Source organism: Nonomuraea sp. NPDC049480, assembly GCF_044465905.1.
GTDB lineage: Bacteria > Actinomycetota > Actinomycetes > Streptosporangiales > Streptosporangiaceae > Nonomuraea.
The window spans coordinates 1-452,592 of record NZ_JBITMD010000008.1; the positions used below are offsets into that span (position 1 = coordinate 1).

At 70.3% G+C, this 452,592-nt stretch carries 401 protein-coding genes, 2 tRNA genes, 5 pseudogenes and 1 riboswitch (1 of these 409 only partly in view); of the genes and pseudogenes, 233 read left to right on the forward strand and 175 right to left on the reverse strand.

Translation table 11 applies throughout. The features are described 5' to 3' along the window. Positions 1-494: 494 nt before the first annotated feature. The 4 genes from ACIBX3_RS23440 to ACIBX3_RS23455 form a co-directional block, all read right to left on the reverse strand. Positions 495-1,307, reverse strand: a complete 813-nt coding sequence (locus tag ACIBX3_RS23440) for a sigma-70 family RNA polymerase sigma factor (protein ID WP_397120265.1) — start codon at positions 1,305-1,307, stop codon at positions 495-497. Further along, complete coding sequence (locus ACIBX3_RS23445; protein WP_397120267.1) at positions 1,304-1,633, reverse strand: alpha/beta hydrolase fold domain-containing protein; 330 nt, start codon at positions 1,631-1,633, stop codon at positions 1,304-1,306. Before ACIBX3_RS23445 ends, ACIBX3_RS23440 begins: the two co-directional genes overlap by 4 nt. An 826-nt stretch (positions 1,634-2,459) precedes the next feature. Continuing rightward, positions 2,460-5,279, reverse strand: coding sequence for a helix-turn-helix transcriptional regulator (locus ACIBX3_RS23450; RefSeq protein WP_397120269.1), 2,820 nt, complete (start codon positions 5,277-5,279; stop codon positions 2,460-2,462). A 664-nt stretch (positions 5,280-5,943) separates the two neighbouring features. Beyond that, on the reverse strand, positions 5,944-6,201 hold the full coding sequence (locus ACIBX3_RS23455) for a helix-turn-helix domain-containing protein (protein ID WP_397120271.1): 258 nt from the start codon (positions 6,199-6,201) through the stop codon (positions 5,944-5,946). Positions 6,202-6,424: 223 nt separating this feature from the next. Here ACIBX3_RS23455 and ACIBX3_RS23460 point away from each other — a divergent pair. Beyond that, positions 6,425-6,562 (forward strand): annotated as a pseudogene (locus ACIBX3_RS23460) (ferritin-like domain-containing protein); the annotation flags it as partial. Between the two features lie 88 nt (positions 6,563-6,650). Beyond that, the gene (locus tag ACIBX3_RS23465; protein WP_397121037.1) at positions 6,651-6,872 is read left to right on the forward strand and encodes a hypothetical protein; all 222 of its coding nucleotides are present in this window, start codon (positions 6,651-6,653) and stop codon (positions 6,870-6,872) included. A gap of 274 nt (positions 6,873-7,146) precedes the next feature. Here ACIBX3_RS23465 and ACIBX3_RS23470 read toward each other — a convergent pair whose 3' ends face one another. The 3 genes from ACIBX3_RS23470 to ACIBX3_RS23480 form a co-directional block, all read right to left on the reverse strand. Continuing rightward, entirely contained in the window at positions 7,147-7,761 is a 615-nt protein-coding gene (locus ACIBX3_RS23470; RefSeq protein ID WP_397120272.1) for an MBL fold metallo-hydrolase, read from the reverse strand. A 313-nt stretch (positions 7,762-8,074) separates the two neighbouring features. After that, positions 8,075-9,565 (reverse strand): MDR family MFS transporter, encoded by a 1,491-nt coding sequence (locus tag ACIBX3_RS23475; RefSeq protein ID WP_397120274.1) that lies wholly within the window; start codon positions 9,563-9,565, stop codon positions 8,075-8,077. Between the two features lie 6 nt (positions 9,566-9,571). Further along, positions 9,572-10,153: an NADPH-dependent FMN reductase gene (locus ACIBX3_RS23480; RefSeq protein ID WP_397120276.1), complete on the reverse strand. Its 582-nt coding sequence runs from the start codon at positions 10,151-10,153 to the stop codon at positions 9,572-9,574. A 114-nt stretch (positions 10,154-10,267) separates the two neighbouring features. Here ACIBX3_RS23480 and ACIBX3_RS23485 point away from each other — a divergent pair, with 114 nt between their 5' ends. Then, complete coding sequence (locus tag ACIBX3_RS23485; RefSeq protein WP_397120278.1) at positions 10,268-10,984, forward strand: TetR/AcrR family transcriptional regulator C-terminal domain-containing protein; 717 nt, start codon at positions 10,268-10,270, stop codon at positions 10,982-10,984. Positions 10,985-11,419: 435 nt separating this feature from the next. Here ACIBX3_RS23485 and ACIBX3_RS23490 read toward each other — a convergent pair whose 3' ends face one another. The 5 genes from ACIBX3_RS23490 to ACIBX3_RS23510 all read right to left on the reverse strand — a co-directional run bounded on the left by ACIBX3_RS23490 (position 11,420) and on the right by ACIBX3_RS23510 (position 15,430). After that, positions 11,420-12,178, reverse strand: a complete 759-nt coding sequence (locus tag ACIBX3_RS23490) for a GntR family transcriptional regulator (RefSeq protein WP_397120280.1) — start codon at positions 12,176-12,178, stop codon at positions 11,420-11,422. Positions 12,179-12,216: 38 nt separating this feature from the next. After that, positions 12,217-13,257, reverse strand: a complete 1,041-nt coding sequence (locus ACIBX3_RS23495; RefSeq protein ID WP_397120282.1) for a hypothetical protein — start codon at positions 13,255-13,257, stop codon at positions 12,217-12,219. A gap of 56 nt (positions 13,258-13,313) precedes the next feature. Continuing rightward, complete coding sequence (locus ACIBX3_RS23500; RefSeq protein WP_397120284.1) at positions 13,314-14,336, reverse strand: N-acetylglucosamine kinase; 1,023 nt, start codon at positions 14,334-14,336, stop codon at positions 13,314-13,316. Between the two features lie 73 nt (positions 14,337-14,409). Beyond that, positions 14,410-14,643: a hypothetical protein gene (locus ACIBX3_RS23505; protein ID WP_397120286.1), complete on the reverse strand. Its 234-nt coding sequence runs from the start codon at positions 14,641-14,643 to the stop codon at positions 14,410-14,412. Positions 14,644-14,662: 19 nt separating this feature from the next. Further along, positions 14,663-15,430 (reverse strand): sugar isomerase domain-containing protein, encoded by a 768-nt coding sequence (locus ACIBX3_RS23510; RefSeq protein ID WP_397120288.1) that lies wholly within the window; start codon positions 15,428-15,430, stop codon positions 14,663-14,665. 174 nt (positions 15,431-15,604) lie between these two features. Here ACIBX3_RS23510 and ACIBX3_RS23515 point away from each other — a divergent pair, with 174 nt between their 5' ends. From ACIBX3_RS23515 to ACIBX3_RS23545, 7 genes are all read left to right on the forward strand, one after another. Next, positions 15,605-16,534, forward strand: coding sequence for a MurR/RpiR family transcriptional regulator (locus ACIBX3_RS23515; protein ID WP_397120290.1), 930 nt, complete (start codon positions 15,605-15,607; stop codon positions 16,532-16,534). 116 nt (positions 16,535-16,650) lie between these two features. Next, positions 16,651-19,449, forward strand: coding sequence for a glycoside hydrolase domain-containing protein (locus ACIBX3_RS23520; RefSeq protein ID WP_397120292.1), 2,799 nt, complete (start codon positions 16,651-16,653; stop codon positions 19,447-19,449). Positions 19,450-19,622: 173 nt separating this feature from the next. Continuing rightward, the gene (locus tag ACIBX3_RS23525; protein WP_397120294.1) at positions 19,623-21,722 is read left to right on the forward strand and encodes an ATP-binding protein; all 2,100 of its coding nucleotides are present in this window, start codon (positions 19,623-19,625) and stop codon (positions 21,720-21,722) included. Between the two features lie 32 nt (positions 21,723-21,754). Beyond that, a complete protein-coding gene (locus tag ACIBX3_RS23530; protein ID WP_397120296.1) occupies positions 21,755-22,183 on the forward strand; it encodes a nucleoside deaminase in 429 nt (142 codons plus the stop codon). Positions 22,184-22,529: 346 nt separating this feature from the next. Next, a complete protein-coding gene (locus ACIBX3_RS23535; protein ID WP_397120298.1) occupies positions 22,530-22,982 on the forward strand; it encodes a nuclear transport factor 2 family protein in 453 nt (150 codons plus the stop codon). 34 nt (positions 22,983-23,016) lie between these two features. Then, positions 23,017-23,904, forward strand: a complete 888-nt coding sequence (locus ACIBX3_RS23540; RefSeq protein WP_397120300.1) for an alpha/beta hydrolase — start codon at positions 23,017-23,019, stop codon at positions 23,902-23,904. Positions 23,905-24,115: 211 nt separating this feature from the next. Then, a complete protein-coding gene (locus tag ACIBX3_RS23545) occupies positions 24,116-24,322 on the forward strand; it encodes a hypothetical protein (protein WP_397120302.1) in 207 nt (68 codons plus the stop codon). A gap of 98 nt (positions 24,323-24,420) precedes the next feature. On the opposite strand, the gene ACIBX3_RS23550 is transcribed toward ACIBX3_RS23545, so the two are convergent. The 3 genes from ACIBX3_RS23550 to ACIBX3_RS23560 form a co-directional block, all read right to left on the reverse strand. Beyond that, positions 24,421-28,683, reverse strand: a complete 4,263-nt coding sequence (locus ACIBX3_RS23550) for a fibronectin type III domain-containing protein (RefSeq protein ID WP_397120304.1) — start codon at positions 28,681-28,683, stop codon at positions 24,421-24,423. A 331-nt stretch (positions 28,684-29,014) separates the two neighbouring features. Then, positions 29,015-29,833, reverse strand: a complete 819-nt coding sequence (locus tag ACIBX3_RS23555) for an ABC transporter permease (RefSeq protein WP_397120306.1) — start codon at positions 29,831-29,833, stop codon at positions 29,015-29,017. Continuing rightward, on the reverse strand, positions 29,830-30,774 hold the full coding sequence (locus ACIBX3_RS23560; RefSeq protein ID WP_397120308.1) for an ATP-binding cassette domain-containing protein: 945 nt from the start codon (positions 30,772-30,774) through the stop codon (positions 29,830-29,832). Before ACIBX3_RS23560 ends, ACIBX3_RS23555 begins: the two co-directional genes overlap by 4 nt. A gap of 86 nt (positions 30,775-30,860) precedes the next feature. Between ACIBX3_RS23560 and ACIBX3_RS23565 the strand changes: the two genes are divergently transcribed. Then, positions 30,861-31,592 carry a TetR/AcrR family transcriptional regulator gene (locus ACIBX3_RS23565; protein ID WP_397120310.1) on the forward strand — a complete coding sequence of 244 codons (732 nt, stop codon included), beginning with the start codon at positions 30,861-30,863 and terminating at the stop codon, positions 31,590-31,592. A gap of 27 nt (positions 31,593-31,619) precedes the next feature. On the opposite strand, the gene ACIBX3_RS23570 is transcribed toward ACIBX3_RS23565, so the two are convergent. The 6 genes from ACIBX3_RS23570 to ACIBX3_RS23595 all read right to left on the reverse strand — a co-directional run bounded on the left by ACIBX3_RS23570 (position 31,620) and on the right by ACIBX3_RS23595 (position 39,091). After that, positions 31,620-33,242 carry an ABC transporter ATP-binding protein gene (locus ACIBX3_RS23570; protein WP_397120312.1) on the reverse strand — a complete coding sequence of 541 codons (1,623 nt, stop codon included), beginning with the start codon at positions 33,240-33,242 and terminating at the stop codon, positions 31,620-31,622. Positions 33,243-33,329: 87 nt separating this feature from the next. Next, complete coding sequence (locus tag ACIBX3_RS23575; RefSeq protein WP_397120314.1) at positions 33,330-35,117, reverse strand: ABC transporter ATP-binding protein; 1,788 nt, start codon at positions 35,115-35,117, stop codon at positions 33,330-33,332. An 85-nt stretch (positions 35,118-35,202) separates the two neighbouring features. Beyond that, positions 35,203-35,976, reverse strand: a complete 774-nt coding sequence (locus tag ACIBX3_RS23580) for an ABC transporter ATP-binding protein (protein WP_397120316.1) — start codon at positions 35,974-35,976, stop codon at positions 35,203-35,205. Continuing rightward, entirely contained in the window at positions 35,973-37,031 is a 1,059-nt protein-coding gene (locus ACIBX3_RS23585) for a FecCD family ABC transporter permease (RefSeq protein WP_397120318.1), read from the reverse strand. The genes ACIBX3_RS23580 and ACIBX3_RS23585 overlap by 4 nt, the downstream gene beginning before the upstream one ends. A 2-nt stretch (positions 37,032-37,033) precedes the next feature. Next, positions 37,034-38,062 (reverse strand): FecCD family ABC transporter permease, encoded by a 1,029-nt coding sequence (locus ACIBX3_RS23590; protein ID WP_397120320.1) that lies wholly within the window; start codon positions 38,060-38,062, stop codon positions 37,034-37,036. A gap of 9 nt (positions 38,063-38,071) precedes the next feature. Beyond that, on the reverse strand, positions 38,072-39,091 hold the full coding sequence (locus ACIBX3_RS23595) for an ABC transporter substrate-binding protein (protein ID WP_397120322.1): 1,020 nt from the start codon (positions 39,089-39,091) through the stop codon (positions 38,072-38,074). A gap of 907 nt (positions 39,092-39,998) precedes the next feature. Here ACIBX3_RS23595 and ACIBX3_RS23600 point away from each other — a divergent pair. Continuing rightward, on the forward strand, positions 39,999-40,559 hold the full coding sequence (locus ACIBX3_RS23600; protein WP_397121022.1) for a DUF6789 family protein: 561 nt from the start codon (positions 39,999-40,001) through the stop codon (positions 40,557-40,559). A 30-nt stretch (positions 40,560-40,589) separates the two neighbouring features. On the opposite strand, the gene ACIBX3_RS23605 is transcribed toward ACIBX3_RS23600, so the two are convergent. Continuing rightward, complete coding sequence (locus ACIBX3_RS23605) at positions 40,590-40,883, reverse strand: Fe-S cluster assembly protein HesB (protein WP_397120324.1); 294 nt, start codon at positions 40,881-40,883, stop codon at positions 40,590-40,592. Positions 40,884-41,565: 682 nt separating this feature from the next. Here ACIBX3_RS23605 and ACIBX3_RS23610 point away from each other — a divergent pair. Then, complete coding sequence (locus tag ACIBX3_RS23610; RefSeq protein ID WP_397120326.1) at positions 41,566-42,222, forward strand: hypothetical protein; 657 nt, start codon at positions 41,566-41,568, stop codon at positions 42,220-42,222. A 33-nt stretch (positions 42,223-42,255) separates the two neighbouring features. On the opposite strand, the gene lexA is transcribed toward ACIBX3_RS23610, so the two are convergent. Beyond that, entirely contained in the window at positions 42,256-42,864 is a 609-nt protein-coding gene (gene lexA, locus ACIBX3_RS23615; protein WP_397121023.1) for a transcriptional repressor LexA, read from the reverse strand. Between the two features lie 90 nt (positions 42,865-42,954). Further along, a complete protein-coding gene (locus ACIBX3_RS23620) occupies positions 42,955-43,512 on the reverse strand; it encodes an NUDIX domain-containing protein (RefSeq protein WP_397120328.1) in 558 nt (185 codons plus the stop codon). Between the two features lie 67 nt (positions 43,513-43,579). On the opposite strand from ACIBX3_RS23620, the gene ACIBX3_RS23625 reads away from it, so the two are divergent. The 4 genes from ACIBX3_RS23625 (at position 43,580) to ACIBX3_RS23640 (ending at position 47,957) form a co-directional block, all read left to right on the forward strand. Then, on the forward strand, positions 43,580-44,335 hold the full coding sequence (locus tag ACIBX3_RS23625; protein WP_397120330.1) for a GntR family transcriptional regulator: 756 nt from the start codon (positions 43,580-43,582) through the stop codon (positions 44,333-44,335). A gap of 370 nt (positions 44,336-44,705) precedes the next feature. Beyond that, positions 44,706-45,308, forward strand: a complete 603-nt coding sequence (locus ACIBX3_RS23630) for a class I SAM-dependent methyltransferase (protein WP_397120332.1) — start codon at positions 44,706-44,708, stop codon at positions 45,306-45,308. Between the two features lie 241 nt (positions 45,309-45,549). Next, entirely contained in the window at positions 45,550-46,809 is a 1,260-nt protein-coding gene (locus ACIBX3_RS23635) for a prolyl oligopeptidase family serine peptidase (protein WP_397120334.1), read from the forward strand. A 236-nt stretch (positions 46,810-47,045) separates the two neighbouring features. Further along, positions 47,046-47,957, forward strand: coding sequence for a LuxR C-terminal-related transcriptional regulator (locus tag ACIBX3_RS23640; protein ID WP_397120336.1), 912 nt, complete (start codon positions 47,046-47,048; stop codon positions 47,955-47,957). A 118-nt stretch (positions 47,958-48,075) separates the two neighbouring features. Here the strand turns inward: ACIBX3_RS23640 and ACIBX3_RS23645 are convergent, their stop codons facing one another. Further along, entirely contained in the window at positions 48,076-51,246 is a 3,171-nt protein-coding gene (locus tag ACIBX3_RS23645) for an AfsR/SARP family transcriptional regulator (protein ID WP_397120338.1), read from the reverse strand. A 187-nt stretch (positions 51,247-51,433) separates the two neighbouring features. Here ACIBX3_RS23645 and ACIBX3_RS23650 point away from each other — a divergent pair, with 187 nt between their 5' ends. The 15 genes from ACIBX3_RS23650 (at position 51,434) to ACIBX3_RS23720 (ending at position 68,163) form a co-directional block, all read left to right on the forward strand. Then, positions 51,434-52,282, forward strand: coding sequence for a S8 family serine peptidase (locus tag ACIBX3_RS23650; protein WP_397120340.1), 849 nt, complete (start codon positions 51,434-51,436; stop codon positions 52,280-52,282). 11 nt (positions 52,283-52,293) lie between these two features. Further along, positions 52,294-52,959, forward strand: coding sequence for a GAF domain-containing protein (locus ACIBX3_RS23655; protein ID WP_397120342.1), 666 nt, complete (start codon positions 52,294-52,296; stop codon positions 52,957-52,959). After that, positions 52,946-54,049, forward strand: a complete 1,104-nt coding sequence (locus tag ACIBX3_RS23660; RefSeq protein ID WP_397120344.1) for a radical SAM protein — start codon at positions 52,946-52,948, stop codon at positions 54,047-54,049. The genes ACIBX3_RS23655 and ACIBX3_RS23660 overlap by 14 nt, the downstream gene beginning before the upstream one ends. Then, entirely contained in the window at positions 54,037-55,041 is a 1,005-nt protein-coding gene (locus ACIBX3_RS23665; RefSeq protein WP_397120346.1) for a hypothetical protein, read from the forward strand. Before ACIBX3_RS23660 ends, ACIBX3_RS23665 begins: the two co-directional genes overlap by 13 nt. Next, positions 55,038-55,766, forward strand: coding sequence for an iron-containing redox enzyme family protein (locus ACIBX3_RS23670; protein WP_397120348.1), 729 nt, complete (start codon positions 55,038-55,040; stop codon positions 55,764-55,766). The genes ACIBX3_RS23665 and ACIBX3_RS23670 overlap by 4 nt, the downstream gene beginning before the upstream one ends. After that, complete coding sequence (locus ACIBX3_RS23675; protein ID WP_397120350.1) at positions 55,724-55,909, forward strand: aroma-sacti cluster domain-containing protein; 186 nt, start codon at positions 55,724-55,726, stop codon at positions 55,907-55,909. Before ACIBX3_RS23670 ends, ACIBX3_RS23675 begins: the two co-directional genes overlap by 43 nt. Before the next feature lie 4 nt (positions 55,910-55,913). Further along, positions 55,914-58,910 carry an AAA family ATPase gene (locus ACIBX3_RS23680; protein WP_397120352.1) on the forward strand — a complete coding sequence of 999 codons (2,997 nt, stop codon included), beginning with the start codon at positions 55,914-55,916 and terminating at the stop codon, positions 58,908-58,910. Between the two features lie 55 nt (positions 58,911-58,965). Beyond that, positions 58,966-59,868: a thiopeptide-type bacteriocin biosynthesis protein gene (locus ACIBX3_RS23685; protein WP_397120354.1), complete on the forward strand. Its 903-nt coding sequence runs from the start codon at positions 58,966-58,968 to the stop codon at positions 59,866-59,868. Further along, positions 59,865-62,291 carry a lantibiotic dehydratase gene (locus tag ACIBX3_RS23690; RefSeq protein WP_397120356.1) on the forward strand — a complete coding sequence of 809 codons (2,427 nt, stop codon included), beginning with the start codon at positions 59,865-59,867 and terminating at the stop codon, positions 62,289-62,291. Before ACIBX3_RS23685 ends, ACIBX3_RS23690 begins: the two co-directional genes overlap by 4 nt. Positions 62,292-62,354: 63 nt before the next feature. Further along, the gene (locus tag ACIBX3_RS23695; RefSeq protein WP_397120358.1) at positions 62,355-62,519 is read left to right on the forward strand and encodes a hypothetical protein; all 165 of its coding nucleotides are present in this window, start codon (positions 62,355-62,357) and stop codon (positions 62,517-62,519) included. 4 nt (positions 62,520-62,523) lie between these two features. Further along, a complete protein-coding gene (locus ACIBX3_RS23700) occupies positions 62,524-62,673 on the forward strand; it encodes a hypothetical protein (RefSeq protein ID WP_397120360.1) in 150 nt (49 codons plus the stop codon). Between the two features lie 360 nt (positions 62,674-63,033). Then, positions 63,034-63,207: a hypothetical protein gene (locus ACIBX3_RS23705; protein ID WP_397120362.1), complete on the forward strand. Its 174-nt coding sequence runs from the start codon at positions 63,034-63,036 to the stop codon at positions 63,205-63,207. A 117-nt stretch (positions 63,208-63,324) separates the two neighbouring features. Further along, positions 63,325-64,506, forward strand: a complete 1,182-nt coding sequence (locus tag ACIBX3_RS23710; RefSeq protein WP_397120364.1) for a lanthionine synthetase LanC family protein — start codon at positions 63,325-63,327, stop codon at positions 64,504-64,506. Next, positions 64,503-66,311, forward strand: a complete 1,809-nt coding sequence (locus ACIBX3_RS23715; protein WP_397120366.1) for an ABC transporter ATP-binding protein — start codon at positions 64,503-64,505, stop codon at positions 66,309-66,311. The genes ACIBX3_RS23710 and ACIBX3_RS23715 overlap by 4 nt, the downstream gene beginning before the upstream one ends. Next, complete coding sequence (locus ACIBX3_RS23720; RefSeq protein ID WP_397120368.1) at positions 66,304-68,163, forward strand: ABC transporter ATP-binding protein; 1,860 nt, start codon at positions 66,304-66,306, stop codon at positions 68,161-68,163. The genes ACIBX3_RS23715 and ACIBX3_RS23720 overlap by 8 nt, the downstream gene beginning before the upstream one ends. Positions 68,164-68,176: 13 nt before the next feature. Here the strand turns inward: ACIBX3_RS23720 and ACIBX3_RS23725 are convergent, their stop codons facing one another. Continuing rightward, positions 68,177-70,681, reverse strand: coding sequence for an AAA family ATPase (locus ACIBX3_RS23725; RefSeq protein ID WP_397120370.1), 2,505 nt, complete (start codon positions 70,679-70,681; stop codon positions 68,177-68,179). A 272-nt stretch (positions 70,682-70,953) separates the two neighbouring features. Between ACIBX3_RS23725 and ACIBX3_RS23730 the strand changes: the two genes are divergently transcribed. Beyond that, a complete protein-coding gene (locus tag ACIBX3_RS23730) occupies positions 70,954-71,787 on the forward strand; it encodes a TIGR02452 family protein (RefSeq protein ID WP_397120372.1) in 834 nt (277 codons plus the stop codon). Positions 71,788-71,888: 101 nt separating this feature from the next. Further along, positions 71,889-72,254, forward strand: a complete 366-nt coding sequence (locus ACIBX3_RS23735; protein ID WP_397120374.1) for a DUF4345 family protein — start codon at positions 71,889-71,891, stop codon at positions 72,252-72,254. A 40-nt stretch (positions 72,255-72,294) separates the two neighbouring features. Here ACIBX3_RS23735 and ACIBX3_RS23740 read toward each other — a convergent pair whose 3' ends face one another. After that, a complete protein-coding gene (locus tag ACIBX3_RS23740) occupies positions 72,295-73,335 on the reverse strand; it encodes an NAD(P)-dependent alcohol dehydrogenase (protein ID WP_397120376.1) in 1,041 nt (346 codons plus the stop codon). Between the two features lie 218 nt (positions 73,336-73,553). On the opposite strand from ACIBX3_RS23740, the gene ACIBX3_RS23745 reads away from it, so the two are divergent. From ACIBX3_RS23745 to ACIBX3_RS23810, 14 genes and pseudogenes are all read left to right on the forward strand, one after another. Beyond that, the gene (locus ACIBX3_RS23745) at positions 73,554-74,423 is read left to right on the forward strand and encodes a branched-chain amino acid ABC transporter permease (protein ID WP_397120378.1); all 870 of its coding nucleotides are present in this window, start codon (positions 73,554-73,556) and stop codon (positions 74,421-74,423) included. 10 nt (positions 74,424-74,433) lie between these two features. After that, positions 74,434-76,998 (forward strand): ATP-binding cassette domain-containing protein, encoded by a 2,565-nt coding sequence (locus ACIBX3_RS23750; RefSeq protein WP_397120379.1) that lies wholly within the window; start codon positions 74,434-74,436, stop codon positions 76,996-76,998. Continuing rightward, positions 76,998-78,119, forward strand: coding sequence for an acyl-CoA dehydrogenase family protein (locus ACIBX3_RS23755; RefSeq protein WP_397120380.1), 1,122 nt, complete (start codon positions 76,998-77,000; stop codon positions 78,117-78,119). The genes ACIBX3_RS23750 and ACIBX3_RS23755 overlap by 1 nt, the downstream gene beginning before the upstream one ends. A 99-nt stretch (positions 78,120-78,218) precedes the next feature. Further along, the gene (locus tag ACIBX3_RS23760; protein WP_397120382.1) at positions 78,219-79,007 is read left to right on the forward strand and encodes an enoyl-CoA hydratase/isomerase family protein; all 789 of its coding nucleotides are present in this window, start codon (positions 78,219-78,221) and stop codon (positions 79,005-79,007) included. Positions 79,008-79,031: 24 nt separating this feature from the next. After that, positions 79,032-79,433, forward strand: a complete 402-nt coding sequence (locus tag ACIBX3_RS23765; protein ID WP_397120384.1) for a Zn-ribbon domain-containing OB-fold protein — start codon at positions 79,032-79,034, stop codon at positions 79,431-79,433. Continuing rightward, the gene (locus ACIBX3_RS23770; RefSeq protein ID WP_397120386.1) at positions 79,430-80,575 is read left to right on the forward strand and encodes a thiolase family protein; all 1,146 of its coding nucleotides are present in this window, start codon (positions 79,430-79,432) and stop codon (positions 80,573-80,575) included. Before ACIBX3_RS23765 ends, ACIBX3_RS23770 begins: the two co-directional genes overlap by 4 nt. Positions 80,576-80,584: 9 nt before the next feature. Further along, complete coding sequence (locus tag ACIBX3_RS23775) at positions 80,585-81,787, forward strand: acyl-CoA dehydrogenase family protein (protein ID WP_397120388.1); 1,203 nt, start codon at positions 80,585-80,587, stop codon at positions 81,785-81,787. Further along, complete coding sequence (locus tag ACIBX3_RS23780) at positions 81,784-82,851, forward strand: phosphotransferase family protein (protein ID WP_397120390.1); 1,068 nt, start codon at positions 81,784-81,786, stop codon at positions 82,849-82,851. Before ACIBX3_RS23775 ends, ACIBX3_RS23780 begins: the two co-directional genes overlap by 4 nt. Before the next feature lie 24 nt (positions 82,852-82,875). Further along, positions 82,876-84,093 carry an acyl-CoA dehydrogenase family protein gene (locus ACIBX3_RS23785; RefSeq protein WP_397120392.1) on the forward strand — a complete coding sequence of 406 codons (1,218 nt, stop codon included), beginning with the start codon at positions 82,876-82,878 and terminating at the stop codon, positions 84,091-84,093. Next, entirely contained in the window at positions 84,090-84,860 is a 771-nt protein-coding gene (locus ACIBX3_RS23790; RefSeq protein ID WP_397120394.1) for an SDR family oxidoreductase, read from the forward strand. The genes ACIBX3_RS23785 and ACIBX3_RS23790 overlap by 4 nt, the downstream gene beginning before the upstream one ends. Continuing rightward, complete coding sequence (locus ACIBX3_RS23795; protein ID WP_397120396.1) at positions 84,857-85,615, forward strand: SDR family NAD(P)-dependent oxidoreductase; 759 nt, start codon at positions 84,857-84,859, stop codon at positions 85,613-85,615. Before ACIBX3_RS23790 ends, ACIBX3_RS23795 begins: the two co-directional genes overlap by 4 nt. Further along, the gene (locus tag ACIBX3_RS23800; RefSeq protein ID WP_397120398.1) at positions 85,612-86,412 is read left to right on the forward strand and encodes an enoyl-CoA hydratase/isomerase family protein; all 801 of its coding nucleotides are present in this window, start codon (positions 85,612-85,614) and stop codon (positions 86,410-86,412) included. Before ACIBX3_RS23795 ends, ACIBX3_RS23800 begins: the two co-directional genes overlap by 4 nt. Before the next feature lie 49 nt (positions 86,413-86,461). Beyond that, positions 86,462-86,608, forward strand: a pseudogene (locus ACIBX3_RS23805) (acetyl-CoA C-acetyltransferase); the annotation flags it as partial. Positions 86,609-86,688: 80 nt separating this feature from the next. Beyond that, entirely contained in the window at positions 86,689-87,330 is a 642-nt protein-coding gene (locus ACIBX3_RS23810; RefSeq protein WP_397120400.1) for a TetR/AcrR family transcriptional regulator, read from the forward strand. Between the two features lie 28 nt (positions 87,331-87,358). Here ACIBX3_RS23810 and ACIBX3_RS23815 read toward each other — a convergent pair whose 3' ends face one another. Then, positions 87,359-88,054: an alpha/beta fold hydrolase gene (locus ACIBX3_RS23815; protein ID WP_397120402.1), complete on the reverse strand. Its 696-nt coding sequence runs from the start codon at positions 88,052-88,054 to the stop codon at positions 87,359-87,361. 172 nt (positions 88,055-88,226) lie between these two features. Between ACIBX3_RS23815 and ACIBX3_RS23820 the strand changes: the two genes are divergently transcribed. Genes ACIBX3_RS23820 through ACIBX3_RS23845 form a run of 6 tightly spaced genes read left to right on the forward strand, consistent with a single transcriptional unit; the run spans position 88,227 to position 93,195 of the window. Then, positions 88,227-89,411, forward strand: a complete 1,185-nt coding sequence (locus ACIBX3_RS23820; protein WP_397120404.1) for an ABC transporter substrate-binding protein — start codon at positions 88,227-88,229, stop codon at positions 89,409-89,411. A 38-nt stretch (positions 89,412-89,449) separates the two neighbouring features. Beyond that, positions 89,450-89,803 carry a nuclear transport factor 2 family protein gene (locus ACIBX3_RS23825; RefSeq protein WP_397120406.1) on the forward strand — a complete coding sequence of 118 codons (354 nt, stop codon included), beginning with the start codon at positions 89,450-89,452 and terminating at the stop codon, positions 89,801-89,803. Positions 89,804-89,829: 26 nt separating this feature from the next. Continuing rightward, positions 89,830-90,240, forward strand: coding sequence for a nuclear transport factor 2 family protein (locus tag ACIBX3_RS23830; protein ID WP_397120408.1), 411 nt, complete (start codon positions 89,830-89,832; stop codon positions 90,238-90,240). Positions 90,241-90,268: 28 nt separating this feature from the next. Next, the gene (locus ACIBX3_RS23835) at positions 90,269-90,589 is read left to right on the forward strand and encodes an EthD domain-containing protein (protein WP_397120410.1); all 321 of its coding nucleotides are present in this window, start codon (positions 90,269-90,271) and stop codon (positions 90,587-90,589) included. Between the two features lie 48 nt (positions 90,590-90,637). Continuing rightward, on the forward strand, positions 90,638-92,152 hold the full coding sequence (locus ACIBX3_RS23840) for a class I adenylate-forming enzyme family protein (protein ID WP_397120412.1): 1,515 nt from the start codon (positions 90,638-90,640) through the stop codon (positions 92,150-92,152). After that, positions 92,149-93,195, forward strand: coding sequence for an MBL fold metallo-hydrolase (locus ACIBX3_RS23845; RefSeq protein WP_397120414.1), 1,047 nt, complete (start codon positions 92,149-92,151; stop codon positions 93,193-93,195). The genes ACIBX3_RS23840 and ACIBX3_RS23845 overlap by 4 nt, the downstream gene beginning before the upstream one ends. A 12-nt stretch (positions 93,196-93,207) precedes the next feature. Here the strand turns inward: ACIBX3_RS23845 and ACIBX3_RS23850 are convergent, their stop codons facing one another. After that, positions 93,208-93,966 (reverse strand): SDR family NAD(P)-dependent oxidoreductase, encoded by a 759-nt coding sequence (locus ACIBX3_RS23850; protein ID WP_397120416.1) that lies wholly within the window; start codon positions 93,964-93,966, stop codon positions 93,208-93,210. Positions 93,967-94,127: 161 nt separating this feature from the next. Between ACIBX3_RS23850 and ACIBX3_RS23855 the strand changes: the two genes are divergently transcribed. Further along, the gene (locus ACIBX3_RS23855; RefSeq protein WP_397120418.1) at positions 94,128-95,165 is read left to right on the forward strand and encodes a phosphotransferase family protein; all 1,038 of its coding nucleotides are present in this window, start codon (positions 94,128-94,130) and stop codon (positions 95,163-95,165) included. 9 nt (positions 95,166-95,174) lie between these two features. Here ACIBX3_RS23855 and ACIBX3_RS23860 read toward each other — a convergent pair whose 3' ends face one another. Together ACIBX3_RS23860 and ACIBX3_RS23865 are read right to left on the reverse strand one after the other, a co-directional pair. Then, positions 95,175-95,972: an SDR family NAD(P)-dependent oxidoreductase gene (locus ACIBX3_RS23860; RefSeq protein WP_397120420.1), complete on the reverse strand. Its 798-nt coding sequence runs from the start codon at positions 95,970-95,972 to the stop codon at positions 95,175-95,177. A gap of 76 nt (positions 95,973-96,048) precedes the next feature. Beyond that, complete coding sequence (locus tag ACIBX3_RS23865) at positions 96,049-97,383, reverse strand: FAD-binding protein (protein WP_397120422.1); 1,335 nt, start codon at positions 97,381-97,383, stop codon at positions 96,049-96,051. Between the two features lie 187 nt (positions 97,384-97,570). Here ACIBX3_RS23865 and ACIBX3_RS23870 point away from each other — a divergent pair, with 187 nt between their 5' ends. Genes ACIBX3_RS23870 through ACIBX3_RS23890 form a run of 5 tightly spaced genes read left to right on the forward strand, consistent with a single transcriptional unit; the run spans position 97,571 to position 102,475 of the window. After that, positions 97,571-97,963 carry a GntR family transcriptional regulator gene (locus tag ACIBX3_RS23870; RefSeq protein WP_397120424.1) on the forward strand — a complete coding sequence of 131 codons (393 nt, stop codon included), beginning with the start codon at positions 97,571-97,573 and terminating at the stop codon, positions 97,961-97,963. After that, the gene (locus ACIBX3_RS23875) at positions 97,960-98,850 is read left to right on the forward strand and encodes an ABC transporter ATP-binding protein (protein WP_397120426.1); all 891 of its coding nucleotides are present in this window, start codon (positions 97,960-97,962) and stop codon (positions 98,848-98,850) included. The genes ACIBX3_RS23870 and ACIBX3_RS23875 overlap by 4 nt, the downstream gene beginning before the upstream one ends. Then, a complete protein-coding gene (locus ACIBX3_RS23880) occupies positions 98,847-99,893 on the forward strand; it encodes an ABC transporter permease (protein WP_397120428.1) in 1,047 nt (348 codons plus the stop codon). Before ACIBX3_RS23875 ends, ACIBX3_RS23880 begins: the two co-directional genes overlap by 4 nt. After that, the gene (locus tag ACIBX3_RS23885; RefSeq protein WP_397120430.1) at positions 99,890-101,308 is read left to right on the forward strand and encodes a S41 family peptidase; all 1,419 of its coding nucleotides are present in this window, start codon (positions 99,890-99,892) and stop codon (positions 101,306-101,308) included. Before ACIBX3_RS23880 ends, ACIBX3_RS23885 begins: the two co-directional genes overlap by 4 nt. Positions 101,309-101,320: 12 nt before the next feature. Beyond that, complete coding sequence (locus ACIBX3_RS23890; RefSeq protein WP_397120432.1) at positions 101,321-102,475, forward strand: alpha/beta hydrolase family protein; 1,155 nt, start codon at positions 101,321-101,323, stop codon at positions 102,473-102,475. A 126-nt stretch (positions 102,476-102,601) separates the two neighbouring features. On the opposite strand, the gene ACIBX3_RS23895 is transcribed toward ACIBX3_RS23890, so the two are convergent. Beyond that, a complete protein-coding gene (locus tag ACIBX3_RS23895; protein WP_397120433.1) occupies positions 102,602-103,201 on the reverse strand; it encodes a hypothetical protein in 600 nt (199 codons plus the stop codon). Positions 103,202-103,219: 18 nt separating this feature from the next. Here ACIBX3_RS23895 and ACIBX3_RS23900 point away from each other — a divergent pair, with 18 nt between their 5' ends. Continuing rightward, positions 103,220-103,363, forward strand: a complete 144-nt coding sequence (locus ACIBX3_RS23900; protein WP_397120435.1) for a hypothetical protein — start codon at positions 103,220-103,222, stop codon at positions 103,361-103,363. Here ACIBX3_RS23900 and ACIBX3_RS23905 read toward each other — a convergent pair. Next, positions 103,336-103,893: an AAA family ATPase gene (locus tag ACIBX3_RS23905; protein ID WP_397120437.1), complete on the reverse strand. Its 558-nt coding sequence runs from the start codon at positions 103,891-103,893 to the stop codon at positions 103,336-103,338. The genes ACIBX3_RS23900 and ACIBX3_RS23905 overlap by 28 nt on opposite strands. 459 nt (positions 103,894-104,352) lie before the next feature. Here ACIBX3_RS23905 and ACIBX3_RS23910 point away from each other — a divergent pair, with 459 nt between their 5' ends. The 4 genes from ACIBX3_RS23910 to ACIBX3_RS23925 all read left to right on the forward strand — a co-directional run bounded on the left by ACIBX3_RS23910 (position 104,353) and on the right by ACIBX3_RS23925 (position 109,423). Continuing rightward, the gene (locus ACIBX3_RS23910) at positions 104,353-106,272 is read left to right on the forward strand and encodes a BTAD domain-containing putative transcriptional regulator (protein ID WP_397120439.1); all 1,920 of its coding nucleotides are present in this window, start codon (positions 104,353-104,355) and stop codon (positions 106,270-106,272) included. Positions 106,273-106,528: 256 nt separating this feature from the next. After that, entirely contained in the window at positions 106,529-107,656 is a 1,128-nt protein-coding gene (locus ACIBX3_RS23915; RefSeq protein WP_397120441.1) for a sensor histidine kinase, read from the forward strand. Next, positions 107,649-108,770: a hypothetical protein gene (locus ACIBX3_RS23920; protein ID WP_397120443.1), complete on the forward strand. Its 1,122-nt coding sequence runs from the start codon at positions 107,649-107,651 to the stop codon at positions 108,768-108,770. Before ACIBX3_RS23915 ends, ACIBX3_RS23920 begins: the two co-directional genes overlap by 8 nt. Continuing rightward, positions 108,740-109,423 (forward strand): response regulator, encoded by a 684-nt coding sequence (locus tag ACIBX3_RS23925; RefSeq protein ID WP_397120445.1) that lies wholly within the window; start codon positions 108,740-108,742, stop codon positions 109,421-109,423. Before ACIBX3_RS23920 ends, ACIBX3_RS23925 begins: the two co-directional genes overlap by 31 nt. 164 nt (positions 109,424-109,587) lie before the next feature. Here ACIBX3_RS23925 and ACIBX3_RS23930 read toward each other — a convergent pair whose 3' ends face one another. Then, entirely contained in the window at positions 109,588-110,382 is a 795-nt protein-coding gene (locus ACIBX3_RS23930; RefSeq protein ID WP_397120447.1) for a DUF1838 family protein, read from the reverse strand. Positions 110,383-110,799: 417 nt separating this feature from the next. Here ACIBX3_RS23930 and ACIBX3_RS23935 point away from each other — a divergent pair, with 417 nt between their 5' ends. From ACIBX3_RS23935 to ACIBX3_RS23950, 4 genes are read left to right on the forward strand one after another with little or no spacing between them, the layout of a single operon-like run. Continuing rightward, a complete protein-coding gene (locus tag ACIBX3_RS23935; RefSeq protein WP_397120449.1) occupies positions 110,800-113,196 on the forward strand; it encodes a nitrate- and nitrite sensing domain-containing protein in 2,397 nt (798 codons plus the stop codon). 2 nt (positions 113,197-113,198) lie between these two features. Further along, on the forward strand, positions 113,199-113,630 hold the full coding sequence (locus ACIBX3_RS23940) for a roadblock/LC7 domain-containing protein (protein ID WP_397120451.1): 432 nt from the start codon (positions 113,199-113,201) through the stop codon (positions 113,628-113,630). Beyond that, positions 113,627-114,025: a DUF742 domain-containing protein gene (locus ACIBX3_RS23945; RefSeq protein WP_397120453.1), complete on the forward strand. Its 399-nt coding sequence runs from the start codon at positions 113,627-113,629 to the stop codon at positions 114,023-114,025. Before ACIBX3_RS23940 ends, ACIBX3_RS23945 begins: the two co-directional genes overlap by 4 nt. Beyond that, positions 114,006-114,608, forward strand: a complete 603-nt coding sequence (locus tag ACIBX3_RS23950; protein WP_397120455.1) for a GTP-binding protein — start codon at positions 114,006-114,008, stop codon at positions 114,606-114,608. Before ACIBX3_RS23945 ends, ACIBX3_RS23950 begins: the two co-directional genes overlap by 20 nt. A 7-nt stretch (positions 114,609-114,615) precedes the next feature. Here the strand turns inward: ACIBX3_RS23950 and ACIBX3_RS23955 are convergent, their stop codons facing one another. Together ACIBX3_RS23955 and ACIBX3_RS23960 are read right to left on the reverse strand one after the other, a co-directional pair. Further along, complete coding sequence (locus tag ACIBX3_RS23955; RefSeq protein WP_397120457.1) at positions 114,616-114,864, reverse strand: hypothetical protein; 249 nt, start codon at positions 114,862-114,864, stop codon at positions 114,616-114,618. Between the two features lie 373 nt (positions 114,865-115,237). After that, the gene (locus tag ACIBX3_RS23960; protein WP_397120459.1) at positions 115,238-115,885 is read right to left on the reverse strand and encodes a hypothetical protein; all 648 of its coding nucleotides are present in this window, start codon (positions 115,883-115,885) and stop codon (positions 115,238-115,240) included. Positions 115,886-116,342: 457 nt separating this feature from the next. Here ACIBX3_RS23960 and ACIBX3_RS23965 point away from each other — a divergent pair, with 457 nt between their 5' ends. The 3 genes from ACIBX3_RS23965 to ACIBX3_RS23975 are packed head-to-tail and all read left to right on the forward strand — an operon-like array spanning position 116,343 to position 118,677. After that, positions 116,343-116,849, forward strand: coding sequence for a GNAT family N-acetyltransferase (locus ACIBX3_RS23965; RefSeq protein ID WP_397120461.1), 507 nt, complete (start codon positions 116,343-116,345; stop codon positions 116,847-116,849). A 10-nt stretch (positions 116,850-116,859) separates the two neighbouring features. Continuing rightward, entirely contained in the window at positions 116,860-117,969 is a 1,110-nt protein-coding gene (locus ACIBX3_RS23970) for a sensor histidine kinase (RefSeq protein ID WP_397120463.1), read from the forward strand. A gap of 60 nt (positions 117,970-118,029) precedes the next feature. After that, complete coding sequence (locus ACIBX3_RS23975) at positions 118,030-118,677, forward strand: response regulator (RefSeq protein ID WP_397120465.1); 648 nt, start codon at positions 118,030-118,032, stop codon at positions 118,675-118,677. Positions 118,678-118,684: 7 nt separating this feature from the next. Here the strand turns inward: ACIBX3_RS23975 and ACIBX3_RS23980 are convergent, their stop codons facing one another. From ACIBX3_RS23980 to ACIBX3_RS23990, 3 genes are read right to left on the reverse strand one after another with little or no spacing between them, the layout of a single operon-like run. Beyond that, a complete protein-coding gene (locus ACIBX3_RS23980) occupies positions 118,685-120,238 on the reverse strand; it encodes a long-chain fatty acid--CoA ligase (RefSeq protein ID WP_397120467.1) in 1,554 nt (517 codons plus the stop codon). Positions 120,239-120,244: 6 nt separating this feature from the next. Next, positions 120,245-121,366, reverse strand: a complete 1,122-nt coding sequence (locus tag ACIBX3_RS23985; protein WP_397120469.1) for a DUF5938 domain-containing protein — start codon at positions 121,364-121,366, stop codon at positions 120,245-120,247. A gap of 33 nt (positions 121,367-121,399) precedes the next feature. After that, positions 121,400-122,203, reverse strand: coding sequence for an SDR family NAD(P)-dependent oxidoreductase (locus tag ACIBX3_RS23990; RefSeq protein ID WP_397120471.1), 804 nt, complete (start codon positions 122,201-122,203; stop codon positions 121,400-121,402). A gap of 226 nt (positions 122,204-122,429) precedes the next feature. On the opposite strand from ACIBX3_RS23990, the gene ACIBX3_RS23995 reads away from it, so the two are divergent. Then, complete coding sequence (locus tag ACIBX3_RS23995) at positions 122,430-123,140, forward strand: TetR/AcrR family transcriptional regulator (RefSeq protein ID WP_397120473.1); 711 nt, start codon at positions 122,430-122,432, stop codon at positions 123,138-123,140. Between the two features lie 120 nt (positions 123,141-123,260). Beyond that, positions 123,261-123,470 carry a hypothetical protein gene (locus tag ACIBX3_RS24000; protein WP_397120475.1) on the forward strand — a complete coding sequence of 70 codons (210 nt, stop codon included), beginning with the start codon at positions 123,261-123,263 and terminating at the stop codon, positions 123,468-123,470. A gap of 23 nt (positions 123,471-123,493) precedes the next feature. Here the strand turns inward: ACIBX3_RS24000 and ACIBX3_RS24005 are convergent, their stop codons facing one another. After that, complete coding sequence (locus ACIBX3_RS24005; RefSeq protein WP_397120477.1) at positions 123,494-124,153, reverse strand: hypothetical protein; 660 nt, start codon at positions 124,151-124,153, stop codon at positions 123,494-123,496. Positions 124,154-124,309: 156 nt separating this feature from the next. On the opposite strand from ACIBX3_RS24005, the gene ACIBX3_RS24010 reads away from it, so the two are divergent. The 3 genes and pseudogenes from ACIBX3_RS24010 to ACIBX3_RS24020 all read left to right on the forward strand — a co-directional run. Continuing rightward, the gene (locus tag ACIBX3_RS24010; RefSeq protein WP_397120479.1) at positions 124,310-124,822 is read left to right on the forward strand and encodes a SigE family RNA polymerase sigma factor; all 513 of its coding nucleotides are present in this window, start codon (positions 124,310-124,312) and stop codon (positions 124,820-124,822) included. Then, complete coding sequence (locus tag ACIBX3_RS24015) at positions 124,819-125,961, forward strand: hypothetical protein (RefSeq protein WP_397120481.1); 1,143 nt, start codon at positions 124,819-124,821, stop codon at positions 125,959-125,961. The genes ACIBX3_RS24010 and ACIBX3_RS24015 overlap by 4 nt, the downstream gene beginning before the upstream one ends. A gap of 83 nt (positions 125,962-126,044) precedes the next feature. Next, positions 126,045-126,341 (forward strand): annotated as a pseudogene (locus tag ACIBX3_RS24020) (flavin reductase family protein); the annotation flags it as partial. A gap of 79 nt (positions 126,342-126,420) precedes the next feature. Here the strand turns inward: ACIBX3_RS24020 and ACIBX3_RS24025 are convergent. Next, positions 126,421-127,767, reverse strand: a complete 1,347-nt coding sequence (locus ACIBX3_RS24025) for an ATP-binding protein (protein ID WP_397120483.1) — start codon at positions 127,765-127,767, stop codon at positions 126,421-126,423. A 296-nt stretch (positions 127,768-128,063) separates the two neighbouring features. Here ACIBX3_RS24025 and ACIBX3_RS24030 point away from each other — a divergent pair, with 296 nt between their 5' ends. The 5 genes from ACIBX3_RS24030 to ACIBX3_RS24050 all read left to right on the forward strand — a co-directional run bounded on the left by ACIBX3_RS24030 (position 128,064) and on the right by ACIBX3_RS24050 (position 136,524). Then, positions 128,064-131,768, forward strand: coding sequence for an AAA family ATPase (locus ACIBX3_RS24030; RefSeq protein ID WP_397120485.1), 3,705 nt, complete (start codon positions 128,064-128,066; stop codon positions 131,766-131,768). A 53-nt stretch (positions 131,769-131,821) separates the two neighbouring features. Next, a complete protein-coding gene (locus tag ACIBX3_RS24035) occupies positions 131,822-132,475 on the forward strand; it encodes a hypothetical protein (RefSeq protein WP_397120487.1) in 654 nt (217 codons plus the stop codon). Then, the gene (locus tag ACIBX3_RS24040) at positions 132,472-135,024 is read left to right on the forward strand and encodes an NACHT domain-containing protein (RefSeq protein WP_397120489.1); all 2,553 of its coding nucleotides are present in this window, start codon (positions 132,472-132,474) and stop codon (positions 135,022-135,024) included. The genes ACIBX3_RS24035 and ACIBX3_RS24040 overlap by 4 nt, the downstream gene beginning before the upstream one ends. A gap of 134 nt (positions 135,025-135,158) precedes the next feature. Continuing rightward, positions 135,159-135,749, forward strand: a complete 591-nt coding sequence (locus ACIBX3_RS24045) for a matrixin family metalloprotease (protein ID WP_397120491.1) — start codon at positions 135,159-135,161, stop codon at positions 135,747-135,749. Between the two features lie 10 nt (positions 135,750-135,759). Beyond that, positions 135,760-136,524: a hypothetical protein gene (locus ACIBX3_RS24050; RefSeq protein ID WP_397120493.1), complete on the forward strand. Its 765-nt coding sequence runs from the start codon at positions 135,760-135,762 to the stop codon at positions 136,522-136,524. 188 nt (positions 136,525-136,712) lie between these two features. Here ACIBX3_RS24050 and ACIBX3_RS24055 read toward each other — a convergent pair whose 3' ends face one another. Beyond that, positions 136,713-137,174, reverse strand: a complete 462-nt coding sequence (locus ACIBX3_RS24055) for a carboxymuconolactone decarboxylase family protein (protein WP_397120495.1) — start codon at positions 137,172-137,174, stop codon at positions 136,713-136,715. Positions 137,175-137,287: 113 nt separating this feature from the next. Between ACIBX3_RS24055 and ACIBX3_RS24060 the strand changes: the two genes are divergently transcribed. Further along, entirely contained in the window at positions 137,288-140,170 is a 2,883-nt protein-coding gene (locus tag ACIBX3_RS24060; protein ID WP_397120497.1) for a tetratricopeptide repeat protein, read from the forward strand. 37 nt (positions 140,171-140,207) lie between these two features. Here the strand turns inward: ACIBX3_RS24060 and ACIBX3_RS24065 are convergent, their stop codons facing one another. Beyond that, positions 140,208-140,783 carry a dienelactone hydrolase family protein gene (locus ACIBX3_RS24065; protein WP_397120499.1) on the reverse strand — a complete coding sequence of 192 codons (576 nt, stop codon included), beginning with the start codon at positions 140,781-140,783 and terminating at the stop codon, positions 140,208-140,210. A gap of 436 nt (positions 140,784-141,219) precedes the next feature. Between ACIBX3_RS24065 and ACIBX3_RS24070 the strand changes: the two genes are divergently transcribed. After that, positions 141,220-141,597 carry a hypothetical protein gene (locus ACIBX3_RS24070; protein ID WP_397120501.1) on the forward strand — a complete coding sequence of 126 codons (378 nt, stop codon included), beginning with the start codon at positions 141,220-141,222 and terminating at the stop codon, positions 141,595-141,597. A gap of 77 nt (positions 141,598-141,674) precedes the next feature. On the opposite strand, the gene ACIBX3_RS24075 is transcribed toward ACIBX3_RS24070, so the two are convergent. Next, positions 141,675-142,862 (reverse strand): CdaR family transcriptional regulator, encoded by a 1,188-nt coding sequence (locus ACIBX3_RS24075; protein WP_397120503.1) that lies wholly within the window; start codon positions 142,860-142,862, stop codon positions 141,675-141,677. Positions 142,863-143,143: 281 nt separating this feature from the next. Here ACIBX3_RS24075 and ACIBX3_RS24080 point away from each other — a divergent pair, with 281 nt between their 5' ends. The 3 genes from ACIBX3_RS24080 to ACIBX3_RS24090 are packed head-to-tail and all read left to right on the forward strand — an operon-like array spanning position 143,144 to position 146,818. Next, positions 143,144-144,022, forward strand: a complete 879-nt coding sequence (locus tag ACIBX3_RS24080) for a substrate-binding periplasmic protein (protein WP_397120505.1) — start codon at positions 143,144-143,146, stop codon at positions 144,020-144,022. A gap of 17 nt (positions 144,023-144,039) precedes the next feature. Beyond that, positions 144,040-145,551: an amino acid ABC transporter permease/ATP-binding protein gene (locus tag ACIBX3_RS24085; RefSeq protein WP_397120507.1), complete on the forward strand. Its 1,512-nt coding sequence runs from the start codon at positions 144,040-144,042 to the stop codon at positions 145,549-145,551. A 7-nt stretch (positions 145,552-145,558) separates the two neighbouring features. Beyond that, positions 145,559-146,818, forward strand: a complete 1,260-nt coding sequence (locus ACIBX3_RS24090) for an NAD(P)/FAD-dependent oxidoreductase (RefSeq protein WP_397121024.1) — start codon at positions 145,559-145,561, stop codon at positions 146,816-146,818. 57 nt (positions 146,819-146,875) lie between these two features. Here ACIBX3_RS24090 and ACIBX3_RS24095 read toward each other — a convergent pair whose 3' ends face one another. Beyond that, positions 146,876-147,664 (reverse strand): SDR family oxidoreductase, encoded by a 789-nt coding sequence (locus tag ACIBX3_RS24095; protein ID WP_397120509.1) that lies wholly within the window; start codon positions 147,662-147,664, stop codon positions 146,876-146,878. Between the two features lie 217 nt (positions 147,665-147,881). On the opposite strand from ACIBX3_RS24095, the gene ACIBX3_RS24100 reads away from it, so the two are divergent. Both ACIBX3_RS24100 and ACIBX3_RS24105 read left to right on the forward strand, forming a co-directional pair. Beyond that, positions 147,882-149,045 carry an MFS transporter gene (locus ACIBX3_RS24100; RefSeq protein ID WP_397120511.1) on the forward strand — a complete coding sequence of 388 codons (1,164 nt, stop codon included), beginning with the start codon at positions 147,882-147,884 and terminating at the stop codon, positions 149,043-149,045. Positions 149,046-149,160: 115 nt separating this feature from the next. Further along, the gene (locus ACIBX3_RS24105; protein ID WP_397120513.1) at positions 149,161-149,388 is read left to right on the forward strand and encodes a three-helix bundle dimerization domain-containing protein; all 228 of its coding nucleotides are present in this window, start codon (positions 149,161-149,163) and stop codon (positions 149,386-149,388) included. A 227-nt stretch (positions 149,389-149,615) separates the two neighbouring features. Here the strand turns inward: ACIBX3_RS24105 and ACIBX3_RS24110 are convergent, their stop codons facing one another. The 12 genes from ACIBX3_RS24110 to ACIBX3_RS24165 all read right to left on the reverse strand — a co-directional run bounded on the left by ACIBX3_RS24110 (position 149,616) and on the right by ACIBX3_RS24165 (position 164,248). Continuing rightward, entirely contained in the window at positions 149,616-151,253 is a 1,638-nt protein-coding gene (locus ACIBX3_RS24110) for a GMC family oxidoreductase (protein WP_397120515.1), read from the reverse strand. Between the two features lie 15 nt (positions 151,254-151,268). Further along, positions 151,269-152,765: an FAD-dependent oxidoreductase gene (locus ACIBX3_RS24115; RefSeq protein ID WP_397120517.1), complete on the reverse strand. Its 1,497-nt coding sequence runs from the start codon at positions 152,763-152,765 to the stop codon at positions 151,269-151,271. Beyond that, positions 152,762-153,607: a carbohydrate ABC transporter permease gene (locus ACIBX3_RS24120; protein ID WP_397120519.1), complete on the reverse strand. Its 846-nt coding sequence runs from the start codon at positions 153,605-153,607 to the stop codon at positions 152,762-152,764. The genes ACIBX3_RS24115 and ACIBX3_RS24120 overlap by 4 nt, the downstream gene beginning before the upstream one ends. Continuing rightward, complete coding sequence (locus tag ACIBX3_RS24125; protein WP_397120521.1) at positions 153,604-154,626, reverse strand: carbohydrate ABC transporter permease; 1,023 nt, start codon at positions 154,624-154,626, stop codon at positions 153,604-153,606. Before ACIBX3_RS24125 ends, ACIBX3_RS24120 begins: the two co-directional genes overlap by 4 nt. Before the next feature lie 55 nt (positions 154,627-154,681). Then, complete coding sequence (locus tag ACIBX3_RS24130; protein ID WP_397120523.1) at positions 154,682-155,965, reverse strand: ABC transporter substrate-binding protein; 1,284 nt, start codon at positions 155,963-155,965, stop codon at positions 154,682-154,684. A gap of 43 nt (positions 155,966-156,008) precedes the next feature. After that, entirely contained in the window at positions 156,009-157,178 is a 1,170-nt protein-coding gene (locus ACIBX3_RS24135) for a glycoside hydrolase family 88 protein (RefSeq protein ID WP_397120525.1), read from the reverse strand. Then, positions 157,175-158,662 (reverse strand): aldehyde dehydrogenase family protein, encoded by a 1,488-nt coding sequence (locus ACIBX3_RS24140; protein WP_397120527.1) that lies wholly within the window; start codon positions 158,660-158,662, stop codon positions 157,175-157,177. Before ACIBX3_RS24140 ends, ACIBX3_RS24135 begins: the two co-directional genes overlap by 4 nt. 15 nt (positions 158,663-158,677) lie before the next feature. Further along, the gene (locus tag ACIBX3_RS24145; RefSeq protein ID WP_397120528.1) at positions 158,678-159,457 is read right to left on the reverse strand and encodes an enoyl-CoA hydratase/isomerase family protein; all 780 of its coding nucleotides are present in this window, start codon (positions 159,455-159,457) and stop codon (positions 158,678-158,680) included. After that, positions 159,454-161,070 (reverse strand): acyl CoA:acetate/3-ketoacid CoA transferase, encoded by a 1,617-nt coding sequence (locus ACIBX3_RS24150; RefSeq protein WP_397120530.1) that lies wholly within the window; start codon positions 161,068-161,070, stop codon positions 159,454-159,456. Before ACIBX3_RS24150 ends, ACIBX3_RS24145 begins: the two co-directional genes overlap by 4 nt. Further along, positions 161,063-162,073: a Gfo/Idh/MocA family protein gene (locus ACIBX3_RS24155; RefSeq protein WP_397120532.1), complete on the reverse strand. Its 1,011-nt coding sequence runs from the start codon at positions 162,071-162,073 to the stop codon at positions 161,063-161,065. Before ACIBX3_RS24155 ends, ACIBX3_RS24150 begins: the two co-directional genes overlap by 8 nt. Further along, positions 162,070-163,080 carry a LacI family DNA-binding transcriptional regulator gene (locus tag ACIBX3_RS24160; protein ID WP_397120534.1) on the reverse strand — a complete coding sequence of 337 codons (1,011 nt, stop codon included), beginning with the start codon at positions 163,078-163,080 and terminating at the stop codon, positions 162,070-162,072. The genes ACIBX3_RS24155 and ACIBX3_RS24160 overlap by 4 nt, the downstream gene beginning before the upstream one ends. Before the next feature lie 148 nt (positions 163,081-163,228). After that, positions 163,229-164,248, reverse strand: a complete 1,020-nt coding sequence (locus ACIBX3_RS24165) for a LacI family DNA-binding transcriptional regulator (protein ID WP_397120535.1) — start codon at positions 164,246-164,248, stop codon at positions 163,229-163,231. Between the two features lie 258 nt (positions 164,249-164,506). Here ACIBX3_RS24165 and ACIBX3_RS24170 point away from each other — a divergent pair, with 258 nt between their 5' ends. Together ACIBX3_RS24170 and ACIBX3_RS24175 are read left to right on the forward strand one after the other, a co-directional pair. After that, positions 164,507-165,112, forward strand: coding sequence for a GntR family transcriptional regulator (locus ACIBX3_RS24170; RefSeq protein WP_397120537.1), 606 nt, complete (start codon positions 164,507-164,509; stop codon positions 165,110-165,112). 118 nt (positions 165,113-165,230) lie between these two features. Next, the gene (locus tag ACIBX3_RS24175; protein ID WP_397120538.1) at positions 165,231-166,172 is read left to right on the forward strand and encodes a DUF6282 family protein; all 942 of its coding nucleotides are present in this window, start codon (positions 165,231-165,233) and stop codon (positions 166,170-166,172) included. A gap of 71 nt (positions 166,173-166,243) precedes the next feature. On the opposite strand, the gene ACIBX3_RS24180 is transcribed toward ACIBX3_RS24175, so the two are convergent. After that, positions 166,244-170,227, reverse strand: coding sequence for a S8 family serine peptidase (locus tag ACIBX3_RS24180; protein ID WP_397120540.1), 3,984 nt, complete (start codon positions 170,225-170,227; stop codon positions 166,244-166,246). A gap of 195 nt (positions 170,228-170,422) precedes the next feature. On the opposite strand from ACIBX3_RS24180, the gene ACIBX3_RS24185 reads away from it, so the two are divergent. From ACIBX3_RS24185 to ACIBX3_RS24200, 4 genes are all read left to right on the forward strand, one after another. Beyond that, positions 170,423-171,397 carry a helix-turn-helix domain-containing protein gene (locus ACIBX3_RS24185; RefSeq protein ID WP_397120542.1) on the forward strand — a complete coding sequence of 325 codons (975 nt, stop codon included), beginning with the start codon at positions 170,423-170,425 and terminating at the stop codon, positions 171,395-171,397. A 303-nt stretch (positions 171,398-171,700) separates the two neighbouring features. Next, positions 171,701-172,450 carry a siderophore-interacting protein gene (locus ACIBX3_RS24190; protein WP_397120543.1) on the forward strand — a complete coding sequence of 250 codons (750 nt, stop codon included), beginning with the start codon at positions 171,701-171,703 and terminating at the stop codon, positions 172,448-172,450. A 396-nt stretch (positions 172,451-172,846) separates the two neighbouring features. Next, entirely contained in the window at positions 172,847-174,172 is a 1,326-nt protein-coding gene (locus ACIBX3_RS24195) for an MFS transporter (RefSeq protein WP_397121025.1), read from the forward strand. A gap of 439 nt (positions 174,173-174,611) precedes the next feature. Continuing rightward, positions 174,612-175,253, forward strand: a complete 642-nt coding sequence (locus tag ACIBX3_RS24200; RefSeq protein ID WP_397120545.1) for a class I SAM-dependent methyltransferase — start codon at positions 174,612-174,614, stop codon at positions 175,251-175,253. Here the strand turns inward: ACIBX3_RS24200 and ACIBX3_RS24205 are convergent. Beyond that, positions 175,243-177,183: an anthranilate synthase family protein gene (locus tag ACIBX3_RS24205; RefSeq protein ID WP_397120547.1), complete on the reverse strand. Its 1,941-nt coding sequence runs from the start codon at positions 177,181-177,183 to the stop codon at positions 175,243-175,245. The genes ACIBX3_RS24200 and ACIBX3_RS24205 overlap by 11 nt on opposite strands. 421 nt (positions 177,184-177,604) lie before the next feature. Here ACIBX3_RS24205 and ACIBX3_RS24210 point away from each other — a divergent pair, with 421 nt between their 5' ends. Both ACIBX3_RS24210 and ACIBX3_RS24215 read left to right on the forward strand, forming a co-directional pair. Then, positions 177,605-178,030: a DoxX family protein gene (locus ACIBX3_RS24210; protein WP_397120548.1), complete on the forward strand. Its 426-nt coding sequence runs from the start codon at positions 177,605-177,607 to the stop codon at positions 178,028-178,030. Beyond that, complete coding sequence (locus ACIBX3_RS24215; protein ID WP_397120550.1) at positions 178,027-178,227, forward strand: ferredoxin; 201 nt, start codon at positions 178,027-178,029, stop codon at positions 178,225-178,227. The genes ACIBX3_RS24210 and ACIBX3_RS24215 overlap by 4 nt, the downstream gene beginning before the upstream one ends. A 480-nt stretch (positions 178,228-178,707) precedes the next feature. Here the strand turns inward: ACIBX3_RS24215 and ACIBX3_RS24220 are convergent, their stop codons facing one another. Further along, positions 178,708-181,041: an NAD(P)-binding domain-containing protein gene (locus tag ACIBX3_RS24220; protein WP_397120552.1), complete on the reverse strand. Its 2,334-nt coding sequence runs from the start codon at positions 181,039-181,041 to the stop codon at positions 178,708-178,710. A 475-nt stretch (positions 181,042-181,516) separates the two neighbouring features. Between ACIBX3_RS24220 and ACIBX3_RS24225 the strand changes: the two genes are divergently transcribed. From ACIBX3_RS24225 to ACIBX3_RS24260, 8 genes are read left to right on the forward strand one after another with little or no spacing between them, the layout of a single operon-like run. Beyond that, the gene (locus tag ACIBX3_RS24225; RefSeq protein ID WP_397120553.1) at positions 181,517-182,791 is read left to right on the forward strand and encodes an aspartate kinase; all 1,275 of its coding nucleotides are present in this window, start codon (positions 181,517-181,519) and stop codon (positions 182,789-182,791) included. Between the two features lie 15 nt (positions 182,792-182,806). Continuing rightward, positions 182,807-183,631, forward strand: a complete 825-nt coding sequence (locus ACIBX3_RS24230) for a 2-amino-3,7-dideoxy-D-threo-hept-6-ulosonate synthase (RefSeq protein WP_397120555.1) — start codon at positions 182,807-182,809, stop codon at positions 183,629-183,631. Between the two features lie 27 nt (positions 183,632-183,658). After that, a complete protein-coding gene (locus tag ACIBX3_RS24235; protein WP_397121026.1) occupies positions 183,659-184,756 on the forward strand; it encodes a 3-dehydroquinate synthase II family protein in 1,098 nt (365 codons plus the stop codon). Between the two features lie 40 nt (positions 184,757-184,796). Then, positions 184,797-185,558: an amidohydrolase family protein gene (locus ACIBX3_RS24240; protein WP_397120557.1), complete on the forward strand. Its 762-nt coding sequence runs from the start codon at positions 184,797-184,799 to the stop codon at positions 185,556-185,558. Continuing rightward, positions 185,555-186,871 carry a phenylacetate--CoA ligase family protein gene (locus tag ACIBX3_RS24245; protein WP_397120559.1) on the forward strand — a complete coding sequence of 439 codons (1,317 nt, stop codon included), beginning with the start codon at positions 185,555-185,557 and terminating at the stop codon, positions 186,869-186,871. The genes ACIBX3_RS24240 and ACIBX3_RS24245 overlap by 4 nt, the downstream gene beginning before the upstream one ends. A 17-nt stretch (positions 186,872-186,888) precedes the next feature. Next, positions 186,889-188,094, forward strand: coding sequence for an FAD-dependent monooxygenase (locus tag ACIBX3_RS24250; RefSeq protein WP_397120561.1), 1,206 nt, complete (start codon positions 186,889-186,891; stop codon positions 188,092-188,094). Between the two features lie 20 nt (positions 188,095-188,114). Continuing rightward, entirely contained in the window at positions 188,115-188,900 is a 786-nt protein-coding gene (locus ACIBX3_RS24255; protein WP_397121027.1) for a 2,3-dihydro-2,3-dihydroxybenzoate dehydrogenase, read from the forward strand. A gap of 42 nt (positions 188,901-188,942) precedes the next feature. Continuing rightward, positions 188,943-189,629: an isochorismatase family protein gene (locus ACIBX3_RS24260; RefSeq protein ID WP_397120563.1), complete on the forward strand. Its 687-nt coding sequence runs from the start codon at positions 188,943-188,945 to the stop codon at positions 189,627-189,629. Here the strand turns inward: ACIBX3_RS24260 and ACIBX3_RS24265 are convergent. Beyond that, the gene (locus ACIBX3_RS24265; protein ID WP_397120565.1) at positions 189,578-190,813 is read right to left on the reverse strand and encodes a BREX system ATP-binding domain-containing protein; all 1,236 of its coding nucleotides are present in this window, start codon (positions 190,811-190,813) and stop codon (positions 189,578-189,580) included. The two genes, ACIBX3_RS24260 and ACIBX3_RS24265, sit on opposite strands and share 52 nt — an antisense overlap. Beyond that, a complete protein-coding gene (locus ACIBX3_RS24270; protein ID WP_397120567.1) occupies positions 190,810-192,282 on the reverse strand; it encodes an MFS transporter in 1,473 nt (490 codons plus the stop codon). Before ACIBX3_RS24270 ends, ACIBX3_RS24265 begins: the two co-directional genes overlap by 4 nt. Here ACIBX3_RS24270 and ACIBX3_RS24275 point away from each other — a divergent pair. Next, positions 192,247-193,224, forward strand: coding sequence for an SDR family NAD(P)-dependent oxidoreductase (locus ACIBX3_RS24275; protein ID WP_397120569.1), 978 nt, complete (start codon positions 192,247-192,249; stop codon positions 193,222-193,224). The genes ACIBX3_RS24270 and ACIBX3_RS24275 overlap by 36 nt on opposite strands. Here ACIBX3_RS24275 and ACIBX3_RS24280 read toward each other — a convergent pair. Further along, a complete protein-coding gene (locus ACIBX3_RS24280) occupies positions 193,217-193,960 on the reverse strand; it encodes a DUF6081 family protein (RefSeq protein WP_397120571.1) in 744 nt (247 codons plus the stop codon). The two genes, ACIBX3_RS24275 and ACIBX3_RS24280, sit on opposite strands and share 8 nt — an antisense overlap. Before the next feature lie 223 nt (positions 193,961-194,183). Here ACIBX3_RS24280 and ACIBX3_RS24285 point away from each other — a divergent pair, with 223 nt between their 5' ends. From ACIBX3_RS24285 to ACIBX3_RS24300, 4 genes are read left to right on the forward strand one after another with little or no spacing between them, the layout of a single operon-like run. Further along, complete coding sequence (locus ACIBX3_RS24285) at positions 194,184-194,519, forward strand: DUF485 domain-containing protein (protein WP_397120573.1); 336 nt, start codon at positions 194,184-194,186, stop codon at positions 194,517-194,519. Then, positions 194,516-196,183 carry a cation acetate symporter gene (locus tag ACIBX3_RS24290; RefSeq protein WP_397120575.1) on the forward strand — a complete coding sequence of 556 codons (1,668 nt, stop codon included), beginning with the start codon at positions 194,516-194,518 and terminating at the stop codon, positions 196,181-196,183. Before ACIBX3_RS24285 ends, ACIBX3_RS24290 begins: the two co-directional genes overlap by 4 nt. Before the next feature lie 54 nt (positions 196,184-196,237). Beyond that, the gene (locus tag ACIBX3_RS24295) at positions 196,238-197,860 is read left to right on the forward strand and encodes an FAD-dependent monooxygenase (protein ID WP_397120577.1); all 1,623 of its coding nucleotides are present in this window, start codon (positions 196,238-196,240) and stop codon (positions 197,858-197,860) included. Further along, complete coding sequence (locus ACIBX3_RS24300) at positions 197,857-198,921, forward strand: methyltransferase (protein WP_397120579.1); 1,065 nt, start codon at positions 197,857-197,859, stop codon at positions 198,919-198,921. The genes ACIBX3_RS24295 and ACIBX3_RS24300 overlap by 4 nt, the downstream gene beginning before the upstream one ends. A 26-nt stretch (positions 198,922-198,947) precedes the next feature. On the opposite strand, the gene ACIBX3_RS24305 is transcribed toward ACIBX3_RS24300, so the two are convergent. Then, a complete protein-coding gene (locus tag ACIBX3_RS24305; RefSeq protein ID WP_397120581.1) occupies positions 198,948-199,109 on the reverse strand; it encodes a hypothetical protein in 162 nt (53 codons plus the stop codon). Between ACIBX3_RS24305 and ACIBX3_RS24310 the strand changes: the two genes are divergently transcribed. Further along, positions 199,102-200,541: a vanadium-dependent haloperoxidase gene (locus ACIBX3_RS24310; RefSeq protein WP_397120583.1), complete on the forward strand. Its 1,440-nt coding sequence runs from the start codon at positions 199,102-199,104 to the stop codon at positions 200,539-200,541. The two genes, ACIBX3_RS24305 and ACIBX3_RS24310, sit on opposite strands and share 8 nt — an antisense overlap. Before the next feature lie 103 nt (positions 200,542-200,644). Here ACIBX3_RS24310 and ACIBX3_RS24315 read toward each other — a convergent pair whose 3' ends face one another. Then, positions 200,645-201,433: an ArsR family transcriptional regulator gene (locus ACIBX3_RS24315; RefSeq protein ID WP_397120585.1), complete on the reverse strand. Its 789-nt coding sequence runs from the start codon at positions 201,431-201,433 to the stop codon at positions 200,645-200,647. A 237-nt stretch (positions 201,434-201,670) separates the two neighbouring features. On the opposite strand from ACIBX3_RS24315, the gene ACIBX3_RS24320 reads away from it, so the two are divergent. The 4 genes from ACIBX3_RS24320 to ACIBX3_RS24335 are packed head-to-tail and all read left to right on the forward strand — an operon-like array spanning position 201,671 to position 205,725. Continuing rightward, complete coding sequence (locus ACIBX3_RS24320; protein ID WP_397120586.1) at positions 201,671-203,008, forward strand: metallophosphoesterase; 1,338 nt, start codon at positions 201,671-201,673, stop codon at positions 203,006-203,008. A gap of 34 nt (positions 203,009-203,042) precedes the next feature. Continuing rightward, positions 203,043-203,666, forward strand: coding sequence for a phosphatidylserine decarboxylase (locus ACIBX3_RS24325; RefSeq protein ID WP_397120588.1), 624 nt, complete (start codon positions 203,043-203,045; stop codon positions 203,664-203,666). A gap of 51 nt (positions 203,667-203,717) precedes the next feature. Beyond that, positions 203,718-204,074, forward strand: coding sequence for a DUF485 domain-containing protein (locus ACIBX3_RS24330; RefSeq protein ID WP_397120590.1), 357 nt, complete (start codon positions 203,718-203,720; stop codon positions 204,072-204,074). 34 nt (positions 204,075-204,108) lie between these two features. After that, a complete protein-coding gene (locus tag ACIBX3_RS24335; protein WP_397120592.1) occupies positions 204,109-205,725 on the forward strand; it encodes a cation acetate symporter in 1,617 nt (538 codons plus the stop codon). Positions 205,726-205,746: 21 nt separating this feature from the next. On the opposite strand, the gene ACIBX3_RS24340 is transcribed toward ACIBX3_RS24335, so the two are convergent. The 3 genes from ACIBX3_RS24340 to ACIBX3_RS24350 form a co-directional block, all read right to left on the reverse strand. Next, a complete protein-coding gene (locus ACIBX3_RS24340) occupies positions 205,747-206,139 on the reverse strand; it encodes a VOC family protein (RefSeq protein ID WP_397120594.1) in 393 nt (130 codons plus the stop codon). 2 nt (positions 206,140-206,141) lie between these two features. Then, positions 206,142-206,951, reverse strand: a complete 810-nt coding sequence (locus ACIBX3_RS24345) for an ArsR family transcriptional regulator (RefSeq protein ID WP_397120596.1) — start codon at positions 206,949-206,951, stop codon at positions 206,142-206,144. 99 nt (positions 206,952-207,050) lie between these two features. Next, positions 207,051-209,789 carry an AAA family ATPase gene (locus tag ACIBX3_RS24350; RefSeq protein ID WP_397120598.1) on the reverse strand — a complete coding sequence of 913 codons (2,739 nt, stop codon included), beginning with the start codon at positions 209,787-209,789 and terminating at the stop codon, positions 207,051-207,053. A gap of 435 nt (positions 209,790-210,224) precedes the next feature. Between ACIBX3_RS24350 and ACIBX3_RS24355 the strand changes: the two genes are divergently transcribed. The 3 genes from ACIBX3_RS24355 (at position 210,225) to ACIBX3_RS24365 (ending at position 215,074) form a co-directional block, all read left to right on the forward strand. Next, positions 210,225-211,454: a 3-deoxy-7-phosphoheptulonate synthase gene (locus tag ACIBX3_RS24355; protein WP_397120600.1), complete on the forward strand. Its 1,230-nt coding sequence runs from the start codon at positions 210,225-210,227 to the stop codon at positions 211,452-211,454. 132 nt (positions 211,455-211,586) lie between these two features. Beyond that, positions 211,587-213,803 (forward strand): glycoside hydrolase domain-containing protein, encoded by a 2,217-nt coding sequence (locus tag ACIBX3_RS24360; protein ID WP_397121028.1) that lies wholly within the window; start codon positions 211,587-211,589, stop codon positions 213,801-213,803. Then, on the forward strand, positions 213,800-215,074 hold the full coding sequence (locus ACIBX3_RS24365) for a glycosyltransferase (protein ID WP_397120602.1): 1,275 nt from the start codon (positions 213,800-213,802) through the stop codon (positions 215,072-215,074). Before ACIBX3_RS24360 ends, ACIBX3_RS24365 begins: the two co-directional genes overlap by 4 nt. 73 nt (positions 215,075-215,147) lie before the next feature. Here ACIBX3_RS24365 and ACIBX3_RS24370 read toward each other — a convergent pair whose 3' ends face one another. Continuing rightward, positions 215,148-216,554, reverse strand: a complete 1,407-nt coding sequence (locus tag ACIBX3_RS24370; RefSeq protein ID WP_397120604.1) for a leucine-rich repeat domain-containing protein — start codon at positions 216,552-216,554, stop codon at positions 215,148-215,150. A 197-nt stretch (positions 216,555-216,751) separates the two neighbouring features. Between ACIBX3_RS24370 and ACIBX3_RS24375 the strand changes: the two genes are divergently transcribed. Continuing rightward, positions 216,752-218,179: an ATP-binding protein gene (locus ACIBX3_RS24375; protein WP_397120606.1), complete on the forward strand. Its 1,428-nt coding sequence runs from the start codon at positions 216,752-216,754 to the stop codon at positions 218,177-218,179. Here ACIBX3_RS24375 and ACIBX3_RS24380 read toward each other — a convergent pair. Beyond that, the gene (locus ACIBX3_RS24380; protein ID WP_397120608.1) at positions 218,115-219,077 is read right to left on the reverse strand and encodes a TAXI family TRAP transporter solute-binding subunit; all 963 of its coding nucleotides are present in this window, start codon (positions 219,075-219,077) and stop codon (positions 218,115-218,117) included. The genes ACIBX3_RS24375 and ACIBX3_RS24380 overlap by 65 nt on opposite strands. A gap of 4 nt (positions 219,078-219,081) precedes the next feature. Continuing rightward, positions 219,082-219,735 carry a response regulator transcription factor gene (locus ACIBX3_RS24385; RefSeq protein ID WP_397120610.1) on the reverse strand — a complete coding sequence of 218 codons (654 nt, stop codon included), beginning with the start codon at positions 219,733-219,735 and terminating at the stop codon, positions 219,082-219,084. 334 nt (positions 219,736-220,069) lie between these two features. Here ACIBX3_RS24385 and ACIBX3_RS24390 point away from each other — a divergent pair, with 334 nt between their 5' ends. Continuing rightward, complete coding sequence (locus ACIBX3_RS24390) at positions 220,070-222,061, forward strand: TRAP transporter permease (protein WP_397120612.1); 1,992 nt, start codon at positions 220,070-220,072, stop codon at positions 222,059-222,061. Continuing rightward, on the forward strand, positions 222,058-223,035 hold the full coding sequence (locus ACIBX3_RS24395; RefSeq protein ID WP_397120614.1) for a TAXI family TRAP transporter solute-binding subunit: 978 nt from the start codon (positions 222,058-222,060) through the stop codon (positions 223,033-223,035). The genes ACIBX3_RS24390 and ACIBX3_RS24395 overlap by 4 nt, the downstream gene beginning before the upstream one ends. Here ACIBX3_RS24395 and ACIBX3_RS24400 read toward each other — a convergent pair. After that, positions 222,959-223,354 carry a hypothetical protein gene (locus ACIBX3_RS24400; protein ID WP_397120616.1) on the reverse strand — a complete coding sequence of 132 codons (396 nt, stop codon included), beginning with the start codon at positions 223,352-223,354 and terminating at the stop codon, positions 222,959-222,961. The two genes, ACIBX3_RS24395 and ACIBX3_RS24400, sit on opposite strands and share 77 nt — an antisense overlap. A 198-nt stretch (positions 223,355-223,552) precedes the next feature. On the opposite strand from ACIBX3_RS24400, the gene ACIBX3_RS24405 reads away from it, so the two are divergent. Next, complete coding sequence (locus ACIBX3_RS24405; protein WP_397120618.1) at positions 223,553-224,356, forward strand: SAM-dependent methyltransferase; 804 nt, start codon at positions 223,553-223,555, stop codon at positions 224,354-224,356. Positions 224,357-224,371: 15 nt separating this feature from the next. Here the strand turns inward: ACIBX3_RS24405 and ACIBX3_RS24410 are convergent, their stop codons facing one another. Then, entirely contained in the window at positions 224,372-225,862 is a 1,491-nt protein-coding gene (locus tag ACIBX3_RS24410; protein WP_397120620.1) for an aldehyde dehydrogenase family protein, read from the reverse strand. A gap of 114 nt (positions 225,863-225,976) precedes the next feature. Here ACIBX3_RS24410 and ACIBX3_RS24415 point away from each other — a divergent pair, with 114 nt between their 5' ends. Both ACIBX3_RS24415 and ACIBX3_RS24420 read left to right on the forward strand, forming a co-directional pair. Then, the gene (locus ACIBX3_RS24415; protein WP_397120622.1) at positions 225,977-226,825 is read left to right on the forward strand and encodes an IclR family transcriptional regulator; all 849 of its coding nucleotides are present in this window, start codon (positions 225,977-225,979) and stop codon (positions 226,823-226,825) included. A 273-nt stretch (positions 226,826-227,098) separates the two neighbouring features. Further along, complete coding sequence (locus ACIBX3_RS24420; RefSeq protein WP_397121029.1) at positions 227,099-228,562, forward strand: benzaldehyde dehydrogenase; 1,464 nt, start codon at positions 227,099-227,101, stop codon at positions 228,560-228,562. A gap of 163 nt (positions 228,563-228,725) precedes the next feature. Here the strand turns inward: ACIBX3_RS24420 and ACIBX3_RS24425 are convergent, their stop codons facing one another. The 6 genes from ACIBX3_RS24425 to ACIBX3_RS24450 all read right to left on the reverse strand — a co-directional run bounded on the left by ACIBX3_RS24425 (position 228,726) and on the right by ACIBX3_RS24450 (position 236,202). Continuing rightward, complete coding sequence (locus tag ACIBX3_RS24425) at positions 228,726-230,567, reverse strand: glycoside hydrolase family 15 protein (RefSeq protein WP_397120624.1); 1,842 nt, start codon at positions 230,565-230,567, stop codon at positions 228,726-228,728. An 88-nt stretch (positions 230,568-230,655) separates the two neighbouring features. Beyond that, positions 230,656-231,318: a GntR family transcriptional regulator gene (locus tag ACIBX3_RS24430; RefSeq protein ID WP_397120626.1), complete on the reverse strand. Its 663-nt coding sequence runs from the start codon at positions 231,316-231,318 to the stop codon at positions 230,656-230,658. Positions 231,319-231,420: 102 nt separating this feature from the next. Beyond that, positions 231,421-232,116 (reverse strand): DUF899 domain-containing protein, encoded by a 696-nt coding sequence (locus ACIBX3_RS24435; RefSeq protein ID WP_397120628.1) that lies wholly within the window; start codon positions 232,114-232,116, stop codon positions 231,421-231,423. A gap of 226 nt (positions 232,117-232,342) precedes the next feature. Further along, positions 232,343-233,464, reverse strand: coding sequence for a hypothetical protein (locus tag ACIBX3_RS24440; protein WP_397120630.1), 1,122 nt, complete (start codon positions 233,462-233,464; stop codon positions 232,343-232,345). A 108-nt stretch (positions 233,465-233,572) separates the two neighbouring features. Next, complete coding sequence (locus ACIBX3_RS24445) at positions 233,573-234,835, reverse strand: cytochrome P450 (protein WP_397120632.1); 1,263 nt, start codon at positions 234,833-234,835, stop codon at positions 233,573-233,575. A 14-nt stretch (positions 234,836-234,849) separates the two neighbouring features. Further along, positions 234,850-236,202 (reverse strand): glutamine synthetase family protein, encoded by a 1,353-nt coding sequence (locus ACIBX3_RS24450; RefSeq protein ID WP_397120634.1) that lies wholly within the window; start codon positions 236,200-236,202, stop codon positions 234,850-234,852. 200 nt (positions 236,203-236,402) lie between these two features. Here ACIBX3_RS24450 and ACIBX3_RS24455 point away from each other — a divergent pair, with 200 nt between their 5' ends. The 9 genes from ACIBX3_RS24455 to ACIBX3_RS24495 all read left to right on the forward strand — a co-directional run bounded on the left by ACIBX3_RS24455 (position 236,403) and on the right by ACIBX3_RS24495 (position 245,717). Continuing rightward, positions 236,403-236,591: a ferredoxin gene (locus tag ACIBX3_RS24455; protein ID WP_397120636.1), complete on the forward strand. Its 189-nt coding sequence runs from the start codon at positions 236,403-236,405 to the stop codon at positions 236,589-236,591. Between the two features lie 2 nt (positions 236,592-236,593). Then, the gene (locus ACIBX3_RS24460; protein WP_397121030.1) at positions 236,594-237,802 is read left to right on the forward strand and encodes an NAD(P)/FAD-dependent oxidoreductase; all 1,209 of its coding nucleotides are present in this window, start codon (positions 236,594-236,596) and stop codon (positions 237,800-237,802) included. Between the two features lie 12 nt (positions 237,803-237,814). Beyond that, positions 237,815-238,621: an acetoacetate decarboxylase family protein gene (locus ACIBX3_RS24465; RefSeq protein ID WP_397120638.1), complete on the forward strand. Its 807-nt coding sequence runs from the start codon at positions 237,815-237,817 to the stop codon at positions 238,619-238,621. Continuing rightward, positions 238,618-240,090, forward strand: a complete 1,473-nt coding sequence (locus tag ACIBX3_RS24470) for an aldehyde dehydrogenase (protein ID WP_397120640.1) — start codon at positions 238,618-238,620, stop codon at positions 240,088-240,090. The genes ACIBX3_RS24465 and ACIBX3_RS24470 overlap by 4 nt, the downstream gene beginning before the upstream one ends. Next, positions 240,083-241,000 carry a 3,4-dihydroxyphenylacetate 2,3-dioxygenase gene (locus ACIBX3_RS24475; RefSeq protein ID WP_397120642.1) on the forward strand — a complete coding sequence of 306 codons (918 nt, stop codon included), beginning with the start codon at positions 240,083-240,085 and terminating at the stop codon, positions 240,998-241,000. The genes ACIBX3_RS24470 and ACIBX3_RS24475 overlap by 8 nt, the downstream gene beginning before the upstream one ends. Then, complete coding sequence (locus ACIBX3_RS24480; protein ID WP_397120644.1) at positions 240,993-241,841, forward strand: fumarylacetoacetate hydrolase family protein; 849 nt, start codon at positions 240,993-240,995, stop codon at positions 241,839-241,841. The genes ACIBX3_RS24475 and ACIBX3_RS24480 overlap by 8 nt, the downstream gene beginning before the upstream one ends. Positions 241,842-241,863: 22 nt before the next feature. Further along, positions 241,864-242,484, forward strand: a complete 621-nt coding sequence (locus ACIBX3_RS24485) for a TetR/AcrR family transcriptional regulator (protein WP_397120646.1) — start codon at positions 241,864-241,866, stop codon at positions 242,482-242,484. 153 nt (positions 242,485-242,637) lie between these two features. Then, positions 242,638-244,560 (forward strand): heparinase II/III family protein, encoded by a 1,923-nt coding sequence (locus ACIBX3_RS24490; protein ID WP_397120648.1) that lies wholly within the window; start codon positions 242,638-242,640, stop codon positions 244,558-244,560. Beyond that, positions 244,557-245,717, forward strand: coding sequence for a substrate-binding domain-containing protein (locus tag ACIBX3_RS24495; protein ID WP_397120650.1), 1,161 nt, complete (start codon positions 244,557-244,559; stop codon positions 245,715-245,717). The genes ACIBX3_RS24490 and ACIBX3_RS24495 overlap by 4 nt, the downstream gene beginning before the upstream one ends. Here the strand turns inward: ACIBX3_RS24495 and ACIBX3_RS24500 are convergent. Next, complete coding sequence (locus ACIBX3_RS24500; RefSeq protein ID WP_397120652.1) at positions 245,700-247,601, reverse strand: DUF2264 domain-containing protein; 1,902 nt, start codon at positions 247,599-247,601, stop codon at positions 245,700-245,702. The two genes, ACIBX3_RS24495 and ACIBX3_RS24500, sit on opposite strands and share 18 nt — an antisense overlap. Positions 247,602-247,811: 210 nt before the next feature. On the opposite strand from ACIBX3_RS24500, the gene ACIBX3_RS24505 reads away from it, so the two are divergent. The 5 genes from ACIBX3_RS24505 to ACIBX3_RS24525 all read left to right on the forward strand — a co-directional run bounded on the left by ACIBX3_RS24505 (position 247,812) and on the right by ACIBX3_RS24525 (position 252,752). After that, positions 247,812-248,825, forward strand: coding sequence for a hydroxyacid dehydrogenase (locus ACIBX3_RS24505; RefSeq protein ID WP_397120654.1), 1,014 nt, complete (start codon positions 247,812-247,814; stop codon positions 248,823-248,825). 70 nt (positions 248,826-248,895) lie between these two features. Beyond that, positions 248,896-250,167 (forward strand): ABC transporter substrate-binding protein, encoded by a 1,272-nt coding sequence (locus tag ACIBX3_RS24510; RefSeq protein WP_397120656.1) that lies wholly within the window; start codon positions 248,896-248,898, stop codon positions 250,165-250,167. A 67-nt stretch (positions 250,168-250,234) separates the two neighbouring features. Next, entirely contained in the window at positions 250,235-251,155 is a 921-nt protein-coding gene (locus ACIBX3_RS24515; RefSeq protein ID WP_397120658.1) for a carbohydrate ABC transporter permease, read from the forward strand. Continuing rightward, a complete protein-coding gene (locus ACIBX3_RS24520; protein WP_397120660.1) occupies positions 251,152-252,051 on the forward strand; it encodes a carbohydrate ABC transporter permease in 900 nt (299 codons plus the stop codon). Before ACIBX3_RS24515 ends, ACIBX3_RS24520 begins: the two co-directional genes overlap by 4 nt. Then, on the forward strand, positions 252,048-252,752 hold the full coding sequence (locus ACIBX3_RS24525; protein WP_397120662.1) for a hypothetical protein: 705 nt from the start codon (positions 252,048-252,050) through the stop codon (positions 252,750-252,752). Before ACIBX3_RS24520 ends, ACIBX3_RS24525 begins: the two co-directional genes overlap by 4 nt. Here the strand turns inward: ACIBX3_RS24525 and ACIBX3_RS24530 are convergent. Next, positions 252,749-253,846: a LacI family DNA-binding transcriptional regulator gene (locus ACIBX3_RS24530; RefSeq protein ID WP_397120664.1), complete on the reverse strand. Its 1,098-nt coding sequence runs from the start codon at positions 253,844-253,846 to the stop codon at positions 252,749-252,751. The two genes, ACIBX3_RS24525 and ACIBX3_RS24530, sit on opposite strands and share 4 nt — an antisense overlap. Before the next feature lie 247 nt (positions 253,847-254,093). Here ACIBX3_RS24530 and ACIBX3_RS24535 point away from each other — a divergent pair, with 247 nt between their 5' ends. The 3 genes from ACIBX3_RS24535 to ACIBX3_RS24545 are packed head-to-tail and all read left to right on the forward strand — an operon-like array spanning position 254,094 to position 257,327. Further along, positions 254,094-254,999, forward strand: a complete 906-nt coding sequence (locus ACIBX3_RS24535) for a carbohydrate ABC transporter permease (protein WP_397120666.1) — start codon at positions 254,094-254,096, stop codon at positions 254,997-254,999. A 2-nt stretch (positions 255,000-255,001) separates the two neighbouring features. Continuing rightward, complete coding sequence (locus ACIBX3_RS24540; RefSeq protein ID WP_397120668.1) at positions 255,002-255,931, forward strand: carbohydrate ABC transporter permease; 930 nt, start codon at positions 255,002-255,004, stop codon at positions 255,929-255,931. Between the two features lie 49 nt (positions 255,932-255,980). Beyond that, positions 255,981-257,327: an ABC transporter substrate-binding protein gene (locus tag ACIBX3_RS24545; protein ID WP_397120670.1), complete on the forward strand. Its 1,347-nt coding sequence runs from the start codon at positions 255,981-255,983 to the stop codon at positions 257,325-257,327. 93 nt (positions 257,328-257,420) lie between these two features. Here ACIBX3_RS24545 and ACIBX3_RS24550 read toward each other — a convergent pair whose 3' ends face one another. Further along, positions 257,421-259,472, reverse strand: a complete 2,052-nt coding sequence (locus ACIBX3_RS24550; RefSeq protein WP_397120672.1) for a beta-galactosidase — start codon at positions 259,470-259,472, stop codon at positions 257,421-257,423. A 345-nt stretch (positions 259,473-259,817) separates the two neighbouring features. On the opposite strand from ACIBX3_RS24550, the gene ACIBX3_RS24555 reads away from it, so the two are divergent. Beyond that, positions 259,818-260,645, forward strand: coding sequence for an intradiol ring-cleavage dioxygenase (locus ACIBX3_RS24555; RefSeq protein WP_397120674.1), 828 nt, complete (start codon positions 259,818-259,820; stop codon positions 260,643-260,645). Between the two features lie 149 nt (positions 260,646-260,794). On the opposite strand, the gene ACIBX3_RS24560 is transcribed toward ACIBX3_RS24555, so the two are convergent. Beyond that, positions 260,795-261,013, reverse strand: coding sequence for a hypothetical protein (locus tag ACIBX3_RS24560; protein WP_397121031.1), 219 nt, complete (start codon positions 261,011-261,013; stop codon positions 260,795-260,797). Between the two features lie 72 nt (positions 261,014-261,085). Between ACIBX3_RS24560 and ACIBX3_RS24565 the strand changes: the two genes are divergently transcribed. Beyond that, entirely contained in the window at positions 261,086-262,441 is a 1,356-nt protein-coding gene (locus tag ACIBX3_RS24565) for a lanthionine synthetase LanC family protein (protein WP_397120676.1), read from the forward strand. A 429-nt stretch (positions 262,442-262,870) separates the two neighbouring features. Here ACIBX3_RS24565 and ACIBX3_RS24570 read toward each other — a convergent pair whose 3' ends face one another. The 4 genes from ACIBX3_RS24570 to ACIBX3_RS24585 all read right to left on the reverse strand — a co-directional run bounded on the left by ACIBX3_RS24570 (position 262,871) and on the right by ACIBX3_RS24585 (position 268,839). Then, positions 262,871-264,010, reverse strand: a complete 1,140-nt coding sequence (locus ACIBX3_RS24570) for a substrate-binding domain-containing protein (protein WP_397120678.1) — start codon at positions 264,008-264,010, stop codon at positions 262,871-262,873. Continuing rightward, entirely contained in the window at positions 264,007-265,017 is a 1,011-nt protein-coding gene (locus ACIBX3_RS24575) for an ABC transporter permease (protein WP_397120680.1), read from the reverse strand. The genes ACIBX3_RS24570 and ACIBX3_RS24575 overlap by 4 nt, the downstream gene beginning before the upstream one ends. Then, positions 265,011-266,540 (reverse strand): sugar ABC transporter ATP-binding protein, encoded by a 1,530-nt coding sequence (locus tag ACIBX3_RS24580; protein ID WP_397120682.1) that lies wholly within the window; start codon positions 266,538-266,540, stop codon positions 265,011-265,013. Before ACIBX3_RS24580 ends, ACIBX3_RS24575 begins: the two co-directional genes overlap by 7 nt. A 97-nt stretch (positions 266,541-266,637) precedes the next feature. Next, entirely contained in the window at positions 266,638-268,839 is a 2,202-nt protein-coding gene (locus tag ACIBX3_RS24585) for a LuxR C-terminal-related transcriptional regulator (protein WP_397120684.1), read from the reverse strand. A 333-nt stretch (positions 268,840-269,172) separates the two neighbouring features. Between ACIBX3_RS24585 and ACIBX3_RS24590 the strand changes: the two genes are divergently transcribed. The 6 genes from ACIBX3_RS24590 to ACIBX3_RS24615 all read left to right on the forward strand — a co-directional run bounded on the left by ACIBX3_RS24590 (position 269,173) and on the right by ACIBX3_RS24615 (position 274,271). Beyond that, the gene (locus ACIBX3_RS24590; protein ID WP_397120686.1) at positions 269,173-269,328 is read left to right on the forward strand and encodes a hypothetical protein; all 156 of its coding nucleotides are present in this window, start codon (positions 269,173-269,175) and stop codon (positions 269,326-269,328) included. Between the two features lie 13 nt (positions 269,329-269,341). Continuing rightward, positions 269,342-270,163, forward strand: coding sequence for a pyrroloquinoline quinone biosynthesis protein PqqB (gene pqqB / locus ACIBX3_RS24595; RefSeq protein ID WP_397120688.1), 822 nt, complete (start codon positions 269,342-269,344; stop codon positions 270,161-270,163). Next, a complete protein-coding gene (gene pqqC, locus ACIBX3_RS24600; protein ID WP_397120690.1) occupies positions 270,160-270,831 on the forward strand; it encodes a pyrroloquinoline-quinone synthase PqqC in 672 nt (223 codons plus the stop codon). Before pqqB ends, pqqC begins: the two co-directional genes overlap by 4 nt. Next, the gene (gene pqqD / locus ACIBX3_RS24605; protein WP_397120692.1) at positions 270,828-271,079 is read left to right on the forward strand and encodes a pyrroloquinoline quinone biosynthesis peptide chaperone PqqD; all 252 of its coding nucleotides are present in this window, start codon (positions 270,828-270,830) and stop codon (positions 271,077-271,079) included. Before pqqC ends, pqqD begins: the two co-directional genes overlap by 4 nt. Further along, positions 271,067-272,158 carry a pyrroloquinoline quinone biosynthesis protein PqqE gene (pqqE, locus tag ACIBX3_RS24610; RefSeq protein ID WP_397120694.1) on the forward strand — a complete coding sequence of 364 codons (1,092 nt, stop codon included), beginning with the start codon at positions 271,067-271,069 and terminating at the stop codon, positions 272,156-272,158. The genes pqqD and pqqE overlap by 13 nt, the downstream gene beginning before the upstream one ends. A 118-nt stretch (positions 272,159-272,276) precedes the next feature. Further along, positions 272,277-274,271 (forward strand): serine/threonine-protein kinase, encoded by a 1,995-nt coding sequence (locus tag ACIBX3_RS24615; RefSeq protein WP_397120696.1) that lies wholly within the window; start codon positions 272,277-272,279, stop codon positions 274,269-274,271. On the opposite strand, the gene ACIBX3_RS24620 is transcribed toward ACIBX3_RS24615, so the two are convergent. From ACIBX3_RS24620 to ACIBX3_RS24635, 4 genes and pseudogenes are all read right to left on the reverse strand, one after another. After that, positions 274,241-274,855, reverse strand: coding sequence for a response regulator transcription factor (locus tag ACIBX3_RS24620; RefSeq protein WP_397120698.1), 615 nt, complete (start codon positions 274,853-274,855; stop codon positions 274,241-274,243). The two genes, ACIBX3_RS24615 and ACIBX3_RS24620, sit on opposite strands and share 31 nt — an antisense overlap. 8 nt (positions 274,856-274,863) lie before the next feature. Next, positions 274,864-275,614 (reverse strand): annotated as a pseudogene (locus tag ACIBX3_RS24625) (sensor histidine kinase). Positions 275,615-275,712: 98 nt separating this feature from the next. After that, positions 275,713-280,473: a GH92 family glycosyl hydrolase gene (locus ACIBX3_RS24630; protein ID WP_397120700.1), complete on the reverse strand. Its 4,761-nt coding sequence runs from the start codon at positions 280,471-280,473 to the stop codon at positions 275,713-275,715. A gap of 91 nt (positions 280,474-280,564) precedes the next feature. Then, a complete protein-coding gene (locus tag ACIBX3_RS24635; RefSeq protein WP_397120702.1) occupies positions 280,565-281,746 on the reverse strand; it encodes a cytochrome P450 in 1,182 nt (393 codons plus the stop codon). Between the two features lie 86 nt (positions 281,747-281,832). Here ACIBX3_RS24635 and ACIBX3_RS24640 point away from each other — a divergent pair, with 86 nt between their 5' ends. Together ACIBX3_RS24640 and ACIBX3_RS24645 are read left to right on the forward strand one after the other, a co-directional pair. Further along, positions 281,833-282,456 carry a TetR/AcrR family transcriptional regulator gene (locus ACIBX3_RS24640; RefSeq protein WP_397120704.1) on the forward strand — a complete coding sequence of 208 codons (624 nt, stop codon included), beginning with the start codon at positions 281,833-281,835 and terminating at the stop codon, positions 282,454-282,456. A gap of 81 nt (positions 282,457-282,537) precedes the next feature. Beyond that, entirely contained in the window at positions 282,538-283,185 is a 648-nt protein-coding gene (locus ACIBX3_RS24645) for a class I SAM-dependent methyltransferase (protein ID WP_397120706.1), read from the forward strand. An 83-nt stretch (positions 283,186-283,268) separates the two neighbouring features. Here the strand turns inward: ACIBX3_RS24645 and ACIBX3_RS24650 are convergent, their stop codons facing one another. Together ACIBX3_RS24650 and ACIBX3_RS24655 are read right to left on the reverse strand one after the other, a co-directional pair. Continuing rightward, entirely contained in the window at positions 283,269-284,030 is a 762-nt protein-coding gene (locus ACIBX3_RS24650) for an SDR family NAD(P)-dependent oxidoreductase (RefSeq protein ID WP_397120708.1), read from the reverse strand. Further along, a complete protein-coding gene (locus ACIBX3_RS24655) occupies positions 284,027-285,052 on the reverse strand; it encodes a zinc-binding dehydrogenase (RefSeq protein ID WP_397120710.1) in 1,026 nt (341 codons plus the stop codon). Before ACIBX3_RS24655 ends, ACIBX3_RS24650 begins: the two co-directional genes overlap by 4 nt. Before the next feature lie 201 nt (positions 285,053-285,253). Between ACIBX3_RS24655 and ACIBX3_RS24660 the strand changes: the two genes are divergently transcribed. Next, the gene (locus ACIBX3_RS24660) at positions 285,254-286,561 is read left to right on the forward strand and encodes an L-fuconate dehydratase (RefSeq protein WP_397120712.1); all 1,308 of its coding nucleotides are present in this window, start codon (positions 285,254-285,256) and stop codon (positions 286,559-286,561) included. On the opposite strand, the gene ACIBX3_RS24665 is transcribed toward ACIBX3_RS24660, so the two are convergent. Then, complete coding sequence (locus ACIBX3_RS24665; protein ID WP_397120714.1) at positions 286,534-287,262, reverse strand: FadR/GntR family transcriptional regulator; 729 nt, start codon at positions 287,260-287,262, stop codon at positions 286,534-286,536. The genes ACIBX3_RS24660 and ACIBX3_RS24665 overlap by 28 nt on opposite strands. 208 nt (positions 287,263-287,470) lie before the next feature. Here ACIBX3_RS24665 and ACIBX3_RS24670 point away from each other — a divergent pair, with 208 nt between their 5' ends. The 3 genes from ACIBX3_RS24670 to ACIBX3_RS24680 all read left to right on the forward strand — a co-directional run bounded on the left by ACIBX3_RS24670 (position 287,471) and on the right by ACIBX3_RS24680 (position 290,149). Further along, positions 287,471-288,808: an MFS transporter gene (locus ACIBX3_RS24670; RefSeq protein ID WP_397120716.1), complete on the forward strand. Its 1,338-nt coding sequence runs from the start codon at positions 287,471-287,473 to the stop codon at positions 288,806-288,808. A 111-nt stretch (positions 288,809-288,919) separates the two neighbouring features. Beyond that, positions 288,920-289,579, forward strand: a complete 660-nt coding sequence (locus ACIBX3_RS24675) for an HNH endonuclease family protein (RefSeq protein ID WP_397120718.1) — start codon at positions 288,920-288,922, stop codon at positions 289,577-289,579. A gap of 117 nt (positions 289,580-289,696) precedes the next feature. After that, positions 289,697-290,149 (forward strand): hypothetical protein, encoded by a 453-nt coding sequence (locus ACIBX3_RS24680; RefSeq protein WP_397120720.1) that lies wholly within the window; start codon positions 289,697-289,699, stop codon positions 290,147-290,149. 49 nt (positions 290,150-290,198) lie between these two features. On the opposite strand, the gene ACIBX3_RS24685 is transcribed toward ACIBX3_RS24680, so the two are convergent. Both ACIBX3_RS24685 and ACIBX3_RS24690 read right to left on the reverse strand, forming a co-directional pair. Continuing rightward, complete coding sequence (locus ACIBX3_RS24685) at positions 290,199-291,464, reverse strand: MFS transporter (RefSeq protein WP_397120722.1); 1,266 nt, start codon at positions 291,462-291,464, stop codon at positions 290,199-290,201. A 139-nt stretch (positions 291,465-291,603) separates the two neighbouring features. Further along, the gene (locus ACIBX3_RS24690) at positions 291,604-292,722 is read right to left on the reverse strand and encodes an acyltransferase family protein (RefSeq protein ID WP_397120724.1); all 1,119 of its coding nucleotides are present in this window, start codon (positions 292,720-292,722) and stop codon (positions 291,604-291,606) included. Between the two features lie 151 nt (positions 292,723-292,873). On the opposite strand from ACIBX3_RS24690, the gene ACIBX3_RS24695 reads away from it, so the two are divergent. Then, entirely contained in the window at positions 292,874-293,083 is a 210-nt protein-coding gene (locus ACIBX3_RS24695) for a hypothetical protein (protein WP_397120726.1), read from the forward strand. Positions 293,084-293,127: 44 nt separating this feature from the next. Here the strand turns inward: ACIBX3_RS24695 and ACIBX3_RS24700 are convergent, their stop codons facing one another. Then, positions 293,128-294,900, reverse strand: coding sequence for a serine protease (locus ACIBX3_RS24700; protein WP_397120728.1), 1,773 nt, complete (start codon positions 294,898-294,900; stop codon positions 293,128-293,130). 273 nt (positions 294,901-295,173) lie between these two features. On the opposite strand from ACIBX3_RS24700, the gene ACIBX3_RS24705 reads away from it, so the two are divergent. Continuing rightward, positions 295,174-295,500: an STAS domain-containing protein gene (locus ACIBX3_RS24705; RefSeq protein ID WP_397120730.1), complete on the forward strand. Its 327-nt coding sequence runs from the start codon at positions 295,174-295,176 to the stop codon at positions 295,498-295,500. 13 nt (positions 295,501-295,513) lie between these two features. On the opposite strand, the gene ACIBX3_RS24710 is transcribed toward ACIBX3_RS24705, so the two are convergent. Beyond that, a complete protein-coding gene (locus ACIBX3_RS24710; RefSeq protein ID WP_397120732.1) occupies positions 295,514-296,410 on the reverse strand; it encodes a YihY/virulence factor BrkB family protein in 897 nt (298 codons plus the stop codon). Between the two features lie 165 nt (positions 296,411-296,575). Between ACIBX3_RS24710 and ACIBX3_RS24715 the strand changes: the two genes are divergently transcribed. Continuing rightward, positions 296,576-296,950 (forward strand): hypothetical protein, encoded by a 375-nt coding sequence (locus tag ACIBX3_RS24715; RefSeq protein ID WP_397120734.1) that lies wholly within the window; start codon positions 296,576-296,578, stop codon positions 296,948-296,950. Positions 296,951-296,993: 43 nt separating this feature from the next. Next, complete coding sequence (locus tag ACIBX3_RS24720) at positions 296,994-297,470, forward strand: hypothetical protein (RefSeq protein ID WP_397120736.1); 477 nt, start codon at positions 296,994-296,996, stop codon at positions 297,468-297,470. 51 nt (positions 297,471-297,521) lie between these two features. Here the strand turns inward: ACIBX3_RS24720 and ACIBX3_RS24725 are convergent, their stop codons facing one another. Then, positions 297,522-298,412, reverse strand: coding sequence for a LysR family transcriptional regulator (locus ACIBX3_RS24725; RefSeq protein ID WP_397120738.1), 891 nt, complete (start codon positions 298,410-298,412; stop codon positions 297,522-297,524). 141 nt (positions 298,413-298,553) lie between these two features. On the opposite strand from ACIBX3_RS24725, the gene ACIBX3_RS24730 reads away from it, so the two are divergent. The 4 genes from ACIBX3_RS24730 to ACIBX3_RS24745 all read left to right on the forward strand — a co-directional run bounded on the left by ACIBX3_RS24730 (position 298,554) and on the right by ACIBX3_RS24745 (position 302,662). Then, positions 298,554-298,940, forward strand: a complete 387-nt coding sequence (locus ACIBX3_RS24730) for a VOC family protein (RefSeq protein WP_397120740.1) — start codon at positions 298,554-298,556, stop codon at positions 298,938-298,940. 78 nt (positions 298,941-299,018) lie between these two features. Continuing rightward, positions 299,019-300,461: a serine hydrolase domain-containing protein gene (locus ACIBX3_RS24735; protein WP_397120742.1), complete on the forward strand. Its 1,443-nt coding sequence runs from the start codon at positions 299,019-299,021 to the stop codon at positions 300,459-300,461. An 84-nt stretch (positions 300,462-300,545) separates the two neighbouring features. Continuing rightward, complete coding sequence (locus ACIBX3_RS24740; protein WP_397120744.1) at positions 300,546-301,166, forward strand: helix-turn-helix transcriptional regulator; 621 nt, start codon at positions 300,546-300,548, stop codon at positions 301,164-301,166. Then, a complete protein-coding gene (locus ACIBX3_RS24745; protein WP_397120746.1) occupies positions 301,163-302,662 on the forward strand; it encodes an FAD-dependent monooxygenase in 1,500 nt (499 codons plus the stop codon). The genes ACIBX3_RS24740 and ACIBX3_RS24745 overlap by 4 nt, the downstream gene beginning before the upstream one ends. A 4-nt stretch (positions 302,663-302,666) precedes the next feature. Here the strand turns inward: ACIBX3_RS24745 and ACIBX3_RS24750 are convergent, their stop codons facing one another. Further along, positions 302,667-303,344 (reverse strand): TetR family transcriptional regulator, encoded by a 678-nt coding sequence (locus ACIBX3_RS24750; RefSeq protein WP_397120748.1) that lies wholly within the window; start codon positions 303,342-303,344, stop codon positions 302,667-302,669. 89 nt (positions 303,345-303,433) lie between these two features. On the opposite strand from ACIBX3_RS24750, the gene ACIBX3_RS24755 reads away from it, so the two are divergent. From ACIBX3_RS24755 to meaB, 4 genes are read left to right on the forward strand one after another with little or no spacing between them, the layout of a single operon-like run. Continuing rightward, entirely contained in the window at positions 303,434-304,972 is a 1,539-nt protein-coding gene (locus ACIBX3_RS24755) for an acyl-CoA carboxylase subunit beta (RefSeq protein WP_397120750.1), read from the forward strand. Further along, complete coding sequence (locus ACIBX3_RS24760) at positions 304,969-305,151, forward strand: acyl-CoA carboxylase epsilon subunit (protein ID WP_397120752.1); 183 nt, start codon at positions 304,969-304,971, stop codon at positions 305,149-305,151. The genes ACIBX3_RS24755 and ACIBX3_RS24760 overlap by 4 nt, the downstream gene beginning before the upstream one ends. An 8-nt stretch (positions 305,152-305,159) precedes the next feature. Next, the gene (locus ACIBX3_RS24765; protein ID WP_397121032.1) at positions 305,160-306,926 is read left to right on the forward strand and encodes an acetyl/propionyl/methylcrotonyl-CoA carboxylase subunit alpha; all 1,767 of its coding nucleotides are present in this window, start codon (positions 305,160-305,162) and stop codon (positions 306,924-306,926) included. A 10-nt stretch (positions 306,927-306,936) separates the two neighbouring features. After that, positions 306,937-307,908: a methylmalonyl Co-A mutase-associated GTPase MeaB gene (meaB, locus tag ACIBX3_RS24770; protein ID WP_397120754.1), complete on the forward strand. Its 972-nt coding sequence runs from the start codon at positions 306,937-306,939 to the stop codon at positions 307,906-307,908. Here meaB and ACIBX3_RS24775 read toward each other — a convergent pair. Further along, a complete protein-coding gene (locus ACIBX3_RS24775) occupies positions 307,893-308,294 on the reverse strand; it encodes a nuclear transport factor 2 family protein (protein WP_397120756.1) in 402 nt (133 codons plus the stop codon). The genes meaB and ACIBX3_RS24775 overlap by 16 nt on opposite strands. A 31-nt stretch (positions 308,295-308,325) precedes the next feature. Next, a complete protein-coding gene (locus tag ACIBX3_RS24780; protein ID WP_397120758.1) occupies positions 308,326-308,700 on the reverse strand; it encodes a winged helix-turn-helix transcriptional regulator in 375 nt (124 codons plus the stop codon). 77 nt (positions 308,701-308,777) lie between these two features. Here ACIBX3_RS24780 and ACIBX3_RS24785 point away from each other — a divergent pair, with 77 nt between their 5' ends. Beyond that, a complete protein-coding gene (locus ACIBX3_RS24785) occupies positions 308,778-309,614 on the forward strand; it encodes an NAD(P)H-binding protein (protein ID WP_397120760.1) in 837 nt (278 codons plus the stop codon). Between the two features lie 338 nt (positions 309,615-309,952). Beyond that, positions 309,953-310,708, forward strand: a complete 756-nt coding sequence (locus ACIBX3_RS24790; RefSeq protein ID WP_397120762.1) for an SDR family NAD(P)-dependent oxidoreductase — start codon at positions 309,953-309,955, stop codon at positions 310,706-310,708. 474 nt (positions 310,709-311,182) lie between these two features. On the opposite strand, the gene ACIBX3_RS24795 is transcribed toward ACIBX3_RS24790, so the two are convergent. Continuing rightward, positions 311,183-312,091 carry an SGNH/GDSL hydrolase family protein gene (locus tag ACIBX3_RS24795; protein ID WP_397120764.1) on the reverse strand — a complete coding sequence of 303 codons (909 nt, stop codon included), beginning with the start codon at positions 312,089-312,091 and terminating at the stop codon, positions 311,183-311,185. Between the two features lie 234 nt (positions 312,092-312,325). Here ACIBX3_RS24795 and ACIBX3_RS24800 point away from each other — a divergent pair, with 234 nt between their 5' ends. Further along, on the forward strand, positions 312,326-314,359 hold the full coding sequence (locus tag ACIBX3_RS24800) for an ATP-binding protein (RefSeq protein WP_397120766.1): 2,034 nt from the start codon (positions 312,326-312,328) through the stop codon (positions 314,357-314,359). 24 nt (positions 314,360-314,383) lie between these two features. Here the strand turns inward: ACIBX3_RS24800 and ACIBX3_RS24805 are convergent, their stop codons facing one another. From ACIBX3_RS24805 to ACIBX3_RS24820, 4 genes are all read right to left on the reverse strand, one after another. After that, on the reverse strand, positions 314,384-314,809 hold the full coding sequence (locus tag ACIBX3_RS24805; RefSeq protein ID WP_397120768.1) for a nuclear transport factor 2 family protein: 426 nt from the start codon (positions 314,807-314,809) through the stop codon (positions 314,384-314,386). A 113-nt stretch (positions 314,810-314,922) separates the two neighbouring features. Then, positions 314,923-315,177, reverse strand: coding sequence for a hypothetical protein (locus tag ACIBX3_RS24810; RefSeq protein ID WP_397120770.1), 255 nt, complete (start codon positions 315,175-315,177; stop codon positions 314,923-314,925). Beyond that, positions 315,153-315,533: a hypothetical protein gene (locus ACIBX3_RS24815; RefSeq protein WP_397120772.1), complete on the reverse strand. Its 381-nt coding sequence runs from the start codon at positions 315,531-315,533 to the stop codon at positions 315,153-315,155. The genes ACIBX3_RS24810 and ACIBX3_RS24815 overlap by 25 nt, the downstream gene beginning before the upstream one ends. A gap of 39 nt (positions 315,534-315,572) precedes the next feature. Beyond that, positions 315,573-316,223 carry an isochorismatase family protein gene (locus ACIBX3_RS24820; RefSeq protein ID WP_397120774.1) on the reverse strand — a complete coding sequence of 217 codons (651 nt, stop codon included), beginning with the start codon at positions 316,221-316,223 and terminating at the stop codon, positions 315,573-315,575. A 79-nt stretch (positions 316,224-316,302) separates the two neighbouring features. On the opposite strand from ACIBX3_RS24820, the gene ACIBX3_RS24825 reads away from it, so the two are divergent. Both ACIBX3_RS24825 and ACIBX3_RS24830 read left to right on the forward strand, forming a co-directional pair. Further along, positions 316,303-316,884 carry a TetR family transcriptional regulator gene (locus tag ACIBX3_RS24825; protein WP_397120776.1) on the forward strand — a complete coding sequence of 194 codons (582 nt, stop codon included), beginning with the start codon at positions 316,303-316,305 and terminating at the stop codon, positions 316,882-316,884. A 274-nt stretch (positions 316,885-317,158) separates the two neighbouring features. After that, positions 317,159-317,287 (forward strand): ATP-binding cassette domain-containing protein, encoded by a 129-nt coding sequence (locus ACIBX3_RS24830; protein ID WP_397121033.1) that lies wholly within the window; start codon positions 317,159-317,161, stop codon positions 317,285-317,287. On the opposite strand, the gene ACIBX3_RS24835 is transcribed toward ACIBX3_RS24830, so the two are convergent. Beyond that, complete coding sequence (locus tag ACIBX3_RS24835) at positions 317,275-318,168, reverse strand: DNA-3-methyladenine glycosylase family protein (RefSeq protein ID WP_397120778.1); 894 nt, start codon at positions 318,166-318,168, stop codon at positions 317,275-317,277. The genes ACIBX3_RS24830 and ACIBX3_RS24835 overlap by 13 nt on opposite strands. Before the next feature lie 28 nt (positions 318,169-318,196). Then, positions 318,197-318,847 (reverse strand): hypothetical protein, encoded by a 651-nt coding sequence (locus ACIBX3_RS24840; protein ID WP_397120780.1) that lies wholly within the window; start codon positions 318,845-318,847, stop codon positions 318,197-318,199. A 119-nt stretch (positions 318,848-318,966) separates the two neighbouring features. Here ACIBX3_RS24840 and ACIBX3_RS24845 point away from each other — a divergent pair, with 119 nt between their 5' ends. Continuing rightward, entirely contained in the window at positions 318,967-319,368 is a 402-nt protein-coding gene (locus ACIBX3_RS24845; RefSeq protein WP_397120782.1) for an archease, read from the forward strand. Positions 319,369-319,406: 38 nt separating this feature from the next. Here the strand turns inward: ACIBX3_RS24845 and ACIBX3_RS24850 are convergent, their stop codons facing one another. Beyond that, positions 319,407-320,831, reverse strand: a complete 1,425-nt coding sequence (locus ACIBX3_RS24850; protein ID WP_397120784.1) for an RtcB family protein — start codon at positions 320,829-320,831, stop codon at positions 319,407-319,409. A 67-nt stretch (positions 320,832-320,898) separates the two neighbouring features. Here ACIBX3_RS24850 and ACIBX3_RS24855 point away from each other — a divergent pair, with 67 nt between their 5' ends. Further along, positions 320,899-321,495 carry an MBL fold metallo-hydrolase gene (locus tag ACIBX3_RS24855; RefSeq protein WP_397120786.1) on the forward strand — a complete coding sequence of 199 codons (597 nt, stop codon included), beginning with the start codon at positions 320,899-320,901 and terminating at the stop codon, positions 321,493-321,495. A 7-nt stretch (positions 321,496-321,502) separates the two neighbouring features. On the opposite strand, the gene ACIBX3_RS24860 is transcribed toward ACIBX3_RS24855, so the two are convergent. Further along, entirely contained in the window at positions 321,503-321,940 is a 438-nt protein-coding gene (locus tag ACIBX3_RS24860) for a CBS domain-containing protein (RefSeq protein ID WP_397120788.1), read from the reverse strand. Between the two features lie 111 nt (positions 321,941-322,051). Here ACIBX3_RS24860 and ACIBX3_RS24865 point away from each other — a divergent pair, with 111 nt between their 5' ends. Beyond that, a complete protein-coding gene (locus ACIBX3_RS24865; protein ID WP_397120790.1) occupies positions 322,052-323,491 on the forward strand; it encodes a hypothetical protein in 1,440 nt (479 codons plus the stop codon). A gap of 3 nt (positions 323,492-323,494) precedes the next feature. On the opposite strand, the gene ACIBX3_RS24870 is transcribed toward ACIBX3_RS24865, so the two are convergent. Then, entirely contained in the window at positions 323,495-324,463 is a 969-nt protein-coding gene (locus ACIBX3_RS24870) for a CapA family protein (protein ID WP_397120792.1), read from the reverse strand. Positions 324,464-324,962: 499 nt separating this feature from the next. Between ACIBX3_RS24870 and ACIBX3_RS24875 the strand changes: the two genes are divergently transcribed. Then, a complete protein-coding gene (locus ACIBX3_RS24875; RefSeq protein ID WP_397120794.1) occupies positions 324,963-325,250 on the forward strand; it encodes an antitoxin in 288 nt (95 codons plus the stop codon). An 18-nt stretch (positions 325,251-325,268) separates the two neighbouring features. On the opposite strand, the gene ACIBX3_RS24880 is transcribed toward ACIBX3_RS24875, so the two are convergent. Beyond that, on the reverse strand, positions 325,269-326,603 hold the full coding sequence (locus tag ACIBX3_RS24880; protein WP_397120796.1) for an MFS transporter: 1,335 nt from the start codon (positions 326,601-326,603) through the stop codon (positions 325,269-325,271). Positions 326,604-326,730: 127 nt separating this feature from the next. On the opposite strand from ACIBX3_RS24880, the gene ACIBX3_RS24885 reads away from it, so the two are divergent. Continuing rightward, positions 326,731-328,218: a cobyric acid synthase gene (locus ACIBX3_RS24885; RefSeq protein WP_397120798.1), complete on the forward strand. Its 1,488-nt coding sequence runs from the start codon at positions 326,731-326,733 to the stop codon at positions 328,216-328,218. 21 nt (positions 328,219-328,239) lie between these two features. Here ACIBX3_RS24885 and ACIBX3_RS24890 read toward each other — a convergent pair whose 3' ends face one another. The 6 genes from ACIBX3_RS24890 to ACIBX3_RS24915 all read right to left on the reverse strand — a co-directional run bounded on the left by ACIBX3_RS24890 (position 328,240) and on the right by ACIBX3_RS24915 (position 334,365). After that, complete coding sequence (locus ACIBX3_RS24890) at positions 328,240-329,274, reverse strand: 1-acyl-sn-glycerol-3-phosphate acyltransferase (RefSeq protein ID WP_397120800.1); 1,035 nt, start codon at positions 329,272-329,274, stop codon at positions 328,240-328,242. Between the two features lie 25 nt (positions 329,275-329,299). Continuing rightward, the gene (locus tag ACIBX3_RS24895) at positions 329,300-330,112 is read right to left on the reverse strand and encodes a patatin-like phospholipase family protein (RefSeq protein ID WP_397120802.1); all 813 of its coding nucleotides are present in this window, start codon (positions 330,110-330,112) and stop codon (positions 329,300-329,302) included. Positions 330,113-330,249: 137 nt separating this feature from the next. Next, positions 330,250-330,867, reverse strand: coding sequence for a LysE family translocator (locus ACIBX3_RS24900; RefSeq protein ID WP_397120804.1), 618 nt, complete (start codon positions 330,865-330,867; stop codon positions 330,250-330,252). Positions 330,868-330,872: 5 nt separating this feature from the next. Then, the gene (locus ACIBX3_RS24905; protein ID WP_397120806.1) at positions 330,873-331,820 is read right to left on the reverse strand and encodes a quinone oxidoreductase family protein; all 948 of its coding nucleotides are present in this window, start codon (positions 331,818-331,820) and stop codon (positions 330,873-330,875) included. An 80-nt stretch (positions 331,821-331,900) separates the two neighbouring features. Then, positions 331,901-332,779, reverse strand: a complete 879-nt coding sequence (locus ACIBX3_RS24910; protein WP_397120808.1) for a virginiamycin B lyase — start codon at positions 332,777-332,779, stop codon at positions 331,901-331,903. After that, the gene (locus ACIBX3_RS24915) at positions 332,773-334,365 is read right to left on the reverse strand and encodes an ABC-F family ATP-binding cassette domain-containing protein (protein ID WP_397121034.1); all 1,593 of its coding nucleotides are present in this window, start codon (positions 334,363-334,365) and stop codon (positions 332,773-332,775) included. The genes ACIBX3_RS24910 and ACIBX3_RS24915 overlap by 7 nt, the downstream gene beginning before the upstream one ends. 40 nt (positions 334,366-334,405) lie before the next feature. Between ACIBX3_RS24915 and ACIBX3_RS24920 the strand changes: the two genes are divergently transcribed. After that, the gene (locus ACIBX3_RS24920; protein ID WP_397120810.1) at positions 334,406-335,026 is read left to right on the forward strand and encodes a TetR/AcrR family transcriptional regulator; all 621 of its coding nucleotides are present in this window, start codon (positions 334,406-334,408) and stop codon (positions 335,024-335,026) included. Positions 335,027-335,043: 17 nt separating this feature from the next. Here ACIBX3_RS24920 and ACIBX3_RS24925 read toward each other — a convergent pair whose 3' ends face one another. The 6 genes from ACIBX3_RS24925 to ACIBX3_RS24950 are packed head-to-tail and all read right to left on the reverse strand — an operon-like array spanning position 335,044 to position 341,203. Then, positions 335,044-336,675: a serine/threonine-protein kinase gene (locus ACIBX3_RS24925; protein ID WP_397120812.1), complete on the reverse strand. Its 1,632-nt coding sequence runs from the start codon at positions 336,673-336,675 to the stop codon at positions 335,044-335,046. A gap of 48 nt (positions 336,676-336,723) precedes the next feature. Continuing rightward, the gene (locus ACIBX3_RS24930; protein ID WP_397120814.1) at positions 336,724-337,329 is read right to left on the reverse strand and encodes an HAD family hydrolase; all 606 of its coding nucleotides are present in this window, start codon (positions 337,327-337,329) and stop codon (positions 336,724-336,726) included. Continuing rightward, positions 337,319-338,392 carry an ABC transporter ATP-binding protein gene (locus tag ACIBX3_RS24935; protein WP_397120816.1) on the reverse strand — a complete coding sequence of 358 codons (1,074 nt, stop codon included), beginning with the start codon at positions 338,390-338,392 and terminating at the stop codon, positions 337,319-337,321. Before ACIBX3_RS24935 ends, ACIBX3_RS24930 begins: the two co-directional genes overlap by 11 nt. After that, on the reverse strand, positions 338,389-339,240 hold the full coding sequence (locus tag ACIBX3_RS24940) for an ABC transporter permease (RefSeq protein ID WP_397120818.1): 852 nt from the start codon (positions 339,238-339,240) through the stop codon (positions 338,389-338,391). Before ACIBX3_RS24940 ends, ACIBX3_RS24935 begins: the two co-directional genes overlap by 4 nt. Next, positions 339,228-340,052, reverse strand: coding sequence for an ABC transporter permease (locus ACIBX3_RS24945; RefSeq protein ID WP_397120820.1), 825 nt, complete (start codon positions 340,050-340,052; stop codon positions 339,228-339,230). Before ACIBX3_RS24945 ends, ACIBX3_RS24940 begins: the two co-directional genes overlap by 13 nt. After that, on the reverse strand, positions 340,049-341,203 hold the full coding sequence (locus tag ACIBX3_RS24950) for an ABC transporter substrate-binding protein (RefSeq protein ID WP_397120822.1): 1,155 nt from the start codon (positions 341,201-341,203) through the stop codon (positions 340,049-340,051). Before ACIBX3_RS24950 ends, ACIBX3_RS24945 begins: the two co-directional genes overlap by 4 nt. A gap of 112 nt (positions 341,204-341,315) precedes the next feature. Between ACIBX3_RS24950 and ACIBX3_RS24955 the strand changes: the two genes are divergently transcribed. The 3 genes from ACIBX3_RS24955 (at position 341,316) to ACIBX3_RS24965 (ending at position 346,078) form a co-directional block, all read left to right on the forward strand. Then, entirely contained in the window at positions 341,316-342,062 is a 747-nt protein-coding gene (locus ACIBX3_RS24955; RefSeq protein ID WP_397120824.1) for a GntR family transcriptional regulator, read from the forward strand. A gap of 78 nt (positions 342,063-342,140) precedes the next feature. Further along, a complete protein-coding gene (locus ACIBX3_RS24960; protein ID WP_327590012.1) occupies positions 342,141-342,407 on the forward strand; it encodes a DUF6504 family protein in 267 nt (88 codons plus the stop codon). Next, positions 342,407-346,078: a DNA polymerase III subunit alpha gene (locus ACIBX3_RS24965; RefSeq protein ID WP_397120827.1), complete on the forward strand. Its 3,672-nt coding sequence runs from the start codon at positions 342,407-342,409 to the stop codon at positions 346,076-346,078. Before ACIBX3_RS24960 ends, ACIBX3_RS24965 begins: the two co-directional genes overlap by 1 nt. A gap of 19 nt (positions 346,079-346,097) precedes the next feature. Here the strand turns inward: ACIBX3_RS24965 and ACIBX3_RS24970 are convergent, their stop codons facing one another. After that, positions 346,098-346,811, reverse strand: coding sequence for a DUF4328 domain-containing protein (locus ACIBX3_RS24970; protein WP_397120829.1), 714 nt, complete (start codon positions 346,809-346,811; stop codon positions 346,098-346,100). Positions 346,812-346,857: 46 nt separating this feature from the next. Beyond that, on the reverse strand, positions 346,858-347,508 hold the full coding sequence (locus ACIBX3_RS24975) for a response regulator (RefSeq protein WP_397120831.1): 651 nt from the start codon (positions 347,506-347,508) through the stop codon (positions 346,858-346,860). Between the two features lie 92 nt (positions 347,509-347,600). Here ACIBX3_RS24975 and ACIBX3_RS24980 point away from each other — a divergent pair, with 92 nt between their 5' ends. Together ACIBX3_RS24980 and ACIBX3_RS24985 are read left to right on the forward strand one after the other, a co-directional pair. Beyond that, a complete protein-coding gene (locus tag ACIBX3_RS24980) occupies positions 347,601-348,278 on the forward strand; it encodes an ABC transporter ATP-binding protein (protein ID WP_397120833.1) in 678 nt (225 codons plus the stop codon). Then, the gene (locus ACIBX3_RS24985; protein WP_397120835.1) at positions 348,275-350,209 is read left to right on the forward strand and encodes an FtsX-like permease family protein; all 1,935 of its coding nucleotides are present in this window, start codon (positions 348,275-348,277) and stop codon (positions 350,207-350,209) included. The genes ACIBX3_RS24980 and ACIBX3_RS24985 overlap by 4 nt, the downstream gene beginning before the upstream one ends. A 30-nt stretch (positions 350,210-350,239) precedes the next feature. Here the strand turns inward: ACIBX3_RS24985 and ACIBX3_RS24990 are convergent, their stop codons facing one another. Next, positions 350,240-351,241: an LLM class F420-dependent oxidoreductase gene (locus ACIBX3_RS24990; RefSeq protein ID WP_397120837.1), complete on the reverse strand. Its 1,002-nt coding sequence runs from the start codon at positions 351,239-351,241 to the stop codon at positions 350,240-350,242. Between the two features lie 82 nt (positions 351,242-351,323). Between ACIBX3_RS24990 and ACIBX3_RS24995 the strand changes: the two genes are divergently transcribed. Continuing rightward, the gene (locus ACIBX3_RS24995; protein ID WP_397120839.1) at positions 351,324-352,754 is read left to right on the forward strand and encodes a sulfatase; all 1,431 of its coding nucleotides are present in this window, start codon (positions 351,324-351,326) and stop codon (positions 352,752-352,754) included. Positions 352,755-352,783: 29 nt separating this feature from the next. Here ACIBX3_RS24995 and ACIBX3_RS25000 read toward each other — a convergent pair whose 3' ends face one another. Beyond that, positions 352,784-353,473: a FadR/GntR family transcriptional regulator gene (locus tag ACIBX3_RS25000; protein WP_397120840.1), complete on the reverse strand. Its 690-nt coding sequence runs from the start codon at positions 353,471-353,473 to the stop codon at positions 352,784-352,786. Between the two features lie 60 nt (positions 353,474-353,533). Here ACIBX3_RS25000 and ACIBX3_RS25005 point away from each other — a divergent pair, with 60 nt between their 5' ends. The 3 genes from ACIBX3_RS25005 to ACIBX3_RS25015 are packed head-to-tail and all read left to right on the forward strand — an operon-like array spanning position 353,534 to position 356,258. Further along, positions 353,534-354,265: a (Fe-S)-binding protein gene (locus ACIBX3_RS25005; RefSeq protein ID WP_397120841.1), complete on the forward strand. Its 732-nt coding sequence runs from the start codon at positions 353,534-353,536 to the stop codon at positions 354,263-354,265. Beyond that, positions 354,262-355,716: a lactate utilization protein B gene (locus ACIBX3_RS25010; RefSeq protein WP_397120843.1), complete on the forward strand. Its 1,455-nt coding sequence runs from the start codon at positions 354,262-354,264 to the stop codon at positions 355,714-355,716. Before ACIBX3_RS25005 ends, ACIBX3_RS25010 begins: the two co-directional genes overlap by 4 nt. Next, a complete protein-coding gene (locus ACIBX3_RS25015; RefSeq protein ID WP_397120845.1) occupies positions 355,713-356,258 on the forward strand; it encodes a lactate utilization protein C in 546 nt (181 codons plus the stop codon). Before ACIBX3_RS25010 ends, ACIBX3_RS25015 begins: the two co-directional genes overlap by 4 nt. Here ACIBX3_RS25015 and ACIBX3_RS25020 read toward each other — a convergent pair. Both ACIBX3_RS25020 and ACIBX3_RS25025 read right to left on the reverse strand, forming a co-directional pair. Next, on the reverse strand, positions 356,248-357,267 hold the full coding sequence (locus ACIBX3_RS25020; protein WP_397120847.1) for a Vms1/Ankzf1 family peptidyl-tRNA hydrolase: 1,020 nt from the start codon (positions 357,265-357,267) through the stop codon (positions 356,248-356,250). The genes ACIBX3_RS25015 and ACIBX3_RS25020 overlap by 11 nt on opposite strands. Before the next feature lie 3 nt (positions 357,268-357,270). Further along, entirely contained in the window at positions 357,271-357,681 is a 411-nt protein-coding gene (locus ACIBX3_RS25025) for a DUF2795 domain-containing protein (protein ID WP_397120848.1), read from the reverse strand. A gap of 77 nt (positions 357,682-357,758) precedes the next feature. On the opposite strand from ACIBX3_RS25025, the gene ACIBX3_RS25030 reads away from it, so the two are divergent. The 12 genes from ACIBX3_RS25030 to ACIBX3_RS25085 all read left to right on the forward strand — a co-directional run bounded on the left by ACIBX3_RS25030 (position 357,759) and on the right by ACIBX3_RS25085 (position 374,582). Then, a complete protein-coding gene (locus tag ACIBX3_RS25030; protein ID WP_397120850.1) occupies positions 357,759-358,838 on the forward strand; it encodes a GNAT family N-acetyltransferase in 1,080 nt (359 codons plus the stop codon). An 81-nt stretch (positions 358,839-358,919) separates the two neighbouring features. Next, positions 358,920-360,095 (forward strand): precorrin-6Y C5,15-methyltransferase (decarboxylating) subunit CbiT, encoded by a 1,176-nt coding sequence (locus ACIBX3_RS25035; RefSeq protein WP_397120852.1) that lies wholly within the window; start codon positions 358,920-358,922, stop codon positions 360,093-360,095. 70 nt (positions 360,096-360,165) lie between these two features. Beyond that, positions 360,166-361,011: a sirohydrochlorin chelatase gene (locus tag ACIBX3_RS25040; RefSeq protein ID WP_397120853.1), complete on the forward strand. Its 846-nt coding sequence runs from the start codon at positions 360,166-360,168 to the stop codon at positions 361,009-361,011. Positions 361,012-361,049: 38 nt separating this feature from the next. Then, positions 361,050-362,126, forward strand: coding sequence for a nicotinate-nucleotide--dimethylbenzimidazole phosphoribosyltransferase (gene cobT / locus ACIBX3_RS25045; protein WP_397120855.1), 1,077 nt, complete (start codon positions 361,050-361,052; stop codon positions 362,124-362,126). A 12-nt stretch (positions 362,127-362,138) separates the two neighbouring features. Beyond that, positions 362,139-363,155, forward strand: a complete 1,017-nt coding sequence (gene speB / locus ACIBX3_RS25050; protein WP_397120857.1) for an agmatinase — start codon at positions 362,139-362,141, stop codon at positions 363,153-363,155. A gap of 79 nt (positions 363,156-363,234) precedes the next feature. Beyond that, the gene (gene cobA / locus ACIBX3_RS25055) at positions 363,235-364,467 is read left to right on the forward strand and encodes a uroporphyrinogen-III C-methyltransferase (RefSeq protein ID WP_397120859.1); all 1,233 of its coding nucleotides are present in this window, start codon (positions 363,235-363,237) and stop codon (positions 364,465-364,467) included. Further along, a complete protein-coding gene (locus ACIBX3_RS25060) occupies positions 364,464-367,523 on the forward strand; it encodes a dynamin family protein (RefSeq protein WP_397120861.1) in 3,060 nt (1,019 codons plus the stop codon). Before cobA ends, ACIBX3_RS25060 begins: the two co-directional genes overlap by 4 nt. Next, on the forward strand, positions 367,520-369,142 hold the full coding sequence (locus ACIBX3_RS25065) for a GTP-binding protein (protein WP_397120862.1): 1,623 nt from the start codon (positions 367,520-367,522) through the stop codon (positions 369,140-369,142). The genes ACIBX3_RS25060 and ACIBX3_RS25065 overlap by 4 nt, the downstream gene beginning before the upstream one ends. 222 nt (positions 369,143-369,364) lie before the next feature. Beyond that, complete coding sequence (locus ACIBX3_RS25070) at positions 369,365-369,988, forward strand: single-stranded DNA-binding protein (RefSeq protein ID WP_397120864.1); 624 nt, start codon at positions 369,365-369,367, stop codon at positions 369,986-369,988. 673 nt (positions 369,989-370,661) lie between these two features. Then, positions 370,662-371,951 carry a GGDEF domain-containing protein gene (locus ACIBX3_RS25075; protein WP_397120866.1) on the forward strand — a complete coding sequence of 430 codons (1,290 nt, stop codon included), beginning with the start codon at positions 370,662-370,664 and terminating at the stop codon, positions 371,949-371,951. 290 nt (positions 371,952-372,241) lie between these two features. Then, positions 372,242-373,906 carry an energy-dependent translational throttle protein EttA gene (gene ettA, locus ACIBX3_RS25080; RefSeq protein ID WP_397120868.1) on the forward strand — a complete coding sequence of 555 codons (1,665 nt, stop codon included), beginning with the start codon at positions 372,242-372,244 and terminating at the stop codon, positions 373,904-373,906. 424 nt (positions 373,907-374,330) lie between these two features. Then, on the forward strand, positions 374,331-374,582 hold the full coding sequence (locus ACIBX3_RS25085; protein WP_397120870.1) for an SCO4226 family nickel-binding protein: 252 nt from the start codon (positions 374,331-374,333) through the stop codon (positions 374,580-374,582). Positions 374,583-374,594: 12 nt separating this feature from the next. On the opposite strand, the gene ACIBX3_RS25090 is transcribed toward ACIBX3_RS25085, so the two are convergent. After that, complete coding sequence (locus ACIBX3_RS25090; RefSeq protein ID WP_397120872.1) at positions 374,595-374,996, reverse strand: NUDIX domain-containing protein; 402 nt, start codon at positions 374,994-374,996, stop codon at positions 374,595-374,597. A gap of 137 nt (positions 374,997-375,133) precedes the next feature. Here ACIBX3_RS25090 and ACIBX3_RS25095 point away from each other — a divergent pair, with 137 nt between their 5' ends. The 3 genes from ACIBX3_RS25095 to ACIBX3_RS25105 all read left to right on the forward strand — a co-directional run bounded on the left by ACIBX3_RS25095 (position 375,134) and on the right by ACIBX3_RS25105 (position 377,445). Beyond that, complete coding sequence (locus ACIBX3_RS25095; protein WP_397120874.1) at positions 375,134-375,745, forward strand: TetR/AcrR family transcriptional regulator; 612 nt, start codon at positions 375,134-375,136, stop codon at positions 375,743-375,745. Positions 375,746-375,907: 162 nt separating this feature from the next. Then, complete coding sequence (locus tag ACIBX3_RS25100; RefSeq protein WP_397121035.1) at positions 375,908-376,285, forward strand: acyl-CoA thioesterase; 378 nt, start codon at positions 375,908-375,910, stop codon at positions 376,283-376,285. After that, the gene (locus tag ACIBX3_RS25105; RefSeq protein WP_397120876.1) at positions 376,282-377,445 is read left to right on the forward strand and encodes an MFS transporter; all 1,164 of its coding nucleotides are present in this window, start codon (positions 376,282-376,284) and stop codon (positions 377,443-377,445) included. Before ACIBX3_RS25100 ends, ACIBX3_RS25105 begins: the two co-directional genes overlap by 4 nt. Here ACIBX3_RS25105 and ACIBX3_RS25110 read toward each other — a convergent pair. The 4 genes from ACIBX3_RS25110 to ACIBX3_RS25125 all read right to left on the reverse strand — a co-directional run bounded on the left by ACIBX3_RS25110 (position 377,440) and on the right by ACIBX3_RS25125 (position 381,093). Beyond that, positions 377,440-378,948: a glycoside hydrolase family 13 protein gene (locus ACIBX3_RS25110; RefSeq protein ID WP_397120878.1), complete on the reverse strand. Its 1,509-nt coding sequence runs from the start codon at positions 378,946-378,948 to the stop codon at positions 377,440-377,442. The genes ACIBX3_RS25105 and ACIBX3_RS25110 overlap by 6 nt on opposite strands. Positions 378,949-378,966: 18 nt before the next feature. Continuing rightward, positions 378,967-379,347, reverse strand: coding sequence for a globin (locus ACIBX3_RS25115; RefSeq protein WP_397120880.1), 381 nt, complete (start codon positions 379,345-379,347; stop codon positions 378,967-378,969). A 10-nt stretch (positions 379,348-379,357) separates the two neighbouring features. Next, positions 379,358-380,299: a mechanosensitive ion channel family protein gene (locus ACIBX3_RS25120; protein WP_397120882.1), complete on the reverse strand. Its 942-nt coding sequence runs from the start codon at positions 380,297-380,299 to the stop codon at positions 379,358-379,360. A gap of 509 nt (positions 380,300-380,808) precedes the next feature. Continuing rightward, on the reverse strand, positions 380,809-381,093 hold the full coding sequence (locus tag ACIBX3_RS25125; RefSeq protein ID WP_397120884.1) for a hypothetical protein: 285 nt from the start codon (positions 381,091-381,093) through the stop codon (positions 380,809-380,811). A 276-nt stretch (positions 381,094-381,369) separates the two neighbouring features. Between ACIBX3_RS25125 and ACIBX3_RS25130 the strand changes: the two genes are divergently transcribed. The 4 genes from ACIBX3_RS25130 to ACIBX3_RS25145 all read left to right on the forward strand — a co-directional run bounded on the left by ACIBX3_RS25130 (position 381,370) and on the right by ACIBX3_RS25145 (position 386,902). Next, positions 381,370-382,920, forward strand: a complete 1,551-nt coding sequence (locus tag ACIBX3_RS25130; protein ID WP_397120886.1) for an XRE family transcriptional regulator — start codon at positions 381,370-381,372, stop codon at positions 382,918-382,920. Then, a complete protein-coding gene (locus ACIBX3_RS25135; protein ID WP_397120888.1) occupies positions 382,917-383,405 on the forward strand; it encodes a GNAT family N-acetyltransferase in 489 nt (162 codons plus the stop codon). Before ACIBX3_RS25130 ends, ACIBX3_RS25135 begins: the two co-directional genes overlap by 4 nt. A gap of 328 nt (positions 383,406-383,733) precedes the next feature. Further along, positions 383,734-384,993 carry a DMT family transporter gene (locus ACIBX3_RS25140; RefSeq protein WP_397120890.1) on the forward strand — a complete coding sequence of 420 codons (1,260 nt, stop codon included), beginning with the start codon at positions 383,734-383,736 and terminating at the stop codon, positions 384,991-384,993. 277 nt (positions 384,994-385,270) lie between these two features. After that, positions 385,271-386,902, forward strand: coding sequence for a tetratricopeptide repeat protein (locus tag ACIBX3_RS25145; protein WP_397120892.1), 1,632 nt, complete (start codon positions 385,271-385,273; stop codon positions 386,900-386,902). Positions 386,903-386,982: 80 nt separating this feature from the next. Here the strand turns inward: ACIBX3_RS25145 and ACIBX3_RS25150 are convergent, their stop codons facing one another. After that, positions 386,983-388,740, reverse strand: a complete 1,758-nt coding sequence (locus tag ACIBX3_RS25150; RefSeq protein WP_397120894.1) for an NmrA family NAD(P)-binding protein — start codon at positions 388,738-388,740, stop codon at positions 386,983-386,985. A gap of 87 nt (positions 388,741-388,827) precedes the next feature. On the opposite strand from ACIBX3_RS25150, the gene ACIBX3_RS25155 reads away from it, so the two are divergent. After that, positions 388,828-389,445 carry a TetR/AcrR family transcriptional regulator gene (locus ACIBX3_RS25155; protein WP_397120896.1) on the forward strand — a complete coding sequence of 206 codons (618 nt, stop codon included), beginning with the start codon at positions 388,828-388,830 and terminating at the stop codon, positions 389,443-389,445. A gap of 16 nt (positions 389,446-389,461) precedes the next feature. Further along, positions 389,462-390,235 (forward strand): hypothetical protein, encoded by a 774-nt coding sequence (locus ACIBX3_RS25160; RefSeq protein WP_397120898.1) that lies wholly within the window; start codon positions 389,462-389,464, stop codon positions 390,233-390,235. A gap of 54 nt (positions 390,236-390,289) precedes the next feature. On the opposite strand, the gene ACIBX3_RS25165 is transcribed toward ACIBX3_RS25160, so the two are convergent. Beyond that, complete coding sequence (locus ACIBX3_RS25165) at positions 390,290-390,733, reverse strand: NUDIX hydrolase (RefSeq protein ID WP_397120900.1); 444 nt, start codon at positions 390,731-390,733, stop codon at positions 390,290-390,292. A 110-nt stretch (positions 390,734-390,843) separates the two neighbouring features. Here ACIBX3_RS25165 and ACIBX3_RS25170 point away from each other — a divergent pair, with 110 nt between their 5' ends. Beyond that, on the forward strand, positions 390,844-391,809 hold the full coding sequence (locus tag ACIBX3_RS25170) for an SDR family NAD(P)-dependent oxidoreductase (protein ID WP_397120902.1): 966 nt from the start codon (positions 390,844-390,846) through the stop codon (positions 391,807-391,809). Here ACIBX3_RS25170 and ACIBX3_RS25175 read toward each other — a convergent pair. The 3 genes from ACIBX3_RS25175 to ACIBX3_RS25185 form a co-directional block, all read right to left on the reverse strand. Next, positions 391,775-393,949, reverse strand: a complete 2,175-nt coding sequence (locus ACIBX3_RS25175) for an NACHT domain-containing protein (protein WP_397120904.1) — start codon at positions 393,947-393,949, stop codon at positions 391,775-391,777. The genes ACIBX3_RS25170 and ACIBX3_RS25175 overlap by 35 nt on opposite strands. A 90-nt stretch (positions 393,950-394,039) precedes the next feature. After that, a complete protein-coding gene (locus tag ACIBX3_RS25180) occupies positions 394,040-394,693 on the reverse strand; it encodes a DUF47 domain-containing protein (RefSeq protein WP_397120906.1) in 654 nt (217 codons plus the stop codon). 4 nt (positions 394,694-394,697) lie between these two features. Beyond that, positions 394,698-395,639, reverse strand: a complete 942-nt coding sequence (locus tag ACIBX3_RS25185) for an anion permease (protein WP_397120908.1) — start codon at positions 395,637-395,639, stop codon at positions 394,698-394,700. Positions 395,640-395,907: 268 nt separating this feature from the next. On the opposite strand from ACIBX3_RS25185, the gene purU reads away from it, so the two are divergent. After that, on the forward strand, positions 395,908-396,762 hold the full coding sequence (purU, locus tag ACIBX3_RS25190; RefSeq protein ID WP_397120910.1) for a formyltetrahydrofolate deformylase: 855 nt from the start codon (positions 395,908-395,910) through the stop codon (positions 396,760-396,762). Between the two features lie 54 nt (positions 396,763-396,816). Here purU and ACIBX3_RS25195 read toward each other — a convergent pair whose 3' ends face one another. The 4 genes from ACIBX3_RS25195 to ACIBX3_RS25210 are packed head-to-tail and all read right to left on the reverse strand — an operon-like array spanning position 396,817 to position 400,863. After that, a complete protein-coding gene (locus ACIBX3_RS25195) occupies positions 396,817-397,605 on the reverse strand; it encodes an endonuclease/exonuclease/phosphatase family protein (protein ID WP_397120912.1) in 789 nt (262 codons plus the stop codon). 42 nt (positions 397,606-397,647) lie between these two features. Next, positions 397,648-397,998, reverse strand: coding sequence for a VOC family protein (locus ACIBX3_RS25200; RefSeq protein WP_397120914.1), 351 nt, complete (start codon positions 397,996-397,998; stop codon positions 397,648-397,650). 5 nt (positions 397,999-398,003) lie between these two features. After that, positions 398,004-398,795 (reverse strand): helix-turn-helix domain-containing protein, encoded by a 792-nt coding sequence (locus ACIBX3_RS25205; RefSeq protein ID WP_397120916.1) that lies wholly within the window; start codon positions 398,793-398,795, stop codon positions 398,004-398,006. 10 nt (positions 398,796-398,805) lie between these two features. After that, the gene (locus ACIBX3_RS25210) at positions 398,806-400,863 is read right to left on the reverse strand and encodes a prolyl oligopeptidase family protein (protein WP_397120918.1); all 2,058 of its coding nucleotides are present in this window, start codon (positions 400,861-400,863) and stop codon (positions 398,806-398,808) included. 279 nt (positions 400,864-401,142) lie between these two features. On the opposite strand from ACIBX3_RS25210, the gene ACIBX3_RS25215 reads away from it, so the two are divergent. Genes ACIBX3_RS25215 through ACIBX3_RS25225 form a run of 3 tightly spaced genes read left to right on the forward strand, consistent with a single transcriptional unit; the run spans position 401,143 to position 402,717 of the window. Further along, the gene (locus tag ACIBX3_RS25215; RefSeq protein ID WP_127935522.1) at positions 401,143-401,652 is read left to right on the forward strand and encodes an HNH endonuclease; all 510 of its coding nucleotides are present in this window, start codon (positions 401,143-401,145) and stop codon (positions 401,650-401,652) included. Positions 401,653-401,709: 57 nt separating this feature from the next. After that, positions 401,710-402,507 (forward strand): GNAT family N-acetyltransferase, encoded by a 798-nt coding sequence (locus ACIBX3_RS25220; RefSeq protein WP_397120920.1) that lies wholly within the window; start codon positions 401,710-401,712, stop codon positions 402,505-402,507. Positions 402,508-402,510: 3 nt separating this feature from the next. After that, complete coding sequence (locus ACIBX3_RS25225) at positions 402,511-402,717, forward strand: zinc ribbon domain-containing protein (RefSeq protein ID WP_397120922.1); 207 nt, start codon at positions 402,511-402,513, stop codon at positions 402,715-402,717. Between the two features lie 338 nt (positions 402,718-403,055). Here ACIBX3_RS25225 and ACIBX3_RS25230 read toward each other — a convergent pair whose 3' ends face one another. The 4 genes from ACIBX3_RS25230 to ACIBX3_RS25245 form a co-directional block, all read right to left on the reverse strand. Next, complete coding sequence (locus tag ACIBX3_RS25230; RefSeq protein ID WP_397120924.1) at positions 403,056-403,550, reverse strand: helix-turn-helix transcriptional regulator; 495 nt, start codon at positions 403,548-403,550, stop codon at positions 403,056-403,058. 58 nt (positions 403,551-403,608) lie between these two features. Continuing rightward, a complete protein-coding gene (ilvD, locus tag ACIBX3_RS25235) occupies positions 403,609-405,447 on the reverse strand; it encodes a dihydroxy-acid dehydratase (RefSeq protein WP_397120926.1) in 1,839 nt (612 codons plus the stop codon). A gap of 245 nt (positions 405,448-405,692) precedes the next feature. After that, positions 405,693-405,866, reverse strand: coding sequence for a hypothetical protein (locus ACIBX3_RS25240; protein WP_397120928.1), 174 nt, complete (start codon positions 405,864-405,866; stop codon positions 405,693-405,695). Between the two features lie 133 nt (positions 405,867-405,999). Further along, positions 406,000-406,809 carry a thioesterase family protein gene (locus tag ACIBX3_RS25245; protein WP_397120930.1) on the reverse strand — a complete coding sequence of 270 codons (810 nt, stop codon included), beginning with the start codon at positions 406,807-406,809 and terminating at the stop codon, positions 406,000-406,002. A 45-nt stretch (positions 406,810-406,854) separates the two neighbouring features. Here ACIBX3_RS25245 and ACIBX3_RS25250 point away from each other — a divergent pair, with 45 nt between their 5' ends. Continuing rightward, a complete protein-coding gene (locus ACIBX3_RS25250) occupies positions 406,855-407,538 on the forward strand; it encodes a TetR/AcrR family transcriptional regulator (protein WP_397120932.1) in 684 nt (227 codons plus the stop codon). A gap of 11 nt (positions 407,539-407,549) precedes the next feature. Here the strand turns inward: ACIBX3_RS25250 and ACIBX3_RS25255 are convergent, their stop codons facing one another. Next, positions 407,550-408,377, reverse strand: coding sequence for a nuclease-related domain-containing protein (locus ACIBX3_RS25255; protein WP_397120934.1), 828 nt, complete (start codon positions 408,375-408,377; stop codon positions 407,550-407,552). Between the two features lie 202 nt (positions 408,378-408,579). Here ACIBX3_RS25255 and ACIBX3_RS25260 point away from each other — a divergent pair, with 202 nt between their 5' ends. Both ACIBX3_RS25260 and ACIBX3_RS25265 read left to right on the forward strand, forming a co-directional pair. Further along, positions 408,580-408,870 (forward strand): hypothetical protein, encoded by a 291-nt coding sequence (locus ACIBX3_RS25260; protein ID WP_397120936.1) that lies wholly within the window; start codon positions 408,580-408,582, stop codon positions 408,868-408,870. 8 nt (positions 408,871-408,878) lie between these two features. Further along, positions 408,879-409,241 (forward strand): DUF5130 family protein, encoded by a 363-nt coding sequence (locus ACIBX3_RS25265; protein ID WP_397120938.1) that lies wholly within the window; start codon positions 408,879-408,881, stop codon positions 409,239-409,241. A gap of 83 nt (positions 409,242-409,324) precedes the next feature. On the opposite strand, the gene ACIBX3_RS25270 is transcribed toward ACIBX3_RS25265, so the two are convergent. The 11 genes from ACIBX3_RS25270 to pepN form a co-directional block, all read right to left on the reverse strand. Further along, positions 409,325-410,275: a hypothetical protein gene (locus tag ACIBX3_RS25270; protein WP_397120940.1), complete on the reverse strand. Its 951-nt coding sequence runs from the start codon at positions 410,273-410,275 to the stop codon at positions 409,325-409,327. 53 nt (positions 410,276-410,328) lie between these two features. Then, positions 410,329-411,675 carry a protein kinase gene (locus ACIBX3_RS25275; protein ID WP_397120942.1) on the reverse strand — a complete coding sequence of 449 codons (1,347 nt, stop codon included), beginning with the start codon at positions 411,673-411,675 and terminating at the stop codon, positions 410,329-410,331. Positions 411,676-411,786: 111 nt separating this feature from the next. Continuing rightward, the gene (locus tag ACIBX3_RS25280; RefSeq protein ID WP_397120944.1) at positions 411,787-414,630 is read right to left on the reverse strand and encodes a TIM-barrel domain-containing protein; all 2,844 of its coding nucleotides are present in this window, start codon (positions 414,628-414,630) and stop codon (positions 411,787-411,789) included. Continuing rightward, positions 414,627-417,899, reverse strand: a complete 3,273-nt coding sequence (locus tag ACIBX3_RS25285) for a TIM-barrel domain-containing protein (RefSeq protein ID WP_397120946.1) — start codon at positions 417,897-417,899, stop codon at positions 414,627-414,629. The genes ACIBX3_RS25280 and ACIBX3_RS25285 overlap by 4 nt, the downstream gene beginning before the upstream one ends. 11 nt (positions 417,900-417,910) lie before the next feature. Further along, positions 417,911-420,127, reverse strand: a complete 2,217-nt coding sequence (locus ACIBX3_RS25290; RefSeq protein ID WP_397120948.1) for a TIM-barrel domain-containing protein — start codon at positions 420,125-420,127, stop codon at positions 417,911-417,913. Beyond that, positions 420,124-421,206, reverse strand: a complete 1,083-nt coding sequence (locus tag ACIBX3_RS25295) for a glycoside hydrolase family 15 protein (RefSeq protein ID WP_397120950.1) — start codon at positions 421,204-421,206, stop codon at positions 420,124-420,126. The genes ACIBX3_RS25290 and ACIBX3_RS25295 overlap by 4 nt, the downstream gene beginning before the upstream one ends. A 12-nt stretch (positions 421,207-421,218) precedes the next feature. Then, a complete protein-coding gene (locus ACIBX3_RS25300; RefSeq protein ID WP_397120952.1) occupies positions 421,219-422,475 on the reverse strand; it encodes an ABC transporter substrate-binding protein in 1,257 nt (418 codons plus the stop codon). A gap of 12 nt (positions 422,476-422,487) precedes the next feature. Further along, positions 422,488-423,294, reverse strand: coding sequence for a carbohydrate ABC transporter permease (locus ACIBX3_RS25305; protein WP_397120954.1), 807 nt, complete (start codon positions 423,292-423,294; stop codon positions 422,488-422,490). After that, the gene (locus tag ACIBX3_RS25310) at positions 423,287-424,216 is read right to left on the reverse strand and encodes a carbohydrate ABC transporter permease (protein ID WP_397120956.1); all 930 of its coding nucleotides are present in this window, start codon (positions 424,214-424,216) and stop codon (positions 423,287-423,289) included. The genes ACIBX3_RS25305 and ACIBX3_RS25310 overlap by 8 nt, the downstream gene beginning before the upstream one ends. After that, positions 424,213-425,508 carry an ROK family protein gene (locus tag ACIBX3_RS25315; protein ID WP_397120958.1) on the reverse strand — a complete coding sequence of 432 codons (1,296 nt, stop codon included), beginning with the start codon at positions 425,506-425,508 and terminating at the stop codon, positions 424,213-424,215. The genes ACIBX3_RS25310 and ACIBX3_RS25315 overlap by 4 nt, the downstream gene beginning before the upstream one ends. Before the next feature lie 134 nt (positions 425,509-425,642). Beyond that, a complete protein-coding gene (gene pepN / locus ACIBX3_RS25320; RefSeq protein WP_397120960.1) occupies positions 425,643-428,207 on the reverse strand; it encodes an aminopeptidase N in 2,565 nt (854 codons plus the stop codon). Positions 428,208-428,297: 90 nt separating this feature from the next. Here pepN and ACIBX3_RS25325 point away from each other — a divergent pair, with 90 nt between their 5' ends. Further along, positions 428,298-428,918 carry a disulfide bond formation protein DsbA gene (locus ACIBX3_RS25325; RefSeq protein ID WP_397120962.1) on the forward strand — a complete coding sequence of 207 codons (621 nt, stop codon included), beginning with the start codon at positions 428,298-428,300 and terminating at the stop codon, positions 428,916-428,918. A 128-nt stretch (positions 428,919-429,046) separates the two neighbouring features. Continuing rightward, on the forward strand, positions 429,047-430,450 hold the full coding sequence (locus ACIBX3_RS25330; RefSeq protein ID WP_397120964.1) for an aldehyde dehydrogenase family protein: 1,404 nt from the start codon (positions 429,047-429,049) through the stop codon (positions 430,448-430,450). A gap of 36 nt (positions 430,451-430,486) precedes the next feature. On the opposite strand, the gene ACIBX3_RS25335 is transcribed toward ACIBX3_RS25330, so the two are convergent. Both ACIBX3_RS25335 and def read right to left on the reverse strand, forming a co-directional pair. Beyond that, positions 430,487-431,215 carry an SDR family NAD(P)-dependent oxidoreductase gene (locus ACIBX3_RS25335; RefSeq protein ID WP_397120966.1) on the reverse strand — a complete coding sequence of 243 codons (729 nt, stop codon included), beginning with the start codon at positions 431,213-431,215 and terminating at the stop codon, positions 430,487-430,489. Positions 431,216-431,224: 9 nt separating this feature from the next. Then, complete coding sequence (def, locus tag ACIBX3_RS25340) at positions 431,225-431,710, reverse strand: peptide deformylase (RefSeq protein ID WP_397120968.1); 486 nt, start codon at positions 431,708-431,710, stop codon at positions 431,225-431,227. Between the two features lie 91 nt (positions 431,711-431,801). Here def and ACIBX3_RS25345 point away from each other — a divergent pair, with 91 nt between their 5' ends. Then, positions 431,802-432,269: a ribose-5-phosphate isomerase gene (locus ACIBX3_RS25345; RefSeq protein WP_397120970.1), complete on the forward strand. Its 468-nt coding sequence runs from the start codon at positions 431,802-431,804 to the stop codon at positions 432,267-432,269. Here ACIBX3_RS25345 and ACIBX3_RS25350 read toward each other — a convergent pair whose 3' ends face one another. Then, positions 432,270-432,416 carry a hypothetical protein gene (locus ACIBX3_RS25350; RefSeq protein WP_397120972.1) on the reverse strand — a complete coding sequence of 49 codons (147 nt, stop codon included), beginning with the start codon at positions 432,414-432,416 and terminating at the stop codon, positions 432,270-432,272. A 24-nt stretch (positions 432,417-432,440) separates the two neighbouring features. After that, entirely contained in the window at positions 432,441-433,667 is a 1,227-nt protein-coding gene (locus ACIBX3_RS25355) for a GNAT family N-acetyltransferase (protein WP_397120974.1), read from the reverse strand. A gap of 118 nt (positions 433,668-433,785) precedes the next feature. Here ACIBX3_RS25355 and ACIBX3_RS25360 point away from each other — a divergent pair, with 118 nt between their 5' ends. Then, on the forward strand, positions 433,786-434,901 hold the full coding sequence (locus ACIBX3_RS25360; protein WP_397120976.1) for a PP2C family protein-serine/threonine phosphatase: 1,116 nt from the start codon (positions 433,786-433,788) through the stop codon (positions 434,899-434,901). 125 nt (positions 434,902-435,026) lie between these two features. On the opposite strand, the gene ACIBX3_RS25365 is transcribed toward ACIBX3_RS25360, so the two are convergent. Further along, on the reverse strand, positions 435,027-435,623 hold the full coding sequence (locus tag ACIBX3_RS25365) for a LuxR C-terminal-related transcriptional regulator (protein ID WP_397120978.1): 597 nt from the start codon (positions 435,621-435,623) through the stop codon (positions 435,027-435,029). 146 nt (positions 435,624-435,769) lie between these two features. Between ACIBX3_RS25365 and ACIBX3_RS25370 the strand changes: the two genes are divergently transcribed. Both ACIBX3_RS25370 and ACIBX3_RS25375 read left to right on the forward strand, forming a co-directional pair. Further along, a complete protein-coding gene (locus tag ACIBX3_RS25370; RefSeq protein WP_397120980.1) occupies positions 435,770-437,074 on the forward strand; it encodes a M50 family metallopeptidase in 1,305 nt (434 codons plus the stop codon). 8 nt (positions 437,075-437,082) lie between these two features. Then, on the forward strand, positions 437,083-437,433 hold the full coding sequence (locus ACIBX3_RS25375; protein WP_397120982.1) for an MmcQ/YjbR family DNA-binding protein: 351 nt from the start codon (positions 437,083-437,085) through the stop codon (positions 437,431-437,433). 12 nt (positions 437,434-437,445) lie between these two features. Here the strand turns inward: ACIBX3_RS25375 and ACIBX3_RS25380 are convergent, their stop codons facing one another. Beyond that, complete coding sequence (locus ACIBX3_RS25380; protein ID WP_397120984.1) at positions 437,446-437,829, reverse strand: hypothetical protein; 384 nt, start codon at positions 437,827-437,829, stop codon at positions 437,446-437,448. A 234-nt stretch (positions 437,830-438,063) separates the two neighbouring features. Between ACIBX3_RS25380 and ACIBX3_RS25385 the strand changes: the two genes are divergently transcribed. After that, positions 438,064-438,558, forward strand: a complete 495-nt coding sequence (locus tag ACIBX3_RS25385) for a hypothetical protein (protein ID WP_397120986.1) — start codon at positions 438,064-438,066, stop codon at positions 438,556-438,558. 233 nt (positions 438,559-438,791) lie between these two features. Here the strand turns inward: ACIBX3_RS25385 and ACIBX3_RS25390 are convergent, their stop codons facing one another. Next, complete coding sequence (locus ACIBX3_RS25390) at positions 438,792-439,376, reverse strand: dihydrofolate reductase family protein (protein WP_397120988.1); 585 nt, start codon at positions 439,374-439,376, stop codon at positions 438,792-438,794. A gap of 646 nt (positions 439,377-440,022) precedes the next feature. On the opposite strand from ACIBX3_RS25390, the gene ACIBX3_RS25395 reads away from it, so the two are divergent. Further along, a complete protein-coding gene (locus ACIBX3_RS25395) occupies positions 440,023-440,307 on the forward strand; it encodes a hypothetical protein (RefSeq protein ID WP_397120990.1) in 285 nt (94 codons plus the stop codon). 61 nt (positions 440,308-440,368) lie between these two features. On the opposite strand, the gene ACIBX3_RS25400 is transcribed toward ACIBX3_RS25395, so the two are convergent. Beyond that, positions 440,369-440,445 (reverse strand) — tRNA-Pro (locus ACIBX3_RS25400). 89 nt (positions 440,446-440,534) lie between these two features. On the opposite strand from ACIBX3_RS25400, the gene ACIBX3_RS25405 reads away from it, so the two are divergent. From ACIBX3_RS25405 to ACIBX3_RS25420, 4 genes are all read left to right on the forward strand, one after another. Then, positions 440,535-440,605, forward strand: a tRNA-Gly gene (locus ACIBX3_RS25405). Between the two features lie 372 nt (positions 440,606-440,977). Then, complete coding sequence (locus ACIBX3_RS25410) at positions 440,978-441,568, forward strand: chloramphenicol phosphotransferase CPT family protein (RefSeq protein ID WP_397120992.1); 591 nt, start codon at positions 440,978-440,980, stop codon at positions 441,566-441,568. Positions 441,569-441,593: 25 nt separating this feature from the next. Next, positions 441,594-442,238: a uridine kinase gene (locus ACIBX3_RS25415; protein WP_397120994.1), complete on the forward strand. Its 645-nt coding sequence runs from the start codon at positions 441,594-441,596 to the stop codon at positions 442,236-442,238. 76 nt (positions 442,239-442,314) lie between these two features. Further along, entirely contained in the window at positions 442,315-442,560 is a 246-nt protein-coding gene (locus tag ACIBX3_RS25420) for a hypothetical protein (RefSeq protein WP_397120996.1), read from the forward strand. 163 nt (positions 442,561-442,723) lie between these two features. Here ACIBX3_RS25420 and ACIBX3_RS25425 read toward each other — a convergent pair whose 3' ends face one another. Then, positions 442,724-442,801: a 50S ribosomal protein bL37 gene (locus tag ACIBX3_RS25425; RefSeq protein WP_371252575.1), complete on the reverse strand. Its 78-nt coding sequence runs from the start codon at positions 442,799-442,801 to the stop codon at positions 442,724-442,726. 144 nt (positions 442,802-442,945) lie between these two features. On the opposite strand from ACIBX3_RS25425, the gene ACIBX3_RS25430 reads away from it, so the two are divergent. The 3 genes from ACIBX3_RS25430 to ACIBX3_RS25440 all read left to right on the forward strand — a co-directional run bounded on the left by ACIBX3_RS25430 (position 442,946) and on the right by ACIBX3_RS25440 (position 445,974). Next, positions 442,946-443,725: a DeoR/GlpR family DNA-binding transcription regulator gene (locus ACIBX3_RS25430; RefSeq protein ID WP_397120998.1), complete on the forward strand. Its 780-nt coding sequence runs from the start codon at positions 442,946-442,948 to the stop codon at positions 443,723-443,725. Continuing rightward, a complete protein-coding gene (gene galT, locus ACIBX3_RS25435; RefSeq protein WP_397121000.1) occupies positions 443,722-444,801 on the forward strand; it encodes a galactose-1-phosphate uridylyltransferase in 1,080 nt (359 codons plus the stop codon). The genes ACIBX3_RS25430 and galT overlap by 4 nt, the downstream gene beginning before the upstream one ends. 68 nt (positions 444,802-444,869) lie before the next feature. Then, positions 444,870-445,008: riboswitch (cyclic di-AMP (ydaO/yuaA leader) on the forward strand. Positions 445,009-445,014: 6 nt separating this feature from the next. Then, positions 445,015-445,974: a coiled-coil domain-containing protein gene (locus tag ACIBX3_RS25440; protein ID WP_397121002.1), complete on the forward strand. Its 960-nt coding sequence runs from the start codon at positions 445,015-445,017 to the stop codon at positions 445,972-445,974. A gap of 243 nt (positions 445,975-446,217) precedes the next feature. Here the strand turns inward: ACIBX3_RS25440 and katG are convergent, their stop codons facing one another. Together katG and ACIBX3_RS25450 are read right to left on the reverse strand one after the other, a co-directional pair. Further along, the gene (gene katG / locus ACIBX3_RS25445; protein ID WP_397121036.1) at positions 446,218-448,494 is read right to left on the reverse strand and encodes a catalase/peroxidase HPI; all 2,277 of its coding nucleotides are present in this window, start codon (positions 448,492-448,494) and stop codon (positions 446,218-446,220) included. Positions 448,495-448,536: 42 nt separating this feature from the next. Then, positions 448,537-448,822 (reverse strand): annotated as a pseudogene (locus ACIBX3_RS25450) (transcriptional repressor); the annotation flags it as partial. A gap of 550 nt (positions 448,823-449,372) precedes the next feature. Between ACIBX3_RS25450 and ACIBX3_RS25455 the strand changes: the two are divergent. Continuing rightward, positions 449,373-450,113 carry a hypothetical protein gene (locus ACIBX3_RS25455; RefSeq protein WP_397121004.1) on the forward strand — a complete coding sequence of 247 codons (741 nt, stop codon included), beginning with the start codon at positions 449,373-449,375 and terminating at the stop codon, positions 450,111-450,113. Next, a complete protein-coding gene (locus ACIBX3_RS25460; protein WP_397121006.1) occupies positions 450,106-450,606 on the forward strand; it encodes a DinB family protein in 501 nt (166 codons plus the stop codon). The genes ACIBX3_RS25455 and ACIBX3_RS25460 overlap by 8 nt, the downstream gene beginning before the upstream one ends. 9 nt (positions 450,607-450,615) lie before the next feature. Here the strand turns inward: ACIBX3_RS25460 and ACIBX3_RS25465 are convergent, their stop codons facing one another. The 3 genes from ACIBX3_RS25465 to ACIBX3_RS25475 all read right to left on the reverse strand — a co-directional run. After that, positions 450,616-451,566, reverse strand: coding sequence for a VOC family protein (locus tag ACIBX3_RS25465; protein ID WP_397121008.1), 951 nt, complete (start codon positions 451,564-451,566; stop codon positions 450,616-450,618). Continuing rightward, positions 451,556-452,251: a TetR/AcrR family transcriptional regulator gene (locus tag ACIBX3_RS25470; RefSeq protein WP_397121010.1), complete on the reverse strand. Its 696-nt coding sequence runs from the start codon at positions 452,249-452,251 to the stop codon at positions 451,556-451,558. Before ACIBX3_RS25470 ends, ACIBX3_RS25465 begins: the two co-directional genes overlap by 11 nt. Positions 452,252-452,348: 97 nt before the next feature. Beyond that, positions 452,349-452,592: the 3' portion of an ATP-binding protein gene (locus ACIBX3_RS25475; protein WP_397121012.1), read on the reverse strand. The gene runs 236 nt beyond the window's last position; 244 of the gene's 480 nt are visible here — the last part of the coding sequence; its start codon lies beyond the right edge, outside the window; its stop codon occupies positions 452,349-452,351.

Here is a 452,592-nt window from a genome sequence, read left to right on the forward strand (position 1 = left end):
GATCCGCCGCCTGCTGGCTGTCCTCATCCTGACCCGCTGCTGCACCACCCGGCAGGTTCTGCACTGGTCACAATGGCGCCGCCGTCATCAAGCCGCCGCTCGACGCTGCCACTACCAGCGCAGATCCCAACCATGATCGCGAAATGTCACTGGAGTACTAGGCCGACGATCGTGCCCGTGTTGTATGTCGTCACTAGCGCTCGCCGTTTCGGGTTTCACGCGATTCATTCTCTGCCTGTTCGCAGTGGCCCTGATGGCGATCACCAGTTAGCCGCGGAGCCCGTCCAACCGGGCGGCAGTCGCCGTCGGCATGGGCGGCCACGACTGGGTGTTCCAGACGCTCAAGGCGGCCATCTGATGCCGAGGCGGGTCAGTTCGCCATGGATGCGCCGGTGGCCCCACCTCGGGTTCTTGAGCTGGATTCTCGAGGCGTTCGAGTACGCCTCTCATCGTTGCCAGTCAGCCCGATCGCGGACGGGCACCCGCGCGGCCGTTCATCTCGACCCACGCGATGCCGGCGCCCGGCCAGAAGCGCGGCGCGTACGCCGTGACGAACCGCGCCACTCCCGGTTGATGCCGATCAGCGTCAGCGGCGCCGCCCCGCTGATGCCGTTGCTGTCGGAGGAGCTGATGACGTCAGCGGCGAAAAGGTCTTCCAGAGCCGTCAGGTTCCCCTCCTGGGCGGCGTCGAGGAAGGCCGACAGGAGGCGTCGGTGCTCGTCGGTGTTGATCGACTTGCGCCGGGTGGTGTTCAAGTGCTTGCGGGCGCGGCTCACCAACTGGCGGACGTTGGCGGGGCTGAGCTGAATGATCTCGGCGATCTGCTCGTAGGGGTAGACAAAGGCCTCACGGAGGATATAGGCGGCACGCTGGGCCGGGGTGAGCTTCTCGACCAGCACCAGCAAAGCGAGTTCGAGCGCCTCGCCCCGCTCGGCTCCGACGGCGGGGTCGGTGCTGGTATCGATGGGCTCGGGAAGCCAGGGGCCGATGTAGGTCTCATGGCGGGCCCGGGCGGACAGCACGGCGTTGATGGACAGCCGCCTCGTGATCAGGGCCAGGAACGCCGCCGGATTGGCGATGGCCGAGCGTTCGGTGTTCTGCCAGCGCAGCCAGGTCTCCTGGACGATGTCCTCGGCTTCCGCCGAGCTGGCGAGCATCCGGTAGGCGATACCGAAGAGGCGCGGTCGCACTTCGACGAAGGTGACGGCGGCCTGGTCGAGGGAGCTCGTGTGATCTCGTCCTTCACGATGTATGCTCACTCGCGCCTCCGTGGGCGAGGACGACCACAGGGTGGCGGTGGTGCTCATGAGTTGTCCTTTCCGAGGTTCACGGCGTTGTCGAGAACCGCGATCGCCTGGGCGACGGCGGCGCGCACGGCATGGGTGGCGCCGGCGGGGTCGAGCATCATGAAGTCGTGGAGCGTGCCGTTGCAGCGGACGCTGGTGGTGGGGACGCATGCCTTGGTGAGGCGGCGGGTGCAGGCCTCGCCCTCGTCGCGGGGCACGTTGGTTTTGCCCACGACGATCGCGGGAGGCAGCCCGGCCAGGTCGTCCAGGGTGGCGCGCCACGGGGAGGCGATGATCTCGGCGCGCTGGGCGGGGTGGGTGGTGTAGGCGTCCCAGAACCAGGCCATCGCCGTGGCGGCCAGGTGGGGCCGCCGGCGAAGCTCGCGGCAGGCGGCGGCCGTCAGGAACCGGGCGGCGGCGTACGCCTGCTCGATCGCGACCGGATAGCGAGCCTTGGGCGAGCGGTCGTACTCACGAAGGCGACGGCGGTGTGCGCGCCGATGGCCAGGTCTTGGACGAGCCGGTCATGGGTGCCGGCGTCGCGATCTCGGCCGGCATCCTGATTCACTTCTCGTCGATGTCGGGCACGGTGACCCGGGGTGGCCTGGAGGTGATCCAAGACCTTTGCGGGCGTCCGCGGGCCCAGTTCGTATAGGAACGGGGGCTTGGACGTGGCGTCGGCGATCGCCTGCGCCGCCGGTTCGAGGACATGGCTCGACATGGCTGCTCATGGCGTCTTTCCTTCCTTCGGCGGTGGCCGGGGCGTCGGCCCGGCCGGACTCGTGGACCGGCGGCTGGCGGGACCGCTCTTTCTCCGCTCGACCCGCGGGTGAACTCCCGTCGCCGACACCACAAACTGTGGCCGGGAAGGTGCCGCAGTCGCATCAGTGAGATGCCTGGCTAGGGTCCCCAGGGAGGAACCGGTCCGCCCGGGAGTCACCGGCCGGCCGTGCCACTCGGGACGCGGACAGACTCCGCTTGCACCTGTCGAGCGACGAACCTCCGCGTGCGGAGGATGGCCGTGTCTCCAGCCCGCAGAGGCCCGGGCGGCGGCACTAGTTCCTGGAGCTCCAAAGGGGCCGCCGGTACCGCGTCGCCGCAATCCGTACCGGCGGCGCCTCAAGGAGGGCATGGAGAAGGGCATGCGCGGGCAGCGGCGCCGCGGCGAGCGGGTCAGACAGTGTCTTCGAGCTGGTGGCGTGAGGTGACGCCGAGTTTGGTGAAGACCTTCCGCAGGTGGTATTCGACGGTGCGGGGGCTGACGTACAGGCGTGCGGCGATCTCCTTGTTGGTCAGGCTGGCGCGGGCCAGCCTGGCGATCTGCGCCTCCTGCGGGGTCAGCTGTTCCGTGGTCTCGACGTTCCGCTTCCGGGCGGTCTCCCCGGTGGCCTGGAGCTCGCGTGCGGCACGGTCGGCGAAGGCCTTCATGCCGATCTCGGTGAACAGGTCGAAGGCGGTGCGGAGATTCTCGCGGGCCTCGATGCGGCGGCGTTCGCGGCGGAGCCATTCGCCGTAGAGCAGGTGGGCGCGGGCGAGGTCGACGCGCATTGGGGTGCGGCGGAGCCGGTCGATCGCCTCGCGGTAGAGGCGGTCGGCTTCCTCGCCTTCGGAGAGCAGCGCCCGGCAGCGGGCCTCGAGGCCGAGACCCCAGTCCGCGCCGCCCGCCCGGGTGGACCGGGAGAGCCGTTCCAGCGTACGGGAGGCCAGTTCGTGCCGGCCGGTACGCGCGGCGGCCTCGATGAGCTCGAGGGGCGCCCATTGGACTCCGCAGCCGCCCGGCGCCTGATGGTCCACGCCAGCCTGCAGAGCGGCTTCCAGAGCCTTTTCGTACTGGCCGAGCCCGTTGTAGAGGACGGACCGGACCCAATGGCTGATCTCCAGCGTCCTCCCCTCCCCGCGGACCGCTCCTTCTTTCGCGATGACCTCCGCGAGATGCTCGGTCTCCTCCTCATCTCCCCGCCACGCCGCGAGGCCGAGGTCGCCCCCCGTCTGCACCATCGCTCCGGAGGTGGTCCAGACGTCGGCCGCGACCGCGTTCGCCTTCGCCTCCTCGTTCAGGGTCTCGGCCTCCGCCAGGTCGCCCTCGAAAAGGAGCAGCATCGTGGAGATGCTGAGCACCAGGGGCAGCAGCGCGAGCGCGCCGGAGTCGCGGATCAGGCGGAGATAGCGCCCGGTCAGTTCGCGACTGGCCTCGTCCTCCCACACGCCCATGACGCAGAAGTTGACGAACCAGACCCACCGGAGCTGTTCGGCGGGGGCGGTCTCCTCGCTCATGATGGCGTCCACGGCACGCCGCAGGGCTGGTTCGGCCGTCAGGGTGTCCTGCGTGTAGGACAGGGAAAGGGCTTCGAGGACGAGATCCGTGACGCGGGGCGCGCCGGGCGCGGGGGGCGCCTCACGGGTGGCCGCCGCGACCTCGATGATGCCGTCCCAGCCAGGCAGGACGCCGATCGCCACGAGCAGTGCCTGCAGATAGGTGTCGCGGGACAGGTCGATGTCGAGTGGTTCGAGCTGTTTGGCGGCCTTGAGCAGGATCGCCGGAGCGGATGTGCCGCGGTTCGAGGTCAGGGCGATCTCGGCGCGCAGGGATTCGGCCTTGGCGCGGCGCAGTTCGTCCGGCGGCCCGGCCCCGGCCGTCGCCAGCAGCGCCAGTGCGGACTCGGGCGCGCCGGCCAGGTGCTTGGCCCGGGCGGCGTCGAGAGCGCGCTCGGCCCGGCGCCGCGGATCGGGAGTGAGCCGGACCGCCCGCTCCAGGAAGGCCGCGGCGGCCGCCAGACCACCACGGGCCATGGCGCGCCCGGCCGAGTGTTCGAGCTCGGCGGCGATGTCCTCGTCGGGGTGGGCGGCGCTGTGGGCGAGGTGCCAGGCCCGCCGGTCCGGGTCGCCGGCGGCGTCGGTCGCCTCCGCCAGCGCCCGGTGGGCCTGCCGGCGCTCTCTCGGAACGGCCGCGTTGTACACCGCGGAGCGGACGAGCGGATGCCGGAAACGCACCCGGTCGCTGAAGTCGATCAGTTCGTCGGCCTCGTCGACCGCCGTGGTGTCGAGGCCGAGCACGCCGGCGGCGCGCCACAGGAGAGCCGGATCGCCGAGGGGCTCGGCGGCCGCCAGCAGCAGCATCATCCGGCTGTCGGCCGGCAGGCCGTTCAGCCGACGCTGGAAGCCGTCCTCGAGGCGGCCCGACAGCGACTGCCCGGTCGTCGCCGCCACGAATCCGCCCACGGACGCGGCGCGGGGCAGTTCGAGCAGGGCGAGCGGGTTCCCGCGCGACTCGAACAGGATCCGCTCGCGCACCTCCTCGTCCAGCGGCCCCGGGGCGACCCGGCTGACGAGTGTCCGCGCATCGGCGTCGCGCAGTCCGCGGATCTCCATCGCGGGCAGGCCCGGCAGCACGTCGGTCTCGCCGGAATCACGGACGGCGAAGACACAGGCCACGCTTTCGGCCATGAGGCGGCGGGCCACGAAGGTGAGGACCTGCGCCGAGGCGTGGTCGAGCCACTGCGCGTCATCGATCACGCACACGAGTGGACGCTCGTCGGCGGCCTGGGCCAGGAGATTGAGCACGGCGAGGCTGATGAGGAACTGGTCGGGAGCAGGACCGGCGCGCATCCCGAACGCTGTCCCGAGCGCGTCATGCTGGGGTTCGGGCAGGGTGTCGAGGAGGTCCAGCATCGGCATGCATAGCTGGTGGACAGCCGCGAACGGCAGTTCCATCTCCGACTGGACTCCTGTCGCGGTTACGACCCGGCACCCGGAGGACTTCGCGACAAGGCGGTCCAGCAGCGCCGACTTGCCGACTCCGGCCTCGCCGCGCAACACCAGCACCCGGCTCTCGCCGCCGCGGACGTCCGTAAGCAGCCGGTCGAGCGTCTCGCACTCCGCCTCTCTGCCTACCAGCCACCTAGGCCGCAGGGCTCCGCTCGCCTCTGTCGCGGACCACCCACCCCCAATATCGGACTTTTCGGACATTTCCGCCATATCTTCCGAACCGCGCATCACCGGTGGTACCGGGACTGAACTGTCATCTAATGCAATATCTCATTAAGACGGCCTGATCAACGAACCGGCCAGAAGACCCTGAGTTGCTGCCGCAGTAAGTCCGCCATTCACTGCGACAGGCGCTCAAGGTGTCAGGGGCGATCCCATTGGGGCTGGTAGCCACAGCACGCATGGGAAGAGGCCGGCGCGTTCGTCGGTGATGCTGCCGAGGAGGGTGTGGAGTTCGTCAGGCGCTGGTCACCAACCAGGCTGAGCCATGCGAGAGCGGCGCCTACCCGGATCTCAAGGTGCGGCCAGAGCCGGCCATAGGTCCCGGGGCCAGGGGCTTTCCCATGTCCGGCGCCGCCTGGTTGAGCTCGGCGAGCGAGCCCGAGGAGGAACCGCGACGATGCGCTCGACCCGGACGTCGGTCGTGGCGCGCCGCCATGTGGTTCAACGCGCGGTCTTGCCGACGCCGTCAACCCCGCCGGCCTTCATCCACCTTGTCGCCGGGCCGGTACGCCCAGCGCACGCCGAGCGAGCGCAGCCGCCTGCGTACATGGGCCGCATTATGTGCGGTGCTCGGTACCCGTACAGGTCGAGTGCGGCGTCCAGAAGATCCCGCGGCGAGAGCATGGCCCGCATCCAGCAGGAGGTCGGGATCGTCGTCGACGATTCCGCGTCACGTCCCTGTACGACGGACGGTCCGGGAGGGCAGCGGTTCGATCAGGTCGTCCATCGCGCAGTCGAGGATGTCCAGCAACGCCATCAGCGTGCGGAGGCTCAGCCGCTCCGGCTTGCCGACCACGAGCCGGTACACCTGGCTCGGTGACAGGGCGACACCGCGAGCGGCCAGCAGGGGACGCAGTTCCGTGGTGGAGGACATGCCGCGCTCCGCCATGACCTCGCGAAGACGCCAGCCATAGTCCAGATCGGCCATTGCCCGTCAGTCCCTTCCTCTTCCGCCCACACGGACAGGTGCTTCAAGACCGGGTGCGAGCGCATGCGGGACAGGGTCCACCAGCCCGCCCCCCGTTCGCATCCGTGACGTCCCTAGCGTGACCGCCCGCCGCTGGTGGTGGGAACGCCGGCCGCGGCCCCGGCGGCTGTCCCACGGCGATCTGGAAGTGTCGCTGCTCCCGTTCGGCCGGGAGGCCCTGGAGATGTTCCTTCGCCTGGAAAACGGCAGCCATTTCCGGCACACCGCGGGGTCGCTGTTCGCGGTGGAGGATCTGGAGTCGGCGCTGGGGGCGCTGGAGGAGATCGTCGAACAGGGCGAGGGCACGGCCCGGGGCGAGGTCTGGGACGAGGACCGCGGCTGTCCGATCATGCCCGGGCAGCGCCATCCGTACCGCGCAGGAGGAATTCAACCGCACCTACTGCACCCTGTTGAACCAGCTGGAGCAGGCCTTCAACGGCGACCCGAAACTGCTCGGGGCCGCCGTCGGCACCATGTACAGGCTCAACGGTCAGGCCGACGCCCTGATGCTGATGACCGACGAGGACGGCACCACGGCCGGCCCCACCTTCGACTACGTGCCACCGGAGCAAGCGCGCAACTCTCTTCGTGAGTCCGGTGGTGTACGGCTGATGCCGGGCTGCTATGGGTGATCGTGCCGAATACGTGCGCACCTCCAGCACGGGCCGCATGTGCGTGCGTCTGAAGTCTCGCCAGTTCCTAGAAGCAGGGCAAAGTGGATCGGCGATCTTTCACATGGTCGTAAATCGCGCGCAACCACGGCTCGCGAGCCGCATGCAACCGCTCCAGCGTGCGGAGGCCCCGCATGATCGCCGCCCTCACCATGGCCGCGGTCAGGATCTCCCGAACGGAAACCATCGTCCGGACGGCGCGTCATTGTACGTCGGGGACAGTGCGGAAACCAGTCTAGAGATCGACTGAATCGCCCACCGGGATGCGGGCGTAGTCGGTCTCCTCCTCAAGCCACGCGTCGAAGTATTCCAGACCGACCTTGCTGAGCTGGATGTCGTGGATCGGGAACGCGCGGGCCGGCCGGATGCCTCGGACGAAGGTGATGGCCTCGCCGATCTTCACCCAGGGGCCGGCCGCCGGGACCAGCAGGGTGTCGACCTCGTCGGTGGGGACGAATAGGGAGTCTCCCGGATGGTAGAGGCCGTCCACGATGAACCCGAGGTTCGGGCAGCCGGGCAGTCCGTCGATGACCTCGGCGTGCACGCCGCCCACGGCCTTCACGGTGAAGCCGGCGGCGGTGAAGGTCTCGCCCGCGGCGACCGCGACCGCTCCCTCGCCGAGCTCGGCGGCCAGCGCCGCATGAGTGTGGACGGTCAGCGCGGGGTTGCTTGCCCGGGCGGCCTTGAGTGCCTCGACGTCGACGTGGTCGGGGTGCTCGTGGGAGACGAGCACGGCCGTGGCTCCGGGCAGCGCCGCCGCCGCGTCGGAGAAGGTGCCCGGATCGATCACCAGCACCCGATCGCCGTCCTGGACGCGCACACAGGCGTGCCCGAAATGCGTCAGTCTCACCGGATCACCCTATCGGCCAACCTCGGCGTCGACGCCAACACGATCATCGCCCGGCTGCCCCGGGTCGTCTCGTGCCTGCCCCGCAGCGGACAGATCCGGCAGGTCGACGATGTGCACGCTGCCGCTGGCCGTGTCGTCGTCGAGGGTCGGGCCGCGGCGATCATCTCCGCCGCGTACCGGTCCATGGAGGACCAGTGCTCTTTCAGCAACGTGCAGCGCAGCGCCGCGGTGCCGGGCCGATCCCGGTGGAAACAGAAGAATTGCATGTGGAGAGTCCTTATCATGGGTCGCGGCATAGGCCCCATCATCCGAGTCACAACGGGCGGGGGGCCGGTGCGCCGGCGTCGGTGTTGTCGGTGCGGCTGGTCCGTAGTGGGGTTTCGCGGATCAGCCAGGCGATGGCGAAGGCGATGATGGACAGTGCCGCGGCGCCGACGAGGATGACATGCAGGCCGCCGGTGACGGCCAGCCGGACCGCGTCCGCCACCTGGGCGGGCAGGGTCGGCAGCAGGGCGGGGGTGAGTTCGCCTTGTGTGGCCAGCCGGTCGGCCGTGGCCGGGCCCAGCTGGGCGGCCAGGTCGTCGCGTACCCGGGCCGCGTACAGGGTGCCCAGCAGGGCGATGCCGAGCGATCCGCCGATGGTGCGCAGCAGCGTGAGCGTGCCGCTGGCGGCGCCCATGTCACGCGGGTCGGCGCTGTTCATGGTGATCAGGGTGGTGCTCTGCATCACCAGGCCGATGCCCGCCCCGATGAGGAGGGTCAGGGCCGAGGCGAGGGTGGCGGGGGTGTGGCCGTCGAGCGGGAACAGCGCCAGCGCTCCCGCGATCATGAGGGCTCCGCCGAGGATGGGATGGACCCGGTAGCGGCCGTTGGCGCTGATGAGGCGGCCGCTGATCAGCTGGGCGCCGAGCATGCCGAACATCAGCGGGAGCAGCAGCATGCCGCTGGCCGTGGGGGAGGAGCCCTGGACGAGCTGCATGTACTGCGGCAGGTAGTTGGTCACGGTGAGCATCACCGCGCCGACCAGGAAGCTGAGGATCTGGGCGAGGGCGAAGTTGCGGTCGGCGAACAGCCGGGGCGGGATGATCGGCTCCGCCGTGCGACGTTCGACGGCCACGAACGCGGCCAGGGCGAGTACGCCGATCACCCCGAGCGCCCAGGCCCAGGAGGCGCCGCCCGCCAGCAGGGTCATGGCCACGATGGCGACGGTCAGCAGGGCCGCTCCGGTGCAGTCGATGCGAGGCCGGCCGCGTGCGGCGGGCGGCAGGTGGATGCGTCCGGCGATGAGCAGCAGGGCGATGGCGCCGACGGGCAGGTTGACGTAGAAGGTCCAGCGCCAGCTGAGGCGGTCGGTGAGCAGCCCGCCCAGCAGAGGCCCGCCGACGTAGGCGATGGGCATGATGGCGCCGATCATCGACTGCAGCCGGCCGCTGTCGCGGGGCGGGACCAGGACTCCGATGATGGCCAGCGCGCCGACCATGAGCCCGCCCGCGCCGAGCCCCTGTACGGCGCGGAAGGCGATGAGCTGAGTCATGGTCTGGGCCAGGCCGCACAGCGCCGACCCGGCCAGGAAGAGCGAGATGGAGGTGATGAAGGTGGCCTTGCGGCCGAGCAGGTCGCCGAGCTTGCCCCAGATCGGGGTGGTGGCTGCGGCGGCGAGCATGTACGCGGTCACTACTCCCGGCAGCTCGTCCAGGCCACCGAGGTCGCCGGCGATGGTGGGCAGCGCGGTGCCCACGATCAGGCCGTCGAGCATGGCCAGGAACATGCCGGTCACTAGCCCGAAGACACCCAGACGTGTCATGGCGCCTCAGATGGCGTAGGGGCGGGCGGTCCTGGCTTCGCGCAGCGCGTGCGCCCACCAGGCGAGCCGGTCCAGCATGACCTTGGCGGCGGCGTCGGCGGCTGGGTCGAGTGCCTTGCCGTCGCCGTCGAACTGCGCCCAGGGATGCTGCAGGCCGACGCTGTCGCGGAGGGTGACGGCGTGCAGCTCGGCCAGGACGAGCCGCAGTTGCTCGACCGCGCGCAACCCGGCGGAGAAGGCGCCGTAGGAGACGAAGGCGACGGGCTTGGCGTGCCATTCGGTGCCGTGCCAGTCGATGGCGTTCTTCAGCGCGGCCGGGAAGCTGTGGTTGTACTCGGGGGTCACGATGACGAAGGCGTCGGCCGCCGCCATCCGGGGTGACACGGCCGCCAGCAGGTCTCTGGCCTCCAGGGAGGCGGGCGGCTGCCCGAGCACCGGGAAGACGGTCGGCAGCGGGGTCTCGATCAGGTCGATCAGGTCGGCGGTCATGTCATCGCGCTGGTGCAGGTGGTCCATGATCCAGTTGGCCACGGCGGGGCCGAAGCGTCCGTCCCGGGTGCTGCCGAGAATGACAGCGATCTTGAGCATTGAAACTCCTTGAGTGTGTACAACGTACATTTCGCGAGACAACGTACACACGTCTGTGTACGTTGTCTACTGCTGATACGTTGTATCGAAGTGCGAGGAGAGAGGACCGGCGGCATGGCCACCGACAAGAGCGCATCGCTATGGGAGCGGCTGGAGCGGCCCGCGCCGGCTCCCCGGCAGGTCCTGTCGCCGCAGCGCATCGCCGCGGCCGCGGTCGCGATCGCCGACGCCGAAGGTCTGGAGGCCATCACCATGCGCCGCCTGGCCGCCGAGCTGAGCGTCGCCCCCATGGCGCCCTACCGCTACGTGTCCAGCAAGGACGACCTGCTGGAGCTCATGGTCGACCATGTCTACGCCGACCTGCGCCTGCCCGGCGGCCTCGGCTGGCGGGAGAGCCTGCGCGCACTCGCCGTACGCACGCGCGAGCTGATGCTGGACCATCGATGGCTGGCCCAGCTCCCGCCACAAGCCAAGCTCGCCCTCACGCCCAGCCGGATGGCCGTGGCCGAGAAGGCCCTGGCGGCGCTCGACGGCCTCGGCCTGGAGGCCGACACGATGATGAGCGTCTTCCGCGGCGTGGACGCCTACGTGCACGGCGCCATGAGCTACGAGAGCGCCGTCAGCGCCTTCATGAGCGAGCAGAGCCTGACCAGCGGCGACGAACTACGCAGCGAGCTCGCCCCGCTCATGACCTGGCACATGCAGACCGGCCGCTATCCCACCTACCAGCACTACCTGCGCACCGCGACGCGCAAAGACGACACCCGATGGCAGTTCGACCTCGGCCTCGACTGCCTCCTCGACGGCATCGCCACCCGCCTGAACATCTGAGGAAGCCCGCATCTGCATGGACGGGCAGGCGATCGCGATCACTGCCGGACGACCTTTCGGTTCTGCTCGGAATCCGGTCGCCGCCGCCTACATCCCGCTCGGCCTGACGATGTACGGCGCGGGCGGGTGGATCGTCAAGCCACGGTCACCTCGATCAGGGCTAACTCATGGGTGAGAGATCGTGGATTGATCACATCCCACCAATCTCAAGATCCGCCCGCGCAGCGACACCCCCGACCAGGACAACACGCCGTTCATGCGGTCGCCGGCCCGCGGGCTGCGCAGCCGCACCCTGTTCTCCGTACAGCTCTGGAGGACCCGGCCCAGGAATCCTATGCCCGAAACTGGCACGCCCTGGGCGACCTGCACCGGGTGACCAGCGACGTGGGCACGGAGCCTGCCGCTGGGTGCAGCTCGGCGGCGCATGGCATTCCATCAGGTGCCGACTTCGAAGACGACGTCGTAGAAGTCGCCGCGGTAGATGGAGCGTCCCCATTCGACCACGGTGCCGAGCCGGTCCCAGGCCCGCCTGTCCACCAGGAAGGAGGGCAGGGCCGGCGCGGCGCCGAGCAGGCTCGCCTCCTCCTCGCCCAGGGCGATGGCGGAGACCTTGTGCACGGCGCGCTCGACTTGAACGTTCCAGCGCTCGCTCAGCGTGGCGTACAACGACATGTCATCGCCGAGCACGCGCGTCAGGCCGGGGAAGCGCCGCGCGGACAGGTAGGTGTGCTCGATGGCGATCGGCGTGCCGTCCGCCGAACGAAGCCTGCGCAGCTCGATGACGCGTCCTCCCGCGTCGATGGCGAGCCGCTCGGCGATCGCGGCGCCGGCCCTGTGGGTGCGCGCCGACAGGATGTGGGCCGCCGGCCTCTTCCCCTGGGCCCGCATCTCCTCGCTGAAGGAGGCCATGGTGGTCCCCTGTTGTAGCTTCGGCTCGGCGACGAACGTGCCCGACCCGCTGGAGCGCCGGATCAGCCCCAGCATGACGAGTTCCTGGACCTTCTGCCTGACCGTTCCCCGGGCCACGTGATAGCGCTCGGCGATCGACCGTTCGGACGGCAGCAGTGTGCCCGGCGGCAGGGCGCGCACCATGAGCTCCAGGATCTCCCTGATCTGGTCACCCTTGCTTCGGTCCGCATCGAGCGACTCCGGCAACGCGAGATCGTGGAAGCTGTCGTGAGCCGTGCGCGCCATGGCCTGACTCTAGCCCCAGCGGGTCAGGTCCCGGCCGGTCAGCGGAAGTCGGTGATGCGGAGCACCGCCATCATGTCCGCCCCCCGCGAACCGGTCGAGAAGGAGGCCTCGGCGCCGACCCACCCCCGGAAGGCACCCTTGTCATCGATGATCTGCATGAGCGGTTTGACGTGGGAGTTGCCGGTGTAGCAGAACTCGCCGCGCTCCATCGCGAGGCAGGTGCACCAGTGCCACAACGTGTCGCGGCGGTCGGAGTTGGAGATCTTCGTAAGGTAGTACTGGATGGAGCTCACATTGGAGCGCGTTCCGCCGCCGTACTTGGGGCAGCCGCCGGACTTCTGGCATGCGCCCCGGGAGGACGGCTGCAGGTAGGTCAGGCACGAGGTGGTGGTGGCGCAGGTCCGGAAGGCCGCATGGCCGAACGGCTGGTTGCTGGAGGCGACGAGTTTGCCGTTCGCCCAGCTCGTCAGATCCTGCCTGAGTGAGCCGGGGAACGCCTTCACCGAACTCATCGCGCGCCGGGTGCCGAGCGTGGCGTTGCTGCCGTAGCCGTACCCGTGGGTGGCCAGCGTGCTGCGCTTGAGGTCCAGACGGGCCAGCCTCCCGTCGGGGGAGGGCCGTACGTACCACTGCTCCGTCCACGTCTGGGCGATCTTCCACCGGATGCTCACCACGTTCCCGGACACGGTGTAGGTCCCGGTGCGGCTCTCGTCGGGAGCGCCGGTGAAGCCTCCGGCGGTGAGCACCTCGCAGGTACGGGGGCGCGATTGGGAACCGCCTGCCTTGGTGGTGCAGCCCGAGTCGGGGGTCATGCCGGTGCGCTGCCTGGCCTCGGGATGACGTTGCCACCACAGGTACAGGGCCGCGGTGACCGTGCCGTTGGGGGAGAAGCGGTAGCTGCCCAGGCGTACCCAGTTCTGTTTGGAGGCGGCCTTGAGATGACCTTGCGAGACGACGTAGGTGGCCTTGCCGCCCGGTAGGGCGGCGGCCGAGGCGTCAGCCGGCCGGGAAGGTGCGACGGCGAGGGCGAGAAGGAGGAAGAGGACTGCTGCTGCCCCGATGGAGGGGACGGTACGCATAGAGACTCCGATGGCTTACGGGCTTCGCCGGTTGTCCACGGGTCACCGTATCCGGTCTATACCAGATATGTCTCAGAAACCGACGTCCGCGCTGAACGCCGAGGTAGGAGCCTCCTGTGAAGAGTGCGGGACGCGAGAGCCGCCCCCTCGGGCAGCTGCCTGACGGCGAGCCAAGCCGCTGCCGCGGCGCCCTCTCCGGCTGTGCGGATCTTCGCGTGCGGCCATGTCTTCCCGAGCGAGGCCCGCATGGCGCGGGACAGCGGGTTGGATGTCGTCAGCATGCTGCCGCCGACCACGATGGGACTGGTGGCGCCGGGCTGCCGGATGATGTTCACCGATGCGGAAAGGTGTTCGGCCGCCAGGTTGCACATGAGCGTGGCTTCCGGGTCACCGCTTTCCGCGGCTGACAGGACGAGGGGTGCGAGCCTGGCCAGTTCGGCGGGTGGTATCCGGTGTGCGGCTTCGATGGTGGCGTTGGTCAAGCTCTGGTCGTCGGCTCGGCGGTCCGCGTACGGCACGCCGAGGTCGCGCAGCACCTGCCGGTTGAGCTCGGACAGCGCGCCGTGACGGTCGATCGTGGTGAGGACGGCTCGTACGGCTTCCCGGCCGATCCAGAATCCGGAGCCGTGGTCGCCGAGCAGCCAGCCGTGCCCGTCGGCGCGTCGCACGAGGGTCCGGTCCCGGATGGCTGCCGCGGCCGCGCCCGTGCCGGAGACGACGACGGTGCCGTCGGCGGCGTCGGTGCCCGACACGTAGGCAAGAGTGACGTCGCTGACCATGGTGGGTGTGCACAGCAGCCCGGCCTGCCGCCATCCGGCCCGCAGCCTTCGGGCGATCTCGGGATCACGTGTCGCGACGTCGCCGCCGGCGAACCCGAAGACGGCCGCTCGGACGTCGGCCGGGTCGACGGTGGCGAGTGCGGCACGCAGGGCGTCGCGGATGGCGGTGATGCCGGCCGAGCCGCGTGAGACCGGGTTGCCGCCGCCTGCCCGGCCGGTGCCGTGCACGCGTCCGTTCAGATCGGCTACGATCACGCGGCTCGAGGTGCCGCCGATGTCCATGCCGAGCAGCAGAGTCATTTGACGGCCCCTGTGGTGAGTCCGGTCTGGATCTGCCGCTGGAACACCGCGATCATCGGCAGGATGGTCACGCTCAGCGCGTGGCGTACTCGTCGCCGAACCCGCCGTCGAAGATGACGATCTCGACCGGCTTGTCCAGCGCGGCACCCAGCGGGTTCGCCTCGGTGATCTCGCCCTGCGCTGCCGGCTCAGACGGAGCGGGATCGGGCGAGGCGCATGAAGCGAGAACGGGTAATGCGGCACTGCCGGTGAGCGCGGCGGCACGTAGCAGGTCACGGCGCTTCAGATCTGCTCTGGTCAGGGACATCATGTGCTCCTGGTCGCTGTCATACACACCGTCGAAGCCGTCCGGCGTAGCGCGCTTCGAGTCTCTGGTTGTGGTCGTCGCCGCCGGTGACGTTGGCCGACAGGTAAACGGGAGCCTGTTCACCCGCCTCCTCCAGGCGCCGTACGACCTCCGCCACGACCATTTGCGCGAGCAGGGCGGCACTGATGGACGAGATCGCGCAGACCTTGCCGCCACCCGAAGGCAGCGGCAACAACGCGTCGCCGTGCGGTGCGCCGTTGTCCAGCACGACATCAGCGAAGTCGATCAGCCGCAGACCGGACGGATGGCGGGAGGCGGACTGTGCGGTGTGCTTGCTCGAGGTGACCGCGACCAGTTTGTGCCCGTGCCGCGTCACCAGTTGGGCCATCTCCACGACACATCCGTTCACACCGGAATTGGACGCGATGACGAAGACGTCCTCCGGACGCGGAGCGGCCAGATCGTAGAGTCGATGCGCGATAGCCGGATCCCGCTCCAGGAAGGGATCGAACAGCACATCGCGCGAAGCGTCACCAAGGGTCACGACATCCCGTATCGCGATCTTGTTGGTCGGCACCAGTCCACCGGCCCGGCCGGCGATCTCCATGGCGAGGCACTCTGAATGACCGGTCCCGAAGGCCTGGACCACACCACCTGCGCGGATCGACTTCGCGATGAGATCGGCCGCGGTCTGAACCGTGTGTTCCTGTGAGGCAGCCACCTGGTCCAAGACGGCTCTGGCGGCCGAGAGGAACGCAGCAGCACTAGGACGATTCTGATCGGACACAGGCTGCCCCTTGTTGACGATAATTTTTCGCTGTGCAACGCGGCCACTTTGGAGGCGGATGACCCCGTTGTCAAGGGTATTTGCTGCAACGGGGCCCGACGGGAAGCCGTATGTATGGCATTGACAAGGATCTATGACGAAGAATAATTTGTCTCACGAATTGAGGAGTTGAGCATGTCGACCCACCAGCCGCCAGGCGGCATCATCGAGCGCATCCGCGGGCTGCTGCCCACGATGCCGGACGCTCAACGGTCGCTGGCAGAGCTCGTGCTCGGCGATCCCGCGGCTGTGGCCCGGATGACCATCGTGGAACTTGCCGAGCGGTGCGGGGTGTCCACGGGCACCATCACCAGGTTTTGCCGGACATTGGAGATGAACGGGTACGCCGCGCTGCGGATCGCGCTCGCCTCCGACAGCGGGTGGGCCGGCCGCGGCACGTGGGCAGCGCACATCGGCACGGACGTGACCGAAGGCGACGACATCGGTCAGGTCGCCAGCGTCATCTCCGCCAACATCGGGCGCGTCGTCGCCGAGGCGATCGCCAGCCTGGATCTGGCCGCAGTGGATCGCGCGGCGAGTTGGCTGGCCACGGCCCGCCGGGTGATGGTGTACGGGCTCGTCGGCAGCGAAACGACGGCTTCAGAGTTCCAGAAACTGCTGTACCAGATGGGTGTGCCCGCATGGGCCCACACCGACCTGCACGGGGCGCTGGCCGGCGCCGCCTTGATGGGGCGCGGGGACGTGCTGGTCGCCATCTCCCACAGCGGACGAACACGCGAGGTCTGCGATCTCATCACCGAAGCTCGCTCGCATGGCGCCAGAACCATTGCCATCACGAACGACTCGGCCTCCCCCGCGGCCGATCGAGCCGAACTCGTGCTGGCGACGATGGCACACGACATGGGTTTCAGTCCCGGGAACATCCTCGCCCGCCACGCTCAACTGGCGGTGGTGGACGTGCTGTACATCGCCATCGCCCAGCGGACATTCGAACAGACCAAGGAAGCGATAGCCGTCACGACGGAAGCCGTCCGGCCATACAAGATCGACGACGTCGCGGGCACGGTCGACAGTGTTGACGTCGGACACGCGCAGCCGGACTGACAGTCGCAAAGGCGCGTGCGACGACATGCCGAGGAAGATTCGACTTTCCACAGGGGAGCATCGGAGTGCCGCAAAGGAGAACGCCTCGAAGCCGGCCCACGGGATCGTTACGGCTCTTGGCGGCCCTGCTCGTGCTGCTGGAGTTGACTGTGGCCACCCCCGCCCACGCCGCGCCCGCGGTGCGGATATGGACAGCCAGTGCGGCAGATCGGGTGTTCTCCACCTCGCAACCGGCAAAGTCGGCACCGACTTCGATCGACTTGTACTCGGCGCGAGGCGAGCAGGAGGCCGCCCAGATCGCGGTCCGGTCGTCCTCAGCCGAGGCTCTCACCAATGTGCGGGTGGCCGCGAGTGCGCTGACCGGGCCCGGCGGAGCCGGCATCCCGACGTCGAACATCCTGCTGCGGCGGGCATATGACCATGTGAAAGTCCAGGTGATGGCCGGCGACGTCGAACGGCCGCCCGATGGGGGCACGAGTTACTACGACGCCCTGGTGGAGAACACCCCGCGTGAGCTGCCCGGCGGCGTCACCCAGCCGTACCACTACAGCGTCACCGTGCCGGTGGGGCAGGCGCCCGGCGTCTACACGGGGACCGTGGTCGTGAGCACCGGCAACGGCGGCACGGCCACGGTGAACGTGCGGCTCGTGGTCTACAACGTGACCCTGCCGGAGCCGGACAAGTCCACGTTCAAGATGAACAACTGGTTCACCTCCGCCGGTTGGGACTACGACGGCACCGTCAAGTCGATCCCGGCCCAGTACGGCACGCCCGAGCGGCCTATGCAGATGTACGACGACAACTGGTGGAAGGTGATCGAGAACATCGCCGCCAACCACAGGCGGCACCGCAACAACGTCATCTACGCGGACTTCCAGGCCCTGCTGATCCCGGACACCAAGGCCGGCCCCGGAGGCGAGCTGCGGTTCGGCTGGACGACCTTCGACCGGTTCATCGAGACCTTCGTGCGTGCGGGCGCTCTGCAGTACATCTACACGCCGACCCTGCTCGAGGGCCCTGCGCCGGCTTCGCCCGAGCCGGTCAACGCAGAGATTCTGGACAGCGTCAACGGTGTGGTCCAGCGCGTGCTGGTGACTCCGGACAGCCCGGAGGCCAACGCTTACTACGACCGCGTGTTCCCCGCCCTCAAGGCTCACCTGGACGCCAAGGGCTGGACCGACCAGTTCTACTTCAGCGCACTGGACGAGCCCAAAACGCAGCAGCATGTCGACGCGGCGAACTGGTTGTACGGCAAGTACCGCACGTACTTCCCGAACCCCCGGACCAACGAGGCACATGTAACCCACATGCCTGCTCTGGCCGGCAACCTCACCACGATCACCCCCGTCCTGAGCCACTACGAGCAGCACATGGGCTACTACCAGAACCTGCGGGCCAACGGCACCGACCTGTGGCTGTACAACTGCATCGTCCCCGAGGGCTCGCAGATGAACAGGTTCATCAGTTACCACCTGGCCAAGACCCGGCTCACCCCGTGGCTGACCTGGAAGATCGGCGGCACCGGATATCTGCACTGGGGCTGGAACTACTGGTTCAGCAAAATCCGGAACTCGACCACTGTGGCCGACACCTTCGACGACCTGCAGAGCGGTGACAACTGGCTGGTCCGGCCCAACAAAGCGGCCTACGACATCTACGACAGCCTGCGCAGTGAGGCGCAGTTGGACGGTATCGAGGACTACGAGCTGCTGAACATGCTCGCCAGGACCAAGCCGCTCCTGGCCCGGCTGGTCGCGTCGAGCCTGATCACGAACACGGTCGCCTACAGCCGCTCCGGGGCCGAGGTGGACGCGCGCCACAAGATGCTGCTCGAACTCCTCGTCGACAGCGGTCCGGACAGGCGATTCCCTTACACGGACAACTTCAGTGCGGGCGACGTCAACTGGCAGCGCGGCAACGGCTCGTGGTCGGTGGCGTCAACCGGTGAGTACCTCCAGACCGACACGTCGAACTGGGGCTTCACCTCGACGCCGAGATCCAGCGCGTACGGCGACGTGGTCGCCTCCGTCGACCTGAAGATCGTCGCAGTGAACTCCCACGGCGGCAACACCAACTGGGCTGGATTCATGATCCGCAGCTCCAACGCCACGGACATGGATACCGGATATCTCGTGGCCTTGCGCAACAACGGCGAGGTCTTCGTTTACCGCTCCGGAAAGGAACTGGGCCACGCAACGGCTGGAAACTACCAGGCCGGGACCTACACCCGGCTACGGGTCATGGCGTTCGGAAACAAACTCAGCGTCTACGCCGGCAACAATCGGCAGCCTCTCCTCACCGTCACCGACGACGCCTTCCCGGCGGGCCATGTCGCCCTCGTGACCGGCGGGGCCAGTGTGCGATTCGACAATTTCACCGTCAACCCCGACAACAACATGGCTGACGGCAGGCCCGTCACCACCTCCAGCACCTATTCCGCCGACGGCTGGCATCCGACGGCGGCAGCGGACGGGATACAGTCCTCGACTCCGGGTTCGATGGGCTGGACCAGCGCGGCCGGCGCATCCGCCGACCGCACAGAGTGGATCACCGTGGATCTCCAGTCCAAGCGTTCACTCAGCCGGATCGACCTCTTCCCACGCTCCGACGGCGCGAACGCCGGAATGGGATTCCCCGTCGATTTCACCGTGCAGGTGTCGGCCGACGGCAAGTCTTGGAGCGCCGTAGCCACCCATGCCGAGTACCCTCGCCCAGGCACCGGCGCACAATCGTTCTCGTTCCCGGCCGAGGACGCCCGCTACGTCAGGGTGACCGGAACAAAACTCAGTACCGACCCGCTTGGCGCCCACCACATGCAACTGGCCGAGATCGAGGTCTACGGCGGGGGCCTGGCCGCCGAACACCCGGCGTCGGCGCCCAGCGGTCGATCGATCACGGCCCTGTCCAGACGGTGAAGCGTTCGTTCGTTGTCGTCGAGTCGGCGCGGTCGCAGTCAGCCGAAGCAATTCAGCGATGGGCAGGAGACGCATGAGCACGGTTCGAGTACGGGCTGTCAGGCCGCGGCCAATGGGGCCGTACGGAACGGTGCCCATCCTAGATCCAGGTAGATGACCGAGGAGATACGTTCATGACGCCAGGAGCAGGCGACGGTGCCATGGGCCGCCTCTCGGCAGAGGAGCCGGCCTTGGGTGAGCTGCTGCGATCGTGGCGTGCGAGGGCGCTGCTCACCCAGGACGAGCTGGCGGCGCGGGCGGGACTGAATGCTCGGACCGTCCGCCGGTTGGAGTCCGGTCAGCTGCGGCGCGCGCGCGGCACGTCGATGCGGGCGCTGGCCAAGGCGCTGGACCTGGACGATACGGAGCTGTCGACCCTGGCCCGCATCGCGAGCTCTGTCCCGAAGAACTCTCCCCCGATCCGCACGACACCGCGGCAGTTGCCCGCCGATGCGGCGGCGTTCGTCGGCCGGGCACGCGAGCTGGCCGTTCTCGCCGAGATAGGCGAGGTCAGAGGCACGGCCGCGGTGATGATCATATCCATTGACGGCATGGCGGGGGTGGGGAAGACCGCGCTGGCCGTGCATGCCGCATACCAGCTGGCTTCTCGCTTCCCCGATGGTCATCTCTTCGTCGACCTGCACGGTTACACCCCGTGCAGGGCCGCGGCGAACTCGGCCGACACGCTCACCCGGGTGCTGGGCGCGCTGGGCGTCCCGGGAGGGTCGATTCCGCAGCATCTCGATGATCGGGCAGCACTGTATCGCAGCCTGCTGGCGGGCCGCAGGATGCTGATCGTGCTGGACAATGCCGCTGATGAGGAGCAAGTGCGACCGCTGCTGCCCGGTGCGGGAGACTGCCTGGTGCTCATCACGAGCCGGCGGCGGCTGGTCGGCCTGGACGGCGTCCGTACGGTGTCGGTGGATGTGTTGCCGCTCGCGGACGCGATCGCGCTGTTCTCCGGCACCGCTGGGGAGGGGCGGGTCGCGGGTGTCCCGCGGGAGGCGCTGGCCGAGGTCGTGCGGCGGTGCGGGTTGTTGCCACTGGCGATCCGTCTGGCCGCGGCCCGGCTGAAGGCCCATCCGGCGTGGAGCGTGGAGCATCTGCTGGAGCGGCTGGAGGAGCACCAGAGCCTGTTGAGCGAGTTGTACGCCGGGGAGCGCAGCGTCACCGCCGCGCTGGACATGTCCTACCGGGAGCTCGGAGTCGATGAGCAGCGGGCGTACCGGGCGCTGGGGCTGCACACCGGGGCGAACATCACCCCTGATGCGGCCGCCGCCCTCTTGGCCACCACCACAGAACGGGCCTCGGTGCTGCTCGACAGTCTGCAGGAGGTTCACCTCCTGAAGGAGTCGGCTCCGGGCCGGTACCGGGTCCACGACCTGATCCGCACCCATGCCACCGCGACGGCCATCGATGAAGACTCTGAATCCGACCGGCGGACCGCGTTGGCCCGGTTGCTGGACCACTACAGCCAAGCCGCCTCGGCGGCGATGGACCGCCTCTACCCCTACGAGGCGGATATGCGGCCGCGCCTGTCGCCGGGCGAGGCGCCCGTGCCCGCGATGCCGGATGCCGCCGCGTGGCTGGAGACAGAGTTGTACAACCTGCTCGCTGTTGCCCAGCTTGCCGTCGAGCACGGCTTTCCCGAACACATCCGGCACCTGTCGGGCACGTTGGACCGCTGCCTGCTCAACAGCGGCCGGCACGCCGAGGCCGAGACCCTCCACAGGCGGGCACTGTCCGCCGCTCGCGCCGTCGGGGATCGCACCGGCGAGGTGGAGGCGCTCATCGCGCTCGGCGAGATTCACCGCGTCAAAGGTCGGTACGATGCGGCTCTCAAAGACAACTCGTGCGCCTTGGACATCGCCCGAGCCACCGGTCACCGGTGTGGTGAATTTCGAGCGCTGAACGGGCTCGGCTACCTGCACCGCATCCAGGGCCGCTACGATCACGCGCTCGACAGCCACCGCCAGGCACTCCGGCTCGCCTCGGATCTCGGTCATCCCAGCGACAAGGTGCGTGCCCACGATGCCCTCGCCCACGCCCACGCCGCACTCGGGCAGCGGAAGCAGGCTGGCTACCACTGGACCCAGGCCCTGACCATCCTGACCACCCTGGGCATCGACCGGATGGACGAGGAAGGAGTCGACGTCGATAGCGTCCGAACCCACCTCGCCCGCCTCACGCCTGCGAACTCCGTGCCGGCAGCCGCAGACGAATCCGGGAGATGATGACAGTGCTCGATCAATGAACGGAGCAGCTCATGACACCCGACGACGAACGCTTCTTGCGCAGAGCAATTGATCTCGCCGCTTCGGCCCGCGCGGCCGGGAACCCGCCGTTCGGATCTCTGCTGGTGGGTCCGGATGGAAACGTGCTCGCCGAAGAGCGCAACACCTCGATCACCGACAACGACATCACGGCCCATCCGGAGTTGAAGCTGGCCAGGTGGGCCGCCCGCGGACTCGCGCCAGACGTGGCCGCCGGCACCACGATGTACACGAGCTGCCAGCCCTGTGGCATGTGCACCGGCGCCATTGAACGCTCTGGCCTGGGCCGGGTCGTGTTCGCGCTGTCCAATGAACAGCTTGCCGGCGTCAAACCGCCCGGCTCTGGCTTCCCCTCCGTGCCCCAAGACGGACCGGCACTGTTCGATGAGGCCCGCGTCCCCCTCGACGGCTACTACGGCTGATTCCGAGAATTCGAGGGCCGTCACCCCTCCGGCAGGGCTGATGTCCGGCAAACGTCCTCATGAGACCCTGGAAAAGCTAGTTCGGTTGACTAGCATCACAGCTATGCGGAATTTCCCGGAAGATGAAGGCCTGGTCGGGATCCTGCACCTGTAGCCGGAGTAGCCGACCGGCAAGGTTCCCGTGATGTCCCGGCCGGCCTCGGTGGCACACACGATCGCCTGCCGGATCTCCTTGATGGTCTGGCTGACGCGTCCCGGGGACAGTCCGAGGCCTTCAGTGGCCCCCACCTGCGCGTGCCGCGGTTTGCCGCGGGCACCGTACGAAATCAGACGAAGGACACGAGACTTGAGCCTGCTCGAAGACCGACTGGACATCATCGAGACCTGCACGCGGATGGGCTGGCACACCGACCGGCGCGAATGGGAACGTCTGGCGGAGGTGTTCGCCGAACAGGTGACGCTGGACTTCACCAGCCTCAACGGCGGTGAGCCTGCCGTGCTGAGCCCCGCGCAGATCGTGGAGGCGTGGACGGGAGTGCTGGGAAGCCTCGATGCCACCCAGCATCTGATCGCCGATCATCTGGTGACGGTGGACGGCGACACGGCCACCTGCACCGCGAACTTCCAGGCCACCCACCGGCTGGCGAACCCGTTCGGCTCGCCGCTGTGGACGCTGGGCGGCACCTACCGCTTCGACCTGGTACGACAGAGCGGCACCTGGCGGATCAGCGGTGTGGTGATGACGGCGACCTGGGCCGACGGCAACAAGGACCTCATGACCCTGGCGGCCAAAGGATGATCTTGGTGACGCCACCTGACCTGGAGAAACCCCTATGACCACCCGCCAGAAAGTGACCTTCGCCGCCGCGAACGGCGCCGCCTTGACGGGTAACCTGTTCCTGCCCGACACCGGCGCGCCGGCGCCCGGGGTCGTCGTCGCGGGAACCTGGACCAGCGTCAAGGAGCTGATGGCCGACCGGTACGCCGAACGCCTCGCGGGCGAGGGCTACGCCGCCCTCTCCTTCGACTTCACCGGCTACGGCGAATCAGGCGGAGAGCCCCGCGACTACGAGTCACCGGAGCTGAAGATCGCCGACATCGGCGACGCCGTGACCTTCCTGGCCGGCCACCCCGGCGTGGACGCCACCAGGATCGGCGCGCTCGGCGTGTGCGCCGCCGCGATGTACATGAGCGCGAGCGCCGTCGCCGATCAGCGCATCCGGTCCCTGGCCCTGATCGCGCCCTGGCTGCACGACGCGAAGATCTGCCGCGAGGTGTACGGCGGCGCGGAGGGCGTCGGCTCCAAGATCGAGGAGGCCGCGAACGCCCGTGCCCGTTATGAGGCGACCGGCGAGGTCGAGTACGTGCCGGTGGTCAGCGGAAGCGACCCGCGCGCCGCGATGCCGTACGAGATCGACTTCTACCTCAATCCGGCCCGCGGCGGCATCCCCGCCTGGCCCAACCGGTTCGCGGTGATGGCCTGGCGGGGCTGGCTGGAGTTCGACTCCATCGCCCTGGCGCCCCGCGTCACCGTCCCCACCCTGATCGTGCACAGCCAGGACGCCGCCATCCCCGACGGCGCGCGCCGCTTCTACGACGGCCTGACCGGCCCCAAGGACATCCACTGGACAACCGGCATCCAGTTCGACTTCTACGACCAGGAACCGAACGTCACCACCTCGGTCCAAGCGGCCGCCCAGCACTTCGCCACAACGTTATGACGCCTCGGAGACCCGCGCCGCGCACGGGAATGGTCACCCCGCGACCACGGCCATCTTGTCGCTGGTCTCGCGTGCTGCGGCGGATCCGGCCCAGGCGTTCCATCGGCGCGTCTGACAGTCGTTCTGCTCCTTTGAGCAAGCATCCACTCGGAAGTCGTCCGCAAGTGCCACACTGAGCAGTGACCTTCCCCGGGAAGAGACGAGATCATCAGTGAAGGCATGGATCCTGCTCGTTGTCGGCGTGCTGTTCGCCCTGCTGGGGGCGGTGTGGACGCTGCAGGGGCTGGGCGTTCTCGGCGGCAGTGTGATGAGCGGCGTAACCGCCTGGGCGGTCATCGGCCCTGTGGTGGTCATCGTCGCCGTGGTCGTCGCCGTGATCGGCGTACGGGGCGTGGCCAAGAGGAAGCCCCGCGACTGACCTGCCGAGTGTGCGTGGCACGACAGGACGCGGCGGAGGACCTCCGTGTGGTGCGGAACCTGGGTCCGGCGCCACGGCGGAGGTCCTCCGGGTACGGGCTAGCGCGCCCGCGTGTAGATGATGCGCGGGGCCTCAGGGGCGGTCATGCCGTTCCCGATGAAGAAGCCCGCCTGCGGTGGCTGGTTGTAGCCGACGTTCTGCCACGCTACTGAGAGCCGGTAGACCGGGTCGTGCATCAGCGTGGGGATTCTGAGGTCGGTCACGTCGACGGTCGTGTAGAGGCGCAGCTTGGTGCTGTCCTGGGACCGCCAGATGATCTCCTCCCGCCAGTCTCCGACCAGGTCGGCCTGGAGCGTCGGCGTCCCCTTGGTAGAGTTGTTCGAGTAGGTGCCCTCCGCGCGGAGGATCTCCTTGCTCGTCGTGCCGTCCCACTTGGAGATCGTGCCGATGCCGGCGCCCTTGGCCTGGTCGTAGGTGTGGTCGACGATCTCGCGGAGCGGGTCGCCGTCCCACCAGGCGAGGAAGTTGGCCGCCGGGATCGACTGCCCGAGCAGCTCGCCGGAGGCGGAGCGCAGCTCACCCTGCGTGGAGTTCCACTCGCCCGTCGCGGTCACCGCCCACGCCTCGGCGCCCGGGTGCTTGGGGTCGATGTCGGCGGAGGCGGCTCGGCCCGTGTCCTTCGTGGCGGGCATCGACCACAGCACCTCGCCCGTGCCGGCGTCCCTGAAAGTGGCACCGCGGTTGCCGCTGGAGCCCATGTCCTCGTGGGCCGCGAACACCTCGTAGCCGGGCCGGCTCGGGTCCAGGTCGGTGACGTGCAACGCGTCGCCGTGACCCAGGTGGGTGTTGTACAGGCCCTCGCCGTCGTCGTCGACGGCCATCGAGCCGAACACGATCTCGTCCTTCTGGTCGCCGTCGAGGTCCAGGACGGACAGGTTGTGGTTGCCCTGCCCCGCGAAGGCGCCGTTGCCCGGGGTGTTGGAGTCGAAGACCCACCGCTGCTTCAGGTCCTTGCCGTCGAAGTCGTAGGCGGCCAGGACGGTACGCGTGTAGTAACCGCGGCTGAAGACGACCGACGGGCGCTCGCCGTCGAGGTAGGCGACGGCCGCGAGGAACCGGTCGACGCGGTTGCCGTACGCGTCGCCCCACGCCGCCACGTCGCCGCGCGGCGGGGTGTAGTCGACGGTGTCGATCGCCTTGCCTGTGGTCCCTTCGAAGACCGTCAGGTACTCGGGACCCGACAGCACGTACCCGCTGGAGTTGCGGTAGTCCCTGCTGGGGTTGCCCAGGACGGTGCCCGCGCCGTCGACGGTGCCGTCGGCGGTCTTCATGACCACCTCCGACCTGCCGTCGCCGTCGAGGTCGTAGACCATCAGCTGGGTGTAGTGGGCTCCCGCGCGGATGTTCTTGCCGAGCGAGATCCGCCACTTCCGCTTGCCCGCCATCGTGTACGCGTCCACGTAGACCAGCCCTGTGTAGCCGGCCTGGGAGTTGTCCTTGGCGTTGCTCGGGTTCCAGACGAGGACCAGGTCGAGCTCGCCGTCGCCGTCCAGGTCGCCGACCGAGGCGTCGCCGGCGCTGTAGGTGTACGGCTGGCCGTCCTTGGTGTAGTCGTCGGCCGGCTTGTCCAGCGGGATCTCCGTGTACGGCCCGCTCCACACGCCGAACTCGGCCGTGGGGTCGCCGCCCACGGGGACCACCCGATAGACGGATTGTGCGGTTCCATCAGGGTCGAGGTGGTTCGTGGCGCCCGTGATCTCCTTGATCTTCTTTCCGTCGCGCCAGATCTCGAACGCCTGGCCGGGGTCGTCCAGCCCGAGCAGGCGCCAGCCCAGGTAGACGCCCGAGCCGGTGGCGACGGCGACCGGCGCCCGGTTCAGGCGCTCCATCTGCCGCTTCAGCTTGGCGGCCGCCCGTGAGGCGGTCGACGGCGAGGGCTCGGAGGCGCCGCCCCTGTTGACGGCCACGATCCGGTAGTGGAAGGGGACCGTCGTGAGGACCTTGTCGTCGGTGAACGCCGGGCCCTGCGTGCTCCCGATCAGCTTGTACGGCCCCTCCTCCTTCTCGGCTCGCTGGACCCGGTACAGCAGCGCGCCTTCGACCCCGCTCCAGCGCAGTTCCACGCTGTTCTCCTCGACCCGGCCGAGGCGGGGCGCCTGCGACGCGGCCGGCGGCGTCACCGAGTCGTCCACGGTGGCGACCTTGACCGCGGCCGAGGGCACCGATTCGTCTCCGGCGGGGTCGAGAGCGGTCACCGTGTAGTCGTAGCGGGAGCCGATCTGGGCGGTCGTGTCGGTGTAGGCGGTTTCCGTCACCTTGCCGAGCAGGGTGGGCTTCGCGTCGCCCTCCCCGGCCCGGAAGATCCGGTAGCCGGCCGCCCCATCCGTCGCGGTCCAGCTCAGCGGGACACTGGCGGAGATCCCCTCGAACGAGACCGTTCCGGCGCGCAGGCCCTCGGGAGCCGTCAGGATCGGGGTGATCTCCAGGCCGTTGAGGTGGGCGGTGGTGCCCGACACCACGACGTTCAGCTGCCCGTCGGTGACCTTGATCCCGGAGATGGCGGTCGTGGCGACGCTTCTGCTGCCGGAGACGGCGACGGCGGTGCCGCCCTCCGCGGAGATGTTCGTCCGTGCGGTGCCCAGCAGGTCGCCCACGTACGCCTTCAGGCCGTACAGGCCGTTCGGCACGTCCACCTTGAACTCGTAGGAGCCGCCGAAGTAGGCCACGAAGTCCCGGCCGAGGTCGTCCAGCGCGCTGCCGCGGTCCCGGTCGATCATGTTCGCGGAGCCGGTGAGGCCGAAGCCCTTCTCAGGCGTGTAGATCGTCGCCCGCGTGACCTGGGTGTACCCGGCGGCGACCGGCCCGGTGGCGGGACCGAAGTCGTACTTGTACTGGGCCCGCTTGGTGGTGATCGTCACGGGGTCGGACGGCTCGGAGTCGCCGCGCCCGTTCACCGCCACCACGCGGAACTCGTACGTCTTGCCCTCCGCCAGGCCCGAGACCGAGGCCTGCGGGATCGCCGAGGTGGTGGCCAGGGCACCGTCGCGGAGCACCTTGTAGACGTCGGCGGACTCGGCGGCGTCCCATTTCAGCACGGCGCCCGCGTTCGAGATGCCGCCCGCGACGAGTCCGGTGGGCTTGGCGGGGACCGCGGCGGGCGGCTCGATCTCCCGCACCAGTCCCGACAGCGGCAGTCCCAGCGCCTTCACACCGCCCGCGACCAGGCGCGCCGTCTGGATGGCGCCGTACTCCTGGAAGTGGGTGTTGTCCGTGGCGCCGTTCGGCCAGGCGCCGTAGACGCCCGCGGGGACGTGCAGGAACACCGACTTGGCCGCCTCGGGCCCGATGCCGTCCAGGTATTCCCTGCTCAGGGTGGACAGATCTGCCAGGGCGACGTTCTCCTCCTGGGCCAGCTCCTTCATCTTCGCCACGTACTCCGGGAAGGAGACGTTGAACTTGCCGGTCGTGGCGTTGTAGTCGAGCCGGGAGACGGGCGTGACGAGGATCGGGGTCGCGCCCCGCTGCCGGGCGCCGTTGACGTAGACCTTCAGGTACTCCTTGTAGTCCGCGGGGGAGGCGTACCTGTCGGGGATGCCGACCGTCGCGTCGTTGTGCCCGAACTGGACGAAGAAGTAGTCGCCGGGCCTGATGGCGCGCAGGACCGTGTCGAGGCGGCCCTGGGTGATGAAGTTCTTGGAGCTGCGGCCGCCGATGGCGTGGTTGTCGAAGGCGATGCCGGTGGTGAAGAACTGCTCGATCATCTGGCCCCACCCGGCCTCGGGCGCCCAGAACGGATCATAGGTCTGGACGGTCGAGTCGCCCGCGATGTAGGCGGTCGGGATCATGCCGGGGGTGCGGTCGGCCTGTCGCGTGATCACCAGAGAGTTGATCTTGGGGGTGGTCCCGGAGAAGACGAAGTCCAGCTTGCCGTCCACGAGGGCGATGCCGAAGGACATCTCCAGGTACTGGCCGGCCGCCTTGGCGGTCTGCTGCACCTTGGTCATCGACTCGACCGTGATGGCGACGTCCGTCGCCTCGGTGGCGTCACCCGCGATGAGCGAGACGGTGTAGTCGCCGTTGGGCAGGCCGACGCTGAAGGTGGCGCCGCCGGTGGCGACGAAGTCGGATCGGAGCGCGTCGCCCGTGGCTCTGTCGGCCGAGGTCACACCGGAGGTGTCGGCGAAGCCGTATCCCTGGGCGGAGTTGTAGCCGGTGGTCTCGGTGACGCGTGTGTAACCCTCCTGAAGAGCGCTGTCGGAGGTGCCGAAGTCGAAGGCACGGTCAGCCTCCCCGGCCTGGGCCTGGGTCGGCGTTAGCGTTAACAAGCCCAGAACGAGGGCGATGGCCGCGGTCTTGCGCATGGGGCGTCCATTCGAGGTGATGCTTGGGGGGTAAGGAGTTTCGGCGCTATTGAATCGATTTAATGGTTGGTCCGAAACCAAGTGTGATCGGAAACTCACATCGATGTCAACGGGGAGGTGATGACGTCCCTGATGTCCGCGTAGCCCACCAGCGCCCGCCGGTCATCGCCGTGTTGACCGGAGCCCTCAGAGCGGGGCCACCCGGCCGATCGGCGATGGGGCGGATCCCGGACCGTGAAGTGCGAGTTCTGCGGCAATCAGCGTGCCGCCGGAGGAATGCCGATGTCGCCCATGTCCATGTACGGGTGGAGCATGAGCTCCTTGCGAGAGTTCACCGTCCCCTGCGCTTGTAGGTACGAAGCGACAACGGGACGAACACCACCAGCAGCGCGGCCGACCAGAGCAGGACGGCGGTCACCGGATGTGCGAGTGGCCAGGCCACGTCACCGGACGGGGCGCCCGGGTTGCCGAACAGCTCCCGTGAGGCGGCGGTGAGCGCGCTCACCGGGTTCCAGTCGGCCAGGAAGCGCAGCCAGCCCGGCATGCCGCCCGTCGGGACGAACGCGTTCGACAGCATCGTGAACGGCAGGCCCAGCGGCACCATCGCGTTGGCGACCTGGTCGTTCTTCACCGCCAGGCCCACGTAGACGCCCACCCAGCTCAGTGCGTACCGCAGCACGATCATCAGCAGGAACGCCTGGGCCGTGGGGATCAGGCCGCGGTGCGGCTGCCAGCCCACCAGCAGGCCCGCGCCCACCATGATGGCCAGCATCAGCAGGCCGGTCAGCAGGTCGGCGCCGGTCTGCCCGAACGGCACCGCCAGGCGAGCCATGGGCATGGAGCGGAACCGGTCCATCACACCACGGGAGGCGTCGGTGGCCATCCGCGTCATGACCCCCAACCACGCGGAGAAGGTCACCATCGCGAACAGGCCGGGCATGAGGTACTCGCGGTAGTCGCCGCCGTCCGGCACCTGGATCGCGCTGCCGAAGACGTACCCGAACAGCACCACCATGACGGCCGGGAAGATCAGCGCGGCGACGATCTGCCCGGGCTCTTGCCGCAGCCGGCCCAGCTCGCGGCCGACCAGGGTCAGCCCGTCGGCGAACGTCCAGCGCAGGCGGCCCAGTGGTGAGGTGAGGGCGGTCATCGCACGGTCTCCTTGCGGTCGGTGAGGCGCAGGAACACCTCGTCGAGGGTGGGCCGGCGCAGCCGCACGTCGGCCGCGGCGACCCCGGCGCGGTCGAGGTCGCGCACGATGCCGGCGAGCCGGAAGCTGCCGCCCGGCAGGGCGACGCTGAGCCGGTCGGCGCCCGTCGTCGTGGGATCGGTGCCGGTGAGGGTGTTCAGGACGGTCATCGCCGCAGGCAGTGCGGCGGGGTTTTCGAGGGTGACGTCGAGGCGGTCGCCGATCGTGGCCTTCAGCTCATCGGGCGTGCCGGTGGCGATCACCTGTCCGTGGTCGACGACGGCGATGTCGTCGGCCAGCTGGTCGGCCTCGTCCAGGTACTGCGTGGTGAGCAGCACCGTGGTGCCGTCCGCCACCAGCTCACGGATGCTGTCCCAGATCTCGCCGCGGCTGCGCGGGTCCAGGCCGGTGGTCGGCTCGTCCAGGAAGAGCACCTCGGGGCGCAGGATGAGGCTGGTGATCAGGTCGAGTCGGCGGCGCATGCCGCCGGAGTAGCCGAGAACCGGCCGGTCGGCGGCGTCCATCAGATCGAAGCGTTCGAGCAGCTCGTCGGCCCGCCGGCGCGCCTCGCGCCGGGACAGGTGGTAGAGCCGGCCGAACATGCGCAGGTTGCCGCGGCCGGTGAGCTTCTCGTCCACGGCGGCGTACTGGCCCGCGAGCCCGATCCTTTCCCGCACCTTGCCGGCCTCGCGGACGACGTCGTATCCGGCGATGCGGGCGTGCCCGGCATCGGGATCGGACAAGGTCGCCAGGATGCGCACCGCGGTCGTCTTGCCCGCGCCGTTCGGTCCGAGCACGCCGCAGACCGTTCCTCTCGGGACGCTGAGGTCCAGGCCCCGCAGCGCATGGGTGCCGCCGAAGGACTTGTGCAACCCTTCGGCGACCACTATCGGCTCCGCCATGTTCCCTCCACTGGGTACGTTGTACGCGGTTATGGCGGCCAGACTAGATTACTGGGTACGATGTACGCAAGTAGGGGGTGGGAACGGTGACCGACGCCGAGTACATGAACATCTGGATGCGGCCCGAGCGCCCGGCCCGCGGGCCGAAACCGGCCTACAGCCGCGCGCAGATCACCGAGGCGGCGATCCGGATCGCCGACGCCGAGGGGCTGGAGGCCGCCACCATGCGGCGGATCGCCGCCGAGATCGGCGCCGGCGCGATGTCCCTCTACCGGTACGTCCCCAGCCGCGACAACCTCATCGAGCTCATCGCCGACCGGCTGCAGGGCGAGATCGACGTGGAGGGCGTGCCCACCGGCGACTGGCGCGCCGACCTGACCCGCTACGCCGACGGGCTGCGGGCCATGTGGCTGAGGCATCCGTGGATCGCCACCGTGCAGCGGTCGCTCCCCAGCTTCGGCCCCAACCAGCTGCTCTTGATCGAACGGCTGATGGGAGTGCTCGACGCCTACGTCTCCATCGACGAGAACCTCGGCCTCATTGCCATGCTGCACGGCTACATCGAGGGCACCGTCCGCGAGGAGATCAGCTCGGCCGAGGAATTCCGCCGCAGCGGGCTCAGCGAGTCGGAGTGGATGGCGCGGAGCTACCCGTATGTCGACCGGCTGGTGAAGAGCGGGGAGTACCCGATCTTCACCAAGATCGTGATGGAGGCGCGCCGGCCACACCTGAGCCGCGACGACCAGTTCCGGTACGGGCTGGAGCGCGTCCTCGACTGCATCGCCGCGGCCCTTCCGCCAACGGCCGACCCCCCGTGATGGTCGCGCAGCCGGGATGTCGCCTGGTCATCGGGCCACGGCCAGACGATAGTCCTCGTCGGTGGTGAGGAGGTTCCGGTGCGTGTCCTCCGCGGTGATGACGCCGTCGTCCAGGACGAGGACCCGATCGGCGGCGTCCAGGAGGGCCGGGCTACTGGTGATCACGATGGTGGTGCGGCCCCGGCGCAGCTCGGCGACGTTGCGCGCGATGAGCTGTTCGGTGACCGCGTCCACGGCTGTCGTCGGGTCGTGCAGAACCAGGATGTCGGTGTCGGCGGCGAGGGCGCGGGCCAGAGACAGCCGTTGGCGCTGTCCCCCGGAGAGGTTCGCGCCGCGGTCGCGGACGCCGTAGTCGAGTCCTTCGCGGTGGAGGGCGACGACGTCGGTCAGCATGGACGCCTCGACGGCCTCGGGGACCATCCGGCTGGTGCCCGACGGGTCGATGTTCGTGCGGAGGGTGCCCGCGAAGATCTCCGCGTCGTACGGGTTCACCAGCATGTGCTCGCGGACCGCTTCGATCGACAGGTCCGCGATCTCCTGCCCGCTGACCCGCACCACTCCCTCATACGCGCCGGGCGGGACGTTCGCGGCCAGGACCGATGCCAGGTCGGCCGCCGCGCGTGGCTGGTAGGCGGTGATCGCCACGAACTGGCCGGCGGACACGTGGAACTTCAGCTCACGCAGGGACCCGTGCCGGACGCTGTCGACCTCGAGGTCTCCGCCTGCGGACGGACGCTCCTGCCCCGGGGTCATCACCGGCGGCGCGGCCAGCACCAGGGCCATCCGCTCGGCCGACGCGCGCGCGATCATCACGTACTTCGGCATCTCCGCGAACAGCTTGAGCGGTTCCATGATGAACTGCGCCAGCCCCACGGCCATGACGAGCTCCCCGATGGTGATCCGGCCCTGGAACGCCAGCCACCCCGCCGTCAGGGTCACGGCGGCGGCGAGGATCGCGTTGAGGGCCAGCGCGGTGCCCGCGTACGCGCCGTTCACCCTGGCGACGGTGATCGCCTGGTGCTTCGCCTCCGTGCTGACCTTCCGGTAGGACAGGAACGCCGCGTCGTTGCCGCCGAAGCCGTGCAGCGGGCGCAGGCCGGTGATCAGGTCGGCGACCTTCGCGCCCGCCCGCGCCACCCGGGCCTGCTGCTCGCGGGTGCTGACGCCGATCCGCCTGGACATCACGCTCAGGATCGACAGGATCGCGACGGTTCCCACGATCACCAGCAGGCCGAGCTGAACGTTGGCCATACCCAGCGCGACCGCCGCGACCAGCACCGCGACCAGAGAGCTGACCAGCAGCGGCACCACCTCGATGATGTCGGCGGTCTGGTCGGCGTCCTCGGTGGCGATGGTCAGCACCTCGCCGGACTTGAGGTCGACGTCCCTGGCCACCGGCTGGAGTCCACAGGCCGCGACCCGCACCCGCCAGCGGTGCGCCTCGGTCGTGTTGGCCTTCTGCAGGATGCGCATACCGAACCGCCACGACAGCGACACGGTCGTGATGATCACGGCCAACGCGGCGATCGACAGGGCGAGCGAACCGAGGTTCCGGTCCCGCATCGTGTGCTCGACGATCAGGCCGAGCGCGATGGGGAAGGCGGTCTCGCCCGCCTGGTACATGCCCATGAGGACGGTGCCCCAGGTCATGGCCCCGATGTTGCGACGTAGTGCGGTCCAGAGGATGTCGGACCCCTTGCGGGGCCGGCGCGTGTCAGGAGTTGTCATCGAGGTTGCCTAACTACCCTCTCGCCAGGCCCGCCACAGTCGCGCGTACCGGCCGCCCAGAGCCACCAGCTCCTCGTGAGTCCCCTGCTCCACCACACGTCCCGCATCCAGTACGGCGATCCGGTCCGCCGCCATCGCCTGGGTCAGCCGGTGCGCCACGAGCAACGTGGTCCGGCCCGAGCACGCGGCCGACACGGCCCGCTCCAGTTCGGCGGCGCCTTCGCTGCCCGCCTCGGCGGTCGACTCGTCGAGCACCACCACCGGCGACCGGCTCAGCGCCAGCCGGGCCAAGGCGATCTGGGCGACCTTGGTGACGTCCAGGCGCTCGCCGCCCTCGCCGACCATGGTGTTCAGCCCGTCGGGCAGCGCGTCGACCCACCGGTCGGCGCCGACCGTGCGCAACGCGTCCATCAGTTCGGCGTCGGTCGCTTCCGGTGCGGCCAGCCGCAGGTCGTCGGCGAGCGGACCGGAGAACACGTGCGTCTCCTGCGTCAGGATGCTCACCAAGGCCCGCGCCCCGGCCTCGTCCAGGTCCGCGAGGTCGGCCGACCCGATGCGCACCGATCCGGCCTGCGGGGTGCCGATGCCCGCGATGAGCGCGGCGAGGGTGGTCTTGCCCGCGCCCGTCGCGCCCACCAGCGCGAGCGAGCGGCCGGCCGGGATCGTCAGGTCGACGTCCCGGAGGACCGGCTCCTCGGAATCGGGGTAGCTGAATGTCAGTCCCTCGACCGTCACCGGGTACGGCGTGACGTCCGCGGACACGGTGGCGGCACTGCCCACCAGCCGGTCCTCCGCGGCCTCGCCCAGCACCCCGACCAGCCGGGTCAGGCTCGCGCCCGACTTCTGCGCCTCGTCGAAGGTGAACATGATGGAGCCCAGTGGGTTGAACAGCCGGTGGAACAGCAGCGGGGCCGCCGACACCTCGCCCAGGCTGGCGGCGTCGGCCTCCAGCAGGGCGTACCCCACCACGATGATCAGGACCAGCCCGATGAACTCGGCGCGGTTCTCCCTGCCGACGAACCGGCCGAAGAACCGGAACACCTCGACGCCGAGATCGCGCACCCGCCACGACTCACTGGTGACCTTCTCGCGGAAGGCGTCCTCAAGGCGGTACGCCCGCACCGTGTCGATCCCGTTCAGACCACTGATCAACGCTTGCGCACGGTCGGCCTGGGCCACCCGCTGCTTCTGGTAGAGCGGGGCGGACCGGGGGAGATACCAGCGCAGGGCCAGCGCGTACGCGGGCAGCGCGCCGGCACCCGCCAGGCCGAGTCGCCAGTCCAGTCCGAACATGCCGGCCGTGGCGATGACGACCAGCACTCCCGCCGAGAACACCGTGGGGACGGCCGTGCGGATGCCCTTGGACAGCACGGCCACATCGTCCCCGACCCTGGACAGCACGTCCCCCCGGCCGACCTGCTCGATCCGCGCGCTCGGCATTCCCAGCACCGCCCGGACGGCGCCCTCCCGCAGCCGCGCGAGCAGATCCGCGCCCAGGCGTCCGATCAGGTACGTCGACGCCCCGGTGGCCGCCACGCCGAGAAGCGCGGCGCCCACCATCAGCGCGCCGATCGTGACCAGGATCGATTGCGGTTCGCCTTCGATCACTCCGTCGACCACCCGGCCGAGCAGCAGCACCGGCAGCACCTCAAGCGCCGCCCCGGCCACGGTGGAGAGCACGGTGGCGACCGTCAGCCATGGCACTTCGCGGCAGTGCGCCGCGACCCAACGGGTGGCCTCGCGTCCGGTCGACGTGCGCAGGGTGGCTCGGGCGACGCGGGTGCCGTCGGTGCTCATACCCGGGCCACCCACAGGACCGCGAGCGCCGGGCGGTGCGCGCATCTCCGCTTCGGTGGACCCATGAACATCTAGAAGAGCGCCATCAGGTGGGCACCACCATGGGTGTGCCGGCAATGGGGTCGGGTACCACGACGCAGGCCAGGCCGAAGACCTTCTCGACGAGTTCGGCGGTGATCACCTCGGTTGGGGTGCCTTCGGCGACGATGGCGCCTTCTGACATGGCGATGACGTGGTCGGAGAAGCGGCAGGCGAGGTTGAGTTCGTGCAGGACGGCGACGATGGTCTTGCCGGATTCGGCGTTCAGTTTGCGTAGGAGTCGCAGGAGTTCGACTTGGTGGTTGATGTCGAGGTAGGTGGTGGGTTCGTCGAGGAGGAGCAGGTCGGTGTCCTGGGCGAGGGCCATGGCCACCCAGACGCGCTGGCGTTGGCCGCCGGACAGTTGGCGTAGTGGGCGGTTGACCAGGTCGGCGGTGCCGGTGGCGTCGAGGGCGCGGGCGACGGCGTCGTCGTCGTGTTCGGTCCAGCGGCGGAACCAGCCTTGGTGGGGGTAGCGGCCGCGGGCGACGAGGTCGGCGACGGTGATGCCGTCGGGTGCGAGTGGGGTTTGCGGGAGGAGGCCGAGTGTTTTGGCCACGTGGTGGGTGCTGAGCTCGGTCAGGGTTTTGCCGTCGAGGTAGACGGCGCCGTGGCGGGGTTTGAGGAGGCGGGCCAGGCCGCGTAGGAGGGTGGATTTGCCGCAGGCGTTGGCGCCCACGATGGCGGTGATTTTGCCGTCCGGGATCTGGACGTCGAGGTTGGTCACGATCGCCTGGTCGTCGTAGCCGAGGGTCAGTTCCTCGGCGTGCAGCCGGGTCATCCGCCCGCTCCTTGCCGGTTGGTGGTGGCCAGAAGCCACAGCAGGTAGGGCGCGCCGACCGCGCCGGTCACCACGCCGGTCGGCAGCGGTGTCGGTAGCAGGTGGACGGCGACGAGGTCGGCGGTGAGCAGCAGCGTGGCGCCGACCAGGGAAGCCGGGATGATCCCGCCGGTGGCGGGGCCGAGCAGCCGGTTGGCGATCGGTCCGGCGATGAGCGCGACGAAGATGATGGGGCCGGCCACGGCGACGGCCAGGGCCGTCAGCACCACTGCCGTGGCCAGGAGGCCGGCGCGGCTGAGTTCGGTGCGGGTGCCCAGCGCGCGAGCGGTGTCGTCGCCGAGTTCGAGTGCCCGCAACTGCCGCTGCAACAGGACCGCGGTGGGCAGGAGGAGGAGCAGGGCACCGAGGAGGAGCCGTAGCTCACCGGGGCTGGCCTGCCCGACGGAGCCGGTCAGCCAATGCATCGCCTGCCGGGCGTCGGACAGCTGCGCTCGAGTGAGCATGTAGCCGATGAGTCCGTCGAAGAAGAGCGAGACGCCGATGCCGATGAGGATGAACCGGTAGCCGGCCACGCCGTCGCGCCAGGCGAGCACGTACATCAGCAGGGCGGCGGTGACGGCTCCGCCGAGGGCGAGCGCGCTGACGACCAGTCCGCCGACCTGCAACAGCACGATCCCGGTGATGGCGGCCAGCCCGGCGCCGGAGGTGATGCCGACGAAATCGGGGGAGGCGAGGGGGTTGCGCAGCAGCTGCTGGAAGATCGTCCCGGCGGCGCCGAGGGCGAGACCGACGGCCAGCGCGGACGCGGCGGTGGGCAGCCGCAGATCCCGGACGACGAAGTCGACGCTGGCATCGTCGCGCAGGTGCAGCACCGAGGCGACGACCTCTTCCGCGGTGAGCTGGAAGCTGCCCACCATCATGGTGAGCACGAACAGCGCGATGACGGCCGCGGCCAGCGAGCACGTCACCACGAACGACCGGGTGGCCCGATGCCGCCGGGTGGTCCGGAACGCGCTCGCGGTCGCCGTGGGTGCGGCAGGTGTGGTCGCTGTCATGGTCACACCTCCGACAACCGGCCGTAGCGGACGATGCCGACGAACGCCGGTGCCCCGAGTACCCCGAGGACCACACCGACCTGCAGTTCGTCGGGGGCGGCCACCACCCGGCCGAGCACGTCGGCCAGCAGCAGGACGATGGGGGCCAGCAGCATGGAGTACGGCAGGATCCAGCGGTAGTCCGGGCCGCAGATGAGCCGTGCGGCGTGCGGTACGACAAGTCCGACGAAGACGATCGGCCCGCAGGCGGCCGTGGCCGCGCCGGCCAGCACCGCGACGACGGTGAACGCCAGCGCCCGGGTAAGGGTGACGCGCTGGCCGAGGCCGCGGGCCATGTCCTCGCCGAGGGCGAGCCCGTTGAGCGCGCGCCCGAAGCCCAGCGAGGCGATCAGGGCGAGGATGAGGAACGGCGCGACTCCGGTCAGGATCGGGACGTAGCGCCCGGCGAGTGATCCCACCTGCCAGAACCGCAGTTCGTTGAGCGCGTCCACGTTGGTCATCACGATCCCGGTGGTCACCGAGGTCAGGCCCGCGGTGACGGCCACGCCGGACAGGGCCAGCTTGATCGGGGTGGCGCCCTCCCGGCCGAGGGAGGCGATCGCGTAGACCAGCACCAGGGCCGCGATCGCCCCGGCGAAGGCGAACCAGACGTAGACACCCGCGCCGCGCACGCCGAGCACCGTGATGGCGAAGACCACGAAGACGGCCGCGCCTTGGTTGACGCCCATGATCCCCGCGTCGGCAAGCGGGTTGCGGGTGACGCCCTGCAGGATGGCGCCGGCCACGCCGAGGGCGGCGCCGGCCAGGATGCCGAGCAGCGTGCGGGGCACGCGCAGCTCCAGCGTGATCGTGCTGGTGATGGACCCGTCGCTGTCCAGGCTGCCCAGGGCGCGCAGCACCTCTGGCAGGCCGATCGAGCGCGAGCCCAGGGTGACGCTGAGAAAGGCGATCAGGGCCAGTAACGCGCACAGCACGGCGAGCCCCGGTCCGAGGACCGAGACTCTGCGCGCCAGGTGTGTCGAGTCGCTCATCGGTGGGGATCAGTCGCCGATGTTCGGGTCCGCGGTCTTGACCGCGGCCGTCAGCTTGTCCAGCTCGGTGGCGAAGTCGCCGTAGGTGTGCAGCCAGTACGCCGGCCAGGCCACGACCGCGCCGGCCTTGGCCGCTTTGATCTTGAACCAGGTGGGCTGCTTCTTGCCCCAATCGGCGTTGGAGGTGGGCTTGAAGCTGCGGCCGTCGAACAGGATCAGGTCGGGCTGGTATTTGTCGGCGTTCTCCCAGCTCAGATTCTCCCAGTAGGGGAAGCCGGGGTCGGGGCTCTGCGGGTTGATCACCTTCATGCCCCAGCTTTGGAAGTCCAGCAGTTCGGGCGCGTACTCGGGGTTGGCGACGTAGAGCTTGTCGTCGGCGGGCCCCATCGCGGCCACGGTGAGGTCCGGCTTGGCAGCGACCGCCTCCTTGAATGTGGCGACCGCCTGTTCGAAGCGCTTTTTGTTGGCGGCGATGTCGGGGGAGTCGACGTCGGCGCCCAGGCTCTTGGCGAGGTTTTCGTAGCCTTTGGCGAGTTCGACGATCGACTTGCCTTGGGAGACGCCTACGACGGGGGCCAGTTCGGCGAGTTTCTTGCTCTTCTCGTCGACGCCTTCTTCCAGGCCGCTGTGTGCTTTCTCGGCCGGCCACCAGTCGCCGACGATGAGGTCTGGCCGCAGCGCCGCGGCTTTCTCCACGTCGATTTTGCCCCATTCCTGGCCGAGGATTTCGATGCCGGTCAGGTCGAGATCTTTGAGGTTGGCGTCGGTCTTGACCGATTCGTCGGCGTAGATGCCGACGGGTTTGATGCCGAAGGACATCAACGCGGCCGCCTCGCCGGCGTGTGCGATGATCCGGGTGGGGGTTTTGTCCGCTGTGACGGTCTTGCCGGATCCGTCGGTGAAGGACCAGGGGCCGGCGGGTGCGGCGGAGGCCGCGGTGCCGGCGGTGCCGGGGGTGTCTGCGGAGCCGCAACCGGCGAGCACAACGCTCACGGCCGCGAGCGCCAGGAGCGGACGCCATGCGCGCATGGTGGAGCTTCCGTTCTCGTAGGGGGGTGGAACCCTTAAAAAAATCAACAGTTAGGAAAGGCTAACCATAGTTTCGGCTCTTGACCAGCACAATGTGATCAAGTTCACCGGACCCGGGGACTGATCGCGACGGGTGAGGCGGTGGGGGCGCGTGCGTCTCCGGCTGTGCTCGGACGCGTGCGACGTTCCAGAGCGGGATGCCGTCAGTGGCGGGACGGCCGGGCGCCGGCTAGCCGTCGTCGCGGATGACGAGGATCTCGTGTGGGGGGCGCACGGTAATGAACCCGTCGGAGGGCGTCGTGGTCTCCGTGGAATCGGGGTCACCGTGGAATCGTGACGTCGCCGCGGTTGCCGGCGGGGCTCGGCCTGGTCATGGCTCGGTCCTTTTCTATGACGCCGAGCTTTCTATGACGCCGAGCTTCGCCCGGGTCGGCAGCCCGCCGCTCGTGACCTGGACCGGCGGCAGGGATGGCCTGAAGGACACGGCGGTCGGCGTGGAGCCAGGTGCCATGGGCTGCCGAAGGTCTTGGACTGCGCGGTTGGGGACTCTGTGCGGGGACCGCTGATGGTCGCATGAAGGGGGCGCCTCACGGCCGAGGGCGCTGGAGAGCCGCTCTCGCGGCTGGTGGGGCCGGGTTTTCGGGAGCCGGGCGGAGCCAGAGGGGGCAGCAGCACTTCTTCCAGCAACTGCATGAACATCAGACCGATCAAAGCCGCCACGGGGATGGCCAATGCCGCCGCGAGGATAGGTCTTCACCTCCTGGGTCGCGCCGCACCCGGCGCCTTACATATCTGCTGTCAGCTCTTGGTGTTGCGCCCCTACCTCACACAATCTGGGCTAAACGGGACGTCTCATGTATGCCGCAGTGAGTTTTCCGCTCGCCATCGAGGGCAACGGCCTTGCATGATGCGCAATCTCGTCAAGGGCGCCGTGAGCGGCACTGTCGCGACGGCAGCGATGAGTGTGGTGATGGTCGCTGGAAGCCGGGTGGGCTTGATGAGAGACCAGCCGCCCAAACGTATCGCCCGCGCGGCGCTGCCCGGTCACAAGCACCGGCCGAAGGCCGGCGAGGGCGTTGTGGGAGCGCTGGCCCACGTCGGATTCGGCGCCACCGCGGGGGGCTTGTTCGGGCTGCTGGCCAGAGGTCATCGCATCCCGGCGGCCGCGGGCGTCGGCTACGCGTTGACGATCTGGATCTCCAGCTACGAGGGGTGGATCCCGAGCCTGGACATTCTGCCGCCGATCTCCGGTGACCGTCCCGGCCGTCCGATGGTGATGGCCATGGGACACGTGGTGTACGGCGCGACGCTGGCCTTGACCTTGAGCGGGCTCAACGCCCGGCGTCCGAAGAGCCACGACCTGGCGGTCGCGCAGCGTGCCGGCGTTCATGGGCGCGCCGACGAGGCCGGCGGCCGGGGCGGCGAAGACGCTGTCAGCGCTCGGTCGACCACACCCCTCGACACCTGAATGGCACCGCAGGTGCTATGGCTCGATGGGTCAGGTCGCTTGGCGAAGTATGCGGAAGGTGGGCTTGTCTTCCTCCGTGATCTCTACGTCGAGGGTCTTGTCTGCCAGGAATGAGGCGGCGCCGGGCTCGACGTACACGCGAATGCCTTCCGCTTCGAGTACTTCATCGTCGGGGTGCGGTCCACCCGAGATCGACAGTTCAAGAGATCCGGCTAGACCGTCGGCAGACGACGATGCGATGCGCAGCCCCGTCTCCGGCGGCGTTTCCGGCTGTGACGTCAGATCGCGGATTACCGCGACCGCGTCGGCGGTCAGCGTCAGCACGGCGACTCCTCAGTTGGCTGGAACTCCATGGTCGCGGGAGAAGTGGCGGCACCTTCCCTTCCTCGAAGCGCGAGCTGTCGTGCGCCTTGAAATCCTTGCCCGGCACCAAGCAGCAAATAACTCAAATGATGACAAACGCCTATAATCACGGCATTGAGCCGTTCGTGGCCACCGGTCCGCGGCAGCTCAAGCATCCCCACCACCCGACGGCGACATCGGCCGCCAGGGGCGGCACTGGGCGCGGGCTTCCACCTGCACGCCCACGCCACCCCGCCACGGTGGGAACACATCCCCAGTCCGGAACCACAACCGGACCAAGGACCGCTTAGCTGATCAGAGACGCTCTCGCCCAAGGTGACCTGGCTGTTGGCGAACGGCTTCACGACCCAGGCGCCGGGCACCGGCGGGTCGTGCTGCGGCGGCGGGGCCAGTGCCGCACGAGCCGCCTGGGCGGTACCGGGCGGGACCAAGGCGAGTGCGGAGGGGATGGTGGTAGCGCTAACATTCCTGCGCCGAGCACACCGGCGATGCGTACTCGGTCATATTTCGCGAGTGTCAACGACCTCGTTGCACCCATCAAGGTGCGTCCTGGAGCCGCTGGCCGGCGCTCCCCTGTCCACCTTCGATTCCGGGCGGCTATGGTGCGCCGTACCCGAATTGATCTAGATCGCAGGAGTGCGCGGTGATGCACGTGAGGGAGCCGGACTGGGCGTACGGGGCCAGGTCTCTTGTCAAGGTCCTGGCCGTCACCGCGGCGCTGTACCTGGCCTTCAGCGCGGTCGACCGGGTTCTGTGGCTGTTCATCGACTCCGACGACGAGCGCATGGCCCGGTTGTACGGCACGGTCGCCCGCATCGCGAACCCGGACAAGCGCCTGCCGCACGTCGCGGTCGTGGAGTTCGCGCACTCGATGCCCGCCGAGCGGCTCGTCGCCCTCAACCGGAGGCACAGGATCTGCGGAGGGGCGGACGTCTCCTACATCTACTCCCCGTCTTACTACGACGACTCCAGTGAACCGGCCTCGTTGAACGCGGTGGTCTGGAACCGCGGCATGACCGAGGACGACATCCAGGCGGATCTCGCCTATCAGTGCGAGACCGAGCCCGTGGCGGCGCTGGCGGAGTTCCGCAGGTGGGTCGGGCTGCTTGACGAGGGGGACGACCTCGGCGCATTCGAGTTGGATGACACGTGGCTCGCGGGAGCGGCCGACGAGGGCGTCGCGCACGGGCTCGTCGTCGACCGCTGGAAGCTCGCCGACCTCCGCGAACTCCTCGACGATCCGGAGGTGCGGACTGTTCACCTCGCCGATGTCGCCTTCGGCCTCGGCGAGATCGGGTAGCGCGAAGGTTTCGGAAGTAGCCCGGCTGCGTGCTCAAAGGTTGCGAAGGACCGAGACCACGATGCCCAACACCACGGCGCCGTCGCCGTCGATGACGTCGTAGACAGGATTGCGTGGTTCGAGATAGACGTGCCCGTTGCGTCGGCGGTACACCTTGACGGTGGCCTCGCCGTCGATCATCGCGGCGACGATCTGACCCGAGTGCGCCTCGGGCTGCTGCCGTACCACGACGATGTCGCCGTCGCAGATCGCGGCGTCGATCATCGAGTCGCCCCGCACGCGGAGGCCGAACACGGTGCCGCGTCCGGTGAGGTCGCGGGGCAGGGTCAGCGTGCCGTCCACGTGCTCGTCGGCGGGGATGGGAATGCCCGCGGCGATGTCTCCGACCACGGGCACGGTGACCATGTCGTCGGCCCGTTCCGGCTCCGAGGCTCTCAAGAACAGGCGCACGTCGATCGGCCGGGTCATCGTCGTGCCCCGGCGGAGGAACCCCTTCTCTTCCAGGCTCTTGAGGTGTTTCGACACCGACGAGGACGACCGCAGCCCGACCGCGTGACCGATCTCGCGAGTGCTCGGAGGGTACCCGTACCTGACGATCCAGTCCCGGATCGTGGCCAGGATCCGCTGCTGGCGTTGCGGCAGAGCAGCGAAGTCCAGATACTCGAACGCGTCATGATCGCCGTAGGTGGTCACGTGCGAGATGTTATGGCACTGCGTGCCCGCCGGCGTGGTTCAGGCCGCGGATGTGAGCAGCAGGAACAGGGTGTACGCGGCCAGTGTGGAGTCGTCGGTGACGACCCCGTCGCGGATCATGTCCTCGAGCTCGGCCCGCGAGAACCACCGCTGGCGCAGGTCCTGCTCCTCGACCTCCCGCGCCGCCTCCCCGTGCGACAGCTCTGAGGCCACGAACACGTCGAATCCCTGCGACGACATGCCCGTCGCGCAGTTGAGCCGTCCCAGGTGGCGCATCACTCCAGCCGTGATGCCGGTCTCCTCCAGCAACTCCTGCCGGGCCAGCGGCTCAGGATCGCCCGCGACCAGGCCGGGCAGCGATCCCTGCACGAACTCCCATGACCGCGAGCGCACGGGATACCGGTACTGCTCCACCAGATGGAAACCGCCGTTCTCGACCGCGATGACCAGCGCGAAGTCGGGCTTGTCCACGTAGGTGTAGACACCCTCGGAGTCGTCCAGGCGGACGATCCTGTCCTCGCGCAGCCGCATGTACGGCGACTCGTAGGCGATTCTCGTGGAGATTCGGCGGATCGGGTGTTCGAAATCCGGCTGCATGCTCACCTTCCTCTTCCAACTATTTGATCAGTATAGCTGTATATACGACTAGTGTTACGGTTGGGACGTGAACGCGACAGGAAAGCAGCCCGAGGACTTCGCGCCCCGCTACTTCGTCATCGAGCAGGCGCTGCGCGAGCGAGTGGCCGCCTCCAGGCCGGGCGACGCGCTGCCCTCGGAGAGCGAGTTGAGCGAGGAGTTCGCGGTCAGCAGGATGACCGCCCGCGCGGCCGTGCAACGCCTGGCCGCCGACGGCCTGGTCGTACGCCACCCCGGCCGGGGCACCTTCGTGGCCCCGCCGCCGGGCAGCCGCCGCGCCGAGAGCCTCGTCCGCTTCAGTGAGGAGATCCGCCGCCGCGGGCAGCGGCCCTCCTCACGGCTGTTGTCGGTCACCACCCGCGCCGCCGGCTCCCAGGAGGCCGACCGGCTGCGGCTGGGCAGGCGCGGACGGGTGATCGCGGTGGAGCGCGTCCGGCTGGCCGACGACGTGCCCATCGCCCTCGAACGGGCGTTGTTCCCCGGCACCCTGCGCGGCCTGCTGGAGTCCGATCTCGAGCACGGCTCTCTGCATGCCGCCTTGATCGCACTCGGCCGCACACCTGCGCGCGGCCACGCCCGCATCGGCGCCGCCACGGCGGGCGAGCACGAGGCCGGCGTGCTCGCCGTGGACCCGGGCGCGCCGCTGCTGGTCGAGCACCGCCTGATCCTCGACCAGAACGACGAGCCGCTGGAGCTCACCGACTCCCTGTACGTCGCCGCCCGATACGGCCTCGACGTCGCCTTCACCGTCGAACCTCCGGCCGCGGACGTCCTCCACCCGTGAACCACCACCCGCTCAACCCCGCATCGCGAAGGAGCCGCGCCCATGACCTCTACCGTCGCCGATGTCGCCAAGATGATCGACCACTCCCTGTTGCGCCCGGAGCTGACCGACGAGGACGTGCGCGCGCAACCGGATCGCGGTCGACCTCGAGATCAACCTGCCGGTCGCGGTCTTCCTGCAACGCCGCGCGATCGGCGACCTCGCAGCCCTGGCACTTCAGCACCCTGATATCCGCTGAACGCCGACACGGCCGGCGTCTGAGGCGCCGGCCGTGTGGCGGGTGCCACCGGAATACGCCCGGCGGGCCGCGGGATTGCCCAGCCTGCCGCATCGACGGCTCCCACGCGCGTGTGTCTGGCAGGATGATCACATGCCAGTGAAGAACGGCAGGCGATGGAACCACAACATCCATTACCACCCCCGCATCCTCAGCGCGGTCCCCGATGGCGCCCGGCGCGCCCTCGACGTCGGCTGCGGCGAGGGCATGCTCACCCGTGAACTGCGGCGGGCCGTGCCGCACGTCACCGGCATCGATCTCGACGCGCGCAGCATCGACCAAGCCCGCGAGCACCCGGACGACATCGACTACATCCTCGGGGACTTCCTCACCCACCCCTTCGAGCCCGCCTCGTTCGACGTCGTCGCGTCGGTGGCCACCCTGCATCACATGGACGCCGCCACCGGGCTGGCCCGTGTGCGTGATCTGCTGCGCCCCGGTGGCGTCCTGGCCATCGTCGGCCTCGCCCGCAGCACCATGCCCAACGACCTGCCACGCGAACTCGCCGGCGTCGCCGTCGGCACCTTTCACCGCGCCACGAAGGGCCACTGGGAGCATCCGTCCCCCATGGTGTGGCCGCCGCCGGTGACATATCCGCAGATGCGAGCGTTGGCCACCGAGATCCTGCCGGGCTCCGAGTATCGCCGCCACCTCCTGTTCCGTTACAGCATCATCTGGCGCAAGCCGCAGGACTGAGACCGAGCGAAACGCCGGACGGCGAGGCGCGCTGCGAGCGGAGTTCTCGGACGCGGACGCCGACGTTCGCTGCAAAGCCCCCTCATATTTCACACGCGGATCTCCAGACTTTCGCGGAGAATCACCGCCGCTCCTATGGCGCGCTCGGCCATATCACAACCGGAAAATATGGTTGTGAATCCACTGGTAACCATGGCGCTTTTTTCTCACCGTGGCAGGAACCCCCCGATAGGAGGCTCGGATGCGTCTGAAACAAGCACTCCTGGCCATGACGGCGGCGGCCGGGCTGCTCACGGCCGTCACCACCGTCGCTCACGCGGACGTCCCGCCGCCCACCCAAGGCAATCTGCGAAAGTACGACATCACCGCCACATACGTGTCCGGCGTGTCGTCCGGCGGCTACATGGCCAACCAACTCCACGTCGCCCATTCCAGCGTCTTCCGGGGCGCCGGCATCATGACCGCGGGTCCCTACGGCTGCGCCGACGGCGACGATTCCGCGGCTACCATCGCGCAGAACGCCTGCATGAAGACCAGCATGCGCCGCAAGACCCCCGCCGAACTGGAGCAGATGACCCGGGATCGGGCCGCGGCGGGCACTGTCGACCCGGTCGCGAACCTGAGCGGAGACCCGGTATGGCTGCTGCACGGCTCCAACGACCAGACCGTGCTTCGGGCCGTCAACGATGACCTGGCCACCTACTACCGCGACTTCGGCGCGAACGTCGTCTACAACACCTCCACCGGCGCCGGACACGGTTGGGTCAGCCCGCTCGGCACCGTCTCCTGCGCGTCGACCGCCTCACCGTACGTCAACGACTGCGGCACCGACCCGCAGCGGGAGATGCTCGGGCATCTGTTCGGCAGCGTGAACGCACCCGCCGCCACCCTGGGCGGCAAGCTGATCCAGTTCGACCAGAACGGTCACGCTCCCGGCGGCAGCGCCGAGGCCATCAGCATGGGCAAGGAGGGATTCGCCTATGTGCCCCAGGCCTGCGAGTCAGGCCCGTGCAAGCTCATGGTCGCCCTGCACGGCTGCTACCAGTACTACGGCCTGATCGGCGACACGTTCATGGACCAGGCGAACCTCAACGAGTACGCCGGCACCAACAACATGATCGTGCTCTATCCGCAGGCCAAGGAGAGTTACCACCCCATACTCAACCCCCGTGGCTGCTGGAACTGGTGGGGCTTCGGCGGTGACACGCAGTACGCCCAGAAGAACGGCAAGCAGATCACGGCCATCATGAACATGGTCACCGCCCTCGGCGGCGCCGCCGGCGGACCAGGACCGACTCCGACCCCGACTCCGACCCCGACCGGTTCCCCGAGCCCGGAATGCGTGACTGCGCACAACGTCGCCCACACCATGGCGCTGCGTGCCTACGCCGTCTGGGGCCAGACCTACGCCATGGGCTCGGGCCAGCACCTAGGCCCGTGGAACTCCCTCACCACCAGCTCCATCAAACAGACCTCGCCCGGCAACTGGGTGAAATGCTGAACCGCCGGAACGAAGGCGGTCACCACGGTGGTGGTGGCCGCCGCGGCGTCCCGATCCGGCAGCCCGGTGCCGACGTGTCCTTCGACGACGGGACGGATCAGGGCCGCGCACCCGTTACCCGATGAGAGTCAGGGCCGCTAGATTAACCGGCCTGTTCTAGTCCGACGCGCGTTCTCCCTTCATCATCTCTGATCATGAGGAATTTACCCGATGTCGTGGGCCGCGAAGGAGCACGGATGACGAGGGTGGACTCTCAGGTCGGGGCGGACTGGCCTCTGCTGGGCCGGGAGCGGGAGATGGCGAAGCTGACGGCTGCGCTGGCCACGGGGGCGTCGGGAGGTGGTGTGCTGATCGGTGCCGCCGGTATGGGCCGGACCCGCCTCGCCCGGGAGGTCGCCGCGACGGCGACCCGGTCGGGCCGGGCCACGGAATGGCTGGTGGCGACAAGGGCCGCCGCATCGTTGCCGTTCGGGGCCACGTTGAGCCTGTTGCCGCTGGACGAACCGGTGGCCGAGCCGTACGCATTCATCCGGGGCGTCATCCGGCACATGGACGCGCTGGCGCAGCCGTACCCGCCGGTGGTGTGCATCGACGACGCGCACCTGCTGGACGATGCCTCGGCGGTCCTCATCCATCAGCTCGCCCTGCGTAAGCTGGCCTTCCTCCTGATCACCGTACGGCAAGAGGAACCGGTCCCCGATGCGGTCGTCGCGCTGTGGAAGGACGGCCACCTCGAACCGATCGAGCTGAAGCCGCTGCCGCCGGCGGCCGTCGACACGTTGATCGCCCGTACGCTGGGCCGCCAGGTCGACGCCCTGACCGGGGCCGAGCTGCAGGCAGCGGCGGCGGGGAACCCGCTCGCGCTTGCGGAAGCGCTGGTCAAGGGGCTCCGCGACGCCACGCTCGTGCAGCCCGGCCAGGTCTGGTCCAGCAGGGCTTCGTTACTCACTGCCCGGGAACGCCAGGTGTGCCTGCTCGCCGCCTCAGGACTGTCCAGCCGGCTGATCGCCGACCGGCTGGTCCTGTCCGTGCGCACGGTGAACAACCACCTGACCCGCGCTTACGGAAAGCTCGGCGTCTCCCGGAGGGCGGATTTGATGAGGGTGCTCAACGGCTCACGTCACGTCATGAACTCCCCGGGTCGGTAAGGCGTTGTTTCCGGCGCGATTCATAATGCTGATGATTTCCATAAGCAGAACATTATGCGGCCATTTTGCCGCCGTCTTGATGAGTATTTACTCAACCGGTTTCGCCCGGTTCTGGTAATTACTCAGAAAGCTCTGCGGCCACCATTTCGGGAAAGGCTTTTCTGAGGATTTCCATGGTCCTTGCCTGGCCCAGCCGGTGGCCGGACCGGCGATGGCCCTTCAGGGCTTCTCTGGCCCGGTTCATTCCCAAAGGGATGTTCTCCTGGGTGAGGTGCACGGCCGCCAGGATGCCGAGCGCCTGGTGTTCGAGCAGCGTGAATCCCTGGCGGCGGGCCGCGTCGAGCGCCTGGCAGCCGCAGGCGGACGCCTCGGCGAGGTTGCCCAGCTGCCAATGCGCCAGGGCGAGGCCGATCAGCGCGTCGAGTGTGGGCTGCAGATTGGCGATCTCCCTGGCGATGGCCAGCGCGCGGGTGTGCTGCTCGACGGCGAGCTCGGGTTGCCCGAGCCGCGTGTGCACGGCGCCGCGGGTGTTGAGGGTGTCCGACTCGGCCCGGCGGTCGCCGAGCGCGACGGCCAGTTCGACCGCCGAGTCGGCCCACTCCAGGGCGCGCTCGTGGTCGCCGGCGTCCCGTTGGACCGCGGCGAGCGTGTCGAGGGCGAGGACCTCCCCGTAACGGTTGCCCGCCTGGCGGAACATCGCCAGGGCGGACCCGAGGAAGTCCAGGGCACGATCGAACTCGCCGAGGTCGAGGCAGATTTCGCCCAGATTCTCCAACGCGATGGCCTCGCCGTTTCGATATCCCGCCTTCCTGGACAGGCCGAGGGCTTGGTGCTGGTAGGCCATCGCCCGGCGCAGCTCCCCCATGCTGCGATAGACCATGCTGAGGTTGGCGGTGCTGGTCGCCTGGACGATCTGCTGGCCGGTTTCCATGGAGATCGCGATCGCGCGGCTGTAGTAGCCGGCCGCCCGCTGGAGAGTGCCGAGTTTCCAATGCACGTTTCCCAGGTTGTTGAGCACCGCGGCCTCACCCTCGCGCCACCCGGCCTCCTGGGCGAGCAGCAGCGCCTGCGTGTAGTGGTCCCGCGAGCTCCGATGATCGCTGCGTGCCTGGTGGACCTGCGCGAGGCTGAGCTCGCACGCCGCCTGGGCGGCGAGGTCGCCGTCGCGGCGGGCCGCCTGGCGCGCGGCCCCGGCGATGGTGAGCCAGTCGATCGGGTCCCGTCGCAGCGACAGGTAGCCGCGTAACGCGTCGGCCAGCCGCCAGGCCGCGTGGTGCGGGCCGTGCTCGGCCGCGTACGTGATGGCCGCGACCAGGCTGGGGCGTTCGGCGTCCAGCCAGGCCAGCGCTTCCTCCGGGTCGCGGAACGCGACGGGCGCGGCGGTGGGTCGCGGGGACGGCAGCCGCGGGGTCCGCGGATAGAGCAGGCGGCCGGCCTCGCCGACGGCTCCCAGGTAGAACGCGTAGAGCCGCTCCAGCGCCTGATCGCAGTCCGCGGGATCGTCGGCGCAGTCCCGCGCGTACAGCCGCAGCAGGTCGTGGAAACCGTAGCGGCCGGCGACGTGCCGATGGACGAGATGTGCGCGTTCCAGCCGGTCCAGGTTCTGACGGACCTGGTCGAGGGGGGCGTCGGCCAACGCCGCGGCGGCCTCGGGGGTGATGTCAGGGCACGGGCTCACGCCGATGAGGTGGAAGAGCCGCTGCGCGGCCGGTTCCAGGGCGGCGTACGACAGATCGAAGGCGGCGCGGACGGCCGCCTGGTCATCCCCGTCGACCCGGAGGGCGTTCAGCCTGTTGCCGTCGGCCAGCTCCGAGACGGCGGCGCTGATCGTACGGTCGGGCCGCCGGGAGAGGTTGGTCGCCGCGATCCGCAGGGCGAGTGGCAGGTAGTCGCACAGCTGCGCCAGGCGGGCCGCGGCGTCCGGCTCCGGCACCAGCCGGCCCGCACCGAGGATTCTGGCCAGCAGCGCGCGGGCCTCGCCCGGGTCCAGCACGCCCAGCGGCAGGTCCCGGGCGCCTTCGAGCGCGACCAGGCCGCCTAGGCGGTCCCGGCTCGTCGTCACCACGAGACAGCGGTCGGCACCGGGGAGCAGGGGCCGGACCTGCTCGGGGGAAGTGGCGTTGTCCAGCACCACGAGAACACGCTTGTCGGCGAGCAGCGTCCGGTACAGGGCCGTGGCCTCGTCCAGGTCGGTGGGGACATGCTCGGGGGAGACGCCCAGCGAGCGCAGGAAACGGGCCAGCGCCTGGGCGGCGGGCAGCGCCGGGCCGGGGGCGTAGCCCCGGAGGTCGACGTAAAGCTGCCCGTCGGGGAAACGGTCGCGGATCCGGTGTGCCCAGTACACGGCCAGCGCGGTCTTGCCGGCCCCGGCCGGACCGGTGATCGCGATGGTGACCGGGCCGGGCGCGTGGTCGTGGATCAGTTCGTCCAGCCACCTCAGCTCCCCGGCCCGGCCGGTGAAGTCGGTGACGGTCGGCGGGAGCTGCGCGGGCACCATCGCCGGCGGCGCGGACACCGCCACGCGGTCCGGCGGGGGGAGCAGGGCCGGGTCGTTGCGCAGGATGGCCACTTCGAGCCGCTGCAGCTCCAGGCCGGGGTCGATGCCGAGCTCGTCCGCCAGGAGACCGCGCACCCTGCGGGCCGTCTCCAGGGCGATGTGGGGCTGTCCGCTGCGATAGAGGGCGATCATGAGCTGGCAGGTCAGCCGCTCACGGAACGGATGCGTCGCGGCCAGCTCGGTCAGCTCGTCCAGCAGGCGGCGGTGGCGGCCCAGGCGCAGCTCCGCGTCCACCTTGTCCTCCAGCGCCACGAGCCAGGTCTCCTCCAGGCCGCGGCCGAGGCGTTCCTGGGTCTCCTGGGGCGCCGTTCCGGCGAGCAGCGGGCCCCTCCGCAGGGTCAGCGCCTGGTTCAGCAGGTCGAGCCGCCGCTCGTCGTCGGAGGCGTCGCGGGCCTGCTGCACCAGGTCCCTGAACCGGTGGACGTCGATCCGCCGCGGGTCCGTACGCAGGACGTAGCCCGCGCCCTGCGCGATGAGCTCCGCCTCGGAGCGGGTGGGATCGACCGTCCCCAGGATCGACCGGAGCTGGGACACCGATACGCGAACCGCGTGCTCGGCGGTACGCGGCGGTGAGGACGGCCAGTTCAGCGCGACCAGCCGGTCGACCGCGACGGGCCTGTTGGCCTCGAGCGCCAGGACACCCAGCGTCAGCCGCTGCTTGCGCGGGCCCAGCCTCACCTGCCGCCCGTCGTGGTAGGCCTCAACCGCTCCCAGGAGCCGAAATTCCACCATGAGCCACGCTCCGCCTGACGCAAGGGCAAGAGTTGAGCTTTATAAGATCATCGATCCCCCACATGATGCGCCATCCTGCGCAGCAGTCAAGCCGGTGATCCGCGGACTCTGATCCGACTATGAAGAAATTATGAACAGCCCTCCGCAAAATTCCAGTATTCAGATCAAAGGCAGGTGAAGGTGGGCAATGGCCAGTTTTCAGGCTGTCGCGGAAAGGCCGTCGCCACGGACGTTCCGGCTGGCTCATGCCTCCCGCGGCGCGGTCGTCGAGTCCGCTCGGCTGCCGCTGCCCTGCGCGGTCACCCGCGAGTGGGCATGGGGGGAGGCCACCGGGGCCGGGGTGCGCGTCTGCCTGATCGACAGCGGCGTGGACGCGGCGCACCCGGGCTTCGGGCGGCCGGTCAGCGCGCTCGCCGTGGCGGCCGGACCGGACGGCGACGACGTCCAGCACCGGATCGTGCCGGACGAGGCAGGCGACCAGGCCGGACACGGGACAGCGTGCGCCGGGATCATCCGCGACCTCGCGCCGGGCTGCGAACTGACCAGCGTCAGGGTGCTCGGCGGCGCGCTGCAGGGGCGCGGTGAGGTGTTGCTGGCCGCGCTGGAATGGGCGATCGAGCAGCGGTTCGCGCTGATCAGCATGAGCCTGTCGACCCGCCGCACCGCGCACAAGGAGGCGCTGCACGATCTCGTGGACCGGGCGTACTTCGCCGGTGTCACGATCGTGGCGTCGGCGCACAACCGGCCGGTACGCAGCTACCCCTGGCACTTCCCGAGCGTGATCTCCGTCGGTTCGCACAGCCTGCCCGATCCTGAGCGCATCGAGTGCAACCCCGAACCCCCGGCCGAGTTCTTCGCCCGCGGCGTCACCGTGGAGGTCCTGCAACCCGGCGGCGGCACGGCCCTGCTGACCGGCAACAGCTTCGCGACGCCGCACATCACCGGATTCTGCGCACGCGTGCTGGAAAGGCACCCGGGCTTCGGCACTGGCCAGCTCAAGCACGTGCTGGCCGCGATCGCCAACAACCGAATTTGAGGAGGTCTCCCATGACCCTGGGCATCTCCGACACGCTGACGTCCTCGCTGGGGCGGCTGCTGCGGCCCAGTGAGCACGACGAGCTGCTGAGGTCCACGGTACGGCTCGCCCGGCTCACGTTCACGGCCGCGGCGGCGTCGGTGTTCCTCTACGACGAGGAACGCGACCGGCTGGTGTTCGAAGCCGCGTCAGGAGAGGGCGAGGACCGCCTGGTGGGCGTGGCCATCCCGACGGGACGCGGCGTGGCCGGATGGGTGTTCCAGACGGGCGAGACGTTGCTGCTCAGCGAGGTCGGCAAAGACCCCAGGTTCGACCGGGAGTTCGCGCAGAGCACCGGGTACGTCCCCGAGGTCCTGATGGCGGCGCCGTTGGAGCTGGACGACCGGGCCATCGGAGTGCTCGAGGTGCTCGATCCGACGATCAGCACATTCGGGGAGATGACGGCGATCGACCTGTTCACCGAGCTCGCGAACCAGTCGGCCATCACGCTCGCGCTCATGGCGGCCGCCCGGTCCCTGACCAGAAGCGCGCACGAGGGCCTCACCCCCTGGCGCCGCCTGGAGATCACACTCAGCCGTACGGGGGCCTCCGACGCCGTCGTCGACGAGCTGATCCAGGCGTTGAGCAAATTCGTCGCGGCCACGTCCGCCCGCGGGGTTCCCCATGCATTTGGCTGAGATGGCCGTGCTGCGCGCCGTTCCGGCGGCCGGCGTCTTCCTCGCGCTGACCCGCCGCTGCCCGTTGTCGTGCGCGCACTGCTCGACCGAGTCGACGATGGACGGCGCCGAGCACGCCGAACGGCCGTTCCGCCGGCTGGTCGCGTCCTTCACCGATGAGGATCATCCGGTGTTCATCGCCATGTCCGGCGGTGAGGCGCTGTTGCGGCCACGGCTCGTACGCGATCTCGCCGAGTCGGCCCGGCGCGCCGGCACCAGGTCGTACCTGCTGTCGGGGCTCTTCTTCGCCCGGGACGGCCACGCCATTCCCCGGGCCGTGCGGGCCGCCGTCTCGGCGGTCGATCATTTCGCGGTCAGCGTCGATCGCCATCACGAGCGTGAGGTGGGCCGGCGCGACGTCTTCCGCGTGCTGCACGAGGTCCGCTCCGGGGGGACGCAGGTGAGCCTGCAGCTGACCGGGGACGGGGACGACGACCCCTATCTCGCCGAGCTGGTGCGCGAGGTGCGGCGCGAGTTCGCCGACGACGTGCCCATGTTCGTGGTGCCCGTCCGGCCGGTGGGCCGTGCTCGGACCCTTCGCCGTTCCGCTCCGGTTGTCCCGGCGCCTGATGAGATGGGGCCGGTCCCGGCGCCTTGCGAGATGGCGGCGTGGCCGCTGGTGACCTACGACGGGACCGTTTTCGCCTGCTGCAACCAGGAACTGGTCGAGGCCACCCGGCCGCCGCACCTGGTGCTCGGCCATGCCGATGACGACTCCTGGCCGGTGCTCCGCGAGCGGCATCTGTCCCGTCCGCTGCTGCGTGCCGTACGGACCATCGGGCCGCGATACACGCAGAGCCGTTTCGGATCGGAGTCCCGGCCGGAGACCGGCTACTGCGGTTCGTGCGTCGCGCTGCAGCGGGACGGTCTGCTGTCCGAACGGGTCGCGGCGTATCTGGACTCCCCCCGCGGGCACGTGCTGGAGCAGGGCGTTCGCGCTCTCGTCGAGCGAGGGGACGCGTACGGCTTCGCCCGCCGCCACGGGATCGGGCGTTACGGCGAGCTGGTGACGCTCGGCTGGCGGGAGCGAGGGTTGTCATGCGCCGGCTGACGCTCGCCGACATCGAGCGGCTGCGCCGCGTGCCCGGCCGTACCGTGCTGTTCTACATCACCGACCGCTGCCCCGTCGGCTGCGCCCACTGCTCGGTCGCCGCCCGCCTCGGCGGTCCCCGCGTGACCGACTACCCGCTCTTCGCCGAGATGGTGGCGGGGATCAGCGCGGAACCGGATGTTCAGGCCGTCGCGATCTCGGGCGGCGAGCCGTTCACCGAACGGCGCGGGCTCGGCATGGCGATGGACGCCTTCACCGGTGCCGGCAAGGACGTCGTGATCTTCTCCAGCGGCCACTGGGCATCGGGGCATCGCTGCCCGCGGTGGATCGCGAACGTGCTGGCGCGGACGTCAACCGTGATCCTCAGCACGGACTCCTTCCACCAGGCCACGGTGGGCCTGGAGCGCTTCGGCCGCGCGCTCGGGCACGTGGCGGAGGCGGGCTGCCACATCGTCGCGCAGGTCCTCGACGAGCCTGGGGGGATCGCCCGCGTGCGTGCCGTCCTCCGTTCCGCGTTGGGGCAGAACTGGGCCGATCGTGCGGACGTCAAGCCGATCACCCCGCTGCGGGCCGGCCGGGGCCGGGAGGTCTTCCCCTCCCGGGGGACGCACGCCGTGGCCGAGCTGGGGCCATGCCCCCTGACGGCCTCGCCCACCGTCCGCTACGACGGGGCGGTCACCGGATGTTGCAACGAGACCGTCATCGCCGGCGGCGGCCCCGCGGAGTTGCGCATGAGGGCCGGGAACGCGGCCGAGGTCCGCGCCGCGCTGGCCAGGTTCAGCACGGACCCGCTGCTGCGCGCGATGGGCTCGGTCCCGCCGCGGGGCTGGACGGCGCTGCCGCCGTTCGCCGCCCTCGCCGGCGGCCGGTACGAAAGCCTGTGCGACCTGTGCCGGCGGGCCCACGACACGCTGCACGAAGACGACGACCGCGGACGCCGGCTGCTCACCGCCCTGACCGGCCACCTGGACAGCAGGGAGGCGGGAACGTGACCGCCGCGCCGTCGCCCAGTCTCCGGCTCCGGGCCAAGCTCGACCTCGTCATGCCGGGCCTGCTGGGCAAGACGCGGTCGATGTGGCGGCACCCCGCGCCACGAGAGATCTACCTCGAATGGATCAAGATCCTGCACGGCATGGTACGGGCGACCGTTCCGCTCATCCTGACGGCCCTCCAGGTCTCGCTGCGGCGCGACGACGAGACCGCCCGCGGACTGATCGAGTACCTGGCCCACCACCTGCGGGAGGAGTACGGCCACGACCGCATCCTCGCCGACGACTACACCTGGGCGCACGGGGACCGCGACGCGCTGCTGACCGACCCGCCGGCACCGACCGTCGCCGGCGTCGTCGGCGCCCAGTACTACTGGATCCAGCACGTCCATCCGGCGGCGCTGCTCGGGCACATCGCCGTCCTGGAGGGCTACCCGCCCTCGGCCGACCTGGCGCCCTTCCTCGCCCGGAGGACCGGTCTGGCGCCGGAGGCGTTCCGTACCCTGGCCGGCCACGCTCACCTGGACGTCGCACACCGCGAGGAGCTGTGGCGCCTGATGGACGATCTTCCTCTGACTCCGGCCGGCGAGGCGCTCATCGGGCTGAGCGCATTCAACACGGTGCACGGCTTGACGCGGCTCATCGACGAGGTCCTGGCGCGCGCCACCGGAAGAAAGGAGTGGCAATGGCGAGTCTTGAGCAGCTCGAAGCCGCCGGTTTCGACGTGACGAACGCGACCGACGAACAGCGGGCGGTCCTGGAGGCGCTCACCGACGAGGAGCTTCAGGTGCTCGTCTCCGTACGGGATCGCCTGGAGGAGGCGGCGGACGTCGAGGGGCACGCCTACCCCAGCGGCGGCTGGTGCTGGTGACAGCATGGAATGCTGCGTTCGCTGCGGCGGCGAGAACCCGTCCGCCGCCCGGTTCTGCATGACCTGTGGCTTCGCTCTGGCCGCGGACGGCCGGCCCGCGCCCCCGTCCCGGACGACCCTGCGGTTCGTGACCGTGTTGTTCGGCGACATCGCGGGCTCGACGGAGCTGGCGGGCCGGCTGAGTCCGGAGGTCTGGGGCAATGTGCTGGCCGCCTACTTCGCCGCGGTCAGCTCGGCTGCCGCCGAACACGGCGGCCGGGTGGAGAAGTTCATCGGTGACGCGGTGGTCGCCGTGTTCGGCGCGGAGGCCGCGCACGAGGACGACGCGTTGCGCGCGGTGGACTGCGCCCGTACCTCCCTGGAGCGGATCGCTCGGCAGGCCGCCGAGCTGGGGCGGACCCGCGGGGTGGACTTCTCCGTGCGCTTCGGCATCGCCTCGGGGCAGGCCGCGCTCTCCGGCAGGGACTCCTCCTTCGCCATCGGGGAGGTGATGAACCGCGCCGCCCGCCTGCAGGCGGCGGCGCCGTCCGGTGGCGTCCTCATCGACGTGCGGACCTGGCTGCTCGTCCGGGGAGGCGTCCGCACCGTACCGGTCGAGCCGGTCGTGGCCAAGGGGTTCAGCCGGCCCCTTCGCGCGTGGCGGGTCTGCGATGCCTCGGAAGGGGCGGCCGAGGCCGACCCGGCCTGGCTTCCCCTGGTGGATCGGCAGCCCCTGCTGGACGCGGCGGCGGATTTCCTGCGTTCCGGGCTGGAGGCGCCGGGCGTTCCCGTGCTCGTGCTGGCCGGGGAGGCGGGGGCCGGCAAGTCCCGGTTCGTGGCGGAGCTGACCCGGCGGGTGTCGGACCACGCCCAGAGTCTGATTCTGCGGTGCCGCCACGACGGGCAGCGGCTGGGCTATTGGCCGCTGTACCACATGGCGGAGGAGCTGGCCGCCCACTGCGGCCCGTCCCGCCGGATGCCCCCTGTGCCGGCCGGTCGAGGGCCGCAGAGCAAGGAAGAGATCTTCTGGACGTTGCGGACGCTGCTCAAGGACGTGACGGCACGGCGGCCGCTCGTCCTCGTCCTGGACGACTGCCAGTGGCTTCCACCGACCGTCCAGGAGTTCGTGGAGACTCTCGGCGACGTGGACGTACCGGCGGCGATCGTGCTCTGCGGCCGGGTGGAGACCCTGGCGCTGACCCGGCGCGCGGTCACCGTGCTGCGGGTCCCGCCCCTCGACCTCGCCGACACCCGGGATCTGGCCGCCGGCGTGATCGGCAGGCTCGGCCTCACCGCCGGCGACAAGCTGGAGGACCTCGCCCGGCGCAGCGCCGGAAATCCGCTGTACCTCGAGCAGCTCAGCCACCTGCTGCTGGACACGGAAAGCGGGACGGATCTGCTGCCTCCCACCGCGGAGGCCGCGGTGGGCGCCCGCCTCGATCGCCTCGGCGACGACGCGCAGCGGCTGCTCGCCGCCGCCAACGCGCTCGGCGGCCGGTGCGCCCCCCACGATCTGGAGATGATCGCCGAGGCCCTGGACCCGCCGCTGGACCAGCCCTTCGACGAGGTGCTCGGCCAGTTGCTGGAGCACCGGCTGCTGGTCTTGCGGATCGGGGCGGTGGAGGAGCTCGAGGTCGACTCTCCCGTGGTCGCCGACGTCGCGTACGGTCGGCTGCCGCTGGCTGACCAGGCAGCGGTCCACGCCCGGATCGCCGACCTGGTCGAGAGCCGGCTCGACCGCCGCCCTTCGCTGGTCGAGCTGGCCGCGCTGCACGCCGAGCGCGCCCATGCGGCCTGGTCGGAGCTGCGCCCGGAAGGACGGGAGGAACGCGACGCCGCGGTCCGCATGGCACGCGCGCTGTGCGCCGTCGCCGAGTTCGCCGTCTCCCGGGGAGATCTGCCGCTGGCGCTGAACCAGACGACCAGGGCCGGCGGGCTCAAGCTGAATCTGCCCGGGCTGGAGCTGGAGATCGCGGCGATCGAGACGTACGTCACCGCGGCATCCGGCCGATCCGGCGAGACCCTTGCGCGGATCGAGCAGGCCAGGCACCGCTGGGAAACGGCCGCGAACGTGGCCGCGGCGGCGCATCTCGCGCTGAACGAGGCGGTCGCCAGGTCCATGGTGACCGGCGAACGGCCCGAGCCGCTGCTCCAGCGGGCGCGCGAGCTGGCCGGCCAGGCCGGCGACCCGGCCGCGTACGCCAGGGTCCTGCTGCTGGAGGGCCTGCGGCACATGGAGTCCGGTGACTACGTGACGGCCGAAGCCGTGCTGCGTGACGCGCTCAAGCACGGACGCCGGGCCCGCTGGTGCTTCGGCGCCACCGAGATCTACGGCAACCTGGGGCTCTGCCTGGCCTATGGGGACACCCCGGCGCCGGAGGCGCTGGCGATCTGCGTCGAGCTGCGGGCGGACCTGAACGACGCCCACACGATTCGCGCCGCGCTCGGCTGCCCGGCCGCCCTGCTCATGGACATGACGAGCAACGCGGCCGGATCCGCGAGCCTCCTGGAAGAAGCCGCCTCGATCCTGTCCGGGGTGGGGCACCAGCCGGCCGTCGCCGGGCTGGACATGTTCCGGGCGACGCTCAGAGAACGGCACGGCGACACCGACGGCACCGCGCGGGCGCTGGAGGAGGCGATCAGGCGCTTCGACGTGATCGGGTTCACCCCTCTGGCGAAGGCGGCCCGGCTCTGGCGATCGACGCTCGGCGACGGCACCGCCGGCCACCCGGCGGCCTCCGGCGGGTGGGACGTCGAGGTGCTGGCCGAGCAGGCCGCCGCGGCCGCCGAGCTGCACGCCGGCCGTCCGCGGAAGGCGACCGGCCACCTGCTCCGCGCCGAGGCCCGGCTGGATCGGGTACGCGGAGCGGGCGCCAGGATCCCGCCGCTGCTGGTCTCGCTCAGGCTCGCGGCCCGCTGCGGGGACGCCGGGCTCGTCGAGCGGATCGCCCGGCAGGCGCGGGAGGCCGCCCAGGTCAAGTGCGATGCCCGGGTCGCGCAGACGCTCGATGAGCTCCTATGAGCGAACTATGAACCGGTTCTGAAGACCGTCCCCGACGATCGTGGAGAAGCACACGGTGGAGGTTGGGACCATGTGGGCGATCAAGATTACCGAATCAGAAGTGCTGCAGCCCGTCACCCTGGCGGGCCCGGCCGAGCGATGGCTGCAGTTCGGTCTCCAGGCGCCTCCCGAGCGGCGCGGCGACCTCTACCGGGAACTGGACACGGTCGCCCGGCATGCCCTCGGCGATGGGCTGGCACACGAGTTCTTCTTCATGCACAAGCCCCCTGGCCTGCGTATTCGGTTCCTGACGGACGAGGGTGGCGCGGCCAGGCTCAATCTGCTGCTGCGCGAGCACCTGCACGGCTGGCATCAGGAGGGGTTGATCGGCGAATGGCGTCCCGGCGTGTACGAGCCGGAGACGTACCTGTTCGGCGGCCCGGCGTCGATGCGCAGCGTGCACCGCGTCTTCACCGCCGATTCCCTGGCCTGGCTGGGCTTCCACCACCGCCACCTGGCGGCAGGGGGCGGCGAAGGACGCCGGCCCGGCCCCGCGTGGGCGTTGTCGCTGCTGATGCTGCGGTCGCTGTTCGAGGCGATGCAGATCGTGGGCTGGGAGGACCTCGACGTCTGGGATCGTGTACGCCGCTATCGCCGGCTCGCTCCTGCGGCGGCCGAGGATCCCCGCTTCGCCCGGCTCGCGTCGGCGCTGCGCGCGGCCTGGCCGTCGCGCTCCGCGCTGACCGCCAAGCTGTCGCCGGAGGCGGTCGAGCTGGCGGGGGAACACCGGGAAACCGTGCTCGAGGAAGGCAAGCGCTGGTTCGGCGACTACTTCGAAAGCGGCTCGGCCATGGTCGGCCCACGCGAGGTGGCTTCCTTCGTGGTCATCTTCCACTGGAACCGGGCGGCCCTGCCGGCGCCGCGACAGGCCCTGATCACCCATGCGCTCCTCGTACGTATGGAGGGTGAGGCCCGGTGACCGTCCTGCGCGTGGCGGGCCTGCCCATGGGCATGTGGCTGGCGGCCTCCGACCCTGACCTGTTCGCACTGGTACGCGCCCTTGAGGAGGCCGACGAGGAGTACCGCAAGCACGCCACGGCCTTGGCCGAACGGCTCGGGCTCGTGTTGGTGCCCAGGCCCGAGCTGCCGGTCCGGGAACGCCGCTTCGTGCTGTCCGTACGGCGCCGCCTGCACCAGGGGCTTCCCCTGGACTCCGACCGGCTCCGCGCGATCGTGACCGCCTTCGGCCCGCCGGACGAACTGTTGGGCGACCTGGACCGGGTGGCCCGGCTGTCGGCCGAGTTGCGGCGGCTGGAGCGGTTGGCCGAGACCCGCGTGCAGGCCGAGCACGAGCGGCTGCTGACGACGCCGTGGGACCTGCTCCGGTCCCGGCCTGGCGGCCGGTCCTGCGCGGCGCCCGAGGTGGTCGAGGACATCGAGCGGCGGCTGGCCAAGGGCGAGCCGTGGACCACGAAGCGCATGCGCAGGCGAAGCGACTACCTCTGGCGGATGATCGCACGAGGCGCGACCAAGACGACCCCGCGCGCATGGCTGGGGCACGTGGCGCTCGCCCCGATCGCTCACGCTCCGGACAGGCGCGTCTCGGTCAACGGGCAGGTCGCCGTCGACTGGGTGGAGAACGTCCACACCCGGCAGGTCGATCTCGTCCGTGAGAGCCCGGAGTTCCGTCCCGATCATTGGGTGTCGCTGACGCCGCTGCACCAAATCGACGGCGACCAACTGGTCGTCTGGTGCGTGGACCTGGGCGAACAGTCCAGTCACATGGTGACCCATCGGTTGAGGGTGACCACTGCGCTCCGGACCGTCCTCGACGCGCTCGGGTCCGGCGCGCGCCCGGTACCGGACCTGCAGGCGCGGCTGCCGGACACGGTGCCGGCAGGTTTCCTTCGCAAGCTCGCGCAGCTTGGCGTGCTGCAGGTGTCCGCGCCGCCCCGGCGGCGGCGCGGCGAATGGAGAAAGCCTGACGCCCAGGAAGCATCCCCTGCGGGAACGGGATTCGTCGACGTGTACCGGCGGGCCGAGGGCACGGTCAACGCCGACGTGGACGCCCTGCAGTCCGCGTTCGAGCAATATCGCCGCCTCAGCGTGCTGATCAAGGAGGACCGGCCGCAAAACCGTACCGGTCTCGGCGAACGGATCGGCCCCCGGCCCCGTCCCGTCCTGGAGGTCTTCGCCGAGGAGGCGCAGGCGCTGACGGAGGCCGGCAAGCTCGGCCGGCGCGGCAATCACCGAGGGAGCTGGCCGGAGGCCGTCGGCGAGGACTCCGGATACGCGCGGCTGCTCGAGCTGATCTCCGAATCCCTGGACCGGACCGGGGATCCCCCGCCCGTCGTCGACATCACGCCTGCGATGCTCGACGCTGTGGGCGCCGGAGCGGCGGCTCCGCTCACCTGGCCGACGGACTGCACCGTCCGGCCACTCGCAGGCGACAGCTGGGTGCTCGACAACAGCGCGCCGGCCGCGATGCTGGACGCCCGTTTCGCCGAGACGCTGCGGTGGTTGCACGGAGACAGGGCGGAGGAGGACGCCTATCGCGAGTTCCTCGCCGAGCTCGACCGGATCACCGGCGTACCGACCGTCGAGCTGCTGATCCCGCCGTTGATGGAACAGGCCGCCAACGCGGTCCGGCGGCCGCGGTACACCTCGATGTGGACCGGCGACCCCGACCCGCGCGCCTACGGCTCGGACTGGGAGACCGGGGGCGGCCGCTACCTCCCGCTGAGCGAGCTCACCGTGCACCGTGAGGACGAACGCACGGTCGTGACGCACGCCGGCCGGCCGCTGCGCATCTGCCATCACGCCACGCGCAACGCCTTGGTGCCGTGGAGCGTCCTGTCCTCGATCCTGTTGGCCGACTCCCAGCAGCACGACGCACACTGCCTGCGACTGCGTTGTTCCCTGCGCGCGTTCCCCAAGCGGTCCTTCATGCCCAGGATCACCGTCGGCGGGTCGCTGGTGCTCTCCGCCTCCCAATGGCGGATCGGCGGGGAGCACCTGGGCGACCTGAGCGGCGGTGACCTGACCCAGTTACGCACCCTCACCAGGCTTCGCGACCGCCTCGGCCTGCCCCGATGGGTCTTCGTCTCCGGCCCCCACGGCGACCGGCCGCTCCCGTGCGACCTGGAGAGCCTGCGCGCGGGCCGGGTGTTCCAACACGCCGTGGAACGGCTCGCGGAGCGCGACGGCGACGAGCCGCCGACCCTGACCGTCGCCGAGATGCTGCCGGCGCCCGACCAGCTCAACGTGACCGACAACAGCGTCTCGGGCATCGGCCAGGTGGCGTCCGAGGTCCTCATCCGCCTCCCGCACGCGGTCCCGCCCAAGCACCTGGCCGCCGTCGCGGCCCTGAACACACACCGGCCTGGCGAACGAAGGGGGTGAACCGGAAAGTCAGGCACCGGGCCATACCCAGAAAAAGAAAAATCCCGAAGGAGATGGTTGGAAATGTCGGAGAACATCGTTCCGCAGCCCGATGAGAACGCGCCGGACGAGGTAGAGGAACTCGTCGAGGAGCTGGAGGTCCACTCGGTGGACGCTCCCATCGACGACCCCGCCGATACCAACGGCTGCGCCACCAACACCTGCCACGCCTGCTCAGGAACCTGCTAGAAAAATGCCGTCGGCGAAGAGCTCTCCCGAGTCTGGGGAAAAGCCCCAGGAGGACATCGAGGAGCTGATCGACGAGCTGGAGATCCACTCGGCTGAGTTCCAACCGGGAACCGGGGAGACCGACACCTGCAACGTCTGCTCCACGTTGCCGTAACCACGTCGAGTGAGAACCGGTCCCAACTGCCAATGAGGCGCGCCTCGCGCGGACACGGCCCCGCCAACCCCCGAAGACGCTGTTCAGCGCGCTTGCGGCGAGGCGCGCCTCACTTGAAAGAGCGGTGATTCGAATGGCATTCGACAGGACGCTGCAGCAATGCAGAACAGCACAGGAATCCGGAAACCGACCCGATCCGGTGGCCGATCTGATCGAGGAACTGGAGCTGCACTCGGAGGGAATCGGCCTCGGTGAGAGCGATGCCCCCAGTCACGCCAGTTGCTCATGCAATATCTGCTCGAACCACGGCAACCCGTGCAATGCCTAGCTGCTGCGTAAAACAGGAAAGGAAGTGACCCGATGACTTCGGACAACACGGAGAACACGCCGTCCCAGCCGGAGGAAACCCCCGCGGACGAGGTCGAGTCGCTGGTCGAGGAGTTGGAGTTGCACTCGGCGGGACTGGACCTCATCGACAATCCGGCCGACAGTTCCACGTGCACGTGCCAAACCTGCTCCTGCACTGAGGTGTGACTGAGCACTTTCCCACGCGTAGGCGCAGGAACAGTTCCTGCGCCTACGCGGGTACCGCGTAGAACGTCAACGAAAAGAGCGATCGTGGCATCTACCTCTGCAACCACGCATGTCCCCGTGCGTACGGCAGCCGAGCGGCTGCTGGAGACGTACGCCGTGGCCGCCGATCCCGCACAAAGCTTTCCCGACGTGGACCAGATCGCTCGTGAGGCGCGAAGCGCAGCCGACGCCGGGCCGGCGATCCTCGCCGCGTTGCTCGCCGGACCGGAGCGCCCGCCGGGTGACAGCCCCGCCGGCCGTGCCCTCGCGGCATGGCTGCGCAACCTCCGGGGTCCCGCTCCCCACGCGGGTCTGCACGGGTGTGGTGCGGCGGCCCGGATGTTCGCCCTGCTCATCGCCTCGGCGACGTGGCCGCCGCTGGCCCGGCCCCTGGCCGAGCAGCGGGCCATGCTCACCGACCACGTGGCCGGCCGGCCGTGGCGGGTCGAGCAGGTCGGCTGGTCCGACTACGACCTGATCACCGGCCCGGCGGGGATCCTGGTGGCCTTCGCGAGCGATCCCGACGCCGACGCCGCGGCACGCCTCCCCTTGGTGGCGCACCTGGCGCAGTTGTGCGAGGGCGCGGAGCTGCCGCGACTGCGTGTGGGCCAGTACCGGGACGAGAACCTTCGCGGCTGGAACTACGGCAGGATCAACCTCGGCCTGGCCCATGGGCTGCCGGGGGTCCTGGCCGCGCTGACCGCCGTCGCCGACGTGGACGGGCTGGGCGAGGAGCTGCGGGATCTGGTGAGGCGGCTGGCGGACCGGCTGGTCGCGGAGTCGTACACCGACCGCCGGGGGCTGATCACCTGGCCGTTCGGCACGCGGCGGCTGGACGGTCATCGGGCCTCTCGCGGCAACGGCCGCCGCCAGGCCTGGTGCTACGGAGGGCCGGGCAACGCGTGGACGCTCTGGGAGGCCGCCCGGGTGCTGGAGGACGGCGAGCTGGGCGCCTTCGCGATGGAGTCGGCCCGCTCGTTCATGGCCGCGTACGACGACGACTTCTACCTGGACAGCCTGGGCATCTGCCACGGCGCCGCCGGACTGATGCTGGTGTACGACGCCTTCGCCCGGCACACGCCGCTCACGGAGGGCGCCAAGCTCGCCGACCACCTGGCGGCCCACCTGCGGGAGCGACTGGACGACGTCGCCGAGCTCGGCGACATGTGGCTCCAGGGCGGATCGACGGGCGTCCTGGCCGCGCTGCTGACCGTCGAAGGGGGTGACCGGCGATGGCTGGCGGCTCTGGCGCTGAGATGAGAACAACCACCGAGGGCCGGACCAAAAAGGCGGACGGCGTGCTCGCGGTGATCCGGCTCCTGCCGCGCGTCTCACCCGGCCTGACGTTCGCCCTCGCCGTCATAGTGGTCACGCAGACCCTGCTGGTCAGCGGCTTCATGCTGGCCACCGCCGCCGTCGTGGGCGACGTCACACGCCAGGACAGCGGCTCCGGCCTGCTTCACCTGGGCCTCCTCATCGCCATCTTCGTGCTGCGGCTGTGCCTTCAGCCCGTGGCGTCGTCGGTCGCCTGGTTGTTGTCGCGACGCGTGGACACCGTGCTCACCCAGACCACGCTTGAAGGGGCGCTGCGCCCGGTCGGCATCGAACACCTCACCGATTCCGCGATCGCCGACCGTATCCAGATGGCGCAGGGGATCGGGGTGGCCGGATACCCGCCGGGCCAGGCCGTGACGGCGCTGGCCCGGCTCGTGTCCAGCCGCCTGACGGGGATCGCGGCGGTGATCCTGCTCGCGACCGTCGAATGGTGGCTGCCGTTCCCGATCGCGGCGGTCTGGATCGCCATCTCCAGGTGGCGGCTGCGTGACGTCAAGAAGGCGGTGGACGCCGAGGAGAGCGCGGCGGGTGCGCTGCGCCACGCCACCTACGCCCGGGAACTGGCAACCGACGGTGTGGGGGCCAAGGAGATCCGGGTCTTCGGCATCCAGGACTGGCTGCTCGACCGGTTCACCCGCTCATGGCTGGAGGGGATGGCCGCGCTGAACGGATCGGGCCGGCCGCTCACGCGGACCGTCGCCCCCGTGATGCTCGGCGCCGTCCACGCCGTCGCGTTCGTCTACCTGGCTTACGGGACGGCGGCTGGGCGGTTCGACGCACAGGCACTCACCGTGGCGCTGCAGGCCATCACCGGCATCGGCTCCCTGGGCTGGATCGGGGACGTACAGTGGCTGCTGACCCACGCCAGCGCCGCGGTGCCGCACGCCCAGGCGATCGGGCGGCTCGCCGTGGGAACCGCGGACGAGCACGGCTCGCCCGTACAGGACACGAGGATGCCCGCGGAGGGGATCCGGTTCGAGGGCGTACGTTTCGGCTATCCGGATCGTCCGGTGATGAACGGCCTGGACCTGGAGATCCCCGCCGGCTCCTCGCTCGCGATCGTCGGGGCCAACGGCGCGGGGAAGAGCACCTTGATCAAGCTGCTGGCCAGACTGTACGACCCCAGCGCCGGCCGGATCACGGTGGACGGCGTGGACCTGCGCGGCATCGACCCCGACGCATGGCGCCGCCAGCTCGCCATCGTCTTCCAGGACTTCGTCCGCTACGAGCTGACGCTGCGCGAGAACGTCGGATTCGGGCGGGTCGACGCCGACCGGTCCAACGGCGCGTTCGACCGGGTCGCCAAGCTCTCGGGCCTGAGCGACGTCCTGCCCAGGCTCTCGGCCGGCTGGGACACGCCGCTCAGCCGGAGGTTCGAGGGCGGCACGGACCTGTCCGGTGGGCAGTGGCAGCGCGTCGCGCTCGCCCGCGCCCTGTTCGCGGTGGAGCACGGCGCCCGGGTGCTCGTTCTGGACGAGCCGACGGCCAACCTCGACGTACGGGCGGAGGCCGAGATCTACCAGCACTTCCTGCAGATCACCCGCGGGCTGACCACGATCCTGGTGTCGCACAGGTTCGCCACCGTCCGCTTGGCGGACCGGATCTGCGTGATCGACGACGGCCGGGTCATCGAGTACGGCTCGCACGAGGAGCTGATGGCCCGCGAGGGCCGCTACGCCCGCCTGTTCACCCTGCAGAGCGCTCCTTTCCGGGAGGCACGCTATGTCTGAGCGCACCCCCGCCCGTGTATGGATCCGCACGATCCCGCTGCTCATCGGCACCGCTTGGAAGGCGGACGCGTTCGGGACGGTCCTCGTCCTGGTGCTCGCGCCGGTGGCGGGGGCCGTCGCCGCGGTGACCGCGATCGGCCTGCAAATGATCGTGAACGCCGCCGCGGCCGCCGACCTCACCGCCATGCTGGGCGCCGCCGCTCTGCTGGCGGGAACCGTCGTCGTCGGCAACTTCACCGGCACGGTCACGGCTGACGTACGCATCCGGCTGCAGCAGCGGGTCGGAATGCTGCTGGACCAGCGGATCATGACCATGTGCGCCGGCCTGCCGCACCTGGACCACCACGAGCATCCGCCGTACCAGGATCAGCTCGAACTGCTGCGCAACCATCGCAACTGGCTGGGCTCCGCCTTCGGCGCCCTGGTCGAGAACGTGCGCGCGCTCGTCGCCTTCGGTTCCACACTCGGGCTGCTCATGAGCCTCCGTCGCGAGTTCCTCCTGCTCCTGCTCCTGGCCCTCCCTCTGGTGGTGGCGTCCCGGCGCAGCGAGAAGATCATCGCTCAGACCCAGGAGACGACGGTTACCCCGAACCGGCTCAGACGCGGAATCTTCGGTCTGGCCGTCGGGCTGGACGCGGCCAAGGAGCTGCGGGTCTACGGCCTGCGGCAGGAGATCGCGGCCCGCCACCACGACCTGCGTGAAGAGATCAACGGGCATGAGCGGCGGATGGAGATCAGCACCGCCACCTGGACCGCGGCAGGTTGGCTCATCTTCGGCGGCGGGGTCGCGGCCGCCTTGTACGTCATCGGGACCGCCGCGCTGCGGGGCCAGGCCACCCCCGGCGACGTCATCCTCACTCTCGCGCTGTGCGGGCAGCTCACCGGCAGCGTCTCCGGCATGATCTCGATGTTCTCCTGGATGCAGCAGGCGGTGCGCGCGGTCGGGTACTACCTGTGGCTGGCCGACCACGCCAAGACGCGGATGAGCAGGGAGCCCGCCCAGACCGCTCCGCCGACCGCCGGCGGCGACGTCGTCCTGGACCAGGTCGCCTTCAGCTACCCGGACGCCGCCCGCCCCGTACTCCAGAACGTCTCCCTCCGCCTTCCCGCCGGAAAGACGGTGGCGATCGTGGGCGAGAACGGCGCGGGGAAGACGACGCTGGTCAAGCTGCTGTGCCGCATGTACGACCCCACCGAGGGCCGGATCACGTACGGCGGAGCCGACCTCGGCTCTTTCGGCGTCGAGGCGTGGCGCAGCAAGGTGACCGCGTGCTTCCAGGACTATTGCCGCCTGGAGTTCCTGCTGCAGGAGGCGGTCGGAGTCGGCGACCTCTCCCGTCTCGACGACGAGCGGGCCGTCAACTCCGCGCTGGAGCAGGCAGGCGGGGCCGATCTGCCCGGCCTGCTTCCCCGCGGGCTTCGGACCCAGCTGGGCGCCACCTTCCCCGACGGCACCGACCTGTCGGGCGGACAGTGGCAGAAGCTGGCCCTGGGCCGGGCGAGCATGCGAGGCGCACCGGTCCTGCGGGTGCTCGACGAGCCGGCCGCCAACCTCGACCCGGCCGCGGAGTTCGAGATCTTCAGCCGCTTCCAGGCCGCCGCCCGTGAGACGGCGGACGGGGCCATCACGGTCTTCGTCTCACACCGGTTCGCGACCGTGAGAACGGCCGACCTGATCGTCGTCCTGGACGAGGGCACGGTGAAGGAGCTGGGCAGTCATGACGAGCTCATGGCGCGGAACGGTCTCTACGCCACGCTCTACAACCTGCACGCCAAGGGATACCAGGAGTCGAAGCCCACGTGGGGGGAGATGCTCGACGACGAGAGCGAGTACGAACCGGCCCGCTCGTGACCGTCGGCCGTCCTCAGGTGTCCAGCAGGGAACGCAGATCGCTCCGCCCGGCGATGCCGAGCTTGGTGTAGGCGCGGGCGAGGTTGTTGTTCACGGTCGGCACCGCGAGCCCGAGCCGGTCGGCGATCTCGGCGCTGGTGTGGTGAGCGGCCAGCAGGAGAACCTCGCGTTCGCGCGGGCTGAGCACGGTGATGAGGCTCTCCGGTTGCAGCAGGGGGGTCCGGACATCGGGGAAGAGCCACCGCAGCTGCGCCGCGCGGGCCAGGGCCAGCTCGGCCCGGGCGGCCAGGCCATGGCGCCGGTATCGATGCGCCGCGACCGTGTACGCCTCGGCGGCGTGCAGGTCGTAGCCGCGCGCCCGGAACTCCTGGGCGGCGGCCTCCAGGTCCCGAGCACGATCCTGTACGACGAAAGCACGGGCGGCCCGGCCGACGAGCCCGGCCAGATCGTGATCGATCTCGTCCAGCCGCCCCAGATCGGGTTTGCGGCCCAGGCGCGCAACGTCGTAGAGCGCCAGGGCTTCGACGGCCGGAAAACCCGCCTGACGCGCCAGCGCGGCGGCGCGCGTCGTGGCGGCGAGCGCCTGCGACAGGTCACCGCGGCTGAAATGCGTCCAGGCTCGCCAGGTCTCGGTCCAGGACGCGAAGATCCGGTTCGAGGCGTGCGCCCGGGAGTCGGCGTCGGCCATGAACAGGTCCCGGTCGGAGTCGTCGCGCAACGACGCGACGGCCGCCCGCGCGGCCTGGCAGCAACGGGTCAGCCGGAAGGTGTCGTTCACGACGCCTTCCGCATAGGCCTCGGCGAGCAGATGGTGCGCCCGATCGACGTGCCCGCGGGCGGCGGCGGCCAGCCCGCCGAAGAGCGCCCATGCGCCCGGCATCGAGGCGGCGCCGCCCTGGATCGCGTGCTGGTATTCGGCCGTGGCGATGTCCTCCGCCGCCTCCGGCCGGCCGCCTGCGAGCTGGGCCAGGCAGGCCCCGGTGTTCACCTGGAACCGGCCCCACGGCACGGTGTCCTCGTGCGCGGCGGCGACCGCGAGCCCTCGGTCCTGAATGGGAGGGGCGTCGTCCACGCGCCCGAGGAATCCGGCGGCGGCCGCGCCCGCGGCGGCGGCCCAGACGACGGCTTTGGGCTCGGCTCCCGGTTCGTCGAACACGCTGTGGGCGGCCCCGAGGGCGTCGGTGCAGCGGCCGTCGAAGAAGGTGAGCCAGGATTTGGAGGCCCGCGCGAGGGCGTGATCGCTCCACTCGTCCAATATCGACACGGCGGTCCCGATGTCGCCGGCGCCCCAGTACAGGGTCTCGGCCCTGGTGACCGCCCAGGCCAGCCGGTCGGCGGGCTGAGGCGGGGGCGCGGCAGGCAGGATGCGCGCGGCTTCCTCGGTGCGGCCCTGGTAGGCGAGGATCTCGGCCAGCAGCCGATCGGTCTCGTCGCTGGGCCGGGCCGCGCGGGCCGCGCGGGCCAACCGCTCGGCCAGCTGCAGGTCGGCGTGCCCGATGGCGAGCGACGCACCGGAGGGTAGCAGCTCAGGCCGGTGCACGACCCCGCCCTCGACCTGCCAGACGGCGGCGAGGAGCCGGTCGTGGCGGCGGCGCAGCGGGGTCGCCACAAGGGCTTCGGCGAGCTCACGGTGGACGAGCATGGCCCGTAAGATCGTCAGGCGGGCACGCAGCACTTCGCCGTACAACGGATGATCGAGGCGGGCGTGCCGGCGTTCCGCTGACCGCTCCACCACGATCAGGCCGCTGTCCTCCGCCCGGGTGACGGCCGAAAGCCCGGTCACCCGCTCCAGGATGTCCAGAGGCAGCGGCTCGCCGCAGGCGACCAGTTCGACGACGTGGCGGCTGGCCTGGTCCAGCTGGGCCAGCCGGGCGCTGATCAGGTCGGTCAGCCCGGCAGGCTGCCCGCCGTACAGGAGTTCGCGCAGGGCCAGCGGGTTGCCCTGGGCCAGCCGGTGCAGCCGCCGCCGCGTCCGGGGATCGGACCCCGCCGCGTTGACGTGGTTGATCAGCTGGTCGATGGCGTCTTCCGGCAGCCCGGGGACCTCAAGGCGCAGACAGCGGCCGTCGGCGCCCAGCTTGGCCACCGCGTCGGCGACCGGCTCGCCCGCCCGTACGGTCATCACCAGGAAGACGAGCCGGCGCGCGGCCAGCTGCGTGATCAGCGCGGCAGAGGCGTCGTCCAGCAGATGGGCGTCGTCCACGACCGCGACCACCTGGTGGCGGCCACCCCAGCGGCCGACGGCCCGTACGGTTGCCTGGATGAGCTCCACGGACGCCCCCGACGCCGCGCCGTCCGGCACCAGTGCCGCCACCGCCCCGAACGGGATCGCCGCGGCGGCGCGGGTGGCCCCGATCCAGTACGTATGCGCGCAGGCAAGCCCGGCCGCGACCTCCCTCGCCAGGCGGGTCTTGCCGATGCCGGCGGGCCCGCTCACCCACACGACATCCACGTCATCCCCGATGAACGCGGAGTGGATCGCCGAGATTTCCGCCTGTCGCCCCAGGAACGGCCACACGGACAACACCTCCCAAATCGCTGCCTCGTCGTATACGCATCGGCATCCAGGTGGATGTCTGTTTCGGAGCACGAGGCCGGGATTTGTTCTGCCCGGGTCCATGCGCCTCACAACGCGCCGCTCACCTCTGAACGGCTGCCGGCACCTGTGCGGGCACTTCGCCACGCCCACCCATGCACGGATCGCGGTCTCCACATGCGAGGAGCCTTCAGCGCTGAGGTGGGAGAAAACCACTCTTTCGAAACGACAGTGACGATCTACTATGGGGACGCGTGAGCGGAAGATTGCGCCAAGTCGCGGCCGACAACGAGCGGATCGTCGCCGAGGGCCGGTACTCGGCCGCCGACGGCACAGTCGTGGACGTGAGTGCCGCGCTGCGGGCCGCGGTTGCCGCAACCGTGAGTCACTCGCCGGACGGCCCCCTCGATCGGCCGAGGGCCGGTGCGTACCGGACGTTGTTCGAGGTCACCGGCGAGAGCAGCCTGCAGGCGGCGCGGCGGCTGCATCTGGACGGGACGGCCGGGATCGCCGTGCTGAACTTCGCCTCCGCCCGCAACCCGGGAGGCGGCTACATCAGAGGCGCCAAGGCTCAGGAGGAGGACCTGTGCCGCCACGCCCTGCTGTACCCGTGCCTCCTCCAGGCGGCCGACTACTACGCCGCCCACCGGGCCTCGTCCGATCTGCTCTACAGCCACCGTGTCATCTGGTCGCCCGGTGTGCCGGTGCACCGCGGCGAGGACGGCCGGCTGCTGGCCGAGCCGTACCTTGTCTCGTTCCTCACCTCGCCGGCGCCGAACGCCGGGCAGGCGCTGCGCCACGACCCGGGTGCGGGTGAGCGGATCCGGCAGGCGCTTCACGAGCGGGCGGGGCGCGTCCTGGCCGTGGCCGCGCATCACGGTGCCGGCGTGCTGGTGCTCGGTGCGTGGGGCTGCGGCGTGTTCCGCAACGATCCGCGCGAGGTCGCCGGGGCCTTCCACGCCCACCTGGCCGGCGACGGCGCCTTTGCGGCCGTGTTCGAGCGCGTGGTGTTCGCCGTATGGGACCGGATGCCGGAGTCGGCGAACCGCGCCGCGTTCGCCGAGCGGTTCACGACGTCACGGACTTGAAAGCCGCTGCTCTTCGGCGTCGTCGTCTCGGCAGACCCGAGCCCGCGGCACCTACCCCCCGGGTAATGGCCCGCAGGGGGAGCGGGTGGCAGGATGCGGGCATGTCGGACGTGATCATCGTGGTGGTGGCGGTCTTCTTCGCCGGGATGGGCGTGTACGGCCTGGTTGCGCCGGGGACGCTGGTGGCGCCGTTCGGCATCCGGGTGGCCTCGCCGGACGGCCGGAATGAGGTGCGGGCGGTGTACGGGGGCTTCGGGCTCGCCACGGCGGGGGCGCTGGCGCTGGCCGCGTTCGATGTGGGCACACTGCGTGACGGCGTGCTGGTCGCAGTGGCACTGGCGCTGGGCGGCATGGCCGCGGGCCGGGTCGTCTCCATGCTGCTGGAGCGGCCGTCGCGGTGCTATCCCACCGGGTTCTACCTGGTGGTCGAGGCAGGACTGATGGCGGCGCTGCTGGCCGCCCGTTAGCGGGACAGAACGCGGAGAGACGAAACCTTGGCCGCCGACGTCAATCGGGAACCAGTACGGCTCGTCCCTTCAGCTGTCCGGCGCGCAGCCGGGCCAACGCCTCGTGGGCGGCGGAGAGCGGGAACCGCTCGACCTCGACGTGGAGCGCGCCGGAGCGGCCGAGCGAGATCACCTCGGTGAGCTCGGGGCGGGTGCCCCAGAACGGCAGTGAGACCCGGCCGCCCTGGGGGAGCGGGCCCGGTTTGCGGACACTCACCCGCCCGCCTCCGCTGCCGACCACCACGAGCTCCCCGTCCGCGCGAAGGCTCCTGGCGGCCAGGTCGAGCGTCGCGTCGGTGCCCGCGAAGTCGAGCACGACGTCGACGCCGTACCCGCCGCTCGCAGCCCGCAGGACCCGGCCGGTGTCTCCCGACACGCGGGTGCTCAGGTGGGCTCCGCATCGGTCGGCGAGCGCGAGAGCCTCTTCGCGCACGTCGACGGCGAGCACCCGGCTCGGCGTCAGCGTGCGGAGGATCTGGATGGCCAGGTGCCCCAGGCCGCCGACTCCGATGACGGCGACCGTTGATCCCTCGCCCAAGGCCGGCCTGCACCTCTGGATGGCGTGGTAGGACGTCAGACCGGCATCCGTCAGCGGCGCGGCCTGTACGGCATCGAACTCGCCGATCGGCTCGAGGTGGCGAGCCGAAGGCACGAGGACGTAGTCGGCCATCCCGCCGTCGAGGCCGAGTCCGGCCCCGGCCCAGGGCAGTTCCGATCTGCGGTCGCAGTAGTTGTCGCGGCCCGCCGAGCAGCGCCGGCATTCGCCGCAGCCCCAGGGGCCGTAGACGGCGACCCGGTCGCCGGGTGCGATGCCGGCGACGGCCGGGCCCACGGCGGCGACCCGGCCGGCGATCTCGTGGCCGAGGGTGAACGGGGCACGGAAGGGCAGGCCGCCGGGGCTCGCGTCGATGACGTGCAGGTCGGAGTGGCACAGGCCCGCGGCCTCCACCCGCAGCAGGACCTCGCCGTCCCGGGGGGCCGGCCGCTCGACGTCGGTGAGGACCGGTAGGAGGCCCCAGTCCGGAAGCCTCAGCGCTCTCACCGCGGCACCCGGTTCGCCACGCTGCGGAGTGCGGCTGCCGCGCGGCCGCCGATGATCGGCATCAGCATGGCTCCCACCATAGCAAACTGAAGTCAGTTCATGACTCTGACTCCGGCGAAGGTCCTCTTGTGAACCGTGAAGCCGTCATCTAGAGTTCTCGAACTGAGTTCAATTAAGGCCCAAGGGTGAGCGGGCACCGCGAGAGGATGGCGGCCGAAATGGATCAGTTCCTGCTCGTCCTGGTGAGCGGCGTCGCCAGCGGCGCGGTCTACGGTCTGATGGGCCTCGGCCTCGTGATCATCTATCGCGCGACGGACGTGGTGAACTTCGCTCTGGCCAGCCTGGCCACACTGGGGCTGTACGTCGCGATCACCTTCACCGACGGCGGAGTCGCGACAGCGGTCGGCGTGCTCGCGGCCGTCGTCGTGACCGCGCTGGCCGGATTGGCCGTCCGGGAGGTGGTGATCCGGCCGCTCGGCCAGGGCCAGTTGTTCTCCGCCCTGGTGGTGACCATGGGCGTCTCGCTCATCGCCGAGAGCGTCGTCAACTCGGTGTGGGGCACCCAGCCCAAGACGTTCCCCAGCCTGGTGAACGGCACCGTGCGGTGGGGCGACGCGGCGCTGCCCGCGCAGAGCCTGCTGACCATCGCGATCGCGGCGGTGGCGATGGCGGCGGTCGCCTTCCTGTTCAGCAGGACCACTCTGGGGTCGGCGATGCGGGCGGTCGCGGAATCCGCCGAGACCGCCCAGATCATCGGCATCAGCGCGCAACGCGTCGCACGCATCGCGTGGGCTCTCGGCCTCGCCCTGGCGGCCCTCGCCGCCTGCCTCTACGCACCCCGATCCGGTCTGGCGCCCACGGTGCTGGCAGCACCCTTGTTCCGCGCCTTCGCGGGCATCTTCCTCGGCGGCCTCACGAGCATGTACGGCGCCGTCATCGGAGGGCTGACGGTCGGGGTGCTGGAGAACGTCGCGGCCAGCTACGTCTCGGCCGGTTTCCGCGACACGTTCGTGTTCTCGTTCACCGTCCTCGTGTTGCTGATCCGCCCGCAGGGCCTGTTCGGCACGCGCACCTTCCAGCGGGTCTGAGGAGCAGCACATGGTATTCACCCGCTCGAACCTGGTGAAGGCCGCGCTCGGCCCCGTCGTCGGGCTCGTGCTCATCGCGCTGATGCGGTTCGAGGTGATCCCGGCCTACCAGGCGTATTCGGTCGCGCTCGCCGCGGTCTACGCGATCGTGGTTCTGTCTGCCGGCCTCCTCGCGGGGTGGTCGGGGGTGTGGTCGGTGGCCCACCCCGCCTTCTTCGCCGTGGGCGCGTACTTCGCGGCGTACGGGAGCGGGCACCAATGGCCGCTGGAACTGGTGGTCCTCGGGGCGGTGGCGTCGAGCGCCCTCATGGGCGCGTTCCTCGGATACGCCGGCGCCAGATTCTCCGTGCTCTACATCGCCCTGCTGACCTTGGCGTTCAGCCTGGTCTCACTGGAGGTGATCAACCGCTGGACCGGCGTCACCGGCGGAGACCAAGGGGTGGTGGTGTCCCAGTTGGACAGCGCGCTCGGCCTGGGCTCGGTTCCGAGCGGCGGCGGCGAGGCGCAGTATCTCGCGGTTCTCGCGGCCGGGATCGTGCTCTCGATCGCGGTGTTCGGAAAGTCGACCGGACTGCGCATGCGCATGGTGGCGGCCAAGGCGCATCCGCCTGCCGCCCGTTCCGTCGGAATCGCACCCGAGGCGCAGAGCGCTCTGTCGTTCGCGGTCAGCGCGGGGTTCACCGGCTTCGCCGGCGTGCTGCTCGGCCTGATCACCGGTTTCGTCAGCCCTGAACCGTTCTCGCTCGCCTTCGGCATCACGCTCATCGCGGCCTGCGTGCTCGGCGGCGTCGGCACGGTCGCCGGCGCCGTGGTCGGCGGTGTCTACCTGGCGTGGGTCCCGACGGTGGCCGACGGCGTATCGGTGCCGCAGCCGGTGGTGCAGGGCGTTCTGCTGATCGCCGCGCTGATCTTCCTGCCCGGCGGGGTGGTCCCGTTCGCCGCCGCCATGACGCGAAGGGCGCTGGGCATGAGCGGGCGCCGCGAGGCGGGACTGGAGCACCACGCCGGCGAGGAAGGCGCGCCCGTCGCCCATGAGCACGACCGGCCCGTCGATGACGACCGGGAACCGTTGCTGGTCGTCGACGACCTGTCCGTGCGGTTCGGAGGATTGAAGGCGCTCGAGGGTGCGTCGCTGTCGGTACGCCCCGGCGAGGTGCTCGCGATCATCGGCCCCAACGGCGCCGGCAAGACCACGCTGGTCAACGTCGTGTCCGGGCTCATCGGCGGCGCGCGGATCAGCGGCACGGCCCGCTACGCCGGCAGGAATCTGGTGGGAACGAGGGCCACCGCCCGGCGCGGGCTGGGGATCGGCAGGACCTTCCAGCACGCGGAGACGTTTTCGGAACTCACGGTCGTCGAGAACGTGTTGTGCAGGAGGCGCCGGGTCGGCGCCGCGGACCGGGCCAGGGCCGCCGAGTTGCTCTCCCGGACCGGACTGGCGGACGTGGCCGGCCGTTACCCGGCCGAGCTGCCGTTCGGGCTGCAAAAGCGCCTTGATCTCGCCCGCGCGATGGCCGGAGACCCGGCGCTGCTGATCCTGGACGAGCCGTTCGGGGGCCTGGACGCCACCGAGCGCCGGCTGACCGCCCAGCAGATCGCCCGGCTGCGCGCCCAGGGCACCGCCGTCGTGATCATCGATCATGTGCTGGACGACCTGTTCGCCGTCGCCGATCGTGTGGTCGCCTTCGACTTCGGCAAGCCGATCGGCTCCGGCACGCCGGACGCCATCCTGCGGGATCCGCAGGTGCGGTCGTCGTACCTCGGCTCGATCGCCGCACCTGCCGAACTGCCGGCGGCGCGCGACTCCGAAACCGCCGCCATCGCCGTCCGCGGCGTCAGCCATCACTATGGCGGCGTCGCCGCCCTGCACGGCGTCGACCTGGACATCGGCACGGGCGCGGTCATCGGGGTCGTCGGAGCCAACGGGGCCGGCAAGAGCACGCTCGGCCGGATCGTCCATGGCTCTCTGCGCCCGTCGTCGGGGCAGGTGCTGATCGGCGAGGGCGACGGGCGCCGGATCCGCGCCGGCCTCGTCCCCGAGGGCCGTGCCCTGTTCAAGACCCTCTCGCTGCAGGAGAACCTCGAAGTCGCCGGGTACGCGGCCGGTCTCCGGGGATCTGACCTGCGGGCCCGCCTGGACGAGGTCGCGGAGTGGCTGCCGGAGCGGCTGCGCGGCCGCCTCTCGGCGGCGGCGGGCGGGCTGAGCGGAGGAGAGCAGCAGATCCTCGCCATCGCACGGGGCCTCATGGCCCGGCCCGACGTGCTGATCCTCGACGAGCCCGCACTAGGCCTGGCGCCTGCCCTGGTCGACGAGGTCTACGCGCGGATCAACCGGCTCGCTCACGACGGCATGACCGTCGTGCTCCTGGAGCAGCTGCTCAGCCGGGCGCTCACGTCCTGTCATGCGGTCGTGGTGCTGCATGAGGGCCGGGTGGCCGCCAGGGGACAGCCGACGGACCCCCTGTTCGCGGAAAGAGCGGAGCGGGCGTATTTCGGCGGGACGACCGAGACCCTGCTGTCCACTGGGCTGACCACGGGGCTGACCACTGGTGACGTGAACACGCTGGAGGCCTGATGCTCGACGTCGATCCCGCTCTGCTCGGTGAGACCGAGGAGCGCAAGGAGCTACGGCAGGTCGTGCGCGACTTCCTCGCCGAGACGTCCCCGCCGCAGCACCTGCGCGAGCACGTGCCGGAGGGGTGCGGCTACGACGAGGACGTGTGGTCGCGGATGGCCAAGGAGCTCGGTGTCCAGGGCCTGGCCATACCGGAGGCGTACGGCGGATCGGGGTTCTCGTTCGCCGAGCTCGCGGTGGTCCTGGAGGAGTCGGGGCGGGCGTTGCCGCGCGCGCCGTTGTTGTCCACCGTCGTCCTCGGGACCTCGGCCCTGCTGCTCAGCGGAGATCACGAGGCCTGTGCCCGTTACCTTCCCCGCGTCGCCGCGGGCACCCTCACCGCGACGGTGGCGGGCTTCGACGGTCACGGCCGGTTCCACGCCGAGCCGGGAGCCGGCGGCTGGGTGGGCGGCGGGAGCGCCGACTTCGTGCTCGACGGGTGCGGCGCCGGCCTGATCGTCGTCGTGGCTCAGACCTCCGGCGGGCCCGCCCTCTTCGCGTGCGAGGCCGAGGCCGCCGGACTGGCCCGTACGGCCCGGCAGGTCCTGGACGGCACCCGCCCGCAGGCGCTGGTGACACTCACCGACACCCCTCTCGTGCCGATCGGAGAGCCGGGGAGCACGAGCGGGGTCGTCGAGCGCGTGCTCGACATCGGGCGTGCCGGCCTGGCCGCCGAACAGGTCGGGGGCAGCGCTCACGCGCTCGACGCGACGGTGTCCTACGTACGGCAACGCCGCCAGTTCGGCAGGCAGATCGGTTCCTTCCAGGCCGTCAAGCACCGGCTCGCCGACCTCCTGGTCGAGATCGAGGCGGCCCGCTCGGCCGCGGCGTACGCGACGGCGTGCGTCACCGCCTCATCCGACGAGCTGCCCGTGGCGGCGAGTGCGGCGAAGGTGGTCTGCTCCGGCGCCTACAGCCGGGCGACCGCGGAATACGTGCAGCTGCACGGCGGGATCGGGTTCACCTGGGAGCACGCCGCTCACCTCTACGTGCGGCGGGCTCGTTCGGCGGAGGTCCTCTTCGGGACACCCGGCGACCATCGGGCACGCCTGGCCCGCCTGCTCGGCCTCGACGCGGCTTGACGCTCGCGATTCACCGTAGCTCGGGCCCCTTGACAGGGGGATCTCCCGGCACCTAGAACTGTATTGAATTCAGTTCAGTTAGTCGATCCAGGAGGAGACTTGAGCGTCAACGACGAGATCCAGTTCGAACGCGACGGGCACGTGGCACGGGTGTGGCTCAACCGCCCGCGGAAGAAGAACTGCGTGACCTTGCCGATCCTCCAGCGGCTCGACGAGATCATCACCGAGGTCGACGCCGACCCGGAGCTGCGCGTCCTCGTCCTCCGCGGCCGGGGCGGCACCTTCTGCTCGGGCTTCGACCTCGACGAGCTGCAGGCCGACTACATCGGCAGCAGCACGGCGATGAACGTCGCGGTCATCTCGGCGAAGATCTGCGACAGGCTGTACTCGATGAGCACCCCCTCTGTGGCCGTACTCGAGGGGTACGTCACCGCCGGCGGCTTCGAGCTGATGATCTCTTGCGACTTCGCGATCGCCGCGGACGACGCCAAGATCGGGGACTTCCACATCAGGCGGGCCCTCTTCGGCGGCGCGGGGCCGATCTACCGGCTTCCCCGCATGATCGGTGTACGCAAGACCAAGGAGCTGATGCTCACCGGCAAACTTCTGTCCGGAGTCGAGGCGGCCGCCTTCGATCTGATCAACAAGTCGGCGCCGGCGGAGGAACTGGACGCCACCGTCGAGGAGTTCATCAGCCACCTGACCGACAAGAGTCCCTTCCAGATGCGGATCACCAAGATGGCCGTCGACCGCGGTCTGGACGCCGACATCCAGTCGCTGATGGTGTTGGAGCATCTCGCCGTCGGCGTGACGCTCAACTCCGAGGACGCCGCCGAGGGCGTGGCCGCGTTCCTGGAGAAGCGCGAGCCGAAGTGGAAGGGCCGCTGACCGATGCCGGCGATCGCGCGTGGGGTGCCGGATGACCCGCCGGGCCAGGACCTCGCCGGAGTGGCGGAGCCGGGCGACCCGGCCGGGCTGCGGGGACGCTGGTGCGGCGGGTGCGCGGTGACGTCCTGTCCGGAGGACGGCGCCTGCCCACGGTGCGGGCGGGAGACGTCCGCGGTGACCCTGTCCGCGGAGGGGCGGCTGTGGACCTGGACGGTTCAGCGGTTCGCGCCCAAGTCGCCCCCGTACATCCCGCCCGCCGAGGGTTTCCGGCCGTTCGCGGTCGGTTACGTGGAGCTGCCGGAGGGTGTTCGCGTCGCGGCGGTGCTCGACACGGACGACCTCGACTCGATCCGGATCGGCATGCCGGTGCGGATCGGATCCGCCGGCGAAGTGCCGCGCGCCGTCCCGATCGAGGAGACCCCATGACCGGCGTGCTGATCGCCGGCGCCGGCATATCGCCGTTCGGCCGCACCGAGCGCATGACGGGGCGCCGGCACGCCGTCCAGGCGGTGAACGCGGCGCTGGCCGATGCCGGGATCCCGTGGTCACGGGTGGGAGCCGCGTTCGGGGGCAGCGACGCCGCCGGCCTGGCCGACACCCTGGTGGCCGAGCTGGGCCTGACCGGCCTGCCGTTCGTCAACGTGAAGAACGGATGCGCGACGGGCGGCAGCGCACTCGTCTCGGCGGTGAACGCGATCCGCGCCGGCATGGCCGACGTCGTCCTGGCGGTCGGGTTCGACAAGCATCCGCGCGGCGCGTTCGACCCGCTGCCCGCCGACTGGGGACTCGACGACGCCTACGGCCGCGACGGGTTGATGGTCACCACCCAGTTCTTCGGGATGAAGATCCGGCGTTACATGCATGATCACGGGATCACTCCGCGCACGCTCGCACTGGTGGCGGAGAAGGCGTATCGCAACGGCGCCCGCAACCCGAACGCGTGGCGGCGCACCCCGTTCAGCGCCGATGAGATCCTCGCCTCGGGCATGGTCAACGACCCGCTGACCCGCTACATGTTCTGCTCTCCCGGGGAGGGCGCGGCCGCGCTGGTGCTGTGCGCCGCCTCGGCGGCCAAGGAGGTCACCGGCCTGCCGGTGACCCTGCGGTCCGCGGTCGTGAGATCGCGCCGCTTCGGTTCGTTCGAGGTCTTCAGCCCCTGGGTCGCGGGCGGCGAGCCGACCAGCGTGAGCCGGGATGCGGCCGCGGCGGCCTTCGAGGCGGCCGGCGTCGGCCCGGGCGAGGTCGACGTGTGCCAGTTGCAGGACACCGAGAGCGGCGCCGAGGTCATGCACATGGCCGAGTGCGGGCTCTGCGATGACGGCGAGCAGGAGAAGCTGATCGCGGCGGGCGCCACCGAGATCGGCGGTTCGCTGCCGGTCAACACCGACGGCGGTTGCATCGCCAACGGCGAGCCGATCGGCGCGTCCGGCCTGCGCCAGGTGTACGAGGTGGTCCAGCAGTTGCGCGGGCAGGCCGGCGACCGGCAGGTGCCGGGCCGGCCGAGAGTCGGGTTCACGCATGTCTACGGTGCCCCCGGCGTGAGCGCCTGCACGGTGCTGTCCCGATAGGGAGGACATATGAGCGATATTCCGGCACCTGAGAGGTTCCGGGCTGAAGCGCACGCCTGGCTCACGTCGGTCGCCCGTCCGCGGCAGGCGGACAGTGCCTGGGGCACGGGTGACGACTCGGTCGCGGTCTTCGAGAACTGGTCCGAGGACGAGGAACGCGAGCACACGGAGCTGATCCGGTCCTGGGAACGGACCCGGTTCGACCACGGCTGGGGTGCGCTGAGCTGGCCGGCGGAGTTCGGCGGACGCGGCCTGCCCGCGTCCTACGAGCAGCTCTACCGGGAAGAGGAGGCGGCGTTCGACGTCCCGCGCCGCACGGAGATCTTCCCCGTCACCCAGCAACTGGTGGCCCCCGCCATCCGGATCTGGGGCACGCGGGAACAACAGGAACGCTGGATCAGGCCCATGCTGCGCGCGGACCAACTGGCCTGTCAGCTGTTCTCCGAGACCGAGGCCGGCTCCGACCTGGCCGCGGTGCGCACCCGGGCGATCCGCGACGGCGACGACTGGACGCTCAGCGGGCACAAGGTGTGGACCTCGGGAGCACGGGCCGCGTCCTGGGGCGTGGCCGTGTGCCGTACGGATCCGCAAGCACGCAAGCACGCGGGCATCACGGCCTTCATGGTGCCGATGGACGCCCCGGGTGTGACCATCCGCCCCATCCGCCAGATGACCGGCGGCACCAGCTTCAACGAGGTCTACCTCGACGACGTGAGGGTGCCCGACGCCGACCGGCTCGGGCCCGTCGGCGAGGGATGGCGGGTCACCCTCACAGTGCTGGCCGCCGAACGGCTCGACTCCGGCTCCCTCGGCCTGGCCAACGCCGACCGCGCCGTCGACCTGGCGCGGCACCTGTCCAGGCCGCTCACCGGGAGCGAACGGAACCAGGTCTCGGACCTGTACGTGCGGACGCTGGTGCAGCGTCTCATCGGGCTGCGGGTGACCGCGGCGCTGGTCGCCGGCCGGGAACCGGGCGCCGAGGCGTCCGTCGGGAAGTTGTACGCCACCGAGACGATGCGCCGCACCACCGACCTGGTCCTGCAGCTTCTCGGGCCGCGCCTGGTCGCCGACACGGGGGAGTGGGGCGCCTTCGCCTGGACCGAGCACCTCCTCGGCGCGCCCGGCTACAGCATCGCCGGCGGCACCGACGAGATCCAGCGCACCATCCTGTCCGAGCGGGTGCTCGGCCTGCCGAAGGAGCCGTCACGATGACCACGGACGCCGATGGAGCCGTCACGATGACCACGGACGCCGATGGAGCCGTCACGATGACCGCCGGCGTCGCGGCGCCCGACCTGTCCCAGCGGGTCGCCGAGGCGTTCCCCGGCCGGCGGGTGGGCCCGTTGCGGACGCTCGCCGGCGGCCACTCCGGCCTCACCTACGTGACGACCGTGGGGCGGGAACGGTACGTCGTCAAGGCCGTCCCGGCCGCGGAACGGCCGGTGGGCCGCAACGACATGCTCCGCCAGGCGAGGGTCCTGCGGGCGCTGGCCGGTTCGGCGGTGCCGGTCCCGGAGGTCGTGGCGGTCGACGAGCGGCCACCGGCCTGGTTCGCCATGGAGTTCGTCCACGGCGAGGCCGTGGAACCCGTCCTCGACGACCACGATCTCGCCCCCGGTCTGGCACGGGCGCGGATGATGGAGGCCGCCCGGGTGCTGCGGCGCCTGCACGAGGTCGACCCCGCCTCGCTGACGCTGGACGTGCCGCCGCCACTGACGCTGGACGCGCCCCCACCGAAGCTGAACGTGCCGCCGCCCCGCGACGCGACCGCCGAACTCGAGAAGTGGAGCCGCACGATGCGGGCGGTGCCCGCCGAGCTGCGCCCCGGGGCCGACGACCTGCTCCGCCGTCTCGCCGAGGACGTGCCGGGCGACCTGCCGCCCGTCCTGTCGCACGGCGACTTCCGGCTCGGCAACGTGCTGTGCCGGGCGGAGCGGGCGGCGGCCGTCGTCGACTGGGAGATCTGGAGCGTCGGCGACGCGCGGACCGACCTCGGCTGGTTCCTGCTGTTCGCCGACCACCGCAACTTCCCCGCGCTGGGACGGGAGGTTCCCGGGCTGCCGGCCGAGACGGAGCTCCTGGACGCCTATCTGGCCGGCGCGCCGCCGCTTCCCGACCTCGACTGGTTCCGCGCGCTGTGCCGGATGAAGATGGCCGCCATCATGGGCCACAACCTGCGCCGGCACCGCGAGGGCAGGATCCACGACCCGGACCAGGAACGCCTGCCTCCCACGATCGCCGCCATGATCCGGACCGCTCGCGACCTTCTCGGCTGATCAACGTAGAAATTGAGGACAATCGTGGACTTCGACCTCTCGCCGCGTGCCCGCGAGCTCCGAGATCGGCTGGCCGCCTTCATGGACCGGTACGTGTACCCCGGCGAGGCCGTGTACGACCGGCAGATCGCCGAGGCGGACGACCCGCACGCGCTGCCGCCGGTGATGCGGGAAATGAAGGAGAAGGCCCGCGCGGAAGGACTGTGGAACCTGTTCATGTCCCACGGCGACTGGGGCGCCGGGCTGGCCAACCTGGAGTACGCCCCGCTCGCGGAGCTGATGGGCCGCTCCATCATCGGCCCCGAGGTGTTCAACTGCTCGGCCCCCGACACCGGGAACATGGAGCTGCTCGCGCTCTTCGGCACACCCGAGCAGCGGCGGCGATGGCTGCGTCCGCTGCTCGACGCCGAGATCCGCTCATGTTTCGCGATGACCGAACCGGACGTGGCGAGCTCCGATCCGCGCAACCTCCGCACCCGGATCACCCGTGACGGCGACGACTACCTCGTCAACGGCCACAAATGGTTCACCTCGGGCATCCTCGACCCCGACTGCAAGCTGATCATCCTGATGGGGGTGACCGACCCGGACGCGCCGTCCTACCGGCGGCAGAGCATGGTGCTCATCCCCAGGGACACCCCCGGCGTCACGGTGCTGCGCGACCTGCCCATGTTCGGGTACACCGACCGCCTCGGGCACGGCGAGGTGCTCTTCGAGGACGTACGCGTGCCCGCCGCCAACCTGCTCGGCGGCGAAGGGGAGGGTTTCGCGCTCGCCCAGGGACGGCTTGGGCCCGGCCGGATGCACTATGCCATGCGCGCGGTCGGTTTCGCCGAACGCGCCCTGGACCTGATGTGCCGGCGGGTGCTCACCCGGGAGGCGTTCGGCGGCCCGCTGGCCGAGCAGGGCGTGGTACGGGAGTGGATCGCCCGCAGCCGGATCGAGATCGAGCAGTTGCGCCTGCTGGTGCTGAAGTCAGCGTGGCTGATGGACACCGTGGGCAACGCGGCGGCCCGCATGGAAGTCGCGGCGATCAAGGTGGCCGCGCTGGACGTCGCCCACCGGGTGGTCGACCGGGCCGTGCAGGCGCACGGCGCGGCCGGGGTGTGCGACGACACCGTCCTGGCCCGGTTGTTCGCGATCACCAGGGCGCTGCGCATCGCCGACGGGCCCGACGAGGTCCACCTGCGCACCGTCGCCCGCCAGGAGCTGGCCAAGTACACGAAGGAGAAGGCGGCATGAAACCGCTCGGCACAAGGGTGGCGGTGATCACCGGTGGTTCCCAGGGCATCGGCCGGGCCATCGCGCGGGCCTACCGCGCCGCCGGGGCGCACGTGGTCATCGCGGCGCGCAAACCGGAGGGGCTGGCCGCCGCCCGCGCCGATCTGCTGGGGCTCGACGCCGACGGCGACGTGCACACGGTCGTGGCGAACGCCGGAGAGCCGGACCAGGCGCAGCGTTGCGTCGAAGAGACGATGGAGCGGTTCGGCCGGGTCGACATCCTGGTCAACAACGCCGCCACCAATCCGTACTACGGCGATCTGATCGACCTCGACCTGCCGCGCGCCGAGAAGACGGTGCGGGTCAACCAGTACGGGATGATCGCCTGGACCCGTTGCGCGTGGAAGGCGTCGATGGCCGAGCACGGCGGCGCCGTCATCAACATCGCGTCGGTGGGCGGGTTGATCGTCGACCCGCACATCGGCTACTACAACGCGACGAAGGCGGCGATGATCCACATGACCCGCCAGCTCGCCTACGAACTCGGGCCGAAGGCACGGGTCAACGCCATCGCTCCCGGCCTGATCAAGACGGAGCTGGCGCGTGCCGTGTGGGAGGCCCGCGAGGCCGTCCTCACCGCGAAGCTCCCGCTGCGCCGGCTGGGGACACCCGAGGACGTCGCCAACGCGGCGCTCTTCCTGGCCTCGGACGCGTCGTCCTGGATCACCGGGCAGACGCTCGTCATCGACGGCGGCGCGCTTGCTCTGCCGATCGGGGTCGAGGAGTGATCGGCGACCTGTTCTCCCTGCGGGGCAGGACGGCCGTGGTCACCGGCGCCTCATCGGGACTCGGCGCCCGGTTCGCGACGGTCCTGGCGGCCGCCGGGGCCACCGTCTTCGCGGCGGCCCGCAGGGCCGACCGGCTGGAGAAGCTGGCCTCGGGCGACTCCCGCATCCACCCCGTGCCCTGTGACGTCAGCCGGGAGGAGGATCGTGCCCGGCTGGTCGAGACGGTCCTGGCGACCACAGGCCGCTTCGACGTCCTGGTCAACAACGCGGGCGTCGCCGGCGCGCCCCGCGCCGCGGACGAGAGCCCGGGGGATTTCGCCGGCGTCCTCGCGGTGAATCTGGTGGCGCCGTTCCACCTCGCCCGGCTCATGGCTGAGACGGAACACCCCGGTACCGGCCGGAGCGTCGTCAACGTGGCCTCCATCCTCGCCCTGGTGTCCGCCGCCCCGCTGGGCGGCGCCGGCTACGCGGCTTCCAAGGCGGGGCTGGTCGGGCTGACGCGCGAGCTGGCCGGCCAGTGGGGCGGCGCCGGCGTGCGCGTCAACGCGCTGGCGCCGGGCTGGTTCAGGTCCGAGATGACCGAGGGCCTGTTCGAGGACGCCGGGTCCGGCCGGTGGATCGAGCGGAACACCATGCTGCGCCGCGCCGGGGAGGAGCGCGAGCTCGACGGCGCCCTGCTGTTCCTCGCCTCGGACGCCTCCTCCTACTGCACCGGGCAGGTCCTGGTCGTCGACGGCGGCTGGACGGCGCGATGAGCGACCTTCCCGCCGTCACGGTCGAGGTCGAGGACCACGTGGCGCACGTCGTCATGCGCCGGGCCGCCCGCGGCAACGCCATCGACCTGGAACTCGCGCGCGGCCTGCGGACCGCCGCCCGGCGCTGCCACGGCCAGGACGTCCGGGCCGTCCTGCTGCGCGGCGAAGGACGATCCTTCTGCGTCGGCGGGGACCTCCGCGAATTCTCCTCCTTCCGCGGCGAGGCGCTGAAGGAGCACCTGAACGAGGTGACCGGCGCCCTGCACGACGCGCTGCGGACGTTCCTCACGATGGACGCCCCGCTCGTCGCGGAGGTACGCGGCGCGGTCGCCGGAGCCGGCGTCGGGCTGGCCGCCGCCGCCGATCTCACGATCGTGTCCGCCGACGCGACGTTCCTGCTCGCCTACACGGGCATCGGGTACACACCCGACGCCGGGACGACGTGGCTGCTGCCCCGGCTGCTCGGCCCCAAGCGCGCGCTGGAGCTGCTGCTGACCAACCGCCGGATATCCGCGCCGGAGGCGGCCGACCTGGGGCTCGTCACCACCGTGGTGGATCCCGAGCGGCTGCGGGAGGAGACCGAACGGGTGACCGCAACGCTCGCGGCGGGCGCGACCGGCGCCTTCGGGGCGACGCGGCGGCTCGTTCTCGCCGGCCTGTCCGACGGCCTCGACGCGCAACTGGATCGCGAGGCGCGATCCGTCGCCGAGGCGGCGGCGTCACCCGAGGGCGTCGAAGGCGTCGCGGCCTTCCTCGGCAAGCGGCCCGCCCGGTTCCTCCCTGCTCGCCAAGCGTGACCATGTCGAACAACCGGAGAAGATCTTGGCAGAAGCCTTCATCGTCGATGCCGTCCGCACCCCTGGGGGAGCCACCGGGGCGCGGCTGATGACGACCCTGATCCACCAGCTTCGCCGCACCGGCGGGCGCTACGGTCCGCAGACCATGTGCGAGGGTGGCGGAATGGCGAACGCAACGATCGTCGAACGGGTATGATCATTGGATAGAATCGAGTTCAGGTCAGGTTGGTTTCGGGCGTGCCGGGGCGCCTCCCGGCACCCATGTCGGGAGAGGTGATGACTGCGGCGAAGGCGACGGCGGTGAAGGTCGAAGAGCCGGACGAGGGTCCTCGCTCCAAGCGAGCGGCCATTCTGGCGGCCGCCATAGGGAAGTTCGGCAAGGACGGCTACGACGCCACCAAGTGGTCGACGGTCGCCGATCAGGTCGGCATCGGGCAGACCGCCCTCTACCACTACTTCGAGTCGAAGGCCCATTGCCTGCTCACGATCATGCGGCTCGAGCTGCAACGCTCGCATGAGATGTTCGTCAAGGCGACGGCCGATCAGTCCAATGCCATGGACGCGCTCCGGGCGGCGGTGCGCGGCGCGTACGCGGTCTCCGAGAAGGACGTGCTGCAGATGCGGATTCTGCAGAACAACCTCGCGCTCCTCGCGGTGCCCCGCAACTCCAAGCGGGAGGAGACCGAGCGCCTGGCGGCTCGCGAGCTGGTGCATCGCATCGAGAGCGCCTGGACCGATCTGCTCGAGCGGGGGATGTCCGAGGGCGTGTTCGAGCGCCGTGACGCGCACACGCTGGCGTTGAACATGCTCGGCATGATCGTGAGCGTCTGGCGGTGGTACCGCCCGAGAGGCCCGGTGACGCTGTCCTCCGTCAGCGAGCTGACCGAGGACTGCTGCGTGCGGATGGTCGCGATCTAGCCGAGCTCCGGGCCGCCCGCCTCGGTGATCAGCCGTGCACGGCGTTGAGAACGGCGGCGAGCTTCTCGGGCGCGCTGACCATCGCCATGTGACCGGTGTCGAGATCGACGACGTCGGGCCGCAGCAGGGCGATGGATCGCTGCTGGAGCTCCTCGACGTAGCACTGGTCCCGGGTGAGGTGCACATACGTGCGAGGGAGCTCGCGTCCGTACCCGCTCAGATCCACGCGTTCGCTGAGCAGGGCGGCCGAGTCGTCGATGAGCCGGTCCAGAGTGGACGCGGCGGTCGCCTCGTCCATGTCGTTGCACAACAACGCGGCGGCGCCCTCGCGGGTCTGGTGGTAGAGGCCGCCGGCGATGGACTGCTCGACCAGAACCCGCACGTCGGGATCTATCTGGTCGAGCACCCGGGTTCCGTCGGGAGGAACCACGGCCGACACGAGGACGACGTGACGGATCCGGTCAGGCATGAGGTCCAGGACGCGCGGCACCGTGACGCCCGCGAAGGAGTGACCCACCAGCACCACGTCCCTCAGATCCTTCGCTTCGACGTCCTGCCGGACCGCGTCGGCGCAGTCGGCGAGGGTGACCGTGCGCAGGTCGATCTCGGCCCTCGTCCCGCGGCCCGGAAGGTCGACGGCCAGCGCTTCCGCGCCGAGGTGGGGGATGAGCTGGTCCCAGCAGTCGGCGCCGAAGCCGGCTCCGTGGATGAGAACGAACGACATGGGTGACCTCCTCGTCGTGATACCTAGGCGGCCTACCGTAACTGAATTCAATTCATATACCTAGCCCTGCCTGGACAGACTGTTTCTGTTTGTTCACGGGGCTATTGCCCGGGCGTGAGCGGGGCATTAGAGTCCGGGTAGCTGAACTGAACTCAGTTGAGAGAGTAGGGTCATGAGCTCCCGTACGAAACACCTTCTCATGGCCGGCGTCGTGGCCCTCGTACTGGCCACGGGCGCCTGCGGTGGTAACGCCTCCAGTGCCGCGGACGACAAGGAAATCAAGATCGGCGCCTGGTACCCGCTCACGGGTGCCGTGGCCGCCTCCGGCGTCCCGCAACACGCGGGTGCCGACGCCTACTTCAAGATGATCAACGACAAGGGCGGCATCAACGGCCGCAAGGTGAACTGGATCGTCAAGGACAACGCGTTCGACCCGCAGCAGACGGTGCAGATCGCGAGAGAACTGGTCGGCCAGGAGAAGGTGGTCGCCATCGTGGCCGCCAACGGCACCGCGCAGGGCGAGGCGACGTTCCCGTTCGTTCTCCAGCAGTCCAAGGTGCCGATCCTCAACGAGCTCGGCGGCGCCGCGACCTGGTACACGCCGCCCCGTCCGGGTCTGTTCGGCGTCCAGACACTCTACGAGGACCAGGCCGCGGCCCTGGCGGCCTGGGTGGCCGAGGACGGCGCGAAGAAGGTGCTGGTGGTGCACAGCGACCCCGCCGCGTTCGTCAACGTGGCCAAGCAGGTGGCGCCGGTTCTCCAGAAGGCCGGCCCGGGGGCGAGCGCCGAGCTTCTCTCGGTCAAGTTCCAGTCCACCGACTACAGCCCCGTGATCGCTCAGGTGAAGGCGAAGAAGCCCGACGCGATCATCCTGATCCTCGCCTCGCCGGAGGCCGCGGCCTTCCTCAAGGAGGCCAAGCTGCAGGGCCTGTCGGTGCCCGCCTACGGCTATGCGCCCACCGCGGCGGCGTCCACGCTGACTCTCGCCGGCGACGCCGCCGAAGGCTTCAGGGCGGTGCAGCTGGTCAGGTCGCCGAACGACAGCGATCCGTCGGTGGCGGAGTTCCGCGACGCGATGGCCAAGTACGCGCCGAAGCAGCAGGCCGACTTCATCGCCCTCTGGGGGTGGACCGCGGCCAAGGTCTTCGTCCAGATAGCGCAGACCGTGCAGGGGCCGATCACCTCGCAGTCGCTCGTGGCCGCCTACGAGAAGGCCGGCAACATCGACCCCGGCGTGGCGCCGGTGATGAGCTTCAGCGCGGACAAGCACCTCGGGACCCGGGCGGTGCAGAAGGTGGTCGTGAAGGGCGGCAAATTCGAGTCGCAGGGCGACTTCTACACACCGCCGGACCGCTGACGACGCCCCGGGTGTGCGACGAGCAGGAGGATGAAGTCATGGTGCTGCGTGAGTACATGGCCTGTATGGACAGCCAGGATCCGGACAAGGCGCTCGAGTATGTGGAGCCGGACTTCCGCTTCCTCATCGCGCTGCCGGGCCGCGAGGTGACCGGACGGTCCAGGGAGGATTTCGCGCGGTACATCGCCGGACGCAACGCCGTCGACCGGGTTCACCACATCCTCCGCTCGGCCGTCGACGAGAACTTCGAGACGGTCTACGGGGTGGTCACCGAGTCGGGCGAACCGATCGGGGCGTTCCACTCCGCGGCCATGGTGTCCCCTGCCGGAAAAATGGCTCGATACCAGGCGTTCTTCACCACGTCCTTCGAGTTGCTGGACTGGACGGCTTGAGGACACGACAACGGCAGGAGGACACGATGTCCGGCACGGCAGCACCGTTTCTCACCGCGTGGTTCGACATCCTGGACGGCGACGAGCCCGAAAGGATCCTCGGCCTCATCGCCGACGACTTCACCTTCTCCATCCTCTTCTCGACCGGCGGCGACAGCGCGACCGACTTCGCCGGAGGCCGGCCCGCCCTCGAGCACTACCTGGAGCAGCGGGAGAAGGGCGTGCTCACCCACCACCTGGTGGCGGCGAGCACGTCAGGGCGCAGCGAGTTGTTCCTGGGCGAGGTACGTCGTGCGGGTGTGCCGGTGGCGAGCTTCGTCGCCGCCGGACAGCTCGGCGCGTCAGGACGCCTCGAACGCCTCCTGATCGGCAGATCCCCGGCGGTCCGCTTCGACGCGCCGGGACAGACGGCTCGGGCCGGGGCGCGCACGTCATAGGAACCCGGACAGCGAAACAGGAGATCGGATGTACAACCTCGTGCTTCTGGCCGCACGACCGCCGGAGTGGACCCACGAACAGTTCATCGCCTGGTGGCGCGGCGAGCACGCCGAGCTCACCTACCGGCTCCCGGGCCTGCGCGCGTGGCGGCACACCGAGGTCGACGCGGCGTTCGAAAGCCGGTCCGAGGGCTGGGACGGGGTCTCGGTGCTCAGTTTCGACAGTGCGGAAGACCTCGCAAAGGCGCTGGCCAGTCCCGAGTGGGCGGCGGCGGTCGCCCAGGTCGGCGACATGAAGGGCCGCCGGATCGCCGTCATGGGCACCGAGAAGGAGATGTTCACGGCCTGAGCACGATTCGGCGCGGTGGCGAGGCGGTGGTGATGCGAGGAGGGCTGAATGCGACAGGCAGTGAGTGAGTTCCAGCGGAGGGCCGCCGAGTCGGATGTCGTCGCCGTCATCGACGATTCGGGCGGTCATACCGCGCGGGTACTGCTCGCTCATGCGGCCGGGCTCGCTGAGGCCCTGGCCGGCGAGGGTGGCGCCGGCACCGTCATGGTGCAGGCCGACAACTCGTGGCGGACGATCGCGGCCACCCTGGCCGTGGGGATGAGCGGTGGCGTGCTCGCGGTGGTCAACCGCCACACGACCGGCGCCGAGGCCGCCGCGGTCTTCGAGGACATCCGGCCCGACGCGGTGGTGGCCGAACCGGCGGCCGTCGAGGAGTGGGCCCTGCCTCTCCCGCCGGCCTCCCCCGGAGGCGATGTTCTGGACGGCTGGGCGGTCCGCTCCGGTCACGGCCGGCGTGACGTCTCACGCTGGGCCGGCGGCTCGCTCATCGGGCTGACCTCCGGCTCCACCGGACGTGCCAAAGGGGTCGTGCAGAGCGAGAGCGCCCTGCGGTACGCCTGCTCCCAGACCGCCGCCGTCAACGGGCTGCGCCAAGGGGACGCGGTCGCGGCGCTCGTGCCGCTGTCGTCCACCGCGGCCTACTGTTTCGGCGTCTACATGGCCTTGGCGCTCGGGGGTCCGCTCGTCCTGTGGCGCAGGTGGGATCCCGCCGCCGCCCTGGCCCGGATGGCGGAGACACAGGCGCGCTGGACCATGTGCGTGCCGACCATGGCGCTCCAACTGGGCGCCGCGGCCGCCGGTTCGCGGGTGCTCCAGGGAGTACGTTCGATCACCGTCGGCGGGGGTCCGATGGACGTGGCCGCCCTCACCCGGGCCGAAGAGTCACTGGGCACCCGGATCATGCGGGTGTTCGGGATGTCGGAGTGCCTGGGCCACACCTCGCCGCTGCCGGAGGAGCCGGCGGAGATCCGGCTCGGCCGCGACGGGCGCCCGTTCCCCGGCACGGAGCTCCGCGTCGTCGACGGCGCGGGGCGTGAGGCCCGGCCGGGCGAGGTCGGCAGAGCGCAGGTGCGCGGGCCGTCGCTGTTCCTCGGGTACGCCCGCGACGGCAGGCTGAACGCTCCGGAACTCACCCCCGACGGGTTCTTGCCGACCGGCGATCTCATGACGATCAACGAGGACGGGACCGTCAGCGTCATGGGCCGCGAGAAGGACGTGATCATCCGTGGTGGCCGCAACATCGACGTCACCGAGGTGGAGCGTGCCGTCGCGACCCATCCCGGCGTCTGGCAGGTTTGCGTGGTGCCGGTCCCCGACGAGCTTCTCGGAGAACGGGTCGCGGCGTTGGTGATCGCCTCCGACGGCGGCTCGATAGACCTCGACGAGATCACGCGGCACCTCCACGACAGGGGTCTTTCCAAGGCCAAATGGCCCGAGTTCGTGTTCACCGTCGACGAGCTGCCGCAGACGACGGTGGGCAAGATCTCCCGGGCCCGCGCCCGTGATCTCGCGCGTGACCTGCACGCGAACCCGGCGCCCCCGGCCGAGAAGGCCGAGGCATGACGACCCGCGCCGAGCGTGGCCGGTGGGACGAGGCGGGAGCGGAGACGGTCGGACCCGGCGTGCACCGGATCCCGCTTCCGCTTCCCGGCGACGGTCTGCGGGCCGTCAACGTCTACCTGCTCGAGGAAGACGACGGCGTCGTCATGATCGACGGCGGCTGGGCGCTTCCACGGAGCCGCCGCGTCCTCGAGGACGCCATGGCATCACTGGGGCATGACCTGGCGGAGATCACTCAGATCTTCGTCACCCACATCCACCGTGACCACTACACGCAGGCGGTGGCCTTGCGCCGCCTGCTGGGATCGCGCGTGCATCTCGGCGCCGGCGAGCGGCGCGGCCTGGAACTGCTGCTGGGCGAGGTCCGCAGCAACGTGCCCGTCACGTCCCTGAAGGTCCTGCGCCGCGGAGGCGCGGGCGACCTGGCCGACCGGCTGCTGAAGATCCAGAGTCACACGGGGTTCGACGAGACCGACTGGGAGGCCCCCGACAACTGGATCGGTGCGGGCGTGGTGGAACTGGGCAGGCGAGCGCTCCGCGTCATCCCCACGCCCGGCCACACCAGGGGACACGCGGTCTACCTGGACGAGGCGGCGGGGCTGCTGTTCGCCGGCGACCACGTGCTGCCGCACATCACACCGTCCATCGGCTTCGAGCTCGCCGACCCGGGGCTTCCGCTGGCGGACTACCTCGATTCGCTACGTCTCGTCGCCGGCTACCCCGACACCCGCCTGTTGCCCGCGCACGGACCGGTCACCGGCAGCGTCCACGTCCGCGTCGCCGAACTGCTGCTCCATCATGACAACCGGTTCGCGCACACGCTGCGGGCCCTCGGCACGCGAACCCTCGACGCGTACGCGGTGGCGCGACGGCTGACCTGGACGCGCCGCGACATCCCGTTCGCCGGCCTGGACGACTTCAACCAGATGCTGGCGGTCAACGAGACCGCCGCCCACCTGGACGTCCTCGTGGCACGCGGACGGGCCACCGCCGTACTCGACGGCGGTGTGAGCAGGTACACGCGGGTGGACGACGAGGCGCCGTGACACCCGCACGCCTCACCGCGCCGTGTAGCCGCCGTCCACGTACAACTCGGAACCGGTGACGAAGCTCGACTCGTCGGAGGCGAGGAACAGCACCGCGTCGGCGACCTCGCCGGTGCGGCCCAGCCGTCCCATCGGGGTGTTGCCGATCATCGCGTCGAGCCGGGACGTCCCGCGCCAGAGCTTGCGCGACAGCGGGGTCTCGATGAATCCCGGGTGGACCGAGTTGACCCGGACTCCGCGGGTCGCCCAGTGCAGAGCCGCGTTCTTCGTCATCAGCCGCACGGCGCCCTTGGCGGCGTGGTAGGAGAACTGCCCGCCGAACCCGCCGACCGTGCCGAATATCGACGAGACGTTCACGATGGAGCCCCCGCCGGAACGCTCGATCACGGGGCCGGCGTGCTTCATCCCGAGCCATACCCCGCGCTGGGTGACCGCGAGCACCTCTTCCCAGGTCTCCAGCGTTTCCGTCTCCACGTCCGTCATCCTGGCGATGCCGGCGTTGTTGACCAGCACGGAGATGCCGCCCAGACTCGTGCCCACCTCGTTCACCACGCTCTCCCAGGCACGCTCGTCCGTGACGTCGAGGCCCAGGCCGACGGCCCGCCCGCCCGCCTTCGTGAGCTCCTCGGCGACCTCTTGGCAGCGTCCCGGGTCCACGTCGGTCACCACGACCGTCGCGTCCTCCGCGGCGAACCTGCGGACGACGGCGTCGCCGATTCCGCCGGTCGCACCGGTCACCAGAGCCACACGTCCCGACAGCCGAGCTTTCACGGCACACTCCTTCCGGCCGCCCTGGAACGGCCGCCGTATTGCAATCGGACTGAATTCAGTTCAAAATAGCAACCAGCCGCTCCGGTTCCAAGGGCCGCGGGGCGCGTCCCGGACCTCGTCGGCGGAGAACGAGCCGTCAGCCGCAGCACAGAGGAGCAGGCGTGCCCATTGAGTTCGAGATCGGCAGCACACGGCTCCCCGGCGTCGACGTCCCGGCGCTGCGGCGCTTTCTCGACGGGCGTGTCGGGGGCGGGGGACCGCTGCGGCTGAGCCTCATCCAGGGCGGCCGTTCCAATCTCACCTACCTCATGACCGACGGGATCAGCCGTTGGGTGCTGCGCCGGCCACCTCTCGGGACGCTCACGCCGTCGGCGCACGACATGAGCCGCGAGTACCGCGTGGTGGAGGCGCTGGGGCCGACCGGCGTTCCGGTGCCGCGGGCGGTGTTGTGCTGCGAGGACACGGCTGTGATCGGCGTCCCGTTCACGATCATGTCGTACGTGGACGGAATCGTGCTCCGCGACGGCGACCACGCCGCCGCACTCCCCGCGGACCAGGCGCGGCGGTGCGCCGAGACCCTCGTCGACGAGCTGGTGCGGCTGCACTCGCTCGACCCAGGACAGATCGGCCTCGACGGGTTCGGCCGGCCCGCCGGATACCTCGAGCGTCAGGTACGGCGCTGGCACGGGCAGTGGGGCCACGTCGCGACCCGGGACCTGCCCGCCTTCCACGAGCTGCACCGGCGGCTGGCCCTGGGGACACCGGCGGAGAGCGGCACGTCCGTCGTCCATGGCGACTACCGGCTCGACAACACGATCATCGACGCGGCCGACCCGGGCCGGATGCTGGCCGTCGTCGACTGGGAGATGTCCACGCTCGGGGATCCGCTCGCCGACCTCGGCCTGCTTCTCGTCTACTGGAACCCCGCCTGTGAGCCGGTGCTCGGGGTGCGTCACGCCCCCACGGCCAACGCCGGATTCCCGGCCGGGAACGAGCTGGCCGAGCGCTATGCCGAGCGATCCGGCCGCGACATATCGTCGCTCGCCTTCTACCAGGCGCTGGGCTACCTGAAGCTGGCCGTCATCGCCGAGGGCATCCACGCCCGCTCTCTCGCGGGCCAGACCGTCGGAGCGGGGTTCGACGCCGTCGGCTCGGCCGTGCCCGCCCTGCTGCAGGCCGGTCTCGACACCCTGCCCTGACGCGGGGCCTCAGATCGTGAACCGGCCCCCGTTGCTGAGCAGTACGGCGCCCACCACGTTCGAGGCGCCAGGGGACGCCAGGTACAAGATGTTGTCCGCCAGCTCGTCGGGGGAGGCGTACCCGACCGGTCCCGACGCCGCCAGCGCCTCCCTGACCGCCGCGGGGGTCCGAGCCGCCATGGGGGTGTCCACGGGACCCGGCGCGACGACGTTGACCCGTACGCCGAACGCCGCCGCCTCCTTGGCCACCGACTGGGCGAGCGCATGGGCTCCGGCCTTGGACGCCGCGTAGTGGCCGTAGCCCGTGAGCGTGTCGAAGGCCGCCGACGATCCGACCGTGACGATGGCGCCGCGGCCGGCCGGGATCATCGCGCGCACCGCGGCACGCAGGACGTGGAACGTACCGTCGAGGTTGACCCGCATGACGCGGAGCCACTGCTCGTCCTCGAGGTGGCGGAACACGTCGACGGGCTCACCCGACCGCTGGGCGGCGAGGATGCGCTCCTTGGCGTGGGGATCGTCGATCCCCGCGCTGTTCACGACGACGTCGAGCCGGCCGTGCGCCGCGACGATCTGCCCGATCCGCGCTTCCACGTCGGCGGCGACGGTGACGTCCAGGGCGACCGCACGGCCGGACCTGGTGGCCGCGGCCACCGTTTTCGCTCCGTCCTCGTTGACGTCGGCCACGTAGATCACGGCGCACCCCTCGCGGTCGAGCTGCCGGACGACCGCGGCCCCGATTCCGGATCCGCCTCCGGTGACCAGCGCGATCGCCCCCTCGAATCTCCCGTTGCCGGTACCGGTCATGCGGCCGCTCCTTTCGAGACGGTGACCAGGATCCCCACTGGGATGCGACAGGCCTCGCGGGGGAGGTACGGAGGTCTCATGTCGCCGCCTTCGCGGCGGTGTCCGCGGCGGTGAGCCCGAAGACGAGGGCGGCCGCGATGCCGCCTGCGTAAGCCCGGTTCCACAGGCCGCCGACGTCCGAGCCCGCCGCGAGGAGTCCGCCGAGCGGTTCGCCGTCCAGGTTCAGGACGCGGGCCCGGTCGTCGATGAGCAGGCCGTGGAACGGGAACGTGATGGCGGGCACCGTCTCGATGACGTAGTACGGCGGTTCGTCGAGCGGGAGAGGATCCAGCCGCCGGCCGGGGGTCAGCTCGAGCCGTGCCGAGGCGCGCTCGTTGTACACCTCGACGCCGTCCCGAACGGCCTCGCCGTCGTAGCCCCATTCCGCGGGAAGATACGCCAGTTCGCTGAGATCGCCGGCCAGTCCGACCCGGCCGCCTCGCTTGCTCGCCAGGGCGAACTTGTCCACGGCGACCGCTCCCTCGACATACGCGCCGACGATCCAGTCGCGGAACACGCGGGCGTCGGCGATGAGGAGACCGCGGCTTTCGGGCTGCTCCAGCAACGCGATGGTCGTGAGGTGGTCGCCCAGCGTCTCATCCACGAACCGCTCGTTCTTCAGGTTGAAGAGCAGCGCGTGCTCGCTGTAATACAGCGACAGGTCGACGAAGTCCGCCGGATCGGCGAGGGGAATGCCACTCGGGATGAGGTGGCCGTAGAAGCCGGCGGTTTCATGACCGGTGGCCGCGCCGGCTTGGACGGCCAGACGGTAGCCGCCGCCGCGGCTGTGCGGATTCGAGCGCAGCCGCATACGGCCGGCGTGAGGATGGACGAGAGCGGTGCGAAGTTCCGGGTCGCCCTGGAATCCGCCGGTCGCGATGAGCGTCGAGCGGGCTCGCGCCTGCCGTCGCGTGCCGTCGGCGGACCTCAGTTCCGCTCCGGCGACGACCCCGTGCTCGACCAGCAGCCGTTCCGTTTCGGTGTTGAGCAGGAGTTCGCCGCCGCCGTCGAGGATGAGCCGCCGGCAGGTGCCGACGTAGTGGTTGGTGTCGAACTGGTGCCCTCGGCCGAAGCCGAGGATACGCTGCGCGTTCTTGACCTCGACGCCGACGGAGCGAATCCACGAGACCCCCTCGGCGAACCTGTCCACCAGCGCGCGCTTCAGCGGGAGATCTCCATGTGGATTCTGCTGATCCATGATTTCGTGGGTCGGGGCGGTCCACGCGTACCCGGCGAAGCGCGCGGATCCTCCGACGTCTCCGCTGATCTCGACGATCAGTACGGACAATCCATCGCGGACGGCGCGGGCGCCGGCGGTCAGTCCTGCCATGCCGGCGCCGATGATCAGCAGGTCGACGGCTTCTGCGCTCACGCGGCTCTCCTCTCGCGGCCGGTGATCGGCTGCTCGGCGAAACCTCACTGGTGTATCCGCCACCTTAGGCCAAACTTAATTCAGTTCAAATAAGGATCGCGCGCCACGTCGCCCGGCCCTCTTTCTTAACCGGCTCCATACATGCAAGTATCTAAAGTCCTAGGACACTAGATAAATGGAGATACCGGTGATCGAGTTCCATCTGGATGCGAAGTCCGGCGTCTCGCCGTACCTGCAGCTGGTCCAGCAAGTACGGCATGCGCTACGGCTCGGCCTGCTGTGCGAGGGCGACCAGCTGCCGACCGTCAAGGAGGCCGTGGCGCAATTGGCGATCAACCCCAACACGGTGCTCAAGGCCTACCGGGAACTCGAGCACGAGGGCCTGGTCGCCGCCCGGCCAGGGGTGGGGACGTTCGTGACGGCGACGCTCACCGGCACCTCGCTGGCCGCGCACGGCCCGCTGCGGCTGGAACTGCAGCGCTGGCTGGCCAAGGCCCGCCGGGCCGGCCTCGACGAGGAAAGCATCGAGGCCCTCTTCATGACCACCTTTCGGACCACCGCTCAGGAGGACATAGCGTGACTTCGGTCCTGCAAGCCCAGGGGCTGGGCAAGAAATACGGCAAGCGCTGGGCGCTGCGTGAGTGCACCATCGACATACCGGCGGGCCACGTCGTCGGGTTAGTGGGCCCCAACGGGGCCGGCAAGACCACGCTGCTGAAGCTGGCCAGCGGCCAGCTCGAACCGACGACGGGCGGCATCACCGTGCTCGGCGGCCGGCCCGCGGGCACGCCCGCGCAACTGGCCAGGGTCGGGTTCGTCGCCCAGGACACCCCCGTCTACGCGGGACTGACCGTCGCCGATCACCTGCGGTTGGGAGCACGGCTCAACCCCCGCTGGGACGCCACCAGGGCACGGGAGCGTATCGCGCAGCTCGGTCTCCTCCCCGCCCACCGCGCGGGCAAGCTGTCGGGCGGCGAGCGCGCCCAGCTCGCCCTCACCTTAGGCCTGGCCAAGCGGCCCGAGCTGCTGATCCTGGACGAGCCCGTGGCCTCGCTCGACCCGCTCGCCCGCCGCGAGTTCCTGCAGGGACTGATGGAGGCCACCGTCGAGCACGAGTTCAGCGTCGTGCTCTCCTCCCACCTGGTCTCCGACCTCGAACGGGTCTGTGACTTCCTGATCGTCCTGGTCGACTCCCGCGTGCAGGTCGCCGGGGAGGTGGACAAGCTGGTGGCCACCCACCACCGGCTCACCGGCCCGCGCCGCGATCCCGATCGGCTCCCCGCAGACCAGCAGGTGATCTCCGCGCGCCACACCGACCGGCAGAGCACGTACGTCATCCGCACCGACGCCCCGATCCACGACCCCGCCTGGACGGTCACCCAGCTCAGCCTGGAGGACCTCGTCCTCGCCTACATGGACAAGCGCACCGCGGAGAACCGGCAAGTCGCCCTGGAGGTGCAGCGATGATCTGGCTGACCTGGCGCCAGCTCCGCGGCTCGGCCGCGATGCTGGCCGCCGTGCTCGTCATCCTCACCGTCGCCCTGGCCCTGACCGGCCCGGGCCTGGCCTCCGACTACTCCGCCGGGATCGCCACGTGTGCGCAGGACAACTCCTGCGGCCGCTTCTACGATCGCTTCTTCGGCGGGTACGACACGCCCTTCGTGGCCGTCAGCCTCGTCGTGCTGCTCCTGCCCGCTGTCGTCGGCCTCTTCTGGGGAGCGCCGCTGATCACCCGCGAGCTGGAGGCCGGCACGCACCTGATGGTGTGGAACCAGAGCATCACCCGCGGCCGCTGGCTGGCGGTCAAGCTCGGGCTCACCGGCCTGGTCGCGATGGCCGCCGCCTGCCTGTGCGGCCTCGCGGTGACCTGGTGGTCCGATCCCCTGGACAAGTCAGCCCCGGACAGCCTGGCCCTGATGGCTCCCCTGGTGTTCGGCGCGCGCGGCATCGCCCCGATAGGGTACGCGGCCTTCGCCTTCGTCCTGGGCGTGACCGTGGGCATGCTCGTCCGCCGCACCCTGCCCGCCATGGCCCTCACCCTCGCCATATTCGCCGCGATCCAGCTCGCCATGCCGCTGCTGGTCCGGCCCCATCTCATGCCCCCGGTCACGTCCGCCTCCGAGCTCGGACCGGCGAACGTGGATGGCATCGGCATAAATCGGGATGTAGGCGGAGTTGTGCGCGTTACCCTGAGGTCGGCCGTTCCGGGCCACGCGGGCGCCTGGGTCTTGTCCAGCACCCTCGTCGATCCGTCCGGACGCACGATCTCCGGCAGCGACGGCGGAGCCCCCGTCCAGATTTCCACGACGTCGGGACCCTGCGCACCGGGAGCGACGGGCATGGACTCGTGCATTGGCGAGATCAACCGGCTCGGCTACCGGCAGCAGGCGACCTACCAGCCCCTTGAGCGCTTCTGGCCCTTCCAGTGGATCGAGACCGGGATCTACGCTCTCCTCACCCTCGGCCTCACGTGGTTGTCCTTCTGGTGGATCCGAAGGCGCCTGTCATGACGGTCATCAGGACCGCGGCCGCCGTGCTCGCCCTCCTCCTGGCGGCGGCCTGTACGGCACCGGCGCCGCCGCGCAGCCAGGCGAGCACGGCGGCCAGTACGGTCTGCTCGAAGCCCCAGGGACCCCCCGTGGCGGAGACGCCCACCACGATCGACGTCATCGAGCAGGCGTACTTCTGCATCCTCGGCACGTACTACAGCGGCGCCACACTGGACGCCCGCTCGCTGCTGCTCGCCGGATTCGTCGCTTTGACGCAGGAGCTCAACCGCAACGGGCGCGACGTGCCCGAGGCGACCATGCCGGCGCTGACCGGTGACCGCAAAGCCGACTGGGCCGCTTTCGAAGCCGTCTACCGGAAGGTCACCGATCAGGCGCCGGACCTGCGTGACAAGCTGGCCGTCGTCACCCTTGAGGCCATGGTGGCCGGCCTCGGCGACAACCACGCCGGTTGGGCGCACGACGTCAAGCGGCACCCCGACTACTACGACGGTGACGGCTACGGCCTGGGTTTGCAGGCGAACGTCAACGGCCCGCAGGTGGAGGGCAACCCCGGCGTCGCACTCCCGCCGCTGTTCGTCACCACCGTGCAGGGCGGCGCGGCGCAGGCAGCCGGGCTGCGCCCGGGCGACATCATCGAGTCGGTCAACGGTTCGGCGCCCTTCATCGACGGGAAGGCCACGACCGCGATCGCCGCGCTCTACCCGCGATACCCGGAGGCGCGTCCGGTCCGGCTGCGGCTGCTGCGGCAGAGCACCGGCCGCCGCTGGAGCGTGACGCTCAAGCCCGGCCCCTACCAGCGGGACCTGGCCGCCCTGCAGGTGGTGCAGTCGAAGCTGCTGGAGGACAGCATCGCCTATGTACGCATGCGCGGGTTCGCTTCCGACTCCGCGGACCGGGTGTTCAAGGCGATCTCCAGGCTGCGCACCGGCCGGACGCTCACCGGCGTCGTGCTGGACCTGCGTGGCAACGGCGGCGGCAGCCCCCTGGAGGCGACCCGGCTGGTGAGCGCGTTCGTCCACGGCAAGGTCACCGCCTACCAGTGCACCGTGGACGGCAAATGCGAGACCTCGTGGACCGACGACACCGTCGAGCTGCTCAACCTGCCGCTGGTGGTGCTCACCGACCGCAGTTGCGCCTCGGCCTGCGAGCACGTCAGCTCCGCGGTCAAGGACCTGCGGATCGGTCAGCTGGTCGGCACCAGAACCGCCGGCGTCATATCCGGCCCGGCGCAGCCGCACCTGCTCGCCAACAACACCACGCTGGGCTTCCCGTCGAGACACCACCTCGGGCCCAATCGCGAGGTGATCGACCGGATCGGCGTGCCCCCCGACCACCACGTGCCCCTGACGCCGGAGGACGCGGCCGCCGGGCGCGACCCCGCCCTGTCCAAGGCCCTGACCTTGCTGCAGAAGTGAAGGGACCTCTCGATGAGACACCTCCTGGCAGTCGCCGCGGGACTGGTCGTCCTCGCCGCGTCCGCCTGCTCAGCGCCCACGCCGCCCCGCTCCGCCGCCCCGTCGGCCACGCCGACCGGCCCCGCCACCTTGCCCGCCCCCACCGGCGCCCATCCGGTCGGCACCACCGCCCTGTACCTGAAAGACGATTCCCGCCCCGATCCGTGGAACCTCGACGTCGACGCCAGGGAGCTCAAGGTCACCCTGTGGTATCCGGCCAAACAGCGGGACGGGGAGCGCGCGCCGTACATGACGCCGAAGGAATCGCAGCTCGCCATGAGACGCTACGGGATCACGGGCGTCCCGGACGACACGCTGAGCAAGACACGCACGAACGCCATCAAAGACGCCGAACCCACGGGGCGGAAGCTTCCGCTGGTGGTGCTCTCGCCCGGCTTCACCAGTCCGATGAGCACGCTCACATCTCTGGCCGAGGATCTGGCCAGCCGCGGGTACGTCGTGGCCGGGATCGACCACACCTACGAGAGCTACGCCACGACCTTCCCCGACGGGCGGGTCGCCGAATGCCTGGCCTGCGACAGCGACACCGACCCGGGCTTCGGCACGGGGGTGGTCGCGGGCCGGGCGGCCGACGTCTCCTTCGTACTCGACCAGCTGCCCTCGAAATGGGATGGTTCCGACCGGATCGACCGCTCCAAAATCGCGATGGCCGGCCAGTCGATGGGCGGGGCCAGTGCCATGGCGTCCATGGTGAAGGACTCCCGGGTGCGGGCCGGGATCGACATGGACGGCACCACCTACGCCCGGATCCCCAAGAGCGGGTTCTCCCGGCCGTTCATGTTCCTGGGCTCGCCGCAGCACGTCCCCGGCGGCCGCGACACTACGTGGGAGCGCGACTGGAAGCTGCTGACCGGGTGGAAGCGCTGGCTGGTGCTGACGGGCGCCGAACACCACTCCTTCACCGACGGCCCGCTGATGGCGGGCGCCCTCGGCATCACACCCGCCCACGGCGTTCTGCCCGCGGCGCGCGCCGCCGAGCTCACCCGTACCTACGTGGCGGCCTTCCTCGACCGGCACCTGAAGTCGCAGCGGCAGCCCCTCCTGGACAAGCCGTCATCACGCTACACCGAGGTCAAGTTCTGTCCTGCGGCGTGCGGCCAGTCCTGAGGCTCCGCGCGGATCATCGGCGTGTGCCGGTGGTGTTCGCGTTGCGCCTCTGAGCGGGAGGCGAAAGGAGAAGATGCCGCCCCGGGGGGGTCCACCGGGGCGGCATCGGCTTCACTCGCCGGGCGGTCAGGTTCCGGTGTAACGGAAGATGTACAGGCCCCGGTCACGGTCGCCGGCGGCGACGTACTCCTGACCGTTGTGCTCGAACACCTCCACACCCCAGAAGTTGTTGCCACCCTCGTCGACGAAGTGACCCACTTCCTGGATCTCGCCGTCCGCGATCCGCATCACCCGGAAGCCCGCGGCGTAGTAGGAGAAGCAGGCGAGATCGGCCTGCTTGGCGGAGGTCGCCACCTCGTGCACCGACAGGTCGCCCTTCCCTGTCGCGTACGCGGGGTCGTGTGCCTCGGGCACCGCGTACGTGTCGAGCTCGGCCATCGTCTTCCGGTCGTACAGGTGCACGTAGCCCCACCCGTCGAAGTACGACGAGAAGGTCAGCGTGTCGCCTGTCGTTCCCAGGGGCACCGGCAGCCTTTCCGGCCCGGTGCCGGCGAGGCAGGCGTCGTTGTCGCAGGGCTGGTTGAAGATCGCAAAGCCCTGGCCGCGCGGCGCCACGCCGAAGGCCGGGATGTCACCCTCGACGCTCATGCCGAGCGCGCCGTCACATGCGTCCGTACCGGTGCGGTTGAAGACGAGCACGGTGCCGTCACCGTGCTCGTGTCGCACCGGTTCTCCACTGTGCACATGGCCGACCACATCGTGGTGCTCGACGACGGCACCATCGCCGAGCAGGGCACCCATGAAGAACTCATGGCGCGGAACGGCACCTACGCGGGGCTGTACAGACTCCAGGCGAGTGCCTACACCGTGGAGCCGGATCTTCCGTGAACGCGGCCTTGGTGGTCGAGCCGGGTGTCCGCGAGGATGCGCTGGACGATCTCCTCCAGGGAGTGGTGCTCGTCCAGGACGGTCTCGCAGCCGTCCGGCAGCAGGTCGCGCCTGAGGTACCACTCGCGCATCTGGTCAGCGCCGAACTCCGCGCTCTGCGGACGGGTCGCGTGCCGGCGGACCGTCTCCTCGAAGGACACGTCCAGATAGAAGCAGCGGGTCGTGCCCAGGTGGTCGTACGCGAGCCGCCGCAGCATCTCGCCGTATCGGCTCTGGGCGAGGATGCCCTCCAGCACCACGTGGTGGCCGGCGTCCAGGGTGTGCCGGCACATCATGTCGATCAGCCCGATGTTCACCGCACCGGGAGTGTCCAGCTCGCGCAGGATGTCCCGCCGTACGACGTCCTGTCCGATCAGCGCCAGGCCACGGCGGCCGTAAGCCTCCCGTAGCGCCCGGGCCGCGCTCGACTTACCCGATCCCGAGTTTCCGCGGATGACGACGAGGACAGTGTCAGGCGAGCCGGTTCGCACAGCGGTAGCGTAGCCGGGTCGCACGGCGCCACTCGCTCGACGAGCTCTGTCGACGGGAGATCCCGTTGTGGGGCGTTCACCGGACACCAGCCCGCCCCGAGCCTTCGTAAAGTGGCGATCGGCCGCGGACACCTACCTCGGAACGAATGCGAAGGCCAAGGGAAAGGGACATGTCTTGCCGTTGATCTTCGCGACGGGCGTGTTCACGGTCGCTCGCGGATTCAGTGACGACTCGTGAACGAGGTGAGCGGACCGGATCCGGCCGATGTCACGGAGCCGGTCGGCGACCTGGGTCATGGCGCCCTCCTCAGCAGCTGCCGCTGATCTCGCGGTCGGCGTACTCGACCGACGACCCGGGCGGTTCGGCCCGGACGTCCTTTCCCGGGAACGGATCTCTCCTCTCACTCTGCTCCGGCACAGGTTTGTCCACGTCTATCCGGCACGACAGGGGGAGCATCGATGGCGCTGGAGATCAAAATTCTGGGGCCATGGGAGATCACGTCCAATGGCGAGCCGATGAAACTGGCCGGTGAGCGGCGGGTCGGGGTCCTGGCCCGGCTGGCGCTGAGCACCGGCCAGGCCGTATCGGCGGAACAGCTTCTCACCGACGTGTGGGGCCAGAGCACGGCGACGACGGCGAGCAAGCAACTGCACATCGTGGTGTCGAAGCTTCGCGGCCTCATTTCGCCGAATGAGGACGATGAAGTCATCGTCACCGTCCCCGGAGGGTACTGGCTGAACATCGAGCGCGAGAGCGTCGACGCCCACCTCTTCACGCAACTGGCCCACCAGGCGAGTGCCGCGCGGGCTCGTGGCGATCTCGCGACGGCGGACGGGTTGTTCCGGCAGGCGCTTGCGCTCTGGCGTGGCGACGCGCTGGCCGGCATGACCGCGCCATGGGCCCAGGTCGAGTCCGCCCGTCTGGAAGAGGAGCGCCTCACCGCGCTGGAAGACCACTTCGACATGCGCCTGGCGGCCGGCGACCATCACGCGGTGGTGTCGGAGCTCGCCGTCCACGCCGAGACCCACCCGCTGAGGGAACGTCCCCGAGCCCAGCTGATGCTGGCGCTGTATCGGGCCTCCCGGCAATCCGAGGCCCTGGCGGTGTACCAGGACACTCGCCGTCTCATGCTGGATGAGCTGGGGCTCGAACCGGGAGGCGCGTTGTGCCGGCTGCAGCAGGCCGTGCTCCGGCGCGATCCCGGACTCGACCTCGCTTCTCCGGCGCAGCGGACCACGCTCACCGAGCTCGCCATCCCGATCGAACTGCCCCCCGGCACCCGGTCCTTCACCGCCCGCGCCGCGGAGATCGCCTGGCTGCACACCACGCTCACCGACACCGTGCCGGGGCGGCCCGTCGTCGCCGCGATCGACGGTCCCGGCGGCATGGGCAAATCCGCATTGGCCATCCATGCCGCGCACGCCGTCGGTGACCGCTTCGCCGACGGTGTCCTCTATCTCGACCTGCGCGCCGCCACGGCCGGGCTGCAGCCGCTGTCGCCGTTCCAGGCCCTTGGCCGGTTGCTGCGCTCGCTCAGCCCGGACGGCACCGTCCTGCCACCCACCCTGGACGAGGCCGCCGCCCGCTACCGCTCCCTGACCTCGACGCGCAACCTGCTCATCATCCTCGACAACGCGCTTGACGCCCGCCAGGTACGGCCCCTCATCCCCGCGGGATCCGCGTGCGCGGTCATCATCACCAGCCGCCAGATCATGGCCTCACTCGACGGTCTGAGCCACCTGCACCTGACCGGGCTCGACCACGCCGACGCCACCGCGCTGCTCGCCCGCATAGCGGATCCCGGCCGCGTCGAGGCCGAACCGGAAGCCGCACAGCAGATCGTCCGCCACTGCGGAGGCCTGCCCCTCGCGCTCCGCATCGCGGCGGCACGCCTGGCAGCCCGGCCCGACTGGACGCTGTCCCACCTCGCCGACCAGCTCACCGACACCACCCGCCGCCTGGCTACCCTCGTACACGCCGACCTGGACATCCGCACCAGCATCGCGGCCGGCCTCCAGCATCTCCCGGACGAACCCTCGGGCCGCGACGCCGTACACGCGTTCCTCCTGCTCGGCCTCTTGGAAACCCGCACCCCCACGGCGGCCGTCGCGTCCGCTCTCACCGATTGGCCGGAACACAGAGCGGAAGCCGCGCTCGACCATCTCGTGGACGCCCGCCTCCTCGAATCGGCCGGCCCCGGCCGCTACCGGATGCCCGACCTGATCCGCCTCTATGCCCGCGAGCAGGCCGCCCGCCACGTACCCGAACCCGCGCGGGGCGCCGTCGTCCGCCACGTGTTCCATCGCGTCGCCCTCCCGCGGGAGGCGTACGGCTGGGCCACGAACTCGCGGGACAACCTCCTGGCCATGGCCCGATAGGCGCCATCCCCCGGCATGGGGCCACCGCGCCCGTTCGTTTCCGACGCCAAGGCGCACTGATCCACGACGATGGCGATCAACGGCCCTTTCACGCCGCCGCCGCCGCAGCGCCGCGGGGAACGACGTCACGGTTCGGTCGGGCCGGGACATCGGGGCTCCCCGGACCGTGGAGCCGATCAACCACGACGTATGGGCGTGACGACTCGTTAAGCTGCCTGACAGCAAGGTCGTGGGCCGGTGGTTTGAGAGGTGGCGGTTGGCGGGGGAAGCGGCGCGTCTGCTGGTGCGCTTCGGCCGCCGGTACGCGGCCGGTGTGCGCTTGGCGACGCTGGTGCCGATCTGCGGGATCGCCCTGTTCCGCGCCCCGGACGAGCATGTGGCGAGCACCGCGTACTTGGTCGGCGTCGCGGCTGCCTGGACCTGCGGATACGCGTGGTGGCTGCGCGCGGGCCGGGGAAGCCTGCCGGTGGCCCTGGACGTGGTCGTCCTGCTGGGGCTGTTCGCGAGCGTCTTCTGGACCGGCGCCGTCGAGGACAGGAACACCGGGTGGCTGCGGCTCCTGATCACTTTCGCCTGTGTGACGTGCCAGTGGCATACTTCGCCGCTGGCTGGTGGCGCGGCGGCGCTGGCGGCCGGCGGCGGGGCGGTGGTCCTTCTCACCACGGCGGGAGCGGCGGACGTGGACGAGAGCCTGATCAGAGGGACAGCGTGGGCGGTGCCGGCGGCCGCGCTGTCCAGGGTGGCCTGGGTGCTCCTCCGGCATGCCGCGGAACGAGCCGACCGGATGGCGGCCGAGGCCGTACGGGCGCGCGGCGAGGCACAGGTGGCCGCGGCCGTCCGCGCCGGGGAACGCGAGCTCGTCAACTCGTTGCACGACACGGCGGCGACGACCCTGCTGATGGTGGGCACCGGGCAGGTGCGCTCGGACGCCGGCTGGCTGGCCCCGCAGGCGCGGCGCGATCTGGACAGGCTGCGGTCCGACAGCAGACGGGCACCGCAGGAGGCCGACCTCGTCGACCTGCTGCGCGCCGACCTCGGTGCCACGCACCTGACCGTGGACTTCGACGCCCCCGCGCAGCTTCGGCTGCCGTTCGACGTCGCCAAGGCGATCGCCGACGCGGCGGGCGAGGCCCTCACCAACGTCCGCCGCCACGCGGGCACCACGCGTGCGACCGTCCGGCTCCGCGGGGACGCGCAGGCGCTGCGGCTCCACATCGCCGACGGGGGGAAGGGATTCTCGCCGGAGGACGTGCCGGCGACCCGGCGCGGCCTGCGCGAGTCCATACGCGGCAGGATGGAGCGTGTCGGCGGCACGGCCACGATCACCTCCGCCGCGGGCGAGGGCACTCTCGTACGCCTCGAATGGCGTGCCGGTCATGAGTGACGCCGTCGAAGAGGTGACGCGAGCGCAGTTGCGGCGCGGCCTGCGGATCGCGACGCTGCTCGTCGCCATGGCGATCGTGTTCGGGCTGGGACCGGCCAACATGCTGCGCCATCTGGACGCCTATGAGCCGCCGCTCACGCAGTGGGCCGCCTTCGCGGCGCTCGGAGCCGTGCTCCTCGGCGAGGCCGCGCTGCTCCTCCGCGGACGATCGTGGAGCCGGCTGCGTGGGCCCGCCATCGCCGTCGTGCTCGGCGCGTCCGCACTGTCGTACGTGACCCTGCCGGACGGCCGCACATCGACCACCGTGGACTGGATCTTCGGCGCGGCCAACTGGGTGGGCGTCGTCGTGCTGCTCGACCGTCCGCCGCGGAGCGCGGCGCTGTTCCTGCTGGCCCACGAGCTCACTGCGCTGCTCAACCTGCTCCTGCTCGAAGACCCCACCCGGGGGGCGCTGGCCAGGTTCGCCACCGGCTCGGTGACCGTGATCGGCTTCCCTCTGTGCGTGGTCGTGGTCGCGGCCATCCTGCGCGGCCTCAGCGCGGCGGCGATGGCCTCGCGCAGGGAGATCGAGCGTGTACGCGTCTCCGAAGCCGTCGCCGCGGAGTCGCACCGCCGCCGGCAGCAGCGATTCGCCGAGTTGTCGGCGACCACGGTTCCGATGCTGGAGGGGCTCGCCGACGGCTCGCTCCGCCCCGAGGACCCGGTGGTCCAGCGGCGTTGCGCCATCGAGGCGGCCCGGATGCGCAGGTTGTTCGCCGAGACCGACACCGTCGCCAACCCCTTGTTGCACGAGCTGCGCCACTGCATCGACGTGGCGGACCGCAAGGGCGTGGTGGTGGAGCTGGACGCACGCGGCCAATGGCCCGTACCGCCGGTGGTGGTTCGGCGTGATCTCACCGAGGCGGTCCTCGTCGTCCTCGCCACCGCCGCCTCCCGGGCACGGGTCACGGTCGTGGGCAGCGCCGAGCTGGTGTCGGTCAGCGTGGTCGCGGACTGCGGTGATATCGACGTGCCTGCTCCGGCGACGCCGGGTGTACGGGTCGAGGCGTTGAACAACGACGACACGGTCTGGATGGAGGCCCAATGGCAGCCGAGCCGGCAGCGGACGAGCTGATCACCGCGGTGATCGTGGACGACCACGCGGCCATAGCCGCCGGCGTACGCGCGTGGTGCTCGCAAGCCGAGCCGCCGATCGACCTCATCGACGCCGGAGACCGGCTCGCCGGCGCCTGGACCGGCCCCGGCGCCGCCGCCGACGTGGTGATCTTAGATTTGGAGCTGGTGCCGGGCCGACCGGACTTCGGTGAGCTTCGCAGGCTGGTCGACAGCGGCAGGCGCGTGATCGTGTATTCCCAGCACACCGACGACGCGACCGCGATCAAGTGCGTCGACCTCGGCGCGCTCGCCTACCTGACCAAACGTGAGGGACCCGAGCACCTGGTGCCCGCCATCCGCGCCGCCGCGCGCGGCAAGCCCTACACGGCGCCGTCGCTCTCCGGCGCTCTGGTCTCCGACGACGCTCCCGGCCGGCCGCGCTTGTCCCAGCGGGAGACCGAGGTGCTGCGGGCGTGGTTCGTGTCCTCGTCGAAGGAACTCGTCGCCGCCAAGCTCAACATCACGGTCAAAACCGTCGACACCTATATCACGCGGGTCCGGGTGAAGTATGCCAACGTGGGGCGGGCCGCCCGTACCAAGAGTGAACTCGTCGGCCGCGCCCTCGACGACGGGCTCATCACGCTGGCCGAGCTCAATGACACCTCGTTGTAGGGCGTTCACCGGGCACCGGCCGGTCCCGCGCCTCCGTGGGTCGGTTCCACCGGATCCCGCAGTCTCAGCGGGGGTTCGTTGTCTTCGTCATCGCCCTCTTCCCCGCGTCACCGGCCGGGCGCGAGTGGCCGCTCGGGTCCGGCCGCTGACCGGGTTGCGGACTTTCACGGGCGGCCGTTGGCGGCGCACCAGTTCGCCCAGGTGGTGGCGCCCTTGCCGAGCTGCTTGTTGTAGAAGGACGTCCAGGAGTTCTCGCTCGGCCCCGGCGCGGTGGGAGCGGCCCTGAACAGCGGATGGTTGGCCTCGACCTCGGCCCGCAGCCACGGCTCGATGTCGGAGTAGGAGGCCAGCGACCAGCTGCGGGCGTGGTAGGTGAGCTGGCCGCGCACGTCGGTCTCCGCCAGGCACATGAACGGCGTCCACGGGCTGGTCCGCGCCCAGCTGATCTTCGTCTTCATCGCGCCGGCCGGGACGCCGGCCCCGGTGCGGGCCGCCACCTCGCGGTCGTCGACGGAGAAGTCGAACATCTCCTGCGCGGCGTACACGCCTCCGGTCAGCCCGAACGTCTCGCCGAGCGTGGTGCCGAAGTTGGTGCGTACGGGGATGTCGCTGGTCCACACGGTCTCGTCGTGCAGCTGCTGCAGCGGCGGGCCCGTGAAGGAGGAGGTGATGGGGAACGGGCCGAAGTTCACCGAGTCGTTGTTGATGGGGACGACCGGGTAGGTCTTGCCGTCGATCGGGTTCTTCCACTCCCGCACGATGCGCCGCGGATCGGCCGGGTCGGTGTAGAAGACGATCTCCCTGGAGAGCTGATAGAGCTGGTTCGTGTCAGGGACCCGGTAGAGCCGCCGGATGTTGTAGCCCTCGATGTTGAAGAGTTTCTGGCCGTGCCGCATCGCCGGGTCCAGGCTGTTGCCCTCGATGTTCGCGTACACCGAGCCGGAGATCCGGAACACCATGTCCTTCCCGTCCGGACGCCCGAACGTCTGGAGGGACAGTTTGCCGCTCTTGTCGGTGACCGTCGCGTAAACCGGCCCGGGATGTGTGGGGCTGGCGGATGTGTCATCCGCCGCCGCGCCCGGGATACCGGTAGCGATAAATAGGACAATAGGGACCAGGAGCCCCGTAATGCCTCGTTTGAGCACTTACGCCCTCCGTGTGGAGAAGGAAGCGAATAGCCCCATATTGTGATCATGTTGGGTCGAGGATTGTCCAGCCCGCCGATCAGCAAGGCTTTCGACTCAACTGCCGTATGGCTACTATCGGGCACCAATCGCCTACTTTGGCGATTTTTGTCATGAGGTCACCGATCGGCGGAGGAGAGTGTCCTGCACGTGGCTGGATTGGGCAGGGTCGGGCGACGACGGACGGAGACCATGCGCGACGGGAAGGGGTCAGCGGGGTCGACCAGCGGCGCGCCGCGGCGACTCGCCGGTGGCCGCCGACTGCCGTTGCGTACCGTGCTGCTCATTGTCGTGTTCGTGCCGAGCCTGACTTTCACCCCACTGCTGGCTTCGGGCATGTTCCAGCTGTCCTCTCAGTGGCGGGCGGAGAAGGCCCAGATGGATCTGGCCACCACCACCGTCGGCAAACCTGCGGCCAATCTGTTCTTCAGCCTTGATCAGGAGCGACGCCTCACCGCGGAGGTGCAGGCCAACCCCCGTGGCACCCCCCGTGACAAGCTTGCCAAGCAGCGCGCGGCGACCGACCAGGCCGTGAACGCCTTCCGTCCCCTGGCGGCCCTGGACGCCGCCAACGGACAGGAGGGGCTCACCGACGCCATCGCCCGGACCGTACGCAGCCTCGGCCTCCTCGATCAGCAGCGCCGGGCGGTGGACGCCGGTTGGTCCAGCGCGCAGCACGCGTTCGACTACTACAGCGGTGTCCTCGAGTCAGACCTCGGCGTGTTGACCGCCCTCAGCAACACCGACGAGGGCCAGGTGAACAGTAAGGCGCAGACACTGGTCGACCTTTACTGGGTCGTCGACATGATCGGCCGCGAAGACGCCGTCCTGGCCCGCGGATGGGAGTCGGGCCGCCTGACGCGGGACGAGTACGCTCTTGTCGCGGACGCCATCGGCACCAGGAAGCACCTCATGCAGTCCCGGGTGATTCCCAGTCTCACGGGCAACGAGACCCAGTACGGAAAGCTGACGGCCGGCGAGGCGTGGGAGACCATCACCGCTGTGGAAGGGCGGTTGATCACCTCGGGGAGCAACCGGGTGACACTCCGCGGCGGAAGCGCGGAGTGGCGCTCCTCGGCGGACACGGTCACCGCGCAACTGCTGAAACTCCTCAGCCTCCGGTTCGACAATGTCAGCAAGATCGGCTACGGCCACGCCGACATGCTCTTCACGGTCTTCATCAGTGTCACCACCGTGGGCATGCTCGCCTTGGGCCTGGTGTTCCTCACCAGCTGGCGCCTCACCGCCATTCTTCGCCGGCGCATCCTCCACCTGCGCCAGGATGCCCAGGAGCTCCAGGAGCGGCTGCCCAACGTGGTCACCCGGCTGGAGCGCGGCGAGGACGTCGACGTGGACGCGGAAGTGCGCATGGTCGAGCCCACCCCCGACGAACTCGGCGAGCTCGGGCAGGCACTCAACATGGCCAGCCGCAGCGCTGTCCTCACCGCCGTGCGGCAGGCCGACCAACACCGTGGCTTTCAGCGCATGCTCCAGCGCATCGCCCGCCGTACCCAGATCCTCATCGGCCTTCAGCTGAAGAAGCTGGACCAACTGGAGCGTAAGCACGAGGACCCCGAGGTGCTGGAGGGCCTGTTCGACCTGGACCACCTCACCGCCCGGCTGCGCCGCTACGAGGAGAACCTGGTGATCCTCGGCGGTGGGCAGCCCCAGCGCCGCTGGCGCAAGCCGGTACACCTGCTCGACGTCCTGCGTGCCGCGCAAGGCGAGGTCCAGGACTACCGCCGGATCTCGATCGACGTCGAGGGCGAACCCTGGATAGCCGAGCGCGCGGTGGGATCGCTGGTCCACATCCTGGCGGAACTCATGGAGAACGCCACCACCTTCTCCAACCCGCAGACCCCCGTCGAGGTGCGGGCCGCACCGGTCAGCCGGGGCATCGCCGTGGAGATCGAGGACCGCGGCCTGGGCATGGAACCCGAGGAGTACGCCGCCGCGAACGAGCTGTTGCAGTCGCCGCCGCGACTCGATGTGATGACCCACGCCGACGATGTGCGGCTCGGCCTGTACGTGGTCGCCCGGCTCTCCGCGGGTCTGGGCCTCCAGGTGGAACTGCGGTCATCGGCCTTCGGCGGCACCCGTGTCATCGTGCTGCTCCCGCAACCGCTGGTGGTGGACCGTCCCCGTGCCGTACCGGTGCCGTCCGCGCTCCCCGAGGAGGTCCCCCAGGACGCCACCGGTTCGCGGCCCCGCCCGCAGGAAAGTACGGCCGGTCCCCGCCCGCCGCACGAGGACGGGCAGTTGCCGACTCGCTCAAGGGGGCGCGCGATGGCGTACATGACAGCACCCGCGGGATCGCCGGATCCGGACGACGCGCCGCCGTCGTCCGACCGCCGGCCGCTGCCCCAGCGGGTGCGCCAGGCCAGCCTGGCCGCCGAGCTCAAAGTCACGGCGGACAGGGATGAAAGGACCGACCAGGAGACCTGGGCCGCACGCGACCAGCCCAGCCGATCCAGCGCCACGATCGGCGCGTTCCAGAGGCAGTCTCGCAAGCGCCGGACCGGTGACGACGCTTCCCAGGCGCGGCCGAGCGGATCCCCTGAGCCCAGTTCCCCTACGACGGAAGACTGAAGATGACGCAGCGAACCACCGCCACCAACGTCGACCTGGACTGGCTCCTGGACAGCCTGGTCGCCCAGGTCGCGGGCACCCGGCACGCCATCGTGCTGTCCAACGACGGCCTGGTGATCAGCCGGTCACGGACCATCGAACGCGCGGATGCCGAGCGCCTCGCCGCGATCGCCACCGGCCAGCAGAGCCTGGCTCGCGGTGTCGGGCAGCTCTTCAGCGGCGGTCCGGTCCACCAGGTCATCATCGAGATGGCCGATCTGTGGCTGTTCGTCACAGCCGCGGGCCGGGGCACCCATCTGGCCGTGGTCGCGTCCCAGGAGGTCGACGCCGAGCTGATGAGCGTCGCGATGCACACCCTGATCCAGCAGGTCGGTCAGAAGCTGGGAACCGACGTGCGCCCCCCGCAGGCCTATGACGCGGGGGGACACGGATGAAGCACTGGACGGAGGGCTTCGAAGGCGATGACGCCGACGAGTCCCTTGTCCGTCCCTATACGATCACCGGCGGACGAACCGCCCCCGAGCGGGACGACTTAACGCTGATCACCCTGGTGACCGCGACTTCCGACGTTTCTTCGGAAACCGGACGCGGCTTGAGGAGAATGCAGCCGGAGCACCGCACCATCTTCGCTCTGTGCGAGCGGCCCCTTGCGGTGGCCGAAGTCGCCTCCGCGCTGAACCTCCCGGTGTCAGTGACCAAGATCCTCATCGGCGATCTGATCGAGACCGGTCAGATGCGGGCCCGGCCACCGCTGGCTTTCGCGCAGGCGGGGAGCTTTCCCGATATGGCAATCCTTGAGGCGGTGAGGGATGGGTTACGCAAACTCTGACCACGGGGACACTGCTCCCCTGGCGGTGAAGATCCTTATCGCCGGTGGTTTCGGCGTCGGGAAGACGACCCTGGTCGGCGCGGTGAGCGAAGTCGCCCCACTGCGTACGGAGGAGTACCTGACCCATGCCAGCGTCGGCGTCGACGATCTGGAAGGGGTGAGCGGCAAGTCCACCACTACCGTCGCCTTGGACTTCGGTCGCATCACCATCAACAGCGAACTCGTGCTCTACCTGTTCGGCACCCCAGGGCAGGAACGCTTCTGGTTCATGTGGAACGACCTTGTCAACGGAGCGATGGGCGCGGTCGTCCTGGTCGACACCCGCCGGCTGGATGTCAGCTTCGCGTCGATCGACTTCTTCGAGAGCCGCGGCATCCCCTTCGTCGTCGGCGTCAACTGCTTCCATGGTGTCCGGGACCGGACACAGGAGGAGATCCGAAGGGCACTCGATCTCGATGCGCAGGTGCCACTGGTGCTCTGTGACGCCCGCGACCGGGCGGCAGCGCGCGATGTGCTGCTGGCACTCATCGACCACCTGATGGCCGCCGCCCAGTCCAGCACCACACCGCACCCCGTGGCCTGACCGCTTGCTAGGTGGGCACCACCATGGGTGTGCCGGCAATGGGGTCGGGTACCACGACGCAGGCCAGGCCGAAGACCTTCTCGACGAGTTCGGCGGTGATCACCTCGGTTGGGGTGCCTTCGGCGACGATGGCGCCTTCTGACATGGCGATGACGTGGTCGGAGAAGCGGCAGGCGAGGTTGAGTTCGTGCAGGACGGCGACGATGGTCTTGCCGGATTCGGCGTTCAGTTTGCGTAGTAGTCGCAGGAGTTCCACCTGGTGGATGTATGGGGTGAAACTCCTGAAGCATGCAGTTAGGATGGCTAGCATAATCGCGTCCTTTTGGCTAGCCGGGTCTGCCTGACAAAACGCTCAGCTGCTCGATTCGCCTGGTAGGAGGCTCCTGGGGTTGGCGGGAAGCGTCTGCGATTCTCTCTATTTACCTGAGCATTTCCGGCAAATCGGGCGGGCGTGGCGGGGGCGGGCCGTCTGCGTACTTGCCCAGGGGGAGTACGGGGGTGGCCGCGACGCGGTGGAAGCCGGTCCGGTGGTGAGGATCGCGTGCAAGCCCTGTACGTCCCGCCGGTGGGCGGGTCGCCTGGGGTGCTCGGCCCGCCGGACGCTGGCCACTCCCGGCGGGGAGTGGGCTTCATCCGCAGACGGGCGCCATGCTCGCCGGTGCGCTCCAGGGTGGCCAGTTGCCGGTCGGCGGCGGCCAGCCGACCTGCGCCGCAACGTTCGGCGGCCCCTCCACCTCGGTCAGATCCCCCGGCAGCACCCCGTCGTGCGCGTCACGATAGGCGCGGATCTGCCGGGTGCGGTTACGGACGTCCGCCGCACTCACCCCGTCCGGCAGCAGCGCCCGCAGCGCCGCCCATTCGGCCTCGGTGCGCCGGCGCGGGTCCTTGGGCCAGGCCGCCGCGAGCGCCGCCAGCACCGCGCGGCGGTGCAGCGCCAGCCGCAACAGGCGGGCGGCCTGCTCCTGCACGCAGCGCAGCACCCGATCACACACATGCACGCCCGGCTTCGGGGCCACGCCCCAGCCCAGCCGCCGCGCGGCCATCCACCCTTTTGCGGGCAGCGCCCGCCCGTCCAGCCCCACCCCGGACGCCAGCGCATCCGGATCGGCCGGGTTCCACTGGGCGGCGACCAGGCGGGCGGTCAGGTCCCGCGCCAGTCCGGCCAGCCAGCCGACCCGCTGGGCCAGCAGCGGCTGCGTTACGACCTCGCCGGTCTGCTCCACGATCGCGCTATGAGCGGTGCAGGTCGCGGTCGCGGTCGCGGTGAGCTTACTCATTCCTGCACCGCCGCGTTGCAGGGGCGGGCCGAAGCCGGCCGGCAACGGTGGGACAAGCGCTGGGACAAGCGCTGGGACAAGGGCGCTATCTCGGCCGTGCGCGGCGCTCTGCCACTCCGTGGGGGCACGAGGGCATGGACCGGGCGGTGGTGGTGCCGGCAGGGGCAGGGGCACCGCGCGGTGCTCGCATCCGTACCGGATGTGCGTGGATAGGCCCGCATGCCCGCACCCCGCCCCCTCAAATCTTTACTGTCAGTGACCGTTAGACTACCAACATGCGGTCCTGCCGGTAGAACATGTGAACGACATGACCGGCCTCGCAGGGGGATCCTGCTCAGAGCCGGGCACCGCCAGCCTTCAGAGAACCGCTATGCGATCAGGGCAGAACTGGAGGTTTTCATAGCGAATACAAGAAGCAGTCCATACCCTCGGGAAACCCGGCGATATCATCACGATCATGGCGGATTGGGGGCTTCGGATGGCTTCGGCGGCGGACGTCGAGGCGGTGGCCGAGTTGCGGGCCGTGGTGCTGAAGCCGGATCTCGAGCGGCTCGGGCGGTACGATGAGCAGCGTGTGCGGCAGCGGCTGCGGGACGGGTTCGCGCCCGCGCACACCTGGGTGATCGAGATGGGCGGTGCCTTGACCGGCTGCGTGGCGCTGCGGCCGGAGCAGGACGCCTACTGGCTGGAGCACTTCTACCTGGACCCGGATTCGCAGGGCAGGGGCATCGGTTCCGCCGTGCTGAGCAGACTGCTGGAAGCGTGCGACCGCGAAGACGCCGTGGTCCGGCTGAACGTGCTGCAGGGCAGTTCGGCCCGCCGGCTGTACGAGCGGCACGGGTTCACGGTCGAGAGCGAGGACGAGGTGGACGTATTCATGGTGCGCGCCCCGGCCTCATCGACAGAAAACAGGGAACGAAACAGTACTTTCGGCCGGTACAGGCCGGCGGAACCCTTGGCCTAGCCTGGGCGCCGTGGGTTTTCCCGGTCGGTTCGAGGTGGCGGTTGACGTCGGGATCGGCGTCGTGCTGGCGGTAGCCGTCGCCTTCCAGGCTTCCGAGATCGCCGGCAGCTGGGGCGACGGCTATGGGGTGTTCGGCGCGATCGTCGGCGCGTCGATGTGCGTGCTCACCCTGGTGCGCCGCCGCGATCCGCTGCGGACCGCCGTCGCGGGCCTGGGCGTGGCGGCGCTCGCCGTCTTCGTCACCTATCTTGTCGATCTGCCCGCTGAACCCGGCCCCGCCACGTCCCTGGGACTGGCGGTGCTCCTGGGTTCCGCGATCAGGACACTGCCCGCCATCACGGCCGGCGCCGTCGCCGCCGGAGGGCTGGCCGTGATGGGGGGCGGCCTCCTTGCCAACCCCCGCTCGGCCGTGCCGATCCTGGGCGGTCTGGCCTGGCTCGCCGCCCTGGCGATCGGGCTCGGCCCTCGGCTGCTGGCCGCCCGCCGCCACGCCGCCGCCGAGCGCGTACGGCGTGCCGAACGCCTTGAGCTGGCCAGGGAACTGCACGACGTCGTCGCCCACCACATCACCAGCATCGTGCTCCAGGCCCAGGCCGCCCAGCTCGTCACCGCCAAGCACCCGGACAAGACAGCCGGTTCGCTCGCCGGCATCGAAACCGCGGGTTCCGAGGCCCTGGCCGCGACCCGCCGCGTGGTCGGCCTCCTGCGCGACACCGCTTCCAGCCCGGCGGGCCACGAACGGCTCGGCGAGCTGATCGAAGGCTTCGAAAGCCACGGCCGGCGGGCGCGCCTGCGGCTGAAGGCCGAACCGGACAGCTGGACGCCCGAGGTGAGCAGCACCGTGTACCGCGTCGTGCGCGAGTCGCTGACCAACGTCTCCCGCCACGCGCGGCACGCCCGCGCGGTCACCGTCGACATCACCCAGGACGAGGAGGCCGTCACGGTCGAGGTCGAGGACGACGCCCCGCAGGCGGCCGCAGGCCGTCGCCGCCGCGCCGGATACGGCCTCATCGGCATGCGCGAACGCCTCGAAGCCCTCGGCGGCACCCTGACCGCCGGCCCCCGCCCCGGCTCCGGCTGGTCCGTCCGCGCCACCATCCCGACCGGCGCGCGGCGATGACGGCCCCCACCCCCACCGGCGCGCGGCGATGACGCCGCCCGTGCCCGTGCGGGGGCGGCGATGACCATCCGGGTGCTGCTGGCCGACGACCAGGCGATGATCCGCGCCAGCCTGCGGATCATTCTCGAGGACCAGCCCGACATCACCGTGGTCGCCGAGGCATGCGACGGCGTCGAGGCGATCGAGCAGGCCCGCACGACGCAGCCGGACGTATGCCTCGTGGACATCCAGATGCCCCGCCTCGACGGGATCGAGGTCGCCCGCGCGCTGGCCGCGGCCCCGCCCCGGGTGGTCATGGTCACCACGTTCGACCTGGACGAGTACGTCTACGCCGCGCTGCGCTGCGGCGCGGCCGGGTTCGTGCTGAAGGACGCGGGCCCGAGCCTGCTGGTCGAGGCCGTGCGGGCCGCGTACGCGGGGGACGCGCTCATCTCGCCCTCGATCACGTTGCGGTTGCTGCGCCGGCTCGCCGGCCCCGGAGCCCGCACCGAGGGCCGCGCGCCCGTGCAGCCCCTGACCGCACGGGAGATCCAGATCGTCCAGGCGGTCGCCCGCGGACGCGCCAACCAGGAGATCGCCGACGAGCTGTTCATCTCGCTGAGCACGGTCAAGGGACACGTGTCGTGCATCCTGACCAAGCTCGGCGTACGCAGCCGGGTGGAGATCGCGGCTTGGGCCTGGGAGAGCCACATGATGGGCACGGAATAGCGGCCGGTCAACCGTCCACGGCGGGGGTGTCGCCGGCGGCAGAGAGCATGCGGGACTTGATCTCGTTCTTGAGGATCTTGCCCACCTTCGAACGGGGCAGGTCGGGCCAGACCTCGATCTGCTTGGGCGCCTTGACGCCGCCGACCCGGTCCTTGACGAAGGCGCGGACCTCGTCCGCCGCCACCGTGCGTCCGGGGTGGAGCTGCACGATCGCGGTGACCCGTTCGCCCCACTTGTCGTCGGGCAAGCCGATGACCGCGCAGTCGCGTACGGCGGGGTGGGCCATGAGGGCCTGCTCGACTTCGGCGGAGTAGACGTTGAAGCCGCCCGTGATGATCATGTCTTTGGCGCGGTCGACGATGAAGAGGTAACCGGAGGAGTCCAGGTAGCCGATGTCCCCCGTGTGGTGCCAGCCGTGGCGGGAGGCCTCGCGGGTGGCCACGGGGTTCTTGTGGTAGCCGGCCATGACCAGGGAGCCGCGCACGACGATCTCGCCGCGGTCGCCCGGCGGCAGCAGCCGCCCCTCGTCGTCCATGATCGCGACGGTGACGAGGGGGGTCGGCCTGCCGGCGGAGGAGAAGCGTTCGCGGGCGGGGGAGCCGCCGGCGTGGAAGTGGTCCGCCGGCGCCATGGTGGAGATCATCATGGGCGCCTCGGTCTGGCCGAAGAGTTGCGCCATCACTGGGCCGATCCGGTCCAGCGCCTCCTCCAGGCGTGCGGCGGACATGGGCGCCGCGCCGTACCAGAAGCAGCGCAACGACGACAGGTCGGCGGAGGCCAGGGCCGGGTGGGCGAGGAGCATGTAGATGAGCGTCGGCGGCAGGAAGGTGTGGGTGACGCGGTGCCGCTCGATCAGAGTCAGGAATTCGGCGAGATCTGGGGCGGGCATGATGACGATCTCGCCGCCCAGCGTCATGATCGGGAAGCAGAGCACGCCGGCCGCGTGGGTGAGCGGGGCGAGGGCGAGATACACCGGCCGCCCGCTGAACGGGTAGCTCATCAGCGTGAGCGCCGACATGGTCTCCAGGTTGCGGCCGGTCAGCATCACGCCCTTGGGACGGCCCGTGGTGCCGCCGGTTCCGACGATCATGGCGAGGTCGCCGGAGGGCGGTGACGGTTCGGCGGCCGGTCCGGTCAGCCACTCTTCGAACGACACGGCCGCAGGGGCCGGCCCGTCGAGGCACACCACCGTCTTGAGCTGTGGCAGCTCGGGCAGGATCCGTTCCACGAGCGGCGCGAACGCCTCCTGGTAGACGAGGCAGACGCAGTCGAACAGGTCCAGCAGCTCCCGGTTCTCCGCCGCCTCGTTACGCGGGTTGATCGGGCACCACACCGCGCCCGCCCGCGCGATGCCGAACACGCAGGAGAACGCGACGGGGTCGTTCGCCGACAGGATGGCCACCTTGTCGCCGGGGCGCACCCCGGAGCCGGCCAGCGCCCGCGCGACCCGCCAGGACAGTTCCTGGACCTCGCCGTACGTGAGCGTGCGGCCGTTCATGGTCAGGCAGGGCGCGTCCGTGCCGAGGGACGCGCCCTTGTCGAGATAGTCGGTGAGACGCATGGGCGCTCAGCCGTGGACGGTCAGGATCGGCTCGCGCACCAGGCCGAAGCTCTTGAGCGCGCCGAGCAACTGCCGGTGGCCGAACGCCTGGCAGGCCGAGGCCAGGCCGGTACGGTGCGGAGCCTGCTGCAGCAGCGAATACGCGGAGAACGCCTGCAGCAGCCCGGTCTGCTTGTAGTTGCAGTTGCCGTAGATCACGCAGTGGGCGCGGCCCAGCGGCCCGGAGGCGTGGACGGAGTCCACCGAGACGTTGACGCGCGGATTCTCCCTGGGCGGCATGCCCGCCTGCACCGAGGCGGCGACCTCGGCCAGCGCGGCGTCCTGCTGGTCGAGCGGGAGGGTCTTGATCTGGTCCTCGACCAGCTTCACCGTCTCGACGACCCCCTGCATGACCGTCCGGTCGAACACGCCGCCGGCGACCTTGCAGGTCGCCACGCGCGGGTCGTCCTTGAACCACACCGGGTGGCTGGTGCCGCCCCATGGCAGGGCCAGTGCGGTCTCGTGCTGCCCGGGTACGGCGACCTCGAAGGTGGTCTTCGGGTCCCACCGGCGGTACTCGTTCTGCTCCAGGTAGTGCCAGTCGGCCTTGAGGATGGTGAAGATCGTCTGGGTGGAGGCGTAGGTCGGGAAGCCCTTCCACAACACGAGGATGTCGAGCGTGTCGAGGCCGGGGGTCTCCAAGCAGAGGTTGGCCGCGATCTCGCCGGTCGTGTACATCTGGGCGACGCCCGGCGACAGGAGCAGGCCGCGCTCGGCGTACGCCGCACCCCAGCGGGCCTGCGCGTCGAGGACCCAGTCCTGCTCGCCGGTGGTGTCGAGGTAGTGGCAGCCGGCCGCGAGGCTCGCCTCGACGACCTCGGGCCCGTACTTGATGAACGGGCCCACCATGTTGCTGACCACCTTCGCGCCGCGGAACAGCTCGGTCAGCGCCGACACCTCATGCTCGACCTCGACGATCTCGTGGTCCACGGTGTCGATGCCGGGGACCCGGTCGAGCACCTCCTTGACGCGCGCCTTGTCGCGTCCGGCGGCGATGAAGGGGACGTTCAGCTCACGCAGGTATTCACAGACGAGCCGGCCGGTGTAGCCGGAGGCGCCGTAGACGACGACGGGCTTGCTGGTGCTCATGGCGGGGCCTTTCAGGGTTCGGGGAAGGTCGGTTCACATGCCCATGCCGCCGTCGACCGGCAGGCCGGCGCCGGTGATGAAGCGGGCGGCGTCGGAGGCCAGGAACACCACGGCGTCGGCCATGTCGGAGACCTCGCCGAGCCGGCCGAGCGGGGTGAGGCCGATGACGTCGCCCACGGCGGCCTCGGCGCTCGGCCACAGGCCGAGGGTGGCCATGTCCTCGGCGAGCCTGGCGCCCATCTCGGTGGGGACCAGTCCCGGGTAGACGCAGTTGACGCGGACGCCGTAGCCGAGCTTGCCCGACTCCAGCGCCGCCACCCGGGTCAGCCGGTCGACCGCCGACTTGGTGGCGGCGTAGCCGGCGATGCCGGGGAACGGGAACGTCGCGGCCACGGAGGAGATGTTGACGACCGCGCCGCCGGCGCCCGCCGGGCCGCCCGGCCGCATCGCCCGGAAGGCGTGCTTGAGGCCGAGCGCGACCCCGAGCACGTTCACCTCCAGCATGCGCCGGACGTCGGCCGGGTCGAGGTCGGCGACCAGGCTGGAGATCTCGATGCCGGCGTTGTTGACGAGGATGTCGAGCCCGCCCAGCTCGCCGATCGTCGCCGTGACGGCCGACTCCCAGCTCGCCTCGTCCGTCACGTCCAGGGGGACGAACGCGGCCGTGGCGCCGGACCGCTGGAGCGCGTCCGCGGTGGCCTTGCCGGTGTCCTCCCGGATGTCGCCGACGACGACGGCCGCGCCGGCGCGGGCCAGTGCCTCGGCCATCCCGGCGCCCAGGCCGCGCGCCCCGCCCGTCACCAGCGCTTTGCGGCCGGTCAGGTCGTACACACTCATGGGGGTCTCCTCCTCGAGCTCGGCGGCGGGGGTGCCGCCCGCCTCACCGCCCGCATCCCGGCGCTGTGACGTAGGGCACAGCGTAACCACGTTTGGACAGTCGTCAAGACTTTCCTGGACAGTCGTCAAAAGACTCTTGGGCGATCGTCAAGATGCCGGCGCCGGCGGGCGTTAGACTGGAGCGCGCTCGCGGGGTGCGGGCGCAGGGCCGACGGGAAGGCTCACGGTGACGCAGGTCGCGGACAAGCGGGTCGCGGACAAGGCCGCGGACGGGCGGAGCTCCAGCAAGCACGGCTCGGGCAAGCAGGGCTCCGAAAGCGCCGAGGAGCGGATCGCGCGGCGGCAGGTCGACAAGTTCGCCGAGCGGCGTGCGCAGCTCGCGGCCTCGGCGCTGCGCACGCTCGCGGAGCTGGGCTACGCCCGCACGAGTCTGCGCGAGATCGCGCAGAACTCCGAGTTCTCCCATGGTGTGCTGCATTACTACTTCCGCGACAAGGTCGATCTGATCACCTACTGCGTGCGGCAGTACAAAGCGGAGTGCGTGACCCGCTACGACCAGACGGTCGCCACGGCCGGCACCGCCGAGGAGCTCAGGCACGGCTTCGCCGCGACCCTGGCCACGACGCTGCGCGAGGAGGCGGCGATGCACCGGCTCTGGTACGACCTGCGCAACCAGAGCCTGTTCGAGGAGTCGTTCCGGGCCGACGTGCTGGAGATCGACCAGAGCCTGGAGCGGATGATCTGGCGGATCGTCAGCCAGTTCGCCGAACTGTCGGGGGCGCCGCTGAGCGTGGGGCCCGGGGTGGCGTACGCGATCTTCGACGGGCTGTTCCAGCAGGGCCTGCTCCGGCAGCTCGCGGGGCAAGAGGAGGCGGCCGAGGAGCTGCGGACGAGCGTCGAGACCGTGCTCGACGGCCTACTGGTACGGGGCTCCTGAGCGACGGTCGCCGGTTACCGGCCGGCAGGGACGTCCGTCCAGTGCGGTCCCCGACCGCCGATCACCTGCGCATCCTCGTGCGCCCCTTGTTGCTGTGGCCTCCTCGGAATGAAGTGAGGGATGACGCTGTTCAAGCCCAACAAGTTCAGAATTGAACTTCTTGCGATTGGGAGCGTCATGGAAATCGCCTTCATGCTCGTCATGAGCATCCTCGTCGGCAGCGTACTCACCGGTTCGGTGGCCGCCCTCGTGCTGAGCGGCATCAGGGACCGGCAGTGGCCGGTGCTCCAGCGGCGGCGCGTCGTCTACCGCGGTTTCGTGCCCCGCTGAACCGCGACCGGAAGGGCCGGTCGTCAGTCGGCGATGTAGGTGATCGAGCGGACCTCGAAGCCGGTGGTCTTGGAGCCGCGAACGTGCATCAGCATCGCGCCGCCTTCGTAGGAGTAGGCGCAGGAGTAGCCCTTCGGCTCCTTGCCGCAGCCCTGGAAGTGGTAGGTGACGCCCCGCGGGTCGTATTTCACCTTGAACAGCGTCTTCACCGCGCCCACGCTGCCGACCTCGAGACCGCTGTACCTGTCGCCGCGCTTCCAGGCGGCGAAGAGGTGTCCGGCCACGGTGGACGGCTTGACCATGTGCCGTGACAGGTAGACCTTGGTGACCTTAGAGCCGGTCACGACCATCGCGATGCCGTTGAGCCCGCCGGGCACACGCACGCTGGTATGGACGAACCGGCACACATTGCCGGAGCAGCCGTCGAAGCGGTCGGGCGCGCGGTAGACGTAGGTGAAGATCGTGTTCACCGCGGAGGGGGTGGCCACCTTCGCGGCGGCCGTGCGGTCGGCGGCCAGCCAGGCGCGCAACAGCTTGTTCGCCACTTTGCCGGGTGCGGGAGCTCCGGCCGCGGCAGGAGCGGCAGCGACAGAGGCGGCGGATGCGGAGGCGGAGGCGGAGGCGAGCGTCAGTGCTGCGGCCGCCGCGAGGGCGGTGCCGCCGAGAACCAGTCGTTTGGACACGCTCCGACGTTAAGGGCGGCGCCTTGCGCGGGGATTGACCTCGGCTTGCAGCGGTTCGGGCGCTCAGTGCCACGTGGGCTGGTACAGGCTTTTCGCCAGGGTTCCAACTTTTCTGCCTCTCGCGGGCGTGAGAACCGGCGAGAGGAGACCATCACCTTGGATCGTCATGACGGCTTCCGCGAGTTCGTGCTCGCTCGTCAGCAGGCACTGATGCGGAGCGCGTACCTGCTCACGGGAGACGCGCACCTCGCCGAGGACCTGATGCAGAGCGTCCTGCTCAAGGTCGCCAACCACTGGCCCAGACTGGTCCGCCGCGGCATCCCTGAGGCGTACACGCGCAAGGCCATGATCAACCAGTACATCTCGTGGCGGAGGCGTAAACAGCTGGAGTCTCCCAGCGCCGACCCGCCGGAGCGCGGGCACGTTCACGACGACGCCACGATCGATCGCATCGTCTTGCGCGACGCGCTCGCCCGGTTGACGCCGCGGCAGCGCGCCGTGATCGTCCTGCGCTTCTACGAGGATCTCAGCGAGCGGGAGACCGCTGAGATCCTCGGTTGTTCGCTCGGCACCGTCAAGAGCCAGACACACCACGCGCTGGGCCGCCTGCGCGTGCTCGCGCCCGAGCTGTCTCAGTTGTTCTCCGAGATCGAGGAGGTGCGCCGATGACCAGACTGCGCGAGGCGCTGGACGATCTGGCGGGCGACGCCCCGGCCATCAACCTGGCCGATTGGGCCATCGCGGGCAGCAGGCGCAGACGGCGGATCCGCATGGCCGCCGGGGCGGCTGCCGCGATGGGGGTGGTGGTGCTGGCCGGCGTCGCGCTGGGCGTGTTCCCCGGCACCGGGTTGCTGCCGGCCGACAAGCCCGTCGTCGCGTCGGAGACCGGCAGGATCGCCGATCTGCCCGGCCGGGGTGTCGGGCCGCTCAGCCACGCCTACCGGACCTTCTGCCGCCTCGGCGGCCTCGTCCCGCCCGACTGCGGGAACGGCGAGTGGCGCGTGGTCACCCGCCTCGGCGAGACGTACCGCGTGCCGCAGGCGCTGGGCACGAAGAGCGGACCGGAGTTCTACCCGCTGGCGATCGGCCGCGACGGGCGCATGATCGCCTACTACAGCCGGGTGGCCGGGACGTTCAAGGTGCGCGACCTGGCAAGCGGTGCCGAGCAGGCCGCGCCCGTCGCCATCGCGGAAGCCAGGCTGGGCGGGAACGCGCGCCTGGAGCTCTCCGAGGACGGACGGTACCTGGCCTTCACCGGCTATCCGTCGAGAAAGGAGGACGGCCTGATCATCGACATGCGAGCGAGGACCACGCTGCCCCTGCCGGTCGGATGGGATCCCAGGAGCATCGACGGCACGGCCGTGACCTTGGCCCGGTACGGGTACGGGCAGAGGCCGGGGATCTGGATGATGCCCCTGACCGGAGGCGGTTCACCCGTCACGCTGGGCGACGCGTACACCCGCTTCAGCGCGCTCGCCCCCGACGGCACGGGAGTGGCCGCGCTGCGGCGGGGCGAGGTCGCGAACACGCAGGACGACACGATCACCGTGCTCGACGCCAAGACCGGCAAGGTCAAGAAGACGGCGACCATGCGCGGCCTGCCGAGGGGCAGCCACATGCTCACTCTCGGCGCCTGGTTGAACGCGGCCGAGGTCACACTCGTCACCACCCCGTCCAGGCAATGGGACGAGAACCGCCAGATCACCTACGCGGTGAACGTGGAGACCGGCCGAGTCAGGCAGCTCGCCGTCTACCATCCCCAGAGCACGATGCACCTGGTCGTCCCCGGAGCCGCGGCCGCCCTCTGACGATCCGCTCAGCCGCTCTCCGAGTGCGGTGAGCGGCTTCGAGGCGCCGCGTGAGCAGGCCTTCTCCCGTGAGGAACTCTCTCGTGGTCATCACCGCGCAGAGCGACGGCATCCCCGTCGGGCTCACCGCCACCTCCTTCTCCTCGGTCAGCCTCGAACCGCCCCTGGTCTCCTTCTACGTGAACCGTTCCTCGGCAACCTGGTCCCAGCTCAGCGCCGCCGACCACTTCGCGGTCAACATCCTGGCCGGCGACCAGGCCGAACTGGCGGCGCGGTTCGCGCGCAAGAGCATCGACCGGTTCGCCGAGCCCACCCGCCGGCGGCCGGGGCCGCTGGGCGCGCCGCTGTTGCAGGACGTCTCGGCGCACCTGATCTGCCTGCCGTACGAGCAGGCGGAGGTCGGCGACCACGTGCTGGTCGTCGGGCTGATCGCCGAGGCCGACGGGGCGTGGCCGGCGGTCAAGCAGGATGCGCGCTCGCGGCATCGCCCCGCGTCCGGTGCAGCAGCGCCGAGACATGGTCGCGGACCAGATCGTGGAACCGGTACCGGGAGGGGGCGGGCTCTTGCAGGAGATGGACGTCCAGCAGTTGGTCCAGCTCCCGCCTGGCCCGCACCACGGTCGTGTCCTGCACGGCGGCGGCCTCGTCAACGCCGAACTCGGAGCCGACGAGCGAGCCCAGCCGCCGATACACACGCCGTTGGTCCTCGGAAAGCCGCTGATAGGAAAGGTCCAGGGCGGCGGTGACGCTGTGCCGCCCGGCCGTCAACTCGGCCAGCCGATCATCGTTCAACCGGTCGAGCAGATGTCTCATGCTCCAGGTGGGACGCGCCTGAAGCCGGACGGCGGCGATGCGGATGGCGAGCGGGAGCAGCCCGCACCGCTCCACGGTCTCCGTCAGGACACCCGCCGGTGCGTCCGTGACATGCTCTTGCCCGACCGTACGGGTGAACAGGGCGACCGCCTCCTCCAGCGGCAGGACGTCCAACGACAAGGTACGGGTGTCGTCGAGGCCGATCAGCCGGCGCCGGCTGGTGACGATCAGCCGGCAGCCCGGACCGGCGGGCAGCAGTGGGCGGACCTGGTCTTCATCGGCGGCGTTGTCCAGCACGATCAGGACCTTGCGGTCGGCCACCACGCTGCGGTACAGCGCGGCGCGGTCGTCGACATGCTCGGGGACGCGCTCGCCGGGGACGCCGAGTGCTCTGAGAACGCGGGCCAGCGCGTCGCGCGGATCGACCGGTGTCATTCCCTGGGTATGGCCGTGGAGGTTCACGAACAGCTGCCCGTCGGGAAACCGGGGTGTGAGCCGATGGGCGGCATGAAGGGCCAGCGCCGTCTTGCCGGCTCCGGCCATGCCGTCAATCGCGGCGACGGTCACCGTGTTCGCGTTCCCGTGATCCTCCAAGGCCGCCAGTTCACGCTCCCGGCCGACGAACGCCGCCACACCGGCCGGTAACTGCCGCGGAACGGTCACCGGTGCCGCCGGTGTGCCTGCCGGATCATCGCGTTCAGGGCAAGCCGACGGGCCGCGGGCGACGGCGGCCAGCGTCGCGCGCTCTTCCCCGTCCAGCCCCAACGCCTCCGCCAGCAGCAGGATCGACGTGACGCGGGGTTGCTGAAGCCCGCTGTTCTCCAACCGGCGAACGGTCCGGACGTTCAGGCCGGCCCCACTGGCCAGTTGCTCCTGAGTCAGCAACGCCCGCTCCCGCCACCTGCGCAGCAGCGTTCCCAAGGGCAACTCGGCGTCGGGCCACTCCATGACGTCCGCCAGAGGGGAGGCGGCGTGAACGTAGTCGATGTTCATTGACGTGTGCTCCTCCGGGTGCTCAGCAGTGGCGCGCAAGGCGGCCGCCTGCGGGCGCGTACTTCAGGGAGCCCGTCGAGAGTCTGTTCCTGGTGATCATGGCCGGTCGACACCCCCGTTCTCGTCGCCCCCTGGCCAGTGAGATCCGCAGGTACATCAAAGGCGCGTCCCGGCTGTTCAGACCACCGGTCGGACGAAAGCGAACGGAATTGGACGGCCTGAAGGGGCGCCGGATGATCGCGATTCGTGATGATCTCGATTGATCGGCATCGCCGCGATTGGCCAGAATGAGGGCCATGGGTGAGGGTGACGGGCGCGGCCACCGCCGGCCGCGGGCACAAGTGCCGACGGCTCTCCGGCAGCCGCCCCGGAGCCGCGGTGTCCCGCTGCCGTCCGGCCATTCAGATGAGGTGTGCCCCTACCAAGGCCTTGCTCCGTTCGAGACAGACAAGACCGAGTTCTACTTCGGACGCGCGCGGGCGACGCACAGTCTTCTCGAGCGCCTGGGCCCGCGCCTGGACGAGCACGGGTCCATCCTGCTGGTCTCGGGCGCCTCGGGTGTGGGCAAGTCGTCGCTGTTACGGGCGGGGCTGATGCCGGCGCTGGCGAAGGGTTTGTTACCGGTCGCCGGATCGCAGCGCTGGCCGCGCCTGCTCATCACGCCGACATCGAGGCCGTTGCGGGCACTTGCCGAAAAGTGGACGGAGGTGTTCGGCGGGCGCGTCGAAACGGTGCAGGAGCAACTGCGGGACGATCCGCGGCGAATGGTGCCCGGCCCTCTCTCGCAGGACGACCGTCTCGTGCTGGTGGTCGATCAGTTCGAGGAACTGTTCCTTCTGGTGGCCGACGAGCAGGAGCGCCAGGAGTTCGTGAGGGCTCTGCACGCCCTGACCGAAGGCCCGCGGGGCGCCGGAGTGATCGTCGGTGTGCGTGCGGACTACTGGGACCGGTGCGCGGCCTATCCGCAGTTCGCCGAGGCCATCCAGGACGGCCAGGTCATCGTCGAGCCGATGACGGAGTCGGATCTCCGGCTGGCCATCACCGGCCCCGCGGCCGCGGTGGGGCTGGAGATCGAACCCGGGCTCGTGGAGATCATCCTGGCGGAGCTGGCCGCCGACCGCGGGTATGTGGCCGGCGCCTTGCCCTTGCTCTCGCAGGCTCTGCTCAACACCTGGGAGAGGCGCGAGAACGGCAGGCTCACCATCCGGGGGTACGAGGATTCCGGACGGGTCCGCGATTCCGTGCGGCGTACGGCCGACGAGGTCCTCGGGCGGCTGGCGCCGGAGGACCGCAAGATCGCGTTCAGGCTCTTCCGGCGGATGACCTTGATCACCGCGGGCGGGCGGGTGGCGCGGCGCAGGGCGACGCTGACCGAGATCCACGCCGCCGCGTCCGCGGACTCGGCGGAGCGGCGCGACCGCGTGCAGGCGCTGCTCTCCGCGTTCGCCGGCCACCGGTTGCTCACGCTGCACGAGGACAGCGTCGAGATCGCCCACGACGCGCTGCTGACCGCCTGGCCCGCCCTCCGGCAGTGGCTCGAACCCGACCTGACCGCGCAGGGGGTGTACGACCGGCTCGTCGAGGACGCCGCGGAGTGGGCCGAGAACCATCGCGACCCCGCGTTCCTCTACCGGGGCGCCCGGCTTCTCGCGGTCCAGGACAGCCAGGGCCGCTGGGACCGCGACCCCGGCAGCTTCCCGCCGCCGGGCCCCACCGTGGCGGGCTTCGTCGCGGCGTCGACCCGGGCCGCCCGGCGGGCGGGCCGCCTCCGCGCGCTCGTCATGTCCGGTCTCACGGTGCTGGCGGCGCTCGCCCTCGTCGCCGCCGGCGTCGCCGTCAACGCGACGGACGACGCCGTCCAGCAGCGCAAACTGGCGGTCTCGCGCGAGCTTTCTGCGGAGAGCCAGGTCGCCGACAACCCGGTGATCTCCGCGCTGCAGGCTGTGACGGCGTGGCGGATCGCGCCCACTTCCGAGGCCCGTCACCGCATGCTCGACCTGGCGGCGAATGCGGACCGGGGGGTCTTCCGCGCGCACTCCGAGAAAGTCGTCGAGCTGATGTTCAGCCCTGACGGCTCGATGATCGTCACCGCGGACAACGACGGCGTCGTGCGGCTGTGGGACACGGCGTCACGCCGCCAGCTCGGCGCCCCGATCGTCCATCCGGACCAGAATTGCGTCGTGGATTTCCACGCGGCCTTGAGCGCCGATGGAAAGGTCCTGGCCACGGGGTGCTTCATGAGTGTCCAGTTCTGGGACGTGCCCACTCGCCGGCCGATGGGCCACCCGCTGGACATCGGCGCCCAGGTGTGGGCGATGGCGTTCAGTCCGGACGGGAAGACTCTCGCGATCGGGGGCTACGAGGCGATCGTCCAGCTGTGGGACGTGGCCGGCCGCCACCAGATCGGAGACACCATCGGCCGTCCCGAGCATCTCAGCGGCCGCAGGTCCGTCAACGCGGTGGCCTTCACCCCGGACGGTGAACGCCTGATCACCGCCGGATCCGACGACACCGCGCGGCTCTGGGACACCGCCACGCAGCGTCAGATCGGGAAAGCGTTCACCGGACATACCAATGACATCCATGACATATCCCTCAGTCCAGACGGGACGACTCTGGCGACCGCGGCCATGGACGGGACCGCCCGGCTGTGGAGCCTCGCCACCCACGAGCAGATCGGCGGCGCCATGCGGGTGCCCGGCGACGCCCGCGAGTTCGACGACCTGGCCTTCAGCCCGGACGGGACGAGGATCGCCGCCGCCAAAGGCGACGGCTACACCCGGCTGTGGGACGTCGCCAGCCGCCGGCCGGTCGGCCCGGCGCTCCCCGACAGGCGGTTGTTCGTCGAAAAAGTGGCGTACAGCCCGGACGGGCGGCTTCTCGCGACCAGCGACAGCTCCGGCAACGTGTGGTTGTGGGATCCGGTGGCGCACCGGCAGGTCGGCACGGCGATGCCGGCCATCTCCGACGTCGCTTTCAGCCCGGACGGGAAGATCCTGGCCGCCCCCGGTCCCGGTTCCGGTCGCAGTGACGCCGATTCCAGTGCCGCCGCTCGCGCGGCCCGGCTCTGGGACGTGGCCACCCAACGTGAGGTCGGTCGCCTCCTGCCACCTCCGAGCGCCCCGTCGTCCCGCGTCAAGCACGTCTACTACGCGATCAGATTCAGCCGCGATGGGAGGACCCTCATCACGGAGGGCAGCGACGTCACCGTGCGGCTGTGGGACACCGCCACCCGCCGGCAACTCGGCTCTCCCGCCTATGTGGACGAGGGCGACTGGAACGATGTGGAGTTGAGCCCCGACGGCAGGCTTCTCGCCGTCGTCGAGCGGAAGAGTCGTGAGCTCGGAGTCTGGGATGTCGCGAGCCGCCGCGAGATCGGGCCCCGCATCAGCGTCCCCGGCGCGACCAACCCCTGGGAAGTGGTGACGTTCAGCCCGGACGGCGCCATCCTGGCCGCTGGGGGCCGCGACCGTTCCGTACGGTTCTTCGACGTGGCCGGCCGCCGCCAGATCGGTGCTCCGCTGCCCAATGCCGTGGACGGAAACTCCTTCGACAAGTTGGAGTTCAGCCCCGACGGCAAGACCCTCGCCACCACAGCCGACGACGGCAGCGTACGGCTGTGGGACGTGGCGAGCCGCCGTCAGATCGGAGCCGCCCTGACCGGTCACACCAGCCTCATCACCGCGATCGTGTTCAGCCCCGACAGGAAGACCCTCGCCACCGGCTCCACGGACAGCACTGTGCGGGTGTGGGATCTGGAGACCCACCGTCAGATCGGACCCCCGCTGACCGGTCCCACGGAGGACGTGCAAGGGGTCGCGTACAGTCCGGACGGAAACACCATCGCCGCCGTGAACGGCGATGGGACGGTGCGGCTGTGGAACGTCGCGCTGACCGCCGATCCCGTCGCCGCGACCTGCGCCAACGCGGGCCGTTCCTTCACCCGGGCCGAGTGGGAGCGCTACGTCGAGGGAGAGGAGTATCAGGAAGTATGCCCATAGTCATCTGCATTGGCCGGTGAGACGGATCCCGCTGACGGACGGACGAACCAAGAATGTTCCTTCGAGGGTTCCGGCGGCGGACGGGCAAGCCCGTCCCGGAACTTGCCGCGCTGTTCCGCTCGATCGTCGCCGGCGGCCGGGAGATCCACCCGATGGCCTCGGATTTCCTGGAACACTTCATGGACGGCGCCGGTGCCTCCAGGACGATGTCACTGCGCTGGCTGCGCTCGTTCAAAGCGATCAAGAAGGCCGAGCGCAAGAACCAGCGCCGCTTCGAACGGCAGCTTGCGCGAGAGGCCCGGTTGTTGCGCGACGGCGCCTCCACCTGGCTGCACGATTACTGGGACGCGCGGATCAACGCGTTCATCGGTACGGAGCTCTTCTACGTCAGCAGGATGAGCCTGCTGCGCTCGCAGGGGTCGTTCGTCCTGACCCGGACCGGAGCGGAGGTGCGCGTGTCCGGCACGGTCCGCCACCACTGGTTCGATCCCTATGACTGGGACCGCGGCCGATGGGTCTACATTCCCCGGCATGGTTTCGTTCCCATCGCGGTCGGCCGGGAATTGGTGGAGTCCGATGAGGCGCGCAACTTCCTGATGGAGTCACGTCATGTCCAGACGCTTGCAGGCACCTGCATGGACGGCCGGTGGCCCCGACGGGACAAGGCCAGGTTCGAGTGGTCGCTGGTGAGGACGAGGCGAGGATGACCGCGAACCACCCCCGCCCGCCCGATCCCACCGAGTCCGAAAGCGCCGCGGACTTCGTCCTGTCGCTGGTCCGTCTCAAACAGTGGGCGGGCGAGCCGTCCCTGAGCAGGCTGCGGTCTCTCGGCGGCCAGACGGTGACCTCGGACGGAGTCACGATCGACGCGCTGCCCAAGAGCACGACCTCGCATGTTCTCCGGCAGACCGACAGGCTGCCGCGGTGGGATTTCGTGAAGGCCTTCGTCACCGCCTGCCTCCGTTACCGCGACTATCCGGCCGAGCTGATTCCCGGTGAGCTCGAACGCTGGCGGGCGGCCAGGACCGCCTTGGCCGGGTCGGACACGCGTACACCATCCGACAACGAGCGGCGAGCGTCCGAGACGGTCACGCCGGAGCCTCCGGCGGCGGTCGCGGCGACTCCTGCGGAGACCACCGGTCCTTTCGAGCTGGACCATGCCGTCGATCTCCTGGCGCGGCGAGTGGCCAGGGAGGAGGACAGGGCGCGTAAAGGGCTGCTCGGCGGCTACAGCATCGCGCCGGTCTCCTTCGGGCCGCACGCCGACCCGAACCGCCACGAGGACGACGCCGGCGACGACCTGCACTCGATCGGCGAGTTCTTCGGCGGTCTGCACCCGCAGCGCCTGCTGGTCGTGGGCGAGTCAGGAGCGGGCAAGACGGTGCTCGCCATCGAACTGGTACTGCAACTGCTGGAGCCCCTCCTGACCGGGGGCGGACGGCCCGGCCACCGGCCGATGGTGCCGGTGCGCCTGAACGCCGCACGATGGACCCTGGGAAGCCCGTTCGAACCATGGCTGGCCGAACAACTGGTGCAGGACTTCGGGCTCGCGGCCAGGGACGCCGAGCGGCTGGTGCGGGACCGCCAGGTGCTGCCGGTGCTGGACGGGCTGGACGAACTGGACCCCGAGCCGTCCATGGGGGCGCCCCGCCGGGCGATCGGCCTGCTGACCGAGCTCAACCGGTACAGCGACCTTTCCGGGCGGCGGCCGGGGGCGGTCGTCGTGACCTGCCGAGCCGGCCGCTACACCGAGCTTTCCGAAGCTCGCGCCGGGCTCGACAACGCCACCCGGATCCATCTGCATGACATGACCATCGAACAGATCAATGCGTACCTGCGCACCCGCTGGCCGGACGGCCATTCCTGCGACACCCATCGCGACGGTATCCATGCGGCACTGTCCGGAACGTCGGGAACGGCGGTTCACACCGCCCTGGCCACCCCCTGGCGGTTGTTGCTGACCGTGACCGCCGTGGAGTCCGGCGCCGACCCGGCCGAGCTGCTCCTCGCCGACCCGGACCCGGACCCGCGGGTGGCGGCGGCGCGGATCGCCCGGAGGCTGCTCGACGCGTACGTCCCGGCGGCGACCGAACTCACCCCGCGCGCCGCCCACGCCACTCCGTACCGTCCGGAACAGGTGCGGTCCTGGCTGGAGAGCCTGGCCTCCCACCTGCGCTGGCAGGCCGCCCACACCGCCGGGACGGATCGGCCGCCGCCCGGTCTGACGCCGATCGACATCGTCCCGCACCTGCTGTGGCCGATCGGCGGCCGGCGCCGGGTGCGGGCGTTGCACGGCCTGTGCTGTGCGATCTTCGCCGTCATCGCCATGCTGGCGTTCTGGGCGGGGTCGGCGGTCGATCGCCCCGGTGACCTGCGCGACTCGCTCGACGTCGGCGAGGGGCTGACCTTGGCGCTCATGGGGGGCTGGGTGGCCATCGCCACCGGCCTGTCGTTGTCACCGTGGCCGGCCGCCGCCGGCGGGCGGGCCAACGTCCCTCGCAGGCGGCGCGTGATCGGCGGTCTGCTCGGCGCCCTGGCGGGCAGCCCGATCGGCGTGATCTGCGGCCTGGCCGGGCTCGTGCTGACCGGAGGCAGGGTCTTCGGTCCCGGTTTCGCCATCGCCGCCGGGGCGGCCGGGGGGGCGGTGTTCGGAGCGGTCATCGGATTGACCGCCGCCGCGCGGAGGGGAGCCGAGCGCATGACCGTATTCGAGGCGGTCCGCGCCGAGCCGGTCACCCTGCTGGGGTTCGGACTGTGCGGTGCCCTCACCGGGCTGCCGCCGCTGCGCCTCGCCGGCGCGGGCCCGGTCGCACTGGCCGCGGAGGTCATGGGGGCCTTCACCCTGGCCTTCGCGCTCGGGGTCGTGTTCAAGATGGCCACGGGAGGCTGGAGCAAGGACGCGGAGCTGGCCCATCCGCGAGAGGCCCTTCACCGCAACCCGTTGATCGGCGTGGCCTTCGGCCTCATCGGCGGCGTCGCCGCCTTTCTCGTGTTCGTCATGCATCAGGGCGTCCTGGCGTCGCTGGCGTGCGCGGTCGTCGGCGGGGTGACGTTCGGACTCGCCTTCGGCGCGATCGCCTGGTCCCGCACCATGATCGGCTTGATCATCGCGGCCGTGCGCGGGGAGCTTCCGCTGCGGCTGTGGACCTTCCTCGACTGGGCCTGCGAGGCACGGCTGCTGCGCGTCAGCGGCGCCACCTACCAGTTCCGGCACCGCGAACTCCAGGACTTCCTGACCCCGTCCGAGCGCGGCTGAGACGCCACCGCGGTGAAGACCGGCGCCTGCGCCGCCACGGCCAGGGCTGACCTGGCGCGCGTGACGTCCGTTTGATCAGCGCGTGACTCGCGGGCAGGATATCCGGACGTCCGTTGTCCCCTATTTAGGATCACATGTCTTACAGAAGATTACTGCCGGCGCTCATCCTCGCGGCGGCTGTCACCATGACCGCCTCTCCCGCCGGTGCCAACGGGTTCGGCTCGGAGAACGGCTGCTGCCCCTTCGCCGACAACGCCAAGCACTGGTACAGCTCCGAGTCGCTGGAGACGCGCACCAAGAGCGGGGTCAAGGCCGCCATGCTGAAGCTGGACTCCCAGACCGACATGACCGTGGCCTACGACAGCACCCCCGACCCGAGCACCGACGTCGAGTCGTTCGACCGCTACTACGTCGACCACTGGGACCTGGACTGGGACGGCTCCAGCACCGGCTTCAACCTGTACGCCTACGCGAAGTGCGTCAAGACCATCCCGCCGGCCGACAGCAACCAGGCCTGGCGCTGCGACCAGTACGAGATCCGCTACGACCTGCGAGACATCGACTGGATGAGCACCACCCAGCGGCAGGCGCTGGCCTGCCACGAGATCGGGCACACGATCGGCCTCGACCACTCGACCGAGTCCGGCTCCTGCCTGCGCACCGGCGCCCACACTGTCATCAAGTACGGCACGCATGACGTCGCCCACATCAACGGCCGCTACTAGGAGACCGGCGATGAGACACCTCAAGCTCCTCACAGCCGTCGCCGCCTTCGCCGCCCTCGGGGGCTGCGCCCAGGCGCAGGCCGCGAAGCCGGCGCCCCCCTCCTTCTGGTCCCAGCTCCGCACCGAGAGCGGGACCGGCGAGTACCTTTTCGACTCCCTCGACGACATCACCCCGGGCGCCAGGCCGTCCGGCGCGTTCCGCCCGGCCGCCGCGCTCGTCGAGGGCACGGTCGTCGGCGTGGAGCCGGGCATCGCCTACGCCTCGGGCGACGACTCGGTCACGCCGCGAGTCGTGCCCTACGACAGCGAGGAGGCGGCGATCCGCTGGGCCAGCGTCGTCGTCAAGGTCGACAAGGTCCACGCGGGCAAACTCAAACGCGGCTACGCCTCGGGCCAGATCCGGCTCAGGGTCGAGCAGCCCACCGGCACGACGCTCGACGGGCTCCGCGCGTCCCTCGGCGCGGCCGGGCGCGGCCTCTTCTACGTCGACAGCGCCCTCGACCGGGCCAGGCGGCGGCCCGCCGCACAGGAGGCTCAGGCCTACCAGGCGGCCGTCCATCTCCCGATCGGCCAGGGAGTCTTCATCGAGGAGAAGCCCGGCGCGCCGCTGACCGCCCCGCTGGCCGACGAGGAGCGTGGCGCCCAGCTCCTCGGTGGCGGCGGCGCGCAGACGAAAAGCGCCGGAGCCAGTGCTCCGACGCTGGACCGGCTCCGTGTCCGCGCCCAGCAGTCGGCCTGCGAGACGGGCGCGGCGACAGACCAGTCCACCTGCTGACACTCGGGGCCCGAAGCGCTCTGTGTCCGCAGGTGCGTTCCTTGCCGGTCAGCGCGGCGCACGCGCTGACCGGCCGTCGTGGGCAGAGGGTGCCCGAGTGGGTCCTGTACATCGCCGTCGGTGGCCGGAGGTGATCGGCACGAACAGGCCGACGGCCAGGCCTGCGGCGCCCACGGTCCTGGGACCGGTCAGGCCCAGGAAACGCCGGCGGGCTCTTTGATGGTGGCGTTGATGCGATTGAAGAAGTTCGTCATGGAGATCGTCAAGATGATCGCGGAGAGCTGCTTCTCGTCGAAGTGGTCGGCGGCCTCGTCCCAGAGCAGGTCGGGCACGGCGTCCGCCGACCTGTCGGCGATCCGGGTGACGGCCTCGGTGAGCTCCAGAGCGGCTCGTTCGACGTCGCTGTAGAACGGCGCCTCGCGCCAGGCCGCCACGTTGCCCACGCGCTCGTCGGACTCCCCGGACTTCTTCAGGTTCTGTACATGTGCGTGGACGCAGGCGCTGCACCCGTTGATCTGGCTGGCGCGCAGCGCGATGATCTCCAGCAGTTCCTGGGGGACGCCGCCCTGGTAGATGGCCTTGTAGATGGTCTGGATGCCCTTCATGGTGTCAGGGAGGACGTACGCCGGGTTCTTCATCCGTGCTTCCATGATCCGATGTCCTTTCTCGGCTTGCTGAGCTGTGTGCTCATCATCGGAAGCCGGGTTGATAGATTCGCGATGCGTCCCCTATGGACGTCCGTATATGTCGCAAGGAGGCGAGGTTGGGCGTACGGTTCGCTGTCCTGGGACCCGTCCAGGTCACGGCCGACGGCCGGGAACTGACCGGTCTGGCTCCCCGCCACCGGGCGGTGCTGGCGTATCTGCTGCTGCATGCCGGGACGGTGCTCAACGCCGATCAGCTGATCGATGCGGTGTGGGGTGTGACGCCGCCGGACACGGCCCGCGCGCAGATCCAGGCCGCGGTCACCGCGATCCGCCGGGTCCTGCGTGAGGCGGGGGCGGCGCGCCTGCTCGCGACGCGTGCGGGCGGATACACGATCGACCCTCCTTGGCTTGACACGCAGGAGTTCGCCGGTCAGATGGCGGCCGTCCAGGCGGACGACGACCCGGACGCCGCCGTCCGGCGGATACGCGACGCGTTGGCGCTGTGGAGGGGCCAGCCGCTGGCGGACGTGAACGCCGACTACGTCGAAAGCGCCCGGTCCAGGCTCGAACAGCGGCGCCTGTCCGCGATCGAGCGACTGGCCGACATCGAGCTGTCGGCGGGCCGGCACGAGGAGCTGATCGACGAGCTGTCAGCGCACGTGGCGGCATATCCGCTGCGGGAACGGCTGTCGGGTCAGCTGATGCTCGCCCTGCATCGCGCGGGACGGCAGGCCGACGCGTTATCGGTGGCCAGGGCGTTCCGCGAGTCGCTGGTGGAGCAGCAGGGGCTGGATCCCGGCCGGGCGTTCGTGGCGCTCGAGCAGGCCATCCTCCGTGACGACCCGGACCTGCAGATCCGGCCGTCCGCCGACCGGCGGGATGAGGCAGCGCCAGGAGAACCCGCACGGCGAGCGAACTTCCTGCCGTACGACGTCCCGGACTTCGCCGGGCGGATCACCGAGCTCGAACGGATCGCCGGGCACCGGCCGGACGTGCCGATCCTGGCCATCGACGGGATGGCGGGCATCGGCAAGACGGCGTTGGTCGTCCACGCCGCGCATCGGCTCGCCGACCGTTACCCCGATGGGCAACTGTTCGTCGATCTGCAGGCGCACACCGCGGGACACGAGCCCGTCGAGGCCGGTGCCGCGCTGGAGACGCTGCTGCGCCAGCTCGGGGTGCCGGCCGAGCGCGTACCGGCCTCGCTCACCGCACGGGCGGCGCTGTGGCGGGCCGAGCTCGCCGGGCGCAAGACCGTCATCGTGCTGGACAATGCCACCGACACCGCGCATGTGCGGCCCCTGCTGCCCGGGGCCTCCGCCAGCCTCGTCCTGATCACCAGCCGCCGCCGGCTGATCGACCTGGACGGTGCCCACGCGTTGTCCATGGATGTGCTGATGGCCAAGGACGGCGTCGAGCTGTTCACGTCGATCGTGGGAGAGCGGGCGAAAGCCGAACCGGCCGCGGTCCTCGACGTGCTGCAACTGTGCGGGTTCCTGCCCCTGGCCGTGCGGATCGCCGCCGCACGGCTTCGTCACCGCCCTCGCTGGACCGTCGGGTATCTCGCCGACCGGCTGCGCGACGAACGTCGCCGGCTGGCCGAGCTGTCCACGTCCGACCGGGGTGTGGCGGCCGCCTTCACGCTGTCCTACGTGCACCTGGAAGCCGAGCGGCAACGCATGTTCCGGCTGCTGGGCGTGCATCCCGGACGCGACATCGATGCCTATGCCGCCGCCGCGCTGGCCGGAGTCCCCGTGGACGAGGCCGAGACGCTGCTGGAGGACTTGCTGGACGCCCATGTCCTGGTGCAGCACGAGCCCGGCCGCTATACGTTCCACGACCTGCTTCGCGAGCATGCGCGCGCCACCGCGTCCGCGGAGGAGACCAGTGACACCCGGCACGACGCCCTCACCCGGCTGCTCGACCATTACCGGTCCACAGCGGTCGCGGCGATCGGCGTGCTCTATCCGTTCGGCAAGCTCCGCAGGCCCGCCATCCCGGAGACGGAGGTGGAGACCGTGCCGTTCCGGGACGACGCCGAGGCGACCGCGTGGCTGGACGCCGAAAGGGTCAACCTGGTCGCCGCGGCCGCTCACGCGGCTGACGGTGGATGGCCGATCCACGCGGGCCAGCTGGCGACCACCCTGCATCCCTATCTCGACGGCCACGCCCACCACGCCGACGGGATCACGCTGCACGCCAAGGCGCTCGACGCCGCTCGCCGCCGCGGTGACAAGGCCGCCGAAGCGCCGGCGCTGCTCGATCTGGCGTGGGTGTACTGGCGGCAGGGCCGTTACGAGGAGTCGTCCGAGACCTGCCGGTCGGCTCTGGACCTGTGCCGTGAGATCGGCGACCTGCTCGGCCAGTCCCGCGCGCACAACACTCTCGGCAACGTGTGCCTGAGGCAGCAAGAGTACGCGCGGGCGGACCACCATCTGAGGCACGCCCTGGGTCTCAGCCGCGAGATCGGCAACCCCGTCGGGGAAGCCTACGCGCTGAGCAACCTCGGCATCAGCCACGAGCGGCAGGGACGCTATACCGAAGCCCTCGATCATCATCACCGCGCCCTGGAGTTGCATCGCCGGCTCAGAAGCCGGAACGGCGAAGCCCGCGTGCTCGACCTCCTCGGCCAGGTCTACCAGCGGCAGGGCCGGCCCGAGCAAGCTCACGACCATCACCGGCAGGCGTTGGAGCTCTGTCGCGAACTGGGAAACCGGAACGACGAAGCCGCGCCGCTCAACGGACTGGGGGAGGCCGCCCGATCCCTCGGCGACCACGGCCAAGCCGCGGCGCGCCACAACGAGGCCCTCTCCATCGCACGCGAGCTGGGCAACCGTCCCGAGGAGGCACGCGCCCACGAGGGCCTGGCACGCGTTCATCGCGATCGTGGCGGCTTCGAGCCGGCCCGCGATCACGCCAAACGGGCGCTGGATCTGTATACCGACCTCCGCGTGCCCGACGCCGGCGGAATCGAGGCGTTGCTGGCCGAGCTGGGATGAGACGCCGGCCCGGGAACGGTTCCGGTCGTCCCCGGGATCACAGGCCGGCCAGGAAGTCCAGGGCGATCGTCCAGGCTCGCTCGGCGGCCTCGGCGTGGTAGTCCGGCAGGCCGGGGTCGGTGAACAGGTGGCCGACCCCTGGATAGCGGAAGACCTCCACGTCGGCGCGGGCCCGGCGCATCCTGAGGTACCACGCGTTGAGCCAGTCGACGGGCTCGTAGGTGTCGGGGTCGGCGACGTGGAGCTGGACGGGCAGGTCGTCGGCCGCGACACCGTCGGCCATGTCGGAGGTGCCGTGCATCAGCAGCAGCCCGCCGGACCGCTCGTCGGCCAGAGCGAGGTTCTGCGCGAGCGCCGCGCCCAGCGAGAAGCCCGCGTACACGAGGCGGCCGTCGGCGGACAGCGGGGCGGCCGCGGCCACGGCCCGCTTCAGCAGCTCATCCCGGCCGATCTCCTCCTTGATCGCGATGCCCGCTTCGGGGGTGTCGACGACCCGGCCGCCGTACAGGTCGGGGACGTGCACGTCGTGGCCGGCCGTCCGCAACCTGTCGGCGGCCTGGTGAACGGCGGGCCGCAGGCCGTACATCGAGTGCAGGAGGAGAATCCGTGCCATGCGCGCAGCTTAGCCAGTGCGTGGCCCAGTACGTGGCCCAGTGAGTGGCCCAGTGAGAGGCAGGGAGGGACGCAGGAGGGAGCCGCGGCCGCCGCCTGCCCCCGTCCAGGCCATCCATCTCGACTGGACGGCGACGCGGCACTTCGCTGAGCAGGCCGGACCGCCCGCCCGGGGGAGGGACGACGGTCGCATCGTCATCGTCGGGGCCTCGCCGGCCGGGGCGCGGGCCGCCGGTGTGCTGAGGCGGGAGGGCTTCGCCGGATCGCCGACGACCGCACCCCACCCATCACGTGCGGTGAATGTCCCCCCAATGGTCTGATGTCTAAGTTTGGGTGTCCAAGCGGCGAATACTCCGTGTCAGGCCTTTTGTCATGACGGTCGGTTGGCCCAAGATCGGGAACCGAGCGGCGAATGATCCGCTCGAACCTGAAGGGGAATGATGAAGAAACTGATCAAGACGGCAGTGGTGGGCATCGGCGTGGCGGCGGCCAGCATCGCTCTCGCGCAGCCGGCCGCGGCCGCCTCGTTCACCTGGAACGTCGGTGACGGCACCGTCACCTACAACGACAGCACGGACAGCATCTGCGCCGACGCGTTCACCGGCGAGGGCTCGCGCTGGGTGGAGGTGACGCTGGTTCCGGTCAACGGGGGAGGCCCCTCGCACACCTGGAGGGACACGTCGAGCTCCGGGAGTCCCACGTGCCGGAGCCTGGCCACCGCTTACGAGGACACCTACTACCGCGCCACGGTCAGGACCTACTGGGGCGAGCGGGACACCACCGTGCCCCGCGGTAGCAAGTACTTCTACAGCTGATCGCGCGGGCGACGGCGCGGCGACGCGCCGTCGCCCCCGTCCGGCTTCGTGGCGCCGGATGCCGAAGAGGCGGCCGGTCATCGGTCCGGGGCGGGGTCCTCGAGCTCGTCGATGAGGCAGGCGAGGTAGAGGCTGAGACAGATCCTGGCGTCCTTGAATCCCGGACCGAGCAGCGTCTCGATCTTGCCCAGGCGGTAGACCAGCGTGTTGCGGTGGATATGCAGCGCGCTCGACGCCCGCACGAGGTTGAAACCCGACTCGCACCAGGCGGTGATGGTCCTCCTGGTGACCTCCCACCCGGGTTCCCGCCGTAACGGGCCGATCATCGCCTCCGCGAACCTGGCCCGCGCCCCGTGCGCCACCGTGGTCAGCAGATCGTGCACGCGTACGTCCGCGATGCGGGTGACGCGTTCGCCGCGCCCCAGGCGATCGGCCAGGTAGAGGGCGTTGGCCGCGTCCCGGTAGGCGTCGTGGAGTCGCGCGACGGAAGACGCGACCCCGCCGACGCCGATCCTGCAGCCGATCCCGTGCGGCCGCATGAGATCGTCGGCCACCTGCTCGCATCTGGTCAGCAGGTCGGCGAGCGGATCCGCGTCGTACGGCCCCGAGAGATGGTGCAGGACGACGAACCGTCCCGAGGCGATGCTGCCGAGCAGATCCCGCGCGTCGGGGAACGTACGGCGTAGCACCCGCAGGATGGCCGAACGCAGGGTGCCGGGCTCCGACGGCGAGTGGATCTCCTGTGCCGGGGCGTCGATGTCCATGACCACGACGGAGCGGCGCAGCCGCAGGTCGTGCCCCAGCTCATGGGCCTTGAACGCGATGAGGTCAGGGTCGGCGACCTCCGGATCGTAGTGGGCCAGGTCGCGCAGCAGGTCCTCGACGGCGCTCTCCCTCAGCAGCAGCGATCGCTGGAGCAGGGACTCGCGGAGCAGGATCTCCGTCTGGTTGCGTACCACCAGGCCGAAGCGCTCGACCTGATCGGGGTCCCCGGTGATGCCGACGGTCCCGACGGATTCGCCGTTCAGCAGGATCGGCAGCGTGATGCCCGGTTGCACGCCGATGAGCCCCCTGGCGGCCTCGGGGCCGTGGCTCGCCGGGCGCAGGGTGTGCATGACCCCGACCGACGCCTCGTGAAAGGTTCCCAGGCGCGCGGTGTCCCCGCTCCCGATGACCATGCCCTCTCTGTCGGTAATAAGCACGTTAAATCCGATGATCGTGCTGGTTTCCCGGGCGATCTCCTGGGCGATCAACGGCGTCAGCATCGGCGCCTCCCCCCGCGGATCCGAACGGACCTGTACGGATCATACGACGATACTTGCGAAATATCGTGACGATTCGTATCAGTCGGCCAATGACGTGGAGGCTACAGCCACCTAGTGTTCACCCAACAACCAGGAGTCGCCGACCAGTCGACCTGCGATTCGAACGAGCGGCGCCGGCGATCTACAACCCCCCATCTCCCCCCGCGAAGGGTGAAAGCCTCATGTGGACCTCTCGAGTACCTCGTCCGCGTCTGGCGAGACTGGTCGCCGGGCTAGCCGCCATGTTCCTGGCCACGTCCTGCGCCTCCACCGCCACCTCCGCCGAGCAGCCGGCGACGACCGAGGCCAACCCCCTCGGCACCATCGAGCCCGGCGTGCTGACCGTGGCGATCCAGCCGTACGCCCCCTACACCGACAAGCAGGGCGACGGCATGACCGGCCTCGACGCCGACATCGTCAACACGATCGCCAAACGGCTGAAGCTCACGGTCAAGGTCGAGGTCACGGACTTCGCAGGCATGCTCGCCGGGGTCCAGTCACGCCGCTACGACATGACCGTGGGCGGCGTCGCCTGGACCGCTGAGCGCCAGAAGTCCGGCCTGTTCACCGACCCGCCGTACTACTCGCCTCCGGCCATGGCGGTGCGCTCGGGCAAGACGTACCAGACCGTCAACGACCTGGAGGGACTCAACCTCGGCACGGTCGAGGGATATGTGTGGGTCAAGTCCATCCAGCAGGTGCCGGGCGCCAAGCTCCACGCCTACCCGGACGGCAACGGAGTCCTGGACGACCTGGGCGCCGCCCGCATCGACGTCGGGTTCCTCGACCCGCTGATCATCCTCGCGGCGCAGCAGGCCCGCCCCGATCTGAAGATCGCGACGCAGTACCTCGCAGCGCCCACCGACGACGAGGTCAAGGCACATCCGGCATACGACTACTTCCGGCCGTACATGACCTCCTTCTACCTGCCGAAGCAGGCCACCGCGCTGGAGAAGGCCTTCTCCGAGGAGATCCGCAAGATGTACGCCGGCGGCGAGATGACGACATTGGTCAAGAAGTACGGCGCCGACCCCAACCAGTTCCTGAAGCCCGCGCCGACCATGGCCAAGACCCGCCAGGGCGTCGACCGCCCGGCCGACTGGACCCCGCCGTCCATCTGACCTCCACGGAGATCCCCATGTTCCAGGTGCCCTGGCCGGAGTACGCCGGCGACATCGCCGGCGGGCTGCTGAAGACCCTCGAGTACACCGCGGCCGGTTTCGCCGGCGCGGTGGTGCTCGGCCTGTTGCTGGCGCTCATGCGGCTCAGCGGCCTCCGGTCGCTCCGCTGGCCGGCAGCGGCGTACACGGAGGTGTTCAAGAACATCCCGCTGCTCGCGATCATCTTCGTGACCTACTTCGGCCTGGGCTCCATAGGCATACGGCTGGACGTCTTCACGGCGGGAGCGCTCAGCCTCGTGATCTTCTACGCCGCGTACCTGTCGGAGACCTTCAGGTCCGCCATCTCCGGCGTCCATCACGGGCAGCGTGAGGCCGCCGAGGCGCTCGGGCTGGGCCGGGTCAGCACGTTCTCGTGGGTGATCTTCCCCCAGGCGCTGCGGCTGGCGCTGCCCGGCACCAACACCATGCTGGTCGACCTGCTCAAGTCCACCTCGCTCCTGGTCACGATCTCCGCCGCGGAGCTGATGTCGCAGGCCCGTCTCATCACCTCGGCCACGTTCATGGCGCTGGAGGTGTACCTGGTCATCGCGGGCGTCTACTTCGTGCTCTGCTACCCGCTGTCGCAGGGTCTGCTCTGGTTCGAGCGCCGCATCCGCGCCGGAGTTCCGCTCTCCTGGCGCCGCCGCCGCCGGCTGCGCGTGGCGGCGGCCCTGTTCGCCGCCGACGGCGACGCGCCGGCGCCGCCGGGTACGGCCGGCGGCCGGGCCGCGCAGGAGACCGTGGTCCGGATCGAGGACCTCGGCAAGTCGTTCGACGGCCGCCAGGTGCTCGACGCCGTCAGCCTGACGGTGGACCGCGGGAAGATCGTCAGCATCATCGGCCAGAGCGGCGGCGGCAAGACGACGCTGCTGCGCTGCGTCAACCTCCTCGAACGACCCGAGCGCGGGGTCATCGAGGTCAACGGCGAGCCGATCTTCACGGAGCGGGGGGTCGTCAGCCGTGACCTGGCACGGCTGCGCCGCTCGGTCGGCATGGTGTTCCAGCGGTTCAACCTGTTCCCGCACCTGACTGCCGTGGAGAACGTGATGCTCGCCCAGTTGCTCGCGGGCGTGCCCGAGCGGACCGCTGTGGAGCGGGCGGTCCGGCTGCTGCGCAGGGTGGGGCTGGCACACCGGGGCACCGCCTATCCCGAGCAGATGTCGGGCGGCGAGCAGCAGCGCGTGGCCATCGCCCGCGCCCTCGCGCTGCAGCCCTCGGTCCTGCTGTTCGACGAGCCCACCTCGTCGCTGGACCCGGAGTCGACGGCCGAGGTGCTGACGGTGATGCGCGAGCTCGCCGACGAGGGGATGACGATGATCCTGGTGACCCACGAGCTGACGTTCGCCCGCGATGTGGCCGACTGGGTGGTCTTCGTCGACGGCGGGCGCATCGTCGAGGAAGGGCTGCCCGGCGACGTGTTGTCGCGTCCGAGCGAGGCCCGTACGCGTGCCTTCCTGGCAAGCCATCTCGCCGTCAGCGCGGAGGCGTGACGTGGCGATGACGGAGGACCCCGTCCTCATCGTGGGCGGCGGTGTCGTGGGACTGTCCGCGGCACACTACCTGACGGCCGCCGGTGTCGCGGTGGAGGTGGCGGAACGCTCGAGCCTCGCCTCCGGCGCCTCCTGGGGCAACGCGGGCTGGGTCTGCCTCAGCCACTCCACGCCCGTGCCCGCCCCCGGCGTGGCCCGGTACGGCCTGCGGTCGCTGGGACGCCCCGAGTCTCCCCTCTACATCCGGCCTTCGGTGGATCCCCGCTTCCTCACCTGGCTGTGGCGGCTGTGGCGCAACAGCGGCGAGACCACCTTCCAGCGCGGCTACGCGGCCCTGGCGGAGCTGAACCGGCCCACATTCGACCTGTACGACGAGCTGGCGGAGGCCGGCGTCGACACGGCGCTCGAGCGTCCCGGGCTTGTGCACGCCTTCCTGTCCGAGTCGGAGGCCCGGCACCACCTCCACGTCCAGAAGGCGATGGCGGCAGGACGCTACGAGGTGCCCGACGACATCGTCATGGGAGACGACGCGCACAAGCTGGACCCCGCGCTGTCACCCGAGGTGCGGGCGGCGTACCTGGTGCGGGGCGAGGGCGTGCTGGACCCCCGCCGGCTGGTGGAATCGCTCGGCAAGGTGGTCCGCAAGGGCGGCGGCCGTATTCACGAACATGTCGCGGTGACCGGCTTCCGCACCTCAGGGGGCCGGGTGGCCGCCGTCCGCACCAGCACCGGCGAGTTCGCCTGCCGGGCGGTGGTCATCGCCGCCGGCATGTGGACGCCCCGCCTGCTGCGGATGCTCGGGCTGCGCCTGGCCATGCAGGCGGGCAAGGGTTACAGCTTCACGGTCGACCTCGATCCGGCTCCGCGGCATTCCCTGTACTTGGGCGACCGGCGCATCGTGGCCTCCCGGATCGGCGGCACGACCAGGCTCGCCGGAACCATGGAGCTCAGCGGCGACGACCGCCGCCTGAACTGGCAGCGCATCGTCGCCATCGCCAGGGGCAGCCGCCGCTACCTCGGCGACTGGTTCGACGACCAGGACGACCTGCCGAGGTTGATCCGCGACCCGTGGGTGGGGGGCAGGCCCCTGCTGCCGGACGGCCTGCCGATCATCGACCGGCTCCCCGGCCACGACAACGTCTTCCTCGCCACGGGACACGGCATGCTGGGAGTCACGCTCGGACCCGCCACCGGCCGCGCCCTGGCCGATTTCCTGCTGAGCGGCCGCCGCCCCGAGGTGCTCGCGCCCTTCACGTTCAGGCGCTGACCTTGACGGCGTTCCGCTGGAGTGGATGATCCCTTCTGGGCGTACGTGCTCGCGGCGTCATGACAGGTCGGGCAGCCCCAGGTCGAGGTTGGGCTGGTCGATGCCGCCGTCCACCTCCAGCACCTTGCCGGTCAGGTAGCGGGCGGCGGGGGAGACCAGGTAGAGCACCGCGGCCGCCACGTCCTCCGGTTCGCCGATCCGCCGCAGCGGTGTGGCCTGCTCCATCTGGGTACGCATGGCCTCGTCGTTCATGACGATGTCGAGCGCGGAGGTGGCGACCGCGCCGACGGCGACCGCGTTGACCCGCACGGCGGGGGCGAGGTCGAGGGCGGCCAGCCGGGTGTAGTGCGCGAGCGCCGCCTTGGCGGTTCCGTACGCGAGGTAACCGCGGCCGGCCACGCGGCCCACCGCGGAGGAGATGTTCACGACCGCGCCGCCGCCCTGGAGCAGGTGGGGGACGGCGGCCCTGGTCAGCTCGTGCGCGATGCCGACGTTGAACTGAAACGCGTTCTCGAGGTGCTTGCGCTTCGTGTCGAGGAACGCGCGGGGCAGCGCGCCGCCCACGTTGTTCACGACGATGTCCAGCCGCCCGAAGGCTTCCGCGGCCCGCTCCGCGAGCGCCTCGGCGGCGCCCGGCGCCGTCAGGTCGCCGGGGACGACGAGGGCTCGCCGGCCCGCCTTCTCTACCTGGTCGGCCACTGCACGGAGCTGTTCCTCGGTACGTGCGCAGAGTGCGACGTCGGCCCCGGCCTGGGCGAGCGCGACGGCGGTGGCGGCGCCGATGCCCCGGCCCGCGCCGGTGACGATCGCGGCGGCGCCGGTGATCTGGAAGCGGTCCAGGATCATGCCCCTACCCTAAGGGCTAACTGGAACATGTTTCAATTGGTCGTTCGGCGTAGGTGTACGACGCGGGTGGGGACGCGCGGTCGCTCAGCGTGATCCCGCCGGCTCTCCCTCTCCGGGAGGCGATTGTCACAAGCGGTGCGGCACCGCCCCGTGGTGGGATGTTTCGCATGAGCGACTTACCGCGCCCTGACGTCGCCGACCTCACGGAGCTCACTGCATGACATCCCGGTTTCCCGACCTCACCGTGCTGCGACGTGCCCGGATAGCGGTCCACCTGCTGTTCTTACTGGACGGCACCGCCATCGGCGTATGGACCGCACGCATCCCCGCCGTCAAGGAGCGGCTCGCCCTCGGTGACGGGCAGTTCAGCCTCGCCCTGTTCGCCATGGCCTGCGGCTCGATCGTCGGCATGCAGGTCGTAGGCCGCCTCGTCGACCGGTACGGCAGCGCCGCCGTCATGATCCCCGGCGGGGCGCTGCTCGGACTGGCTCTGATCCCTCTCGCCTACGCCCCCGGCCTGGCCGCGCTGTCGGCCTGCCTGTTCGTCTTCGGCGCTCTCTGGGGCACCATGAACGTGTCGATGAATGCCAACGCGGTCCAGGTCGAGCGCGGCCTCGGCCGTCCGGTGATGTCGTCCTTCCACGCCTTCTACAGCGTCGGCGGATTCGCCGGCGCCGGTCTGGGCGGCCTGTTCGCGCACGCCGGCATCGGTGTGGGGCCGACGTTCCTGACCGCCGCGGCTGCGCTGATCCTGCTGGCGGCCTGGTCCCACCTGTGGGCGCTGCGCACCCGGCCCGAGCCGGAACTGCGACGCGAGCCCGCGGCGCGGGACGGGAACGTCGCCCGCGGCGTGCTGCTGCTGGGCGTACTGGGCTTCTTCTGCATGATCGGGGAGGGCGCCGCGGCCGATTGGAGCTCGGTATACCTGCGTGAGGACCTCGGCAGTTCCCCAGGCTTCGCCGCCACCGCCTACGCCGCCTTCTCGATCATGATGACCGCGGGACGGCTGGCGGGCGACGCCCTGGCCGCCAGGTTCGGGCCCGTGGCCCTCGTACGCTGCTGCGGCCTGCTGGCCGGCACCGGACTCGCCGCGGCCCTGGTGATCGGCCACCCGGTGGCGGGGGTGATCGGGTTCGGCTGCTTCGGCGCGGGCCTGTCGTGCATCGTGCCGCAGGTGTTCTCCGCCGCCGGTCACCGCGACCCCGCCCAGGCCGGGCGCGCGCTGGCCCGCGTCGCCTCTGTGGGTTACGCCGGTTTCCTCCTCGGGCCGGTGGTCATCGGTCAGGCGGCCGAGCTGACAGGGCTTCCCCGCGCCCTGGCGATCCCCGCGCTGCTGGCGCTGCTGGTGGCCCTGGCCGCGCCCGCGCTGAAACCGCGTTGACCCTCACGCGTCAGGCCGCCCTCACGGTGGACGCCGGCCGAAGAATCGGCCTACCCTTATTCCGCCTTATGTCCGAATGGGATATAGGTGATGTACGTCCGGAAAGGGAATGGGCATGGCTGATGAAGCGTCGAGCGTCTTCGAAGAGCAGGCGCGTGCCCAGCTGACGGATCAGCTCACGACCGATTTCGCGGACGACTGCGAACCCGATCAGATCATCGAGGCGATCGAGCGTGCCTGGCGCGCCTTCGACCAGGCGCCGGTCAGGGACTTCGTCCCCCTGTTCGCCGCCAGAATCGCCCGGGAGGAGCTCCGCCGCCTGATCGCCGAACGACAAGAGTGATCCCGCCTCCATCGCGCGGATTTCTTCATCCACGCGCGTGTCCCTCTTCGGCGGCGGGTCACGGGGCGAGGAGGCCGGCGAGCAGGGTCACCTCGCGTTCCCTTCTGGTGAGGACGTCCGCCGGCTTGGTGCTGTCGAGAAGCGGGGTCGGGCTGGGGGCAGCGGGTGCGCAGGATGCTGAGGACGGTCGTCGGGAGGCGAGCAGAGCAAGCGCTTTGCTCTACGGGTCAGCGGGCGGCCTCCCGCGGGCGGACCGGCGGGTCGGCCTGGTGCGTGGACCCGGGGTCGAGGAGGTGATGGGCGCCCTTCTCGCCGATCATGATCGAGGTGGCCTGCGTGTTGCCGCTGATCAGCGTAGGCATGATCGAGGCGTCGATGACCCGGAGCCCGGCCAGGCCGTGCACGCGTAGTTCCTGGTCCACCACGGCCATGTCGTCGCCGCCCATCTTGCACGAGCCGACCGGGTGGTAGTCGGTCTTCGCCCACTGCCGGATGTACTCGCGAATCTCCTTGTCGGTCCGCACGCCGGTGCCGGGCATGTGCTCCCTCTTGACGTACGGCGCGTACGCCTGGGTGGCCAGCATCTCCCGGCCCCAGCGGAAGCCCTCCATGGAGATCTTCCAGTCGTAGGGGTCGTCCAGGAAGTTCGGGTCGATGGCGGGTGGGACGGCGGGGTCGGCCGAGCGCAGGGTGACCGAGCCGATGCTCTTGGGCCTGAGGTTGCAGGTGTTGATCGTCATGCCGTGGCCTTTGACACGCAGACGGCCGTGGTCGATGACGAATGCGGGCAGGCAGTGCATCTGGATGTCGGGCGAGACGACCTCGCCGCCGCTGCGGACGAACATGCCCGCCTCACAGACGGACGCGGTGATCGGCCCCGTGCGGTACAGCAGGTACTGCAGCCCGGCGGCGAGGGCCTTGAACGGGCGGTCCGATTCGTTGTAGCTGACCGGGACGGTCTCGGCGGTGAGGTAGACGTCCATGTGGTCCTGGAAGTTCTTGCCGACGCCGGGCAGGTCGTGGACCACGTCGATGCCCACGGCTCGCAACTCGTCCGCCGGGCCGATCCCGGACAGCAGCAGCAGGCGGGGGGAGTTGACCGCTCCGGCGGAAAGGATCACCTCCCGGTCGGCGTACGCGACGGCCGGTCTGCCTTTGAGGGTGTATTCGAGGCCGGTGGCGCGCCCGGCTTCCACGATGATCCGGGTGCCCAGGGCGTGCGGCTGGACGGTGAGGTTGGGCCGCTTGCGGGCGGGCCGCAGGTAGGCCGTCGACGCGCTTTCGCGGCGGGCCCTGCGCTGGGTGACGTCGTAGTAGCCGACGCCGTCCTGGACGGAGCCGTTGAAGTCGGCGTTGAAGGTCAGGCCGAGCTCCTGGGCCGCTCTGACGAACGCCTTGCTCAGTTCGTTGTGCTGCACCTGCTCGGTGACGTTCATCGGCCCGTCGGCGCCGTGGTAGCGGTCGTTGAGCCGTTCGTTGTGCTCGGCGCGGCGGAAGAAGGGGAGGACGTGCTCGTAGCCCCAGTCGTCGTTGCCGAGCGTGGCCCAGTGATCGTAGTCCTCCTTGTGGCCGCGGATGTAGATCATGGCGTTGATGGAGGTGCTGCCGCCGAGGGTCCGTCCTTGCGGGTACCACATGCGGCGGTCGTTCAGCTGGGGCTGGGGGACGGTCTCGAAGCCCCAGTTCACCTTCGGGCTGGTGAGCTTCGTGAACCCGACAGGCATGTGGATCAAGGGGGACCAGTCCCGGCCGCCGGCCTCGAGCAGCAGGACTCTCGTGTCCGGGTCCTGGGTGAGGCGGTGCGCGACGGCGCATCCGGCCGCGCCGGCGCCGACGACGATGTAGTCATAGCGGTTGCTGGACATCTGGCTTCTCCGGGTTCACGAGGTGAGGGCGCCGAGGGCGGCCACGCGCAGCGCGTTCGCCGCTATCGTCAGGGCGGGGTTGAGCGCGGCCGAGGAAGGGAAGACGGAGCTGTCCACGATCCACAGGTTGTCCAGGTCGTGCGCCCGGCAGCCCGGGTCCACCACGCCGGCCGACGGGTCGGCGGACATGGTGGCGGTGCCGCATTGGTGGGAGTTGGTGGCGATGCTCATCCGCTCGGTGAACACCAGCGGGTATCCGGCGGCGCGCATGGCCGCGCTGACCCGGTTGACGAGTTCGCGGTGCGGGGCGAGGTTGTTCGGCTGCCACCGCACGCCGATGCGGCCGTCGGCGCGCAGCACCACCTGGTTGCCGGGGTCGGGCAGGTCTTCCGTGGTCAGGTAGACGTCGATGCTGTGGCCGGTCATGTAGCGCAGGATCGGGACGGGCACCCAGCGGCGCGCGGCCTTGACCATGGGGGCGCTCAATTTGCCCAGCATCTGCAGGTTGCCCAGCGGGCGGCCGGCGTGCGGGCCCGGCAGGTACCAGTCGTTGACGCCGAGCGTCTTCTGGAAGCGCACGTCGTTGCGCCGGCGTGGGTCGACGGCCACCAGGAAGGTGCTGTTGTGCACCATGTACCGCCGGCCAACCGCACCGGAGGAGTTCGCCAGGCCCTTCTCCCCGGAGGCCAGCAGCAGGGCCGCGGTGTTCACCGCTCCGGCGGCCAGGACGAACCGGCCCGCCGTGATCCGTACGGCCCGCCCGTCGGTTTCCGCCACGGCGGCGGTGACCCGCCTGCCGTCCGGTGTGGTCTCCAGACGCCGGACGCGGGTGCGGGTCATCAGGCGTACTCCGGCGTCCACGGCCGGGCGGACGGCGCGGGTCTCGGCGTCGCTCTTGGCGGCCACCTTGCACGGGAACCCGTCGCAGGTGCCGCACCTCAGGCAGGGGCCGCCTTCGCGCAGGTCGATCCCCATGGGCATCGCGAACGGGTTCAGGCCTTGTGCCGCGAAGCGGCGGGACAGGTGCTCCATGGCCGGTTCGTGGGACAGCGCCGGGTAGGGATAGCCGCCGGAGCGCCACGGCTCGGTCGGGTCGCCGCCGGGGCTGCCGTGCACGAGGAACAGCCGTTCGGCCGCCAGGTAGTGCGGCTCCATCTCGGCGTAGGTGATCGGCCACTCCGGTGAGGTGCCGTCGGTGTGCTCGATCGCCCCGAAGTCCTCCTCTCGGAAACGGGGCAGGCACGCGCCGTACACCTTGGTGTTGCCGCCGACGTAGTAATGCACTCCGGGCATGAACTCGGTGCCGGCGAGCTCGTCGAACCACGGCTCGGCGTTCTTGTACCGGCCGTTGCCGAACACCTCCTGCGCCGACCAGTTCTGCTCCTCGCGGGGCAGGTGGTCGCCGCGTTCGACGAGGAGCACGTCGGCGCCGCCGTCGCGAAGCGCCCAGGCCAGGGTGCCGCCGCCCATGCCGGAGCCGATGATCGCGATGTCGCAGCTGACCTGTGTCACTTCACCGCTCCCGCCGTCAGACCGCGGACGAAGAACTTGCCGAGCGCCGCGTACACGACGGCGGTCGGGATCGCCGCCAGGAGCGCGCCGGCCATGACGGTGTTCCACTGCACGGAGAAGTTTCCCGACAGGTTGTTCAGCGCGACGGTGATCGGCTGTTCGGTGGGATTGGGCACCACGGTGATCCCGAAGAGGAAGTCGTTCCAGATGTTGGTGAACTGGAAGATGCCGCAGACCACGAACGCGGGCAGGGCCAGCGGCAACATGACACGCCGGAAGATGGACCAGTGGGAGGCGCCGTCGATCTGGCCGGCCTCGATCAGTTCGTGCGGCAGGCCGGCGAAATAGTTGCGGAAGATCAGCGTGGTGATCGGGATGCCGTACACGACGTGCACCAGCGTGAGGCCGGTGAGGCTGCCGTAGAGGTTGACCGAGACCAGGAACCTGACCATGGGCACGAGGATGACCTGGTACGGGATGAACATGCCCATGAGCATCAGCCCGAACAGCACGTTGCTGAACCGGAAGGGCAGCTTGCCGAAGATGTATCCGGCGAGCGCGCCCAGCACCGAGCTGATGACCGTGGCGGGCAGCACCACGAGCAGGCTGTTGCCGAAGTTCGGCCCGAGCGCCTCCCAGGCCGTGGTCAGGCCCGCGAAGTCGATCCGCTCGGGCAGCTCCCACATCTGCGCGGCGTCCGCCTGGGCCGCGGACTTCAGCCCGGCCGTCACCATGACGTAGACCGGCAGCACGAACAGCGCGGCCAGCAGCACCAGAGCGGTCAGTCCTGCGGCCGATCCGAGTATGGGGGGCCTGCGGCGGCCCGCGATGGCGTGTTTCACCGTTTCGCCCCTTTCGTGCTGCGGTAAAGGTAGGGCACCATGACCGCGCTGACCAGCAGGAGCATGACGACGGAGGCGGCGGCGCCGGTGTTGTAGCGCAGGGCCCGGAAGGTCTGCTCGAAGACGAAGATGCCGGGCACGTCGGTGGCGAAGCCGGGGCCTTGCCCGGCCATCGCGTACGCCAGGTCGAACGACTTCAGGCTGACGTGGGTGAGCAGGATGAGGACGACCACGATCATGGGCCGAAGCAGCGGAAGGACGACGTGCCGGTGGTACTGGAAGGGGGAGGCCCCGTCGAGGGAGGCGGCCTCCTTGAGCTCCCCGGGCAGTCCGGCGAGCGCGGCCAGGAAGTTGGCCATCGCGAACCCGCCGAGCTGCCAGGCCGCGGCGATCACGACCGGCAGCAGCGCCAGCGGGATGCCGAGCTTGGTCTGGATCACCGTCCCGAGCGGGATGACCTGCGCGAGCGCCGCCGACACGTCGCCGGCCACCGTCGGATCGGTGATCCATCGGGGTTTGGCGTCGATGCCGAGCCACTGCAGGATCAGGTTGGCGCCGGTGGACGGAGTGAAGATCCAGCGCCACACGACGCCGGTCACGATGAACGACAGCGCGTACGGGAAGAGGAAGACGCTGCGGAAGAAGGCCCGGCCGGCCAGCGCGTTGTGCACCAGCAGGGCGAGCACCAGCCCGATGACCACGGCCAGGGCCAGGAACAGGACGGTGAAGATGACGATGTTGCGCAGGTCGGTCTGGAACCGCGCGCTCGACAGCAGCTCGGTGTAGGTGCTGCCGACGGGTTCCTTGACGGCCAGGTTCGGGGTGAGCCCGGTCCATTGGGACAGGGACACGCGGACGGAGTAGGCGATGAACCCGTAGACGAAGATCCCGACCAGGCCGAGGATGGGGACGAGCACGAGGAGCTGGAACCCGTGTCTGTCCCAGAACCGGGAAAACTTCCCTGGTCCGGTGGGGGGCGCGGACGCCTGGGCCGGCGGCGCGGTTGTCGTGGCTGTCATGGTGTTCTCCTCGCCGGGACGGGCGATGACCCGTCCCGGCCGGTTCTCGAGCTCGCTAGGACTGCGCCGCGTCGGCCAGTGCCTGGACGAAGGCGTCCACGTTCTTGCTCTGCGCGAACTGGGTGACCGCGTCGAACAGCGCCTGCGTGAACTGCGGGGTCATCGCCTCGCCGTGCACCACGGACTGCACGATGGCGTCGCCGGCGAAGGACTTGGCGGACTGCTGCTGGTAGGGCGACAGGGAGGAGACGTCCACGTCGGTGCGCAGCGGCACCGAGCCCTTCTCCTTGTTGAACGCCAGCTGGACGTCCTTGGAGGCCACCGCCTGCAGGAATGCCGTGGCCTCGGCGGGGTTCTTGGCGCCTGCCGCCATCACCATGGTGTCCACGACGGCGACGAACGAGCCGCCGGTGCCGGGGTGGGCGGTGTAGCCGAAGGTCTCGCCTTCCTTGGCGCCGTTCTTGACCAGTTCTCCGTACGCCCAGTCGCCCATGCTCTCGAACGCGCAGCCGCCGGAGGCCAGCTTCTTGGTGGCCTGGTCCCAGGACATCGCACCGGCGTCCGGGTCGGCGTACTGCAGCATCTTGGCGGTGTCGGCCGCGGCGGCCTTCACCTTCTCGCCGTCCCAGCCCGTGCCGCCGCCGGTCAGCTGCTTCCAGCCGTCGGCTCCGAGCGATCCCAGAAGGGTGTTCTCGAACAGCTCCGCGGTGGCGAAGGTGTCCTTGGCGCCCAGGCACAGCGGGACGACGCCGGCCGCCTTCAGCTTGGCCAGGTCGGCCAGGAAGGTGCTGGTGGGGTAGTCGGCGCCGGGAAGGGTGACCCCGGCCTTCTCCAGGAGTTGCTTGTTGTACCACAGGACGTTGCCGCGGTGCGCCCCCGCCGAGACGCCGTACTGCTTGCCGCCTGCGGAGATGGCCTCGACCATGGCGGCCGGGATCGCGGACTTCACCTCGCCGGTGTAGACGGATGACGCGTCGGCGAGCAGGTTGCCGCTGATGTACTGCTGGATCGCCGCGCCCGGGTGGGTCTGCCAGATGTCCGGCGGGTCGCCGCCCTGCAGGCGGGTCTGCAGGACGGCCTGGGCGTTGCCGCCGCCACCGCCCGCGACGGCCCCGTTGACCACGTTCACGCCGGGGCTCGTCTTGAGGTAGCCGTCGATCATGGCTTTGAGCGCGGCGCTCTCCGAGCCGGAGGTCCACCAGGAGAAGACCTCGAGGCTTTTCTGGGCGCCGGCGGAGGAGGTCGCGCCGGGGGCGGCGGCGGATCCGCCGCAGGCGGTGAGTGTCAGGGCGAGTCCGCCGGCGACCAGGGCCGGCCAGTTGGGACGGATGGGGTTCACGGCTGTTCTCCTTCGAGATCGGGGGGTGTGGCGCGCGTGAGAGTCAGGCGCTGCCGGTCAGATGCCGGTCCACGGCGTCCAGCGCGTCGAGGAACCAGTAGTCGCCCCACATCACGGACTCGTCCACGCCCAGGCCTTTGCCTTGGTGGTAGATCCCGTGCCGGAGCACGCCCTCCCATGCGGGATCGCCGTGGGAGAGAAAGCGGGGCTCGCACAGGCGGGTCAGGATGCGCAGGGCGTAGTCGGCGTAGCCACGCGCGCGCACCTCGTCACCGACCAGCCCGGCAAGCCGCCACAGGCCGCCCGCGGCGATCGCCGCGGCCGAGCTTTCGACCGGCAGGGCCGGGTCCGGCTCCTCCCAGTCGTTGGGGGGAACCAGCGCCGCGCCGGTGCGTTCAAGGTAGAAGTCGGCGCAGTCCTGGGCGGTGCGCAGGAAACGGCGGTCGCCGGTGTAGCGGTAGGCGGTGCAGAAACCGTGGATCGCCCAGCCCTGTCCCCGCGCCCACGAGCCGTCGTCCTGGTGGCCCTGCTGGGTGCTCTGCCGCAGGAAGGCACCGGTGCCGAGGTCGAAGACACCCTCGTGGGAGGCGCTGCCGTCGCCCCTGATCAGGGTGCGGCGGGTGGTCAGGCAGTGCTCGTACGCGATCCGGGCCAGCTCCTGGTCGCCGGTGCGCCGCGCGGCGTGGAAGACGACGCCGACGTTCATCATGATGTCGATGAACAGGCTGTCGGGGGCCAGGAAGCTGCGCAGGTAGCGACCCTTGGGGTTGAAGCGCATCGCCATCGTGCGACCGGCCTGCACCACCGTCGCGTCGAGCTCGGGCCGGCCGGTGGCCTCGTACCAGCGCCGCCAGGTCGGCCAGAACAGGAAGCCGAGGTCGTGCACCTCGCGGTCGTGCTCGCGGCCCTTGATGAGCAGGGAGTAGTGCTCGGCCAGCGCGCTCAGCTCCGGCTTTCCCGTACGGGCGGCGAGCAACCACAACTGGCCGCCGAGGAAGCCCTCGCACCAGTTGGTCCAGGCCTCGCCGTCGAGCTGCCAGCGGCCACCCGAGGTGTAGAGGGGGAAGCGGTCCGGGTGGCGTCGTACCAGGGAGGTGACCTTGTCCTCGGCGGTGCTCCAGGCTCGGTGTGAGCCTGCGGCGTAGCCGTCCGGCACCGTCAGGCCGGGCGGGATGGCGAGCGGCAACAGGTCAGGGAGGATGCGGTAAGTCATGACATGTCTCCCGGGACCCAGCGGGTGCGGCGCGCGCCGACCTGTAGCTGGATGGTCTTGGTCTGCGTGAAGGACGTGATCGCCTGGCGGCCCAGCTCGCGGCCCTCGCCGCTGGCCTTGTAGCCGCCGAAGGGCAGCTCCGGGTAGCCGTCCATCCAGCGGTTGACCCAGATCGTCCCGGCGCGCAGGCCTTGCGAGGCGGTCAGCGCCGCGTTGAGGTCGCTGGTCCAGATGCCGGCGGACAGGCCGTACATGGTGGAGTTGGCGATCTCGACCGCCTCGTCCAGGGTGTCGAACGCCAGGACCGACAGGACCGGCCCGAAGATCTCCTCGCGGGCGATCGACATGCCCGGATCGACGCCCGCGAAGACGGTGGGCCGGTAGAAGCGGCCGGCGCCGGTGGTCAGCCGGTCGCCGCCCAGCAGCAGGTCGGCGCCGTCGCCGCGGCCTTCGGCGACGTAGCGCTCGATCACCGAGAGCTGCTCGTCGCTGACGATGGCCCCGATTTTGGTGGCCGGATCCAGCGGATCGCCCACCGGCACGCGGCGGGCCCGCTCCACGACCTGGGCGGCGAACTCGTCAGCGAGGTCGCGGTGCACCAGGACCCGGCTGCCGGAGTTGCAGCACTCGCCGGCGTTGAAGCACACCCCGAACACCACCGCGTCCAGCGCCGCGTCGAGATCGGCGTCGGCGCAGACGATCTGCGGGTTCTTGCCGCCGAGCTCCAGCTCCACCCGTTTGAGCAGCCGCCCGGCGCTCGCCGCGACCTCGCGCCCCACCGCGGTGGAGCCGGTGAATGACACCATGTCGGAACCCGGATGCGCGGCCATGGCGGAGCCCACGCCGCCTGCTCCGGTGACGACGTTGACGACGCCCCGGTCGGCCCCTGCTTCGATGATGAGCCGGGCCAGGTGCAGCGTGGTTCCCGGGGTGAGCTCGCTCGGCTTGATCACCGCCGTGCAGCCCACGGCCAGCGCGAACGGCAGCTTCTGGCTCACGATCAGCAGCGGGAAGTTCCACGGCGTGATGATCGAGACCACGCCGAGCGGCTCGTTGACCACCATGGCCAGGACGTCGGCCCCCAGATCGTTGTGCGCGTCGCCGTACGCGTGGCGGGCCAGTGTCGCCGCGTAGTCCCACAGCTCGGCCGCGGCGTCCACCTCGTCGAGCGCCTGGCTGATCGGCTTGCCCGACTCCAGCGCCTCGAGGCGGGCGAGCAGGTCGCGGTCGCGGCGGATGAGGTCGGCGACGCGGCGCAGCACCCGGAAGCGCTCCACCCCTGCCCGGCGCGGCCAGGGCCCGTCGTCGAACGCCTGCCGGGCCGCCGCGACCGCCCGGTCCACGTCTTCGGCGCCGGCCTGCGCGTAGCGGGCGACGACGACGTCGTGGGCGGGAGAGACCCGCTCGAAGCTCTCCCCGCCGAGGGCGTCCACCTCCTGGCCGTTCAAGATGAGCCGGTTGTCGGCTATGTCGATGATCGTCATGGCATGTCCTCGTCGTTAGCGCCCGGAGAACCGGGGGGTGGTGCGGGTGCGGAAGCCCGTGAGGCCGGCCTGGAGGTCGTCGGTGGCGGTGGTCACCGCACCCGCGAGGCTTTCCAGGACGCGGGCGGGGGCGCCGTCGGCCGCCGCGTCGATGAGCTGCTTGGCCAGCGCCACGGCCACCGGCGCCCCGCCCAGCAGGCGCGTCACCAGATCGTCGACGGCCCGTTCGAGATCCGCCGCGGGGACGCAGGCGGCGGCGAGGCCCCAGGCCTCGGCGGTGGCCCCGTCGAGCGTCCGCCGGGCGAGAACGACCTCCTTGGCGCGGGCGCGTCCCACCAGCTCGGTCAGCCGTCCGGTGCCGCCCCAGCCGGGCACGGTGCCCAGGCCGACCTCGGGCAGGCCCAATCTGGCCGAGGCGGTCACGATGCGCAGGTCGCAGGCGAGGGCCAGTTCGAGCCCGCCGCCGTAGGCGGGGGCGTGGATCACGGCCACGGTGGGTTGGCGCAGGCGCGACAGCGCGTCGAACACCTGGTGGCCGAGCCCCGTCCAACCCAGCATCTGGACCGGCGTCAAGGCCGCGAACCGATCGATGTCGGCGCCGACGCTGAACGCCTTGGGCCCTTCGCCGCGGACCACGACCACGCCGGTGTCGCTGTCGGCGAGCGTGACGAGGTGGCCGGCGAGCGCGCGCAACATCTCGGGGGTGAGCGCGTTCAGCTTGCCGGGGCGGCGCAGGGTCAGAGTGGCGACCCGGCCGTCCAGGCTGAGGGTGACCTCGCCATCAGAGGTGCTCATGCGCCGCCTCCGGCCAGGACGGCCGCCGGGCGCGGCTTCAGCGCCAGGCCGAGCGGGGCCGGTTCGAAGAGCCTCGCGTCCATCGGGCGCAGGTCGTCGGCGACCAGCAGCGGGAAGGCCGCCTTGGCCAGCACGTCGGCGTGCAGGTCTGCGCCGGGGGCGAGCTCGGTGACCGTCAGCCCGTGCGGGCGCAGCTCGATCACGCAGCGCTCGGTCACGTACAGGACGTGCTGGCCCTGTTCGAGAGCGCGGCGGCCGGAGAAGGTGACGGCGCTGACCCGGTCCACGAATTTGGGTACGGCCCCGTCCACGGCGATCTCCAGCCGGCCGTCCTGGACCGCGATGTCGCGCCGGCCGGCGGTGAAGGTGCCGCTGAAGACGATCGCCCGCGCCTTGGAGGTGATGTCGGCGAAGCCTCCGACCCCGGCGGTGACGTGGCGGCGTCCGGGCAGGTGGTGCACGTTGACGTTGCCCTCGCGGTCCACCTCCAGGAACGACAGCATCGCCCGGTGGAAACCGGCCCCCTGCAACAGGGTGAACTGGTCGGCGCTCGGCATGAGGGCCTGCGGGTTGAGCGCGCAGCCGAAGGCGAAACCGGTGAGCGGCACCCCGCCGACGGCGCCCTGCTCGATGACCCAGGTCACCTCTTCGGCCAGGCCCTCCTCGACCAGGATGCGCGGCACGAGCGCGGAGATCCCGAACCCGAGGTTGACGACGTCGTCCCGGCACAGCTGCAGGGCCGCACGGCGGGCGATCACCTTCTGCAGCCCCCACGGAGCCGGCTCGATCACCTCCCACGGGCGGCGGACCTGGCCGCTGATCGCCGGATCGTACGGCGTCTTCGTGGTCTGCCACTGGTCGCGGTCCACGACCACCGCGTCGACGAGGATGCCCGGAACCCGGACCAGCTGCGGGTCCAGCGAGCCGGTCGGCGCGAGCCGCTTCACCTGGGCGATGACCAGGCCGCCGGCGTTGTGCGCCGCGTACGCCTGGTCGAGCGCGCCGAGCGCCGAGCCCTCCTCCTCGAAGGTCAGGTTGCCCTGCGGGTCGGCCGTCGTGGCCCTGACGATCGCCACGTCCGCCCGGACGGCCGGGTAGAACAGCCACTCCTTCCCGTGGAGATCCAGCACCTCGACCAGGTCCTCGGCGGTGCGCCGGTTCATCCGCCCGCCGTCGCGGCGCGGGTCCGCGAACGTGTCGAGCCCGACATGGGTGAGCACTCCCGGCTGCCCGGCCGCGCCGGCCCGGTGCATCTGGTAGAGGACACCCGAGGGCAGGTTGTACGCCTCGATCTCGTCCGCCTCGATCATCCGCCAGATGGCGGGCGGCTCCATCGAGGAGGGGCCGCTGGGGTAGGACCCGGCGATCACCCGTGCCAGCAGGCCGGGGAGGGCGAGGTGGTCGATGCCGCGCACGCCGTACATGTCGCCGGCCGCGATCGGATGGATCGTGGTCAGCTCCCGCGGCGCCCCCTCCTCCAGGAAGCGCTGCCGCAGGCCGCGCAGGACGCTGTCCGGGCAGCCGAGGGCCGACGAGGACGACACCGTCACGGTGGCGCCGTCGGGGATCAGGTCCGCGGCGGCACGTGCGGTGAGGACGGGGACTTCACGCATCGAGTTCCTCGGGGAATCCGCGGACGGCTTCGCGCCGTCCGGTCTGGGTGGATCGCAGGACCGCGTCGGCGACCGCGAGTGCGGCCAGGCCGTCGTGCCCGGTGGCGGTGGGCCGGCCCATGGCGAACGCCTCCAGGACGATCTCGTAGAGATCGCGGCGCTCGCCGACCTCGACGGGGTGGACTCCGGTCCGGTCGCGCAGGACGATCTCGCCGATCGGGTCCTGCGTCATGACGTCGGCAGCCAGGATGCTTCCCTCGTCGCCGTGCACCTCCAGCCCGGTGGGGGCGAAGGGGACGGTGAAGGCGTCGTGCGTCTGCACCAGCACGTCGTCCCGGTATCTGATGGCGGTGACGGCCGCGTCCTCGCTTCCGGCCTTCCACGGCCCCTGCCGTGCCGGCAGCGCGACGGCGTCCACGGCCGGACGATCCAGCAGCGGGTTCACCACGGAGGCGTCGTGGCAGGTGATGTCCATGATCACGCCCGCGCCGGGACGATCTTCCAGTCGCCAGCCGCGCAGGCGCTCCGGCAGCGACACGGCGTGGAACACGCGGACCGCCAGAGGACGGCCGACCGCGCCGGAGCGCACCAGGTCGCGGATGCGCCGGTGCGTCACGGCACCGGGCAGGTGGTGGTTGACGGCGAGCAGCACGCCGGCGCGATCGGCCGCCCCGATCAGGGCGCGGGCGTCGTCGAGGGAGGTCGCGAGCGGTTTCTCGCACAGCACCTGCTTGCCGGCCGCCAGGGCGGCCTCGGCGTGGGCGCGGTGCCGGTCGTTGGTGCTGGAGACGTACACCGCGTCCACGTCGTCCCGCGCCACGAGCGCGGTGACGTCGACGGTCCCGTACGGGATGCCGTGCGCGGCGGCGAACCCGGCGGCGCGTTCGGCGGAGCCGCTCGCCACGCCCGTCACCTGGTGACCGAGCGCGCGCATCGCGGGGATCATGCGGGTCGCGGCGATGTCGCTGGCCCCGATCAGGGCCCACCGCAAGATGGGTGTCACAGAGGTGTCCTTCCTGTCGCGGGCCACAGGGTGGTCGACTCGCGTACCGACAGCCGTGGATCGATGAGGACGCGCCTGGGCGGCCGCGCCGGGTCGCCCATGCGGTCCAGGAGCAGGCGGGCCGCCTCGGCTCCGACCCGATCGGGAAACCCGGCCGCGCTGGTCAGGCCGGGCTGTTGCACGGCGGCGTCCGGCACGTCGTCGAAGCTGGCGACGGCCACGTCGCGACCGGGCTCCACACCGTGCGCGCGCAGGCCGTTGACGATGCCGAAGGCGTACATGTCGCTGTAGGCGACGATCGCGTCCGGGCAGCCGCCGGACAACACTTCCGCGACGAGGTCGGCGCCGCTCTGCCGGCCGATGGGCAGGTCCTTGATCACGGGCACGTCCGCCGCGCGCAGCGCTTGACGCAGGCCGTTGAGCCGGTCGCTGCGGGCGGTGGACGCGGCCGGGCCGCCGGCGAAGGCGACCGAGCCGACGTTGATCGCGGCCAGGTGCTCGCCGACGAGCCGGCCGGACACGACGTTGTCCGCTCCCGCGTAGTCGCTCTGGTAGCCGGGGATCGACCGGGCGACCAGCACGTGCGGGATGCCGGCCGTCTCCAGCAGGTCCTCGGGCCGGGAGCCGTGGGCGGGCAGCAGGACGAGCCCGTCGATGCGGTGCTCGGCCATGGTCTCCAGCAGCTTGCGCTGGCGGGCGGTCTCATCGAGGCTGTAGCCCTGAAGCAGCGTGTAGCCGGCCTGGTGGGCGACCTGCTCGATCGACATCATCAGCTCGGCGAAGTACGGGTTGCGCACCGTCGTCACCACCAGCCCGAGCGTCCGCGACTGCTGGTTGCGCATGTCGGCGGCCCGCCGGTTGTAGACGTAGCCGAGTCTGGCCATGGACTCCCGCACGCGCTGCTTGGTGGCTTCGGCGATCTGCGGGCTGTCGCGGAGGACGAGCGACACGGTCGCGCGGGACACCCCGCTGTCGGCGGCCACATCTCTGATGGTGGGGCGCCTCATCGTTCTGCCTCCGTTCTTGGCTTACTAGACCGTTCTAGTAGAACGGTCTAGTAGCAGAGAGTGGAGGACCGTCGCCTAACATGTCAATACTTCGGCGGGTGATTTCCGCTGAGCGGCACGCCGGCTGGCTGATCCGCCCGCGTGCCGGCTACGCCCGCCCCGACCAGGACGTCGTCGAGGAGCGCGGGATCAGCTCGGGCTCGATCAGCACGGTGCTGGGCACTCGATCAGGATCCTCGAAGCGGTCCAGCAGCAGCCGTGTCGCCTGCGCGCCGACGATCTCCGGGTGGCCCGCGGCGCTGGTGAGCGGCGGCTGCTGGAAGGCCGCGTCGGGCACATCGTCGAAACTCGCCACAGCGACGTCGCGCCCTGGGACGATTCCCCGAGCCCGGAGCCCGTTCATGATGCCGAAGGCGTACATGTCGTTGTACGCGACGATCGCGTCCGGGCACGGAATCCGCTCGAGCATGCGATCGACCAGCGGGATCCCGCCCTCGTCGCCGATCGCGGGCAGGGACAACGCCAGTGGCGAGGTCACGCCGGAACGCCTCAGTCCCGAGCCGAGCCCCTCGATGCGATCACGGCGCGCGGACGATCCCTCGGCGCCTCCCAGGAACGCCACCGTGGAGACCTCGAGCGCGCCCAGATGCTCGCCGAGCAGCACACCGGACCGCACGTTGTCGGCGCCCACATAGTCGCACTCGTAACCGCGCACCGAGCGGGTGATCAGGACGTGCGCCAGTTGCCCCGCGCCCACGGTCTCCAGCAGGTCCTCCGGCCGGGAGTCGTGGGCGGGCAGCAGGATGAGCCCGTCGATGCGGTGCTCGGCCATCGTCTCCAGGAGCCGCCGCTGCTGCGGCACCTCGTCCCGGCTGAAGCCCTGGAACAACGTGTAGCCGCTCTTGGTCGCCGCGTCCTCGATGGCCATCGTGAGCTCGGCGAAGTACGGGTTACGCAGGTGCGTGACGACCAGCCCGAGGGTTTGCGACCGCTGGCTGCGCATGTCGGCGGCCCGCCGGTTGTAGACGTAGCCGAGTCTGGCCATGGACTCCCGCACGCGCTGCTTGGTGACCTGGCCCACCTGCGGACTGTCGCGAAGCACCAGAGACACCGTCGCCTTGGAGACACCGCAGTCGGCGGCCACGTCCTTGATCGTCGGACGTCTCATCACCCCTCCATGGCCGGCCCCCGGACTCGCGGTCCAAAGCTACCCGACCAATTGATCTCCACAACCTGTCGTGTGCGGGGCCGGCCCGTCCACATCGGCACTCCTCTCCTCTTCGTCAGAGGTCGTTATCATGTGCAAAATTGCTAACAATATCGTTGTCACCCTTACTGTCTACGAAGGAAAGAGGACTACGTGCCGGCTTCGCGTGATGCCCGATCCGAGTCCGACGCGGTCGCTGAGGCCATCCGCGCAGCGATCATGAGCGGCGATTTCGTGCCGGACCAACGGCTGGTCGAGGCAGACCTGTCGGAGCGGTTCTCGGCCGGCCGCGGAGCCGTACGCTCCGCGTTGCTCCAACTGAGCAACGAAGGACTGGTCGAGCGCATCCCCAACCGGGGCGCCCGGGTGCGCGCGGTCTCACTCGCCGAGGCGATCGAGATCACCGAGGTCCGGATGGTGGTCGAAGGGCTCTGCGCGGCCAAGGCAGCACGGCAGGTGACCGAGGTGGAGATCGCCGAGTTGCACGAGATCCGCGAGCAGATGGCCGCGGCCGTCGACGCCGGGGCGGTCATGACCTACTCGGAGCTGAACCAGCGGCTGCACCGCCGCATCATTGAGATGAGCGGGCAAGGCACGGCCGGAGGCGTGATCGAACGGTTGCGCGGGCAGTCCGTCCGGCACCAGTTCCGGCTGGCCATGCAGCCCGGGCGGCCGTCCGTCTCGCTTCCCGAGCACCTGGCGATCATCGATGCCATCTGCAGCCGCGACCCCGCCGCCGCGGAACAGGCCGCCCGGCGCCACCTCGGCAGCGTGATCCACGCCTTGCGCAGCAGCGCGAACGCATCCTCTTCCCTGGCCCGGTAGGGGGCGGGGCCTGGCCGGGCGCCCGCCTGACCGCAACCGCACACTTTCCGTGAAGGTCTTGATGTTGTCTCCGAAATTGTTAACCATCCATTTCACCGAATGGGGACAGGGAGACGACGTGACAGATCGACCGGCCGGGCATCCGGCACCGTCGGACCGTGCTCGCGACCTCGTGGCGGGCGCTTACGACATCCACGTCCACATCGCACCCGATGTGATGAAGCGCAGCGTCGACGATCTGACCCTCGCGTCCCGCTTCGCCGAGGTGGGCCTCACCGGGTTCGTGCTCAAGTCGCATTACGTGCCGACGGCGGAACGAGCCGAGGTGGTGCGCAACGCCGTGCCCGGCTTCGGCGCGGTCGGAGCGATCACCCTGAACGGCTCGGTGGGCGGCATGAACCCGATCGCCGTGGAGATCGCCGGTCGCGGCGGGGCGCAGTTCGTATGGCTGCCGACCGTGGACAGCGCCAACCAGCGGGTCTGCACGGCGAGCGATCCCGAAGGTGCCAAGCCGCCTATGTGGGTTCAGCTCCAGGACGAGCTGCGGGCCGCCGGCATGGCGGCCGATCCGGTGGACGTGGTGGGGCCGGACGGCGAGGCGTTGGAGATCACCCGTCAGGTGCTCAAGGTGATCGCGGCGCACGACATGACGCTCGCCACCGGCCACCTCAGTTCCGACGAGATCGCCGCCGTCGTGGACGCCGCCGTCGAGGAGGGCGTGCGGCGGATCGTGATCACGCATCCGGAGTTCACCTCTCAGCGCGTGGGCCTGGAACGTCAGCGCGCGCTCGCCGCCAAGGGCGCCCTGCTCGAACGGTGCTTCACCACCCCGCACACCGGGAAGGTCTCCTGGGATCTGTGGCTGGAGAACATCAGGGCGGTGGGCCCGGAGCACTCCGTGCTCTCCAGCGATCTCGGCCAGCCCTTCAACCCTCCCGTTGAGGACGGCCTGGCGCTGCTCGCCGACCGGTTGCTCGCCGCGGGCTTCTCCGAGCAGGAGATACGGACCATGGCCGTGGACAACAGCCGGTGGCTCGCGGGGGCGGTGAAGGAACGATGATCACCACGGGAGCGATCACGACCACGAACAAGGAGCGGAGGGGCGGAGTGTCCCGCCCCCCGCTCCGGCGGCTACTTCACGAGGTAGGCGTCGGCGAGGATCTGCTGGACGGCGTTGCCGTCCTTGTCCTTCGCCTCGACCTTGATCGAGACGCTGCCCGGGCCCTTGGGGTTGAGCACGAGCACCTTGTCGCGGGGGAGCACCGTCGCCCGCGTCCAGTGCGCGCCCTTGTCGCTGGAGATCCAGACTCCCCGGAGGGAAGGCGACCTGCCGCCCTCTGGCTTGACGGTGAAGGTGAACGGCCTGCCGCCCTGGACCGTGTCGTTCTCCGGCAGCCCGAGCCCGTACTGGAGCCGGATCATGGGCACCTGGGCGCAGGGCTGCTTGTCATCCCACAGCGCGGCGTCCAGGCAGGGGTACGCGGGGCTGCCGCTCGCCGGGCGGGCGGAGCGGAACGTCCACGTGGTCTCGACGGCGGTGCCGGGGTGCTTGCCGGCGAACGCGTCCTTCCACGAGTTCGTCAGCCGGTACGTACGTAGATCGGTGGGGACGGTGTAGTAGGGCACGCCCAGGTCGTCGTACTGCGGCTTGACCTCCTCGGCGCCGCTGAACAGGCGGGTCTCCTCGGTCCCCGGCGCGCCCTGGTACATATGACTCGGGTCGGAGGCGTCGGAGTAGTAGCCGAAGCCGATCGGGCTGAGCGCACGCAGCCGCAGCCGGTCGCCCTGGCGGCAGCCGTCGCAGTAGACGCCCGGGCCGACCCAGTCCGGCACGCCGGTGCCGGTCGTGAGCTGCGCGGGGACGAGGGCCTCGTTCCAGTCCTCCCGCTCCTGGGTGGCGCGGGTGAAGCCCCGGGCGGAGAAGGCGAAGCGCCCGCTGAACGTGGCGGCGTCGAAGAAGGTGTAGTGGCGCTCCCACAACACGTCACGGCCGGGCGCGTTGTAGTACTCGGTCCTGGCCGTGGGCCCGGCGAAGTGGTGCGAGCCGCGGACACTGAGGCGCTGCTCGGGGGTGTAGGTGTGGTTGACCTCGGTGAAGTCCGCGTACGGCCCCCACGTGCCCGTCTTCGGGGCGAACTGCGCATGGTAGGTGGTGTCGATCTCGGTGAGGTCGCGGGCCTTCGGAGCGAAGCTCAGGCGGCCCGCCGTGGTCCCCTTCACGTAGTAGGCCAGTTTGTACTCGAACGGGGTGGTCGGCGTGGCGCGCAGGGCGGCGCTCGGGTACGGCTTGCGGGTCAGCGCCTTGCCGAGCCGGTCGGCCTCGCCGCTGTCGATCCACAGCACCGGGATCTTGTTGTGGGCCGCGTAGACCGAGGAGGAGAGCAGCCAGGCGAACCGGTCGCTGGTGACCACGCCCGCGGCCCCCGCCTTGATGGCCAGCTCCAGGTCGGTCAGCAAGAGCTGGAGCGAGTCCCTGGCCGGGAGGTGGACCAGTTTGCCGCGCACGTCCGCGCCGCCGCGCATGTCGTCGCCCGTGGTCAGGCTCAGGCGCTGGTCGGCGGCGAACTTCGGCACCAGCGGGTCGTGCTCGCTCACGTAGTGAGGGTTGAGCCGCACTCCCGGCACGGTCAGCTCGACCTCGGGGGCGCGGCGGATCTGGTCGAACAGCAACGTGGAGGTGCCCACCGTGGGCGCCGTCCGCACCGGCGTGACCCAGTACTTGCCCCTGTTGACCGGCTCATAGCTGATCAGCGACGCACCCGCGTACATCCGGCCCGAGGCGGTCGTCCGGGAGTACATCAGGTTCATGAACACCGGCTCCGACCTGCGCGGTGTGCTGACCTCGATCGGCTCGACCCTGGTCGCGTCCAGGGTCACCGTGGTGTCGCCGTCGAGCTTGATCTCGGGGGCGAGCAGCGTGGCGTACTGGATCTGCCGGTCGGGCTTGGTGTACCACCAGGGCGTGTCGGCGATGGAGTAGACGCCGCCGTGGGCGAGCTTGAACTCCGTCTCCAGCGTGCCGGGCGTGCCGGTGGCCCGCCAGTCCCCCGTGGTCACGGTCATCGGCTCGCCTTCGAGGAGCGGGTCGGTGTCGCTGACCCGGACGACGGACACGTTCCCGGGGTTCAGCGTCCATTCCGGCCGGCCCACGAACCTGACGCGCACGGTGTTCATCCTGGCCTGCTTGCGGAACGCGATCGGCGCCGTCAAGCGGGCCGTTCCCGCGGTGGCCGTCAGGCGTCCCTCGTACCAGCCGGGTTCGCCGAGCGTGGGCTCGATGGTGAGGACCGCGCTCGCCGTGCCGCCCGCCGGGACGGTCAGCGACGACGGGCTGAGCGTGGCCATCCCGGAGGGCGGCTCGGCCTCTTGGCCGGCGCTGCCGCGCTTCAGCGCCATGGAAAGGTCCAGCGTGACAGGCTCCGCGCCGGTGTTGCGGAAGGTCACCTTCCTGGTCAGCGTCTGGCCGGTGTACGGGTCGGTGAACCCCGCGTGGACCGTCGCCAGGTCGTCGAAGACCTGCTGGGTGACGGCCTGTCCGACGTCCAGCCGCCCCGAGCCCTGCTCGTAGACCGTGGCGTCGCCCGGCTTCGCGGTGCCCGTCAGCGCGGTCTTGAGCTGGTCGGCCGTCCAGTCGGGGTGCTGGGCGGCGAGGATGCCCGCGGAGGCCGCCACGTGCGGGGTGGCCATCGAGGTGCCGGACGCCGCGGTGTAGTGCTCGTCGACCGGGCCGCCGCCCGGGACGCTGCTGCCCTCGCCCAGCGAGGTGCCCGCCGCGCGCGCCGCGATGATGTTCACTCCGGGCGCGGTGAGCTCCGGCTTGATCGCGAAGTCGTCGCCCAGGCGCGGGCCGCGGCTGGAGAACGAAGCGATCTTGTCTGCCGAGTCCACCGCGCCGACGGTGAGCGCCGAGGTCGCCGCGCCGGGAGAGGCGACGGTGTACCGGCCGGGGCCCGAGTTGCCCGCCGCGACGACGAACAGCGTGCCGTACTCGGCGGTCAGCTCGTTGGCCGCCTGGCTCAGCGGGTCGGTGCCGTCGGTCGGGTTCCTGCTGCCGAGGCTCATGTTGATCACCCGGACGCGCTCGGTGGCCGCCTGCCACTGCATCGCCGCGATGATCTCGGAGTTGTTGCCGCTGCCCGTGTCGTCCAGCGCCTTGGCGATGGTCAGCTGGGCGCCGGGGGCGACGCCCTTGTACTTGCCGTTCGAGGCGGCGCCGCTGCCCGCGATGATGGCCGCCACATGGGTGCCGTGGCCGACCCGATCGGTGACCTCGTCGGGGTTGCCGCCGCCCGGGCTGCCCGCGGGGACGAAGTTGCGGGACGAGACGATCCTGCCCTGCAGGTCGGGATGCGCGAGGTCGATGCCGGAGTCGATGACGCCCACCTTGGCGCCCGTGCCGTCGTACCCGGCCGCCCAGGCCGCGGGGGCGCCGACCTGCGGGTTGCTGACGTCGTCGAGCGCCTTCACCTTGCCGTCGAGCCACACCTTGCGAAGGCCGTCCGTGAGCGCCTTGGCGTTGTTCCGGCCTGCTCCCAGAGACTGCCAGAACGCCGGGGCCTGCTTCTTGTCCACCTTGATCGCGGCGCCGTCGATGCTCTCCAGCACCATCGGCTCCGCGCCGCCCTTCAGCGACCTGGCCTTGCCCGCCAGGTCGCCGGCCTTGGTCTGCGGCTGGTACTGGAGGATGAGCGGGATCTGCGCGGCCTTGGCGTCGCCGTACCCGTTGGCCGCCAGGTAGTCGACATTGAACAGTTCCTTGTCCAGCAGGCCCTTGTCGACGTAAGGTCCGGCGTCAGCGGGGATCACGTAGTAACCGTGCTCGTCCTGCTCGGCCTGGTACGTCGGCACCTCCCGGCCCTCGGCGGGCTCCAGAGTGGCCGACGCGCGGCCCGCGCCGTCCTTCTTGTAGGTGACGGTGTCCCCGGTGATCAGCGTGATCTTGACCGGCGGTGTGCCGGCTACCGGGGCGTTCGCCTTGACGGCCGTGGTCGTCACGGCCGTCGCGGTCGTCGCGGCGGTCGTCGCGGCGGCCGTTTCCGGGGCCGCGACGAGAGGCACGGCGAGTACGGCCCCGAGTAAGGCCACAAGTCTGCGGCGCCGGGGGGTGGACAGCATGCGCACAACCTTCTCCAGACGTGAGAAACACCGGCCATCGTCGCCCGCGCGCGATGGAGATCGTTTCTTCGCTGACCTAATCTGGTGATCAGTCAGGGCGCAAGTCCGCCGAACGGGCCAAAACCCGCCAGGTGGCGGTAATCCGCCAGCTGTCATCGGGAGAACCAGCTGTCATCGGGAGAAAGGGCGTCGCCGATGCTCGAAGCGATCGGCCTGTCACCGGCCGAGAGCCGCCTGTACGCGATGCTCGTCGAGAATCCGCGATCATCCGCCGCCGAACTCGCCACGCACTGCGGCGTCTCGACGCTCCTGGCGGCCCGCACGCTGGCGGCCTTCGCGCGGCGCGGCCTTGCCAGCAGGCTGCCGGGCCGTCGCGCCCGTTACGTCGCCGTCGCCCCCGACATCGCCGTCAGACCGCTGCTCACCCGCCAGGAGGAGGAGCTCCACCAGGTGCGCACGGCCATTCACGAGCTCACCACGTCGTTCAACCTGGCCTCGCGCTACGCGGCGCATCCGGCCGAGCAGGTCGAGGTCGTCACGGGGACCGACAACATCATCAGCAGGGCGTACGCGCTCCAGGACAGCGCCCAGACCATGTTCCGCAACATCGACAAGCCCCCGTACGTCATGAGCGGCCACGCCGGCAACGTGGATCGCGAGCGCCGAATGCTCAAGTCGGGCATCGACTACCGCAGCGTGTACGACCTGGAGTCCCTGGCGCTCCCCGGCAAGTTGCGCCTCATCCGGGATTCCGTGGCACACGGCGAGCAGGCCCGCGTGGTGGCCGGGGCGGCGGCCAAAATGTGGATCGCCGACGACTCGCTCGCGCTGATCCCCATCCGCAACGGGGCCTACTCCATCGACGCGGCGTTCATCCTGCACCCGTCCGCCCTGCTCGACGCGCTGATCGCGCTGTTCGAACTGGAGTGGCGGCGCGGGTTCCCCTTACGCGCGGCACCCCGTGCCGCTGTCGCCTCCGATGAGCCCGACGACGTGACCAGGGATCTGCTCGCGCTGCTCGCGGGCGGCTTGACGGACGAGGCCATCGCGCGGGCGCTGGGGCTCGGGCTGCGCACGGTGCAGCGCCGCATCCACGCCGTCATGCGCGACCTGAACGCCATCACCCGATTCCAGGCGGGGTTGGCGGCGCGGGAGCGCGGCTGGATCTGACCCGGTGGGAAGACGGGTCCAGACCGTCCCCCGTCGGGTGAGCGTGCTTCGCCATCGGGGTATACGTCGTACACCTCATGGGTTTACGGCCTGGCGCACCGGCGTGGACATCGACCGGCTCAGCCTCATCCACGAACACCGACCGGCCGCGCTACGACCGGCTGGTGCGCGCCTTCCTGTCCGCCGGCCTCCCGGCTGGGCGGCCATCGCGCCCTCCTCGGTCCTCTCCTGACGCGTTGACATCCTAAGGCATCTATGTTTCCTTAGAGACCATAAGAGAACTTATAGTCTCTAAGGATCGATATGAGATCACGCAACCCGCTGGCGGGGGCCTTGGCCAGGTACATCGTCGAGGCGCGCGTCGCCGAGACCGAGCAGGTCACACCCACGATGCGGCGCATCCGGCTGACAGCCACCCAGCCCCTCGCTTTTCCCTACACCCCCGGCCAGCACATCCGGGTCCAGATCAACGACCCGCTGTCGGTGCGAGGCATCCTGCGGCCCGCCGACACGCTGCGCACGTACACGATCTGGGAGTACGCACCCGAAGAGGCGGCGGTCGAGCTGCGCGTGCACCTGTACGGCGGCGACGGCATCGGACTGCGCTGGGCCCAGGAGGCCCGGCCCGGCGACCCGGTGACCTTCTGGTGGCCGCAGAGCGACTTCTTCACCCGCGACGGCGCGCCGTACCACCTGTTCCTCGGCGAGGAGACCGCCGGCGCCGCCTTCGGCCCCATGATCCGCACCCTGGGCGCGTCGGCCCGGGTGCTCGGTGTGCTGGAGAGCGAATCCCCTGAACACGACCTGCCCATGCCGGGGCCGCACCAGCTGCGCCGAGTGCACCGCCGCGGCGCCCCCGCCGCCTCCTCCGCCACCCTGCTCGCCGCGCTGACCGGGCTCGACCTGCCCGGCAACGCCGGCGCCGCCTACATCGCCGGCGAGGCCAGGACCTGCCAGTTGCTCCGCGACCACCTCGTACGCCAGCGCAACTGGCCCCGGACCGCCATCAAGGTCAAGCCCTTCTGGGCGCCCGGCAAGAAGGGGCTGCACTGAGGGCCGCTGCCGTGCCCCCAGCGAGAAGTCAACTAATCCAGATTGATTTATCTATCTGGATTGATGTAAACTCCAGGTGTGCGTTCCATCATTCCCCCAGGCGCACAGGCAGCACCGCCCGGTTTCCTGCCTCTGACCGGGCGTCCTGTGCGGTGGCGATTGCTGATGAGCCGGCGCTGCGCTTCATCCCGGCCTCCAGCCGCTCTCGTCAGCAGCGATCGCGAACGCACCGAAGCCGAGTTCGGCGCACGGTCAAGAAGCTGAGCTCGGGCCTGCCGAGACTAGGGAGATCTTGCCATGGCCGACGGGACTGATCGTCGCGGAAGCCCTGTAGCGCAAGCGGAAACGGACCGAAACCGATGGTGGCTGGTGGTCGCCGCCGGCTTGGCCGTGTTCATGGCGTCCGTGGACATGAGCATCGTCAATGTCGCGCTGCCGGCGATCGAGCGCGACCTGGGGATCGCCACCACCATGACCGAGTGGGTAGTGCTCGCCTACCTGCTCCCACTCGCCGGCTTGGCGCTGCCGAGCGGCCGTTGGCTGGACAGTGTCGGGCGGCGCCCGGCGCTGGTGTTCTCGCTCACCGGCTTCGCACTCGCGAGCGTCGCAGCGGGACTCTCGCCCAACCTGGCCTGGCTGATCGGCGCGCGGCTGATCCAGGGAACCTTCGGCGCGCTCCTCTTCTCGCTGGTTCCCGCGCTGGCCACGACGGCCGTCAAACCTCAGGCGCGCGGCCGGGCGATGGGGCTGATCACAACTCTCGGCCCGCTTGGACTCATCAGCGGGCCCGGACTGGGCGGCCTGATCGTCGACGCGCTGGGCTGGCCGTGGATCTTCTTCGTCAACGTCCCGGTGAGCGTCCTCGTCATGGCGGTCGGACTGCGCATGCTGCCGTCGAACGCGCCACTGCGAGCGCCCGATCGTACGTGGTTCACCGAGGCTCTGCTGCTCAGCGCAGCGGTCGCCGCGCTCTTGCTCGCCCTTTCCTTCACGGCGAGCGAGGGGCCGGCATGGATGCTGCTCGCGCTCATCGCGCTGCCGTTGCTCGTCTTCTGGTTGCGCATGCCCATCAGCGGCGCCATCCGCAATCTCTTCCGTGTTCCGGGGGAGGTGGGACCGCATATTGCGCTGACCTCGGCCGCGACGGCCATCGGCACCGTGTTCTTCATGATCCCGTTCTTCATGCAACGGGAACTCGGTGAGTCGGCGTCGGCCGTCGGCGTCACGGTCCTGGTCTTCCCCGCGGGCATGGCCTTGATGGGACCGGTCGGCGGCTTCTTGGGCGACTGGTGGGGATCCCGGAAGACGGCCGTCCTGGGAGCGGCTCTGTTCACCGTCGGCTTGGCTCTCCTCCTGCCGATGGACGGCTCATGGAGCCTTACCGATCTGGCGTGGCGGCTGTTCCTGGCCGGCTGCGGAAACGGCCTGTTCAACGCCCCCAACATGGCGATGGCGATGACCAACGCGCCGCCGCCGTTGCTGGCGACCACAGGCTCCTCCACCAGCCTCGCCCGCACGATGGGGTTCGCCTTGGGGCCCGCGCTGGCCACGCTGGTGTGGTCCCTCTCCTCCTACCAGCCTGGGGGGATGCGGGGAGCCATGACCCTGGCGACGGTGCTCAGCGCGTTGTCGGTCGTCGCCCTCGTGCGCACGCGCGTACCCGGCGAGCAGCCGACGGTGGCCGTCCAGGACCAGCGTGCCCCGGACCGCTCTGTGACCTGATCCCAGAGACTCCAAGCCCGCCGGAGGCCTGCCGATCGGCAGGCCTCCGGCGCATTCCGGCAATGGGCAGGTGGCGATGGCCGAGTACGCCGGGCATTTCTCGGAACGTCGGGCTAAAAGGCTTCCCTGCGTTCGCCGCCGAGAATTAGACGCAGCCGGTGCCGTCCGCCGGAATTTCGTCGTCAACGGCTCTCCTTTTGAGGTGTAAGGCTGTTCGGAAAGCCATTCCGGTTCCTGTCGTCGTTGCCATGGAGCGCGCCACTGCAGGCGATATCGGCTGAGCCCCCTATTCAGGTAGTAGCCACTACTCGAGTCGAGTGGTGACTTGCCGGCCTTGAATTCGCTAAACTCATTCTGCGTCCGTCGAATGACCGGGCTGAAGTAAGAATGCCCGGTCGGCGAATTCGAGACCGCCCCCTAAAATACTGGGTGATCTGACATGGATACTGGGCACAATCTTTTCATCCGCGAGTTCCTGAGGAACCCGCTCCGCACCGCATCGGTGATCCCGAGCTCGCGGCGTGTCGCCAGGCACATGGCCGCGGCGCTGCCCGAAGAGGGCGATCCGGTGGTCGTGGAGCTCGGACCCGGCACCGGCGCGTTCACCACCGAGATCCAGCGCCGGCTCCACGGACGTGGCCGCCACCTGGCTGTGGAGCTGAACGACAGGTTCGCTGCTCTGCTGCGCGACCGGTTCCCGGCCGTCGATGTGGTCGTCAGCGACGCGCTGCATGTGCGCCGGCTCCTTGACCAGCAAGGTTGGGAACGCGCCGATGCGATCATCAGCGGTCTTCCCCACGCGCTGTTCTCCCAGACCCTGCAACATCGGCTGATGAGCGCTGTCCGGGACTGTCTGGCGCCGGACGGGACGTTCGCGGCGTTCGCGTACGTCCACGCCGCGTGGTCTCCGCCGGCACGCCGCTTCTGCCGACTGCTGGAAGCTGTTTTCGGAGAGGTCGCCGTCGGCAAGATCGTCTGGGCGAACCTCCCTCCCGCCTACGTGTACACGGCGCGCCACATCAAATCCCGGCCGCACGCGGGCGTCGCGGGAGCATCCCGCAGGGGAGCGCTCAAGCCCTGACGCCGGCGGGAAGCAGCGATGCCAGCAACTCGCCGAGGATCTGCGGTCCGTGCTGGGTGAGCACCGATTCGGGATGGAACTGCACAGATCGAAAGCCTGGACCGTGCAGCGCGTGAATCTCGCCTGATCGGCGGTCACGGCTGACGCGTACGGGCTCGCGTACTCCCGCGCAGGAGACGAGCTCCTGTTCGGAAAGGCCACTGTAGGTGTTGTAGAAGCCCACGCGTTCAGGTCGGCCGAACAGATCGATCAGCCGCTGAACACCCTGGTTGGGTACCTTGCGCCGGACGACCTCGAAGCCGAGTTCGGCGGCGAGCACCTGATGGCCCAGGCAGATGGAGAGGAAGGGGACGGTGCCGGCGAGCAGCTCACGGGTGAGCGCGCGCAGCGCGCCGATCCGCGGATCCGTCTCATCGCAGGGGTCGCCGGGGCCGGGGCCGACCACGACGATCTCGAACGCCTCCGGGATCAGGGAGTCGTCGAACCGCGCGATCGTGGTCTCCAGCCCGAGGGCGCGCAGTTGATGGCCGAGCATCGCGGTGAACGTGTCCTCGCCGTCGACGACCAGCACGCGCCGCCCGCGCAGCGCCGGGTCCGGTGCGGCCCGGTGGGCTCCCTCGAGCCAGAACCGGGACAGCGTGGTGTTGCGGGCCTTCAGCGCCCGGCGCACCCGCGGATCGGCGGCCGGCGACGCGTGCGTTTCCGCCACGGTGGGCGGCTTGTCCGCGCGGCGGGCTTCTTGCGCGAGGCCAAGCGCTTTGAGCATGCCCGCGGCCTTGGCGCGGGTCTCGGCCACCTCGGAGTCGGGATCCGAATCCCGGACAAGGGTGGCGCCGACGCCCAGACGCAGCCGGCCGTCATCTCCGAACTCGCCGGTCCGGATCATGATGGACGAGTCGAGTGTGCGGCTGCCGAGAGAATCGTGGCCGATCAGCGCGAGGACGCCGCCGTAGTATCCGCGGCCCGTCGCCTCATGACGGCTGATGACCCGGAAGGCGTTCTCGAGAGGACTGCCCGTGACGGTCGGCGCGAGCAAGGTTTCCTGGAGCACGTCGCGCACGTCGAGATCGCTGTGGCCGCTCAGGACGTACTCGGTGTGGGTCAGGCGCGCCATTTCCTTGAGAAATGGGCCGTGGACGCGGCCGCCCGAGGAACACATTCGTGCCATCATTTTCAATTCTTCGTCGACGACCATGTAGAGTTCGTTCGCCTCCTTCGGGTCGTCGAGAAATTCCAGGAGCCCCGCTATGTCGGGACCGCCGGGCGGATGCCGGTAGGTTCCACTGATCGGGTTCATCATCACCGTGCCGTCGGTCAGGCTGACGTGCCGTTCCGGCGACGCGCCAATGAATGTTCCGGCACCGGTGTGGAACAGGAATGTCCAGTAGGACCCGAGCTCGCCGGTGAGGAGCCGGCGGAAGATGCCGAGTTCCGTACGAACCGAGTAATCGTGCACCCGTGCCACGAAGGAGCGTCTGATGACGAAATTGGACCCGGCGCCCTGTCCGATCTCATCGCGCAGAACCGGCCGCACGCTCGCCGCATAGTCCTGATCGTCGATGTCGAATCCGGCGTCGAACACGCGCACGTTCTCGTCGGGCAGACGCGTGAGGGCTTCGGTTCGGCTGAGTTCGGCCCGCGCTTGGACACGCATGGCCAGCAACGGAGCGTGATCGTCATGACAGGCGAACCCGCGCTCGACGATCTGCCGGTACGGAACCGCCACGAGAAGGTCGTGCCCGGCCTCGGCCCGTCGTGCGGTGAGCGCCGGCAGATCGGGCAGTGGCAGGTCGGCGAGGCGGTCCACGCAGGAGACCTCGCCGACGAGAACCTCTATCGGCGCTTGCCGGGCCGAGCGCGGTCGATAGAGCAAGGCGAAGGCACGTCCGTCCTCGCCGAGATCGGCCAAGTCGTACGTGGAGTCGACCATGCCCGAGTTCGTCCCGAACATATCGGGCCCTTTCGCGTGAGATCAGGGTTTCTTCTTCGATCCTGCGATGGCGGAACGGGCTGGACAACTACCTGAGCGAGCAACTCCCGCGCTGCCGTATGTGGGCGAACAATGGCGTGAATCCGCCACCGGAAGCACTCGACGCATCGGGATGGCGCGTCTTCATCGCGCAACCGCCGGAGAAGCGGACAAGAAATCACGTGATACTCCCGCGGGATTCGGCCGGGAGCCATGGCGTGAATACCTGCATGAGGTGGCCCTACTCGCGTGAGTAGTGGGAATGGCGGCGCATCGCGATTAATGTCGTGCTCAGCCGAGCTCGATATACAGGCGGTGATACGACCATGGACGTGCTGGTCCAGAAGTGCGGCGATATTTTCTCGGAAACGAGGTGGACAGCGTGAGCGAACATGCCGTCAGCAAGACCGTCTCGCGGGGGCGCCTGCGTGACAAGGTGCTCTTGGCGGTGCAGATCGTGGTGGGCCTCGATTTCATCATCGGCGGGATGCTGAAGCTCTTCGGTGCGCAGTCGATGCTGGACCTGTTCACCCGCATCGGCGCCGGCCAATGGCTCAGATACCTGGTCGGCTTCGCGGAGCTGGCCGGCGGGATCGGCGTGCTCATCCCCGCGCTGGCCGGCCTCGCGGCGCTCGGGCTGGCGACGCTGCTGGTACTGGCCACCCTCACCAACGTGCTCGTCATCGACGATCCCCCCTGGGTCCCGCTGATCTGGCTGGTCATAGTCGGCATCGTCGCCTGGCACCGCTGGCCGCGGACCAAGGCATTGTTCACCGGCACTCGATCGACAAGGAGGACATCGACATGAAAGTCACCGTTGACCAGGCCAAATGCTACGGCTCCGGCCAGTGCGCGCTGCTCGCGCCGGAGGTGTTCGGCCAGCGCGAGGACGACGGCATCGTCGTCCTTCTGGAGCCTGAGCCCGACGCGGACCAGCACGCCCTGGTGCGTGAGGCCGCCGTCGGCTGTCCCGCTGCCGCGATCGAGATGAGCGAGGAGGTGTGAGCCGCCGGCCCGGCTGAGTGCCCTGGCCGCGGTCTCAGGCACAGATCGCGGCCGGCACTCCGCCGTCGCCTCCCCGGCCTCGTCGGCGCGGATCCCGGATCGAACCCGCCGCCCGGCTCGGGCATCGTGTGGTCCAGACGACGCGATGCCCGAGCCGGGCGGCTTTCGCATGGGACGGACACGCGCCGAGACACCCCGGATCGTTGCGGAGGGAGGGAGGACGGTGTCACCCACCTACACGTCCGGGTCCGGCGCCGAGGTCAGCGTTCCCCGCCGTCTGCTTCCAGGCGAAGGCCTTCTGCTTCCAGGCGAAGGCGCGCTCCGGCTCGATGTGCTCGGGACCCTTGGTGGTCGAAGAGACGGCTGGTGGTCGAAGAGACGGCGCCCTTCGGCCGGGGAACATCGGGATGAGATGGATCCCGATCTCGTTCCGAAGCCGCCGCGCTGACGGCGCGACGGCTGGAACTCCTTCAGCGAACCTCAGGCGCCCGTTCTGGATGTCGACCACTCTCGGTCGAGGGGCTTCGGGGAGCGGACCCGTACAACGTAGTTCTCGTGGTCGAACCGGCGGGTCCGTTGGCGGAAGGCACGGGTGAAACCGGGCCACAGTGTGGTGTTACGGCCGCGGGCGTCGAGATACCAGCTCCTGCACCCGGACGACCACACGGTCCCGGTCATCTTCCGCTGGACGTCGGATACGAATGACGCCTGGACCTCCGCGCGTACCTCCACCGTCGCGACATCGGCCTCGTTCATGAACCGTACGGCGTCGATCGCGTAGTCGACCTGGGCCTCCATCGTCAGCAGCGACGAGTTCTGCCCGGAGACGGTGTTCGGCCCCAGAAGCATGAAGAGGTTGGGATAGCCGGCTATGGCCGTGCCCAGGTAGGCCTCCGCGCCTTCGCGCCAGGCGTCGGCGAGCAGCCGGCCGTGCCGTCCGCGAAGCCGACCGGCGATGGGCATGTTGGCCGACTCGAATCCGGTGCCGAAGATGATCGTGTCGACCATGCGTTCAGTCCGGTCAGCACTGATGATCGAGTTCCGGCGCACCTCGCGGATCTCGCTCGTCACCAGTTCGGTGTTCGCCTGAGTGATCGCGGGGAAGTAGTCGCTGGAGAGGATGATCCGTTTGCAGCCGAGCCTGTAGTCGGGAGTCAGCGCCGCACGCAGCTCAGGATCGCCGACCTGCCGACGCAGGTGACGCCGCGCCAGCCTCTCCACCGGCTTGAGCATGCGCTGATCGAACGTCAGGCCGAGGATGAGCGACTCCCGCCACAGGTAGACCGCGGCTCGCGCCAGCCGTTGCACGCCCGGCCACCTGCGGAAGAGTCCTCTTTCGAGGAACGTCTTGTTGCGATCCCAGCGAGGAATCACCCACGGAGGGGTGCGCTGGAAAACGTAGAGCTCGGCGACCTTCGGCTGGATCGCCGGAATGAACTGGACCGCGGAGGCGCCAGTGCCGATCACTGCCACACGCTTGCCGCTTATGTCGTAAGAGGGATCCCAGGTCGCCGAATGAAAGGTGGTGCCGGCGAAGCGCTCCAACCCGGGAACGGATGGCCTGGCGGGCTCGCTGAGCGGGCCGGTCGCGACCACCAGGACGTCCGCCGTCAGAGATCCCTTCGAGGTGACGACGCGCCAGCGAGCGGAATCCTCGTGCCATTCGGAGGCCAGCATCTCGTGACCGAAGCGAAGATGCCGGTTCAATCCGAACTCCGCCGCGCAGCGCCGCAGGTATCTCTGGACCTCCGGCTGCGAGGGGAACGTACGGGTCCAGCCCGGGTCGGGCGCGAACGAGTACGAGTAGAGATTGGAGGGCACGTCACAGGAGGCGCCGGGATAGATGTTGTCCCGCCAGGTCCCGCCCACGTCGTCGGCGCGCTCGAGCACGACGAAGTCGTCGATGCCGCGTTGCTTGAGCCGGATGGCCATCCCCAGTCCGGCGAAACCGGCCCCGATGACCGCGACACGGACGTGCCGCTCCGGTGACGGCGCGAACGCCCCGGCGGTTTCCCTGGTGGCGGGGGGCGACTCCGTCGCCACAGCCTGAGCCGGCTGGGCGAATCGTTCCCGCACCCACATGACCGGTCCCGACGTCAGGTAAGCGGCGACTAGCAGCCCGAAGGTCACCTTCGGGCTTGCCGGCACCGCGGCGATCAAGATCAGCCACACCCACCACGGAAGAGCGGTGAGCAGACCGAACTTCGCATACGGGAACATAGTGATCATGAGGACGGCCAGAGCCCCGATCACCGCCACATGGCCGACGACCGGCTCGATACCCAAGTGGATGGTGACGGCGAGGATGACGGCGGGCATCGCCGCCGGAAGGCCGGAGAAATACCGTGCGTCCTTGGGCTGCACGTTGAAGCGGGCCAGCCGGATCATCGCGCAGGTGGCCAGGACGGCGCACGCCGCCACGATCGTGTAGTGCGGGGCGGCGCCGTTCAGCCAGTGATAGGCCAGCAGCGGTGTCGCCACCCCGAACCCGCAGAGATCCGCCAGCGAGTCCATCTGGGCGCCGAACGGACTGGTGACCCCGAGCTTCCGGGCGAGCGCACCGTCGATGCCGTCCAGGCAGAAACAGCCCAGGACGCAGATTCCCGCCCAGCCCAGTTCGCCGCTCGCGGCCAGCAGAATGGCGCCGGCTCCGAGGAGCAGGACAGTCACGGTGCACATGTTGACGATGGCGAACTTCAAGAGCCGTCCGGGGGCCGGTTCCCCCGGCAGCAGTGCGCCGAGCCACCGCGACGGCCACCGTCCCGCAAGAACGACGGCCGCTCGAGACCGTTGGCTGACGGATAGTTGTCTCATGGACACGCGAGAGCCTCCCAACCGATATCGGCACGCTCTTTCACCTTCAGCAGTCTCTGCTTCCGGTGGGGCGGGCGGCGTCACCCGTTCCCGCGATTTCCGCGAAATTCCCGTGAACGGGTGATGCGATGGGACATCCCGGTCGCGCGGTGCATTTATAAGGCGGTGGAAGACGGCCGCCGGTAAATATCAGGACCCCTTTGCCGGGCGGCTGCCTGAGCGAGCGATCCCCGCGCTGCCCGGGTAGGCGAACGGTGGCGTGAATCCGCCATCAGAAACGCTCGGCACATCTGGACGGCGCGTCCTCATTGCGTACCCGCCGGAGAAACTGCTGAGAATCACGCGCTACCCCCGGTGGGGGCCATGGCGTGAATACCTGCATGAGGTGGCAATACACGCGAGAGTAGTGGGAAAGGCGGCACATCGCGATTAATGTCGTGCTCAGCCGAGTTCGCTATCAGGCGGTGACACGACCATGGATGTGCTGGTTCAGAAATATGGCGGGACTTCTTTGGAGACGCTCGACCGCGTTCGCAACGCCGCCCTGCGTATCGCGCGGGAGCGGCGGCGGGGGCGGTCGCTGGTCGTGGTCGTCTCCGCGCGGGGAAGCAGGACTGATGATCTGCTGCGGCTGGCTGTCGACATCGGCCCGGCGTGTCCGTCCCGGGAGCTGGATCAGTTGCTGGCCGTCGGCGAATCCGAGTCGGCGGCATTGATGGCCCTCGCCTTGAACGGACTGGGAGTGCCGGCGATCTCGCTGACGGCCCACCAGGCCGGGATACGGACGACCGATCGGCATGGCGACGCGCTCATCTCAAGGATCGGGGCGGCGCCGGTGCAGGCGGTTCTGGACGAGGGCAAGGTCGCCGTCGTCACCGGATTCCAGGGAGTCAACCATGCCGGAGACATCGCCACCCTCGGGCGCGGCGGCTCGGACACGACCGCGGTAGCGCTGGCGGCGCGACTGCGTGCGTCCGCTTGCGAGATCTACACCGATGTCGACGGTGTCTTCAGCGCCGATCCCCGCATCCTTCCCGCCGCCCGATGCCTTCCGTGGATCCATCCCGGTGTCATGGCGGAGATGGCGTTCGCGGGTGCGCGGATTCTGCATACCCGTTGCGTGGAACTGGCCGCCATGGAAGGGGTCGAGGTGCGCGTCAGAAACGCATCATCGCAAGCGCCGGGAACGACCATCGTCGAGCGACACGACGGTAGGCCGCTGGAGACCCGGCGGGTCGTCGTGGCGGTCACCCATGACACCGACGTCGCGCGCGTTCTCGTGTATTGCCGGAACGGCCGCCGCGACCTGGCCCCTGACGTGTTCGGGGCACTGGCCGCCCAGGGGACAGTGGTCGACCTGGTAGCCAGATCCGGACCTTATGAGAACGAATTCCGCATGGGATTCACGATCCGCCGCAGCCAGGCCGACCCGGTTCGGGCCGCATTGCACGAGGTGGCGGTCGGTTTCGGGGGCGGCGTGCATTTCGACGAGAACGTCGGCAAGGTGTCGGTGGTCGGGATGGGCCTGCTCAGCCGTCCGGAGTACACGGCCCGGCTCATGGCGGCCCTGGCCGCAGCCGAAATTCCGACGAGCTGGATCTCCACCTCCCAGTCGCGGCTGTCCGTCATCGTGCCGAAGGAGCGCACCGTCGACGCCGTCGACGCCCTGCACCGGGAGTTCCGTCTCGGCCGGCACGAGCAGCGCTCTCCTGATGCCACGCGCACATCGTCAACCTCAGCCCCGGTTTGAGAGAGGCAGGACACCATGGCCGTACACAACGCCTCGTTCGCCCGGCGTCTCCGTATGCGACGCCTGTTCCGTCACGGTGACGGACGCCTGCTCGTGGTCCCGCTCGATCATTCCGTCACCGACGGACCCCTCGGCCGTGGTGACCTGAACGCCCTGGTGGGCGAGCTCACCGGCACCGGCGTCGACGCCGTGGTGCTGCACAAGGGCAGTCTCCGCCACGTCGATCACGGCTGGTTCAGCGACATGTCGCTGATCGTGCATCTGAGCGCCAGCACGAGACACGCTCCGGATCCGAACGCCAAGTATCTGGTCGCCGGCGTCGAAGAGGCATTGCGACTGGGCGCCGACGCGGTCAGCTTGCACGTCAACCTCGGTTCGGACCAGGAGGTCCGTCAGGTCACCGACCTGGCCGCGGTGTCGGAGGGCTGCGACCGCTGGAATGTCCCGCTGCTCGCCATGATGTACGCCCGAGGACCGAAGATCAGCGACTCCCGGGCGCCGGATCTGGTGGCACACGCCGCGTCGCTGGCCGCGGATCTCGGCGCGGACATCGTCAAGACCGACTATGCCGGCACACCCGGCGACATGGCCGAGGTCGTACGCGCCTGCCCGATACCCGTCATCGTGGCCGGCGGACCCCGCCAGAAGGAGACCGGCGCCGTCCTGGCCCACGTTTCCGACGCGCTCCGCGGCGGAGCCGCCGGAGTGGCCGTAGGACGCAATGTCTTCCAGGCGAGCCGGCCCAGCCGGATGGCCGCCACGATCGCGAACCTGGTTCACGATCCCCGTTACCACCCGGACCGGGAAGCGCTGGACGACCGGCTTTCCCTCACCACCTGACCTCGGCAGAGGAGAGAACCCGTGAAAATGTGCTGGCTGGACATCCGCAACGCCGACGGAGTCAAGGAAGCGATCGTCGAGGAGGCCATCCACCAGCGGGTGGATGCCATCGTGGCGGCCGATCCGGCCGACCTGGCGGTGCTTCCCCCGACGGTGAAGAAGGTTCTGTTCCCGCCGGCGGAGCCGCTGCCGGAGAAGCTGGAACCCGCCGACCTGGTCATCGTCTCCCCGGCCCACCACGGAGAGCCCGCCGAACTGGCCCATCAATACCCCGATGTGGAGTTCGGCCGGTTCGTGGAGGTCACCGACCCCGACAGCCTCGAGGAGGCCTGCCGGGCGGCGCGCCTCGACCGGTGGAGCTTGCTGGCCTTCCGCGACCCCACCAAGATCCCGTTGGAGATCGTGCTGGCCGCCGGGGCCGGAGCGGACGGCTCGATCATCACCCAGGTGGCCGACGTCGAAGAGGCGCAAATCGTCTTCGGCGTGCTCGAGCACGGCTCCGACGGAGTGATGCTCGCCCCCCGGGCCCCGGGTGAGGCCACCAGCCTGACGGCCGCCGCGGCGGGCAAGCCGGCCGACCTGTCGCTGGAGGAGCTGGAGGTCACCGCGATCCGGCGGGTCGGCATGGGCGAACGGGTGTGCGTGGACACCTGTTCGCAGTTCCGCCCCGACGAGGGCATTCTCGTCGGCTCGTACTCCCACGGCATGATCTTGTGCTGCAGCGAGACCCACCCGCTTCCCTACATGCCGACGCGGCCGTTCCGGATCAACGCCGGGGCGCTGCACTCGTACACGCTGTCGGACCAGGGACGCACCAACTACCTCAGCGAACTCGGCGCCGGCGGCAAGACGCTCGCCGTGGACTCGACCGGGCGGGTACGCATCGTCACGGTGGGGCGGGTCAAGATCGAGAGCCGGCCGATGCTGGCGATCGACGCGGTCGCCCCGTCGGGCGTTCGCGTCAACCTCATCGTCCAAGACGACTGGCACGTACGGGTGCTCGGGCCGGGTGGCACGGTGCTGAACGTCACGGACCTGGCGGCGGGCATGAAGGTGCTCGGATACCTGCCGGTCGAGCAACGGCACGTCGGCTACCCGATCGATGAGTTCTGCATCGAGAAATGAGCAACGAGAAATGATCATCTGGAAATGAGCGGTGACCGAGATGACAGTGCAACCCGTCCTGGACTTCCACGTCCGCCTTGCTCCCAGGCCCGGGGCACGGGAGCGCCTGCTGGCGGCGCTGGACGACTGCGGGCTGGAGCGGGCGGTGGTGTGCGCGGGCGGCACCATCGACCTCGACCGGCTGTCCCGCCAGCTCATCGAGGGCGGGCACGTCGAGACCGACGCTGACAACGACGCCGTGCTGGCCGCCTGCGAAGGCACGGACGGGCGCCTGGTGCCGTTCTTCTTCGCCAATCCGCACCGGGCGCCCGGCTCCTACCGCGTCAGGGCGGCCGAGTTCCGTGGCCTGGAGGTGTCGCCCGCCGTGCACGGCGTCGGCCTGGCCGACCCGAAGGTCGAGATGCTGGTCGACGTGGCGGCCGCGGCCGGCCACCCCGTGTACGTGGTCTGCCTCGCCCGTCCCGGCGCCGGCGTGGCCGACCTGGTCGCCCTGGCCCGTCGATTCCCTCAGGTGAACTTCGTGCTCGGCCACAGCGGCATCGGCAACATCGACTTCTACGCCCTCGCCTTGATCGAGGACGAGTCCAACATCCTCCTCGAGACCTCCGGTGGTTACACCTGCGTGGCCGAGGCGGCGCTGCGCCGTCTGGGCGCCGACCGGGTGTTGTTCGGCTCCGAGTACCCGCTGCAGCACCCCGCTGTGGAGCTGGCCAAGTTCCAGGCGCTGGGGATAGCGCCCGAGCAGTGGCGGCGGGTCGCCTGGGACAACGCTCACCGACTGCTAGGAGAGGAAAAGCCATGAACGACTCGAGCTCCGGACTGCCTCAGCTCGGTCAGTGGAACGGCATGGAAGATGTGCAGCGGCTCCAGGAGAAACAGCTGCCGCAGACAGTCTCCTGGGCCGCCCGCTCGCCGTTCTACCGCCAACGGCTGAACTCGGCCGCCTTGCCCGCGAACGCCGCGGACCTCGCCGCTCTGCCGCTGACCACGAAGCAGGACCTGCGGGACAACTATCCGTACGGCATGCTCGCGGTGCCCAAGGAGCGGCTGGCCACCTACCACGAGTCCAGCGGGACCGCCGGCCGGCCGACACCGTCGTACTACACCGCGGAGGACTGGATCGACCTGGCCGAGCGGTTCGCCCGCAAGTGGATCGGCATGTCGGACAAGGACATCTTCCTGGTGCGCACGCCTTACGCCCTGATGCTGACGGGCCACCTCGCACACGCCGCCGGGCGGCTGTGCGGGGCCACAGTCGTGCCCGGCGACAATCGTTCGCTGGCCATGCCTTACGCCCGCGTGGTTCGTGTCCTGCACGATCTGGAAGTGACGCTGACCTGGGCGGTGGCGACGGAATACCTGCTGTGGGCCGCCGCGGCGACCGCCGCCGGGCACCGGCCCGACGCCGACTTCCCCGCGCTGCGCGGGCTGTTCACCGGCGGCGAACCGCTGACCACCGTTCGCCGCAAGCGGATCAGCAGGATATGGGGAGTGCCGGTCATCGAGGAGTACGGCTCCACCGAAACCGGCAGCCTGGCCGGCGAGTGTCCGGACGGGCGGCTGCACCTGTGGGCCGACCGGGCGCTGTTCGAGGTGTACGACCCGGAGACCGGCGCCGTCCGTACGGAGGGCGAGGGGCAGCTCGTGGTCACGCCGCTGTACCGCGAGGCCATGCCGCTGCTGCGCTACAACCTCGAGGACAACGTGTCGGTCTCTTGCCGTGACTGCGCGTGCGGCTGGGGTCTTCCCACGGTCAAGGTGCTCGGCCGCGCCGCTTTCGGCTACCGGGTCGGCACGGCGACGATCACGCAGCACCGTCTGGAGGAGCTCGTCTTCTCCCTCCCGGACTCGTACAGGGTGCTGTTCTGGCGGGCAAGGGCGGAGCCGGCGGTCCTGCGCGTCGAGCTGGAGGTGCCGGAAGAGCACCGGGAGGCCGCCCGGGCGGAGCTGGCGGCCTCGATACGGGACACGTTCGGTGTCGACAGCGACGTCGTGGGGCTGCCACCGGGCAGTCTGGTTCCGTCCGCCGTCCTGACCTCGATGCCCGACGTGGTCAAGCCACGCAGCCTGTTCGGTCCTGACGAGGACTGGGACAAGGCGCTCCTCTACTACTGAACCGTGATGAGGCCGACATGCCGCAGCTGAGCGTGGCCATAGTCGGGGCCGGAATCGCCGGCCTCACGTTCGCCGCCGCCCTTCGCCGGGCCGGCATCGACTTCCACGTCTACGAGCAGGCGCCGCGGTTGTCCGAAGTGGGGGCCGGGGTGCAACTGGCGCCCAACGCCACCCGGGTCCTGCACCGGCTGGGCCTGGGGGACCGGCTACGCGCCGTCGCGGTGGCGCCGCAGGCGATCGAGATGCGCCGTTGGGACGACGGCACGCTGTTGCACCGCACACCGCTGGGCGCCCTGTGTCTTGACACGTTCGGGGCACCGTACTACACCCTGCACCGGGCGGACCTGCACGGCTGCCTGCTCTCGCTCGTACCGCCCGAGCGCGTCCATCTCGCCGCCCGCTGCGCCGCCGTGACGCAGACCGCCGACACCGCGCGGCTGCAGCTGTCCGACGGTACGACGGTCGAGGCGGATCTGGTGGTGGGCGCCGACGGCATCCACTCGATCGTGCGGGAGCGGCTCGCGTCCGATCGGCCACGGTACTCCGGACAGACGATCTACCGGGGTCTGGTGCCGGCCGAACGGGTGCCCTTCTTGCTCGCCGGGCCGCGGGTACGGCTGTGGTTCGGACCGGACCAGCACTGCGTGTGCTACCCGGTGTCGTCCGGCCGGCAGGTGAGTTTCGGCGCCACCGTCACCGCGTCGGACTGGCAGGAGGAGTCGTGGTCGGAGCGGGGCAGTGTGCTCGATCTCGCGCCCGCGTACGCGGGTTGGCATGAGGACGTCACACGCCTGATCGACGCGGCGGACGTGGTCGGCAGGTGGGCGCTGCACGATCGGGAGAGCCTCGATCGGCTCGGCTCCGGCAGGGTGGCCGTCATCGGCGATGCCGCGCATCCGATGCTGCCCTTCCGGGCGCAGGGTGCGAATCAGGCGATCGAGGACGCCATCGTGCTCGCCCGCTGCCTCGCGGAAGCGGGCGGAGGCGGCCTGGGCGCGGCCCTGCGCCGCTACGAGCGGATACGCCTTCCTCGTACGAGCCGGATCCAGCGTGAGTCGCGCGACAGCGCGAACACCTTCCACCTGGCCGACGGAGACGCGCAGCGACGCCGCGACGCGGCCGCCCGCGCCTCGTCGGGCCTGGACCGGCACCAATGGTTGTTCGGCTATGACGCCGAACGAGCCGCCACGAACCGAGCCACGGTGGCCCAGGACATCGGGTGACCGAACAGCGGGAGATCGCGATGGAACTGTCCGGAATCGAGTCGAAGGTCGCGCTGGTCACCGGCGCGGCACAGGGCATCGGCGCGGCGGTGGCGCGCACCTTGGCGAGTGCCGGAGCACACGTCGCGGCGGCGGATCGCAACGCCGAGGGGCTCGCCACCGTTGTGGCCAAACTCGAGGCCGAGGGCCTGCCGGCCCGCGGCCACCCCGTCGACGTACGGGACAGCGAGGAGGTGGAGGCGCTCGTCCGGTGCGTCGAGGACGAGCAGGGCCCCATCGGCATCCTCGTCAACGCGGCCGGCGTCCTGCGCACCGGCAGGGTGGTCGAGCTGCCGGACCGGCACTGGAGCGAGGTGTTCTCGGTCAACGCGGGCGGCGTGTTCAACGTCTGCCGCGCGGTGGCCCGCCGGATGATCCCCCGTCGCCGCGGCGCGATCGTGACCGTGGCGTCCAACTCCGCCGGCGTGCCGCGGATGGAGATGGCCGCCTATGCCGCGTCAAAGGCCGCCTCCGCCCAGTTCACCCGGTGTCTGGGGCTGGAGCTCGCCGCATATGGCATCCGGTGCAACATCGTCTCACCCGGCTCGACCGACACACCCATGCTGCGCTCGATGCTCGGTGAGCAGGCCGATCCGGCGGTGGCGATAGACGGCACGCCGGCCGCGTATCGCGTCGGCATTCCGCTCAGAAAGCTGGCCCAGCCCGGGGACGTGGCCGAGGCGGTCGCGTTTCTGGTGTCCGATCAAGCCGGCCATGTCACGATGCACGACCTGTACGTCGACGGCGGCGCCGCCCTGCACGTCTGACGTCATCCCAGAAAGATCCAGAAGCGGAACAGGAGGCAGACGATGGCCATGAACAGGATCGCGCCGTACCGCATGCCGGGCGATGGCGATCTGCCACGTGCGGAGGTGCCCTGGCGCCCTCGTCCGGGCCGGGCCGTCGTGCTGGTACACGACATGCAGCGGTATTTCCTGCGGCCCTTCCCCGCCGGGCAGTCCCCGCTGACCGAGCTGGTGGCCAACACCGCCAAGCTGCTCGCGGTGGCGCGCAGGGCCGGCGTGCCGGTGATGTACACGGCGCAGCCGGGGGACATGACCCGCCGCGACCGCGGGCTGCTCCATGACTTCTGGGGTCCGGGCATGGGCGTGGAGGAGGCCGACCGCGGGATCATCGACGAGGTCGCTCCCGAGCCGGGCGAGCCGGTGCTGACCAAATGGCGCTACAGCGCGTTCTACCGCAGCGACCTCGAAGAGAGGCTGCGGCGGTCTGGACGCGATCAGCTCATCGTCTGCGGCGTCTACGCCCACGTCGGGTGCCTCATGACCGTCTGCGACGCGTTCACCCGCGACGTCCAGCCGTTCCTCGTGGCCGACGCGCTGGCCGACTTCTCTCTCGACGATCATGTCATGGCGCTTCGTTACGCCGCGGGCCGATGCGCGGTGCCGCTGTCCACGGTCGACACGCTGATCGAGCTGGAGACTCAACCGGCCGCGTCCATCACGTCCTCCGCGGGCGCTCGCCCGGCCGAATAGTGCAGCAGGGTCACTCTGGCCAGCTCGACACGCGAGCGGATGCTCAGCTTCTGGAAGATACGGCGCAGGTGGTAGTTGACGGTGTGCGGTGACCGGAACACGCGGCTGGCGATCTGCTGGTTCGTCAACCCCTGGCTGACCAGGTGCGCGACCGTGCGCTCGGTGTCGCTCAGTTCCGCCCACCCGGACGGCTGCCGGACCGGCCCGGCGAGCCGGATGGCCGGCCGCTCTTCGACGTGCGCCGCGTCCCGGTGGGTGCCGACGTGGTCGAAGGCGGCGAGGGTGAGCTGCTCGACGGCGGCCTCCTGCTCCAGCGCCGTCCGCGCGGGGTGCGGCAGCGAGGCCAGGACGCAGCGCCAGAACAGCTCCTGAGAGAAGACGAGCCGGTCGCCGTCGCAGGCGAGTATGTCCGCGGCGAGCGCCTCCTCGACCGGCGTGAGCAGGTCCGCCGCCGGCCGGCGGAGCATCTTCGTCACATCGCCCAGCGCGAAGCGGACACCGAGCACCGCGCCCACCTGCAGAAACCGGCGGCAGGCATCGCTCAGTTCCGTCACGCACCTTCGCACGCATGCCTGAACGCGATACGGCGGACGGTCGATGATGCCGTCCGGGGCCTCGCCGTGCACGCTTTGGGCCAGTTCGACGGTCAGCAACGGGTTTCCGCCGGTCGCCCGGAGGAGGTCCGGCAGGCCGATCGCGGCGCCGGTCGAATGGTCGGCCACCAGCAGCCCGACGGCCTGGGCGGAAAGCGGCCGCAGGTCCAGGCGACCACCCGCCGGGTGCGGACGTGAGAAGAGCCGGTCGGCCGCCGGCCCTCCGGCGTGGCGGCGACGGCTGAGGACCCAGGCGATCGGGCGATCGCGCAGCCGCCACGGCAACGAGCGGAGGCTGCCGGCGAACGCCGGATCGGCATGATGCAGGTCGTCCAGGACCACAAGGACGGGTCCACGCGACGCGCGCGGACCGACGAGAGCGCCCGGCTCCGCCCCTGGAGACCAATCGGCGTCCAGGACGGTGAACCCGAGGCGGCCGGCGGCGTCGGCCGCCTCCCGCAGCAGCCGCGTACGGCCGCTGCCCCACCCACCCTCAACGTGGAGGACGGCGCTCCCGCCCGCCGCGACCGTGTGGAGCATCCGCACGATCTGCCGCTCTTCTGCCTCGCGGCCACGAAGCTTCTGGGTCATCGGCGCTCCGATCCAAGCGGTCCATCCGTCGCCGGACGGTCGTTGTGTCTCCGAAGTACGTCTCCGGCCGCGGGGGGAACCGGTCCCGACGGGCGACCGGGCCAGAGGCGGCGACCCGGCCAGAGGCCGCGGGCGAGCGGGACGGCGCCCACCGCCACGACCACCGACGCCGCGGCGAACGCCCCGCGGATCCCACCGACGCCGTAGCCCGACAGGCCCCATACCAAAGTGGCCATGGCCGGGCCGAACGCGAAGCCGCCCTGCCGGGCCACGCTGGTCGCGGCTCCCGCCGTGGCGAGGAGGCCGCCGGGCGACGCCGACATCGCCGCGCTCATGTTCGGCGCGTTGAACAATCCGATGCCGGCCCCCGCGACCGCGAGCCGCCACGCGACGTCCGCGGCATTCCAGGACTGACTCGCCGGCATGAGCATCAGCAGGCCGCCTGCCAGCGTGATCACCCCGAGAAGCGCGATCCGCCGGTATCCGTATCTGTCTGCCAGCAGTCCGGCGGGCGGACCGAGCGCGGCAGCGGCCAGCGGAAACGTCAGCATCGTGAGACCGGCGACAGGGGCGGGCGTCCGCAGCAACGTCATGAGGTAGAACGGGACGATATAGAACAGCAGCCCCGTGGCCACCGCGGTGGCGGCGAGCGCGGCGAGCGGTCCGCGCATGCCGGGCAGGACGAGCAACGTCCGCACCGGCACGCTCGCCGGAAGCCGGCGCCAGGCCAAGAGCAGCGGCACCGCCGCGAGTCCCAAGGCCAGCCACCGTGGTTCACGGCCGGTGGCCAGCGTAAGCGCGATCATGATGGCGGCGGCCGCTCCGGTGAGGAACGCCGCTTCCACGGCCGCACCTCGCTCGGGCGGACGGATCCTGCCGCTCCGCGGAACCTGGACGACCGCGAGTACGATCAACGCTCCGCACGCGGGCACATTCATGTAGAAGATCCACGGCCAGCCTGCCGAGTCCACGAGCAGGCCGCCGATGGCCGGCCCGCTGATCAGCCCGAGCATCCCGAGTGTGTCGACGAGCCCCATCGCCCTGCCGCGTACCCGAGCATCGACCGACGTGGTGATGAGGACCGGAATCAGCGCCATCAACGCGGTGCCGAACAGCCCCTGGACCACCCGGGCCGCGATGAGCCATCCGATCGTGGGCGCAAGACCCGCCGCGAGGCTGGAGGCCGCGAACCCCGCGCAGGCGCAGACCAACGCGCCCCGGCGGTCGACGTCGTCCAGCCACCGGCCCGTGGGCAGCGCCAGCGCCACCAGCGGGAGCAGGTACCCGAGTACGACCCACTGCGTGGTCGCGGTCGGAGCCCCGAGCGTGTCACGGACGGCCGGCAGCGCCACGTTGACGATGCTCATGTCGAGCGAGGCCATGAAGACGGCAAGCCCCATGCCGCCGACGACCCACCAATGGTTGGCGGGGGAATGCCGACCGAGCATGTCGTGGCGTGCCTGGATCATCGCGCCTCTCTTCGCCGTGAAGCACTACCGATTCGTGCGGTACCGGCCACGTCGAGCTTCACCGGTTTCGGCCGCGAAAGGCCATCGCCCATTCACGTGGTTCGCCGCATCGCACTCATCGCGGGCGCCTATGTCATCGTGGCGCCGTGCGAAATACCGCGAATACGTGACGACCGTTCGTCACAGCGCCGGGTACGGTCAGCGGACCGATCATTCAACTGCGATGCCGGAGGAATATCAATGTCCGAACGTATTCATGCCGTCGTCATCGGCGGGACGTCGGGGATCGGGCGGCATGTCGCGGAGTCGTTCGCCGGTCGTGGTTGCGACGTGGTCATCACCGGCCGCACGGAGGACCGGGCCAAGGGCGTCGCCGGCGAGATCGGCGGACACACCCGTGGACTCGGACTGGACCTGACCATCCCGGAGCAGATCCCGGTCGCGCTGGCCGACGTGTACAAAGTCGATCGGCTGGTGCTCACGGCGCTCGAGCGGGACCACAACACGGTCCGCGATTACCGCCCCGCCGACGCGACGCGCATGCTGACGATGAAACTCATCGGCTACACCACCGTCATCCACACGCTCGCCGCGAGGATGTCCGCCGACAGTTCGGCCGTACTGCTCGGCGGCCTGGCCAGTCACCGGCCCTATCCGGGTTCCACGACCGTGACGACCGCCAACGGCGGCATCAGCGCGCTGGTGAGAACGCTGGTGACGGAGCTCGCGCCGATCCGGTTCAACGTCCTGCACCCGAGCCTGGTCGCCGACACGCCATATTGGAGTGACAAGCCCCAAGCCTGCGAGGCCGTCAAGGAGCGTACGCCGACCAAGCGGCTGGTGACGATGCAGGATTGCACCGAGGCGATCATGTTCCTGCTGGAGAACCGCTCGGTCAACGGCGTCAACCTGAGCATCGACGGGGGAGAGCTGCTCATCTGACGCCGGATGCCGCGATCCTCCATGGACCCCACCGGCCGGTCGCGCCCTGCCCGTGCTCCCGCTCGGCACGACTGTAACGGGTGAGATCGCGGGCCGAGAACAGGGCCATGCCCACGTGGAAACCCGCCACGGGCACCGGAATCCGTGCCCAGTACGCGCGCCGGCCGTCGACGTACCAGACCGCCTCCGAGGTCTCGGCCTCATAGGCGATGGCGTAGCGGTGCTCGCGCCCCGGCTCCGTCGGCACCTGCAGAACCACCCGGTGGACGTAGTGCTCGTGCGGCCCGGTCACGCCGGGGATGTGCAGTCGTTCGACCACCGCGTAGACGGTGTCATTGGTCGCGGCGAAGTTGAACACGACACCGGTTTCCAGGTCGAAGACGTTCACCGTGCCGAAGGCGTCGAGCAGGTCATAGGGAATCTGCCCGTAGGTCCGCACCGCCATGTCGACCTCGACCTTCAGCCGCCCGCCTGCCGGCACGGTGAAGCGCTCGACGGATCGGTACATCTGTTTGGCGTTGTTCTGAATCGGGTTCGTGTCGTGGAAGCGGCTGAACGGATTGACGGTCACCTCGAAGCGGCCGTCGCCGGTCCGCAGCCGTGCGTTGCGGTCCTGGTACGCGTGCCGTACGCCGTCGGGCCCTTTCACCACCAGGATTCCCCAGCGGGCGGGATCGAGTTCGCCGCTCGTGAAATCGTCGTACGTCCAGGCTTTTGTTTCCGATGCCAAGCTCATCAAAACTCCTCAGCGTTTTCGAACGGCGGATCACGGGTCACAGCCGAGCTGTCACCACCATTGGCCTCGCGGTCGTCGCCGTACATCGCACTTTCGCGTGGTTCGGCCGGATCGGCGCGCCATTTTCGTACCCCGCTGCAAACCCCGTATATGGGGCATGCCCGTGCGGCTGCGATGACGGGATGCTGCGTTTCTGACCGTCACGTCACGACGAGGAGGTGCCATGGGCACGACGAGATCGCTGCCGGACGGCGACCGTTATGTCGCCGTACATGACAGCGCCCGGTTCAAAGCCCTGCGTCGCCAATTGCAGACATTCACCCTCTGGGCGAGCGTCGCCTTCACGGGGTGGTGGTTACTGACCATCCTGCTCGGTGCCTTGGCGCCGGACTTCTATCGGCAGACGGTCGTCGGAAACCTGAACGTCGGCACGCTGTTCGTCCTGGGGACGTTCGTCCTCGTGCTGGTGATCACCCCGATGTACCTGAAATACGCCCGGACTCGGCTGGATCCCGTCGCCGATCAGATCCGGGCGGATCTGGAAGGAGATCCCCGATGACCAACGGTTTCGCGGCGCCGGCGATCGGGGTCGTCATCTCCGTCGCCCTGACCCTCCTGCTGCTCGGCGTCATGATCGCGGCACGCCGCAGTCAACACAGCCCGGCCGATTTCTATGTCGCGGGCCGGCGGATCGGCGCCGGGCAAAACGCTCTCGCGTTGTTCGCGAGCTTCATCCTGCTCTCGACCATGGTCACGATGACCGGGCACATCGCGCTCAACGGCTTCGACGCCTTCCTCTTCGCGGCGGGCTTCACGCTGTCCTGGCTGATCGCGCTGCTGATATTCGCCTCCCCGCTGCGCAACGTGGGCGGGCAGACGATCGGAGACGTATTCGCGCTGCGCACCGGCGAGCGGTCGGCCAGGACCGCGTCGCTGGTGGTCACCCTGCTGCTCTACGCCACGTACACCATCGTCATGATGAACGCGGTCGGCATCGTCGCGAGCGTGATGTTCGGCGTCGCCCCCGGCACCGGACAGGCCGTCGTCGTCGCCGCCGTCGGCTTGCTCGTCACCCTGTTCGTGCTCGTCGGGGGGATGCTGGGAACCACGCGGTTGCTGGCGGTCAAAGCCGTCCTGGTGATCGGGATCCTGGCGGCGCTGACCATTGTGGTGCTGGCCAAGTACCGCTGGAACCTGGGCCAGCTGCTCGGTGACGCCCAGGCGAAGGCGTTGCCCCACCCGGGCGGTTACGACCTGCTGGGAACCGGCCGTGAGTTCGGCGAGGGCAGCCCGATCGTCCACCTGTCGAAGCTGTTCGCCGTCATCGTGGGGCACGCGGCGCTGCCGTACCTGTTCATGCGCCATTTCACGGTTACCTCCGGGCGGGACGCACGGCGGTCGACCGGCTGGGCGAGCATGATGTTCGTACCGTTCTACCTGTGCACCGCCGTCCTCGGCCTGGGCGCCGTCGCGCTGCTCGGTGGACAGAACATCGGCATGACGCCGCCCACCCGCGACATCACCTTGCCCAGGCTCGCGGACCTGCTCGGCGGACCATGGGTGGCCGGCCTGCTCGGCGCGACCGCCATGCTCGTCGTCGCCGGAATACTCGCGGCGCTGCTGATCAGCGCGGTGACGTCCGTCACCCGGGACTTCCGCGCGGCGCGCCGGATGCCACTGGACTCGGCCGCCGAACTACGCGCCGCCCGGCGGAACACCGTGATCATCGGAGTGGCCGCCGTTGTCGTGAGTGTCGCGCTGCTGCAGGTCAACACCCATTCGCTGATTCCGATAACGGTCGACCTCGGCGGCGTCGTCCTGCCGGCCGTCATCTACTCGCTGTTCTGGAAGCGCTTCAACACCGCAGGACTGCGGTGGACGGTCTACGGGGGAATCGCCGTGACCGGGATCCTGTTCCTGTTCTCCGGTCTCATGTCAGGCACTCCGGTGGCCATGTTGTCCGGCGTGGACTTCCACGTCATCGACTTCGACCCCGCGCTGGTCGCGGTGCCGCTCACCTTCCTCCTGGGCTACCTGGGCACGATCAGCAGTCGCGAGCGTGACAGCCGCGGCTTCGCCGAACTCCAGGTCCGCGCCTTCACGGGCGCCGACGTTCCCGCTCGGCGTGATCGTACCGCCGGGCCCGCTCACGCGGACGAACGCCCGGACGAACGCGCGGACGAACCCGCTCGAGCGAGCCAGACGCCCAGCAGAGCCCGCTGAACAGCGCGAACGGTGTGGGGCGGCCGAACCGCCCCACACCCTCAGGAGGCAATCGTGGATCCGGTACCGGTTCTCGTCGTGGGCGCAGGCCCGGTGGGCATGGTCGCGGCCCTCGCGCTCGCCCGCCATGGCGTGGCTTGCATCCTCGTCGAAGAAGGCTTCGAGACGACCGATCATCCGAAGCTGGACTTCGTCAGCTCCCGCAGCATGGAATTGTTCCGGCGACTCGGACTCGCTGACGACGTTCGGTCCGCCGGCGTAGGGCTCGAGCATCCCTCCGACGTGATCTGGTCGACCGGCCTCGCCGGTGAGCCGATCACTGTGTGGAAACTTCCCTCGGTGGCCGAAGAGCGGCGACGCATCGCCGAACGAAACGACGGCACTCAGCCTGCCGAGCCCGGCCAGCGACTTTCCCAGATCGATCTGGAACCGGTCCTGCGCGCCCATTGCCGACGTCATCCACTCATCGATCTGCGGTGCGGCTGGCACTTCGACTCTCTCACCCAGGACGACGACGGTGTGACCAGCCGCCTGGTCAACGTGCTGACCGACAGCCAGGTCAGCCTGCGCTCCCGATACGTGATCGGTTGCGACGGCGCGTCGAGCCAGGTCCGCAAATCTGTGGGCATCGGACTGAAGGGCTTCGACGTACCCGAGCTGCCCCACGCCCTCATGGTGCACTTCAAGAGCCGCGATCTTGACACCTTGCATCGGCACGGGCGCTTCTGGCACTACTTCGCCTTCAGGTACGTCATCATCGCCCAGGACGAGGTGGACACCTGGACCGTGCATGTGAACGGCACGCAGCCAGGCGAATTCGACCCGCCGCCCGCTGATCCGGCGGCATTCGCGCTCAGCACCATGCAGACGCAGCTGAAGATCGACAAGGTGCTTCTGACGTCTCGGTGGCGCCCCGGCTTCCTGATCGCCGATCATTACCGTGCCGGGCGGGTTCTCATCGCCGGGGACTCCGCGCATCAAATGTTCCCGACCGGCGGTTACGGCATGAACTCCGGCATCGCCGACGCGGTCGACGCCGCCTGGAAAATCGCCGCCCTCGTCAAGGGCTTCGGCGGCCCCGATCTGCTCGAAAGCTACGAGGCCGAGCGCCGCCCCGTAGGCCTGCGCAATATGCACACCTCACACCGGCACCTCGGCGTGCACCTCAAGGCCGGGGGACTCCTTCGCGAGGGTGCCTCGCCCGGGGCCGTGGCATCCTTCATCGAGGCCGAGCGGGGCGAGAACGAGTACTCGGGAATCGAGCTGGGCTACCGCTACAACGACTCCCGCATCGTCTGCTTCGACGATTCACCCGAGCCCCCGTGGAGCCCTCAGCAGTACACGCCGACGACCTGGCCCGGCGGCCGCCCGCCCAGCGTTCTTCTCGACGACGGCAGACCGATCCACGACCTTCTCGGTCCCCGCTTCACCCTCATCGACTTCGCCGGCGACGGCCGCGCGGACGCGCTCCTCGCGGCGGCGACCGCTCAGGGCCTACCGGTCAGCCACACCGTGGTGACCGACGCCGTGGCCCGGCACCTCTGGGAACGCGACCTTGTTCTCGTCCGGCCCGACCAGCATGTCGCCTGGCGCGGGAACAGGCCCCCATCGACCCCGGCGGCCGTGGTCCAGCGGATACGAGGCGCGTCACCCCGACAGGAAGGGAAACCGAAATGACCGGACAACGCGTGCTCGAAAGATTCCGCGAATACATGTTGGGGCCGGCGAGGTTCATGAACCTGCTGTGCTGTTTCGAACTCGGAATCATCGACGCACTCAGGAACAGCACCGGGATGACCGCCGACCGGCTCGGGGGCGCGGTCGGCGCGGCCCCGGACGCGGTCGAGCAACTGTTGCACCTGCTGGTCAAGGAGAATTTCGTCTCGTATGACGACGACTCGGGTGCGTATTCCCTCGACGGGCTCGAAACCGTCGCCGACGAGGACCTCCAGCGAGTGCTCGCCATCATGGACATGATCAAGATGGTCATGCTCCGGCAGAGTTTCTACCTTGCCGACAGCGTCCGGACCGGCGCGCCCGTCGGTCTCAAGAAGTTCTACGGGCATGAGGGAAACCTGTACGAAGCCCTCGCCGAGCACAAGGACCTCCGCGAGTCCTGGGGCACGATGATGGACACCGTCACCGCGCACATCGACCCCTGGTTCTTCGAGAACATCGGCATACCGGCCGGCTCGAAAGTGCTCGATCTCGCCGGCAACACCGGCCTCGGCGCGATCTTGACCTATCGGCTGAAGGAATCCCCCGGACTCCGCGTGACGACCTTCGACCTTCCCGAGAAGGAAACCGAGTGCCTGCGGAACTTCAAGGCCCACGGTGTGGACGAGCACTGCTCGTTCATCGGCGGCGATGTCTTCCAGGAAGTGCCTGAGGGATTCGACGTCGTGCTGATCAAGCACTTCTTGGACATGTTCGACAAGAAAGAAGTGTTCAAAATACTCGGCAACACCCACAAGGCGCTCGAAGTCGGTGGGCAGGTGAACATCCTGGGGCCGATATACGCGGAAGACGTCCAGGATTCCCACGCGGTCGACTTCTTCCCCACCTACTTCCTCGGCTGCACCATGGGTCAAGGCGGACCACAGAAGCTGTCGACGTACCAGGCGTGGCTGGAGGAATGCGGGTTCACGGTCACGAAGGCGATCGCTCAAGATCTGACCGACATGCCGGCGGACTCCCTGGTCGCTCACGGCATCCTCTGCGCGACGAAGACGGCATGAGGGGAACCCTTTCCTGAAACAGGCGCTCAGGCCGACGAGCCATTCCGTGCAGAATCATCACCATCCACGAAGACCTCATTTTCTTCCGGCCGCGGTCGATTCGCGATGCGGAAGTCGAGCGAAAGGAGAATGTCGGTGACGAATTCAAGAAGATCTTGGAGTCGGCGCCTGAGGTACTGGGTGACCATCGCGACCGCGACGGTGCTGGCGGGGACGCTGACCCACGGAGCGGCGGCCGCGCCGCAGAAGACGGCGTTCGACCCCGACCAGGGCAACGCCCTGATCGAGGTGATCTACCCTCGGTTCCAGAAGGCGGTGCGCACGGTGACCCCGGACGGCTCCGACGCCACGATGGTCGCCGACCACATCCTGCTGGTGGAGGTGGCCTGGTTCGACGCCATCGCTCCCTATCACCCCACTGCGGTGGGCATCTACTCCAACCTCGGGCGCCGCCCGAGAGGGGAGGCCACGACGCGCAACAGGAATGTCGCCGTCATCTATTCGGCCTACACCTCGCTCAACGCCGTGTTCCCGCAATTCAGCTCCGAGTTCCGCGACATGATGGAATCGGCAGGTCTCGATCCCGATGACAGGTCGGAGAACACCACCACTCCGGCCGGCATCGGAAACCTCGCCGCCAAGAAGGTCCTGGAGGCGCGGAAGAACGACGGCTCGAACCGGGACGGCGACGAAGGCGGCCGCGCTTACAACCGGCGGCCCTACGCCGACTTCACCGGCTACAAGCCGGTCAACACCGCCTACGAGCTCCGCGATCCGTCCCGCTGGCAGCCGAACTCCCTCTCCTTGAACGGCCTTTTCCGGGCTCAGCAGTACGTGACCCCCCAGTACGGCCGGGTCAAGCCGATCTCCTACAAGAGCCCGACCGAGTTGACGCTCTCTCCGCCGGTCAACAGCGACCATCACAACCGTGCGGCGTACAAGCGTCAGGCCGACGAGATCCTGGACGCGTCAGCACGCTTGACCGACCGCCAGAAGATGACCGCCGAGTTCTTCAACGACAAGATCTACAGCCTCGGGCGCACCACCGGCACCGCGGCCTTCCAGCAGGGTAAATTCGACATCGAGAAGGCCGTCCAGTACGTCACCACGGTGGACATCGCCATTTTCGACGCCGCCGTCGCCTCGTGGCACTTCAAGCGGAAGTACGATGCGGTGCGGCCGTTCAGCGCGATCCGCCACCTGTATGGGGACAAGAAGGTGACGGCATGGGGCGGGCCGGGGAAGGGCACCGTCAAAGACATCACCGGAAACGAGTGGCGCAGCTACCTGAACACCGCGGACCATCCCGAATATCCGTCCACCTCGTCCACGTACTGCCTGGCCTACGCCCAAGCGGCACGGCGTTTCCTCGGCACCGACGAGCTTCGCACGACCGTCTCCTTCGCGAAGGGCTCCTCCGTCGTCGAACCGAAGGTCACACCTGCCGCCGACATCACTCTGCGCTGGGACAACCTGACCGACCTGGCCAATGACTGTCGCACGAGCAGGGTCTGGGCCGGGGTGCACTTCCGCTCCGCGATCGAGAACGCCGAACAGTTCGCACCGAAGATCGGCGACATGGTCTACAACTTCGTCCAGCGCAAGCTCAACGGCGGCTGATCCGCGGCGCGAGCCGCAGTCCTGCCGTTGGCCGTCGGCGGCGCCTCCGAGGAGGCTCCGCCGACGGTGACTGTCTGGGGGCGCATCCTCGGGCGCGGCTCCTTCAGGCCCGGACGGATGGGCTGGGTGCCGCGCCGATGGCGGCCAGCCAGAACCCGATACGGGTCTCGATCTCGGCCGCCATCAGCTCGAACGCCGGATAGTTGTCTCCGTGGGTGTCCTGGGCGCCGGAAGCGTTCGGGTCGGGGATGCTCCAGTGGATGTAGGTGGGGTCGCCGGGGAAGGCAGGGCACACCTCCCGGACCCGATCGCACAAGGTGATCACATAGTGGAGACGCCGCCGGGCGAACACGCGCAGGTGTTTGGACTGCTGGCCGGCGATGTCGACGCCGCGGGCGGCCATCACCCGTACCGCATGAGGATGCAGCGGCTTGGGCTGGCTGCCCGCGCTGAAGCTTTGCACCCGGCCGCCCGAACGGGCCCGGATGAGCGCCTCCGCCGCCTGCGACCGGGCGCTGTTGCCGGTGCACAGGAACAACACCTTGCACGAACTGGGGCGAGGAGCCTTGGGAGCGGTGGTGGGCGCGGGATCGAAGGCCAACCCGGGATGCAGCGCCGCCCCGGCCTCGGCCAGCAACTCAGCGCATCGCTCCAGGTCGAGGCGGTAGTAGGTGTCGCGGCCGTCGAAGTTGCTGCGCCGGGCCGCGGCCATCCCGCTGGCCCGAAGCCGGCTCAGGTGATAAGAGACCAGGTTCTGTGGCTGGCCGACCAGCGTCACCAATTCCCGCACGCGCCGATCGCTTACCGCCAGCTCCCGCAACAGCCGCCAACGCAGCGGATCGGCCGCCATCCGCGCGAACGCCGGCGGCGCGAGTTGTGTGCCCGAGCTCATGTCCCAGACCATACATCAATACAAGATATTTCAATATGGCTTGATGAGCTGTCGCGGACGCGGCGGGGGCGGCATCCCGCATTCACGCCATATCTCACCGGGACGGCATCCGCCCGAGACGGCCGAATCCCGCAACCAGATCGCGCGGACACGTGGTGACCGACGGCGCGCCGGCTCCCAGACTTTGGTTTGAAGGATGACACGCAGCCATCAGATTCGACACGAATAGGTGTGGAAATGCTGACGAATAATCCAGTCGTCTTTTTTGGAATCATCACGCTGCTCGCGGTGTCGATCCACCTCTATCTGTGGGTACGGCTCGTGCGCTCCACCACCCTGCCCGGCCGGCGGCGCCGAATCGGTACGATCACGCTCGCGGGTCTCGCTCTCGTCGGCGTGGTCGCGTTCATGGTCACCCGGACGGTCGGTGTGGACGCCTGGTGGCTGGCATGGCTCGGGTACATGTGGATCGCCCTGATGTTCTACCTGCTGCTCAGCCTGCTCGTACTGGAGATTCCCCGTGCGGCGCTCACGCTGTGGTGGCGGCGAAGGAGCCGGTCCGCCGACGCCGGAACGCCGGCCGGCTCCGAGGCGGCACGCGCCCCCGCGGCGGCGGCTTTCGTGGCGACACCGCGCGGCGGGCCGGTGGCGACGACACCCGCGGCCGAGCAAAGGGGGACGACCGCCGAGGAGCCGGGCGGTCCGGGAACTCCGAACCTTCCGTCAGGGCTCGACAATCCAGGACGCCGGTTGTTCCTCGCCCGTGCGTGCGCCGTCACCGCCTGCGCCGCCGCGGCGGGCATCGTCGGCTATGGCATGCGCACCGCGTTCGGTGATCTGCGAACCATACGGGTGGCCGTTCCCATCAGCGGGCTCGACCCCCGTCTCTCCGGCTTCCGCCTCGCCGTGGTGAGCGACACGCATTTCGGCCCGTTTTTCGACAGCCGGCTCGCCGAACGCATAGTCACGCTGGTCAACCGCGAACAGCCTGACATGGTGGCGATCCTGGGCGACCTGGCGGACGGCACGGTCGCGGAGATCGGACAGGCCACCGAGCCGTTGCGCCGATTGGAATCCCGCCACGGCACGTACTTCGTGACCGGCAATCATGATTACTCCTCTGGAGTCGAGGAGTGGGTCGACCAGGTGCGGGATCTTGGAATGCGGCCTCTCATGAACGAGCGGGTGGAGATCACGTCCGGGGGCGCCGCATTTGACCTGGCCGGAGTCAACGACGTGATGGCGCCGATGTACGACCGCCCGGGGCCGGACTTCGCCGCCGCGCTGGGCGGCAGGGACCCCGCCCGTCCTGTCCTCCTCCTGGCCCACCAGCCCGTACAGGTCCACTCGGCCGTCAAGCACGGAGTCGATCTTCAGCTGTCGGGGCACACCCACGGCGGCCAGACGGCACCCTTCGACCGGCTCATCGGCCTGCAGCAGCCGGTGGTCGCGGGTTTGGCGAGGAAGGAGCGCACGTCCATCTTCGTCACCCGAGGCGCCGGCCTCTTCGGTCCACCCGTTCGTGCCGGGATTCCGCCCGAGTTCGCGATCGTCGAACTCCAGTCACGGTCCTGAACTCACGAGCGAGAAGTCTGCACAAGGGGGCATCATGGTCACTCTTCGGCGAACAAGACTGGCTCGCGGAACGAGTCCGTGGCTCGTCCCGGCGATCGTTCTGACGGCCGCCGCAATGGCCGGATCCCGGAGATCACGCCCGTGGGCCATGACCGCTCCGCCGCTGGCGATGCTGACGGGCCTCATGGTCTGGTTCTTCCGCGACCCGGAACGGCAGGCTGGCGAAGGCCGCGTCCTTTCCCCCGCCGACGGCGTGGTCCAGAGCATCCATCCATGGCCGGACGGCCGGACCCGGGTGTCCATCTTCATGGGCCCGCTGGATGTCCACGTCAACCGTGCCCCCTGCACCGGAACGGTGACGTCGGTCGAGCACATCCCGGGCGGATACCTCCCCGCCTTCGACAAGGACAGTGACCGCAACGAACGTGTCGTGTGGCACCTGAACACCGGCCTCGGCGATCTGGAGTTCGCGCAGATCGCCGGTGCTGTGGCGCGCCGCGTCCTCCCCTACGTGAACGCCGGGGCGGCCGTCCGCCGGGGCGAGCGGATCGGCTTGATCCGTTTCGGCTCGAGGGTGGACGTATATCTGCCCGCGGGCCTCACCCCGGCCGTCACCCTTCGGCAGCGCACCCGCGCCGCACGTACGCCATTGGCCTGAATCGAGCAGCGATCCGAGGGAGGCACGTTGAGCGCCGACGGAGATGTCCAGATGAGCACTCTGCCATGGGACGACGTCATCACGGTCGCCCCAGACGACGCTGAGAAATATCTCGCTCTCCAGCGGAGTGCCGCCTTCGCCCGCCTGCGGTCCCGGTCGCGCCGCTACCTCGTCTCGATGACCGCCCTGTTTCTCGGCATGTTCGCCATCACCGTCGCCCTCGCGGGATGGATGCCCGAATCCCTCGCCGTGAGCGTGTTCGGACACGTCAATCTCGGCATGCTGTTCGCCGTCGGTTTGATTGTTCTGCCGGTCATCATCACCGCGGTCCACCTGTTCTACGCGGGCCGGCGTCTTGATCCCTTGGCCGAGAGGATCCGCGAGGAGTTCGAAAGGAACCGACGGTGACTGTCCTCCGGTCCGTACTCACCTTGCGGCTTTCATGATTTTCAGCCTGATCATCCTGCTCGTGGTCTCGCGTTTCGGCCGCGCCCGTAGTACTCGCTCGGACTTCTACACCGGCGACCGGGCCTTCACCGCGCCGCAGAACGGATTTGCTCTCTTCGGCACGTTCATGATGATGACGTCATTCCTTGCCCTGAGTGATGAGATCGCACTCAAGGGGTACGACGGCGTCCTGCTCGCGGCCGGCTTCGCCGTGTCGTGGCTGGTCACACTCCTCCTGGTGGCCGAACCGCTGCGCAACACCGGCAAGTACTCCTTGGGCGACACGCTGAGCGTGCGGATGGGGGAGCGTCCCGTGCGCGTGGCCGCGGCGACCGTCACGCTCGTGGTGTTCTTCTTCTACATGACCATCCAGCTCATAGGCGCCGGCCGCCTCCTGGCGCTCTTGCTGAAGCTCGACGGCCCCATCGGTCAGGCCCTGGTCATCGCCACGATCGGCGGCCTCACCGCCGTGACCGTCTACTACGGCGGTATGCGGGGGACGACCTGGACCCAGATCATCAACGCTGTCCTGCTGTTCGCCGCCGCGGTCATCCTCGCGGGGGCGCTGCTCGCCCGCTATCGGTTCGACGTGTCCGCGTTGCTGGGCGACGCGGCGGCGAAGGCCGCCTCGGACGGCGAGCGCCTGCTGACACCGGGCGCGAAATTCGGCCACGGCCCGCACCGGCTGGAGTTCGTCTCCCAGCTGCTCACCGCGGTGCTCGGGCACGCCGCGCTGCCCTACCTCTTCATCCGTTTCCTCACGGTGCCCAGCGCCAAGCACGCGCGCCGTTCGGTCTCCTGGGCCATCGGGCTCATCACACCGTACTATCTGCTCATCATTCTGATCGGCTTCGGCGCAGCCGCCCTGATCGGGCCCGAGCAGATTCTTTCCGGTCCCGGACAACGCCTCTCCGCGGCGCCCCTGCTGGCATTCGAGCTCGGTGATGTGCCGCTGCTCGCGTTCATCGCCTCGGTCGTCTTCACAACGATCGTCGCGGTGACCGCGGGACTGGCGATCAGTGCCGCGGCGAGCTTCACCCGCGACATCTACGCGAACGTGATCAGGAGCGGGCCGCTCGACGAACAGCGTGAAATCACGGTGGCCCGCCGCACGGTGGTGGTCCTCTGCGTACTGCTGACCGGCTGCGCCATCCTGCTCATGAATCAGAACATCACGTTCATGCTGTCGCTCGACGTCACCCTGGTCGCGTCGTCGATTCTGCCGCCCCTGCTGTTCTCGTGGTTCTGGCGGGGGTTCAACACGGCGGGAACGCTCTGGAGCATGTATGGAGGTGTCGCGGCCACCATCGTCCTGGTCGTGTTCTCGCCGGCCGTTTCGGGTGATCCGCTGGCGCTGTTCCCCAACGCCGACTTCGCCTACTTCCCGTGGAAACACGTGGGCCTGGTCTCGATACCCGTGGCCTTTTTGCTGGGTTACGCGGGCGCCAGGTTCAGTACCGAGCGCGATGCCGCGAAGTACGCCGAGATGGAGGTCCGGGCGCTCACCGGCGCCGGCGCCGCTGAGGCGCTCCCCGGGGATACGCGTGAGCCCGTCGGTGCCGATGGACCGACGGGCATGGTCACTGCGATCCGCCGTGACGACTCGGGCTGAGGGCCAGCCCGTGCCGCACCTTCAGCTGCCGGCGGGTTGGAACAGCTCGACCACGTTCCCGGACGGATCCTCCAACAAGATCTGCTGGCCGCCTGGGCCGGTGACGATGTCGTTGCGGAACGGAAGACCTGCGGCGCGCAGCTTGTCTACCTCGGCGGCGATATCGCTCACGATGAGATGGATGCGGTTCCATCCTCCCGGTGCGGGCTTGGTGCCGTCGGGCATCGGCCGGCCCGCCGAGCTGGCCGGCCCGCTCAGCAAGAGCCGTAGCCGGCCGCGTACGACGTCGGCGAACGCCGGTGCCGCGCTCATCCTGAGGGTGAATCCGAGGTGCCTGGTGTAGAAGTCGATCGCAGTATCGACGTCGTCCACCATGTATCGGACGCTGACCAGGTCCGCCACGTTGTCGGACATTTCTAGACTCCCTCCGAACTCGTTAGAGCGTGTTCGATCGCGTGAAGCAGGAACTGGATGCGCGTGTTCAATTCATCCGCGGTGCGGACGAACGCTGGGTAACTCTGTTCGTCGGCCGTTGATTCGGCCGCCGGGTCGGGGATGCTCCAATGCGCCACCGCGGGATGCCCGGGGAAGTCCGGGCACACTTCCCGTACGCGGTCACAAAGGCTGATCACGAAGTCGAATCGCTGCTCGATGAACTCACTCAGATGCTTCGAGCGACGGCCACTGATGTCGATGCCGTGTTCGCCCATCACGAGCACGGCATTGGGGTGCAGGGGTTTGGGCTGACTGCCGGCACTGACGACTTCGACCCGAGCGCCGCCCCGCTGCGCCAAGATCGCCTCGGCCATCTGAGACCGAGAGCTGTTGCCCGTGCACAAGAACAGCACCCGGACGGGTGGGTCGGCCGGCCGTCGGCCAGGATCGCCCGGCGGCGGTGTCAGCGCGGCCGGGACCAGCTGGAGGCCGGGGTGCAGCGCGGCGCCGGCTTCGGCGAGCCGTTCACGGCACACGGCCAGGTCGAGGCTGTAGTAGGTGTCACGTTTGTCGGCCGAGCTACGCCGCATGGTCACCAGTCCGCCTCCGCGCAATTGGCCGAGATGGTAGGACGTCAGGCTCTGGCGCTGGCCGACCAGGGCCGTCAGCTCGCGGACCTGCCGATCACTGCGTGCCAGCTCACTCAGCAACTGCCACCGCACGGGATGCCCGGTCAGACGCAGGAAGACGGGAGGTGCCGCCGGCGCCTCCGGAGAGATGGTGGAACGCACACTGCCAGCATATATCAATCCAAATAGATGAATCAAACTGGCTTGCTTCATTCCGGAGGCTTCCGAGATGCGCGGCGACCGCATTCCACGCCCGGCTTTCTAAGAGGTTTCGTGCGCGATGAACTGCTTGGTCAGCTCGACACGACTGTTGATGCTGAGCTTCGCGAACACCCGCCGGAGATGGCTGTCGACGGTGTGGGGCGACAGGAACAACATGCTTGCCGCTTCCTTGTTGGTCTTACCGTCCACGATCGCCCGCACGACTCGAAGTTCCGCACTCGTGAGGCTTTCCCACCCTGATGTGGGCCGTTCGGCGCCCAGCGCGCGTACATTGTGCACGCCGAGACGACGAAGCTTCTTCTGCACCCGGGTGATGTCCCGCCGTGCACCGCAGTCCACGTAGAGATCCAGAGCGGAGCCAAGGAACTGGACCGCTTGAGCCTGATGCCGAATGTTCTGCTCCTCTTGTGCCGCGTCCTCAAGGGCGATGCCGGTTGCCAGAGGACGTCCACTGAGCCGGTAGTGCTCCACGGCGTGACGCAAAGCAACCGGGTCATGGCGCAGGAGTCCTTCGGCGTGTTCGGCGCCCCCTGCCAACGACGCCACAGTCGGGTTGCCCTCGCTGATCCGGCGGGCGAAGTCGGCCGCGCCTTCAGCCTCCGCGCTGAGTCCCGCCTTCCTGGCCAGGCGCACGAGCATTGCCGCCGCCGTCGGCGCTTCGGTGAAGAGCACCAGGTCGGGAGCGATCTCCCCTTCGACGTTGATCAGCGTCTGAACCGCCATGCCGGGACGCCCGCTGGCCGCGTGGAACTGAGCGAGCGCCCAATTCAAGTCGGTCTTGTCGGGTACCGCGTCGTCGGACACAAGCCGTTCGGCCATGCGCAAGTGTTCACTGGCGGTGGCGGTATCGCCATGATGCAAGCTGATCCGCGCCAGAACCGCGCGCGCGGATACGGAGTCCTCGGGCGCCGACCGGTCCGTCAGGCGAAGCCCGGTCTCGGCCGCGACGCGTGCTTCGTCGAGCCGGCCGGCCGTCACGAGGAGTTCGGCGAGGTGACCGTGCCACAGCGGCTCCGGCCAAGCCTCGCCGAGCTTCTCCGACTCCTGCTTGATCGCGGCGCAGACGGCGGACGCCTCCTCGAACTGATCGGCTGCGACCAGAGCGCGGACCATCCATGCCCAGAGCGGGCGTTCGCACGTGTCACGGTACGGATGGACCGGCTCCTGCAACGACTCCGCGACGCGGACTCCCCACCCGGTCGCCCCGGTGTCGCCGCCGGCCCTCGCGCGGCGATCGACGATGAGCGGTCGAGCAAGGCTGGTCGACCGCCCGTTCCCGACCGTGGGTCCCGCTCCGGGAACGCTCTTCACACGCTTGGCCGTATCCGCAAGCGACCCCTCCAGCTTGCCCCGGTCCACTTCGCGAAGGTCCCGCCGCGCCAACGTCCGCTGAAGGCACTCGACTGACATGCCGTGGCAGCCGGCGTCCTGGAGCCCTTGAGCGAGATCGAGCATCAGCTGCGCCTCGGCCGCCGCCTCGATGCCGGCACGCACAGCGACGTCCGCGAGGCGACGGGCTTCGGCGGCCCGCCCCGCCCCGGCGAGCAGACACAGGGGCCGGGCCAGCGCCCGCGGTGCTTCGTCGAACGGATCTCCCAGGGCCGAAATGGCCTGAGCCGTGATTTCGTCGCATCCGCATGCCTGAGACTGCGGCGGTGGCGGAGCGATCGCTCGACCGTTGGGCGGCGGCTCAGCACGGGCGGTATTGGGCTCGGCCACACTGATCCGCCCGGATGGGCGCACCATGGTGCCGGTCACGGGCACGGAAGGGGCGGGCTCCACATCACGGAACGGGACATGCTGGAGTGCTTCCCCGATGACATCGTGGACGAAGGCCAGCTTCGCGCCGTTTCTCCGAATCAGCCCTGCTTGTACGGCCTCTTCGACGCTGGAGGACAGGTCGGGGGGCGACGCGCTGAGCAAATCCGCCGCCTCCTCGACCGTGAACGCATGGCCGATCCTTCTGCCGTGCACGAGGAGGCGCCGAACCGCGGACGGCAGCTCGTCCAGCCGGCGGGCGACAGCGGAGAGCACGCATCCGGGCAGACAGTCGGCCAGCACGGAAGCCGTACCATCGACGATGACCACCTGCCCCGCGTCCATGAGTGCGCTGAGCAGGTTCTCCAGCAGCCACGGGTTGCCGCCGCAGTGAGCCGCCCACCTGAGCACCGACGAATCCGGCTTGGCGCCGAGGACGCTGGTACACAGCGCGGCCACGGCCTCATTGTCCAGCGGGCCGAGGTGAAGCCGGCCTGCGGCACGGTCGATCAGCCAGCCGATGGCGTGCTGGGCGAGCGACTGGGCGGGAACCGGCCGGCGCGCGAGCAGCCAGAGCACCGGCGACGAGACGAGCGACTGCACCAGACCCTGAAGAGCCAGACCGCTGACCTCGTCGGCCCGCTGGGCATCGTCGAGAGCGATCAGGAGGGGGCGCCTGCGCGCCGCATTCGCGATCAGTTCGGCCAGGCGATCAGCCAAACAGAACGGATTAATATCCGGGCGAACCAAATCATCGAATTCGGACTCGCTGGGCATCACGTGCCGCAAGAAAGTGATCAGTTCGCGAAGGGGTGTCGGCTGATCGATTACTCCTGTTCGTATGTAAGCCACGGTGAAGCCGCGTTCGGCCCCCTCAAAGGCCGCCGCCTTCAGCATACGAGTCCTGCCTATGCCGATCGGACCCTCGAGGACGATAAACCCACCCGAGCCCTCCAGGGTGGCATTCAAATGATCGACCAGCACGGACAGCATGTGTTCACGCCCGACTAACGGATACATGATCACCTCAGCATCGAGAGGGAAATCTCCCGGTACCCGACGTAACCATGATCACCCATAGTGGTCAAACAATCGCACCCAAGATGGCGTGAATGCGTTACATCAAGATGTATTGATGCAGGTGATCCAAGTGCCCGCGGCCCGCCGCTGTTCGCGGATGCCGGACCTGGTCCTCCGGGACGCGTGTCTCGGAAGACGCCGCCCAACGCTGTGACCGCACGGATGGCTGAGCTGGGTCGGAGGCGCGGCCGACGGGGTCGGCGCAAGGTCGTGCCGAACCGCGGCACAGAACCGTGAGTCGCCGATGAGGCGTGTCCCATCGGCGCGAAGACGTGATGTGCCCGCCCCGGCTGCTGGGTCAAGCTGTCCGAAACGCCTCGACCGGGCGAGGGGCTCCGGTGCGGCCCGCTAACTGGTTTGCTGACGGGAGTAGACATGCAGCCACCCAGCTCCACCGTGGACGTCGACCGACTCCGCCTGCCGGAGAGCCTGCCGGCGGCGCAACAGCCGGAGTGGCGAGAACACGTCGCCTATGACGAGGTCTGTCAAAGGCTGGTTTCGGCTCCGCCTCTTGTGGCGGCCGCGGAAATTCGGCGTCTGCGCTGTTCGCTCTCGAGGCTGATGACCGCGGATGTCCTGCTTCTGCAAGGGGGTGATTGCGCGGAGAGCTTCTACGAATGCACCGAGCAGCACGTAGCGGAAAAGCTGCGTGTCATTGACAGGCTGGGAGATCGCTTGAGCGAACTCACCGGCCGGAGTGTCATACGTGTCGGACGTATGGGTGGACAGTTCGCCAAACCCCGGTCACAGGCAATGGAGCGTCACGGGGAACTCAGTTTCCCCTCCTTCCGGGGGCACATGATAAATTCAGAAATTGCCGCCCCCCTGACCCGGAAGGCCAATCCACGGCGCATGTTGTGGGCCTATGACGCCAGCGACAAAGTGCAACGGGAGATGCGGACGCACCGCCGAGGACACGCCGGCATGCCTGCCATGGAGGGACCGTGGTCCAGTCACGAGGCGCTGGTCATCGACTATGAAACCCGGCTGGTCCGCCGCGATCAGGACATGGGTGACCTGTACCTGACCTCGACGCACCTCCCCTGGGTGGGGGAGCGGACACGCCACCCGGACGGCGCGCATGTCGCCTTGCTGGCCTCGGTGGCCAATCCGGTCGGATGCAAAATCGGATCGACCGCGACCCCCGATGACGTGCTGAACGTGTGTCAGACACTCAATCCGCGCCGCGAGCCCGGCCGGGTCGTGCTGATACCGCGGATGGGCCGGGACCTGATCCGAGAGGTCCTGCCGCCGATCGTCCGGCGTGTGGCGAATGCGGGACACCCGGTGATCTGGCTGGGTGACCCCATGCACGGCAACACGGTCATGTGCGACCAAGTCGGCTTGAAAACCAGGTATCTCACTGACATGATCACTGAAGCCCTGAGATTCCGCGACATCATCGAAGAGCACCGGCAGCACGCCGCCGGACTCCACATAGAGGTCGCGGCGGGCGACGTGACCGAGTGCATCGGCGGGTCAGTGAAGTGCGAGGACGACCTGCTGCGTCACTATTCCTCACTGTGCGACCCAAGACTCAATGTCGCCCAGGCGACCGAGCTCATCGAGGCGTGGGCCAAGGGAGTGGCGACGCGCCGAGCCTGATTCCCGCAGCCGGTGGCGGCGCTCCAGCTCGACCGCTTGGTGATAGGGATAGACAGGAGTTCACCTCGCTGAAACCTACGGTGACCTCGCGCTGGGTACAGTTCCGCCATCCTCGACAACGTTGACCCATTCATCGGCATAGCGGCGACCGACCTGCCTCGAGCGCGCGGTCTGGCCGCCACTTGGTGGTGGCCGAAACCCCAGGTGGGCAACACCCACCCGGGTGCCACGTCGCCGCTGGGCATGGTGTCGGCCTGTGCCTACTCCGGCGCGTACCCGACCGGATACGGGCAGTACGCGAAGAACACCGAGGGCGTGCCCGAGGAGATGTTCGAGCGGCTGCAGGCGTCCGGGTTCACCCACTTCCAGCAGTCCGGCACCGGCGCGATCCGCAAGTACTACAACTACGTTCGGGTCACCCCGATGGTGCAGCCGCTGGACGCGCTGGGGGAGGCGTGGCCGCTGCACGACGAGGTGGCGGAGGCCGGCTACTACGCGGCCACCCTGGACACCGGGGTCCGTTGTGAGCTCACCGTGGGCTCCAAGGTCGCCGTGCACCGGTACACGTTTCCGGAGCACAGCAGCGCCCGCGTAGTGGTCGACCTGTCCTGCGGCGGCCTGGCCATCGAACTCGGCCGTACCGTGCCGTTGCGGGCACAGGTGGAGAGCATGGGCCACGGCCGGGCCCAGGGCACGGTGGTGATGGAGGGCGTCCCTCTGTCGGTGTACCTGGACGTCGACAGCCCGGGCTGGCGCCAGATGCTCTGGTACGACCGGCGGCTCGTCGACGGCGGTACCCGTCTGGACTTCGACAGCATCCGGCACACCACGCTGCGGCCGTTCGGCATGCTCTTCATGGGCCCGGCCGCGGCGGGGCAGACCATCGAGGTGCGGCTCGGGTTCTCGCTGCGCGGCTGCGACCAGGCGCGGCAGAACCTGGAGCGCGAGTGCGGGCAGGGGCAGCCGGCGTTCGACGCGGTGCGTTCCCGGACCCGGGCCCGCTGGGGCGAGCACCTCGACCGGGTCCAGGTCGAGGGGGGCACGCCCGCCCGCCGCACCGTGCTCGCGACGGCGCTCTACCATGCGCTGATCAAGCCGTGCTTCGCCGACGACGAAAGCCCGTTCTGGCCGAGCCCCGGACCGTACGCGTTCGACGTGTGCACCATGTGGGACATCTACAAGACGCAGTTGCCGCTCCTCGCGGCCATCGCCCCGGACCGGGCCGCGGACCTGCTGGAGTCGCTGATCCGGGTCTGCGAGGAGGAGGGCAACTTCCCCATCGGGTACCGGATGGCTCGCGGCGCCGACCGCTTCTTCCGCCAGGCCAGCGCGCTCGCGCACACCGCGCTGGCGGACGCCCACGCTCTGGGCCGGGCGGACCTGGACTGGAACTGGGCGCTCGTGCACATGGTCGACGACCTGCGCCGCCTGTACGGCGAAGACTTCTTCGAGCACGGAGTGGTGCACCCGATCACCCACACCCTCGACCTCGCCTACGCCCACCACTGCACGGCACAGGTCGCCCGGGCGCTGAACGACCGGCGCCTGGCCGACGATCTCGAGGACCGCAGCCGCCAGTGGTCCAACGCCTTCGACCCGGTCACGGGCCTGCTGCGCGACTCGGAGTTCTACGAGGGCGGCAAGTGGAACTACTCGTTCAGGTTGCTGCACGACATGGCCGGGAGGATCGCCCTGGCCGGCGGCGACGAGGCCTTCGCCGACAAGCTGGACATGTTCTTCGGCTTCGGCGCCGCACCGGTGAGGCAGCCCGGCCGGCGCCCGCGGGCGGCGGAGATGGCGGCCGGATACGCCCTGAACCGGTTCGAGGGGTTGAACAACGAGCCCGACATGGAGGCGCCGTGGGCGTACCACTACGCGGGCCGGCCCGACCGCACGGCGCAGGTGGTGCAGGCGGCGCTGACCTGGCAGTTCGGCACCGGCCCCGGCGGGCTGCCCGGTAACGACGACTCCGGCGGCCTCAGCTCGTGGTACGTCTGGGCGTCGCTGGGGCTGTTCCCGGTCGCCGGACAGAACCTGTTCCTGGTCAACGCGCCGGCGTTCTCCCGAGCCGTGCTCCGGACGGGCGGCAACGAGTTCGTCATCGAGACCAGCGGGCACCGCGAGACGCCGATCGGCGTCGACGGCATCGATCGTGACCCGCCGGCGCAGTACGTCCAGTCGGCTACCCTCAACGGCAAACCCCTGCACGCGACACACCTGAGCGCCGCCACCGTGCACCGCGGCGGCCGGTTGCACCTCCGGCTGGGCCCGGAGCCGTCGGCGTGGGGGCGGGGGATCCGCCCGCCGTCCCTTTCAGATCCGCCCGCGACACCGAAGGAAGCGCGATGACCCACCCCCCTCGCCGTCTCGTCATCGTGGTCAGAGCCGACCCGGTCATCTGTGGCCACTCCGGCGAGGCCCGCAACCTCGCCGAGGTGGCACTGACCCGCGGGTTCGCCGACGTACGGCTGTTGACCTGGCCCATTCCGACGCTGCAGGCGGCCGGGCTGCCGCTCAAGCCGCTGGACCGGCTGCTGCCGTACAGCGCCGGGATCACCGTGGAGCGGCCGGAGGCGGTGGGGGACTACCGGGTGCCGGACGGGCGTCACCAGGCCGGCCTCACCGGCCGCCTCGTCGAGCTGCTCGCCGAACCGGTGCCCACGACCTGCCTGTCGATGTACCTCGCTCCGCACACCTCGGTGGTCGTGGAGGCGGTCGCGGCCGCACGCGCGGCCGGGTTCGCGCCCGACATCCACACCGTCGCGAAAGCGGTCGGCTCCGACGTGACCAACGTGATCCGGTCGTGCCTGCGGGAAGGCCGGTTCGGCGCGGCGACCGTGCTGTTCACCACGTTCCTGGCCAACGACGAGGTCGTCGCCGTCTCGGAGTACACCCGGGAGGAGATCGTCGCCTCGGCCGAGCAGGTGGACGCTCTCTGCGGCACCACGTTCGCCGAACAATGCCGGCGCCGCGTGACCGTCAGCTACCCGCCGATCGACTCCGCCGCCTTCCTCGACCTGGATCCGGCGCAGGTGGACGCCGCGCTCGCGCGACGCGGTCTCGAGCGTGACGGGTACATCCTGTTCCTGTCCCGGGTGACGCGGGCCAAGGGGATCGACGACCTGCTGACCGCCTTCAGGCAGATGCGCTGCCGGTCGCGCGTGAAACTGGTCGTCGCCGGCACCGGGCCCATGCTGGAGCAGGTGCAGGCGATGGCCGGGGACGACGACCGGGTGGTCTTCCTCACCGATGTCGACGACCACGAGAAGCCGCTGCTCATGCGCGGCTGTGCGGTCTACGTCCTGCCCACCAAGCCCGAGCCCGACTTCGTCGAGACGTTCGGCATCGCCCTGGCCGAGAAGATGCTGGCCGGCGGTGGGCCGATCATCACCACCATGACGGGTGGGACCATCGAGGCGGTCGGCGACACCGCCGTCATCGTCGAGGCCGGGGACATCGCCGGTCTGGTCGCGGCTGTGGACCGGGTGGTCCTGGACATGTCCGCCGCCGAGCGGCAGGACCTGGAGTTCCGCGCCCGCGCCCGTGCGATGTCCTTCGACCGGGCCGTGGTGTTCGACACCCTGTTCCCGCAGGAGGCGCCCGCCGTCGGGGTTCTCTGACCTGGGCTCGTGCGCGAGCCCGCACCCTTGCCGGGCTCGACCCGGCTGCCCGGGGTCCTGGGGGATCGTGCGGTCAGGCGGCCGGGTTCCGCCTGACCAGCTTGATCGTGGGATTGCCCGCCGGCACGAAGCTCGCCCAGGCGGACGTGGCGCCGGTGTAGTAGATGGTCAGCTTCGCCGGGTCGGCTCCCGTGAACGCGGCGCCGTCCTGGGCCGGTGGCCGCCGGCCGAGGTACAGCGCTCGCAGGCGGGGAGTACGCGCGAAGACACGCGGACCGAGCCTGCTCAGGCTCGGTGCGTACACCGATTCGAGGCTCTCGTCGCCGGAGATCGAGTCGTGCCAGGCGGTGGTCAGCGCGGGCGCGTACAGCTTCTTGAGCGAGGCGAGGTGGACGATGGCGTTCTTGTCCAGCGTCCGCAGGCTCGGCAGCCGCAGCACCTTGATGCCTGTCCCGGCGGCGGCGTTGCCGTTGAGATCGAAGCAGTTGATGCCGATGTAGCGGACCTTGGGCAGGTTGACCGCTTCCAGCGCGTGACTGTCGTTCAATCCGTTCCTGCCGATCGACTCCAGCTCTGGAGCGTTGAAGTAGCGCAGGCGGGAAGCGTCGTCGAAGGCGAAGTCGTCGATGGTGCGCACCTTCGGGAGGTTGACCTTCGTCAGGTACTGGTTGCGGCGGAACGCGTTCGCGCCGATCTCCGTGACGCTGGGCAGGTAGAGCACGCTGAGCTTGGCGTACGGTCCGTGTCCGAACGCCATCGCGCCGACGGTGCGAGCCGCCTTGAAGCTGACCGAGGCGAGGTTGTGGTTGCTGAAGGAGCCAGGCTTGATGTCCTGCAGATCGTCCAGCACCAGGTGCCTGACCCACGACCCCCACCAGCCGTTGTGCCACAGGTAGGGCGAGCGCCCGCCGCGTGCGATCTGCCCGGCGCAGGCCAGCCCGGAGCCGGGTGTGCATTCGGTCCCGCCCTGGAGGGATCGCAGGTTGTAGATGTGCAGCCGGTTCAGATCGGTCAGCCCGAGCCCGCCCGCGCTCGCGGCGTTGCCGACTGTCTGTACCGCCGCCAGGTCGGCATCGTTCAGCGCGGTCCCGCCGGTGAGGTAGAGCGCGATGCCGGTGCTTCGCGCGAGCTCCGCCCGTGCCTTGCCGAGTTGCGCCTTCAGCGGGCGCTGCGAGGCTCGGGACACGTCGTAGGACAGCGTGAACGTGCCGGACGGCAAGGCGTGGTCGCCGGGCTTGGACGGCCGGTAGGCGTACGTCTCCTTCCTGCTCAGCTCCCCGTCGGAGGAGAAGACGGGGTCGGCTCCCGGATCCCTGCCCGGATCGGGCAGACCGGCGCCGGCGTGCGGCGCCGCGGGGATCGCGGTGCGCACGGCTGCCGATGCCGCCGGGCTTGGCGCGCCGCAGACGGCGACCGCCGTCGCCAGCGCGGTCAGGGCCAGATGGCGGGCTGAGGAGTTGGCACGACTCTTGTCGCTCATCGCTGCCTTACTGTCGTCGCCTCCCGGGTGAAGGCTCTCGTGAGAGGAGACGAAACAGACGGGCGCGGATAACAGAAACCTGTGCCCTCATATGGACGGCATCCTGAGGACCCTGCCGCGGCTCCCTGTCCGAGCCAGAACCGCTGTGCGCATAATTGCAGCCGGCTCTCGTCCATCGCTCTCATGAGGGGGTTCGCGTGCGCAGACGCCTGCTGATCATCGTGTTCGCCCTCGTCGCCGGGCTGGTGGCGGCGCTCGGCCTGCCTCTGGCGGTGACGAGCGCCGATCAGACGTCCCAGGAGCTGTTCATCAGCCGGGCCGACGACACGGCCAGGTTCGCGGATGTGGCGGAGTCGGCGCTCTCGACGGGGCGGACCAGGCGGCTGGTGGCCGATCTGGTGCGTTACGACGAGTTGTACGACACGCCGGTTCTCGTCGTGGACTCGGACGGAGGGGTCGTCGCGTCGTCTCGCGAAGGGCTGTCGACCTCGCAGGAGGGGGTCCGCACTCCGCTGCTGCGCGGGCTGGCCGGGCGTCCGCCGCAGCGCCCGCACGTGTTGTGGCCGTGGGACGACCGGCCGTACGTCGTCGTCGAGCCCGTGGTGCGAGACAGCCGGGTCCTGGGCGCGGCCGTCACGATCTCGCCCACGCACAGAGCCCGCGACGAGGTCGCCCGGCAGCTCCTCTACCTCGGGCTGGGCGGGATGGTCGCGCTGCTGGTGGTGGCACTGGCGGTTGCCGTACCCGTGGTGCGGTGGGTGCTGCGGCCGGTGCACGACCTGGACGAGGCCGCTCACGCGGTGGGGTCGGGCCGGCATGCCACCCATGTGTCCGACCGGACCGGGCCGCCTGAGCTGCGGCGGCTGGCAGCGAGTTTCAACGCGATGGCCGACAGCGTCGCCGCCGCCGTGTTCAAGCAGCGCGCCTTCGTCGCCCAGGCCTCGCATCAGCTTCGCAACCCTCTCACCGCCCTGCGCCTGCGGATGGAGAACGCGGACTCCTACGTCTCGGATGCGCACGGACGTGAGGAACTGCGGCTCGCCCTGGAGGAGGCGGACCGGCTCGGGGAGAGCGTCGACGCGCTGCTGCAGCTCGCCCGGGCCGAGTCCATGAACGCGGCCCCGCGCTCGCTCGACGTGTCGGCCGCGATCCGGCGGCGCGCGGTGGCATGGCAGGCCGCCTACCAGAGCTCGGCCACGCCCCTGGAGGTCGACGTGCCGGACGGCATGACCGCCACCGGCCTGCCTGATCTGCTCGATCACGCCTTGGACGCGCTGCTCGACAACGCGCTGAAGTTCGGACGGGGAAGCGCGGTGGAGGTGAAGGCCCGCTCCCGCGACGACGTGGTGGAGATCCGCGTCCGCGACAACGGGCCGGGTCTCTCCGCGGAGGAGCTGGCCCGGGCGGGCGATCGGTTCTGGCGCAGCCCCCGGCACCAGAACGTGCGCGGCACGGGCCTGGGACTCGCCATCACCCGGACTTTGGCCGAGGAGAGCGGCGGCTCCATGGAGGTGTCGGCCGCGAAACCACACGGGCTGGAGGTTCTGATCACGCTTCCCGTCACCGGTGCGACGAGCGATACCAGCGGATCGCGCCCTCGTGCAGATCAAGCGGATAGGTCATGATCGCCGAACCGGGGTCGAGGCGGCGGGCCTCGGGATGCGTTTCGGCGAGCCGGGGCTGACCCTCGAAGAGCAGCCTGGTCAGCCAGTAGGCCGTCGCCGCCGGCAGCCCGCGCCGGACGACGAGATAGTTCGGCACGCTCACGGTCGTCACCGCGCTGGACAGCCCATAGACCGAGGCGGGCACCGTCGTCTCCATGTAGAGATCGCCGTACGTGCGGGTGAGCGACTCCGCGGTGGTGCCGAGGTCGATGAGCCGCACGTCCGTCCCTCGGCGAAGGTCCGTGATGGCGGCGCTGGGCAGCCCTCCGCTCCAGAAGAACGCATCGATCTTCCCCGCCGCGAGCGCTTCGGCCGAGGCCCCGACGTCGAGGCGCCGCAGGTCGACCTCGTCGGCGAGCCCCGCTGTGCCGAGGATGCGCGCGGCCGTGACGGCGGTCCCCGACCCCTCGCCGCCGTCCGAGACACGCCTGCCCTTCAGGTCCGCGACGGTCCGCACCGGACCGTCGTCGCGCACCACGAGCTGGACGTAGTTGTCGTACAGGTGCGCCAGAGCGACGATCGGCTGTGGCGCGCGGAAGGGCGGCCGCCCGGCTACGGCGTCGGCTGCCACGTCGGCGAGTGCGAATCCCACCTCGGCGTGGCCTGCCGCGACCATCTCGATGTTGTCCACGGTGCCGCCGGAGGCGACGGTGACGGCGGTCCCAGCGAGCCGGTCCCCGAGCACGCCGGCGTACGCTCTGCCGTACACCTCGTAGACGCCGCCTTCGGAGCCTGTGGCGATCCTGACACCGCCCGCCGGGACCGGCGGCACCTCCGCTTGGCCGCATCCGGCGGCCACGGGAACCGAGAGGATGATCGTCAACAGGCCGCGCCTGGAGAGCTCCCCGCGCCACATCATGTCCCTAGCTCCTGGCCAGCCGGTAGCCGACGCCGCGCACGGTCTCGAGCACCGTGGGCTCGCCGAGTTTGGCACGCAGCGTGGCCATGTGGACGTCAAGGGTACGGCCCGCCCCGGGCCATGTCGTGCCCCAGACCTCGATGAGGAGGCGCTCCCGTGGCACGACGACACCCGGCTCGTGGGCGAGGCAGGCGAGGAGGTCGAACTCCTTGCGGGTCAGGACGACCGGTTCCGCGCCCCTCGTGACCGCGTGGGCGGCCAGGTCGATGTGCAGGTCGCCGATCTCGACGACCGGCTTGGGTCTTGGCCTGGACCGGCGCATCACGGCCTCGACGCGTGCCATCAGTTCGGCCATCGAATAGGGCTTGACCAGGTAGTCGTCGGCTCCGGACCGCAGCCCGACGATCCTGTCGCGTTCCTCGCCGCGGGCGGTGACGGCGATGATGGCGACATCGGTGTCGTTCCGTCGCAACCGGCGGCACAGATCGACGCCGTCGCCGTCCGGCAGTCCGAGATCGAGCAGGATCATGTCGACGGTGGGCGCGGCCAGTGCCTCGGCCACGCTGCCGGCACGCAGGACCTCGAAGCCGTGCCGGCACAGCGCCGCGGCCAGGGCGGCGGCGACTCGGGCGTCGTCTTCCACGACAAGGACGCGCATGGTCACGCCTGGTTCTGTCTGCCGACTCGTGGTTCATTGTCCCACGAGAGGTGTCCGGGGGTACCGTCGTCCATCTCCACCGCCGTCTGCCGGACCTGACCAGTCGTCTGCGCCCCCGGCCCGCCTCTGATGCGGTTCCGCAGCATGCGCACCATAAACCGGAATGCCGTCCTGGCGGCCTCCACGATGCCGGATTTGATCTGGCCTTAACACAGGCGGCGTGTCTTCCCTAAGAGTTCATCAAATGCGGATGCCGGCACCTTCAAACGTGCGCCAGGTCACATCTACGTTTCACGCAACCGGCGGCTGTGCGCCGGAGAGCATGGAGGTAGTGGTGACAACCGCCGATCAGAGCGCCACCCAGGCCCGCAGCACCGAGGAGCTCATCGCCGAATACGACGCCGAGCGACCGGCGCGTCACATCACGGGGCGGCTGGCGTACGTCATCGGCGCACTGGCGCTCGGCGTATCGCTCTACGCGCTCTACGCCGTCTTCAACCCGATGCCGGTGCTGCCGTATCGGATGAGCTTCCTGGCCGCGGTGCTGCCGCTGACGTTCCTGGCCTACCGGCCCGGCCTGCCGCGACGGCCGGGGCGGCGGTCCGCGGCGCGAGCCACGGACAATCCCGGCGTCGCCGACTGGATCCTTGCCGGGCTCTCCCTGGTGGTCTGCGCGTATCCGCTGCTGGGCTTCGACATGTTCATCCGGCGGACCTTCGAGCCGTCATCCCTCGATCTGCTCATGGGCGCCGGGTGCCTGCTTCTGGTGCTCGAAGCAACGCGCCGTACCGTGGGGGCTATCCTGCCGGGGATCTGCCTCGCCTTCCTCGCCTACGCCTACTACGGCGGCTACCTCCCCGTCGATTCCGTCGTCGGACATCGCGGCTACGGCGTCGAACGCATCGTCGTCCAGCTCTACATGGGCACCGAAGGGCTGTTCGGGGTGCCGCTCGACGTCGCCGCGACCTACATCGTGCTCTTCACGATCTACGGTGCGGTGCTCGAGTATTCGGGGGCGGGGGCCTTCTTCGTCAACATCTCGTTCGCGGCGTTCCGCCGGTCGGCCGCGGCGCCCGGGCGTACGGTCACCCTGGCCGGGTTCCTGCTCGGCACCGTCTCCGGCTCGGGCACGGCCACCGCCGTGTCGCTGGGCAGCGTGGCGTGGCCGATCCTGCGGCGGGCCGGCTATCCGCGCGAACACGGAGGCGGCATCCTCGCCGCCGCGGGGATCGGCGCGATCCTGTCCCCGCCGACGCTCGGGGCGGCGGCGTTCATCATCGCCGAGTACCTCAAGGTCTCGTACCTGACCGTCCTGCTCTACGCCACCGTGCCGACGGTGCTGTACTACCTCGGGATCATCCTGGCCGTCGAGATCGACGCCCGCCGGTTCGGCACGCACGGCGTCGAGATGGAGACCGGCTCCGCCTGGCGGCTGCTGTCCCGGTTCGGTTACCACTTCTCCTCGCTGATCGCGATCGTGGTGCTGATGGCGTTGGGCGTGTCGCCCTTCCGCGCCGTCGTCTACGCCACCATCCTGGCCTTCCTGCTGTCGTTCCTCGACCGCGAGCAGCGCCTCGGCCCCCGGCGGGCGGTCCAGGCGCTCTCCGCCGGAACGCTGGGCGTGCTGCCCGTCGCCGCCACCACGGCCGCGGCCGGGGTGATCGTCGCGATGGTGACCCTCACCGGTCTCGGACTGAAGGCCTCACGGATCATCGTCGACCTGGCGGGGGGCCATCTGGCGATGACCGCCCTGGTGGCGGCGGTGGCGGTGCTGCTGCTGGGCCTCGCCGTCCCGGTGACCGCGTCGTTCATCATCGCGGCCGTCATCATCGGTCCCGCACTGCAGACCCTGGGCGTCCCGGCGGACGCGGCGTACATGTTCATCTTCTATTACGCCGTCCTGTCCGAGGTCACGCCGCCGACCGCGCTGGCCGCTGTCGCGGCGTCGGCCATCACAGGTGGCAACGCCTTCAAGACGATGATGATGACCTGGAAGTACACCCTCCCGGCCTTCCTGGTGCCGTTCGCCTTCGTGCTCGCCCCCGCCGGGCGGGCGCTGCTCTGGCAGGCTCCGCTCCCTCAGGTGCTCATGGCGCTGGCGGTATCGGCGGTCGCCGTGATCGCCCTGGCGGCCGCCACCGGCGGCTGGATGGTACGCCGTGCGGGATGGCCCGAACGTGTCATGTCGGGGGGCGCGGCGGTCGCCCTCCTCTATCTCGAACCGTCGAGCATCGCGGCCGGGCTGGCCCTGCTCGCCCTGGCGCTGGTCGTCCACGTGGCGCTCCGCCGGCCGATCACCCCCCACCACATTCAGGAAGGAAAATGATGGGATCTGTCATTCGTCTCGGCACCGCCGCGGTCGCTCTCCTCATCGGTCTCACCGCCTGCGGCGGCGAGCGCCCGAGCGCTGCCGGTGAAGCTCTCTACAAGAGCGGCCGGCTGTCCATCGCCACCGGGAACACCACCGGCGTCTACTACCAGCTCGGCGGAGGCTATGCCGATCTGATCACCAAGAACCTGCCGGGCTACCAGGTCACGGCCGAGGCCACGGGCGCCTCGGTCGAGAACATCCAGCGAGTCGTCCGAGGTGACTCCGACATCGCCTTCACCCTGGCGGACGCCGCGAGCGACGCCGCCACGGGCAAGGGGGCCTTCAACAGCCCGCAGCCGATCAGAGCCCTGGCGCGGATCTACACGAACTACACCCACGTGATCGCGCGCGCCGACGCCGGCATCCGCACCGTCGCCGACATGAAGGGCAAACGGGTTTCCACCGGATCGCCGAACTCGGGTACGGAGAACATCGCCCTGCGGCTCCTCAAGTCCGCCGGCCTCAACCCGGACTCCGACATCAGCAAGCAGGCGCTGTCTCTGCCGGAAACGGTGCAGGGCATCAAGGACGGCACGCTGGACGCGTTGTTCTGGTCCGGAGGTCTGCCGACGGGAGGCATCACCGACCTCACCACGAGCCTGAAGGACGACATCATGTTCGTGCCGGTCGACGATCTGCTCCCCAAGCTGCAGGCCGAGTACGGTCCCGTCTACCAGGCCACCGCTCTGAAGAAGGACGTGTACGCCACCGGGTCGGACGTGCCGACCATCGCCGTGCCCAACCTGCTGGTCGTGTCGGACAAGATGCCCGCCGATCTCGCCGCCGGCCTCACCAAAATCATCTTCGATCATCAGGCGGAGCTGGTGAAGGTCCACCCGGAGGCGAAGAACATCAGCAGGAAGGATGCGCCTGAGACCGAGCCCGTTGTCCTCCACGACGGCGCCCAGCGGTATTTCCAGGGCACCTGAAGCCGAGCTCGGTGATCCAGGCGGTCACCTTGGCGCAGCGGGCCGGAGTCGCCTCCGGCGTGCTCTCGATCTTGGCGAGTGCCGCGCCGCGCACGGTGTAGAGGCGGTCGGCCTCCATCCACAGGTCGCCGTTCGGCGCGCTGGCGGGGTTGCTGAGCTCCAGCGCCAGCACGACGACCGCCGCTCCCGCGATGGCGGCGAGCACGCACAGGCCGGGCCAGACCCAGAGGTGCGGGTCGATCACGACGCCGATGCCGCCCAGCAGGCAGCCCAGCCCTGCGGCCCCGATCAGCAGGATCCGTCCCCACGCACGGTGCATGAGGTCATGGTGGCGCCGGCACGCCTGGCCGGCCGCTCGTAGCGGCGAACTGTGATGGAGGCGTCGCCTAAAGTGCTGGGCGGCCTGCCCGGTCGTCCTTGGAGACGCTCCGAGCGGCGGTAAGCCACATTTCACGATCTCCCACAGCTTATGATCATTTGTACCTGTAAGGCCGGAACCGCGAGAAAGGATCGTCCTGTGGGGGACAACTTCGACGTACGGAATGCCGGCATCGACACGACCAGGCCCAGCATCGCGAGGGCTTATGACGTCGTCCTGAACGGAAAGGACAACTTCGAGGTCGACCGGGCCTTCGTCGCCGAGATCGTGAAGGTCGTCCCGGAGATCTACGACGTGGCGACCTACAACCGGCAGATCCTCGGCCGAGGTGTCCGGTTCATGTGCGCCGAGGGTGTCACCCAGTTCATCGACCTCGGCTCGGGGCTGCCGACCGTCGAGAACACCCACCACGTCGCGCAGCGGGCGAACCCGCGGGCGCGGGTGGTGTACGTCGACAACGACCCGATGGTGCTGGCCCACGGGCGGGCGCTGCTGGCGGAGAACGCGAACACCGGGGTCGTCACCTCCGACCTGCGCGACCCGGCGGCGATCCTGGCCGACCCGAGCGTCCGGGAGCTCATCGACTTCGACCGGCCGGTGGGCGTGATGCTGGTCGGCATCCTGCACCACCTGCACGACGACGAAGACCCCAAGGGGATCGTCGAGGCGTACATGGAGGCGGTGCCGCCGGGCAGCCACCTGTTCATCACGCACTTCTGCGACTCCAGCGAGGAGGCCAGGGACGCGGAGAAGAAGTTCCTCGCGCTGCTCGGCACCGGGCGGTTCCGGACCCCGGAGGAGATCACCGCGTTCTTCGACGGCTACGAGCTGCTGGAGCCGGGCGTCGTACCGCTGCCGCTGTGGCGGCCGGACGGGCCGGTGCCGCAGCACCTGACCGTGGGCCAGCGGCTCATGTACGGCGGCATCGCCCGCAAGCGATAGCGGACACCGGCCGGGTCAGAAGGGGAAGGTGCGGTCCTGGTCCCGGACGGTGATCCACTGGAGTTCGCAGAACTCCTCGGCCGCGAAGCCCAGCCCGAACCGTCCCCAGCCGCTGTCCTTGACGCCGCCGAACGGCATGTGCGGCTCGTCGTTGACGGGCTGGTCGTTGACGTGCACGATGCCGACGTCGAGCGCGGAGGCCAGGCGCAGGCCGCGGCGGCTGTCCCCGGTGATGATCGAGGCGGCCAGGCCGAAGTCGGAGTCGTTGGCCCGGGCGACGGCCTCCTCCGCCGAGCCGACCGCCTCCAGCACCACCACGGGCCCGAACGTCTCGCCCTGCGCGATCTCGGCCTCGTCCGGGACGTCGGTGAGCACGGTGGCCGGGTAGCACGGCGGTGCGGGCACGCCGCCGGCCAGGACGCGGGCGCCGAGCCCGACCGCCTCCTTGACGCGGCGGTCGAGGAGGGCCAGGGCCCACTCGTTGATCACCGGGCCCACGACGGTGGACGGGTCGGACGGGTCGCCCATCGGCAGCGCCGCCACCCTGGCCGCGAACCGCTCGGCGAACTCCTCGGCCAGCGGGCGTTCGACGTAGATGCGCCTGGCGCACATGCAGACCTGCCCCTGATGGACGAACGCGCCGTAGGTGGCGGCGTTCACGGCGTACTCGAGGTCGGCGTCGGCCGCCACGATGAGCGGGTTCTGGCCGCTGAGCTGGAGCACCACGCGCTTCAGGTGCCGGCCTGCCTTCTCCGCCAGCCGCCTGCCGGTCGGCGTCGAGCCGGTGAAGTTGATCCGCTTGACGAGCGGACTGGCGAGCAGCGCGTCGGCGACGGCACCGGCCTCGCCGGGGGCGTGGGTGACGACGTTGAACGCCCCGGCGGGCAGGCCGGCCTCCTGGAGAATTTCCGCCCAGAGCATGCCTCCCGTGTACGGGGACTCCTCCGAGGGTTTCAGCACCACGGTGTTGCCGAGTGCGAGCGGCCCGATGGTCGCCCGCCCGGCGAGGGTGAGCGATGCGTTCCACGGCGCTATCGCCGCGACCACGCCCACGGGACGGCGTACGGCCATCGCCTGGGTGCCCGCGATGTCGGAGGGCAGCAACTCCCCGGCCGGCCGGTAGGCCAGGTGGGCGGCCTGGCGCAGCAGCTTGAGCGTGAAGCCGAACTGCATGTCGCCGAACTGGCGGCCGCAGCCGGTCTCCGCGGCGAGGGCGGCGAGGACCTCGTGGCGGCGGCCCTCCAAGAGGTCGGCCGCGCGCAGGAAGATCCGCTGCCGCTCCGCGGGCAGCGCGCGGGCCCAGCCGCCGAACGCCTCATGGGCGGCGGCGATCGCCCGTTCCGCGTCCTCGCGGTCTCCGGCGGCGACCTCCCCGAGCGCCTCACCCGACCAGGGGGAACGGTTCGGGTACGTGCGGCCGGAGCCGGCCTCCACCCGGTCGCCGCCGATGAAGTGCCCCACAGGCGGCCTGGGCCAGCCGCTCCCGGTGCGCTCCCCTCCGGCCATAGAGCCCCCCGATCTCCGCGCTCGCGCCGGTCCGGCCAGAAGCGTTCACGCCATCGGCCCTGGCCGTCAAAATGGTTCGAATACTTAGAACGATAGGGCCGTATCCTGACGCCCGTGACCGATGACGCCTCTCCACGACCAGGTCGAGCTCCGGGCCGCACGACGGCCGACCCCTCCGCCGCCTTCTCCGTGTCACTGGAACGCGGCCTGCGCGTCCTGTCCGCCTTCAGCGGGGACCGCTCCGTGCTGGGGATCGCCGACCTGGCGCGGGCCGTCGGGCTCAACAAGAGCACGACCTACCGGTACGTCGCGACGCTCACCAAGCTGGACTACCTCCGGCAGGACCCGGAGACGAAGAAGTACTTCCTCGGCCCGCGGGTGGTGGACCTCGGATTCGCGGCGATCGACTCCATGGAGCTCACCAAGGTCGCCGGCCCCCTGCTCCAGGCCCTGGCCGACGAGACGGGCTTCACCGTGAGCATGGGGCTGTGCGACGGGCCGGACGTGGTCTACGTGGACCGCAGGCGCAGCGGCCGGCGCAGCTCCCTCGCCATGGATCTCAACCTGCACGTCGGCTCCCGGCTGCCGGCCTACTGCACCTCCATGGGCAAGGTCCTGCTGGCGTACAAGGACCCGGCGACGCTCAGGCAGATCCTCGACCACACCGACATGGCCCGCCGCGGCCCCAAGACGATCACCAACAGGGAGCAGCTGATCGCCGCGCTCGCCAAGGTGCGCCAGAGCGCCGTCGCGGTCAACGACGAGGAGCTCGCCCCTGGGCTGCGGTCGTTCGCGGCGCCGGTGCGGGACCGCTCAGGCGAGGTCGTCGCCGCGGTCAACATCGCCGTCCATCTCACCGTCGCGCCGACCGCCGTGGAGGCGCTGGCCGGACGCCTCGAACCGGCGCTCCGGCGCACGGCCGCCGAGATCTCCAGGCGCCTCGGCCACCGCCCTCAGCCGTAGCCGGCGTTTCAACCAGGCAAATCACGTTCGAACCCTCGGAACACAGTGTTGCTCTGGTGTTAACGGGACCGTACGGTCGGCTCAACTTCCGCCACCCGAGGTCCGTGCCGCTCCCCGGCCACGGGGTGCCGGGCGAGTTACCCCCAGAGCAACCGCGGTGTGCCCAGGACGAGTGACGCCTGCGCGTGCCGTCGACGCAAGGAGTTCGGTGTGAGCGACACCTCCACGGACGACCTGAACCGCCGGCACGATACGGAGAAAGAGGAACCACCTGTGGGACTGCTCGCCAGCGTCGACTGGCAAGGAAAGATCTTCAAGAACGGCGCGTGGACGGCCGGACGCGGCGGCGACTACGCGGTCGTCGAGCCCGCCACCGGCGGCGAACTCGGCCGGATGGGGCTCGCGACCCCCGACGACGTCGCCGACGCCGCCGCGAGCGCGGCCGAGGCCCAACGGGAGTGGGCGGCGATGCCGCACACCGCCCGCGCCGCCGTCCTGCGCAAGGCCGGTGACCTGTGGCAGCGGCACGCCGAGGAGATCAGCGGCTGGAACGTCCGCGAGGTCGGCACGGTCCCGGGCATGGCCGGGTTCGCGCTGCACGTCGCGGCCGAGGAATGCTACGAGGCCGCCTCGCTGCCCGGCCGCGCGATCGGCGAGCTCCTGCCCTCGGAACAGCCGCGGCTGTCCCTGGCGCGCCGCCTGCCGGCCGGGGTGGTCGCGGTGATCTCGCCGTTCAACGTACCGATCATCCTCGGCATCCGCTCGGTCGCGCCGGCGCTCGCGCTCGGCAACGCCGTCATCCTCAAGCCCGACCCGCGTACCGCGGTCACCGGCGGCACGCTCATGGCCCGCGTGTTCGAGGAGGCGGGGTTGCCGCCGGGCGTGCTGCAGATGCTGCCCGGCGGCCCCGACGTCGGCGAGGCGCTGATCATCGACCCGCACGTGCGGGTCATCTCCTTCACCGGCTCCACCCCGGTGGGCCGCCGCATCGGCGAGCTGGCCGGGCGCCATCTCAAGCGCGCCCACCTGGAGCTCGGCGGCAACTCCGCGCTGCTCGTGCTGGACGATGCCGACGTGGACGCGGCGGTGAACCTGGCCGCCTGGGGGTCCTTCTTCCACCAGGGCCAGATCTGCATGACCACCGGTCGCCACCTGGTCGCCGACCGCCTTTACGACGACTTCGTGGAACGGCTCGCCGCCAAGGCCGGCGGGCTCCCGGCCGGCGACCCGGCCACGGGCGAGGTGGCGCTCGGCCCCGTGATCGACGCGGGCCAGCGCGACAAGATCCACCGTATGGTGACCGCCAGCGTCGACCAGGGCGCGAAGCTGGCCTCCGGCGGGACCTACGAGCAGCTCTTCTACCGGCCGACGGTGCTGGCCGACGTCCCGCTGACCGCGCCCGCCTTCGCCGAGGAGGTCTTCGGCCCCGTCGCGCCGGTCACCCGCGTCTCCTCGGCAGAGGAGGCCGCCAAGCTGGCCGCCGCCGGAGAGTACGGCCTGTCGCTCGGCATCGTGACCCGCGACGTGATGCGGGGCCTGGCCGTCGCCGAGCAGATCCCGACCGGGATCGTCCACATCAACGACCAGACCATCAACGACGAGGCCAACGCGCCGTTCGGCGGCGTACGCGCCTCCGGCACCGGCGCCCGCTTCGGCGGGGCCGCCGCCAACATCGAGGCGTTCACCGAGACCCGCTGGATCACCATGCGCGGAGAACCGCCGCGCTACCCGTTCTGATCGGGAGCAGCCAGGCCGCCCGGCCGGGGCGGTGGGCACGCGCTCACCGCGCCCGCCGGGTCACGGATTGCCCGACCGGCAGATCGAACTGGTGTGGTACGCGACGGACGCGCCGCGCGAGCCGCTCGCACTCGCCGCCATCCAGGGTCGCAGAGGCCCGGCGCTAGCCGAGCGCGTGGTCGAGGTTGAAGGCGGCGCTGATGAGCGCGAGGTGGGTGAATGCCTGCGGGAAGTTGCCGAGCTGCTCCCCGGTGTGCCCGATCTCCTCGGCGTACAGTCCCAGATGGTTGGCGTAGGTCAGCATCTTCTCGAAGGCGAGGCGGGCGTCGTCGAGGTAGCCGGCGCGGGCGAGGGCCTCGACGTACCAGAACGAGCAGATCGAGAACGTGCCTTCCGGACCCTGCAGCCCGTCCGGGCTGGCCTCGGGATCGTAGCGGTAGACCAGCGAGTCGGACACCAGGCCGCGGCCGAGCGCCTCCAGGGTGGACAGCCATTTGGGGTCGGTGGGTGAGACGAACTTGGCCAGCGGCATCATCAGGATGGACGCGTCGAGGACGTCGTCGTCGAAGTGCTGGACGAACGCCTGCAGCGTGTCGGACCAGCCGTGTCGCATGATGTCGCGGTAGATCGTGTCGCGGGACTGCCGCCAGCGCGGTATGTCGGCGGGCAGGCCGCGCTGCGCGGCCATGCGCATGGCGCGTTCGATGGCCACCCAGCACATCAGACGCGAGTAGACGAAGTTCTTGCGTCCGCCGCGGGTCTCCCAGATCCCCTCGTCGGGCTGGTCCCAGTTGTCGCAGACCCAGTTCACCAGCGTGCACACCTCTTCCCAGCGGTCGCTGGAGATCGGGGTACCCCACTTGTTGTAGAGGTAGATGGAGTCGACGAGCGCCCCGTAGATGTCCAGCTGGAGCTGGTCGACGGCGGCGTTGCCCACGCGTGCGGGAGCGGATCCCCTGTAGCCCTCCAAGTGGCTCAGCTCGTATTCGGGCAGGTCGCTGCGGCCGTCGATGCCGTACATGATCTGCAAAGGGCCCGTGCCGTGGTTGGTGTCGAGTCCGACGTGCTTGGACAGGAAACCCATGAACGCCTCGGCCTCCTCGGTGAAGCCGAGCCGGAGCAGGGCGTACACGCAGAAGGCGGCGTCGCGTACCCACACGTAGCGGTAGTCCCAGTTGCGCGGCCCGCCGATCTGCTCGGGCAGGCTCGTGGTGGGGGCGGCGACGATCCCGCCGGTCGGGGCGTACGTGAGCAGCTTCAGCGTGAGGGCCGAGCGGTGGACGACCTCCCGCCACCGGCCCCGGTAGCGGGAGGCGGAGAGCCAGTGCCGCCAGAACCGCACCGTGGCGGTGAACTCATCCTCCGCCTCCTCCAGCGGGCAGCCCCGGGGCGTGACCCCCGCGCCGACGCGGTCCAGGGCGAACACCGCGTGTTCTCCCTCCCGCAGCTCGAACCGGCTCCAGGCGTCCCGCTCGTCGGTCTCCACGGGCACGCTGGCGGACAGGGCCAGGCACAGCGACTCCGATTCGAAGATCGTCCGTGACCCGTCCCGGCGAACCTTGTGGGGTTGCCTGGCGTAGTCGAACCGGGGCGCCACCCGGGCGCGGAACGGCATGGTGCCGCGGACGCAGGAGACCCGGCGGATCAGCCGGTGCCGGTCGGCCTCGAGCCGGTCGCCGGCGATCGGCATGAAGTCCTGGATCTCGCCGACCCCGTCATCGGCGTAGAAACGGGTGATCAGGACGTTGGTGTCGGGGAAGTAGAACTGCTTGGTGGTCGCCGGCACGTCGGCGAACAGCTCGAACGAGCCGCCTTTGTCGGCGTCCAGAATCGAGCCGAACACGCTGGGCGAGTCGAATCTCGGGCAGCAGTACCAGTCGATCGTGCCGTTGGTCCCTACCAGTGCGACGGTTCGCAGGTCACCGATCAGCCCGTGCTCCCCGATCGGGAGGTACCGGGAGTCGTCCCGAGTCGTGGGCGTCGTGTCGGCGTTGTCTGGCTGCATGTTCTCAAACTAGACAGCGCGCTCCGAATGCGGAGCGCTGTCGTACGTCAAGGGGCCGCAGATCTTCCCGGCAAGGCCTCGTACGGCATCAGGAATGAGTCGCGGTCACCACGTCGACGGCGAGGCGGCGATGGGCGGCGAAGAGTTCCAGGGCGGTCCCGGTGTCGCGGGCGCGCAAGGCGGCCACGAGCTCGCGGTGCTCCGCGGGGATGCGGGTGAGATATCCCTCCGTGCTGCGGCCGATCCGGGTCAGCAGGAACAGATGAACCTGGCAGCGGATGGCCTCCCACGCCTCGGCGAGCCGCTGGTGGCGGGCGGCGGCGAAGACGGCGTCGTGGAAGGCGATGTCGCAGCGCACCATCTCGTGCGCGCCCATGGCGCGCTCCATCAGGTCGGCAGCCTTCTCGATGGACGCGAGGTCCTCGTCCGAGGCGTGCGCGATCACCTGCCGGACGGCGAGCTCCTCCAGAGCGCCGCGCAGGCTGCCCAGCTCGGCGACGTCCTCGCGGGACAGTGTCGTCACCGTGGTGCCGCGGTGCCACGCGCAGTGGACCAGCCCTTCGCGCTCCAGCAGCCGCAGCGCTTCGCGCACCGGGCCGCGGCTGACGTCCAGTGCTTCGGACAGCTCGACCTCGCGCAGCTGCGCCCCGGGGGCATAGGCCCCGCTGAAGATGGCCTCCCGGATGCGGTCCGCGACCTCGTCGGCCAGTCCTCGGCGGCGTGCGGGGGCCACCCTGCCCTGGTCACTCACGGTGCGCACCTCCTCATTGTTCTGATGTTAACATTCGACGTCAGAAGGCCTTGACGAGGACGACGTAGACGGCGGTCAAGCCGGCCCCGTAGGCCGAGAGCCCTAGGCGTCGGCGTATTCGTCGTGCCAGTTCCACCACTCGTACGGCGGGGTCTGGGGATAGCCCTCCGGCGAGTCCTCCCACTGCTCCTGACGCCCGAGCGCGGTCATGTCCAGGTAACTCCACGTGCTCCCCAGCGCCTCGTCGCCGCGGTTGTTGATGAAGTAGGTGCGGAACACCCTGTCGCCGTCGCGGATGAACGCGTTCGTGCCGTGCCATTGGTCCACGCCGAAGTCGGCGTCGAACTCGTCGGTCAGGGTGTACCAGGGCATCGCCCAGTCCATCCGCGCCTTCAGGCGCGCGATGTCCGGCTGCGGGGCGCGGGAGACGAAGACGAGCGTGGTGTCGCGAGCGTTCAGATGGGCGAGGTTGGCGACATGATCGGCCACCATGGAACAGCCGATGCACGCGTGGTCGGGCCAGCCCTCCACGCCGGGTTCGAAGAAGGCGCGGTAGACGATCAGCTGACGTCGGCCCTCGAAGAGGTCGAGCAGGCTCACCTTGCCCTCGGGGCCGTCGAACTCGTACTTCTTCTCCACCGCCATCCACGGCATCCGCCGGCGCTGCGCGGCCATGGCGTCCCGGGCGCGGGTCAGCTCCTTCTCCTTCACGAGCAGCTGCTTGCGCGCTGCCTCCCACTCCTGCGCGGACACCACGGGGTGTGTTGGGAATCGCTCCGTCTTGCTGGCGTCGGACATGGTTCCTCCGGTTGCTCGTCTGGCCGCGACCAGGTGCGGGCGCCCCCCGGAGAACTCCTTCCTCATGGAGCCCGGCGGCCCCCTTCGCCCAGCGGCTCTTGCGGGCCCTGGCGCGGGCCTACCGCATACCCGTTCAGCGGCCGCCGTCACTTCCGCGAGCTGCTGACCGGCTCCGACGGATGAGCCGGACCTCGGCTGAGATGCCCCGTCGCGCGTCGCTGACCGGTCACCCGCAGCCGCGTTCACCCGGCTTGGCCACCGCGCCGGCCGCCGCCTCGCCCTGCGCCGCGGCATAGCCGCCCACGACCAGCTGGTTCTGGTAGATCCGCTCGGTGGTGGACAGCTTGGCGAGAAGCCGGCTCTCGCCTGTGGTGACGTTCATGGCGTAGACGTAGGAGCCGACGGGCGTGTCAGGCGTCTTGCCGGGGCGCTCCCGTCCCGCCGCCGCGACGATCTCCTCGGGGCCGAGCCAGTCGATCACGTCGGCCCGGTAGACGTCGGCGGGCAGCCGCGGCTTGACCGTGGTCATCTTGCCCGTCCGGGTGGAGAAGACCGCCAGCCAGACGGGGGTCATGTCCGGTCCGCAGGCGGGCGGCTCCTTGGGCACCAGGTTGGCGGCCCGCCCGTCTCGCGCGGCGAAGGCGCCCCAGATGTGGTATTTGCCCACCTTGGCGGGGATCTTGGCGGTGACGCTGCGGCCGTCCCCGACGGTGCGGAACGTCCCGCCATGCGCCCCCGGCCGGAACAGGGTGATCCGCCCGGTGCCGGGGTCGGCGTCAAGCGGCTCCCAGCCCTTGGGCATACGCCGGGCCGTACCGGCCTCCACCTGAGCGAGCATGGCCGCGGGCGTCTCGACGTCGGTCCGGACGATCGCCAGCCGGCTCCCGTCCCGGACGAACCTCAGCGTGAACGGCGAGCCCACCGAGCCGCGCGGCGCCCGGTAGGGGATCGCCCAGCTCTCCCCGGAGGCCAGGTCGCGGACCACGACGCGGTCGTCGCCGGCCCGCTGGTAGGCGACGCGCGTTCCGTCCGGGCTGATCGCGAAGGAGCCGGGCTCGCCCAGTGCGTCGGGATCCTTCCCCTTGTCCCAGCCCAGCGCCTCGGGGACGGAGAAGATCTGCCCGTCGGCCGTCACCAGCCGCCAGGTGTCGCAGGGTCCCGAGGGGATCGCGTCGCGGTCCTTGGGGTTGACGCACAGGTAGGCGAAGGCGGCGGGACCGGATCCGGAGTCCGGCAGGGCCGGCGGCCGGCCCGGCGCGGCCGCCCCCACGGCCGGCGCGGGCGCGGCGACGCCGGCCACTGTCAGGGTGATCACCGCGGTGGCCCGCAGGCGCGTGGCGAGTTTCATGCTTTCCCCGTTCCAACGTGGCGTTTCCCTGTTGGAGCTTGTCGAAGGGGGAAAAGTTCGTGGCCGGTCCGTCCGGATCTGCGCCCACGAGCACACTGAGCATCGGCGCTAGGCGCGCGTGATCTCCACGGGCAGCTTCTTGATGCCGTTGACGAAGTTGGAGCGCACCCGCGGCACCTCTCCGATGAGGCGGACGCCGGCGATGCGCGGGATCAGCTCCTCGAACATGATGCGGATCTCGGTACGGGCCAGCAGGTTGCCCAGGCACAGGTGCGGGCTGCCCTTGCCGAAGGTCACGTGGTCGTTGTCCGTTCTCGTGACGTCGAAGTCGTACGGGTTCCCGAAGACCTTCTCGTCGCGGTTGCCGGAGGCGTACCACATGACGACCTTGTCGCCCTCCTTGATCTGCTTGCCGCCGAGCTCGACGTCACGGGTCGCCGTACGGCGGAAGTGGTAGACCGGCGAGGCCCAGCGCAGGAACTCCTCGACCGCGCCGGGGATCAGTGACGGGTCGCGGCGCAGCAGGTCGAGCTGGTCGGGGTGCTGGATCAGCGCGAGCATGGAGTGCGTGATGGCGTGCCGGGTGGTCTCGTTGCCGGCCACGACGAGCAGCAGGAAGTAGTTGTCGAAGTCCTGGTCCGACAGGGGCACGCCGTCGCGGGGGGTCTCGTTGACGAGCCTGGAGACCAGGTCGGCGCCGGTGCCGCCGCGCCGCTGCCGGGCCAGTTCACGGCCGTACTCGAAGACCTCCAGGGAGGCGGGGGAGCGGAAGGGCAAATGCCGGTACTTCTCGCTCTCCTCGCTGTCGAACAGCACGTCGGCGTAGTCGGGGTCGGTGTTGCCGATGATGCGGTTGCCCCAGTCGATGAGCTGCCGGGTGTCGCCTTCCGGCACGTCGAGGAGCCGGGCGAGCACGTTGATGGGGAAGTCGGCCGCGACCTCGGCGACGAAGTCGAAGGAGCCCTTGGCCAGGGCCGCGTCGAGGGTGGTGGCGGTCAGGCCGCGCAGGAAGTCTGCGTACCGGCCGATGACGGCGGCGCCGAACTGGCGCTGGAGCAGGCCACGCAGGGCGCGGTGCCGTACGCCGTCCAGCTCCAGGATGGAGGCGCGCCGCCGGATCTGGTCGTCGTCGACCTCCTCCAGGTTGACGAACTTGGCGGAGGTGAAGGTCTCGGCGTCGCGGTCGACGCGGACGATGTCCTCGTGCCGGGTGAGCGCCCAGAACCCCGCGTTGGGCGCGGGCTCGGGTTGCCAGTGGACGGGATCCTCCTGGCGCAGGGTGTGGAACATGCGCCACGGCGTGACGCCGTCGGTGAAGTTGCCGGGGTCGGCGAGGTCCACCTCGTCCAGCGGGAGGGGTTCGGGGATCATCGTGCTCCTCCTGGTCACAGGTGGTAGGCGTACTCGGTGAACTCCCAGTCGGTGACGTGCCGGTGGAAGCGTTCGATCTCGTTGCGCTTGTAGGAGAGGTAGGAGGCGGCGAAGTCCTTGCCGAGCAGCTCGGTCAGCTCGGCGTCGGCTTCGAGGGCGTCCAGCGCGTCCGCCAGCGTCATCGGCAGGACGGCGGCCCTGGTGGTGTCGTAGCCGTACCCCTCCAGCGGCGCGGGCGGCTCCTGCCCGGCCCGCACTCCGAGCAGCGCCGCGGCGATCGTCCCGGCGATCAGCAGGTACGGATTCGCGCTCGCGTCGCCGAGACGCAGCTCGAAACGGGCGCCGGCGCCGCGCTCGGGCGGGATCCTGACCATGGCGCTGCGGTTGTCCAGCCCCCAGTCGATGAGCCAGGGCGCCAGGGTGTCGGGGCCGAAGCGCTTGTAGGAGTTGACGGTGGGGTTGGCCAGCGCGGCGAGCGCGGGAGCGTGGGCGAGGACGCCGGCGATGGCGTGGCGGGCCGTGGCCGACAGCCCGTACGGCGCCGACGGGTCGTCGAAGACGTTCGCGCCGCCGGAGACGCAGGACAGGTGCAGGTGGAAGCCGGAGCCGCCTTCGTCGTTGAACGGCTTGGCCATGAACGTGGCCAGCCGGTCCTCCGTACGGGCCAGCTCCTTGATCGCCGCCTTGAACAGGAAGGTCCGGTCGGCGGCGTCGAGCGCGCTCGCGTGCACGAGGTTGATCTCGAACTGGCCGCTGCTGAACTCGTGGTTGCCCATGCTCACGCCCAGGCCGAGATCGCGCAGGTGGCGCAGCGTGCGCAGGAGGTGGCCGTCGGGGTCGCCGCGGCGGCCGGCGGAGTAGACGTTGCCGGGGGCCTCGGCGTACCGCCGCCACCCGCCGGGAGCGGCGGCGTCGCGCTCGCACAGGAAGTACTCCAGCTCGGGCCCGGCGACGGGGCTCAGCCCCTGTTCGGCGCACCGGGCGAGCACGGCGCGGAGCAGGTCGCGGGGTGATTCGGGCACGGGTGCACCGGTCACCGGGTCGGTCACGTCGCCCAGGCACCAGGCGACCCCGGGCTCCCAGGGGAGCGGGGCCAGCGTGCTGAGGTCGGGTCGTACGACGACGTCGGGGAGCCCCGCGTCCAGCCCGCCCGCCACCGGCACGACGTCGCCCTGGGGTGAGGTGTGATAGACGGCGCGGCAGAAGGCGAGCCCGTGCTCGCAGGCTCCGGCGAGGTGGTCGAGCAGGACGTCCCTGGCCCGGTCGACGCCGATGAGATCGGGATACGTCACGCGGACCACGTCCACGCCCTGGGCGGCGAGGCGGGCCGTCTGCTCCTGTGTGTGCGTGGTGTCGTGAGCGCTCACCGGTCTCCTCCGGGCGGCGTAGGGGGCCGAGCACCCGAAGACGCTCGTTTGATTCCAAACGATATGGAGGGGCATCACGCCCCGCAAGTGGGGTGAGGCACATATTTATCCATTTGGATAGGTATTGACCAGCCCCTCCTTGGCTTTCTATGTTGTTTGGAGCCAAACGAGTTGGCGAGCGATGTTCAGGAGGGCCGGCCATGAGGGTCGTCGTCGACATGACCAGATGCCAGGACCACGGCCAGTGCGTCTTCGCCGCCCCCGACGTCTTCCGCTTGGACGACGCCGGGAAGCTGGCGTACGTCGCCGAACCCGGCGAGGCGCTGCGCGCGGACGTCGAGGACGCCGCCGACGTCTGCCCGCTGCAGGCCATCAGGATCGAGGCGTGAGCATGGTGGCCCGCGTCGTGGTGGCCGGGGCCTCCATGGGAGGGTTGCGTGCCGCCGAGCAACTGCGGGCCGCGGGCTACGCCGGGACGATCACCGTGGTCGGCGCCGAGCCCCACATGCCCTACAACCGGCCGCCGCTGTCCAAGGAGGTGCTCGCGGGCAAGGAGTCCTTCGAGTCTCTGGCGTTCCGGCTCCGGGCGAGCTGCGCGGACGTGGAGTGGCGGCTCGGCACGACGGTGACCGCCGCGCGGCTGGACGAGCACGTGGTCCGGCTCGGCACCGGCGCCGAACTGACCGCCGACGGCCTGGTGGTGGCCACCGGCATGCGCCCCCGGCGGCTGCGCTGTCCCGGCCCCGCGCGGGGCCGTCACACGGTCCGCACCCTCGACGACGCGCGTGGCCTGCGCGCGGAGCTGGCCCGGCCCGGTGCGCGGGTCGTCGTGGTCGGGGCCGGGTTCATCGGCTGCGAGGTCGCGGCCACCGCCGTCGCGCTCGGCGCCGCCGAGGTGACCGTGGCCGATCCCGAGCCGCTGCCCATGCTGCGCCCGCTCGGCGAGCTGCTGGCCCGCGCGCTGTACCGCAGGCACCAGGAGCGCGGCGTGCGTTTCGCCCTCGGTACGGGCGTGACCGCCTTCCAGGGCGAGGACCGGGTCACGGGCGTGGTGCTCGAGGACGGGCGGGTGCTCCCGGCCGACGTGGTGGTCGAGGCGGTCGGCTCGATCGCCAACACCGAGTGGCTGGAGGGCAACGGCCTGGACCTCACCGACGGCGTGCGCACCGACGGGCTCCTGCGCGCCGGCGGCCGGCCGCACGTCGTGGCGGTCGGCGATGTCGCGCGTTTCCCGAACGCCCGCTACGACGGCGTGCCCCGGCGGGTCGAACACTGGTCCATCCCGGGCGACACCGCCAAGCGCGCCGCGCGGACGCTCGCCGCCCACCTCGCCGGCCAGGAGCCGGATCCGGAGCCGTTCGCGCCGCTGCCCACTTTCTGGAGCGACCAGCACGACTTCCGCCTGCAGTCCTTCGGCGCCCCCGCGCTGGGCCTGGACGACGCGCGCGTCCTGGAAGGCGACCTCGCGGAAGACGTGGTCGTCGGCTATCACGCCGCCGGCCGCCTGGTCGGGATCGTCGGCCTGGGCGGGGCCTCCGTCGTCGCCAAAGCCGCCCGTCACCGCGCCGAGCTGCTCCGGCAGCCGGCCCTCACCGCCTAAGGAACGCGCCACATGACCCAGCCCCGCGGCTTTCTGTATCCCCGGACCGCGACCGGAGACTCCTCGCTCATCCCCGCGCCGCCGTGGCTGTACTCGGGGGACCTGCTCACCATCGAGTACCGCACCGACCCGGCACGGGTGCGCGAGCTGCTGCCGGCGCCGCTGGAGCCGGCCGAGGAGGATCCCGGCGCCGTCGCCCTGATCTGGGCGGACTGGCAGTCGTGCGCGGCGTCCCGCGAGGAACTTCTCGACCCGGTACGCGCCCAGTACAAGGAGGCGTTCGCGGTCGTGCGCTGCTCCTATCGGGGGCGTACGTACTCGCGCTGCGTCTACATCTGGGTGGACAAGGATTTCGCCATCGCCCGCGGCATCCACCAGGGGTATCCGAAGAAGCTCGGCTCCATCCACCTGACCCGGCCCCACCCGTACGGCCCGGCTCCCCGCATCGAGGCGGGCGCCCGCTTCGGCGCCACGCTCGCCGCCGCCGACCGCAGGCTCGCCCAGGCCGTGGTGACGCTGACCGGACCGGCGGAGACCAACGGCTTCGTCAACGGCCACCCGATGGCGCACCACCGCCTGATGCCCTCGATCGAGAAGGGCAAGGGCTGGGCGCTGGACGAGCTGATCGAGTCCGGCGCGGCCTCGTTCGACGGCGGCGTGCCCTGGCGCGGCGAGGCCGACCTGGAGCTGTTCGAGGCCCCCACGGAGGAGCTGGCGCGGCTGGAGATCCACGAGCCCATCGGCGCCTACTACCGCCGGGTCGGCGTCGTCTGGGACGGCGGCACCCTGCTCGAATCATCTGCGAAGGACGAGTCATGACCCAGCACACCGCGACCGTCGCCGGAGTCGCCGTGGACACCCGGCACTGGATCGGCGGCGAGCGCGTCGCCTCGGCCGCCACGTTCACCGACGAGTCGCCCATCGACGGCCGCGTCCTCGCCGAGATCGCCCGCGGCGGCCAGGCCGAGGCGGACGCCGCCGTCGCCGCCGCCCGGGCCGCCTTCCCCGGCTGGGCGGCCACGCCGCCCGCCGAGCGCGCCCGCCTGCTGCGCGCCATCGCCGACGGCGTCGGCAAGCGGCTGGAAGAGCTGGCCATCGTCGAGACCACCGACAACGGCGCGCTGCTGCGCTCGCACCGGCGCGGCGTGATGCCGCGCGTGGCGCACAACTTCCGCTTCTTCGCCGACTGGCTGGACGGCTTGGCGCACGACGATTTCGACACCCGCGGCCACACCAACCACGTCTCCTGGGACCCGGCCGGCCCATGCGTGCTGATCACGCCGTGGAACGCGCCGCTGATGCTGGCCACCTGGAAGGCCGCCCCGGCGCTGGCCGCCGGGAATTCGGTGATCCTCAAGCCCGCCGAATGGTCCCCGCTCACGGCCTCCCTGCTCGCCGACATCGCCGCGGAGGCCGGGCTGCCGCCCGGCGTGCTCAACGTCGTGCAGGGCTACGGGGCCGAGGCGGGCAACGCGCTGGTCGCGCACCCGGGCGTGCGCCGGATCAGCTTCACCGGCTCGGTGCCCACCGCCCAGCGCATCGCCCAGGCCGCCGCCGCCAACCTCGTGCCGGCCGGCTTCGAGCTGGGCGGCAAGTCGCCGCTGCTGGTCTTCGCCGACGCCGACCTCGGCCTCGCCGTGGACCTGGCCGTGGAGCAGTACGACAACGCCGGCCAGGTGTGCCTGGCCGCCACCCGCCTCCTCGTCGAGTCCTCGATCGCGGAGGAGTTCACCCGCCGGTTCGCGGCCAAGGCGTCGCGGCTGCGGCAGGGGGATCCTCGTGAGGAGGCCACGGACCTCGGCCCCAACATCCACGCCCGGCAGGTCGAGAAGATCGACGGCTTCGTCCGCCGCGCGCTGGAGGCCGGCGCCCGCGCGGTCGTCGGCGGCGGGCCCAACACCGACCTCGGCGGCCTGTACTACCGGCCCACGCTGCTCACCGACGTCGCGCAGGACAGCGAGATCGTCCAGGAGGAGGTCTTCGGCCCGGTTCTGACGCTGCAGACCTTCGACACGGAGGAGGAGGCGGTCCGGCTCGCCAACGGCACCCGCTTCGGCCTGGCCGCCACCCTCGCCACCGGCGACCGGGAGCGCGCCGAGCGCGTCACCGCCCGGCTGGTGGCCGGTACGGTCTGGGTGAACTGTTTCTTCGTCCGCGACCTGCGCGCGCCGTTCGGCGGTTCCCGCGAATCCGGGGTCGGCCGCGAGGGCGGCACCTGGAGCTTCGACTTCTACTGCGACGTCAAGAACACCGTGACCGCGCCGAAGGGATGGACCGACCATGGGTGAGATCGTCGGGGCAGGTCTGCTGGCCCACGTCCCCACCATCGTGCTCCCGGAGGAGGAGCGCAGGGAGCTGAACGACGGCAAGGAGATCACCCTCGTCACCGGCCTGCGGGAGCTGCGCAGGGAGGTCTTCGAGACCCTGGACCACGACACCGTCGTGGTGCTGGACTCGCACTGGGCCACCACCGTGGAGTTCGTGGTCACCGCCCAGCAGCGCCGCGCGGGCCTGTTCACCTCGGAGGAGCTGCCGCGCGGGATGTGCCGGATGCCGTACGACTTCCCCGGCGACCCCGAGCTCGCCCGCAACGTCGCCTCCTTCGCCGGCGAGCACGGCACCTGGATCACCCCGATCGACGACGAGTACCTGCCGATCTACTACGCCACCGTCAACCTGTGGAAGTATCTCGGCGAAGGGCTGCCGGACAAGCGCTGGGTCACCATCGGGGTGTGCCAGACCGGCGACATGGAGGACCACCTGCGCCTGGGCCGCGCACTCGCCGACGGGATCGCGGCCACGCCCGGCCGCAAGGTGCTGGTCATCGCTTCGGGCGCGCTGTCGCACACCTTCTGGCCGCTGCGCGAGCTGCGCGAGCACGAGAGCAGCGACCCGCGCCACATCTTCACCCCGGAAGCGCGCGCCGCCGACCACGAGCGCATCGCGTGGTTCAAACAGGGCCGCCACGACCGGGTCCTGGAGACCATGCCCGAGTTCTGGAGATACAAGCCCGAGGCCCGCTTCCACCACTACCTCATGATGGCCGGAGCCCTCGGCGAGGCCGCGTGCACCGCGCCCGCCCGCCAGTACGGCGAGTACGAGAACTCCATCGGCACCGGCCAGGTCCACCTCTGGTTCGACCGCCCGGCGGGCGGCTGGACCGCCCCCCGCACCCCGCAGGAGCCCGCCCATGCCTGAACACCGCCGCATCCTTCTCAACGGCGCCGTCGTGGAGACCGTGCGGGAGGGGGACGAGCTCGTCGCCGGCGACGGCCGCCGCGTCACGATCGACGAGGCCGTCCACCTGCCGCCGATCGTCCCTTCGAAGATCATCGCGGTGCACCTCAATCACCGCAGCCGGGTGGAGGAGTTCCAGATCAAGCTCCCCGCCACGCCGACGTACTTCCACAAACCGACCTCCTCGCTCAACTCCCACGGGGGTGACGTCGTACGCCCCGAGGGTTGCAAGTGGCTCAACTACGAAGGGGAGATCGCCATCGTCATCGGCAAGACCTGTCGCAACATCGCGCCGGACGAGGCGGGGGAGTACATCGCGGGTTACACCGTGGCCAACGACTACGGCCTGCACGACTTCCGCGACACCGACGCGGGCTCCATGCTGCGGGTCAAGGGCTCCGACACGCTCTGCCCGCTCGGCCCCGGCCTGGTGACCGACTGGGACTTCCACGGCAAGTACCTGCGCACGTACGTCAACGGCGAGATCGCGCAGGACGGGTCCACCGACGAGATGACGTGGGACATGCATTACCTCGTCGCCGACATCGCCAGGACCATCACCCTCTACCCCGGCGACGTCCTGCTGTCCGGCACGCCGGCCAACTCCCGCCCCGTCCGGCCGGGTGACCTGGTGGAGGTCGAGGTTGAGGCCCTGGGACGGCTCCGCAACCGTGTCGTCAGCGGCCCGGCCGCGATCCGCACCGACGTCGGGGCGCAGCCCACCCAGTCGGAGGAGGTGCTCTCCACGGCTCTCGGAGGCGACTGGGAGTTCCGCGGCATCCGCCCGCCCCGCCGTGGCTGACCCCGGCTTGTAGGGTCGCCGCATGACGGATTCCCCCGAGAGCACCTCACGACGCCGGGAGCGGATCTCGTACGGCGGCGGCCGCGAGGCGCTGCTCCGGGCCGCCGTGCGCGTCGTGGCGCGCGGCGGGCTCCGCAAGCTCACCTACCGTGCGGTGGCCGAGGAGGCGGGGGTGACCCACGGTCTCGTCGTGCACCATTTCGGCTCGCGGGACGCGCTGATCGCGGAGGCTCTGGCGCACAGCGTGCGTGAGTCCATCGGCAGCACCTTCGAAGCCCTCGGGGAGGAGAGCGAGGGCATGATGATCGGGCTGTCCGCCATGGTGGAGGCGGATCCCGACATCCAGGCGTTCCAGTATGAACTGCTCCTGGAAGCCCGGCGCAGGCCGGAGCTGCGGCCGCACATCCAGCAGCTGTACGCCGAGTACTTCGGCGCGACGGAACGCGAGCTGACCCGCATGCTCCCCAAGGGCGCCACACCCGCGCTGACGCAACTGGTCTTCTCCGCCCTGGACGGTCTCGTCCTGCGCCAGCTCACCCTGGGCGGCGCCGAGAACACCGACGCCGCCCTCGACGAGCTGCGGGGGCTCCTCCGCGCCGTCCAGAAGGCGCAGCAGGAGGACGAAGAGCCGGCCTCCAAGTGACGGCCGACGCGCACGGTGCCGGGTACGCGGCGCCGGGCACACGCAGCTCGTGCTGCACCGGTCCGCCGTACGATCAGTTTTCCCAAGAGAGCCCTCGTTGATTCAACTTCGATCATTTTCGATCGGTAGTATGAGCTGTCGGCGAGGAGGACAATGACGAACACCGCAACCGGCTCATCAGCCCGCCGGACGGAGACAGCACCCGGCCCGCTGCTCGCCGCCTGGAAGGCCGCGGCTTCGCCGGACGGCCTGGCCCGCACCTTGCTGCCGCCGGACGCGGCGCTGCCGGTGCCCGCCGCCGGGGCGGCGGTCTGGGACCGGATCCCGGCCGGGACCCTCGTCAGCGTCCGCGAGCGGGCCGAGGCCGAGGTGGGCACGCCCTGGCCGCAACCGCTGGCGTCGCAGTACGCGCGGTTCTTCCGCGACGGGAACCGGACGGTGTACGAGAGCAACGTGTTCGAGCGCCAGGACCGGCTGACCCGGGCGGTGCTCATGGCGGTGGCGAGCCGCGAGAGCGGCTGGCTGGACGAGGCGGCCGACGGCATCGTCCAGCTGTGCGAGCAGAGCTCGTGGTGCTGGCCGGCGCACGAGGAGTCGTGCCGTCCGCGCGGGACGGTGCTGCCCGACATGGCCGCGCCGTGCCTCGATCTCGGCGCCGCCGACGTCGCCGCCCAGCTGGCCTGGGCCGATCACGTTCTCGGAGCGGAGCTGGACGCGCGGTTTCCCGGGATACGGGAACGGGTGCGCGCGGAGGTGCGCGGGCGGGTGCTGGATCCGTTCGTCCTGCGGCAGGACTGGCATTGGCTGGGGCTCGACGGCGATGTGCACAACTGGTGCCCGTGGATCTGCGGCAACGTGCTCGTCGCCGCGCTGCGCCTGGCCGAGCCGGGAGAGGACCGGGCGCGCCAGGTCGCCCTGTCCGTGGCGGGGATCGATCGCTACCTCGCGGCGCTGCCGGACGACGGCTCCGTCGACGAAGGCTACGAATACTGGTGGAACGGGGCGTGCCGCGCGCTCGAGGCGCTCGACGTCCTGGAACACGCCACCTCGGGGGCGCTCGACGCGACCGGGATCCCGGTCGTGCGCGAGACGGTCCGGTTCCCGCACCGCATGCACCTGGGCGGGCCGTGGTATCTCAACCTGGCCGACGCGCGGGCCCGGCCCCCGGCCGATCAGCCGTGGCACGTGCCGTACCGCTGGGCGCGCCGGCTCGGCGAGCACGACGGGGTCCGGCACGCGGTGTCCCGGCGCGGGGCCGCGGTTCCGGCCGCGGCCGAGCTCGGGCGGGCGTTGCGGGAGCTCACCGACGCCGAATGGCTGGGAGCCGGAGGGGGCGAGCCGCCGCTGGTCCCCACGGTCTGGCTGCCCGGCACGCAGGTCGGCGTCGCGCGTCCGGCCGGTGGGACGGCACGCGGGCTCACGCTGGCGATCAAGGGCGGGCACAACGACGAGCACCACAACCACAACGACGTCGGCTCCGTCGTCGTCGCCGTGGACGGCGTGCCCGTGCTCGTCGACGCCGGCCGGCCGACGTACACGGCGCAGACGTTCGGGCCGGACCGTTACGCGATCTGGACGATGCGGAGCGGCTGGCACAACGTCCCCGTGATCCGGGGCGCGGAGCAGGGGCAGGGCGGCCGGTTCCGGGCTCGTGACGTCGAGGTGGTGGACAAACCCGATCTCTTCGAGGTACGGCTGGACCTGGCCGCCGCCTACCCGCTGCCGGAGCCGGCGCGATGGTGGCGGACGGCCCGGCTGGACCGGCGCGAATCGCGGGTCACGATCGAGGACGTGTGGAGCCTCGCCGGTGACGGCGACCCCAGCGTCCTGCACTTCCTGCTGGCCGGGCAGGTCGAGCGGCCGTCCGCCGGGCAGGTCGTCGTCCGGCCGGCCGACGGCGGGCGGGCCGCGCTCGTCACCTGGGACCCGGAGCGCGTGACGGCCGCGCTCACCGTCCGTACGCTGGAGGACCCCATGCTCTCGGACGTGTGGGGCGATCACTTGACCCGGCTGGAGTTGCAGTTGCCCGGCACGGCGCGCGGCGCCTTCGACATCCAGGTGGGGGTGCAGGAATGACAGTGTCAGACTCGCCGGGGCCGTTGCCGGACGAGCGCCGCGCCCAGGTGGTCGAGCTGCTGCGCAGGCGCGGCGTCGTACGCGTCAACGAGCTCGCGACTGAGCTGGACGTCTCCGCCATCACCATCCGCCGCGACATCGCGCTGCTCTCTTCCCAGGGGCTCGTCCGCCGCGTCCGCGGCGGGGCCGTCCTGCACGGCGGAGCGGTGGCCGACACGCTCGCGGGCGACGGCCGTGACGAGTCCCCGCCGCCGCGTCCGGCGCCGGAACCGACGGCGGCCGCCGAGGGGCAGGTCACGGTCGGGATGGTGGTGCCGTCGGTGAGCTACTACTGGCCCGACGTGATCCGCGGGGTCCGCGAGGCCGCGGCGGCCTCCGGAGCCCGCATCGTGCTGCGCGGCGCCACCTACCGGGCCGCCGACGAGCGCCGCCAGCTCGCCCGGCTGGTCGAGGCGGTGGGCGTGGACGGCCTGCTGGTGGCGCCGACCACCGCCGGTGACGAGGGGGAGGAACTGGTGCGATGGCTGCAGGGCGCGGGCGTGCCGGTGGTCCTCATCGAGCGCACCGCGACCGTCGGCCCGTATCACGAGACGATGGAGTCCGTGGTCAGCGACCACGCGTTCGGGGCGGCCATGGCCGTACGCCACCTGGCCGCGCTCGGCCACCGGCGCATCGGCCTGATCACCACCTTCCAGAGCCCGACGGCCCCGCACGTGCGGCGCGGCTGGCGGCAGGCGTGCGAGGAACTGGGCCTCCTGCTCGACGGCACACCGGACGCCGACACGGTCGACCAGCGGGATCCCGAGTGGCCGAAGGTGCTCGACGGCGTGATCGACCAGTGCGTCGTCTCCGGGACGACGGCGCTGCTCGTCCACTCCGACCCGGAGGCGATCAGCCTGGTCTCTCGCTCCCAGGAACGCGGCATCCGGGTGCCCGCCGATCTCGCCGTGGTGACCTACGACGACGAGGTGGCCGAGCTGTGCGACCCGCCGCTGACCGCTGTCCGGCCGCCCAAGGCGGCCATCGGGCGGGCGGCGTTCGGGCTGCTCGCGGCCCGCATGGCGGACCGGGATCCGGAACGGCCGGCCCACCGCGTCGTCATCGAGCCGCGCCTGATCGTGCGCTCCTCCTCGGCGTCGTCATCGAGCCGCCGCTGAGGGGGACAGGACGTCGGCCGTTCCGTCCGGCCAGGTCAGACGGGCGAGCGCCGGGCCGTCCCAGGACAGGACCGGCGGGTCGCCCGGCTCCTGCCCGCCGAGGTACACCGCCGCGTCGTACCACGTGTCCGGCAGGGCCGGCGCGCTGGTGGCGCACCACGGGACGAGCGTGCCCGGGGCGAGCGGCGTGGAGTCCTCGGCCGTGGTCGTGCCGGACAGGTCGAACCCGGCTCCCGGGATGACGCGCGAGCAGCCGGCGTGACCCTGGGGGAGCGGCCATCCGCCGGCCCGCAGCGGGCCGGGCCGCTCCCCGGCCGGGGCCGACAGCCGTACCAGGCGCACCTCCCAGGGACCGCGTACGGCGGAGATCACGTCGATCCACGGCCCGAGGCGGACCGTTCCCGACTGTCCGGAGCCGTGGTCACGCTGGTCGCCCTCGGGGGAGACCCAGTGGGCCTGCCAGCGGGACGCGCCGAGCAGCGTGCCGGTGGGGAGACGATCGACGCGGAGCGTCTCGAAACCCGTCCGGTGGCTGGGCCGCTCGTTCTCGTCGAGGATCACGACCGACTGGTCCAGCGGATCGGCGGCATGCTCGCCGGCGAGCAGGGGCGAGGTGGCGGTCGAGTATCCGAGCCGCGCGTACAGGGGCGAGTCGGTGAGGTGCGTCCCGGGGCGTGAATGATCGGTGCCGTGGTTGACCACGCGTACGACGCCGTCGGCGCGAGTGCCGCTGACCAGCCAGCCGGGCGCGGCCACGGCGAGCTGGAAGTCGCCGGACTCGACAGGCAGCGGTTCCTCGACGGCCGTCCACACCGGGTGGTCGGCGGGCAGGGTGAGCCCGAAGAGGCCCTTGGCGGCCCAGTACGGCGAGCCCGGCCCGGAGTACGACTGGGCGATCGGCGGCCAGGCCCCGTGCCAGCCGAGCGTCAGGACCCCGTCGTCGCCGGGCGCTCCGCGGTCGGTGAAGTGGCGGGCGATGCCGGAGGCGGCCCGGCGCAGGAGGCCGGGCGCGGGGGTCGCGACGCCCGCGCGGGCGCCGGCCCAGAATTGCGTGGCGGCGGCGAACCGGTAGGTGAGGCTGCGCCCCTGGATGAGCGGGGATCCGTCGGCGCCGACGAGGTGGACGGCGTCGTGCAGGTAGCGCTCGAGCCGCTGGAGGTAAACCGGCCGCCGCGAGTCGGCCGCCGGGTCGCCCGCGGCCATCTCGGACCACATCAGCGGGTAGAACTGCAGCGCCCATCCGGCGTAGTGATCGTAGGCGCGTTCGGCGCCGTCGGCATACCAGCCGCCCTCCCGCGCGAAGCCGTCGGAGAGCGCGAGTCCTTCCTCGATGTCCTTGCGCTCGAAGGGGCCGCCCACGGAGGCGAGGAACTGCTCGACCACGATCTGGAACCAGACCCAGTTGATCGGAGGGTAGTCCGAGCCGATCGCGGGCGCGAGATAGTCCACGACCTGCTCCCGCACGACGGGATCGAGCCGGTCCCACAACCACGGCCTGGTCAGGTGGAGCACCAGGGCGATGGACGCGGCCTCGACCTTGGCCTGGCCGTGCTCGTCGAGGCGTACCCAGCGCTCGGGCGAATGCGGATCGGTGCCGGTGGCGAGCCCCTGCGCGTACCACTCCATCAGGCCCAGCGGGTCACGCCCGCCCTCTCCGGCCACCCGGAATCCGGCGGCCAGGAACGTGCGCGCGAAGCCCTCCAGCGCGTCGACGTCGGCCCCGTATCCGCCCGGCGGGCCGGGGAACGAGATGCGCGCGTGCGAGTCCGAGGCGTAGCGCCGGGCCGACAGCAGGAGGTGATCGGCGAGCGCCGCCCAGTGGTTCCGGGTCCAGCCGGTGTAGGGCGAGAGCCGCAGGTCGTCGAACTCCCGCAGCATGCGCATGGGTGCTCCTGTGTGTGAAAAGTGATCGGACGTGATGATGTAACGCGAACGCTTCGTGCCACGTCAAGGCGCCAGGCCGGGATTTGCCGCTCATTCGATCAATATCGATCAGATAACGTGATCGTTCTGATTAACAAGGTATTGACCTGATTGAAACGATCGGACATGCTCTGCGGCATTGGTAAGCGCTTGCCGCCCGAAAGGACTCGAGTGAAGGACGCACGGCCACAGGCCCTGCTGGTCATGGACCCCGCGAAGTTCAGCGTGCAGTTCCAGGAGCCGCAGCTACGCCGGTTGCACGGTCTCGTCGAGCTCACCGACCCGATCGTGACCCACGACCTCGACACGGCCCGCGTACGGCGCCGCCTGCGCGAGGTCGAGGTGCTCGTGACCTCGTGGGGCTGCCCGGAGCTGACGGCCGAGCGGCTCGCCGACGCGCCGCGGCTGCGTGCGATCTTCCACTGTGCGGGGACGGTGCGCACGTTCGTCACCGACGAGGTGTGGCGGCGCGGGATCCTGGTGACCAACGCCGCCGACGAGAACGCGATCCCGGTGGCCGAGTTCACGCTCGCCGCGATCGTCTTCGCCGGCAAGAAGGCGCCGTTCCTCGCCCAGGACGCGCGCAAGCACCGCGACGACTGGTCGTACTCGACCCGCCGTGGAGAGCTGTCCAACCGCGGGCGCACGATCGGCGTCGTCGGCTTCTCCCGCACGGGGCGCCGGGTCGTCGAACGGCTGCGCACGCTGGAGGTCGACATCCTGGTCGCCGATCCCTACGCGGACCCGGCCGAGGTGGCGGCGGCCGGCGGCCGTCTCGTCCCGCTGCCCGAACTGCTGCCGCGCTGTGACGTGCTCACCCTGCACGTCCCGGCGCTGCCGTCCACCCGTCACCTCATCGGGGCCGCGGAACTGGCCCTGTTGCGTGACGGGGCGACCGTCATCAACACCGCGCGCGGCGCCGTCCTGGACACCGCCGCCCTGGAGCGCGAGTGTGCCGCGGGACGGATCGACGCGATGCTCGACGTCACCGACCCGGAGCCGCTGCCGGCCGACTCACTGCTGTACGACCTGCCCAATGTCATGATCACCCCCCACATCGCCGGCTCTCTCGGATCGGAGACCCGGCGCATGAGTGAGAGCGCGCTCGACGAGCTCGAACGCTACCTGTCCGGTCAGCCGCCCCACGCGGCCGTGACCGCCGACGAGTTCGTGGTTAGCGCCTGAGCCCTGAGACCGGCTCGATGGAAAGGAGACCGGATCAATGATCGCTTCGAACACCTCTGGAAGGGCCCACGTGCGACGCCACCTTGTGAAGAGCCTGGGAGCCGTGGCCGCGCTCTCGCTCGCCGTGACCGCCTGCGGTTCCGGAGGCGAGCCGGAGGCCGGCGGTGGCGGGAACGTCACCCTGAGCGTCACGGTGTGGAACATGGCCAAGACCCCCGAGTTCAAGGCCCTGTTCACCGCCTTCGAGCAGGCGAACCCCGGCATCAAGATCGAGCCGGTGGACATCCTCGCCGACGACTATCCCGAGAAGATCACGACCATGCTCGCCGGCGGCGACACCTCCGACGTGATCACGATGAAGAACGTCACCGACTACGCGCGCTACTCCAGCCGGGGGCAGCTTCTCGAGCTCACCGACCTGGTCAAGTCGGGCGACACCTCGAAGCTCGCGGGCCTGGACGCCTTCGACGTGAGCGGCAAGTACTACGCGATGCCGTACCGGCAGGACTTCTGGCTCCTCTACTACAACAAGAAGCTCTTCGACGACGCAGGCGTGAAGTACCCCCAGAACATGACCTGGGACGAGTACGCGAAGCTCGCGCAGCAGCTCACGAAGACCGTGGACGGCAAGAAGGCCTACGGCACCTACCACCACACCTGGCGCTCCGTGGTGCAGGCCGTCTCGGCGGCGCAGACCGGCGGCGACCAGCTCAGCGGTGACTACTCCTTCTTTACCGACCAGTACAACGTGGCCCTCGGCCTGCAGAAGGCCGGCGCCACCCTCGACTTCGGCACCGCGACCTCGCAGAAGTCCGACTACCGGACGATGTTCGAGACCGGCGCGACCGCCATGCTGCCCATGGGCACCTGGTACATCTCCGGCATCCTGGAGGCGAAGGCGAACGGCAAGACCGACGCCGAGTGGGGGCTGGCCCCGATGCCGCAGCGCCCGGGCGGCTCGGGCGTGACGACCTTCGGCTCGCCGACCGCCTTCGCCGTCAACAAACGCGCCGAGCACGCCGACGCGGCCAAGAAGTTCGTGCAGTTCGCCGCGAGCAAGGCCGGCGCCGAGGCGATCACCAAGGTGGGCGTGGTGCCGGCGCTGCAGAGCCCCGAGATCACCTCGGCCTACTTCTCCATCAAGGGCATGCCGACCGACGAGGTGTCCAAGAAGGCGTTCGAGCCGGACAAGGTCGTGCTGGAGATGCCGGTCAGCGACAAGACCTCCGACATCGACACGATCCTCAACGAAGAGCACCAGCTCATCATGGTCGGCGACAAGACGGCCGCCGACGGCATCAAGGAAATGAACGAGCGCGTCAAGGGCGAAGTCCTCAACTAAGGACCGGCGGCGGGCCCGGAGGCATCCGGGCCCGCCGCGTCTCCCCGAACGACCTCGAAGGACGACCATGGCTCAGGTAATAACGCAGCCGCCGCCGACCGCCGCCGCCGGTCGCCGGCGGGCCTGGCGCAACATCCTCGTCGGATGGAGCTTCATCCTCCCGAACTTCATCGGCTTCGCGCTGTTCACGCTCATTCCGATGTTCGCCGCGTTCGCGCTGGCGTTCCTGGAGTGGGACTCCTACAGCACGCCGGAGTGGGTGGGGCTGGACAACTTCCAGCAGTTGCTCGATGACCAGAACTTCCACGTCGCGCTGCGCAACACGCTCTACTACGCGGTCGGCCACATCCCGCTGACGCTGGTCGTCGCGCTCGGCCTGGCGATGGCGCTGAACCGGAAGATCCGCGGCGTGCAGTTCTTCCGCACCGCGGCGTTCTTCCCGTACATCACCTCGCTGGTCGCCGTCGCGGTCGTGTGGAACATGCTGTTCAACCCGACGGCGGGTCCGATCAACCAGTTCCTCGAAGCGCTCGGCATCGCGGATCCGCCCAAGTGGGTGGCCAGTCCGGACTGGGCGATGCCGGCCGTGATCGTCACCAGCGTGTGGCGGGACATGGGGTACTACATGGTGCTCTATCTGGCCGGCCTGCAGACGATCCCGCAGGAGTACTACGAGGCCGCCCGGGTGGACGGAGCGAACGCCTGGCAGCGCTTCTGGAGCGTCACGCTGCCGTGCCTGCGGCCCACGACGTTCTTCGTCGTCGTCATGCTGACCATCCAGAGCTTCAAGGTCCTGGACCTCATCCTGGTCATGACCGAAGGCGGCCCGGGCCGCAGCACGCTGGTGCTGGCCCAGCTCGTGTACCGGGAGGGCATCACCGAAGGGAAGTTCGGCTACTCGTCGGCGATCGCCCTGGTGCTCTTCCTCATCGTCCTCGTCGTGACCGTCGTCCAGTTCCGTATCAACGAACGGAGGAGCGCCCGATGACCACGGTGCACGAGGCTCCCCCGGCCGCCGCCCGGCCGCGCCCGCCGGCGGCGCCCGGCGGTCAGGACCGCCGCGGCCGGCGTCTCATCCGCATGACTTTGGCGTACGTCTCGCTCGTCGCCGTGGCGGTGCTGGTGCTGGTGCCGTTCGCGTGGATGTTGTCGTCCTCGCTGAAGCAGGACAACGAGGTCTTCACCATCCCCATCGAGTGGATCCCGCGGGAGTTCCGCTGGTCGAACTTCGTGGAGATCTGGGATCGCATCCCGATGCTGACGTACCTGGGGAACTCGGCGTTCCTGTCCGTCACGATCACGCTGCTGCAGGTGCTCACCGGGAGTTTCGCGGCGTACGGGTTCTCCAAGGTGCGCTTTCCCGGGCGGGACGCGCTCTTCCTCGCCTACATCGGCACCATCGCCGTGCCCTGGCAGGCGTACATGGTGCCGCAGTACATCATGATGCAGCGGGCGGAGCTGACCAACACGTTCTGGTCGATCATCCTGCTGCAGGCGTTCGGGGCGTTCGGCGTGTTCCTCATGCGCCAGTACTACATGTCGATCCCGGACGATCTGTGCGAGGCGGCGCGGATCGACGGGCTGAGCGAGTACGGCATCTACTGGCGGATCATGCTGCCGCTGTCCAAGCCGGCGCTCGCCAGCCTGGCCCTGCTCACCTTCGTGAACACGTGGAACGACTACATGGGGCCGTTCATCTACCTGACGAGCAACCGGCTGTGGACCGTGCAGCTGGGTCTGCGGTCGTTCGACGGCGTGTACGACGCCGAATACGCCATGATCATGACCGGCGCGGTGCTGTCGGTGCTGCCGATCCTGGTCGTCTTCCTGTTCGGGCAGCGGTTCTTCATCCGCGGCATCGCGACGAGCGGGCTGAAGGGATGAGCGCGCACGGGAACGGCGCGGGGCTGCGCAGCCTGCTGCGGCCGGCCGGCCAGACCACGTACGAGAAGATCTTCGACACCGTCTACGTCGGCCTCATGACGAACGTGCTGCTCGCCGTCGCCTGCTCGCCGCTGCTGGCGGCGCTCGCGATCGTCCGGGACCCGTTCGCGTCGTGGCCGTTCTTCGTGGTGCTGTCGTCCCTGTGCGCGCCCGCGCTGGGCGGCGCCTTCCGCTGCTTCGCCGCGCTGGACGAGGGATCGACGGTGGTGTTCCGGACGTTCTGGCATGGCTACCGCCGGACCGCCGCCCGCGCGACAGCCGTCTGGGCGGCCGGCGCGGCGGCCGTGAGCATGCTGGCCGTGGACGCCGTGGTGGTCTCGCGCACCGCCTGGGGGCCCGCGCTCACGCCGTTCTTCGCCACCGCGGCGGCCCTGGTGGTCGCCGTGACCTTCGCCGTCATCGTGCTGCTCGCGGAGTCGCCCGGCGCGGCCTCACGGCTGCGCGCCCTCGTCCGTCCCTGCCTCTACCTCGTGGCCCGGCGCTGGTATCTGGCCGCCGCGACTCTCGTCGTGCTCGGGCTGGCCGTGGCCGTCATCCTGGTCAAGCCGGTGATCGGCCTCCTGCTCCTGTGCTCGCCCCTGCTGTACGTCGCGTGGGCGACGACGAGGTTCATCCTCGCCCCGGCCCTGCCGGGCGACTAGATCGTCACTTCCCGGGCGCGGGCCGTGCTGCCGCGGACGACCAGCCGGGTCGGGACGAGGTCGGTGCCCGGCGGCGCGGCCTGGCCTTCGCGGATCTGGAGGAGGGCGCGCTGCACGCATCTCCTGCCCACCTCGGCGAAATCCTGGTGGACGGTGGTCAGGGGCGGGATGTAGCAGGCGGTTTCGGGGATGTCGTCGAAGCCCACCACGCTGATCTCGTCCGGGACCACGCGGCCGCGTTCGTGGAAGGCGCGCAGCAGCCCGAGGGCCATCTGGTCGTTGGAGGCGAACACCGCCGTGCAGCCGGGCTCGTCGGCGAGCGCCAGACCGGCGGTGTAGCCGGAATCGGCCGACCAGTCGCCGTGCAGGGGCTCCGGGACCGGCCGGCCGGCCGCTTCGAGCGTGGTGCGCCAGGCTCGGGCGCGGCTCTGGCCGGCGTAGGACGTGCGCGGCCCGGTCACGTGCCACACGGTGTGATGTCCCAGGTCGAGCAGATGGTGGACGGCCTGGCGCGCACCGTCGGCCTGGTTGGTGTCGACGACGCTGTAGCGGTCACCCGCGTCGGAGTCCACGACGACGGTGTGCACGCCCGGGGGCAGGGTCACGGTGCCCGTGTCGAGCAGGTGGACCTCGATGATGACGATGACCGCGTCGACGGCCAGCTCGCCCAGCCGGGTGAAGGCGCCCAGGACGTTGTCCTGGGTCGGCACGTCGATGGGGATCAGCGTGATGGCGTACCCTTCGGCGGCCGCGTGGGTGGCGATCGCCTCCACCGTACGGCTGTTGCCGGTCGAGGACAGGTTGAACAGGATGACGCCGATGGTGTTGAACTGGCCGTACCGCAACGCGCGGGCGGCGCTGTTGGGCCGGTAGCCCAGCTCGCGCATGGCCGCGAGCACCTGCTCGCGGGTCGAGTCGACCACGCTCGGGTGGCCGTTCGAGACCCGCGACACGGTCTGCGACGAGACACCGGCCAGCTTGGCGACGTCGGCCATGGAGACGCGCTGCTTGCGGCGCCCGCCCGGGATGCTCGACCCGCCGCGCTGCGCGCCGCCGCTGGGCATCGTGCCCGGCTCCCGACCGCCCCGGCTCATTGCTTCCACCTTGTCCACCCTTTCGCCGCCGCTCGAATTGTGACCTTCGAACTGGCCTTTTACGTCCGGGAAACCTTGACGACCCGTGTGGCCGGTGCCACGATACCGCACGGAAGTTTACGTAAACATAACCGTGAGATCTTCTCCGACAACCCAGGGTCAGCTTTGCCGGGCGGTCGTCACACAGTCTATGTTTACGTAAACACCCCACGCTAGGTCGGGTATCCCGGCAGGGAGGAGTGAACCGGTGGTCGCAGCAGTGCAGGGCGGCCGGAGGGCGGCGCCCCGGAGGCGGCGATCGTGGGTGGGCTGGCGGTTCGTCGCCCCGTTCATGGCGGTGTTCGCACTCGTCTTCCTGGCGCCGATCGTGTACTCGATCTACTTGAGCCTGTTCCGCACCCAGTTGATCGGCGGTACCGCCTTCGTCGGCGCCGACAACTACCTCAAGGCGCTGAGTGACCCGCAGTTCTGGGACTCCTTCGGCCGGGTGGCGCTCTTCCTGGTCGTGCAGGTCCCGATCATGTTGTTCCTGGCGCTCCTGGTGGCGCTCGCGATCGACAGCGGGCGGTTGTACGGGTCGAGTTTCTTCCGCATCTCGGTGTTCCTGCCCTATGCCGTGCCCGCAGTGGTCGCGACGCTGATGTGGGGCTTCATGTACGGGACCCAGTTCGGCCTCATCCGCAACCTGAACGAACTGCTCGGGGTGTCGCTGCCGGACCCGCTGTCGGCCGACCTGATCCTCGCCTCCATCGGCAACATCGTGACCTGGGAGTTCGTCGGCTACAACATGCTGATCCTGTACTCGGCCCTGCGTGTGGTCAATCCCTCGCTGTACGAGGCGGCGGAGATGGACGGCGCCGGCCAGTTCCGGATCGTGTGGGCGATCAAACTCCCCGCCCTGCGCGGTGCGCTGCTGATCGCGACGATCTTCTCGATCATCGGCACCTTCCAGCTCTTCAACGAGCCCGCCATCCTCAAGAACCTCGCGCCGAACGCGATCACGACCAACTACACGCCGAACTACTACGCGTACTCGCTGTCCTTCTCCGGCCAGCAGTTCAACTACTCGGCGACCGTCGCCATCGTCATGGGCGTGATCACGATGATCATCGCCTACGTCGTCCAGCTCCGCGGTATGCGGAAGGGGGCCTGACCATGACCGCCGCCACCCCCGCGACCGCCCGCGAGACCCGCTCCGCCGGCCCGCTGGTGATCCGGCACCGCCACCGGCGTCACGCGCGCCGGAACCGGCGCAGCGTCACGCTGACCGTCCTGACCGCGATCATGCTGGTCTACACGCTGCTCCCACTGGCCTGGCTGCTGATCAACGCGACCAAGACGCAGGAGGGGCTGTTCGGCTCGTTCGGCCTGTGGTTCGACGGCGATTTCGCGCTGTTCGACAACATCGCCGGCACCTTCACCTACGGCGACGGCATCTTCACCCGCTGGCTGCTCAACACCGTGCTCTACGTGGTCGTCGGCGCGGGCGGCGCCACGCTGCTGGCCACGGTCGGCGGGTACGGGCTGGCGAAATTCGACTTCCCCGGCAAGAAGGCGGTCTTCGCGGTCGTCATCGGCGCGGTCGCGGTGCCCGGCACCGCGCTGGCCGTCCCGACGTTCCTGATGTTCTCCGACCTGGGCCTGACCAACACCCCGTGGGCGATCATCATTCCGTCGCTGATCTCGCCGTTCGGCCTCTATCTCATGTGGACGTACGCCGCCGACGCCGTCCCCGACGAGATCCTCGAATCGGCGCGCGTGGACGGGGCGCGGGAGTTCCAGACGTTCTTCCGCATCAGCCTGCCGCTGCTGGCACCCGGAATCGTCACGGTCCTGCTGTTCACCGTCGTCGCGACGTGGAACAACTACTTCCTGCCGCTGATCATGCTGAAGGACCCCGACTGGTATCCGCTCACGGTCGGGCTCAAGAGCTGGAACGCTCAGGCGGCCACCGCCGGCGGCGAGGCGATCTTCAATCTCGTGATCACCGGTTCAGTACTCACCATCGTCCCGCTGATCGCCGCGTTCCTGCTGCTCCAGCGGTACTGGCAGTCGGGACTGGCCGCCGGAAGCGTCAAGCAATGACCGGCGCCCCGCCCGACCGTCCGCAGGTACACCCATGAAAGGGACATCCATGACGACAACCCGCCGCCACGCTCTCCTGCTGGGCGCCGCACTGTCGGTATCGCTGCTGGCCACCGCCTGTGGCTCCGGCGGCGGCGACGGCGGCACCAGCGCCGCCCCCGCCCCGAGCGCGTCCGCCGTCGACCTCGAAGCCGCGCTGAACGCCGGTGGCACCATCACGGTCTGGGCGTGGGAGCCCACACTGAAGCAGGTGGTCACCGACTTCCAGACCAAGTACCCGAAGGTGAAGGTCAACCTGGTCAACGCCGGCACAGGCAACGACCAGTACACCGCTCTGCAGAACGCGATCAAGGCCGGGTCGGGCATCCCCGACGTCGCCCACATCGAGTACTTCGCGCTGCCGCAGTTCGCGCTCGGCAAGTCGCTCGCCGACCTGAAGGCCTTCGGCGCGGACAAGCTCGACGGCACCTTCACCCCCGGCCCGTGGGGCTCCGTCCAGACCGGTGGCGGGGTCTACGGCATCCCCATGGACTCCGGCCCGATGGCCCTCTTCTACAACAAGGAGGTCTTCGACAAGCACAAGATCGAGGTGCCGAAGACCTGGGAGGAGTACATCGCCGCGGCCAAGAAGCTGCACGCCGCCGACCCCAAGGCGTACATCACCAGCGACACCGGCGACGCCGGCTTCACCACCAGCTTGATCTGGCAGGCCGGCGGCAAGCCCTACCAGGTCGACGGGACCAAGGTCGGCATCAACTTCGCCGACGCGGGCGCGCAGAAGGTCACCGCGGCCTGGCAGCAGCTCGTCAGCGAGAAGCTCCTCGCGCCGACCCCCGGCTGGAGCGACGCCTGGTTCAAGGGGCTGGGTGACGGCACCATCGCCACGCTCGTGATCGGCGCCTGGATGCCCGCCAACCTCGAGAGCGGCGTCAAGGCCGGAAAGGGCAAGTGGCGGGTCGCCCCCATGCCGCAGTGGGAGGCGGGCGGCAAGGCCACCGCCGAGAACGGCGGCAGCGCGCTGTCCGTCATGGAGGCCAGCACCAACAAGGCGCTCGCCTACGCCTTCATCAAGTACGCCGGCGTCGACGAGGGAGTGCAGACCCGCCTGGACGCCGGCGCGTTCCCCGCCACCACGGCGCACCTCAACTCCGCGGACTTCAAGGACAAGAAGTTCCCGTACTTCGGTGACCAGCAGGTCAACCAGGTCCTCGCCGAGTCGGCGAGCCAGGTCGTCCCCGGCTGGAAGTACCTGCCTTTCCAGGTCTACGCCAACAGCATCTTCAACGACACCGTCGGCAAGGCGTACACCGGCGAGGCCACGCTGCAGGACGGCCTGAAGGCATGGCAGGACGCCTCCATCAAGTACGGCCAGGAACAGGGTTTCAGCGTCCAGTAACCCTCACGGCATCCCGGTCCTGCCGCCCGCCTGATCGGCGGCAGGACCCACCGGGCCGGTCGCGGAATCCGCGACCGGCCCTTCGCATGCTCGTCAGCCCCGGTGCGGACGGCGCAGGACGCAGATCTGGCGCGGTGCCAGGGTGAGGTCCGCGGCCAGACACGGCGCCTGGATGACCTCGCCCGCCACCTCGCCCACGGCGACGCTCTCGTCGGTGCGGTTGATGAGGAACCAGTAGTCGGCGTCGTCACCGGCGCGGACCGCCAGCTCCACCGCTCCGGCGACGGCGGCGGGAAGTTCGGAACTCACCCCGCTGGTCGCCAGGAACTGCCCCAGCACCGGGCCAAGGCCCTCGGGCCCCAGCCTGGTCGAGACGTACGACGCCGAGCCGGTTCCGGCGATGCGCGTGGTGATGGCGGGCCGGCCCGCGTGGTCGCCGGACGTGTAGCTGGCGACGATCTTGACGTCCGTCCCGGTGACGTCGATCCGATCGCTCCACAGCGTGCCGGAGACGCCGAGGTCGAGGTCCACCCGGTCACCGTCCAGCAGCGGCCCGAACTCCTCGATCCTGATGCCGAGCAGCTCGCGCAGTGCGCCGGGGTAGCCGCCGAGCCACACGTGGTCGTCCTCGTCCACGATGCCCGAGAAATAGGTGGTGACGAGATGACCGCCGCCGTCGACGTACTCGCTCAGCCGATCGGCCAGCGCACCCGGAACGACGTGCAGGATCGGCGCGACGAGCAGATCGTAATGATCGAACGACTCTGCGGAGCCGATCACGTCGACCCGCACTCCCGCCGCCGCGAATGCCGAATACCAGTCCAGCGCCTCCTGCCGGTACCGCAGCAGCGACGTGGGATGGGAGTCCAGCTCACTGGCCCACCAGGAGTCCCAGTCGAACACGATCGCGGCGGCGGCGCGGCGGCGGCGCGTCCCCGCGATCGGCGCCAGCACCTCCAGGGTCGCGCCGAGGTCCACGACCGAGCGGAAGACCTCGCTGTCGGTACCGGCGTGGGGGATCATCGCCGAGTGGTACTTCTCGGCTCCTCCCGCCGACTGCCGCCACTGGAAGAAGCACACGGCGTCCGCCCCGTACGCCACGTGGGTCAGTGAGTCGCGGGCCATGTCGCCGGGCTTCTTGGCCAGGTTGACCGGCTGCCAGTTCACCGCGCTGGTGGAGTGCTCCATCAGGAACCAGGGCTGACCGCCCGCGAGCCAGCCGGTCAGATTGGCCGAGAACGACAGCTCGTCCCGCGCCTGCGGGCCGGTCAGCATGTAGTGGTCGTTGGAGACGAAGTCGACCTCACGGGCCCAGTCGGCGAAGTCCATGCCCTTGATCTCGCCCATGACCATGAAGTTGGTGGTGACCGGGATCTCGGGGGCCAGCTCGGTCAGCACGTCGCGTTCCGCCCTCAGGTAGTCCTTGAGGGCGTCGGAGGAGAACCGCTTGAAGTCGAGCTGCTGGGTCGGGTTGGGATAGGACCCGGACGAGGCCAGGCGCGGCGGCAGGATCTCCTGCCAGTCGCCGTACGCCTGGGACCAGAACGCCGTCGCCCACGCCCGGTTCAGCTCCTCCACCGTGCCGTACCTGTCGCGCAGCCAGACTCGGAAGGCCGCGGCGGCGTCGTCGGAGAAGTCGTAGACGTTGTGGCATCCGAGCTCGTTGGAGATGTGCCACGCGGCCAGGGACGGATGGCTTCCGTACCGCTCCGCCATGGCCCGGACCAGGCGCAGGGCGTGCTCCCGGAAGATCGGCGACGTGGGGCGCCAGTGCTGGCGGGCGCCCGGCCACAGCGTGCGGCCGTCGTGGTCGACGGGAAGGATTTCCGGATGCGCGGTGGTGAGCCACGGCGGCGGGGACGCGGTCGCGGTCGCCAGGTCCACGGCGATGCCGTTCGCGTGGAGCAGGTCCATCACCTGGTCCAGCCAGTCGAAGTTCCACTGGTCGGCACTCGGCTGGAGCCGCGCCCACGAGAAGATCGCCAGCGAGACGATGTTGACTCCGGCGCGACGCATCGCCCGGACGTCCTCTTCCCATACCTCCTGGGGCCACTGTTCCGGGTTGTAGTCCGCGCCGAAGGCCAGCCGTCCGCGCGAGGTTTCCGAGGGCCAGCGAAGCCAGCGAGGCCCGTGATCAGCTGTCACTACCACTCCTGCCTGTCATCACAGGGAGATCGTCTGAGGGGGATGTTTACGTAAACATACGTTATCTCATGCAGCCGGCTCCATCGAGGCGACCGTCCACGTGGATCCCGGCATGGACCTCGGGTTTCACGGCGAGCGGGCGCACCGGCGGGAAGCTCCTTCAGGGTTCGCGTCCCACCCCGCAAATCGTGCTCACCAGCAGCAACCTGGCGCTTTATCGCAAAGCAGACTTAGGTGCCGAGACGTGACAGGTCGCGCACATAGCTGCTTAGATGAGGGACCTCCATGCGCCGCCCCCCTCCTCGAGCCGGTTCGGCAGCGGCGCATGCTCAGCATGGAGTAGGAATGCGCCACCACCACGACGACATCTTCGACCGAGGGCTGCAGTTCGACATGTCGACACTGCTGGAGCGCCGCCGGGTCCTGGGCCTGTTCGCCGGCGCCGGCCTGGCGTCCCTGGTCGGCTGCGCCGGCGATTCGACCGGCACCGCGTCGACCGCGGCCTCGACGTCCTCCGCCTCGCAGGGCGCGACGGCGACGGGCGGCGGTTGCGCCGAGATCCCGGAGGAGACCGCCGGCCCGTACCCGGGCGACGGATCGAACGGGCCGAACATCCTCACGCAGAGCGGCATCGTCCGCAGCGACATCCGCTCCAGCATCGGCTCGGGCTCGGGCACCGCCGCGGGCGTTCCCCTGACCATCGAACTGACCGTCCAGGACACCTCGGCCGGCTGCTCGGCGCTGTCGGGCGCCGCGGTCTACCTGTGGCACTGCGACCGCGACGGCAACTACTCGATGTACTCCGAGAGCGTCACCGGCGAGAACTACCTGCGTGGCGTGCAGGAGACCGACGGCAGCGGCAAGGTGTCCTTCACGAGCATCTTCCCCGCCTGCTACCCGGGCCGGTGGCCGCACATCCATTTCGAGGTCTATCCGAGCCTGGCCAAGGCCACGACGTCCGACAACAAGATCGCGACCTCGCAGGTGGCGCTGCCCAAGGACGCGTGTGACATGGTGTACGCGACCGACGGCTACAGCGAGAGCGTACGCACCCTGGGAGAGGTCTCTCTGGACAGCGACAACATCTTCAGCGACGGGCACACGAGCCAGCTCGGCACGATGACGGGCAGTGTGTCGTCAGGTCTCACCGTCACCCTCGACGTCCCGGTCTAGTGTCATTCCTCGCATGACTCTCGCCCCCTCCATGCCTCACCGGCCGCATGAGACGTCAGGAGAGGCAGGAGAGGTGATCATGCGAAATGCGGATCCGGCACCCGGCCGGGGATCGCCATACGGCCCGGACCCCGGGTTCGGCGCAGATCTCAGCCGGGGCCGATGATCGCGTCACTCCCGCAAGGTGGCCGGCGGCCCGCACCGGTCTTGACCGCGGCGGCGTAGAGCGCCTGCGCCAGGGCCACGTCCTGGACGGCGGTGCCGGTGGAGTCGAACACCACGATCTCGCCGGCGCTCACCCGGGCCTTCCTTCGCCCCCAGGACGATCTCGCCCGGTTCGGCTCTGACCGGAGTGCGGGGGCGGCTATCCTGGGACCGCCTCGATGCCGTCGCCTCCAGAAAACACGTGTTTCCTACCAGAAGTGTGGGATACTTGGGCAATGGGTTTGGACAGGACCCGCTCGCCGAGCGAGCGTGCCGAGACACCCCTGACGGCCGCGATCATGGCGGGACGCTGGATCCGCTCCGCCGCCGTGGACGACGGGCCGGGGCGGCGCTGGAGCGCCAATCCCGATGTCCGTGGCAGGTCCGCGCTCACCGCCGCCGAACCCGGCTCCCTCTACGCGGGAGCGGCCGGGATCGTGCTGTTCTTCCTGGAACTGGCCGCGGCGACCGGGCACGAGGCCTACCTGGAGGACGCCCGTGAGGGCGCGCGATACCTCGCCGCCACCTGGCGGGAGCAGCACGACCTGTCCCTCTATCACGGTCTGACCGGCACCGTCGTCGCGCTCATCGAGGCCGGGTGGGCTCTCGGTGACAGCGCCTTCGAGGAGGAGGCCCTGGCCGCGGCCGAGCATGTCGCCGGCGCGGCCCGCGCGCTGGACGGCGGCCCCGGCTGGACAGGGGATCCCGCGCAGCGCGGCGACGGCGGGATCGTGATCGGGCTGCTGCGGGCCGCCACCGCGCTGGGCGCGCCCGGCTGCGAGGAGATCGCGATGGCGGCCGGAGCGCGCATCGCCGCCCTGGCCGTGCCCGGCCACCGGTTCGGCGACTGCCCGGACCTGCCCGTGGACGCGGTCACCCCGGGGTTCCTCGCCGGGACGGCCGGGACGGCCTTCCTCCTGGCTCGCCTGTACGGCGTCACCGGCGAGCGGCTCTTCCTGGAGGCGGCCGGCCGGGGCGCCGGCTTCGTCCGTGAGGTCAGCGTCGTGAGCGGCGAGTGCGCAGTCGTCCCGCACCACGTGCCGCAGGAGCGCGGGCTGCACTATCTCGGGTTCTGCTCGGGCTCGGCGGGCGTGGCGCGCATGTTCTACGAGCTGTACCGGGTCACCGGCGATCCCGGCCACCTGGAGTGGGTGGAGCGCCTGGCCGGCGGCATCGTGCGCAGCGGGGTCCCGGGGCGGCGGACGGCCGGGTTCTGGAACGTGGCCTGCCAGTGTTGCGGCACCGCCGGGCTGCTGGAACTGTTCGTGGGGTTGTGGGCGGAGACCGGGAAGGACGCCTATCTGGCGTACGCTCGCGAACTCGCCGAGCATCTCATCGGTGCCGCCGACGGCCACGATGGCAGCGGATTCCGCTGGTATCAGGCGTACCGGCGGCTTCGCCCCGGCGAGGTGAGCGCCGACACCGGCTACATGGCCGGCGCGGCCGGCATCGGCGCGGCGCTGCTCCATCTCGACGCCGCCCTGCAGCCGCGCCGGGCGCGCCGGGTCATTCTGCTGCCCGACAACCCGTTCCCCGCCATCCCGGTCCCGCCCTCCGGATTGCGTGACGCCGCCGAAGAGGACTTCCGCTAAACGGCCACCTCGCCGACGCCCTCCTTCTCCGCGCCTCCTTGATCCCCCACAGGGTGAACGGAGTGGGTCTCAGTCCGCTGCCCAAGCCCGCGCAGGGTCCGTCTTCCGCACCCGACCTGCGGAACTCCCGCTGCGCATCCATCCGGTGCCGGTCCATCGCATCGACCACCGGGTGCCCGGCATCGCTGATGGAGAGCCTGACACGGAGTGTCCCCGTACACTTTCTGGTCTTTGTCGTCGGAGCCGAAATAACAGCTGCCGGTGCCGGGAGGACGAGGTGGCGAGGTTTGCCGGACATCTCAGCCTTCAGTCGAGGACCGCGATCGCGTCAACCTCGATCAGGTAACCGGGCGCGGCCAGCGTCTCCACCCGATGGGTGCGCATTCCTTCGCTGGTCGGTGTGTCGTTCCTGTGGCTCTGATGATCCTGCTATCCCAACCAAATCCGCCGATAGGCCTCGCGGTAGCCCCGTGGTTCCCATGAGGTGGCGTCGTCCACGTTCTGCGTCGTGGTGAGGTGCACCGGCGTCACGTAGCCGCTGGGCGGGTGGCCGGCGAACGCGCGGTTGAGCTCGTCGACGATCTGGCTGCCCTGGGCGTTCAACGGCTCCGGGACGGTCGCGTGCTGGAACTGCCGGTCACGGATGCGCTGGAACGCCGAGGGGTCTCCGTCCCCGGCGCCGATGGAGTACGGCGGTCCCGCGCCGCTCCTTCCGCCGGCGCGCAGCGCCGGAGCGGCGTCGGCGAAGTAGACGTCGTTGATGGCGGCCGAGTACGTCCACCGCCCGGCGAAGCGGGCCAGGAGGGACGAGACGGCCACCGGCGTGCGGCTGCCCGCGTCGGGAAGCGGGATGTTCTCGTACGAGAGCAGCTCGACGCCCCGGCAGCTCAACAAGGTCTTCTTGATCAGCTGGGACTTGTTCTCCGCGAAGGGGATCGACGAGTCGGTGAAGATCACGACGCCGGCGGTGCCGTTCGACCTGGCGATGATCCAGTACGCGCTGATCCTCGCGACGTCCTCCACCCGGCTCGTGACGTTGGTGAAGAGCTTGGGATTCGTGCTGGGCCCCGGCGACGTGGTCGCGTGCCAGCCGACGAGCGGGATGCCGGCGTCATTGGCCCGGTTGACCTGCTGGGTCGCGGACTCCGGGTCGAACCCGCCGATGACGATCCCGGACGGCCGGAGGGCGATCGCCTGGCCGAAGGCCGCTGCTATGCCGGCGGGAGTGCCCTGGCCGTCGATCACGCGGACGCGCCACCCGATGGTCCGCGCGGCCTCCTGGACGCCCTTGGCGGTGCCGGCCACGCCGGGGTTGGTCATGCTGGACGCGACGAAGACGATGCTCTTGCCGGGAACGGCGCGCGGCCCGCTCGTGGGACCGTCCCAAGGGGTGTTCACCGCTTCGGCCCGCGCGACCGCCTGCCTGGCCGTGTTCGCCACCTCGGGGCAGCCGTTCCGGCCGGGCGTGGGGTCCGGAGCGGGATCGGGTGAGCCGCGAGAGCAGCCGCCGGCGACCACGGCGGCCAGTGCCAGCGCCGTCGCGCCGCGCAGGAGGCGGGCGAGGTTCATCCCTGGCCCCCGGCGGGTGCCTCACGCATCCGGCGCCGCGCCGAGTAGCCGGCCAGCCCGACTGCGATGAGCAGGGTGACGCCGTTGAACAGGGGGGTCACCCAGAAATAGGCACCGAGCTGGCTGATGCCCGACAGCCCGATGGCGAGGACGGTGACGGCGACGATGGTGCCCCACGCGTTGGCCCGCCCGGGCTTGATCGTGGTGGAGCCGAGCAGGGCGGCGACGAACGCCGGCAGCAGGTAGTCGAGCCCGACGCTCGGGTTGCCGATCTGCTGCTGGGCGGCGAGCAGGATCCCCGCGAAGCCGGTCACCAGGCCGGAGCCGGCGAAGGCGAGGATGACGTACCGGCGGACGGGGATGCCGACGAGTTCCGCCGCCCGCGGGTTCGAGCCGATGACGTAGAGGTAGCGACCCAGCGCGAGACGCTCCAGCACGATCCAGAGCACGACGGCCAGGACGAGGACGTAGGACGCGGGGATCGGCAGGGTGAGGAACCTCGAGTCGTACAGGTCGGTGAGGCCCGCGGGCAGGCCTTGCGGTCCGGGGAAGATCCGGGCGCCGGCGGTCACCCAGCCCGTGATCGCGTACAGGACGCTGCCGGTGCCCAGGGTGGCGATGAACGAGTCGATGCGCGCGTACTCCACGAGGAAACCGTTGATCACGCCGACCGCGATCCCGCCGGCGAGCACGGCCAGGCAGGCCTGGGGCCACGGCCATCCGGCGTTGACGATGAGGAGCAGCGTCATGACGTGGCCCAGGCCGAGGCCGTAGCCGATGGACAGGTCGAAGTTCCCCGCGACGATGGGGATCATCGCGCCGAGCGCCAGGATCGCGATGATCGAATAGGCGGAGATGGTCGCCGTCAGGTTGGCCGCCGTGGGGAACGTGTCCGGCAGGACGAGTGCGAACACGACGAACAGGACGAAGGCCAGCGCCGGCAACCCGTATCCGCCGATGAGATGGCCGGCCGAGAGTCGCCGCCGTACGAGCTCTCTGGTCAGCAACGGTCCGCCTGGTCGGTGGTGGCAGCGCGGGTGAGGGCGGCGACGGTGAGGGCGGCGCCGCTCAGCTCGGCGATCACCGCACCTCGCGCGAACACGAGCGCCCGGTCACACATGTTCACGACTTCCCCGAAGTCGGCGGAGACGAGGAGGGCGGCCATCCCGGTCGCCAGGGACTCGCCGAGCAGGCGGTAGATCTCGGACTTCGCTTCGACGTCGACGCCGGCCGTGGGCTCCTCGAGGATCAGCAGCCGGCGGCGAGCCCCGAGCCAGCGTCCGATCAGCACCTTCTGCTGATTTCCTCCCGACAGCGCGGCGAACGGCGCTTCGGTGTCGGTGAGGCTGACCCGCAGTCGCGTGATGACCGCCGCCGTTTCCGCGCGCTCGCGGCGCGATCCGGTCGGGCTCAGCGGCGAGCGGCCGCGCGTGGCGGGGTTCGCCAGCAGGTTCTCCCGCACGCTCAGGTCCCCGGCAGCGGCCTCCTCCTGGCGGTTGCTGGTTACGAGCCCGACGCCCGCGTGGACGGCGGCCGCGACCGAAGCCGGCCGGTACGGGCGGCCGGCGAGGAGCACACGGCCGGACACGATGGGACGCGCGCCGGCCAGCGCGCGTCCGATGTCCTCGTGCCCGGCGCCGGCGAGTCCCACGAGGCCGAGCACCTCGCCGGTGCGAAGGGCGAACCCGGCCGGGCCCGCCTGGCCGGTACGCAGGTCGGCCACGCTCAGGAGGACGTCTCCGGGCCTGTGGATCCGATGCCGGTGCACCCTGGGCTCCCTGCCGACGATGTCACGGACGAGATCGGCCGGCGGGCGGCCGGTGAGCGGGCCCTGGCTGACGAGGCGTCCGTCGCGCAGGACGGCGACGCTGTCGGCGACCTGGTAGACCTCGTCGAGCCGGTGAGTGACGTACAGGATCCCGTGGCCCTGGTCGCGGACCGTACGCAGGACGTCGAAGAGGACGACGCAGTCGGCGGCGGGCAGGGCGGCGGTCGGCTCGTCGAAGATAATGATCTTCGCGTTCGTGGCCAGCGCGCGGGCGATGGCGACGAGCGAGCGTTCCGCGCGCGTGAGCCGCGCGATCGGCGCGTCCGGGTCGAGGTGAGAGGCGATTCGCCGGAGAGCGTCCTTGCCGCGCCGGCGCACCCCGCGCCAGGAGATGAATCCGCCGCGGCGTGCGTATCCGGCGCCGAGGGCGATGTTCTCCGCGACGGTCATCCACGCCACGAGGCCGAGATCCTGATGGATGAACGCCATGCTGCCGGACGCGGCCTGGCTGCCCAGCGGATGGCCGGCCACGATCACCTCTCCGCCGTCGGCGTGGTGGATCCCGGCCAGGATCTTGATCAGCGTCGATTTGCCGGCGCCGTTCGCGCCGAGCAGGGCCAGGATGTGGCCGCCGCGGAGGTCGAGATCAACTCCCCGCAGCGCGTGGATGCCGCCGAAGTGCTTGCGCAGCCCCCGGATCCTGACAAGCGGATCGGGGACGGTCGTTGATCCCGGCCCGGCCGGGCGGATGTCGTCGTGCACAGCTGTCTCCGCGGGACTTCACCACCCGGCGGACAGGCTCATCGAGCTCGCCGAATATCCGTTTCATCGTACATAACCCAAGGTCAAAGGCCCCGGGTCACTCTTGGTCGGACTGGCGCGAGGCCCAGGTTTTGACGATCTGCGACCGGGACGTGAAGTTCAGCTTGCGGAGGATGTTCTCGACATGGCATTCCGCGGTCCGTTGCGAGATGACCAGGGACTCGGCGATCTCCTTGTTGCTCAAGCCCTTCGCGACGCATTCGGCGATCTCCCGTTCCCTGCGGGTGAGCACGGAGGCCACGTCTGTCTCCGGCGGGACGCCTTCCTGGCCCCTTTCGTCCAGCGCGAGGGTGGCGGCCTGGTCGGGGGTGAGCTCCGCGCCCCGGTCGAAGGCCGCCTTGAACCTGCCCTCCCTGAGATTCTGCCGGAGGGTGGCCTCGCACCGGTCGTGAGCACCCGCCAGGTGCCGGAGCCCGGACAGCGACGTACCGATCGATCTCCAGACCCCGTGCGCGGCGCCCAGCATCTGGGCGGCCTGCTCGTACTGCTTGTCGTCGGTCAGGATCCAGGCCAGTCCCTCGATGCACTGGGCGAGGCCCAGATGGTCGTTGCAGCGCAGCTTCAGCCGTACGGCCTCCCGCATCATGGTCACGGCGTCCCGCAGAGAGCCCTGCCGCCACCGGTCGAGCGCCGTGACCCACAGCCCGTAGGAGACCGACCACTCGGCCTTCGCCTGCCTGGAGGTCTCCAGCACCTCCTCACAAAGCTCCGCGGAACGTGGATCGCCCATGAGAACGGCCGTCATCGCCAGTTGGAAGAGCACCACCCACGCATGGCCCCGGTTGCCGAGGGCGCGCCGCCGGACCAGGGCCTCTTCCAGCAGCGTGGACGCCCGCGCGAAATCGCCGGCCAGCAACGCGGAGAACCCGGTGATGTGCACGGCGCCGGCGAGCTGGGCCTCGTCACCGAGCCGCTCCGCCAGCGTCCGGCACTCCTCCAGCAGCGGCTTCGCGGCATCCGGGTCCCCGCGCAGCAGCACGAGCCACGCGTCCACCCACAGGGCCTTGGCCCGGATGGCCTCGGCATCGGGCTCCTGCGCGAGCCCTCGCTCCAGCCAATGGTGCCCTTCGCTCGGCGAGCTCCACGACAGCCGATGGCTCCACATGGCGGCGGCGACCTCGAGGGCGGCCCACGCCTCACCCGGCTCGCTCAGACAGAACTCCAGCGCGGCCCGCACATTGCCCTGCTCCTGGGCCAGGCGTCCGAGCCAGTCCATCTGCAGCTCGCCGAACCATTCCGCCTCAGACCTCGCCGCCAGGTCCCGGCACCAGTCGCGGTGCCGCAGCCGCACGGCCTTGTCCTGGCCGGAGGCGGCGAGCCGCTCCCATCCGTACTGGCGCAGGGTGTCCAGCATCTCGAAACGTGGCCCGCGGCGCAGCACGACCGACTTGTCCACCAGCTGATGCAGCACGTCCAGCACGGTCTCCCCGGCCATCCCGTCCCCGGCGCACACGTGCTCGATCGCTTCCACATCCCAGCCGCCGGAGAAGACCGACAAGCGCTCCCACAACAACCGCTCGTCGGCGGAGCACAGGTCGTAACTCCAGTCCAGGAGCGCGCGCAGCGTCTTCTGCCGCGCCGGTGCGGTGGTGGGGCCGGTCGTCAGCAGCCGGAAGCGGTCGTCGAGGCGCGTGAGGATCTGCTCCACGGACAGCACCAGGACGCGCGCCGCCGCCAGCTCGATGGCCAGCGGGATGCCGTCCAGCCGCCGGCACAGGCTTGCCACCGCCATGACGTTGCCGTCGTCGACCTTGAACTCGGGCACCACGGACGCGGCGCGGTCCTCGAACAACCGCACCGCCTCGTTCTGCCGGGCGCCGTCCATGGACGCGTCGGCCGCCTTCGGCACCGTCAACGGCGGAACTTCGAGGATCCGCTCGTCCGCGACGTGCAGCGCTTGCCGGCTGGTGGCCAGGAGGCGCAGCTCGGGGGCCATGGCGAGCAGTTCGTGGGCCAGCGCGGCGCACTGGGGGAGCAGATGCTCACAGTTGTCCAGCACCATGAGCATCCGCTTGTCGCGCAGGTGCTCGGCGAGGCAGTCCATGTCCGGCCGAGGGCATCCGACGGTGCCGGCGACCGTCTCGGTGAGCAGATCCCCGACCATGAGCGGCGCCAGGTCGATCAGCCAGACCCCGTCCGGGAACTGCCGTGACGTCTCCGCGGCGATCCGCCGGGCGAGCCGGGTCTTGCCCACCCCGCCCGGACCGGTCAGGGTCAGCAGCCGACCCGCCGAGAGCAAGCGCTTCCCCTCGGCTATTTCGTGTCTGCGACCGACGAAGCTGGTCAGCTCGAGTGGCAGATTCCCCTCGTGCGGTCGCGCCCTCGCCCCCATAGCACTACAAATCTAATTCATCCTGACTCACGAAGATGGTGAGGGAACGCTAAGTAACCTTCAGCGTCGAGTACCGCAAGCTCCTTGGGCCCGAGACATCGGATGAAGAATCTCCACACCAGCGCGAACAACGGCCATGGGGGAAACGTCGCCGAGGATAGGTCCGATCTAAGGATTGACGGCCAGGCTCCCGAGTGGTCATGTCGTTTGTAACACCCTACGAGAGGCAGGTGCACTCGTATGTCCCAGCAAAAGGACCAGGGCAAGAAGCAACCCCGCAGGATCCACGAGAAGAAGGTCAGGACCCGCGGCGAGGAGACGACCTGGCACAAGCCCGACTACCAGGTCGTCGAGGCGTCGATGGAGATGTCCGCGTACTTCCTGGCCACCAGGTAACCCGGGGATCGCCGTGCGACTGCAGGTGCTCGGCACCGCGGCCGGTGGCGGCGTGCCCCAGTGGAACTGCGCGTGCCCTGGATGCTCCGGGGCGCGCGCCCATCCGGGCCGCCGGCGACGCCACGCCAGTCTCGCCGTCCAGCAGGCCGACGGATGCTACGTCGTCAACGCCACGCCCGACATCGCCGACCAGATCGAGGCGTGCGCCTGGCTGAGGCCCGGCCCCGGCCCGCGACAGTCGCCGCTGAAGGGCGTGATCCTCACCGACGCCGAGCTCGACCACACGATCGGCCTGCTGCGGCTGAGAGAGGCCGACACACTGGAGGTGCGCTCGACCCCGGTGGTACGGCAGGCGCTGCGGCCCTTCGCCGACCTCCTCCGGCCCTACCTCCGGCTCACCTGGGCCGACGCCGACGCCATCCCGGTGTCGGGCAAGCGGCCCCGCTACGCCGCCGAGTCACCCGAGCCCGCGGGCTGGGTGTCCGCGTTGCGCCTCACCGACGGCGGTTCCACGCTGGTCTACGCCCCCGCCATGGGCGTCTGGCCCGACGAGCTGGACGAGGCCTTCGCCGCGGCCGGCTGCGTGATCGTCGACGGCACCTTCTGGGACGACGACGAACCCCGGCGTACCGGGATCTCCACCAAGACCGCCACCCAGATGGGCCACCTGCCGATCGTGGCCACCATGGAGCGCCTCTCCCGGCTCCCCGGCCGTTGCCTCTACACCCACCTCAACAACACCAACCCCCTCGTGGACCCGGCGGCCGAACAGCACAAGGTGCTGGCCGAGCTGGGTGTCGAGGTGGCCGCCGACGGGATGGTGATCGACCTGTGAACGGTTTCGAGGCGGAGCTGCGTGCCGTGGCGGAGAAGCGCTACCACCACCTGCACCCGTTCAACCAGCGCATGCACGCGGGCGAGCTGACCCGCGACGAGCTGCGGGGTTGGATACTCAACCGCTTCCACTACCAGCGGCACATCCCGATCAAGGACGCGTTCATCCTCGGCAAGCTGGCCACGCCCGAACTTCGCCGGATGTGGCTGCGCCGGATCCAGGACCATGACGGCACCAGGCCGGGCGAGGGCGGCATCGAGCGGTGGCTGCGCCTCGGCGAGGCCGCCGGGCTGGACCGCGACCTGCTGTTGTCGGGCGAGGGCGTGCTGCCGGGCGTGCGCCTGGCGGTCGACGGTTACGTCAACCTGTGCCGCAACGGCTCCGTGCTGGAGGCCGTGGCCGCCTCGCTGACCGAGCTGTTCGCGCCCGACCTGATGCGTACGAGGATCGCCGCCTTCGAAAAGCACTATCCGTGGATCGACCCGGAAGGGCTGCGCTATTTCCGGATCCGCGTCTCCCAGGGCCGCCAGGACAGCGGCGAGGCTCTGGGCCTGGTCCTCGACTGGGCGCGCGGCCGCCCCGACCAGGAAAGGGCCATCGCGGCGCTCGGCTACAAGTGCGACGTGTTGTGGGCGCTGCTCGACGCGGTGGACGGGGCGTACAAATGACCGGGTCGGCGACCTGGCGGCCCGCCCTGTCCCACTCGGCGCTGCTTCGTCATGATCCGGTACGGCAGGCGGACCTGCTCATCGTGCCCGAGCGGATCGTCGTGCTGAACGAGGAGGCGGCGGCCATCGTCGGGCTCTGCGACGGGCGGCGGACCGTGGCGGACATCCTGGCGGAGTTCCCCGAGGACGTCGAGGCCGACGTGGTGGAGTTCCTCGACCGCGTACGAGCCGAAGGATGGCTGCGGTGAACCCGCCGTGGGCCATGCTGGCCGAGCTCACGCACGCGTGCCCGCTGCGCTGCCCCTACTGCTCCAACCCGGCCCAGCTCGCGGCCAGGTCGAGCGAGCTGGGCACCGGCGAGTGGCAGCGGATCATCCGGGAGGCGGCGGCGCTCGGCGTGGTGCACGCCCACCTGTCCGGTGGCGAGCCGCTGCTCAGGCGCGACCTGGCGTCGATCGTGGCGACGGCCGACCGGGAAGGCGTCTACACACAGCTCGTCACCAGCGGCGTCGGGCTGACGGAGCGCCGGCTCGGCGAGCTGGCCGGAGCGGGACTGCGGAGCGTGCAGCTGTCGGTCCAGTCGGCCACGCAGGAGGAGTCGGACAGGATCGCCGGAGTCACGTCGTTCGCGCGGAAGGAGCGGGCCGCCGCCGTCGTCACGGCCGCCGGGTTGCCGCTCGGGCTCAACGTGGTGCTGCACCGGGCGAACCTCGACGCCGTGGGCGAGATCATCGAGCTCGGGCTGGCGTGGGGCGCGGAGCGCATCGAGCTGGCCAACACCCAGTTCTACGGATGGGGCCTGCTCAACCGGGCGGCGTTGCTGCCCACCAGGGAGCAGCTCGCCCGCGCGGAGGCCGTCGTACGGGAATATCGCGAGAAGACGGATGTCGAGCTGATCTGGGTGATTCCCGATTACTTCGACGGCGTGCCCAAACCCTGCATGGGCGGATGGGGCGCGATCTCGATCACCGTCGCGCCCGACGGCAGGGTGCTGCCCTGCCCGGCCGCCTATGACCTGCCGCTGGATCCGCCCAACGCCCGCGACCGCCCCCTCGGCTGGATCTGGGAGCACTCGCCCGCGTTCAACGCCTACCGAGGCACCGCCTGGATGAAGGAGCCCTGTGCCGGCTGCCCGCGCAGGGAGCTGGACTTCGGCGGCTGCCGCTGCCAGGCCTACGCGATCACCGGCGACGCCGGGCGCACCGACCCGGCCTGCGCGCTGTCACCGGACCACCACCTGATCTCCGAGCTGGCCGGCGGAGACAGCACCTGGACGTTCAGGCAGGCGGCCCCTTCGGCGCGCGGCGAGGACCGGCCGATCTCCTGAGCCTCGCCGCCGCACCGTCGGCCGACCGTTGTGTCCGGTTAATGCCCGGTTGCTGCCCTGGTGGGTACGCGTGCCATGACGGAAACTCTTACGACCATGGTGAGAAACGGGCTTGCCCATGCCAGAGCCTGAGGGCATGCGGCCGGGGGATCCGGAGACGGTCGAGGGTTACCGGTTGGCCGGCCGGCTGGGGGAGGGCGGTCAGGGCATCGTCTATCTTGCCGAGGCGCCAGACGGCGGCAAGGTGGCGCTGAAGCTGCTGCGTGCGGATTCGATGGGTGATGCCGAGGCGTCGGACCGGTTCGTCCGCGAGGTGGCGCTGGCACGGCGGGTGGCGACCTTCTGCACCGCCCGGGTCGTCGAGACGGGGCTCTGGGAAGGGCGGCCGTACATCGTCAGCGAGTACGTTGACGGCCCCACACTCACCGAAGTGGTGCGCGCGGACGGGCCCCGCTCGGGAGCCTCGCTGCATCGGCTGGCGATCGGCACGGTGACCGCGCTGGTGGTCATCCACCAGGCCGGCATCGTGCATCGTGACTTCAAGCCGTCCAATGTGCTGCTGCCCGCCGACGGGCCGCGGGTGATCGACTTCGGCATCGCCAAGGCGCTCGACCTCACCTCGACGATGACCAGCGCCGTGGTGGGCACGCCCGCGTTCATGGCTCCCGAGCAGCTCGGCGGGGCGCGTCCCGGACCGGCCACGGACATGTTCGCCTGGGCCTGCACGATGTTGTACGCGGCCTCCGGGCGGTTCCCGTTCGGTCAGGACAGCCTGCCCGCTGTGATCAACCGCATCATGACCGAGCAGCCGGACGCCGGTTGCGTCGAGGACCCCGGGCTGCGGGCCCTGATCGTGGACTGTCTGGCGAAGGACCCGGCGGCGCGGCCGAGCGCGAGCGCGGCGCTCATGCGCCTGCTGGGCGTCCCGCAGGGCGCCGTCCAGCCGGACGCGGCCCCACCGGACGTGCTCCAGCAAGGCGCTGACGTCGCGGGCGCGAACCTCACCCCTCCTCCCATGGGCGGGCGTCCGGTCGGCGTGCGCACGCGCAGCAGGAAGACCACCGGACAGATCATCTCCGTCGCCGTGGCCGCCGCACTCGTGCTGGCGTCGGCGACCCTCCTCCTCGCCGACCGCCTGAACCTGCCCTCCGGCTCCACCGCCTCCTCCTCACGCTCTCCCTCCGCCAAGTCGTCACGGGTCCCCAGAGTTCCGACCGACACCGTCACGTTCTCGGTGGACGGCCACGGCCTGATCGAACTCACCGAAAGTCCCTCAGACCCCGTCAAGCTCTTCTCGCTGGGGAGCACGATCAGGAAGCGCGGCTCGCAGGAATACGAGTCCGACGGCCGCCACATCGAGTACGCGGTCTCCGATGACGGCGGCAAGCTCCTCGCGACCAACCTCGCCAAGGCGGACGGCTCGGTCAGCCGCACGTCCGTGTCGGTCATCGATCGCGTGACGGGCGCCGGCAAGAACATCGCCCTCGACAAGATGCCCACCATCGGATTCGCCCCCCGATGGTCGCCCGACGGCAAGCACGGCCTGGTCAGCCTGTACGACGTCAGCCCGTGGCTCACGCTGGACCCGCCGGACCGGGATGTGGTCGGCTATGCCGTCATCGACACCGAGGCGGGCGTCGCCCGGCTCGTCAAGGGCAAGGACGCCCCGGCGAACATGAAGCGGGCCTTCTGGGTGTCCTCGGCGACCATCGGGGTCTGGACGGCAGACGAGATCAGGTTCTATGACCTGAACGGCAATGATCGTGGCAGCCTGCCGGACTCGACTCCACCGCCCGCGATGGACGCCGATCCCGTCGCACCGGGCGGCTCCCGCTACCTCGCCCGGTGCACGCCGACGGACACCAGTCTGTGCGTGCGGTCCCGGTCACAGAGCGCTACGGGCCCGATCGCCGTCCCGTTCACCGTCAAGCGGGTCGTCGGCTGGTGGGACGACGACCACCTCATGGTGTGGCGTGGCGCGCACTCCGGATGGGAGATCGTGGTGATCGACCTGACCGGGAAGGCCGTCCGCGTGCTGCTGTCCATGAACGACCCCAAATATGTGGCGTTCCCCGCCCCGAACTACCTGCACTTCGGCAAGGGAACGGTCTGAGCGCCCACGGACCGCCGGACCCTCAGGCCGAGTAGATCGCGACGAGTCCGGTGGTCACCCCCGCGAGTGAGACGGCGGTCAGCGCCCAGCCCGCGATCACCAGGCGTGCCCGCGGCGCAAGCCGCCAGCCGGACGCCCGGCACGGACAGCGGGATCGGCACCAGGAACGCGCCCGCCCGACGGCGTTTGCTCATGGCCCCACGATGACGGCCAGTCTCCCCGGCCGGCGCCGCGCGCACGGCGCGGAAGACCTCCTCGCGCGGCGAGTCTTTGAGCAGGTAGCCGATCGCGCCCGCCGTCAGCGCGGGCAGTACGTCCTCGTCACCGTCGTACGTGGTCAGGACCAGCACCCGGGTCGCCGGGACCCGCCGCGCCAGCAGCCTGATGAACTCCGCTCCGCCCAGGCCGGGCATGCGCAGGTCGGTGAGGACGACGTCGGGACGCTCCCGCACGGCCACGGCCAGCCCGCGTTCCCCGCCGTCCGCCTCCCCGACGACCTCCAGGTCGGCCTGTTCGGCGAACATGCCGCGCAGCCCGTCGCGTACCACGGGATGGTCGTCCACGATCACCAGCCGTACGCCCATGTCGCTCCTCACTCCTCCGCGGCGGGGATCGCGGGCACGCTCACGCTGACCGCGGTGCCCTGACCCGGCGCGGACTCCACCTCGACGTCGCCGGCCAGCCTGACGACGCGCTGCCGCATCGCGGTGAGCCCGAACCCCGTGACGTTCGCCTCCTGGGGGGGCGAATCCCGCCCCGTCGTCCCGGACGTCGGCCACGACCACATCCTCCGTGTACGACAAGGTGACACCGGTCTTGCTCGCCCGGGCGTGCCGGGCCACGTTGGCCAGCGCCTCCTGCACCGCGCGGAACAGCGTCACCTCGACCTCGGGATGCAGCAGCCGGGCGGTGCCTGTGACGGTGAGCGTGGCGGGCACCTCGTGCGCGGCGCTCCAGCCGGAGACCAGCGCCGCCAGCGCCTCGGGCAGCCGGGACTCCGCCAGCGGCCCGGGGCGCAGGTCGTTCAGCGAGCGGCGGACCTCGGTCAGGCTCTCCCTGGCCAGGCTCCGGGCGATGCCCAGGCGGTGCCGCACCGCGTCGGGGTCGCTCGCGGCCTCCTCGGCGGCTTCGAGCTGGGTGACGATGCCCGCCAGCCCTTGGGCGACGGTGTCGTGGATCTCCCTGGCCATCCGGCCGCGTTCCCCGGCGACGCCGGTCTGGCGGGCCGCGGCCAGCAGCTTGCCCTGCAGTTCGGCGTTCTCCTCCCCGAGCCGGGCGAGGCGGGCGTTGGCGCTCTCCAGAGCCAGGTTGGCGGCACGACGGCGTCCGACCTCGGTCTCCATGGCCCGGATGATCCAGCCGAGGAACGCCGCCAACGCCGCTCCGGCGGTGCGTCAGCCGTGCCCGGGGACGACCTGCCCCCGGGCACGGGCCGGCGGCGCTAGCCGGCCGGACGCTGGAGATCCAGCCGTAGCCTGGCCAGCCAGGACCCCCAGCCGTCCGATGGCCGGCTGTCCCCGATGCGCAGGTAGAACGTACGGGCCGTACCCCGCACCTCATTGAGGTCGAGCGTGCGCGGCGCCCGGTTGGACAGGTCGCGTACGTCGGCGCTCTCCTGCAGCACCGTCCGCCAGCTCTGGTTGTCGGCCGAGACCTGCACCAGGAACTGGTTGCCGATGTCCAGCGTCAGCGAACCCCCGGTCACCTGCGCCGGCAGCTCGAATCGGTAGGTGGCGTGGCTGTCGCCGTCGGTGAAGCGGGCGCGCCCGTCGTACACCTCGCCGTCGAGCTGGGACCCGTCCGCCTCCAGGAGCCAGGGCGCCTCGGCGGGGGTGCCGGGCGTGAACTCCACGGTGTCGCCGATCACCGTGACCGCCACCCGCTCGGCGGCCGGTCCGCGGTCGGAGGTCGCCGCGAGCTGGATCGGATGACTGCCTGGGCCCGCCGACGCCGGCACCGTCACCTGGAACGTCAGGGTCTGGGAGGCGCCCGGCGCGATGGGCCCGAAGCCGGCGTCCGCGGGCTGGACGGTCCAGCCCTGCGGCCCGGTCGCGGTCAGCCGTCCGGTGGCCGGCCGGTCGGCGTGGTCGGCCACGGTCACCGCAACCGCCACCGTCTCCCCCGGGGCGGCGAACACCCCGGCGGCCTCGATGACCAGCGGTGAGGTGGCCGGCGACTCGTCGGCGAGCAGCTCGACCTCCGACAGCGACGTGCCGCCGGTGAATCTGATCCGGTAGTGGGCGTACGCGCCCGGCTTGGCGATCTTGAACGGGCGGGTCTGCAGCCGCCACGGGAAGCTCTCCCCGGCCCGCTCGTCGAGCACCTTCCACGTGCTGCCGTCGGCGGAGCCCTCCAGGACCCAGCCGGCCGGATCCTCGGCAGGCAGACCGGCGCCGGAGGTGAGCGTGTAGAAGCGCGCCTGCCGGTCGCCGGTGAACGTGTACTGGACCCATTCGGGCAGCGTCGCCCGGGTGGCCGAGTCGTCGTCGAACAGCGCGCCCACGTCGGCGCCGCCGGCCGCCGACGCCGTGCCGCGCCCCGGCCCCGTGGCGTCGTGCAGCGGTGCGGGGATCCGGTCGTCGCGGGTGATCGAGGGCGGGGCGGCGTCCTTCCCGGTGCCCCAGCGCGACGGCCGCGACCCCATCTCGAACACCAGCTCACCGCCCTTGGCGATCAGGTCGTGCGGCAGGTACGTCTTGTCGTACGCCCGGCCGTTGACCCTCAATCCCTGCACGTAGACGTTGCGCGGGCTGTTTCCCGGCGCCTTGATCACCAGCTTCCTCCCGCCGTCCAGGTGCACGGTCGTCTTCTTGAACAGCGGCGAGCCGATGGCGTAGTAGGGGCTGCCCATCTGCAGCGGGTAGAAGCCCAGCGCGCCGAAGACCTGCCAGGCCGACATCTCCCCGTTGTCCTCGTCGCCCGGGTAGCCCTGCCCGATCTCGCTGCCCAGGTAGAGCCGCGAGAGCGCCTCGCGTACCTTGGCCTGGGTCTTCCACGGTTGTCCCGCGTAGTCGTACATGTAGGGGATGTGGTGGGAGGGCTGGTTGCTGTGCCCGTACTGGCCCATGCGCACGTCGCGGGCCTCGCGCATCTCGTGGATGATCCCGCCGTACGAGCCGGGGAACAACGCCGTCTCCGGGGTGGCGAAGAACGTGTCGAGCTTGGCCGCCAGCTTGTCCGCACCGCCGTACAGGTTGGCCAGGCCGCGGCCGTCCTGTGGGACGTGGAAGGCCATGTTCCAGCCGTTGGTCTCGGTGTGGTCGAAGCCCCACGTACGCGGGTCGTAGGCGCTCGGCTTGCGGCGGAAGGAGCCGTCGGCGTTCCTGCCCTGGAAGAAGCGGACTGCCGGGTCGAACAGGTGCACGTAGTTGCGGGCCCGGTTCAGGAAATATTCGTACTCCTCCAGGTATCGGGCCCGTTGCGCTCCCGTGGACCGCCCGGCCAGCGCCTTGGCCATGTTCGCGATGCCGAAGTCGTTGATGTAGCCGTCCATCGCCCATGACATGGCCTCGCCCGTGGACTGGATGCTCGTGTACCCGAGGAAGACGGAGGTGGACAGGCCCTTGCGGCCCACGTGGCGGGTGGGCGGGGCGACCGTGGCGTTCTTGACCGCGGCCTGGTAAGCGGTCGCGGCGTCGAAACCGGTCACCCCCTTCAGGTAGGCGTCGGCGAAGGCGACGTCGGAGCTGGTGCCGACCATCAGATCGGCGTACCCCGGTGACGACCACCGGGAGATCCAGCCGCCGTCCTCGTACTGCCGCACGAACCCGTCGACCATCTCCCCGGCCGCCCGCGGCGTGAGCAGCGCGTACGCGGGCCAGGTGGTGCGGTAGGTGTCCCAGAAGCCGTTGTTGACGTACACCTTCCCGTCCGCCACCCGCGCCCCGGTCTCGGTGGGCGTACTGGCCGGGGTGCTGGTGGAGGACTGGACGGCGTGCTTGTAGACCGGCGCGGCCGCGGTGCCGGTGTTCTCGAAGCCGGAGTTGGGATACAGGAACAGCCGGTACAGGTTGGAGTACAGCGTGACCAGCTGATCCCGGCTCGCTCCCTCGACCTCGATGACGCCCAGCTTGGCGTCCCACGCCCGCCGCGCCCGCTCGCTGACCGTCTCCAGCGTGTCCGCGGCGCCGATCTCCAGCTCCAGGTTCCGCCTGGCCTGCTCCACGCTGATCAGCGAAGACGCGATGCGCATGGTGACCGTGCGTGCCGTGCCCGCGTCGAAGGCCAGATAGCCGAGCACGTTGTCCCGGCCCTGGCCGGTCAGCTTGCCGCCGCCGGTGGCCGGGCGGTCGAACACGGCGTAGAAGAACATCCGCGTGGCCCCGGTCGACAGGTCGCTGCGTACGTCCGAATGGCCGGTCACCACGCCGCCTGCCGGATCGAGCGTGAGGCCGCCGCTGTCGCCGACGTTGTCGAAGATCAGCTTGGCCGAGGAGCCGGGGAAGGTGAAACGGGCCATCGCCGCATGATCGGTCGGCGCGATCTCGGTCTTGAGCCCGTTGTCGAACGTCACCGCGTACAGGTGTGGCTGCGCGACCTCTCGCTCGTGGCGGAAGGGCAGCGCGCGGGCCGTACGCGACGGGTCCGGCACTCCTTCGGCCGCCGAGGGCATGAACTGGAACGTCTGCCGGTCACCCATCCACGGGCTGGGCTCGTGGCCGGCGGTGAAGGCCTGGATCTCGGGCAGGTTGGCCGCGTTGTTGGCCCGGTGGTACTCGTACAGCCAGCTCGTCGAGCCGGCGTCGGTCATCGGCGTCCAGAAGTTGAACCCGTGCGGCACCGCGGTGGCAGGGAAGTTGTTCCCCCGCGAGAATCCGCCCGTGGAGTGCGTGCCCCGGGTGGTCACCACGTACTGCGAAGGGCTCGCCGGGCGGTCGTCGCGGCCCTCGTACGGCTGCCGCCTCCGCTCAGAGACGATCTTGATGTCGTCCACCCACCCCCGGAACCCGGCCATTCCGGCGGGACTGTCGTAGGCCACCAGGATGCGGCTGATCCGCTTGCCCCTGGCCACGCCGCCGATCTGGGCGCGCTTGTAGTTCCACTGGTCGGCGTACAAGGTCTTGGACTCGCCCTGCTCCCGTGGCGCCAGCCGGACCCCGTGCTGGTCGGCGGCCTTCAGATCGCTGAGGAACGTGCCGTCGCGGAAGGCCAGGTCCACGGAGACGTACGTGCTGGGATAGCGCAGGTCGGCCGCGGTGAACTCGGGGAAGACCAGGTAGGACAGCTCCGTGGTGGACGTGACCGGGATGTCCACCTCGAACACCTTGTTGGTGGAGTGACCGCCGCTCTGCGCGGTGGTGCTGCCCGCGTACTGGAAGGCGCGCAACCCGGAGAAGCCGGCGCGCGGCTTGGAGACGAACCCGCCGTTCGGCCCGGGGCCCACCTGGCTGCGCATGTCGCTGGGCGGTCTGGGGCCGGTCCGGCCGTCCGACAGCTCCCATTCGGCGAGTTGCAGGATGGAGCCGCCGCCGACGCGGGTGACGTTGAGCCTGTAGTGGGCGTAGGCGGCCGGGTTGGTGAAGCGGTATTCCTTGCGCTGCAGGCGCGCCGTGAACGTCTCGCCGGTCCGGGTGTCCAGCGTGGTCCAGTTCTGCCCGTCCTGCGAGCCCTGGAGATGCCAGTCGCGCGGGTCGCGCTCGGGGGCGTCGTTGGCGGAGGTCAGCGCGTAGTGCACGACCGCGACCGGGCCGGACAGGCCGTACTGCGCCCAGCCGGTGCCGGTGAACACCAGCCACTTGGTGTTCGCGTCGCCGTCGGTGAGGTTCTCCTTCACCTCGCCGCCGGGTGTGTATTCACCGCTGGCGCTGACCTGGGTGATCTTGTCAGAGATGCTGCCCTCGATGCCGCCGGGCAGGGTTCCGGTGACGTTCGAGGCCTTCTCGGCGGTGTTGACCCATGTCGGCTGCGGATCGCCGTCCTCGAAGGAGGAGGCGAAGGCCGCCCCCTCGGCCTGGGCCAGCGCCTGCCCGTCCCGAGCCGCGCGGCGTAGGTCCGCCGCGGGCGGAGGCGGCTCGGTCGCCCGCGGGCCGGGGGGTGGGCTGTAGGACGGGCCCGGGGCCGGGGTGCCCGAGGGGCCGGGGTTGGGGATGGGGTCCGGGCCGGCGTGGACGGTCAGCGCGGCGGCCGCGGGCGCGGCGAGGATGAGGGCGACGACGGGGCATAAGACCGCCGTCAGGAGGGATCGTCGGTGAGGGCGCTTCATGGGGGCCTCCCGGCACGTGCTATGACAACGTTGTCAATCCCCGATCTGTTAAGGAACTTTTCAAATCATGAGCGCCCTGTCAAGAGGTCGATCACCATGTGACGGGCAGGGCGGTCAGGCCGCCGGTGAGCACGTGCGGGTTGAAGCTCAGCTCCTCCACCGCGCACCCCAGCTTCAGGGCCGGGAAGCGGGCGGCGAGCTGGGAGAAGACGACCTGCAGCTCGATGCGGGCCAGCGGGGCGCCGACGCAGTAGCGGGCTCCGTGACCGAAGGTCAGGTGCGGCACGGCCGGCCGGCCGAGGTCGAACCGGTCGGGGTCGGCGAACACGGCGGCGTCGTGGTTGGCCGCCCCGGTGTCCAGCAGCACCAGGTCCCCGGCCCGCACCCGCGCGCCGGCGAGTTCCAGGTCGGTACGCGCGTAGCGGGGGATCCCGCCGCCGCCGAGACCGGGCGCGCGCAAGATCTCCTCCACCGCTGCGTCGATCCGGCCCGGGTCGTCCACCAGCGCCCGCCACTGATCCGGGTCGGCCAGCAGCCACAGCACGCCCCTGCCGATCGCGGTGACCGTGGTCTCGTGCCCGGCGAACAGCAGGAACATGCCCATCGCGGCGGCGTCGTCATCGCTCACCCCTTCGGTGGCCGCCAGCCGGGAGATCACGTCGGCGTCCGGGTCGCCTTCGGCCCGCTTGCGGGCCACCAGCCGCCGGCCGTAGCCGAACAGCTCGGCCAGTCCCTGTTCGGAGCGGGCGCGGTCGGTGATGTCGGCGGCGGCCTGGGTCCAGGCGCGGAACCGCGTGCGGTCCTCGTACGGGACGCCGAGCAGTTCGCAGATGACCGCGATCGGCAGCGGCAGCGCCAGGGCGGCGTGCAGGTCGGCGGGCGGTCCGGCGGCGGCGAGCTCGTCCAGCAGGCCGGCGGTGAGGGTTTCGACGCGGCCGCGCAGGGCGCGCATGCGCTTGGGGGAGAAGTGCGGTTGCAGCAGCGAGCGCATCTGCCGGTGGTCGGCCTGCTCGGTGTCGAAGTCGCCGAGCGGGCCCCCGAACATCGCCGACTCGCCGGTACGCGAGGCGCGCTCGGGCTCGCGGTGGGCGCGGCCGAGCCGGTCGTCGTCCAGCAGCCGGCGCACCTCGTCATAGCCGGTCACCAGCCAGGCCGGATCGCCGACGGCGGTGCGGATCGCGTGGATGGGACCCCGGGCCTGCAGCTCGCGCAGCAATGGGGCGGGCCGCATCGGGCCGGACTGCTCGAACGGCAGCCGGACGGAATCGGACATGACTCCTCCAGAAGTAGACGCTGATTTGTATACTGACATGTATAGAACGCTACTTGTATACTTTGATTTCTACAAGAGGAGTGCGGATGAGTGACCCCGACGCGGCCGGCACCCGGACGGGCCCCGAGGTCTCGGACGGGCGGGCGCCGGTGCGCCGGCTACGCCGGGCCGAGCGGCGCGAGCAGATCCTGGACGCGGCCACCCGCGCCTTCGCCCGCGCCGGATACACCGAAACCGGCCTGGACGACGTCGCCGCCGAAGCCGGTTTGACCCGGGCCATGCTCTACCGGCACTTCGACTCCAAGGCCGACCTGTACCGAGCGGTCCTCGACCGTGCGTGCGAGCGGCTGGCCGGTGCCACGGGGACCGACGATTTCGACGACCAGGCCATCCCCGCTCTGGTGCGAGCCGCCGCGGCCGACCCGGACGGCTTCCGGCTGCTGTTCCGCTACGCCGCCCGCGAGCCCGACTTCCGCGACCTGATCGACACGATCACCGCCACCTCCCGCGAGGTCGCCCACCGCAACCTGGCCAGGAAGATTCCCGCAGGGCCCTGGCTGGACTGGGCTTCGAGTCTGATTCCCACCCTCACCCTGGAGGCCGTCATCGCCTGGCTGGACGCCGGCCGGCCGGACCCCGACCAGATCGCCGAACGCATCGACCAGACCATCCACGGCGTCATGGCCGCTGCCCAGCCCCGCCCTCGATAAGGATGTGAGCCGGCCCCCCCGCACCCGGCCCCGGCATGCGCCAGTCTGGAAGACAGGCGCCCTCGACCAGAGGTGATCAGCATGGCCGACCTGTCGGATTTCCAGCATCCGCGCTTCGCCCGCATGTACGTCGACGCATCAGTCGTCAGCGACCGGCGCGGCGCGCGCGAGCATCGGATCCGGCTCCTTGCCGGACTCGAGGGCCGAGTGATCGAGATCGGCGCGGGCAACGGCCGTAACTTCGCTCACTATCCCAAGACCGTCACCGAAGTCGTCGCCGTCGAACCGGAGGCCACCCTGCGGCGATTCGCCGCGACCGAGGCCGCTTCGGCGCCCGTGCCCGTCTCGGTCGTGGCGGGACATGCCGAGGACCTGCCGGGCGAGCCCCATGCCTTCGACGCCGCGGTGGTGTCGCTCGTGCTCTGCAGCGTGCCGTCGCTGCCGGCGGCCCTGGCGGAGATCGCCCGGGTGCTCAAGCCGGGCGGGCACCTGCGCTTCTACGAGCATGTCCGCTCGCCCAACCCGATGATCGGCCTGTTCGAGGACGCGATCACACCGGTCTGGCGGCGCGTGGCCGGTGGCTGCCGGCCCAACCGCGACACCCTCGGCGCGATCGGGCGGGCCGGGTTCGTCGTGGACGAGATCGAGCGGTTCGGCTTCTCGCCGCAGCCGCTCGTGCCCGCCTTCTCCCACCTCATCGGCCGGGCCCACCTCCACAGCCCTGGCTGACACGCCGCGCGCGCCTGCCAGGTCGGGACGTGCCGTGTCCGGTCGCGCGGGTGGTGGCGGTGTGTCCGGCGCGCGGCGGTCGGTCAGCGGGCGAGCCAGCCGCCGTCCACGGGTAGCACGATGCCGGAGACGTAGTCGGAGGCGCGGCCGGCCAGGAACACCGCGGCGCCGCCGAGGTCGCTCGCCGCCCCCCACCGGCCGGCCGGGATGCGCTCCAGAAGGGACCTGCTGCGTTCGGGGTCCTCCCGGAGCGCCTGGGTGTTGTCGGTGGCGATGTAGCCTGGCGCGATGGCGTTGACGTTCACGCCCTTCGGCATCCACTCGTTGGCCAGCGCCCTCGTCAGCCCCGCGATCGCCGACTTGGAGGAGGTGTAGCCGGGTACGTTGATGCCGCCCTGGAAGCTCAGCAGCGACGCGATGAAGATGATCTTGCCGCGGCCGCGCTCGATCATCGACCGGCCGACGGCCTGGCTGAGCACGAACTGGCTGCTGAGGTTGGTCTCGATGACCCGGTCCCAGAGCTCGATCGCGTGCTGGGCGGCGGGCTCGCGCTCGATGGTGCCCGCGTTGTTCACCAGGATGTCGACACCGAGCCCTTCGAGGTGCGCGGCCAGCGCGGTGACGGCCGCCCGGTCGGAGAAGTCGGCCTGGAGCGGCGTGAACGTCCGCCCCGCCGCTTCCACGCGGCGCGCCGCCTCACTGCCGGACGGTTCCATCGCCGCGCTGACGCCGATGATGTCGGCGCCCGCCAGGGCCAGCGACTCCGCGATGGCCAGGCCGATGCCGCGGCGTGCGCCCGTCACGACGGCCGTGCTCCCGGTCAGGTCGAACAGCTCCCGGCTCATGCCGCACCCCCTGAGACGTCCACGAGGATCTTCATGGCCCGGCCCGACTCCAGGGCGGCGAACGCGTCCGCCGTCTCGGTGATCGGCACGATCTTGGTGATCAGTTCAGCGGCCGGGATCACCCCGGCGCCGAGGAGCTCGACGGCGCGTTCGAAGTCGGTGCGCTGGTAGACGCGCGCGCCCAGCAGCCGCAACTCGCGCCAGAAGACGCGCTGCAGGTCGACCGGCCGCGGTTGCGGATGGATGGCCACCACGACGACCGTGCCGCGTACCTTCACGAGGTCCGTCACGCCCAGGACCGCGGCCGCCGCGCCGGACACCTCGAACGCCACGTCGGCGCCGGCCCCCCGCGTCCATTCCTCGACCCACGCGACCTGGTCGGTGGCCGAGGGGTCGAGCACCTGGAACCCCATGGCCGCGGCGGCCTGCCGGCGCAGCGGGTCGATCTCCACGATCACCACCTCCGCGCCCTCGTGCCGGGTCACCAGGGCGATGAGCACGCCGATGGGGCCGCCGCCGACGACCACCACGCGGTCGCCCGGCGCGAGCTCGGCGCGCCGTACGTCGTGGACCGCGACCGCCACGGGCTCGACCAGCGCCGCGTGGTCCAGGCGGAGGGTCTTGGGCAGGGGGACCAGGAGGCCGGCGTCGACGTTCCACCGGCCCTGCAGGGCGCCGGGGGAGTCGATGCCGACGAAGGTGAGGTTCTGGCAGATGTGCTGGTTGCCCGCGCGGCACGCGGGACAGGTGCCGTCCCAGTCCAGCGGCATGACCGTGACGTGGTCGCCGGCGGCCCACCCGCTCACTCCGTCGCCCAGGGCGGCGATGACTCCGCTCATCTCGTGGCCGACCACGGCGGGCGGTTTCACCCGGGCGTCCATGTGTCCGTGGAGGATGTGCAGGTCCGTGCCGCAGATGCCGGTGTAGGCGACCTGGATCTGCACCTGGCCGGCCTCCGGTGGCGGCGGATCCGTCTCGCGGATGCCGATCGTCCGATCTCCCAGGTAGTTGGCGGTTAGCACCGTTCGGGCTCCCATCGCTCTGGTGTTGCCGCCAGCAGCATACACAGGTAGTCCAGGCAAACATCAGATGAAAGACGGGAGATTTCAGGCACAATCGCGTACATCGAGGGCTTTGCCGCGCCAGTCATCAGATGTATTCTCGCAATGATTACTCTGATGTCACACAGTGTGATGTTCGTGCGAGCTCCGCAGGAGAGGTGAATGACCGCAATCACCGGTGTCGAGGTCTTCGACGTCCGCTTCCCGACGTCGTTGAGCCAGGACGGCTCCGACGCGATGAACAAGGATGGCGACTACTCGGCCGCCTATGTCGTGATCAGGACCGACGATCCAGACCTGTCCGGCTTCGGCTTCACGTTCACGATCGGCAGGGGCAACGACATCTGCGTGCTCGCCGCCAGGCAGCGCGGCCTCCCCCTGGTCGGCATGGCCGTCGAGGACGTCGTCAAGGACCTCGGCGGCGTCTACCGCCACCTCAAGTCCGACTCGCAGCTGCGCTGGCTGGGGCCGGACAAGGGCGTCGAGCACCTGGCTCTGGCCGCCGTCATGAACGCGGTCTGGGATCTGGCGGCCCGGGTCGCGGGCAAGCCGCTCTGGCGGCTGCTCGTGGACATGACCGCGGAGGAGCTCGTCGACGTCGCGGATCTGTCGTACCTGTCGGACGTGCTCACCCGCGACGAGGCGGTGGCGCTGCTGAAGGAGCTGGAGCCGACCCGCGCCGACCGCGTCGCCGAGCTGGCCGAGATCGGCTACCCGTGCTACACGACCAGCGCGGGCTGGCTCGGATACTCCGACGACAAGCTGCGGCGGCTCTGCCAGGAGGCCGTCGATGCCGGCTACCGGCACGTGAAGCTGAAGGTCGGCGCCGATCTCGACGACGACATCCGCCGGTTGCGCATCGCCCGGGAGGTCATCGGCTACGACGCCAACCTGATGATCGACGCCAACCAGGTCTGGGACGTGCCGCAGGCGATCGAGTGGGTACGCGCGCTCGCGGAGTTCGAGCCGCTGTGGATCGAGGAGCCCACCAGTCCCGACGACGTCCTGGGCCACGCCGCGATCCGCAAGGCCGTCGCGCCCATCGGCGTGGCCACCGGCGAGCACGGGATGAACCGGGTCCTCTTCAAGCAGATGTTCCAGGCCGATGCCATCGACTTCTGCCAGCTCGACTCCGCCAGGCTGGCCGGCGTGAACGAGATTCTCGCGGTGTACCTGATGGCCAGGAAGTTCGGCGTGCCGGTGTGCCCGCACGCGGGCGGCGTCGGCCTCTGCGAGCTGGTCCAGCACCTGTCGATCTTCGACTACGTCGCCGTGTCGGGCTCGCTGGAGGGCCGGGTGACGGAGTACGTCGACCACCTGCACGAGCACTTCGTCGACCCGTGCGTGGTCAGGGACGGCGCCTACGTGCTGCCGGCCCGCCCCGGTTACAGCGCCCAGATGTACGACGCCACGCTGGCGGAGTATTCCTTCCCCGACGGCGACTACTGGGCCAGGGCCACGGAGTCCTGATTCGCCGAAAGGTACTGCTCCACCGCGAGCAGGTGCACGCCCATCCGCAGCCGGGCCGCGTCGGGATCGCGGCCCCTGAGCGCCTGGAGGATCGCCCGATGCTCCTTGTGCGTGTCGAACTCGGCGCCCTCGGCGTTGATGGCCCGCCACAGGCGGGCCCGCACCGTACGGCTGGCCAGCGCCTCGATCAGCGCTTCCAGCGTCGCGTTGCGTGAGGCCGCGGCGATGAGGCGGTGGAACAGGACGTCGGCGTTCATGACGGCCTCGTGGTCGATCGGCTCGGCCTGCAGCAGCAGCTCCATGGAGGCCAGGAGCTGCTCGGCCCGGTCCAGCTCGTCCTCGGTGATGCGGAGCGCGGCGCGCGCCACGGCCTCCGTCTCCAGCACCCGCCGGATGGCCTGCAGGTCGGCGACGTTCTCCGGCCGGTGGAGGTCGACGAGGAAGCCGATGGGGCTCAGCAGGATGGACGGGTCGAGCGTGGTGACGTAGGTGCCGTCGCCCTGCCGGGTCTCCAGCACCCCGGCGATGACCAGTGCGCGGACCCCTTCGCGCAACGAGCTGCGGGACACGCCGAGCAGGGCGGCCAGGTCCTTCTCCACGGGCAGGCGGGATCCCGCCGACAGCGCGCCATTGATGATCATGCGCTTGATGCCCTCGACCACGATGTCGGACTGCGATGCGCGCGGCTCGCGGGTTGTCATCTGACCAGTTTATGGCCCAGGCCATAGTCCGTCGTCGTGGCTCGCTCCAATCATCAGATCAATTCGGGTCAACATTAGGAAATCTTGAGAAGATAACCAGGAAATGTTGACGTAACACGTTGATTCATCAGATGATTCCGGAAAGCTGCCGGATCTCATCACTGGGACCTTGCCGGTGGCCGCTCCCCCTGCACGAAGGAGGCGTCGCATGGCGCAAGGGCATCCCGAACTGGTCAGGCCACGCACAGGAGCCACCAGGGTCCGATGGGCGATCATCTGGCTGGCGTTCGCCGGGCTGTCGATCAACTACCTCGACCGGGCGAGTCTCAGCGTCGCACTGCCGTTCATGGGAGAGGACTTCAAGCTGTCCGCGACGCAGCAGGGCCTGGTCTTCGCCGCCTTCTTCTGGGCCTATGACGTCTGCCAGCTCGTCGCGGGATGGTACGTCGACAAGGTCGGGCCGCGGCGCTCCTTCTTCCTGGCCGCGATGTGGTGGTCCATCTTCACCGCGCTGACCGCGTTCGCCCGCGGCTTCTGGACCCTCATCACGTTCCGCTTCCTGCTCGGCGTGGGCGAGAGCCCGGCTCCCAGTACGGCGGCCAAAGTCGTGGCGACCTGGTTCCCGACCAGGGAGCGTGCCTTCGCCACCAGTATCTGGGACTCCGGTTCCCGGGTCGGCGCCGTCATCGCGCTCCCCGTCGTGACCGGTCTCATCGCGTTGCTGCACTGGCGCGCCGTCTTCGTCGTCATCGGCGCGGCCGGGGTCGTATGGGCGCTCGTCTGGTGGAGGTTCTACCGGGACCCGCGGCAGCACCCCGGCGCGAGCGCGGCCGAGGTGGAGTACATCGAGGGCGGCGGCGCCCGTACCGCGGAGACCGACGCCGAGGAGGCCACGCGGATCCCGTGGCGGTCGCTGTTCCGCTATCGCACCGTGCTCAGCATGATGTTCGGCTTCTTCTGCCTGAACAGCGTCATCTACTTCTTCATCACCTTCTTCCCGTCGTACCTGGTGACCGAGCGCGGCTTCTCCCTGCTCAAGCTCGGCTTCTTCGGGGCCATCCCGGGCCTGTTCGCGGTGCTGTCCGGCTGGGCCGGCGGCCTCCTGGCCGATCGGGCCATCCGCCGGGGCGCCTCGGTCACCCGGGTGCGCAAGACGGTCATCGTCGGCGGGCTCGCCGGCGGATCGGTGATCATGTTCGCCGCCGTGGTGCCGGAGGCGTGGATGGCGCTGACGCTCCTGTCGATCTCGTACGGCAGCCTCACCGTCGCGGGAACCGGGATCTGGTCGCTGCCCGCCGACGTCGCGCCCAGTTCCAAGCACGTCGGTTCCATCGGCGGGGTCCAGAACTTCGCGTCCAACTTCGCCGGGATCATCACGCCGATCGTGGTGGGCGCGCTGGTCGACGCCACGGGGTCGTTCGTCGTGCCGCTGCTGGTGATCGGGGCGATCGCGCTGGTGGGGGCGTTCAACTATCTCGTGATCATGGGCAAGGTCGAGCCGCTCAAGCTCATCGGCCCCGCCCCCGCCGGCACGAGCGGTTCCTGAACCGGGGCGGGGTTCTCGGATGGGCGGGCCCGGACCGGACGCGCTCCGGTCCGGGCCCGCCGGCCTGGCGCCGTACGACGCCGGCGCGGAATTGCTGGTATGGGTAGAGTCATGATCTCTATGGGACGGGCGGTCCACGTGGCCCTGCTCGCGCTTCTGGTCATGCCGATCAGCATCGTCATCGCCGGCTCACAGGCGGCGGCGGCCCAGCCGCGCAAGCGGTTATCGGCCGATGCCGGTGCGGCGGCGGCCCGCCGCACGCTGGCCCAGCTGAAGGTCGCCAGGCCCCTGTCCATCCGCGGGTACAGCCATCGGCGGTTCCAGCCGCGCTGGGCGCACCACAAGGGCAGGTGCGACGCGCGGGAGACGGTCCTGGCCCGCGACGGGCGGCGCGTGCGCAAGAACGCGGCCTGCCACCCCGTCAAGGGCGTCTGGTACAGCCCGTACGACGGCAAGCGGCTGAAGAGCGAACGGCTCGTCGATGTCGATCATGTCGTGCCGCTTTCGTACGCGTGGCGCTCCGGCGCCAAGAGGTGGAGCCAGGCGCGACGACGTGCCTTCGCCAACGACCTCATCCGCCCCGAGCTGATCGCGGTCAGCCACTCCGCCAACATCGCCAAGGGCGGTCAAGGGCCGCAGAGCTGGCGTCCGCCGCGCCGCGCGTACTGGTGCCGCTACGCGACCTCATGGATCACCGTGAAACGTCACTACCGGCTCTTCGTGACCAAGAACGAGAAGAGGGCCTTGCTCAACATGCTCCGGACCTGTTGACGAGAAAATAACGGAAAGGCAACAAGCGGTGTAAGGGGAGTGGCCTCTGGATAGGTTTGCTGAGCTTTTGTCTCATCTGGGGGATTGCTTGTGCTGAGGAAGGCTTTGACTGTTTCTGTGGCGGCTGTCGCGGCCGTGTCCCTGTCCGTCGTCACGCCGACGGCCGCCAGTGCGGGGGCGTACGGCTGCAGCGGCAAACTGGTGGGGAGCTGGAAGGTCCCGATGAAGGACCTGCTCAACGGGGGGACCTACTACCGGAGCGACGTCAAGCTCTACTACAACGCGAGCACCGGCTGGAACTGCGCCGCCCTCGTCAAGCGCCCGGGCAAGCCCCGCTACGGCGAGAAGACCCCGATGTTCCTGGAGATCTTCAACTCGCGCTGGGCCGAGGACAACTGGAAGAACAACCACGACAAGGACTCCGGGCGCTTCAAGTACCAGGCGGGGCCGGTCAAGGTGTACGGCAAGAACCAGTGCCTGAGCATCTACGCCCGGCACGCCGACCACACCGGCACGGGCACCTCCGACTACAACGGGCGTCTCGATCTGGGACGCGTCGCCTGCCGCTGACCCTGCCGCCGCCCCGGGGCCGGGTGCTCGCCGGCCCCGGGGCGCCGCGTCAAGCCGGGGTGGCCGGGACGGACGCCGTCGTCCGGCCGGTGCCGAAGGTGACGCCGCGGGCCTCGTGACCGAGCGCGGTGAGGACCGCGACCACGAGGAGCAGCGGGATCACGGTGGCCGCCAGGGCGAACGGGTAGCCGTGGGAGTGGGCCAGCGACTGCTGGATGGGCAGGTTGAAGGCCGCCAGGAGGTTGCCGAGCTGGTAGGTGACGCCGGGGAAGAAGCCGCGGATCTCGTCGGGGCTCAGCTCGGTCAGATGCGCCGGGATGACGCCCCAGGCGCCCTGGACGGCGAACTGCATGAGGAACGCGCCGAGGGCGAGCGTGGCCAGGGTGGGCGCGAAGGCGAACAGCGGGACGACGGGCAGGCCCACGAGGACGGCGGCGACGATGGTGCGCCGGCGACCGAACCGCTCCGACAGTCCGCCGAGGAGCGTGCCGCCGAGGATGGCGCCGATGTTGTAGACGATGGCGACGATGATGGCCTCGGTCCCGGTGAAGCCTTTGCCGTCCTTGAGGAAGGTCGGGTAGATGTCCTGGGTGCCGTGACTCATCCAGTTGAACGCGGTCATCAGCAGGACGAGGTAGAGGAAACGCCGCAGCACCGGCGGGTTGAGGAAAACCGAGCGCAGGGTTGTGCGGGAGTGGGCGAGGCGTTCGCGGGTCCGTTCCCAGGCTGCGCTCTCGTGGACGCGGGAGCGGATGTAGAACGACACCAGGGCGGGCAGCAGACTGAAGGCGAACATGCCGCGCCAGCCCCAGATGGGATTGATGACGAGGTAGACGACGGCGGCGAGCAGGTAGCCGACGGCGTAGCCCTGCTGCAGGACGCCGGAGAAGAAGCCGCGCTTGCCCGCGGGCATCTTCTCCATCGCCAGGGCGGCGCCGAGCCCCCATTCGCCGCCCATGCCGACGCCGTAGAGCAGCCGCAGGACCAGCAGGACGGTGTAGTTGGGGGCGAACGCGCAGGCGAAGCCGACCACGGAGTAGAAGGCGACGTCGACCATGAGCGGCCGTTTGCGCCCGGAGACGTCGGCCCAGCGGCCGAACACGAACGCGCCGAGCGGGCGCATCGCGAGCGTCACGGTGGTGAGGAACGCCATCTGGGTGAGCGATACGCCGAACTCCCTGCCGATCTCGGCGTAGACGAGGACGACGATGAAGTAGTCGAACGCGTCCATCGTCCAGCCGAGGAAGGCGGCGAGGAAGGCGTTGCGCTGGTCGCGGTCGAGCCCGCGGGCCTGTTCGACGAGGGCCAATGCCATGACGGGGACCTCCTTCGGCCCGGCGTCAGGGGTGCTGTGTTCTCCCAGCCGGCCGACCCCGGCCGAGCTCCCGGGCCGGTGCCCATCGTGCGCCGGGGCCGATGAGAGGACGGTGAGAGGCGGGTCATGCCCGGTTCGCTCAGCCGCGGCCGCCGGCTATCAGGCGTTTGCCCAGGCGCTGGGCCGGGGCCTCGATGACGTGGTAGGTCATGAGGCTGAGCGGGATCAGGATGACGAAGAACAGGATCAGGTCCGGGACCACGTACAGCAGGATCGGGTGCAGCAGGTAGACGGAGAAGCTGATCACGCCGAGCCACGGCAGCCAGCGCGGGAACGCCCGCCCGCGCAACGCCCACACCAGCGCGAAGACCCCGAACGCCAGCACGATCCCCGCCGCCCACGCGGAATCGTCCTTCGCGGGCAGCCCGCACCCCAGCACCGCCGCCACCGCGACCCCCGCCGCACGCCAGGAGATCGTCCCCTGCTCGGCGCGGTACACCGCCGTTCCGGCGAACATCGCGGCCAGGACGATGAGCCCCTGCCAGGCGCCGGCCCGGCTGCCCAGGATCACCAGCGCCAGACCGAGCAGCCCGCCCGCGGTCGCGGCCGCCGTCCGCGTCCTGCCGTTCCCCAGCACGGTCACGGCGATGGCCGCCACGACCGCGAGGCCGAGCAGTGCGGCGGGCAGGTCGATCCGGCTGTTGATCGTGGGGCCCGGCAGCAGCAGGCCCAGGGGCACGGCCGGCACCGCCAGGACGACCGCGATCCCCGCCGACCTGTGCGCCTGCCGTGCCGCGAACAGCGCGACGCTCATCAGGTAGAAGGCCATCTCGTACGAGAGCGTCCACGTCACGCTGATGACGGCGGGCAGATTGAGCAGTTCCTGCAGCATCGTCACGTTGCCGAGCACGACCATGGGGAGCGGTCGCTCGCTCAGCTGCGGTTCGAGCGGGAGCATCCCCACCTGGGCGAGGAGGAGGACCAGGCACCAGCCGGCCAGCAGCAGCGGCAGCAGGCGGAAGGCCCGGCCGGTCCAGAAGGCGCGCAGATCGCCGCGTCGTTCCAGGGAGGCGGGGATGATGTACCCGCTGACGAGGAAGAACACGAACACGCCCCACGTGCCCAGATCGATCCGGCGGTCGACCTCCGCCCAGAAGGCCGGGATGTACGTCCAGCCGGCGTGGTGCATGGTGACGGCCAGCGCTGCCGGTCCCCGCAGGGCGTCCAGCCAGGCGAGCCGGGCGGGGGTCGTGGGCATTTGCCGGAGTTTATGCCATAGGAGGGTCCCGGTCCGTCCGGGCCCGCCGGACGGACGCGGCTTCCGCACCGTCGCGGCGCTGGAGGAGTAGACTGCCTATATGTAGGCTGTCTGCTTGTCCAGTGATCGTTCGTCGGGAGGGGCATTCTTCATGAGCGAGGACCAAGCCGGGACATCCGCCTGGCCGGCGGTGCGGCTCATCTTTCTCCTCATCGCAGGCATGGTCGTCGGCAACGTCGCCGTCACCCTGCTGATGAACCGGGACACGGGTCTGGGATTCGACGAGCTCCTCGCCTTCGGAGGGGGCGCGGCGCTGGGACTCGCGGTCGAGTTCGGAGTGCTCAGGCGAACCAGGCGCTGAGGTGTCCGGCGCCCCCACGGCGACCGGTTCTTCGTCATGGCGCTCTAGGAGGGCTGGTCGCCCGGCGGGGGCACGAACTGGCCGTAGCGGACGGCGCGGGTCTGGTCCGCCGGGCCCTGCGGGGGCGCGGGGTGCGCGTACTGGCCGGGCCCATGGTGGACGTTGTTCGGGGCCGAGCCGTACGGCGCGGGTCCATGGCCGCCGGCCGCGTATCCACCCTGCCCGTATCCGCCCTGCCCGTATCCGCCCTGCCCGTAGCCGCCCTGCCCGTGGCCGCCCTGCCCGTACGCCCCCTGTGACGGCTGAACCGGAGGCGACACCTGGGCCTGGCCCGCAGGGAGTTGCTGCCAGGGAGGCGGCGGCACCGCGCCGTAAGCGGGAGAAGGCGGCGGCGGGGCGAAGGACGGCGCGGTGCGCCGGCGCCGGCGCCCGCCGAGGACCTTGACCAGGACGAGGACGAGCACGATGGCGACCAGCGCGCCGGCCCCGATCAGCACCCACATCAGGATCGGCTTGGGCGACTCGTCCTTGCCCGCGGAGATCGCCTGCTGCGTGTCGCTGATGTACTTGGCCACGTACGGGTGGTTCGGGAACAACGCCTGGACCTCGCGGAACTTCGGCAGCGCGTCCTCGTAGTAATGCCGGAAGAAGTCGTTGAGCGCCTCGTTGTACCGGGTCGTCGTGAGGGCCTGGGCGGGCTTGATGTTCTTCTCGCCCAGCTTCTCCTTGATGATGCCCACCGGCAGGACGAAGCTCTCGCTCTCCGAGGCCTCACCGCTCTGGCTCACCGTGCCGGCGATCAGCATGCCGATGACCTTGCCGTCCTTGCTGAACACCGGGCCACCCGAGTTGCCGTGGTAGGACGGCGCCTGGGTCTGGATGTACGGCACACCTGACGTCGTGGCGCGCTGGGCGTTGTACGGGCCCTCGGTCAGCGCCGGCTCCAGCTTGGACTCCAGGCTGAAGAACGGGGTGTTGGTGACCAGGCCGGGGAAACCGCTGATGTACAACGTGTCACCGGTACGCACGTCGGCGTCGTCGCCGAGCGGCACGGTCGGCAGGTTCTGCTGGCCGTTGACCTTGAGCAGCGCGAAGTCCTTGCCCGGGTAGTTCTCGCCCACCGACACCAGCTCGGCCGGGACCGCCTTGGCCGTCTTGTCCACGCCGCCGCCGGGCAGGCTCTGCAGCACCGACAGGCTCTGCTTCAGATTGCGGATCTTCATGTGACCGGTGTTGAACGACACGTAGATCTGCTGCGCGAGCTTGACGATCTCCTCGTCGGCCTCGATGCCCTGCAGGCCGCTGATGATCTCCTTGGCGTCCTGCTCGTTGAACTTGGCCAGCGCCTGCTGCGCGAACAGCTGGCTGAGGTCGGTCTCGCCGACTTGGACGCAGTGCGCCCCGGTGACCATGTACCCGTCGGGGGTGACCCACCAGCCGGTGCACATGCCGCCCACCTCGGCGTCGACCGTACGCTCGGGGGTCGTCGCGGTGAGGTAGGTGTCCACGTCCGCTGCGATCCGCTGGAACAGCCACTTGGCGATGCTGCGCTCGTCCGAGGAGATCTTGCCCGACGCCACGGTCGCGGTGGCCTGCTGGACGAGCTGGTTGAACGCGGTCTGGTTGAGCGTGCTGGTCGGTACGGCGACCGTGCCGGTGTAGGTGAGGCTGGTCAGCTGGACCGCGGGCTGGGTACGCGCCGCCAGCCAGGTGCCGGCGGACACGTCGGGCCGTTCATCGGGCGTGTCGTCAGCCGCCGCCGGCAATGCGGGCAGCGCGACCGCCATGACAACCGCCGCGGTCGCGGCGACCTTCATCAAGCTTCTCCTGAAATTTCCGCTCATAGCCGGAAGAATGGAGGACGGCTCTTGTCGGTGACTTGGAGCCGACTGGAAGCGCGGGCTCTCGGCGACCGCCGCCGAGGGCAGGCCATTCCAGGAAGCGTAAACAGGATAAACTTGCCCTTCTAGGGATATTTCTCGCGTTGGTATTCGGGTACCGTCGGCGGTGCCACGTTCGGATTAACGCGCAGGTTTCGGGCCCTGCGGACGTCTTCACCACGGCGCGCTTTACTCCCTTCGGAGAACCTCATGACCAGCGACGACAGTGCTTCGCACGGCAAAGCCGATCCATCGGCCCCCACCATCGTCCACCTGTCCGGAGAGATCGACACCTTCACCGGCAAGGCCGTCCGCCGGCAGTTGATGAAGGCGCTGCGCCACAGCAGGAACGGCGTGCTCGTCGTCGACCTGTCGCAGGTGACCTTCTGCGACGCCGGCGGGCTCGCCGTGCTGGTCGGCATCCAGCGGCGCGCCCGTACGCGAGGCGTCACCCTGGCCCTGGCTTCCCCCCGTCCGCAGATGTCCCGGCTGCTGCACATCACCGGCCTGGACCGCGGCCTGCCGCTGCTGCTCTGACCGGCCCGGCGGCCTACCGGGAGCGGGGACGGGCGGCCAGGTCGACGACCTTCCCGGTCGCGCTGGTGGCCGCCAGGGCGGCGGCGAACAGGATGAGCTGGTTGAGGATCTTGAGGAACAGGAGCATGCCGGCGGCGCCCGCGACGACCTGATAGGCGGGGTTGGCCGCGGTGAGGTTGACGTAGGCCTGGCCGAGGGTTTTGAGGATCTCCAGGCCGATGGCGATGACGAGCGCCGGCCCGATCACGCGGCGCGGGGACAACCGTAAGCGGGGCGGCGCGGTCACCAACGCCATGGCCAGCAACGTATTGACGCCGAAGCCGAGCACGACGGCCGCGGCGGTGAGCACCCACTGGGCCGGTAGGGCGTCCACGCCCACGGTGAGCACGAGCAGCCAGGTCAGCAGCCACTCGGCGGCGAAGGCCACGGCGAGCGACAGGGCCAGCAGCACGCCGAGCCCGGCCACCACGCCCAGGTCGATGAGCTGGCGCAGGAAGAAGTTGCCCGGATACTCCTCCAGCCGCCAGATCGCCCTGCTGGCCGAGCGCAGGGTGTCCATCCAGAACAGCCCCGTCAGCGGCAACGCGACGAAGGCCACCAGGCCGGCGGCTTCCCGGGCGTCCCGTAACGCCTGGACGTCCAGGCGCGGGAAATTCTCGCTCAGGTAGTGCTCCACCGTGGCGATCACCGTCGGATCGTCGAGAACGCGACCCAGGATGGCGAAGGCCAGCAGGGCCAGCGCGAACGTGGCGAAGAAGGCGTAGTAGGTGAGCGCGGCCGACAACCTTCCGCCGTCGGTCTGGTCGTACCGCACCACGGCCCGCGCCAGATGATCCAGCCAGCCGTACCGGCCGCGGGCCCGCCGCCAGACGCCCGCCAGTGCCTTGGCCGAGCGCCGGATCGCGTTCATGTGATTGGCCCTGCCTTTCCGGGTGTTCGCGCCCGCCGATGGAACAAGCCGTTGTGACGGCCCCACCGCAGCGGCGTCACGCGGAAACGTATCGTCTCGCGTCGCCACGTCAGGAAGCGGGACAAACCGTTTGCCGGTCATGCGGGCATCCCGACATGATCGCGTATGGCTGTGACACGGGAACTGCTCGCCTACTACGAGCAGGACAGGGAGCACGCGCGGCTGCGCGAGGGGCGCGGGCGGTTGGAGTTCTGGCGTACGCAGGACGTGCTGCGCCGGATGTTGCCGCCGACGCCGGCGCGGGTGCTGGACGTGGGCGGCGGCACCGGGGTGCACGCCGAATGGCTGAGCGCCGACGGCTACGAGGTCGGGCGATACGGGCTGGAGGGGGCCTTCTGGCTGTACGGCGACGTCGACGACTGGCTCGACGATCCGGAACGCCGGGCGCTCATGCTCGACGCCCAGCGCTCGATGGAATCCGTGCCGTCGCTGCTCGGAGTCAGCGGCCACATGCTCACCGTCGCCCGGAGGGATCGATGAGTCAATGTGTCATGTCGGCTGGCGTCAGGATATCTTGACGATTGTGACCTTCAAGATTGCCGACATCCCCGACCACGAGGGCTTCGCCGCGCCGGTGCTCCCCGGTGGCGAGCTGGCCGCCTCCGCCAGTGCCTTCACCAAGACCTTCATCGGCTACCAGGCCGCGTGCTCCTGCGGATGGGCCGACCGGCGGCGATTCCCGGCCACGCCGGCGGGGGCGAAGGAGGCCGAATACCGGTGGTGGAGCAAGCACACTCCGCCCCTGCTCGCCGCCGCGCCCCCCAGCTGGCTGGTGATGAAGTCGGATCTGCTGTGCGAGCAGATCGTGAAGCTCGCGTCCGAACGCCCGCTGGCCGCCCTCACCCTGCTGTCCCACGTGGAGAGCTGGCAGCGCACCCTGCTCGACCAGGCCGTCGCGGGCGCCCGGGAGGCCGGTGCCTCCTGGGCGGAGGTGGGGGACGCGATGGGGATCTCCAAGCAGGCCGCCCACGAGCGGTTCAGGGCGCACGTGGGCACATGAGGGCGTGAACCAGACCCGGCACCACGTTCAGCCCGCCCCGCCGTAAGGACTTCAGAGGGAGGTCGTGCCCAGGTCGCGGATGACCTGGGCCAGGGCGCGGATGGGAGCCGTTTCCGCCTCGCCGCGCCAGACCAGCGCCCATCTCAGCCGCGGGGCGTCGTGGATGGGCAGGTAGACGATGTCGGGGCGGGCGTGGTAGCGGGCGGCGTGGGCGGCCAGGCCGTGCACGGCTTCGCCCGAGCCGACGAGGGTGAGGATGTCGTCCAGGTTCGAGATGGCCGGGCCGCGTTCGATCGGACGGCCGCTGGGGGTCTGGAAGGGGGTGAAGGCATCCACCCAGTAGTCGGGCGGGTCGACGGTGCCGCGCAGGACTTCGTAGTCGCCCAAGACCTCGGCCGAGACGGACTTGTGGTCGGCCAGCTTGTGGCCGGGAGGCACGAGCATCGTGCGCGACTCGGTGAAGACGACCGGTCCGACGGTCAGGTCCGGCTCCTCCACCGGCAGCCAGCAGATCAGCGCGTCGACCTCCCCGTTGCGTAGCGGCTCGAACGGGTTGAGGAACGGATTGTGACGGATCCGCAACCCCCACGCCGGGTGGCGGGAGCGGAACTCCTCCCAGAAGGGACGCAGGTCGTAGGCGTTGCTGGCGATCATGCCGAGGTGCAGCACGCCGGCCTTGCCCTGGGCCGCCAGCCTGGCCCGTTCCATGCTGTCGCGCAGACCCTGGTAGACGCCCCGCAGGTCCAGGTGGAGCTGCTCGCCGACCGGGGTGAGGCGGACGTTGCGGCTGTTGCGCTCGAACAGCTTGGCCCCCACGCCGCGTTCCTGCTTCTTGATCGCCTGGCTCACGCGGGCCGGGGTCACGTGCAGCCGCTCGGCGGCCCTGCCGAAGTGGAGTTCCTCAGCCACGGTGAGAAAGATCTCGATGTCCCGTAACTCCACCCGTCCTCCCGATCGTGAACCTCTGTGTTAACCGACATTGCGCGTTCCGCCGTTGTTCCCGGCCTGGCCAGCCCGGATGCTGGATCTTGTCCCCGCAATCGGCTTATCGGAAGGAAAGTCTGACATGGGCTTGTCGGCCGAGTGAACGTGATCGCGTCCACGGTGTCGTTGAGCGTCGACGACGTGCCGGCCAGCGCCCGGTTCTTCGAGTCCCACCTGGGCTTTCGCGAGGTGGTGTCCGGTGACGGGTTCGTCTGGCTGGGTCGCGACGACGCGGCCGTGGACATCGTCGTACGGCAGCGCGACGCCGTACGGCCGCCCGGGAGCGGGATCGGCGGCCGTACGGACATGATCGTGACCTTCGCCGTCGTCGGCCTCGCCGCCGAGCACGAGCGGCTACGGCGGGAGGGCGCCGCCATCACCACGCCCCTGCACCAGAAGCCGTGGGGCGAGTGGCGGCTGTGCCTGACCGACCCCAACGGCGTCGTGGTCCAGCTCGCCGAATGGACTCCCCCATCCGGGGCCTGATCCCGGCTGAACCACTCATGCACGTGTACCCGCCCGGCGCGCTCGCCGGGCGTCCTTGACAACCCTTGAGGAGAGAAAATGTTGGAGACGCTGACCTGGGACGCCGACGGCAACTGGACGGCGACGGGCGACTGGGGAGCGAGCAACTCGAACGCCCCGGACTTCCACCTGGGCCGCTGGCAGGCCAGGCTGGACGAGCTACGCGCCGCGCACCACGTGCCGGGCGCCACCCTGGCCGTGCTCGTGGGCGGGAAGATCCACGAGCTGGCCAGCGGCGTGCTGCACCGCGGCACCGGCGTGGAGGTCACCACCGACTCGGTGTTCCTGTCCGGGTCGATCGCCAAGGTCTACACCGCCACGCTGGTCATGCGGCTCGTCGACGAGGGCAGGCTGGACCTGGACGCGCCGGTCGTGGACGTGCTGCCGGAGTTCGCCACCCCGGACCCCGAGGCGACGAGGGTCATCACCATCCGGCAGTTGCTCTCCCACACCGGCGGGGTGACCAACGACTTCAACCACGACAGCGGGCGCGGCGACGACTACCTCGCGAAATACGTCGAAGCCGCCAGGAACGTGGCGCTGGACTGCCCGCCCGGCACGGCGATCTCGTACGGCGGCCTGGGCTACGTCGTGCTGGGCCGCGTCATCGAGGTGGTCACCGGCCTGACCTGGGACCAGGCGCTGAAGGACCTGCTGTTCGCCCCGCTGGGCCTGGAGCACTCGATGACGCTGCCGGAGGAGGCGCTGCGCTTCCGCGTGGCGATGAGCCACCTCGGCGAGCCCGGTCAGGACCCGGACCCGGCTCCCGTCTGGGACATGATGCCCCGCTCGGCGGGCCCGTACGGCCGGGTCATCGTCTCCGCCGGCGACATGGCCCGCTTCGCGGGCATGCACCTGCGGGGCGGGCTGGGCGTGCTGTCGCCGGAGGCGGTCGCGGCGATGCAGCGGCGCGAGGTGGACGTGCCGGACAAGTGGACGGTCTCCGCCGACGGCTGGGGGCTGGGCTGGACCCTGTACGACTGGGACGGCCTCCCCGGCTACGGCCACGACGGCGCCGCCATCGGCCAGTACGCCTACCTGCGGGTCGTCCCGCACGCGGGCGTCGCCGTGGCCCTGATGACCAACGGCGGCAGCGCCCGCCTGCTGTACGCCGACCTCTTCCGCGACCTCCTCCACGAGCTCGCCGGGGTGACCATGCCCGCCCCGTTCGGCCCGCCCGCGCAGCCGCTCGTCGTGGACGTCACACCGCTGCTCGGCACGTACAAGCGCGAGGGCGTCGTGATCACCGTCACCCGCGGGGACGACGGCGGCGCGCGCATGCGCTACGAGTTCGTGGACGGCATGAAGGACCTGTCCCCGCCCCTGGAGATGGAGCTGACCCCGGTGTCGGAGACGGTCTTCGCAGCCTCCGGCGCGGGGCCCTCCTTCAGTGAGGACTACATGCCCGTGGTGTTCTCGACCCTGTCCAACGGGACGGAGTGCGTGTACGTCGGCATGCGCGCCACACCCAAGATCGTCTGACCGGTCTCACCGGTCGAGCGGCGGCGTTTTTGACAAGGACTGCTTGGTGTCGAATACTCGGATCCGAGTGATAGGAGGCGAGTGTTGGATTCGAGTAGTCGCCGCAAGGTGTCCAATCCGTTGGGGCTGGCTGTGCTGGGATTGCTGATGGAGTCGCCCGCGCACCCCCATGCCATGGCCGCCACCCTGCGCGAACGCGGCATGGACCGGGTGTTCAAGGTGACCACCGGGTCCCTGTACGACGTGGTGCGCGCGCTCGAACGGGCCGGCTGGATCGAGGCGCGGGAGACGATCCGGGTCGGCGGACGGCCGGAGCGGACCGTCTACCAGCACACCGCGCTGGGGCGCGAGGAGTTCGTGCGGTGGGTGGACGAGCTGGTCCGGGTTCCGGCCGACGAGTATCCCAAGTTCCTGTCGGCGGTCAGCTATCTCGGCGCGCTCGGGCCGGACGGCGCCGTGGCGGCGCTGCGGGAGCGGGCCGGCCGGGTGCGTGCCTCGATGGAGGAGATCCGGCAGGGGCACCGCGAGGTGCTGGAGTCCGGCGAGGTGCCGCGGCTGTTCGTGGTGGAGGCCGAGTACGCGGTGCGGATGCAGGAGGCCGAGCTCGGCTGGATCGAGGAGATCATCGACGACATCGAGGCGGGCCGGCTGGCCTGGCCGGGACCGGCGACCGGCCGGGGCGGCGCCGGCGGGGAGGTCCGATGAGGGAGATCGGTGCAGGTCATGGTGCGAGCGACGCTGCAGGCTCGGTGACGGTCATGGTGGCCGGGGCAGGACCGGCCGGGTTGATGCTGGCGGCCGAGCTCACGCTCGCCGGAGTCCCCGTGACGGTGGTGGACAGGCTGCCGCGGCGGTCGCCGTACTGCCGGGGCTTCACCCTCGGCGCCCGCAGCCTGGAGCTGCTGGACCGGCGCGGCATCGCCGATCGATTCCTGGCCGAGGGGCCGGCCGTGCCGTACGGCATGTTCGCCGATCCCAGCCGGCCGCTGGACCTGACCGCGATGGACACCGATCACCCGTACGTGCTCGGCATCGCCCAGACCCGCGTGGAGGAGCTGCTGGAGGAGTGGCTGGCCGAGCTGGGCGTCGCGGTGGCGTGGGGGCACGAGGTGATCGGCTTCGCGCAGGACGGCGACGGGGTCGAGGTGACCGTCCGGGCCGGCGGTCAGGACCAGCGCGGCCGGGTGGACTACCTCGTGGGCTGTGACGGCAGCCGCAGCATCGTCCGCAAGCTCGCCGGGATCGGCTTCCCCGGCACGCCGGCCACCACGTACGGCCTGCTCGCGGACGTGGAGTTGGAGGACCCCGCCGAGCTGCCGTACGGGATGATCGAGGGCGAGGGCGGCACCGTGTTCGTCATCCCGCGGCCCGGTTACGTGCGGATCGTGCTGAACGAGCCGGCGCCGCCGGCCGATCGCGACGAGCCGGTCCGGCCGGCCTACTTCCAGGCGGTGCTGGACGACGTGCTGGGCCGCTCGGTGCGGCTGCGCGACCCGCGCTGGCTCACCAGGTTCTCCGACGCGGCCAGGCAGGCGGAGCGGTACGTCGCGGGCCGCGTCGTGCTGGCCGGGGACGCCGCGCACATCCACCCGCCGGCAGGGGCGGTGGGCGTCAACGTGGCCCTGGCGGACGCGGTCAACCTCGGCTGGAAGCTGGCCGCCACCGCGCTCGGGCACGCGCCGGACGGCCTGCTGGACAGCTACCACGAGGAGCGTCACGAGGCGGGGGCCCGCGTGCTGCGCACCACGCGGGCGCTGGCCGTGCTCGGGCGGCGCGACCCCGGTCTCGATCCCGTGCGTGACCTGCTCGGCGAGCTCACGGACCTGGCGCCGGTCGGCAAGTATCTCGCCGAGCTGATGGCCGGGGTGAGCACCCGCTACGACCCGAAGATCCCCGGCGACCATCCGTGGCTGGGCAGGCTCGCGCCCAATCTGAAGCTGATCGTGGGCGAGGACTCCACCAGCGTCGCCGAACTGCTCAGACCCGCTCGTCCGGTGCTGCTCCAGCTCGGCGACCGGACCTTGCCGGTGGGCGCCGGGGCATGGGTGGACGTCTGCCGCGCCCGGTGTCCCGAGCGGCCCGAGCTCGAAGGGCTTCTGATCCGTCCCGACGGGCACACCGCCTGGGTTTCCACGACGTCCGGACCGCGGCCCGCCGGCACCCTCGCCGCAGCCCTGGCCACGTGGTGCGGCATCTCGTAGGGACTCAGGTGCGCGGCTGGAGGTGCCGCTGGATGGCCGCCATGACGGCCTGGGGGGAGGTCGAGCGGGTGAAGGTGGCGACGACGACCTGGTCGCCGGTCTCCTGAGGTTGTTCCAGGTGGCGGAAGGTGGCGATCACGTAGCCGAGGGCGTGGTCGAGCGGGCCGGAGGGGTCGTACGTGCCGCCGGCCCGCAGCCAGCCGCGCAGGACCTGGTTGTGGGCGGAGACGACGGAGGCGGCCATGAGCTCGGCGCGGAGGTCGGCGTCGGGGGAGTCGCCGAGCCACGCGCCGACGAATTCGCGGAAGAGCTTCTGGTAGCGGGCGACGCTGGTGATCTCCCTGTCGCGCAGGGCCGGGACGCGGCGGACGAGGCGGTAGCGGCGCAGCGACACCTCGGCGTCGTCGACGTAGTGGGCGAGCACGATGCGGACGGCGTCGGTGACGGCCACGATCGCGGTGTCGGCGGTGGAGGCGCGAAGGCGGGCGTCGACCTTGGCGAGCAGCGTGTCGTGGTCGGGGAAGATCGCGTCTTCCTTGGAGCGGTAGTAGCGGAAGAACGTGCTGCGGCTCACGCCCGCGCGGGCCGCGATGTCGTCGACGGTCGTGGCGTCGTAGCCGTTCTCGTCGAACAGTGCCACGGCGGCTTCGGCGAGGCGCTGGCTGATGGGCGGTTTCGGCACGGGGTCATTCTCTCGAAAATAGGGGTGTCCAAGACGATCGGCACTCAGTACCGTAGCTGTGAAACTGGGTCTTATCCGGGTGGTGGTGGATGGAACCGCATGGCACCGCGGGCAGCTTGGCCCGCCTGAAAGAGCGTTTGGACGAGGCCGTCCACGTCGGCGAGGCCAGGGCGGCGGCCAAGCAGCACGCCAAGGGCAGGCTGACGGCGCGGGAGCGGATCGAGCGGCTGCTGGACGCCGGGTCGTTCGTGGAGCTGGACGCCCTGGCGAAGGGCAGTCTCGGCTACGGCGACGGGGTGGTGACCGGCTACGGCACGATCGACGGCCGCCAGGTGTGCGTGTTCTCGCAGGACTTCACGGTCGCCGGGGGCAGCCTGGGCGAGGTGTACGGGCAGAAGATCTGCAAGGTCATGGATCTGGCCATGCGGAACGGCTGTCCTATCGTCGGCATCAACGAGGGCGCGGGCGCGCGCATCCAGGAGGGTGTGGTCTCGCTCGGCCTGTACGGCGAGATCTTCCGCCGTAACATCCGCGCCTCCGGCGTGATCCCGCAGATTTCGCTGATCATGGGCGCGTGCGCGGGCGGGCACGTCTACTCGCCGGCGCTCACCGACTTCACGATCATGGTGGACGAGTCGTCGCACATGTTCGTGACCGGGCCGGACGTGATCAAGACGGTCACCGGCGAGGACGTCACGTTCGAGGAACTGGGCGGCGGCCGGGTGCACAACAGCCGCAGCGGCGTCGCCCACTACCTGGCGCACGACGAGGACGACGCCCTCGACTACGCGCGGGCGTTGTTGTCGTACCTGCCGGACAACAACCTCGACGAGCCGCCGCACCCCGGGATCGAGGCGGACCTGGAGCTGTCGGCGGACGACCTGGCGCTGGACGAGCTGGTGCCCGACTCGCCGAACCAGCCCTACGACATGCACGAGGTCATCACGGCCCTGCTGGACGACGGGGAATTCCTGGAGGTGCAGGAGCTGTTCGCGCCGAACATCGTGGTCGGGTTCGGGCGGATCGAGGGCCGGTCGGTGGGGGTGGTGGCCAACCAGCCGATGCGGCTGGCGGGCACGCTGGACATCGACGCCTCGGAGAAGGCCGCCCGGTTCGTCCGCACCTGTGACGCGTTCAGCGTCCCGGTGCTCACACTGGTGGACGTGCCCGGTTTCCTGCCCGGCACCGAGCAGGAGTGGAACGGCATCATCCGGCGCGGCGCCAAACTGCTGTACGCCTATGGCGAGGCCACTGTCCCCTTGGTGACGGTGATCACCCGGAAGTCGTACGGCGGCGCGTACGACGTGATGGGGTCCAAGCATCTGGGGGCGGACGTCAACCTGGCCTGGTCGACCGCGCAGATCGCGGTGATGGGCGCGCAGGGCGCGGTCAACGTCCTGCACCGCAAGCGGCTGGCCGCGGCCGGCGACCCCGACGCGCTGCGGGCGGAGCTGGTGCGGGAGTACGAGGACACGCTCGCCACGCCGTACCTGGCGGCCGAGCGCGGCTACGTGGACGCGGTGATCGCGCCGAGCGAGACGAGGCGCGAGGTCACGCGGGCACTGCGGCTGCTGCGCGGCAAGCGCGACACCCTGCCGCCGAAGAAGCACGGGAACATCCCGCTATGAACGTGATCAACGGCAACCCGTCGGCGGAGGAACTGGCCGCGCTCGTCGTGGCGCTCCTGGCCACGCCGGCTCCTGCCCCTCCGCCGCCCCCGCGCCGCCGCCGCATGCTGCGCCGCCCCCTCGTGACCGGCCCCCGTGGGTGGCGGGAGTCGAGATGGAACCTTGGAGGACCCCTGTGAGCACGAGCTTGCGCAAGATGCTGATCGCCAACCGGGGCGAGATCGCCGTCCGCGTCGTCCGGGCCTGCCGGGACGCGGGCATCGGGTGCGTGGCGGTCTACGCCGACCAGGACCGTGACGCGTTGTTCGCCCGGATGGCGGATGAGGCGTACGCGCTGGGCGGCGCCACGCCGGGGGAGACGTACCTGTCGATCGAGAAGATCATCGAGGTGGCGGCGCGGTCCGGCGCGGACGCGGTGCATCCCGGCTACGGCTTCCTGGCCGAGAACGCCGCCTTCGCACAGGCGGTGATCGACGCCGGGCTGACCTGGATCGGGCCGCCGCCGGAGGCGATCATCGCGCTCGGGGACAAGGTGCAGGCCAGGCACATCGCCCAGCGGGTCGGCGCGCCGCTGGTGGCCGGGACCCCGGATCCGGTGTCCGGGGTCGAGGAGGTGCTGGCGTTCGCCGAGGAGCACGGGCTGCCGATCGCGATCAAGGCGGCGTTCGGCGGTGGCGGGCGCGGGCTGAAGGTGGCCCGTTCGATGGAGGAGATCCCCGACCTGTTCGACAGCGCGGTGCGCGAGGCGGTGGCGGCGTTCGGCCGGGGCGAGTGCTTCGTGGAGCGCTACCTGGACCGGCCCCGGCACGTGGAGACCCAGTGCCTGGCCGACCGCGCCGGCAACGTGGTCGTGGTCTCCACCCGCGACTGCTCGTTGCAGCGCCGCCACCAGAAGCTGGTCGAGGAGGCGCCCGCGCCGTTCCTGTCCGCCGAGCAGGAGGCGCTGCTGCGCGACAGCTCCAAGGCGATCCTCCGCGAGGCCGGGTACGCCGGGGCCGGCACGTGCGAGTTCCTCGTCGGCCAGGACGGCACGATCTCCTTCCTGGAGGTCAACACCCGCCTGCAGGTCGAGCACCCGGTCACCGAGGAGGTCACGGGCATCGACCTGGTACGGGAGATGTTCCGCATCGCGGCCGGGGAGGAACTCGGCTACGACGACCCGCCGTCGCGCGGCCACTCGATCGAGTTCCGGATCAACGCCGAGGACGCCGGGCGCGGTTTCCTGCCCGCCCCCGGCACCATCACCCGCTGGCAGCCCCCTTCCGGCCCCGGCGTGCGCCTGGACACCGGGTACGAGCAGGGCGAGACGGTGCCGGGCTCCTTCGACTCGCTGATCGCCAAGCTGGTCGTCACCGGCGCCACCCGTGCCCAGGCGCTCGAGCGGGCCCGCCGGGCGCTGGCCGAGTTCGAGATCGACGGTATGCCGACCGTGCTGCCGTTCCACCGGGCCGTCGTGGCGGAGCCCGCCTTCACCGCGGAGCCGTTCACGGTGCACACCCGGTGGATCGAGACCGGGTTCGACAACCGGATCGCCCCCTACGAGGGCACGCCCGCCGAAGCGCCGGAGCCGGAGGAGCGGGAGCGGATCACCGTCGAGGTGGCGGGCAAGCGCCTGGAGGTCGTCCTGCCCGCGGGGCTCGGGGGGCCGCGTAACGGCGGCGGCGCGAAGCGGAGCGCCGCCGCAGGCGCCCCGCGGCGCCGCGGCACGGGCCCGTCGAAGGGCGCGGCGAGCGGCGACGCCCTGGTCAGCCCCATGCAGGGCACGATCGTCAAGGTGGTGGCCGCCGACGGCGACGACGTGGCGGCCGGCGACACCATCGTCGTGCTGGAAGCCATGAAGATGGAGCAGCCGCTCACCGCGCACAAGGCCGGGACGGTGGTCGGCATGTCCGCCCAGGTCGGGGCGACGGTGGCGGCGGGGGCCGTGATCTGCGAGATCAAGGACCCGTCGTGACGGGCCCGGCATGAGGATCGAGGAGTACGCGAAGGGGATCGCCTCCGGCTCGCGGACCTGGCTGGCCCGGGCGATCACCCTCGTGGAGTCGACCAGGCCCGACCACCGCGCCGCGGCCCAGCGCCTGCTGACCGAGCTGATGCCGAGGACCGGGAACGCCCGCCGCGTCGGCGTCTCCGGCGTGCCCGGCGCCGGGAAGTCGACCTTCATCGACGCCCTCGGCGTCCATCTCACCGGCCTGGGGCACCGCGTCGCCGTCCTCGCCGTGGACCCCAGCTCCGCCAGGACCGGCGGCAGCATCCTGGGCGACAAGACCCGCATGGCGCGGCTGGCCGCCGATCCGGCCGCCTTCATCCGGCCCTCACCCGCCTCCGGCACCCTGGGCGGCGTGGCGGCCGCGACCCGCGAGGCGATGCTGCTGGCCGAGGCCGCCGGGTACGACGTCGTGCTGGTGGAGACCGTCGGCGTCGGCCAGTCGGAGACCGCCGTCGCCGACATGGTCGACGTCTTCCTCCTGCTCGCCCTCGCCCGTACCGGCGACGGCCTGCAGGGCATCAAGAAGGGTGTGCTGGAGCTGGCCGACGTGATCGCGGTCAACAAGGCGGACGGCCCGCACGAGAGCGAGGCCCGCAAGGCCGCCAGGGAACTGTCCGGCGCGCTGCGCCTGCTGCACGCCGGCACCACCGTACTGACCTGCAGTGGCCTGACCGGCGCCGGCCTGACCGAGCTCTGGACGGAGATCACCGCCCGGCACGAGGCGCTGGAGAGCTCCGGCGACCTGACCGCCCGCCGCCGCGCCCAGCAGGTGACGTGGACGCGCGACCTGGTCCGCGACCGCCTGCTGGCCAAACTCCGTCACGACCCCGACGTGCGCCGGGTCGTCGCCGACGCCGAGGCGGCGGTGCTGAACGGGACGCTGACGCCGGCCGGCGCCGCCGATCAGGTGTCAGCCCTGTTCGCGGCGGGTCATTCGGGCAGGTGAGGCGGGAAGGGGAAGACGCCCTGCTGAACGAACGAGTAATCGCGCGCCTCCGCGACCAGCCCTTCGGCGTCGAACGTCACCAGCGTGATGCCCGCGATCGCCATGGGGCCGTCGGCGTAGTGGCTCTGCGCCCAGTACTCCACCGCCGCGTGGCCGTCCCGGACCAGCGGCTCGCCGAACCGGCAGACGGTCGGCTCGATCTCCTCGTCGAAGACGCTCACCAGATAGCTCCTGAGCCCTTCCTTCCCCTTGTACACGGGGCGGAAGGGAGAAGCCCGGTGGAGACCGTCCGGGGCCTGTAAGTCGACGATGGCCTCCGCGTCCTTGGCGGGCCACGCCTCCTGCCAGGTGCGCGACCAGCGCAGGCCGGCTTTGTACACGTCCATGTGACTTCCTCACGGCGACACGAGCCTGTCTCTAACGCCCTTGGTAGCCGTCGCGGGCGGACATGACCTCGGGCATCCGCCCCTCCACCCAGGTGATGAGGGGGAGCAGATGCTCGGCCGCCTCACGGCCGAGCGAGGTAAGACTGTATTCGACCCGGGGCGGGATCGTGTGCTCCGCCTCACGGAGCACCATGCCGTCGCGTTCGAGGGCCTGGAGGGTCTGGGACAACATCTTCTCGCTGACCCCGTCGACCCGGCGGCGCAGCGCGTTGAAGCGGTAGGGCCCTTCGTACAGGGCCGCGAGCGCCAGGATCGCCCAGCGGCCGGTGATCGTCTCCAGCACCGTGCGTGACGTGCACTTACGTGAGAAGACGTCGGCTACCAGGGTCTCGAAATCCTCCTCCATACGTGCTAGCTTACGTCCTCGCAGCACTTTCTGCTAGAAAGTACTATCAATCCATACAGCACTGAGAGGAAGAAACCATGATCGTGGTGACCGGAGCGAGCGGACAGTTGGGCCGGCTGGTGGTCCAGGAGCTGAAGCAGCGCGTCCCCGCCGAGCAAATCGTCGCCGCCGCGCGCACTCTGGAGAAGGCCGCCGACCTCGGCGTCGAGGTGCGCGAGGCCGACTACGACCGGCCCGAGACGATCAAGAGCGCGCTGCAGGGCGCCACCAAGGTGCTGCTCGTCTCCGGCGCCGACGCCCACCGGGCGCAGCAGCACGCCGCCGTCGTGGACGCCGCCAAGGAGGCCGGGGCCGCGCTCGTCTACACCAGCGCGCCCAAGGCCGGCACCACCGAGGCGGCCCTCGCCGCCGACCACAAGACGACCGAGGAGTACATCAAGGCGTCCGGCGTGACGTACACGATCCTGCGCGCCAACTGGTACCACGAGAACTACGCGCAGTCGATCACCATGGCGCCGCAGCTCGGGGCCGTGTACGGTGCCGCCGGTGACGGCCGGATCGCCTCCGCCGCCCGTGCCGACTACGCCGCCGGCGCGGCCGCCGTGCTCGCCGGCGAAGGCCACGAGGGCAAGGTGTACGAGCTGTCCGGCGACACCGCCTGGACCCTGGCTGAGCTGGCCGCCGAGATCGCCGCGGTCACCGGCAAGGAGATCGCCTACCAGAACCTGCCGAAGGACGACTACGCGGGCGTCCTGGCCGGCGCCGGCATCCCGGGCCCGTACGCGGAGATCCTGGCGGACGTGGACGTCAACATCTCCCGCGGCTGGCTCGCCGACACCCCGGGCACGCTGCGCGAGCTCATCGGCCGCCCCACCCAGACGATCGGCGAGTACGTCCGCTCCGTGCTCGGATAGGACCCTTGACCGTCGCAGGCCGCCCGCCCGCCCGCCGGCCGGGCGGCCTCAGCGCACGCCGGCCGACGCGGCGCCGGGCTGTTGCGCCTCACTTGGTCGCCGCATCAGGGACACAGGCAGGAACTCCGCGGCGGCGTCGTGAGCCGGATTTCGGTGCGTAAGCACGCTCGACGTGCGTCGGGGACAGCGGCTATGGTGACGACCGGACAGAGTTGTCCGGATTTGCCGTCTTCGAACCCTTCCTCACTTCTCCATGCGTGCCACGGGCAGAGGCTTGCCGATCAACCGGACATAATTGTCCGGTTATGGCGGCCGGCCGGATCGAAAGGGACCCACACATGACCAGTTCCACCTTTGACAACCGGGTCGTCCTGATCACGGGCGCGGGCTCCGGGATCGGCAGGGCGATGGCCGTCGCCTTCGCCAAGGCCGGCGCCCGCGTCGTGGTCGGCGACGTCGTCAAGGAGCGCGCCGAGCAGACCGCCGCCGAGATCGGTGAGGCGGCGCTCGCCGTGGCGGCCGACGTCGCCGACGAGACCTCGGTGACCGCGCTGGTCGAAGCCGCGATCAGCGCGTACGGCCGGATCGACGTGCTGTGCAACAACGCCGGGATCATGGACACCATGGCGCTGCCCGCCGACACCACGGCCGAGCAGTGGGAGCGGGTGCTGCGGGTCAACCTGACCGGCACGTTCCTGGTCACGCACGCCGTGCTGCCGCACATGCTGGCCCAGGGCGGCGGCGCGATCGTGAACACCGCGTCCGAGGCCGGCATCCGCGGCGGCGCGGCCGGAGTGGCCTACACCGCCTCCAAGCACGGCGTGGTCGGCCTGACCCGCAGTGTGGCCTGGGCGTACGCCAAGGACGGCATCCGCTGCAACGCCATCCTGCCCGGCCCCACCATGACCAACATCGCCACCGGCGCCTCCTTCGACCCCACCGGCGCCGCCCGCCTCGGTCCCGTGCTCGCCCTCGGCGAGCGCATGGCCCAGCCCGAGCAGATGGCCGACGCCGCCCTCTTCCTCGCCTCCGACGCCGCCTCGTTCGTCAACGGCGCCCTCGTGCCCGTCGACGGCGGCTGGTCCGCCGCCTGATCTCGCGCGCACGAGAAGAAGACAGTGAGCGACCAGTGGGACAACGTCGTCGACGTGCTCGTCGGCGGGACGGGCGCCGCCGGCCTGACGGCGGCCCTGCCTCCTCGCCGGAGCGGAGGCGGGCGTTCCCGGACAGCGGCCCGGCGGCGATGCGGCTGCTCGGCCGGCTCCACGGCCGCCCTGACCGCCTCGTGCTCCAGCGCCGGCGGCGGCACCGCCCAGAACCCCGGCGCGCGCTTCGTCTTCCGCACGCTCGGCGGCCTGGCGACCGGCAAGCGCCTGATCGGGCTGGGCGGCGCCCTGAGCTGCTCCCTCATGCGCATCGTCCGCACCCAGCAGACCCCGTCTGGCTGTCGTCGCCGAGACCTGATCGTGGAGAACGGCGCCGTCACGGGAGCGATGATCGACAAGAACGGGAGACGGACGCCTGGAGCGTCTCGATCGATCCGTGCCGGGCAGGACTCGACGTCCGCGTCAGCCGGCGTGCTTGGCCAGCACCTGCGAGATCGTGCCGCCCATGCGGATGATGCCGCGGAGGTTCGGGTGGGCGGCCGCCGGAGCGACGCGGCCGTCGGCGAGCAGCGGCTGGATCATGCGCTTGTCGTCGCTCGCGCACATGTGGTAGCCGACTGACGGCTTGTACGTGTCGGCGTAGACGGCGCCGGCCTTGCGGGCCTGCTCCTCGATCATGGTGTTGAGCCGTACGAGGGTGCCGTGCAGGAAGGAGAAGTCCCCCGCGGCGAACGGTACCTCGGACCGGTCGCAGGTCGCGCCGCTCGCCGGGACCAGCGCCGGATAGCCGACCAGTACGACCGTGGCCTTCGGGCTCTTCCTCTTGATGTCGATCACCACCGAGGCGATCCGCGGCTCGAGCTTCTTGAAGTCGTCCTCGAGCCCGCCCTTGAACTTGCTCTGGCAGGGGGCGCCGGTCGGCTGCTGGACCCCGAGGAAGGCGCACTCGGTGACGATCTTCTCGAAGCCGATGTCGTTGCCGCCGACGGACACCGTGACCAGGGTGGTGTCGGGCTTGAGCGCCTTGATCTGCGGCGGCTCGCCCTTGTGCGCGTTCCAGATGCTGCGCGTCGTGGCGCCGCCGCACGCGGCGTTCGTGTAGCTCTTCGACTTGTACACGGTGCGCAGGACATGCGGGTAGTTGGCCTTACCCCGGCCGCACGCCTCGTGCTCCACCGGGATGATGCCGAAGCCGGAGGCGTAGGAGTCGCCGAGGGCGACGTAGCGTGCGCCGAACGACCCGGTGGCGCCGGTCCCCTCGGCCAGGGCGGTTCCCGGGCCTGCGGTGACGAGCGCGGCGCAGGCGCCGAGCACGGCGGTCGCCGTCACGGTCGCGCGCCGGACGGGTCGCTGGGGGGCATAGCGGGACATGAGGCCTCCATCAGAGAAATGACCAGAACAAAGGGCCCCGGCCTGCCACCGTCGTTCGACGGCACAGCGGCAGGCCGCGATCTTCCTGCCGCACCCTCGTGGCGCGCACTGCTCACCCACCAGTGCGTTTCATGTCCATTCGGTGCTCATGGGGGCCCGGCGAGGCAGCGAGTGCGCATTAATGCACACTCGTAGCCGCCAGTCCGAGACGCGGGGAAAGCTACAGTTAGCCCCATGTCATCGGGGAATGATCTACTGGGGCAACGCCTGTGGGCCGCCCGGGAGCGAGCTTTCGTCGGGCGGGAGGAGGAGCTCAGCGTCTTCGACTCGGCGTTGCGCGGCGCGCTCAGCGTCCTGTACGTGCACGGCCCCGGCGGCGTCGGCAAGTCGGCGTTGCTGCGGCGCTTCGCGCAGGCCTCGGCTGCCGCGGGGCGGCCGGTGACGTCTCTGGACGGGCGAACGATGGACCCGTCGCCGACGACGCTCGAGACCGAGGCGGGGCCGGTGCTCGACGACGAGCGCGCGGTGCTGCTGATCGACACCTTCGAACGCGTCCAGGGCCTGGAGGGCTGGCTGCGCGAGAGGTTCCTGCCGCGCCTGCCGATCGGCGCTCTGGTCGTGGTGGCCGGGCGCAACGCCCCGGACCCGCTGTGGACGGCGGACCCAGGCTGGACGGACGCGCTGCACGTGATGTCGCTGCGCGACCTCGCGCCGGCGGACGCCGCCGCGCTCCTGGACGCCCGCGGCGTGGCGGACGAACTGCGCGAGCCGCTGCTCGACTTCGCCGGCGGCCATCCTCTGGCCCTGTCGCTGGGCGCCGCGGTGGCGATCAAGGACAGCCGGGCGAGCTCGCGCTGGACGCCCACCCAGGATGTGGTCGCCACCCTGCTCGACCAGCTCGTGGGGGAGGTGCCCAGCCCGGCGCACCGGCACGCGCTCGAGGTGTGCGCGCACGCGTACATGACGACCGAGGATCTGCTGCGCGCGATCCTGCCGGAGGACTCCGCGTCGCTGTTCGGCTGGCTGCGGCGGCTGCCGTTCGTCGAGTCCAGCCCGCGCGGGTTGTTCCCGCACGACATCGCCCGGGAGGTGCTGGAGGCCGACCTGCGCTGGCGCGACCCGCAGGGGTTCGCCGCCATGCACAACAGCATCAGCGACTACCTGGCCGCCCAGATCCGCGACGCGAGCGACCCGTGCGTGCTCAGGGCCGTGGGCTCGCTGTTCTTCCTGAACCGCGAGGTCGGGTCGACCGCGGAGTTCAACAGCTGGCGCGGCGACGGCGAGGTGTACGAGGAGGTCTTCCGGCCCGAGGACACCGAGGCCCTCGTGCGGCTGGCCGCCGAGGTGGAGAACGAGGAGTCGGCGGCCACCGTCGCGTTCTGGACGGCCCGCCAGCCGGAGGCGTTCCGCACTTTCCGGCGGACGGAGACCGGCGAGCTGGTCGGCGCCTGCTCCTGGCTGCGCCTGTACGAGCCGTCCGAGGAGGAGATGGCCGCCGACCCGATCGTGGCGACGGCCTGGGCGAACGCCCGCGCCATGGCGCCGCTGCGGCCGGGCGAGCACCTGGCCGTCGGCCGGACGTGGGTCTGGGAGCAGTACCGCGGCATGTCGCCGGTGATGGACCTGGTGCAGTGGCGGGCGTTGGGCTACTGCCTGCGTGCCGATCGCATGGCCTGGTCGTTCATGGCCATGCGCGGGGACGACCCGATGCTGGACTATCTCCGGCACTACGACATGCGCGACGTCGGCGAGCACGCCTGGCTGGGCGACGCCGAGTACGCCCTGCTCGCCCACGACTGGCGCGTGATGCCGGCGCAGGCGTGGCTGGACCGGCTGAACCGGCTGCTGCTCACCGGCTCCCCGGAGGAGACCGCCGCCGCCGCGGCGCCCGTTCTTGCGGTGTTGTCCCAGGAGGAGTTCACCGACGCGGTCCGCAAGGCCCTTCGCCACCTCTCGCGGCCCGCCGAGCTGGCCGCCAGCCCGCTCACTCGCAGCCGGCTCGTCGCCGAACACCCCGGCCCCGACCCCGCCACGGCCCTGCGTGCGCTTCTGGAGCAGGCCATCGACGACGTACGCCAGGACCCGCGCGCCGACAAGTTGCACCGGGCGCTCGCCACCACCTATGTCCACGGGGCCCCGACGCAGGAGGTCGCCGCCGAACGTCTCGGCCTGCCCTTCACCACCTACCGCCGCCACCTGCAGACCGGCGTCGAGCGGGTCTGCGAGAACCTCTGGTACCGCGAGCTCTACGGAGCCACGGAGCGCTGAAGGCCGCGGGTCCCCTCGTCTTCATCAGCGCTGCGTGGCCTGCCACAGGGTGTGGGTGTCGGAGACGGTCTCGAACCGCCGTGCCTTGCCGTCCCGGAGGTGCCAGACGTGGACGAACTTGGCCGCCCCCACCTTGCCGCTCACCCGGTGCACGCCGCGGTACTCGCCCACCACGAAGACCTTGTCGCCCGCCGGAGTGAGCTCGAACGGGGTGATCTCGAGATCTGCCCAGTCCGTGGCGAGCGGTGCCAGCGCCTGGTCGAGGATCGTGCGGGCGCCGTAGTACGTGCCGCCGTAGCGGGCGCCGGGGACCACTGTCCACTTGACGTCCGGCGCCAGGCGCTCCGTGAACGCCCGCACGTCGCCCGCGGCCAGCGCCGAGTAGATCTCGGCGGCGGTCCGGCGGTTGGCCTGCTCGGCCGGGGTGAGGGTTCTCTCCTCGGTTTCCATTACGTACGGCTCCTCGTGTCGTCCGGTGTGCGCGTCCAGATGACTACGGGGAACTGCCCGTTTCCCAGGCCGCCCGGCCGCCGATTCCTGCCCGCCCCACCCGCCTTCGGCGGCTACGTCACCTCGTCCGCCGCCAGGAGGCCCGCCACGCTCATCAGGCAGACGCCGGTGCCGGCGTCAATCCGGCGCTGGGCGCGGCGCGTGACCGGCAAGGATCGCGCCCAGCCCGCCCACGCCAGTTGATCATGAGCGGGCCAGCTCCAGCGCCAGAAGTTCCGCGGGCTGAACCGTCTGTCCCCGCAGGCGCAGCGCGCGAACGCATCGGCGCCGTTGTGCTGCAGCGTCACCGCCTCCCCGGCGGCCCGCACCGGATCTCCACCGGCCCTGTCCATGACCTTGACGGAGGCCAGGACCCCGAAGCCCTCGCCGCCGAACTCCTGGTACGAGACCTGGGCCCACAGGTCACCGACACCCATTCCAGGGCGCGCTCGGGGCCGACCGGGGCGACGTGCAGCTCGCTGTGGCCGGCGCAGAAGTCCTCCACCTCGCAGACCAGCTTCACGAAGTACGAATCCGGGGTCAGGCCGTACACGGCGCAGATCTCCTGCCAGTCCGGCGGCAGGACCGACGGCGCTATCTGGATGACCGCGCCGGGGCTGTCGTGCGCGCGGTGGAAGTCGACCACGCGGCCGATGAGATCGCGGGTGACCGGCTCGTCTGTCATGCCGATCACGATCGGCGCGGAAGCCGCTTGGTCACCACGTCAGACGGTGCCCACCTTCTGCCCATCCGTGGCGTGCTGGAGGGCGCTCAGGTACGACTGGACGCCCATTGCCATGGTCGGCACGTGCTCGCGCATCAGCCGCTGGAAGAACGGCGCCGTCGGGTGACGGTGATCGACCTGGAACTCCCCGGCCAGGGAGAACCAGGTGACCGGCACGGCTCCCGCCCGCACCATCCGCTCGACGGCGGTGGCGTGCGTCTCGGCCGTCACGCTGGCCGAGGCGTCGACCACGACGTGGACCTCGTAGTCCGCGCGCAGCGCGCCGAGCACGGTCTGCAGGACGCACCCTTCGGTGGACACTCCCGCGATCGCCAGCTTCCTGCGTCCGGTCCGCTGGACGGCCCGGGCGAACTCCTCGTCGAGAAAGGCGTCGAAGTTGCCGCCCCGCTCGATGACCGGGTGGTCACCGATCACCTCCAGCAGTTGCGGATAGAGCGGCCCCGAGGGCTTGGTGGGCAGGCCGTTGGTCACCACCAGGCCGCTCTGGTACCACAGCGCCGTCTTGGCCAGCCCCACGACGTTGTTGACGTGCAGGGCCGGTTCGTGCGAACGCAGCACGTTGGCGAACCCGACGGCGTGGTCCACCAGGATGATCGTGGTGTTCTCCGGGGTCAGCGGTTCCAAGGTCATGATGCTCTCCACATCGCTAATGAACATTTGGTCACTAAGGATCGTAGCACCACTAATGACCAGATGTACACTTAGCCTGGTGAGCACCGAACCGACCCCCAAGAAGCGCCGGCGCGACCCGGAGGCCAGCCGGGCCGCCATCCTCGGCGCCGCCCGCGCCGCGTTCGCCGAGCGCGGCTACGCCCGCGCCACCATCCGGGAGATCGCCCAGCGGGCCGGAGTCACCCACGGCCTGGTCATGAGGCACTTCGCGTCGAAAGAGCAGCTGTTCATCGCCGCGATGCCCGGCGCCAGGGACCTGGACGAGCTGATGCCGGGCACGCCGGAGACCCTTCCCGAGCGCATCGCGCAGGCCTTCGTCGACCGCATGGAGAACGCCGACGGCAACGACCCCTTCATCGCGCTCATCCGCAGCGCCGCCTCGGACGAGCACGCCGCCACCGACCTCTACCTCGCCATGCGGCAGCGCAGCATCGACTCCTACCGGGCCCTCATCACCGGACCCGACGCCGAGGAACGCGTCGATCTCCTCGGCGCCCACCTCATCGGCGTCACGTTCAGCCGCTACGTCGTCAGGAAGGGCCCGCTGGCCGAGATGCCCGCCGACCGCCTGGTCCGGCATCTGACGCGGACCCTCCGCGACATCCTCCTCGGGACCTGATCGGCCTACCCGCGCCCCGGCCTGTACGCCCCAACGTCCGGCCGCGTGCTGCTCGGCGGGCGGCCGCTCCCGGCCGACCCCGCGCAGGCCGCCCAGCGCGGGGTGGCACGGACGTTCCAGAACATCCGCCTCTTATCCGGCATGTCCGCCCTCGACAACGTGCTCGTCGGTCGGCACACCCGGATCAGGCAGGGCCTGCTGAACGCGCTCCTGCACGGGCCGGGCTTCCGCAGGAGCGAGGCCGAGGCCGTCGAACGGGCAGCCGGCGGGACTGCTGTCCGGAGGCGAGCAGCAGATGGTCGCGATCGGCCGGGCGATGATGGCCCGGCCGCGGCTGCTCATGTTCGACGAGCCGATCATGGGGCCCGCCGACCCGCGCGTCCGCGAGGCCTACCTCGGCTGAGGATCCCGGTAGGCGGTGGCCCGGAACAGGAAGGACGCCCAGGAGCGGTAGGGCCGCCACATGTCGGCCAGCTTCCGGTACGCCGCCGGCGGCGCGTCCTCGGGCAGGCCGTACGCCTCCCGCAGGATCGCGAACAACCGCGGCTCGTCGCCGGGGAACGCGTCCGGCGCGCCCGCCCCGCGGATCAGGATCAGCCCCGCCGAGAACGGCCCCACACCGGGCAGCGCACGCAACTCGGCCAGTGCCTCCTCCGGTGGCAGCGCACGCAGGTGCTCGGTGGTGAGCACGCCGTCGAGCGCCGCCCTGGCCAGCCCGCGCACCCACTCCTCCTTCTGCGCGGGCAGCCCAAGGCCGCCGGCCTCCAGCAGCGTCACGGGCGGCGGAAAGGCCGCGTACTCCTGCCCGTCCACGGTGACCCTCGCGCCGAACCGCTCCGCGATGCGCTGCTTGATGCGGGCGGCGATGAGCATCGACGAGCGTTGCACGATCACCGCCCAGCACGCCGCCTCCCACGGGCTCCAGAAGCACACGGGCCGCAGGCCGGGACGCAGCCGCTGCAGGTCGCCGAGCACCGGGTCGGCCTCGCCGGCCTTGGCGAACCCGGCGCCGTCCACGTCGAGGGAGAGGATCCGCGCCACCTCGCCCCTGATCCCCGGCCCCGGGGCCCGCGTCGTGGCCACCGACACGCCGCCGGGGGTGCCCGGCAGACCCGTCACGGTCACGCCGATCGGCCGCCAGTCGGTCTCCGCGCAGTAGGCGAAACGCAGCGCCCGCCCGTCGGAGTGCGGCCCGCTGGTGGCCGGCCAGTCCTCGATGAAGCGCAGCGAGGCGCCGAAGTCGAACGGGCCCTCGGCGGTGAGCGTGAATCCGTGCGTGGTCATGCGCCGTATGGTAGGAGCCCGCCGGGACCTATCGGCTCACCAGGGAGCGGATCTCCTCGTGGCGGCGGTCCAGGTCGATCTGGGCGAGCGCGCCGACCAGCCACGCGTAATCCTCCGACTCCTCATATCTGGCCAGCTCGGCCAGATCCTCCGAGGTGCGCCCCAGGCCCAGCTTGCGGGCCGCGGCCAGTGCCTGCCGGTCGGCGAACGGCGACACCTCCTTCCACAAGACCTGAGCCTCGCGCAGGAACAGGTCCACGACCTTGCCGTCCACGCCCGGCAACTGCCCCAGCAGCTCGCGCTCCCGGGACGGATCCCGCCGCGCCTCGGTGCGCAGCCGCCGCAGGTCGCCCCGGTAGCGCTCGACCACGGCCCAGGCCAGCTCCCCCAGGAGCTCGGCGGTGCCCCGGCGCACGTCCTTCCCCAGGAGCTCGACCCGCTGCTCGTTCGGCGAGGCCGCCAGCCGCTGCGCGGTGTCCCAGCGGCCGCGCAGCCGCTGGGCGGCCTCCACCGCCACGTGGTAGTCGCCGGTGCGGCGCAGCAGGACCGACAGCACGAGCAGCTGGAACAGCCGTCCCGGGTTGTTGGTCACCGGGAACCCGTGCGGCTCGGCGAACCCGCGCCCCACCTCGCGCAGCAGCTCGCGGACCAGGCGGCGCTTGTCTTCCAGGTCCATCATGCGTGCCGCCTACCCGCCGCCCATCCGGCAAACGCCCGCGCCGAGTACGGGCCGAAAGCGGGGGAATTCTTGACGGCGGGAGGATTTCCGACCGGGCGCGTGCCTGCTGGAGTGACGATATGAGCGGAGGCCATCGCGCGGTGCCGCACACCGCCGACATCGCGGTGGAGGCGTGGGCCGACAGCCGCGAGGAGTGCCTGGCCGAGGCGGTCCGGGGCCTGGTGGAGAGCTTCGCCGACATCGAGGGCGCGCCGCGCGGCGTCGGCGTGGACGTCGCGGTGACCGCGGAGCACGACGAGGACCTGCTCGTCGAGGTGCTCGAAGAGGTGATCTACCAGGTCGAGGTGCACGGCCGCCTTGCCGTCGACGTCTCGCCCTGCCCGGCCGGGTTGCGGCTGGCCACCGTCCCGGCCGAGGCGGTGGAGCAGGTGGGCGCCATGCCCAAGGCGGTGACCGCGCATGACGTGCGGTTCGGGGAGGAGGCCGGGACGTGGCGGGCGCACGTCGTGGTGGACGTCTGACGCCGTCCGGTGGCCGGGCGGCCCCGCCAGGTGGGCGGCTAGCCCTTCACCACGCCGACGGGCGCGAGCTTGGCCACCTTGCGCGCCAGGCCCGCCTGTACGCAGGCCTCGACCACCGCGTCGAGATCCTTGTACGCCTGCGGCGTCTCCTCGGTCAGCCCGCGCGCGGAGGCTCCGCGTACCGCGATCCCGGCGTGCTCCAGTTCGGCCCGCAGCGCGGCGGCCCTGGTGGTCTTGACCGCCTGGTGGCGGCTCAGCCGGCGACCGGCGCCGTGGCAGGCCGAGGCGAACGCCGGCGCGCCGGGCACGCCGGCCAGCACGTACGAGCCCACGCCCATCGACCCGGGCACCAGCACCGGCTGCCCCCAAGGCCGCAGGTCGGGCGGCAGATCCGCGTGGCCGGGCGGCAGCGCCAGAGTGGCACCCTTGCGGTGCACGCACAGGCGCCGGGCCCCGCCGTCCACCAGGTGGGTCTCCAGTTTGGCGAGGTTGTGGGACACGTCGTACAGCAGGCTCAGGTCGCCGTGGCCGGTGGCGCGGTCGAAGGCGCGGCGTGCGGCCTGTCCCAGCAGCTGCCGGTTCGCCCGGCCGTAGTTGGCGGCCGCCGCCATCGCCGCGAGGTACGCCCGGCCCTCGGGCGAGTCGACCGGCGCGCAGGCCAGCTGCCGGTCCGGCACGCTGATGCCGTACCGCGTCATGGCCGCCTGCATGGTCTTGACGGCGTCGGTGCAGATCTGGTGTCCCAGCCCGCGCGACCCGGTGTGGATCATCACGCACACCCGGCCCGGCCACAGCCCGTACGCCTCGGCGATCTCCTCGTCGTACACCTCGTCGACGGCCTCGACCTCCAGGAAGTGGTTGCCCGAGCCGAGGCTGCCGACCTGCTGCACGCCGCGCTCGCGGGCCCGCGAGCCGATCGCGGCGGGGTCGGCGTCGGCCACCGCACCCCGATCCTCGCACCGCTCCAGGTCGAGGCGCTCGCCGTGGCCGCGCTCGACGGCGTAGCGGGCGCCGCCCGCCAGGATGCCTTCAAGCTCGTCCTGGCCGTGCAGCCTCCACACCGCCCCTTTGCTCATGCCGCGCGGGACCGCCGCGTCGAGGGCGTCCATCAGCGCGGTCAGGCGCGGCCGGAGGTCGTCCACGTGCAGGCCGGCGAGCAGCAGCCGGACGCCGCAGGAGATGTCGAACCCCACCCCGCCGGGCGATACCACCCCGCCCGCGGCCACGTCGGTGGCCGCCACGCCGCCGATCGGGAACCCGTACCCCCAGTGCATGTCGGGCATCGCGTACGCGGCCTCCACGATCCCGGGCAGCGTGGCCACCGCCGCGACCTGGGCCAGCGCCTGGTCCTCCGACGGGTCAGGCAGCAGCTCCCGGGTCGCGAACACTATCCCGGGCACCCGCATCGCGCCCTCGGGCTCGATCCGCCACCGATACGGCCGCTCCTCGACCAGTTTCACCATCGCGGTCACCCTGTTTCGCTCTCCCGCCCCGCCTACCCCGGGCGCCCGTCCGGGAACGTCATCCACGATGGCTGAGCTCCGCCTGGCCGGGGTCGGTGCCATGAACTCCCCGCGTTATCGCCCCGCCGGGCTGCTGGTCACGTGGCGCGGCCACCGCGTCCTGCTGGACGGGGGCGACGACACCGGGGCGGACGAGCGGCTCGACGCCTGGCTGGTGTGCGACGAGCGGGCCGAGCTGATGCCCGCGATCCGGCGCACGGCGCGGGCGCTCGGGCTGACGGCATCCGTGACGGACCACCGCGCGGCAGGCCTGGAGATCGAGCCGTTGCCGGTCGCCCACACCTCCCATCCGACCTACGGCTACCTGATCCGGGCGGCCGGGGCCAGGGCGGTCTGGGCGCCGGAGTTCTGGACCTTCCCCGAGTGGGCGGCCGGTGCGGACCTGATGTTCGCCGACGCCGCCGGCTGGGACCGGCCGATCCGGTTCGCCGGCGGCGTGGGCGGTCACGCGTGCGTCCACGCGGTCGCGCGGGACGCGCGCGACCGCCGCGTGGGGCGGCTGGTGTTCGCCCACATCGGCCGCCCCTCGATCCGGGCGATCGACGGCGGCGCGCGGCCCCCGTACGGAGAGTGGGGGGTCGAAGGGCGCGCCTACCGCCTGTGAAGGTCCGTCAGGACGGTGCGTAGACCCGGTGGACGAACTCCGCGAGCTTGTTGTCGGGCAGTTCCTTCGCCAGGTCGGACTCGCTGACCATGCCGACGATCCGGTGGTTGTCGATCACCGGCAGGCGCTTGATCTGGTGCTGCTCCATCTTCTGCAGCGCCTCCTCGACGCTGCTGTGGGCGTCCACCCACACCAGCCCGCGAGCGAGCTCGCCCGCCGTGGTCCGGTCGAGGTCCTTACCCTCGGCGCAACACTTGATCACGATGTCCCGGTCGGTGATGATGCCCTTCAGCCGGTCGTCGTCCCCGCAGATCGGCAGCGCGCCGACCGACAGGTCACGCATCATCTCCGACGCCCTGCGCAAGGTGTCGTGCTCTCCGATGCACTCGGCGCCTTGGTGCATCACGTCCTGAACGCTCTTGCCTGCTGCTCCTGCTGTGCCCATGTGCGGCCTCCCGACATTGACGGATGAAGTGCCTTCACCGCGCCCCTACCCACCAGATGGCAGATCAGTATTCCGTGCATAGTGGCGGTGACCAGCGGATATGCACTCGACATGAGATCGAGACCTGGTCGCCGGCGTCCGCGCGTGCTGCTCGCGCTGGTGAGCGTCCTGTACGGCGTGGCCCAACTCCTCCTCGTCTCGCCGAACCTGGGCATCGGCTGGGACGAGACGGTGTACGTCAGCCAGGTCTCCCCGCAGGCGCCGCCGGCGGTGTTCAGCGCGCCGCGGGCGCGAGGCGTGCCTCTCCTGGTCGCGCCCGTGGTCGTGCTGACCGACTCGGTGTTCGTGCTGCGGTTGTACCTGACGGTGGTCTCGTCCGCGGCGCTGTTCGGCGCGTTCGCCGTATGGCTGCGGATCCGGGACGACCACGTGGTGCCGCTGGCCGCCCTGCTGTTCGGGAGCTGCTGGCTGTCGTTGTTCTACGGCGACCAGGCGATGCCCAATCTTTACGTGGCCCTGGCCGCCGTCGCGGCCGCCGGGCTCGTCGTCCTGGCCGAACGCTCCCGTACGGCGCCGGTGGGGCTGGCGGTGACGCTGGCCGTCATGTCGCTGATGCGGCCGTCGGACGCGCTGGTCGCCGCGGTCGCGCTGGCCGCCGGGGCGCTCGCGATCCTCCGCCGGCGCCGGATCGCCGCACTGGCCGCGCTCGCGGCCGGGCTCGCCGTGGGATGGGGTCAGTGGGCGGTCGAGGCGCAGGCGCGCTTCGGCGGGTTGCTCGCCCGGCTGCGGGAGGCCGGTGAGCACAACGCCACCGGATGGAGCCTGACGATCGCCGAGCACGCCCGGGCGCTGGACGGCCCCAGCTTGTGCCGGTACGGCGCGGACTGCGGCCCGGTCTCGCCGGTGGCGGTGATCTGGTGGCTGGCCATCCCGGCGATGACCGTGCTGGGACTGTGGTCCGCCCGGCGCGGCCCGCACCTGGCTCCGCTCCTGCTGGCCACGGGGACCGCGGTGGCGATGGCGCTGCCGTACCTGTTCTACGTGGACTACGCGGCGCCGCGCTTCCTCATGCCGGTCTACGCGCTGCTGTCGCTACCGGTGGCGCAGGCCGCGGCGGCGGGGCTGCGCCTGGGCCACCCGCCCGCGGCGGCGGGGCCGCGGCTGGGCCGCACGGTCGCGGTGGCGGTGGCCGCCGGGCTGCTGGCGCATCTGGCGCTCCAGGGCGCGATCGCCTACGGCCTGGCCGCCGCCGGCCGGCACGACCGGGCCGAGATCGGCCGCGCCACGGCCGAGCTGCGCCGCATGGGCGTGCGCCCGCCGTGCATGGTCTACGGCCAGTCGGGCGTGCAGATCGGCTACCTGCTGGGCTGTGACTCGCAGGGGATCATCCAGCGGTTCGCCGAGCAGGCGCCGGCCCGCGTCCGCCAGGCCCTGCGGAACGGGGCTCAGGTGGTCGCCGTGCACAAGGACGTGCGGCTCCCGCCGTACATGACGGCCTGGGACGAAACGGACCTGCCCGGGCCCTGGTCGGCCAGGTTCGCCCGGCGCTGACCCCTAGCGCATGTCCACGACCAGCAGGTTCTCCTCCCACGCGGCCGTGGCGCCCAGGTCCGCGCACGCCTTGGTGAAGCGCCGGCCCAGCCAGGAACGTTCCTCGCCCTCGGCCAGGAGGGTACGGCAGTAGTCGAGCTTGATCGGCACCGCCCGCAGCCGCACCGGGCCGAGCTCGTCGACCGTCACCAGGAACAGGAACGACAGATCGTTGCGCAGTTCGGGGTCCACCACGTAGTCGTCGAGGAAGTCGCCCAGGTCGTACAGGACCGGCGGCGCGACGCCGTGGGCCACGTGCGCGGAGTGGCCCGCCACCAGGGTCGCGCCGGACTCGACCAGGGCCGCGCCCGCCGAGCGTACGTAGGGCAGGGGCTCGGCCGTCATGTTGGGCCCCCAATGAGGGGTGACCAGGACGGCGTCCGCCTCGGCGCCCACGTGCGCCACCGCGTCCGTCACCCAGGACGGCACGCCGGAGAGCAGGTCGGCGTAGGCCACGCCGGGCCGGTCGGGCCGGGCCGCGAAGTCCACCGGATGATCGGTCAGGCCGACGACGGCCAGACGCAGCCCGCGGACGGCCAGGACGGCCGGCCGCCGCGCCTCCGCCTCGTCGGCCCCCGCGCCCACCGCCTGGATCTCCACGCGTTCGAGATGCGCGCGGGTGTCCAGCAGCGCGTCGTAGCCGTAGTCGAGCGCGTGGTTGTTGGCCAGCGTGACGCAGCGCACGCCGAGCTCGGCGAGCAGGTCCGCGGCCTGCGGCGGCGCGCGGAAATGGAACGGCTTGCCGGGCGCGGCCCACGGGGTTCCGCGGTCGGAGACGCAGCATTCGAGGTTCAGCAGCACCGCGTCGGCCTCGGCGAGGTGCGCGCGGACGCCGTCCGACACGTACGCGGCCGGATCCGAGGAGATGGCCAGCAGGTCGGCGACGCCGCGGCCGAGCATCGTGTCACCTGCCAGCGCGAGCGTGGCGGTCACGAGGATCCCCTGCCTCGCGATGGCCTGCTCAAACACCCGCCGGCTCACCAGGTGACGTGGACCGCCTGGGGGCCGGCGTCCGTCCGGTTGCCGGTCCACTCGATGTCCTCGACCGGTCCCCGGAGCTTGAGACCGGGCAGCCGCCGGGCCAGGGCGGAGAGTGCGGCGGTGAGTTCCAGGCAGGCCAGGGGCGCCGAGGCAGTAGTGCATGCCGTGTCACAGGCCGGTCGAGGGGCAGGGTGAGAAGAGTCGGCGCGGTCACTGGCGGCTTCTTGGCGATGTGGGTCCCGGACGGCCCTCGCTCCCAGTGAAGGCGTTGACGCCGCGTCAAGGTCAACCCGGCCCGTTCCCGGCGGAGCACACGCGGGAGGCCCCGAACCAGAGCGCATGGGAGGGATACCGCTGGTGCTCCAGACCTGTCCCGAGATGCTCTGCCCCGGTGATTGCGCCGGCTATGGGGGTAGGAGGCGACCGTAACCTGAAGAAACGGGGAAACGTGATGGGCCGCATCGGGCAGTGGTTGAAGAAGGCGGAAGACCTGGCCAGAGGGCACTCCAAGCAGGCCGACCAGCTGATCGACCGGGCCGAGCGGTTCGCGAAGGAGCGGACCGGCCACAAGTACGACCAGCACATCGAGAAGGGCGCGGACACGATCCAGCGCCGCTACGGCGGCGGCCAGGGCACGACCCCGGGCCACGAGCAGCGCCGGCCCGACCCGGCCCATCCCGACCAGGCCCGTCCTGACCAGGCCCGTCCCGACCAAGGGCCGCAGCAGCACGGCGCCTAGGACTGAAGCGGAGAGTTCTCAGCCGCGGGCGGCGTCCTCCATGACCTTGCGCGCGTCGCGCTCGAACGACGCCCGGGCCCCGAGTGTGAGCAGCCCGCCCGCGACCATCGGGATCACCAGGATGTACATCCCGGCGAGCAGCGAACCGAGCCGGTCCGAGGCGATGCCGACGACCAGGGAGCCGAAGGCGCCGCCGCCCGTGATGAGCAGTTGCAGGACGGCGAAGCCGAGCCCGCGCGAGGCGGCCGGTACCACGTCAGCCAGGCAGGCCGTCATGTTCGGGATCGCGATGGACATCAGCGAGCAGGCGACCAGGACCAGGACGCTCATCGCACCGATCGAGTCCATCGACAGCGCTCCGGCCAGGACCAGCGAGCCGGCCGTGATGCCGCCGCCGCCGGCCAGCAGGCGGCCGCCCTTGCGGGTCCCGTGCCATTTCCTGCCCAGCCACGAGCCCACGAGGGTGCCTGTCACCGTGCCCACGACCGTGATCAGCCCGGCCAGGGAGCCGGCCGTGGCCGTGCCGACGCCGAGGGTGCGCACCATGAACGTGGGCAGCCAGTAGAAGATCCCGGCCAGGCCGAGGGTGAGGAGGGACAGGCCGGCGCAGACGAAGATCAGCGTGGGGATGGAGATCACCTGCCGGAACTGCCTCCGGAAAGGAGGCTTCGCGGCGGGCGCGGGGGAGGCGGGCGCGGGGGAGGCAGGCGCGGTGTCACCCGCTGCCACCAGCCGGTCCAGCTCGCCGCGGCGCGGCTCGCGCAGCAGCCAGACGAGCAGGGCCGTGAGCACGCCGGGCACGACCATGATGAGGAACGCCGTACGCCATCCGAACGCCTCCGCCAGCACCCCGCCGAGCAGAGTCCCGACGCCTCCGAGGTACGTGGTGACGCGCGTGAGCCCGTACGCCTTCGCCCGGCTGACCGGCGGGTAGTAGTCGGCGAGGAGGCTGCCGGAGGCGGGGTTGTCGATGTTCTCGGCCGCCGCGAGCAGCACGCGCATCAGGTAGAACATCACGAATCCGGTGGCCAGGCCGGAGCCGAGCGTGGCGATCGCCCAGACGAGGACGACCACCGCGATGATCCGGGTGCGGCTGAGCCGGTCCGCGAGGTACCCGGCGGGCAGGGCCACGACCGCCGCGGCCAGGGCGGCGGCCGTCGGGATCGAGCCTGCCGCCGTGTCGCTGAAGCCCCACTCGCCCTGGATGGCGGGAAGCACACCGGAGAGCAGGTTGTACTCGATCCGGTCCACGAATCCGACGATGAACAGGACGACCAGCGGCGCCCAGCCGAACGGCGCGCGCGAGCCCGCGTCGATGGCGCCGGTGCGCGGCGAACCCAACGTCCCGACCATGCCCACCCTTTCCATAAGGAAATCTAGAATCTCGTTCTAGAGGCCAGAGTGGCACAAGTCACATGATCCGTAAATGGGGGAATTTGGCCGTAATTTCGCCACACGTGAGGTCCAGTACGGTGATCCCATGGTCAACGGGGGATTGCTGGTCGCGGGCACCACGTCCGACGCGGGCAAGAGCGTGGTCACGGCGGGCATCTGCCGCTGGCTGGCCCGCCAGGGCGTCCGCGTCGCGCCCTTCAAAGCCCAGAACATGTCACTGAACTCGTACGTCACCGCCGACGGCGCCGAGATCGGCCGTGCCCAGGCGATGCAGGCGCAGGCCGCCGGCCTGGAGCCGGTCGCCGACATGAACCCGATCCTGCTCAAACCCGGCAGCGACCGCCGCAGCCAGGTCGTCCTCATGGGCCGGCCGGTGGCGGACGTGGACGCGATGGAGTACGGCGACCTCAGAGACCTCCTGCGCACCGCCGCGCTGGAGGCCCTGGCCCGGCTGCGCGAGCAGTACGACGTGGTGGTGTGCGAGGGCGCCGGCAGCCCGGCCGAGATCAACCTGCGCCGGGGCGACATCGCCAACATGGGCCTGGCCAGGGCCGCGAACCTGCCTGTGATCGTGGTCGGCGACATCGACAGGGGAGGGGTGTTCGCCGCGTTCTACGGCACGGTGGGCCTCCTGGACGCCGACGACCAATCCCATATTTCCGGATTCGTCGTCAACAAGTTCAGGGGCGCGAAGGAGCTGCTGGAGCCCGGCCTCGACATGCTGCGCCGGCTGACCGGCCGCACGGTGTACGGCGTGCTGCCCTGGCTCGACGGCCTCTGGCTGGACGTGGAGGACTCCCTGGCCCTGGACGGCCGCCAGGTCCCCGCCCGCGCCCCGCACGGCAGGCAGACGTTGCGGGTGGCGGTCGTCCGGCTGCCGCGGATCTCCAACTTCACCGACCTGGACGCGCTGGCCGCCGAGCCCGGGGTCGTGGTGCGGTTCGTGACCGACCCGGCCGAGCTCGGCGACGCCGACCTGGTGGTGCTGCCGGGCTCCCGCGCCACCGTGAGCGACCTGGACTGGCTACGGACCCGGGGACTGGCCGCGGCCATCGCCGAGCGGAAAGGGCCCGTGCTGGGCGTCTGCGGCGGCTTCCAGATGCTCGGCCGCGAGATCGTCGACGACGTCGAGTCGGGCCAGGGCAAGGTCGAAGGGCTGGGGCGGCTGCCGGTGCGGGTCGAGTTCGCGCCGGAGAAGCGGCTGGCCAGGCCGGAGGGCACGGCGTACGGGCATCCGGTGCGCGCGTACGAGATCCACCACGGACAGGCCACGGTCGAGGGCGGCGAGCCGTTCCTCGACGGGTGCCGGGTCGGCGACGTGTGGGGCACCACCTGGCACGGCGCCATGGAGAACGACGGCTTCCGCCGCGCGTTCCTGGCCGACGTGGCCGAGCGGGCCGGGCGCGACTTCGTACCGGCGCCGGACACGGACTTCGCCGCGCTCAGGGAGGAGCGGCTGGACGCGCTCGGCGACCTCGTCGAGCGGCATCTGGACACGGACGCGCTGCTCCGCCTCATCCAGCACGGCCCGCCGGAGGTCCCTTTCCTCCCGCCGGGAGCTCCCGGGCGCTGATCCGGCCCGGGCGAGCGGGCCTCAGCCGGTGCGTTCCGCCGTGGGTCCCGTACCCTGCACCGGCCGCCGCTGGGCGCCGATCCAGGCGTCGATCCGCTCCCAGTGGTCGTACAACCAGCGGATCCGCTCTTCACGCGTCCCGGGCACCTCGGCGGCGGGCACCCGCCACCACTTGGCGGTGATGTGCGCGCTGAAGGGCAGCTTGCGCCAGACGTCCCCCAGCGTGACCAGGTCGTCGAGCCCGGTGTGCGCGACGAAGATGACGTCCGCCGTCGGGCAGGAATCGATGGCCGCGATGGCGCCGTTCGGGCGGGGCGGCAGCAGGTGGTCCATGCCGCGGGCCCGCTGCGCCTCCTCGGCCAGACCTTTCTCCTCCAGCCGCCTGATCGCCAGCCCGCGGCGGCGCGGGGTGAAGTTGCCACCCTCCGGGAAGATCACCAGGGCGTCCTGGTTACTCATGGTCGAGGCCAGCCGCTCGATCTCCGCGATGATCTGTTTCTGTCCGGACTTGCGCGGCACGAACGCGTTCGGCAGCCGGTTGATCACCACGTCCAGCGACGGGTCGTACTGGAGTGCCGCCTTCATGACGATCCGCGGCCGCCGCCCGTAGGAGACCAGCAGGTGGTAGATCAGCAGGAACGAGTCGCCGGGGCCTGCGTGCCGGGACAGCACGATGATCGGCCGCGTCAGCCGGGCCGCCTGCTCCTCCGTGGTCGGCTCCGGCTCCTGGACGTCCACGGTCAGCCGGAAGATCCGCACCGCGGCCGCGTACACCTTGGTCAGGAACCACCTGATCAGCCCGTAGTGCCGCTCCTGGCGGCGGGCCCCGCCCGCCACCCACAACCACAGGCACGCGATCAGCACCGCCGACTCCAGCGTCAGCCACGCCACCCCGAACCACACGAACCTGAGCCCCCGGCGCTGCGGCGGCGGCAGGCGCAACGAGGCGGCCGCCGTGACGATGAGCCAGAACGGCAGCGTCACCAGCATGAACACGGTCACCACGATGACCAGTGGAGCCAGGACGACCCGGCGCAGGATCCGTGGAGGGAGCAACGCGGCCTCCCTTGAGAGAGTGCCCTCATCCTCCACTGTCGCTCAAATAGCGAGAAGACGCCTCGTAGGCTCGGTCAATGTACGCCGAGATCTGTGACAAGTCGCGATAACGGAGCGGCGAGAGCGGCTGGGTCGTCCCGGCGGGCAGCACGTGCACCTCCACGCCCGCCGGCAGGCTGGCCATGTCCTCGGCGAACCGGTGCCGGCGCGCGATCTCGAATGCCACCATCCCCACCTCCCAGAACCGCCTGGGCGGCGCGAGCGGCCGCTCGATCCGCCCCACGTGCAGGACGTACACGCGCTTGGCCCCGAGCAGCACGGCCCGGCCGACGGGGATGCTGTGCACCAGCCCGCCGTCGTAGAAGTGCTCGCCGCCGATCACGACGGGCGGCAGCAGCCCGGGCACCGCGCACGACGCCAGCACGGCCTCGACCAGCGGCCCGCGCGTGAACCAGTGCGCCGCCGCCCGCTCCACCGAGGCCGCCACGCACTGGAACGGCACCTCCAGCTCCTCGATGTGCGGCACCCCCACCGTCGCGCCCAGCACCTCCCCGAGCGGCCCGATGGGGTGCAGGTGGGTGCCGGTCTTGGCCAGGGTCGACAGCCGGGCCACCCACGAGCCGGTGAACGCCGTGCGTACGACATCGGACTGCCACAAACCGGTCAGTCTGGCGACGGCCTCGCCCGGCGCGGCGGCGATCACCGCCCCGTTGAGCGCGCCGACCGACGTGCCCACCACCAGGTCGGGCGTGATGCCGGCCTCGTCGAGCGCCCGCAGCATCCCTACTTCGTGCGCGCCGAGCACGCCTCCGCCGCCGAGCACGAACGCGGTCTCCACGCCCCCACCTTCTCGTTGCCGCGCCCCGGAAGCAAAACGGCGCGACCCGTTGCCGGACTTGTCCGATGACGGGGGACCAGGGCGCGCGGCGGCGCTCACCTTGGAAACAGCCGGCCTCCTGGACGGACCGGACGGATTCAGTCGCTGGTCGCCAGCCGCACGCCGAAGCCGACGATCACCACACCCGTCAGCCGGTCGAGGATCCGCCGCACCGCCGCCGAGCGCAGGAACCCGCTCATCAACGACGCGAACCCGATCAGCGCCGCACTCCACACCAGCCCCTCGGCCACGTGCACGCCCGCCAGCAGCAGGCCCATCACCGCATGCGGCGCCCCGTCCGGGATGAACTGCGGCAACATCGCCACATAGAACGCCCCCACCTTGGGATTGAGCAGGTTCGTCGTCAGCCCCCGGCCGAACGCCCTCCGGAACCCGACCTCCTGCCGCTGCTGATCGGGAAGGTCATGCTGCTTGGCCAGGATCATGCGCACCCCCATCCACACCAGGTACGCCACCCCGGCCCAGCGCAACACCTCGTACGCCGGCCGCGAGGCCGCCAGCAGCGCCGACAGCCCCGCCGCGGTGAGCACGCCCCAGGCCAGCGTGCCGAGCTGGATGCCCAGCGTCACGCCCCAGGCCGGCCGCCGGCCGGCCACCAGCGACGTCCGCAGGATCAAGGCCGTGTCCAGCCCCGGCGTCAACGTCAGCAGGGCGACCACGGCGGCGAACGACCACACAGATCCCGCGATGTCCATGAGTGTCAGGGTATGAGGAGCAACTTTCCGGTGGTACGGCGGCCCGCCAGGTCCTCATGCGCCTGCCGCGCGTCGGCCAGCGGGTAGCGGCGCGAGATGTTGATCGCCAGCCGCCCCTCGGAGATCCACCCGAACAGGTCGGACGCGCGCTGGAGCAGCTCCGCCCGCTCGGCGATGTAGTGCACGAGCGTGGGCCTGGTGAGGAACAGGGACCCCTGCTTGTTGAGCGCCTGGGGGTCGACCGGCGGCACGGGGCCGCTGGCGGCGCCGTACAGGGCCATGAGGCCGCGCGGGCGCAACGCCTCCAGACCACCGTCGAACGTGGTGGCCCCGACTCCGTCGTACACGACGTCGATCTTGTTGCGCAGCGCCTCCGCGAAGTCGTCGTACCGCAGCACCTCGTCCGCCCCGGCCTCGCGCGCCAGCTTCTCCTTCTCGCTGGTGGAGACCGTGGTGTACACCTTGGCGCCCCTGAGCTTGGAGAGCTGGATCAGCAGCTGCCCCATGCCGCCCGCCCCGGCGTGGACGAGCACCTGGTCGCCCTCCTTGACCTGGTACGTGGAGTGGGTCAGGTAGTGGGCCGTCATGCCCTGCAGCATCGCAGCGGCCGCCACGTCGGCCGGCACGCCGTCCGGCACCGGCACCACGCGATCGGCCGGGATGACGGCCTTCTCCGCGTAGCTGCCCAGCACACTGGCCCACGCCACCGTGTCGCCCACGGCCACGTCCCGCACCCCCGCCCCGACGGCCGACACGGTCCCCGCGCCCTCGGAGCCGATCGGCGTGGGGAGCCGGAGCGGGTAGGCGCCGGAGCGGTGGTAGATGTCGATGAAGTTGACGCCGCTGGCGGAGACGTCGACCACGACCTCGCCGTCACCTGGTGTGGGGTCGGGACGTTCGACGTACTCGAGAACTTCTGGACCGCCCTGGGCGGAGACGATGATGGCATGCATGCCCCTAGTCAACTCCGTCCGTCAACGTCCATGCCAACCGGGTGCCATCGTCGAACGGCCGGCCACCGCCGGGGGAGCGGTCAGGTGAGGCGGGCCAGGGCGCCCGCCTCCAACGCCACCCAGATCGCGCCGTCCGGCCCGACCGTCAACCCGTGCGGCTCGGCCTTCCGCGCCTCGCCACCCCCTTCCGCCGGCAGGCCGGGGAGAGGACGCTCTTCGACAGCGCCGTCAGTCGTGATGCGGCCCACCCGGCCGACGGCCCACTCGGTGAACCAGAGGGCGCCGTCGGGACCCGCGACGATCGCGTGCGGCCGGCAAGCTCGGTCCGGAAGCGGAAATTCAACGATCTTCCCTGAGGTGTCGATCCGCCCGATCTGACCCGCGCCGATCTCGACGAACCACATTGCCCCGTCCGGCCCGCACGTGATGCCGACCGGCGCGGCCCCCTCCGTCGGGAGCCGGTGAACGACCACCTCACCCGCCGCCGAGATCCGCCCGATGGCGTTGCCCTGGTTGAGCGTGAACCACATGGCGCCGTCCGGCCCTGCCGCGATGAAGGCCGGCATGCCGCCACCCTCCACCGGCACCTCGAACTCCGCAGGCGCGCCATCCGGCCCGATGCGCCCGATCCTCCCGGTCCGCATCTGGGTGAACCACATGGCGCCGTCCGGACCGGCGGCGATCCCGTACGGCGAGTCCGCCGCATGGGCGGTCACCTGCCCGTCGGCGGTGATGCGGCAGACCCGGCCGCCCTGCCCTTCGGCGAACCACATCGCACCGCCGGGTCCGGGCGCGATCACGGTCGGCTGTCCGTCGGCCGGATCGAGCTGGTGGATCACCGGCTCCTGCCCGGGCACCATCCTGCCGACCCGCCCTTGGTGGACGAGCGTGAACCAGAGGGCTCCGTCCGTCCCGGCGGCGATGCCGTACGGCGCACCCGCGTCGATCATGGTCAACATAGCTGTCCCCCTGCGAGATGGAGTTCTTCGCCTCGGAAGCGCCGGGTGAGCGCGCGGTCGTGCGACACCACGACGAGCGTGCCGCGGTAGTGGCCGAGCGCCTGCTCCAGCTCCTCGGACAGGAGCGGCGACAGGTGGTTCGTCGGCTCGTCGAGCAGCAGCAGGTCGTGCTCGTCCGCCAGCAGCCTGGCCAGCGCCAGCCTGCGCCGCTGGCCGACCGACAGCTCACCCACCTTCTGGCCGAGCGTGTGCGGTCTGAACAGCCCGGTGCTCAGCAGCGCCTGTCCGCGCTCGTCCGCGTAGCCGCGCCCGTAGGCGGCCAGGACGGTCAGGTCCGGGTCGAACGCCACCTCCTGCGGCAGGTGACCGGCCTTGACGTGGTCGGGGACGTGCTCGGCGATGGCCCGCAGCAGCGTCGACTTGCCCGCGCCGTTGGCGCCGCGCACCAGCACCCGATCGCCTGCCCTGATCGTCAACGACTCGACCCGCAGCCGGTCACCGACGCGGATGTCACGCAGCTCGACGATCACACCCGCATCGGCGCCTCCGCTCACCGGCTCGGCGCCCGGCTCCTGGGCAGCGGGATCGGCGGTGCCGAACGTGCCGCGGAAGCGCAGCGGGTCCGGTGGGCGGGCCACCGGGTCGTCCAGCAGTCTGCGCAGCCGCTCATGGGCGTTGCGGACGCGGCTGGCCACCGAGCTCTGCACCCGCCCGGCGTTGCGGTCGTACGCCATTTTGTTGTTGTCGCGCATCACCCGCCCCGCCGCGACCCGGTGGGCGGTGGTGGCGGCGTGCTCGCGTACCTGCCGCACCTCCTCGCACCACGCCGCGTAGGACTGCTCCCAGCGCGCCCGCGCCGCCGCCTTGGCGGACAGGAAGCCCGGGTAGCCGCCGCCGAAGCGGGTGACGGCGCCGTCCTCGACCTCCAGCACGGCGGTGGCGACCCGGTCGAGGAAGACCCGGTCGTGCGACACCACGACGACCGTGCCCCGGTGCTCGCGCAGGCGCTCCTCCAGCCAGGCCAGCGCCGACTCGTCGAGGTGGTTGGTCGGCTCGTCGAGCAGCAGCACCCGAGGGGCGGCGGCCAGCACGCAGGCCAGCCCCAGCCGGGCCTGCTCGCCGCCCGACAGGCTGGACAGGACCCGGTCGCGGCCGACGTGGGCCAGGCCGAGGCCGTGGAAGGCCTTGTCCACCCGTGCGTCCGCCTCATAGCCGCCGCACGCCTCGAAAGCGGTGAGCAGCTCGCCGTACTCGTCGATGACCTCGTCCGTGAGCGCGGACTCCAGCTGGCGCATCCTGCGCTCCATGGCGCGCAGGCCGGCCAGCGCGGCGTCGATGGCCTGCGTGACCGTGCAGGAGGGCGGCAGGCCGAGCGTCTGCCCGAGGTGGCCGGCGTCGTCGGGCGCGATGATCTCGCCGTCGTCCGGCCGCTCGACCCCGGCCAGCAGCCGGAGCAGCGTGGACTTGCCCGAGCCGTTCTCGCCCACGATGCCGGCGCGCTCGCCGGGCTTGACGGACATGGTCACGCCGGTGAGGACGGCGCGCCCTCCGTAGGACTTGGACACGTTTCGGAGGTGAATCAGGATAGAACTCCAATCGCAACTGGTGTAGCGTTAGTATGCCACGGTGGAAACACAAACGCAACTGGAGTATTTTTTGGAAGCGGGCAGCAAACGTCCGGGAGGGCGGAGCGCGCGGGTTCGCGACGCCGTACGCCAGGCCACGCTCATCGAGCTGGTCGAGCACGGCTACCCGGGATTGACGGTCGAGCGGGTCGCCGAGCGGTCGGGCGTGCACAAGACGACCGTCTACCGGCGCTGGGGGAGCGTGGAGGGGCTGATCTCCGACGCGCTCGAGCTGGCCAGGGACGAGCCGTGGCCGATTCCCGACACCGGCACGATCGAGGGTGATCTGCGGGGCATCGTCCAGCTCGTACGCTCCGGGTTCGCCGACCCGGATCTGGGGCCGGTGTCGTCGGCGTTCGTGGCGGCGGCCGTGCAGAACGCGGAGGCTGCGCGGGCGCTGCACGAGTTCTTCGTCGCCAGGCACGAGCAGTCGGCCGAGGTCGTACGACGGGCGGTCGCGCGGGGCGAGTTGCCCGACGTCGTCGACGTACGGGAGGTGATCAGGGTCGCGGTGGCGCCGGTCTACTACAGGTTGTTCGTCGCGCACGAGCCGGTGACCGAGCGGGACGCCGACCGGGCCGCCGACGCCGCCCTGGCCGCGGCCCGCGCCGGAGTCCTCTGACGCGCGCGGGCCGGAGGTTAGGAGTCCGCCTTCTTCCCGCGCAGCTCGAAGTCGTCGAACGTGGTCTTCAGCAGCGCTTCGCTGCCCTTCGGCGTACGCGCGAACAGGCCGACGTACCCGTTGCCGAGACCGTTCGGATCGTCCACCCGGTGCACCTGCTTGTCGTTCACCCACATCGTCAGCCGCACCGCGGACCCTTGCTGCTCGCACGCGGCCACGATGCGGGCCGGCTTGCCGCGCACCCCTTCGACCTCGATCGGCTGGGCCAGCGTGCCGCCCGCCCCGTCGACGATGCGCCGGATCCTGGCCTTCCCCGCCGTGTCCAGCCCGAACTCGTAGTAGGTGTCGTCGTCGTTGACGTTGTGGCAGTAGACGCCGTACTCGCCGGTGCCCGATGACTTCTTGACCTCGGCGGTGACGCCGACGACGACGGTCGCCGGCAACATCGGGGTGGGCGTGGCGGAGGGGTTGGGGGTGGTCGTCGGAGTGGCGACGAGGAAGGGGATGGGGGCCTTCGCCCACCGCTCCTCGGTGCCCTGCTCCACGTCCAGCCCGTACGTGCCGTCGGTGCGGTAGCCGTAGCTGCTGGTCGCCTCGGGGTCGTACGTGCCGTTCCAGCCGCCGGAGGTCTGCGTGAAGTCCTCGGCGTAGAGCACGCCCAGGTCCGGCGGCTTACCGGGCGTGAGCACGCTCCAGGCGATCACGCCCGCGCCCACGGCGAGGGCGGCGGCGGCCGCGAGGACTCCGTACAGCCTGACGCGGCCCCGCTTGTCCGCAAGGGGCGCGGCCTCGGTGTACGGCGTGGTGGCGTGCTGCCAGGCCACCTGCACGGTCTGCGCCGCCTGCTCGGGGGCGGCCGACCGTCCGACGAGGTGGTCGAGCAGCTGCTGCGCCGTGGGCCGCAGGGCCGGGTCCTTCTGCAGCGCCGCCCTGACCAGCTCGCGCAGACCCGGCTCGACGTCGTCGAGAGCCGGCTCGGTGTTGAGCACCTGGTAGACGATCGCCGGCAGGGTGTCCCCGCCGAAGGGAGCCTGCCCGCTGGCGGCGAACGCGACCAGGCATCCCCACGAGAACACGTCGCAGGTCGGCGAGACCGGCTCCCCCCGCAGCACCTCGGGCGCCATGTAGCGGGGCGTGCCGATCAGCTCGCCGGTTCCGGTGACGCCGCCGAGCGTGTCGAGCGCCCGCGCGATGCCGAAGTCGATCACGCGCGGCCCGACCGAGGACAGCAGCACGTTGGACGGCTTGAGGTCCCGGTGCACCACTCCGGCCCCGTGGATGGCGGTGAGCGCGGTGGCCACGCTGACGGCCAGCGCGTCGAGACTGGAGCCGCGCAGCGGCCCCGACTGGCGTACGGCCTCCTCCAAGTTGGGGCCGGGCACGTATTCGGTGACCACGTAGAGCTGGTCGCCGTCGAGCGCGGCCTCCAGCACCGCGGCCGTGCAGAACCTGCGCACCCTCCGGGCGGCGTCGGCCTCCCTGCGGAAGCGCATGCGGAACTGCTCGTGCTGGGTCAGTTCCGGGTTGATCACTTTGACGGCGACCCGCTGCCCGGAGGGGTCCTCGGCGAGATGGACCGTGCCCATCCCGCCTCGGCCCAGCACGCTAAGCAACCTGTAGCGCCCGATGTGGGAGGTTTCACCGTTCACGGCGCGCAAGCTTACCGATACTGGGTGATCGCCGCAGAGACACGTACGTCACGCGCCCTCACCCGCCAGCGACGCCCGCACATGGGCGAGCGACGGCAACCCGGACGGCACGGCGAGCAGCACGCGGCATCCGGCCGCGGTGGCGGCCGCGACGCCGGTCGGGCTGTCCTCGATGGCGACGCACCGTGACGGGGCCGCCCCCAGCCGCCGGGCCGCCTCCAGGTACGGGTCCGGGTACGGCTTGCTCCGCGCCGTGTCCTCGTCGGCGATGACCAGGTCGAACGGGTGGCCCAGGCGCGGGAGCACCAGGTCGATCACGCGGCGCTGGGAGGCGCTGACCAGGGCCGTCGGGATGGAGGCGGCCGCCAGCTCGGCGAGGAGCTCCCGAGCGCCCGGCATGATCGTCACATTCGCCGCGACACGATCGGCGAACGCGTCGGTCAGCCGGTCGGCCACCGACGCGTCCCGGAGGAGATGGGCCGCGACGTCGTCGGAGGTGCGGCCGAGGACGTGCGGGGCGTCATCGGGGTCCAGCGGACGGCCGAGGCCGGCGGCGACGGAGGCGACCGCCTGCCACCACAACCCCTCGGTGTCCACCAGCGTGCCGTCCATGTCCAGCAGGACAGCGTCGGGGTCGGCGAGGTCAGACGGCATCGGCGGCAACCACGGGAGTGGGAGCGGTGACCGTGCGGGCGGCCACCAGTACAGGACGCTCCACCAGCCGGACCGTGACCCGCGTGCCGGGCCCCAGCCGCGCGGCCTCGTGTCCGGGCACGTCGGCGAGCACCTCCCCGCCCGCCACCGCCAGCCGGAGCCGTACGGAGGCGCCGCGGAAGGACGCCGCGAGCACCTCGGCGGCCCCGTCCTCGGCCGGGACGACCTGCACCGCCTCGGGACGGATCAGCACGTCCACGGCGGGGTCCTCGGGAGCCGGCCCGTCCACGGGCAGCAACTGGCCGAGCACCGTCACCTGGTCCCCGGAGACGTGCCCGGCCAGGTGGTTCATGGTGCCGACGAACTCCGCCACGAACGGCGTGGCCGGCCGGTCGTAGACCTCGGCGGGCGCGCCCACCTGCTCCAGCCGCCCGTCGCGGAGCACCGCCACCCGGTCGGCGACCGACAGGGCCTCCTCCTGGTCGTGGGTGACGAAGATCGTGGTGATGCCCAGGGAGAGCTGGAGGCGGCGGATCTCCTCGCGCAGCGCCACGCGTACCTTCGCGTCCAGCGCCGACAGCGGCTCGTCCAGCAGCAGGACGCGCGGCTCCAGGGCGAGCGCGCGGGCCAGGGCGACGCGCTGCTGCTGGCCGCCGGACAGCTGGTGCGGGTAGCGGTCGGCGTGCTGGGGCAGGCCGACCAGTTCGAGCAGTTCGTCCGCCTTGGCGTGCCGCACGGCCGTGGGCGCCTTGCGTACGCGCAGGCCGAAGGCGACGTTGTCGCGGGCGTTGAGGTTCGGGAAGAGAGAGTAGGACTGGAAGACCATGCCCGCGTCCCGCTTGTTGGCCGGGACGTTCGTGATGTCCTTCCCGTCCACCAGCACCGCGCCCGAGTCCGGCCGTTCGAACCCGGCCACGCACCGCAGCGCCGTCGTCTTGCCGCAGCCCGAGGGGCCGAGCAGGGCGACGAACTCGCCGGGCGCGACGACCAGGTCGAACCCGTCCAGCGCGACCGTCTTGCCGAACACCCGCCTCAGCCCCCGGAACTCCACCGATGCGGTCATTTCTGTTTCTCCCTACCGAAGACGGTGGACACGGCGAGCAGCAGCAGCCAGATGAGCAGCAGGCTGAGGATCGACACGGCGACCGACAGCTGCCCCTTGGAGCCGGAGGCGGTCACGATCCACACCGCGAACGGCTCGTACCCCAGCAGGCTGGCGACGGTGTACTCGCCCAGCACCAGCGCCAGCGTCAGGAACGACGCGCTGGCCAGCGCCGAGCGCAGGTTGGGCACGACGACCCGGAAGAGCACGTACGGCCACGAGGCGCCCAGATTGCGGGCCGCCTCCACCAGCGTCCGCACGTCCATGGTCCGCAGCCCCGCGTCCAGCGACCGGTACACGAACGGCAGCACCAGCACCACGTACGCCAGCACCAGCACCACCGGGAACCCCGGGTCCTGCACCGCGATGATCGTGCCCCAGAGCGGCGTCGGCGCCAGCACGTCGGTCCCGACGCGCAGCGACGTCCCGAGCCCGGCCACGAACGTGATCGGCGGCACCACCAGCGGCAGCGTGCACAGCACCTCCATCACGGGCCGCAGCCGCGGCGCGAACAGCCGCACGGCCAGCATCGCGGGCAGCGACAGCAGCAGCACCAGCACGATCGTGGCCACCGCCAGCGCCAGCGACAGCAGCAGCGACCGCGCGAAGCCCTCGGCCGTCAGCAGCTCGCCATAGGCCGACAGCGACACCCCTTCCGTGGGGGTGTAGACCGTGTACCAGAGCGAGGCGCCGAGCGGGATCAGGAAGTAGGCGGCGGACAGCAGGAACACCACCCCGCGCCACACCCGCGGCCGCGCGGGCGCCTTCGGGACGGCGACGACGGGCTCCAGGCCGGTCAGTGCAGCCATCGCGAGCTCCTCCTCTGCAGCGGCAGGTAGATCGCCATCACCAGACCGGCCACCACGATCATGTCGAGGCTGAGGGCCAGCGCGATGTTCTCGTAGCCGATCAGCACGTCGCCGGTGAGCGCGCTGGCGATCTTGAGGGTGACCAGCGGCACGACGGTCCCGACCATGGCGTTCGCGGTGGCGTACGCGGAGAACGAGCTCCCGAACAGCAGCACCACCCCGCCCAGCACGGCCGGCGCCAGCACCGGCAGCGCGACGAAGCGCCAGTAGTGCCAGCTGGTCGCGCCGTTGTTGGCGGCCGCCTCGCGCCACTGAGGCCGCAGCCCGTCCAGCGCCGGCGCCATGACCAGCACCATCAGCGGGACCGAGAAGTAGAGATAGACCACGACCAGGCCCCAGAACGTGTAGAGCGAGCCCGAGGGCAGCCCGATCAGGCCGCTGACCACGCCGGAGTTGCCGAGCGTGGCGATCCAGAAGAACGCCAGCGGCACCCCGCCGAAGTTGGCCAGCACCCCGGAGGCCGTCAGCACGCCCTCCCGCAGCAGCGTGAAGCGCGAGGTCACGACGGCGTGGGCGAGGAACGAGCCGAGTGCGGCCCCCAGCAGCGCGACCACGGCCGACAGCTTGATGCTGCCGATCATGGCGTTGAGGTAGCCGCCCTGCAGGCTCTGCGCCAGGTTCGCCAGGCTCGGCCGCCCCTGCGCCGTCAGCGCCCCCGCCACCAGTGCGATGGCGGGGACGCCGAAGACGAGCGCGAAGAACGCCAGCAGGGGCAGCGCCCCCAGCCAGCCCTTCGAACGGGTCCGGTTCATCCCGAGATCGCGGTGTCCCAGCCGGCGGCCAGCTTGGCCTTGGCCGCGTCCACCTGCTCGGTCTTGGGGAAGGTCGGCGTGCCCTCCACCGCGGGCAGCTTCTCGGCCAGCGCCTTGTCCACGGTGCCGTCGGTGGTCATCGCGGGCATCAGCACGGGGCGGGCGAAGCCCTTGAGGAAGAGGTTCTGGCCCTCGGCGCTGTAGAGGTACTCCTGCCACAGCCTGGCCGCGGCCGGGTGCGGGGCGTCCTTGTTGATGGCCTGGGCGTACATCTGGAAGTACTTGCCGTCCGAGGGGATGTTGACCTTCCAGTCGATGCCCTTGGCCGTCATCTGGGGCGCGTAGGCGGCGTTGTTGTAGTCCCAGTCGATGCTGATCTGGGTCTCGCCCTTCTCGATGGTCGCCGGGGTGGTCTCGACCGGGTTGTAGTTGCCGGCGTCCTTCAGCTTCTTGAAGAAGTCGATGCCGGGCTGGATGTCGTCGAACGAGCCGCCGTTGGCCATGGAGGCCGCGTACACGCCGGCGAAGGCGGAGCCGGACTTGGTCGGGTTGCCGTTCAGCGCGACCTTGCCCTTGTACTCGGGCTTGAGCAGGTCCTTGAAGCTGGTCGGGCAGGTGGCGATCTTCTTGGCGTCGCAGCCGATCGACACGTAGCCGCCGTAGTCGTTGACCCAGAGCCCGGTCGGCTCCTTCTGCCCCTCGGGGATCTTGTCGAACGTCTGCACCTTGTACGGCGCGAACAACCCCTCCGTCGCGCCGCTGAGCGCGAACGACTGGCCGAGGTCGAGCACGTCGGGGGCGCGGTCCTGGCCCTTGCGGGTCTTGACGGCGTTGATCTCGTCGGCGCTGGCCGCGTCGGGGGTCTCACTCTCGATCTTGATGCCGTACTTGGCCTGGAACTTCTCGATGATCTCCCCGTAGTTCGCCCAGTTGGGCGGCAGGGCGATGACGTGGAGGTTGCCCTCCTTCTTCGCGGCCTCGACGAGCTTGTCGAGCCCGCCGAAGTCGGCGGCGGAGGTCGCCGTGGCGGCGTTCACCCCGCCCTCCGACGCCTGGGTGGTCTGTTGGGTGCCGGGAGCGGCACCGCACGCCGCGGTGACTACGGTGAGAACCGCGGCAACGCCGGCCGCGCGGGCGCGAGATGTGAACACGACGCCTCCATTGTGCAGGGGGTGTGGCAAGAAACTAGAGGAACTTGTACAAACAAGCCAGCACTAGTGAGTCGCATGAATGTTGCTCTTTCGTGAACAGGAAGGGGCGGGCGTGGTTGCGCGCTATGAACTGATCGCCGATGAGCTGCGAGAGGAGATCCTCTCCGGTGCCCATCCGGTCGGCTCCCTGCTGCCCAGCGAGGCCGAGCTGGCCAGGCGCCACGGCGCGGCGCGCGGCACCGTGCGGCAGGCGGTGGCCGTGCTGGTCGCCGAGGGTCTGGTCGGCTCCCGGCAGGGCGCCCGGCGCATCGTGCTCGGTGTCGCGCGCAGCCAGAGCTTCGCCGAGCTGCACAGCTTCGCGCAGTGGGCGCGCGCGGGCGGCTATCGGTTCGGCGGGCAGGTGATCGAGCAGCACCGACGGCGGCCGAGCGCCGCCGAGTCCGCCAGGCTGGGCGAGGGGGAGGTGCTGGAGGTGCTGCGCGTGCGCACGCTGGAGGAGGAGCCCGTCCTGGTCGAGCGGACGGTGTACGCCGAGTGGGTGGCCCCCGCCGTCGAGCGGCTCCCGGCCGACTGCGAGTCGGTGACCCAGGCGCTGTATGACGCGATCGGCCTCGTGTTCGCCTACGGCGAGCACCTCATCGACGCGGTCTCCGCCGGCGTCCAGGACGCCCGCCTGCTGGGAGTGCGCCGCGGCAGCCCGCTCCTGCGCCAGCGCAGGACCACCACCACCCACGACGGCAGGCCCGTGGAGACCTCCGACGACCGCTACCGCGCAGGCAGCGTGGCCTTCAGCGTCCGCAACTCGATCGGCGCGAACCCTCTCGTCCGGCAGGCAATCGACTTGCGATCTCGGGCCTGAGAACATATGTTCGACTTATAAGCGCCCGCCTTCCCCCGGGTGGCTCAGCAATAGGACCAGAGCCGCGGGAGAAGCGTCTTGAGCAGACTCTATGGCGATCCGATAGAGGTGTGGACCAGGGACGGGGAGCCTACCCAGTTCGTCTGGCGCGACCGGCTCTATCTCGTCCGCCGCGTCCTCGACCACTGGGTGGTCGCGCGCGAGTGGTGGAAGACCAGTGAGGGCGACCCCGGCGAACGCCAGTTCTGGCGGGTGGAGGCCAGCCCGGGGCGCGAGGTCGGCTCGTACGAGCTGCGTTACGACACCGCCGGCAACGGCTGGCTGCTGCTGAGGGCGTGGGACTGATGGCGGCCCCGTTCCCGCACCTCCACGTGTGCTCCGCGTACTCCATGCGCTACGGCACCGCCTTCCCGCACGCGCTGGTGAGCCGGGCGTTCGAGTACGGCATGGACATCCTCGGGCTGACCGACCGCGACGGACTCTACGGCGCGGTCAAGCACGCCCACGCCTGCGCAGAGGCCGGGATCGCCCCGGTCCTCGGCGTGAACCTGGCGCTCGACGTCCCGGCCTCGGCGTTCATCCCGGTCCCCGGCTTGCGCCCCCCTCGGCCCAGGACCGGGCCGAACGCCGAGGACCGGGTCACCGTGCTGGCCCGCGGCAAAGGCTGGTCCCGCCTGTCCCGCCTGGTCACGGCCGCCCACCACGCCGCCGAACGCGGCGCACCCAAGGTGACCCGCGAGCTGGTCGGCGAGTGGGGCGGCGGCCCCAACGGTGAGCGGGGCGGCGACCACGGGTTCGGCGCCGACGACGGGCTCGTGGTGCTGCTCGGCCCCAGGTCCGACGTGGGCCGCGCGGTGGCCGAGCGGCGCGACGAGCACGCCAGGACGCTGCTGGGCCTGTGGCGCGACGCGGTGCCCGGCGTGGTGATCGAGCTGGTCGACCAGTACGGCTTCCGCGACGCCACCACGGCCGTGCGCATGCTCGGCCTGGCCGAGTCCATGGGGGTGCCGGCCGTCCTGACCAACGCGGTGCGCTACCTGGACGCGGCCGACCACCAGGTCGGCGACGTGCTCGACGCGGCCCGCCAGCTCGTCCCGCTGCATCCGCGCCACCTGGACCGCACCACCTCGCACGCCTACCTCAAGAGCACCAAGGAGATGCGGCAGGTGGCGGCCAAGGTCTGCGGCGCGGACCCGGAGCGGGTGGAGCGGCTGCTGTTCACCACCAGGCGGCTGGCCGAGGCGTGCGCGATGGAGCTCGACCTGCTCGCGCTCAGGAGCGACCCGCCGAACCTGCACCTGCCCGAGATCGGCCGCGACCCCGTGCCGCTGCTGCGCCACCGGGTCGAGGACGGGCTGATCAGGCGCGGGCTCGAACGCTCCGGCGACGCCAGGGGCCGCCTCCGGGACGAGATGGCGATCATCGAAAAGAAGCGCCTGTCCGGATATTTCATCGCCGTGGCCGGCATCACGGACATGATCCGCGAGATGGGCATCCGCTGCGCCATCCGCGGCTCGGGTGCCGGCAGCCTGGTCAACTACCTCATCGGCATCGGCGAGGTCAACCCGCTCGATCACGGCCTGCTCATGGAGCGCTTCCTGTCCGAGGGCCGCATCGGGCTGCCCGACATCGACGTGGACGTCGAGTCCGCCCGCCGCCTCGACTGCTACAAGGCCATCTTCGACCGGTACGGCGAGGCCCGCGTGGCCTGCGTGTCCATGATGGAGACCTACCGGGCGCGCAGCGCCATCCGTGACGTCGCCGGCGCGATGGGCCTGCCGCCGCACGAGATCGACGCCATCGCCAAGGCGTTCCCGCACATCAGGGCCAGGCAGATCACCGCGTCGCTGAACGACCTGCCGGAGCTGCGCGACAGCCGCCTCGGCGAGGCCGGCCTGGACCGGGTGTTCCGGCTGGCGGAGAAGCTCGACGGCCTGCCCCGGCACATCGCGCTGCACCCGTGCGGCGTGCTCATCGGCAACTCGGCGCTGCGGGACCGGACGCCGGTGGAGCGCAGCCTCCTGGAGTTCCCGATGTCGCAGTTCGACAAGGACGACGTGGAGGAGGCCGGGCTGCTCAAGCTCGACGTGCTGGGCGTGCGGATGCAGTCCGCGATGGCGTACACGCTGAGCGAGATCAAACGCGTGGACGACGTCGTGGTCGAGCTGGACACCCAGCGCGGCGACGATCCCGGCGTTCAGCCGAATGTTCAGCCGAATGTTCAGTACGTCCCGCACGACGACCAGGACACCTACGACATGATCTGCGCCAGCCGCACCCTGGGCTGCTTCCAGATCGAGTCGCCCGGCCAGCGCGAGCTGGTGGCCAAGCTGGAGCCGCGGACGCTGCACGACCTGATCGTGGACATCTCGCTGTTCAGGCCGGGCCCGGTCAACTCGGACATGGTCACCCCCTTCCTGGAGGCCAGGCACGGGTGGCGGCAGCCGTACTACCCGCACGAGCGGCTGCGGGAGGCGCTGCAGGAGACGCACGGCGTCGTGGTGTTCCACGAGCAGGTCCTGAAGATCATCTCCGTGATGACCGGACGGGACCTGTCGTACGCCGAGATGTTGCGGCGCACCCTCGACACGCCGGAGGGGCGGGAGCGGGTGCGCAAGACGTTCGTCCCCATGGCCAAGGCGAACGGCTTCGACGACACGGCCGTGGACCGGGCCTGGCAGGTGCTGGACGCGTTCGGGGCGTTCGGGTTCTGCAAGGCGCACGCGGCGGCGTTCGCGCTGCCGACCTACCAGTCGGCCTGGCTGAAGCGGCACCACGCGGCGGCGTTCTTCGCCGGGGTGCTCACGCACGAGCCCGGCATGTACCCGCCGCGCGTCATCATCGACGAGGCCAGGCAGTGCGGGGTCGCGATCCTGCAGCTCGACATCAACAAGTCGGGCAAGGACTGGCGGGTGGAGCGGATCGGGCCGCGTGTACAGGTCAGGGTCCGTCCCGCCCAGCTGGAGGGTCCTTCTCCGGCGCGGCGGACGTTCGAGATCGGGGAGATCGGCAAGGGGTACGCGCTACGGGTGCCGTTCTCGGCGATCAAGGGGGTGAGCGAGGCCGAGGTCGAGCGGATGGTCTCCGGGCAGCCGTACACGTCGCTGGCCGACTTCTGGGACCGCGCCCGGCCCTCGCGGCCCACGATCGAGCGGATCGTCCAGGTCGGCGGCCTGGACGCGCTGCACGACCTGCGGCCGGGCGGCCCGCGCTGGCGTCCCGGCGAGCTGACCCGCCGTGACCTGATCGCGCAGGTCGGCGCCCTGGAGCGGACCTCGTCGAGCGGCGTGCGGGCCGGGCCGCGCGCCTCCAAACGCTATGCCCCCGCCCGCCCCTCCCGGGCGGCCGCACCGCCGTCGGTGCAGCTCCCGCTGGGCTTCACCGAGCACCTGCCGCCGGGGGAACTGCCCGAGATGACCGAGTCGGAGATGGTCGAGGCCGAGCTGGAGATCCTCGGCATCGACGTCAGCCGCCACATCATCAGCTTCCACGACGAGCTGCTCGACCTGCTCGGAGTGGTACGTTCCAGAGACCTGCTCGCGCAGCGCAACGGGGCCGAGGTGCTGGTGGCGGGGGTCAAGGTGGCCACGCAGACGCCGGCCGTGCGCTCGGGCCAGCGCGTCATCTTCACCACGCTCGACGACTCGACCGGGCCGATCGACCTGACGTTCTTCGAGTCGGTGCAGGGCCGGTGCGCGGCGACCGTGTTCGGGTCGTGGCTGATGCTGGCCAGGGGAGTGGTGCGGCGCACCGGGACGCGGGCGGTGTCGATGCGGGCGGTGGACTGCTGGAACCTGGCCGACCTGGACGCGCTGTGGCGTTCCCAGGGCATCGACGCGGTCCGCGCGCTGCTCGCCCAGGCTCCCGAGGAAGCGGAGGGGGTCGGTGGCCGCCGGATCGAATACCCCAACGGCTTCCGCCTTTCGCCCTACTCCGACCTGGGTCCCGCCGTCGTGAGCCCGCCCCGGCGGTTGTGGCACGCCAGCCCGGGCAGCTCCGGCCCCACAGCGGCTTAGGCGCCGGAAGGGCACGGTGTCAGCCGATGCGGCCGATGGGAGTGGAGCCCGGGGCCGGGCGGGAGTGCGAGGAGAAGGCGGCGCGGACGGTGGCCGACGAGGAGCGTGCCGTGCGCTGCAGGCGGGTCAGCTCGCGTACGGTGGCCGCGCACAGCACGGCGGCCACCGCGACGCACCCCAGCTCCAGCGGCCCCACCCCCGTGAGATCACCGGCGGACGAGCCGAGCGGCAGCCGGACCGTGACCAGCGCGAGCGTGGCGAGCCAGCTCACCCACCACCCCGCCAGCAGCCCCAGCCACCGCCCGCGCTGCCCCGCGGGCGGCCGGGTGCCGCGCCACACCTCGTCGACCAGCACCACGGGCGCGACCAGGTTGACGCCGGGGATCAGCCAGGCGGCCGCCACCGGGCCGGTCGCGGCGGAGCGGTCGTTGGCCTGCCGGGCCCGTACGAGCCAGGTCACATAGGCGGCGGCAGCCGCGATCGCGGTGCTCATCACCAGCATGATCAGCACCGCGAACAGGGTCACCGCCCCCACGACCGCCTCGGCGTCGTCCCCGTGGGGCCGGCCGCCGAACTCGGCGAGCTGGACGGCGAGCCGGTGACCGCGCGTCTGCTCGAAGACCACAAGGGCGGTGAGGGAGAGGACCTGGGCGGCGAGCGTCACGTATACGGCGAAGGCGGCTCTGGTAGGCGATGCCTGGGTGTAGCGCACGATGTTCTCCCCCCGGGCCATGCGCTGAGGTTCTGATTCACTTGTATCCCGGGAGTCCCTCGGTTAATCAGCTCACCACGCCGGATTCCCACGCCCAAGCTGCGATTTCCACCCGATTCCTGACGCCGAGTTTGGCGAAGATGCTTCCCAGATGCGTCTTGACCGTCGAAAGCGACACGAACAGCTCCGCGGCCACCTCCTGGTTGGTGCGCCCCCTGGCGATCAGCCGCACGACGTCCAGCTCGCGGTCGGTCAGCGGGTCGTTCGCCGGGAGCGCGGCCCGCCGCCGGGGCTGGGCCAGGTGCTGCAGCAGTCGTACGGTCACCGACGGCGACACCAGCGCGTCGCCCGCCGCGGCCGCTCTGACCGCCTCGATCAGCAGCGTGGGCCCGCTGTCCTTGAGCAGGAACCCGGTCGCCCCGGAGCGCAGCGCGCCGTAGACGTACTCGTCCAGGTCGAACGTCGTGACGATCACCACCCGCAGCGGATCGTCCACGCCGGGACCGGCCAGGATGCGGGTCACCTCGATCCCGTCGAGCTTGGGCATCCTGATGTCGAGCAGGCACACGTCCGGCCTGAGCCGCCTCGCCTCGGCCACGGCCTCGGCCCCGTCGGACACCGCCGCGACGACCTCCATGTCCGGTTGAGCGTCCAAAATCATCTGGAAGCCGGTGCGCACCAGTTGCTGGTCGTCGGCGATGAGAACCCGAATAGTCACGGCCACAACTCTAGAGATCGGCCGTTCGGCCGAGGCGGTTATGGCCTCACGGCCGATCCTTCACCCACCCCGCCCTCGCCAGGCTGTACGTCATGAACGACGTGCTTGTTGGACGGGCCCTGGCCAAACGGTTCGGGCAGACGGTCGCCCTGGGCGGCGTGGACATGGCGGTACGAGCCGGCGAAGCCGTGGCGATCATGGGGCCGAGCGGCTCCGGCAAGTCGACTCTGCTCCACTGCCTGGCCGGGATCATGAAGCCGGACGGGGGCGAGGTGCACCTGCTCGGGCAGCGCATCGACGCGCTGGGCGAGCGGCAGCGCAGCGCGCTGCGCCGTACCCGCTTCGGTTTCGTCTTCCAGTTCGGCCAGCTCCTGCCCGAGCTCCCCGCCGAGGAGAACGTGGCGCTCCCGCTCATGCTGGGCGGCGTGCCCAGGACGCAGGCGGTACGACAGGCGCGGGAGTGGTTCGCGCCGCTCGGCCTGCACGGGATGGAAACCAGGCGCCCGGGCGAGCTGTCCGGCGGGCAGGCGCAGCGGGTGGCCATCGCCAGGGCGCTGGTGACCAGGCCCGCCGTGGTGTTCGCCGACGAGCCCACGGGCGCGCTCGACCAGCAGACCGGCCAGGACACGATGCGGCTGCTGGTCGAGGCGACCCGGCACAACGACGCCTCGCTGATCGTGGTCACCCACGACCCGAACGTGGCCGGCTGGTGCGACCGCACGGTCGAGGTCCGCGACGGCCTGCTGCTCACCACCGGGGCACGCGCGTGAACCTCGACCTGACCTGGCGGCTGCTCAAGGGCGGCGGGCGCAGGGGCCTGCTGGGCACCTGGCTCACGCTGGGCGCCGTCACCGTGTCCACGGCGCTGCTGCTGTTCGCCGTGGCCGCGAACTTCGCCTTCGACGCCAGGGCCGAGCGCGGCGCCTGGCGCAACCCTGTCCCGGCTGAGGACGGCGCGGTGGCGATCGAGGCGTCCCGCTTCGACTACGTGCGCGACCAGACGATCACCGTCGTCGACCTGGCGGCGCTGAAGGACGGCGTGCCCCCGCCGCCCGGCCTGCCGCGCTTCCCGGAGCCGGGCGAGGTGTGGCTGTCGCCCGCCCTGGCCGAGCTGGCCAAGGAGCTCCCGGCCGACCAGCTCGCCAGGCGCTACCCGGCCCCAGCGGGCGTGCTCGGCGACGAAGCGCTGGTCCACCCGGACGAACTGGTCGCGGTGGCCGGCCACAAGCCGGACGCGCCGGAGATGCGCGCCACCCAGAGCGACGACTCGATCATCGCCAAGCCGCCTGTCAAGGTGTCGAGCCTGGCGGGCACGGCGAGCGAGGACGCGGAGGCGTACAAGGGGCTGGCGCTCGTCGCGAGCGTGCTCATGGTGGTGCCCCTGCTGGTGTTCGGCGGCGCCGCGGCCCGGCTCACGGTGGCCAGGCGCGACCAGCGGCTGGCCGCGCTCCGCCTGGTCGGCGCGACGCCGGGCCAGGTGGTGGCGATGACCGTGGCCGAGGCGGTGATCGTGGCGCTGGCCGGCGCCCTCGCGGGAGCCGTGGTCTTCGCGCTGGCCGTGCCGCTGCTGGCCGGCATCGAGATCGGCGGCGGCCCGTGGTTCGCCGGGGACCTGTTCCCGAGCCTGCCGGCGCTGGCCGGGGTGCTGGTCGCGGTGCCGCTGCTGGTGGGGCTGTCAGCGGTGATCGGGCTGCGGCGGGTCGTGGTGAGCCCGCTGGGCGTGGCCAAGCGGCAGACGCCGCCCGCCATGCGGTTCGTACGGGTGCTCGCGCTGCTCGCGGTGCTGGCCGTGTTCCCCACGCTGGGCTTGGACACCAGCGTCGCGATCGTCGCCGTCGCGCTCGGCCTGGCCTTCTTGTGCGTCAACCTCGCCGGGCCTTGGGCGATCGGCATGATCGGCAGGGTCACGGCGCGCACCGCGCGCGGTCCCGCCCGGCTGCTGGCGGGGCGCAGGCTGGTGGACGATCCGCGCTCGGCCTGGCGTACGGTGAGCGGCGTGGCGCTGACCGGCTTCGTGGCGGGCTTCCTCGGCCTGCTCAGCCCGGACGCGTTCACCGGGCACGCCGGGCCTCCCCAGCTCCGCGTCACCGCGCCCGCAGGGCAGGTGGAGAAGGTCGCCGGGCAGGCGCGGGAGCGGCTGGCGGCCGCGAAGGTGACGGCCACCGTCAATTCGTCGGCGAACGTCGTCGCCGCCGCCCTGGGCAGCTCCGCCGACGCGGCCACGGTGGACCGGGCGCGCACCGCGCTCACCGGGCTCGTCCCCGGCCGCACCCCGACGACCGAGACCGACGACGAGGCCTTCGGCTTCCAGCTCCTTGCCGACGTGCGCGTGGGCACGATCGTCGTGCTGTCGGTGTCGTTCCTGGTGGCGATCGCCAGCGCGGGCATCACGGCCGCGTCGTCGATCCTGGACCGGCGGCAGACGTACGGGCTGCTGCGGCTGGCGGGCACGCCGCTGGAGGTCCTCGACCGGGCCAGGCGCGCGGAGACGCTCATCCCGCTGACGGTGATGGGGGGCGGCGCGATCCTGGTGGGGGCGTTCTGCGCGACGCCCTTCATGATCGGGCAGGTCAGCACGGTGGGGCTGGTCACGCTGGCGGGGTGCGTCGCGGCCGGGTTCGCCGGGGTGATCGGCGCGGGGACCCTGAGCAGGCCGCTGCTCCGGTCCGTCACCGCCGACCCGGCCCCCCGCCCCGACTGACCACGCCGGCCCCCGGCCGAACCCGGGGGCTCAGCCGAGGACCAGGTCGCGGATCAGCTTCAGCGAGGGCTCGTCGCGCGGGCCCATGACCAGCAGGCTCGTGACCGGGCTCTTGCGCCAGAGCTCGAGACGTTCCTTGATCCGCCCGGCCGGCCCGACGAGCGAGATTCCGTCGGCCAGCTCGTCCGGGATCGCCCGGAACGCCTCGTCCTTCTTGCCCGCCAGGTACAACGACTGAATGTGCTCGGCGGCATCGGCGTACCCCATCCTGCCGATGATGTCGGCGTGGAAGTTGCGCTGCCGAGCGCCCATGCCGCCGATGTACAGCGTGAGCATCAGCTTCACGCCGTCCAGCGCGCTCCGTACGTCGTCGGAGACGATCACCATCACCATGGCCGCCACGTCGAAGCCCTCCGGAGCGCCCGCGAGTGACGCGCCGTACATGTCCTCGATCTTGCCGGGGAACGCGAACAGCGGCAGCCAGCCCTGGCCCACCTCGGCGGCCAGGGCGACGTTCTTGGGGCCCTCCGCCCCTAGATAGACGGGGATGTCCGGGCGGAGCGGATGCGTGATGAGCTTCAGCGGTTTGCCCAGCCCGCCCGCCAGCGGCAGCGGGTAGTACGGTCCGTCGCTGGTCACGGGCTCCTCGCGACGCCACACCTTGCGCATGATCTCGACGTACTCACGCGTCCTGGCCAAGGGTTTGGCGAACGGCTGCCCGTACCAGCCCTCCACCACCTGCGGCCCCGAGGCGCCCACGCCGAGCAGCAACCGGCCGCCGGTCAGGTGGTCGAGCGTCATCGCGGTCATCGCCGTCGTGACGGGTGGCCTGGCCGAGAGCTGCGCGACCGACGTGCCGAGCTTGATGCGGCTCGTACGCGCGCCGTACCAGGCGAGCGGCGTGAACGCGTCGCTGCCGTACGCCTCCGCCGTCCACACCGAGTCGTAGCCGAGCCGCTCGGCGGCCAGCACCGTCTCGGTCGCGTCGTCGGCGTTGCGCTGCCAGTAACCCAACTGGAGCCCGAGCTTCATAAGACACCTCCGGAATTAAGTTCTATTACGGCCGCGCCGGGCCCGGGTGTCAATGGAGGATCTTCCGGGGAAGTCACACTCCGTGCTCAAAGGTCTCTGCCGCGTCGCCTGCCTGCTGCTGCTTCTCCTGCCGGCGGCCGAGCCCATGGTGGCGGCGAGCGCGTCCCGCCCGAACGTCGTCCTCATCGTGGTCGACGACCTCGAGGCCGGCACGCTGCCGTACTTCCCGAACATCACCCGGCACCTCGTGCGGGAGGGCGCCTCGTTCGACCGGTTCTTCGTGACGAACTCGTGGTGCTGCCCGTCCAGAGCGTCGATCCTGCGCTCCCAGTACATCCACAGTCATGGCGTCCTGAGCAACACCGCCCCGGAAGGCGGGTTCGACCGATTCCATGGCCAAAGTCTGGAACGTTCCACAATCGGCACCTGGATGCGGCAGGCCGGATACCGCACGGCGCTGATGGGCAAATTCCTCAACCACTACCCGGGACGCACCGCCGACGAGGCCTACGTGCCGCCCGGCTGGGACGAATGGGCCGTTCCCGTACGCAACCTCTACGAGGAGTACGGCTACCGCCTCAACGAGAACGGCGTCCTGACCGACTACGGCTGGGCCGAGGAGGACTACCTGTCCGACGTGCTGGCTCGCAAGAGCCGCGACTTCATCACCGGGTCGAGGGAGCCGTTCTTCCTCTACCTGGCGCCGGTCGCGCCGCACAACCCGGCCAACCCGGCCCTGCGGCACGCGGACGCGTTCCCGCTGGCCATGGCGCCGCGGACGCCGTCGTTCAACCAGGTGGACATGAGCCAGGAGCCGTTGTGGCTGCGCAACCTGCCCCCGCTCGGGCAGCCCGAGATCGACGCGGTCGACGAGCGCCACCGCGCCCGGCTGCGAGCCATGCTGGGCGTGGACGACCTCGTCGGCACCGTCGTCGAGACGCTGCGGGAGACCGGCCGGCTCGGTGACACCTACCTCATCTTCACCTCGGACAACGGCTTCCACCTCGGCACGCACCGGCTCGCGCAGGGCAAGACGACCCCGTTCGAGGAGGCGATCAGGGTCCCCTTCGTGGTCCGCGGCCCCGGCATCACGCCCGGTTCCACGATCACGCAGATGGGGGTCACGGTGGACCTCGCGGTCACGGTCGCCGAGCTGGGCGGGGCCTCGCCGCCGGCGTTCGCGGAGGGACGGTCGCTGGTGCCGCTGCTGCGGGGCAGTCCGCCGGCACGATGGCGGACGAACGTCCTGGTCGAGTTCAACCGGCCGGCCAACCGGGCGTCGTCCCGGCAGACCCCGGTGCCCGCCTACCAGGCGTTGCGCACGGATCGGTACACGTATGTGCGCTATGACACGGGGGAACGCCAGCTGTACGACCTGCAGGCGGATCCGTACCAGCTGCGGAACCTGGTGGGCGGCGCCGATCCCGCCCTGCTGGCCCGTCTCGACGAGCGGCTGGCGGGGATGGTGGCGTGCTCGGGGGCGAGCTGCAGGGAAGCCGACATGCGGGAATGACGGGGATCAGCGGCCGTGGGGGTGCTCCGCTAGGAACGGTATGCGTGCGCCAGGTGCTCGGAGACGGCCCGAGCGGCTTCGTCCGCCTCGCCCCCCTTGATGGCCTCCAGTATGCGTACGTGGTCGGCGCGCAGGATCGAGGTGTCGCCGAGGCGTTCGACCGCTTCGACCGCGTACCTCCGCATCGAGTCGCGCAGCGACCGCATGATGGCGGCGATGAGCCGGTTGCCCGACGCGTCCGCGATCGCGCAGTGGAAGGCCGTGTCGTGCTCCACGAACTCCTCGGCCGACCTCGCCGCGTCCATCCCGGCGAGGGCCGCGGTGAGCGTGGAGGTGTCGGCGCGGGCGGCGGCCGCGTGCGAGGCGGCCCACCGCTCGATCATGTGCCGGGCGTCGATGACCTCGCGCATCTCCAGGGTGGCCAGGCCGAGGTGCAGCCTGAGCAGGTCGGTCAGCGCCGAGTCCGGGCGCGCGATCAGCACCGCGCCCGCGTCCGGACCTCGTCCGACTTGCGAGGACACCACGCCAAGCGTCTCCAGCACGCGCATGGCCTCGCGCACCGACGAGCGGCTGACGCCGAGCTGCTCGGCGAGCTGGCGCTCGGCGGGCAGCCGGTCGCCCGCCGTCAGGCCGTCCTCGGCGATGCGCCGCTCGATCTGCGTGAGCACGTCCTCGAACGTCCGCGTGCGCTTGACCGGACGCCAGCCGCCGCCGTCCACCAGAGCCTCCCTGATATGGTCTGACCATACTGTGGTCAGACCATACCTGGAAGGAGAGCCGTGCGAGTCGCCCTGTTCATCACGTGCGTGAACGACACGCTCTTCCCCGGCACCGGCAAGGCGGTCGTGTCCCTGCTGCGCAGGCTCGGCTGCGACGTGGACTTCCCCGCCGCCCAGACGTGCTGCGGGCAGATGCACGTCAACACGGGCTACCGCGCGGAGGGGGTGCGGCTGGCGCGCCACTTCACCGAGGTCTTCGCCGGGTACGACGCCGTCGTGACGCCGTCGGGCTCGTGCGCGGCCATGGTGCGCGAGCAGTACCCGAAGCTGGCGAAGCCGGGCAGCAAGGGGGCGGCGGCGATCGCCGAGGTGACGCCCAAGGTGTACGAGCTGTCCGAGTTCTTGATCGACGTCCTGAAGGTCGAGGACGTCGGCGCATATTTCCCGCACCGGGTGACATATCACCCGACGTGCCACTCGCTTCGCGGCCTCCACCTGGGCGACCGCCCTACCAGGCTGCTCCAGCACGTCCGCGGCCTGGAGCTGGTGCCGCTGCCCGGGGCCGAGGAGTGCTGTGGGTTCGGCGGCACGTTCGCGGTCAAGAACCCGGCCGTCTCGGCGGCGATGGGCGCCGACAAGACCCGCAACATCCAGGACACCGGCGCCGAGGTGCTGTGCGCGGCGGACAACTCGTGCCTGATGCACATAGGGGGCACGCTGAGCCGCCAGAAGACCGGCGTCAGGACGATGCACCTGGCCGAGATCCTCGCTTCGACGGAGGAGGCCCAATGAGCGCGACATTCCTCGGCATGCCCGGCAATTTCCCGCAAAACGCTGAGAAAGCCGTTCAGAACTCGCAGCTGCGCTACAACCTCCGCAAAGCCACCCACACCATCCGGGGCAAGCGGGCGAGCGTCGTCGGCGAGCTGCCCGACTGGCAGGAGCTCCGCGCGGCCGGCAAGGCGATCAAGGACCACACGCTCCGCAACCTCGATCGCTACCTGATCCAGCTGGAGGAGGCCGTCACCAGGGCGGGCGGCACGGTCCACTGGGCGAGGGACGGGGCCGAGGCCAACCGCATCGTCGCCGGCCTGGTCAAGGCCACCGGCGAGACCGAGGTGGTCAAGGTCAAGTCCATGGCCACCCAGGAGATCGAGCTCAACGAGGCCCTCGCCGCCGAGGGCATCACCGCGTACGAGACCGACCTGGCCGAGCTGATCGTGCAGCTCGGCGACGACTTCCCCAGCCACATCCTCGTCCCCGCGATCCACCGCAACCGGTCGGAGATCCGCGAGATCTTCCTCGACAAGATGCCCAAGGTCCCGGACAACCTGACCGACGACCCGCCCGCCCTCGCCGAAGCCGCCCGGCTTCACCTGCGCGAACGCTTCCTCAAGAGCAAGGTCGCGATCTCCGGCGCCAACTTCATGGTCGCCGAGACCGGCACGCTGGTCGTGCTGGAGTCCGAGGGCAACGGCCGCATGTGCCTGACTCTGCCGCGCACGCTCATCAGCGTGGTCGGGATCGAGAAGCTCCTGCCCTCTTGGCGGGATCTGGAGGTGTTCCTCCAGCTTCTGCCCAGGAGCTCCACGGGCGAGCGGATGAATCCCTACACGAGCATGTGGACCGGCGCGGTCGAGGGCCAGGACTTCCACCTGGTCCTGCTGGACAACGGCCGCACCGACGTGCTCGCCGACGAGGTCGGCCGCCAGGCGCTGCGCTGCATCCGCTGCTCGGCCTGCCTGAACGTGTGCCCGGTCTACGAGCGCGCGGGCGGCCACGCGTACGGTTCGGTCTATCCGGGTCCGATCGGCGCGATCCTCACCCCGCAGCTGCGCGGCATGAGCTCCGAGCTGGACGCCTCGCTGCCGTACGCCTCCAGCCTGTGCGGCGCCTGCTACGAGGTCTGCCCGGTGGCCATCGACATCCCGGAGGTCCTGGTGGACCTGCGGGCCAAGGCCCCGCACGCGGCGGCCGAGCGGGCGGGCATGAAGGTCGCCGGGTGGATATTCAACGACCACACCCGGCTGGCCCGCGCGCAGCGCGCGGCCGCCAAGCTCCGCAAATTGGTTCCCAAGCGGCTGCCGGGCCCGCTGTCGGCCTGGACCGACACCAGGGACGTGCCCGAGATTCCGGAAGAATCCTTCAGAGACTGGTGGGAACGAACCCGGCGCAGCGAGTGGAGCGGAGGCCCGACGGAGGAGGGACCCGGCGGAGTGACCCATGGGCAGGGAGCGGAATGAGCGCGCGTGACGAGATCCTCGCCAGGATCGGCAAGGCCGTGGCAAGGGCCGAGGACGTGGAGATTCCCCGGGACTACCGCACGACACAGCAGGTCGACGACCTGGTCGGCCTGTTCGCCGAGCGCGTGGACGACTACCGCGCGATCGTGCACGTGCTGCCGGCCGCCGAGGTGCCCGCCAAGATCGACGAACTCGTCGCCGCGCGTCGCATGATCAGGCCCGACGGCGACGGCTGGGACGATCTGGACACCGCCGACGGCGTGGTCACCACCTGCGCCGTGGCCGTCGCCGAGACCGGCACGATCGTCCTCGACCACGGCCCCGGCCAGGGCACCAGAGCGCAGACGCTGGTCCCCGACTACCACCTGTGCGTGGTCAGGGCCGACCAGGTCGTCTCCTGCGTGCCCGAGGCGATCGCCCGGCTGGACCCGACGCGCCCGCTCACCTGGATCAGCGGCCCGTCGGCCACCAGCGACATCGAGCTCAACCGGGTCGAGGGCGTGCACGGCCCCAGGACGCTGGAAGTGATCATCAGTACCTGAGGACGGCCGCCACGTCCTTGACGGAGCCGGTGAACCACAGCTCAGCGTCCGTCATCGCGGCGGCCCTGGCCAGGGCCGAGTCCGCGCGTTCCCGGATCGGCTCCTCCACGCCCCAGCGGCGCAGCTCGTCCGGGTCGCCGGCGAGCTGCGTGCCGCCCTCGCCGGTCCAGACGGGTTCGGCCAGCTCGCCGGGCAAGAGCACCGCGTGCACCCTGCCCTCGCGCAGGGACCGCGCGACGTCGTCCATCCCGACCGGGCCGGCGTCCTCCTGGTGGCGTTCGAGCAGCTCGGCGCGCCTGCGGTCGAGCCAGTCGTCGAGGGCCCGCTCCACGTCCTCCTCGAACTGGCCGTGGTCGGAGCGGCTGCCGTGCTCGACCATCATCACCCGGTCCGCGGACTTGGTGCCGAGGTGATGCAGCAGGTACGAGCGCGACTTCGGCTCGCCGGCCACGATGATCAGCTCGGCGCCGATGCGGCGTACCTGCTCGTCGATCTCGTGAGCGACGGCAACCGCGTTCTTCTCCCACGTCTCGTCGACCGCCCGCTCGTACCGCTTCTGCGACCAGCCGCCCTGGGCGGTCTTCTGCAGCGGCCAGTCGGCGGCCGCCACGGTGGCGCGGCGCGACGACCCGCCGCCGTACACCGTCAGCTCCGCCCCCGCGTGGTCCACGATGACGCGTACGTGCGGCACGTTCTCCCCGCGCTGCATCAGCATGGGCGTGACGTGCGGCAGCGGCGACCACACGGCCAGTTCGCGCGGCGCCCGCTCCAGTGACTCGGCCAGCACCACCTCACCGTGCGTGGCGAACAGCGCCCGCCCGGCGGCCGCCTGCAGGGCCTCGCCCTCCAGCGCCTCGATCGTCGCGGGATCCACCCCGTCGAGCCGTTCGAGTTGGTCGCGAACGCCGCGCCAGTGCGCCTTCCGCTCGGCCACGGTGAGCGCCCCCAGGTACACCGACGCGTACGGGCCGCGCCGTTCGTACAGCGGCCGGATGAAGTCGAGCCGCACCGGTCACCACCTCCGCTTCTCCACGCCGAGCCCGAGGGCCTTGGCGACGTCGGCCATGTTCTTGTACTGGCGTTCCGGAAGGGACCTGACCATGTCCGCCACCTGGTCCGGAGCGTTCGCCTCTTCGGCGTGCCGCACCAGCTCGGCCTTGGACGACGGCCAATGGGTGTCACTCAGCCACTTGGCGAGGTCGCTGCGGACGTCGACGTCGCGCTGCGTCATGCCTTCCGGGACGCCGGGCTCGTGACCGGGAGGGTACGACTGCTGCGACTCCTCGCCGGCAGCCGGCATGGCCTCGGGCTCCTTCCATTCCTCGGCGTGCGTCGTGCCGCCGCCGCGTACCATGCCCTCGGTCTCGTGCTTCTGCTGATCGTCCAGGCGGGGGCCGTGCTTGTCGCTCCCACGTTGTTCCATCGTTCCCTCACTCCTCTCAATTGCGCCCCTACCCCCGCTTTCGTGGGCAAACATCGCGGCTGTGTAGCCTGCCGAGGGTGTTCGATCCCGACGTCAGCATCGCCACGGCCCGGCTGATCCTGCGGCCGTTCGGGCCGCAGGACGCCGCCCGGGTCCGGTCGATCGTGGCATCCGGCGTCCGTTTCCTCCCGCCCGGGACGCCCGCCCACGCGCCGGGCGTCGCCCAGTGGCTCGCGAGCGGCGTGCACGAGCTCCGCCGGTCCGGGCAGGGCATCCACCTGGCCATGACCGACGTCGACGGGCTCGTCGTAGGCGCCATCAGCCTGTTCAAGACCTCGTGGAGCGCGGGCACGACCGAGGTCGGCTACGGCGTGCACCCCCTGCACCGCGGCCGTGGCCTGGCCACCGAGGCCGTACGCGGGCTCGTCGGCTGGGTGTTCGAGAACACCGCGCTGCGCAGGATCGACCTGACGGCCAACATCGACAACACCGCCTCCCTCCGTGTCGCCCAGAAATCTGGCTTCACCTGGGAAGGCGTGCTGCGCGCCGCGGTCATGGAGGACGACGGACCGCACGATCTGGTCATGTTCGGACTGCTCCGCGACGACGGCCGCGCGCCCGTGAGCATCCTGCCCAGGGCGGAGCTGCGCGCCCGGCGGCTTCTGCTGCGGCCGCTCGACCCCGCCGACGCCCGCGACCTCGCCGCCGCCGCGGCGGACCCGCTCACCCAGGCCAGGACGAGCGTGCCGCGCGGCTACACCGAGGGGCACGCGCTGGCCTTCATCGCCAACGCGGAACAGGTCCGGCTGAGGGGCGCGGGCATCGGCTGGAACGCCGTCGACCTGCAGACCGGCCGGTTCGCCGTGAACGTGGACATCAGAGACGTCGACTGGACCAACCGGACGGCAGAGATCGGGTACATGACCGCCCCGTGGGCCCGCGGCAAGGGCTACGCCGGCGAGGCCGTGCTGACGGTCGCGCGATGGCTGTTCGAGCGGCAGAAATTCAACCGGCTCCAGTTGCGCACGGCCGTGGACAACCGAGAGTCCCAGCGGGTGGCCGAGAAGGCGGGCTTCGTCCGCGAAGGCGTGACTCGTGCCGGCCTCGGCGGCGACGATCTCGTCGTCTACAGCCTCATCCCGTCCGACCTGGCCTGAGGGCACACCGGACTGACCTCCGTACCCCTTTGTGAAACGTCTCAAGAGCCGTCACCCTGGTGGTGAGGAGTGTGAGGCGCAATGATCACGGTTGTCGGCTGGGACGGATCCGAGCTCTCGGCCAAGGCGGTGGACCGCCTGCACGAGGCGCGGCTCGTCGTGGGGCCGGACGCCCTCATCGGGCAGCTCAAGCTCACCGCGCCGACCGCGGCGGACGGGTCGCTGCTCGAAACCCTCGACGATCACCTCGAACACGGCGAGGGCCCCGCCGTCGTGATCGCGGAAGGCGATCCCGGATTCTTCGGCGTCGTGCGCACGCTGCGGGCGCACGGCATCAAACCAGAGGTGCTGCCCGCGACCTCGCTGGTCACGCGGGCTTTCGCCTGCGCCGGGCTCAACTGGGAGGACGCCCTGGTCGTCGCACCCTCCGGCCCGGGGCAGCTCAACCGCGCCGTGAACGCCTGCCGCGCCCACCCCAAGGTCGCGCTGATCGTCGCGCCCGGCGTGGGCCCCGGGGACGTCGCCAGGGAACTGGCCCCCACCACGCCCCGCGCGCTGATCGTCTGCGAGGACCTCGGCGGGCCCGACGAGCGGGTCACGCACAGCCGCATGGGCGAGGCCACGACCCGGCCGTGGAAGGACCCCGACGTGGTCCTCATCATCGACCCGCTGCACCGGCCCAAGGAGCCCAGCTGGGTGGCGGGCGCGCAGCCGGGGCCGGCTGAGTGGGCGTTGCCGTTCGAAAGCAGGTTCCCGGCGGAGGTCAGGGCGTACGTGCTCGCCAAGCTGGGACCCCGGCTCGGCGACCTGATCTGGGACGTGGGCGCCGGCGCGGGCGAGATCGCCGTGGAGTGCGCCAGGATGGGGGCGGCCGTCATGGCCGTCGAACGCGAGGAGGAGTTCTGCGCCAAGCTGCGCGCCAACGTGCTCAAGCACGGAGTCAAGGTGGCTCTGACCAGGGGGCAGGCGCCGCCGGCGCTGGAGCCGCTGCCCGACCCCGACGCCGTCTTCGTGGGCGGTGGCGGCCCCGACGTGGTCGTGGCCTGCGCCGCGCGCGGCCCGCGCTCACTGGTGTGCGCGCTCAGTAAGGTCGAGCAGGTGGCGTCCGTGCTGGAGCGGCTGCGCGAGCAGGGCTACCGGGGCGAGGGCACCCAGATCCTGGCCTCCAGATTGACGCTCAACCCCGACGGATCGCACCGTCTGACCGCTTCTGACCCGGTCTTCGTGGTGCACGCGACGCCTGTGCACACAGCGTGACCTGTTCCCTACCGGGGTGTATCGGTTATCCTCGCGTGTCTTTGTCCACCGCACCGGAGAATCCCTCACGATGAAGCCGCCGCTCTTGCTGATCGGGCAGGGCTCGCACGATGATGCCTACGCCGCGGAATTCGGCAGGTTCGTACACCGGCTCCGCTGCCGCCTCGACCAGACGGCCGCCGACGTCTCGGGGGGCTACCTGGAGCGCGCCACGCCGCGGCTGAGCGAGTCCGTCGCCTCGCTGGTCGCCAGGGGCCACCACCGGCTCGTGGCGCTGCCACTGAGCCTCAGCAGGGTGAGCGACGACCTCGGCGCCGCCATGGAGCGCGAGCAGAAACTGCACCCGACGCTGATGTACGACTACGGCCGCCCGCTCGGGCCCGACCCCCGCGTGCTCGCGCTGCTGGCCGATCGGCTCAACGAGGCCGCCGCCGACATCTCCAAGCCGCGCCCGCGCCCGCTGGAGCTCGTGGGCGCCCGGCCCCGGCTGCGCGCCGTGGACGCGCCGGTCACCGAGGACCTGCACGTGGAGCCCAGCGAGACCGCGGTCGTCCTGGTCGGCGAGGGCTCCACGGACGCGGCCGCCAACGCCGAGATCCACCGGGTGTCGCGGCTGTTCTGGGAGACGCACGCCTACGACTTCATGACCGTCGAGACCGCGTTCGTGTCGGTCACCCCTCCGGGGGTGCCCGGCGGGCTCGAACGCTGCCGCCGCCTGGGGGCCAAGCGCGTGATCGTGGTGCCGTACCTGCTGTTCGCGGGCGGCCTGCTCGAGCGCGTGTGGGCGCAGGCGCTGGCGTACGGCGCGGGCCACCCCGATCTGGACATCCGCTGCGCCGAGGTGATCGGCGACTGCGAGACCCTGGCCGACGTCGTGATCGACCGATACGAGGAAGCGCTGCAACTCGTCCCGTAAGCCCTCCTGCACAGGAGGCCCGCAAGTGGAGGTACGCCGTGCTCGCTGAGACGCTCGCCGCGATCCGCCCCGCCGACCCGGCGGCGATCGCCGAGGCCCGCGCTTACCAGGACCGCCTCACCAAGCCCCGGGGCTCACTCGGCGCGCTGGAGGAGGTCGCGGTCCGCCTCGCGGGCGCCGCCGGCGCCTGCCCGCCGCCCATGCCCGCCCCCGCCGCGCTGGCCATCTTCGCCGCCGACCACGGCGTGCACGCCCGCGGCGTAACCCCGTGGCCGCAGGAGGTCACCGTCCAGATGGTGGCGAACTTCCTGGCCGGCGGCGCCGTCGCCAACGCCTTCGCCGCCCAGGCCGGCGTGCCCGTGACCGTGGTGGACGTCGGCGTCGCCGCCGACCTCCCCGACGCCCCCGACCTGCGCAAGCACAAGATCGGGTACGGCACCGCGGACCTGTCGCGGGGCCCCGCCATGACCGTCGACCAGGCCGTCAGGGCGCTGGAGGCCGGGATCACAGTGGCCCGCGACCTGGTGGAGTCCGGAGCCCGCTGCCTGATCACCGGCGACATGGGCATCGCCAACACCACCGCCTCCGCCGCCCTGATCTCCGTCTTCACCGGCAAGGACCCGGCCGAGGTCACCGGCAGGGGGACGGGGATCGACGACGAGACGTACGCACTCAAGGTGGACGTCGTCCGCGAGGCCCTCCGCGCGAACGACGTGTCCACCGTGACCACGGCGAGCTCGGGGAGCGAGGCGCTGCGCGCGCTGGCCGCCGTCGGCGGGTTCGAGCACGCCGCGATCGCGGGCTTCATCCTGGGCGGCGCGGCGGCCCGCGTGCCGGTCATCCTCGACGGCGTCATCGCCGGCGCCGCCGCCCTCGTGGCCGCCGCGCTGGATCCGGCAGCGCCCGACCACTGCGTCGCCGGCCACTGCTCGGCCGAGCCCGGCCACGCCGCCGCCCTCGCGCACCTCGGGCTGCGTCCCTTGGTCGACCTGGGGTTGCGGCTCGGCGAGGGCAGCGGCGCCCTGCTCGCCCACCCGATGGTCTGCGCGGCCGTACGGGTGATGCACGACGTGGCCACCTTCGACTCTGCGGGAGTGACCGAGAAGCCGGTGTGATAGAGGAGGGTCATGTCCCGTTATGGCGCAATGTACGGCCCGGACTACACGTTCCTGGGCGTGGACCGCTGCGACGTAGGCGACCCGGCGAGCTACGAGGGCGCCGACGTGGTGATCATCGGCGCCCCCTTCGACGGAGGCACCTCGAACCGGCCGGGGGCCAGATTCGGCCCGCAGGCCCTCCGCCAGGCGTGTTACCTGCCGCACGACGGCTCCAGACCGAGCCTGGCGCTGCGCGTGGACGCGCTGAAGGACCTTCGCGTACTCGACGCGGGTGACGTCGAGTGCTATTCGGGTGACGTCGAGGGCTCGCTGACGGCGATCGAGGAGGCCGTGCACCGCATCGCCGCCTCGGGCGCGATCCCGCTGGTGCTCGGCGGCGACCACACGATCGCGCTGCCCGACGCGCGGGGCACGGCCAGGGCGTACGCGCCCGGCCGCACCTCGATGATCCACTTCGACGCGCACGCCGACACCGGCGACTTCACCTTCGGCCACCACCTGTACGGCCACGGCCAGCCCATGCGGCGGCTCATCGAGTCGGGCGGCATCCGCGGCGACAGGTTCCTGCAGATCGGGCTGCGCGGCTACTGGCCCGAGCCGGCCACGCTGAAGTGGATGGCCTCCCAGAACATGCGCTCGTACGAGATGACGGAGGTCGTGACGCGCGGGCTCGACGAGGTCCTGACCGAGGCGTTCCGCATCGCTCTTGACGAGTGCGACCAGATCTTCCTGTCCGTGGACATCGACGTCTGCGACCCGGGACACGCGCCGGGCACCGGCACGCCCGAACCGGGTGGGCTGACGGCCAGGCAGCTCCTCGACTCCGTGCGCAGGATCTGCTACGAGCTCCCGGTGGCGGGCATGGAGCTGGTCGAGGTCGCGCCGCCGTACGACCACGCGGACATCACTGCGTACCTCGGGAACCGGGTTATCCTTGAGGCGCTGTCAGCGATGGCCAGACGCCGTAAGGACGATGAGGGCGGGCCTCGCTGGGATCCCAGGCAGCCCCTTCTTGACGGACGTTAACCCGTGCGCAGCAAAGGACGGATTCAGAGCCGGTAGGTTTACCTCCTAACACAACCTTCGCGAACGGGAGATTCCCCTCATGGGCCCCTACCTCCTCGGCCTGCGCCTTTCCGGCCGCCGGGTGCTCGTCGCAGGCGGCGGCCGCGTCGCGCAGCGGCGCGTCCCCGCGCTGCTGGAGGCCGGTGCGGAGGTCACCGTCGTGTCGCCGAGCGTGACCCCGGCCCTCGACGACCTGATCGCCGCAGGTCGGGTCACCTGGCACGCGCGGCCCTACGAGGTGGGCGACTGCGACGGCGCCTGGCTCGTCCAGGCCTGCACCTCCGACAGGTCCGTCAACACCGCGATCGCCGCCGAGGCGGAGGCCAAGCGCGTGTGGTGCGTGCGGGCCGACGACAAGGACGCCTCCGCCGCGTGGACGCCCGCCACCGGGCGGGTCGACGAGATCAGCGTGGCCGTCACCGCGGGCGGCGACCCGCGCCGGGCCGCCGGCATCAGGGACGCGGTCGTCGAGGCGCTGCGTGACGGGACCGTCCACGCCCGGCGCAACCGTACGAAACCGGTCGGCGTGGCCCTCGTGGGCGGTGGCCCCGGCGACCCCGGCCTGATCACCGTGCGCGGGCGGCAGCTCCTGGCGCAGGCCGACGTGGTGGTCGCCGACCGGCTCGCCCCCCGAGCCCTGCTCGACGAGCTCGCGCCCGACGTCGAGCTGGTCGACGCCGCCAAGGTGCCCTACGGCCGGTCGTTGTCCCAGGAAACGATCAACGAGCTGCTGGTGGACCGGGCCAGGCAGGGCAAGTTCGTGGTGCGGCTCAAGGGCGGAGACCCGTTCGTGTTCGGGCGGGGCGGCGAGGAGATGATCGCCTGCGCCGAGGCCGGCATCCCCGTGCTGATCGTGCCGGGCATCACCAGTGCCGTCGCGGTGCCCGCGGCGGCCGGGGTGCCGGTCACACATCGCGGGGTCAGCCAGGAGTTCCACGTGATCTCCGTGCACGTGGCGCCCGACGACCCCAAGTCCACCGTGGACTGGCCCGCCCTTGCCCGTTCCGAGGGCACGCTGGTGCTGATGATGGCCGTCGAGCGGCTGGCCAAGGTGGCCGAGGCGCTCGTTCGTGACGGACGTTCCCCGGAGACTCCCGTAATGGTGGTACAGGACGGTACCCTTCCGACCCAGCGGGCGGTTATCGCTTCGCTTTCCACCGTGGCCGACCGCGTGTCCGCGGCTGGGATACGGCCGCCGGCGATCGTCATCGTCGGAGACGTCGTCAGGGTCGGCCAGGAGGTCGAGATGGTTCGAGCGGAGCGCTTGCCGTGAACACGGCCATGGATGACGGGCGGCAGGAGTCACTGGGGGAGCAGACGTTGAGCTTCCGGCCGGTGCGTGACGACGACGACACGTTCGACGCCTTCGCGGCGGGCCCCGCCAAGGGCGCCCGCCGCGACGACTCGCGCGGGCCGGCCGAGCAGGCGGGCGGCGAGGACCCGCGTGGTCCGGAAGGGCAGACCGGGCGCGAGGACCCACGCGGGTCCGAGAGGCGGCCCGGCCGTGAGGACCCGGGCCCGCCCGGTGAGCCTTCCCAGGGGGAGGCCGCCGCCGCGGACCGTTCCGGCTCTGAGTCCGTGAACTTCTTCGCACCGCGGAGGCCGGTCGCCGGCACGGACCGTTCCGCGCCTGGGACCCCGAACGCGTCCACGGGCCGCTCCGGCCCAGAGCCCTCCGCGGCTTCCGATCCGCACCCGACGCCGGAGAAACCCGCCCCGGCGGACCCTTCCGGCGGCCCCTCTCTCTTCGTGAGGCGCGACGCGCACGGCGGACCGGCCACCACGGACGAGGCGGTCCCCGAGCAGGAGGAGCCCGCCGCCCAGGACGAGCCGGCCATTCATGATGAGGCGGCCACGGCACCGGCCGCCGAACGACCGGAGAGCGGGCGACTGAGCGCCGAAGAGCCGGACGGCGAGCAGTCCGGCGACGAGGAAGCGTCCCACGACGAGCCGGACGAGCACAGGTCGAGCGACGAGCACCCGAGCGACGACGACTCGAGCGACGAGCACCCGAGCAACGAGGCGTCGGGCAACGAGGAGTCGAGCGAAGACCGGCCGCTAGCCACGGAAGAGCCGCCTGCCGCAGCTGAGCCGTCCGCCTCGGACGAGCCGGTTGAAGAGCAGCCGGTCGAGGACGAGCCGATCCAAGACGAGCCGATCCACGACGAGCGGACTGAGCATGAGCCGTCTGTGGAGGAGTCCTCCGAGGAGCGGCCGTCATCCGCAGGCGAGCTGTCCGATGACGGGCTCGAGTCGGACGAGGCCCTCGCAGACGAGCGGCTGCAAGCCGCCGAGGACGACCGGCAACACGACGCCGAAACCGACGACGACCCCCATGGGGAAAGCCACGAGGGACTCTCGGACGAGGCTTGGGACGAGGTCTTGAGCGCGGCGCGGGACGAGATCTCGGTCGACGCCTCCGACGATGCCCTGGTCGAGGCGCAGGACGATGCCTCGGATGAGGCGGCACACGACGCTTGGGGCGAGTCGTCGCGTGATGCTCTGATCGAGACGCCGGATGAGGCCTCGGGCGAGACGCCTGAGGACGCGATCTCCGCCGATTCCCCGGACGAGCTCCAAGCCGCCGAGGACACCTCCAGAGAGGCCGAAAGGACCCCCGAGGAGACCGGCGGGACCGGTACCGAGGGGACCGGTGCTGAGAAAGCCGGCGGGACCCGTACCGAGGCGTTGCCGGCGGAGGCGGCCGAGGCACTCACGGCGGCGCTCGACGCGCTCCGGGAAAGCGTCGCCGATCTGCGCTTCGGCCTGGACGTCCCCGGAGCCGAGGAGGCCAGACAGGCGCAGGCGGACCTGCTGGCCCAGCTGGAGGACTACGTGCTCCCCAGGGTCAAGACCAGTGCCGCCCCGGCCCTCATCGTGGTCGCGGGCTCGACCGGCGCCGGCAAGTCCACCCTGGTCAACTCCCTGGCAGAGCGCAACGTCTCGCGCACTGGCGTACGCCGCCCCACCACCGGCACCCCTGTCCTGGTGTGCCACCCCGAGGACCGTGGGTGGTTCGCGGAGGGAGAGCTGCTCGGCAAGCTGGAGCGGCTCGACAAGCCCTCACGCGACGCCGAGATGAACGGCATCGTCATCGTCGCGACCGAGAAGCTCCCGCAGGGCGTCGCGCTGCTCGACACCCCCGACATCGATTCGGTGGTCGAGGAGCACCACGAGGTCGCGCATCGCATGCTCGACGCCGCCGACCTGTGGATATTCGTGACCACGGCGGCCCGCTACGCCGACGCCCCCGCCTGGAACCTGCTCAAGCTGGCCAAGGAGCGCGGCGCCCGGCTGGCCATCGTGCTGTCGCGGGTTCAGTCCCGGTCCGCCGACGTGGTGTTGAAGCACTTCGTCCGCATGCTCACCGAGTACGGCCTGGGCGAGATCGACAGATTCGTCATCCACGAGGCGAAGGTCAACGACGGCAGGCTGCCCGACAGCGAGGTCACCGACCTGCGGCTCTGGCTGGCCGAGCTGTCGGTGGACGAGGAGCGGCGGGCGCAGGCCGTACGCGAGACGTTCAACGGTGTGCTCAACAGCTTCCGCACCCGCGTGCCCGCGCTGGCCAAGCACCTCGAGGCGCAGGTCGCCTTCCGGACCGAGCTGCGCAGCGACGTGGAGGCGGCCTTCCTCCGCGCGCTCAGCGCGATCGACAAGGCGTCGAAGAACGGCTCCATGCTCCACGGCGAAGTGCTGGCCCGCTGGCAGGACTTCGCCGGCTCCGGCGATCTCATGCGCTCGCTGCAACTGCGCAGACGCGGCCGGGCGGCCAGACAGGCGCCCGAGCGGGTCCTGGCGTTCAAAGCGGCGATCCGCACCGGCCTGGAGGCGGTGATCGTGGCCGCCGCCAACCGCGCCGCCGAGGAGGTGGTGGCCCGCTGGCGGCACCGTGCCCAGCTGGGCGCCAAGCTCGGCGAGGGCCTCGACAGGCCCTCCGACAATCTCGTACGGCACACCAGCCGCGCGATCGCGTCCTGGCAGGAGCACCTGGGCGAGCTGGTGAGCAAGGAGGGCGTGGCCAAACGGTCGGTGTCGAAGCTCGTCTCGTTCGACCCGGACTCGCTCTCATTGATCTTCATGGTCGCGATGTTCAGCGGGAGCAACGGCGAAGGGGTGCCGCACCGGCTGGTCAACGCCCTGCTCGGCGCGGAGTCGCTACGCGGCATCGGCGCCAAGGCGCTCAGTGATCTGCGGGCCAGGATCGGCATGTTGTTCGACGAGGAAGCCATGCGTTACGTGCAAGCGCTCGACTCCGCGGGCATTCCCGACGAGTCCGTCGCCACCCGCCTCTACCAGGCAACGTACAACCTCGAGGTGGCTCGATGACCACCATGACCACCAGGCCGGGACTGGCGCCGCGATTGACCGCGCTCACCAAGGTGGTGGAGCTCGGCCCGGGGCGGCTCGACGCCAAGCTGCTCACCGACGCCAACGCGCTGCTGCAGCGAACCGGCGAACGCCTCAAGCTCTCGTCCGAGCACACCGTCGTCGCCCTCGCGGGCGGCACGGGCAGCGGCAAGTCGTCGTTGTTCAACGCGATCTCCGGGCTGGAGCTGTCGCCCACCGGCGTACGCAGGCCGACCACGGCCCGCACCCACGCCTGCGTGTGGGGGCTGGAGGGTGCGGCGCCGCTGCTCGACTGGCTGCAGATTCAGTGGCGGCACCGCTTCTCCCGGGCCAGCGCGCTCGACAAGGGAGACACGCAGCTCCACGGGCTCATCCTGCTCGACCTGCCCGACCACGACTCGATCAGAGCGCTCACCGACACCGAGGCCGACCGGCTCATCGGGCTGGCCGACCTGGTGGTGTGGGTGCTCGACCCGCAGAAGTACGCCGACGCCTCGACGCACCGGCGCTACGTGACGGAGCTGGCGGGGCATGAGGCGGTGACCGTGTTCGCGCTCAACCAGGCCGACCGGCTCACCACCGAGGAGCTGGCCGAGCTGGTCATCGACCTCAACGACCTGCTGCGCCGCGAGGGCGTCGAGCATCCCAGCGTCGTGCCCACCTCGGCGGTCACCGGGCGCGGCATCGAGAGCCTCAAGAGCGTCATCGCGACCGCCGTCGCGCGCCGGCGCGCCGCCATCCAAAAGCTCGAGGCCGACCTGCACCGGCTGGAGCAGCGCCTCGTCGAGGCCATGCCAATGGGCGAGGCCCTGTCCGCGCCCTCGTCGGTCGACGAGGCCCGCCGGATGGGGCTGACGGACGCCCTGTGCGACGCGGTGGGCGTGCCGGCCGTGGGCGAGGCCATGGAGAACGTCTACGCGGAGCGATCGAGCCGGTGGGTCGGGTGGCCGTACCCACGGTTGATCGACAAGTTCCGCTCCGACCCGCTGAAGACCCTGCGCCTGGAGGACGTGGGCGAGGAGATCCGCGGCATCACGACGGGCTCGGTGAGCGCCCAGTCGGCCGAGGTCGCCAACGCCGTGCACGCGCTCGCCGACGGGCTGTCCATGGGCATGCACCCGGTGTGGCGTACGGCCTTGCACCAGACGGCCAGGTCCCGCGCGGGTCAGCTGCCGGAGGCGCTGACCGAGGACCTCATGGAGGTGGCGCCGCAGCTCGACCGGGTGCCCGGATGGTGGCGGCTGCTCAAGGTGTGGCAGTACTTCCTGGTGGCGGCGTTCCTGGCCGGGGCGGTCTGGCTGGCGGTCGGCCTGCTCGCGCCGGGCGCGTTGCCGGCGTCGCTGCAGTTGCTCGGCGACAGCGGGGCGCTGCCGTGGGTGGGGCTCATGATGGCCTCCGTGCTGGGGCTGGGAGCGCTGTCGGGCATCGCGTCCCGCAACTTCGTGGAGCTGGGCGCGTCGCGGGAGCGGGAGCGGCTGGAGCGCGAGATGAGGCGCCGGGTCGCGGCCGTGTCGGCGGCGATGGTGGTCGAGCCCGTCGAACGCGAACTGGCCCGCCACCACGCCTTCTACACGGCCCTCCGCGACCTGTCGGGCTGATCCCGGAGGCCTTGCGCGCTCTGCGGCGGATTCGCCGGGGTGTGGCTGCGCCCCGCCGGCTTGGCGGGGTGTACGCCTACGCTCGGCGGCCCTGTCCACAACCTCCGCCGGCCCTGCCTGCTCCATCCACAGAATCCCGCTCGGCGTCCCGCGCCCACAGCCTCCTCCGGCACCGTAGTGCCAGGTCGCGGGCAGCCGGCCCGCCACATCGGGAGGCACGGGATGAACGACATCTACATCACGCTCACCGGCAACGTCGCAGCAGAGCCCAGGCAATATTCCTTTGAGGACGGCCTCAGGGTCACCTCGCTGAAGGTGTTCACCTCGCACCGCTACTTCGACAAGAAGACGGGCCAGTGGACGGACGGCGAGCGCGTCTGCTTCACGGTCCGCTGCTGGCGCGCCCTGGGGGAAAACGTCGCCACGTCCGTACGCGCGGGCCAGCCGGTGGTGGTGTCGGGCAAGCTCCGCATCCGTGAGTTCGGCCCGGAGGGCGACCGCCGTTTCATGCCCGAGATCGAGGCCAGCGCGGTGGGCCATGACCTGCGCTGGGGCACCGGAGTCTTCACCAAGCCGGAGCGGGGCGGCGGCGTGGCGTCGATGAGCAAGGAGATGCGCGAGCGCCTCGACGAGGAAACCCAGGACTGGGCCATGGCCTCACGAACCGCCCGCCCGGTGGCCCGCCTGGATTCCGCCGCTGAGGGCCACCCGATCCGCGTCCTCGGCACCGACACCGTACGAACCTTGGGACCGGAGGCCGAGGCGAGCGACGATTCCGAGCACACCGAGGACGAAGGCGACCAGAACACGGACCAGCAGACCCTGGAGGAACGAGCGGCAGCGTAGGGCAGCAGGCAGGCGCACCGGCCGCGCACGCGACCGGTGCGCGGCCGGCCGTGCACGCGACCGGCGCCTCGCCGGCGCCATGGAGTGGGACTGCTCAGGTGCCCTGGTGCTGTGCGCGACGGGGGCTGGGATGGTGACGGGGGCTGGGATGGTGTCGTGCGGTCGCCGCCCGGCCCTGCGCTCATGCCCGGTCCTGTGCTCAGATCCCCAGCCCGGCCGTGGTCTGCCCTCGGCCGGGATCCCTGCACGCCCGAAACGGGCGACGGCAGGATCGTCGCAGGTGAATGACCTCAGCATGGCAGGCACGCAATGAGCAGAGGTGGTGCTGCCATGAGCAGAGCAGGTGCGGAGAAGGGCGTTAGACGCGAGAGATGGTGTTGATGCCGACGGTCGATGTCGCGCAGCCTGGCGGACAAGAGCCAGGAGCGGAGGGGGGAGGGGGCATCGGCCGAATCCCGCCGATCCCCCGAGGGTGGCCGATGGGGTGTTACCCGCGTCAGATCGCTAGAGCATCTGTCAAGTCCAGATCACGCCCCGCACCATGGCTGCTCCTTTCAGCACGGCCCGCTCGCGGAGTGAGCGAGTGTCGTCCCTGTCAACGTATCGGTTTCCGTCGCGTAACGCACACTCCGCAATTATTGTGTTACACATCGTTAGTCAGGGAGGAGACGAGATGGCGGCGACCAGTCACGCCTCTATCAAGCCTCGCGACGGTGTGTCAACACTGGTCGGCCGCTGGCCGTTGCTCGGCCAACGCCGTGCGCTCGTGGTCTACCTGTGCGCGATAGTCGCACTCGATCTCGCCGCGATCGTGGTGCTCACGTCGACCACCGAGTTCAGGTGGCCGGATGCGCTCACGTTCGCTGCCCTCATGGGCTGTGGCGCGGTCTGCATCGAGGCGACCAGGCGCCTGGGCATGCCCGCCGGAGTCTCGCGGGACCTGCTGTCGGCGTGGTGGCTGCCGGTGGCGCTGCTCCTGCCCCCGGTCTACGCGCTGTTCGCGCCCATCGTGCTGCAGGTCCTGCTGCAGGTGCGGGTCCGCGCGACGGTGCTCTACCGCCGGGTGTTCAGCTCGGCCGCCATCGGCCTGGCCGGGTGCACGGCGTCCGTCCTGTTCCACCAGGTCGTCGAGGATCCGTGGGTGCTCTCGCGGGGGAGCGGCACGCCGATCATGTACGCGGTGGCGGCCGCCGTGCTGTTCTCCTTGCTCAACGCCGCGCTCATCGCCGTCGCCGCCCACACCGCGGACCCGGACACGACCTGGCGCGAGGTGCTCTGGAACAAGGAAAACGTCCTGCTCGACATCGTCGAGCTCTGCCTGGGTGTCACGGTCTCGATCGGCTGCGGCCTCAACCTGGCCCTGCTGCTGCTCACCCTGCCGCCCGTCGTGTTGCTGCAACGCAGCCTTTTGCACGCCCAGCTGCAGGCGGCGGCCCGCACCGACGCCAAGACGGGCCTGCTGAACGCGGCCGCGTGGCAGCGCGAGGCCGACACGGAGATCGTGCGCGCCCGCCGCACCGGCGACACCCTCGCCCTCCTGATCATCGACATCGACCACTTCAAACGCGTCAACGACGCTCACGGCCACCTGGTCGGGGACCAGGTTCTCGTCGGGGTGGCCGCCACGCTGCGCAGCCAGCTGCGCGACTACGACGTGGTGGGCCGGTTCGGCGGTGAGGAGTTCGTCGTCCTGCTGCCCGGGGCCGACATCCGCGAGGCCCGGCAGGTCGCCGAACGCCTGCGCACCCGCATCGGTCACATGGCCATCCCCGCCGACGACACCATGATCAGAGTCACCATCTCGGCGGGTGTCGCCCTGATGAGCCTCCACGGCGACGACCTGATCGACCTGCTGGCCGCCGCCGACCTGGCCCTGTACCGAGCGAAGGAGCTGGGCCGCGACCGCGTCTGCGTCCCGCTCGTGCAATCCCCGCCCCGGTCCCTCCCCGAAGACACTTCCTGACCAAGACACTTTCCGGACCGCGATCCCTCTTGACCCGCGACAGGGCCGCCGGGTCCGGGCCGTGGTGCGATTCGTCACCGACCCGCGTGGCCGTCGCCGGTCGGAAGGAAACTGCTGCCGGAGACCGGCCCAGCATCGCTCGCACCCGCGTCACCCGTCTTGTGGGAGCTCGTGCTCCGGCCCCTGTCCTGCTGGGGTTGGGCCCGGTGGGGAGGGCTCGTGCCCGCTCTGTCTCGTCCCGCCGGAAGGCTCGGCGGAAGCCCGGGCCGGGAGCCCCTAAGCTAGAGGGCATGCCGGAGTACATCTACACGATGCAGCGCGTGCGCAAGGCGCACGGCGACAAGGTTGTCCTTGACGGCGTCACGCTGTCGTTCCTGCCCGGAGCCAAGATCGGTGTCCTGGGGCCGAACGGCACCGGGAAGTCGACGCTGCTCCGGATGATGGCCGGCCTGGACCAGCCGTCCAACGGCGAGGCCAAGCTCATGCCCGGCTTCACGGTGGGCATGCTCCAGCAGGAGCCGCCGCTCAACGAGGAGAAGACCGTCCTCGGCAACGTGCAGGAGGGCGTCGCCGAGACGATGGCGATGCTCCACCGCTTCAACGAGATCGCCGAGCAGATGGCCACCGACTACAGCGACGCGCTGATGGACGAGATGGGCAAGCTGCAGGACCAGCTGGAGCACCGCAACGCCTGGGAGCTGGACAGCCAGCTCGAGCAGGCCATGGACGCGCTGCGTTGCCCGCCGCCCGACGCCGAGGTGACCAAGCTGTCCGGTGGTGAGCGCCGCCGGGTGGCGCTGTGCAAGCTGCTGCTGGAGGCGCCCGACCTGCTGCTGCTCGACGAGCCCACCAACCACCTCGACGCCGAGAGCGTGCAGTGGCTGGAGCAGCACCTGGAGAAGTACGCCGGCACCGTCCTGGCTGTCACCCACGACCGCTACTTCCTCGACAACGTCGCCGGCTGGATCCTGGAGCTGGACCGCGGCCGTGCCTACGTCTACGAGGGCAACTACTCCACCTACCTGGAGCTCAAGGCCCAGCGGCTCAAGGTCGAGGGGCAGAAGGACGTCAAGCGCAAGAAGCGCCTGGAGGACGAGCTCGAGTGGGTCCGGTCCAACCCGAAGGCCCGCCAGACCAAGAGCAAGGCGCGTCTCCAGCGCTACGAGGAGATGGCGGCCGAAGCGGACAAGCACCGCAAGCTGGACTTCGAGGAGATCCAGATTCCGCCGGGCCCGCGCCTGGGCACCACGGTGATCAAGTCCGACGAGCTCGCCAAGGGCTTCGGCGACCGGCTGCTGATGGAGGGGCTGACGTTCGACCTGCCCCGCAACGGCATCGTCGGCATCATCGGCCCCAACGGTGTCGGCAAGACCACGCTGTTCCGCATGATCACCGGTAGTGAGACGCCCGACAAGGGATCGATCACGGTCGGTGACACGGTCAAGATCTCGTACGCGGACCAGAGTCGCGGCGGCATCGACCCGAGCAAGAACGTCTGGGAGGTCGTCTCCGACGGGCTCGACCACATGAAGGTCGGCAACGTGGAGATGCCGTCCAGGGCGTACATCGCGGCGTTCGGGTTCAAGGGCCCCGACCAGCAGAAGAAGGCAGGTGTGCTGTCGGGCGGCGAGCGCAACCGGCTCAACCTGGCGCTCACCCTCAAGCAGGGCGGCAATGTCCTGCTGCTCGACGAGCCCACCAACGACCTCGACACGGAGACGCTGTCGTCGCTGGAGAACGCGCTGCTCGACTTCCCGGGCTGCGCCGTCATCACCTCGCACGACCGGTGGTTCCTCGACCGCATCGCCACGCACATCCTGGCGTGGGAAGAAGGATCCAACTGGTTCTGGTTCGAGGGCAACTTCGCCGACTACGAGAAGAACAAGATCGAGCGGCTGGGCGCCGACGCGGCTCGCCCGCACCGGGTGACGTATCGGAAGCTGCACCGCGACTGAGCAACCGCCGCCGGGGTGTGGGGTGGAATGCCCCGCACTTCCGGTCGTGGGCGAGGTGGGCGCGGCCAGATGCCGGGCGTGCCATCATGCTCCTCCTCCGAGGAGGCGTACGCACCCCGCATCGCCGGATCCCCACGCTGATCGCCGACGCCGAGATCACCCGTCACATCGCCAGGGCCCGTGCCCCGGATCAGGGACCTGATGCCGATCTGCCGCGACCTGCTCGGCGGCCGGTACCTGGGCGGTGGCGGCGACAGCCGGTCCCCGCGACTCTCGCGAGCAGCGCCTGACCGTGGAGGACGTGCCGGCCGGCCGGGGCAGGAACGGCAACGGCATACCGAGCCCCTGAAACCGTGCTCGCCGGCGTCCGGCGATGGAACGGCATGGAACGCCTCCCCTTGGAAGGCACCAAGGGGAGGACACGATGGCGAAGTTCATGGATGTCCACAGCGGCTTCGTCGGGGCTACGGCGGAGCAGCTACGCGAGGCGCACGAGCGGGACCTGGCGATCGAGGAGTCCGAGGGCGTGCACTTCGAGCATGCCTGGCTCGATCCGGTGTCGGGGAAGGCGTTCTGCCTGTCGTCCGGTCCGTCGAAGGAGGCGGTGCTGCGGGTGCACGAGAAGGCCGGGCACCCGACGACGGAGATCTACGAGCTGCCCATCGAGGTCGAGTAACCGCCCGGAGGGTCACGTGAGCCGGCCGCTCGCGTGGAGGTGGTCGAAGACGATCTTATCGACCGGCGCCACGCGGTGGCGGTCGGCGTACGTGAGCCACACCACCTCGTCGATCTCGCTGCTCGCGGTCGGCGTGCCGAGGTACTCGGCCGTGTAGCAGGTCATCTGCACGGTGACGCCGTCGGCATGCCCGTCCGCCTGGGCCTGGAAGGTCCCGAAATGCATCGCGCTGGACGGGACGATGGCGACGGCGAGCTCCTCGTCGATCTCCCTGACCAGGGTGTCGAGGTCGCTCTCGCCGGGCTCGCGCTTGCCGCCGGGGAGGTAGTAGACGTCCTTGCCGCGGGACCGGGTGCTGAGGATCTGACCGCCTTCCAGGAGGATCCAGGCGACCTTGTCGATGATCGTGGTCAATGTCGTCCTTCTGCTCGCCGTGATCTTCAGGGGGCTTGCCGGGCCCCGCAGGCCCATGTTCCTCCTCTCGGCCATGTGGTGTTGACGAATGTTGGCTGAACCTGATTCTAGAATCCCATCGCGATACCATGGCTCACATGGCACGTAAGTCCTCGTGGGAGTGGAGCCGCACGGCGCAGACCCGCAAGATCATGCTGCAGGCGGCTCGCGAGGTTTTCAGCGAGCACGGTTTCGCCGATGCCAACGTCTCCGAGGTGGTCGCCCGCGCCGGGTCCAGCGTCGGCAGCCTCTACCACCATTTCGGCGGCAAGACGGAGCTGTTCCTCGCGCTTTGGGAGGATCATCAGGCGGCGCACGAGCAGGCGTCGGCCGCCAGTGTGGCCGCGGCCAAGAAGGAGGGCGTGGACGACCCGGTCGAGTTGCTGATCGCCGGCGCCCGCGCCTACCTCGACGGCGCCTGGGAGCGGCGGGACCTGGTCCGGCTGTTCATGGACGGCGACGGGCCGCCCGGTTTCGAGCTGATTCGCCGCACCCGGGGCCGGGAGTGGGTCCGCCAGAACGCCGTCCTGCTCGGTGCCGGCGGCGACCCGCTCGACAGGTTCACCGTGGCCGTGCTGACCGGCATCATCGGCGAGGCGGCCCGGGAGGTCGCCACCTCCGATACCGAGGAGGAGGCCCACGAGATCGTCGAGGCCGCGATGACCCTGATCCGCCGCCTCGATCCCCTCCAGGTCCTCGAGGACGACTGACCATCGCCCTCGCCTGCCCCCGTTCTTCGTATGATCGGCTCTGCTCCTTCCGGCCGGCTCACCCACCGTGGCGGGCGGCCGCCGCAAGGGCGCAGGACCGGGCCGGGTACGGTGGCGGACGTGGTTGAACGCACCCCGGCCCAACGGCACATCTACCTGCGCATGGTGAGATTCGCCGACGTCGACTCCCAAGGCCACGTGAACAACGTGCGCTTCCTCGACTACCTGGAGGACGCCCGCTTCGGCATGTTCGCCATCGACCTCCACAACGCGGGGGAGGAGCCGTTCAAAGGCCTGGTCGTGACCCGGCACGAGATCGACTACCGCCGCCCGCTCGGCTTCCGCCCCGGCCCCGTCCGGGTGGAGACCTGGGTGGAGGAGATCAGGCCGGTGCGGTTCACCCTGCGGTACGAGATCCGCGACGACGAGCAGGTCTACGCCACCGCCATGTCGGTGATCGCCGCCTATGACGTCGAGCGGGCCGCCCCGCGCAGGCTTACCGAGAGCGAACTCGCCTACCTCAAACGCTTCTCGGTATGAGGCGCTGGTGGATGCTGGCGCTGGGCGTCAACGCCCATGCCTGCGTCACCTTAGGACTCTTCGGCCTACCTCTCGTCATGCCGGAAATCGAGCGACATTTCGGCGTACCGCTGCCGGTGGCCGGAATCATCGCGAATGCCCCGGCTTTCGGCATCCTGTTCGCCCTCGTCGCCTGGGGAGCGCTCGCCGACCGGCACGGCGAGCGGCTGATCCTGGGCCTCGGTGTCGGTACGGCGGCCGTGCTGTTCGCCGCCCTGGCCTTCGTGGAGAGGACGTGGGCGGTCATCGCGCTGCTCGCCCTGGCCGGCGCCGCGGGCTCGGCCGCGATGGTGGGCGGCGGGCGGATCGTGCTGCGCTGGTTCCAGCCGCCCGAGCGTGGCGTCGCCATGGGCCTGCGCCAGGTCTCCTTCACGCTCGGCATGGCCGTCGGCGCGTTCGCGCTGCCACCCGTCGCGCGGGCACACGGCCTGCCCGGCGTGCTCCTGGTCTGCGCTGGCGCGAGCCTGCTGGCCGCCGTGCTGGCCGCGCTCTTCCTGGCCGAGCCGCCGCACGAGATCTCCGGCCACGACGCGGGTCCGGCTCGCTCGCCGTACCGGCAGCCCGCGTTGTGGCGGGTGCACGCCACGAGCGCCCTCCACGTGGTGCCGCAGATCGTGGTCAGCACCTACGGCGTGAGCTGCCTGGTCAGGTTGTACGGCTGGGACAGCGTGGAGGCCGGGCGGCTGTTCGGCGTGGCGGCGATCGGCGGGGCCGTTGTGCGCATCGCGGTCGGCCGCTGGTCCGACCGGACCGGGCTGCGCATGCGGCCCCTGCTGCTGATCACCTGCGCCGGGCTCGGTGTGCTGGCGTTGCTGGTGGCCGGCACGCTCACCCAGACCTGGCTCGGCCCCGCGATGCTCGCCCTGGCCGCCGTGACGACCGTGGCCGGCAACGGGCTCGCCTACCTGGCGGCGGGCGAGCTGGCAGGGCCAGGACGGGCGGGCAGGGTGCTCGGCACCCACAACACCATCCAGAACAGCGTCTCCCTGGCCGCCACGCCGCTGGCCGGAGTGCTGATGGAGAGCGCGGGATTCTGGGCCGGCTTCGCGGCGGGGCTGGCGTGCACGTTGCTCTCGCTCCCCGTCGTGCCCGTCCGCGGCGAACGTCCGAAAGGGTTATGAGTCGCGCCGCAGCCACACGGCCGTGTCGGGCGGCAGCAGGCCGCGCTTGAGCGGGCCGCTCGCCAGCAGCACGGCGTCGTGCTGGGGGAGGCGTACGGCACGCATGCCGCAGTTGATCGCGCAGACCAGCGGACCGCGGGTGAAGAAAAGCGCACCCTCGGGGGACTTCAGCCACTCCAACGTATAAGGAATGGATCTCGCCAGCTCACGGCGGCAGGCCAGGGCCCGCCGGTAGAACTCCAGCGTCGAGTCCGTGTCACCCTCCTGCTTCTCGACGCTCAGCTCCGCGAACGTGGCCGGCTGCGGCAGCCATGGCTCCACACCGCCCGGCGAGAACCCGTACGAGGGCGTGTCCACCGTCCATGGCATCGGCACCCGGCACCCGTCGCGCCCCGGCAGCTTGCCTTCCGACTGGAAGAACACCGGGTCTTGCCGGGCTTCGGCGGGCAGGTCGATCACCTCGGGCAGACCCAGCTCCTCGCCCTGGTAGAGGTAGGCCGACCCGGGCAGGGCCAGCATCGTCAGCAGCGCCGCCCTGGCCCGCGCCAGGCCGGTGCCGGGGTCGGCCGTCTCGTAGCGGGTGCGATGCCGTACGACGTCGTGGTTGGACAGCACCCACGTCGCGAACGGCACCGTGCCGAGCGTGTCCTCGATGACCTTCTTGAACGCCGTCGGCGACCACGGCGCCTGCAGCCAGGCGAAGTTGAAGCTTTGATGCAGCTCGTCGGGGCGTACGTACAGGGCGAGGTCCTCGGGGCTGTCGGTCCACACCTCGCCCACGGCCATGCGCTCGCCCGGATAGGTGTCGAGCAGCCGCCGCCAGTCGCGGTAGACATTGTGCACCTCGGGCTGCCCCCACACCGGGGAGACCGCCTTGAACGACTGGTCGCCCACGTCCGGCAGGCCCTCCGCCTTGTACAGGCCCATCGCCACGTCGATGCGGAACCCGTCCACGCCACGCTCCAGCCAGAACCGCAGGATGTCCTGGAACTCCAGGTGCACCACGGGATTGCGCCAGTTGAAGTCGGGCTGCCCGGGAGCGAACAGATGCAGGTAATACTGGCCGTCCGCCACCTGTGTCCAGGCCGGCCCGCTGAACGTGGACTGCCAGTTGTTGGTCGTGTCGCGGAAGATGTACCGATCGCGGCCCTTGCCCCGCAGCGCCTCCTGGAACCAGGGATGCTCCGATGAGCTGTGGTTGGGCACGATGTCCACGATCACCCTCAGCCCGTGCTCGTGCGCGCTCGCGACCAGCGCGTCGAAGTCGGCCAGCGAGCCGAACAGCGGATCGACGCCGCGGTAGTCCGCCACGTCGTAGCCCCCGTCGGCCATGGGGGAGGGATAGAACGGCGTCAGCCAGATGGCGTCGACCCCCAGCCGCTGCAGGTACGGCAGGCGTTCCCGCACCCCGGTCAGGTCGCCGACGCCGTCTCCTGAGGCGTCGGCGAAGCTGCGTACATAGATCTCGTAGACGACGGCATCACGCCACCAGGGGATTTCCATGTGGCGTCTCATGCCCCGTTATGCGGGAGAGTTCACCAGACTGTGGGCCGCGTAGACCAGATAGTCCCAGAGCCTGGTCTCCAGCTCTTCCGGTAGATCGAGCGAGTCGACCGCGTCCCGCATGTGCCGCAGCCAGGCCTCGCGCTCCACCTCGCCGATCACGAACGGCATGTGCCGCATGCGCAGCCGCGGGTGGCCGCGCTGCTCGCTGTAGGTCTTGGGGCCGCCCCAGTATTGGATCAGGAAGCCCCGCAGCCGCTCCTCGGCGCCCGTCAGATCGGGCTCCGGGTAGAGCGGCCGCAGCACCGGGTCTTCGGCGACCCCCTCATAGAAGCGGCTCACGAGGCGCCGGAAGGTCTCCTCGCCCCCGACGGCGTCGTAGAAGGAGGTCTCAGTCACGCCCATAAGACTATGCGGTGGGGACCATGGAGATGCCCGCGGTGTCCAGCGCCGTCTTGACCCGGAGCCTGAGCTCCCTGGAGACCTCGGCCTGCGCGGAGGGCAGCGTCTTGGCGGAGATGCGGAACACCAGCGAGCTGTCCGACAGCTTCTCCACACCGAACACCTGCGGATGCTCCACGATCTTGATCTCGCGCAGCTCGGCGTCGGCCCAGATCTCCTCGGCCACATGCTCCAGCAGCACCTTCACGCTCACGACGTCGGAGTCGTACGGCACCGGGACTTCCATGGAGGCCCGCGACCAGCCCTGCGACTCGTTGCCGACCCTGGTGATCGTGCCGTTGCGGACGTACCAGACCCGTCCGTCCGCGTCGCGCAGCCTGGTGACGCGCAGGGTGACGGCCTCGACCGTGCCCACCGCGGCGCCCGCGTCGATCACGTCACCCACGCCGTACTGGTCCTCGAGCAGCATGAACATGCCGGCGATGAAGTCCTTGACGAGTTCCTGCGCGCCGAAGCCGATGGCGACGCCGAGGATGCCGACGCTGGTCAGCAGCGGGGCGATCGGGATCGTCAGCTTGTCCAGCACGGTCAGGATCGCGGTGCCCAAAATGACGATCGAGGCGACGTGCTTGAGCACCGAGCCCATCGTCTCGGCCCGCTGCTTACGCCGCTCGTGGAGCAGGGCGTCGATCGTGTCGGTCGCCACACCCTTGCGGAACCTGCTGGTGATCGAGCCGCTCGTGGCCGCGCGGTTGATCACTCTCGTGATCAGGCGGTGCGCGACATTGCGCAACACGAAAGCGAACATGATGATCAACATGATCACGATCGCGCCGGAGATCAGAGGCATCCACGGCGCGTCCGGGAACCACTTGACGAGCGTAGAGCACACCGGGTCGGTCGTGCAGACGTCCGCCACCGCCGTTGCCGCCTTGTCAAGGTCCAGCAAACTGGACGACGGCGTGGATGACGGTGATGGCGACGGTGATGGCGACGGTGTCACCAGCAGTAGCACTGGGTAGATCCCCCTCCGGAAGCGGTTCAGTCGGTTGAGCGGACCGTTTCGATCTAGTACCGGTCCAAAATACCGCCGACCGAACCGCCCGCCGTCACATCACGCCGGGGAAGACGGGGTCGCCGGCTCTCTGGGCCGCGGAGGGAGAGAGCCGGCGCTCCTTGTGACGGACGGCTCGGAGCAGGACACACACCCGGAAGCATGTCCCGCGCCGGTTCCGGGAGGGATCCCCCGAACACCCGCCCGGCGGACCGGGCGGGTGGCTTCGTGCGTACGGGCGCGAACCGTACGGTCGATGACGCGCGTCTGAAGGCGGAACCGGCGGAGTGACCAGGGCCCCGTCATGCGAGGGACCCTCCGCACCGGTCACTCCGCCGGCTCCGTAAGGCCGCCGTGGGTGCGGTGAGCCGTGGTGGCTGCGCTCCACCCGGATCACCGCGTCGTCACTCCCCCACGGCGGCGAGCACTCGGGCGACCTTCGTCGCCGCACCAGCGGGGTCGTCGGCCGTGTGCATCCGCTCACCCCAGGACCAGCAGTACCACCAGTCCGGCATGTCGGAGACCGCGGTCGGCCGACAGGTGACGTTCTCGGACAGGCTCGTCGCGTTCGGGTTGATGACCCGGACGAACCGCCGCCCGCTCTGGGTCTGAACCACTCGTGCGAGCAACCCCCGAGCGCCGAGTTCTGACACGAGACGCTCCAGGAGCTCGAAGCTGTCGTCCCCCACCGTTCTCGTCCTCCCTACCGAATCGCTGCTGGTGGGCCAAAGATGTCTCAACTCGGCGGCGGGCGCAACGCGGGTCACCCGGCTACAGGGAGTTGCTTCTCCCTCATGGGTTGTAAGAAACAGTCCCTCGGAGGACGATCCTTAACCGTAGTCTTGAGTAGGGCGTTTCCAACCCGTCCTCATTGGTTCATAGTCTTGGGTAGGCGCACAGCAACTTTAGGACTACGCTCTGTCACTAGTTGCGGACCGGTCGAGACATGCGTGAGAGGGGCCGGGATGTCCGGCAGACAACACAGGGAGACGGAGATCGCGCGACGGATCCGGGCCAAGGGCCTGGCCGCCGGGCGCACCTCGGCCCAGATAGCCGATGAGATCCACGAGTCGTGCACGGCGCTGTTCAGCACGACCCGCATCAAGGCGCACCGTCTCTCGCACGGGATCGCGCTGGCCGACGTCATCGAGCAAGTCAGAGCCCTGTTCGAACGCGATCAGAAACCCCAGCCGGGCATCGGCGAGACCCTCCTGTCCGCGTACGAGAGCGGGCTCAAGCGCCCTGGGCCCGAATACCTTCACTATCTGTGCACGGTCTACCGGGTCGAGCCCGTCGCGCTGGGCTACGAAGGGCCGTGCATCTGCGGCCACGGTCACCGGATGCCCGGCGTGCTCAGCGGGGAGCTGAAGGAGCGCCCGAGGCTGCCGACGGATCGGGACCTCGTGATCAAGCCCATGGAGTCCGAGCCCGACGCCGAGGAGGACGAGAACATCCTCCGCCGCACCCTCTTAAATCTTCTCAGCACCGACGTCAATGTCTCCGCGGAGCTCGACGGCCCGGTGCTCGGCGCGTGCGAGGGCATCAGGCGCCGGATGGACGAGACGCTCGTGTCGGCCACCGTGTCGGCCGCGATGCTCGACCAGTGGGAGGAGGCGACGTACAGCTTCGGCCGGCAATACACCACGACGGCCCCGCTCAGGCTGTTGTGCGACGTGCTGCTGGAGTTGAGCGCCGTACGCACGGCCATGTCCCGGCGCCAGCCGACCGACCTGGCCGAGCGCCTGTGCCGGATGGCGGCGCAGTTGTCCGGGCTGAGCGGCATGATCCTGATCAACCTGGGTGATCACCGCCTGGCCCGCTCGTTCTTCCGCACCGGGCGCACCGCGGCCGACGAGACGGGCGACCGGGCGCTGCGCGCGTGGATCTGCGCCCGCGAGTCCCTCGTCCCCCTCTACTTCGGCGACGCCCGCGAGGCTCTCCACCTGGCCAAGAAGAGCCGGGACCTGGCCGGCTCGACGCCGTGCCCCGCACAGGCCATGGCGCCGGTCGTCGAGGCCAGGGCGCTGGCCATGATGACGGGAGCCGACCGGAAGAGGGAGGTCGTCGACCAGGCCAAGCGCGCGCTCGCCCGGGCCAGGAACGCCTTCTCGCACATGCGCGAGGAGGACCAGGAGGACCTGGCGTTCGGCTACACCGAGAAGCAGCTCTGCTTCTACCAGGGCGACGTGCTCACCAAGCTCGGCGAGACGATCGAGGCCGAGGTGGTGCTCGACCAGGCCCTGTCCAAGTACGAAGACCACATCGTGGACCAGACGCTGATCAGGCTCGACCAGGCGCAGTGCAAGCTGATCGACGGTGACGTCGAGGAGGCGCTCTCCATCGGGACGCGGGCGTTGCTGCTGGTCGGCGACGAATACCTGACCGATTTCATCGTGCGTCCGGCCCTGGCGCTGGAGCGGGAGATCATGTCGCAGGACGCCAACGCCCCGGGACTGGACGACTACCGAGCCGCGTTGCGGCGGCCCAAGACCCAACTGAAAGGGGGCGGTGCATGAAGGTGACGATCCGGCGTTATCGCTGGTCCGATCTCGACACCATCCTCGCGCTCCACCGGATCTGCCTCGCGGAAGTGGGCCTGGTGCCCGGCGACGGCGTCTACTACGACGACGACTTCCCCCGCATCCAGGAGATCTACCTGGCGTGCGGGGGCGATTTCCTGGTCGGCGAGGTGGGCTCGCGGGTCGTCGCCATGGGCGGGCTGAAACCCGTGGACACCGTGACGGCGGAGATCTGCCGGCTGAGAGTTCATCCCGAGTTCCAGCGGCGTGGCTTCGGCGCGGCCATGCTCGTCGCGCTCGAACGGCGCGCGGTGGAGCTCGGGTTCCACAGCGTCAGAGGCGACACGACGCTCAACCAGGAGGCGGCGCTCGCGCTGTACGCACGTCAGGGCTGGCGTGAGCTGTCCAGACGCCGCGTGGGCGACCTCACCGTCGTCTGCGGCGAGAAACGCCTGGTCCCGCCGGTGGCCCTCGATCGCTAGCCCCGCACTTCCCGTACGGCCCCAACGATCCCCCTCCTGGGGCCGCACTCCCGTCTTTCCCGGTGACCTCTCCCGGACGCCCGGCGTGACTTCCCCGCCGCCCGCCGCCGCTCCCGGCCCCTCCCCGCGTGACATTCCTACCGGCACTTTCAACCGGCAGGACACGCCAATTTCCCGCAACGGGATATGTAGGAAATAGCTGGACCTTCGTTCTACGGTATGGATGTACGAACCCGCGGGTGAGGGTCTTAACTCCGAGTGGTAGAGGAACCTCACCGGCTGCTGCCTGTACATCTACGGCTGCAAATAGTAGTGAGATGCTTTTGGCATGGCAGTCGTACCCGCTCCCCGACCCCTCCTGGGAGCCGTGCTTCTGTTGTTCGTCAGCGCCGCTTGGGGGTCGGCGTTCCCGCTGATGAAAGATCTCATCGACCGGTTACCAGTGGAGGACCTGCTCGCCGAGCGGTATCTGATCGCCGCGCTGACGCTCTTCCTCATCCGGCCGAACTGCCTACGGGGGTTGCCGCGGGAGACGTGGATCAACGGGGTCGTTCTCGGGGTCATGTTCGGGGTGGGGCAGACCGCCCAGGCCGTCGCCCTGGAAAGCCTTCCCTCGGCCGTGTCGGGGTTCGCCGTCGGCTGCAGCGTGGTGATCACGCCGATTCTGGCGCTCATCATCTTCAGGGCCAGGGTGCCGCGCCGCATCTGGGCCGGCGTCGCGCTCGCGCTGGCGGGGATGACGGCGTTCACGCTGATGAGCGGGGTGGAGGAGCACGAGTTCTCGCTGGTCGCGCTCGCGGCCACGCTCTCCGCGGCCGCGCTCTACTCCGGCCACACGCTCATGCTCGGCCAGCTGTCCAAGCAGCGTACGTTCCACCCGTACGCGCTGACCGTCGTCCAGCTCTTCACCATCGGGCTCCTCACCGGGGCCGTCGGGGCGCGTGACGGGATCACCCTCCCGGCGGATCCGAAGGACTGGCTGCTGCTCGCGCATCTGTCCGTGGTCTCGTGCGCGCTGGGGTTCCTGGCACGCTCGTACGGCCAGGCGCACGTGCCGGCCGTGCCCAGCGGGATCCTGATGTCGTCGCAGCCCGTCTGGGTCGCCGTGATCGCTGTGATCTGGTTCCACGAGCAGGTGGGCTGGAGCATGGTGGTGGGCGGCGGCCTGATGGCGGCGGCGATGCTGCTCGCCCTGCCGGCGAGGACGGTTGCCGTGGGAAAAGAGCGCAAGCGCGGGACTCATGATGCGCTCACCGTCTCCCGCGCGGCCGCCAGGGCACTGGCCGACCTGAAGATCAAACGTGAGAATCCGCTACGGCTCGTCGCCGAACCGGCGCCATACCTCGCCAGGGGCGCCTGCCCGAAGGCGGGATCGTGCCCCTGGCACACCCGCTCGCTCAAGGGCGGCGGCGAGCCCAGCCTGGAGCGGCTGATCGAGCGGGCCACCCGCATCGTCCAGGCCAGGAACCTGCCGGGGCCAGGCTGCTGCCAGTCGGTCACGCTGGTGGGTCGCTGTCTGTGCGACTTGATGGGAGAATCCGAACGGAGACGTAGGGGGGCATTGCCCCGCTGGTTTCGCACCAAATAGGTTAGAGAAGCCAATCAAAAGGCAACTACTTTTTATCCTGGAGCCTCCGGCTTATTCACCGCGAGCCTTGATATTCGTTGGGGTGCCCTAATAATAGGGAATTAGCCCCGAGTGGAGAGGTACGCGTCATGAAACGCATCGTTGTCCGCAAGCCTGGAACCGCAAGGCTCGCAGGGACCTCCAGCGTCATTCACAAGGGGTGACTGAGGCGAGGTCCCACCTCAGAGTCCAGGGCGAACCACCCGTCCGATGGGGGGCCGCGCGGCTGCTGACGCCGATGATCGACGCGCATCGCCGGCCACGCGGCCCCTACACTGTCGCCGCCGCGCTGCTGTGCCATCTGGTGCCGCAGGCTCTGGAACGGTCCGCCGCCCTGGTGGAGGCTCACGACATCGAGATTCTCGCGGCGGCGCCAGAGCTGGCCGAGCTGGTCCCGGCCAGGCGGGTCACGATCGAGTGCGGGCTGTCCGACGAGGAGCGCATCCTCGTGCCGGCGCCCCGCCGTACGCTGCGGCTGGCGAACGGGCTCGCGGAGTTGGTCCGCGATGCCGTGCGCCCAGGGCGGACGCTGGCCGTGTGCAACGTCGCCGAGGCCGACCCGACGGACCTGGAGCTGCTCGACGTCATGACGCGGCGGATCCCGCCCGCCACGCTCGCGATCACTCTGTACTCGGACGGCCCCGAGCCCGCCCCTGACACCCGTGACACCGACGAGCTCTGGGTCATGGTGGACCGCTCCATGCGGGAGGGCTTCCTGCATGCCGTCGTCGAGCTGGGGGAGCGCGGCATGGCCAGGACCGAGCCGGGCGGCGCGTGGTGGTGGCGCTTCGCCCAGCGCACCGGGACCGCGCTCGGCGGGCTCGGCCGCACCAGCGCGGCCCGCTCTCTCTGGGACCGGGTGCGGGCGGCCAGCCAGGATCCGAAGATGCATGCCGCCAGCGCCTACGGCACCGCCATGCTCGACGCCCGCCACCCCGACCCCGCCCGGCGCGACCTGGGCCGGGCCAGGCGTTGGATCAACGAGGCCATCGCCATCTCCAGTCTCCTGCCCGACCCCCTCGAACGGGCCTTCAAGCTCGGCTTCGACCGCAACGGGCTGGCCCTGATCGAGTTACGCCACGGGCGGCTCGACGCGGCGCTGTCGCTGGTCGAGTCGGCCCTCGAGCTGGCCCGCGAGCTGGGGGAGCGGCATCCGCAGCACCGGATGGTGCTGCTGGCCAACCGGGCCCAGCTGCTGGCCACGCTGGGGAACACCAAGGAGGCGCTGGAGGACTACGCGGCCGCGATCGCCATCGACCCCGGCTTCCCCGACCACTACTTGGAACGCGGGAACCTGCTGTTCAAGCTGGGGCAGTACGAGGAGGCGCTGGCCGACTACGAGCGCGCCATGCGGGCCGGACCGCCGCTGCCGGAGGCCCACTACAACCGGGCCGAGCTGCGCACCATGCGCGGCGACACCTCGGGCGCCCTCGCCGACCTGGGCCGGGTGGTCGAACTGGACCCCGGCTACCTGGACGCCTACATCAACCGGGCCGGGCTGCTGGCCGCCGGCGGACGGGACGAGGAGGCCAGGCTCGACGTCACGGCCGGGCTGGCCCTGGCGCCCGGCAACCCGCACCTGCTCACGGTGCTGGGCCAGCTGGAGACGGCGGCCGGGCGGCTGGCGGCGGCCAGGACGGCACTGGACGCGGCTGTGGAGGCGGGGCCTGGGCTGGCGGCGGCGTGGGGGAACCGGGGGGTGCTGCGGTATGCGGCCGGGGACGTGGAGGGGGCGGTCGCGGACCTGACGCGGGCCATCGAGCTCCAGCCCCAGCCCGACCTCTACGTCAACCGCGCCATCGCCCTCCGCACCCTGGGCCGCGACGCCGACGCCGACGCCGACGACCGCCGCGCGAGCCTGTTCTCCTGACGCCGACGACCGCGGCGCGAGCCTGTTCTCCTGGCGCCGACGACCGGACGCCATTCGTACCCCCTCCTCGCCGGATCCTGTCAGCCCTGCGGGCCCGCTTCGAGGCGGCTCCGCAGGAATGACTCCAGCGTCGTGAGCCCCGGATGCTCCTTGCGGAGGGCCTCCAGGCCGGCCTGGTAGCCGCTCTCCCTGAACCACTCGTACATCCGCTCCCCGCCCGCCGGCTGCGGCTCGAAGCGGGTGGGCACGCCGGTGACGCGCTCGTAGACCTCGGCGATCTCGGGCCCGGTGGGGGCGTCGCCCGCGATCTCGAGCTGCCTGCCCACGTAGTCCTGGGGATGGTCGAAGGCCTCGGCGGCGAAGTACGCGATGTCCTCGGGGGCGATCATCTGCATGCGTTGCCCGGTGAGGAACGGCAGCTTGATCACTCGATCGCCGTCCGGGGCGTCGGCGTAGTAGAGCAGGTTCGTCATGAAGAAGGTCGGGCGCAGGATCGTGGCGGGCACGCCGGTCGCCGCGATGTGCTGCTCGACGGCGTACTTGCTGGTGAAGTGGCCGATCCCGGTGTCGCGCTCCGCACCGCCGACCGAGCTGTAGACCAGGTGCGCCACGTGCAGCTCCCTGGCCGCGTCGGCGACGGTCGTCCCCTGCCGCACCTCCTGGGCCAGCTCCTCCTCCGTCCACGCGAACGCCTGCACGCTGAAGACGCCGTGCACTCCGGCCATGGCCGCGCGTACGGAGTCCGGGTCGTTCAGGTCTCCCTTCACCGGCGACACCCCGGCAGGGACGCGGGCGGAGTCCGGATCCCGGACCAGGGCGCGTACGGACCAGCCGCGGGCGAGGAGCGCACGGGCCACCGCGCCGCCCTGGTTGCCTGTGGCCCCGGTGACCAGGATCGTCCGCGCCCGTGCCGGCAGCAGCAGGGTCTTGCCCGTGACCGTGCGCGCCTCGATGGCCGCGTGCGCCTCGGCGGCGGACTCCAGGGGGAGCACGGCGCCGATCGTGGGGCGCAGGCGTCCGGCCGCGGCCTCGGCCAGCGCCGCCCTGGACAGCTCGCGCATGTCGGTCTGGGGCCAGGCGACGGCCGTCACACGCGGGCCGGGGGTGGTCATGGGGCCGCCCGCCATGCCGTACACGCTGATCCTGCCCCCGTCCTTCAGCAGCCCTTGGGCCGCCGCGCCGATCTCGCCGCCCACCCCGTCGAAGACGACGTCCAGGCCGCCGCCGGTCGCGGCGCGTACCAGGCCGGTCCAGCCCGGATCCGTGTAGTCGACGGTCAGTTCCGCGCCCAGGCTCGCGGCCAGCTCACGCTTGGCGGCGCTGCTCGCGGCGCCGATCACGCGGGCCCCGGCGGCGTGCGCGAGCTGCACCAGCAGGCTGCCCACGCCGCCGCCCGCGGCCTCGACCAGCACCCATTCGCCGGGTCGCGGCGTGGCCGCCCGCGTCAGGCCCACGGCGGTACGCCCGTCGGCCAGCAGCGCCACCGCGATCTCCAGTGACAGGCCCTCGGGCACCGGGATCACGTCGTCCGCGCTCGCCACCGCCAGCTCCGCGTAGCCGCCGTGGCCGCCCAGCGTGCTGACCACCCGCGTGCCCACCAGGGAATCGTCCACGCCCTCGCCCACGGCCAGCACCGTTCCCGCGACCCCGTTGCCCAGGATCGCCGGCAGCTCGGCCCGCCGCGGTCCCCGGTCGGCGCGTACCTGTGTCTCCACGAACGTCACGCCCGCCACGGACACCTCGACCAGCACCTGTCCGGGGCCGGCCACGGGATCGGGCACCTCGTCGACCATCAGAGATTCCGGTCCGCCGTACCGCTTCAAGACCACCGCACGCATGACACACCTCCACGTTATTTCGGAGCGATTCGCTCCGGTAATCTATATCGGAGCGGAGCACTCCGCAACAGGACTATCGTGTACGGCATGGCTACACGGGGCAGGCAGGCCGAGGCGGCCCGCAATGATCTGCGGCTGCTGCAGGCGGCGCACGAGGTGTTCACCACGCAGGGGTTCGACGCGCCGGTGTCGGCCATCGCCAAGCAGGCCGGCGTGGGCATGGGCAGCCTCTACCGCCGCTACCGCACCAAGGAGGAGCTGCTCCAGCGCCTGTGCCTCATCGCCATGGAGCGCGTCGTCGAGGCCGCCGAGGCCGGGCTGGCGGAGGAGGATCCATGGGCCGGCCTGGAGCTGTACGTACGCACCTGCGTCGGCCTCAGATCCGGCGCGCTCGCGCCCGTCGCGGGCACCATCGAGGTCACCGACGAGATGTGGCGCGCCTCGCGCCGGGCCACGGAGCTGGCCGACCGGCTGATCTCCCGGGCCCGCGAGGCCGGCGTGCTCAGGGGCGACGTGACCACGCTGGACGTCTCGCTGCTCATGGAGCAGTTCAGCCGCCCGGCCCCGGGTCCCGAGCACCCGAACGTCAAGGGGCGCCTGCTGACGATCGTGCTCGACGGCCTGCGTGCCCCCGGCACCACGGAGCTACCTGGCGACGCACCCGGCCTGGACTGGTACGAAGGCCGCTGGGGAGAGCGCCCATAGGTCTACGGTGGGGTGCGTGGCGTTCAACGACCTGCTCGACGATCTTGATCACAGTGCCAGTGCCCAGGCCGCCGGCATCAGGCGCGGCTACGGCGGGCCGCCCGCCCGCACGGTCGGCGTCAGGTACGGCCTGGCCCGGCTGCGCTGCGCCTCGTTGCTCAAGCCCCTGTACGCGTGGGTGACCGCAGACCGCATCCCCGACGCCGACCGGTGGCGCCGCCACGCCGAGCCCGCCGTCGTCATCTCCTCCAACGCCGACACGCTCAACCTCTGGCTCGCCGTCGGGCCGGGCGTCATCCTCGACGACATCCGGCAGCGCACCGGCGTGGCCTGGTCGCCGCCGAACGGCGACCCGTCGCGCTTCGGCTCGGTCGAGGTCGCCGCCGAGGAGGTCGCGACCGCGTACGCGGCGCTCGCGCAGTCCGCCGCCGCGGGCGATCCGGCGGCGGCGACCATTCTGGAGTGGATGCGGCAGGTGGGCGCGGAGCAGGCGTTCGGCGCCCGGGATGTGCTCGGCTCGCCCGATGCGGGGATCAAGTGCGGCTGGTACGGCGCCCCGGACGAGACCTGCCTGCGTACGCACGCCGTGGCCGTCCTGCCGAGGGGCGGCACCCGGGTCGCCGTGGTCGTGGGCATGACCGCGCTGCCCTACACAGGCGGCCGCGAGCGCGAGGTCTACCGGGAGCGGGTGGCCAAGGGGCTGTCCGTGGAGCAGGAACACGAGAAGCTGGCGGGCGGGCTGCTGCGGGACCTGATGGCGACGACGCTGGCCGAGCTGGGGGGACGATGAGACTCACCGCGGCGGGCGGGTGCGGGGCCTGGCCCGCGGCCGGGCAGGCGGGGCTCACCGTCGATCTGTGACGAGCCTCTCGACGACCTTGGCCAGGTCCGGCGGCTCGACCGCGTCCGGTAGCGCCTCGGCCCACACGTGGCCCAGGTATGCCTGCTGTTCCTCGTCCGTGAGCTCTCCCGGGCCGACGTCCGGGCGGGCCGTGTCGAATCTGGCGAGGAAGAAGGACTCGGTCTTGACGTAGTGCACGCCGAGCCAGGTGAAGTCGCGGTCGACCTCGACGTACCGGTCCAGCACGGCCGAGGCGGGCAGCCCGGTCTCCTCGGCCAGCTCCCGCCTGGCCGCCTCCAGCGGGGTCTCGCCCGGGTCGATGCCGCCGCCCGGGGGCTCCCAGACGTCCAGGCGGCTGATGTGGTCGTACCAGTGCATCAGGAGCACTCTGCCATCGCGGTCCAGGCAGACGACGCGGGCGGCAGGGCGGTCGCTCGTGGCACTCACCGGGACGACATTACCGACCCTGTCAGTCGTCGCGCGTCCGGTTCGCCGCACCCTGCGGGCGGGGTGCGGCGCTTGACCTGGAGTGCGCTCCAATTCGTAGCGTGGGCCGCATGACAACACCACAACATAAAATCGGGTCCGGGTTCGGCGCGAGGAGCACCGCGGACGACGTGCTCCACGGGATCGATCTGTCCGGGAAGCTGGCGATCGTCACCGGCGGCTACTCAGGTCTCGGGCTGGAGACCACGCGTGCGCTCGCCCGGGCCGGCGCCCGCGTCGTCGTTCCGGCCCGCCGTCCAGGCGTCGCCCGGGAGGCGGTCGGGGACCTCGAGGGCGTGGAGGTCGACGAGCTCGACCTCGCCGATCTCGAGAGCGTACGCGGGTTCGCCGAGCGCTTCCTCGCCACCGGCCGCAGCGCCGAGATCGTCATCACCAACGCGGGGATCATGGCCTGCCCGGAGACGAGGGTCGGCCCCGGCTGGGAGGCGCAGTTCGCGACCAACCATCTCGGTCACCACGCGCTAGTCAACCGTCTGTGGCCCGCCATCGCCCGTGGTCGGGGCCGGGTGGTGTCCGTCTCGTCCGGCGGTCACCGGATCACCGGCATTCGCTGGGACGACGTGCGGTTCGAGCGCGGCTACGACAAGTGGCAGGCGTACGGACAGGCGAAGACCGCCAACATCCTGTTCGCCGTGCACCTCGACGCGCTCGGCCGCGACGCGGGAGTGCGGGCGTTCTCGCTGCATCCTGGGGCCATCCTCACGCCGCTGCAGCGGCACCTGCCCAAGGAGGAGATGGTGGCGGCCGGGTGGATCGATGAGGCGGGCAACGCGCTGGACCCCAGCTTCAAGACGCCCGAGCAGGGCGCGGCGACCCAGGTATGGGCGGCCACCTCACCGCAGCTGGCGGGCATGGGCGGCGTCTACTGCGAGGACTGCGAGATCGCGGAGGTCGCCGCGGACGAGAACGCGCGGGGTGGGGTGAGCCCGTACGCGATCGACCCGGACCAGGCGGCACGTTTGTGGCGGCTGTCCGCGGAACTCACCGGAGTCGACGCCTTCGCCGCGACCCGCTGATCGGCCCTTCGGCGGGGGCGTGGCCGGCGAGATGGTCATGGAGGGCGGCATGGCGGAACTGGTAGATCGGCCCGACGGCGCGCAGCAGTCCCAGCCGGTGGGCGTCGTCGAGAAAGCCCATGATCCGCCAGGGCAGCCGTCGTGCGAGCGCCAGCCCGGTGCCGAAGACGACGAAGGCGAGCCACGCCCGGTGACTCATCAGCCCGAACAAGAACGCCCCCAGAGATCCGAGGATGAGTCCGAGCACGAGGCCACCGGCCAGCCGGCGCGCCGGATCGCCGGGCAGTAACGCCATCGCGAACGCGAGCCCGAACGTCAACCCGCTCGCGAATCCGATGACCATCCGTACGAGACTGAGTGTTCTGTCGGCTCGCCAACTGGAGCGAGGGGTGCCCACCGACATGAGGGTGGGCTGGGACGACCACGTGACCAGGCCGAACGTGAGACAGGCCACCAGAGCGGCCGCCGAGCCGAGTGCGAGAGCGGTCAGCGGCCCGCCCGCGAGGCCGATGACGAACGCGCACGCGAACCCGCCCGCCGACGACACGGCCACCTCCCGGGTCCCGGCCACGCGAATGAGGCCGGCCGTCCGGCCGCGGACGCGGAGGTCGGCGTAGCCGGGAGGGTCGTCCACCCAGTGATCGGCCGCGAGAGCGAGCAGCAGGAGCACCGCGAGCCCGGTGGGGAGCCCCAGCTGGCGGCCGAGGCCGGGTTCTCCCGAAAGCCCGGCCACGAATCCGATCACCAGCCCGGCCACCGCCCCCGCCGCCAGGCCGATCACCAGCTTGGCCGGCAGCCTGACACGTGGCGGAGCAGTGCGGGCGATCTCCCACCATCCGATGTCCCGCGTGGCGCGGAAGTGGCCGGCCAGGTAGCTCAGGTATCGGTGCGTACGAAGGGGATCCAGGCGATGGCGGGGCCGGAAGTGATCGGCCGGGTCGGCGCTGGGCGGGCGAGCCTGGATGAGAGCGGGGATGAGCTGGTCGAGCAGATGGGCACGGAGCGCGGCGGCGTCGCACCCGAGAGGCCCGGTCAGCGGGGCGGGGTCGGCGCCGGGGACGAGGTAGATGCTGCGGATCAACCACAGGCCCAGCGGGGTGGCGGCGAGCTGGGCCAGGCCGGGGGCGGCGCGGGCGCGTACAGAGGTCAGGACGTTCTGCCAGCTGGGGGGCGGGTCGGCGGGCAGGCAGGCGGTCAGGTAGTCCGCGGCGGCGTCGGGAGACAGGAGTTTGGGGGTGATGACGGCGGCGGCGTTCAGCGGCCGGTGGGAATGGGCGACGGCGGTGCCGAACTCGGCGGTCCGGCTGGTGAGGATGAGCTGGTCGCGGGCGGTCAGGGAGGCGTTGAGCGCGTTGATCACCTGGGCGCGGGTGTGCTCGGGGATCTCGTCCAGGCCGTCCAGGACGGGCAGGATGTGGCCGCCGTGGGCCAGCGTCGCGGCGGAGTCCGCGCCGAGCTCGGGGGCGGACAGCGCCGGGTAGTCCCTGGCCAGGCGGGCGGCGAGCCAGTCCTGCAGCCGGGGGTGGGCGTCGAGGTCCCAGCCGGAGATCGGCAGCAGCACCGGCACCGGCACGATCTCCCCCTCCCCGTCGCCCTGGCCGGCGTCTCGGGTGGACACCAGGTGCAGCAGCAGTTGCATCGCCAACGTGGTCTTGCCCATGCCCGGCCCGCCCGTGATGACCAGCCGTCGCCGGGACAGAGCGAGGAAGGCGGCGGCCAGGCGGGCGATGTCGTCGCTGCGGCCTGCGAAGGCCGGGGTCTCCCCGGGAATGACCAGGTGCGGCCGGCTCATGACCGTGCGGTCGGCGGTCAGTTGCCACTGCACCGGGATCGGTTCGGGGTCATCCAGCAGGCGGTGCCGGGCTTCGGCCCGCCACTGCCGCTCAACCAGGCCGGCCAGCACTTGGGCGGCGACGGCCGCGTCGGCGCCGGCCGGCGCGGTGGAGTCCGTGGAACGCCGGGCCCAGGCCACCACGGTCCCCACGGCGGTGGCCGCGGCCAGTGTCACGGCGGCGACGTCGGCGAGGTTGACCTCGGCGCCCGGGGTCCACACCCGCCACACCGCGACCACCAGCATGCTCACGGCGATGACGGCCAGCGAGGCGAGCGGGATCCGCCGGCGAGGGCTGAGTTTGGTCACGCCGCCATCGTCACCGCCGGGACGCCGTCAGGCAGCCCGTCGCAAGCGAATCGTGACCGTCCGGCCGTCGTGGTCGTGGTCGTGGTCGCTTCACCGTTTCATCGCGCCGTCGGCGATCGCGTCCGCCGCGTCGCCGATGGCCACGCCGACGATCTCCAGCCGGCGTACCAGCTCCCGCTCCTTCATGACGTTCGCCGTCAGCTCCCCCGAGAAGATGCGCGAGATCTCGTACTGGTACATCCGCCGGATGGCCCCGCCCGCCTTCTTGGCCTCCAGCGCGTCGGCGGCCACCACCGAAGGGCGGGAGGCGAGGTCGCGCACGGCGTTCTCGAGTGCGTCGATGCCGGCGATGACCTGGTCGAGCAGGGGCGTGAAGCGGATCTGGTCGGGCACCCGGTAGAGGTGGGACTCGCGGACGAAGTCCCGCAGCGAGTCGAGCACGTCGTCGATCGAGCGCGACAGCCGGAACAGGTCCTCGCGGTCGATGGGCGTGACGACAGCGGTCTTGAGCTCGTCGACGAGGCGGGCGCGCTCCTCGTCGCCGAGGTGCTCGATCGAGCGCATCTGCTCGTGCGCCCCCGTACGGCCCACCTCGCCCCCGATCATTGCCATCGCCAGCCACGCCCCTTCCTTGGTGGCCTTGAGCTGCCCGAGCAGGGCCTCGGAGACGGCGCTGTCCATGCGGCCGGTCAGGAGGTCCCTGATCCGCCGCAGCCGCTTCATCGCGCGCTCCTCTTCGAGCATCCGTTCACCACAACGTCAACCCCCTCACGAGAAAGGCCAGGGCCCAGCCCAGCAGCCCGCTCGCCGGCAGGGTGAGCGCCCAGGCCGCGCCGATCTTGAGCGTGGCGTACCAGCGGACCCGGCCGCCGCCCTGCGCCATGCCCGCGCCGATGAGGCCCCCGGCGACGGACTGGGTCATGCTCACCGGCATGCCGGCGGCCGCGCAGCCGATCACCGCCAGGCCCGCCGCGAGCTCCGCCGCGACCCCGTGCGCGGGCCGCGAGGCGATGAGCTCCCGGCCGAGCGTGCGGCCGGCCTTGGGCAGCCCGTACAGGGTGCCGAGGGCGAACAGGGCGGCCACCAGCGACGTGTACGCGGGTGGCGCGCCCCCGAAGCCGAGCGCGATCATGAAGACGGCCAGCATCTTCTGGCCGTCGTTGGCCGCGTACGCCACTGTCTGCAGCAGGAACCCCGCCCGGTGCCAGCGCGCCAGCCCCCGGGCCGTGGTCACCGCCACCGGCACCCGGACGAGCACCCAGGCCAGCAGCCCGCCGACGATGGGCGCCGCCACGCCGAACGCCAGCACCTGCGCCACCGACCCCGGCGACACCGGCAGCCCCCAGCCGAGCCCGGCCCCGGTGAGGCCGCCCACGATGGCGAGGGTGAGGCTGGTCGGGCGGCCCTTCGCGCTGAGGACGGCCACCACGGCCAACGCCGAGAGCACCGCGATCGTCGTCGCGATCTTGCCGCCGGGCCGGTCGAAGGTCGCCAGCCTGGTCACGAACGTCACCGCCACCTGGTGCGTGACCAGCGGCACGACCGCCACCATCACCACCAGGGCGAGGATGCCGGTGGCCGGGCGCACCACGGGCAGCTTGAGCCCGGTGGCGAGGAGGGCGCCCCCGTCGTTGACCCCGGACACGATCGCGAACAGGCCCGCGACCACGATCAGTACGACGACGTCCAAGGGCACGCGCTCCATCCCCGCCCGCCCCGCGGCCGGGGCAGGACGGTCCCGAGTCTCGAAGTTCGTCCGTAATGTCCCGGACAACTACCCAAGACCCGGGCGGTCAGCGCCCGCTGGGGACACCGCATCATGCCAGGTACGCTCGACCGTGCCGGCCGCAACCGACGCCTCACCCGGGGAGGTAGAAGCGGGCGGGCCCGGCGGCCTGTACTCTGCCGGGATCGACCTGAAAGCGCCCGACGACCCCATGTCCGCGAGAGTGAACCCCATGACCAGCCCAGCCGAATACATCCTGACGCTGTCCTGCCCCGACCGGCCCGGCGTGGTGGCCGCCGTCTCCGGCCTGCTGGCGCGGAACGGCTGCAACATCATCGAGAGCCAGCAGTTCGGCGACGGGGGCGCGCAGCGCTTCTTCATGCGCGTGCAGTTCGCGGGACCGCTGGGCGAGGACGAGCTCAACGCGGACTTCGCGGCGCTCGCGCCGGACTTCGCCATGGAGTTCACGGTGCGCGGCGTGGCCAGGAAGCCGCGGGTGCTGATCATGGTCAGTAAGTTCGATCACTGCCTCAACGACCTGCTCTATCGGGTCAAGGCCAAGACGCTGGACATCGAGATCGTGGCCGTCGCGTCCAACCACCCCGACCTGCGGCCGCTCACGCAGTCGTACGGCATCGACTACCACCACCTGCCGGTCACCCCGGAGACCAAGCCCAGGCAGGAGGCCGAGGTGCTGGCGCTGGTCCAGCACTACCAGGTCGACCTGGTGGTGCTGGCCCGCTACATGCAGGTGCTCTCACAGGACCTGTGCGAGAAGCTGGCCGGGCGGGCGATCAACATCCACCACTCGTTCCTGCCGTCGTTCAAGGGCGCCAAGCCCTACCACCAGGCGTACGACCGGGGCGTCAAGCTGATCGGCGCCACCGCCCACTACGTGACCTCCGACCTGGACGAGGGGCCGATCATCGAGCAGGAGGTGGCCAGGGTCAACCACAGCCACTCGCCCGAGGACCTGGCGGCCATCGGCCGGGACGTGGAGTGCGTGACCCTGGCCAGGGCGGTCAAGTGGCACGCCGAGCAGCGGGTGCTGCTGGACGGGCACAAGACCGTCGTCTTCCCGCGTTAGGCCCGGCGAACGTCCGCGCCGTCACCGGCATCCGGCCGCACTCCAGAACCTTCGTCAGCTCAGATCGGCCACCACCCCGAAGTGGTCGCTCGCCCACACACCGCCCACCGGCCGGTCGAAGACGCGCCGGCAGTCCCGCAGCGGCAGCGACGGCCCGTTCCCGGCGCAGCGGACGAGCAGGTAGTCGATGCGGCGCCCTGTCTCCAGCGGCCAGTTGCCGCCGGTCACGAGGGGATTGACCGGCGTGAACGTGTGCCCGTCCACCCCCGGGTGCGCCCACTCCCACAGGTCCCGGTAGCAGACGCTCATCCCCTCCAGCGACTGCAGGCCCCGCCAGAACCGCATGCTCGCCGACTCCGGCGCCGCGTCGAAGTCCCCGGCCACCACGACGGGCAGGTCGCGGCCGTCCAGCACCTCCTCGATCAACCGGGCCGAGGCCACCGCCTGGAGTTCGCGCTCCCGTTCCTGCCCGAGCCGGAACGACGGTTTGTGGTTGACGAACAGCAGTGGCGACGGCGCCCGCACCTCCGCCACCCCCACCCAGGCCGCTGATTCGGACAGGTCCACGCGCCCGGTGACCGGCATCCGCGCCGCCCGCACCTCCCCGAACGCCCACCGGGAGGCGATGGACGAGCGCGTCCCATCCGGCTCCGCCGAGCCCTGGTGCACGATGTGGTACGCCGGTCCGAGCAGATCGGCGACCTGGTCGTACGACCCGGCCACCACCGACTCCTGGAAGGCCACGAGGTCGGGACCGAGCGAGCGCAGCCCGTCGGCGAGGACCTCCCGGCGCGCGGGCCAGTCCCCGTGACGGGCCCAGAGATTCAGGGTGGCGACACGCATGCCGCCACCCCTACCCCGCGAGCGGCTCCGTCGTCGGCAAGCTCATGGCCGGTACGTCCCGAACCACCAGAGATTGCCCTCCGGGTCCTTGCAGCCGTACTCGCGCGACCCGTACGGCTGGTCGACGAGCTCCATGGTGGTCTCGGCCCCCGCCGCCTTGGCGCGGTCGTGGTGGGCGTCGACGTCCTCGACCGCGACGTAGATCCCGGGCCCGCCGGGCCGCCCCTCGCCGATCATGATCAGGTCGTCGCCGACGATCAGCTCGGCGTGGTTGACGAGGCCCTCGTCGTTCTTGGACACCTCGTGCGCCCGGAACCCGAACGCTCCGGTCAGGAAGTCGATCGCGGCCTGACAGTCCTGGTAGCGGGCAAGTGCGTAAACGGTTCGCTCCATGCCCCTCACGATGCCCGGCGCTCGCCGTCCGGTCTTGGACGAATCTGACCGGGCGTCGTGTCCCCGAGCCCCCGGAACTCGCGGTTCATGTGCGCCTGGTCGTAGAAGCCGCACTCCGCCGCCACCCGCGTGATGGCCGTGCCCGACCGCACCATCCGCAGCGCCCGGCCGAATCTGATCACCCGGGAGGCCGTCTTCGGGGGCAGCCCGATCTGGTCCTGGAAGCGGGCCACCAGGTGCCGGTGGCTCCAGCCGAGCGACTCCGCCAGCACCGAGGGGCTCACCTGCCCGCCGGACCGCAGCAGCCGCCCCCACGCCCATGTCACGGCGGGATCCAGCGAAGGCCCCTCATGAACGCGCGCGACCAGCAGCCGATCGGCCAGCGCCAGCCGCTCCCGCCATGACGGCGTCCCGGCCAGCCGGTCCACCGCCATCTCCGCCCACGGTCCGAGCAGGTCCGCGACCGGCATGGTCAGGTTCGTCAGGTGCCGCATCGGCACGCCGAACAGCCTCCTGGCCCCGAACGGCGTGAGCACCACCTCCACGCCCTCGGAAGGCCCCGTCACCCGGGTGACCGTGAAGCGGTCGCTCAGCCCTCCCGTGAAGGCCGTGAACCGCTCCCCGCCCACCTCCATCGGCGTGCCGAACGCCAGGATGAGCACCGCCCCCGGCACGGCGGCCTCGGACCGCGTGACCGGGGAGTCGTAGTGCTCGCGGTAGGCGCACAGCCGGGTCGCATAGGGCCGCAACGCAGCGCTGGGGACGGCCTCCACCATGGCCGGCCCCAGCATGCTCATGTGTTCAAGACTAGAGGCCGGTGTGCGTGGCGAGGAAGGTGAGCGTGTCGGCCGACAGGTCGACCGACCGGCTCACCGAGCGCGCCCCGTGGCCCACCTCGGTCTCGTTACGCAGCAGCACGGGCCGGTCCGAGGCCGAGGCGTGCTGCAGCGCCGCGCACATCTTCCACGCGTGCAGCGGGTGCACACGGGTGTCCGACTGGAAGACGGCGAAGAGCGTAGCGGGGTACGCCACGCCGTCCTTGACGTGGTGGTAGGGCGAGTAGCTCCGCAGCCAGCCGAACTGCTCGGGGTCCTCGGCGGAGCCGTACTCGACGTTCCAGGTGGCGCCGAGGCCGAACTGCTCGTACCTGATCATGTCGAGCAGCGGCGCGGAGCACACCACGGCCGCGTACAGGTCGGGGCGCTGGGTCAGCGCGGCGCCGACGAGCAGGCCGCCGTTGGAGCCGCCGGAGATGCCGAGCTGCTCGCGTGTGGTCACCCCGGTCGCGATGAGGTGCTCGGCGGCCGCGTGGAAGTCGTCGAACACGTTCTGCTTGTGGGCCAGCATGCCTGACCGGTGCCAGTCCTCGCCCTCCTCGCCGCCGCCGCGCAGGTTGGCGATGGCGTAGACGCCGCCGGCCTCCACCCAGGCCAGGACCGAGGCGGAGTAGCCGGGGGTCATCGACAGGCCGAAGCCGCCGTAGCCGTACAGGATCGTCGGCCGCGGGCCGGGCGTGTCGCCGGCCGGGGAGATGATCAGCATGCGGACGTCCGTGCCGTCCTTCGACCGGTAGACGACCTGCTCGGTGCGTACCTCCGGCACCTCGACCGCGCCCGGCGACGCCGCCCACAGCGTGGTCTCGCCGGTCCTGGCGTCGTAGCGCTGGATGGTGGGCGGCGTGGTGTTGTCGGTGTAGCCGAACCACGCTTCGTGGCCACCCTCGGGGCGCTCGGAGATGCCGCCGATCGTGCCGAGGCCGGGCGTGGGCACCTCGCCGAGCCGCTCGCCGGTCTCCAGGTCGTGGATCGTGATCTCGCTGAGTGCGTGGCGGGTCCAGCCCACCAGCATGATCGGGCGCTCGAGGTCGTCGAGGATGGCGAAGTCGCTCAGCACCGCCTCGGAGTCCTCGGGGATCAGCTCGCGCCAGGCTTCGTAGCCGGGCTCGGCCGGGTCGGTGACGCACACCCTGGCCCTGGGCGACTCGCGGTCGGTGTGCACATAGAGCCTGCCGTCGCGGCCGAACACCAGCCCCGTCTGCGCGTCCACGCCCTCCTGGACCACCGTCAGTTCCGGCCGGTCGATCGGGGAGGCTGTCAGGTCGGCCACCCAGAGGTCGTTGCGCGGAGCCGTGCCCTCGTGCGCCGACACCTGCAGCCAGTGGCCGTCCCTCGAGACGGACACGCCGTAATAGTTGGTCATCTTCAGCCCTTCGCCGAAGATCATCACGTCGTCCTCGGTGGAGGTGCCGACGCGGTGCAGGTAGACGCGGCGGTGGAACTGGCTCTCGTTCTCCGGCACCTCGGTGCTCGGCAGCCGGCGCACGTAGTAGAACGCCTCGCCACCGGGCAGCCAGGCGATGGGGGAGTAGCGGCAGCGGTCGATCGGCCCCTCGATCCGCGTGCCCGTCGCGACGTCCATGACGTAGAGCGCCGACTCCTCGTCGCCGCCCACCGAGATCTGGTACGCCAGCAGGCGCCCCTCCTTGTCGGGCTGCACGGCGTCGAGCGTGGTCAGCCCCGACGGGTCGATCGCCATCGGGTCGATCAGCGCCCGCTCGGTCCCGTCCGGCTCGACGACGTAGTAGACGGCGTGCTCCTGGTCGGGGGTGCGGCGGGTGAAGAAATGGCGACCGCCGCGCCACGACGGCGTGCCCACCGAGCCGGACCTGAGCAGCTCGGCGATGCGGTTCTTGAACCGCTGCGGCCCCCTCCGCCGGCCGAACAGCTCAGCCTGCGCGAGCAGCCATTCCTTCGTCTCTGGACTGTCGGGGTCCTCGAGCCATCTGTACGGGTCGGGAACGGGCATGCCGTGCAGGAGGTCGACGGTGTCTTCGCGGCGTGCGATCGGGTACGGCTCTCGCGTCATGCACGGAACCCTACTGCGAACGCGGGGGCGTAAAGCGCTGGTGAAGCGGGCATAAAACGTACCGTGCGTCCCTCTAGTCATCCCGTCGGACGGTTTTGGGGTGGCGGGAAGCATGGTGCAAACGCCAGACTTGGTGACAGGACGGTGCCGTGGTGACCATCCGCTGGGCCGTCCGGCGGAGGTCCACGTGACGGAAGCACAAGTGCCCCAGGAGGGGCCAATAGCCGGGACATGCCGCGGCATGTCCCCTTTGATACCCATGCAGCAGGGAGAGGCCCGATGACGCGCCAGGTCCTGCTGCTCAACGCCACCTATGAACCGCTGACCACCCTCTCGCTGCACCGCGCCATCGTGCTGGTGCTGCGGGAGAAGGCCGACGTCGTGCACCGCGACGGCAGGGGCGCAGTGCTGCGCTCCGCCAGCTGCACGCTCGACGTCCCCTCGGTGATCAGGCTGCGCAGATATGTCCGCATCCCCTACCGGTCGCGCATCCCCCTGACGAGGGCCGCGCTCATGCGCCGCGACAACTACCGCTGCGCCTACTGCGGCCAGCGGGCCGAGACCATCGACCACGTCATCCCGCGGTCCCGGGGTGGCGCCCACACCTGGGAAAACTGCGTCGCGTCCTGCACGACGTGCAACCACAGGAAGGCCGACAAATACCTGGAGGAGCTCGGGTGGACGCTACGCGTCAGCCCTGCGGTGCCACGGGGCGCCCACTGGAGGCTGATCGGCGCGTCGCTCGTCGGAGACCCCCAGTGGGCGCCCTACCTCGAGGCCGCTGCATAAAAGGGGCCTGACGAAACCGCTTTGAACGAGGCGGTCCCGGCCTGGCACCATTCCAGCATGTGGACCTTCACCTCGGACGTCGAGGAGTACGCCGCGGTCGCCGAGCCGTTCCTGCTCGGCGACCCGGTGGGCAACACCGTCCCACTGACCGTTCTGGCCAATCTCCGGGCCGGCATGCCTGCCAAGGATGCCCGTTTCGGCTGGTGGACGGTGGACGGTGAGGTGCGCGGGGCGGCCTTCCGCACCCCGCCGTTCCCGATCGGGCTCGCCGTCATGCCCGTCGACGCCATCGCGCCGCTCGTTGAGGCGCTCGGGCGCGACATTCCCACGCTCGTCGGCCGGCTGGAGCTGACCGACGAGGTGCGGCGGCTGATGGGCCCGCCCAAGCGTGAGATCTCCGAGCGCCTCTACCGCCTCGGCACGCTCCGCGTTCCCGACGTGCCCGGCCGGGGCAGGCCGGCCGAGCCCGCCGACTTCCCGCTGCTGGTGAGCTGGTATCAGGCGTTCGGCGACGAGGTGGCGCTGGGCGAGGGCGACGCCGCCGAGAGCATCGCCCGCCGCCTGGCGGCCCGCGAGCTGTTCATCTGGGAGGCCGAGGGGGCGCCCGTCTCGTTCGCGGCGCTCTCGCCCGCGGCCGGCGGGGTGTGCCGCGTCGGGCCGGTCTACACGCCGCCGTCGTGCCGCAGGCGCGGGTACGGCGCCGCCGTCACGGCCTACGCCAGCCGGGCCGGGCTGGCGGAGCGCTGCGACCAGGTCGTGCTCTTCACCGACCTGGACAACCCCACCAGCAACGCCATCTACCAGGCGATCGGCTACGAGCCCGTGTCCGACTACGCGCACATCACTTACTCTTAGGCCATGCCGCGTTACGAGTTTCGCTGCCGCTCCTGCGGCTCCACGTTCGAGGTGTCGCGTCCCATGTCGGCTTCCGACGATCCGGCGGCCTGCCCGGAAGGCCACGACGACACGGTGAAGTTGCTGTCCACGGTGGCCATGACGGGCGGCGCGGCTGCACCCCGGGCCGCCGGCGGGGGTTGCTGCGGCGGGGGCTGCTGCTCTTCCTAGGCCGCCGTCTCCGGGCGGGTCAGCGCATTGACCGCAGGCCGGGCCACGTGCCCGACGGTGACGATGCCGGCCTTCGGGGGTCTCCCTCCACCATGTTGGGCACTCCGCTGCCCCGACTGGTGCCGGCAGCGAGACCACCGGACCGTTGAGCACGTCCCTCCGGACGCCGACCGGCCAGACGTGCACGGTCCGACCGGGGAGGGTGCCCGACGCCGCCTGGGCGCCGGGCGCGCATGTGACACCATGTCACAGGGTCGCTACGGGTCGCTAATCCAATCGGACTTCTGCCACCCGCACCCCAACGGCCGTGGTCGCGGCCGGTGAAATCAGCTGGTTACCTACGCGGCCCTGCTGCGCCGGCGGCGCTGGAACGGCAGGAACCGGTCGGCGAGGTGCGGACGGGACGGCGTGAGCGTGGGCTCGACCGCGATGATCCGGTCGAACCTGAACGCCCTGATCGCACGGCGCATCCTGCACACGCCGACCAGATACCAGTATTCGCGGTGGACCAGGCACGTCACCGGCTCGACGTCGCGCGCGGTGATGGTGCCCCCGGCGTCTCGATAGTGCAGCCGGATCATGAGACGGCTCGTGATGGCGTCGGCCATGAGCCGGGCCCGGGAGGCGACCTCCACGGGCAGCGGCTCGGTCAGCGTCGTGAGCGTGGTGGCGATGACGTCGTCGTCGAGCTCCAGGTGCTCGAGCGCGTGCTGCAGTCCGCGCCTGGCGGTGACGGCCTGGGGACCGGCTCCGAGGTGGGCGAGGGAGAGTGCGAGGGCGGCGATCTCGGCGGTCGTCAGCGGGCGAGTATCGTGCTTCACGACTGTCGTCATACCCCAAGAATAGGGATGACGACCGACATTTTTCGAAAGTCTGTCCGGTAGGCCAGGTTCAGTGGCCGAGCTGGGACAGATCCCGTGAGGCGCCCGTCGAGGCGGACGTGGTCATCGCCGCGTACGCCTGCAGCGCCACGCTCACCGGCCGGTCGCGGTCGCGCGGGCGGTAGCGGCCCAGGTCGGCCAGCAGCCGCTCGCGCCGCGCCGCCAGCTCGGCCTCGGGCACGCGCAGCTCCATCGACCGGTTGGGGATGTCGATGTCGATGGTGTCGCCGTCCTCGACCAGCGCGATCGTGCCGCCCTCGGCCGCCTCGGGAGAGGCGTGGCCGATCGACAGCCCGGACGTGCCGCCGGAGAAGCGGCCGTCGGTGACCAGCGCGCACACCTTGCCCAGGCCTTTGCCCTTGAGGAAGGAGGTCGGGTAGAGCATCTCCTGCATGCCGGGACCGCCCTTGGGGCCCTCGTAGCGGATGACCACCACGTCGCCCGCCTTGACCCGCCCGCCGAGGATGCCCTCGACCGCCTGCTCCTGCGACTCGAACACCACCGCGGGCCCGCTGAACGTCCAGATCGACTCGTCGACCCCGGCCGTCTTCACCACCGCGCCGTCGCGCGAGATGTTGCCGTAGAGCACGGCCAGCCCGCCGTCCACGGTGTAGGCGTGCTCGAGGTCGCGGATGCATCCGGCCGCGCGGTCGAGGTCGAGGTCGTCCCAGCGGTTGTCCTGGGAGTACGCCTTGACCGTGCGCACGTTGCCGGGTGCCGCGTGCCACAGCTCCACGGCCTCGGGCTTCGCCGCCGGCGACTTGACGTCCCAGGCAGCCAGCAGGTCGGCCAGCGTGCCGCCGTTCACGGTGGGCACGTCGCGGTGCAGCAGCCCGGCCCGGTCGAGCTCGCCCAGGATGGCCGGGATGCCGCCGGCGCGGTGGACGTCCTCGACGTGGTACTTGTTCGTGGCCGGGGCGACCTTGCACAGGCACGGCACCCGCAGCGAGATCTCGTTGATCTCCTTGAGCCCGAAGTCCACGCCGCCCTCGCGTGCCGCGGCCAGGATGTGCAGGATCGTGTTGGTCGAGCCGCCCATCGCCACGTCGAGCGTCATCGCGTTCTCGAACGCGTCGCGGGTGGCGATCGAGCGCGGCAGCACCGACTCGTCGTCGTCCTCGTAGTAGCGGCGGGTGATCTCCACGAGCTGCCGGCCCGCGTCCTGGAACAGCTTCTTGCGCGCCTTGTGCGTGGCCAGGATCGTGCCGTTGCCCGGCAGCGCCAGGCCGATGGCCTCGGCCAGGCAGTTCATGGAGTTGGCGGTGAACATGCCGGAGCAGGAGCCGCAGGTCGGGCAGGCGCTCTCTTCCATCTCCAGCAGCTCGGCGTCGGAGACCGAGTCGTCGGCGGCGGCGATCATGGGGTCGATCAGGTCGAGCTTCTTGCCGGGCGTCTTGCCGGCCTCCATGGGCCCGCCCGAGACGAAGATCGTCGGAATGTTGAGCCGGAATGCCGCCAGCAGCATGCCCGGCGTGATCTTGTCGCAGTTGGAGACGCAGATCATCGCGTCCGCGCAGTGCGCTTCGACCATGTATTCCACGGCGTCGGCGATCAGCTCGCGCGACGGCAGCGAGTAGAGCATGCCGCCGTGGCCCATCGCGATGCCGTCGTCCACGGCGATCGTGTTGAACTCGCGGGGAATCGCCCCGGCCTCGCGGATGGCCGCGGACACCACGTCCCCGACCTCTCGCAGATGGACATGACCAGGCACGAACTGGGTGAAGCTGTTGGCCACCGCGATGATGGGCTTGCCGAAGTCGCTCCCGGCTACGCCGGTCGCCCGGAGGAGGGCCCGGGCACCGGCCATGTTCCTGCCATGGGTGACTGTACGTGACCTGAGGGCGGGCATGGCGCTTCTCCCATCGCTAGCGAGTCTTCACATGTTACGACCACCGCCCGGCAACTGAGACAACCGTCCACTCACCGGACGGTTGGTTATCGTTTCGTGCCGGAATCGAGGCCCTTGCCGGCCGAACCCGTGTCAGAGAGATCAAACGGGCGGTCATGCTCGACGATCCCGCCAGGATCGGCAACTTCATCCATACGACAGACCGGCTGTGCCGCAGGCCGGCCAGGGGCGAGGGGGTGCAGGACTCACCTCACGCCGCCAGGCAGCCGCTGCTTCCCCGCCACTTGCTGACCGCCCAGATCGTCGAGCAGCTCGCCGAGGCCGACGGAAGGGATGACCGGTTCACGCCGGTCGGCGCCGCCGATCGTCCCCGGCGGCGCCGACGTCACCCCGGCCCCGGGCGGACGCTGAACGGGCACGCGGCGCTCGCGTACGACGCCACCGAGACGATGATCACGGCCATCCCGCCCGGATCGGGGCGTGCGGCGACATCACGGCGGCCGGCCGGAAGGAGTTCTTCCCCTGGTGCGGGTCGATCCCGGAGATCTACCGCTAGGCGGGCAGCCGCACGGCGGCGAGCTGGGTCGCCTGGCCCACCAGGCGGCCCTTGGCGTCCCAGATGTGCGCCACCTCGTCCATCCGCTCCCCGCCGACGTCCGTGGCCGACAGCCGGACCCTGATCGGCCCCGGCACGGGCAGCCTGCGGATGTACGCCGACAGCTGGATGGTGGGCACCCAGCCAGGAAGACCCAGGTCGTACGAGACCGGCGGCACCGGATCGAGCGCCACCAGCAGACTGAGCGGATCCCAGTCCGAGCCGTCGGCCAGCCGCTGCCACGACGCGATGACGCCGCGCCTGGACGGGGCGCCGAACGCGAAGGCCAGGTGGGCGGGGTCTATGCGCTCCTCGACCACCGCCATCAGCGGGACGCGGAAACCGGCGCCCGGCGCGTCGATGGGGGCCAGGAAGCAGTCCTGCTCGGGCGGCAGCTCGACCGGCTCGCTCGCCGTCCACCAGGCGTCGGAGTCGTCCAGCAGGCCCAGCGTGAGGTGCGCCTCGACCCGCGTCCGGCCCTCCTGCACCAGCGCGGCCCTCACCTGGGCCACGCTCCTGCCCACGCGGAGCGTCTCCACCCGCGCGACGGCGTCGCCGGGCTCGGGCGGCTCGATGAAGGTGCCGCTGACGGCGGTCACGTGCGGGTGGCCCGCGCCCCCGGCGCTCTCGCAGGCGGCCCGGCCGAGCACGGCCAGCAGGTAGCCACCGTGCAGCCGGGTCCCGACGCTCCACTCCGCGTCCAGAACGGCGCCGAACTCCCCGTCGCCCAGCGCCGTTAACGCGGTCGCTTCCCGAAATGTCCCCATGTGAGCACATTGACATCGTTAACCTGACGGCGTCAACCTGAGTCCATGACCACGACCAAACGGGTGCGCGCCCGGCGCGGAGAAGGGCCGCTCCTTCGCGAGGAGATCCTGCGGGCGGCCGAGGACCTGCTTGCCGAGTCGGGCAGCGAGGACGCGCTCACGCTGCGCGCCGTCGCCGAGCGGGCCGGGGTGTCCACGCCCTCGGTCTACTTGCACTTCGCCGACAAGGAGGCGCTGGTCGAGGCGGTCTGCATGCGCGTGTGGGACGAGCTCGGCCGGCTCTTCGGCGAGAACCTCGGCGGCGACCCGTTCCTCGCCCTGGGCCGGTGCGGGCGCGCCTACGCCCGCTTCGCCCTCGACCATCCGGTGCAGTACCGGGTGCTGATGATGCGGCCCTCGGCGGCCCCCGGCGTGCCGCCGGCCGCCGCCGCATGCTTCCGCCACATGGTGAACGCGGTCTCGGCCTGCGTGGAGACCCGCGTGCTCGAGGGCGAGCCGGAAGAGCTCGCGCTCGGCCTGTGGTCGGCCGTGCACGGCTGCGTCTCCCTGCTGATCGCCCAGCCGTCGTTCCCGTGGCCGCGCGACAGGGAGGCGCTCATCGACCACATCGTACGGATCGCCGGCTTCGGCACCGCGGTGTACTCCCGCCTGCCGCGGACGCTGCCGCCGAGCGCGGATCTGGCCACCGCGCTCGACGACTTCGGCGCACGACTGACGGGCGCCGATTAGCGGTTGCGGCCTCAGCCCTCGCCGTATCGGGCGGGGAGCTTCTCGGCCGCGATGTCGTAGATCCGGTCGATCTCCGCGTCGGTCAGCGCCCGCTCCCGCTTGGTGATCCACTTGCGTGCGCGGTCACCCTGGTAGACGTCCACGCCGCGGATCGTCATGATCTTCCACGGCACGGGCGGGCCGTAAATGGCGAGCGAGGGCACGACCGGCACCTCACGGCCGAACGACGCGCTGATGAGCTCGCTGGCCCGCGACGCCTCCAGCTTGGCGTGGTTGAGGCGGTCCTTCTGGTCGAACGGGCCATGGAAGAGCTTCTTGCCCATCTGCACGCGGACCGGGAGCCGCTTGTCCCACTTCTCGGAGTCGACGGCGTACACGCCGGTCGGTCCCACCACGAGATGGTCGATCTGGTGCTCGGTCTCCGGGATCGCCCTGGCATGGAGCGTGCGGTAACCGATGCGCTCCAGCTTGCGCAGCTGCGCCTCGGTGCGCCGCTCCGCCACGGACGAACGCCGCCAGGCGGGCACAGACGAGTTGGAGCGCGCGCGATAGACCGCCTCCAGGATGGCCGCGAGCACCCCCGCGGTCACGCCGGCCCGCCAGTCGCCCACGAGGAAGCCCGCCACCAAGGCCACGCCGATGGCCACCAGCAGGCGGTTGCGCAGGCGGCGGAAACGCGGCTGTCGCAGCAGGCTGCGCACGGATGCGCGCTCTACCGGCGCGTATGTGGAGGTGGGCGCCGATGGCTTCGCGGCGGCGGTCTGCTCGCTCTCTGGCCTGTCGCTCACCCAGATCGGTGACGCGTTGTGACCGTCTTCTCGCTGGTTGTCGGAGTCCACGTAACTCACCGTAGCCCGGGAATCTGATTGATTCCTAGTGTTGCCCTGTCCATAGTTTTATGGCCCAGCTCATCGTGTTCCACGCCCGTTTTCCGGGTATTACTAACGTTCTTCTCTAGAGATGCCTGTGGTTCGTGCAAGATCCTAACTTGCCGCGCGCATGGGTCTGGCCGCGCCCCCTCACGAGGTTTACGTTCATGGTGTGAACGGCGCGGCAGAGATTCTGCTCTTTCTCATCGGGGTGTCCGTGGGGCTGTTCGTACTGATCAGCCTGCTGGTCATGGTGCCGGGACGCGGCGCGCATCGGCGGATCGAGTCCGGCCCGGTGTGGCTGGGCGGCCCGTCGGGGAGCGAGCGCGGCGTGAGCACCTCGGGCCTGGCGCTGGCCGACCGGGTGGCGCACTGGGCGACCGTGCCCGAGGCCGACTGGGTGGCCGCGGCCGAGACGGCGGAGCCGGGGCGGCACGTCGGCGGCGCGTCGGCCGGATGGTGAGGGTGACGATGCGAGGACTGACCACCGCCCAGGCCGACGACATCAGAAAAGCCCTGCGCACCGCCGAACGACGCAGCGGACTCCGGTTCGGGCTCTTCCTGGGGGAGCCGGTCGGGGGGCGGCGCCACTTCGCGGAACGCCTGCACGCCGCCCTCGGTGCGGAGGCCGGCGACGCCGTGGTGATCCTGGTGGACGTCAAGGGCCGGGGACTGGAGATCGTGACCGGCGAGAACGCGCGACGGCGGCTGAGCGACGGGGTCTGCCGGATGATCGCGATGTCGATGGCCACCGCCTTCAGCGTCGGCGACCTGATCGGCGGCCTGCTGTACGGCATCGCCGCCCTGGGCGAACAGGCCACGGCCCGCCGCTGACCCGCCTCGCTCCGCCTGGGTGGGCCTGTCCGCCACGTTGCCGTGTCGTCTCGGGCGTGCTGGGTTCATGCGCGCGTTGGGGGTCAGTCGCGTTCGAGAAGGGTGACGATGTGGTCGCTGACGCCCCGCAGCAGGGTTGCGGGTGCGATGGGTGCGGAGGCGATGGCGGAGAAGAGGGCGGGGAGGCCCGGCAAGGGGAAGCCGTCGTCCTCCGTGGACGAAGCCCCCACCGCGTTCTTGTCCAGCGCCGCCCGGCTGCGCTCCCAGGCGTCGAGCACCTCCTCCGGCGACGGCACCCCGAACCCATGCCCGACGGGTGCCGCATGCCGCAGCCGTACGAGCGGCGTCTCGCCGAAGGCCAGCGCCGTGCGGGCCCGCAGTTGCAGGTCGGCGCGGGGCTCCGGCTCGATCCAATCCATGGCCGTGCAGGGGGTGCGGCAGGTGGCGACGCAGACGGCCAGTGCGCCCGCGACCTGGCTGTGCTGCCGGTCGAAGTACGCGCGCCACCCCTCGCCCGGCTCCATTGACACGCGCAACGTCCGGTTGGTGGCGGATTGCTCGGACTTGGTGTGATCGCACTCCCGTTCCCCGATCACCCCGAACCTGCTGCCCGGCACGCTCAGCCCGGCCGGCCAGCGCGCGGGATCCCCTGCGTGGCCGAGTTGCGGCTCGAAGGCCAGCAGCGGCAGGTATTCGCTGGCGATGTGCACCGCCGCGATCATCGGGCTCAGCTCCCTCCGGTGCCACCGCGCGGCGATGACCTCCAGCAGCAGCCCGTACGCCGGCCGCAGCGACTCCAGCGCCCCGCGCGGCTGCTCGCGCGGCGTCTGGGGCATGTGGCAGGCCCGCGCCCGCCGCCGCAGCTCGGCGGGCACGACCTTGGCCTCGGCCGCGAAGTCCTCGGCGTCGAGAGAGAGCAGCCGGTGCCCGAACTCGCACACCTCGGCGATCTCCGCCGCGGGCGCGAGCGCCCCGAGATCGGCGAAGGCGTAGCGGCGAGCCAGGGCGACGAGGAGGTCACGAGTCGTTTCCACGCGACGACTTTCTCACGACCGGCGGGTGGTCACGGACGCCGAGCGCTCGGGGGTCACGGGCATGGTTCGCGTACGCACTGGATCTCGCCGGTGGGATTGACCTCCGTGGGCTCGGACGTGGGCTCCTCCGGCCCCGGCGAGCTCGGCTCCGGCTCCTGGGTCGGCTCCTTCGTGGGCTCCGACGTGGTGGGCTTGGGGCTGGGCGACTTGGTCGGCGTGGTGGGGGTGACCGTGGGCGTGGCGCTCGGCACGCGCGCCGTCCGGGTCGGCTTGACGCTCGGGACGGGTTTGTCCGGGGCCGCGGACGGCGGCCTGGTGGTGGCCGTGGGCGCGGGGGAGGTGGCCGTGACCGAGGTGCCCTCGACGGTCGGCGGCACGACGGTGCCCTTCGTGGGCTCGACCGGGCGCAACCAGACGAAGCCCGCCACGCCCGCGGACACGATCACGGCGGCGGCCATGGTGAGCACCGCCCGCATCGTCCGGCCGCGGCGCGGCGCCGCCGTGGGCGCCGGCGTGGGCGCCGGCGTGGGCACCGGCGTGGGCACCGGCGTGGGCACCGGCATGGGCGCTGTGTCGGGGGCGGTCATCGCCCGGCGCGCGGCCTCGGCCATCTGCGCGACCGTCGGCCAGCGCCGGTCCGGCGTCTTCTCCAGCGCCCGCGTGACCACCTGCCGGGGGCCCGGCGGCACCTCGTCGGGCAGCGGCGGGACGGGGGAGTTGAGGTGCTTGAAGATGATCTGCACGGGCGTGTCGCCCTTGAACGGCAGCTCCCCGGTCAGGCACTCGTACGCCACCACGCCCAGCGCGTAGACGTCCACCGCCGGCGTCACCTCGCTGGCGGTGGCCATCTCCGGAGCGCAGTAGCCGGCCGAGCACAACATCGTGCCCGTGGCCGTCAGGTGCGCGGCGGAGACCGAGTGGGCGATGCCGAAGTCGGTGAGCACCACGCGCCCGTCGGTCCGCACCATGAGGTTGGCCGGCTTGACGTCGCGGTGCACGATGCCCTGCGCGTGCGCGGCGGCCAGCGCGTCGCCGACCTCGGCGATCAGGCGCATGGCGGTGGCGGGGTCGAGCGGGCCGCGGCTCAGGACGCGGTCGAGCGACTCGCCCCGGATGTACTCCATGACCAGGAAGCTGACCTGGCGGCCGTCGACCTCCGCGGTGCCGTAGTCGTAGACGTCGACCACGCCGGGGTGGCGCAGTGTGGCCATGGCCCTGGCTTCGTTCTGGAAGCGCTGGGTGAACGTGGGGTGCTCGGTGAGGGCGGGCATCAGGACCTTGACCGCGACCGCGCGCCCGAGGACTGTGTCATCGGCACGCCAGACCTCGCCCATGCCCCCGCCGCCGAGGCGATCGGCCAGCATGTAGCGGTCGTTGAGATTGGTCCCCGCGCCTAGCACGTACTTGAGGCTAACACCGTTACTCCGATGCTCACGGCATAGTCAAGGAAGCCGGGGAAGGACCCCGCCGATGGTGGCCGGGGTCCTTCCGTGGGCGTGGACGCGGGCGGGTCAGAACGCGCCCGTGGTGGTGCCGCCGTTGCCGGTGGGTGGGCTGGTGAAGGAGGTGTTGGCACCCGGCTGCCATTGGTCGGCGGTGTCGGGATAGCCAGATTCCTGTCGCTTGACGCATTTCCACTCGACAGCCGTGTTCGGCGGGAGCTTGCCGATCGTGGCCGTCCAGGTCGGGTACGCGGTGGGTGACAACTTCACGGCGCCGGCCACCGACCAGGAGCCGAGCTGCGGGGCGCCGCCGACGGCGTAGACCGACTGGCCGGGAGTGGTGGTGCCGTTGTCGCAGCGGAACGTCATCGACGCCGGCGCCTGGCCGAGCGTGAACGCGAACGTCTTGGCCGTCGTGACGCTCGCGCTCGCCGCCTTGGCGACGATCAGGTTGCCGCCCGCGTTGTACCAGCCGCTCGCGGCCGCGTCGAAGGCGGCCTTGGTGGCGTGCTGGGTGAGCGGGGAGCCGTTCAGCGTGACGCCCGACGCCTGCGTCTCGGCGACCAGCTCCACCACGGTGGGCCTGCTGGAGGGCGCGCCGGTGTAGGAGCCGCCGGAGGCGGCGACGGTGACGGTGGCCGTGCCGCCGCTCAGCTGCTGACTGATCTGGGTGGTGCGAACAGCGCCGGTCTGGTACGCGGTCGACGCCCCGTCGTCCTCGTAGACGGTGAAATTCGTGGACGTGGCGTCGGGGTAGACGCGTGCGATCAGCTCGTTCCTCGCCGAACCGTCGGTGCGCTTCCCCATCACGTTCATGGTCTTCTCGTCCACATGCGCCTTGGGGATGATCGCCCCCGCCCGGGCGAAGGCGGGCAGCCGGAACACGCCGTTCACCCACAGCGGCCGGTCCACGAACCACTGGCCGGAGCTGGTGAGCTTCTCGCCGGTCGCGTAGTCGTACCACGTGCCGGCCGGCAGGTAGACGTCACGATCGCGCTCGCCCGCGCCCGCCACGACGCCGACCAGCAGGTCGCGGCCGATGAGCTTCTCGTGGCCCATCTCGCGGACGTTCGGGTCGTTCTGGTAGTAGAACACCGGCGGCGGGACCACCGGCTCGCCGAAGCGGTGGGCGCGGTGGGCCAGGGAGTAGTAGTAGGGCGCGAGCTCGTACCGCTGACGCAGGCCGGCCAGGTTGCTGGCCTTGTGGCCGATCTTGTCGGGGGAGGTCTGCGCGCAGTTGCACAGGTTCTCCGTGTGCGGGCGCACCGGCACCTCGAACCAGGCGCCGTTGGCGAACCACTGGGTGTAGAGCTCGTTCAGGTCCGAGTTCAGCAGCTTCCTGTGGAAGCCGCCGATGTCGGAGCCGAAGTAGTCCACGCCCGACATCGACATGTGCATCTGGACGTTCTGCTGCTGGGCCAGCGCGGTCAGCTTGGAGCCGATGTCGGCCGACCACATGGCCACGCCGTGCCGCTGGATGCCCGCCGCGCCCGAGCGGGCCAGCATGAACGGGCGCTTGTCCGTGGAGAGATAGCCGCGGGCCACGCTCTCGGCCCACTTGAGGTTGTAGACGTTGTGGTAGTCGGCGTGGGCATGCTTGCCGGGCAGCACGCCCTCGGTCCAGTCGGAGGATTGGTACATCTCCGGCTCGCCGAGGTCCAGCCAGTGGCCCTGGATGCCCTGGTCGATGAGGGGCTGCCGCTTGAGCGCGTGCCAGTGGTCGCCCGCCGCGTCCTGCGTCCAGTCGATCATGCCGCCGTAGCCCCACCAGTCGTTGTCGGTGAGGTAGACGGGCGGGCAGCCGGCGCATCCGGATCTCACGAGGTATCCGCGCGTGGCCAGGTCGGCGTGTTCGGGCAGGCCCTTCCCGACGTACGACTCCTCGATGGTGATCAGGCCGAGGCCTTTGTTGGTGGCATAGTCGGAAATAGTGCTCGTTGGATTGGGAAAGGCGGTTGTGTCCCAGGAAAGCGTGCCCATGCGGGTGTTGTCCGACGCCTGGGTCACCCCGCCGAACCACGGCACGTCGAGCACGAACCCGTCCACCGGGAACGCGTCGGCCCGCAGCCCGCTCAGCCGGTTGTCGATCTCACCCCAGTTGTCGTAGCCGTACTCCGACACCCACATGCCGAACACCTTCTTCGGCGGCACCGGCGGCCGGCCGGTCAGCTCCATGTAGTCCTTGCGCAGGTCGGGCAGGTCGGGCCCGGTCATCGTGTACCACCTGAGCTGGTCGCCCCAGGTGTCCACCGTCCAGGGGTCGCCGGTCAGGTTCCACTCCTGCTTGTAGACCTGGTCGAGCAGCAGGCCGTAGTTCAGGTTCCCGGTGTTCACATCGGCGGGGCCGACCGCGAACAGCACCGGGATCTGCGCGTTGCCGGCCGCCCCGTTGTCCTCGTCCCACACCCAGGAGTTGCCGAACGGGCCGCCCGGCGAGCGGACGCGGCCCGCCCAGTCGCCGTCGGCGCTGCCGCCCATGAAGAACTGCTCGCCCAGCCCGTACGCGTTCTGGATCGAGCCCTTGGCGATCGTCAGGCCCTTCCACGCCTGGGCGAGGTTGCGCGGGCAGGCCTCGTACAGCAGCCGGGCGGGGTCGGAGACCCTGACGCACAGCGTCCCGGCCGCGACCTCGACCTTCATGGCGGCCGTCGTCATCGTGTTCCCCGACTGGGTGAAGCTCGACGGGCCGGTGTAGTCCTTCTTGGCCACCTGCGGCGTGGCGAACAACGGCGAGTTCACGCCCGGGCCGGCGCCGCCGGCCAGTTCGAAGTGCACGAGGTCGTCGTCGAGGAACTCCACGATCAGGTACGCCGAGCCGCTGGTGAACTGCACCCGCTGGACCGCCGCCTGCGCGGACGACGCCACCAGCGAGGGCATGAGAAGCACCGACAGGAAGATGAGCGCGCGTGTCATGGCCGGGACACCACCAGATGGTCGAGGTTGATCCCGCCGGTGTTCGCCGCGTCATAGGCGATCTTGACGGTGTGGGCCCCGGCCGTCAGCGAGGTCGTGAGCGTGGCGGTGCCCCAGGTGTCCCAGTTCGCCAGCGCGGGCAGGGACAGCGTGCCGGCGGAGACGCCGTCCACGTAGACGGTCCTGGTGGCGTTCACCGTGGTCGAGTAGCGGAACTTGAGCTGGTGACTGCCCGCCGTGTCGGCCTTGACCTGGAACGTCACCGCGTCCCCGGAGGTCGCGAAGCCGTCGGCGAAGCCGGTCCCGGTGTAACCGGCGTGGTCGCTGCCGGCCGACGTGCCGGCGCCGGTCGCGAACTCGGCCTCATAGGCGGCCTTGTCCACGCCGTTCAGCGTGACCGTCCGGCTGGAGGCGCTGCTCGCCAGCTTGACGTGCGTGAGCTGCCGCACCGGGTCCCACCACCAGCCCTCGGCGGCCGCCTTGAGGCCGGCGAGCGTGGCGCGTGCGGTCGCGCCCGTCACCGAGGCCGGCTGCGTGCTCGCCACCTGGAGGGTGCTGGTCGTGGTCAGCGGCGGAACGGTGACCGTCACCGTGTGCCCTGCCCAGTTCTCGGCCGAGGTGACGGTGCGGGTGGCGTTGGCGGTGTCCTCGAAATAGGCGTACGAGGTGGTGCCCGAGGGATAGATCCGGAAGGTCAGGTTGGTGTAGGCGGTGACGCTGTTGCCGATCTCGCCGCCGAGCTGGTAGTCGGCATTGAGGTTGAGCGGGATGATCGCCCCGGGCTTGGCGTAGACCGGGATCGTGTCCAGGCCGGCGTTGTACGTCTTCGTGCCGGGGCCGGTGAAGCGGCCGCCGTTCCACAGGTCGTACCACTCGCCGGCGGGCACGTACACGCTCTTCGACGTCGCGCCCTGCGCGGTGATCGGCGCGACGAGGAGCTGCGAGCCGAACATGTACTGCTGGTCCAGGCCCGCGGCCGTGGCGTCGCCGGGGAAGGCGAAGCTCATCGCGCGCATCATCGGCACACCCGTCGTCGCGCTCGCCTTGGCCTCCGTGTAGAGGTAGGGGACCAGGTTCATGCGCACGTTGGCGAAGGTGCGGAAGGCCGGCACGACGCTCGGGTCGCCGGTGCGGGCCTGCACGTTCCACGGCGTACGAGCCTCCGACGTGCCCGGATCGGCCTTCTCCGAGTGATACTGCATGATCGGCGAGAACGTCGCCTGGGCCGCGGAGCGCAGGTAGAGCTCCGCGCTGGGGAAGGTGCCGGTGAAGCCCGCCATGTCCCAGGCCGTGAACGGCACCCCCGACTGGCCCGCGCTGAGCTGGGCCCTGACCGCCTCCTGGAAGGCGGAGAAGCTGGAGTTCTGGTCACCGGCCCAGAAGATCGACCTGGTCTGCGCGCCCCCCGTACCGGCCCTGCTGAAGATCGCTCCGTCCGGCCTCTTGCCCTTGACGTAGGCGTTGTACGCGCCCGTGTAGCTGTTGGGGTAGGCGTTGTGCATCTCGTCGCCCTTGCGGCCGTCGGCGAACTTCACGCCCCGGCCGAAGATCGCCTCGCTGCCGTCGGTCTTGAAGCCGTCGACGCCGATCTCGTCGATGAGGTAGTCGCGCTTGCTCATCCACCAGTTTGTGGCGGCCGTGCTGGTGAAGTCGGGGACCATGCTGTCGCCGAACCACTGGCCGGTCGGGATGCGGTAGGGGCCGTTGGTGGGATTTTTAGCGACATACCCCTGCGACTCCGCGTACGCCTTGTCGTTGAGGTGCTGCTGCGGCGCCGCCGGCGGGTTGTTGTCGAAATTCTCCTTGAGCACCGGGATCTGCCAGAGGATCATCTTGATCCCCTTGCTGTGGGCGTTGCCGACCATGGCCTTCGGGTCCTGCCACGCCGTGCCCGCAGGGAAGGTCAGGTCGCTGTAGGAGAGCTTGCCGCCGCCCGGCGTGGGCGTGTACGTCGCGCCGTGCCAGACGTAGAACGTGGCCTCGTCGCTCCACTGCTCCAGCACCATCGCCGTGTGCGGAATCTTGTACGTCTCCACGTTGGCCAGCTCGGCGTTCACCTCGGCCTGCGTGTTCCACTCGTTGGCCGACATCCACACGCCGAACGCCCATTTCGGCGGGAGCTGCGGGCGGCCGGTGGTCGCGGTGTAGTCGTCCACGATCTCGGCCGGGGTGCCGGTGTAGAAGTGGTAGTCGAGCGTCGAGTCCAGCGCGCCGCCCGTGTCCACGGTGAACCCGGCCAGGTCGCTCAGGTGGGTGTTGAGGTTGAAGATCGCGTAGCGGGTGGTCGGAATGTAGACCCCGTACCCGGCGGAGTTCAGGAAGAACGGCACGCTCAGGTACGTGCGCCGGGTGGCGCCCTGGTCGCGGTACTGGTTGTAGACGTAGTTGTGCACGTCGGTGCCGCGCTGGTCGAGCCGGTCGTAGCGCTCGCCGAAGCCCTCGAAGCGCTCCCCGGCCGGGGACATGAAGTGGTCCTCGATCTTGGTGACGGTGGTGGCGCCGTCGCTGGCCCAGCCGATGTTCCTGAACGTCGCGGGGTCGTACTGGCGGGTGATCAGCGTCGTGCCGTCGCCCTTGTAGACCGACAGCCGGTAGGGCGACTTCTGGATCTTCAGCACCAGCGAGCTCGTGGCGATCGTGAGCGTGCTCGCCGAGTCTGTCACCGTGTATCCGGAGATGCCGGAAATGTTGAGACCTTGCCCGCTCGGGGCGATCTGCGTTCGGAAGCGGTCCGCCGCCGGGAACGTGAAGCGGATCCTGGGTGTGAAGCTGCCGGCGCTGTCGCCGGTCGTGACGTCCACCGACGTGCCGTTGTCGGTGTGGCCCGTCACGTTCGTCACCGTGCTCCACGAGGTGACCGTGAACGAGAACGGGCCGACGCTCCTCTGCCCGCCCCCGTTCACGTCCGCGTTGACGGTGTAGGAGATCTTGTCGCCGCGGGCGAAGGCGCCCAGGCCGATCTTCCAGTAGCTGTTGCCGCCGTTGTTGTAGTCCCAGGCCGCGCCGATCGGCGTCTGGTTCACGCCGTTCTTCGTCCAGGTCACCCACACGGTCTGGCCCGGCTCGATCGGCCAGGTGGTCGCCTTGATCTGGACCGGCTCGCCGGCCATCGGATCGCGCGGCACCCGTTCCGTGGGCTCGGCCGAGTACAACTCGTCGATCCCGGTCGGGCTGTGGAAGAGGCCGTCGAGCGCGGAGGCTGGGACGGAGACGGAGGACGATAACAAGGCGATCACCACCACGATGACGGCCGACCGTAACCGGCTCATGGATGTTCCTCTCAGGAGGCGAAGACGGGGGAGAGACGGGACCAGTGCTCCGCCGCGCACACGACGGGAGGGCGATCGAGCGGTGCGGGCAGTCGCACCTCCCGGCCGCCGGAGCCCGGGGCGAGGGCGCGTCCGGTCCAGACGTCGACCCACTCACCTTCCGGCAGATAGACAGAGACCTCCGAAATGCCGGGTTCCGTCACGGGGGCGACGAGCAGCGCGTCGCCGAGCTTGTACTGCAGCGGGAAACGCCACACGTCAGGATCGCGCGGGTGGTCGAAGAACAGCCCGCGCATCAGCGGCGCGCCGCCGTCCACGGCCATCCGCGCCTGCTCCGCCAGGTACGGCACCAGCCGCTCCCGCACCTCCACCAGCCGCCGGAACACCGGGATCACCCGCTCGTCCCCGGTGCGTCCGGCCACGTTCCACGGGGTGCGGTCCCTGAGGGGGGCGCGGTGGTGGTTGAACTCCGAGTGGTACTGCATGATCGGCATGAACGCCGACGCCCCGGCCGCCCGCAGGTACAGCTCCGCGTCCGGCACCTCGCCGGAGAACCCGGCCAGATCCCAGCCCCAGTAGACGATCCCGCAGGCCGAGGCCGTGATCCCGGCCCTGATCGAGGCCTGGAACGCCTCCCACGTGGAGTCCTCGTCCCCGGCCCAGAACGCGCCGTGCGGCTGCGACCCGGCGAACCCGGCCCTGCTGAACGTCACCGGCGCCTTCCCGCACGACCTCAGCAGGTCCCCGAAGGCGCGGGCGTAGTGGACGGGGAACAGGTTGTTGCCCTCGGCGCCGTCCCTCCCGTCGGCGTACCGCAGGTCGTGGCCCCAGGCGTGCTCGCCGCCGTCGGTCTTGAACCCGTCGACGCCGACCTCCTCGACCAGATAGCGCCGCTTGGCCGTCCACCAGTCGCGGACCTCCTGCGACGACAGGTCGGGCATGAGTGCGAGCGGGAACCACCACCCCCGGTTCCGGTACGGCCGGCCGTCCGCCTCGCGCACCCCGTAGCCGCGCTCGACGAGCTGCCGGGCGTCCACGGCCGCCTGGTGCCGGGGATGCGGGCGCATCTTCTGCAGCGGGATCTGCCAGAGCAGCACCTTGACCTCGCGCGCGTGCAACTCGTCCACCATGCCCTTGGGGTCGGGCCACGGGCCGTCGGGCGGGAAGGTGTAGTCGGCCAGGCGGTGCGGCTCCTCCGACGGCTCGTACGCGGCCCCGCGGAAGGCCGTGAACGTCGTCTCGTCGCTCCACGCCTCGATGACCAGCGCCCCGACCGGAATGCCGTGCTCGCGGTGCCGGTCCATCTCGGCCATGACCCGCTCCTGCGTGTTCCACTCGTTGCCGCTGGCCCACAGGCGGAACACCCACGACGGCAGCTCCGCCGGCCGCCCGACGTCGTCCAGGAACCCGCGCAGCACGCCGGCCGGCTCGGGCCCGTCGTGGAAACGCACCCCGAGCACGCCGTCGGGACCCACCTCGGCCTCCACGCGCAGCCGGTCGCCCACGTCGTACCAGGTCCGCCGCGACGTCGCCAGGTGCAGCCCCCAGCTCGACGGGCCGCCGACGACCATCGCGTACGGCATCGGCAGATAGGTGCGCCCGTGCCGTCCCTGCCCCTTGTACTGCTCGAACACGACCGCGTCGAGCTCACGTCCGCGCTGGTCCACCGCGTCGTACCGCTCGCCGAACCCCACCACGTGCTCGTCAGGGCCCAGCGCCACGTCGAACCGCACCCGCCGCACGCCGTCGCCGTCCGCCAGCCACCGCACGCTCCCGGGCACGATCCGGTCCGCGCCCCTGACGTCGAGCTTCCCTCCGTCCGCCGACCAGGTCGCCGCCGACACCTCGAACCACCTGCTGGTCCGGCTGCCGCCCCCGGCCAGGGCGGCGCGGAAGCGGTAGGCGTAGCGGTGCCCGGCGTGCAGGGCGGGGCTGCGTACGGACCAGGTCCCCGCAGCGGCCCGGGCGGCCCGCGCCTGCGCCGCGGCGAGATGCCCGCCGTCCGCGACCCCACCCTGCTCGGCCCCCGCGTCCTCGATCGCCTTGGTGAGCCGCAACTCCAGCGGCGTCCCTCCGTCCACGACCCACTCGCACACCACGGCGGCGACGCTCGCCGACGCACGCGCCCGCAGCTCCACCGTCTCGCCGTCCAGCGGCCTGGCGGGGACCCTCTGGTCCTCGCTCTCCGCGTACGGATGCCCCGACCCGAACGGCTGATGCCGGATCATGCCCGCACCCCCAGCTCGTCGGCGAGGATCAGATACATGCCGTGCGACCACAGCAGCGGCGTCGCCACCGGCCCCCACCGATCCAGCCACTCCTGAAGCCGATCAGGAGCGAGCAGCAGGTCCGACACCTGCTCGGGCAGGTCACCCGCCGGCGTCGCCTGGGCCGCCATCCATTCCAGATACCGCAGGGCCTCGGCGCGCCGCCCGGCCCTGGCGTGGTTCCAGCCCAGGAACCCGGCCAGCAGCACCCACCGGCCGCCGCCGTAGAAGGTGTCGGCCAGGTAGCGGTGGACGCCGCCGTCGCGGGCGAGTTGCCGCTCGACCTCGGCCACCGTCGCGGCCCCCACCGGGTGATCGGCCGGACAGAGCCCGAACGGCTCCACGCACGCCAGCAGGCTGGCGTCCACGGCGTCGCCGCCGAGCCACTTCCGCAGCCGCCCGGAGACGACGCCTTCCCGCTCGACCAGCGCCGCGACGCCCTCGGCCGCCTCCAGCGCGGCCGCCTCCTCGGCCGCGCTCAACACGCCCAGGTCGACGGCGGCCCGCAGGCCCGCGTGGATGGAGCCCAGTGTGGCCACGTGCCGCTGCTCGACGTGCTCCTCCCACCAGTCGTAGCAGGGAAGGTCCCAGAACGCCGTCAGATACCTGGCCGCCGCTCTGATCCCCTTCTCGGCCCCGGGCACCGTCCTCCCATGGCGCACGCAGTGCTCGCGCAGCGCCCAGAGCCACGTCCCGTACCCGTCGAGCTGGAAGTCCCACCACTCGTCGGCGCCTTCCATCCCGTCGAGCGTGAAGCGGGTCGGCAGCATCTCGGTGACGGGCACGACCTCGCCGCGCGCGGCGCGGGAGACCAGCGAGTCCACCTGGCCCGCCCGGTCGCCGACCACGCGGGCGCACCAGGCGTGGAAGGCGTCCGCGCCGGCGACGTCACCGTGCCTGCTCACCCCCTCGGCGATGAACGCCCCGTCCCGCAGCCACGAGTAGCCGCGGTAGGCGGAGAAGGTGGGCGAGGCCGGATAGGCCCCGGTGGGCGACTGCAAGCTCTTGATCACGTCGAGGCTGTGCGCGACGAGGGACAACGGGTTCTCTCCTTACGAAAGCAGTGCGTCGACGTCGGCGGCGGCGGCCTTGAGCGCGTCCTCCACCGGCTTGCGCCCCGCGGCGGCCTCGGTCAGGTGCTTGGTCACCGCGTCCTGCATCTCCTGCTGGCGCTTGATGACCGGCGGCAGTGCGATCGACTTCAGCGAGTCGAACACGGCCTGCCGGTTGGCCGGCTTCGGGTCCTTCAGGTAGCCGGCCAGGACCTGCTGGTCGGCGACCGGCGGCAGCTCCCAGGACGACTGGATGCGCGTGGTGGCCGCGACGTTGGAGGACGACAGGAAACGGGCCCAGGCGTAGGCGTCCTTGCCGTTCTTGGTGCTGGACGAGATCGCGACGGCGTTGTGGAAGACGGCGCTGGCCTTGCTCGCGTCACCGGGTTCGACGACGACGTCCCACTCGAACGGGACGTCCTTGAGCCCCGCGAACTGCCAGATGCCGTTGTGCCACATCGCGAGCTTGCCGGACTTGAACAGGTTCGTGTCGTAGTCGGCGGCGCCGCCGATCTCGGCCTCGGTCGGCATCGTCTTGCCCACCTTGCCGACCAGCCACTGCGCGGCCTTGACCCCCTCGGGGCCGTTGAAGGTCGCCTTCGTGCCGTCGGCGGACAGGAACTCGCCGCCCGCCTGCTTGAGCGCCTTGTAGAACTCGAAGAACTGCACCGGCTGGAAGTCGCCGTACACGCCCTTCTTCCTGTCGGTCAGCTTCGCCGCGGCCGCCTGCTCGTCGGCCCACGTCCAGTCCGCCGTCGGCGCGGCCACCCCGGCCTTCTCGAACAGGTCCTTGTTGTAGAAGAGCACGACCGTGGAGAAGGAGGCGGGAAGGGCGTACTGCTTGCCGTCGCGCTTGAACGCGTTGAGCGACTCCTGCGCGTAGACGGAGGTGTCGCCGTCGCCCCCGACCGTGCCCAGGTCGAGGAGGGATCCGGCGCTGGCGTAGGTGACGAAGTTCTCGTAGTTGAGCTCGAACGAGTCCGGCGCGGTGCCGCCCGCGATGCTCGTCTGGAGCTTGGTGAAGTACTCCTCGAAGGGCGCGGTCTCGACGACCACGTCCACCTTCGGGTTCTCCTTCTCGAAGGCCTTCTCGATCGCGTCGAGGTCCTTCAGGTGGTCGGGGGCGGCGGAGAACGTGAAATACCGGACGGTGGTCTTGCCGTCGGCGCCGGTGGTGGCCCTGGTGGCCGACCCCTGGGAGCAGGCCGAGGCGAGTAACGCGACCGCGGCGATGACGGCGAGATGTCCTCTTGACATGGGGGGATTCCTTTACTTGAGCCCGCTCTGCGCGACGCTGGCGATGACGTGCTTCTGCGCGAAGACGTAGAGGATGAGGATCGGTACGACGCTGATCACCGACCCCGCCATGACCACGTCCCACTCGGTGGTGAACTGGCCGTGCAGCGTGGCCAGGCCCAGCGGGAGCGTCATGAACTCGGGCGACTTGATGATGATCAGCGGCCAGAGGTAGCTGTTCCAGCTGGCCATGAAGCCGAAGATGGCGAACGTGGCCAGCGCCGGCCGGATCAGCGGCAGCACCACGTACAGGAAGATCCGGAAATGCCCGGCGCCGTCCAGCACGGCCGCCTCGTCGAACTCCCGCGGCACCTGGTTGATCGCCTGCCGCAGCAGGAACACCCCGAACGCCGAGGCGATCGTCGGCGCGAGCAGCGCGAAATACGTGTCCACGAGCCCGAACGTGCGCATCTCGATGAACAGCGGCACGACCAGCACCGGCAGCGGCATCATCAGCGTCGCCAGGTAGACGGCGAACAGCGCGCCCCGGCCGGGGAACGGCAGGCGGGCGAACGCGTAGGCGGCCATGGCGCTCGTGACGAGCTGCAGCATGGTGGAGGTCGCGCCGATCCAGGCGCTGTTGAGCACGATCCGCCAGAACGGCAGCGTCTCCATGAGCTTGGCGTACGCGTCCAGGCTCGCGCCCTCGGGTGTGAAGTCCGGCGGCACGGCCAGCACGGCGTCGCCCGGCGTGATGGAGGTGATCACCGCCCACGCGAACGGGAACAACATCACCAGCGCGCCCACGCCGACCAGCAGGTAGCGGGTCACTCTAGCCATAGGTCACCCACCGCCTCTGGCCCCGGATCTGGACGATCGTCACGATCAGCACCACGGCGAACAGCAGCCACGACAGCGCCGACGCCGCGCCGGCCCTGCCGTACCTGAAGGTGAGGTCGTAGATCTGCGACACCACCACCTGCGTGGCCCCGCCGGGCCCGCCACCCGTCATGATCTTGACCTGGTCGAACACCTGGAAGCCGTTGATCAGCGAGATCACGACCACGAAGAACGTCGAGGGGGACAGCAGGGGCAGCGTGATGTGCCGGAACCTGCGCCAAGCCGTGGCCCCGTCGACCATGGCGGCCTCCTGGTACTCGCGGGGGATCGCCTGCAGGCCCGCCAGCAGGATGATCATCACGAAGCCCAGGTCCTTCCACGCCGAGGCCAGGATGATCGACGGCATCGCCCAGTCCGGATCCGTCCACCAGCCGGGACCGCTCACCCCGACCAGGCCGAGCGCCCAGTTGACGATGCCGCTGGCCGGGTTGAGCAGCCACTTCCACATCAGCGCCACGACCACCCAGCTCGTGATCACCGGCAGGAAGTACACGCCGCGCAGCAGGCTCCGGCCCGCCATCGCCCGGTTGAGCAGCATCGCCAGGCCCAGGCCGCCCGCGTAGACCAGCGGCAGGTAGCCGGCGATGAAGTAGAGGGTGTGGAGGAAGGCCGCGTGCGTCTCGGGATCGCCGATCAGCTCGATGTAGTTGCCCAGGCCCACCCAGCGCATCTCGGTGATGAGGTCCCACTCGTGCAGGCTCGTCCAGAGCGAGCCGATCATCGGGACGATCGTGTAGAGGGTCAGGGGGATGAGACTCGGCAGCAGGAACACGGCCACGGTCCCGGCATGGCGCCAGCCCTTGCGCGGCCTGGCCCGCTCATGCGCGGCCCGCTCCTTCGGCGGTGCGGCGGTGAGGGTCACGAGGTGGCTCCGATCAGGCGGGCGCGCACCAGGCGGCCCTGCTCTCCGGCCGCGCCCGCCGCGTCGAACGGGGTCGCGAGCACCAGCGCCGCCGCCCCCTGCGCCCAGCTCGTGTCGTCCCAGCTCTCCACCTCGACGGAGATGTCGCGCCGCCCCGGATACAGTTGCGCCCTGAGGGCCTGCTCGAATCCGTCGCGCCAGAGCGGCCAGTCCGCCGTGCCCTCGCCGAGCACCACCACGACCTCCGGATCCACGACGTTGATCAGCCCGGCGGTGGCCCGTCCGAGTATCGCCCCCGCCTCGGCGAACACCTCCCGCGCCGCGGGGTCCCCGTCCGCCCCCGCCCGCCCGAGCGCCGCGACCGCCCCCAGCGGATCCCGCCCGCCGCCGTCCCGCACCGCACCCTTGCCCGGCGCCGCGCCGCCGTCCCGTCCTGTCCTCTCCGGTGAGCCGCCGGTCTCGCCGCTGCGGGCGGCGGACTTGGCGCGGGCGGCGGCCAGGAGCCCCGCCGAGCCCACGAACGCCTCCAGGCACCCCCTGGCCCCGCACCCGCACACCGGCCCTCCGGGGTCCACCGGCAGGTGGCCGAACTCGCCCGCCCCGCCCCGCGCCCCCCGGTAGACCCGCCCGTCCGCGACGATCGCCGCCCCGACGCCGCGCCCGATCGTCACCACGAGGAAGTCCCGGTGCGTACGCCCGCGCCCGTACAGCCGCTCGGCCGCCGCCAGCGCGTTCACATCGTTCTCCACCAGCACGGGAAGCTCCAGCCGACGCCGCAGCCGCTCGCCGACGGGCATGGCCTGCCAGCCGAGCGTCGGCGCGTTCACGGTGCCGGCCGCCTGGTCGTCCACGCTGCCCGGCACCCCGACCCCGACCCCCAGGAGCGGCGGCGCCTGCCCGCCGGACGAGGGCACCACCGACTCCACGGCCGCCGCGAGCTCGTCGAGCGCGTCCGGCGCGTACGGGTCGAAGGGCCGCTCCCACGACCCCAGGACCTCGCCGTCCAGCCGCACGTCGACCAGCACCAGGTGATCGGCCGTCACCTTGACGCCCAGCGCCCGCCCTGCTCCGCCCACCAGCCCGAGCCGGACGGCGGGCCGCCCGCCGCGCGAGGGCTTGAGGTCGAGCTCCTCCACCATGCCCTGCCCCATGAGCCCGCGCGTGAGCTGCGTGACGGTGGCGGGACTGAGGTCCAGCTCGCGTGCGATCTCGGTCCGGCTCAGCGGCCCGCCGGTGCCCAGCAGGGCCAGGATCGCCGTCCGGGTGAGATCGCCGCGATCAGTGGCTGCCATGTACGAGGACTTTCTTTAGAAGTAAAGTTAGTCATGAAATATCTTCCTCCAGGCTCCCTCTGTCAAGACCCGGAAACGCCAAGGAAACGCGAAAGGCCCCCGCCGGGCGTGGCGGGGGCCTCAGGCGGAGCGGATCAGGCGGACGCGGCGTCCTTCTCCCGGTTGCGCAGCGCGCGGCGGACGCCGTCGGCGCCCTCCAGGATCATCCTGCGCAGCGCCTGCGGCGGCTCCTCGGCCGCCAGGTAGTCGTCGGCCGCCCGCAGCGTCTCCTGCTCGATGAGCAGCGCCGGGAAGCATCCCACCGCGAACGACGACGCCTGGTCGAACGTCCACTCCTTGTAGATCCGCCCGACCTCGGCGAAGTACTTCTCCCTGAACGGCTTCAGCAGCTCGGGATGGTGCGGGTCCTGGAAGCCGCCGATCGTGGCGCGGGCGATGTGGTTGGCCAGCTCGCCGCCCACGATCCGGTCCCACGCCGCGCTCTTGGCCTCGAGGGTCGGGATCGCGGCCCGGCACTGCGCGGCCGACCGCTCACCCGTCGCCGTAGGGTCGCGCTCCAGCTCCGCGTCGATGCCGGACTCGTCCACCCGGCCACCGGCGACCAGCGCGTGCAGGAGACTCCACCGCAGGTCGGCGTCCACGCTCAGCCCCTCGGGCACTGTTGTGCCCTCCAGGATGCCCTGCAGCAGATCGAGGTCCTCCGCCGAGGTGGCCACCGGCGCGAACGCCTGCAGGTAGGCCAGCTGGCGGTCCGACCTCGGCTCGGCCGAGCCGAACAGCGAGCGCAGCTCGCCCGCCAGCAGCGCCAGGCCCTCGGCCCGCCACGCCGGATCCGCGTACTGCTGCGCCGCCATGCGCGCCTGCCGCAGGATCGTCTGCAGGACCGTGATGTCCGTGACCGTGCCCGCGCCCGAGACGACCAGCTTGACGTAGTCGCGGGTGGACATCTCGCCGTCGCGGGTCATGTCCCAGGCCGCCGACCAGCACAGCGCCCGCGGCAGCGACTCGGTGAAGGTGACGATGCCGCCGTCGACCAGGGTCCGCAGCGAGTCCTCGTCGAGGCGGATCTTGGCGTAGGTCAGGTCGTCGTCGTTGAGCAGCACCAGGTCCGGCTGCTCCTCGCCGACGAGCTGAGCCACGCTCGTACGGGCGCCCACCACGTCCAGCTCGACCCGCTTGGTCCGGGTCAGCTTGCCGTCCGCCAGGGAGTACAGGCCGATCGCGATCCGGTGCGAGCGCAGCGTCGGGTAGTCGGCCGGGGCCTCCTGCAGCACGTCGAAGCTGGTGAACCGGCCGCCGGACACCTCGAACGAAGGCCGCAGCGTGTTGACCCAGGAGGTCTCCAGCCACTCCTTCGACCAGGCGGACAGGTCGCGGCCGGAGGTCCGCTCCAGGGCGTCGAGCAGGTCCTTCAGCTCGGTGTTGCCCCAGGCGTGCTCGGCGAAGTAGTCGCGCACGCCGGCGAGGAAGTTGTCCAGCCCCACGTACGCGACGAGCTGCTTGAGCACCGAGGCGCCCTTGGCGTACGTGATGCCGTCGAAGTTGACCTCGACCGCCTGCATGTCCGGGATGTCCGCGGCGATCGGATGCGTGGACGGGAGCTGGTCCTGGCGGTAGGCCCAGGCCTTCTCCACGTTCGCGAACGTCGTCCACGCGCCCTTGCCCCACCGCGTGGCCTCGGCCTGGGCGAGCACGGACATGTAGGTGGCGAACGACTCGTTCAGCCACAGGTCGTCCCACCAGCGCATGGTGACGAGGTCGCCGAACCACATGTGCGCCATCTCGTGCAGGATCGTCTCCGCGCGCCGCTCGACCACCGCGTCGGTGACCCGGGAACGGAAGACGTAGTCCTCCAGGAACGTCACGCAGCCGGCGTTCTCCATGGCCCCGGCGTTGAACTCGGGTACGAAGAGCTGGTCGTACTTTCCGAACGGGTAGCGCACGCCGAACACCCGGTGGAAGAAGTCGAAGCCCTGCCGGGTCACCTCGAAGAGGTTGTCCGCGTCGAGGTGCTGGGCCAGCGAGGCCCGGCAGTAGAGGCCGAGCGGGATGCCGTCGTGCTCCGAGGTCACCTTGTGGTACGGCCCGGCCACCAGCGCCGTGATGTACGTCGACATGACCGGCGTGACCGCGAACTCCCATCGCTTGGCCGCCCGCACCGTCCCGTGCTTGCCTGCCTGCTCGGGCAGTTCCTCCACGCTGACCGCGGCCGCGTTGGAGATCACCTCCCAGTCGGCCGGGGCCAGCACGGTGAGCTGGAAGGCGGCCTTGAGGTCGGGCTGGTCGAAGCACGCGTACATGCGGTGGGCGTCGGCCGTCTCGAACTGGCTGTGCAGGTAGACGTTCTGGTCCACAGGGTCGACGAAGCGGTGCAGGCCCTCGCCCGTGCGCATGTAGGCGCAGTCGGCGTCCACCCGCAGTTCGTTGGCCCCGGCGAGCGAGGGGAGCGGGAAGCGGCCCTTCTCCGCGTCGTAGGCGGCCACGTCGAGGTCCTGGCCGTTCAGCGTGACCTTGCGCACGTGCGCGCCGTGCAGGTCGATGAAGGTGGAGGCACCCGGGCTGACGCTGCTGAAACGGATCGTCGTGACGCTCTCGAAGCGCTCCTCCCCTTCCGTCAGGTCGAGTGCCACCTTGTACGACTCGACCTTCAACAGCCGGGCGCGCTCGCGCGCTTCGTCCCGGGTCAGGTTGCCTGCCAAGTTGCGCTCCTTTTCACCGCTTCGTCGGGGTTTGTCGGTATCCTGTCACGGCGGGAATAGGACCCGAACCACCTCAGGTTATGGCCACACATGGCTGAAAAGATTCCCGCGGACCTCTGGTTCGACCCCTCCTGCCCCTTCGCCTGGGTCACGTCACGGTGGTTGCTCGAGGTCGAGAAGGTCCGGCCGATCGAGCCCCGCTTCCGGTTCATGTCCCTTCACTTCCTCAACGAGGACAAAGACGTCCCGGACGACTACAAGCAGCGGGCGCTCAAGAACCTGGGCTCCGTCAGGGTGGTGGCCGCGGCCGCGGCCAAGCACGGCGAGGAGTACGTCGGGCGGCTCTACACCGAGCTCGGCACCCGCCTGCACAACCAGGGCCTGAGCAAGCAGCCCGAACGGCTGCGCGAGGTCAACGAGGCCGCGCTCGAGGCCGTGGGCCTCGACGGGAATCTCGCCGACGCGATGGAATCCGACGAGTGGGACGAGGCCATCCGCGCCTCGCACGACGAGGGCATCACGCTCGTCGGCCAGGAGGTCGGCACGCCGATCATCCGCGTCGGCGCCAACGCCTTCTTCGGGCCCGTGATCACCAAAATTCTCCGGGGCGAGGACGCGGGGCGGATGTGGGACGGCGTGCTCGCGGTGACGGAATTCGATGACTTCTTCGAACTGAAGCGCACTCGTACCAGACGGCCGCAGTTCGACTGACAAATCCCGCCACGCCGGTGTAATCGTCGTACTCTGACGGGGATAAGGCAGGTGGCGGTGGGTAAGGTTTATCCCCCGCTCAGGATGAGCCGTCGCATCGCCGCCCCAGGCACTGTCAGGATGGTGCAATGCGTCAGCTGTATATCGGCGGCTCCTGGACCGCGTCGGCGTCCGACGAGCCCATCGAGGTAGTGAACCCGGCCACGGAAGAGATCATCGACCGCGTGCCGGCCGGATCCCCCGACGATGTGGAGTCGGCCGCGAGCGCCGCGCGAAAAGCGTTCCCCGCCTGGTCGGAAACCGCGCCGGCGGAGCGGGGCAAGCTCCTCGCCGACGCGGCCGAGCTGCTGCGGCGGCGCGCCGACGCGATCGCCACGACGATCGCGACCGACATGGGCTCGCCCCTGGGCTTCGCGCTCAAGGTGCAGACGCTGATGCCCGCCGGCGTCCTGGCCTCCTACGGCCAGCTCGCCGAGAGCCACCCGCGCGAGTCTCGCGTCGGCAACTCGCTGGTCGTCAAGGAGCCGGTCGGGGTGGTCGCGGCGATCACGCCGTGGAACTACCCGCTGCACCAGATCATCTGCAAGGTCGGTCCCGCGCTGGCCGCCGGATGCACGGTCGTGCTCAAGCCGAGCGAGGTCGCGCCGCTCGCGGCGTACGCGCTGGCGGAGATCTTCCACGAGGTCGGCCTGCCCCCGGGCGTGTTCAACCTGGTCAGCGGCCGCGGCCCGGTCGTGGGCGAGGCCATGGCCGCCCACCCCGAAGTGGACATGATCTCTTTCACCGGCTCCACGGCCGCCGGGCGGCGGGTGGCCTCGCTCGGCGCCGAGTCGGTCAAGCGGGTCGCGCTCGAGCTCGGCGGCAAGTCCGCCAACGTCATCCTCCCCGACGCCGACCTGGAGGCGGCCGTCAAGGTCGGCGTGGCCAACTGCTTCGTCAACGCCGGGCAGACCTGCTCGGCCTGGACCCGCATGATCGTCCACCGCGACCAGTACGACGACGCCGTCCGCCTGGCCGTCGAGGCGGCCGCGAAATACACCGTCGGCGACCCGTTCGACGAGTCCACCAGGATCGGCCCGCTGGTGTCCCAAGTGCAGCGCGACCGCGTGATCCGCTTCATCAACCGGGGCCAGGAGGAGGGCGCGCGGCTGGTGGCCGGCGGCACCGACCGCCCGCACGAGCGCGGCTACTTCGTCGAGCCCACGGTGTTCGCGGGCGTGGAGTCCGGGATGACGATCGAGCAGGAGGAGATCTTCGGCCCGGTCCTGTCGCTGATCCCGTACACGACCGAGGACAAGGCCGTCGAGATCGCCAACAACACCAGGTACGGCCTGGCGGGGGCCGTCTGGGCGGCCACCGAGGAGCGTGCGGTCGCGGTCGCCCGCCGTCTGCGAACCGGCCAGGTCGCCATCAACGGGGGCAAGTTCAACCCGCTGGCGCCCTTCGGCGGCTACAAGCAGTCGGGCGTGGGGCGCGAGCTGGGCGAATACGGCCTGGAGGAGTTCCTCGAGGTCAAGTCCCTGCAGCTGTGACGGGCGGCGGCCCCGGCGTGCCGGGGCCGCCGCTCCTCAGACGAGCAGGCCGCCGCTGGCGAGGAGGTTGTGCCCGGTCACCCACCGCCCGTCGGGACCGGCCAGGAACGCGACCACGGCGGCGATGTCGTCCGGCCGCCCCAGCCGCTGCAACGCCGTGAAGGCCGGCGTGCGCTCCAGCGCCTCCGGCGGGTTGGTGTCCCGCAGCAGGTCGGTGTCGGTGGCGCCGGACGAGACGACGTTCACGGTGATCCCGCGCCCGCCCAGCTCGCGCGCCGCCACCTTGGCGAACTGCTCGACGGCGCCCTTGCTGCCGCAGTAGAGCGACAGTCCCGGCGCGGGCACCTGAGTGTTGACCGAGGAGATGGTGATGATGCGCCCGCCGTCGCGCATCACCCGGCCCGCCCACTGCGTGGCCAGGAACACGGCTCGGGCGTTCACCGCGAACGCCCGCTCGTAGTCCTCCTCCGTGATGTCCACGAGGGGCTTCGGCGCATTCGCCGCGGCGTTGTTGACGAGGACGTCCAGTGCCGGCAGCCGCGACTCCGCCTCGGCGAACAGCCGCTCCAGGTCCTGCCTGCTCCCCAGATCGGCCTGAACCGCCAGCGCGCCCGTCTCCTTGGCGACCTGCCGGGCCGCCTCTTCCGAACGCTCGTAGCAGAAGACGACCTCCGCGCCGTCCTGCCGCAGCCGCTCCACGATGGCCCGGCCGATGCCTCTGGAGCCTCCTGTGACTAATGCACCCTTTCCGGAAAGTACGCTCATGCGGCCAACCTATGCCCTGAGCATGATCTTGCGTGCTTCGTTCTTCGGCAGGCGGTCGACGTACAGCTTGCCGTCGAGGTGCTCGGTCTCATGCTGGAGACAGCGCGCCAGCGACCCGCGGGCCTGGATCCGCACCGGCCGCCGCAGCCGGTCCACCCCCTCGACGGTCACCCCCGCCGCCCGCGCCACCGTGGCGTAGATCGGCCGGCGCGTCTCGCGGTCGGGCACCGACAGGCAGCCCTCCTCGTCGAGGATCTCCTCGGGGTCGTCGACCTTCAGCGTCGGGTTGATCACGTGGCCCTTGCGCTTGTTGATGTCGTACACGAACAGCCGCCGCAACACGCCGATCTGGGGGCCGGCCAGGCCCACGCCGTTGACCGCGTACATCGCCTGGAACATCTCTTCGATCAGGCGGCGCAACTCGCGGTCGAAGTCCGTGACCGGCTCGGCGGGCGTGCGCAGCACCGGATCGCCGACGACGCGGATCTCTCGCATGGATTCCTGCTTTCGTAAGGACTGGACAACGGGAGAGGTCCTTACTCTAGCCAGCGAGGCCCCATCGCCGGAGCTGTGGAAGACTGGGCGGGTGCGTGTCTACATCGGTGCCGACCATGCCGGCTATGAGCTCAAGAACCACCTCGTGTCCTGGCTGAAGGACCACGGGCACGAAGTGACCGACTGCGGTCCCTTCGTCTACGACGCCGAGGACGACTATCCGGCGTTCGTGCTGCGCGCCGCCGAGGGCGTCTCCGGCGATCCCGCCAGCCTCGGCGTCGTGATCGGCGGATCCGGCAACGGCGAGCAGATCGCCGCCAACAAGGTGCGCGGCATCCGCGCGGCCCTGGCCTGGAGCGAGGAGACCGCCGGCCTGGCCCGCGAGCACAACAACGCCAACGTGATCAGCGTCGGTGCGCGCATGCACTCCATCGAGGACGCCACCAGGTTCGTGGAGGTCTTCCTGACCACGTCGTTCACCGGCAGCGAGCGCCACAGCAGGCGGATCGCCCAGATGGCCACCTACGAGACGATCGGCCAGCTGCCCTCGCTGCCGTAGTCATCCCTTGCGCTTGGAGTCGCGCCTGGGCATCTCGTCGCGCAGAGGCCGCCTGTCGGCGGCCTCTTGCTGCTCCTTCGACGGTTTCGACACGTCGCGGGCACGCATGGCTATGGTCGCGGTGATCTGAAGGCTTTGCAACGCCATGCGGTGACCCTATCTCCTACGAGGTCAGAAAACCCTGCCCGCCCACGGTTTCGGGCTCCAGGACATGGCGGTGTCCAGCGCGCGCACCGCGCCCGGCACGCGCTCACGCAGCAGCCCCGCCCCGAGCTGCTGGATGAGCTGCCCGTCACCCATGTACGCCGATCCGAGCGAGCTCACCGGCAGCGTCATGTCCGGCTCGTCCTCGGTCGGCTTGCACTCGGCGCCCGTCGTGTCGGCGGTCAGCCGCCATCGGCCCGCGTTCCACGGGCACACGTCGTCCTCGACCTCGATCACCACGTTCACCGGCGCCGAGTAGGCGCGGGCGGCCAGCGCCCGGTCCACCTCGACCAGGCGTACCCACAGCTCGTCCAGCCAGCTCGCGCGCAGCTGCCGCTGGTCGGCCAGCAACGCCATCAGCGGCTCGTCCGGCGGCCGGTAGGCCCGCACCACGGTGACCAGGTCGCGGTTGAGCACGCTGTGCCACAGCAGAGCGCCGGCCGCCGGGTCGGACGACTCCAGCTCGATCAGCCGCAGCTCGCCGTTGGGCACGTCGTTCTCGTCCCAGGAGCTCTTCGTCCGGAACAACGCGTACCCGCGTACGCCCTCGTCGTCCTCGGCCAGCAGGCATCGCAGCGTGCTCATCCCGTTCCTGTCGAACTCCTCGTCCGCCAGAGTGCTGTCCCAGAACGCCTTGTTGCGCTCGTAGCGGCCCGGGCGCGCGGTCACCACCGACGCGAACAGCCGCTCGATGCCGGCTCGCACGTCGGCGGGGCTCGCCACCCTGATCCTGAGCGACGGGTCGACCGGCGCGCTCTTCACGAACGCCGAGCCGTGCTTGTCGATCCTGAACGACAGCGAGCTCGAAGCCCTGCCGTAGCCGAACCTGCCGTAGATCACCGACTCGGACGCGTACAGCGCGGCGACGGGCTCGCCGCGGTCGCGGATGTCGGCGAGCTGCCTGCGCATCATCTGCGACAGCACGCCGCGGCGGCGGTGCGAGGGCAGCACGCCCACGGCGGTCACCCCGCCGACGGGCAGCGGCCCGCCGGGGGCCGTCATCCTGAGGCTGTAGACGGAGGTGACCCCCACCATGAGGTCCCCGTCGAAGACGGCGAGCGTGCGATCGAACTCTGTCTCGGCCTTGAACCGCTCCGACTGGGTCGGATGGGTCGTCCAGCCGAACGCCTCTTCGAGGACCCCGGAGAACATCGGCCACTCGGACGCGTCAATCGGGCGGATCGGATACGTCATCAGTCCACGGTAGGAGGGAGCAAAGGGGGAGGGCCACTCATTATCCGTGCTTAATGATCAAGGCGTTGGTCAAGTGGGCTGCCCAAACACGGGTCAGACCGATACAGTCAGGCGCATCATGAGTTCCCGTCCGGCGCCGCTGATCCCGCCACGGGTCCGCGCGGTCCTGGTGCGGGTGCCATTCCTTGTGTCCATTGTCCGTTTCGTCCGCAGAGGTCCGCTGGCTCGCGACCGCAACCTGCTCATCACGCTGTCCGCGCTCGCCCTGGTCATCGGCGGGCTGGCCGCGAAGGTCTCGACCGAGTGGTTCTCGCCCTCGCTGCTCATCCTGGTCACCCTCGTCGGCGGCCTCCAGCTGCGCCTGAGCAGCCTCGTCAAGCTGCTGGTGGCGGTGGGCGCCGCGCTCGGCTACATCGCGATCACGCTCGGCGTGGCCCGGATCGGGCTGGGTCTCACCGTGACGATCGGCTTCACCGTCGTGCTCGCCGTGCTCATGTCCCGGACCCGGGGCAAACTGGGCGTGCAGGGCCTGCGCGGCGATGCCATGCTGCTGGAGCTGCGCGACCGGCTCAAGAGCCAGGGCGAGCTGCCCCCGCTGCCCAAGGACTGGGGCGGCAAGGTGGTGCTCAAGCAGGCCGGCGGGTCCTCCTTCGGCGGCGACTTCCTGGTCTCCATGCGCGACGGGGACGTCGTCGACATCGCCCTGGTCGACGTGTCCGGCAAGGGCGTCGACGCGGGCACCAGGGCGCTGCTGCTGTCGGGCACGTTCGGCGGGCTGCTCGGCGCCGTCGACGACTTCCTGCCCGCCTGCAACGCCTACCTGCACCGGCAGCGGGGCGACGAGGGGTTCGTGACCGCCGTGCACGTACGCCTCGACCTGGCCACCGGCGACTACACGATCACCTCGGCCGGGCATCCGCCGGTGGTGAAGTTCGACGCGGGCACCGGCAGCTGGCAGGTCGCCTCGGCCAAGGGCGTGGTGCTCGGCGTGGTGCCCGATCTGCACTGCGAGCCGGACAGCGGCACCCTGCGCAAAGGTGACGCGCTGCTGCTCTTCACCGACGGGCTGATCGAGCAGCCGGGACGCGACATCGACGCCGGGCTGGACCGGCTGCTCGGGGAGGCGGAGCGGCTGCTGCCCTCCGGGTTCCGCGACGGCGCCAAGGCACTGGTCAACGCCATGGCCTCGGGCCACAACGACGACTGCGCCCTGGTGCTCATCTGGCGCCCCTAGTGACGTTTCACACGCTGTGGTCGTGACGTCGCTCACTGGAAAGGGCGTCGCACGGCTGACATCCTCATGGTGTCCGGGGCTCCGGCGGTGCGGCGCGGCTCCACCGGAGCCCCGTCTCGCAGCGTTCAGAGCCAGCCGGAGTCGCTGGCGATGCGTACCGCGTCGAGCCGGTTCCGCGCCCCGGTCTTGCACATGATCCGCGACAGATGGTTGCGCACGGTGCCGACCGACAGGAAGAGCTGATCGGCGATCTCCGCCGACCGTGCCCCGCCTGCCGCGATCCGCAGCACGTCGAGCTCCCGGCTGGTCAGCGGGTTGCTCGCGCACCGGAGCGCGACCATGGCCAGCTCCGCCTCGATGGCCCGCCGCCCCGCCGCCACCTGGCGCACCCCCTCGGCCAGCCGCTCCGGCGCCACGCACAGGCTCATGAAGCCCAGCGCCGGCCCCGCCAGCGCCTTGCGCACCTGTCCGGGGTCGGGCCGGGCGGACAGGATCAGCGTCCGGCACGGCGCCACCCGCTCGGCCAGCTCGGCGACCACGGGCGGTCCCGGCAGGTCGAGATCCACGACCGCCACGTCAGGTCCGCTGGACCTGGCCGCTCGCGCCACCTCCTCCGCCCGCCCCACCTCGGCGACCACCCGCAGGTCGGGCTCGGCGCCGAGGGTGGCCAGCAGGCCGCGGCGCACCAAGGGCAGGTGCTCCGCGATCAGTATTTTGATCAAGACGTCCCCCTCCGTCGTCTCCCAGAGTGTTCGTCTGATTACGTGCTGTCAATGCCCGTCAAAGGTCCGGCAAGCCCGTGGGGGTGGGGGAGTTCGACTACCCTGGGGAGGTCGGGACCGTCCGTCTTGCCCTGGAGCGCGCGTAGATGAACTGGCTCTATCTGGTGGGGATTCTCATCTTCCTGCTCGGGTTGATGATTTCCATCGCCCTGCACGAGCTCGGCCACCTGGTGCCCGCCAAGATCTTCGGGGTCAAGGTGACGCAGTACATGGTCGGGTTCGGCTCCACCGCGTGGTCGCGGCGCAAGGGCGAGACCGAGTACGGCATCAAGTGGATCCCGTTCGGCGGCTACATCCGCATGATCGGCATGCTTCCGCCGCGTCCCGGCGACGACCCGACCAAGGTGCGGAGCACCGCGACGGGGCCGTTCCAGGGACTCATCGAGTCGGCCCGCGACGCCGCGCAGGAGGAGGTGCGGCCGGGCGACGAGGACCGCGTCTTCTACCGGAAGAAGTGGTGGCAGAAGATGATCATCATGTCGGGCGGCCCGCTGATGAACTTCGTGCTCGCCTTCGTGTTCTTCAGCATCCTGCTGGTCGGCATCGGCCTGCCGACCTGGGCCCCGATCGTGTCGCCCGAGACCAACACGTGCGTGATCCCGATCGCGGAGCAGCGCCAGACCTGCAAAGCGGGTGACAAGCCCACGCCCGCGGCGCAGGCGGGCCTGAAGCCCGGCGACCGCATGGTCTCCTTCGACGGCCAGAAGATCGGCAACTGGCAGGACGCCACCCGCCTGATCCGCTCGCACGGCGCCGGCCCGATCCAGCTCGGCATCGTCCGCGACGGCAAGCCGATGACGCTCGACGTCACGCTCATCGCCCAGGACCGCCCCAACCTCGAGGACCCCACGAAGATCGACAAGAACGTCGGCTTCCTCGGCGTGCTCCCGACCGAGGTCATGGAGCAGCAGAGCCTGGGCCAGGTGGTCGGCTACATGGGCGAGCTGACGGCCCGCGTGGCCGGCTCCCTGCTCAACCTGCCGGAGAAGATGGTCGGCGTCTGGCACGCGGCCTTCTCCGGCGAGGCGCGCGATCCGGAGGGCCCGGTCGGCGTGGTGGGCGCGGGCCGCATGGGCGGCGAGATCCTCGCCTCCGACCTGTCCAGCGAGAAGAAGATCGCCATCTTCGTCAACCTGCTGGCCGGTTTCAACCTGGCGATCGGCATGTTCAACCTCATCCCGTTGCTCCCGCTGGACGGCGGCCACATCGCCGGCGGCTTGTGGGAGGGCATCAAGCGGGCGTACGCGAAGATCATGCGCCGGCCGGAGCCGAAGTACGTGGACATCGCGAAGGTGCTGCCGCTGACGTACGTGATCGCGATCGTCATGATGATCATGGCCGGCCTCCTGGTCTACGCCGACCTCGTCAACCCCCTCACACTGACGGGCTGACCGCGTCCATGGACGCCCTGGACCGGCTGCGCGCCCTGTGCCTGGCCCTGCCGGAGACGACGGAACGCCTCAGCCACGGCGAGCCGACGTGGTTCGTCAGGGACAAGAAGACGTTCGTGATGTTCGCCGACCATCACCACGACGACCGGCTGGCGTTCTGGTGCGCCGCACCTCCAGGGGCGCAGGAGGAGCTGGTGTCCGAGGACCCCGAGCGCTTCTTCCGCCCGCCGTACGTGGGGCACAGAGGCTGGCTGGGGGTCTATCTGGACGTGGAGGTGGACTGGCCGGAGGTGGCCGAGATCGTCGCCGACGCCTACCGCCAGATCGCGCCGAAGTCGCTCATCGCCCGCATGCCCTGACGCGCGGTCTCGTCACCGGCCGGGCCGCTTCCTGCGACCCTGCAGCCAGCCGCGGACACCGAACAGAGCGGCCGTGCCGGCCGCGCTGATCCCGAGACATGCCCAGAGGGGGAGTGGGGTCAAGTAGGCGAGCACGCCGAACAGGATCGGAGCGAAGAGCAGGCCGTCCAGCACCGGGTGCCGGGAGGACCAGCGCATCACGCGCTCCGGCGCAAACCAGCTCAGGGATGCGAATCCACCGTAGAGGAGAGCGGCGAAGACACCCATCGCCACACCCCGCTTCTCGGCCATCTGAAGCGTGATCACCACGGCCACAGCGGGCAGGACGACGCGCGGTAACCACCGCCAGATCCGGCCGGCCGACGCCGGCCGGGTGGTATTTCCGAGATCGGTCACGGACTCAGAGAACCGCAGCTCGTGCCGGCGGGTCAACTGATCCGGAGGCGCGGACACCCGCCCCCATCGTGAAGCAGGCCTCTGCGTGGTGAAGGCGGTCGGGGCGATAGTGCGGGGTTCGACTTCAAAGCGCGCTCTTACATCCGCCATGGGACTGCGGGCGAATCCACCACGGGACCGTGGGCACGGGGGCTCCGGTCTCGGGGGCAGCTCGCGAGGGAAGGGAAAGTCGTCATGAGAAAAGTGCTCGTCGCGATCCTGGCGGGCGGGGCGTTGGTCGCCACCGGCACACCCGCGCTCGCCCAGACGACCGCCAAGCCCACGCTGGGGCCGTACGGCTACGGCGTGATCAAGCTTGGGACGAGCCTGAAAAAGGCCAGGGGCACCGGGAAGATCGTGCGCAAGGGGGTCGGAGGAACCGGCCCGTGCTCCGGCTGGGATCTGAAGCAGCACCCCACCGGAAGGGACCGCGTGGGCCTGTACATCTCCAAGAAGCGCGGCGTGGCCGTCATCTTCGCGCAGAAGGGGATCAAGACGCCTGAGGGCGTCGGTCTCGGCTCCACGATGAAGCAGGTCAAGAGGGCCTACCCGCGCCTGAAGACCTCCGCGAGCGGGTTCCCGTACGTCTCCGTCCCGCGCAACCCCAACGCCTACTACGCATTCATCACCTCGAAAGGCAAGGTCAGGCAGTTGGCCCTGGCGCTCGACACGCAGGACTGCGTCAACTGATGAGCCGATCCTGAGGGCCGGGATCGCACAGGCCGGCCCGGCTGGACCAGAGCAGCCATGGTCACGCAGAAGGCCGTTCCCCGATCTCGGAGAGCGGCCTTCTTGCGCCTGCTCAAGCCCCCGGCTAAGCGCTGACAGAAAGAGGGGTTCCTCAGCGGAGAGGGTTCGAGGTGGCCGGAACTTCCGCATCAGGTTCGGCTGCTTGTCGGGGTTGGGTGCATGGACGGACGGACTCAGGCATGCAGGGTGGGCCGGTAGATGAGCTCTTGGGTGTGGCCGTCGAGTGTCCGGCTCTCGATCAACTCGAGGTCGAAGTCGGCCGCACCCTGGAAGATCGGGTCCACTCCGGTCTGACCGGTGATCACAGGGAAGAGCGTCACCTGGACGCGGTCGACCAGGCCGGCGGCCATCAGCGCCCGGTTCATCGACAGGCTGCCGTGCGAGCGCAACGGCACCTCGGACTCCTCCTTGAGCCGGGCGACGACGTCGACGGCGTCACCGCTCGCGAGGGTCGCGTCCGGCCAGTTGAGGGGTCCTTCGAGTGTCGTCGACACCACCGTTGTCGGCAGGTTCCTCATCCGGGTGTTCACTGGGTCACTCACCTTGGACTCCTCGGTGCTCGGGCCCAGCACCTGCACGAATTGCCGAAAGGTGTTGGCCCCGAGGACCATCCGCTGCTCCTCGCTGTACAAGGCGAGGCGGCGGTCGAGAAACTCGGGACCTTGCTTGCCCCAGTAGCCGCCCCAGTCGCCGCTGCTGTTGTAGGAGCCGTAACCGTCGAGGCTGCAAAAGACGTCGAAGGTGTAGGTAGCGGTCATGATGCTCTCCTCGAGTACGGTCGATCGGGTGTGTCGATACAGACGGGAAACCACGGCGAAACTCATCGCCGTTGGACTCCTGGAGGCCGGTCGCCCCGGATGCGGCCCCAGGACCTGGCCACGGCCAAGACGGTGGAAGATCAGTGTGGTCAGCAACACGGCGGGCGCGAGGAAGAGCGTGGCACACCGATCCACAGGTCTTCACTATTCCTCGCCGGAATTCATCGCGGCGGGGTCCCCGGCTGAGCCGGCACGGACCACGTCGGGGCTGACAAGTTCACTGGCTCTGACCCACTGAGAGATATTCGTCCATTGAGCGAGGAACAGTCGAGGGCAGTGGCCGGTAATTATGCGGACATTTAGTGGGTGTTTGATCCTGTGAGTTCTGTCTCGGAGTCGCGCCTGATCGGGCCCAAGGGTTTGGCCGCCTCGCGCGGCCGCGCGTGGGTTGAAGCGCACGGCGACTGTTGATCTTGCTGTCATGTCGTCGGAGCGGGGGCCATAGAGCGCTGGGCATTGACCAACGCTCCATGTCCCAGCCTGTTCGGCGTAACGGCCCCAGCCCCGGCAAGCATGCTTCCCGATCAAATCGAACACAGGTTTGATTCGGTGGAGTCGCTGACGACCGGCCGTAGAGCGTCCCTGGATGTCCGTCAACGTCCGTGAGTGTCCGGACGGGGTCAACGTCCGCCGTGCGTTCCGCAGCGTCATCAAGGACGCGGACGGAATGGATCCGGAGGACTGGACGCCCCGACAGTTGCGGCATGGCTTCGTGTCCCTGCTCTCCGGCTACGGGCTGCCGCTCGAAGAGATCTTCCGCCTGGTCGGCCACAGCAGCACGGTGACGACCGAAGCCGTTTACCGGAAGCAGATCCGTCCCGTAGTCCAGTCCGGGGCCGTGGCGATGGATCGCCTCTTCGGACCGGCTTAGGGACCATAGCCAAGCCGTTAGACAAGCAGAAGGCCCCTTCCATACCGGAAGGGGCCTGAGCTGGTCGGGGCGACAGGATTTGAACCTGCGACTTCTTGCTCCCAAAGCAAGCGCGCTGCCAAGCTGCGCCACGCCCCGTCTCGCCGAGTGCGCATACGCTCCGGGACTCCGGTACGCTTACGCCCTGACGACCGGATGAAGTCTAGACCAGAGTTCGACCGGTTCGCGCGGACGTAGCTCAATGGTAGAGCCCTAGTCTTCCAAACTAGCTACGCGGGTTCGATTCCCGTCGTCCGCTCTGTACGGCGAAAGGCCAGGTCATCCCGGTTAGGGGACCTGGCCTTTCGTGATCTTCACGGCTTGTTCGCGGTCTGCAATCCGTTCCTGAGAAGGTCTTCGGAATCCCCACCCGGCGCGAAGGCGATCCCCATCGGGTGGCCGTCCTCCTCCCGGGAGCGGGCTGTCTGCCGGCCCGTCCGCTCCTCCACTCCGCACGGGCGGTGCCGGCGCATCATGGCTGGACCGGCGACCCGGTCGGCTCGGGCCAGGTGCTCAAGGACGCGACTGCGGCCATGTCGCGCTTCGTCCAGGATCTCTGACGGCGCAGGGACCCGCCACAGGCCTTTCAAAAAGATCGACACGGTGCCGACGTGCCGATCAGAGTGGGGGCATGGAACCCATTCCGCCGGACCGCGGCCCCGGGCGTGTCATCATCCTGAACGGGGCGTCGAGCTCGGGGAAGTCCACCCTGGCCAAGGCGTTGCAGCAGACGCTCGACGAGCCGTTCCTGCACGTGTCCTCGGACCATTTCGTGACGAGCGGAATGCTGCCCGAGCGGAGCGAGGAGCAAGGGCCCTTCGCGTGGTGGCGGGAGATGCGACCGCGGTTCTTCGACGGGTTTCATCGGTGCCTGCCCGCGCTGGCCACCGCGGGCAACGATCTGATCGTGGAGCACATCATCGAGTTCCCGGCCTGGCGGGCCTCCCTCGCTCGCCTGCTCGGCGGCTTCGACGTGTTCCTCGTCGGCGTGCACTGCGATCTCGCGGAGATCGATCGGAGGGAGCGGGAGCGCGGGGATCGGCGGATCGGCGAGGGGCGCTGTCACGTGGAGGTCGACGGGATCCACACGTTCGGGCCGTATGACCATGAGGTGGACACCAGCGCCGGGGTTTCGGCGGCGGTCGTCGAGTCCGTGCTGTCCGCGTGGCGATCGCGAGGGGCGTGGCGGGTACTGACGGCGGGCGTCCCGGGCGGGTCGTAGGAGCGCACCCCGTAGGCTCGAGGGGATGCGAGCGCGACCGATCTCCCGTGACGGACTCGTCGAGGAACTGGCCGAGCTGATCGCCGGCAGACCGCGGGACGCATGGACGCGGGTGGCCGTGGACGGGGCGCCCGCCGCGCGGCCCGGGGCGCTCGCCGACGCGCTCGTCGCGCCGCTGCGGCTGCGCGGCAGGCCCGTGCTGCGGGTGTCGGCGGATGACTTCCTGCGGCCCGCTTCGCTGCGCCTGGAGCACGGCAGGACCGACCCCGACGTCTTCTACGAGGACTGGCTCGACGTGAAGGCCCTGCGCAGGGAGGTGCTCGAACCGCTGGACGCGGGCGGGTCCGGGCGGGTGCTGCCGGCGTTGTGGGACAGCCGGGTCGATCGGGCGTACCGGGTGCCGTACGAGGAACTGCCCCGGGGCGGGGTGGTGCTCGTCGACGGGACGCTGCTGCTGGGGCGGGGGCTGGCGGTCGAGGTCAGCGTGCACCTTTGGCTGTCGGCGGGGGCCCTCGATCGTGGTACGCCCGAGGGCGAGCGGTGGCGGCTGCCCGCGTACGCGCGGTACGAGCGGGAGGTCCGCCCCCAGGAGACGGCGGACGTGGTGGTGAGGGCCGATCATCCGGGCCGGCTCGCCGTGCTGGACATCGGCGATCGGCCAGAGAGTTGATCTTGACTCTGGCCGCCATGGATTGTCACGTTGAGACGCTCTGGAACGGGCCGTCGACGGGCGGCAGACTGGGGCGATGATCCCCGGCAACTGGTACAACGTCGTTCCTGACCTGCCCGCGCCGCCTCCACCACCGCTGTACTCCGGCACCCGGCAGCCCATAGGGCCGGACGACCTGGCCCCGCTCTTCCCCATGGAGTTGATCGCCCAGGAGGTCAGCGGCGAGCGGTTCGTCCAGCTGCGCTACCACGGCATGTCGCCGCTCCTGTCGCACATGTACGACCTGGGCCTGTTCGAAGCCGTCAGCCGCTCCCAGAAATAGTGCTTCGAGGCCGGCGTCCGCTTCGCCAGGACGGAGGGCATCGTGCCCGCCCCCGAGCCCACGCACGCGTCGGCCGAGACCATCGCCGAGGCGCTGCAAGGGAGAGCAAGCCCTCGCCGAGCTGCCGGGGTGAAAGAGGCCGCCCGAAGCGGGCGGCCTCCTTTCAGCGTGCCGTGGGGCGTTTGCCGTGGTTCGCCTTCTTCTTCTTGCGTGCCTTGCCCTTGCGTGCGCGTCTGGCCATAAGCTCGCCTCCGGTCATCGGGTGCTACGGCATGATCCCTCACAGTCTCTCTCCCCTGCCGACCAGGCAAGTCGTACCTCTGAACTAACATTCCCCCAACATATTCGTGTCATAATTTGGTGGAATCTGTTGGAAGGAGCGGGAGTGCTCGCGCAGCAGCGTCAGCAGACGATCCTCGAACGCGTACGCAGCAACGGCGGCGTCCGGGTGGCCGACCTCGTGCGCGAGCTCGGCGTCTCCGACATGACCATCCGCCGCGACCTCGAGGTGCTGGCCGAGCGCGGCCTGCTGGAGAAGGTGCACGGCGGCGCGACCGCAGTCGGCCCGGGATCGACCGAGGAGCCGGGCTTCGCCGCCAAGTCCGCCCGCCAGCAGCAGGAGAAAGAGACCATCGCGCGGCGGGCGGCGCAACTCGTGCGCCCCGGGACCGCCGTGGCATTGTCCGCGGGCACCACCACCTGGGCACTCGCGCACCAGCTGATCGGCGTGCCCGAGCTCACCGTGATCACGAACTCCATCCCCGTCGCCGACGTCTTCCACCGCAATCCGCGCGCTGACCGCACGGTCGTCCTGACCGGCGGCGTACGCACGCCGTCGGACGCCTTGGTCGGCCCGGTGGCCGTCGCCGCGATCCGTCGCCTGCACGTGGACACGCTCTTCCTCGGCGTGCACGGGATGAGCGTCCGCGCCGGCTTCACCACGCCCAACCTGCTCGAGTCCGAGACCGACAGGGAGCTGGTGGCGGCCGCCAACCGCCTGGTCGTCCCGGCCGACCACACCAAGTGGAACACCATCGGCATCAGCACCATCGCCGAGCTGAGCGAGGCCGACGTGGTCATCAGCGACGCGGGGCTGCCGGAGGACGCACGTACGGAGCTGGCCGAAAGGGCCGGAGAACTGATCATCGCGGAGGGCTCGTTGTGAAGCGCACCATCACCCACCTGGCCGACGGCCGAGAGCTGATCTACTTCGACCGGCGGGACGACGCCGACAGGAGCGCGATCGACCGGCGACTGCTCGACCCCCGGCCGATGGCCTCCGAGCTGCGGTACGACCCGCTGACCGAGGAGTGGGTCGCGATGGCGGGGCATCGGCAGACGCGGACGCACCAGCCGACCGGCACGGCGGCCGAGTGCCCGCTGTGCCCGTCGTCGGAATCGCGGTCGACGGAGATCCCGGCGCACGACTACGACGTGGTGGTGTTCGAGAACCGCTTCCCCTCTTTTTCCGGAAATTTTGGGACTTATGAGGCCGTGGGTGGGCTGAGTGAGGTTCGTCCGGGCGTGGGACGGTGCGAGGTGGTTTGCTTCACCTCCGAGCACTCCTCCTCGTTCTCCCGGCTCTCCGACGCCCAGGTCGAGCTGGTGATGGAGGCGTGGGCCGACCGAACGGCCGAGTTGTCCGGGATCGAGGGCGTGGAGCAGGTGTTCTGCTTCGAGAACCGCGGCTCGGAGATCGGAATCACGCTCGCGCACCCGCACGGGCAGATCTACGCCTACCCCTACGTGACCCCGCGGACGAAGCTCCAGCTCGGGGCCGCCTCCCGCCACAAGGGCCCGGGGAACCTGTTCGCCGACGTGCTGGCCGCCGAGCGCGCCGCCGGCACGCGGGTGGTGGCGCAGAACGAGCTGTGGACGGCCTTCGTGCCGGCCGCCGCGCGCTGGCCGTTCGAGGTGCACGTCTATCCGCACCGGCAGGTGCCCGACCTGGCGGCCCTGACGGAGGCGGAGCGGGCCGCGTTCGCGCCGCTGTACACCTCGCTGCTGCGGGCCTTCGACGGGCTGTTCGGGGTCGTGATGCCGTACATCGCGGCCTGGCACCAGGCGCCCGTGCGGCAGGACCGCGAGCTGGCTTACCTGCACCTGGAGTTGTTCAGCATCCGGCGGGCGCCGGAGAAGCTGAAGTACCTGGCCGGGTCGGAGTCGGCGATGGGGGCCTTCGTCAACGACGTGCTGCCGGAGGAGGCCGCACTCATGCTCCGATCACGAGTAGATCACTAATGGATTGCACGTTAAGGTCGCATTACTCGTGATCTACCACTAATATCCCCATATGCAGCGGCCGTAACAGCCGTTGCACGCCTAATCCCGGGCGTGTCGCCCGGGAGCCGGGGACCCATCGCACGTGGGGTGAATCCATTTCGGTGGTAGGGACTGCTCCCATGCCCGAACCCGTCAGCTAACCCGGCCGGCAGAGGGAGAGGAACAACATACGTGGCGGCTTCGTCCCCCGCGAAACTTGCCATCGGCCTCGTCACGGCCACCGCCCTTGCCTTCTTTCCGGCGACCGCGGCGTCGGCCGCACCGAAACCGTCGGAATCCGAGCTGCGCACCCAGCTCAAGAAGCTCAACACCAAGGTCGACAAGCTCATCGAGACGTACAACCTCAAGCGCGTCGAGCTGGCCGAGGCCCAGCAGGCGGCCAAGACGGCCAAGGAGCGGCTGGCCACCGCCGAGCGGACGCTGGCCGAAACCGAGCAGCGGGTCGCGGAGATAGCCCGGCTGCGCTACCAGAACGGCGACCCCGCCGCGGTGCCCGGCTACCTGCTGGTCGAGAACGGCGGAAGCGCGGCCATTCTCGAGCAGGTCACCGCCGAGCAGCAGGCGCTCGTGCAGGGCGTCGCGAAGGCCCGCGACGACAAGAAGAAGGCCGCCGACGAGGCCGTCGCGCTCGCCGCCGAGATCCGCGAGGACGCGGCCGAGGTGGCAGAGCAGCGTGAAGAGGCCGAGGACGTCATCGACGACATCAAGGAGAAGCTCGAGGACCTGGTGCCGTTCGGCACGGGCCGCACCTCCAACGGCAGCTGGGCCCCCGAACTGCCCTCCGGCCCCGACAACATCACCCCCCGTACGCGGCTGATGCGCGAGCAGGTGCGGAAGAACTTCGCGCTGCCGTTCGCGGTGGGCTGCTTCCGCTCCGGCGCCGGCGGCGAGCACCCGCTCGGCCGGGCCTGCGACTTCATGATGAGCACCGGGGGCTCGATGCCCACCGGCGTGAACCTCGCCTTGGGGGACAGGATCGCGGAATGGACCATCAAGAACATGGACAAGCTCGGCGTCAAGTACGTGATCTGGAAGCAGCGCATCAACCATGGCTCGGGCTGGCGCGGGATGTCGAATCGCGGCAGCATCACCGAGAACCACTTCGACCACGTCCACATCTCGATGCACTGAAGACGGGACGAATAGCGGCTGGTGAGCTGTTCGCGCACGTGAAGAAGGCGTTTGAGCTGGTCGCCGGGCCTGTGGGGTGACGTCCGCCGAGGTCGTCCTGTGTGTCGGGCGCGGCCGACGGTCCGGCACCACCTGAACCAGATCGCGGCCGAACTGTCCCTGCGACCGCTGATGGCAGGATCCAAGCGCGGACGAGCCCGGTCGATCACGGTTGCTCGACCGGGCTCGCGGGGTGGAGACGGGTCAGGCGAGGTCGAACCGGTCGAGTTCCATGACCTTGGTCCAGGCTGCGACGAAGTCGGTCACGAACTTGTCGCGGGCGTCCTGGCCGGCGTAGACCTCCGCGAGGGCTCGCAGCTGGGAGTTGGAGCCGAAGACGAGGTCGACCGCGGTGGCGGTCCACTTCACCTCATCGGTGGCCACGTCGCGGATCTCGTACACGTGCTCCTCGGACTCCGATGCCCTCCACCGGGTGCCCGGGGAGAGCAGGTTGGTGAAGAAGTCGTTGGTGAGCACGCCGGGCCGGTCGGTGAGGACGCCGTGCTGGGTACCGCCGAAGTTGGCTCCCAGGGAACGCAGGCCGCCGATGAGGACGGTCATTTCGGGCGGGGTGAGGTTGAGCATGTAGGCACGATCGACGAGCAGCACCTCCGGTTGGATCTTCTCGCCGGAACGCAGGTAGTTGCGGAACCCGTCGGCCCTCGGCTCGAGGACCAGGAAGGACTCGACGTCGGTCTGCTCCTGAGTGGCGTCGGTGCGGCCCGGGCGGAACGGCACTGTCAGCGCCACGCCGGCCTCGCGTGCTGCCTTCTCGACGGCGGCCGAGCCGGCCAGCACGATCAGGTCGGCGAGCGAGATCTTCGCGCCGCCGGCCTCGTTGAACGTGCGCCGGATGCTCTCAAGGGTGTCCAGGACCGTCGTGAGTTGCCCGGGTTGGTTGACCTCCCAGCTGCGCTGCGGCTCGAGACGGAGCCGGGCGCCGTTGGCGCCGCCGCGCTTGTCGGTGGACCGGAAGCTCGCGGCGGAGGCCCAGGCGGTGGAGACCAGTTGAGCGGTCGTGAGGCCGGACTCCAGGACCTTCGCCTTGAGGGCAGTGACGTCGGCGTCACCCACGAGTTCGTGGTCGACGGCGGGCACCGGGTCCTGCCACAGCTGGGGCTCGGCGACCCACGGCCCGAGGAAGCGGCTGACCGGACCCATGTCGCGGTGCAGCAGCTTGTACCAGGCCTTGGCGAAGGCCAACGCGAGCTCGTCGGGGTTCTCCAGGAAGCGGAGGGAGATCTTCTGGTACGTCGGGTCGACGCGCAGCGCCAGGTCGGTCGTGAGCATCGTCGGCTTGTGCTTCTTCGACGGGTCGTGGGCGTCCGGGATGATCGCCTCGGCGTCCTTCGCCACCCACTGCTTCGCTCCGCCGGGGCTCGTGGTGAGCTCCCACTCGTAGCCGAAGAGGATCTCGAAGAAACGGTTGCTCCACTGCGTCGGCCGGTCGCTCCACGTCACCTCGAGACCGCTGGTGATCGTGTCACCGCCCTTGCCGGTGCCGTAGCTGCTCAGCCAGCCCAGGCCCTGCGCCTCCAGCGGCGCGCCTTCGGGCTCCGGCCCCACGTGGTCGTCCGCGATGCCGGCGCCGTGGGTCTTGCCGAACGTGTGGCCGCCGGCGATGAGAGCGACAGTCTCCTCGTCGTTCATCGCCATCCGCCGGAAGGTCTCGCGGATGAAATGCGCCGCCGCAGCCGGGTCCGCGTTGCCGCGGGGACCCTCCGGGTTGACGTAGATGAGCCCCATCTCGGTCGCGCCGAAGTTCGGCACCATCTCGGTGTCGGTGACGTAGCGCTCGTCACCGAGCCAGGCGTCCTCCGGACCCCAGAAGATCTCCTCCGGCTCCCAGACGTCCTCGCGGCCGAAGCCGAAGCCGAAGGTCTTGAAGCCCATCGACTCCAGGGCGACGTTCCCGGCGAGCACGAGCAGGTCGGCCCACGAGATCTTCTGGCCGTACTTCTGCTTGACCGGCCACAGCAGCCGGCGGGCCTTGTCGAGGTTGGCGTTGTCGGGCCAGCTGTTGAGCGGGGCGAAACGCTGAGCGCCATCGCCGGCCCCGCCGCGACCGTCGTGGATGCGGTAGGTGCCCGCGGCGTGCCAGCTCATCCGGATCATGAGACCGCCGTAGTGGCCGAAGTCGGCCGGCCACCAGTCCTGCGAGGTGGTGAGCACCTCGACGATGTCCTGCTTGAGGGCCTCGACGTCGAGCTTCTCGAGCTCCTTGGCGTAGCTGAAGCCCTCTGCCAATGGGTTGCCCTTGGACGAGTGCGCGCGCAACACCGAGAGGTCGAGCTGGTTGGGCCACCAGTCCCGGTTCGTGCGCGGACGACCGCCGGTCTTCGGAGTCGGCGAGTCGATTGCCGGGTTCTCGCTCTCGCTGCCATGCGCGGTCACGGAGTCATGCGCGACCGGGCAGCCGGCCGCCGCCTTCTGGTCAACGCCCTGCGCGCTGGAGGGGGCGTTGTTCTGGGTGTCGCTCATCTGCTTCCTCCGAACTGCCGGATCATTGGGCAATGGTCTAGTCGCACAGTCGGGGTAGGTGCCCCAATAGACGACCTCTAGACGACCTCCGCCTCGTCGGCCACGAAGCCCTGGTCATCCGAGGCGATGAGACAGGGGGCGTGGCCGCCGTACGCAGCACGTCGTACACCGCCTGGTGGGAGACCCCGGGGAGTTCGGCCCGTACCAGGGCGACCACCGTTTCGGTGTCGACGTGCGCGTGATCGCGCAGCGCGGCGAGCACTGCCAACCGCGGCCGGGTCACGCGCAACGAAACCGTTCGCAACTGCGCCTCGAAGTCAGACGCCATATGGCCAACATAGCCGCCCCCTTCGACGAGCAGATACGCGGCCATGACCTGCCGTCTGGCTCGCAGCCTCGGCCAGAAGTCGTGCGAGCGAACACGTGCTCGCGCTTGTGGCTGTAGGCCGGGCGTCAGATGTGACGATCCGCGGGTGAATGAGGTGAGGCGCGCTGGAAACGTCGACGGGCAGCGCTCCTGACGCCTAGATGCCCTCCCGCCAGGTGTACCAGGGGCCGCGCAGGTGAACGTAGGCTTCTGCCCCGCCGACTTGAGGGGGCTCACCGTCAGGGCTCCAGGCGAATCCGGCGCCCCCGATGAACCCCGCATCATCGACAGCGAAGAGCACGCCACCAGGGAATTTCGTGGCCCGTCCGATCGGGAACAGTCCTCGCTGTCCTGGACAGGATGCGGGCGAGCGTGCCCAGCCAGATCAGCCCGATGAACATCCAGGCGAGAGCGAGCAGCGCCACCCAGGTGAAGTACCAGCCTGGAACGCTCGTCGCGTAGAGGCCGCCTGCCGGAGCGCGGGCGCGGGCAGAGCGGGCATCGTGGAGCCATGCGGCTGTTCCAGGACGACCCGATCTCCCGCCCCCTCACCTATCCCGGCCGGATCCCGGCGACGTCCGGCGTCCTGTTCGACGACACGTACATACCGCTGCGGCCTCTCGACGCCGGCCCGCCGGACGAGTGGGAGGCCGCGGGGGAGACACTGGCCGCCCTGCTGGCCCGCGGCGGATTACCGCCCCTGGGCGAGCGGCACCCGGTCGTCGCCGTGGGCTCCAACGCCGCGCCCGGCCAGCTGCTCAGGAAGTTCCGCGACCACGCGGTACGCCCGGTCGTCCCCATGACGCTCGCCGACGTCCCAGGCGTCGCACCCGGCGTGTCCGCCCACGTCAGCAGGTGGGGGTACGTGCCGGCCGCCCCCATCGAGACCCCCGGCGAGTCCTCCAGGCTGTTCGTGCTCTGGCTCGACGAGGAGCAGCTCGCAGCCTTGGACCTCACGGAACCCAACTACCACCGCCGCCCGCTCCGCCACCCGATCACCCTGGAGTCGGGGTTACGCCACCCGCCTCCCTTCGTCTACACGGGAAGGCACGGCTGCCTGGCCGGCCGCGACGGCCGCCCCCGGCGCCTCGCGCCGCAGCGGGCCCTGATCCAGGACCTCCTGGACGGGTCGGCCGAGTTACGCCGCCTCTGCGGCGACACCCCCGACGACTTCGTCGCCGGCGTACGGGACGAGACCGTGCGCGAGGCGGTCTACCGGGTCCTCCAAGATAAGGTCAGGTCTCGTGACTGATCCCCGCACCCCTCCACCGCTGACCGGCGACGAGCTGACAGTGCTCAACAACTGGCTCGAGTGGCACCGCGCCACGCTCGCCGTCAAGTGCGCCGGCCTGTCGGACGAGCAGTTGCGCGCGCGTTCCGCGCCGCCCTCGACCCTGTCCCTGCTCGGCCTGGTCAGGCACATGGCGCACGTCGAACGGATGTGGTTCCGCCGGGTGCTGAACGGTGAGGCCGTCCCGAGGCTGTGGGACAAGGACCGCGACAACGACGCCGACTTCAACGACGTCGACAAGGCCTCGGCCGAGGAGGCGTTCGCCACCTGGCAGGACGAGATCGAGCGCGCCCGCGCCATCTCGGCAGCCAAGCCGCTGGACGCCGTCGGCGACCGCAACGGCCAGGACTGCACGCACCGCTGGATCCTCGTCCACATGATCGAGGAGTACGCCCGCCACAACGGCCACGCGGATCTCCTGCGCGAGCGTATCGACGGCGTCACCGGCGACTGACGCCCCGCGTCAGCCCGCCTGCCGGAAGACGACCGCGGTCCCGAGCGCCGCCCGGGCAGGCACGAAGATCTCGCCCGCGGGTGTCGTGCGCACCGGCACGTCACCGTCACGCAGGAACCGCCCGGTCATCGCGAGGTCCCGTACCTCAACCGCGTAGGCCGCGAACCCGGGCAGCGCCGGCGCCTCCTCGCCGGGCAGCAGCCTGCCCAGCGCCGAGGCGGCGACGAGCACCACCTCGGCCCGGCCCTCGCCCAGCGCGAACGTCCGCACGGGCCCGTCCCGCCGCGCCGCCCGCCCGAGGTAGAGCTCGTACCGCCGCTCGGCGTCGCCCAGCTCGTCGTCGTCGACGCACAGCACGCATCCGGCCAGCTCGACCGCGCCGTTGGGGTGATCGGCCGCGCCGTGCGGCGAGCCCGCGGCGTTCTCCGCCAGCCCGACGCGCCCCTCCGGCACGAGGCCGGGCCCGGCGCCGTCGATCTCCAGGTACCGTACGGGCTCCATCAGCACCCCCTCCGCCGTCTCGACCGGCCGCTGGGCGGCGTGCACCCCGCCGTGCCCGGCGCCTCCGGCCGCCAGCCGCGCGGCGGCGCCGTCGATGTCGGGAGAGTCGAACATCAGGATGTGCACGCCCTCGAAGCGCCGCAGGCAGGCGTTCAGATTGGCGACGGCGCCCCGGACGGCCTCCCTGAACGCGGGCAGCCTGTCCTCGGGCACCTGAAGCGGAATGGGACGCGCGTCGTCGGGGAGGTGTCCCGCCTGCGCGACGGCGACCAGCTCGATGAAGTTCCCGCCCAGGTAGGCGTGGGCGTTGGCCACCCCGAACGGCTCGGGCGGCTCGCCCAGCACCGGATAGGCCGGCCCGGGCAGGGCGAACCCGAGCCGCCGGTACCGCTCCAGCGCCCGCCCCATGTCGTGGACGACGTGCCCCACATGGTGCAGCCCGCCGATGTCATGCTCCATCTTCGCCTCCGTACGCCGCCTCTCGGAAGTCATGGGAGAACCGCTCGAAGACCTCGATCACCCGTTCGGCCGCCGGCTCGCAGTCCGGCAGCCGCTCCGGCTCGAACGTCCTGTGCAGGGTGTCGGCCAGATGACCGGCCTTCTCCTCCAGGCCCAGCGTGACCTCCGCCGGCAGCAACGGCTCGATCGCGAAGAACCCGAACACGATCGTCGGCAGTGGGTAGTCGAGGTCCTCGGGCCGCAGGCCGGCCCGCAGCAGGCCGTGCCGGGCGAGCACGCCGAGGTATTCGCGCGAGGCGAGCAGCTTGGCGCCCTCCAGCGGCTTCCTGGCCGGGCTGGAGAGGAACTTGTCGAGCGTCTCCTCGTCCCTGGTGAAGATCGCGCGCAGCACCGGCCGCCGCATCGCCTCCAGGAAGAACCTGCGCATGTACCGGTGCAGCGCGATCTCGTCCGGATCAGCCCGCATGGCCTCGACGATCGCGTCCAGCATCGCGACCGCCTCCCGGGCGCCCACGGCGAAGAACAGTTGCTCGCGGGTTCGCCAGTGCAGGTAGATCGTGCCCTTGCCGACCCCGGCCCGCTTGGCGATCTCGTCGATCGTCACCCGCCGGTATCCCCAGCGCAGCAGCAGGTCCTTGGCCGCGTCGAGGATCCGGTCGGCCCGCCCGGTCTGTTCGGTACGCACGCCGCCCTCCTCATGACTGATGACTGATGACCAATCTAGCATTCTGGTCACGAGTGTGGGCACAAGAATGCCAAGGAGACGTACGGAACGATCGGGATCAGGGCTCGGCGCGGAAGAGCGCCCAGACGGCCTTGCCGCCGCGGTCCAGGCGGTCCCAGCCCCAGGTCTGGCTGTAGGTTTCGACGATGTAAAGGCCGCGCCCGTTCTCGGAGATGAAGTCGGGCTCCTTGGGCCGCGGCGCCTCGTCGCTCGGGTCGGCCACCGCCAGCAGCACGTGCGGGAAGACCCGCATGAGCAGCAGCTCGATCTCGCGCCGCCCGGCCGCGTACATCGCGTACCGC

Excerpts from the sequence above, each read along its gene's own strand:
- ACIBX3_RS24335 (WP_397120592.1), top strand. The coding sequence starts at position 204,109 with ATGATTTTCAGCCTGATCATCCTGCTCGTGGTCTCGCGTTTCGGCCGC.
- ACIBX3_RS23450 (WP_397120269.1), bottom strand. The coding sequence starts at position 5,279 with ATGCGCGGTTCGGAAGATATGGCGGAAATGTCCGAAAAGTCCGATATT.
- ACIBX3_RS24660 (WP_397120712.1), top strand. The coding sequence starts at position 285,254 with ATGACCGCAATCACCGGTGTCGAGGTCTTCGACGTCCGCTTCCCGACG.
- def (WP_397120968.1), bottom strand. The coding sequence starts at position 431,710 with ATGCGAGAGATCCGCGTCGTCGGCGATCCGGTGCTGCGCACGCCCGCC.
- ACIBX3_RS25210 (WP_397120918.1), bottom strand. The coding sequence starts at position 400,863 with ATGACGCGAGAGCCGTACCCGATCGCACGCCGCGAAGACACCGTCGAC.
- ACIBX3_RS25065 (WP_397120862.1), top strand. The coding sequence starts at position 367,520 with ATGACCACCATGACCACCAGGCCGGGACTGGCGCCGCGATTGACCGCG.
- ACIBX3_RS24280 (WP_397120571.1), bottom strand. The coding sequence starts at position 193,960 with ATGAGCTTGGCATCGGAAACAAAAGCCTGGACGTACGACGATTTCACG.
- ACIBX3_RS24815 (WP_397120772.1), bottom strand. The coding sequence starts at position 315,533 with ATGACAGACGAGCCGGTCACCCGCGATCTCATCGGCCGCGTGGTCGAC.
- ACIBX3_RS24570 (WP_397120678.1), bottom strand. The coding sequence starts at position 264,010 with ATGAACCTCGCCCGCCTCCTGCGCGGCGCGACGGCGCTGGCACTGGCC.
- ACIBX3_RS24520 (WP_397120660.1), top strand. The coding sequence starts at position 251,152 with ATGACCACGGTGCACGAGGCTCCCCCGGCCGCCGCCCGGCCGCGCCCG.
- ACIBX3_RS25250 (WP_397120932.1), top strand. The coding sequence starts at position 406,855 with ATGACCACGACCAAACGGGTGCGCGCCCGGCGCGGAGAAGGGCCGCTC.
- ACIBX3_RS24670 (WP_397120716.1), top strand. The coding sequence starts at position 287,471 with ATGGCGCAAGGGCATCCCGAACTGGTCAGGCCACGCACAGGAGCCACC.
- ACIBX3_RS24630 (WP_397120700.1), bottom strand. The coding sequence starts at position 280,473 with ATGAAGCGCCCTCACCGACGATCCCTCCTGACGGCGGTCTTATGCCCC.
- ACIBX3_RS24850 (WP_397120784.1), bottom strand. The coding sequence starts at position 320,831 with ATGGTGAAACTGGTCGAGGAGCGGCCGTATCGGTGGCGGATCGAGCCC.
- ACIBX3_RS25455 (WP_397121004.1), top strand. The coding sequence starts at position 449,373 with ATGCGGCTGTTCCAGGACGACCCGATCTCCCGCCCCCTCACCTATCCC.
- ACIBX3_RS24820 (WP_397120774.1), bottom strand. The coding sequence starts at position 316,223 with ATGACCTTGGAACCGCTGACCCCGGAGAACACCACGATCATCCTGGTG.
- ACIBX3_RS23505 (WP_397120286.1), bottom strand. The coding sequence starts at position 14,643 with ATGTCCCTGACCAGAGCAGATCTGAAGCGCCGTGACCTGCTACGTGCC.
- ACIBX3_RS23490 (WP_397120280.1), bottom strand. The coding sequence starts at position 12,178 with ATGGCGCGCACGGCTCACGACAGCTTCCACGATCTCGCGTTGCCGGAG.
- ACIBX3_RS24355 (WP_397120600.1), top strand. The coding sequence starts at position 210,225 with ATGCAGCCACCCAGCTCCACCGTGGACGTCGACCGACTCCGCCTGCCG.
- ACIBX3_RS24350 (WP_397120598.1), bottom strand. The coding sequence starts at position 209,789 with ATGTATCCGTTAGTCGGGCGTGAACACATGCTGTCCGTGCTGGTCGAT.
- ACIBX3_RS23835 (WP_397120410.1), top strand. The coding sequence starts at position 90,269 with ATGTACAACCTCGTGCTTCTGGCCGCACGACCGCCGGAGTGGACCCAC.
- ACIBX3_RS24465 (WP_397120638.1), top strand. The coding sequence starts at position 237,815 with ATGACCCAGCCCCGCGGCTTTCTGTATCCCCGGACCGCGACCGGAGAC.
- ACIBX3_RS23775 (WP_397120388.1), top strand. The coding sequence starts at position 80,585 with ATGAGCGATATTCCGGCACCTGAGAGGTTCCGGGCTGAAGCGCACGCC.
- ACIBX3_RS23825 (WP_397120406.1), top strand. The coding sequence starts at position 89,450 with ATGGTGCTGCGTGAGTACATGGCCTGTATGGACAGCCAGGATCCGGAC.
- ACIBX3_RS23880 (WP_397120428.1), top strand. The coding sequence starts at position 98,847 with ATGATCTGGCTGACCTGGCGCCAGCTCCGCGGCTCGGCCGCGATGCTG.
- ACIBX3_RS25415 (WP_397120994.1), top strand. The coding sequence starts at position 441,594 with ATGCGAGCGCGACCGATCTCCCGTGACGGACTCGTCGAGGAACTGGCC.
- ACIBX3_RS24285 (WP_397120573.1), top strand. The coding sequence starts at position 194,184 with ATGGGCACGACGAGATCGCTGCCGGACGGCGACCGTTATGTCGCCGTA.
- ACIBX3_RS25010 (WP_397120843.1), top strand. The coding sequence starts at position 354,262 with ATGAGCGCGACATTCCTCGGCATGCCCGGCAATTTCCCGCAAAACGCT.
- ACIBX3_RS24785 (WP_397120760.1), top strand. The coding sequence starts at position 308,778 with ATGATCGTGGTGACCGGAGCGAGCGGACAGTTGGGCCGGCTGGTGGTC.
- ACIBX3_RS24800 (WP_397120766.1), top strand. The coding sequence starts at position 312,326 with ATGTCATCGGGGAATGATCTACTGGGGCAACGCCTGTGGGCCGCCCGG.
- ettA (WP_397120868.1), top strand. The coding sequence starts at position 372,242 with ATGCCGGAGTACATCTACACGATGCAGCGCGTGCGCAAGGCGCACGGC.
- ACIBX3_RS24205 (WP_397120547.1), bottom strand. The coding sequence starts at position 177,183 with ATGGTCGACTCCACGTACGACTTGGCCGATCTCGGCGAGGACGGACGT.
- ACIBX3_RS23985 (WP_397120469.1), bottom strand. The coding sequence starts at position 121,366 with ATGAGCACCAGCAAGCCCGTCGTCGTCTACGGCGCCTCCGGCTACACC.
- ACIBX3_RS25385 (WP_397120986.1), top strand. The coding sequence starts at position 438,064 with ATGAGAAAAGTGCTCGTCGCGATCCTGGCGGGCGGGGCGTTGGTCGCC.
- ACIBX3_RS24170 (WP_397120537.1), top strand. The coding sequence starts at position 164,507 with ATGAGCGGCGATTTCGTGCCGGACCAACGGCTGGTCGAGGCAGACCTG.
- ACIBX3_RS23550 (WP_397120304.1), bottom strand. The coding sequence starts at position 28,683 with ATGCGCAAGACCGCGGCCATCGCCCTCGTTCTGGGCTTGTTAACGCTA.
- ACIBX3_RS24110 (WP_397120515.1), bottom strand. The coding sequence starts at position 151,253 with ATGTCCAGCAACCGCTATGACTACATCGTCGTCGGCGCCGGCGCGGCC.
- ACIBX3_RS24410 (WP_397120620.1), bottom strand. The coding sequence starts at position 225,862 with ATGGCCGGAGGGGAGCGCACCGGGAGCGGCTGGCCCAGGCCGCCTGTG.
- ACIBX3_RS24590 (WP_397120686.1), top strand. The coding sequence starts at position 269,173 with ATGTCCCAGCAAAAGGACCAGGGCAAGAAGCAACCCCGCAGGATCCAC.
- ACIBX3_RS25205 (WP_397120916.1), bottom strand. The coding sequence starts at position 398,795 with ATGAGCATGCTGGGGCCGGCCATGGTGGAGGCCGTCCCCAGCGCTGCG.
- ACIBX3_RS24275 (WP_397120569.1), top strand. The coding sequence starts at position 192,247 with ATGCCGACCGAGCATGTCGTGGCGTGCCTGGATCATCGCGCCTCTCTT.
- ACIBX3_RS24070 (WP_397120501.1), top strand. The coding sequence starts at position 141,220 with ATGATGAAGAAACTGATCAAGACGGCAGTGGTGGGCATCGGCGTGGCG.
- ACIBX3_RS23600 (WP_397121022.1), top strand. The coding sequence starts at position 39,999 with ATGCGCAATCTCGTCAAGGGCGCCGTGAGCGGCACTGTCGCGACGGCA.
- ACIBX3_RS23920 (WP_397120443.1), top strand. The coding sequence starts at position 107,649 with ATGAGTGACGCCGTCGAAGAGGTGACGCGAGCGCAGTTGCGGCGCGGC.
- ACIBX3_RS23480 (WP_397120276.1), bottom strand. The coding sequence starts at position 10,153 with ATGCTCAAGATCGCTGTCATTCTCGGCAGCACCCGGGACGGACGCTTC.
- ACIBX3_RS24705 (WP_397120730.1), top strand. The coding sequence starts at position 295,174 with ATGACCAGCGACGACAGTGCTTCGCACGGCAAAGCCGATCCATCGGCC.
- ACIBX3_RS24195 (WP_397121025.1), top strand. The coding sequence starts at position 172,847 with ATGGCGTCCGTGGACATGAGCATCGTCAATGTCGCGCTGCCGGCGATC.
- ACIBX3_RS24470 (WP_397120640.1), top strand. The coding sequence starts at position 238,618 with ATGACCCAGCACACCGCGACCGTCGCCGGAGTCGCCGTGGACACCCGG.
- ACIBX3_RS24290 (WP_397120575.1), top strand. The coding sequence starts at position 194,516 with ATGACCAACGGTTTCGCGGCGCCGGCGATCGGGGTCGTCATCTCCGTC.
- ACIBX3_RS25395 (WP_397120990.1), top strand. The coding sequence starts at position 440,023 with ATGTCCGTCAACGTCCGTGAGTGTCCGGACGGGGTCAACGTCCGCCGT.
- ACIBX3_RS23745 (WP_397120378.1), top strand. The coding sequence starts at position 73,554 with ATGGATCAGTTCCTGCTCGTCCTGGTGAGCGGCGTCGCCAGCGGCGCG.
- ACIBX3_RS24910 (WP_397120808.1), bottom strand. The coding sequence starts at position 332,779 with ATGTTGACCATGATCGACGCGGGTGCGCCGTACGGCATCGCCGCCGGG.
- ACIBX3_RS25100 (WP_397121035.1), top strand. The coding sequence starts at position 375,908 with ATGGTGAGATTCGCCGACGTCGACTCCCAAGGCCACGTGAACAACGTG.
- ACIBX3_RS24650 (WP_397120708.1), bottom strand. The coding sequence starts at position 284,030 with ATGAGCCGGGAGCTGTTCGACCTGACCGGGAGCACGGCCGTCGTGACG.
- ACIBX3_RS24330 (WP_397120590.1), top strand. The coding sequence starts at position 203,718 with ATGAGCACTCTGCCATGGGACGACGTCATCACGGTCGCCCCAGACGAC.
- ACIBX3_RS24385 (WP_397120610.1), bottom strand. The coding sequence starts at position 219,735 with ATGCGCGTCCTTGTCGTGGAAGACGACGCCCGAGTCGCCGCCGCCCTG.
- ACIBX3_RS24760 (WP_397120752.1), top strand. The coding sequence starts at position 304,969 with ATGAACGTGATCAACGGCAACCCGTCGGCGGAGGAACTGGCCGCGCTC.
- ACIBX3_RS23595 (WP_397120322.1), bottom strand. The coding sequence starts at position 39,091 with ATGCGCGCATGGCGTCCGCTCCTGGCGCTCGCGGCCGTGAGCGTTGTG.
- ACIBX3_RS25245 (WP_397120930.1), bottom strand. The coding sequence starts at position 406,809 with ATGGGGACATTTCGGGAAGCGACCGCGTTAACGGCGCTGGGCGACGGG.
- ACIBX3_RS24930 (WP_397120814.1), bottom strand. The coding sequence starts at position 337,329 with ATGCCGTCTGACCTCGCCGACCCCGACGCTGTCCTGCTGGACATGGAC.
- ACIBX3_RS25230 (WP_397120924.1), bottom strand. The coding sequence starts at position 403,550 with ATGACGACAGTCGTGAAGCACGATACTCGCCCGCTGACGACCGCCGAG.
- ACIBX3_RS25155 (WP_397120896.1), top strand. The coding sequence starts at position 388,828 with ATGGCTACACGGGGCAGGCAGGCCGAGGCGGCCCGCAATGATCTGCGG.
- ACIBX3_RS25035 (WP_397120852.1), top strand. The coding sequence starts at position 358,920 with ATGATCACGGTTGTCGGCTGGGACGGATCCGAGCTCTCGGCCAAGGCG.
- cobA (WP_397120859.1), top strand. The coding sequence starts at position 363,235 with ATGGGCCCCTACCTCCTCGGCCTGCGCCTTTCCGGCCGCCGGGTGCTC.
- ACIBX3_RS24640 (WP_397120704.1), top strand. The coding sequence starts at position 281,833 with ATGAGTGACCCCGACGCGGCCGGCACCCGGACGGGCCCCGAGGTCTCG.
- ACIBX3_RS25280 (WP_397120944.1), bottom strand. The coding sequence starts at position 414,630 with ATGACACGCGCGCTCATCTTCCTGTCGGTGCTTCTCATGCCCTCGCTG.
- ACIBX3_RS24030 (WP_397120485.1), top strand. The coding sequence starts at position 128,064 with ATGGGTGAGGGTGACGGGCGCGGCCACCGCCGGCCGCGGGCACAAGTG.
- ACIBX3_RS24865 (WP_397120790.1), top strand. The coding sequence starts at position 322,052 with ATGAGATCGAGACCTGGTCGCCGGCGTCCGCGCGTGCTGCTCGCGCTG.
- ACIBX3_RS25215 (WP_127935522.1), top strand. The coding sequence starts at position 401,143 with ATGACGCGCCAGGTCCTGCTGCTCAACGCCACCTATGAACCGCTGACC.
- ACIBX3_RS25140 (WP_397120890.1), top strand. The coding sequence starts at position 383,734 with ATGGCAGTCGTACCCGCTCCCCGACCCCTCCTGGGAGCCGTGCTTCTG.
- ACIBX3_RS23500 (WP_397120284.1), bottom strand. The coding sequence starts at position 14,336 with ATGACTCTGCTGCTCGGCATGGACATCGGCGGCACCTCGAGCCGCGTG.
- ACIBX3_RS23560 (WP_397120308.1), bottom strand. The coding sequence starts at position 30,774 with ATGGCGGAGCCGATAGTGGTCGCCGAAGGGTTGCACAAGTCCTTCGGC.
- ACIBX3_RS24265 (WP_397120565.1), bottom strand. The coding sequence starts at position 190,813 with ATGACCCAGAAGCTTCGTGGCCGCGAGGCAGAAGAGCGGCAGATCGTG.
- ACIBX3_RS25150 (WP_397120894.1), bottom strand. The coding sequence starts at position 388,740 with ATGCGTGCGGTGGTCTTGAAGCGGTACGGCGGACCGGAATCTCTGATG.
- ACIBX3_RS24395 (WP_397120614.1), top strand. The coding sequence starts at position 222,058 with ATGATGGGATCTGTCATTCGTCTCGGCACCGCCGCGGTCGCTCTCCTC.
- ACIBX3_RS24460 (WP_397121030.1), top strand. The coding sequence starts at position 236,594 with ATGGTGGCCCGCGTCGTGGTGGCCGGGGCCTCCATGGGAGGGTTGCGT.
- ACIBX3_RS24320 (WP_397120586.1), top strand. The coding sequence starts at position 201,671 with ATGCTGACGAATAATCCAGTCGTCTTTTTTGGAATCATCACGCTGCTC.
- ACIBX3_RS24845 (WP_397120782.1), top strand. The coding sequence starts at position 318,967 with ATGAGCGGAGGCCATCGCGCGGTGCCGCACACCGCCGACATCGCGGTG.
- ACIBX3_RS23910 (WP_397120439.1), top strand. The coding sequence starts at position 104,353 with ATGGCGCTGGAGATCAAAATTCTGGGGCCATGGGAGATCACGTCCAAT.
- ACIBX3_RS23485 (WP_397120278.1), top strand. The coding sequence starts at position 10,268 with ATGGCCACCGACAAGAGCGCATCGCTATGGGAGCGGCTGGAGCGGCCC.
- ACIBX3_RS23570 (WP_397120312.1), bottom strand. The coding sequence starts at position 33,242 with ATGACCTGGGGCACCGTCCTCATGGGCATGTACCAGGCGGGCGAGACC.
- ACIBX3_RS24685 (WP_397120722.1), bottom strand. The coding sequence starts at position 291,464 with ATGGCATTGGCCCTCGTCGAACAGGCCCGCGGGCTCGACCGCGACCAG.
- ACIBX3_RS23945 (WP_397120453.1), top strand. The coding sequence starts at position 113,627 with ATGAAGCACTGGACGGAGGGCTTCGAAGGCGATGACGCCGACGAGTCC.
- ACIBX3_RS25300 (WP_397120952.1), bottom strand. The coding sequence starts at position 422,475 with ATGTCAAGAGGACATCTCGCCGTCATCGCCGCGGTCGCGTTACTCGCC.
- ACIBX3_RS23720 (WP_397120368.1), top strand. The coding sequence starts at position 66,304 with ATGTCTGAGCGCACCCCCGCCCGTGTATGGATCCGCACGATCCCGCTG.
- ACIBX3_RS24015 (WP_397120481.1), top strand. The coding sequence starts at position 124,819 with ATGACCAGACTGCGCGAGGCGCTGGACGATCTGGCGGGCGACGCCCCG.
- ACIBX3_RS23675 (WP_397120350.1), top strand. The coding sequence starts at position 55,724 with ATGGCGAGTCTTGAGCAGCTCGAAGCCGCCGGTTTCGACGTGACGAAC.
- ACIBX3_RS24305 (WP_397120581.1), bottom strand. The coding sequence starts at position 199,109 with ATGGTCACCCAGTACCTCAGGCGCCGACTCCAAGATCTTCTTGAATTC.
- ACIBX3_RS24540 (WP_397120668.1), top strand. The coding sequence starts at position 255,002 with ATGACCGCCGCCACCCCCGCGACCGCCCGCGAGACCCGCTCCGCCGGC.
- ACIBX3_RS23705 (WP_397120362.1), top strand. The coding sequence starts at position 63,034 with ATGACTTCGGACAACACGGAGAACACGCCGTCCCAGCCGGAGGAAACC.
- ACIBX3_RS23820 (WP_397120404.1), top strand. The coding sequence starts at position 88,227 with ATGAGCTCCCGTACGAAACACCTTCTCATGGCCGGCGTCGTGGCCCTC.
- ACIBX3_RS25305 (WP_397120954.1), bottom strand. The coding sequence starts at position 423,294 with ATGGCTAGAGTGACCCGCTACCTGCTGGTCGGCGTGGGCGCGCTGGTG.
- ACIBX3_RS24400 (WP_397120616.1), bottom strand. The coding sequence starts at position 223,354 with ATGCACCGTGCGTGGGGACGGATCCTGCTGATCGGGGCCGCAGGGCTG.
- ACIBX3_RS24500 (WP_397120652.1), bottom strand. The coding sequence starts at position 247,601 with ATGCGCATGCTGCGGGAGTTCGACGACCTGCGGCTCTCGCCCTACACC.
- ACIBX3_RS24495 (WP_397120650.1), top strand. The coding sequence starts at position 244,557 with ATGACAGTGTCAGACTCGCCGGGGCCGTTGCCGGACGAGCGCCGCGCC.
- ACIBX3_RS24735 (WP_397120742.1), top strand. The coding sequence starts at position 299,019 with ATGTTGGAGACGCTGACCTGGGACGCCGACGGCAACTGGACGGCGACG.
- ACIBX3_RS24045 (WP_397120491.1), top strand. The coding sequence starts at position 135,159 with ATGTCTTACAGAAGATTACTGCCGGCGCTCATCCTCGCGGCGGCTGTC.
- ACIBX3_RS24140 (WP_397120527.1), bottom strand. The coding sequence starts at position 158,662 with ATGACGATCATCGACATAGCCGACAACCGGCTCATCTTGAACGGCCAG.
- ACIBX3_RS23890 (WP_397120432.1), top strand. The coding sequence starts at position 101,321 with ATGAGACACCTCCTGGCAGTCGCCGCGGGACTGGTCGTCCTCGCCGCG.
- ACIBX3_RS24365 (WP_397120602.1), top strand. The coding sequence starts at position 213,800 with ATGACCCACCCCCCTCGCCGTCTCGTCATCGTGGTCAGAGCCGACCCG.
- ACIBX3_RS24145 (WP_397120528.1), bottom strand. The coding sequence starts at position 159,457 with ATGAGCACCTCTGATGGCGAGGTCACCCTCAGCCTGGACGGCCGGGTC.
- ACIBX3_RS23990 (WP_397120471.1), bottom strand. The coding sequence starts at position 122,203 with ATGAGTGTGTACGACCTGACCGGCCGCAAAGCGCTGGTGACGGGCGGG.
- ACIBX3_RS24325 (WP_397120588.1), top strand. The coding sequence starts at position 203,043 with ATGGTCACTCTTCGGCGAACAAGACTGGCTCGCGGAACGAGTCCGTGG.
- ACIBX3_RS24200 (WP_397120545.1), top strand. The coding sequence starts at position 174,612 with ATGGATACTGGGCACAATCTTTTCATCCGCGAGTTCCTGAGGAACCCG.
- ACIBX3_RS24435 (WP_397120628.1), bottom strand. The coding sequence starts at position 232,116 with ATGTCCGACGCCAGCAAGACGGAGCGATTCCCAACACACCCCGTGGTG.
- ACIBX3_RS23695 (WP_397120358.1), top strand. The coding sequence starts at position 62,355 with ATGTCGGAGAACATCGTTCCGCAGCCCGATGAGAACGCGCCGGACGAG.
- ACIBX3_RS24095 (WP_397120509.1), bottom strand. The coding sequence starts at position 147,664 with ATGATCCTGGACCGCTTCCAGATCACCGGCGCCGCCGCGATCGTCACC.
- ilvD (WP_397120926.1), bottom strand. The coding sequence starts at position 405,447 with ATGCCCGCCCTCAGGTCACGTACAGTCACCCATGGCAGGAACATGGCC.
- ACIBX3_RS25360 (WP_397120976.1), top strand. The coding sequence starts at position 433,786 with ATGAGTTCCCGTCCGGCGCCGCTGATCCCGCCACGGGTCCGCGCGGTC.
- ACIBX3_RS25390 (WP_397120988.1), bottom strand. The coding sequence starts at position 439,376 with ATGACCGCTACCTACACCTTCGACGTCTTTTGCAGCCTCGACGGTTAC.
- ACIBX3_RS25170 (WP_397120902.1), top strand. The coding sequence starts at position 390,844 with ATGACAACACCACAACATAAAATCGGGTCCGGGTTCGGCGCGAGGAGC.
- ACIBX3_RS24135 (WP_397120525.1), bottom strand. The coding sequence starts at position 157,178 with ATGACTTACCGCATCCTCCCTGACCTGTTGCCGCTCGCCATCCCGCCC.
- ACIBX3_RS24000 (WP_397120475.1), top strand. The coding sequence starts at position 123,261 with ATGACGCTGTTCAAGCCCAACAAGTTCAGAATTGAACTTCTTGCGATT.
- ACIBX3_RS24695 (WP_397120726.1), top strand. The coding sequence starts at position 292,874 with ATGAGCGAGGACCAAGCCGGGACATCCGCCTGGCCGGCGGTGCGGCTC.
- ACIBX3_RS25220 (WP_397120920.1), top strand. The coding sequence starts at position 401,710 with ATGTGGACCTTCACCTCGGACGTCGAGGAGTACGCCGCGGTCGCCGAG.
- ACIBX3_RS24425 (WP_397120624.1), bottom strand. The coding sequence starts at position 230,567 with ATGCAGCCAGACAACGCCGACACGACGCCCACGACTCGGGACGACTCC.
- ACIBX3_RS24780 (WP_397120758.1), bottom strand. The coding sequence starts at position 308,700 with ATGGAGGAGGATTTCGAGACCCTGGTAGCCGACGTCTTCTCACGTAAG.
- ACIBX3_RS24900 (WP_397120804.1), bottom strand. The coding sequence starts at position 330,867 with ATGGACATCGCGGGATCTGTGTGGTCGTTCGCCGCCGTGGTCGCCCTG.
- ACIBX3_RS24860 (WP_397120788.1), bottom strand. The coding sequence starts at position 321,940 with ATGGGCACAGCAGGAGCAGCAGGCAAGAGCGTTCAGGACGTGATGCAC.
- ACIBX3_RS23525 (WP_397120294.1), top strand. The coding sequence starts at position 19,623 with ATGACGCCAGGAGCAGGCGACGGTGCCATGGGCCGCCTCTCGGCAGAG.
- ACIBX3_RS25410 (WP_397120992.1), top strand. The coding sequence starts at position 440,978 with ATGGAACCCATTCCGCCGGACCGCGGCCCCGGGCGTGTCATCATCCTG.
- ACIBX3_RS24530 (WP_397120664.1), bottom strand. The coding sequence starts at position 253,846 with ATGAGCCGGGGCGGTCGGGAGCCGGGCACGATGCCCAGCGGCGGCGCG.
- ACIBX3_RS25350 (WP_397120972.1), bottom strand. The coding sequence starts at position 432,416 with ATGGCGTTGCAAAGCCTTCAGATCACCGCGACCATAGCCATGCGTGCC.
- ACIBX3_RS24485 (WP_397120646.1), top strand. The coding sequence starts at position 241,864 with ATGACGGATTCCCCCGAGAGCACCTCACGACGCCGGGAGCGGATCTCG.
- ACIBX3_RS23980 (WP_397120467.1), bottom strand. The coding sequence starts at position 120,238 with ATGCGTCTCACCGACTATCTCGACAAGGGCGCGTCCCTCGGCACGGAC.
- ACIBX3_RS24035 (WP_397120487.1), top strand. The coding sequence starts at position 131,822 with ATGTTCCTTCGAGGGTTCCGGCGGCGGACGGGCAAGCCCGTCCCGGAA.
- ACIBX3_RS24905 (WP_397120806.1), bottom strand. The coding sequence starts at position 331,820 with ATGCATGCCATCATCGTCTCCGCCCAGGGCGGTCCAGAAGTTCTCGAG.
- ACIBX3_RS25425 (WP_371252575.1), bottom strand. The coding sequence starts at position 442,801 with ATGGCCAGACGCGCACGCAAGGGCAAGGCACGCAAGAAGAAGAAGGCG.
- ACIBX3_RS23440 (WP_397120265.1), bottom strand. The coding sequence starts at position 1,307 with ATGAGCACCACCGCCACCCTGTGGTCGTCCTCGCCCACGGAGGCGCGA.
- ACIBX3_RS24050 (WP_397120493.1), top strand. The coding sequence starts at position 135,760 with ATGAGACACCTCAAGCTCCTCACAGCCGTCGCCGCCTTCGCCGCCCTC.
- ACIBX3_RS24300 (WP_397120579.1), top strand. The coding sequence starts at position 197,857 with ATGACCGGACAACGCGTGCTCGAAAGATTCCGCGAATACATGTTGGGG.
- ACIBX3_RS24480 (WP_397120644.1), top strand. The coding sequence starts at position 240,993 with ATGCCTGAACACCGCCGCATCCTTCTCAACGGCGCCGTCGTGGAGACC.
- ACIBX3_RS23770 (WP_397120386.1), top strand. The coding sequence starts at position 79,430 with ATGACCGGCGTGCTGATCGCCGGCGCCGGCATATCGCCGTTCGGCCGC.
- ACIBX3_RS23940 (WP_397120451.1), top strand. The coding sequence starts at position 113,199 with ATGACGCAGCGAACCACCGCCACCAACGTCGACCTGGACTGGCTCCTG.
- ACIBX3_RS23950 (WP_397120455.1), top strand. The coding sequence starts at position 114,006 with ATGGGTTACGCAAACTCTGACCACGGGGACACTGCTCCCCTGGCGGTG.
- ACIBX3_RS24775 (WP_397120756.1), bottom strand. The coding sequence starts at position 308,294 with ATGGACGTGTACAAAGCCGGCCTGCGCTGGTCGCGCACCTGGCAGGAG.
- ACIBX3_RS24665 (WP_397120714.1), bottom strand. The coding sequence starts at position 287,262 with ATGACAACCCGCGAGCCGCGCGCATCGCAGTCCGACATCGTGGTCGAG.
- ACIBX3_RS25375 (WP_397120982.1), top strand. The coding sequence starts at position 437,083 with ATGGACGCCCTGGACCGGCTGCGCGCCCTGTGCCTGGCCCTGCCGGAG.
- ACIBX3_RS24690 (WP_397120724.1), bottom strand. The coding sequence starts at position 292,722 with ATGCCCACGACCCCCGCCCGGCTCGCCTGGCTGGACGCCCTGCGGGGA.
- ACIBX3_RS24235 (WP_397121026.1), top strand. The coding sequence starts at position 183,659 with ATGTGCTGGCTGGACATCCGCAACGCCGACGGAGTCAAGGAAGCGATC.
- ACIBX3_RS24150 (WP_397120530.1), bottom strand. The coding sequence starts at position 161,070 with ATGCGTGAAGTCCCCGTCCTCACCGCACGTGCCGCCGCGGACCTGATC.
- ACIBX3_RS23700 (WP_397120360.1), top strand. The coding sequence starts at position 62,524 with ATGCCGTCGGCGAAGAGCTCTCCCGAGTCTGGGGAAAAGCCCCAGGAG.
- ACIBX3_RS23900 (WP_397120435.1), top strand. The coding sequence starts at position 103,220 with ATGGCCGACCACATCGTGGTGCTCGACGACGGCACCATCGCCGAGCAG.
- ACIBX3_RS24160 (WP_397120534.1), bottom strand. The coding sequence starts at position 163,080 with ATGAGGCGCCCCACCATCAGAGATGTGGCCGCCGACAGCGGGGTGTCC.
- ACIBX3_RS25465 (WP_397121008.1), bottom strand. The coding sequence starts at position 451,566 with ATGGAGCATGACATCGGCGGGCTGCACCATGTGGGGCACGTCGTCCAC.
- ACIBX3_RS24635 (WP_397120702.1), bottom strand. The coding sequence starts at position 281,746 with ATGTCCGATTCCGTCCGGCTGCCGTTCGAGCAGTCCGGCCCGATGCGG.
- ACIBX3_RS24340 (WP_397120594.1), bottom strand. The coding sequence starts at position 206,139 with ATGTCCGACAACGTGGCGGACCTGGTCAGCGTCCGATACATGGTGGAC.
- pqqE (WP_397120694.1), top strand. The coding sequence starts at position 271,067 with ATGGCTGCGGTGAACCCGCCGTGGGCCATGCTGGCCGAGCTCACGCAC.
- ACIBX3_RS23885 (WP_397120430.1), top strand. The coding sequence starts at position 99,890 with ATGACGGTCATCAGGACCGCGGCCGCCGTGCTCGCCCTCCTCCTGGCG.
- ACIBX3_RS23815 (WP_397120402.1), bottom strand. The coding sequence starts at position 88,054 with ATGTCGTTCGTTCTCATCCACGGAGCCGGCTTCGGCGCCGACTGCTGG.
- ACIBX3_RS25315 (WP_397120958.1), bottom strand. The coding sequence starts at position 425,508 with ATGGCAGCCACTGATCGCGGCGATCTCACCCGGACGGCGATCCTGGCC.
- ACIBX3_RS24755 (WP_397120750.1), top strand. The coding sequence starts at position 303,434 with ATGGAACCGCATGGCACCGCGGGCAGCTTGGCCCGCCTGAAAGAGCGT.
- ACIBX3_RS23660 (WP_397120344.1), top strand. The coding sequence starts at position 52,946 with ATGCATTTGGCTGAGATGGCCGTGCTGCGCGCCGTTCCGGCGGCCGGC.
- ACIBX3_RS24710 (WP_397120732.1), bottom strand. The coding sequence starts at position 296,410 with ATGAACGCGATCCGGCGCTCGGCCAAGGCACTGGCGGGCGTCTGGCGG.
- ACIBX3_RS23935 (WP_397120449.1), top strand. The coding sequence starts at position 110,800 with ATGCGCGACGGGAAGGGGTCAGCGGGGTCGACCAGCGGCGCGCCGCGG.
- ACIBX3_RS23515 (WP_397120290.1), top strand. The coding sequence starts at position 15,605 with ATGTCGACCCACCAGCCGCCAGGCGGCATCATCGAGCGCATCCGCGGG.
- ACIBX3_RS25040 (WP_397120853.1), top strand. The coding sequence starts at position 360,166 with ATGAAGCCGCCGCTCTTGCTGATCGGGCAGGGCTCGCACGATGATGCC.
- ACIBX3_RS25335 (WP_397120966.1), bottom strand. The coding sequence starts at position 431,215 with ATGAGCGTACTTTCCGGAAAGGGTGCATTAGTCACAGGAGGCTCCAGA.
- ACIBX3_RS23735 (WP_397120374.1), top strand. The coding sequence starts at position 71,889 with ATGTCGGACGTGATCATCGTGGTGGTGGCGGTCTTCTTCGCCGGGATG.
- ACIBX3_RS23665 (WP_397120346.1), top strand. The coding sequence starts at position 54,037 with ATGCGCCGGCTGACGCTCGCCGACATCGAGCGGCTGCGCCGCGTGCCC.
- ACIBX3_RS24455 (WP_397120636.1), top strand. The coding sequence starts at position 236,403 with ATGAGGGTCGTCGTCGACATGACCAGATGCCAGGACCACGGCCAGTGC.
- ACIBX3_RS24085 (WP_397120507.1), top strand. The coding sequence starts at position 144,040 with ATGTTCCAGGTGCCCTGGCCGGAGTACGCCGGCGACATCGCCGGCGGG.
- ACIBX3_RS24885 (WP_397120798.1), top strand. The coding sequence starts at position 326,731 with ATGGTCAACGGGGGATTGCTGGTCGCGGGCACCACGTCCGACGCGGGC.
- ACIBX3_RS24875 (WP_397120794.1), top strand. The coding sequence starts at position 324,963 with ATGGGCCGCATCGGGCAGTGGTTGAAGAAGGCGGAAGACCTGGCCAGA.
- ACIBX3_RS24040 (WP_397120489.1), top strand. The coding sequence starts at position 132,472 with ATGACCGCGAACCACCCCCGCCCGCCCGATCCCACCGAGTCCGAAAGC.
- ACIBX3_RS24380 (WP_397120608.1), bottom strand. The coding sequence starts at position 219,077 with ATGATGTGGCGCGGGGAGCTCTCCAGGCGCGGCCTGTTGACGATCATC.
- ACIBX3_RS24700 (WP_397120728.1), bottom strand. The coding sequence starts at position 294,900 with ATGAAGGTCGCCGCGACCGCGGCGGTTGTCATGGCGGTCGCGCTGCCC.
- ACIBX3_RS25145 (WP_397120892.1), top strand. The coding sequence starts at position 385,271 with ATGATCGACGCGCATCGCCGGCCACGCGGCCCCTACACTGTCGCCGCC.
- ACIBX3_RS24855 (WP_397120786.1), top strand. The coding sequence starts at position 320,899 with ATGGCTGAGCTCCGCCTGGCCGGGGTCGGTGCCATGAACTCCCCGCGT.
- ACIBX3_RS24260 (WP_397120563.1), top strand. The coding sequence starts at position 188,943 with ATGGCCATGAACAGGATCGCGCCGTACCGCATGCCGGGCGATGGCGAT.
- ACIBX3_RS25225 (WP_397120922.1), top strand. The coding sequence starts at position 402,511 with ATGCCGCGTTACGAGTTTCGCTGCCGCTCCTGCGGCTCCACGTTCGAG.
- ACIBX3_RS24745 (WP_397120746.1), top strand. The coding sequence starts at position 301,163 with ATGAGGGAGATCGGTGCAGGTCATGGTGCGAGCGACGCTGCAGGCTCG.
- ACIBX3_RS24440 (WP_397120630.1), bottom strand. The coding sequence starts at position 233,464 with ATGAAACTCGCCACGCGCCTGCGGGCCACCGCGGTGATCACCCTGACA.
- ACIBX3_RS24240 (WP_397120557.1), top strand. The coding sequence starts at position 184,797 with ATGACAGTGCAACCCGTCCTGGACTTCCACGTCCGCCTTGCTCCCAGG.
- ACIBX3_RS24980 (WP_397120833.1), top strand. The coding sequence starts at position 347,601 with ATGAACGACGTGCTTGTTGGACGGGCCCTGGCCAAACGGTTCGGGCAG.
- purU (WP_397120910.1), top strand. The coding sequence starts at position 395,908 with ATGACCAGCCCAGCCGAATACATCCTGACGCTGTCCTGCCCCGACCGG.
- ACIBX3_RS23830 (WP_397120408.1), top strand. The coding sequence starts at position 89,830 with ATGTCCGGCACGGCAGCACCGTTTCTCACCGCGTGGTTCGACATCCTG.
- ACIBX3_RS25085 (WP_397120870.1), top strand. The coding sequence starts at position 374,331 with ATGGCGAAGTTCATGGATGTCCACAGCGGCTTCGTCGGGGCTACGGCG.
- ACIBX3_RS24270 (WP_397120567.1), bottom strand. The coding sequence starts at position 192,282 with ATGATCCAGGCACGCCACGACATGCTCGGTCGGCATTCCCCCGCCAAC.
- ACIBX3_RS24615 (WP_397120696.1), top strand. The coding sequence starts at position 272,277 with ATGCCAGAGCCTGAGGGCATGCGGCCGGGGGATCCGGAGACGGTCGAG.
- ACIBX3_RS25265 (WP_397120938.1), top strand. The coding sequence starts at position 408,879 with ATGCGAGGACTGACCACCGCCCAGGCCGACGACATCAGAAAAGCCCTG.
- ACIBX3_RS23635 (WP_397120334.1), top strand. The coding sequence starts at position 45,550 with ATGCGTCTGAAACAAGCACTCCTGGCCATGACGGCGGCGGCCGGGCTG.
- ACIBX3_RS24525 (WP_397120662.1), top strand. The coding sequence starts at position 252,048 with ATGAGCGCGCACGGGAACGGCGCGGGGCTGCGCAGCCTGCTGCGGCCG.
- ACIBX3_RS23575 (WP_397120314.1), bottom strand. The coding sequence starts at position 35,117 with ATGAGCACCGACGGCACCCGCGTCGCCCGAGCCACCCTGCGCACGTCG.
- ACIBX3_RS25070 (WP_397120864.1), top strand. The coding sequence starts at position 369,365 with ATGAACGACATCTACATCACGCTCACCGGCAACGTCGCAGCAGAGCCC.
- ACIBX3_RS23925 (WP_397120445.1), top strand. The coding sequence starts at position 108,740 with ATGGCAGCCGAGCCGGCAGCGGACGAGCTGATCACCGCGGTGATCGTG.
- ACIBX3_RS25290 (WP_397120948.1), bottom strand. The coding sequence starts at position 420,127 with ATGATCCGGCATCAGCCGTTCGGGTCGGGGCATCCGTACGCGGAGAGC.
- meaB (WP_397120754.1), top strand. The coding sequence starts at position 306,937 with ATGAGGATCGAGGAGTACGCGAAGGGGATCGCCTCCGGCTCGCGGACC.
- ACIBX3_RS23630 (WP_397120332.1), top strand. The coding sequence starts at position 44,706 with ATGCCAGTGAAGAACGGCAGGCGATGGAACCACAACATCCATTACCAC.
- ACIBX3_RS23680 (WP_397120352.1), top strand. The coding sequence starts at position 55,914 with ATGGAATGCTGCGTTCGCTGCGGCGGCGAGAACCCGTCCGCCGCCCGG.
- ACIBX3_RS23790 (WP_397120394.1), top strand. The coding sequence starts at position 84,090 with ATGAAACCGCTCGGCACAAGGGTGGCGGTGATCACCGGTGGTTCCCAG.
- ACIBX3_RS25180 (WP_397120906.1), bottom strand. The coding sequence starts at position 394,693 with ATGCTCGAAGAGGAGCGCGCGATGAAGCGGCTGCGGCGGATCAGGGAC.
- ACIBX3_RS24445 (WP_397120632.1), bottom strand. The coding sequence starts at position 234,835 with ATGATCCCCGAACCCCTCCCGCTGGACGAGGTGGACCTCGCCGACCCC.
- ACIBX3_RS24790 (WP_397120762.1), top strand. The coding sequence starts at position 309,953 with ATGACCAGTTCCACCTTTGACAACCGGGTCGTCCTGATCACGGGCGCG.
- ACIBX3_RS23965 (WP_397120461.1), top strand. The coding sequence starts at position 116,343 with ATGGCGGATTGGGGGCTTCGGATGGCTTCGGCGGCGGACGTCGAGGCG.
- ACIBX3_RS23930 (WP_397120447.1), bottom strand. The coding sequence starts at position 110,382 with ATGGTGTTCCGGATCTCCGGCTCGGTGTACGCGAACATCGAGGGCAAC.
- ACIBX3_RS25015 (WP_397120845.1), top strand. The coding sequence starts at position 355,713 with ATGAGCGCGCGTGACGAGATCCTCGCCAGGATCGGCAAGGCCGTGGCA.
- ACIBX3_RS23810 (WP_397120400.1), top strand. The coding sequence starts at position 86,689 with ATGACTGCGGCGAAGGCGACGGCGGTGAAGGTCGAAGAGCCGGACGAG.
- ACIBX3_RS24370 (WP_397120604.1), bottom strand. The coding sequence starts at position 216,554 with ATGAGCGACAAGAGTCGTGCCAACTCCTCAGCCCGCCATCTGGCCCTG.
- ACIBX3_RS25370 (WP_397120980.1), top strand. The coding sequence starts at position 435,770 with ATGAACTGGCTCTATCTGGTGGGGATTCTCATCTTCCTGCTCGGGTTG.
- ACIBX3_RS24215 (WP_397120550.1), top strand. The coding sequence starts at position 178,027 with ATGAAAGTCACCGTTGACCAGGCCAAATGCTACGGCTCCGGCCAGTGC.
- ACIBX3_RS24840 (WP_397120780.1), bottom strand. The coding sequence starts at position 318,847 with ATGATGGACCTGGAAGACAAGCGCCGCCTGGTCCGCGAGCTGCTGCGC.
- ACIBX3_RS24075 (WP_397120503.1), bottom strand. The coding sequence starts at position 142,862 with ATGCTGACGCCGTTGATCGCCCAGGAGATCGCCCGGGAAACCAGCACG.
- ACIBX3_RS24025 (WP_397120483.1), bottom strand. The coding sequence starts at position 127,767 with ATGAACATCGACTACGTTCACGCCGCCTCCCCTCTGGCGGACGTCATG.
- ACIBX3_RS23540 (WP_397120300.1), top strand. The coding sequence starts at position 23,017 with ATGACCACCCGCCAGAAAGTGACCTTCGCCGCCGCGAACGGCGCCGCC.
- ACIBX3_RS24125 (WP_397120521.1), bottom strand. The coding sequence starts at position 154,626 with ATGACAGCCACGACAACCGCGCCGCCGGCCCAGGCGTCCGCGCCCCCC.
- ACIBX3_RS24190 (WP_397120543.1), top strand. The coding sequence starts at position 171,701 with ATGAGATCACGCAACCCGCTGGCGGGGGCCTTGGCCAGGTACATCGTC.
- ACIBX3_RS23860 (WP_397120420.1), bottom strand. The coding sequence starts at position 95,972 with ATGACCGGTACCGGCAACGGGAGATTCGAGGGGGCGATCGCGCTGGTC.
- ACIBX3_RS25420 (WP_397120996.1), top strand. The coding sequence starts at position 442,315 with ATGATCCCCGGCAACTGGTACAACGTCGTTCCTGACCTGCCCGCGCCG.
- ACIBX3_RS25330 (WP_397120964.1), top strand. The coding sequence starts at position 429,047 with ATGCGTCAGCTGTATATCGGCGGCTCCTGGACCGCGTCGGCGTCCGAC.
- ACIBX3_RS25200 (WP_397120914.1), bottom strand. The coding sequence starts at position 397,998 with ATGGAGCGAACCGTTTACGCACTTGCCCGCTACCAGGACTGTCAGGCC.
- ACIBX3_RS24230 (WP_397120555.1), top strand. The coding sequence starts at position 182,807 with ATGGCCGTACACAACGCCTCGTTCGCCCGGCGTCTCCGTATGCGACGC.
- ACIBX3_RS24805 (WP_397120768.1), bottom strand. The coding sequence starts at position 314,809 with ATGGAAACCGAGGAGAGAACCCTCACCCCGGCCGAGCAGGCCAACCGC.
- ACIBX3_RS25135 (WP_397120888.1), top strand. The coding sequence starts at position 382,917 with ATGAAGGTGACGATCCGGCGTTATCGCTGGTCCGATCTCGACACCATC.
- ACIBX3_RS23780 (WP_397120390.1), top strand. The coding sequence starts at position 81,784 with ATGACCACGGACGCCGATGGAGCCGTCACGATGACCACGGACGCCGAT.
- ACIBX3_RS23590 (WP_397120320.1), bottom strand. The coding sequence starts at position 38,062 with ATGAGCGACTCGACACACCTGGCGCGCAGAGTCTCGGTCCTCGGACCG.
- ACIBX3_RS24555 (WP_397120674.1), top strand. The coding sequence starts at position 259,818 with ATGCGCCACCACCACGACGACATCTTCGACCGAGGGCTGCAGTTCGAC.
- ACIBX3_RS24185 (WP_397120542.1), top strand. The coding sequence starts at position 170,423 with ATGCTCGAAGCGATCGGCCTGTCACCGGCCGAGAGCCGCCTGTACGCG.
- ACIBX3_RS23445 (WP_397120267.1), bottom strand. The coding sequence starts at position 1,633 with ATGGCCTGGTTCTGGGACGCCTACACCACCCACCCCGCCCAGCGCGCC.
- pqqD (WP_397120692.1), top strand. The coding sequence starts at position 270,828 with ATGACCGGGTCGGCGACCTGGCGGCCCGCCCTGTCCCACTCGGCGCTG.
- ACIBX3_RS23755 (WP_397120380.1), top strand. The coding sequence starts at position 76,998 with ATGCTCGACGTCGATCCCGCTCTGCTCGGTGAGACCGAGGAGCGCAAG.
- ACIBX3_RS24945 (WP_397120820.1), bottom strand. The coding sequence starts at position 340,052 with ATGAACCGGACCCGTTCGAAGGGCTGGCTGGGGGCGCTGCCCCTGCTG.
- ACIBX3_RS25325 (WP_397120962.1), top strand. The coding sequence starts at position 428,298 with ATGGCTGAAAAGATTCCCGCGGACCTCTGGTTCGACCCCTCCTGCCCC.
- ACIBX3_RS23555 (WP_397120306.1), bottom strand. The coding sequence starts at position 29,833 with ATGACCGCCCTCACCTCACCACTGGGCCGCCTGCGCTGGACGTTCGCC.
- ACIBX3_RS24180 (WP_397120540.1), bottom strand. The coding sequence starts at position 170,227 with ATGCTGTCCACCCCCCGGCGCCGCAGACTTGTGGCCTTACTCGGGGCC.
- ACIBX3_RS24315 (WP_397120585.1), bottom strand. The coding sequence starts at position 201,433 with ATGAGCTCGGGCACACAACTCGCGCCGCCGGCGTTCGCGCGGATGGCG.
- ACIBX3_RS23750 (WP_397120379.1), top strand. The coding sequence starts at position 74,434 with ATGGTATTCACCCGCTCGAACCTGGTGAAGGCCGCGCTCGGCCCCGTC.
- ACIBX3_RS24105 (WP_397120513.1), top strand. The coding sequence starts at position 149,161 with ATGGCTGATGAAGCGTCGAGCGTCTTCGAAGAGCAGGCGCGTGCCCAG.
- ACIBX3_RS23585 (WP_397120318.1), bottom strand. The coding sequence starts at position 37,031 with ATGACAGCGACCACACCTGCCGCACCCACGGCGACCGCGAGCGCGTTC.
- ACIBX3_RS24065 (WP_397120499.1), bottom strand. The coding sequence starts at position 140,783 with ATGGCACGGATTCTCCTCCTGCACTCGATGTACGGCCTGCGGCCCGCC.
- ACIBX3_RS25095 (WP_397120874.1), top strand. The coding sequence starts at position 375,134 with ATGGCACGTAAGTCCTCGTGGGAGTGGAGCCGCACGGCGCAGACCCGC.
- ACIBX3_RS25025 (WP_397120848.1), bottom strand. The coding sequence starts at position 357,681 with ATGGAACAACGTGGGAGCGACAAGCACGGCCCCCGCCTGGACGATCAG.
- ACIBX3_RS24795 (WP_397120764.1), bottom strand. The coding sequence starts at position 312,091 with ATGTCCCGCTATGCCCCCCAGCGACCCGTCCGGCGCGCGACCGTGACG.
- ACIBX3_RS23475 (WP_397120274.1), bottom strand. The coding sequence starts at position 9,565 with ATGACACGTCTGGGTGTCTTCGGGCTAGTGACCGGCATGTTCCTGGCC.
- ACIBX3_RS24835 (WP_397120778.1), bottom strand. The coding sequence starts at position 318,168 with ATGACCACGCACGGATTCACGCTCACCGCCGAGGGCCCGTTCGACTTC.
- ACIBX3_RS24250 (WP_397120561.1), top strand. The coding sequence starts at position 186,889 with ATGCCGCAGCTGAGCGTGGCCATAGTCGGGGCCGGAATCGCCGGCCTC.
- ACIBX3_RS24940 (WP_397120818.1), bottom strand. The coding sequence starts at position 339,240 with ATGGCTGCACTGACCGGCCTGGAGCCCGTCGTCGCCGTCCCGAAGGCG.
- ACIBX3_RS24100 (WP_397120511.1), top strand. The coding sequence starts at position 147,882 with ATGACATCCCGGTTTCCCGACCTCACCGTGCTGCGACGTGCCCGGATA.
- ACIBX3_RS25195 (WP_397120912.1), bottom strand. The coding sequence starts at position 397,605 with ATGCGTGTCGCCACCCTGAATCTCTGGGCCCGTCACGGGGACTGGCCC.
- ACIBX3_RS24490 (WP_397120648.1), top strand. The coding sequence starts at position 242,638 with ATGACGAACACCGCAACCGGCTCATCAGCCCGCCGGACGGAGACAGCA.
- ACIBX3_RS24880 (WP_397120796.1), bottom strand. The coding sequence starts at position 326,603 with ATGGTCGGGACGTTGGGTTCGCCGCGCACCGGCGCCATCGACGCGGGC.
- ACIBX3_RS25105 (WP_397120876.1), top strand. The coding sequence starts at position 376,282 with ATGAGGCGCTGGTGGATGCTGGCGCTGGGCGTCAACGCCCATGCCTGC.
- ACIBX3_RS23715 (WP_397120366.1), top strand. The coding sequence starts at position 64,503 with ATGAGAACAACCACCGAGGGCCGGACCAAAAAGGCGGACGGCGTGCTC.
- ACIBX3_RS23800 (WP_397120398.1), top strand. The coding sequence starts at position 85,612 with ATGAGCGACCTTCCCGCCGTCACGGTCGAGGTCGAGGACCACGTGGCG.
- ACIBX3_RS25110 (WP_397120878.1), bottom strand. The coding sequence starts at position 378,948 with ATGGAAATCCCCTGGTGGCGTGATGCCGTCGTCTACGAGATCTATGTA.
- ACIBX3_RS23650 (WP_397120340.1), top strand. The coding sequence starts at position 51,434 with ATGGCCAGTTTTCAGGCTGTCGCGGAAAGGCCGTCGCCACGGACGTTC.
- ACIBX3_RS24090 (WP_397121024.1), top strand. The coding sequence starts at position 145,559 with ATGACGGAGGACCCCGTCCTCATCGTGGGCGGCGGTGTCGTGGGACTG.
- ACIBX3_RS23495 (WP_397120282.1), bottom strand. The coding sequence starts at position 13,257 with ATGCGTACCGTCCCCTCCATCGGGGCAGCAGCAGTCCTCTTCCTCCTT.
- ACIBX3_RS24515 (WP_397120658.1), top strand. The coding sequence starts at position 250,235 with ATGGCTCAGGTAATAACGCAGCCGCCGCCGACCGCCGCCGCCGGTCGC.
- ACIBX3_RS24220 (WP_397120552.1), bottom strand. The coding sequence starts at position 181,041 with ATGAGACAACTATCCGTCAGCCAACGGTCTCGAGCGGCCGTCGTTCTT.
- ACIBX3_RS23840 (WP_397120412.1), top strand. The coding sequence starts at position 90,638 with ATGCGACAGGCAGTGAGTGAGTTCCAGCGGAGGGCCGCCGAGTCGGAT.
- ACIBX3_RS24620 (WP_397120698.1), bottom strand. The coding sequence starts at position 274,855 with ATGGGCGTACGGCTGGTGATCGTGGACGACCATCCCGTGGTACGCGAC.
- ACIBX3_RS23530 (WP_397120296.1), top strand. The coding sequence starts at position 21,755 with ATGACACCCGACGACGAACGCTTCTTGCGCAGAGCAATTGATCTCGCC.
- ACIBX3_RS24675 (WP_397120718.1), top strand. The coding sequence starts at position 288,920 with ATGATCTCTATGGGACGGGCGGTCCACGTGGCCCTGCTCGCGCTTCTG.
- ACIBX3_RS23655 (WP_397120342.1), top strand. The coding sequence starts at position 52,294 with ATGACCCTGGGCATCTCCGACACGCTGACGTCCTCGCTGGGGCGGCTG.
- ACIBX3_RS24055 (WP_397120495.1), bottom strand. The coding sequence starts at position 137,174 with ATGGAAGCACGGATGAAGAACCCGGCGTACGTCCTCCCTGACACCATG.
- katG (WP_397121036.1), bottom strand. The coding sequence starts at position 448,494 with ATGAGCGACACCCAGAACAACGCCCCCTCCAGCGCGCAGGGCGTTGAC.
- ACIBX3_RS23455 (WP_397120271.1), bottom strand. The coding sequence starts at position 6,201 with ATGGCCGATCTGGACTATGGCTGGCGTCTTCGCGAGGTCATGGCGGAG.
- ACIBX3_RS24225 (WP_397120553.1), top strand. The coding sequence starts at position 181,517 with ATGGATGTGCTGGTTCAGAAATATGGCGGGACTTCTTTGGAGACGCTC.
- ACIBX3_RS24475 (WP_397120642.1), top strand. The coding sequence starts at position 240,083 with ATGGGTGAGATCGTCGGGGCAGGTCTGCTGGCCCACGTCCCCACCATC.
- ACIBX3_RS24165 (WP_397120535.1), bottom strand. The coding sequence starts at position 164,248 with ATGAGACGTCCGACGATCAAGGACGTGGCCGCCGACTGCGGTGTCTCC.
- ACIBX3_RS24245 (WP_397120559.1), top strand. The coding sequence starts at position 185,555 with ATGAACGACTCGAGCTCCGGACTGCCTCAGCTCGGTCAGTGGAACGGC.
- ACIBX3_RS25075 (WP_397120866.1), top strand. The coding sequence starts at position 370,662 with ATGGCGGCGACCAGTCACGCCTCTATCAAGCCTCGCGACGGTGTGTCA.
- ACIBX3_RS24255 (WP_397121027.1), top strand. The coding sequence starts at position 188,115 with ATGGAACTGTCCGGAATCGAGTCGAAGGTCGCGCTGGTCACCGGCGCG.
- ACIBX3_RS23620 (WP_397120328.1), bottom strand. The coding sequence starts at position 43,512 with ATGCAGCCGGATTTCGAACACCCGATCCGCCGAATCTCCACGAGAATC.
- ACIBX3_RS24965 (WP_397120827.1), top strand. The coding sequence starts at position 342,407 with ATGGCGGCCCCGTTCCCGCACCTCCACGTGTGCTCCGCGTACTCCATG.
- ACIBX3_RS23960 (WP_397120459.1), bottom strand. The coding sequence starts at position 115,885 with ATGAGTAAGCTCACCGCGACCGCGACCGCGACCTGCACCGCTCATAGC.
- ACIBX3_RS24545 (WP_397120670.1), top strand. The coding sequence starts at position 255,981 with ATGACGACAACCCGCCGCCACGCTCTCCTGCTGGGCGCCGCACTGTCG.
- ACIBX3_RS23645 (WP_397120338.1), bottom strand. The coding sequence starts at position 51,246 with ATGGTGGAATTTCGGCTCCTGGGAGCGGTTGAGGCCTACCACGACGGG.
- ACIBX3_RS25355 (WP_397120974.1), bottom strand. The coding sequence starts at position 433,667 with ATGACGTATCCGATCCGCCCGATTGACGCGTCCGAGTGGCCGATGTTC.
- ACIBX3_RS24645 (WP_397120706.1), top strand. The coding sequence starts at position 282,538 with ATGGCCGACCTGTCGGATTTCCAGCATCCGCGCTTCGCCCGCATGTAC.
- ACIBX3_RS23975 (WP_397120465.1), top strand. The coding sequence starts at position 118,030 with ATGACCATCCGGGTGCTGCTGGCCGACGACCAGGCGATGATCCGCGCC.
- ACIBX3_RS24565 (WP_397120676.1), top strand. The coding sequence starts at position 261,086 with ATGGGTTTGGACAGGACCCGCTCGCCGAGCGAGCGTGCCGAGACACCC.
- speB (WP_397120857.1), top strand. The coding sequence starts at position 362,139 with ATGTCCCGTTATGGCGCAATGTACGGCCCGGACTACACGTTCCTGGGC.
- ACIBX3_RS24970 (WP_397120829.1), bottom strand. The coding sequence starts at position 346,811 with ATGGCCCGGGGGGAGAACATCGTGCGCTACACCCAGGCATCGCCTACC.
- ACIBX3_RS23640 (WP_397120336.1), top strand. The coding sequence starts at position 47,046 with ATGACGAGGGTGGACTCTCAGGTCGGGGCGGACTGGCCTCTGCTGGGC.
- ACIBX3_RS24080 (WP_397120505.1), top strand. The coding sequence starts at position 143,144 with ATGTTCCTGGCCACGTCCTGCGCCTCCACCGCCACCTCCGCCGAGCAG.
- ACIBX3_RS25285 (WP_397120946.1), bottom strand. The coding sequence starts at position 417,899 with ATGAGCCGGTTACGGTCGGCCGTCATCGTGGTGGTGATCGCCTTGTTA.
- ACIBX3_RS23845 (WP_397120414.1), top strand. The coding sequence starts at position 92,149 with ATGACGACCCGCGCCGAGCGTGGCCGGTGGGACGAGGCGGGAGCGGAG.
- ACIBX3_RS24990 (WP_397120837.1), bottom strand. The coding sequence starts at position 351,241 with ATGAAGCTCGGGCTCCAGTTGGGTTACTGGCAGCGCAACGCCGACGAC.
- ACIBX3_RS24935 (WP_397120816.1), bottom strand. The coding sequence starts at position 338,392 with ATGACCGCATCGGTGGAGTTCCGGGGGCTGAGGCGGGTGTTCGGCAAG.
- ACIBX3_RS25130 (WP_397120886.1), top strand. The coding sequence starts at position 381,370 with ATGTCCGGCAGACAACACAGGGAGACGGAGATCGCGCGACGGATCCGG.
- ACIBX3_RS23580 (WP_397120316.1), bottom strand. The coding sequence starts at position 35,976 with ATGACCCGGCTGCACGCCGAGGAACTGACCCTCGGCTACGACGACCAG.
- ACIBX3_RS24715 (WP_397120734.1), top strand. The coding sequence starts at position 296,576 with ATGGCTGTGACACGGGAACTGCTCGCCTACTACGAGCAGGACAGGGAG.